The 447422-nt window shown below is 67.5% G+C and carries 415 protein-coding genes, 1 tRNA gene, 4 pseudogenes and 1 riboswitch (2 of these 421 cut by a window edge); of the genes and pseudogenes, 194 read left to right on the top strand and 226 right to left on the bottom strand.

Annotation, left to right across the window (positions count from 1 at the left end):
- Positions 1 to 657, top strand: partial view of a Bug family tripartite tricarboxylate transporter substrate binding protein gene (locus VLK31_RS14890; protein ID WP_409169171.1) — the 3' portion only. 366 nt of this gene lie to the left of the window's left edge; the window shows 657 of its 1023 coding nt (coding positions 367-1023); the start codon falls outside the window, past its left edge; it ends in the stop codon at positions 655 to 657.
- 268 nt (positions 658 to 925) lie between these two features.
- A pseudogene (locus VLK31_RS14885) lies at positions 926 to 1830 on the top strand (Bug family tripartite tricarboxylate transporter substrate binding protein).
- 39 nt (positions 1831 to 1869) lie between these two features.
- Here VLK31_RS14885 and VLK31_RS14880 read toward each other — a convergent pair.
- Entirely contained in the window at positions 1870 to 2598 is a 729-nt protein-coding gene (locus tag VLK31_RS14880; protein ID WP_409169170.1) for an ArsR/SmtB family transcription factor, read from the bottom strand.
- Between the two features lie 82 nt (positions 2599 to 2680).
- On the opposite strand from VLK31_RS14880, the gene VLK31_RS14875 reads away from it, so the two are divergent.
- On the top strand, positions 2681 to 3847 hold the full coding sequence (locus VLK31_RS14875) for a cytochrome P450 (RefSeq protein WP_409169169.1): 1167 nt from the start codon (positions 2681 to 2683) through the stop codon (positions 3845 to 3847).
- Here the strand turns inward: VLK31_RS14875 and VLK31_RS14870 are convergent.
- Positions 3805 to 4794: a pyridoxamine 5'-phosphate oxidase family protein gene (locus tag VLK31_RS14870; protein ID WP_409169168.1), complete on the bottom strand. Its 990-nt coding sequence runs from the start codon at positions 4792 to 4794 to the stop codon at positions 3805 to 3807. The genes VLK31_RS14875 and VLK31_RS14870 overlap by 43 nt on opposite strands.
- Entirely contained in the window at positions 4791 to 5459 is a 669-nt protein-coding gene (locus VLK31_RS14865) for a glutathione S-transferase family protein (RefSeq protein WP_409169167.1), read from the bottom strand. Before VLK31_RS14865 ends, VLK31_RS14870 begins: the two co-directional genes overlap by 4 nt.
- Before the next feature lie 114 nt (positions 5460 to 5573).
- On the opposite strand from VLK31_RS14865, the gene VLK31_RS14860 reads away from it, so the two are divergent.
- Positions 5574 to 6464, top strand: coding sequence for a LysR family transcriptional regulator (locus tag VLK31_RS14860; RefSeq protein ID WP_409169166.1), 891 nt, complete (start codon positions 5574 to 5576; stop codon positions 6462 to 6464).
- A 25-nt stretch (positions 6465 to 6489) separates the two neighbouring features.
- On the opposite strand, the gene VLK31_RS14855 is transcribed toward VLK31_RS14860, so the two are convergent.
- From VLK31_RS14855 to VLK31_RS14845, 3 genes are read right to left on the bottom strand one after another with little or no spacing between them, the layout of a single operon-like run.
- The gene (locus tag VLK31_RS14855; protein WP_409169165.1) at positions 6490 to 7116 is read right to left on the bottom strand and encodes a hypothetical protein; all 627 of its coding nucleotides are present in this window, start codon (positions 7114 to 7116) and stop codon (positions 6490 to 6492) included.
- A complete protein-coding gene (locus tag VLK31_RS14850) occupies positions 7113 to 7799 on the bottom strand; it encodes a hypothetical protein (RefSeq protein WP_409169164.1) in 687 nt (228 codons plus the stop codon). Before VLK31_RS14850 ends, VLK31_RS14855 begins: the two co-directional genes overlap by 4 nt.
- Entirely contained in the window at positions 7796 to 8638 is an 843-nt protein-coding gene (locus VLK31_RS14845) for a hypothetical protein (protein WP_409169163.1), read from the bottom strand. The genes VLK31_RS14850 and VLK31_RS14845 overlap by 4 nt, the downstream gene beginning before the upstream one ends.
- A 62-nt stretch (positions 8639 to 8700) precedes the next feature.
- Between VLK31_RS14845 and VLK31_RS14840 the strand changes: the two genes are divergently transcribed.
- The 10 genes from VLK31_RS14840 to VLK31_RS14795 all read left to right on the top strand — a co-directional run bounded on the left by VLK31_RS14840 (position 8701) and on the right by VLK31_RS14795 (position 19198).
- The gene (locus VLK31_RS14840; protein ID WP_409169162.1) at positions 8701 to 9723 is read left to right on the top strand and encodes an ATP-binding cassette domain-containing protein; all 1023 of its coding nucleotides are present in this window, start codon (positions 8701 to 8703) and stop codon (positions 9721 to 9723) included.
- Between the two features lie 270 nt (positions 9724 to 9993).
- On the top strand, positions 9994 to 10812 hold the full coding sequence (locus tag VLK31_RS14835; protein ID WP_409169161.1) for an ABC transporter permease: 819 nt from the start codon (positions 9994 to 9996) through the stop codon (positions 10810 to 10812).
- 114 nt (positions 10813 to 10926) lie between these two features.
- Complete coding sequence (locus tag VLK31_RS14830; RefSeq protein WP_409169160.1) at positions 10927 to 11700, top strand: DUF3348 domain-containing protein; 774 nt, start codon at positions 10927 to 10929, stop codon at positions 11698 to 11700.
- Positions 11697 to 14399 carry a DUF802 domain-containing protein gene (locus VLK31_RS14825; RefSeq protein ID WP_409169159.1) on the top strand — a complete coding sequence of 901 codons (2703 nt, stop codon included), beginning with the start codon at positions 11697 to 11699 and terminating at the stop codon, positions 14397 to 14399. Before VLK31_RS14830 ends, VLK31_RS14825 begins: the two co-directional genes overlap by 4 nt.
- The gene (locus VLK31_RS14820) at positions 14399 to 15073 is read left to right on the top strand and encodes an OmpA family protein (protein WP_409169158.1); all 675 of its coding nucleotides are present in this window, start codon (positions 14399 to 14401) and stop codon (positions 15071 to 15073) included. The genes VLK31_RS14825 and VLK31_RS14820 overlap by 1 nt, the downstream gene beginning before the upstream one ends.
- Entirely contained in the window at positions 15066 to 15701 is a 636-nt protein-coding gene (locus VLK31_RS14815) for a DUF2894 domain-containing protein (protein WP_409169157.1), read from the top strand. The genes VLK31_RS14820 and VLK31_RS14815 overlap by 8 nt, the downstream gene beginning before the upstream one ends.
- Before the next feature lie 101 nt (positions 15702 to 15802).
- Complete coding sequence (locus VLK31_RS14810; RefSeq protein ID WP_409169156.1) at positions 15803 to 16264, top strand: MarR family winged helix-turn-helix transcriptional regulator; 462 nt, start codon at positions 15803 to 15805, stop codon at positions 16262 to 16264.
- Positions 16265 to 16316: 52 nt separating this feature from the next.
- A complete protein-coding gene (locus VLK31_RS14805) occupies positions 16317 to 16742 on the top strand; it encodes an organic hydroperoxide resistance protein (protein ID WP_409169155.1) in 426 nt (141 codons plus the stop codon).
- A gap of 262 nt (positions 16743 to 17004) precedes the next feature.
- Positions 17005 to 18129: a DUF2855 family protein gene (locus VLK31_RS14800; protein WP_409169154.1), complete on the top strand. Its 1125-nt coding sequence runs from the start codon at positions 17005 to 17007 to the stop codon at positions 18127 to 18129.
- Between the two features lie 34 nt (positions 18130 to 18163).
- On the top strand, positions 18164 to 19198 hold the full coding sequence (locus VLK31_RS14795) for a serine/threonine protein kinase (protein ID WP_409169153.1): 1035 nt from the start codon (positions 18164 to 18166) through the stop codon (positions 19196 to 19198).
- On the opposite strand, the gene VLK31_RS14790 is transcribed toward VLK31_RS14795, so the two are convergent.
- Positions 19189 to 20121 carry a LysR family transcriptional regulator gene (locus VLK31_RS14790; protein ID WP_409169152.1) on the bottom strand — a complete coding sequence of 311 codons (933 nt, stop codon included), beginning with the start codon at positions 20119 to 20121 and terminating at the stop codon, positions 19189 to 19191. The genes VLK31_RS14795 and VLK31_RS14790 overlap by 10 nt on opposite strands.
- A gap of 102 nt (positions 20122 to 20223) precedes the next feature.
- On the opposite strand from VLK31_RS14790, the gene VLK31_RS14785 reads away from it, so the two are divergent.
- The 3 genes from VLK31_RS14785 (at position 20224) to VLK31_RS14775 (ending at position 24448) form a co-directional block, all read left to right on the top strand.
- On the top strand, positions 20224 to 21972 hold the full coding sequence (locus tag VLK31_RS14785) for an acyl-CoA dehydrogenase family protein (RefSeq protein WP_409169151.1): 1749 nt from the start codon (positions 20224 to 20226) through the stop codon (positions 21970 to 21972).
- 37 nt (positions 21973 to 22009) lie between these two features.
- Positions 22010 to 22996 (top strand): Bug family tripartite tricarboxylate transporter substrate binding protein, encoded by a 987-nt coding sequence (locus VLK31_RS14780; protein ID WP_409169150.1) that lies wholly within the window; start codon positions 22010 to 22012, stop codon positions 22994 to 22996.
- Between the two features lie 297 nt (positions 22997 to 23293).
- The gene (locus VLK31_RS14775) at positions 23294 to 24448 is read left to right on the top strand and encodes a CaiB/BaiF CoA transferase family protein (protein ID WP_409169149.1); all 1155 of its coding nucleotides are present in this window, start codon (positions 23294 to 23296) and stop codon (positions 24446 to 24448) included.
- Here VLK31_RS14775 and VLK31_RS14770 read toward each other — a convergent pair.
- A complete protein-coding gene (locus VLK31_RS14770; RefSeq protein WP_409169148.1) occupies positions 24431 to 25786 on the bottom strand; it encodes a UDP-glucose dehydrogenase family protein in 1356 nt (451 codons plus the stop codon). The genes VLK31_RS14775 and VLK31_RS14770 overlap by 18 nt on opposite strands.
- A gap of 105 nt (positions 25787 to 25891) precedes the next feature.
- Here VLK31_RS14770 and VLK31_RS14765 point away from each other — a divergent pair, with 105 nt between their 5' ends.
- From VLK31_RS14765 to VLK31_RS14750, 4 genes are read left to right on the top strand one after another with little or no spacing between them, the layout of a single operon-like run.
- Positions 25892 to 26917: a glycosyltransferase gene (locus VLK31_RS14765; RefSeq protein WP_409169147.1), complete on the top strand. Its 1026-nt coding sequence runs from the start codon at positions 25892 to 25894 to the stop codon at positions 26915 to 26917.
- A 58-nt stretch (positions 26918 to 26975) separates the two neighbouring features.
- Positions 26976 to 28016: a hypothetical protein gene (locus VLK31_RS14760; protein ID WP_409169146.1), complete on the top strand. Its 1041-nt coding sequence runs from the start codon at positions 26976 to 26978 to the stop codon at positions 28014 to 28016.
- Positions 28006 to 28782, top strand: a complete 777-nt coding sequence (locus VLK31_RS14755; RefSeq protein WP_409169145.1) for a hypothetical protein — start codon at positions 28006 to 28008, stop codon at positions 28780 to 28782. The genes VLK31_RS14760 and VLK31_RS14755 overlap by 11 nt, the downstream gene beginning before the upstream one ends.
- A gap of 3 nt (positions 28783 to 28785) precedes the next feature.
- The gene (locus VLK31_RS14750; RefSeq protein WP_409169144.1) at positions 28786 to 29898 is read left to right on the top strand and encodes a hypothetical protein; all 1113 of its coding nucleotides are present in this window, start codon (positions 28786 to 28788) and stop codon (positions 29896 to 29898) included.
- Between the two features lie 346 nt (positions 29899 to 30244).
- On the opposite strand, the gene VLK31_RS14745 is transcribed toward VLK31_RS14750, so the two are convergent.
- The 6 genes from VLK31_RS14745 to htpG form a co-directional block, all read right to left on the bottom strand.
- Positions 30245 to 31912 carry a hypothetical protein gene (locus tag VLK31_RS14745; protein ID WP_409169143.1) on the bottom strand — a complete coding sequence of 556 codons (1668 nt, stop codon included), beginning with the start codon at positions 31910 to 31912 and terminating at the stop codon, positions 30245 to 30247.
- A gap of 154 nt (positions 31913 to 32066) precedes the next feature.
- The gene (locus VLK31_RS14740) at positions 32067 to 33107 is read right to left on the bottom strand and encodes a Bug family tripartite tricarboxylate transporter substrate binding protein (RefSeq protein ID WP_409169142.1); all 1041 of its coding nucleotides are present in this window, start codon (positions 33105 to 33107) and stop codon (positions 32067 to 32069) included.
- Positions 33108 to 33154: 47 nt separating this feature from the next.
- Positions 33155 to 35542: a hypothetical protein gene (locus VLK31_RS14735; protein ID WP_409169141.1), complete on the bottom strand. Its 2388-nt coding sequence runs from the start codon at positions 35540 to 35542 to the stop codon at positions 33155 to 33157.
- A 42-nt stretch (positions 35543 to 35584) separates the two neighbouring features.
- Entirely contained in the window at positions 35585 to 37465 is a 1881-nt protein-coding gene (locus VLK31_RS14730; protein WP_409169140.1) for an ATP-binding protein, read from the bottom strand.
- 168 nt (positions 37466 to 37633) lie between these two features.
- Positions 37634 to 38266, bottom strand: a complete 633-nt coding sequence (locus VLK31_RS14725) for a hypothetical protein (RefSeq protein ID WP_409169139.1) — start codon at positions 38264 to 38266, stop codon at positions 37634 to 37636.
- Between the two features lie 17 nt (positions 38267 to 38283).
- The gene (gene htpG, locus VLK31_RS14720) at positions 38284 to 40329 is read right to left on the bottom strand and encodes a molecular chaperone HtpG (protein WP_409169138.1); all 2046 of its coding nucleotides are present in this window, start codon (positions 40327 to 40329) and stop codon (positions 38284 to 38286) included.
- A gap of 394 nt (positions 40330 to 40723) precedes the next feature.
- Between htpG and VLK31_RS14715 the strand changes: the two genes are divergently transcribed.
- The 7 genes from VLK31_RS14715 (at position 40724) to VLK31_RS14685 (ending at position 46860) form a co-directional block, all read left to right on the top strand.
- A complete protein-coding gene (locus tag VLK31_RS14715; protein WP_409169137.1) occupies positions 40724 to 42937 on the top strand; it encodes a carboxypeptidase-like regulatory domain-containing protein in 2214 nt (737 codons plus the stop codon).
- Positions 42938 to 42980: 43 nt separating this feature from the next.
- Entirely contained in the window at positions 42981 to 43592 is a 612-nt protein-coding gene (locus tag VLK31_RS14710) for a hypothetical protein (protein WP_409169136.1), read from the top strand.
- Positions 43585 to 44178, top strand: coding sequence for a hypothetical protein (locus tag VLK31_RS14705; protein ID WP_409169135.1), 594 nt, complete (start codon positions 43585 to 43587; stop codon positions 44176 to 44178). The genes VLK31_RS14710 and VLK31_RS14705 overlap by 8 nt, the downstream gene beginning before the upstream one ends.
- Positions 44179 to 44225: 47 nt before the next feature.
- Positions 44226 to 44717, top strand: a complete 492-nt coding sequence (locus VLK31_RS14700; RefSeq protein WP_409169134.1) for a hypothetical protein — start codon at positions 44226 to 44228, stop codon at positions 44715 to 44717.
- Positions 44714 to 45559, top strand: a complete 846-nt coding sequence (locus VLK31_RS14695) for a hypothetical protein (protein ID WP_409169133.1) — start codon at positions 44714 to 44716, stop codon at positions 45557 to 45559. The genes VLK31_RS14700 and VLK31_RS14695 overlap by 4 nt, the downstream gene beginning before the upstream one ends.
- Positions 45559 to 46230: a hypothetical protein gene (locus VLK31_RS14690; RefSeq protein WP_409169132.1), complete on the top strand. Its 672-nt coding sequence runs from the start codon at positions 45559 to 45561 to the stop codon at positions 46228 to 46230. Before VLK31_RS14695 ends, VLK31_RS14690 begins: the two co-directional genes overlap by 1 nt.
- 102 nt (positions 46231 to 46332) lie before the next feature.
- Positions 46333 to 46860 carry a hypothetical protein gene (locus tag VLK31_RS14685; RefSeq protein ID WP_409169255.1) on the top strand — a complete coding sequence of 176 codons (528 nt, stop codon included), beginning with the start codon at positions 46333 to 46335 and terminating at the stop codon, positions 46858 to 46860.
- Here the strand turns inward: VLK31_RS14685 and VLK31_RS14680 are convergent, their stop codons facing one another.
- Positions 46861 to 47910, bottom strand: a complete 1050-nt coding sequence (locus tag VLK31_RS14680) for an ABC transporter substrate-binding protein (protein ID WP_409169131.1) — start codon at positions 47908 to 47910, stop codon at positions 46861 to 46863.
- Between the two features lie 672 nt (positions 47911 to 48582).
- On the opposite strand from VLK31_RS14680, the gene aqpZ reads away from it, so the two are divergent.
- Entirely contained in the window at positions 48583 to 49290 is a 708-nt protein-coding gene (gene aqpZ / locus VLK31_RS14675) for an aquaporin Z (RefSeq protein ID WP_409169130.1), read from the top strand.
- A gap of 4 nt (positions 49291 to 49294) precedes the next feature.
- Here the strand turns inward: aqpZ and VLK31_RS14670 are convergent, their stop codons facing one another.
- The 5 genes from VLK31_RS14670 to VLK31_RS14650 form a co-directional block, all read right to left on the bottom strand.
- Positions 49295 to 49633 (bottom strand): hypothetical protein, encoded by a 339-nt coding sequence (locus VLK31_RS14670; protein ID WP_409169129.1) that lies wholly within the window; start codon positions 49631 to 49633, stop codon positions 49295 to 49297.
- Positions 49634 to 49787: 154 nt separating this feature from the next.
- A complete protein-coding gene (locus VLK31_RS14665) occupies positions 49788 to 51173 on the bottom strand; it encodes a sensor histidine kinase (protein WP_409169128.1) in 1386 nt (461 codons plus the stop codon).
- Positions 51170 to 51826 carry a response regulator gene (locus VLK31_RS14660; protein WP_409169127.1) on the bottom strand — a complete coding sequence of 219 codons (657 nt, stop codon included), beginning with the start codon at positions 51824 to 51826 and terminating at the stop codon, positions 51170 to 51172. Before VLK31_RS14660 ends, VLK31_RS14665 begins: the two co-directional genes overlap by 4 nt.
- Before the next feature lie 126 nt (positions 51827 to 51952).
- On the bottom strand, positions 51953 to 52786 hold the full coding sequence (locus tag VLK31_RS14655) for a pseudouridine synthase (protein ID WP_409169126.1): 834 nt from the start codon (positions 52784 to 52786) through the stop codon (positions 51953 to 51955).
- A gap of 91 nt (positions 52787 to 52877) precedes the next feature.
- Positions 52878 to 53282 (bottom strand): immunity 22 family protein, encoded by a 405-nt coding sequence (locus VLK31_RS14650; protein ID WP_409169125.1) that lies wholly within the window; start codon positions 53280 to 53282, stop codon positions 52878 to 52880.
- A gap of 104 nt (positions 53283 to 53386) precedes the next feature.
- On the opposite strand from VLK31_RS14650, the gene VLK31_RS14645 reads away from it, so the two are divergent.
- The 9 genes and pseudogenes from VLK31_RS14645 to VLK31_RS14605 all read left to right on the top strand — a co-directional run.
- Positions 53387 to 54484 carry a bifunctional nicotinamide-nucleotide adenylyltransferase/Nudix hydroxylase gene (locus VLK31_RS14645; RefSeq protein WP_409169124.1) on the top strand — a complete coding sequence of 366 codons (1098 nt, stop codon included), beginning with the start codon at positions 53387 to 53389 and terminating at the stop codon, positions 54482 to 54484.
- Between the two features lie 67 nt (positions 54485 to 54551).
- Positions 54552 to 55997 (top strand): nicotinate phosphoribosyltransferase, encoded by a 1446-nt coding sequence (locus tag VLK31_RS14640; protein WP_409169123.1) that lies wholly within the window; start codon positions 54552 to 54554, stop codon positions 55995 to 55997.
- Between the two features lie 371 nt (positions 55998 to 56368).
- Complete coding sequence (locus VLK31_RS14635) at positions 56369 to 57550, top strand: MGDG synthase family glycosyltransferase (RefSeq protein ID WP_409169122.1); 1182 nt, start codon at positions 56369 to 56371, stop codon at positions 57548 to 57550.
- 56 nt (positions 57551 to 57606) lie between these two features.
- Entirely contained in the window at positions 57607 to 58098 is a 492-nt protein-coding gene (locus VLK31_RS14630) for a hypothetical protein (RefSeq protein ID WP_409169254.1), read from the top strand.
- Positions 58095 to 58652, top strand: a complete 558-nt coding sequence (locus tag VLK31_RS14625; protein WP_409169121.1) for a dual specificity protein phosphatase family protein — start codon at positions 58095 to 58097, stop codon at positions 58650 to 58652. Before VLK31_RS14630 ends, VLK31_RS14625 begins: the two co-directional genes overlap by 4 nt.
- Before the next feature lie 87 nt (positions 58653 to 58739).
- Complete coding sequence (locus VLK31_RS14620) at positions 58740 to 59870, top strand: zinc-binding dehydrogenase (protein ID WP_409169120.1); 1131 nt, start codon at positions 58740 to 58742, stop codon at positions 59868 to 59870.
- Between the two features lie 468 nt (positions 59871 to 60338).
- Positions 60339 to 61397, top strand: a complete 1059-nt coding sequence (locus VLK31_RS14615) for a MerR family transcriptional regulator (RefSeq protein ID WP_409169119.1) — start codon at positions 60339 to 60341, stop codon at positions 61395 to 61397.
- 19 nt (positions 61398 to 61416) lie between these two features.
- Positions 61417 to 62844 carry a carotenoid oxygenase family protein gene (locus tag VLK31_RS14610; protein ID WP_409169118.1) on the top strand — a complete coding sequence of 476 codons (1428 nt, stop codon included), beginning with the start codon at positions 61417 to 61419 and terminating at the stop codon, positions 62842 to 62844.
- A gap of 258 nt (positions 62845 to 63102) precedes the next feature.
- A pseudogene (locus VLK31_RS14605) lies at positions 63103 to 64206 on the top strand (IS30 family transposase); the annotation flags it as partial.
- Positions 64207 to 64485: 279 nt separating this feature from the next.
- On the opposite strand, the gene kdpE reads toward VLK31_RS14605, so the two are convergent.
- The 9 genes from kdpE to VLK31_RS14560 all read right to left on the bottom strand — a co-directional run bounded on the left by kdpE (position 64486) and on the right by VLK31_RS14560 (position 73221).
- Complete coding sequence (kdpE, locus tag VLK31_RS14600; protein ID WP_409169117.1) at positions 64486 to 65184, bottom strand: two-component system response regulator KdpE; 699 nt, start codon at positions 65182 to 65184, stop codon at positions 64486 to 64488.
- Between the two features lie 4 nt (positions 65185 to 65188).
- Complete coding sequence (locus VLK31_RS14595; protein WP_409169116.1) at positions 65189 to 67942, bottom strand: DUF4118 domain-containing protein; 2754 nt, start codon at positions 67940 to 67942, stop codon at positions 65189 to 65191.
- A gap of 12 nt (positions 67943 to 67954) precedes the next feature.
- The gene (locus VLK31_RS14590; RefSeq protein ID WP_409169115.1) at positions 67955 to 68086 is read right to left on the bottom strand and encodes a hypothetical protein; all 132 of its coding nucleotides are present in this window, start codon (positions 68084 to 68086) and stop codon (positions 67955 to 67957) included.
- Complete coding sequence (locus tag VLK31_RS14585) at positions 68076 to 68381, bottom strand: hypothetical protein (protein WP_409169114.1); 306 nt, start codon at positions 68379 to 68381, stop codon at positions 68076 to 68078. The genes VLK31_RS14590 and VLK31_RS14585 overlap by 11 nt, the downstream gene beginning before the upstream one ends.
- Positions 68382 to 68448: 67 nt before the next feature.
- Positions 68449 to 69057, bottom strand: a complete 609-nt coding sequence (gene kdpC, locus VLK31_RS14580; protein ID WP_409169113.1) for a potassium-transporting ATPase subunit KdpC — start codon at positions 69055 to 69057, stop codon at positions 68449 to 68451.
- Positions 69058 to 69071: 14 nt separating this feature from the next.
- The gene (gene kdpB, locus VLK31_RS14575) at positions 69072 to 71171 is read right to left on the bottom strand and encodes a potassium-transporting ATPase subunit KdpB (protein WP_409169112.1); all 2100 of its coding nucleotides are present in this window, start codon (positions 71169 to 71171) and stop codon (positions 69072 to 69074) included.
- Positions 71172 to 71184: 13 nt separating this feature from the next.
- A complete protein-coding gene (gene kdpA, locus VLK31_RS14570) occupies positions 71185 to 72993 on the bottom strand; it encodes a potassium-transporting ATPase subunit KdpA (RefSeq protein ID WP_409169111.1) in 1809 nt (602 codons plus the stop codon).
- Between the two features lies 1 nt (position 72994).
- The gene (gene kdpF / locus VLK31_RS14565; protein ID WP_042581336.1) at positions 72995 to 73093 is read right to left on the bottom strand and encodes a K(+)-transporting ATPase subunit F; all 99 of its coding nucleotides are present in this window, start codon (positions 73091 to 73093) and stop codon (positions 72995 to 72997) included.
- Positions 73090 to 73221 (bottom strand): hypothetical protein, encoded by a 132-nt coding sequence (locus tag VLK31_RS14560; RefSeq protein ID WP_409169110.1) that lies wholly within the window; start codon positions 73219 to 73221, stop codon positions 73090 to 73092. The genes kdpF and VLK31_RS14560 overlap by 4 nt, the downstream gene beginning before the upstream one ends.
- 242 nt (positions 73222 to 73463) lie before the next feature.
- Here VLK31_RS14560 and VLK31_RS14555 point away from each other — a divergent pair, with 242 nt between their 5' ends.
- From VLK31_RS14555 to VLK31_RS14530, 6 genes are all read left to right on the top strand, one after another.
- Positions 73464 to 74573, top strand: a complete 1110-nt coding sequence (locus VLK31_RS14555) for an efflux RND transporter periplasmic adaptor subunit (protein WP_409169109.1) — start codon at positions 73464 to 73466, stop codon at positions 74571 to 74573.
- On the top strand, positions 74570 to 77650 hold the full coding sequence (locus tag VLK31_RS14550) for a MexW/MexI family multidrug efflux RND transporter permease subunit (RefSeq protein WP_409169108.1): 3081 nt from the start codon (positions 74570 to 74572) through the stop codon (positions 77648 to 77650). The genes VLK31_RS14555 and VLK31_RS14550 overlap by 4 nt, the downstream gene beginning before the upstream one ends.
- Positions 77647 to 79122 (top strand): efflux transporter outer membrane subunit, encoded by a 1476-nt coding sequence (locus VLK31_RS14545; RefSeq protein ID WP_409169107.1) that lies wholly within the window; start codon positions 77647 to 77649, stop codon positions 79120 to 79122. Before VLK31_RS14550 ends, VLK31_RS14545 begins: the two co-directional genes overlap by 4 nt.
- A 35-nt stretch (positions 79123 to 79157) precedes the next feature.
- The gene (locus VLK31_RS14540; protein ID WP_409169106.1) at positions 79158 to 79850 is read left to right on the top strand and encodes a helix-turn-helix transcriptional regulator; all 693 of its coding nucleotides are present in this window, start codon (positions 79158 to 79160) and stop codon (positions 79848 to 79850) included.
- A gap of 32 nt (positions 79851 to 79882) precedes the next feature.
- Positions 79883 to 80464 (top strand): superoxide dismutase, encoded by a 582-nt coding sequence (locus tag VLK31_RS14535; RefSeq protein WP_409169105.1) that lies wholly within the window; start codon positions 79883 to 79885, stop codon positions 80462 to 80464.
- Positions 80465 to 80672: 208 nt separating this feature from the next.
- Positions 80673 to 81659, top strand: a complete 987-nt coding sequence (locus VLK31_RS14530; protein WP_409169104.1) for a Bug family tripartite tricarboxylate transporter substrate binding protein — start codon at positions 80673 to 80675, stop codon at positions 81657 to 81659.
- A gap of 21 nt (positions 81660 to 81680) precedes the next feature.
- On the opposite strand, the gene VLK31_RS14525 is transcribed toward VLK31_RS14530, so the two are convergent.
- Entirely contained in the window at positions 81681 to 82265 is a 585-nt protein-coding gene (locus VLK31_RS14525; protein ID WP_409169103.1) for a GNAT family N-acetyltransferase, read from the bottom strand.
- Between the two features lie 276 nt (positions 82266 to 82541).
- Between VLK31_RS14525 and VLK31_RS14520 the strand changes: the two genes are divergently transcribed.
- Complete coding sequence (locus VLK31_RS14520; protein ID WP_409169102.1) at positions 82542 to 83585, top strand: MBL fold metallo-hydrolase; 1044 nt, start codon at positions 82542 to 82544, stop codon at positions 83583 to 83585.
- A 167-nt stretch (positions 83586 to 83752) separates the two neighbouring features.
- Here VLK31_RS14520 and VLK31_RS14515 read toward each other — a convergent pair whose 3' ends face one another.
- The 4 genes from VLK31_RS14515 to VLK31_RS14500 all read right to left on the bottom strand — a co-directional run bounded on the left by VLK31_RS14515 (position 83753) and on the right by VLK31_RS14500 (position 86150).
- Entirely contained in the window at positions 83753 to 84010 is a 258-nt protein-coding gene (locus VLK31_RS14515; protein ID WP_409169101.1) for a hypothetical protein, read from the bottom strand.
- A gap of 37 nt (positions 84011 to 84047) precedes the next feature.
- A complete protein-coding gene (locus VLK31_RS14510; RefSeq protein WP_409169100.1) occupies positions 84048 to 84830 on the bottom strand; it encodes an SDR family NAD(P)-dependent oxidoreductase in 783 nt (260 codons plus the stop codon).
- 61 nt (positions 84831 to 84891) lie between these two features.
- On the bottom strand, positions 84892 to 85365 hold the full coding sequence (locus VLK31_RS14505; protein ID WP_409169099.1) for a hypothetical protein: 474 nt from the start codon (positions 85363 to 85365) through the stop codon (positions 84892 to 84894).
- Complete coding sequence (locus VLK31_RS14500; RefSeq protein WP_409169098.1) at positions 85362 to 86150, bottom strand: Crp/Fnr family transcriptional regulator; 789 nt, start codon at positions 86148 to 86150, stop codon at positions 85362 to 85364. Before VLK31_RS14500 ends, VLK31_RS14505 begins: the two co-directional genes overlap by 4 nt.
- Positions 86151 to 86234: 84 nt before the next feature.
- On the opposite strand from VLK31_RS14500, the gene VLK31_RS14495 reads away from it, so the two are divergent.
- From VLK31_RS14495 to VLK31_RS14465, 7 genes are all read left to right on the top strand, one after another.
- Entirely contained in the window at positions 86235 to 88190 is a 1956-nt protein-coding gene (locus VLK31_RS14495) for an AMP-dependent synthetase/ligase (RefSeq protein WP_409169097.1), read from the top strand.
- Positions 88187 to 88972: an ABC transporter ATP-binding protein gene (locus VLK31_RS14490; RefSeq protein WP_409169096.1), complete on the top strand. Its 786-nt coding sequence runs from the start codon at positions 88187 to 88189 to the stop codon at positions 88970 to 88972. Before VLK31_RS14495 ends, VLK31_RS14490 begins: the two co-directional genes overlap by 4 nt.
- 174 nt (positions 88973 to 89146) lie before the next feature.
- Entirely contained in the window at positions 89147 to 90076 is a 930-nt protein-coding gene (locus VLK31_RS14485) for a branched-chain amino acid ABC transporter permease (RefSeq protein WP_409169095.1), read from the top strand.
- A 360-nt stretch (positions 90077 to 90436) separates the two neighbouring features.
- Positions 90437 to 91501 carry a branched-chain amino acid ABC transporter permease gene (locus VLK31_RS14480; RefSeq protein WP_409169094.1) on the top strand — a complete coding sequence of 355 codons (1065 nt, stop codon included), beginning with the start codon at positions 90437 to 90439 and terminating at the stop codon, positions 91499 to 91501.
- A 66-nt stretch (positions 91502 to 91567) separates the two neighbouring features.
- Positions 91568 to 92902, top strand: a complete 1335-nt coding sequence (locus tag VLK31_RS14475; protein WP_409169093.1) for an ABC transporter substrate-binding protein — start codon at positions 91568 to 91570, stop codon at positions 92900 to 92902.
- A gap of 100 nt (positions 92903 to 93002) precedes the next feature.
- Positions 93003 to 93815 (top strand): ABC transporter ATP-binding protein, encoded by an 813-nt coding sequence (locus VLK31_RS14470; RefSeq protein WP_409169092.1) that lies wholly within the window; start codon positions 93003 to 93005, stop codon positions 93813 to 93815.
- 356 nt (positions 93816 to 94171) lie between these two features.
- On the top strand, positions 94172 to 95419 hold the full coding sequence (locus tag VLK31_RS14465; RefSeq protein WP_409169253.1) for a phenylacetate--CoA ligase family protein: 1248 nt from the start codon (positions 94172 to 94174) through the stop codon (positions 95417 to 95419).
- Between the two features lie 76 nt (positions 95420 to 95495).
- On the opposite strand, the gene VLK31_RS14460 is transcribed toward VLK31_RS14465, so the two are convergent.
- From VLK31_RS14460 to VLK31_RS14450, 3 genes are all read right to left on the bottom strand, one after another.
- Complete coding sequence (locus VLK31_RS14460; protein ID WP_409169091.1) at positions 95496 to 96539, bottom strand: hypothetical protein; 1044 nt, start codon at positions 96537 to 96539, stop codon at positions 95496 to 95498.
- A gap of 127 nt (positions 96540 to 96666) precedes the next feature.
- On the bottom strand, positions 96667 to 97206 hold the full coding sequence (locus VLK31_RS14455; protein ID WP_409169090.1) for a type 1 glutamine amidotransferase domain-containing protein: 540 nt from the start codon (positions 97204 to 97206) through the stop codon (positions 96667 to 96669).
- Between the two features lie 216 nt (positions 97207 to 97422).
- Entirely contained in the window at positions 97423 to 98616 is a 1194-nt protein-coding gene (locus VLK31_RS14450) for a M48 family metalloprotease (RefSeq protein WP_409169089.1), read from the bottom strand.
- Positions 98617 to 98821: 205 nt separating this feature from the next.
- On the opposite strand from VLK31_RS14450, the gene VLK31_RS14445 reads away from it, so the two are divergent.
- The 3 genes from VLK31_RS14445 to VLK31_RS14435 all read left to right on the top strand — a co-directional run bounded on the left by VLK31_RS14445 (position 98822) and on the right by VLK31_RS14435 (position 103207).
- Entirely contained in the window at positions 98822 to 99808 is a 987-nt protein-coding gene (locus VLK31_RS14445) for a tripartite tricarboxylate transporter substrate-binding protein (protein ID WP_409169088.1), read from the top strand.
- A 121-nt stretch (positions 99809 to 99929) separates the two neighbouring features.
- Positions 99930 to 100700, top strand: a complete 771-nt coding sequence (locus VLK31_RS14440; protein WP_409169087.1) for a hypothetical protein — start codon at positions 99930 to 99932, stop codon at positions 100698 to 100700.
- Positions 100697 to 103207 carry a hypothetical protein gene (locus VLK31_RS14435; protein WP_409169086.1) on the top strand — a complete coding sequence of 837 codons (2511 nt, stop codon included), beginning with the start codon at positions 100697 to 100699 and terminating at the stop codon, positions 103205 to 103207. The genes VLK31_RS14440 and VLK31_RS14435 overlap by 4 nt, the downstream gene beginning before the upstream one ends.
- 16 nt (positions 103208 to 103223) lie before the next feature.
- Here the strand turns inward: VLK31_RS14435 and VLK31_RS14430 are convergent, their stop codons facing one another.
- The gene (locus VLK31_RS14430) at positions 103224 to 105353 is read right to left on the bottom strand and encodes a PQQ-dependent dehydrogenase, methanol/ethanol family (protein WP_409169085.1); all 2130 of its coding nucleotides are present in this window, start codon (positions 105351 to 105353) and stop codon (positions 103224 to 103226) included.
- A gap of 142 nt (positions 105354 to 105495) precedes the next feature.
- On the opposite strand from VLK31_RS14430, the gene VLK31_RS14425 reads away from it, so the two are divergent.
- The gene (locus VLK31_RS14425) at positions 105496 to 106755 is read left to right on the top strand and encodes a helix-turn-helix domain-containing protein (protein WP_409169084.1); all 1260 of its coding nucleotides are present in this window, start codon (positions 105496 to 105498) and stop codon (positions 106753 to 106755) included.
- Positions 106756 to 106768: 13 nt separating this feature from the next.
- On the opposite strand, the gene VLK31_RS14420 is transcribed toward VLK31_RS14425, so the two are convergent.
- The 4 genes from VLK31_RS14420 to xylF form a co-directional block, all read right to left on the bottom strand.
- A complete protein-coding gene (locus VLK31_RS14420) occupies positions 106769 to 107923 on the bottom strand; it encodes an ROK family protein (protein ID WP_409169083.1) in 1155 nt (384 codons plus the stop codon).
- A gap of 1 nt (position 107924) precedes the next feature.
- Entirely contained in the window at positions 107925 to 108731 is an 807-nt protein-coding gene (locus tag VLK31_RS14415) for an ATP-binding cassette domain-containing protein (RefSeq protein ID WP_409169082.1), read from the bottom strand.
- Positions 108732 to 109076: 345 nt separating this feature from the next.
- Positions 109077 to 110267, bottom strand: coding sequence for a sugar ABC transporter permease (locus tag VLK31_RS14410; protein WP_409169081.1), 1191 nt, complete (start codon positions 110265 to 110267; stop codon positions 109077 to 109079).
- A 125-nt stretch (positions 110268 to 110392) separates the two neighbouring features.
- A complete protein-coding gene (xylF, locus tag VLK31_RS14405) occupies positions 110393 to 111415 on the bottom strand; it encodes a D-xylose ABC transporter substrate-binding protein (protein ID WP_409169080.1) in 1023 nt (340 codons plus the stop codon).
- Positions 111416 to 111679: 264 nt separating this feature from the next.
- Between xylF and VLK31_RS14400 the strand changes: the two genes are divergently transcribed.
- Positions 111680 to 111949 (top strand): hypothetical protein, encoded by a 270-nt coding sequence (locus tag VLK31_RS14400; RefSeq protein ID WP_409169079.1) that lies wholly within the window; start codon positions 111680 to 111682, stop codon positions 111947 to 111949.
- 37 nt (positions 111950 to 111986) lie between these two features.
- Here the strand turns inward: VLK31_RS14400 and VLK31_RS14395 are convergent, their stop codons facing one another.
- Together VLK31_RS14395 and VLK31_RS14390 are read right to left on the bottom strand one after the other, a co-directional pair.
- A complete protein-coding gene (locus tag VLK31_RS14395) occupies positions 111987 to 112487 on the bottom strand; it encodes a ferritin-like domain-containing protein (RefSeq protein ID WP_409169078.1) in 501 nt (166 codons plus the stop codon).
- A gap of 220 nt (positions 112488 to 112707) precedes the next feature.
- The gene (locus VLK31_RS14390) at positions 112708 to 113409 is read right to left on the bottom strand and encodes an alpha/beta family hydrolase (RefSeq protein ID WP_409169077.1); all 702 of its coding nucleotides are present in this window, start codon (positions 113407 to 113409) and stop codon (positions 112708 to 112710) included.
- A gap of 177 nt (positions 113410 to 113586) precedes the next feature.
- On the opposite strand from VLK31_RS14390, the gene VLK31_RS14385 reads away from it, so the two are divergent.
- Positions 113587 to 113991 carry a surface-adhesin E family protein gene (locus VLK31_RS14385; protein ID WP_409169076.1) on the top strand — a complete coding sequence of 135 codons (405 nt, stop codon included), beginning with the start codon at positions 113587 to 113589 and terminating at the stop codon, positions 113989 to 113991.
- 46 nt (positions 113992 to 114037) lie between these two features.
- Here VLK31_RS14385 and VLK31_RS14380 read toward each other — a convergent pair whose 3' ends face one another.
- Positions 114038 to 115351, bottom strand: coding sequence for a phospholipase D-like domain-containing protein (locus tag VLK31_RS14380; protein WP_409169075.1), 1314 nt, complete (start codon positions 115349 to 115351; stop codon positions 114038 to 114040).
- A 7-nt stretch (positions 115352 to 115358) separates the two neighbouring features.
- Positions 115359 to 115991, bottom strand: coding sequence for a response regulator (locus VLK31_RS14375; RefSeq protein WP_409169074.1), 633 nt, complete (start codon positions 115989 to 115991; stop codon positions 115359 to 115361).
- 355 nt (positions 115992 to 116346) lie between these two features.
- Between VLK31_RS14375 and VLK31_RS14370 the strand changes: the two genes are divergently transcribed.
- Entirely contained in the window at positions 116347 to 117327 is a 981-nt protein-coding gene (locus VLK31_RS14370; protein ID WP_409169073.1) for a helix-turn-helix domain-containing protein, read from the top strand.
- Between the two features lie 21 nt (positions 117328 to 117348).
- On the opposite strand, the gene map is transcribed toward VLK31_RS14370, so the two are convergent.
- Positions 117349 to 118143, bottom strand: coding sequence for a type I methionyl aminopeptidase (gene map / locus VLK31_RS14365; RefSeq protein WP_409169072.1), 795 nt, complete (start codon positions 118141 to 118143; stop codon positions 117349 to 117351).
- 116 nt (positions 118144 to 118259) lie between these two features.
- Positions 118260 to 118499, bottom strand: a pseudogene (locus VLK31_RS14360) (ParD-like family protein); the annotation flags it as partial.
- Between the two features lie 173 nt (positions 118500 to 118672).
- Here VLK31_RS14360 and VLK31_RS14355 point away from each other — a divergent pair.
- Genes VLK31_RS14355 through VLK31_RS14345 form a run of 3 tightly spaced genes read left to right on the top strand, consistent with a single transcriptional unit; the run spans position 118673 to position 121096 of the window.
- Entirely contained in the window at positions 118673 to 119695 is a 1023-nt protein-coding gene (locus VLK31_RS14355; RefSeq protein ID WP_409169071.1) for a thiamine pyrophosphate-dependent dehydrogenase E1 component subunit alpha, read from the top strand.
- Positions 119686 to 120651 (top strand): alpha-ketoacid dehydrogenase subunit beta, encoded by a 966-nt coding sequence (locus VLK31_RS14350; protein WP_409169070.1) that lies wholly within the window; start codon positions 119686 to 119688, stop codon positions 120649 to 120651. The genes VLK31_RS14355 and VLK31_RS14350 overlap by 10 nt, the downstream gene beginning before the upstream one ends.
- Before the next feature lie 22 nt (positions 120652 to 120673).
- Positions 120674 to 121096: a MarR family winged helix-turn-helix transcriptional regulator gene (locus tag VLK31_RS14345; RefSeq protein WP_409169069.1), complete on the top strand. Its 423-nt coding sequence runs from the start codon at positions 120674 to 120676 to the stop codon at positions 121094 to 121096.
- A 20-nt stretch (positions 121097 to 121116) separates the two neighbouring features.
- Here VLK31_RS14345 and VLK31_RS14340 read toward each other — a convergent pair whose 3' ends face one another.
- A complete protein-coding gene (locus tag VLK31_RS14340) occupies positions 121117 to 121893 on the bottom strand; it encodes an SDR family oxidoreductase (protein ID WP_409169068.1) in 777 nt (258 codons plus the stop codon).
- 113 nt (positions 121894 to 122006) lie between these two features.
- On the opposite strand from VLK31_RS14340, the gene VLK31_RS14335 reads away from it, so the two are divergent.
- Both VLK31_RS14335 and VLK31_RS14330 read left to right on the top strand, forming a co-directional pair.
- Positions 122007 to 122933 (top strand): LysR family transcriptional regulator, encoded by a 927-nt coding sequence (locus VLK31_RS14335; protein ID WP_409169067.1) that lies wholly within the window; start codon positions 122007 to 122009, stop codon positions 122931 to 122933.
- Between the two features lie 95 nt (positions 122934 to 123028).
- Positions 123029 to 124051: a Bug family tripartite tricarboxylate transporter substrate binding protein gene (locus VLK31_RS14330; protein WP_409169066.1), complete on the top strand. Its 1023-nt coding sequence runs from the start codon at positions 123029 to 123031 to the stop codon at positions 124049 to 124051.
- Positions 124052 to 124057: 6 nt separating this feature from the next.
- Here the strand turns inward: VLK31_RS14330 and VLK31_RS14325 are convergent, their stop codons facing one another.
- The gene (locus VLK31_RS14325) at positions 124058 to 124381 is read right to left on the bottom strand and encodes a DUF1840 domain-containing protein (RefSeq protein ID WP_409169065.1); all 324 of its coding nucleotides are present in this window, start codon (positions 124379 to 124381) and stop codon (positions 124058 to 124060) included.
- 12 nt (positions 124382 to 124393) lie between these two features.
- Positions 124394 to 125668, bottom strand: a complete 1275-nt coding sequence (locus tag VLK31_RS14320; protein WP_409169064.1) for a class I SAM-dependent methyltransferase — start codon at positions 125666 to 125668, stop codon at positions 124394 to 124396.
- A 162-nt stretch (positions 125669 to 125830) separates the two neighbouring features.
- On the opposite strand from VLK31_RS14320, the gene VLK31_RS14315 reads away from it, so the two are divergent.
- The 6 genes from VLK31_RS14315 to VLK31_RS14290 are packed head-to-tail and all read left to right on the top strand — an operon-like array spanning position 125831 to position 132765.
- Positions 125831 to 128212, top strand: a complete 2382-nt coding sequence (locus VLK31_RS14315) for a bifunctional salicylyl-CoA 5-hydroxylase/oxidoreductase (protein ID WP_409169063.1) — start codon at positions 125831 to 125833, stop codon at positions 128210 to 128212.
- A 1-nt stretch (position 128213) separates the two neighbouring features.
- Positions 128214 to 128693, top strand: coding sequence for a MarR family winged helix-turn-helix transcriptional regulator (locus VLK31_RS14310; protein WP_409169062.1), 480 nt, complete (start codon positions 128214 to 128216; stop codon positions 128691 to 128693).
- Positions 128690 to 129544, top strand: a complete 855-nt coding sequence (locus VLK31_RS14305; RefSeq protein ID WP_409169061.1) for an enoyl-CoA hydratase family protein — start codon at positions 128690 to 128692, stop codon at positions 129542 to 129544. Before VLK31_RS14310 ends, VLK31_RS14305 begins: the two co-directional genes overlap by 4 nt.
- 4 nt (positions 129545 to 129548) lie before the next feature.
- Positions 129549 to 130742, top strand: a complete 1194-nt coding sequence (locus VLK31_RS14300; RefSeq protein WP_409169060.1) for an acyl-CoA dehydrogenase family protein — start codon at positions 129549 to 129551, stop codon at positions 130740 to 130742.
- 5 nt (positions 130743 to 130747) lie between these two features.
- On the top strand, positions 130748 to 132370 hold the full coding sequence (locus VLK31_RS14295; RefSeq protein ID WP_409169059.1) for an AMP-binding protein: 1623 nt from the start codon (positions 130748 to 130750) through the stop codon (positions 132368 to 132370).
- Entirely contained in the window at positions 132367 to 132765 is a 399-nt protein-coding gene (locus VLK31_RS14290) for a RidA family protein (protein WP_409169058.1), read from the top strand. The genes VLK31_RS14295 and VLK31_RS14290 overlap by 4 nt, the downstream gene beginning before the upstream one ends.
- A gap of 31 nt (positions 132766 to 132796) precedes the next feature.
- Here VLK31_RS14290 and VLK31_RS14285 read toward each other — a convergent pair whose 3' ends face one another.
- The gene (locus VLK31_RS14285; protein WP_409169057.1) at positions 132797 to 133813 is read right to left on the bottom strand and encodes a GlxA family transcriptional regulator; all 1017 of its coding nucleotides are present in this window, start codon (positions 133811 to 133813) and stop codon (positions 132797 to 132799) included.
- 114 nt (positions 133814 to 133927) lie between these two features.
- Between VLK31_RS14285 and VLK31_RS14280 the strand changes: the two genes are divergently transcribed.
- The gene (locus tag VLK31_RS14280; RefSeq protein ID WP_409169056.1) at positions 133928 to 134578 is read left to right on the top strand and encodes an HD domain-containing protein; all 651 of its coding nucleotides are present in this window, start codon (positions 133928 to 133930) and stop codon (positions 134576 to 134578) included.
- Between the two features lie 103 nt (positions 134579 to 134681).
- On the opposite strand, the gene VLK31_RS14275 is transcribed toward VLK31_RS14280, so the two are convergent.
- From VLK31_RS14275 to rplN, 18 genes are all read right to left on the bottom strand, one after another.
- A tRNA-Met gene (locus VLK31_RS14275) sits at positions 134682 to 134758 on the bottom strand.
- A gap of 18 nt (positions 134759 to 134776) precedes the next feature.
- Positions 134777 to 135175 carry a 50S ribosomal protein L17 gene (gene rplQ / locus VLK31_RS14270; protein WP_409169055.1) on the bottom strand — a complete coding sequence of 133 codons (399 nt, stop codon included), beginning with the start codon at positions 135173 to 135175 and terminating at the stop codon, positions 134777 to 134779.
- 84 nt (positions 135176 to 135259) lie between these two features.
- A complete protein-coding gene (locus tag VLK31_RS14265) occupies positions 135260 to 136249 on the bottom strand; it encodes a DNA-directed RNA polymerase subunit alpha (protein WP_093059385.1) in 990 nt (329 codons plus the stop codon).
- A gap of 141 nt (positions 136250 to 136390) precedes the next feature.
- On the bottom strand, positions 136391 to 137014 hold the full coding sequence (gene rpsD, locus VLK31_RS14260; RefSeq protein WP_409169054.1) for a 30S ribosomal protein S4: 624 nt from the start codon (positions 137012 to 137014) through the stop codon (positions 136391 to 136393).
- Between the two features lie 130 nt (positions 137015 to 137144).
- Positions 137145 to 137549, bottom strand: a complete 405-nt coding sequence (gene rpsK, locus VLK31_RS14255; RefSeq protein ID WP_009124825.1) for a 30S ribosomal protein S11 — start codon at positions 137547 to 137549, stop codon at positions 137145 to 137147.
- Positions 137550 to 137561: 12 nt separating this feature from the next.
- Positions 137562 to 137927, bottom strand: a complete 366-nt coding sequence (gene rpsM, locus VLK31_RS14250) for a 30S ribosomal protein S13 (RefSeq protein WP_013544105.1) — start codon at positions 137925 to 137927, stop codon at positions 137562 to 137564.
- 23 nt (positions 137928 to 137950) lie between these two features.
- Entirely contained in the window at positions 137951 to 138064 is a 114-nt protein-coding gene (gene rpmJ, locus VLK31_RS14245) for a 50S ribosomal protein L36 (protein WP_013544106.1), read from the bottom strand.
- A 66-nt stretch (positions 138065 to 138130) separates the two neighbouring features.
- Complete coding sequence (gene secY, locus VLK31_RS14240; protein WP_187112764.1) at positions 138131 to 139444, bottom strand: preprotein translocase subunit SecY; 1314 nt, start codon at positions 139442 to 139444, stop codon at positions 138131 to 138133.
- 29 nt (positions 139445 to 139473) lie between these two features.
- Positions 139474 to 139905 (bottom strand): 50S ribosomal protein L15, encoded by a 432-nt coding sequence (gene rplO, locus VLK31_RS14235; protein ID WP_409169053.1) that lies wholly within the window; start codon positions 139903 to 139905, stop codon positions 139474 to 139476.
- 11 nt (positions 139906 to 139916) lie between these two features.
- Complete coding sequence (gene rpmD / locus VLK31_RS14230) at positions 139917 to 140099, bottom strand: 50S ribosomal protein L30 (protein ID WP_019653974.1); 183 nt, start codon at positions 140097 to 140099, stop codon at positions 139917 to 139919.
- 25 nt (positions 140100 to 140124) lie between these two features.
- Complete coding sequence (gene rpsE / locus VLK31_RS14225; protein ID WP_409169052.1) at positions 140125 to 140643, bottom strand: 30S ribosomal protein S5; 519 nt, start codon at positions 140641 to 140643, stop codon at positions 140125 to 140127.
- 18 nt (positions 140644 to 140661) lie between these two features.
- Positions 140662 to 141027 carry a 50S ribosomal protein L18 gene (gene rplR, locus VLK31_RS14220; RefSeq protein WP_042672913.1) on the bottom strand — a complete coding sequence of 122 codons (366 nt, stop codon included), beginning with the start codon at positions 141025 to 141027 and terminating at the stop codon, positions 140662 to 140664.
- A 14-nt stretch (positions 141028 to 141041) separates the two neighbouring features.
- Positions 141042 to 141575: a 50S ribosomal protein L6 gene (gene rplF / locus VLK31_RS14215; RefSeq protein WP_409169051.1), complete on the bottom strand. Its 534-nt coding sequence runs from the start codon at positions 141573 to 141575 to the stop codon at positions 141042 to 141044.
- Positions 141576 to 141599: 24 nt separating this feature from the next.
- Positions 141600 to 141995 carry a 30S ribosomal protein S8 gene (gene rpsH / locus VLK31_RS14210; protein WP_056516708.1) on the bottom strand — a complete coding sequence of 132 codons (396 nt, stop codon included), beginning with the start codon at positions 141993 to 141995 and terminating at the stop codon, positions 141600 to 141602.
- A 20-nt stretch (positions 141996 to 142015) separates the two neighbouring features.
- A complete protein-coding gene (gene rpsN / locus VLK31_RS14205) occupies positions 142016 to 142321 on the bottom strand; it encodes a 30S ribosomal protein S14 (protein WP_409169050.1) in 306 nt (101 codons plus the stop codon).
- An 8-nt stretch (positions 142322 to 142329) separates the two neighbouring features.
- Entirely contained in the window at positions 142330 to 142869 is a 540-nt protein-coding gene (gene rplE / locus VLK31_RS14200) for a 50S ribosomal protein L5 (protein WP_013544114.1), read from the bottom strand.
- Positions 142870 to 142880: 11 nt separating this feature from the next.
- Complete coding sequence (gene rplX / locus VLK31_RS14195) at positions 142881 to 143213, bottom strand: 50S ribosomal protein L24 (RefSeq protein ID WP_093135127.1); 333 nt, start codon at positions 143211 to 143213, stop codon at positions 142881 to 142883.
- 12 nt (positions 143214 to 143225) lie between these two features.
- A complete protein-coding gene (gene rplN / locus VLK31_RS14190) occupies positions 143226 to 143594 on the bottom strand; it encodes a 50S ribosomal protein L14 (RefSeq protein ID WP_009124801.1) in 369 nt (122 codons plus the stop codon).
- 248 nt (positions 143595 to 143842) lie between these two features.
- On the opposite strand from rplN, the gene VLK31_RS14185 reads away from it, so the two are divergent.
- Positions 143843 to 145006: an esterase-like activity of phytase family protein gene (locus VLK31_RS14185; protein WP_409169049.1), complete on the top strand. Its 1164-nt coding sequence runs from the start codon at positions 143843 to 143845 to the stop codon at positions 145004 to 145006.
- On the top strand, positions 145003 to 145869 hold the full coding sequence (gene proC / locus VLK31_RS14180) for a pyrroline-5-carboxylate reductase (protein WP_409169048.1): 867 nt from the start codon (positions 145003 to 145005) through the stop codon (positions 145867 to 145869). The genes VLK31_RS14185 and proC overlap by 4 nt, the downstream gene beginning before the upstream one ends.
- 16 nt (positions 145870 to 145885) lie before the next feature.
- Here the strand turns inward: proC and VLK31_RS14175 are convergent, their stop codons facing one another.
- From VLK31_RS14175 to VLK31_RS14120, 12 genes are all read right to left on the bottom strand, one after another.
- Positions 145886 to 146356, bottom strand: coding sequence for a MaoC/PaaZ C-terminal domain-containing protein (locus VLK31_RS14175; RefSeq protein ID WP_409169047.1), 471 nt, complete (start codon positions 146354 to 146356; stop codon positions 145886 to 145888).
- 11 nt (positions 146357 to 146367) lie between these two features.
- Entirely contained in the window at positions 146368 to 147228 is an 861-nt protein-coding gene (gene ubiA, locus VLK31_RS14170; RefSeq protein ID WP_409169046.1) for a 4-hydroxybenzoate octaprenyltransferase, read from the bottom strand.
- A gap of 59 nt (positions 147229 to 147287) precedes the next feature.
- A complete protein-coding gene (locus VLK31_RS14165; RefSeq protein ID WP_409169045.1) occupies positions 147288 to 147863 on the bottom strand; it encodes a Dps family protein in 576 nt (191 codons plus the stop codon).
- A gap of 133 nt (positions 147864 to 147996) precedes the next feature.
- Entirely contained in the window at positions 147997 to 148962 is a 966-nt protein-coding gene (locus tag VLK31_RS14160) for a LysR substrate-binding domain-containing protein (protein ID WP_409169044.1), read from the bottom strand.
- Positions 148963 to 149061: 99 nt separating this feature from the next.
- A complete protein-coding gene (locus VLK31_RS14155) occupies positions 149062 to 151482 on the bottom strand; it encodes an EAL domain-containing protein (RefSeq protein WP_409169043.1) in 2421 nt (806 codons plus the stop codon).
- A 260-nt stretch (positions 151483 to 151742) separates the two neighbouring features.
- Positions 151743 to 152750 (bottom strand): TRAP transporter substrate-binding protein, encoded by a 1008-nt coding sequence (locus VLK31_RS14150; protein ID WP_409169042.1) that lies wholly within the window; start codon positions 152748 to 152750, stop codon positions 151743 to 151745.
- 4 nt (positions 152751 to 152754) lie between these two features.
- The gene (locus VLK31_RS14145) at positions 152755 to 154482 is read right to left on the bottom strand and encodes an acetyl/propionyl/methylcrotonyl-CoA carboxylase subunit alpha (RefSeq protein ID WP_409169041.1); all 1728 of its coding nucleotides are present in this window, start codon (positions 154480 to 154482) and stop codon (positions 152755 to 152757) included.
- A gap of 10 nt (positions 154483 to 154492) precedes the next feature.
- Positions 154493 to 156130: a 5-oxoprolinase/urea amidolyase family protein gene (locus tag VLK31_RS14140; RefSeq protein ID WP_409169252.1), complete on the bottom strand. Its 1638-nt coding sequence runs from the start codon at positions 156128 to 156130 to the stop codon at positions 154493 to 154495.
- Between the two features lie 2 nt (positions 156131 to 156132).
- Positions 156133 to 156897, bottom strand: a complete 765-nt coding sequence (locus VLK31_RS14135; protein WP_409169040.1) for a LamB/YcsF family protein — start codon at positions 156895 to 156897, stop codon at positions 156133 to 156135.
- A gap of 81 nt (positions 156898 to 156978) precedes the next feature.
- A complete protein-coding gene (gene pcp / locus VLK31_RS14130) occupies positions 156979 to 157659 on the bottom strand; it encodes a pyroglutamyl-peptidase I (RefSeq protein WP_409169039.1) in 681 nt (226 codons plus the stop codon).
- Between the two features lie 10 nt (positions 157660 to 157669).
- On the bottom strand, positions 157670 to 158626 hold the full coding sequence (locus VLK31_RS14125) for a DUF979 domain-containing protein (protein ID WP_409169038.1): 957 nt from the start codon (positions 158624 to 158626) through the stop codon (positions 157670 to 157672).
- 2 nt (positions 158627 to 158628) lie between these two features.
- Positions 158629 to 159369: a DUF969 domain-containing protein gene (locus tag VLK31_RS14120; protein WP_409169037.1), complete on the bottom strand. Its 741-nt coding sequence runs from the start codon at positions 159367 to 159369 to the stop codon at positions 158629 to 158631.
- A gap of 326 nt (positions 159370 to 159695) precedes the next feature.
- Here VLK31_RS14120 and VLK31_RS14115 point away from each other — a divergent pair, with 326 nt between their 5' ends.
- Positions 159696 to 160400 carry a GntR family transcriptional regulator gene (locus VLK31_RS14115; protein WP_409169036.1) on the top strand — a complete coding sequence of 235 codons (705 nt, stop codon included), beginning with the start codon at positions 159696 to 159698 and terminating at the stop codon, positions 160398 to 160400.
- A 14-nt stretch (positions 160401 to 160414) separates the two neighbouring features.
- On the top strand, positions 160415 to 161056 hold the full coding sequence (locus tag VLK31_RS14110) for a LysE family translocator (RefSeq protein ID WP_409169035.1): 642 nt from the start codon (positions 160415 to 160417) through the stop codon (positions 161054 to 161056).
- Positions 161057 to 161078: 22 nt separating this feature from the next.
- Here VLK31_RS14110 and recG read toward each other — a convergent pair whose 3' ends face one another.
- The 3 genes from recG to VLK31_RS14095 are packed head-to-tail and all read right to left on the bottom strand — an operon-like array spanning position 161079 to position 165429.
- A complete protein-coding gene (gene recG / locus VLK31_RS14105; RefSeq protein WP_409169034.1) occupies positions 161079 to 163220 on the bottom strand; it encodes an ATP-dependent DNA helicase RecG in 2142 nt (713 codons plus the stop codon).
- A gap of 11 nt (positions 163221 to 163231) precedes the next feature.
- Complete coding sequence (locus tag VLK31_RS14100; protein WP_409169033.1) at positions 163232 to 164746, bottom strand: TIGR01777 family oxidoreductase; 1515 nt, start codon at positions 164744 to 164746, stop codon at positions 163232 to 163234.
- A complete protein-coding gene (locus tag VLK31_RS14095; RefSeq protein WP_409169032.1) occupies positions 164743 to 165429 on the bottom strand; it encodes a DUF4166 domain-containing protein in 687 nt (228 codons plus the stop codon). The genes VLK31_RS14100 and VLK31_RS14095 overlap by 4 nt, the downstream gene beginning before the upstream one ends.
- 140 nt (positions 165430 to 165569) lie before the next feature.
- On the opposite strand from VLK31_RS14095, the gene queA reads away from it, so the two are divergent.
- The 5 genes from queA (at position 165570) to VLK31_RS14070 (ending at position 170835) form a co-directional block, all read left to right on the top strand.
- Entirely contained in the window at positions 165570 to 166619 is a 1050-nt protein-coding gene (gene queA / locus VLK31_RS14090) for a tRNA preQ1(34) S-adenosylmethionine ribosyltransferase-isomerase QueA (protein ID WP_409169031.1), read from the top strand.
- Between the two features lie 90 nt (positions 166620 to 166709).
- Positions 166710 to 168140 carry an AAA family ATPase gene (locus VLK31_RS14085; RefSeq protein WP_409169030.1) on the top strand — a complete coding sequence of 477 codons (1431 nt, stop codon included), beginning with the start codon at positions 166710 to 166712 and terminating at the stop codon, positions 168138 to 168140.
- A gap of 19 nt (positions 168141 to 168159) precedes the next feature.
- Positions 168160 to 168768, top strand: a complete 609-nt coding sequence (locus VLK31_RS14080; protein WP_409169029.1) for a hypothetical protein — start codon at positions 168160 to 168162, stop codon at positions 168766 to 168768.
- Positions 168761 to 169942 (top strand): tRNA guanosine(34) transglycosylase Tgt, encoded by a 1182-nt coding sequence (gene tgt / locus VLK31_RS14075; RefSeq protein WP_409169028.1) that lies wholly within the window; start codon positions 168761 to 168763, stop codon positions 169940 to 169942. The genes VLK31_RS14080 and tgt overlap by 8 nt, the downstream gene beginning before the upstream one ends.
- A 95-nt stretch (positions 169943 to 170037) precedes the next feature.
- Positions 170038 to 170835, top strand: a complete 798-nt coding sequence (locus tag VLK31_RS14070; RefSeq protein ID WP_409169027.1) for an SDR family NAD(P)-dependent oxidoreductase — start codon at positions 170038 to 170040, stop codon at positions 170833 to 170835.
- Between the two features lie 71 nt (positions 170836 to 170906).
- Here VLK31_RS14070 and VLK31_RS14065 read toward each other — a convergent pair whose 3' ends face one another.
- From VLK31_RS14065 to VLK31_RS14035, 7 genes are all read right to left on the bottom strand, one after another.
- Entirely contained in the window at positions 170907 to 171296 is a 390-nt protein-coding gene (locus VLK31_RS14065) for a DUF3597 domain-containing protein (protein ID WP_409169026.1), read from the bottom strand.
- 124 nt (positions 171297 to 171420) lie between these two features.
- Entirely contained in the window at positions 171421 to 172539 is a 1119-nt protein-coding gene (locus tag VLK31_RS14060; protein WP_409169025.1) for a serine endopeptidase, read from the bottom strand.
- 21 nt (positions 172540 to 172560) lie between these two features.
- Complete coding sequence (locus tag VLK31_RS14055) at positions 172561 to 173364, bottom strand: DUF2145 domain-containing protein (protein ID WP_409169024.1); 804 nt, start codon at positions 173362 to 173364, stop codon at positions 172561 to 172563.
- On the bottom strand, positions 173361 to 173819 hold the full coding sequence (locus VLK31_RS14050; RefSeq protein WP_409169023.1) for a hypothetical protein: 459 nt from the start codon (positions 173817 to 173819) through the stop codon (positions 173361 to 173363). The genes VLK31_RS14055 and VLK31_RS14050 overlap by 4 nt, the downstream gene beginning before the upstream one ends.
- Before the next feature lie 27 nt (positions 173820 to 173846).
- Positions 173847 to 174371 carry a YiaA/YiaB family inner membrane protein gene (locus VLK31_RS14045; protein ID WP_409169022.1) on the bottom strand — a complete coding sequence of 175 codons (525 nt, stop codon included), beginning with the start codon at positions 174369 to 174371 and terminating at the stop codon, positions 173847 to 173849.
- Between the two features lie 116 nt (positions 174372 to 174487).
- Complete coding sequence (locus tag VLK31_RS14040; RefSeq protein WP_409169021.1) at positions 174488 to 176443, bottom strand: MFS transporter; 1956 nt, start codon at positions 176441 to 176443, stop codon at positions 174488 to 174490.
- Positions 176444 to 176456: 13 nt separating this feature from the next.
- Positions 176457 to 177320: a hypothetical protein gene (locus VLK31_RS14035; RefSeq protein ID WP_409169020.1), complete on the bottom strand. Its 864-nt coding sequence runs from the start codon at positions 177318 to 177320 to the stop codon at positions 176457 to 176459.
- Between the two features lie 139 nt (positions 177321 to 177459).
- Between VLK31_RS14035 and VLK31_RS14030 the strand changes: the two genes are divergently transcribed.
- Positions 177460 to 178194, top strand: coding sequence for a helix-turn-helix domain-containing protein (locus tag VLK31_RS14030; protein ID WP_409169019.1), 735 nt, complete (start codon positions 177460 to 177462; stop codon positions 178192 to 178194).
- 4 nt (positions 178195 to 178198) lie between these two features.
- On the opposite strand, the gene pyrF is transcribed toward VLK31_RS14030, so the two are convergent.
- The 5 genes from pyrF to VLK31_RS14005 all read right to left on the bottom strand — a co-directional run bounded on the left by pyrF (position 178199) and on the right by VLK31_RS14005 (position 182044).
- Positions 178199 to 179023, bottom strand: a complete 825-nt coding sequence (gene pyrF / locus VLK31_RS14025) for an orotidine-5'-phosphate decarboxylase (protein WP_409169018.1) — start codon at positions 179021 to 179023, stop codon at positions 178199 to 178201.
- A 62-nt stretch (positions 179024 to 179085) separates the two neighbouring features.
- Positions 179086 to 179916 carry a uracil-DNA glycosylase family protein gene (locus tag VLK31_RS14020; protein ID WP_409169017.1) on the bottom strand — a complete coding sequence of 277 codons (831 nt, stop codon included), beginning with the start codon at positions 179914 to 179916 and terminating at the stop codon, positions 179086 to 179088.
- Positions 179913 to 180455, bottom strand: a complete 543-nt coding sequence (rimI, locus tag VLK31_RS14015; RefSeq protein ID WP_409169016.1) for a ribosomal protein S18-alanine N-acetyltransferase — start codon at positions 180453 to 180455, stop codon at positions 179913 to 179915. Before rimI ends, VLK31_RS14020 begins: the two co-directional genes overlap by 4 nt.
- Positions 180456 to 180482: 27 nt before the next feature.
- Positions 180483 to 181196, bottom strand: coding sequence for a tRNA (adenosine(37)-N6)-threonylcarbamoyltransferase complex dimerization subunit type 1 TsaB (gene tsaB / locus VLK31_RS14010; protein ID WP_409169015.1), 714 nt, complete (start codon positions 181194 to 181196; stop codon positions 180483 to 180485).
- A gap of 44 nt (positions 181197 to 181240) precedes the next feature.
- Positions 181241 to 182044: a DeoR/GlpR family DNA-binding transcription regulator gene (locus VLK31_RS14005; RefSeq protein WP_409169014.1), complete on the bottom strand. Its 804-nt coding sequence runs from the start codon at positions 182042 to 182044 to the stop codon at positions 181241 to 181243.
- Between the two features lie 80 nt (positions 182045 to 182124).
- On the opposite strand from VLK31_RS14005, the gene VLK31_RS14000 reads away from it, so the two are divergent.
- From VLK31_RS14000 to VLK31_RS13990, 3 genes are all read left to right on the top strand, one after another.
- Positions 182125 to 182709 (top strand): GDP-mannose pyrophosphatase, encoded by a 585-nt coding sequence (locus tag VLK31_RS14000; RefSeq protein ID WP_409169013.1) that lies wholly within the window; start codon positions 182125 to 182127, stop codon positions 182707 to 182709.
- A gap of 42 nt (positions 182710 to 182751) precedes the next feature.
- Positions 182752 to 184173: a D-alanyl-D-alanine carboxypeptidase/D-alanyl-D-alanine-endopeptidase gene (dacB, locus tag VLK31_RS13995; protein ID WP_409169012.1), complete on the top strand. Its 1422-nt coding sequence runs from the start codon at positions 182752 to 182754 to the stop codon at positions 184171 to 184173.
- Between the two features lie 193 nt (positions 184174 to 184366).
- A complete protein-coding gene (locus tag VLK31_RS13990; protein ID WP_409169251.1) occupies positions 184367 to 185881 on the top strand; it encodes an alpha/beta hydrolase family protein in 1515 nt (504 codons plus the stop codon).
- Between the two features lie 105 nt (positions 185882 to 185986).
- Here VLK31_RS13990 and VLK31_RS13985 read toward each other — a convergent pair whose 3' ends face one another.
- The 3 genes and pseudogenes from VLK31_RS13985 to purE form a co-directional block, all read right to left on the bottom strand.
- Positions 185987 to 187000, bottom strand: coding sequence for an L-threonylcarbamoyladenylate synthase (locus VLK31_RS13985; RefSeq protein WP_409169011.1), 1014 nt, complete (start codon positions 186998 to 187000; stop codon positions 185987 to 185989).
- Positions 186997 to 188202 carry a 5-(carboxyamino)imidazole ribonucleotide synthase gene (locus VLK31_RS13980; protein ID WP_409169010.1) on the bottom strand — a complete coding sequence of 402 codons (1206 nt, stop codon included), beginning with the start codon at positions 188200 to 188202 and terminating at the stop codon, positions 186997 to 186999. Before VLK31_RS13980 ends, VLK31_RS13985 begins: the two co-directional genes overlap by 4 nt.
- Positions 188203 to 188288: 86 nt before the next feature.
- Positions 188289 to 188777 (bottom strand): annotated as a pseudogene (gene purE, locus VLK31_RS13975) (5-(carboxyamino)imidazole ribonucleotide mutase); the annotation flags it as partial.
- A gap of 36 nt (positions 188778 to 188813) precedes the next feature.
- Here purE and VLK31_RS13970 point away from each other — a divergent pair.
- The 4 genes from VLK31_RS13970 (at position 188814) to VLK31_RS13955 (ending at position 192010) form a co-directional block, all read left to right on the top strand.
- Positions 188814 to 189734 (top strand): tetratricopeptide repeat protein, encoded by a 921-nt coding sequence (locus VLK31_RS13970; RefSeq protein WP_409169009.1) that lies wholly within the window; start codon positions 188814 to 188816, stop codon positions 189732 to 189734.
- Between the two features lie 125 nt (positions 189735 to 189859).
- Positions 189860 to 190168: a helix-turn-helix domain-containing protein gene (locus tag VLK31_RS13965; protein ID WP_409169008.1), complete on the top strand. Its 309-nt coding sequence runs from the start codon at positions 189860 to 189862 to the stop codon at positions 190166 to 190168.
- Positions 190169 to 190209: 41 nt separating this feature from the next.
- On the top strand, positions 190210 to 191490 hold the full coding sequence (locus VLK31_RS13960; RefSeq protein WP_409169250.1) for a type II toxin-antitoxin system HipA family toxin: 1281 nt from the start codon (positions 190210 to 190212) through the stop codon (positions 191488 to 191490).
- Positions 191491 to 191578: 88 nt separating this feature from the next.
- Positions 191579 to 192010 (top strand): META domain-containing protein, encoded by a 432-nt coding sequence (locus VLK31_RS13955; RefSeq protein WP_409169007.1) that lies wholly within the window; start codon positions 191579 to 191581, stop codon positions 192008 to 192010.
- A gap of 77 nt (positions 192011 to 192087) precedes the next feature.
- Here VLK31_RS13955 and VLK31_RS13950 read toward each other — a convergent pair whose 3' ends face one another.
- The 4 genes from VLK31_RS13950 to VLK31_RS13935 all read right to left on the bottom strand — a co-directional run bounded on the left by VLK31_RS13950 (position 192088) and on the right by VLK31_RS13935 (position 195700).
- Positions 192088 to 192993, bottom strand: a complete 906-nt coding sequence (locus VLK31_RS13950; RefSeq protein WP_409169006.1) for a phosphoribosylaminoimidazolesuccinocarboxamide synthase — start codon at positions 192991 to 192993, stop codon at positions 192088 to 192090.
- Positions 192994 to 193100: 107 nt separating this feature from the next.
- A complete protein-coding gene (gene fba, locus VLK31_RS13945; RefSeq protein WP_409169005.1) occupies positions 193101 to 194165 on the bottom strand; it encodes a class II fructose-bisphosphate aldolase in 1065 nt (354 codons plus the stop codon).
- 66 nt (positions 194166 to 194231) lie between these two features.
- Positions 194232 to 195170, bottom strand: coding sequence for an alpha/beta hydrolase (locus VLK31_RS13940; RefSeq protein ID WP_409169004.1), 939 nt, complete (start codon positions 195168 to 195170; stop codon positions 194232 to 194234).
- Between the two features lie 35 nt (positions 195171 to 195205).
- Positions 195206 to 195700, bottom strand: a complete 495-nt coding sequence (locus VLK31_RS13935; protein WP_409169003.1) for an Lrp/AsnC family transcriptional regulator — start codon at positions 195698 to 195700, stop codon at positions 195206 to 195208.
- 135 nt (positions 195701 to 195835) lie between these two features.
- On the opposite strand from VLK31_RS13935, the gene VLK31_RS13930 reads away from it, so the two are divergent.
- A complete protein-coding gene (locus tag VLK31_RS13930) occupies positions 195836 to 196852 on the top strand; it encodes a 1-aminocyclopropane-1-carboxylate deaminase (protein WP_409169002.1) in 1017 nt (338 codons plus the stop codon).
- 21 nt (positions 196853 to 196873) lie between these two features.
- Here the strand turns inward: VLK31_RS13930 and pyk are convergent, their stop codons facing one another.
- The 3 genes from pyk to VLK31_RS13915 form a co-directional block, all read right to left on the bottom strand.
- Positions 196874 to 198322, bottom strand: coding sequence for a pyruvate kinase (gene pyk / locus VLK31_RS13925; RefSeq protein ID WP_409169001.1), 1449 nt, complete (start codon positions 198320 to 198322; stop codon positions 196874 to 196876).
- A gap of 99 nt (positions 198323 to 198421) precedes the next feature.
- Positions 198422 to 199615 carry a phosphoglycerate kinase gene (locus VLK31_RS13920; RefSeq protein ID WP_409169000.1) on the bottom strand — a complete coding sequence of 398 codons (1194 nt, stop codon included), beginning with the start codon at positions 199613 to 199615 and terminating at the stop codon, positions 198422 to 198424.
- A 91-nt stretch (positions 199616 to 199706) separates the two neighbouring features.
- Entirely contained in the window at positions 199707 to 200612 is a 906-nt protein-coding gene (locus VLK31_RS13915; protein ID WP_409168999.1) for a LysR family transcriptional regulator, read from the bottom strand.
- A gap of 86 nt (positions 200613 to 200698) precedes the next feature.
- Between VLK31_RS13915 and VLK31_RS13910 the strand changes: the two genes are divergently transcribed.
- Genes VLK31_RS13910 through VLK31_RS13885 form a run of 6 tightly spaced genes read left to right on the top strand, consistent with a single transcriptional unit; the run spans position 200699 to position 206231 of the window.
- Positions 200699 to 201259, top strand: coding sequence for a VOC family protein (locus tag VLK31_RS13910; protein ID WP_409168998.1), 561 nt, complete (start codon positions 200699 to 200701; stop codon positions 201257 to 201259).
- Positions 201252 to 202373, top strand: a complete 1122-nt coding sequence (locus VLK31_RS13905) for an alpha/beta hydrolase family protein (protein ID WP_409168997.1) — start codon at positions 201252 to 201254, stop codon at positions 202371 to 202373. The genes VLK31_RS13910 and VLK31_RS13905 overlap by 8 nt, the downstream gene beginning before the upstream one ends.
- A gap of 7 nt (positions 202374 to 202380) precedes the next feature.
- Positions 202381 to 204036 carry an FAD-dependent oxidoreductase gene (locus VLK31_RS13900; protein WP_409168996.1) on the top strand — a complete coding sequence of 552 codons (1656 nt, stop codon included), beginning with the start codon at positions 202381 to 202383 and terminating at the stop codon, positions 204034 to 204036.
- Positions 204033 to 204245, top strand: a complete 213-nt coding sequence (locus VLK31_RS13895; RefSeq protein ID WP_409168995.1) for a DUF2783 domain-containing protein — start codon at positions 204033 to 204035, stop codon at positions 204243 to 204245. The genes VLK31_RS13900 and VLK31_RS13895 overlap by 4 nt, the downstream gene beginning before the upstream one ends.
- Positions 204242 to 205219, top strand: coding sequence for an MBL fold metallo-hydrolase (locus tag VLK31_RS13890; protein ID WP_409168994.1), 978 nt, complete (start codon positions 204242 to 204244; stop codon positions 205217 to 205219). The genes VLK31_RS13895 and VLK31_RS13890 overlap by 4 nt, the downstream gene beginning before the upstream one ends.
- A gap of 40 nt (positions 205220 to 205259) precedes the next feature.
- Positions 205260 to 206231 carry a Bug family tripartite tricarboxylate transporter substrate binding protein gene (locus VLK31_RS13885; protein WP_409168993.1) on the top strand — a complete coding sequence of 324 codons (972 nt, stop codon included), beginning with the start codon at positions 205260 to 205262 and terminating at the stop codon, positions 206229 to 206231.
- Between the two features lie 43 nt (positions 206232 to 206274).
- Here the strand turns inward: VLK31_RS13885 and VLK31_RS13880 are convergent, their stop codons facing one another.
- The 5 genes from VLK31_RS13880 to def are packed head-to-tail and all read right to left on the bottom strand — an operon-like array spanning position 206275 to position 209327.
- Positions 206275 to 206622 (bottom strand): AzlD domain-containing protein, encoded by a 348-nt coding sequence (locus tag VLK31_RS13880; RefSeq protein ID WP_409168992.1) that lies wholly within the window; start codon positions 206620 to 206622, stop codon positions 206275 to 206277.
- Positions 206619 to 207359 carry an AzlC family ABC transporter permease gene (locus tag VLK31_RS13875; protein WP_409168991.1) on the bottom strand — a complete coding sequence of 247 codons (741 nt, stop codon included), beginning with the start codon at positions 207357 to 207359 and terminating at the stop codon, positions 206619 to 206621. Before VLK31_RS13875 ends, VLK31_RS13880 begins: the two co-directional genes overlap by 4 nt.
- Entirely contained in the window at positions 207359 to 208312 is a 954-nt protein-coding gene (gene fmt, locus VLK31_RS13870) for a methionyl-tRNA formyltransferase (protein ID WP_409168990.1), read from the bottom strand. The genes VLK31_RS13875 and fmt overlap by 1 nt, the downstream gene beginning before the upstream one ends.
- The gene (locus tag VLK31_RS13865; protein WP_409168989.1) at positions 208309 to 208803 is read right to left on the bottom strand and encodes a hypothetical protein; all 495 of its coding nucleotides are present in this window, start codon (positions 208801 to 208803) and stop codon (positions 208309 to 208311) included. The genes fmt and VLK31_RS13865 overlap by 4 nt, the downstream gene beginning before the upstream one ends.
- A gap of 5 nt (positions 208804 to 208808) precedes the next feature.
- Positions 208809 to 209327 (bottom strand): peptide deformylase, encoded by a 519-nt coding sequence (def, locus tag VLK31_RS13860; RefSeq protein ID WP_409168988.1) that lies wholly within the window; start codon positions 209325 to 209327, stop codon positions 208809 to 208811.
- A gap of 158 nt (positions 209328 to 209485) precedes the next feature.
- Between def and VLK31_RS13855 the strand changes: the two genes are divergently transcribed.
- Genes VLK31_RS13855 through VLK31_RS13845 form a run of 3 tightly spaced genes read left to right on the top strand, consistent with a single transcriptional unit; the run spans position 209486 to position 212445 of the window.
- Positions 209486 to 210712, top strand: coding sequence for a LysM peptidoglycan-binding domain-containing protein (locus VLK31_RS13855; RefSeq protein WP_409168987.1), 1227 nt, complete (start codon positions 209486 to 209488; stop codon positions 210710 to 210712).
- Positions 210713 to 210742: 30 nt separating this feature from the next.
- Positions 210743 to 211879 carry a DNA-processing protein DprA gene (dprA, locus tag VLK31_RS13850; protein ID WP_409168986.1) on the top strand — a complete coding sequence of 379 codons (1137 nt, stop codon included), beginning with the start codon at positions 210743 to 210745 and terminating at the stop codon, positions 211877 to 211879.
- Between the two features lie 47 nt (positions 211880 to 211926).
- Complete coding sequence (locus VLK31_RS13845; protein ID WP_409168985.1) at positions 211927 to 212445, top strand: DUF494 family protein; 519 nt, start codon at positions 211927 to 211929, stop codon at positions 212443 to 212445.
- 9 nt (positions 212446 to 212454) lie between these two features.
- On the opposite strand, the gene VLK31_RS13840 is transcribed toward VLK31_RS13845, so the two are convergent.
- The 5 genes from VLK31_RS13840 to VLK31_RS13820 form a co-directional block, all read right to left on the bottom strand.
- Positions 212455 to 214881, bottom strand: a complete 2427-nt coding sequence (locus tag VLK31_RS13840; protein WP_409168984.1) for a DUF1631 family protein — start codon at positions 214879 to 214881, stop codon at positions 212455 to 212457.
- A gap of 157 nt (positions 214882 to 215038) precedes the next feature.
- Entirely contained in the window at positions 215039 to 215998 is a 960-nt protein-coding gene (gene secF / locus VLK31_RS13835; RefSeq protein WP_409168983.1) for a protein translocase subunit SecF, read from the bottom strand.
- A gap of 18 nt (positions 215999 to 216016) precedes the next feature.
- Positions 216017 to 217897 carry a protein translocase subunit SecD gene (secD, locus tag VLK31_RS13830; protein WP_409168982.1) on the bottom strand — a complete coding sequence of 627 codons (1881 nt, stop codon included), beginning with the start codon at positions 217895 to 217897 and terminating at the stop codon, positions 216017 to 216019.
- A gap of 78 nt (positions 217898 to 217975) precedes the next feature.
- On the bottom strand, positions 217976 to 218311 hold the full coding sequence (yajC, locus tag VLK31_RS13825; protein WP_409168981.1) for a preprotein translocase subunit YajC: 336 nt from the start codon (positions 218309 to 218311) through the stop codon (positions 217976 to 217978).
- A gap of 283 nt (positions 218312 to 218594) precedes the next feature.
- Positions 218595 to 222206, bottom strand: coding sequence for an indolepyruvate ferredoxin oxidoreductase family protein (locus VLK31_RS13820; protein ID WP_409168980.1), 3612 nt, complete (start codon positions 222204 to 222206; stop codon positions 218595 to 218597).
- A 180-nt stretch (positions 222207 to 222386) separates the two neighbouring features.
- Between VLK31_RS13820 and VLK31_RS13815 the strand changes: the two genes are divergently transcribed.
- Together VLK31_RS13815 and VLK31_RS13810 are read left to right on the top strand one after the other, a co-directional pair.
- The gene (locus tag VLK31_RS13815; protein WP_409168979.1) at positions 222387 to 222863 is read left to right on the top strand and encodes an Lrp/AsnC family transcriptional regulator; all 477 of its coding nucleotides are present in this window, start codon (positions 222387 to 222389) and stop codon (positions 222861 to 222863) included.
- Positions 222864 to 222921: 58 nt separating this feature from the next.
- Positions 222922 to 223728: a hypothetical protein gene (locus VLK31_RS13810; RefSeq protein ID WP_409168978.1), complete on the top strand. Its 807-nt coding sequence runs from the start codon at positions 222922 to 222924 to the stop codon at positions 223726 to 223728.
- 110 nt (positions 223729 to 223838) lie between these two features.
- On the opposite strand, the gene VLK31_RS13805 is transcribed toward VLK31_RS13810, so the two are convergent.
- From VLK31_RS13805 to VLK31_RS13790, 4 genes are all read right to left on the bottom strand, one after another.
- Positions 223839 to 224198 carry a hypothetical protein gene (locus tag VLK31_RS13805; RefSeq protein ID WP_409168977.1) on the bottom strand — a complete coding sequence of 120 codons (360 nt, stop codon included), beginning with the start codon at positions 224196 to 224198 and terminating at the stop codon, positions 223839 to 223841.
- A 105-nt stretch (positions 224199 to 224303) separates the two neighbouring features.
- On the bottom strand, positions 224304 to 224714 hold the full coding sequence (locus VLK31_RS13800; RefSeq protein ID WP_409168976.1) for a roadblock/LC7 domain-containing protein: 411 nt from the start codon (positions 224712 to 224714) through the stop codon (positions 224304 to 224306).
- Positions 224711 to 225253, bottom strand: coding sequence for a GTP-binding protein (locus VLK31_RS13795; RefSeq protein WP_409168975.1), 543 nt, complete (start codon positions 225251 to 225253; stop codon positions 224711 to 224713). The genes VLK31_RS13800 and VLK31_RS13795 overlap by 4 nt, the downstream gene beginning before the upstream one ends.
- Before the next feature lie 60 nt (positions 225254 to 225313).
- The gene (locus VLK31_RS13790) at positions 225314 to 225961 is read right to left on the bottom strand and encodes a hypothetical protein (protein WP_409168974.1); all 648 of its coding nucleotides are present in this window, start codon (positions 225959 to 225961) and stop codon (positions 225314 to 225316) included.
- A gap of 267 nt (positions 225962 to 226228) precedes the next feature.
- Here VLK31_RS13790 and VLK31_RS13785 point away from each other — a divergent pair, with 267 nt between their 5' ends.
- From VLK31_RS13785 to VLK31_RS13715, 15 genes are all read left to right on the top strand, one after another.
- Positions 226229 to 227011, top strand: a complete 783-nt coding sequence (locus tag VLK31_RS13785; RefSeq protein WP_409168973.1) for a basic amino acid ABC transporter substrate-binding protein — start codon at positions 226229 to 226231, stop codon at positions 227009 to 227011.
- Between the two features lie 81 nt (positions 227012 to 227092).
- The gene (locus VLK31_RS13780; protein WP_409168972.1) at positions 227093 to 227863 is read left to right on the top strand and encodes an amino acid ABC transporter permease; all 771 of its coding nucleotides are present in this window, start codon (positions 227093 to 227095) and stop codon (positions 227861 to 227863) included.
- 45 nt (positions 227864 to 227908) lie between these two features.
- Positions 227909 to 229534: an MFS transporter gene (locus VLK31_RS13775; protein ID WP_409168971.1), complete on the top strand. Its 1626-nt coding sequence runs from the start codon at positions 227909 to 227911 to the stop codon at positions 229532 to 229534.
- A 150-nt stretch (positions 229535 to 229684) separates the two neighbouring features.
- Positions 229685 to 230419 (top strand): hypothetical protein, encoded by a 735-nt coding sequence (locus tag VLK31_RS13770; protein ID WP_409168970.1) that lies wholly within the window; start codon positions 229685 to 229687, stop codon positions 230417 to 230419.
- Between the two features lie 19 nt (positions 230420 to 230438).
- A complete protein-coding gene (locus VLK31_RS13765) occupies positions 230439 to 231608 on the top strand; it encodes an MFS transporter (RefSeq protein WP_409168969.1) in 1170 nt (389 codons plus the stop codon).
- 137 nt (positions 231609 to 231745) lie between these two features.
- Positions 231746 to 232567 (top strand): creatininase family protein, encoded by an 822-nt coding sequence (locus VLK31_RS13760; RefSeq protein ID WP_409168968.1) that lies wholly within the window; start codon positions 231746 to 231748, stop codon positions 232565 to 232567.
- Positions 232568 to 232603: 36 nt separating this feature from the next.
- Positions 232604 to 233404, top strand: a complete 801-nt coding sequence (locus VLK31_RS13755; protein ID WP_409169249.1) for an ABC transporter ATP-binding protein — start codon at positions 232604 to 232606, stop codon at positions 233402 to 233404.
- A gap of 360 nt (positions 233405 to 233764) precedes the next feature.
- Positions 233765 to 234637, top strand: a complete 873-nt coding sequence (locus VLK31_RS13750; RefSeq protein ID WP_409168967.1) for an ABC transporter permease — start codon at positions 233765 to 233767, stop codon at positions 234635 to 234637.
- A 25-nt stretch (positions 234638 to 234662) separates the two neighbouring features.
- Positions 234663 to 236045, top strand: coding sequence for an FAD-binding oxidoreductase (locus tag VLK31_RS13745; protein WP_409168966.1), 1383 nt, complete (start codon positions 234663 to 234665; stop codon positions 236043 to 236045).
- A 390-nt stretch (positions 236046 to 236435) separates the two neighbouring features.
- Entirely contained in the window at positions 236436 to 237464 is a 1029-nt protein-coding gene (locus VLK31_RS13740; protein ID WP_409168965.1) for an ABC transporter substrate-binding protein, read from the top strand.
- A 150-nt stretch (positions 237465 to 237614) separates the two neighbouring features.
- The gene (locus tag VLK31_RS13735; protein ID WP_409168964.1) at positions 237615 to 238205 is read left to right on the top strand and encodes an NAD(P)H-dependent oxidoreductase; all 591 of its coding nucleotides are present in this window, start codon (positions 237615 to 237617) and stop codon (positions 238203 to 238205) included.
- Between the two features lie 16 nt (positions 238206 to 238221).
- On the top strand, positions 238222 to 239187 hold the full coding sequence (locus VLK31_RS13730) for a PDR/VanB family oxidoreductase (protein ID WP_409168963.1): 966 nt from the start codon (positions 238222 to 238224) through the stop codon (positions 239185 to 239187).
- Positions 239188 to 239307: 120 nt separating this feature from the next.
- Positions 239308 to 240429 (top strand): IS481 family transposase, encoded by a 1122-nt coding sequence (locus tag VLK31_RS13725; RefSeq protein WP_409168962.1) that lies wholly within the window; start codon positions 239308 to 239310, stop codon positions 240427 to 240429.
- A 192-nt stretch (positions 240430 to 240621) separates the two neighbouring features.
- Positions 240622 to 241281, top strand: a complete 660-nt coding sequence (locus tag VLK31_RS13720) for a TetR family transcriptional regulator C-terminal domain-containing protein (RefSeq protein ID WP_409168961.1) — start codon at positions 240622 to 240624, stop codon at positions 241279 to 241281.
- Positions 241282 to 242060: 779 nt separating this feature from the next.
- Complete coding sequence (locus VLK31_RS13715; RefSeq protein ID WP_409168960.1) at positions 242061 to 242288, top strand: response regulator transcription factor; 228 nt, start codon at positions 242061 to 242063, stop codon at positions 242286 to 242288.
- Between the two features lie 601 nt (positions 242289 to 242889).
- On the opposite strand, the gene VLK31_RS13710 is transcribed toward VLK31_RS13715, so the two are convergent.
- From VLK31_RS13710 to mdeB, 11 genes are all read right to left on the bottom strand, one after another.
- Positions 242890 to 244386 (bottom strand): filamentous hemagglutinin N-terminal domain-containing protein, encoded by a 1497-nt coding sequence (locus VLK31_RS13710; RefSeq protein WP_409168959.1) that lies wholly within the window; start codon positions 244384 to 244386, stop codon positions 242890 to 242892.
- Between the two features lie 144 nt (positions 244387 to 244530).
- Positions 244531 to 246222, bottom strand: a complete 1692-nt coding sequence (locus VLK31_RS13705) for a ShlB/FhaC/HecB family hemolysin secretion/activation protein (RefSeq protein ID WP_409168958.1) — start codon at positions 246220 to 246222, stop codon at positions 244531 to 244533.
- Positions 246223 to 246454: 232 nt separating this feature from the next.
- Entirely contained in the window at positions 246455 to 246916 is a 462-nt protein-coding gene (locus VLK31_RS13700) for a RidA family protein (protein WP_409168957.1), read from the bottom strand.
- Positions 246913 to 248130 (bottom strand): amidohydrolase family protein, encoded by a 1218-nt coding sequence (locus tag VLK31_RS13695; RefSeq protein WP_409168956.1) that lies wholly within the window; start codon positions 248128 to 248130, stop codon positions 246913 to 246915. The genes VLK31_RS13700 and VLK31_RS13695 overlap by 4 nt, the downstream gene beginning before the upstream one ends.
- The gene (gene otnI / locus VLK31_RS13690; protein WP_409168955.1) at positions 248127 to 248945 is read right to left on the bottom strand and encodes a 2-oxo-tetronate isomerase; all 819 of its coding nucleotides are present in this window, start codon (positions 248943 to 248945) and stop codon (positions 248127 to 248129) included. The genes VLK31_RS13695 and otnI overlap by 4 nt, the downstream gene beginning before the upstream one ends.
- 12 nt (positions 248946 to 248957) lie before the next feature.
- On the bottom strand, positions 248958 to 249623 hold the full coding sequence (locus VLK31_RS13685; RefSeq protein ID WP_409168954.1) for an aldolase: 666 nt from the start codon (positions 249621 to 249623) through the stop codon (positions 248958 to 248960).
- A 358-nt stretch (positions 249624 to 249981) separates the two neighbouring features.
- Positions 249982 to 251253, bottom strand: a complete 1272-nt coding sequence (gene otnK, locus VLK31_RS13680; protein WP_409168953.1) for a 3-oxo-tetronate kinase — start codon at positions 251251 to 251253, stop codon at positions 249982 to 249984.
- Positions 251254 to 251256: 3 nt separating this feature from the next.
- Positions 251257 to 252279, bottom strand: coding sequence for a D-erythronate dehydrogenase (gene denD, locus VLK31_RS13675; RefSeq protein ID WP_409168952.1), 1023 nt, complete (start codon positions 252277 to 252279; stop codon positions 251257 to 251259).
- A 19-nt stretch (positions 252280 to 252298) separates the two neighbouring features.
- Entirely contained in the window at positions 252299 to 253219 is a 921-nt protein-coding gene (ltnD, locus tag VLK31_RS13670; protein WP_409168951.1) for an L-threonate dehydrogenase, read from the bottom strand.
- 239 nt (positions 253220 to 253458) lie between these two features.
- Positions 253459 to 255252: a S10 family serine carboxypeptidase-like protein gene (locus tag VLK31_RS13665; protein ID WP_409168950.1), complete on the bottom strand. Its 1794-nt coding sequence runs from the start codon at positions 255250 to 255252 to the stop codon at positions 253459 to 253461.
- Positions 255253 to 255581: 329 nt separating this feature from the next.
- Positions 255582 to 258245, bottom strand: coding sequence for an alpha-ketoglutarate dehydrogenase (gene mdeB / locus VLK31_RS13660; protein ID WP_409168949.1), 2664 nt, complete (start codon positions 258243 to 258245; stop codon positions 255582 to 255584).
- 105 nt (positions 258246 to 258350) lie between these two features.
- Between mdeB and VLK31_RS13655 the strand changes: the two genes are divergently transcribed.
- A complete protein-coding gene (locus VLK31_RS13655; RefSeq protein WP_409168948.1) occupies positions 258351 to 258824 on the top strand; it encodes an Lrp/AsnC family transcriptional regulator in 474 nt (157 codons plus the stop codon).
- A 36-nt stretch (positions 258825 to 258860) separates the two neighbouring features.
- Here VLK31_RS13655 and VLK31_RS13650 read toward each other — a convergent pair whose 3' ends face one another.
- Positions 258861 to 261116, bottom strand: a complete 2256-nt coding sequence (locus VLK31_RS13650) for a PhoX family protein (RefSeq protein WP_409168947.1) — start codon at positions 261114 to 261116, stop codon at positions 258861 to 258863.
- Between the two features lie 171 nt (positions 261117 to 261287).
- Positions 261288 to 262448 carry a murein transglycosylase A gene (locus VLK31_RS13645; RefSeq protein WP_409168946.1) on the bottom strand — a complete coding sequence of 387 codons (1161 nt, stop codon included), beginning with the start codon at positions 262446 to 262448 and terminating at the stop codon, positions 261288 to 261290.
- On the opposite strand from VLK31_RS13645, the gene VLK31_RS13640 reads away from it, so the two are divergent.
- The 3 genes from VLK31_RS13640 (at position 262447) to VLK31_RS13630 (ending at position 264127) form a co-directional block, all read left to right on the top strand.
- Entirely contained in the window at positions 262447 to 262620 is a 174-nt protein-coding gene (locus VLK31_RS13640; RefSeq protein WP_409168945.1) for a hypothetical protein, read from the top strand. The two genes, VLK31_RS13645 and VLK31_RS13640, sit on opposite strands and share 2 nt — an antisense overlap.
- 198 nt (positions 262621 to 262818) lie before the next feature.
- On the top strand, positions 262819 to 263478 hold the full coding sequence (locus tag VLK31_RS13635; RefSeq protein ID WP_409168944.1) for an OmpA family protein: 660 nt from the start codon (positions 262819 to 262821) through the stop codon (positions 263476 to 263478).
- Positions 263479 to 263566: 88 nt separating this feature from the next.
- Positions 263567 to 264127 (top strand): OmpA family protein, encoded by a 561-nt coding sequence (locus VLK31_RS13630; protein WP_409168943.1) that lies wholly within the window; start codon positions 263567 to 263569, stop codon positions 264125 to 264127.
- A 4-nt stretch (positions 264128 to 264131) separates the two neighbouring features.
- Here VLK31_RS13630 and VLK31_RS13625 read toward each other — a convergent pair whose 3' ends face one another.
- The 4 genes from VLK31_RS13625 to VLK31_RS13610 all read right to left on the bottom strand — a co-directional run bounded on the left by VLK31_RS13625 (position 264132) and on the right by VLK31_RS13610 (position 272055).
- Positions 264132 to 264758 (bottom strand): response regulator transcription factor, encoded by a 627-nt coding sequence (locus tag VLK31_RS13625; RefSeq protein WP_409168942.1) that lies wholly within the window; start codon positions 264756 to 264758, stop codon positions 264132 to 264134.
- Positions 264759 to 264885: 127 nt separating this feature from the next.
- On the bottom strand, positions 264886 to 266952 hold the full coding sequence (locus VLK31_RS13620) for a two-component system sensor histidine kinase NtrB (protein ID WP_409168941.1): 2067 nt from the start codon (positions 266950 to 266952) through the stop codon (positions 264886 to 264888).
- Positions 266953 to 266986: 34 nt separating this feature from the next.
- Positions 266987 to 267802: a carbon-nitrogen hydrolase family protein gene (locus tag VLK31_RS13615; protein WP_409168940.1), complete on the bottom strand. Its 816-nt coding sequence runs from the start codon at positions 267800 to 267802 to the stop codon at positions 266987 to 266989.
- On the bottom strand, positions 267799 to 272055 hold the full coding sequence (locus VLK31_RS13610) for a YhdP family protein (protein ID WP_409168939.1): 4257 nt from the start codon (positions 272053 to 272055) through the stop codon (positions 267799 to 267801). The genes VLK31_RS13615 and VLK31_RS13610 overlap by 4 nt, the downstream gene beginning before the upstream one ends.
- Positions 272056 to 272080: 25 nt before the next feature.
- Here VLK31_RS13610 and glnE point away from each other — a divergent pair, with 25 nt between their 5' ends.
- A complete protein-coding gene (gene glnE, locus VLK31_RS13605; protein WP_409168938.1) occupies positions 272081 to 274885 on the top strand; it encodes a bifunctional [glutamate--ammonia ligase]-adenylyl-L-tyrosine phosphorylase/[glutamate--ammonia-ligase] adenylyltransferase in 2805 nt (934 codons plus the stop codon).
- A complete protein-coding gene (locus VLK31_RS13600; RefSeq protein ID WP_409168937.1) occupies positions 274878 to 276128 on the top strand; it encodes a septal ring lytic transglycosylase RlpA family protein in 1251 nt (416 codons plus the stop codon). Before glnE ends, VLK31_RS13600 begins: the two co-directional genes overlap by 8 nt.
- Before the next feature lie 21 nt (positions 276129 to 276149).
- Here VLK31_RS13600 and VLK31_RS13595 read toward each other — a convergent pair whose 3' ends face one another.
- The 3 genes from VLK31_RS13595 to VLK31_RS13585 all read right to left on the bottom strand — a co-directional run bounded on the left by VLK31_RS13595 (position 276150) and on the right by VLK31_RS13585 (position 278608).
- Positions 276150 to 276611: a carboxymuconolactone decarboxylase family protein gene (locus tag VLK31_RS13595; protein WP_409168936.1), complete on the bottom strand. Its 462-nt coding sequence runs from the start codon at positions 276609 to 276611 to the stop codon at positions 276150 to 276152.
- A 113-nt stretch (positions 276612 to 276724) separates the two neighbouring features.
- The gene (locus VLK31_RS13590) at positions 276725 to 277633 is read right to left on the bottom strand and encodes an RNA polymerase sigma-70 factor (RefSeq protein ID WP_409168935.1); all 909 of its coding nucleotides are present in this window, start codon (positions 277631 to 277633) and stop codon (positions 276725 to 276727) included.
- 117 nt (positions 277634 to 277750) lie between these two features.
- Positions 277751 to 278608, bottom strand: a complete 858-nt coding sequence (locus VLK31_RS13585; RefSeq protein ID WP_409168934.1) for a ferritin-like domain-containing protein — start codon at positions 278606 to 278608, stop codon at positions 277751 to 277753.
- Positions 278609 to 278737: 129 nt separating this feature from the next.
- Here VLK31_RS13585 and VLK31_RS13580 point away from each other — a divergent pair, with 129 nt between their 5' ends.
- The 6 genes from VLK31_RS13580 to VLK31_RS13555 all read left to right on the top strand — a co-directional run bounded on the left by VLK31_RS13580 (position 278738) and on the right by VLK31_RS13555 (position 285217).
- On the top strand, positions 278738 to 279361 hold the full coding sequence (locus VLK31_RS13580) for a glutathione peroxidase (RefSeq protein ID WP_409168933.1): 624 nt from the start codon (positions 278738 to 278740) through the stop codon (positions 279359 to 279361).
- A 293-nt stretch (positions 279362 to 279654) separates the two neighbouring features.
- A complete protein-coding gene (locus VLK31_RS13575; RefSeq protein WP_409168932.1) occupies positions 279655 to 280998 on the top strand; it encodes an NAD(P)/FAD-dependent oxidoreductase in 1344 nt (447 codons plus the stop codon).
- Entirely contained in the window at positions 280995 to 281879 is an 885-nt protein-coding gene (locus tag VLK31_RS13570; protein ID WP_409168931.1) for a DUF1365 domain-containing protein, read from the top strand. The genes VLK31_RS13575 and VLK31_RS13570 overlap by 4 nt, the downstream gene beginning before the upstream one ends.
- Before the next feature lie 25 nt (positions 281880 to 281904).
- Positions 281905 to 283119: a class I SAM-dependent methyltransferase gene (locus tag VLK31_RS13565; RefSeq protein ID WP_409168930.1), complete on the top strand. Its 1215-nt coding sequence runs from the start codon at positions 281905 to 281907 to the stop codon at positions 283117 to 283119.
- An 11-nt stretch (positions 283120 to 283130) separates the two neighbouring features.
- Complete coding sequence (locus VLK31_RS13560) at positions 283131 to 284426, top strand: MFS transporter (RefSeq protein WP_409168929.1); 1296 nt, start codon at positions 283131 to 283133, stop codon at positions 284424 to 284426.
- Positions 284423 to 285217: an SDR family NAD(P)-dependent oxidoreductase gene (locus VLK31_RS13555; protein WP_409168928.1), complete on the top strand. Its 795-nt coding sequence runs from the start codon at positions 284423 to 284425 to the stop codon at positions 285215 to 285217. The genes VLK31_RS13560 and VLK31_RS13555 overlap by 4 nt, the downstream gene beginning before the upstream one ends.
- 42 nt (positions 285218 to 285259) lie before the next feature.
- Here VLK31_RS13555 and VLK31_RS13550 read toward each other — a convergent pair whose 3' ends face one another.
- A complete protein-coding gene (locus VLK31_RS13550; protein WP_409168927.1) occupies positions 285260 to 285871 on the bottom strand; it encodes a glutathione S-transferase N-terminal domain-containing protein in 612 nt (203 codons plus the stop codon).
- Positions 285872 to 286001: 130 nt separating this feature from the next.
- Here VLK31_RS13550 and purB point away from each other — a divergent pair, with 130 nt between their 5' ends.
- From purB to VLK31_RS13530, 4 genes are all read left to right on the top strand, one after another.
- The gene (purB, locus tag VLK31_RS13545) at positions 286002 to 287381 is read left to right on the top strand and encodes an adenylosuccinate lyase (RefSeq protein ID WP_409168926.1); all 1380 of its coding nucleotides are present in this window, start codon (positions 286002 to 286004) and stop codon (positions 287379 to 287381) included.
- Positions 287382 to 287517: 136 nt separating this feature from the next.
- Positions 287518 to 288471 carry a PepSY-associated TM helix domain-containing protein gene (locus VLK31_RS13540; protein WP_409168925.1) on the top strand — a complete coding sequence of 318 codons (954 nt, stop codon included), beginning with the start codon at positions 287518 to 287520 and terminating at the stop codon, positions 288469 to 288471.
- Between the two features lie 32 nt (positions 288472 to 288503).
- Positions 288504 to 290636, top strand: coding sequence for a TonB-dependent receptor family protein (locus VLK31_RS13535; protein WP_409169248.1), 2133 nt, complete (start codon positions 288504 to 288506; stop codon positions 290634 to 290636).
- A 45-nt stretch (positions 290637 to 290681) separates the two neighbouring features.
- On the top strand, positions 290682 to 291242 hold the full coding sequence (locus tag VLK31_RS13530; RefSeq protein WP_409168924.1) for a YaeQ family protein: 561 nt from the start codon (positions 290682 to 290684) through the stop codon (positions 291240 to 291242).
- Positions 291243 to 291383: 141 nt separating this feature from the next.
- Here VLK31_RS13530 and VLK31_RS13525 read toward each other — a convergent pair whose 3' ends face one another.
- Positions 291384 to 291695 (bottom strand): putative signal transducing protein, encoded by a 312-nt coding sequence (locus tag VLK31_RS13525; protein WP_409168923.1) that lies wholly within the window; start codon positions 291693 to 291695, stop codon positions 291384 to 291386.
- Positions 291696 to 291697: 2 nt separating this feature from the next.
- Positions 291698 to 292165, bottom strand: coding sequence for a DUF3717 domain-containing protein (locus tag VLK31_RS13520; RefSeq protein ID WP_409168922.1), 468 nt, complete (start codon positions 292163 to 292165; stop codon positions 291698 to 291700).
- A 489-nt stretch (positions 292166 to 292654) separates the two neighbouring features.
- Between VLK31_RS13520 and VLK31_RS13515 the strand changes: the two genes are divergently transcribed.
- The 3 genes from VLK31_RS13515 (at position 292655) to VLK31_RS13505 (ending at position 294385) form a co-directional block, all read left to right on the top strand.
- Positions 292655 to 293401 (top strand): TerC family protein, encoded by a 747-nt coding sequence (locus tag VLK31_RS13515; RefSeq protein WP_409168921.1) that lies wholly within the window; start codon positions 292655 to 292657, stop codon positions 293399 to 293401.
- Positions 293402 to 293474: 73 nt separating this feature from the next.
- Positions 293475 to 293939 carry a hypothetical protein gene (locus VLK31_RS13510; RefSeq protein WP_409168920.1) on the top strand — a complete coding sequence of 155 codons (465 nt, stop codon included), beginning with the start codon at positions 293475 to 293477 and terminating at the stop codon, positions 293937 to 293939.
- 92 nt (positions 293940 to 294031) lie between these two features.
- Complete coding sequence (locus VLK31_RS13505) at positions 294032 to 294385, top strand: phage holin family protein (RefSeq protein WP_409168919.1); 354 nt, start codon at positions 294032 to 294034, stop codon at positions 294383 to 294385.
- An 85-nt stretch (positions 294386 to 294470) separates the two neighbouring features.
- Here the strand turns inward: VLK31_RS13505 and VLK31_RS13500 are convergent, their stop codons facing one another.
- Positions 294471 to 295925, bottom strand: coding sequence for a M48 family metalloprotease (locus tag VLK31_RS13500; RefSeq protein ID WP_409169247.1), 1455 nt, complete (start codon positions 295923 to 295925; stop codon positions 294471 to 294473).
- A gap of 174 nt (positions 295926 to 296099) precedes the next feature.
- Here VLK31_RS13500 and moaC point away from each other — a divergent pair, with 174 nt between their 5' ends.
- On the top strand, positions 296100 to 296597 hold the full coding sequence (gene moaC, locus VLK31_RS13495) for a cyclic pyranopterin monophosphate synthase MoaC (protein ID WP_409168918.1): 498 nt from the start codon (positions 296100 to 296102) through the stop codon (positions 296595 to 296597).
- Positions 296598 to 296633: 36 nt separating this feature from the next.
- Here moaC and VLK31_RS13490 read toward each other — a convergent pair whose 3' ends face one another.
- Positions 296634 to 298313: a PglL family O-oligosaccharyltransferase gene (locus tag VLK31_RS13490; protein ID WP_409168917.1), complete on the bottom strand. Its 1680-nt coding sequence runs from the start codon at positions 298311 to 298313 to the stop codon at positions 296634 to 296636.
- A 181-nt stretch (positions 298314 to 298494) separates the two neighbouring features.
- Between VLK31_RS13490 and pilV the strand changes: the two genes are divergently transcribed.
- Genes pilV through VLK31_RS13460 form a run of 6 tightly spaced genes read left to right on the top strand, consistent with a single transcriptional unit; the run spans position 298495 to position 306180 of the window.
- Entirely contained in the window at positions 298495 to 299094 is a 600-nt protein-coding gene (gene pilV / locus VLK31_RS13485) for a type IV pilus modification protein PilV (RefSeq protein ID WP_409168916.1), read from the top strand.
- On the top strand, positions 299091 to 300104 hold the full coding sequence (locus tag VLK31_RS13480) for a PilW family protein (RefSeq protein WP_409168915.1): 1014 nt from the start codon (positions 299091 to 299093) through the stop codon (positions 300102 to 300104). Before pilV ends, VLK31_RS13480 begins: the two co-directional genes overlap by 4 nt.
- Before the next feature lies 1 nt (position 300105).
- The gene (locus VLK31_RS13475) at positions 300106 to 300702 is read left to right on the top strand and encodes a PilX N-terminal domain-containing pilus assembly protein (RefSeq protein ID WP_409168914.1); all 597 of its coding nucleotides are present in this window, start codon (positions 300106 to 300108) and stop codon (positions 300700 to 300702) included.
- Between the two features lie 14 nt (positions 300703 to 300716).
- A complete protein-coding gene (locus VLK31_RS13470) occupies positions 300717 to 305111 on the top strand; it encodes a pilus assembly protein (protein ID WP_409168913.1) in 4395 nt (1464 codons plus the stop codon).
- 2 nt (positions 305112 to 305113) lie between these two features.
- Positions 305114 to 305605: a type IV pilin protein gene (locus tag VLK31_RS13465; RefSeq protein ID WP_409168912.1), complete on the top strand. Its 492-nt coding sequence runs from the start codon at positions 305114 to 305116 to the stop codon at positions 305603 to 305605.
- Entirely contained in the window at positions 305602 to 306180 is a 579-nt protein-coding gene (locus VLK31_RS13460) for a GspH/FimT family pseudopilin (protein WP_409168911.1), read from the top strand. Before VLK31_RS13465 ends, VLK31_RS13460 begins: the two co-directional genes overlap by 4 nt.
- An 815-nt stretch (positions 306181 to 306995) precedes the next feature.
- Here VLK31_RS13460 and VLK31_RS13455 read toward each other — a convergent pair.
- The 8 genes from VLK31_RS13455 to sucC form a co-directional block, all read right to left on the bottom strand.
- The gene (locus VLK31_RS13455) at positions 306996 to 307532 is read right to left on the bottom strand and encodes a pilin (protein WP_409168910.1); all 537 of its coding nucleotides are present in this window, start codon (positions 307530 to 307532) and stop codon (positions 306996 to 306998) included.
- Positions 307533 to 307738: 206 nt separating this feature from the next.
- The gene (locus VLK31_RS13450; protein ID WP_409168909.1) at positions 307739 to 308542 is read right to left on the bottom strand and encodes a 3',5'-cyclic-nucleotide phosphodiesterase; all 804 of its coding nucleotides are present in this window, start codon (positions 308540 to 308542) and stop codon (positions 307739 to 307741) included.
- Between the two features lie 29 nt (positions 308543 to 308571).
- Positions 308572 to 310824 (bottom strand): CHASE2 domain-containing protein, encoded by a 2253-nt coding sequence (locus VLK31_RS13445; protein ID WP_409168908.1) that lies wholly within the window; start codon positions 310822 to 310824, stop codon positions 308572 to 308574.
- 48 nt (positions 310825 to 310872) lie between these two features.
- Positions 310873 to 311532: an FHA domain-containing protein gene (locus VLK31_RS13440; RefSeq protein WP_409168907.1), complete on the bottom strand. Its 660-nt coding sequence runs from the start codon at positions 311530 to 311532 to the stop codon at positions 310873 to 310875.
- Between the two features lie 66 nt (positions 311533 to 311598).
- Complete coding sequence (locus VLK31_RS13435) at positions 311599 to 312408, bottom strand: Stp1/IreP family PP2C-type Ser/Thr phosphatase (RefSeq protein WP_409169246.1); 810 nt, start codon at positions 312406 to 312408, stop codon at positions 311599 to 311601.
- 28 nt (positions 312409 to 312436) lie between these two features.
- Positions 312437 to 313120 carry a TerC family protein gene (locus VLK31_RS13430; RefSeq protein WP_409168906.1) on the bottom strand — a complete coding sequence of 228 codons (684 nt, stop codon included), beginning with the start codon at positions 313118 to 313120 and terminating at the stop codon, positions 312437 to 312439.
- Positions 313121 to 313237: 117 nt separating this feature from the next.
- A complete protein-coding gene (gene sucD / locus VLK31_RS13425; RefSeq protein ID WP_409168905.1) occupies positions 313238 to 314131 on the bottom strand; it encodes a succinate--CoA ligase subunit alpha in 894 nt (297 codons plus the stop codon).
- Positions 314132 to 314140: 9 nt separating this feature from the next.
- Positions 314141 to 315307, bottom strand: a complete 1167-nt coding sequence (sucC, locus tag VLK31_RS13420; RefSeq protein WP_409168904.1) for an ADP-forming succinate--CoA ligase subunit beta — start codon at positions 315305 to 315307, stop codon at positions 314141 to 314143.
- 217 nt (positions 315308 to 315524) lie between these two features.
- Here sucC and argC point away from each other — a divergent pair, with 217 nt between their 5' ends.
- The gene (gene argC / locus VLK31_RS13415; protein WP_409168903.1) at positions 315525 to 316448 is read left to right on the top strand and encodes an N-acetyl-gamma-glutamyl-phosphate reductase; all 924 of its coding nucleotides are present in this window, start codon (positions 315525 to 315527) and stop codon (positions 316446 to 316448) included.
- A 22-nt stretch (positions 316449 to 316470) separates the two neighbouring features.
- On the opposite strand, the gene VLK31_RS13410 is transcribed toward argC, so the two are convergent.
- Positions 316471 to 317214, bottom strand: a complete 744-nt coding sequence (locus tag VLK31_RS13410; protein ID WP_409168902.1) for a hypothetical protein — start codon at positions 317212 to 317214, stop codon at positions 316471 to 316473.
- 194 nt (positions 317215 to 317408) lie between these two features.
- Between VLK31_RS13410 and yiaA the strand changes: the two genes are divergently transcribed.
- Positions 317409 to 317846: an inner membrane protein YiaA gene (gene yiaA / locus VLK31_RS13405; RefSeq protein WP_409168901.1), complete on the top strand. Its 438-nt coding sequence runs from the start codon at positions 317409 to 317411 to the stop codon at positions 317844 to 317846.
- Between the two features lies 1 nt (position 317847).
- On the opposite strand, the gene VLK31_RS13400 is transcribed toward yiaA, so the two are convergent.
- The 3 genes from VLK31_RS13400 to recA are packed head-to-tail and all read right to left on the bottom strand — an operon-like array spanning position 317848 to position 319888.
- Positions 317848 to 318276, bottom strand: a complete 429-nt coding sequence (locus VLK31_RS13400; protein ID WP_409168900.1) for an SRPBCC family protein — start codon at positions 318274 to 318276, stop codon at positions 317848 to 317850.
- Complete coding sequence (recX, locus tag VLK31_RS13395; RefSeq protein WP_409168899.1) at positions 318260 to 318718, bottom strand: recombination regulator RecX; 459 nt, start codon at positions 318716 to 318718, stop codon at positions 318260 to 318262. Before recX ends, VLK31_RS13400 begins: the two co-directional genes overlap by 17 nt.
- Positions 318719 to 318763: 45 nt before the next feature.
- Positions 318764 to 319888 carry a recombinase RecA gene (gene recA / locus VLK31_RS13390; RefSeq protein WP_409168898.1) on the bottom strand — a complete coding sequence of 375 codons (1125 nt, stop codon included), beginning with the start codon at positions 319886 to 319888 and terminating at the stop codon, positions 318764 to 318766.
- Positions 319889 to 320035: 147 nt separating this feature from the next.
- Between recA and VLK31_RS13385 the strand changes: the two genes are divergently transcribed.
- The 3 genes from VLK31_RS13385 to VLK31_RS13375 all read left to right on the top strand — a co-directional run bounded on the left by VLK31_RS13385 (position 320036) and on the right by VLK31_RS13375 (position 322783).
- Positions 320036 to 320533: a MarR family winged helix-turn-helix transcriptional regulator gene (locus tag VLK31_RS13385; RefSeq protein ID WP_409168897.1), complete on the top strand. Its 498-nt coding sequence runs from the start codon at positions 320036 to 320038 to the stop codon at positions 320531 to 320533.
- A 74-nt stretch (positions 320534 to 320607) separates the two neighbouring features.
- Positions 320608 to 321279 carry a response regulator gene (locus VLK31_RS13380; protein ID WP_409168896.1) on the top strand — a complete coding sequence of 224 codons (672 nt, stop codon included), beginning with the start codon at positions 320608 to 320610 and terminating at the stop codon, positions 321277 to 321279.
- A 61-nt stretch (positions 321280 to 321340) separates the two neighbouring features.
- Positions 321341 to 322783, top strand: a complete 1443-nt coding sequence (locus VLK31_RS13375) for a sensor histidine kinase N-terminal domain-containing protein (protein ID WP_409168895.1) — start codon at positions 321341 to 321343, stop codon at positions 322781 to 322783.
- A 19-nt stretch (positions 322784 to 322802) separates the two neighbouring features.
- On the opposite strand, the gene VLK31_RS13370 is transcribed toward VLK31_RS13375, so the two are convergent.
- From VLK31_RS13370 to VLK31_RS13360, 3 genes are read right to left on the bottom strand one after another with little or no spacing between them, the layout of a single operon-like run.
- A complete protein-coding gene (locus VLK31_RS13370) occupies positions 322803 to 323060 on the bottom strand; it encodes a sporulation protein (protein WP_409168894.1) in 258 nt (85 codons plus the stop codon).
- 5 nt (positions 323061 to 323065) lie between these two features.
- Complete coding sequence (locus VLK31_RS13365; RefSeq protein ID WP_409168893.1) at positions 323066 to 323905, bottom strand: biotin--[acetyl-CoA-carboxylase] ligase; 840 nt, start codon at positions 323903 to 323905, stop codon at positions 323066 to 323068.
- Between the two features lie 2 nt (positions 323906 to 323907).
- Complete coding sequence (locus VLK31_RS13360; RefSeq protein ID WP_409168892.1) at positions 323908 to 324549, bottom strand: SET domain-containing protein; 642 nt, start codon at positions 324547 to 324549, stop codon at positions 323908 to 323910.
- A gap of 170 nt (positions 324550 to 324719) precedes the next feature.
- Here VLK31_RS13360 and VLK31_RS13355 point away from each other — a divergent pair, with 170 nt between their 5' ends.
- Positions 324720 to 327674, top strand: a complete 2955-nt coding sequence (locus VLK31_RS13355; protein ID WP_409168891.1) for a DNA topoisomerase III — start codon at positions 324720 to 324722, stop codon at positions 327672 to 327674.
- Between the two features lie 42 nt (positions 327675 to 327716).
- Positions 327717 to 328667, top strand: coding sequence for a tripartite tricarboxylate transporter substrate binding protein (locus VLK31_RS13350; protein WP_409169245.1), 951 nt, complete (start codon positions 327717 to 327719; stop codon positions 328665 to 328667).
- A gap of 21 nt (positions 328668 to 328688) precedes the next feature.
- Here VLK31_RS13350 and VLK31_RS13345 read toward each other — a convergent pair whose 3' ends face one another.
- The gene (locus VLK31_RS13345; RefSeq protein WP_409168890.1) at positions 328689 to 329609 is read right to left on the bottom strand and encodes a LysR substrate-binding domain-containing protein; all 921 of its coding nucleotides are present in this window, start codon (positions 329607 to 329609) and stop codon (positions 328689 to 328691) included.
- A gap of 112 nt (positions 329610 to 329721) precedes the next feature.
- Here VLK31_RS13345 and VLK31_RS13340 point away from each other — a divergent pair, with 112 nt between their 5' ends.
- From VLK31_RS13340 to VLK31_RS13330, 3 genes are all read left to right on the top strand, one after another.
- Positions 329722 to 330684: a tripartite tricarboxylate transporter substrate binding protein BugE gene (locus VLK31_RS13340; protein ID WP_409168889.1), complete on the top strand. Its 963-nt coding sequence runs from the start codon at positions 329722 to 329724 to the stop codon at positions 330682 to 330684.
- 13 nt (positions 330685 to 330697) lie between these two features.
- Entirely contained in the window at positions 330698 to 331570 is an 873-nt protein-coding gene (locus VLK31_RS13335; protein WP_409168888.1) for an N-formylglutamate amidohydrolase, read from the top strand.
- Positions 331571 to 331697: 127 nt separating this feature from the next.
- Positions 331698 to 331880 carry a hypothetical protein gene (locus tag VLK31_RS13330; RefSeq protein WP_409168887.1) on the top strand — a complete coding sequence of 61 codons (183 nt, stop codon included), beginning with the start codon at positions 331698 to 331700 and terminating at the stop codon, positions 331878 to 331880.
- A 19-nt stretch (positions 331881 to 331899) separates the two neighbouring features.
- Here VLK31_RS13330 and VLK31_RS13325 read toward each other — a convergent pair whose 3' ends face one another.
- Positions 331900 to 332529, bottom strand: a complete 630-nt coding sequence (locus tag VLK31_RS13325) for a TetR/AcrR family transcriptional regulator (protein ID WP_409168886.1) — start codon at positions 332527 to 332529, stop codon at positions 331900 to 331902.
- A 71-nt stretch (positions 332530 to 332600) separates the two neighbouring features.
- On the opposite strand from VLK31_RS13325, the gene VLK31_RS13320 reads away from it, so the two are divergent.
- Both VLK31_RS13320 and VLK31_RS13315 read left to right on the top strand, forming a co-directional pair.
- Positions 332601 to 333440: a thioesterase family protein gene (locus VLK31_RS13320; RefSeq protein WP_409168885.1), complete on the top strand. Its 840-nt coding sequence runs from the start codon at positions 332601 to 332603 to the stop codon at positions 333438 to 333440.
- A 36-nt stretch (positions 333441 to 333476) separates the two neighbouring features.
- The gene (locus tag VLK31_RS13315) at positions 333477 to 335141 is read left to right on the top strand and encodes an acyl-CoA dehydrogenase family protein (protein ID WP_409168884.1); all 1665 of its coding nucleotides are present in this window, start codon (positions 333477 to 333479) and stop codon (positions 335139 to 335141) included.
- A gap of 28 nt (positions 335142 to 335169) precedes the next feature.
- Here VLK31_RS13315 and VLK31_RS13310 read toward each other — a convergent pair whose 3' ends face one another.
- Positions 335170 to 336057: a gamma-glutamyl-gamma-aminobutyrate hydrolase family protein gene (locus VLK31_RS13310; RefSeq protein WP_409168883.1), complete on the bottom strand. Its 888-nt coding sequence runs from the start codon at positions 336055 to 336057 to the stop codon at positions 335170 to 335172.
- Between the two features lie 140 nt (positions 336058 to 336197).
- Here VLK31_RS13310 and VLK31_RS13305 point away from each other — a divergent pair, with 140 nt between their 5' ends.
- Entirely contained in the window at positions 336198 to 337253 is a 1056-nt protein-coding gene (locus tag VLK31_RS13305; RefSeq protein ID WP_409168882.1) for a sugar phosphate isomerase/epimerase family protein, read from the top strand.
- Between the two features lie 24 nt (positions 337254 to 337277).
- Here VLK31_RS13305 and VLK31_RS13300 read toward each other — a convergent pair whose 3' ends face one another.
- Complete coding sequence (locus VLK31_RS13300; protein ID WP_409168881.1) at positions 337278 to 338372, bottom strand: catalase family protein; 1095 nt, start codon at positions 338370 to 338372, stop codon at positions 337278 to 337280.
- Positions 338373 to 338862: 490 nt separating this feature from the next.
- Here VLK31_RS13300 and VLK31_RS13295 point away from each other — a divergent pair, with 490 nt between their 5' ends.
- The 3 genes from VLK31_RS13295 to dbpA all read left to right on the top strand — a co-directional run bounded on the left by VLK31_RS13295 (position 338863) and on the right by dbpA (position 340984).
- Entirely contained in the window at positions 338863 to 339123 is a 261-nt protein-coding gene (locus VLK31_RS13295; RefSeq protein ID WP_409169244.1) for a hypothetical protein, read from the top strand.
- A 58-nt stretch (positions 339124 to 339181) separates the two neighbouring features.
- On the top strand, positions 339182 to 339448 hold the full coding sequence (infA, locus tag VLK31_RS13290; RefSeq protein ID WP_093128941.1) for a translation initiation factor IF-1: 267 nt from the start codon (positions 339182 to 339184) through the stop codon (positions 339446 to 339448).
- A gap of 84 nt (positions 339449 to 339532) precedes the next feature.
- A complete protein-coding gene (gene dbpA, locus VLK31_RS13285) occupies positions 339533 to 340984 on the top strand; it encodes an ATP-dependent RNA helicase DbpA (RefSeq protein WP_409168880.1) in 1452 nt (483 codons plus the stop codon).
- On the opposite strand, the gene VLK31_RS13280 is transcribed toward dbpA, so the two are convergent.
- Positions 340950 to 342476 (bottom strand): MATE family efflux transporter, encoded by a 1527-nt coding sequence (locus VLK31_RS13280; protein ID WP_409168879.1) that lies wholly within the window; start codon positions 342474 to 342476, stop codon positions 340950 to 340952. The two genes, dbpA and VLK31_RS13280, sit on opposite strands and share 35 nt — an antisense overlap.
- 62 nt (positions 342477 to 342538) lie before the next feature.
- Here VLK31_RS13280 and VLK31_RS13275 point away from each other — a divergent pair, with 62 nt between their 5' ends.
- From VLK31_RS13275 to VLK31_RS13260, 4 genes are all read left to right on the top strand, one after another.
- Positions 342539 to 342709 (top strand): hypothetical protein, encoded by a 171-nt coding sequence (locus VLK31_RS13275; RefSeq protein WP_409168878.1) that lies wholly within the window; start codon positions 342539 to 342541, stop codon positions 342707 to 342709.
- Positions 342710 to 342814: 105 nt separating this feature from the next.
- Positions 342815 to 343144: a hypothetical protein gene (locus tag VLK31_RS13270; RefSeq protein ID WP_409168877.1), complete on the top strand. Its 330-nt coding sequence runs from the start codon at positions 342815 to 342817 to the stop codon at positions 343142 to 343144.
- A gap of 19 nt (positions 343145 to 343163) precedes the next feature.
- Positions 343164 to 344198: a MerR family transcriptional regulator gene (locus VLK31_RS13265; RefSeq protein WP_409168876.1), complete on the top strand. Its 1035-nt coding sequence runs from the start codon at positions 343164 to 343166 to the stop codon at positions 344196 to 344198.
- A gap of 33 nt (positions 344199 to 344231) precedes the next feature.
- Complete coding sequence (locus VLK31_RS13260; RefSeq protein ID WP_409168875.1) at positions 344232 to 345458, top strand: acyltransferase family protein; 1227 nt, start codon at positions 344232 to 344234, stop codon at positions 345456 to 345458.
- A 56-nt stretch (positions 345459 to 345514) separates the two neighbouring features.
- Here VLK31_RS13260 and VLK31_RS13255 read toward each other — a convergent pair whose 3' ends face one another.
- From VLK31_RS13255 to VLK31_RS13195, 13 genes are all read right to left on the bottom strand, one after another.
- The gene (locus tag VLK31_RS13255; protein WP_409168874.1) at positions 345515 to 346453 is read right to left on the bottom strand and encodes a fatty acid desaturase family protein; all 939 of its coding nucleotides are present in this window, start codon (positions 346451 to 346453) and stop codon (positions 345515 to 345517) included.
- Positions 346454 to 346544: 91 nt separating this feature from the next.
- Positions 346545 to 347219, bottom strand: a complete 675-nt coding sequence (locus tag VLK31_RS13250; protein WP_409168873.1) for a GntR family transcriptional regulator — start codon at positions 347217 to 347219, stop codon at positions 346545 to 346547.
- 26 nt (positions 347220 to 347245) lie between these two features.
- Positions 347246 to 348547, bottom strand: a complete 1302-nt coding sequence (locus VLK31_RS13245; RefSeq protein WP_409168872.1) for an FAD-dependent oxidoreductase — start codon at positions 348545 to 348547, stop codon at positions 347246 to 347248.
- A complete protein-coding gene (locus VLK31_RS13240) occupies positions 348544 to 348813 on the bottom strand; it encodes a (2Fe-2S)-binding protein (protein ID WP_409168871.1) in 270 nt (89 codons plus the stop codon). The genes VLK31_RS13245 and VLK31_RS13240 overlap by 4 nt, the downstream gene beginning before the upstream one ends.
- Positions 348810 to 349913, bottom strand: coding sequence for an NAD(P)/FAD-dependent oxidoreductase (locus VLK31_RS13235; RefSeq protein ID WP_409168870.1), 1104 nt, complete (start codon positions 349911 to 349913; stop codon positions 348810 to 348812). The genes VLK31_RS13240 and VLK31_RS13235 overlap by 4 nt, the downstream gene beginning before the upstream one ends.
- A gap of 11 nt (positions 349914 to 349924) precedes the next feature.
- Positions 349925 to 350860, bottom strand: coding sequence for a 4-hydroxyproline epimerase (locus tag VLK31_RS13230; protein WP_409168869.1), 936 nt, complete (start codon positions 350858 to 350860; stop codon positions 349925 to 349927).
- A 10-nt stretch (positions 350861 to 350870) separates the two neighbouring features.
- Positions 350871 to 352013, bottom strand: a complete 1143-nt coding sequence (locus VLK31_RS13225; protein ID WP_409168868.1) for a branched-chain amino acid ABC transporter substrate-binding protein — start codon at positions 352011 to 352013, stop codon at positions 350871 to 350873.
- A gap of 50 nt (positions 352014 to 352063) precedes the next feature.
- Positions 352064 to 352978, bottom strand: a complete 915-nt coding sequence (locus tag VLK31_RS13220) for a dihydrodipicolinate synthase family protein (protein WP_409168867.1) — start codon at positions 352976 to 352978, stop codon at positions 352064 to 352066.
- Positions 352979 to 353167: 189 nt separating this feature from the next.
- Entirely contained in the window at positions 353168 to 353899 is a 732-nt protein-coding gene (locus VLK31_RS13215; protein WP_409168866.1) for a glycine zipper 2TM domain-containing protein, read from the bottom strand.
- Between the two features lie 464 nt (positions 353900 to 354363).
- Positions 354364 to 355359 carry a tripartite tricarboxylate transporter substrate-binding protein gene (locus VLK31_RS13210; RefSeq protein WP_409169243.1) on the bottom strand — a complete coding sequence of 332 codons (996 nt, stop codon included), beginning with the start codon at positions 355357 to 355359 and terminating at the stop codon, positions 354364 to 354366.
- A gap of 31 nt (positions 355360 to 355390) precedes the next feature.
- Complete coding sequence (locus tag VLK31_RS13205; protein ID WP_409168865.1) at positions 355391 to 356596, bottom strand: M20 aminoacylase family protein; 1206 nt, start codon at positions 356594 to 356596, stop codon at positions 355391 to 355393.
- Positions 356597 to 356767: 171 nt separating this feature from the next.
- The gene (locus VLK31_RS13200; protein ID WP_409168864.1) at positions 356768 to 357670 is read right to left on the bottom strand and encodes a pirin family protein; all 903 of its coding nucleotides are present in this window, start codon (positions 357668 to 357670) and stop codon (positions 356768 to 356770) included.
- Positions 357671 to 357705: 35 nt separating this feature from the next.
- A complete protein-coding gene (locus VLK31_RS13195; RefSeq protein ID WP_409168863.1) occupies positions 357706 to 358101 on the bottom strand; it encodes a DoxX family protein in 396 nt (131 codons plus the stop codon).
- Between the two features lie 86 nt (positions 358102 to 358187).
- Between VLK31_RS13195 and VLK31_RS13190 the strand changes: the two genes are divergently transcribed.
- The 3 genes from VLK31_RS13190 to VLK31_RS13180 all read left to right on the top strand — a co-directional run bounded on the left by VLK31_RS13190 (position 358188) and on the right by VLK31_RS13180 (position 360795).
- Positions 358188 to 359102: a LysR family transcriptional regulator gene (locus VLK31_RS13190; RefSeq protein ID WP_409168862.1), complete on the top strand. Its 915-nt coding sequence runs from the start codon at positions 358188 to 358190 to the stop codon at positions 359100 to 359102.
- Positions 359103 to 359182: 80 nt separating this feature from the next.
- The gene (locus VLK31_RS13185) at positions 359183 to 360241 is read left to right on the top strand and encodes a virulence RhuM family protein (protein WP_409168861.1); all 1059 of its coding nucleotides are present in this window, start codon (positions 359183 to 359185) and stop codon (positions 360239 to 360241) included.
- A gap of 77 nt (positions 360242 to 360318) precedes the next feature.
- Positions 360319 to 360795 carry a peptidylprolyl isomerase gene (locus VLK31_RS13180; RefSeq protein ID WP_409168860.1) on the top strand — a complete coding sequence of 159 codons (477 nt, stop codon included), beginning with the start codon at positions 360319 to 360321 and terminating at the stop codon, positions 360793 to 360795.
- 42 nt (positions 360796 to 360837) lie between these two features.
- Here VLK31_RS13180 and VLK31_RS13175 read toward each other — a convergent pair whose 3' ends face one another.
- On the bottom strand, positions 360838 to 362412 hold the full coding sequence (locus VLK31_RS13175; protein ID WP_409168859.1) for a CHAD domain-containing protein: 1575 nt from the start codon (positions 362410 to 362412) through the stop codon (positions 360838 to 360840).
- A gap of 176 nt (positions 362413 to 362588) precedes the next feature.
- On the opposite strand from VLK31_RS13175, the gene VLK31_RS13170 reads away from it, so the two are divergent.
- Together VLK31_RS13170 and VLK31_RS13165 are read left to right on the top strand one after the other, a co-directional pair.
- The gene (locus VLK31_RS13170; protein ID WP_409168858.1) at positions 362589 to 363005 is read left to right on the top strand and encodes a VOC family protein; all 417 of its coding nucleotides are present in this window, start codon (positions 362589 to 362591) and stop codon (positions 363003 to 363005) included.
- Between the two features lie 175 nt (positions 363006 to 363180).
- On the top strand, positions 363181 to 364272 hold the full coding sequence (locus VLK31_RS13165) for a pirin family protein (RefSeq protein WP_409169242.1): 1092 nt from the start codon (positions 363181 to 363183) through the stop codon (positions 364270 to 364272).
- 13 nt (positions 364273 to 364285) lie between these two features.
- Here the strand turns inward: VLK31_RS13165 and VLK31_RS13160 are convergent, their stop codons facing one another.
- From VLK31_RS13160 to VLK31_RS13150, 3 genes are all read right to left on the bottom strand, one after another.
- The gene (locus VLK31_RS13160) at positions 364286 to 364576 is read right to left on the bottom strand and encodes a YciI family protein (protein WP_409168857.1); all 291 of its coding nucleotides are present in this window, start codon (positions 364574 to 364576) and stop codon (positions 364286 to 364288) included.
- A gap of 118 nt (positions 364577 to 364694) precedes the next feature.
- Positions 364695 to 365708, bottom strand: a complete 1014-nt coding sequence (locus VLK31_RS13155) for a Bug family tripartite tricarboxylate transporter substrate binding protein (RefSeq protein WP_409168856.1) — start codon at positions 365706 to 365708, stop codon at positions 364695 to 364697.
- An 80-nt stretch (positions 365709 to 365788) separates the two neighbouring features.
- Positions 365789 to 366880, bottom strand: coding sequence for a tartrate dehydrogenase (locus tag VLK31_RS13150; protein WP_409168855.1), 1092 nt, complete (start codon positions 366878 to 366880; stop codon positions 365789 to 365791).
- A 134-nt stretch (positions 366881 to 367014) separates the two neighbouring features.
- Here VLK31_RS13150 and VLK31_RS13145 point away from each other — a divergent pair, with 134 nt between their 5' ends.
- On the top strand, positions 367015 to 367941 hold the full coding sequence (locus VLK31_RS13145) for a LysR family transcriptional regulator (protein ID WP_409168854.1): 927 nt from the start codon (positions 367015 to 367017) through the stop codon (positions 367939 to 367941).
- A 22-nt stretch (positions 367942 to 367963) separates the two neighbouring features.
- On the opposite strand, the gene VLK31_RS13140 is transcribed toward VLK31_RS13145, so the two are convergent.
- The gene (locus VLK31_RS13140; protein WP_409168853.1) at positions 367964 to 369289 is read right to left on the bottom strand and encodes an Nramp family divalent metal transporter; all 1326 of its coding nucleotides are present in this window, start codon (positions 369287 to 369289) and stop codon (positions 367964 to 367966) included.
- Between the two features lie 113 nt (positions 369290 to 369402).
- Here VLK31_RS13140 and VLK31_RS13135 point away from each other — a divergent pair, with 113 nt between their 5' ends.
- The 3 genes from VLK31_RS13135 to VLK31_RS13125 all read left to right on the top strand — a co-directional run bounded on the left by VLK31_RS13135 (position 369403) and on the right by VLK31_RS13125 (position 371101).
- The gene (locus VLK31_RS13135) at positions 369403 to 369711 is read left to right on the top strand and encodes a putative quinol monooxygenase (protein ID WP_409168852.1); all 309 of its coding nucleotides are present in this window, start codon (positions 369403 to 369405) and stop codon (positions 369709 to 369711) included.
- A 133-nt stretch (positions 369712 to 369844) separates the two neighbouring features.
- A complete protein-coding gene (locus VLK31_RS13130; RefSeq protein WP_409168851.1) occupies positions 369845 to 370465 on the top strand; it encodes a hypothetical protein in 621 nt (206 codons plus the stop codon).
- A 24-nt stretch (positions 370466 to 370489) separates the two neighbouring features.
- Positions 370490 to 371101 carry a hypothetical protein gene (locus tag VLK31_RS13125; protein WP_409168850.1) on the top strand — a complete coding sequence of 204 codons (612 nt, stop codon included), beginning with the start codon at positions 370490 to 370492 and terminating at the stop codon, positions 371099 to 371101.
- Between the two features lie 73 nt (positions 371102 to 371174).
- Here VLK31_RS13125 and gap read toward each other — a convergent pair whose 3' ends face one another.
- Together gap and VLK31_RS13115 are read right to left on the bottom strand one after the other, a co-directional pair.
- Positions 371175 to 372176 (bottom strand): type I glyceraldehyde-3-phosphate dehydrogenase, encoded by a 1002-nt coding sequence (gap, locus tag VLK31_RS13120; RefSeq protein WP_409168849.1) that lies wholly within the window; start codon positions 372174 to 372176, stop codon positions 371175 to 371177.
- A gap of 66 nt (positions 372177 to 372242) precedes the next feature.
- Complete coding sequence (locus VLK31_RS13115) at positions 372243 to 374345, bottom strand: transketolase family protein (protein WP_409168848.1); 2103 nt, start codon at positions 374343 to 374345, stop codon at positions 372243 to 372245.
- Positions 374346 to 374489: 144 nt separating this feature from the next.
- Here VLK31_RS13115 and VLK31_RS13110 point away from each other — a divergent pair, with 144 nt between their 5' ends.
- From VLK31_RS13110 to VLK31_RS13095, 4 genes are read left to right on the top strand one after another with little or no spacing between them, the layout of a single operon-like run.
- A complete protein-coding gene (locus tag VLK31_RS13110; protein WP_409168847.1) occupies positions 374490 to 374870 on the top strand; it encodes an S-adenosylmethionine decarboxylase family protein in 381 nt (126 codons plus the stop codon).
- Positions 374871 to 374905: 35 nt separating this feature from the next.
- Entirely contained in the window at positions 374906 to 375643 is a 738-nt protein-coding gene (locus VLK31_RS13105) for an NDP-sugar synthase (RefSeq protein WP_409168846.1), read from the top strand.
- Positions 375640 to 376584, top strand: a complete 945-nt coding sequence (locus VLK31_RS13100) for a hypothetical protein (protein WP_409168845.1) — start codon at positions 375640 to 375642, stop codon at positions 376582 to 376584. Before VLK31_RS13105 ends, VLK31_RS13100 begins: the two co-directional genes overlap by 4 nt.
- Positions 376585 to 376590: 6 nt before the next feature.
- Positions 376591 to 377982 (top strand): aminopeptidase P N-terminal domain-containing protein, encoded by a 1392-nt coding sequence (locus tag VLK31_RS13095; protein ID WP_409168844.1) that lies wholly within the window; start codon positions 376591 to 376593, stop codon positions 377980 to 377982.
- Here the strand turns inward: VLK31_RS13095 and VLK31_RS13090 are convergent.
- The gene (locus VLK31_RS13090) at positions 377924 to 378937 is read right to left on the bottom strand and encodes a LysR substrate-binding domain-containing protein (protein ID WP_409168843.1); all 1014 of its coding nucleotides are present in this window, start codon (positions 378935 to 378937) and stop codon (positions 377924 to 377926) included. The two genes, VLK31_RS13095 and VLK31_RS13090, sit on opposite strands and share 59 nt — an antisense overlap.
- 131 nt (positions 378938 to 379068) lie before the next feature.
- On the opposite strand from VLK31_RS13090, the gene VLK31_RS13085 reads away from it, so the two are divergent.
- Entirely contained in the window at positions 379069 to 379476 is a 408-nt protein-coding gene (locus VLK31_RS13085; RefSeq protein WP_409168842.1) for a tautomerase family protein, read from the top strand.
- A gap of 33 nt (positions 379477 to 379509) precedes the next feature.
- Here VLK31_RS13085 and VLK31_RS13080 read toward each other — a convergent pair whose 3' ends face one another.
- On the bottom strand, positions 379510 to 380421 hold the full coding sequence (locus VLK31_RS13080; protein ID WP_409168841.1) for a LysR substrate-binding domain-containing protein: 912 nt from the start codon (positions 380419 to 380421) through the stop codon (positions 379510 to 379512).
- A gap of 141 nt (positions 380422 to 380562) precedes the next feature.
- Here VLK31_RS13080 and VLK31_RS13075 point away from each other — a divergent pair, with 141 nt between their 5' ends.
- Positions 380563 to 381639, top strand: a complete 1077-nt coding sequence (locus VLK31_RS13075) for an aldo/keto reductase (protein WP_409168840.1) — start codon at positions 380563 to 380565, stop codon at positions 381637 to 381639.
- A gap of 62 nt (positions 381640 to 381701) precedes the next feature.
- Here the strand turns inward: VLK31_RS13075 and VLK31_RS13070 are convergent, their stop codons facing one another.
- The 15 genes from VLK31_RS13070 to VLK31_RS13000 all read right to left on the bottom strand — a co-directional run bounded on the left by VLK31_RS13070 (position 381702) and on the right by VLK31_RS13000 (position 403125).
- Positions 381702 to 382055 (bottom strand): DUF3325 domain-containing protein, encoded by a 354-nt coding sequence (locus VLK31_RS13070; protein ID WP_409168839.1) that lies wholly within the window; start codon positions 382053 to 382055, stop codon positions 381702 to 381704.
- Entirely contained in the window at positions 382055 to 383719 is a 1665-nt protein-coding gene (locus tag VLK31_RS13065; RefSeq protein ID WP_409168838.1) for a PepSY-associated TM helix domain-containing protein, read from the bottom strand. Before VLK31_RS13065 ends, VLK31_RS13070 begins: the two co-directional genes overlap by 1 nt.
- Positions 383716 to 384024: a DUF3649 domain-containing protein gene (locus tag VLK31_RS13060; protein WP_409168837.1), complete on the bottom strand. Its 309-nt coding sequence runs from the start codon at positions 384022 to 384024 to the stop codon at positions 383716 to 383718. Before VLK31_RS13060 ends, VLK31_RS13065 begins: the two co-directional genes overlap by 4 nt.
- Positions 384025 to 384145: 121 nt before the next feature.
- Complete coding sequence (locus VLK31_RS13055) at positions 384146 to 385498, bottom strand: esterase-like activity of phytase family protein (RefSeq protein ID WP_409168836.1); 1353 nt, start codon at positions 385496 to 385498, stop codon at positions 384146 to 384148.
- A 69-nt stretch (positions 385499 to 385567) separates the two neighbouring features.
- Positions 385568 to 387961, bottom strand: a complete 2394-nt coding sequence (pbpC, locus tag VLK31_RS13050; RefSeq protein ID WP_409168835.1) for a penicillin-binding protein 1C — start codon at positions 387959 to 387961, stop codon at positions 385568 to 385570.
- A gap of 79 nt (positions 387962 to 388040) precedes the next feature.
- Positions 388041 to 394097, bottom strand: coding sequence for an alpha-2-macroglobulin family protein (locus VLK31_RS13045; protein ID WP_409168834.1), 6057 nt, complete (start codon positions 394095 to 394097; stop codon positions 388041 to 388043).
- Between the two features lie 405 nt (positions 394098 to 394502).
- Positions 394503 to 394979 carry a DUF2269 family protein gene (locus tag VLK31_RS13040; protein WP_409168833.1) on the bottom strand — a complete coding sequence of 159 codons (477 nt, stop codon included), beginning with the start codon at positions 394977 to 394979 and terminating at the stop codon, positions 394503 to 394505.
- Positions 394976 to 395350 carry a DoxX-like family protein gene (locus VLK31_RS13035; RefSeq protein WP_409168832.1) on the bottom strand — a complete coding sequence of 125 codons (375 nt, stop codon included), beginning with the start codon at positions 395348 to 395350 and terminating at the stop codon, positions 394976 to 394978. Before VLK31_RS13035 ends, VLK31_RS13040 begins: the two co-directional genes overlap by 4 nt.
- Positions 395347 to 395853 carry an SRPBCC family protein gene (locus VLK31_RS13030; protein WP_409168831.1) on the bottom strand — a complete coding sequence of 169 codons (507 nt, stop codon included), beginning with the start codon at positions 395851 to 395853 and terminating at the stop codon, positions 395347 to 395349. The genes VLK31_RS13035 and VLK31_RS13030 overlap by 4 nt, the downstream gene beginning before the upstream one ends.
- On the bottom strand, positions 395834 to 396991 hold the full coding sequence (locus tag VLK31_RS13025) for a saccharopine dehydrogenase family protein (protein ID WP_409168830.1): 1158 nt from the start codon (positions 396989 to 396991) through the stop codon (positions 395834 to 395836). Before VLK31_RS13025 ends, VLK31_RS13030 begins: the two co-directional genes overlap by 20 nt.
- Positions 396988 to 398625 carry an FAD-dependent oxidoreductase gene (locus VLK31_RS13020; RefSeq protein ID WP_409168829.1) on the bottom strand — a complete coding sequence of 546 codons (1638 nt, stop codon included), beginning with the start codon at positions 398623 to 398625 and terminating at the stop codon, positions 396988 to 396990. Before VLK31_RS13020 ends, VLK31_RS13025 begins: the two co-directional genes overlap by 4 nt.
- A 7-nt stretch (positions 398626 to 398632) precedes the next feature.
- Positions 398633 to 400189, bottom strand: a complete 1557-nt coding sequence (locus VLK31_RS13015) for a polyamine aminopropyltransferase (RefSeq protein ID WP_409168828.1) — start codon at positions 400187 to 400189, stop codon at positions 398633 to 398635.
- A complete protein-coding gene (locus tag VLK31_RS13010) occupies positions 400186 to 400404 on the bottom strand; it encodes a DUF350 domain-containing protein (protein ID WP_409168827.1) in 219 nt (72 codons plus the stop codon). Before VLK31_RS13010 ends, VLK31_RS13015 begins: the two co-directional genes overlap by 4 nt.
- A 66-nt stretch (positions 400405 to 400470) precedes the next feature.
- Entirely contained in the window at positions 400471 to 401949 is a 1479-nt protein-coding gene (locus VLK31_RS13005; protein WP_409168826.1) for a DUF4178 domain-containing protein, read from the bottom strand.
- 126 nt (positions 401950 to 402075) lie between these two features.
- Positions 402076 to 403125 carry an SPFH domain-containing protein gene (locus VLK31_RS13000; protein ID WP_409168825.1) on the bottom strand — a complete coding sequence of 350 codons (1050 nt, stop codon included), beginning with the start codon at positions 403123 to 403125 and terminating at the stop codon, positions 402076 to 402078.
- Between the two features lie 191 nt (positions 403126 to 403316).
- On the opposite strand from VLK31_RS13000, the gene VLK31_RS12995 reads away from it, so the two are divergent.
- From VLK31_RS12995 to VLK31_RS12980, 4 genes are all read left to right on the top strand, one after another.
- On the top strand, positions 403317 to 405674 hold the full coding sequence (locus tag VLK31_RS12995) for an NADP-dependent malic enzyme (protein WP_409168824.1): 2358 nt from the start codon (positions 403317 to 403319) through the stop codon (positions 405672 to 405674).
- Between the two features lie 182 nt (positions 405675 to 405856).
- Complete coding sequence (locus VLK31_RS12990) at positions 405857 to 406270, top strand: ribonuclease domain-containing protein (RefSeq protein WP_409168823.1); 414 nt, start codon at positions 405857 to 405859, stop codon at positions 406268 to 406270.
- 50 nt (positions 406271 to 406320) lie between these two features.
- A complete protein-coding gene (locus tag VLK31_RS12985) occupies positions 406321 to 406746 on the top strand; it encodes a barstar family protein (protein WP_086011111.1) in 426 nt (141 codons plus the stop codon).
- 77 nt (positions 406747 to 406823) lie between these two features.
- Positions 406824 to 406970 carry a hypothetical protein gene (locus VLK31_RS12980; RefSeq protein WP_409168822.1) on the top strand — a complete coding sequence of 49 codons (147 nt, stop codon included), beginning with the start codon at positions 406824 to 406826 and terminating at the stop codon, positions 406968 to 406970.
- 69 nt (positions 406971 to 407039) lie between these two features.
- Here VLK31_RS12980 and rsmA read toward each other — a convergent pair whose 3' ends face one another.
- From rsmA to VLK31_RS12965, 3 genes are read right to left on the bottom strand one after another with little or no spacing between them, the layout of a single operon-like run.
- A complete protein-coding gene (gene rsmA, locus VLK31_RS12975) occupies positions 407040 to 407804 on the bottom strand; it encodes a 16S rRNA (adenine(1518)-N(6)/adenine(1519)-N(6))-dimethyltransferase RsmA (protein ID WP_409168821.1) in 765 nt (254 codons plus the stop codon).
- 7 nt (positions 407805 to 407811) lie between these two features.
- A complete protein-coding gene (locus tag VLK31_RS12970; protein WP_409168820.1) occupies positions 407812 to 409221 on the bottom strand; it encodes a peptidylprolyl isomerase in 1410 nt (469 codons plus the stop codon).
- A 20-nt stretch (positions 409222 to 409241) separates the two neighbouring features.
- On the bottom strand, positions 409242 to 411821 hold the full coding sequence (locus VLK31_RS12965) for an LPS-assembly protein LptD (RefSeq protein WP_409168819.1): 2580 nt from the start codon (positions 411819 to 411821) through the stop codon (positions 409242 to 409244).
- 236 nt (positions 411822 to 412057) lie between these two features.
- Between VLK31_RS12965 and VLK31_RS12960 the strand changes: the two genes are divergently transcribed.
- The 6 genes from VLK31_RS12960 to VLK31_RS12935 all read left to right on the top strand — a co-directional run bounded on the left by VLK31_RS12960 (position 412058) and on the right by VLK31_RS12935 (position 420337).
- On the top strand, positions 412058 to 413194 hold the full coding sequence (locus tag VLK31_RS12960) for an aminoglycoside phosphotransferase family protein (protein WP_409168818.1): 1137 nt from the start codon (positions 412058 to 412060) through the stop codon (positions 413192 to 413194).
- Between the two features lie 69 nt (positions 413195 to 413263).
- Positions 413264 to 413992, top strand: coding sequence for a 16S rRNA (uracil(1498)-N(3))-methyltransferase (locus tag VLK31_RS12955; RefSeq protein ID WP_409168817.1), 729 nt, complete (start codon positions 413264 to 413266; stop codon positions 413990 to 413992).
- Positions 413993 to 414127: 135 nt separating this feature from the next.
- Complete coding sequence (locus VLK31_RS12950) at positions 414128 to 415492, top strand: M20/M25/M40 family metallo-hydrolase (protein ID WP_409168816.1); 1365 nt, start codon at positions 414128 to 414130, stop codon at positions 415490 to 415492.
- A 101-nt stretch (positions 415493 to 415593) separates the two neighbouring features.
- The gene (locus tag VLK31_RS12945; protein ID WP_409168815.1) at positions 415594 to 416091 is read left to right on the top strand and encodes a YidB family protein; all 498 of its coding nucleotides are present in this window, start codon (positions 415594 to 415596) and stop codon (positions 416089 to 416091) included.
- A 74-nt stretch (positions 416092 to 416165) separates the two neighbouring features.
- Complete coding sequence (locus VLK31_RS12940; protein WP_409168814.1) at positions 416166 to 419162, top strand: DUF4132 domain-containing protein; 2997 nt, start codon at positions 416166 to 416168, stop codon at positions 419160 to 419162.
- On the top strand, positions 419159 to 420337 hold the full coding sequence (locus VLK31_RS12935) for an MFS transporter (protein WP_409168813.1): 1179 nt from the start codon (positions 419159 to 419161) through the stop codon (positions 420335 to 420337). Before VLK31_RS12940 ends, VLK31_RS12935 begins: the two co-directional genes overlap by 4 nt.
- Here VLK31_RS12935 and VLK31_RS12930 read toward each other — a convergent pair.
- Together VLK31_RS12930 and VLK31_RS12925 are read right to left on the bottom strand one after the other, a co-directional pair.
- Complete coding sequence (locus tag VLK31_RS12930) at positions 420312 to 421166, bottom strand: lysophospholipase (protein ID WP_409168812.1); 855 nt, start codon at positions 421164 to 421166, stop codon at positions 420312 to 420314. The genes VLK31_RS12935 and VLK31_RS12930 overlap by 26 nt on opposite strands.
- Entirely contained in the window at positions 421163 to 422674 is a 1512-nt protein-coding gene (locus tag VLK31_RS12925) for a M20 family metallopeptidase (RefSeq protein WP_409168811.1), read from the bottom strand. Before VLK31_RS12925 ends, VLK31_RS12930 begins: the two co-directional genes overlap by 4 nt.
- Positions 422675 to 422763: 89 nt before the next feature.
- Here VLK31_RS12925 and VLK31_RS12920 point away from each other — a divergent pair, with 89 nt between their 5' ends.
- A complete protein-coding gene (locus tag VLK31_RS12920) occupies positions 422764 to 423534 on the top strand; it encodes a DUF72 domain-containing protein (protein WP_409168810.1) in 771 nt (256 codons plus the stop codon).
- Between the two features lie 3 nt (positions 423535 to 423537).
- Here VLK31_RS12920 and VLK31_RS12915 read toward each other — a convergent pair whose 3' ends face one another.
- Positions 423538 to 424059, bottom strand: a complete 522-nt coding sequence (locus tag VLK31_RS12915) for a polymer-forming cytoskeletal protein (protein WP_409168809.1) — start codon at positions 424057 to 424059, stop codon at positions 423538 to 423540.
- A 136-nt stretch (positions 424060 to 424195) separates the two neighbouring features.
- Here VLK31_RS12915 and VLK31_RS12910 point away from each other — a divergent pair, with 136 nt between their 5' ends.
- A complete protein-coding gene (locus tag VLK31_RS12910; RefSeq protein WP_409168808.1) occupies positions 424196 to 425149 on the top strand; it encodes an ion transporter in 954 nt (317 codons plus the stop codon).
- Here the strand turns inward: VLK31_RS12910 and VLK31_RS12905 are convergent.
- The 4 genes from VLK31_RS12905 to VLK31_RS12890 form a co-directional block, all read right to left on the bottom strand.
- Positions 425094 to 425681, bottom strand: coding sequence for an IMPACT family protein (locus VLK31_RS12905; protein WP_409168807.1), 588 nt, complete (start codon positions 425679 to 425681; stop codon positions 425094 to 425096). The genes VLK31_RS12910 and VLK31_RS12905 overlap by 56 nt on opposite strands.
- Positions 425682 to 425700: 19 nt before the next feature.
- On the bottom strand, positions 425701 to 426291 hold the full coding sequence (gene metW / locus VLK31_RS12900; protein WP_409168806.1) for a methionine biosynthesis protein MetW: 591 nt from the start codon (positions 426289 to 426291) through the stop codon (positions 425701 to 425703).
- Complete coding sequence (locus VLK31_RS12895; protein ID WP_409168805.1) at positions 426288 to 427451, bottom strand: homoserine O-acetyltransferase; 1164 nt, start codon at positions 427449 to 427451, stop codon at positions 426288 to 426290. The genes metW and VLK31_RS12895 overlap by 4 nt, the downstream gene beginning before the upstream one ends.
- 225 nt (positions 427452 to 427676) lie before the next feature.
- A complete protein-coding gene (locus VLK31_RS12890; RefSeq protein WP_409168804.1) occupies positions 427677 to 428240 on the bottom strand; it encodes a TMEM165/GDT1 family protein in 564 nt (187 codons plus the stop codon).
- A 16-nt stretch (positions 428241 to 428256) separates the two neighbouring features.
- Positions 428257 to 428440: riboswitch (yybP-ykoY riboswitch) on the bottom strand.
- Between the two features lie 264 nt (positions 428441 to 428704).
- Here VLK31_RS12890 and VLK31_RS12885 point away from each other — a divergent pair.
- Entirely contained in the window at positions 428705 to 429346 is a 642-nt protein-coding gene (locus VLK31_RS12885; RefSeq protein WP_409168803.1) for an RNA recognition motif domain-containing protein, read from the top strand.
- 104 nt (positions 429347 to 429450) lie between these two features.
- Here the strand turns inward: VLK31_RS12885 and VLK31_RS12880 are convergent, their stop codons facing one another.
- The 4 genes from VLK31_RS12880 to VLK31_RS12865 are packed head-to-tail and all read right to left on the bottom strand — an operon-like array spanning position 429451 to position 432453.
- Positions 429451 to 430233, bottom strand: a complete 783-nt coding sequence (locus VLK31_RS12880) for an SDR family oxidoreductase (RefSeq protein ID WP_409168802.1) — start codon at positions 430231 to 430233, stop codon at positions 429451 to 429453.
- Between the two features lie 2 nt (positions 430234 to 430235).
- Positions 430236 to 430895 (bottom strand): LPS export ABC transporter periplasmic protein LptC, encoded by a 660-nt coding sequence (gene lptC, locus VLK31_RS12875; RefSeq protein ID WP_409168801.1) that lies wholly within the window; start codon positions 430893 to 430895, stop codon positions 430236 to 430238.
- Positions 430892 to 431452, bottom strand: a complete 561-nt coding sequence (locus VLK31_RS12870) for a KdsC family phosphatase (protein ID WP_409168800.1) — start codon at positions 431450 to 431452, stop codon at positions 430892 to 430894. Before VLK31_RS12870 ends, lptC begins: the two co-directional genes overlap by 4 nt.
- On the bottom strand, positions 431452 to 432453 hold the full coding sequence (locus tag VLK31_RS12865; RefSeq protein ID WP_409168799.1) for an SIS domain-containing protein: 1002 nt from the start codon (positions 432451 to 432453) through the stop codon (positions 431452 to 431454). Before VLK31_RS12865 ends, VLK31_RS12870 begins: the two co-directional genes overlap by 1 nt.
- An 88-nt stretch (positions 432454 to 432541) precedes the next feature.
- Here VLK31_RS12865 and VLK31_RS12860 point away from each other — a divergent pair, with 88 nt between their 5' ends.
- Entirely contained in the window at positions 432542 to 434527 is a 1986-nt protein-coding gene (locus tag VLK31_RS12860) for a monovalent cation:proton antiporter-2 (CPA2) family protein (protein WP_409168798.1), read from the top strand.
- A 35-nt stretch (positions 434528 to 434562) separates the two neighbouring features.
- Here VLK31_RS12860 and VLK31_RS12855 read toward each other — a convergent pair whose 3' ends face one another.
- The 7 genes from VLK31_RS12855 to rpmH form a co-directional block, all read right to left on the bottom strand.
- A complete protein-coding gene (locus VLK31_RS12855; RefSeq protein ID WP_409168797.1) occupies positions 434563 to 435594 on the bottom strand; it encodes a zinc ribbon domain-containing protein in 1032 nt (343 codons plus the stop codon).
- 91 nt (positions 435595 to 435685) lie between these two features.
- Entirely contained in the window at positions 435686 to 436147 is a 462-nt protein-coding gene (locus VLK31_RS12850) for a Crp/Fnr family transcriptional regulator (protein WP_409168796.1), read from the bottom strand.
- 92 nt (positions 436148 to 436239) lie between these two features.
- A complete protein-coding gene (gene mnmE, locus VLK31_RS12845) occupies positions 436240 to 437646 on the bottom strand; it encodes a tRNA uridine-5-carboxymethylaminomethyl(34) synthesis GTPase MnmE (protein WP_409168795.1) in 1407 nt (468 codons plus the stop codon).
- A gap of 70 nt (positions 437647 to 437716) precedes the next feature.
- Complete coding sequence (yidC, locus tag VLK31_RS12840) at positions 437717 to 439426, bottom strand: membrane protein insertase YidC (RefSeq protein ID WP_409168794.1); 1710 nt, start codon at positions 439424 to 439426, stop codon at positions 437717 to 437719.
- Positions 439423 to 439710, bottom strand: a complete 288-nt coding sequence (yidD, locus tag VLK31_RS12835; RefSeq protein ID WP_056574909.1) for a membrane protein insertion efficiency factor YidD — start codon at positions 439708 to 439710, stop codon at positions 439423 to 439425. The genes yidC and yidD overlap by 4 nt, the downstream gene beginning before the upstream one ends.
- A complete protein-coding gene (locus VLK31_RS12830; protein ID WP_409168793.1) occupies positions 439707 to 440153 on the bottom strand; it encodes a ribonuclease P protein component in 447 nt (148 codons plus the stop codon). Before VLK31_RS12830 ends, yidD begins: the two co-directional genes overlap by 4 nt.
- Positions 440154 to 440254: 101 nt before the next feature.
- Complete coding sequence (rpmH, locus tag VLK31_RS12825; protein ID WP_007834827.1) at positions 440255 to 440389, bottom strand: 50S ribosomal protein L34; 135 nt, start codon at positions 440387 to 440389, stop codon at positions 440255 to 440257.
- 339 nt (positions 440390 to 440728) lie between these two features.
- On the opposite strand from rpmH, the gene dnaA reads away from it, so the two are divergent.
- The 3 genes from dnaA (at position 440729) to gyrB (ending at position 446066) form a co-directional block, all read left to right on the top strand.
- The gene (dnaA, locus tag VLK31_RS12820) at positions 440729 to 442108 is read left to right on the top strand and encodes a chromosomal replication initiator protein DnaA (protein ID WP_409168792.1); all 1380 of its coding nucleotides are present in this window, start codon (positions 440729 to 440731) and stop codon (positions 442106 to 442108) included.
- 95 nt (positions 442109 to 442203) lie between these two features.
- Positions 442204 to 443310, top strand: coding sequence for a DNA polymerase III subunit beta (gene dnaN / locus VLK31_RS12815; protein ID WP_093128829.1), 1107 nt, complete (start codon positions 442204 to 442206; stop codon positions 443308 to 443310).
- Positions 443311 to 443444: 134 nt separating this feature from the next.
- Entirely contained in the window at positions 443445 to 446066 is a 2622-nt protein-coding gene (gene gyrB, locus VLK31_RS12810) for a DNA topoisomerase (ATP-hydrolyzing) subunit B (RefSeq protein WP_409168791.1), read from the top strand.
- A gap of 77 nt (positions 446067 to 446143) precedes the next feature.
- On the opposite strand, the gene VLK31_RS12805 is transcribed toward gyrB, so the two are convergent.
- Both VLK31_RS12805 and VLK31_RS12800 read right to left on the bottom strand, forming a co-directional pair.
- Positions 446144 to 446590, bottom strand: coding sequence for a hypothetical protein (locus tag VLK31_RS12805; protein WP_409168790.1), 447 nt, complete (start codon positions 446588 to 446590; stop codon positions 446144 to 446146).
- Positions 446575 to 446832, bottom strand: coding sequence for a hypothetical protein (locus VLK31_RS12800; RefSeq protein ID WP_409168789.1), 258 nt, complete (start codon positions 446830 to 446832; stop codon positions 446575 to 446577). Before VLK31_RS12800 ends, VLK31_RS12805 begins: the two co-directional genes overlap by 16 nt.
- Positions 446833 to 447164: 332 nt before the next feature.
- On the opposite strand from VLK31_RS12800, the gene VLK31_RS12795 reads away from it, so the two are divergent.
- On the top strand, positions 447165 to 447422 hold the 5' portion of the coding sequence (locus tag VLK31_RS12795) for a hypothetical protein (protein ID WP_409168788.1). It continues 270 nt past the right edge of the window; 258 of the gene's 528 nt are visible here — the first part of the coding sequence; it begins with the start codon at positions 447165 to 447167; the stop codon falls past the right edge of the window.

The raw sequence follows: 447422 nt of genomic DNA, 5'->3' as shown, positions 1-447422 counted from the left end.
GTGGCGCTGCAAAAGCCCGCCGTCACCCTGACCGACATGACGCCGATCGCCCGCCTCACCAGCGACTACGAGGTGGTGGCGGTGAAGGCCGACTCCCCCCTGAAGACCACCAGCGACCTGATCGCGCAGCTGCGGGCGGGCGCCGCGGGCACGGTGATCGCGGGCGGCTCGGCCGGCGGCGTGGACCACATGTTCGCCGGCATGCTGGCGCGCGCGGCGGGCGCCTCGCAGTCGCTGACCTACCTGGCGCATGCCGGCGGCGCGCAGGTGGTGGAGGCGCTGGACACGGGCAAGGCGGCCGCGGGCATCTCGGGCCACAGCGAATTTGCCGAAGGCTTGGCCAGCGGCAAGCTGCGCGCCATCGGCGTGTCGGCCAAGCGGCCGTTCTTGGGCATTCCGTCGGTGCGCGAACAGGGCGTGGACGCCGACCTGGCCAACTGGCGCGGCGTGCTCACCGGCAAGAAGGTGCCGCCGTACCGCAAAGCCGCGCTGCTGGAGGTGGTGCGCCGCGCCACGGCCACCGATGTGTGGCAGAAAACCATCAAGAGCAACAACTGGGAGGCCTTCTGGCTGGAAGGCAAGGACTTCGAGAATTTCATCGCGCTGGACGCGGCGGCGGCCGGCCCCCTTATTCAGCAACTCAAGCTGAAAGCCTGATCTGGCGGCGGCGCCGACACGCTCGGCGCCGGCTGCCTGAGGCTGTTGACTCGGGTTTTCCCTAGTTAACCAATGTGAAGCATTGACTCGGTTTGCGGCCATCATCCGGTTACTTTTAAAGACAACTGGAAACAAAATGCCGCAGTCCGCACCCGTCGGCCTCTCCCGCCAGAGCCTTTCCGGAAGGAGCCTTTCCCGCCGCAGCCTCACCGCCTGGATGGCGTCGGCCGCCGCCGCGGGCATGCTGCCCCCCGCGCTCTGACCCCGGCTGGCCGGCGCGGCCGAAGCGCAACTGGTGCCCAAGCTGCGCATCGTGATTCCCGCCAACGAAGGCGGCGGCTGGGACCAGACCGGCCGCGCGCTGGGCGCGGCCATGCTGGCGTCGGGCGCAGTGGGCGAGTTGCCTACGAAAACATCGGCGGCAAGGGCGGCACCATCGGCCTGGCCAAATACGTGGAGAAGTACGACGCCGACCCCGACACCCTCTTGATGAGCGGCATGGTCATGGTCGGCGCGGTGGCGCTGCAAAAGCCCGCCGTCACGCTGTCGCAGGTGGCACCGGTGGCACGCCTCACGAGCGACTACGAGGTGGTCGCCGTGAAGGCCGACTCGCCCATCAAGACCCCCAAGGACCTGATCGCGCAGCTGCGTGCCGATGCCGCCAGGACCGTCATTGCCGGCGGCTCGGCCGGCGGCGTGGACCACATGTACGCCGGCATGCTGGCGCGCGTGGCCGGCGCCACGGCGGGGCTGGTGTACCAGGCGCACCCCGGCGGCGCGCAGGTGGTCGAGGCGCTGGAAACCGGCAAGGTGGCCGCGGGCATCTCGGGCTACAGCGAGTTCAGCGACCACCTGGCCAACGGCAAGCTGCGCGCCATCGGCGTGTCGTCCAAGCGGCCGTTCCAGGGCATTCCGTCGGTGCGCGAACAGGGCGTGGACGCCGACCTGGCCAACTGGCGCGGCGTGCTCACCGGCAAGAAGGTGCCCACCGAACGCCGGGCCGTGCTGCTGGAGGCCGTGCGCCGCGCCACCGCGGCCGACCTCTGGCAAAAGACCATCAAGCGCAACAACTGGGACCCTTACTGGATGGCGGGCAAGGACTTCGAGAGCTTCCTGGACCTGGACACGGCCATGGCCGGGCCGCTGATCTATCTGCTGAAGCTGAAGGCCTGACAGCCCGAATGCCTGAGAGCCTGAAGCCCGCCTTGCGGCTCAGGCAAAGAGCTCGGGCATCTCGCGCCGCGCCTTGGGCGTGAGCGTGAGCGCCCGCCCGTCGAGCGCCTGGCGTACCCAGCCCCGGCGCAGCGACAACTGCAGCCATGCCGCGCCCAGCGCGCCGCCCAGGTGCGGGCGGCGCTCGCTCCAGTCGAGGCAGGCGCAGGCGAAGCGGCGGCGCGCGCGGCGCACCGCGTCCACCTCCACGCCCAGGCTCTCCAGCGCGATCGCGCCGTCGGGCGTGAGCTCGTAGGAACCGCTCTGCAAGCCGCTGAGCCAGCCTTGTGCGTGCAGCCGGTCGTGCAGCGCCACGCCGGCGGTGCCGGCCATGTGGTCGTAGCAGGTGCGCGCGCTGCGCAGGCGGCTGGGCGTGCTCGGCGCGAAGCCTGGTGTGTGCGCGGTGTGTGGGGTGCGTGGCGCGCCGGCCACCACCATCAGGCTTTCGAGCGCGGCGGCCACATCGTCATTGGCCAGGCGAAAGTAACGGTGCTTGCCCTGCACGAGCAGCTCGACGAGGCGCTCGCTCTTCAGCCGCGCGAGGTGCGCGCTGGCGGTCGACGCGGCCACCTCGGCCACCGTGGCCAGCTCGGTGGCGGTGCGCGCGTGGCCGTCCATCAGGCAGCTCAGCATGCGGGCACGCGCCGGCTCGGCGATGGCGCCGGCCAGGCGGGCCAGGTGAAAGTCGGCGGAGGTGTCGGGGCTGTCCGGGGTGTGCAGGGTGTCCATGGGCGCATCGTAAGACCGCCACGCACGCCACACTTCGCCCGCGAGCGAAGTGTGGCGGCACCGCCAATCGCACACTGCGGCCATGAACCCGCACGCTCACCAGATACACGACACACCCACCGACCCGGTCGCCGCCGCCACGCATGCCGATCCGTACCCGTACTACGCCGCGCTGCGCGAAGGCCCGTCGCTTGCCTGGAGCGCGCCGCTGCGCCTGTGGGTCGCGAGCCGCGCGGACGTGGTCGCGCAGGTGCTGCAGGGGCACGGCGCGCTGCGTGTGCGGCCGGCCGCCGAGCCGGTGCCGCATGCCATCGCCGGCAGCGCCGTTGGCGAGGTGTTCGGCCACCTGGTGCGCATGAACGACGGCGCGGCACACGAGGCGCATAGGCCCGCACTGCAACACGCGCTGGCCAAGCTGGACCTGAACACGGTGCGCGAGGCCGCGCTGCAAGTGGCGCTGCGCGTGCCGCGGCAACACGCGCTGTCGGACACGGTGTTCTCGATGCCGGTGCAATCCGTGGCTCACCTGCTGGGCTTTGCCGATGACGTGTTGCCGCAGGTCGAGCGGTGGGTGCGCGACTTCGTGGCGTGCCTGTCATCGCTGTCCACGCCCGATCAACTACAAGGCGCCAGCGTGGCGGCGGGGGCCTTGATGGCGCGCTTCGAAGCGCTGGTGGCCGACGCGGCACCGCGCCACGGCACGCTGCTGGCCGGTGTACTGGCCGAGCACGCTGCCCCCTCTCGCGCGCTGCTCGCGAACCTGGTCGGCCTTCTCTCGCAGACCTGCGATGCCACGGCGGGCCTGCTCGGCAACAGCCTTGTCGCGCTGCTGCGCATGCCATCGCTGCGCCCCACCACACGCACACGCGACGGGCTGCAGGCCATCGTGGAAGAGACCGCGCGGCACGACGCTTCGGTGCAGAACACGCGGCGTTTTGCGGTGGCGCCCGTCACCATCGCAGGCACTTCAGTGGTCGCGGGCGACGCGGTGCTGGTGCTGCTGGGCGCGGCCAACCGCGACCCGGCATTCAACCCCGACCCCGAGCGCTTCACCCTCGTGCGCGCCCAGCGCCGCATGCTCGGCTTCGGCCACGGCATGCACGTCTGTCCAGGCCAGGCGCTGGCCTGCACGCTGGCGGCGGCGGGGCTCGAGGCCTTGCTGCGCCGCGCGCCCGATCTCGATGCGCAGCGCAAGCGCGGCTGGCACTACCGGCCGTCGGCCAATGCGCGCATTCCGGTGTTCCACTGACCCGTGCCCGCCAGGTGCGGCGACAGCTGCGCGTCGCCCCAGCGCAGCGGCAACGCAGCCGGGCGGCGCAGCGCATGCGTGACGTTGAAGCGCATCAACCGCTCCGCGCCTTCGAAGGCCGCCACCTCGGGCCCGTCCCACACGATCTCTGCCGTGACCGCCAGGTGCAGCAGCTCGCCGCTGTCGAAGTCGACGAACAACAGCCCCGCGCGCGGATGCGCGGCCAGGTTGCCCAGCGTGTTGAAGAAGCGGTTGCCGTTGAAGTCCGGCACGGTCAGCACGTTGTCGCCGTCGATGCGCACGAAGCCGGGGCGACCGCCGCGGTGCGACACGTCGACACCGTGCGAGCTTGCATCGGCCTCGTCGCCGCCCGCCACTTCGTTCGGGTAGGCGGTGGCGATGAACAGCGTGTCGGCGCTGCCGATGAGGCGGTGCGCGGCCAGGTCGAGCTTGTCGAGCCATTGCACGGGCGGAGTCGTGCCACCGGACGCGGCCAGCACCGGCTCGCGCGCTTGTATGTAGCGCGGGCAATTGCCGAAGCTCTGCTGCACCTCCACCATGAAGCCCGCGCCGTCGAGCGACTCGACCGTGCCGTTCATGCGGTTGCGCCGCCGCGTGTGCGGCTGAATGCCCAGCAGCCCCAGCGGGGCGCCCTGCGCCAGTTGGCCGGCCAGCGGATCGCCCGCCTGCGGCAGCGCATCCACGCGCAGGTGGGTGGGGTCGGGCGAATGCATGAAACCGGCGGGCGCGGCCAGCACGCTGGCCCAGGGCTGCAGGCTGGCGTCGAGGCTGCCGACCACCAGAAACGGCAGCAGCGAGAAGAACGCGCGGTGCTGCTCGGGCATGTGGTCGCGAATGACGCGCGGGCCGGCCACTTCCATCTGCTCGCGCGAACCGCCGAGCGCCTGCATGGCCCGCTCGCCCGCATGGAAGGGCGCGGCGATCATGCGACCGCCGCCAGCCCGATGGGCGTGCGCGCCATCGGCACGAACCCCGGCAGGGCCTCGACGCGCGCGAGCCAGGCGCGCACGTGGGGGTAGCCGTCGAGTGACACGCTGCCTTCGGGTGCGTGCGACACATAGGCGTAGTTGGCAATGTCGGCCAGCGTGGCGCCGGGGCCGGCCAGAAAGGGCTGCCGCTGCAGGTGCATCTCCATCACCGACAGCAGCGCATGCGCACGCTGCACCGTCTCGGTGGGGTCGGTGGCCTTGCCGAACAGCGCCATGATGCGCGCGGCAGCAGGGCCCGACGCCAGCGGCCCGGCGGCCACCGAGAACCAGCGCTGCACGCGCGCCGCGCCCACCGCGTCGCGCGGCATCCAGCGCGCGGGGTCGGGTGCATAGCGCTCGTTGAGGTAGACCAGGATGGCGTTGGAGTCGGCCAGCGTAAGGTCGCCGTCCTCGATCACCGGCACCTGGCCGAACAGGTTGCGCGCCAGGAACGCCGGCGCGCGATGCTCGCCCTGGGCCAGGTCGAGCTCGATGCTTTCGAACGGCAGGCCCAGCATGGTGAGGAACAGGTGCACTCGGTGCACGTGGCCCGAGAGGGCGAAGCTGTAGAGCTTGATGGGCTGGGCAGGGTGGGAAGGGTTGGCGGGGTGGGTGGCGTTCATGGCGGAGTTCCTTCAGTCAGTGGTGGGGCGATGAGCGGATTCTTCTCTCTTGCACGCAATGAATGAATAGCCATTTTTGTATTTGACTGCTGTGTTTTCCGGTTTAATTGCGCGATGGATCGTTTCAAGGCCATGCAGACCTTCGTGCAGATTGCCGACCAGGGCAGCCTGACCCGCGCCGCCGAGGCGCTGGGCACCTCGCTGCCCGCGGTGGTGCGCGCGCTGGCCGCGCTGGAGGCGCACCTGGGCGTGCGCCTGTTCCACCGCACCACGCGCCGCCTGTCGCTCACCGAGGAAGGCCGCCACTACCTGCCCAGCGCGCGCGACGTGCTGCTCGCGGCCGACGCCGCCGACCGCGCGCTGAAGGCCGAGGCCAGCGAGCCGGCGGGCCTGCTCACGCTCACCGCGCCGGTGCTGTTCGGCCACATGTACGTGGCGCCGGCCATCGTGCGTTTCATGCAGCGCCACGAGAAGGTGCGCTGCAACGTGCTGCTGCACGACCGCGCGGTGAACCTGCTGGAAGAAGGCATCGACGTGGGCATTCGCATCAGCCCGCTGGAAGACTCGTCGCTGGTGGCGCAAACGCTGGGCACCATCCGCCGCGTGGTGGTCGCCAGCCCGGCGTACCTGGCGCAGCACGGCACGCCGCGCCACCCGCGCGAGCTGCAGGGCGCGCCCTGCGTGCGCGGCAGCGTCGATGCGCCCGCGCCGTGGCTGTTCCATGAAGGGGGCCGCACGATCAGAGTCATGCCCGAAGCCCGGCTGGCGTTCAACCACCTGGCGCCGGCGGTGGAATCTTGCGCGGCGGGCATGGGCTTCGGCACCTTCCTGTCGTACCAGGTGATGCCGCACGTGGCGCAGGGGCGGCTTGCTCTGGTGCTGGAAGACTTCGAGCCGCCGCCGCGGCCGGTGAGCGTGATCTACCCGAACGCGCGGCTGCTGCCGGCGCGCACGCGGGCGTTCATCGAGTGGATGAAGACGGAGTTCAGCGGGCTGAAGCTATAGCCCACGCCCTGACTCACGCCGCGGTTCAGGCCGAAGGCGGTGGGTCGCGCGGCAGCATGTAAGGCGCGAACAGGTCGGGCTCGGCCGGTTCGCGGCTGTCGTGCAGGCAGATCTCGCTGTGCTGCTTGAGCAGCAGCCAGCCGTCTTGCGCAAGCTGCCCGGTGAGGGCGGCCACGCTGGCGCTGAACGCCGACAACGACCCGCGTGCGCGCAGCGTCACGAAGCAGGTGTCGGCCTCTTCGCGCAGGCCGTCGCGCGAGAGCTGCGCGCCGTGCACCTCGCACAGCGCGCGCAATGCCGACAGTGCCTGCAGCCCGCACACCGGCCGCAGCATGCCGCGCCACTCGAAGTACTGGCCGGCGTGGCTCAGGCGTTGTGTGTGCTGCATGTGCTGCACCGGCGCATCGACCTTCACGCCCAGCACGGCCATGCCCGCGCGCGCCAGCCACTGGGCCAGCGCCATCGCCTCGGCCTTGGCCTCTTCCAGGTCGGCGCGCAGCCAGGCAGTGGCCGAAGGGCGACGCGGTTCACCGTGGTGGGAGTCGATCAGCAGCGGGCGCAGCCCGACCTGTTCGCACAGCGTGACGAACGACGAGATCTGCCCGTCGGGCAGCGCACCGCAGGTCAGGTGCAGTTCCAGCATGTCCTTCATGGCACGGGCACCGGCGTGGGCAAGGGCTTGCCGTCGCACAGTGCGGCCGCGTCGAGCGCCAGGGCGTGCACCGCCTCTTCAAGGCCGAGGTTGAGCACAGTCATGAACTCGCCGTTGCCGCTCGCGAAGTTGGTGCGCGTGCCCATGCCGTGGTAGCTGCGCGCCTCGGTCTGCCCGCCGGGCATGCGGTAGCGCACCTGGAGCACCACGTGCGAGACCAAATTCAGATTGCTGGACCAGGCGTGCGCCAGGCGCAGCGCAACGTCGGCCGTGACCTGCCGGGAGCCTGAAGCACCTGCATCGCTACTCGCGGGCGCCACGCCAAGTACCGGTTGAAAGCCATAGCGGCTCATCGATTGCAGCGCGCCGCGCGTCCACGCCGTGGCGTCGCCGCTGCGCAGCGACTGCACCGATCGCGGTGTGGCGTGCACAGAGGGCTCCATCACGGTGAGGTGGCCGACGCTGGCCTTGTTGCTGCGCACGTCCTCTACTGCCGGCAGGTACAGCGTGCAGTTGCGCGCGATCCGCAGCGACACCACAGGCACGCCGTTGGGCCGCTCGGCGGGCTCTGGCGCGGTCTCGAAGACCATCGGCAGCGGCTCGCTCTCGCTCACTGCCCACGCAAAGCCCGGCAACGCGCACAGCGCGGCCAGGCCCCATGCCGTCTTGTGGCGTGCGCTCATGGCGCGGCGCTCCGCACCGAATACAAGGCGCCGTCTTCGTCGCGGAACAGCACGCGCCCGGGCTGCGCGTCGAAGCTCTGGCCGGCCAGCGTGACCCACGAGCCGTTGACGTTGAAGCGCGCGGTCTTCACGCCGGTCGACCGCGCACCGGCCATGTCCAGCGCCACGGCGTGCAGCGTCTGCGTCATCGACTCGCGCATCACGCCGCGCAGCACCTGGCCGTCGTTGGCCGTGAGCCGGCGCAGCACGGCGGCGCGCGCGCTGCCGCCAATGGGCGTCTGAAAGATGGCCGCGGCGCGGTAGCTCGGCTCGGCGCGCCCGTCCTGCCAGAGCAAGGCCGACGTGCGGGTGGTGAAGGCGCCCAGGCCGGGCTCCAGCGCGTACTGCACCAGCAGCACCAGGTAGGCGGGCCCGCCCTGCGTGGCGGCGATGCGGGCCTCCTGCTCGGCCTTGGTCGGCATGGCGGCAAGCACGCGGGTGGAGCGAACCTTCAAGGGAAAGGCAGCAGGCTCGGCCAGCGCGGCGCTCAGCGCCTGGCCGGCTTCCACGCGGTAGTCGCAGTCGAGCAGCGGTCCGACGATGGCCTGCACCTCGGCGCTCATGGCCTTCTGGCGCGACTGCTGCACCGACGAATCGATCAGCGCGCCGACCAGCCCGCCGCCGAGCGCGGCGCTCACGCCGGGCGGCTGCGCGGAGAACATGAAGCTCTCCTGCGCGACCACCACACGCACGTCGACCTCCTGGACCTTGCCCCGGTCCGCGGCCGCCAGGGGCCGATGGAAAGGCGCACAGGCGCCAAGCGCGGCCAACAGCGGCAGCACCAACAGGAAACGCAGCATCCTTGGGCCTCCCCCCGACGAAATGCAGATCGGCGTCGATTGTGCCGTGGCCGCATGGCCGCATGGCGTCTGCTCGCCCTCGTTTTTCATGCCTGCGTCAGAATGGCCGCGTGCCGCCTTCCACACTCTCCAATCCCTCCACTCCGGCCTCCCCGCCTCTCCCTTCGCCCCTTTTCCGTGCCAGCCACCTGCGCAAGCGCTATGGCGACACCACGGTGGTGGACGACCTGTCGTTCGACATCGCGCCCGGCGAATGCCTGGGCGTGATCGGCCCGAACGGCGCGGGCAAGACCACCACCATCCGCATGTGCCTGGGCCTGACCGCGCCCGACGGCGGCGAGATCTCCGCACTGGGCCTGCTGATGCCGCGCGACGCGCTGGCCATCAAGGCGCAGCTGGGCGTGGTGACGCAGTTCGACACGCTCGACCCCGACTTCAGTTGCGCCGAAAACCTGGTGGTGTACGGCCGCTACTTCGGATTTGCCAAGGCGCAGGTGCGCGAACGCGTGCCGCAGTTGCTGGAGTTCGCGGCGCTCTCGCACAAGGCCGACGCCAAGCCCGGCGAACTGTCGGGCGGCATGCGCCGGCGGCTGTCGCTGGCGCGCGCGCTGGTGAACGACCCCAAGCTGCTGCTGCTCGACGAGCCCACCACCGGCCTGGACCCGCAGGCGCGCCACCTGATGTGGGAGCGGCTGCAGGTGCTGCTGCAGCAGGGCAAGTCGATTCTGTTGACCACGCACTTCATGGACGAGGCCGAGCGCCTGTGCTCGCGCCTGCTGGTGCTCGACCACGGCCGCAAGATTGCCGAGGGCCGCCCGCGCGACCTGATCGCCGAGCACCTGGAGCCCGACGTGGTCGAGGTGTATGGCAACGGTGCGCTGGTGCTGGCCGAGTCGGCCGAGCTGAAGGCGCTGGCGGCGCGCGTGGAGGTGAGCGGGGAGACGGTGTTCTTCTACACGCAGGACGCGCGGCGCCTGCTCGACGCGCTCTCGCGGCACGGCGGGCTGCGCACCTTTCACCGGCCGGCCAATCTGGAGGACCTGTTCCTCAAGCTCACGGGCCGGAAAATTCGCGAGGAAGGATGAGTGGTGGCCTGGTTTGTTGGGTTCGAGGTGGGCTGCTGTTCAGGGCGCGATCACGCCGACGGTGTGCTTCTTTTCTCGAATGTCCCCCGGCCTGAGGCCTCCTCCTTAATTTCGCGAAAAGAAGCCCACCATCGACGCGACCGTTATCCAGAGCGGTCGTTGATCGCGCGATCGCCGGCAGCGTGCCCTGTGCACTCGCCCTGAACAACAGCGCCGGTGTCATCACCAACAAGCGATGCAACCGGCCACGAAGAAGAAAGACAAGCAATCATGAGCAACGTATCCAGCATGGCGCCACCGTCTGTGTGGCGCGCACCCGAACTCTCCATGCGCTGGTGGCCCGTGTTCCTGCGCAACCTGCTGGTGTGGCGCAAGCTGGCGCTGCCCAGCCTCATCGGCAACATCGCCGAGCCGCTGATCTGGCTCGTGGCCTTCGGCTACGGCATGGGCGCGCTGGTGGGCCAGGTGGCGGTCGACGGGGTGAAGGTGCCCTACATCCTGTTCCTGGCCAGCGGCTCGATCTGCATGAGCGCCATGAACGCGGCGAGCTTCGAGGCGCTGTACTCGGCCTTCTCGCGCATGCACGTGCAAAAGACCTGGGACGGCATCATGAACGCGCCCGTGGGGCTGGACGACATCGTCATGGCAGAGATGCTGTGGGCGGCGTTCAAGTCGATCTTCACCGTCACGGCCATCCTGTTCGTGATGCTGGGGCTGGGCATCAGCCACAGCCCCAAGCTCATCGTGGCGTGGCTGGTGCTGTGCGGCGCGGGCATCACCTTCTCGTCGATCGCGCTGATCTTCAACGCGCTGGCCAAGGGCTACGACTTCTTCACCTACTACTTCACGTTGTTCATGACGCCCATGATGTTTTTGAGCGGCGTGTTCTTTCCGCTGGAGCAGTTGCCCCCGGCCGTGAAGGCGGTGGCGGCCTGGCTGCCGCTGACCAACGCGGTGGCGCTGGTGCGCCCGCTGTTCATGGACCAGTGGCCCGCCGGCTGGTGGCGGCACGCGGCGGTGCTGGCGGTGTATGCGGTGGCGGCGTTCTGGCTTGCGCTGGCGCTCACGCGCAAGCGTTTCAGGGCCTGAAAAAGGCGCGCCAGGGCGCTGTCCCACGGGCGCGTCAGGGGCTGTAACGGCCCCGGCCGCAGGGGGTCTTCGGTGTAGACTGCCAGGTTTTTCGAACGGGCGGTATCTGGCTGTATGGCGCAAGTTTCTGGGCGTACAGAATTCAACGGCTCGGCACTCACTCGCCTGCTTTCGCGGCTCGCCGAAGTCGATGTGCGCGCACCCCGGCAAGCGCAGGTCACCGCGGACCGCCTGAGCCAATGGTTCGGGTGGACCGACGCCATCTCGTTGTCCGCTGCATTGAACGGCACCCCGGCGGCTTCGCCGTCCGGCACACGCGTGTCCGCCAGCGCTGAAGAAAACGAATGCAACCGCGTGCGCAGCGCCCTGGTGGCCGCCATCACGCAAGACAGCATCTTCCTGCGGGCCCCCACCGCAACGTCCACACGCCCACGCACCCCGCCGAAAGCGGCCACCGCTCCGGCGGCCGGCCCTGACGGCTGCGAGAACCCCGCCATCGACACACCGGCTCCCCTGATCGACTTTGCCCCTTACCGCCAGCGCTACCTCGCCCGGCAACAGGCAATGGACACGGCCGTGGGCCCGTTGCGCGGCCGCCTGCGCGCCCGGCTGGCAGGCCAGTCGCCCGCCATGGCACGGCTGGCGGCGGTGGACGTGGTGATGGAGCAGGTGCTCGGCACGCAGGAGCGCAGCCTGCTGGGCAGCGTGCCGTCCCTGCTCGAAAAGCATTTCAAGCGCCTGCGCCAGGCCGCCCCCGACGGCTGGCTCGACGCGTTCCACCAGGACGCACGCGACGTGCTCCTGGCCGAACTGGACCTCCGATTTCAACCGGTCGACGGGCTGCTCGAAGCCCTTCGCACCCGGCACACCGAACCTCCTCCTCAATGAACAGATTCCTTCATCACGCGGTCATGGCCGCAGGCCTGGCCGTGGTGGCCTGGGCCGGCGCGGGCTACATCGGCTCGAACCCGCTGGCACTGGCCGTCACGCTGCTGGTCGGCGCGTTCTACGTCATGGGCGCGCTGGAGCTCCACCGCTTCCACCAGGCCACGGCCACCCTGACAAAGGCCGTGACCGAGCTCACCGCCCCGCCTCCCAGCCTTGGCACCTGGCTCGCCCAGTTGCACCCTTCCCTGCAGAACGCGGTGCGCCTTCGCATCGAGGGCGAACGCGTGGGCCTGCCCGGCCCGGCCATGACGCCCTACCTCGCCGGCTTTCTGGTGCTGCTGGGCATGCTGGGCACCTTCCTGGGCATGGTCGTCACGCTGAAGGGCACGGGCATCGCGCTTGAAAGCGCGACCGACCTGCAGTCGATTCGCGCGTCGCTCTCCGCGCCGGTGAAGGGCCTGGGCCTGGCCTTCGGCACCTCGGTGGCGGGCGTGGCCGCATCGGCCATGCTGGGCTTTGCGTCGGCGCTGAGCCGGCGCGAGCGCATGCAGGCCGGGCAGATGCTCGACACCCGAATCGCGACCACGCTGCGCATGCATTCGCAGGTGCACCAGCGCGAAGAATCCTTCAAGCTGCTGGAACGCCAGGCCGATGCCATGCCCGCGCTGGTGGGCCAGTTGCAGGACATGATGGCCGCCATGGAACGCCAGAGCCTGGCGCTGAACGAACGCCTGGCTGCAGGCCAGGACGGTTTCTACGGCCGCACCGAGGCCGCCTATGCCGGCCTGGCCACGTCCGTCGACAAATCGCTGCAGCACAGCCTGACCGAAAGCGCACGCATCGCCAGCGCCGCCATCCAGCCGGTGGTGGAAGCCACCATGGCCGGCATCGCGCGTGAAACCGCTTCGCTGCATGACACGCTGGCGCAAACGGTGCAGCAGCAGCTCGACGGCCTCTCCACCCGCTTCGAGGCCACCACGGGCCGCGTGGCCGACACCTGGAAGCTGGCGCTTGCCGAGCACCAGCGCACCACCGAAGCACTGTCGAACGAAGTGCGCGGCGCGCACGACCGGCTGGCCGATGCCTTCGGCGAGCGCTCTGCCGCGCTGGTCGACAGCGTGGCCGCGCGGCTCGAAAGCACCGTGGGCAGCGTGTCCGACACCTGGGGCAGCGCACTGGCACAGCACCAGCGCACCAGCGAGCAGCTGTCGGCCGACACGCAGCAGGCGCTCAGCGCCGCGGCGGCCACCTTTGCGCAGCACTCGGCCTCGCTGCTGGGCACGGTGGGCCTGGCGCACACCGACCTGCAGACGCAGCTGGCATCGCGCGACGAACAACGGCTTGCCGCCTGGACGCAGTCATTGGGCTCGATGGCCGAGACGCTGCGCCACGAATGGCAACAGGCCGGCGCGCAAACGCTGGCCCAGCAACAGCACCTGCTGGAAACCATGGCGCAGACCGCGCGCGACATGTCGGCCCAGACCGAAGCGCATGCGAAGAGCACCACTGCCGAGATCGCGCAGCTGCTGCAGGCCGCGGCCGAGGCACCGCGTGTCGCGGGCGAGGTGATGGCCGCGCTGCGCGAAAAACTCGCCGACAGCATGGACAGCTGGCAGGCCACGCTGGCCGAACATCAGCGCACCACCGAAACGCTGTCCGCCGAAGTGCGCGGCGCGCACGACCGCCTGGCCGACGCCTTCAGCGACCGCTCCGCCGCGCTGATCGACGGTGTGGCAACGCGGCTCGAAAGCGCCGTGGGCACCGTGTCCGACACCTGGGGCAGCGCGCTCGCGCAGCACCGGCAGGCCAGCGAGAAGCTGTCCGCCGACACGCAGCACGCACTCACCGCGGCAGCCGCCACCTTCGAGCAGCATTCGGCCTCGCTGCTGGGCAGCGTGGGCCAGGCGCATGCCGAACTGCAGACCGAGCTGACCTCGCGCGACGAGCAGCGCCTGTCGGCCTGGACGCAATCGCTGTCGTCGGTCGCCGAATCGCTGCAGAACGAATGGCAGCAGGCGGGCGCGAGCACGCTGGGCCAGCAGCAGCAACTGCTGGAGACCATGGCGCAAACCGCACGCGAGATGTCGGCCCAGAACGACGCGCATGCCAAGAGCACCACCGCCGAGATCGCGCAGCTGCTGCAGGCCGCCTCCGAGGCGCCGCGCGTCGCGGCCGAGGTGGTGGCCGAGCTGCGCCAGAAGCTGTCGGACAGCATGGCGCGCGACAACGTGATGCTCGAAGAACGCGGCCGCATCCTGGAGACGCTCTCCACGCTGCTGGACGCGGTGAACCACGCCTCCACCGAGCAGCGCGCGGCGGTCGACTCGCTGGTGGCCGCGTCGGCCGACGTGCTGGAGCGCGTGGGCAGCCGCTTCACCGAGAAGGTCGACGAAGAGACGAACAAGATGTCCACGGTGGCCGCGCAGATCACCGGCGGTGCCGTCGAAGTGGCCAGCATGGGCGAGGCCTTCGGCTTCGCGGTGCAGTTGTTCAGCGAATCGAACGACAAGATGGCCGCGCAGCTGCAGCGCATTGAAGGCGCGCTGGGCAAGTCGATTGCGCGCAGCGACGAGCAGCTGGCCTACTACGTGGCGCAGGCGCGCGAGGTGATCGACCTGAGCATCATGTCGCAGAAGCAGATCGTCGAAGACCTGCAGCAGATTGCCGACAGGCAGGCTGCCATGGGCAGCGAAGCGTGATGCAGGACGACCTGGACGGTGGCGATGGGGGCGTTGGACCCGGCGTGCCGGTGTGGGCAGTGTTCGGCGACCTGATGTCGGGCCTGCTGGGCGCGTTCGTGCTGATTCTGGTGTGCGCGCTGGGCATGCAGCTGGAGCTCGCAACCCAGCTGGAGTCGGAGGTGCAGCAGCGCCAGGCCGAGGCCAAGCGCCGGCAGACGCTCGAAGAGGCGCTGGCGGGGCCGCTGGCCGCGGGCCGCGTGACGCTGAACAACGGGCGCATCGGCATCAGCGGCAATGTGCTGTTCGCCTTCAACTCGGCCGACCTGCAGCCCGAAGGGCGGCAGTTGCTCAAGAGTTTGTCGGGGCCGCTGTCTTCCTACCTGCGCTCGCGCGACGAAATTCTGATGGTGAGCGGCTTCACCGACGACCGGCAGATGCGCGACAACGCACGCCAGTTCGCGGACAACTGGGAGCTGTCGGCGCAGCGCGCGCTGACCGTCACGCGCGCGCTGATCGAGGCGGGCATGCCGTCGTCGTCGATCTTTGCGGCGGCCTTTGGCGCGGAGCAGGCCGTGGCCTCGAACGCCGATGCCGACGGGCGCTCGAAGAACCGGCGCGTGGAGATGGCGCCCACGCCGCGGCCTTCACGAACGGCCACCGGCTCCGGCTCCGGCGCGAAGGCCCGTGAGTAACGACGTCGCGCTCGAAGCCGGCGCGGCGCTGGCCGCGTTGCGCGCGCGGGGCGACGACCGCGTCGACCCGGTGCGCTTTCGCTTCATCGAGGCGCTGGCACGGCGTGCCGATGCGCATGGCGGCGAAGCGCGGCGCCTGCTGGACGCGCGGATCGCGCAGCTGCTTGCGGCATACGGCGAGGCGCTCGACAAAGAGCCTGCCGCGGCTGCTGTGCAGGAAGGAACGACACCCACGCCCGGTGCGCTCGCGGCGCTCGTCGAGCACCTCGCGCTGCACGCGCCGATCCTGGGCGAAGGCGCCGCACCCGCGGGCACCACGCCCGAGCTGAAAACGCTGCGCTACTTCCGCAGCACCTGGTCCAAGCTCAGCGCCGACCGCCGGCTCACGCAGTCGCTGGCCAAGGTGCCCGACAACGCCGGGCCGCTCAACTCGCACCACCTGGTGCACCGCGCGCTGATCCTCATGCGCGAGCTGTCGCCGGAATACCTCAACCGGTTCATGTCGTACGTCGATGCCCTGCTGTGGATCGACCAGGCCAACGCCAGCATGGCCGCCACGGCGGCCAGCGCGCCGCGGGCAGACAGCGCAAAACCCCAAAAGAAAGCCGGCCGCAGCAAGGCCGCATGAACCCCTTGGCCCGGCCACCCGGGCCAAGAGAACCGACAATTTCGAACCGACACTTTCCATTTACATTGCACGCAATTCAATTGCTCGCTACAATTCAACCCATGCGCTCCACCCAGGCCCAGGCCCCCACCGACGACATGCTCAAGCTGGACAACCAGCTGTGCTTTGCGGTCTATTCCGCCTCGTTGGCCATGACGCGCCTGTACAAGCCCGCGCTCGAAAAGCTCCAGCTCACCTATCCGCAGTACCTCGTCATGCTCGCCCTGTGGGAGCAGGACGGCCCCATGGTCTCCGCGCTGGGCGAGCTGCTGTCGCTCGACTCGGGCACGCTCACGCCGCTGCTCAAGCGCCTGGAGGCCAACGGCTACGTGGCCCGCGTGCGCGACGTGGCCGACGAGCGGCGCGTGCACATCACGCTCACGGCCGCGGGCCGCAAGCTGAAGACCAAGGCCGCCAACGTGCCGGCCTGCCTGCTGGCCGCCACCGAATGCTCGGTGCCGGAACTCATTGCGCTCACGCAGCAGATCCAGACGCTGCGCGACCGCATCAAGAAAGCCGCGTGAACACGCGATCTTGCTCACCCTGTCCCTTCATCACTCACCAAAGGAAATCACCATGACCACCAAGCTCGACAAAGTGCTCTACACCGCAGAAGCCCACACCGTCGGCGGCCGTGACGGCGCAGGCAAGTCCAGCGACGGCGCCATCGACGTCAAGCTGAGCTCGCCTGGCTCGGGCAAGCCCGGCACCAACCCCGAACAGCTGTTCGCGGTCGGCTACGCCGCCTGCTTCATCGGTGCGATGAAGGCCGTCGGCCCGAAGATCGGCGTGAAGGTGCCTGAAGACGTCGCCATCGACTCCAGCGTTTCCCTTGGCCCGACGAACGGCGGCGCCGCCTACGGCATTGCCGTGAAGCTGGCGATCACGCTGCCCGGCCTGGATGCAGATGCCAAGCAGAAGCTGGTCGACGCCGCCCACCAGGTGTGCCCGTACTCGAACGCCACGCGCGGCAACATCGACGTTGAACTGAGCATTGCTTAAGCTCGCCCCCAGGCTTCGCGCACTTCGTGTCGCTTCGCCAACCCCCTACCGGGGGCAACACCTGAGGCCCGGCAAAGCCGGTTCCTCGGTGTTCGCTTGAAGGGATCCGTTCCTTCCCGAAGAGAGCGACCCGGCCACCCGCCGGGTCGCTTTTTTCATGCCCGCCGATGTCTCACGGGTGACGCCGAAACGCGCCGCGCGGTAGCGCCTTTCACCGCGCATGGCTAACGTCGCGGCCACACCCACTGCCGGAGCTTCAGACATGAGTACCACCAGCCTCTTCATCCGCAAGGACCAGCTCGCCACCACGCGCCTGCACACCGCCACCGACGCGCCGCTGGCCAACGGCCAGGTGCGCGTGCGCATCGACAGCTTTGCGCTCACCTCCAACAACATCACCTACGCCGCCTTCGGCGACGCCATGAGCTACTGGCAGTTCTATCCCACCGGCGAAGAGGGCTGGGGCAGCATTCCGGTGTGGGGCTTTGCGAGCGTGGTGCAGTCGCTCAACCCGGGCGTGGCGGTGGGCGAGCGGCTGTACGGCTACTGGCCGATGGCCTCGGGCGCGGTGCTGAGCCCCGGGCGGCTGTCGCCCGAGCGCTTCACCGACATGGCCGAACACCGCGCGGCGCTGCCGGCTGTGTACAACCAGTACTTCCGCTGCGCCAGCGACCCGCTCTACACCGCCGACACCGAAGACCTGCAGGCCCTGCTGCGCCCGCTGTTCATCACCTCGTGGCTCATCGACGACTTCATGAGCGACAACGACTTCTTCGGCGCCAAGACCCTGCTGCTGTCGAGCGCATCGAGCAAGACGGCTTACGGCACGGCGTTTCAGTTGCACCAGCGCCATGAAACCGAGGGCATCGAGGTGATCGGCCTGACCTCGCCCGGCAACGTGGCCTTCTGCGAAAGCCTGGGCTGCTACGACCGCGTGCTGACCTACGACGCGCTCGACAGCATCGCCGCCGACACGCCCTGCGTGTATGTGGACTTCGCCGGCAACGGCGCGCTGCGCAATGCCATCCACGGACGCTTCACCAACCTGAAGTACAGCAGCTCCATCGGCGGCACGCACGTGGAGCAGTTGGCGGCCAAGGGCGCCGGCAAGGACCTGGCCGGCCCGCGCGCCACGCTGTTCTTTGCGCCCGCGCAAATCAAGAAGCGCACCGGCGAGTGGGGCGCCGACGAATTCGGCCGGCGCATGGTGGCGGCCTGGCACCAGTTTCTGGGCGCGGTCACCGACGCGAAGAACCCGTGGCTGCATGCCGAACACCAGGACGGCGCCGACGCGGTGCAGGCTGCCTATGCCCATGTGCTGGCCGGCAAGGGCGACCCGCGCACCGGCCATGTCCTTTCTCTTTGCAGGCAGCCCGCTGGCGGTTGACGGCGCGGGCGCGCCGTGTGGCGACAATCGCCGCATGACCCCATCTTCCACGGCGCCCGCGAACACCCATCCTTACGAGACCCTCACGCCCGACGTGGTGCTCGACGCGCTTGCGACGCTCGGCCTTTACGGCGACGGCCGGCTCACCGGCCTGAACTCCTATGAAAACCGGGTCTACCAGGTGTTTCTGGAAGACCGCTCCGCGGTGGTCGTCAAGTTCTACCGCCCCGGCCGCTGGAGCGAGGCCGAGATCCTCGAAGAGCACGGCTTCTCGCTCGAACTGGCCGCCGGTGAAGTGCCGGCCGTGCCGCCGCTGGTCTTCGACGGCAAGACGCTGCACCACCACGCCGGCTTCGCGTTCAGCGTGAGCCCGTACCGCGGCGGCCGCGCGCCCGAGCTCGACAACTTCGAGGTGCTCGAATGGGTCGGTCGCTTTCTTGCGCGCATCCACACCGTGGGCAGCGCCAAGCCTTTCGAGGCCCGCCCCGCGCTCGACCTGCAGACCTTCGGCCTCGACTCGCGCGACTGGCTGCTGGAGAACGACAAGATCCCGCTCGACATGCAGCGCGAATGGGAAAAGACCTGCAATGAGGCGCTGGAAATGGTGCGCGCCACCGCGCTGGCGCTGCAGCCGCCGGCCTCCGACTTCAAGCCGCGCAAGCTGCGCCTGCACGGCGACGTGCACCCCGGCAACATCCTGTGGACGCCCACCGACCGCCCCGGCGGCGGCCCGCACTTCGTCGACCTGGACGACGCGCGCACCGGCTTCGCGGTGCAAGACCTGTGGATGCTGCTGTCGGGCGACCGCGCGCAGCGCACCTCGCAGCTGTCGGGCCTGCTCGACGGCTACGAACAGTTCCGCGAGTTCGACCGGCGCGAGCTGGCGCTGATCGAGCCGCTGCGCACGCTGCGGCTCATCCACTACAGCGCATGGCTGGCGCGGCGCTGGGAAGACCCGATCTTTCCGATCAACTTTCCGTGGTTCGGCTCCAGCGACTACTGGAAGGGGCAGATCCTGGTGCTCGAAGACCAGTGCGAGCAGATGGCCGAGGAGCCGCTCTACGCCTGATCTTTCGCGGTGGAGGTGGCTGGGGTGGCTGAGGTGGCGGAGGCCGACAGGCTGTCCGCCACGCCCTGCAGCAGCCGCTCGACCAGCACATTGCTCGGCCCCGAGCGCCAGATGCCGTAGGCCTCCGACTGCGCCACCGGCCGGTCCAGCGCCCTGAACACCGCGCCGCGCAGCGCCGAATGCCGCATTGCCTGCGGCACCAGCGCCACGCCCAGGCCCTGCGACACCAGCGACACCACGGCCAGCCAGTGCCGCACCTCGTGTCGCACCTCCGGCAAAAAGCCGGCGTCCGCGCAGATCGACAGGATGCGCTCGTGGTAGTCGGGTGAAGACTCGCGCGAGAACAGCACGAAGGGCTGATGGCGCAGGTCGGCCGGCGCCAGCACCCGCTTGCGCGCCAGCGCAAGCCCCACCGGCAGGCAGGCCACGAAGGGCTCCGACAGCAGCAGCCGGTGCTGCAACTCCAGCGGCACGCGGCGCGTGTGGGCAAAGCCCAGGTCGAGCCGGTCGTTCAGCAGCTCGGTGATCTGTACGCCCGAATTGAGCTCGCTCAGCGTGATGCGCACCGCCGGGTGCTTCGCCTGAAACGCGCGCAGCGCCTGCGGCAGGCCGCGGTACAGCATGGCGCCCACAAAGCCGATGCGCAGCCGCCCGGCCGAGCCCAGCGCCACGTCGCGCGCCTCGATGGCGGCTTCTTCGGCCTGCAGCAGCACGCGGCGCGCCGACACGCGCAGCGCGTCACCCGCGGGCGTGAGCCGCACCTCCTTGCTGTTGCGCTCGAACAGCCGCGCGCCCACGCTCTCTTCGAGCTGGCGAATGGCCACCGACAGCGGCGGCTGCGAAATCGACAGGCGCCGCGCCGCCCGCCCGAAGTGCAGCTCTTCGGCGAGCACAGAAAAGTAACGCAGGTGCCGCAGTTCCATGGATAGTCAAATCGAATTGAACAAGACCAAATCGATATTAGACACGGATCGTCGTGGCTTCAACAATGCGCCAAACCAGGAAAACCCATGGAGACAAAGCGCATGTCCACGCACGCCCAGGGCCACGCCCAGGCCCCCGCCCTAGCCCCAGCCCATCCGATCCCCGACCGCCACGGCCAGAACCTCTTCACCACCGACCCCGAGCTGCACGCCCTGGTCGCGCTCTACCTGCCCGACGACCTGCGCCGCCACATGCAGCCCCACTTCGAGCGCCTGGGCGGCCTGGCGGGTGGCCTGCTCGACGAACTGGCCGGCACCGCCGACCGCAACCCGCCCACGCTGAAGCAGCGCACCCGCACCGGCCTCGATGAGCAGCAGGTCGTCAAGCACCCTGCCTATGTGGAAATGGAACGCCTGGCGCTCAGCGAGTTCGCCCTGGCCGCCCTCTCGCACCGCGACGACACGCTGGGCTGGCAGGGCAAGATGCCGCCGCTCGTCAAATACGTGCTGACCTACCTGTTCGTGCAGGCCGAGTTCGGCCTGTGCTGCCCGGTGTCGATGACCGACTCGCTCACGCGCACGCTGAAGAAGTTCGGCACGCCCGAGCTGGTCGCCAAATACCTGCCGCGCCTGACCTCGACTGACTTCGAAGAGCTGGCCCAGGGCGCGATGTTCATGACCGAGCAGGCCGCCGGCTCCGACATTGCCGCCACCGCCACCCTGGCCCACCAGGAGGCCGACGGCCGTTGGCGCCTTACCGGCGACAAGTGGTTCTGCTCCAACCCCGACGCCGACTTTGCGATGGTGCTGGCGCGCGCCGACGCGCAAGCTGGCGGTGTGGCGGGCATGAAGGGCGTGTCGCTGTTCCTGCTGCCGCGCCGGCTGGACGACGGCAACCTCAACGCCTACCGCATCGTTCGCCTGAAGGACAAGCTGGGCACGCGCTCGATGGCCAGCGGAGAGATTCGCCTCGACGGTGCCGTCGCGTATCTGGTGGGCGAGGCCGGCCGCGGCTTCGTGCAGATGGCCGACATGGTCAACAACTCGCGCCTGTCGAACGGTGTGCGCGCCGCCGGGCTGATGCGCCGCGCGGTGGCCGAGGCCGAGTTCATCGCCGCCGAGCGCCGCGCCTTCGGCCGCACGCTCGACCAGATGCCGCTGATGCAGCGCCAGCTAGACAAGCTGCGCCTGCCCGCCGAGCAGGCGCGCACCATGGTGTGCCAGACCGCCGTGGCGCTGGCGCGCTCCGATGCCGGCGAGCCCGACGCGTATGCGCTGCTGCGCATCCTCACGCCGCTGGTCAAGTTCCGCGCATGCCGCGACGCGCGCAAGGTGACGGGCGACGCCATGGAAGTGCGCGGCGGCTGCGGCTACATCGAGGAATGGAGCGACGCCCGCCTGGTGCGCGACGCGCACCTGGGCTCGATCTGGGAGGGCACCAGCAACATCGTGGCGCTGGACGTGGTGCGCGCGGTGAAGCGCGAAGGCTCGCTGCCCGTGCTGCGCGCGCACTGCGACAAGTTGCTCGCCGACGCGGCCCTCACCGGCGCCGTGACACCGGGCTTTGCCAAGGCCCTGCACCACGCGCTCGCACGCGCCGCCGCCCTGACCGAAACCGCCGCGCGCGAAGGCGGCGACGTGCTCGCACGGCAGGCCGCCTCCGCGCTCTACCACTGCACCAGCGCCATCGCGATGGCCTGGGAGGCCGCGCGCGGCGGCTCCGCACCGCGCCTGCGCTGGGCGCAGCTGGTGTTGTTGCACCGCGTGCTGCCACGCGACCCGCTGTCGCCCGACGCCATGCCCGCGGACTGGAACAGCCCCGCCGTGCAAACCGCCGCGGCGCTCGTCTGAGCCCCTGCCCGAAATTTCACAAGAACGGAGACCTCCCTTGAAACGCCTCACCTTCCTGCTGGCCACCTGCGCCACCCTGGCCACGGCCGTGCCGCTTGCCACCGTCGCCCATGCCGCGGACGCCTTCCCCACCAAGCCCCTGATGCTGGTCGTGCCCTTCCCGCCGGGCGGCCCTACCGACGCGATGGCGCGCACGCTGGCCGCCGAGATGAAGGACCGTCTCGGCCAGCCGATGATCGTGGAGAACCGCGCGGGCGCGGGCGGCAACATCGGTGCCGAGTACGTCGCGCGCGCCGAGGCCGATGGCCACACGTTGATGTTCGGCACCTCGGGCCCGTTGGCCATCAACGCGAGCCTGTACCGCAAGATCAACTACGACCCGGTGAAGAGTTTTGCGCCGGTGATCCAGGTCGGCTACCTGCCCAACATCCTCGTGGTGAACCCTGCATTGCCGGTGAAGACCGTGCCGGAGCTGGTGGCCTATGCCAAGGCCAACCCGGGCAAGCTGAGCTATGCGTCGTCGGGCAACGGTGCGTCGTCGCACCTGGCGGGTGTGCTCTTCAACTCGGTGGCCGGCACCGACCTGCAGCACATTCCGTACAAGGGCACGGGGCCGGCGCTGAACGACCTGTTGGGCAATCAGGTGAGCATGACTTTCACCGACATCCTCACTGCGTTGCCGTATGTCAAGGCGGGCAAGTTGCGCGCGCTGGGCGTCGCCACGCTGGCGCGTTCGCAGGCCCTGCCCGATGTGCCGACCATTTCCGAGCAGGGTTACAAGGGCTACGACGTGAGCGTTTTCTTCGGCATCGTCGCGCCGGCCGGGACGCCTGCGGACCGTGTTGCGAAGCTCAACCACGCGTTTTCCGAGGTACTCAATTCGCCGAAGGTGAAGCAGATGTTTGCTTCGCAAGGTCTCGAGGTGCCTGCAGATACTTCGCCTCAGAAACTGGGGCAGTTCATTGCTGCTGAGTCTTTGAAGTGGAAGGATGTTGTTGTCAAGTCTGGGGCGCAGCTGGATTGATTTTTGTCTTGCTGTTCAGGGCGACGCTCACGCCGACGGGGTGCTCTGCTCCGCGAATGTCCCCCGGGCTTCGCCCTCCTCCTTTATTTCGCTGCGCAGAGCACCCCATCGACGTGAGCGAGTTCAGAGCCGGGGTTGATCGTGCGATCACCATCAGCGTGCCCCAGTGCACAGGGCGTCGGGTGCTCCCCGCAGCGAAATAAAGGAGGAGCGAAGCGGGGGACATTCGCGGAGGGGAGCACCCGGCGGCCTGTGCACGCGCCCTGAACAAACGACTGAAAAAAACGGACCACAGAAATGACAACAGCAAAACAAGGCGCCCTCACAGGCATCCGAGTCCTGGACATCTCCCGCATCCTGGGCGGCCCGTACTGCGGACAAATCTTGGGTGACCACGGTGCAGACGTGCTGAAAATCGAGCCCCCGCAAGGTGACGACACACGCACCTGGGGCCCCCCGTTCAAAGAAGGCGTGGCCTCGTATTACCACGGCCTCAACCGCAACAAACGCGTGCAACACCTCGACTTCTCGACAGAAGAAGGCCGCACCGCACTGCTTGCCTTGGTGGCACAAGCCGACGTGCTCATCGAGAACTTCAAGACCGGCACCATGGAACGCTGGGGCATCGGCTACGAGGCGCTGTCACAACGCTTCCCGCGCCTCGTGTGGTGCCGCGTGTCGGGCTTCGGGGCCGACGGCCCGCTGGGCGCGCTGCCCGGCTACGACGCCGCCGTGCAGGCCATGACCGGCATCATGAGCATCAACGGCGAAGCCGACGGCGGACCGCTGCGCGTGGGGCTGCCCGTGGTCGACATGGTGACCGGGCTGAACGCCGTCATCGGCGTGCTGCTCGCACTGCAGGAGCGCCACCGCAGCGGCCGCGGCCAGTTCGTCGAGGCCGCCCTGTACGACAGCGGCCTGTCGCTGCTGCACCCGCACGCGGCCAACTGGTTCATGGACGGCACCGAACCGCGCCGCACCGGCAACGCCCACCCCAACATCTATCCGTACGACGCGCTGGCCACCGGCACCGACCCCGTGTTCGTGGCCGTGGGCAACGACCGCCAATTTGCCAGCCTGTGCCGCTGCATCGGCCTGCCTGCGCTGTCGGACGACCCGCTCTACCGCACGGCCGGTGCACGCTCCGTGCACCGCGACGGACTCAAGCAACAGCTCGAGGCGGCCATGGCCGCTTTCGATGGCCGGGAACTGGTCGCGCAACTCATGGCCGCCGGCGTGCCCGCCGCCCCGGTGCTGCCGGTCGACGCCGCGCTGCAGCACCCGCACACGCTGCACCGCGAAATGGTGGTCGAGATGCCCGGCGGCTACCGCGGCATCGGCGCGCCGGTGAAGCTCGGCCGCACGCCGGCAAGCTACCGGCACGCACCGCTCACGCCCGGCGATGCCTTTCTGCCGCTGGAGACCGGGGACGCCTCAGCGCCGCAGGCATGACCGGCCACGGCCGATGCCGTAGTACGCGATGCCGGCCGCTTCGACCTGCGCCGCGTCGTACAGGTTGCGTCCGTCGAAGAGCGCCGGCATGTACGGCGCCGGCGAGCCCAGCGCCTGCGCAATGCGCGCGAAATCGGGCTGGCGGAACTCCGGCCATTCGGTGACCAGCGCCAGTGCATCGGCGCCGTGCAGCGCGTCTTGCGCGGATGCGCACCAGCGCAGGTCGTCACGCTCGCCAAGGAGCGCGCGTGCATTCGGCATGGCCGCCGGGTCGTACACCTGCACGCGCGCGCCGGCAGCCCACAGCCGCTCCAGCAACACCAGGCTGGGCGCGTCGCGCATGTCGTCGGTGTCGGGCTTGAAGGCCAGGCCCCACACCGCGAGGGTCTTGCCCGCGATGCGGCCTTCGAAGTGGTGCGTCATCAGGTCGAACAGCCGGCCCTTCTGTTCGTGGTTGGTGGCCTCCACCGCCGACAGAATGCGCAGCGTGTGGCCGTCGCGCTGCGCCATGCGCGTGAGCGCGCGCACGTCCTTCGCCAGGCAGGAGCCGCCATAGCCCGCGCCCGCCTGCAGAAAGTCGGGCCCGATGCGCCGGTCCGCACCAATGCCGCGGCGCACCATCTCGATGTCCGCACCCGCATGCTCGGCCACGCGCGCCATTTCGTTCATGAAGCTGATGCGCGTGGCCAGCATGGCGTTGGCGGCGTACTTGGTGAGCTCGGCCGAGCGGCGGTCCATCACCAGCAACTGCGACGGGTCTGACATGAACGGCGCATAGAGCCGGCTCAGCAGGTCGATGGCCCACGGGTCCTGCGAGCCGATGACCACGCGCTCGGGCTGCCGGCAGTCGCGCACCGCGGAGCCTTCGCGCAAGAACTCGGGGTTCACCGCCACCGCGATGCGGTGCCGCGCGCCACGCCGCGAGAGCTCGCCGTTCAGCACCATTTCGACCTGGTCGGCGGTGCCCACCGGCGCGGTCGACTTGCACACGACCAGCGCCTCGCGGTCGCGCAGCCGGCCGATGCCCGCGGCCACGGCCATCACATGGCGCAGGTCGACCCGGCCTTCCGCGTCGGCCGGCGTGTTGACGACGATGAAGAGCACCTCGCCATGCAGGCAGGCCGCGTGCGCGTCGGCGGTGAAGCGCAACGTGCCGGCGGCCAGGCCGGCGGTCACCAACGCTTCGAGGCCGGGTTCGTGCAGGGGCATCAGGCCGCGCTGCAGGCCCTCGATGCGCGCCAGATCCGCGTCCGCGCACAGCACCTCGTAGCCGGCCTCGGCCAGGCTGGCGGCAAAGCTCAGGCCGACATAGCCGGCGCCGAAGAGGCTGACCTTCATGGCCGGCCCCCTGCAGGGTGACGGTGCGGGCACTGGTGGGCGGCGCGGTTGTGCGATAAAAGCAGGATGGATTCTTTCAAAACCGTGTCTGGACAGGAAAATTCGATGATGCCCGATCAAGTTGCCGCGCGTTGCGCTCTGGTTCTGGAGACCAACAACCTGCGCGGCGGAGCGGATGCCGAGGCCAGGACCAGCACCAGCCTGCAGCGCCTGGTCGCCCTGCTCGCCAAACAGCGGCTGCCGCTCACGGCATTGGCCCAGGTGGTGATCACGCACGACGGCCTGAGCCCCGCCACCTGCGAGGCGGTGAGCCGGCTCGCGGGCCGCCCGGTCGACTTTGTTCGCATCGACCACAGCACCGGCTACTACGACGCCAAGAACGTCGGCTTCGAGGCCACTGACGCGCAGCGCTGCACCCACGTGGTGTTTGCCGACGCCGACTGCCTGCCCGACGACGACTGGCTGCTGCAGATGCTGCTGCCGTTCACGCGCACCGACGCCCCCGCGGTGGTGGCCGGGCGCACCAGCTACGCGGCCAACATGGTGGGCACGGCGCTGACCACCATCGACTTCATGTACTTCCCCAACGCGGACCATGCCGGCGCCACCAGCAACTTCTACGCGAACAACGTGGTGTTCCGCCGCGACGTGTTCGCGCAGCACAGCTACCAGGCGCTGGACGGCGTGTACCGCGCGCACTGCCAGGTGCTGGGCATGCGGCTGAAGGCGGCCGGCGTGCCGATTCACTACGCCGCGCAGGCCCACACCGAGCACCGCCTGCCCGACACGCGCGCCGAGGCGCTCAAGCTGCGCTGGATGCGCGGACAAGACACCTGTTCGCTCACGCCGCACCTGCTGCGCAGCTATGTCTCCGCGCGCTGGCAATGGCTGGCCAGGAGCGGCCCCATCGGCCCGCTGGCCGTGCTGTTCACGCGCCTGGGTTTCAGCGTGAAGGCGCTGAACCACCAAGACCTGCCGCCGCTGCGCGGCCTGCGCTGGCTGGGCGGCGTGGCGCTCATCGTGGGCTTCTCGGCGGTCGACATGCTGGGCGCGTTGGCACGCGGCATCGGCTGGCACACCACCGGCAAGACCCATGCGGACGCGCAGGCGCTGTCGTACCACAAGCCTTGAACGCCACGGGGCGCTTTCTCTCTTTCTCCTTCAGTCAGAAGAACAACAACACAAGACCATGCACATCCGCTCGTTTTTCACCACCCGCCACCTGGCACAGAAGCGCGGGAGGGGCCTGGGCCTGGCCCTGGCCCTGGCGGGCGCCTGCACGCTGGCCGGCGCGGCCGACTTCACCGGCCGCGGCGTCTTCAACTTCAGGTCCGACGCGGGCTGCCCCTTTGCCGCGCTGGCCGGCGCAGGCAACGACTGCAACCGCCTGGCGCTCGACGATGCCGACACCCGCGCCGCGCTCGACAGCGCCGCGCACACCATTCGCTTCACCAACACGCGCAGCTACGCCGAGAAAACCATCGTCGGCGACGTGCTGCTGCAGGGCTCCGGCCAGGCACGCAGCGGCCAGCGCGTGCCGCTCACCTTCCATGCGCTGCTGAGCCGCTCGGGCACCGCGTGGTCGGTGAGCAGCCATGCGCACACGCCCATCGGCGACGAGTTCAGCGACATCCGCATCGATCCTTTCCAGGTGGTGGTGAACGACGCGGGCGCCGACCGCACGGTGCTCACTGCCGACCAGGTGGTAGAGGCGCTGGCCAAGCCCTCGCTGACCGCGCGCCTGGCCAACGTGCTGGTGCAGGTGGACGACAACCGCGCTGACGGCGCAAAAGACGCCGACATCACCATCGGCCTGGGTCTGAGCAAGGCCTCGAAATCGGTGGCGCGTGCGCGCTTTCATGCACCGCCTGCCAAGGGCCGCGAGCTGGCCCAGGCCATGCAGCAAGGCAACTGGACGCTGGAGCTGCAGGCGCTCAGCGGCAAGATTCCGCGCCAGGTGGTGCAGCGCGACTTGTTCCTGTACGGGCTCGAGTCGCAGTCGCTGCTGCAGCCGCTGTTGCAGCGCGGCTTCCACAAGAACGAAAAGCTGGTGCTGGGTGCCACCAATGGCAAGGGCTATGTGCGCTACGACGGCCAGCAGCGCGAGTTCGCGGGGGCCGATGCGGCCGCGCGCGCGTTTCTGCAGGACAGCTTCATCGGGCTGGTGCTGGGCTGGCAGCAACAACAGGCCGAGCAGCCCAAGGCCGTTGCGCAGTCCCATGGACGCTGACCCCTCCGTCGCTGTCGCGGCCCCTGCCATGCCGGGCTTCGACTGCCTCGCGCCGCCCACCTTGCGCGGCTGGCCCGCGATGCAGGCGCGCCTGGTGCACCACGTGAAGCGCGCCGCACTGCGCCAACTGCATGCGAGCAATGCCGGCGAGATGCTGCTGCTGCGCTTCTACCTGGTGGGCGAAGAGTCTTCCGAGCAGGCGCTGCAGCGCGAGCTGCGCATCGCCCCGCCCGAGTGGCTGGTGCGCCAACTCGACCAGCACCTGGCCGACGAGCAGCTGCATGCGCGCCTGTTCGCGCAGGCCATCGTCGAGCGCGGCGGCAGCGCGCAGGCCGCAGCCTCGCCAGAAGAAGCACCGCGACCCGACTGGCTGAGCCGCCGCAAGCTCGCGCGCTGGCAGGCGCTCATTCGCCGCCATGCACCGCACTTTGCGCACGGCGGCCTGGTGCCGGCCTATGCCATCGGCCTGTCGGCCGAGCAGATGGCCTCGCGCATCCTGCAGCGCCATTGCGCGCTGATTGGCGAGCAGCATGCGCTGCACCCGCTGCTCACGCGCGTGCTGGCCGACGAAGACCGCCACATTCGCCTGTGCAGCCGCACGCTGCAGCGCTGCGTGGCGCCGCACGAGCAGGCGCGGCTGGCGCAACTGATGCGCGAGGTGCGCGACACCGAGCGCGGCTTTGGCGTGACCGGCGCGCTGGGCATGTGGCTGGCCGGCGTGGCACTGCGGCTGCGCCCTGGCGCGGCACGCCCGGCGCACGCCTGAGCGATGCCACCGCGCATCGTCTACCTCGCGACCGCGGACGCGCGCGGCCACCTGATGCGCGCGCAGTTGCTCACGCATGCGCTGCGCGCGGCCGGCGCGCAGGTGCAGGTGCTGACCACGTCGGACGAGGGCGCGCGTTTTCTGGCCGGCTTCGGCATCGACGCGCCTGTGCTGTCGCGCCATTACGCCGTGCAGTTCGATGCGCAGCAGAACATGCTGCGCCGCGAGACCGACCGCAACGTGGCGCACTACATGTTTCACCCGGGGCGCATGTTGCGCGACGTGTGGCGGCTGCGCGCCTGGTTCCGCCATGCGGACCTGGTGGTGAACGACTCGTTCCACCCGGCGTTGCTGTTGATGGGCTGGTTGCCGTTCTGGCGGCGCAAGGTGGTGCATGTGTACGGCGCGAGCCTGCGGCAGGCGCTGGAGACGAACTTCAAGGGCCGCATGCCACTCGCCGTGGCCAAGGTATTCGGCGGCATCGTGGCGTGGCAGATCGACCGCAGCAAGGCGCGCATCGCGCATGACTTTGCGTACGGCGAGCCGGCGCACGACGGGCATGGCGGGCACCGGCTGGCCACGCCTGTCGCGATAGTCGATGCGGTGGACCATGGCGATGCGGGGCGGCGTGTGGCGGCGGTCTACCTGAATCCGCATTTCAAGGACGCGGCGCTCGCGGACGGGCTGGAGCAGGGCCTGGCCGATGCGGGCCTGCCCGCGCACCTGGTCGGTGAAGGCTATGCGCAACGTGTGCACTGGCATGCGCGCGACGAGCGCTGGATCGAGGCGGCGGCACACAGTGCGTTCATTGTTTCGGCGCCGGGCATGGCGGCGTTGTCGATTGCGTCGGTGTACCGCAAACCCATTCTGCTGTTGCTGACGGACCAACCGGAACAGGCGATGAACGCGGGGCGCGCGACGCAGTTGGGGCTGGCGCATCGCGTGGTGGTGTGGCGCGGCGATGCACAGAAGTTTGCGCGGGCCGTGTCGGTTGCATCGGGTGAGTTGCTGGCCCTGCCTTCGAGCCCTTCGGATGCATCGGAAGGGCGGCAGGCGGCTGTTGAAAGGCTTCGTCCCTGGACTGCTTTGATGTTGAGGCTTGCTGCTTCTGGGTGACCGAGTTCTGGGGGGCTTTTTCAGGGCTGCGTTGTTCAGGGCGTGTGCACAGGCCGCCGGGTACTCCCCTCCGCGAATGTCCCCCGCTTCGCTCCTCCTTTATTTCGCTGCGGGGAGCACCCGACGCCCTGTGCACCTGGGCACGCTGCTGGTGCTCGCTGATCAACAACGGCTCTGCGCAACGGCCACGCTGCCTGTGCGCGGCTGATAAACCCCGGCTCTGAACTCGCTCACGTCGATGGGGTGCTCCCCGCAGCGAAATAAAGGAGGAGGCCGCAGGCCGGGGGACATTCGCGGAGGGGAGCACCCCGTCGGCGTGAGCGACGCCCCGAACAACAGCGCAACCCTACCTGGCAACCCCACGCGCCGAATCGACAAGCAAACGAAAAGCACGCGTCATCGCCCGCACCGGATGCATCTCGGGCCATCGCCGGGTCGCAGCCTTCGGCGGTGCGGAGACCACGCCCCGCCCCGTGCTCAGCGACACCTGCAGCCTGCCAAGGGTGAACCCCGGCCGGGACAAGGCGCGCCGCAACCCACCGCGCACCGTGTCACCGGCCACGACGAACTGCAACACCAGGCACTTGCGCCCCGCCGCGGGCTCGATCTCGAACACCACGCTGCGCCGCCGCGCGCCCGTGCCGCGCTGGCCCGGCAACACCATGCCGTCGAACAACGCATGCACGCTCGTGGCCTTGGCATTGCTGCGGTAATCGATGCGCACCGCCAGCCGGTACGGCTGCTGGTGACCCTGCCCCGGTGGATGCGACAGCGACGGCAGCGGAATCACCAGGCAGGCCAGTTCGCCCTCGCTGCGCGCGCCCACGCCGTCGAAGCCCACCCAGCCATGGCTGAGCCAGCCCATGGCGGGGCTGCCGGGGTTGAATGCATAGGGCCGGCCCATCTGCAGCTCGGCCACCGCGCTCAGGCCCTGGGCCTGGTCGTCGAGGCCCCAGCGCGTCTGAAAGGCCTTGTCGATGCCCGCGGCGGGCCAGGCCGACAGGCCCGGCGCGGCATGCGCCAGGCTGTCGCCGCACAGGGCTGCCACGCAGTCCACCGATCCCAACGACGCGTCCATCGGCAGCCAGCCCGAGCAGGCCCGCGGCAGTTGCGCCGGCGCATTGCGGTCGGCATGAATGAGGGCGTGGGCGGGCTTGCGGAAGTAGCGTGCCTCGCTCAGCACGCTCGACGACAGGCTCGCCGCAAAGTGCACGTTGGTGGCCGCCAGCAACGCATAGGTGTTCTCGTGCGTCCATGCCACGTTGGGAATGGCGCGCGCAATGGGGGCCAGGTCGTGCAGCGCGCTCTCGTACGGGTGCGGCTTCACGACCAGCAGGTCGACGCTGCGGGCCAGCTCGCGCAGCGGCGCAATCACGCTGGCCGGGTGCATGGTGCGCCCGCCGCTGACCAGCGACAGGTCGACCAGGCTCTGGCCGAAGAACAGCCCCACGCGCAGCCGCGGGTCGAACAGCGTGCCCGCGCCATGCCGCGCGAAGCGGCCCTTCAGCGCGCTCGCATGGTTCCAGAACAGCTCCTCTTCGACACGGCGCGCGCGCAGGGCGGCCTCGATCACGGGGTCGTTGGTGCGCGCGCAGAAATGCAGGTGCTCGGTGAAGCGACGCGGATCGATCTCTATATCGAGGTAGCTCGCGCCGCCCCGGTCGATGCAGCGCTGCAGCGCGGGTGTGAGGCCCCAGCCGATCACCAGGCAGCCCGGCTCGAACACCGGCAGTCCCTCACGCCCGGCCAACGGCACCAGGTCGGCCACGCAGGCGCGCGCCCAGCCGGCGGGCGTGCAGGGCAGCGCCAGCCGATGCATCAGGCGCGCGACGTCGATGCGCCCACCTTCGGACAGGGGCGCCATCTCGGACAGCGGCAGGCCGAGGCGGCCCAGCGCGGTGTCGAAGAAGGCGCGCAGAAAGCGCCGGTTGGCAACGTGGTACTGCAGCCCGTTGACCGAGGAGCGGAAGACATCGTCCGCAAAAATGACGTGGTGGAACCGGCGATTGGTCATCGGTTTGGGGCGCGGCAGCCTGCCCGTTGCAGACCGTCCCGCCGACCTTTCCTGAGCGATGCGCCAATCTAGGCAGGCACTCTTAGCGCCGAGTGAGAGCAGCGCGGCGTGCGCGCAAAGTTGCCGTAAAGGGCGCTCTCAGCCGCTTTGCCGCTCAGTCCAGGCTGAGGTTCAGCTCACGAATCAGCGGATGCCAACGCGCCGACTCGCCCTGCAGCAGCGCCGCGAACTGACTCGGTGCATCGCCCACGGGCTCCACGCCAAACTCGGCCAGCTTGCGCTGCACGGCCGGGTTGTGGATGGCATTGGCCACCGACTGCTGCAGCCGCGCCACCAGTTCGCCCGGCGTGCTGGCAGGCACCACCAGGCCCATGAGCGCGGCGGCCTCCACGCGCGGCATGCCCAGTTCGGCGAAGGTCGGTACGCCCGGCAGCTCTTTCAGGCGCTGCGGGTGCGCCACCGCCAGCGCGCGCAGCTTGCCGCTCTGGATGAAACGGCGCGACGCGGCCAGGTCGCACATCATCACGGGCAACTGGCCACCGGCCACGTCGGCCAGCGCGGGCGCCGCGCCGCGATAAGGCACGTGCACCATCGCCAGGCCGGCCTCGCGTTCGAGCAGTTCCATGGCCAGGTGCTGCGGGCTGCCGGTGCCGGCGGAGGCGAAGCTGACCCTGCCGGGGAAGGCGCGCGCGTCTTCGATGAAGGCCCGCGCGTCCTTCTGGCCGCTGGCGGGGCCGACCAGCAGCACCATCGGCAGGCGGCCCAGCAGGGTGACGGGCGCGAAGTCGCGCGAGGGGTTGTAGCTGAGGTTGCGGTACAGCGCGGGGTTGAACACCAGCATGCCGTTGTCGGCCGACAGCAAGGTGTAGCCGTCGGCCGGCGCGCGCGCGGCCTCGATGGCGCCCAGCGCGGTGTTGCCACCGGCACGGTTCTCGATGAGCACCGGCTGGCCCGCGTCGACGGCCAGTTGCGCGCCGATGCTGCGCGCGACGATGTCGGCGCCGGCACCGGCCGGGTACGGCACGATCCAGCGGATCGGCTTGGCGGGGTAGTCCGAGGCGGAGGCAGAGCCGGAAGAGCCCAAAGAGCCGGAAGAGGAGGGGTCGGCGGCTTGCGCCCTCCCCGCGCGAGGCAGCCCGGCCGCCGCAAGGGCGGCCATGGCCAGGCATCGCAGCAGCAGCGGTCGGCGGGTCATGGGGCGTCGGTCTCCGAAGGAGATGAAGCCGCCATGTTAGGCCCGCTTCAGAGGTCGTAGCGCGCGTGCATGGCCTCGTGCCACTCGGTCGGCTCGCCGGCGGCGCGCGCCAGGTCCAGCCAGCACAGCTGCAGGCCCTGGCACAGCGTGGCCAAGCGGGCGGCAATGGCGCGCGGCGGAACGTCGGCGGGGGCGGTCACGGCGAGGTAGACACCAGGGAGGCCAGAGAGGCCGCTTTCTTCCTCGTCGTCTCCCTCATCGTCACTGCCCTCATCGCCCTCCTCGTCGCTGGCGTCCGGGTCGGTCACGCGGTAGCCCTCGTTGCTGTACTGCCAGGTGCTCCAGCCCGCCTCGTCCAGCGCGTCGCGCAGGGCGGTGACGCGGTCTTCGCCGGGGTGCACGCCGTCGATCATGTAGCTGGGGCCGTGCGTGCCCTTTTGCAGCACGTGCACGGGCTCGGTGAACACGCGGGTGTATTCGCGCAGTTCTTCCTCGTCCTCGGGCGGCTGCTCGGCCAGCTTGGGCTCGAACACCACCCAGTCGCCCAGGCGCTGCGGCACGCCGCGCGGCGACGGCTGCACGATGCGCGCGGTGGCCGGGCCGGTGCGGCGCGCGAGCACGTCGCGCTCGCGGCCGTTCTCGTCGTAGCGCAGGTAGACCAGGCCCCAGTTTTCCTCGATGGGGCTGTCTTCAGCCTCGTCGGGCGCGCCGGGTTCGCCGGGCTCCAGCTCCATCTCCAGCGCGCGGGTCTGGGCGCGCACCTCGGCCCACTCCTGCGCGGCGGTGGCGGCAATCAGCAGCTCCCAGCGGCGGCCGGGCGCGGGTGTTTCCCCGGCGGCTTCCTCGGCCTTCAGCACCTCGCGACGTTGCGTCACGGCGGTTGCAAAGTCTTTCAGCTGCATGGCGGCGTCGGCCCACAGGCGGCGGGTGGGCGTGGCTTCGGGGTCGTGCGCCAGCACCTGTTCGATCAGCGGGCCGACCTGTGCATGACGGCCTTCCTTGGCGGCCACCTGCGCGCGGTACCAGGCGGCCATGGCCGGCAGGCCGGCTTCGATGCGGCGGGCCTGCTCTTCGACGGCGGCCAGGTCACCGGCCTTCACGCACAGCTCGAACCAGTGGTTCTGCAGCGCCACCGACTGCGGCGCGGCCAGCACCATGGCCTGCAGCCGGCTGCGCGCCTGCGCATGGCAGCCGTAGTTGGACAGGGCCGAGGCCAGCATCGTCGCCAGCCCTTCGTCGCCGGGCAGCGCCTGGTGCGCCTGCTCCAGCCACTGCACCACGGTTTCGTTCGACAGGCCTTCTGCTTCGGGCGAGCGCAGCCAAGCACTCAGCTGCTCGGGGCCGCAGGGCGCCGGCTGCACCGTGGCCAATGCCAATGCCGATGCCACCGCCTGCGCGGCCTGCTGCACGCTGTCACCGGCGCCGAAGTCGTCGCGCAGCAGCGGCACATGCTCGCGCGCACGCGCCACGGCCAGCGCGGCCAGCCAGGGCACCTGGCGCGCCAGAGAAAGCTCCACCTGCGCCACCGCAAGGTCGGTCAGCAGGCGGTGGCTGCCCACGGTGTGCAGGTGCTCCAGCGTGGTCCAGATGGCATGGCCCAGCGCGGGCGTGTTCAGCTCGGGCAAGGCGCGCGCCGCCACCACGGCGGCACGGCACCACGACACGTACTCGGCCACCTCGATGTTCTCGAAGGCGGGCAGCAGCTCCCATGCGGCCTGCGGCTCGCCCGCCATGGCGAGCGCGCGGGCGCGCTGCAGCCGGCGGGTGGCCTGCTCGCGGCGGTCGTCTTCGTCGGCGTCGTCTTCCGAGTCGTCGAGCAGCTTCAGCGCGGTGCGCGGCTCGCCCGCGGCCAGCCATTGCTCGACCTCGGTGGTGACGAACAGCGTGGTCAGTTCTTCGCCGGCGCGGCGCTGCTGCTCGCGCTGGTCCTTCAGGTACAGCACGGCCTCGCGCGGCTGGCCCTGGTCGCCCATGGCGTTGGCGCGTTCGATGCTGATGCAGCCGAAGCAGCTCCAGCTGGGGTCGATGCGCGCCAGGGTTTCGTCGCAGGCGGCCAGGCGCTCGGGGGCCCAGCCGGGGCCGTCGACGTTGGCATAGGTGGCCACCAGGTCCTGCGTGACGCACACGCTCTGCGGGCAGCCCTGGGTCTTGTCCTGGTGCGCGCTTTCGTAGGCGCTGACCACCTCGCCCAGCTGCACCTCACCGTGGTGGCGCGCCACGCGGGAGGCGCACAGCCAGTGCTTGAAGTACACGTCGAGCCACGGAATGTCCAGGCTGCGTGCGGTGGCGAGCGCCTCGGGCACCAGCGCCTCGACCAGCGCATGGTTGCCCTGGTATTGCTGGTGAGGCACGTCGTGAATCAGGTGGGCCAGGCGCTGCTGGCCTTCTTCCTCCAAACGGTCCGACAGGTCATTGACCCAGGCAAAACTGTCCATCGCGGTGATCCTCTCTTTTGGGTTCTTCGGTTCTTCGGTTTTTCAAGAAGCCGTGGGCGGCGCGCAGAGCACGGCCACGGCCTGGCTGAAATCGCTCAACAGGTCGACCAGCGGCGGCTGGCCCTTCAGTTCTTCACCACCCGGCGCCATGATGGCCTTGAAGCTGCGCAGCAGCGCCACCGCATGCGCGGGCACGGCGCGCCCTTCGCGGTGGCTTTGCAGCAGCGCCTGGATGGCGGGGTTGTCCAGGTTCACGTACAGCCGCGCCGACACGCTCGCGTCGATGCGTTGCGTGAACGCGCGCGCCAGGCTCAGCGCGGCGCCGGCCATGCGCTTCTTGGCGTCGTCGGCGTCGAGCCGCGCCTTCAGCTGGGCCTCGCGGTCGGGCACGGCAATCAGCGGCAGCTCGGGCGACAAGAAGCGCGCGGGCACCACCAGCTCGCCCCAGGCCAGGTGCTCGCGCAGCCAGGCCAGCTCGCTCTCGGGCAGGTCGTCGGTACGGAACATGCGGGCGTTGCCGGCGGCGGTGCCAATCTCGATGAGCTGCACGCCGCGCTCGTGCACCCACTGGCGCAGAAAGCCGGCCACGGCATAGCGGTCGCCGCGCGCCACGGGCACCTGCAGCGCGCGGAACAGCACGTCCTCGAAGCCGCCGCTCTGGCCCAGGCTCAGGTGGATGCGGCCCTCGCGCACCAGGCTGCGCACCGGCAGGTCGCCCTGGCTGGTGGGCAGGCGCACGGCGTCGGCCAGCATGGTGAAGAGCTCGTCCTCGCACAGCGCGGCGCCCAGCAGGGCCTCGTTGTGGCGCGTGAGCAGGCGGCTCCAGGCCGGCGCCTGCGAACGCGCAAGCTCGCCCAGCCCGCGGATCAGCGCGCTCAGAATGTGCGCGCGCGTGGCCTGGTAGGCGTCGTCGCGCTGCAGGTCTTCGCGGCTGGCGGTGGGCGTGAGCGCGTTCGACTCGATCACCCCGCCAATGAAGCCGGCCCACACCGGCAGCAGGTCGCGCGCCTCGTCGTCCAGCAGCATGCCGCGCACGTACACGCTGATGTGGCGGTTGTCGCTGGTGCCGTAGGTGGCGCCGTCCTGCACCCACAGCAGGCCGCGCGCGTCGCTGTCGCCCTCGGGCTCCACCGCAATCACGCAGATGGGCTCGAAGTGGCGCTCCATGCGCGCGGCAAAGGCCATGCGCTGGCGCTGCAGCACGGTGGGGTGCACCACCACGCCGCTGGCCGTGGCGCGCCAGGGCGGCGGCTCGGCGTTGACGCACTCGGCGTCGAACCACAGCGGCTCGCGCAGCAGCGCGCAGTAGCGCCCCAGCACCTTCTTCAGCACGCCGGCCGAGCACAGGTGGTTGAAGTCGCTGCGCATGGCCAGGTGAATTTCGGTGCCCACCGGCCGTGCGTCGATGGCCTGCACCACGTAGCGCCGCCCGTCCGACGAGCGGTAGCGCCAGCCTTCGTCGGGCGACTGGTACGAGGTGCTGTTCACCACCACCTGCTCGGCCACCACGAAGGCCGACAGAAAGCCCAGGCCGAACAGGCCGATGAGCTCGTCGCTGCCCTCTTTGTCGGACGCGCGCAGCTGGCGCGTGTAGCCGTTGCCCAGCGTGGCCAGGTAGCGGTGCAGCTCGGGCTCGGTCAGGCCGGAGCCGTTGTCGCGAATGACCAGCGTCTGCGCGGCCTCGTCGGCCAGCACGTCGATGCGGCCGGCCTCGGTGAAGCCCGGGTCTTCGAGCCGGCGGCGCGAGATGGAGTCGTGCGCGTTCTGGATCAGCTCGCGCACGGCCACCACGGGGGTGGAGTACAGGTGCTTGGCGAGCACGTCGAACAGGCCGTCCAGGTGGACCTGGGTGGTCTGCAGCGCGGGGGTGGCGCCGGAGGAACTGGAGGAGCTGGGGACGGGAATGGAAGAGATGTCGGACATGCGTTGCGGCGGCCTCACTTTGGCTTCAAGGTTGTTCTGTGCGTCGACGGTGCGGGCGGTGCCGCGTTGCACGCCATGGTGGCGAGAAACGGCACGGAGCGGTTTCGCAGGCTCATGGGCACGGCCTCCCGCCGGTCCGCCGCGCGGATGAGGAAAGGGGCGCGGCCATCAAGGCGCGACGGGGTTGCCGGGTGTGCCGGCGTCGCGCGCCAGGGCCGGGGCAATTGCCACGGCCGGCGTGCGGTAGGTGACGTTCACGGCGGGCGCCGCGGGTTGCGGCGGGGGGCGCGTGATCTTGACGAGCGGTGCCCGTGTCGGGCGGGCGGCGGCGCCCGGAGCGGAAGCCACGGGCGTGATCGGTGTGATCGGTGTGATCGGTGTGAAGGGATCCGCGGGCGTCGAATAGAGCACGGGCGCGGGCCCTTGTGCCGGGGCCTGTCCCGCAGAAGGCGCCGCGTTCGCGGCCACCGTGCCGGGCACCACCGGCGCCGCGGCCACGATGCCCGCTGGCGCGGCCTTCGGGTCGTACAGCACCGCGCCCTTGCCGATGCCGGTGGACACCGGCCCCACGCCCACACCCGCGCCCACCGAGCCGGACACCAGCCCGCCGTTGTTCACCGCAACGCCGGCGCCCAGCGGGCCGAAGCCGGTGTTCAGGCCCACCGAGAAACTGCCGTCCCTGGTGGCGCCCAGCCCCAGCGAGAGCCCGGGCACCAGCGGAATACCGATGTGATAGTGCGAACAGCCGCTCGCCGCCAGCAGCAACAACCCCGCCGAAGCGAAGGCGGTTGCAGCACGCACGACGCGCGGCCGCGGCGTCACACCAGCAGCGCGTTCACGCGCCTCACGTAGGCCGCGGGGTCGGCCGGCAGGCCACCTTCGGCCAGCAGCGCCTGGTCGAACAGAATGTTCGCCAGGTCGTCGAAGTGCGCGGAGCTTTCTAGCTTCTTCACCAGCGGGTGCTCGGCGTTCACCTCTAGCACGGGCTTCAGTTCAGGCGCGGGCTGGCCGGCCTGCTTGAGCATGCGCGCCAGCTGCGTGCTCATGCCGCCGTCCTGCACCACCAGGCAGGCGGGCGAGTCGACCAGGCGGGTGGTCACGCGCACGTCTTCGGCCTTGTCCTTGAGCGCTTCCTTCAGCCGCTCGAGCATGGGCTTGAACGATTCGGCGGCTTCCTCGGCGGCCTTCTTCTCGTCGTCGTCCTGCAGCTTGCCCAGGTCGACCGCGCCCTTGGCCACGCTCTGCATCGGCGTGCCGTCGAACTCGTTGAGGTAGTTCAGCGCCCACTCGTCCACACGGTCGGTCATGAGCAGCACTTCGATGCCCTTCTTGTTGAAGACCTCGAGCTGCGGGCTGTTCTTGGCGCCGGCCAGGGTGTCGGCCGTGATGTAGTAGATCGCGTCCTGGCCCTCCTTCATGCGCGCCTTGTAGTCCGCAAAGCTCACGCTCACCGTGTCGGTGGTGGTGGAGGCGTAGCGCAGCAACTTGGCGATGCGGTCGCGGTTGCCCATGTCCTCGCCCAGGCCTTCTTTCAGCACCGCGCCAAACTCGGCGTAGAACTTGGCGTACTTGCCCGAGTCGTCGGCGTGCGCGGCGGCGGCTTCGGCGGCGGTGGGTGCGTTCTTGTCGACCACGTCGCTGACATCGCTCAGGGCTTCGGTCGGCTCCGGTGCCGGCACCGACTCGCCCGAGCTCACGTCGATCTTGCCTTCGCCGCTCTCAGGGCCGGTCTTCTGCTTCTTGGCCAGGTCTTCCAGCATGCCGAGCACGCGCTTGGTGCTGCCTTCGCGAATGGCCTTCACGTCGCGGCTTTCCTGCAGCAGCTCGCGGCTCACGTTCAGTGGCAGGTCGGCCGAGTCGATCACGCCCTTCACGAAGCGCAGGTAGCTGGGCATCAGCGCCTCGGCGTCGTCCATGATGAAGACGCGCTTGACGTACAGCTTCACGCCCGCGCTCTTCTCGCGGTTCCACAAATCGAACGGGGCCTTGGCCGGGATGTACAGCAGCTGCGTGTACTCGGTGCTGCCTTCCACGCGGTTGTGGCTCCAGGCGAGCGGGGCCTCGTAGTCGTGGCTGATGCTCTTGTAGAACTCTTCGTACTGCTCGGTGCTGATGTCCTTCTTGGGGCGGCTCCACAGGGCGTTGGCCTTGTTGACGGTTTCCCATTCGCCCGTTTTCACCATGTCGCCGGGCTGGTCGTTTTCGCCCTCTTTCCACTCTTCCTTTTCCATCAGGATGGGCAGCGAAATGTGGTCGGAGTACTTGCCCACGATCTGCTTGATCTTCCAGGCGTTGAGGTATTCCTCGGCGTCTTCGCGCAGGTGCAGCGTGATGCTGGTGCCGCGCGCGGCGCGTGTGATGTCGGCCACGTCGAAGTCGCCGGCACCGCCGCTGACCCAGCGCACGCCCTGCTCGGCCGGCAGGCCCGCGCGGCGCGATTCCACCGAGATCTTGTCGGACACGATGAAGCCCGAATAAAAGCCCACGCCGAACTGGCCGATGAGCTGGGCGTCGGCCTTCTGGTCGCCGCTCAGCTTGCTCATGAAGTCCTTGGTGCCGCTCTTGGCGATGGTGCCAAGGTTGTCGATGGCCTCCTGGCGCGACAGGCCGATGCCCTTGTCGGTGATGGTGAGCGTGCGCGCGGCCTTGTCGAACGAGATGCGCACGTCCAGCTCGGGCTGGTCTTCGTACAGCTCGGGGTGGTCGAGCGCCTCGAAGCGCAGCTTGTCGCACGCGTCCGACGCGTTGGAGATCAGCTCGCGAAGAAAGATTTCCTTGTTGGAGTACAGCGCATGCGTGACGAGGTGCAGCAGTTGCGCCACTTCGGCCTGGAACGGGAGTTTGGTATTGGAGGAATCAGCCATGGAATGAGAAATATCGAAGCCAAAAAATTCTAAGCCGGCAAGGCGTCCGCAAGGTGACGCCAAGCCAACTTATCAGGTGGGGAGGTCCTTCGACTTCATCAAGAAGTCGACGCAATCGAAAGGCTCCATTTTGTGCATTGCTGAAGGACAAAAACCAACGCGCCACTTGGGGAAAATGCCTCCAGACATCAAAAGTTACCATAGATAACAAATCTGAAATATCCTGTTCCTCGATTCGGAACAGGGCGTCAGCGCCCCGGGAAAACAGGGATGTCGTTTGATGATTCGAGTGACGCTGTGGACTGCGGTCGGTCCCGCCGGTGCACACCGGCGCCCGACCCATGCGCCCGGCTGGCGGCTCGGATGCGCAACCGCCCTGACCTGCCTTGCGGGCATGGCCCCTGTGTCTGGCGCGCAGGCGCAGACCACGCCCCCGCCGTCCAAGAACCCCGCAGCGGCTGCGCCCGCGCCCGCTGTGTCTGACGCGCGCATTGAAACCATCGATCGCGCGCAGGCGGAACAGGCGCGGCTGAAGGCGCTCATCGACGCCGCGCCCAAGGCCTACGAAGACCGCTTCATGAACCCCGACACGCTCGCCACCGGCGAAGCCGTGCCGGAGGTCGAGCAGCCGCAGGGCTTTCGCACCTGGCTGGTGGAAAGCCGCATCGGCTTCGGCGATGCCAGCAGCACCGGCTACGGTCGCCAGCGCGCCGCGGAGTTCGGCCAGCGCTTCGAATACCGGCGCGAAACGCTGAACTACGGCGAGTTCGTGCTGCAGGCCGACGCCCGCCACCTGAGCGGCGACAACGCCCTGGGCGGCGGCGGCATCGGCTCGCTGGGGTATGCGCGCGACGCCACCAGCGGGCGCTTCACGCTGCGCAACCTGGGCTTTGCGCTGACCACGCAGACCTTTGCCGACAGCGCGGTGGGCGACATCTACAGCGAGCTCACCGACGGGCTCGCGCGCAACTACCGGCTCTCGCTGGGCTCGACCACGGTGCGCGGCGCATCGACGCGCATCTTCAGCTCCGACCTGGACGTACGCGCGGGCTTCGGCCAGCGCGGCAACCTCACGGGCGGGCCGTACCCGGGCTTCGAGCAGAGCCAGGGCACGCTGGGCTGGCTCGGGCTTACCAAGCGGCTGGGCGAGCGATGGTTCGCGTCGTTGCAGCTCGACCAGGCGCGCGACATTCCGGCCTATTACCTCGACCCGGTCACCGCGCTGGGCGTCGGCCGCAAGGACGTGACCAGCGCGGCCACGTCGATCGGCTACGGCAGCGAGCTGCTGCGCGATGGCGACGTCAAGGGCCGCGCCACGCTGGTCAGCAGCCGCACCAGCAGCACAACCAGCACCATCGCGCCGGGCAACACAGCCACGGGCAGTTCCCAGGGGCTGTTCTTGGAGGCCAGTGCGCGCACCGACGCCTACCGGCACGAGCTGGGCGCATACGCGGCGCGGCCCAACCTGTACTTCGGCGACCAGCCGCTGGCCACCGGCACGCGCGGCGCGTACTGGCGGCTCGACCGCAGCGACAACCGCCTGAACTGGGGCGCCGCGCTGGACTTCGAACGCGCCGCGCCAAGCGACAACTTCAGCCTCTTCGGCTATCGGCGTGCCGGCGCGAGCGGCAACTTTCAGTACCTGGTGGACCGCAACACTTCGTTCGGCGGCAGCCTGAACCTGATGCAGACGCGCTACGACGACAGCGTGGCCGGCCCTGCCAGCCAAGGCAGCCAGGGCAACCGCTTTCGCAGTCTCTACGCCAACGCCTTCTATCAAACGCGTTTCTTCGACTGGCCGCGCAGCCGCTTGAACCTTTCGGTGCGGCGCAACGAGGCCATCGTGCTGGGCGACGGCACGGCCACCGGGCAGGAGCTGCAGTGGGAGCAGGACTGGATCGACGGGCGCTTCGAAACGATGCGCCCCGAGCTCACCACCACGCTGGGCTACGCGCGCGACCAGAGCAGTGCCAGCGTGCGCCACTACCCCACGGCGGGCGTGCAGTTTCGCGCCTGGGTGGCCAGCGGTTTCAGCGTGACGGGCAACCTGCGCTACACCTCGCAGAACGGCGGCCTCTACACGAGCCGCGGGCTGTCGGGCACGCTCAGCGCCGAGAAAGACCTGGCACCCGGCTGGCGCGCCGGCGTGGCCGCCAACCTGAACCAGGCACGCGCCACCACGGTGCCGGTGGCGCTGAACGAGCCGTCGCTCTTTCGCACCACCGACAAGACGGTGTACGTCTACCTGCGCTGGGAGGGCTCCGCCGGCTCGGCCTACCAGACCGCCGGTGCGCGCACCGGCAATGCGGGCAGTGGCAGCGTGACGGGGCGCGTGTTCTACGACGCCAACAGCGACGGCCAGCCGCAGATCGGCGAAGGCGGCGTCGCCAATGTCGAGGTGCTGCTGGACGGCCGCTACCGCGCCATGACCGACCGCGACGGGCGCTTCGAATTTCCGCTGGTGACCACGGGGCGCCACCAGCTCACCCTCACGCCAGAGACCGTGCCGCTGCCCTGGGGCCCGGCGCGCGACGCAGGCGCGAGCGTCGATGTTCCGCTGCGTGGCCAGGCCAGCACTTCGATCCCCGTGATCAAGGTCGGGCAGTGACCACCTTTCTTGTTTGTTCCACCGCAACGCAAAGGAAACCGAGATGAGAAAAACCCCGAGACTGCTCACCGTGGCCGCCGGTGCCGCCCTGGCCATGGCCGGCGGCGTGGCCCTGGCGGAAAGCCAGTACGGCTACGGCACCGGCACGCCCAACGTGACGGCCCAGGCCCACCTCAACCTGAGCGTGACGGTGCCCAAGCTGATCCTGCTGCGGGTGGGCGCGCAGGCCGGCGGCGGCGACACGCTGAACTGGACCGCGCCCATCACCTGGGCCACCGCGCCGGCAATCACTGTCAACAACAACCAGGCCGCCAACTGGGACGGCACCGCGCCCACGCTCGGCACGGTGACCAACCCGGCGGCCGTGCCGGTTTACGCATGGACCAACAGTTCGGGCGGCGGCTCGCTGAGCTACACGGCCGCGGCCTTCGCGCCCACCACCGGCCCCTTGCTCGCCAACATCGGCGTGGCGTCCGGCGCGGGTCTGGCGCACCCGGGCGGCGCGACGCTGGTGGCCACGGGTGCGGCGGCGAGCACCTTCGCGACCGGCACCCTCGTCACCGGCACGTGGACCTTCTCGCTGACCGGCACGGCCCTCACGTGGACGCCGGGCACCTACACCACCACCATCATCTACACCGCCACCAGTGTCTGACGCGCTGCGCGCGGCGCTGGCGGTCGCGCTCCTTGCAGGCATGGCGCCGCGCGCTGGCGCGGTGTTCACCTATGCCCCCACCGACGCACCCTACGGCATCACGCTGCAGGTGGGCTCGGCGACGGCCATCGACGAGGTGGTGTTCAACGCGACCGGCACCAACGCGGGCCTTGCCACGGGCACCGCGCTGGCCGGCTCGCAATCGATCACCATCCGCGTCAGCCCGGCCCGCCCGGCGCGGCTGCTGGCGGAAACGCGGCCGGTGACGCTCACCGCCACCGTGCCCGCAGGGCTCACCTGCACCACGGCCGCCAGTTGCGGGAGCAACATCATTCCGTTCAGCACCATCAGCTGGGTGTCGACCAATGCGACCAGCCCCAACGAGGGCGACATTCAGAACGGCAGCTTCGCGCCAAGCACCACGCAGTCGCTCGCCAGTTTCAACGCCGCCACCGCGACCGTGCTGCTGGTGAACAGCGACACGCGCTTCATGGCCAACACCCTGACCTTCAAGTACGCCAACACCACGGTGTACCCGGCCGGCAGCTACAGCGGCACGGTGCGCTTCACGGCCACGATGCTCTGACGATGAACGCCGCCGCCCGCTCCTGTCTTTCACGGTGCCTGGCCTGCTTGACCTGCCTGACCCTTTTGGGGGCGGCCCCGGGCCTGGCGCACGCGCTGGTCGAGCGGCTCGACGACTCGACCTCGCCCAGCGCGCAGGTGCGCGCGCAAGGCAACGACAACGCACCGGTCACCGCGCCGGCAACCGCGCAAGGTGCCGCCTCTACCGTGGTGCGCATCGCCTTCGGCCGTGTGCACTACCGGCTGGCCACGGCGCGCTACATGGGGCGCCAGGCGCGCATCTACTACGTGCTGCCGATGGCCATACCGGGCCTGCGCTCGCCCGCCGGTCTGCAGGTGAGCTGGCGCACCAACGGCCTGTTTGCCGCCGGCAGCGGCCGCCCCGGGGACCGCGTGCCGGTGTGGAGCGGCACCGTGCGCGACGCGTGGATCACAGAGGCGCTCGACCTCACCTGGCAGGTCGACGCACGCGAGGTGCGGCTGTCACGCGGCATGCCGCTGGGCTTCGAGGCTTACTTCGAGATAGAGACATTGCCATGACACGAACGACCCCGACCCCGACCGCCATCACGCCCTCGACTTTCGCTCGCGCCCTGCTCGCGCTGGCCACCGCCGCTGCATGCGCCGGCGCGGCGGCCGCGCCGTTCGAGATCGCCATCATGCCGTCGCGCTTCGAGCTGTCCGCCAAGAGCGGCACGCGGCTGGGCCAGTCGCTGGACATCCACAACGTGGGCAGCACCGCCACAGAGGTGTCGCTGCGCACCATCGACTGGGGCTATTCGCCCGAAGGCGAAATCTCCTACCTCGACGCGCTGCAGCCCGGCAGCTGCCGCCCGTGGGTGCTGCTGGAGCGCAAGACGGTGCGGTTGCCCGCGCGCGGCAAGGTCAGCTTTCGCTTCCAGATCGAGCCGCCGGCCGATGCGCCGCGCGGTGAGTGCCGCTTCATGCTGGCCATCGAGGGCGTGGAGCCGGCCTACCGCGCCGCCATCGGGCAAGGCGGCGCCAGCCTGAGCCTGCCGGTCACGGGGCGCATCGCAGTGGCGGTGTATGTGCTGCTGAACGGCGCCGAGCCCAAGCTCACGCTGAGCCAGGTCGGCACGCACGAGGTGCGGGGCCAGCGCACGCCCTACGTCACGGTGAACAACAGCGGCGACGCGCACGGCCGGCTCGACGGCAGCCTGGACGCCACCGACGCGGCCGGCACGCGCTTCGAGCTGGTGCCCGAGGGCACGCCCGTGCTGCCGGGGCAAACGCGCCAGATTCCGCTCAGCGCCAAGCCCGCGAGCGACGGCAAGGCGAGCACGCCGGTGTATCCGCTGAAAGCCGCAGGCACGCTCGAATGGGAGAAAGGCGGCTTCAAGGTGAACGCGGAGTTCCGTTGATGCGGCGCGTGCGGCCGCGGCGACGGGCGGTGCGCTGGACGGCGGCGCTCGCCGCAGCAGGTCTGGCCGGCCTGGCCTGCTTCAGCAACCGGGCCTGGGCCGACCAGTCCACCGGCCTCACGCTCGGCGTGCCGGCCAACGCCAACCTGAAGTTCACCGTCAACATCGACAAGTTCGTGTTCTTCAGGCTGGGCACCGGCGTCTTTCCCGTGCAAAGCGGCACCATCGACAGCGCGGCCTTCACGCTCACGCCCACCATTCCCGGCGGGCCGACCACGCCGGTCGTGGCCAACAACACGGCCGCCAACTGGAACGGCGCGGCGCCAACGTTCACGGTCTCGCCCGCGGCCGGCGTGAAGCTGGCGGTGGAGGTGCGCAGCAACGCGGGACAGGTGAGCCTGTACGCCACGGCGAGCACGCCGCTGACCAGCACCACCAGCGCCAGCACCATTCCCATGTCGGAGATCACGGTGGCGAGCGACAGCCCCGCGCTGCCCGCGCCGGCCATTCCCAACGCGGGCGCCGGTGCGTCCGTGACCGTGACGCCCACCGCGTTCGGCACCCTGGTGACGCAGCAAGCGGCCAACTGGACCTTCTCGTACGCCAACCTCACGAACCGGCCCGCCGGCGTCTACAACGGGCAGGTCACGTTCACGGCCAGTTCGCCCTGAAATGGCGCCAAGTCAGCTGGCGCTGGGATCGCGCCCCAAAGCTGCGGCAGGGATCTTCCCTTCACCCTTCAGGAGCTTTGCATGAACAACAACACCCCCCGGATGCTCTGGGTCGCCGCCTGCGTCGGCCTGGCCGCGCTCACCACGCTGACCTCGCTGAACGCCCAGGCCCAGGTGCCCACCGACGCCCCCGCCGGCACCACCGTGCAGTGCAAGGACGACAGCTACGCCTCGCCCGACACCAAGTCCGGCGCCTGCCGCGGCCACAAGGGCATCAAGACCTGGTACGGCAAGGCCGCCGCGCCCGCTGCTGCAGCGGCTGGAGCAGCGCCTGGTGCAGCACCCATGGCCGCGGTGCCGGCCGTGGAAACCCAGTCGGCCAAGGTCGACAAGACCGGCGTGGCTCCCAGCACCGGCACGGCCACCCGCACACCGGGCGCGCCCGACCTCACCAAGATGGCCGCCGCACCGGGCGGCGGCGCGGGCAAGGTGTGGGCCAACGACGAGACCAAGGTCTACCACTGCATGGGCGACCGCTACTACGGCAAGACCAAGAAGGGCGAGTACCTGAGCGAGGCCGATGCAAAAACCAAAGGCATGCACGCCTCGCACAACAAGGCCTGCAGCTAATCAGCGCGGCTGCGACTCGACTTCGCGCGTCCAGCGGTCGATCAGGCGCTTGCGCTCGGCGGCCTTGCCGTACTTCTCGAAGTCGTACTTGATGAGCTTCACATCGGCCATCGAGGGAATGCGCGGGTCGGGCCTGAAGGTCTTGTTGGCCGGCGACTGCAGGCTGCCGACCGTGCCGCCGATGGCCTGCCCCGCGGGGCTCATGAGCCAGTCGTAGTAGCGCCTGGCGTTGTCCTTGTTGCGTGCGCCCTTCACCAGGGCGATGCCGCCCACTTCGTAGCCCGTGCCTTCGCACGGCGCGGCGGTCTTCACCGGAAATTTGTCGTAGCGCCAGCGCTCGAAACCGAAGATGAAGCTCACGCCGACGGCCACCTCGCCCTTGGCCACGTTGGGCGCCTGCGCCTGGCCGCTGCGGGTGTAGCTGGTGACGTTGGCGTTGAGCTTCTTCAGGTAGTCGAACGCGGCGTCCTCGCCCATCTGCTGCACCAGCCCCGCGATGATGGTGTAGGCCGTGCCGCTGGAGGCGGGGTGCGAAATTTCGATCTCGCCCTTGTATTCGGGCTTGACCAGGTCGGCCCAGCAGCGCGGCTCGCGCAGCTTCTTTTTCTTCAGCAGGTCGGTGTTGAAACCGAAGCCGATGGCGCTGGTGTAAAAGCCGCCCACCATGTTCTGCGACATCGCGTACTGGCGCACCGACCAGTCGTGCAGGTCGTTGATGTAGGCCGGGCGGTAGGGCTCCAGCAGGCCCTGTTCGGCGGCCTGCAGAAACGGATCGCCGGTGCCGCCCCACCAGATGTCGGTCTTCGGGTTGGCCGCCTCGGCGCGCAACTGGGCACCGATTTCGCCAGTGCCCTTGTGGGCCTGCAGCACCTTGATGCCGGTCTCGCGCGTGAAGGCCGCAGCGGCGGCTTCGCACCAGCCCGCGTCGGTGCTGCACAGCGCGTTGACCGTGCCTTGGGCGGCGGCGTTCGGCGCGTAAAAAAGCAGGGCTGCGGCAGCGCCCATGCATGCGGCGGTGGCCGCGATGTGGCGAATGGCAAAGGGTCGCATGCTGTCTTCTCCTGCGGGCGCGGTGGGTTGTTCGAAGGCGCAGGATAGCCCGCCTCGCGTTCGGCAAGGGTGGGGCGCGACGGGGGCGCGGCGATGGGGGCTGTGTCCCCGGGCGGCCGACGTCACCGGCCCTTCGGGCTTCCCTGCGCTGCTCACGACAGGCGGGGTCTCGCCCAAACTCGCTTCGCTCAAACAAGGGCGAGCCCTGATCCGCCTGTCGCTGCGCTGCTCGGCGGTGCCTCAACGGCCGCCCGGGGACACACCCCCCACCGCCGTGGACGCCGCAGGGCAAACACTCCACCGCTGAGCCCGGTGTGCGGCGCGGGGTGGGCGCCCCCTCTGTGCCGCCGAGGAGCGCAGCGTTTCGCGGATCAGGGCTCGCAGCTGTTTGAGCGAAGCGAGTTCTGCGAGACCCCGCGAAACGCGAGCACCGCAGGGGAGCCCGAAGGGCCGGCACAGTGGGGGCGACCGCACCGCGCCGCGCACCGGGCGCGTTCGCAAGGCGCTAGGGCACCCATGCAAAACACTGGCCGCAAGCACAAAATTTAACGATTCGTGAACAGATGCCGCTCAAGACAAACCGCTGCACAACGCTCCACATTTCCCGCTCCAGAATCCGCCCGCGCAAGGCCGACAGCCCTGTGCAATTTCTCAACTTCAGGATGGAACGTGATGGAACACAGCACCTACAAGAAATGGTCGGCCGAATTCGTGGGAACGTTCTGGCTCACGCTCGGCGGCTGCGGCAGCGCGGTACTGGCCGCGGGGTTCCCCGGCTTGGGCATCGGGTTTCTGGGCGTGGCCCTGGCCTTCGGCCTCACAGTGGTGACGGGCGCATATGCACTAGGCCCCATCTCCGGTGGCCACTTCAATCCGGCGGTGTCCATCGGCCTTGCCGCGGCAGGCCGCTTCAAGGCCTCGCAACTCGCGGGCTACATCGTGGCGCAGGTGCTCGGCGCCATCGCGGCGGCCGGCGTGCTCTACCTCATCGCCACGGGCAAGCCGGGCGCGGACATCGGCGGCTTCGCCACCAACGGCTACGGCGAACACTCGCCCGGCAAGTACGGCCTGTGGGCCGCGTTGCTGTGCGAAGTGGTGATGACCGCCGTGTTCCTGATCGTGATCCTCGGGTCCACCGCCAAGCGCGCGGCCGGTGGCTTTGCCGGCCTGGCCATCGGCCTGTGCCTCACACTGATTCACCTGATCTCGATCCCGGTGACCAACACCTCGGTCAACCCGGCACGCAGCACCGGCCCGGCCCTGTTCGGGCCGTCCCATGCGCTGTCGGAACTGTGGCTGTTCTGGGTGGCGCCCATCGCAGGCGCGCTGATCGGCGCGCTCATCTACCGCGCCCTGCTCAGCAACAACAACGACGACTGAAGGCTCAGCTGCCGCTGCCCGACTTCACCATCGGCAGCGAGGTCGATTGCCCGATCGGCTCGGTGCCGGTCGGATGCGACGCCGCATAGGCGCCGGCCTGGATGTCGGCCACCGGCAGTGTCGAGTTCATCGCGGGAGCGCTGGTCGACTGGCCCATGGGTTCGGTGCCGGTCGGGCGGGCTGCAGCCATGGCGCCGGCTTGAACCTCGGGCCTTTCGGGCGAGTTCATCTGCAGCGGATGAAAGTCGGAACCGTCCATGGTCTCGGCGGACGCATTGACCGTGCCCAAGGCTGACAGCGCAGCAAAAGAGGCGACGGCAAGAAGCTTGAATGAAGTGCGCATGAGTGTGTGCTCCTGGGTTCAGGTTGTCTCCGGTCGCGTGCCATCGAGCGAACTGCGCGTGGCAGGACCTGAATGCACTCTAGGCACGCAGACTGACAGGCGGGTGAGCGAAGAGTTAGCCGGGTGTGAGTGACACATCCCGTTTCTCCCCACTCTACGTTGGCAAGGACGGCAGGTGCACGCGCGCCATGAGGCCCGGCCCGTCGCCGCGGTTGTGCAGCTCGATGCGCAGGCCGTGGCGCTGCGCGGCGGTGCGCGCAATGGCCAGACCCAGCCCGCTGCCGCCCGCCGCCGAGCCCGGCACCCGAAAGAAACGGTCGAACACGCGGCCCATGGCGGCCGGCGGAATGCCGGGTCCGTTGTCGAGCACGTCGACCACGGCATGCCCGTCGACCCGGTGCAGCTTCACGTCGACCACGCCGCCCTCAGGGGCATAGCGCAGCGCGTTGTCGATGAGGTTGTCGAACACGCTGCGCAGCTCGGCCGCGGGCGCGAACACCACGGCGCCCGTGCGGTCCTGCCCCTCGAAGCCGATGTCCACGCGGCGTGCGTCGGCCAGCACCATCAGCTGGCTCACGCTCTCGCGCAGCAGCACCTCGATGTCGACACGCTCGCGCGCATTGCTGCCCTGCGGCGCGTCCTGGCGCGACAGGTGCAGCAGTTGCTCGATGAGGTGCTGCGCGCGCGTGACGCCGGCCTCGAGCTGGTTGAAGCGCTCGGTGGCCTCGCCGGCCGGCACGTGCGCGCGCAGGTTTTCAATCTGCAGGCCGATGGCGGCCATGGGCGTGCGCAGCTCGTGCGCGGCGTCCTGAACAAAGCGCCGCTGCGTGGCGAAGGCGCTGCGCACGCGCGACAGCAGGTTGTTGAAGGCGCCCACCAGCGGCGCAATTTCGTCGGGCACACGCGCCAGGGAGAGCTCGGTGGGGCTGCGCTCGTCCTGCGAGGCCACGTCGCGCGCCACCGCGCGCAGCGAGCGCGAGGCCGCCGACACGATGATCCAAAGAATGAGCAGCGCCAGCGGCAGCAGCAGCGTGATCGGCAGGCCTTCGAGCAGTGCGCGGCGCAGGGCACGGCGGCGGCGGTAGTCCTCGTTCTGCAGCACCTGCACGCGCGGCGGGTCGGCACGCCCGCCCGGCTCCGCGGTGAACACGCGCCAGGCCGAATCGGCATGGGTGCCGGTGTTCACGTCACTGAAGCCGATGCCCGGTTGCAGCGGCACCTGCAGCGCCGGCCACGAGGTGGCGCGCAACGTGCGGCCGTCGGCGCTCCAGATCTGCACGATGAAGGCGCCGCGCGAGAACGCGGCCTCGCCGTCCAGCGGGCGCGGCAGCTTCAGCGGATCGCTGCCCGCATACGACTCGGCCACCAGGCGCATCTGGTCGTCCAGCGCGTTGTGCACCAGGTTGCCGTAGGCCACGAAGGAGAACCACGCCGTGAGCACGGCCGCACCCAGGTGCAGCGTGATGAGCCACAGCAGCAGCTGCGTGCGCAGCGAACGCGGTCGCCACCAGCGGCCGGCGCTGCGCGTGGCACCGGTCATGCAGCTACTCGCCAACCCAGGCCGCGAACATTGCGAATGGAATCAGCGCCCAGCTTGCGGCGCATGCCGTGGATGAGCACGTCGATCGCGTTGCTCGTCACTTCCTCGCCCCAGCCGTAGATGCGGTTTTCGAGTTGCTCGCGCGACAGGATGGCGCCGGGGCGCTCCAGCAGCGCGTGCAGCAGCGCGAACTCGCGTGCGGTGAGCGCCTCGCGCGCACCGTTGACCACCACCTCGCGCGTGGTCAGGTCGAGCAGCAGCGCGCCGCTGCCGACCAGCGAATGCGCCGCGCCGTCGCGCCGTCGCACCACGGCGCGCATGCGCGCGAGCAACTCGCGAAACTCGAAGGGCTTGAGCAGGTAGTCGTCGGCGCCCAGGTCGAGGCTGTGGATGCGGTCGTCCAGGCCGTCGCGCGCGGTGAGCACCAGCACGGGCGTGGCGTCGCCGCGTTCGCGGGCGCGGCGCAGCACCTCGGTGCCGTCCTGGCGGGGCAGGCCCAGGTCGAGCAGCACGCAGGTGTAGCCGCCGTCGCCGAGCGCGCTTTGCGCCAGCTCGCCGTCGCGCACCCAGTCGGCGGACCAGCCCGCGCCTTCAAGGGCCTGCTTCAGGCTGCGCCCGATCATTTCATCGTCTTCAACCAACAGTACGCGCATAGCGACGACTCCTTCGGCCGCAAGGTAGCACGCGATCGGTATGACCGGAAGTGCCTGCGCCGGGGCGCAGCGTAAGAGTGCAGAGTTAGCCGGGGCTTAAAGCCATGAAAGCCCCGCTTTGCGCCCTCAGAACTTCTCGTGCGGCCCCAGGTAGCGCCATTGCCCCACGGGCAGGTTGCCCAGCATCACGTTGCCGATGCGCACGCGCTTCAGGCCCACCACCTTCAGGCCCACCAGCTCGCACATGCGTCGAATCTGGCGCTTCTTGCCTTCGGTGAGCACAAAGCGCAGCTGCTCGGGGTTCTGCCATTCCACATGCGCCGGTTTCAGCGCCTGGCCGTCCAGGCTCAGGCCGTGGCGCAGCCGCGCGAGCATGGCCGGCGGAAAGACCGCCTGCACGTTGGTGGAGATGGGGTCGTCGTCGTCCATGCGCACCAGCTGGCCCGGGGGCGTGGGCTGGCCCAGGCCGTGGTAGGTCACGCGCACCAGGTATTCCTTTTCCATCACCGAGTCTTCGCCGATGAGCTGGCGCGCCACGCGCCCGTCCTGCGTCATCACCAGCAGGCCGATGGAGTCGATGTCCAGCCGCCCGCACGGCGCCAGGCCGCGCAGCTGCTGCGGGCTGAAGAAGAAGCGCGCGTTGTCTTCGGCCCAGCGGTTGGGCGGCGTGAACAGCGTCACCGCCGGCTCATGCCCGTCTTCGGCCTGCCCGCTCACATAGCCGATGGGCTTGTTGATGAGGATGGTGACCTGGTTGGCTTGCTGGCCCTTGGCCGCCTTGTCGATCTCGATGCGGTCCGACGGCGTGACCTTCACACCCATCTCGGCCGGCTTGCCGTTCACCTTCACCCAGCCGTTGGCAATCCATTCGTCGGCCTCGCGGCGCGAGCACATTTTCAGTTCGGCCATGCGCTTGTTGAGGCGCACGGGCGCATGAAGGGGGGAGGAAGGCTCGGTCATGGGGGCGGAATGAAAGGGGGCGGGGCAGGCGGTGTGCGGGGGGACAGATGCTACAGCCACACGCACGGGCGCGGCGCGGCGCGGCGCTTGCTCAGTCGCCCTCGAACTCGCCGATGTAGGTCAGCCCGTTGAAAGTGGCGTTGACGGGCTCGGGCATGCGCAACTCGGCGTCCTGGTACCAGAAGATGGCGTTGGCCTGCGTCACGCCAAGGCTTTTGCAGCGCCGCTTCACGGCGTCGAATTCGTCGCGGTCGACGGCGGCATCGACCAGGATGTCGTCGAGCGAGACGTTGTTGCGGTGCCGGGGCATGACGCCGATGAAATCTTCGTCGTACCAGGGCACGCCGATGTCCCTGCAGAAGCCGCACAGCTTGTAGCCCGGAGCGTCGAAGTCGCCCTCCGCGGAATAGTCCAGCGCGAAGTACGCCAGGTAGTCTTCATCGGCGCAGAAGTTGCTGCCGATCCAGACGTGGACACGGTTGTAGGACAGGGTCATCAGGTGCTCACAAGAGGTGCCGCAGGGCTTGATCGAACGACCGCGCCGATGCTATCCTGCCCCCACGGCACGAGTTGATCGTGCCTTTTTTGGGGGATTCCCAAGTGACCACATCGAATACACAGAACACGCACAACACGCGCAAGTTTCAATACGCCATCGTCATCGGGCGTTTTCAACCCGTTCATTTCGGACATCAGCGACTCATCGAAGAAGGCCTGCGCGCCGCCGACAGAGTCATCGTGGTGGTCGGCTCCGACCGCAAGCCACGCAGCGTCAAGAACCCCTTCACTTTCGACGAACGCGAACGCATGGTGCGCGCCTGTTTGCGCGGCACCGAGCAGATGCGCGTGAGCGTCGTCGGCGTGGGCGATTCGCCCTACAACGACCAGCTGTGGATCGCGTCGATCCAGTCGGCGGTCGACCGGCTCATCGTGCAGGACGGCCATGCGCCGGCCAGCGCCAAGGTGGCGCTGGTGGGCCATCTGAAGGACGCGTCGAGCTACTACCTCAAGCTCTTTCCGCATTGGGAATTCGTCGGCCAGAACAGCGTGGAAAGCCTGAACGCCACCGACGTGCGCAACCTGTATTTCGACCCCGAGAACCGCGGCCAGCTGGCACGCGCCGACCTGCCCGATGGCAGCGCCGCCTTTCTCGACCAGTTCACCCGCACCGCCGACTACGCCGAGCTCTGCGAAGAGCGCGCCTTTTTGGCCGACTACCGCGACAAGTACCGCTATGCGGGCAGCAGCTTTCCACCGATCTACACCACGGTCGACGCCATCGTGGTGGAGGCCGGGCACATTCTTCTGGTGCAGCGCAAGTTCCATCCCGGCAAGGGCACCTGGGCGCTGCCCGGCGGCTTCGTCGGCCAGCACGAGCGCCTGCAGGACGCAGCCATTCGCGAGCTGAAGGAAGAAACCCGTCTGAAGGTGCCCGTGCCCGTGCTCAACGGCAGCATGAAGGCCAGCCATGTGTTCGACGCGCCCGACCGCTCGCAGCGCGGACGCACCATCACGCACGGCTTTTTCTTCGAGCTGGCGCACAACCAGTGGACGGGCCTGTCCGACGTGCGTGCCGACGACGACGCGGCTGAAGTGCGCTGGGTGCCGATCGCAGAATTCCTGGACATGCAGGACCACATCTACGAAGACCACTTCTTCATTGCCAATCATTTTTTGGGTGGCCTGGGCAAGAACTGAACGACCAGGCTTTTTCAGCAAGCACGGCACCCGGTTGACGGGTGCCAAGTGAAAGGAGCTTTCACACATGAACCGCAACCTCACCTCCACGCCCCTGGGCAACAACCTGCTGCTTCGCACCGACTCCTACAAGGTGTCGCACTGGATGCAGTACCCGCCCGGCACGCAAACGGTGTACAGCTACATCGAGTCGCGCGGCGGCATCTTCAGCCACTCGCTGTTCTTCGGCCTGCAGGCCTACCTGCGCGAGTACCTGCAGACCCCGGTGACGCTGGCCGACGTGGAAGAAGCCGGCGCCCTCATGGCGGTGCACGGCGAGCCCTTCAACCGCGAAGGGTGGCTGCGCCTGATTGAAAAGCACGGCGGGCTGATGCCGGTGCGCATTCGCGCGGTGCCCGAAGGCAGCGTGACGCCGGTGCACAACGTGCTGGCCACCATCGAAAACACCGACCCCGAATTCTTCTGGGTCACGAGCTTTCTGGAGACCGAGCTGCTGCGCGCCATCTGGTACCCGACCACGGTGGCCACGCTGTCGGCCGCGGCGCGCACCACGCTGCTGCGTTACCTGGAAGCGACCTGCGACGACCCGCAGGGGCAGATCGCCTTTCGGTTGCACGACTTCGGCGCGCGCGGCGTGTCGAGCCTGGAGTCGGCCGCGCTCGGCGGCATGGCCCACCTGGTGAATTTCATGGGGACGGACACGCTGGCGGCCTTGGTCGCGGCGCGCCGGTATTACGACTGCGACGTGGCGGGCTTCTCGATTCCGGCGGCCGAGCACAGCACCATCACGGGCTGGGGCCGCGACCATGAAGCCGATGCGTACAGCAACATGCTCGACCAGTTCGGCAAGCCGGGCGCGACCTTTGCGGTGGTGAGCGACAGCTACGACATCTTCAATGCCTGTGCGCGGATCTGGGGCGACGAGTTGAAGGAGAAGGTGGTGGCTTCGGGTTCGACGCTGGTGGTGCGGCCGGACTCGGGCGACCCGGTGGAAACGACGTTGAAGGTGGCGCAGATTCTGGCCGAGCGCTTCGGCACCACGACCAATGCGAAGGGCTTCAGGGTGTTGAACAACGTGCGCATCATTCAGGGCGACGGGGTCAATCTGGATTCGCTGCGGTTGTGTCTGTCCAACTTTTTTCACAACGGTTTTTCTACCGAGAACATTTCGTTCGGCATGGGCGGTGGGCTGTTGCAGCAGGTCAACCGGGACACGATGCAGTGGGCGATGAAGTGCTCGGCGATGCAGGTGAACGGCGAGTGGCGCGATGTGTACAAGTCGCCTGTGGGCGACATGAGCAAGGCGTCGAAGAAGGGGCGGTTGGCGTTGGTGCACGGTGCGGGCGGCGTCGAGAGCACAGTGCGTGAAGAGACGCTTGGTGCGGGGCAGTCGGACCTGCTTCAGACTGTGTTCGAGAACGGGCGCATCGTGGAGAACACGAGCTTCGAGGCGATTCGGGAAAGGGCTGCGGCGGGGGTTCGGCAGTTCGTTACTTCTCGGGCACCGCTCTGAGTTTTTCGGCCCCTTGAGTCATTCAGGGCGTGTGCACGGGCCTTCGTTCAGGGCGCGTGCACAGGCCGCCGGGTACTCCCCTCCGCGAATGTCCCCCGGGGCTTCGCCCCTCCTCCTTTATTTCGCTGCGGGGAGTACCCGACGCCCTGTGCACCGGGGCACGCTCTGTGTGTTCCGCTGATCAACGACGGCTCTGAAAACACTCACGCCGATGGTGGGCTTCTTTTCGCGAAATAAAGGAGGAGGGCGAAGCCCGGGGGACATTCGAGAAAAGAAGCACACCGTCGGCGGGAGTGTTGCCCTGAACGGCATCCGACAAGCGAGTCAGTGCCACAAGTCATAGCCATAATCCCGCGCAACCACCGGAATTCATGACCAAACTCCTGATCCTCAGCGTGAGCGCCGGCAACGGCCACGTGCGTGCCGCACAGGCGCTTGCCGCCACCGCCCAGTCCCTCACCCCGCCCTGCACAGCGGTCCACATCGACGCCATGGCCCACGTGGCCGGCGGGTTTCGCAAGGTCTACACCGACTGGTACATCCAGCTCGTGAACCGCGCCCCCGATCTGTGGTCCTACCTGCACCAACGCACCGACGCCACACCGCACCACGCACCCTCGCAACGCCTGCGCCGCGGCATCGAACGGCTCAGCACCGGCGCGCTGGTGAAGGAAATTCGCAGCGAGCAACCCGACGCGGTGATCTGCACGCACTTTCTGCCCGCCGAACTGCTCATGCGCGAACGCAACCGCGGACGCATCGACTACCCCGTGTGGCTGCAGATCACCGACTACGACCTGCACAACATGTGGCTCGTGCCAGGCATGACCGGCTACCTGGCCGCCACCGAAGAAGTGGCGTTTCGCCTGCGGGCCCGCGGCATTCCTTCGGACCGCATCCACGTGACCGGCATTCCGGTGATGCCCGCTTTCGCCGAGCCCAATGTGCCGGCGCTGGCGCGCAACACCTGCGTGACGGAGCTCCGGCTCGACCCCTCGCGGCCGGTGCTGCTGATGGCATCGGGCGGCGCGGGCGTGGGTGACCTGGCCAGCATGGTCGAGCGCGTGTTGGGCCTGGGCCTTGGCCTGGGCGGCGGTGACGGCCAGCAAGGCAACTTCCAGGTGATTGCCCTGGCCGGGCGCAACGTGGAAACGCACGGCAAGCTCGACGCGCTGGCCAAGCGCTACCCGGGGCGCATGGTGGCCATTGGCTTCACCAACGAAATGCACAAGCTGATGGCCGCGGCCGACCTGGTCGTGACCAAGCCCGGCGGCCTCACGGTGTCGGAGTGCCTGGCGCTGGGCAAGCCGATGCTGCTGATCTCGCCTATTCCCGGGCAGGAAGAACACAACGCCGGCTTCCTGATGGAAGAAGGCGCGGCCTGGCTGGCCTACGACGCCATCGGGCTCGACTACAAGGTCGCGCGCCTGATGGCCGACCCCGCCAAGCTCGCGGCCATGGCCACACGCAGCCGCGCACTGGGCAAGCCGCAGGCTGCGCGTGCGGTGCTGCAGCATGTGCTGGGCGCGACGGAGAACGGAGCGGCGGCATGAAGAGCGGCATGAAGAGCGGCATGAAGAGCGGGATGAACGAGGGCACGACCAAGGGCATGATCGAGCCCGCTGAAAAAACCAGCGTGGCGCGCACGCTCGGCTACCTCGCCTGGGTGGTCGTCATGGCGTTCTTCTTTGCCAATGCCGAGATCCAGATCGAAGGCGGTGCGGGCTGGGCCACGTCGCTGCCCACCTGGCGTATCGAGAACAGCATCTGGCTCGACATCTTCTGGGGTGGCCGCGCCATGACGGGCTATCACGCATGGGTGTTCACCTTCATGGCGCTGGTGTTCTTCTCGCCGCTGGCATTCACCGGGCGCTGGACGTGGCGCAACGTGGGCCTGGCGGTGGCCGGGCTCATCGTGTTCTGGGTGTGCGAAGACTTTCTCTGGTTCCTCATCAACCCGGCCTTCGGCTGGGCCCGGTTCAACCCGGTCGACGCGTTCTGGCACAAGCACTGGGTGGGGGGCGCGCCGGTGGACTACTGGGGCGGGCTGGCGGTGGCGCTGGTGATACTGGTCACGCGGCACTGGCGCAGCAGTAAATGACGAAGACGCACACGAACGAACAAAAGTCCGACGACCCGCGCCCCGACCACTGGGCCGACGCGCTGGACGATCTGCAGGTCGAGAACCTGCACCGCATCACGCCCACGCTGTACCGCAGCGCGCAGCCGCGCCGTGCCGACATGGCGGCGCTGCAGTCGCTGGGCATTCGCACGGTGGTGAGCCTGCGCTCCTTCAACGACGACAAGAAGGTGTTTGCCGGCAGCGGCATTCGGCTGGTGCGCGTGCCCATCAACACCTGGTCCATCGACGATGCGAAGGTGCTGCGCGCGCTCACGGCCATTCGCGAGGCGCAGAAGCACGGGCCGGTGCTGATTCACTGCATGCACGGCGCCGACCGCACCGGCGTGGTGGCGGCGGTGTACCGCATGGCCGTGCAGCAGTGGGACAAGGACAGCGCGCGCCACGAAATGCTGCGCGGCGGCTACGGCTACCACACGCTGTGGCGCAACATTCCGCGCTACATCGAGCGGCTCGACCCCGTGAAGATGCGCCACGCGCTGGCGCATGCCCCGGTGATTCCGGTGGTGTCCTGAACGCGCCAGCAGCTTTCGCACCCCGCTCCTATACTGGCCGCCCCGTGGCCCCAGGCCATCTGCGAACCTGCTGAAAAGAGCTCTTCCATGGCACTGCAAATCCGCTCCCTCGTTCGCGCCAACGGCGAACTCGAACTCTCGCTGCACGACGACCCGATGCCCGAACCGCAGGCCCACGAAGTGGTGATCCGCGTGGAGGCGTCGCCGCTGAACCCGTCGGACCTGGGCCTGTTGTTCGGCGCCGCCGACATGAGCACCGCCAAGGCCTCGGGCACCGCCGAGCGCCCCGTCGTCACCGCCACCGTGCCGGAGCGCGCGCGCCCCGCCATGGCGGCGCGGCTCGACGAGTCGATGCCCGTGGGCAACGAAGGCGCCGGCGTGGTGGTGAAGGCCGGTTCGTCGCCGGCCGCGCAGGCGCTGCTGGGCAAGACCGTGGCGGCCATTGGCGGCGCGATGTACTCGCAGTACCGCTGCCTGGCCGCGGCCCAGTGCATGGAGCTGCCCGAGGGCACCACGCCGGCCGAAGGCGCATCGTGCTTCGTCAACCCGCTGACTTCGCTCAGCATGGTCGAGACGATGCGCATGGAAGGCCACAAGGCGCTGGTGCACACGGCTGCGGCGTCCAACCTGGGCCAGATGCTCAACAAGATCTGCCAGAAGGACGGCATTGCGCTGGTGAACATCGTGCGCAAGCAGGAGCAGGAAGACCTGCTGCGCGGGCTGGGCGCCAAGTACGTGTGCAACGCGAGTTCGCCCACGTTCATCGAGGACCTGACGCAGGCGTTGGTGGAGACCGGCGCCACGCTGGCCTTCGACGCGACCGGCGGCGGCAAGCTCGCGGGTCAGATCCTCGGCTGCATGGAAGCCGCCATCAACCGCACCGCCAAGGAATACAGCCGCTATGGCTCGACCACGCACAAGCAGGTGTACATCTACGGCGGCCTCGACCGCAGCCCGACGGAGTTTGTGCGCAACTTCGGCATGGCGTGGGGCATGGGCGGATGGCTGTTGTTCCCGTTCCTGGGCAAGCTCGGCGATGCGGGCGCCCAACGTTTGAAGGCGCGTGTTGTTGCGGAGCTGAAGACGACGTTTGCCAGCAAGTACACGCGCGAGGTGTCGCTGGTAGAAGCGCTGCAGCTCGATGCAATCGGGGTGTATGGCAAGCAGGCTACCGGGGAGAAGTTCTTGTTGAATCCGAACAAGGGTTTGGCTGCCTGATCTGCTGGTTGGTCGTTCGTTCTTGCGTTCGTTCGTGGGTCGTTCGTTCAGGGCGACGCCCACGCCGACGGGGTGCCTTGCTCCGCGAATGTCCCCCGGGGCTTCGCCCCTCCTCCTTTATTTCGCTGCGCAAGGCACCCCATCGACGTGAGCGTTTTCAGAGCACTGGTTGATCAGACGCACGCCAACAGCTTGGTCGTTGCGCAGAACAGTCGTTGATCGGCGAGCACATCGAGCGTGCCCAGTGCACAGGGCGTCGGGTACTCCCCGCAGCGAAATAAAGGAGGAGGGCGAAGCCCGGGGGACATTCGCGGAGGGGAGTACCCGGCGGCCTGTGCACACGCCCTGAACACCAGCCCAACACTCCATGGTCGTCGTTGGCCGCTGATGTAGCCCCGTCATCAAAAATGCGCTTGACCCTCTCGTTGCGGCACCCTCTAGGATGCCTTCAACCTGGAGAGAGAAGGCATGTTCCTGAAGATTGGCGAACTCGCGCGGCGCACCGGACTGACCGTGCGTGCGCTGCGGCACTACGACGACATCGGCCTGCTCGCGCCGTCTGAAAGGTCCGACGGCGGCTACCGCCTGTACGACCGCAAGGACGTAGCGCGGCTCTACCGCATCCAGGCGCTGCGGCGGCTCGACCTGTCGCTGGCCGAGATACAGCGCCTGCTCGACGGCGGGGGCAACCAAACAGGTGGGAACAGCGGTCTGGCGGACATCGTCGCGCAGCAGGTGGCGCAGCTCGAGCGCGAGATCCGTCAGGCGTCGGCGCTGCGCATGCACCTGCTTGCCATGCAGGGCCAGCTGCAAGCCAGCGAGGAGCCCGGCCTCGACGACTGGCTGCTCGCGCTGGAAAGCATGGTCGCGGGAGCGAAGTATTTCAGCGACGACGAACTGCGCACGCTGGCGACGCCACGCAACGAAGCGTCCGTCGCCATCGCGCTCGAACGTGCGGCGCTGGCCGCATCGCTTCGCGAACTGGTCGCCGCCGACACATCGCCCGAGAGCGCACAGGCACAAGCGTTGGCGCGGCGCTGGATCGCCATGCTGCTCGACGAGGCCGGCGGCGACGAGGGCCTGCTGATCAAGCTCTACACGATGCACTGGAACGAGCCCTCGCTGCATGCCCTGACCGGCGTCGACCGCACCGGCATCCGGTACATCTCGCATGCGATGGCGTACGCGCGCCTGCAGTTGTACGCGCCCCACTGCGACGCCGACGACATGGCCACGCTGCGCCGCCACTACGTCGCACAGACCGATGCCTGGCCGCCGCTCATTGCCGACGTGCGGCAGCAGATGCTGGCCGGCGCGCCCGTCGATGGCGCGGCGATGCGCGCGCTCGCACTGCGTTGGCAGGCGCTGTCGCTGGCCAAGGCCGGCGGTGACGCTGCATTGCACGCACGGCTGCAAGACGCCTTTCGCAACGACCCGGCCTTGCGCGCGGGCTCGGGCATCGACGCACCGCTGGCCGCCTATGTCGGCCAGGCCATGGCGCGACTCGGCCATCCGCTTTCTCCCTGAACCCCTCCACAAGGCCCCCGTGAACCCCACGCCACAAACGAACGCTCACTTCTTCACCGGCAACTACGCACCGATCGGCGAGGAGCACGACATCGCGGCGCTCGACATCGAAGGCACCTTGCCGCACGGCCTCTCGGGCAGCCTGTACCGCGTGGGCCCGAGCCCGCAGTACGCGCCGCGCGACGACAACTACCACTGGTTTTCCGGCGACGGCATGGTGCATGCGTTCCACATCGATGCCGGCGTGGTGTCGTACCGCAACCGCTGGGCGCGCACGCCGAAATGGCAGCTCGAGCATGAAGCCGGGCGCGCGCTGTTCGGCACCTTCGGCAACCCCGCCACCAGCGATCCGCTGGCGCAAGGGCGCAACGGCGGCACGGCCAACACCAACATGCTGTGGCACGGCAACCGGCTGTTCGCTCTCGAGGAATCGCACCAGCCCTTCGAGCTGGACGCGCACACGCTGGCGTCCAAGGGACACCAGAGCTTCGGCGACCGCGTGAACTCGCGCTGCACCGCGCACCCGAAGCCAGACCCCGAAAGCGGCGAGCTGCATTTCTTCGCGTACTCGCCCGATGGCCCCTGTTCGCCGACCATGCTCTACGGCGTGATGGACGCCCAATGCGAAGTGACGCAGCTGCAGTCCTTCAGCGCCCCGTATGCCAGCATGGCGCACGACTTCATGGTGACACGTGGGCATGTGCTTTTTCCCGTGACGCCGCTCACGCTCAGCGTGGAACGCGCGATGCGCGGCAAGCCGCTGCTGGCATGGGACGCGAGCCTGCGCACGCATGTCGGCGTGATGCGGCGCGGCAGCAGCACCGACACCTTGCGCTGGTTCGATACCGACGCCTGTCACGTGTTTCATGTGATGAACGCGTGGGACGACGGCGACACCGTGGTGGCTTACGTCATGCAGTCGGACACGGCCCCCGGCTTGCCCGATGCCGAGGGCCGCCCGGGTGACCCCGAGGCAATGGCCGCCCGCCTGTGCCGCTGGACTTTCGACCTGGCCGGGGAGCACGCCACATTTCGTCGCGAATACCTCGACGACCTGGCGGCCGAGTTTCCGCGCATCGACGAGCGCTACACGGGCCGGCGAAACCGTTACGGCTTCTACACCTGCCATGCGACGTCGCGTGCGCGGGACGACGCTGAAAGCGTGCTCTACGACAGCTTGGCGCGCTTCGACTTCGACAGCGGCGAACGCCAGATGTACACGTTGCCGCCGGGCGACGTGGTGTCCGAACCTGTGTTCGTGCCGCGCTCCGTGGACGCTGCAGAAGGCGACGGCTGGTTGCTGACGGTGGCGTGGCGCGAGGAGGAAAGGCGCAGCGACCTTCTGGTGTTCGATGCCACGAATGTGGGAGCTGGAGCGGTTGCTGTTGCGCGGCTGCCGCATCGGGTGCCTTTCGGCTTTCATGGGAACTGGCGGTCTAACGCTTAGCTGCTGGGGGCTTTCGGGGGGACATTCAGGGCGACGCTCACGCCGACGGGGTGAACGTTGGACAGAGCAGGTATTGATCGCGCGATCACCAGCAGCGTGCCCAGGTGCACAGGGCGTCGGGTACTCCCCGCAGCGAAATAAAGGAGGGGCGGGCTCAACCCGTCGATGCAACACTTCAACGAAGAATCGAGGTGTTAATTGACGACGAGCACAGGTCAGAGAATTCATCCGTCGGCTGCGCAGCAGCGGGAGATGTAGGATCGATGGAAGCAAGGCGAACGGATCGCCGAGATCGCCATGGCGCTGAGACGCCCGGTGCCCTCGATACAGACATGGATCGGCAAGGCAGGAGGATTCGCTCCTCGAGAGTGCCGTCGCGCGCCTGGCGCCTTGACGCTGCGTGAGCGCGAGGAGATCTCGCGTGGACTCTCGATGGGCGAGTCGATAAGCTTGATCGCAGCGCGGTTGTCCCGCAGTCCCAGTACCGTCTCGCGAGAGATCCAGCGCAATGGCGGACTGGGTCGGTATCGCGCGATCAATGCCGACGAAGCTGCCTGGCACAGGGCCAAGAGGCCGCAGTGCTCTCACCTGGAGCACCGCCCCGCGCTTGCGCTGGAAGTCGCTGTCAAGCTCAGGCTGTACTGGTCGCCCGAGCAGATTTCGGGATGGCTCAAGCGCCAGTTCCCCGAAGATCGCGACATGAACGTCTCGCACGAAACAATTTACAGAACGCTTTTCGTCCAGGCCCGTGGCGCCCTCAAGAAGGAGCTGACGGCCTATCTTCGAGAGCACACCAGGATGCGACGACCCCGTGTGCAGTCGCCGCCGCCTGCGCGTTATCGCATCAAGGACCTGGTCTCCATCAGCGAGCGTCCGCCCGAGGCCGACGACCGCGCGGTGCCGGGCCACTGGGAAGGCGACTTGTTGTTCGGAACGCTCAACTGCCAGGTGGCAACGCTGGTGGAGCGCCATTCGCGTTACCTCATCCTGGTGAAGGTGGACGGCAAGGACACCAACAGCGTGGTGAGCGCCTTGACCCGTCAGGTCAAGAAATTGCCTGCCGGGCTGATGAAGACCCTGACCTGGGACCGGGGCAGCGAGATGGCCGCTCACCGCAAGTTCTCCGTCGCAACGGATGTGGATGTGTATTTCTGCGACCCACAGAGTCCGTGGCAACGAGGCTCCAACGAGAACACCAATCGGCTGCTTCGACAGTACCTGCCAAAGGGCAAGGACTTCTCCCACATGACGCAGGCCCAGTTCGATCGCATCGCCAATGAAATGAACGGTCGACCAAGACAGACACTTGGCTTTGCCAACCCTGCTGAGGTACTCTGGCAGACCATTGCATCGACGGGTTGAGCCCGCCGGAGGCCGCAGGCCGGGGGACATTCGCGGAGGGGAGTACCCGACGGCCTGTGCACATGCCCTGAACGTATGACGCGGCGCAAAGCACCCCGACAGCGTGAGCGTTTCAAAGAGCGGAAATTGATCGCACGATCAACAGCAGCGTGCCCCAGTGCACAGGGCGTCGGGTACTCCCCGCAGCGAAATAAAGGAGGAGGCGAAGCCGGGGGACATTCGCGGAGGGGAGTACCCGGCGGCCTGTGCACGCGCCCTGAAACGGACCCGCCCAAAAACTCAAACCACCAACCGATACCCCACAGCAGTCTCAGTCAACAGATGCCGAGGCTGCGCCGGATCCACTTCGAGCTTCTGCCGAAGATGCCCCATGTAGATCCGCAGGTAGTGGCTCTGGTCCGTATGCGACGGGCCCCACACTTCGCGCAGCAACTGGCGCTGCGTCAGCACACGCCCCGCATTGGCGACCAACACCGACAGCAGCCGGTATTCGGTAGGCGTCAGGTGCACCTCGACACCCGCACGACGAACAAGACGCGCCGCGCGGTCCAGCTCGATCTCGCCGAAACGGAACAGCGCCTCCGCAGGCTCGTCGTTGCCGCCACCGGCCGCACGCGGACGCCGCAGATTCGCCCTCACACGCGCCAACAGCTCGCCCGTGCCAAAAGGCTTCGTCAGATAGTCGTCCGCCCCCGCATCCAGCGCGGCAATCTTGTCGGCCTCGTCGGTGCGTGCCGACAAAACGATGATCGGCACCGCCGACCACCCCCGCACATCGCGAATCAACGACACGCCGTCGCCGTCGGGCAAGCCCAGGTCCAGCACCAACAAGTCGGGCTGGCGCGTGCCGGCCGCGGCCAGGCCGTCGCGCAAGGTGCCGGCCTCGTGCACCACCCAGCCCTCGGCCTCGAGCGCGCCGCGCACAAAGCGGCGGATCTGCGGCTCGTCTTCGATCACGATGGCGGTGGGTGCGGGCATGGGGTCAGAGTTGGGCTTCGGCCGGTTCGGGCGGCTCGCGGCGGGGCAAGGTGACCGTGAATTCTGCACCGCCACCGCGCGCGTTGTCCGCGGCAATGTCACCGCCGTGCGCGCTCACCACCGCCTTGCAGATCGCCAGGCCCAGGCCCACGCCCGGCGTGGCCGACTCGGCCTCGCCGCGCGTGAACTTGTCGAACAGCTTCTGCTCATGGCCCAGCAACGCGGCCGGCAGGCCCGGCCCGTGGTCGCGCACCGTCAGCACCAGCGTGCCCGGCTCGGCGCGCGCACCCACCACGATGGGCGAGGCGCCGTACTTGGTGGCGTTCTCCAGCAGGTTGACCAGCACGCGCTCGATCAGCACCGCGTCGAACTCGACCAGCGGCAGGTCGGCCGCCAGCGCGGTCTGCACGACGATGCTGCCCAGCGAGGTGCGCGCGGCGCGAATGGCCGAGCCGACCACTTCTTCCACCGACTGCCAGTCGCGCCGCAGGTTGACCGCGCCGCCGGCAATGCCGCTTTCCAGGCGCGCCATGTCCAGCAGGTTGTTCACCAGCGCATGCAGCTCGTGCGCCTGCGCGACGATGGCGCGCGCGGCCTCGGCGTGTTGTTCGGGCGGCAGGGTCTGCAGCGATTCGGCCAGCGCAATGAGCGCGGTGAGCGGCGTGCGCACGTCGTGCGAAATGGCACCCAGCAAGGCGTTGCGCAGGCGCTCCGATTCCATCTCGACCACGGCCTGCTGCGCCACCTCCACGTAGTGCACGCGCTCCAGCGCAATGGCGATCTGCCGGGCCAGCGTGTCCAGCTGCTGGGCCTGCTCGGGAATGAGCAGCCAGCGCGGTTGCGCGGGCGACAGCGCCAGCACGCCGCGCACGCGCATGGGCGCCTGCAGCGGCACGTAGTGCCAGGGCTGCGCGGCCAGCGTGGCGGTGGCCAGACCGGCGGCCTGGCCGTGGCGAAAGGCCCAGTCGGCCACCTGTGCATCGAAGCCCTCGGGCGGATCGGCGGGCAGCACCAGCTGGTCGGCCGCGTCGGTCACCAGCACCAGCGCGTGGCCGCCGAAATGGCCCTGCACGGCGGCACCGCCCAGCGCAACCACCTGCGAGCTTTCGAGCGCGGCCGACAGCTCGCGCGTGAGCTCGAACAGCGAGCGCGCGCGCCGCTCGCGGCTGGTCGACACGCCCGCCGCAAAACGCAGCCCCGCCGTGAGTTGCCCCACCAGCAGGCCGACGCCGAGCATGATCGCGAAGGTCAGCACGTACTGCACGTCGCTCACCGCAAACGACATGCGCGGCGGCACGAAGAAATAGTCGAAGGCCGCAACGTTGAGCAACGCGGCCAGCGCCGACGGCCCGCGCCCGAAGCGCATGGCCACGCCCACCACGCCAAGCAAAAAGAGCATGACGATGTTCGACAGCTCCAGCACGCTGGCCAGCGGCGTGCAGACCAATGTGAGCGCGATGCTGGTGGCCGCGGCCCATGCGTAGGCGGGCCAGTGGGTGGGGGCCTTCACATGGTCGTCGCTGTCGATGCGCGCGCCCTCCAGCGGCGCGCGAGACAGGCGGCGCGAGCTGTCTGAACGCGCGACCTCCATGATGTCGAGCGCCGGCGCATGCCGCGCGAGCGCGCCCGACAAGGGCTGCGCCGCGCCGGGCAACCAGCGCCGCCAGCCGGTGGCCGGCTCGGCGCGCCCCAGCACCAGCGTGGCGCAGTTGAGCCGGCGCGCCTGTTCGGCGAGCTGCTCGGCCACGTCGGCACCGGTGAGCACGGCGGTGGCCGCGCCCAGCTCTTCGGCCAGCTTGAGCACGGTCAGGATGCGGTCGCGCTCCGCGGCGGCCAGCCGCTGCAGCCGCGGTGTTTCGACGTAAGCCGCGTGCCAGCGCACGTTGAGCTGGCCCGCGAGCCGCGCGGCGGTGCGCACCGTTTGCGCCGCGCCTTCGTGCGGGCCCACGCAGGCCAGGATGGCGCCCGAGGTGTTCCAGGCCTGCAGGCCCTGCCCTTTTCCTTTGCCGTTCACGCCGCCCGTGCCCGACTGCTCCACCCGCCAGCCGCGCACGTCGTCTTCCACATGCTCGGCCGTGCGGCGCAGCGCAATCTCGCGCAGCGCAATCAGGTTGCCCTTGCGAAAGAAGTTCTGCGCGGCGCGCTCGGCCTGCTGCGGCAGATAGACCTTGCCGGCGGCCAGCCGCGCGGTGAGTTCGTCGGGCGTCACGTCGACCAGCACCACCTCGTCGGCCTCGTCCAGCACGGTGTCGGGCACGGTCTCGTGCACGCGCACGCCGGTGATGGCGCCGACCGTGCCGTTGAGGCTTTCCAGGTGCTGCACATTGAGCGCGGACCACACCTCGATGCCCGCGGCCAGCAGCTCCTGCACGTCCTGCCAGCGCTTGGCATGGCGCGAGCCGGGGGCGTTGGTGTGGGCCAGTTCGTCGACCAGCAGCACGGCCGGCTTGCGGGCCAGCGCGGCGTCCAGGTCGAACTCGGCCAGGGTGCGACCGCGGTACGGCAGCTCGCGCAGCGGCAGCGCATCGAGCCCCGTGAGCAGCGCGGCGGTTTCGCTGCGGCCGTGGGTTTCGACCACGCCGATGAGCACGTCGCGCCCGGCCGTGCGCTCACGTTGCGCGGCGCTGAGCATGGCCCAGGTCTTGCCCACGCCGGCGCTGGCGCCGAAGTAGATGCGCAGCTTGCCGCGCTGCGCGCGCGCCTCGCTGTTGCGCAGCTGCGCGATCAGGGCGTCGGGGTCGGGGCGGTCGTCGAGCATGGGTGGCGCAGATTAGCGCATGGGGCGGTTTTTTCGGCGTCCAGCATGGCGCCGCGCGGTGCGCGAAAGCGCCCACCAGGCAAAGCCCAGCGGCACGAACAGCGCCGCCATGGCCAGCAGCGCGAGCAACAGGTCAGTGGCCATGGCGCAGCCCGCGGCGCGCGAGGTGCTCGCGCCAGCTCACGAGCCGGCCGATCTCGCCCGAGGGCACGCATTCGATCAGCCGGTGCAGCACGTCGGCATAGCTGGCGAGCGGCAGGCGGATCATCAGGCGCACGCAGGGCGCGTCGCTTTCCTGCGAGCAGCAGCCGTGCAGCAAGGGCTCGCAGCGCACCACGCCCGCGTCGGGGCAGCCGGCGATGCTGCGGCGCACGCGCAGGGCGTCGGCGCAGCAGACGGTGACGTCGAGCACGTAGAACGCACGGGTCGGCGCGGTCATGGGTGCGTGCGTCCGCGGCACGCCGGGGTGTTCTCTGTAAGCGGCATAGGCCATGGTGTGTTTCTCCTCAACGCGGAGTCGAAGGACTGGAAGAACCGGAAGCGGCATCGAGCGCGATGTTCAACGCCAGCACGTTGACGCGCGACTCACCCAGAAAGCCCCAGGTGGGCCCCTGCGTGCTGTCGGCAATCAGCGTGCGAACGCGCTCCAGCGGCATGCCGCGCACACGCGCCACGCGCGCTGCCTGGTACTGCGCGGCGGCCGGGCTGATGTCGGGGTCGAGCCCGCTGGCAGACGCGGTGACAAGGTCGACCGGCACCGGCGCGGTGTTGCCCGGGTCGGCCGCGCGCAGCGCTTCCACGCGCGCCTTCACCGCATCGGTCAGCGCAGGGTTCAGCGGGCCCTGGTTGGAGCCGCCAGAGGCGCTGGCGTTGTAGGGCTGCGGCGCGGTGGCCGACGGGCGGCCCCAGAAGTGCTTCGGGTCGCTGAAGTTCTGCCCGATGAGCCTGGAGCCCACCGTGGTGCCGTCCCGCACGACGAGGCTGCCGGCCGCCTGCGCGGGGAACACCGCCTTGGCGGCGCCGGTGACGGCCATGGGGTAGATGAGGCCGGTGAGCGCGCTCAGCAGCACGAAGAGCACGAGCGCGGGGCGAACGATGTTGCCGTTGTTGTTCATGATGAAAGAACTCCTCAGACCAGGTGGACTGCAACGAGCAGCCAGTCGATCAGCTTGATGCCGATGAAGGGAACCAGCAGGCCGCCCAGGCCGTAGATGGCCAGGTTGCGGCGCAGCAGCGCGGCGGCACCCACGGGCCGGTAGCGCACACCCTTCAGTGCCAGCGGAATCAGGAACACGATGACCAGCGCATTGAAGATCACCGCGCTCAGAATGGCCGACGACGGGCTTGCCAGGCGCATCACGTTCAGCGCGCCCAGTTGCGGGTAGGTCGAGACGAAGATCGCCGGAATGATGGCGAAATACTTCGCCACGTCGTTCGCAATCGAGAAGGTGGTGAGCGAGCCGCGCGTCATGAGCAGCGCCTTGCCGGTCTCCACCACTTCCAGCAGCTTGGTCGGGTTGGAGTCCAGGTCGACCATGTTGCCGGCCTCCTTGGCGGCCTGCGTGCCGCTGCCCATGGCCACCGCCACGTCGGCCTGCGCCAGCGCGGGGGCGTCGTTGGTGCCGTCGCCGGTCATGGCCACCAGGCGGCCTTCGGCCTGGTACTGGCGGATGAGGGCGAGCTTGTCCTCGGGCGTGGCTTCGGCCAGAAAGTCGTCCACGCCGGCTTCGGCGGCAATGGCCGCGGCGGTGAGCTTGTTGTCGCCGGTGATCATCACCGTCTTGATGCCCATGCGGCGCAGCTCGGCAAAGCGCTCCTTGATGCCGGTCTTGACGATGTCCTTGAGCTCCACCACGCCCAGCACGCGGTTGCCTTCGGCAACGGCCAGCGGTGTGCTGCCGCGGCGCGCGGCTTCTTCGGCGGCGCGCAGCACCTCGGGTGCCATGGTGCCGCTCAGGGCCTCCACGTAGCGGCGCACCGCTTCCACCGCGCCCTTGCGCAGCAGCACGTCGTCGGTGTCCAGGCTGTTGGGCGCGGCCGGCAGGTCGACGCCGCTCATGCGGGTCTGCGCGGTGAAGGGCACGAAGCGCGCGCCTTCGACGGCGGTGGCCTCCAGCCCGTCGCGCCGGGCCAGCTCCACGATGCTGCGGCCTTCGGGCGTTTCGTCGGCCAGCGAGGCGAGCATGGCGGCGCGTGCAAGACGCGCCTTGGTGATGCCCGGCCCGGGCAGGAACGAGGTGGCCTGGCGGTTGCCGTGCGTGATGGTGCCGGTCTTGTCGAGCAGCAGCACGTCGACGTCGCCGGCGGCTTCCACCGCGCGGCCCGAGGTGGCGATCACATTGGCCTGCATCATGCGGCTCATGCCCGCCACGCCCACGGCCGACAGCAGCCCGCCGATGGTGGTCGGAATCAGGCACACCAGCAGCGCGACCAGCGCGGTGAGCGACACCACGGTGCCCGCACCGGCGGCCTCCACGCTGAACACCGAGAACGGCAGCAGCGTGACGGTGACCATCAAAAACACCAGCGTGAGCGCCACCAGCAGGATGGTGAGCGCCACTTCGTTGGGCGTCTTCTGGCGCTTGGCGGCCTCGACCATGCCGATCATGCGGTCCAGAAACGACTCGCCCGGGTTCACCGACACGCGCACCACCAGCCAGTCGGACAGCACGCGGGTGCCGCCGGTCACGGCCGAGAAGTCGCCACCCGACTCGCGCACCACGGGGGCCGACTCACCAGTGATGGCGCTCTCGTCGACCGAGGCCACGCCTTCGATGACCTCGCCGTCCAGCGGCACGACGTCGCCGGTCTCCACCAGCACCACGTCGCCCTTGCGCAGGTTGGGCGCCTGTTCAGGCAGCCACTGCGCACCGTGGTGCGGCGACTGCAGCTTCTTGGCCCAGGTGTCCTTGCGCAGGCCGCGCAGCGAGGCGGCCTGTGCCTTGCTGCGGCCTTCGGCCAGGGCCTCGGCAAAGTTGGCGAACAGCACGGTGAACCACAGCCACACGGTGATGGCCAGCACAAAGCCGGGCTTCATGCCGGTGTCGCCCGGGAAGCTCAGCGAATGCACCCAGAGCAGCGTGGTGAGGATGCTCCCGATGTACACGATGAACATCACCGGGTTGCGCCATTGGGTGCGCGGGTTGAGCTTGGCAAAGGCGGCCCACAGCGCGGGCTTGACCAGCGCGGCGTCGAGCAGCGAGAGAGAGGTTTTGGTATTGGCGGTCATGGTGCGCTCCTTCTTATTTCCAGAGCACCAGGTGTTCGACGATCGGGCCCAGGGCCAGCGCCGGCACATAGTTGAGCAAGCCGACCAGCAGCACCGTGCCAATCAGCAAAGAGACGAACAGCGGGCCGTGCGTGGGCAGCGTGCCGCTGGTGACGGGCAGGCGCTTCTTGGCGGCCAGCGAGCCTGCAATGGCCAGCACCGGCACGATCATCGCGAAGCGACCGAGCCACATGGCCAGGCCGAGCAGGCCGTTGTAGAAGGGCGTGTTGGCCGACAGGCCCGCAAATGCGCTGCCGTTGTTGTTGGCGGCCGAGGTCAGCGCGTACAGGATCTCCGAGAAGCCATGCGCGCCGGGGTTGGCAATGCCGGCCTTGCCGGCACCCGCCACCACCGCCACCGCCGTGCCGGCCAGCACCAGAATGGGCGTGACCAGAATGGCGATGGAGATCAGCTTCATCTCGCGCACCTCGATCTTCTTGCCCAGGTACTCCGGCGTGCGACCGATCATCAGCCCGGCGATGAACACCGCGAGCATCGCGAAGATCAGCATGCCGTACAGGCCCGAGCCCACGCCGCCGAACACCACCTCGCCCAGCTGCATGAGCACCATGGGCACCATGCCGCCGAGCGGGGTGAGCGAGTCGTGCATGGCGTTCACCGCGCCGCACGAGGCGGCCGTGGTGATGGCGGCAAACAGCGCGGTGGCGTCGATGCCGAAGCGCACCTCCTTGCCCTCCATGTTGCCGCCGGACTGCAGCGCACCCGCCACCTGGTCCACCCCCAGCGACGCGAACAGCGGGTTGCCGGCCTGCTCGGCGGGCGTGATGACCATCACGGCAATGACGAACATCACCGTCATGGCGGCCAGCACGGCCCAGCCCTGGCGCATGTCGCCCACCACATGGCCGAAGGTGAAGCACAGCGCGGCCGGGATCAAGAAGATCGCGATCATCTGCAGCAGGTTCACCAGCGCGGTCGGGTTCTCGTACGGGTGCGACGAGTTGGCGTTGAAGAAGCCGCCCCCGTTGGTGCCCAGCATCTTGATGGCCTCCTGCGACGCGACCGGGCCCATGGCCAGGGTCTGCGTGGCGGTGGTGGCGTCTTCCATCACCGGCTGGCCCTTGTCGTCCTTCAGCGGCTGGCCGTCGGCACCGTTCTTGGGTTGCTGGAACGCGGTGGTCTCCAGCGTGTTCACGGTCTTGTAGCCGTCGAAGTTCTGAATCACGCCCTGGCCCGCGAAGACCATGGCGATCACGAACGAGATCGGCAGCAACACCCACAGCGTGATGCGGGTGATGTCGGCCCAGAAGTTGCCCACCAGGCCTTTGCTCGCGCCACCTTCTCCGCGGCGTGCGAAGCCGCGCACCAGCGCAAACGCCACCGCGATGCCGGTCGCGGCGGAAAGAAAGTTCTGCACCGTGAGCCCGAGCATCTGCGTGAGATAGCTCATGGTCGACTCGCCGGCGTAGCCCTGCCAGTTGGTGTTGGAGACAAAGCTCACCGCGGTGTTGAAGGCCGAGTCGCTCGACACGGCCGTCATGCCCGCGGGGTTCAGCGGCAGCACGCCCTGCAGGCGTTGCAGCGCGTACAGAAAGAGGGCGCCAATGGCATTGAAGGCCAGCAGCGCGAGCGCGTAGCGCAGCCAGTGCATCGACTCACCGGGCGTGGTGCCCGCGAGCTTGTACAGCGGCGCCTCCACGCGCTGCATCCAGCGCGGCAGGCGATCGGTGCACAGCGCGGCAAGCAGCTTGCCGACGGGCCAGGCCAGCACGCCCAGCACCGCGAGGAAAAGGGCCAGCAGGCCCCATGCGGAAGCGGTCATGTCAGAACTCCTCCGCGCAGATCAGCGCGAACACGAGGTACGCGAACAGGATCACGGCAATCAAGGCGCCGAAGCCGTAGAGCACTTGAAGGCTGATCACGGTGCGGCTCCGTCAGCGGCGTTAGACGCCTTCGGTGAGTTCGGCGCGTCGAGCTTGTTCAGCCCGACCACCATGGCCCCCACCACAGCCCAAAGCGCCAGCAAGGCGCCCATCCAGACGATGTCCATTAATTGCTCCTGGAGCGAAACACAAGGCCTTCAGTCTCGGGATCGGTGCGTAAAAACAGGGAACAGAGTCGGCGGGGCCGCATAAAGAAAGCGTAAAAACGCGCGCCTTTTTCTCGCCCGGCCCCGCACGTTTTCAAGCGCATGCCCCGCCCCTGCCAGGGTCATTGCCGCGTCGTGCTCGACAGCATTCACAGTGCCATCTAATAATCAAAGCAACTACTTTGATAAATAGCGATACGATCATGAAGACACGTTCAAAGGCCTGGCTCGGCGCCGGCTTGGCTGTGGTGGTGTTGGGGGTCGCCGGCTACGGGCTGGTGGCCAAGCTCCGCCCCGCGCATGCGCAGGGCGGCGGCACGCCGCCGGCCAAGGTGGCGGTGGCCGCCGCGCAGCAGACCGAGGTGGCGCGTTTTCTGAGCGGCATCGGCACGCTGGAGGCTCACCGGCAGGTCGAGGTGCCGGCCGAAGCCGAGGGGCGCGTCGCAAGGATCCTCTTCACGCCCGGTGCCCAGGTGCGCGCCGGGCAGTTGCTGGTGCAGCTCAACGACGCGCCAGAGCAAGGCGACCTGGAGCGCCTGACGGCCCAGCGCGCCAATGCCGCGGCGCTGCTCGCGCGCACCCGCCGCCTGCTGCCGCAGCAGGCCGCCACGCAGGAACAGCTCGAACAGGCGCAGGCCGCCTTCGACCAGGCCAGCGGCGAGCTGCGGCGGGCCCAGGCCGTGCTGGAGCAGAAGGGCGTGAAGGCGCCGTTCGACGGCGTGCTGGGCATCCGCCGCGTCAACCTCGGGCAGTTCGTGCGCGCCGGCGATGCGCTGGTGTCGCTCACCGACAGCCGCACGCTGTTCGCCAACCTCACGCTGCCCGAAACCGCCCTGCCCGCGCTCCAGCGCCACCAGGCGGTGGCGCTCGCGGTCGACGCCTACCCGGGCCGCGTGTTCCAGGCCCGGCTCAGCACCATAGAGCCGCAGATCGGCAACGACACCCGCACCGTGCGCCTGCAGGCCACCCTCGACAACGCCGACGGCGCGCTCACGCCGGGCATGTTCGTCAACGGCAAGGTGGCGCTGCCCGCGCGCGCCAACGCCATCACCGTGCCCGAGACGGCGCTCACGTACAGCACGCACGGCGACTCGGTCTTCGTGGTGCGCGCCGCCGAGAAGGGCGACGGCTTCAGCGCGCAGCAGGTGTTCGTGACGGCCGGCGACCGGCAGAACGGCCGGGTCGTCATCGAGAAGGGTCTGGCGGCCGGCGACAAGGTCGTTACCTCGGGCCAGTTGCGCCTGTACACCGGAGCCGCCGTGGCGCCGACCGACAAGGACACGCTGAGCCTCCCGCAGGAGCCCAAGCCATGAAGTTCACCGACCTGTTCGTGCGCCGGCCCGTGCTGGCGCTGGTGGTGAGCACGCTGATATTGCTGCTGGGCGCCCGCGCGCTGGGCGACCTGCCGGTGCGCCAATACCCGCTGACCGAGAGCACCACGCTCACCATCACCACGCAGTACCCCGGCGCCTCGCCGGAGCTGATGCAGGGCTTTGTCACGCAGCCCATTGCGCAGGCGGTGGCAACCATCGAGAACGTCGACTACCTGTCGTCTTCGTCCACCCTGGGCCGCAGCGTGATCAGCGTGCGCATGAAGCTCAACGCCGACGCCAACCAGGCGCTCACCCAGGCGATGGCGCAGGTCAGCCAGGTGAAGTACCGGCTGCCAGCCGAGGCCTTCGACCCGGTCATTCTGAAGTCGTCGGGCGAGGCCACGGCCGTGGCCTATGTGGGCTTCTCCAGCAAGACGATGCAGATGCCCGCGCTCACCGACTACCTCTCGCGCGTGGTGCAGCCGCAGTTCGCCTCCATTCCCGGCGTGTCGGGCGTGGAGGTGTCGGGCGGGCAAACGCTGGCGATGCGCGTGTGGCTCGACCCCAACCGCATGGCCGCGCGCGGCATCTCGGCCGGCGAGCTGGCCGACGCGCTGCGCCAGAACAACGTGCAGGCCGCGCCCGGGCAGGTGAAGGGGCTGTACGTGGTGTCGAACATTCGCGTGAACACCGACCTGGTGAACGTGGCGGAGTTCCGCGACATGGTGGTCAAGCGTGATGGCGACGCCATCGTGCGCCTGGGCGACGTGGCCACGGTGGAGCTGGGCGCCGCCAGCGCCGACAGCAGCGCCACCATGGACGGCACGCCCGCCATCTACCTCGGCCTGCAGGCTGCGCCCAACGGCAACCCGCTGGTGATCGTGAAGCGCATTCGCGACCTGCTGCCCGGCATCAAGCAGAACCTGCCGCCGGGCGTGGAGGTGCAGTTGCCCTTCGAGCTGGCGCGCTTCATCGAGGCCTCCATCGACGAGGTGCAGCAAACGCTGCTCGAGGCCGTGGCCATCGTGGTGCTGGTGATCTTTTTGTGCCTGGGCTCGGTGCGCGCGGTGCTCATTCCGGTGGTGACCATTCCGCTGTCGATGCTGGGCGCCGCCGCGCTGATGCAGCTGTTCGGCTTCAGCATCAACCTGCTGACCTTGCTGGCGATGGTGCTGGCCATCGGGCTGGTGGTGGACGACGCCATCGTGGTGGTGGAGAACGTGCATCGCCACATCGAGGAAGGCAAGTCGCGCGTGCAGGCCGCGCTCGTCGGCGCGCGCGAAGTGGCCGGCCCGGTGATTGCCATGACGCTCACGCTGGCCGCGGTGTATGCGCCCATCGGCCTGATGGGCGGGCTCACCGGTTCGCTGTTCAAGGAGTTCGCCTTCACGCTGGCCGGCGCGGTGGTGGTGTCGGGCGTGATTGCGCTCACGCTGTCGCCGGTGATGAGCTCTTTTCTGCTGCCGCGGGACGCCGCCGGCAGCCGCATGTCGCGCGCCGCGGAGTCGTTCTTTCACCGGCTGTCGAACGGCTACGGCCGCTTGCTCGACGTGTCGCTGCACCACCGCTGGGTGACGAGCGCGTTTGCGGCGCTGGTGCTGGTGAGCCTGCCCTTGCTCTACAACGCGGCGCAGCGCGAGCTGGCCCCCGGCGAAGACCAGGCCATGGTGCTCACGGCCATCAAGTCGCCGCAGCACGCCAACATCGACTACGTGGAGAAGTTCGGCAAGAAATGGGACGAGGTGTTTGCCACGCTGCCCGAGAACACCGGGCGCTGGCTCATCAACGGCTCGGACGGCGTGTCGAACAGCATCGGCGGCGTGCAGCTCTCAGACTGGAAGGACCGCCAGCGCAACGCCGACCAGATCCAGGGCGACACCCAGGGCCGCATGAACGAGGTGGAAGGCAGCAGCGTGTTCGCGTTTCAGCTGCCATCGCTGCCGGGCTCCACTGGCGGGCTGCCGGTGCAGATGGTCATTCGCAGCGCGGGCGACCACCGCACGGTGTTCGAGGCCATGGAAACGCTGAAGAAGTCGGCACGCGACAGCGGCAAGTTCGCGGTGGTCGACAGCGACCTGGAGTTCAACAACCCCACGGTGCAAATTCGCGTGGACCGCGCCAAGGCCAACAGCATGGGCGTGACCATGAAGGCCATCGGCGACACGCTGGCGGTGCTGGTGGGCGAGAACTACGTCAACCGCTTTGGCATGGACGGCCGCTCGTACGACGTGATTCCACAGTCGCCGCGCGAACAGCGCCTGACGGCCGAGGCGCTGTCGCGCTACTTCGTGAAGAGCGCCAGCGGCCAGCCCGTGGCGCTGGCCAACCTGGTGCAGCTGTCGACCAGCGTGGGGCCGAACAAGCTCACGCAGTTCAACCAGCTCAACGCGGCCACCTTCCAGGCCATTCCGATGCCGGGCGTGACCATGGGCGACGCGGTGGCGTTCCTGAGCGAAGAGGCGAAGAAGCTGCCGGCGGGCTTCAGCTTCGACTGGCAGTCGGACGCGCGGCAGTTCACGCAGGAGGGCTCCGCGCTGGTGATGGCCTTTGTGTTTGCCATCGTGGTGATCTACCTGGTGCTGGCGGCGCAGTACGAAAGCCTGCGCGACCCGCTGATCATCTTGATCAGCGTGCCCATGTCGATCTGCGGTGCGCTGGTGCCGCTGGCGCTGGGCTTTGGCACCATCAACATCTACACGCAGATCGGGCTGGTGACGCTCATCGGGCTCATCAGCAAGCACGGCATCTTGATGGTGGAGTTTGCCAACGAGATCCAGATGCACAAGGGCCTCGACCGGCGCGCGTCCATCGAAGAGGCGGCGCGCATTCGGCTGCGCCCCATTCTGATGACCACGGCCGCGATGGTGATGGGCCTGGTGCCGCTGCTGTTCGCCAGCGGCGCTGGCGCCAACAGCCGCTTCAGCATTGGGCTGGTGATTGTGGTCGGCATGCTGGTGGGCACGCTGTTCACGCTGTTCGTGCTGCCCACCATGTACACGCTGCTGGCGCGCGACCACCGCCCGGCCAGCCGATCGCCACGCGCGGCCGAACTCGATGCGCTGGCCGAAGGAGCATGAGCATGAACCGACTCATCTCCTGCACCGCGCCCTTCGCGCTCGGCCTGCTGGTGCTCGCCGGCTGCGCAGTCGGCCCGACCTACACCGCGCCGGCCGACGCGCCGGTGGCCATCGCGGCGCCCGAGCGCGCGCTGTTCGCCAACGACGCGGTGCAGCGCGACTGGTGGCGCCAGCTCGACGACCCGCAGCTCGATGCGCTGGTCGAGCGCGCGCTGGCCGGCAACCACGACATTCGCATCGCGCAGGCCCGCCTGCTCGAAGCCCGCGCCACGCAGACCGAGGCCGAGCTCGACCGGCTGCCGGTGGCAACGCTGGCCGCCAGCAAGACGCGCGGCATTGCACAGGGCAACAGCGGCGCGCAGCCCGACGTGCGCTCGCTGTCGCAGAGCAGCCGCGCGGGCTTCGATGCCGGCTGGGAAATCGACCTGTTCGGGCGCCTGAAGCGGCTCGACGAGGCCGCCACCGCGCGCAGCGAAGCCAGCGCGGCCGACCTCGAACAGGTGCGCATCGTGGCCGTGGCCGAGCTGGCGCGCAACTACTACGAGATGCGCGGCGCCGAGCAGCGCATGGCCGTGACGCGCCGCACGCTCGACAGCCTGCACCGCAGCCTGCGCGTGACCGAGGCGCAGGTGCAGACCGGCCGTGCGCTCGAAGGCGACCTGGCCAGCGCGCAGGCCAACCTGGCCACCACCGAGAGCCAGTTGCCCGCGCTGGAAACCACGCGCCGCCAGTCGGCCTACCGCGTGGCGGTGCTGGCCGGCCTGCGCCCCGCCGAGCTGGAGCCGATGCTGCAGCCGCGCCCGCTGCGCGTGCTCGACAAGCGCCTGCCCATCGGCGACCTGGGCGACCTGCTGCGCCGCCGCCCCGACGTGCGGCGCGCCGAGCGCGGCCTGGCCGCCAGAACGGCCGACGTGGGCGCCACCACGGCCGAGCTGTACCCGCGTTTCGACATCGGCGGGTTCCTGGGCTTTGTGGCACTGCGCGGCGCCGACCTGGGCAGCGCGCGGAGCCGCGCGTTCAGCGTGACGCCGGGCGTGAGCTGGCCCGCGCTGCAGCTGGGCTCGGTGAAGGCCCGCGTGCGCGGCGCCCAGGCGCGCGCCGAGGGTGACCGCGCGCTGTACGAGCAGACCGTGCTGCGCGCCATCGAGGAGGTGGAAGGCGCCCTCACCGGCTACGGGCAGAACCAGCTGCGGCTGCAGCGGCTGGTGGAAGCGTCGGAGCGCAGCGCGCGGGCGGGCGAACTGGCCGAGGTGCGCTTTCGCGAAGGCGCGGCGCCCTACCTGAGCGTGCTGGACGCGCAGCGCACCCTGCTGCGCGCGCAGGACGTCGTGGCCGAGGCCGAAACCGCCTCGTTCACCAGCCTGGTGGCGCTCTACAAGGCAGTGGGCGGGGGCTGGCAGGCAACATGGGAACCACCCCAGGAAGCACCCGTGGAAGCACCCCTGGATATGAAGGGCGCGCCAACCCCGTGACAATGACAGCGTTTTCCTCCACGACCGAACTCGCCATGTCCGCACCAGATGCCAAGCCCGCCTGGATGCCGCACCAGCCGGCAGACCGCATCCTCTCCACGCTCAAGACGCGCGGCGCGCTCGGCATTCCCGACATCGCCAAGGTGCTGGGCGTGACCGTGGAGGCGGTGCGCCAGCAAATGACCAAGCTGGAGGCCGAAGGCCTGGTCGACGCCGAGAGCCGCTCCAGCGGCCGCGGCCGGCCCACGCAGATCTGGCGGCTCACCGGCGAGGGCCACAAGCGCTTTCCCGACACGCACGCCGAAATGACGGTGCAGATGATCAGCGCCGTCATCAGCGTGTTCGGCGAGAAGGGCATGAACCAGCTCATCGACGCGCGCGAGGCCACCATGCGCGCCAACTACACAGAGGCCATGCGCGGCGCGCGCAACCTGCGAACGCGGCTGGAGCGGCTGGCGGAAATTCGCAGCCGCGAGGGCTACATGGCCGAGTTCCGGGCGGACGAGGCAGGAGAAGGCCAAGGCAACGGGTTTCTCTTCATCGAAAACCATTGCCCCATCTGCACCGCGGCGCAGGCCTGCACGGGCTTTTGCCGCAGTGAACTGCAACTCTTCGACGCGGTGCTGGGGCCCGACGTGAGCGTCAGCCGCGTCGAACATGTGCTCGCGGGCGCGCGCCGCTGCGCCTACCGCGTTCAACCCAAGGCCGACGCGCAAGCGCCTGCCTGACTGCGTTTTTTCACAACCAAAAGGAAACCACGATGGAACACAAGCTCCCACCCCTGCCGTACGCGCTGGACGCACTGGCCCCCGAGTACTCGCAAGAGACGCTCGAATACCACTACGGCAAGCACCACAACGCGTACGTGGTGAACCTCAACAACCTGCAGAAGGGCACCGAGTTCGAAGCCCTGACGCTGGAAGAAATCATCAAGAAGGCCAGCGGCGGCATCTACAACAACGCCGCGCAAATCTGGAACCACACCTTCTTCTGGAACTGCATGAAGCCACAAGGCGGCGGTGCGCCCACCGGCGCGCTGGCCCAGGCCATCGATGCCAAGTGGGGCAGCTACGACGCGTTCAAGGAAGCCTTCGTGAAGTCGGCCGTGGGCAACTTCGGTTCGGGCTGGACGTGGCTGGTGAAGAAGGCCGACGGTTCGGTGGACATCGTGAACACCGGCGCCGCCGGCACGCCGCTGACGACCGCGGATGTCGCGCTGCTGACGGTGGACGTGTGGGAACACGCGTACTACATCGACTACCGCAACCTGCGCCCGAAGTTCGTCGAAACCTTCCTGGCCAAGCTGGCCAACTGGGACTTCGCGGCCAAGAACTTCGGCTGAGCCTTGCGCTGACCGGCCGGCCACCGCGCCGGCCGGGTTCAGCCGGTGGCCATGCGGGCAAGGGGTGCCCGGTGGCCCACCGCGGGTCGATACGGGCCCCATCGCCAATGAAGAAATCCGTGGGGCGGGCCTTGCGGCACACTGCACCCCTGGTGCAGTGAAGACAACGACTGCAACCCCGCATCGCCCCCCACAAAGAGACAAACCCATGATCCGCAAACTCACCCGTTCGCTGGCCGTCGCGCTGGCCATTCCGCTGGCCTTCGCCTCGGTCGCCACGCAGGCGCAAACCGCCGCCTACCCCGCCAAGCCGATCCGCATGATCGTGCCCTTCCCGCCCGGCGGCGGCACCGACATCCTGGCGCGCCTGGTGGCCCAGAAGCTCACTGAAACCAACCACTGGACCGTGGTGCCCGACAACCGCGCCGGTGCCGGCGGCACCATCGGCATTGCCGAGGCCGCGCGTGCCGCGCCCACGGGCTACGACATCGTGATGGGCCAGAAGGACAACATGGTCGTGGCGCCCTGGCTCTACAAGAACCTGAGCTACAACCCGGTGAAAGACCTGACCGCCGTGGCCCACGTGGCCTACACGCCGGTGGTGATCGTCACGCAGGCCAACTCCAAGTTCAAGACGCTGGACGACGTGGTGAAGGCCGCGCGCGCCGCGCCCGACACCATCACCTACGGCTCGCCCGGCAACGGCACCACCATTCACCTGGCCGGCGAAATCTTCAATGGCGCGGCCAAGATCAAGATGCGCCACGTGCCCTACAAGGGCTCCAACGCGGCCATGATGGACGTGCTGGCAGGCAACGTCGACCTGATGGTGTCGTCGGTGCCTTCGGCCATGGCGCAGATCAAGGCCGGCAAGCTGCGTCCGCTGGCCGTCACCTCGGCCAAGCGCAGCACCTCGCTGCCCGACACGCCCACCGTGGCCGAGCTCGGCTACAAGGACTTCGACGTGAGCACCTGGTACGGCATCTTCGTGCCGGCCGGCACGCCCAAGGACGTGGTCACCCTGCTGAACGCCGAAGTGAACAAGCTGCTGGCCACGCCTGAAATGAAGGCCGCCATCATTGCCCAGGGCGCCGAACCGCAGAGCATGACGCCGGCGCAGTTCGGCACGCTGCTGAAGACCGACTACGACAAGTGGAAGGGCATCGTGCAAGCCTCGGGCGCGACCATCGAATAAGCCAGGCCGCGCGCCCTGGCCTTACAGCGGCCAGGACGCCGGCAGATCCGCGCTGTCGTTCAATGTCAGCGCGTACAGATGCTGATCGTGGTGGGTGTCGCCAATTTGCTCCGCCAGGCTGAGCAGCCCCTCGCGCGAAAATTCAAGCCGTTCCGCCAGGCCTCGGCTCCGCGCATTGGCCACCGCGCACTTGATCACGAATCTTCTCAGCACCCGCTGTTGTGCAAAAGCCCGCACCATTGCCCTCACGGCAATTGAAGCAATGCCTTTTCCACGGGTCTGCGCGTCCAGCCAATACCCGATTTCGCCCGATTCATTGCCAAGATCGATCGTATTGAAAGACACGACCCCGGCCAGCTGCTCATGGCGCCATATTCCATAGGTTGCCTGGGTTTTTTTCTGCATGCCTATTTCACATGAATTGCAGAAATAGACCGTGTCTTCGAGCGCATTGACGAATCTGGGCCAATGCAGCCACTGAATCAGATTTGCTTTGTTCGCGTCTATCAAGAAATGCAATGCGCTGGCATTGGCTTTGACAATGGCACGCAACTCCATTTGATCTCCGGCCGCGATGCAGGCGGGAAAAGGGTGTGTATCGTTCAATGAGATTTTTCGCATGGGTGCAAATGCTAGCCATGCTCCACCCGAAGATCAATCAGACTTGTCGCATTTAAAACGCGCCGCATCTGATAATTTGCTTAAATCCTTCAAACCAAATTGCACGCAAATCAATACAACGTTAATTCACCGCCTTTTAATTGCATCGAAATAACGCCCGAGCCGAATTGATTTCCCGCATCTGCACGTGCGCCGACAACACCCGGCGCGCCGCAGAATAGCGCCTCCAGAACAAGCCGCACCGACGGCACGGAGACACCGATGGTTCCTTCCTTTTTGCCTTCCTCTTTTTCAAAGACAGCCGCCCTGGCAGCGGTTGCCGCCCTGGTGCAGGGCTGCGCGCAAACGCCGGCCTCGCAGGCACCCTCCGACGCCACCGTCGCCGCCCACGTCGCGGCGGCCACCCGCACCGCGGGGCCCGACCTTGGCGCCCTGCTCACGCTGTGCAAGCCCGCGCCTGACGCGCGCCCGCAGCAGGCCGAACTCGACCGCAGCCTCACCGCCCTCATCAACAAGCCCGCGCCGCCGCCCGGCAAGGCCTTCGACAACCTGTACTTCGTGGGTGCCGACTGGGTCAGCGCGTGGGCGGTCAAGACCTCGGACGGCATCATCCTCATCGATGCGCTGAACAACCAGGTGGAGGCCGCCGCGCTGATCGAAGGCGGCATGCGCAAGCTGGGCCTCGACCCGGCGCAGATCAAGTACGTGCTGGTCACCCACGGCCACGGCGACCACTACGGCGGCGCGCCCTACCTGGCGCAGAAGTACGGCGCGCACGTGGTGATGAGCGAGGCCGACTGGACCATGACCGAAACCAAGCTCGAGTTCGCCACGCCGATCTGGGGCGCGCCGCCCAAGCGCGGACCGCGCGACATGTCGGTGAAAGACGGCGACCGCCTCACGCTGGGCGACACCACCCTCACGCTGTACCTCACGCCGGGCCACACCATGGGCACGCTGTCGCCGGTGTTCGACGTGACGTCGGGCGGGCAGAAGCACCGCGCCATGCTGTGGGGCGGCACGGGCTTCAACTTCGGCAAGGACGTGCCGCGGCTGAACAGCTATGTGGAGGCCACGCGGCGCATGGGCACGGTGGTGTCGGCGCAGCAGATCGACGTGATGCTGTCGAACCACTCGAACATCGACGGCTCGCAGGGCAAGCTGGCGGCGCTGCGCCAGCAGGGCGCTGCGTCAACCGCGCAGGCCAATCCGTTCGTGATGGGAACGCCAGCGGTGGAGCGGGCGTTGAGCGTGATGGGGGAGTGCGCGCAGGCGCAGCGGGACAGGTTTGCGATGCAGCCGTGACGTGCCCAGGGGGAGCGCACGGCGCTGGCTGTTGCCCCCTCTCCCCTTGGGGAGAGGGTTGGGGTGAGGGTGAGCGGCGATCGAGGCTGCGCGATGTTTTCAAGCCGCCTCCCTCACCCTAGCCCTCTCCCCAAGGGGAGAGGGGACAAGGCATCAGGGGCCCGTGCTCAGTCGGGCACGAACTTCGTGTTGAAGATGTCTACGTCCGTTTCCAGCTCGAACGTCGCCACCTGCCCCATCTTCCCGTCGCTCATGCGGCAGGCCGAGAACAGGCTGGCGCGGCCCTTGAAGTAGAACTCGTCCATCACGATCAGCGCGTACGGGTACGGCACAAACACCTGGTGCTCGAAGATGACGCGGTGCACGTTCCTCGGCGACGGAAAGAGCTTGTAGTCGCCGGTGTCTATCGACTTGCTTGTGGCCATGGTGTGCGTCCCGTTCTGTGCGTGGGTGTGTTCGCGCTCAGGCCGGGTCGCGCACGTCGGCCACGGGGTTGGCGCCGAAGTCCGCGCGCGCCAGGTACTTCAGCACCTTGGTGGCGGCCGTGTCGGGGCTGTCGAGCATGCCTTCGTTCTTCATCTTCTCGAAGCGCGTGCGGTCCGGAAATTTCTCGGCCGAGGCGCCGCGCAGTTGCACCTGCATGTCGGTGTCGATCACGCCCGGCGCCAGCGACACGATGCGCGCGCCGTTGGCTGCCTGCGCCTCTTCGAGCGCCACGGCGCGCGAGAAGTGGTCCATGCCGGCCTTGGCGCCGCAGTACGGTGCCTGGCTGCCCATGGCGTTGCGGCCCAGGCCCGACGAAATGTTCAGCACCTTGCGTGCGCCGCGCCATTCGCGCGTGGCACCCAGGAAGGCGGACGTCAGCAGCATCGGCGCTTCGAGCCCGATGCGCAGGGCCAGCGACAGCTCGGCAGCCACCGCGCTCGACAGCGGCGCGGGGTTGCCCACCGTGCCGGCGTTGTTGATGAGCGTGACGCTGTCGAAGCGCTGGCCGTCCAGGGTCTGCAGCCAGGCCGACAGACGCGCCGCGGCGGCCACCGGGTCGGACAGGTCCTGCTCCCATTGCGTGAGCTCGGCGCCGGCGCCCTGGGCAGAAGCGGCGGCCTCGGCCAGCGCGGGGGATTGCTTGCGCGAAATGCCGAGCACCACATGGCCGGCCTGCAGCAGTTGCTCGGCCATCGCGTGGCCCAGGCCGCGCGAGGCGCCGGTGATGAGGGTGAGGTGGGAGGCGGCGGCAGTGGTCATCGGGAAAGGTCTTTCTGGAACGAAGGCGGGGAGGTTAAGGGGTATTGAAAAGCCTCGTGGCTCAACCGGTACGGAACTGTTTGCGCAAGAACGCGCGGTGCCGCGCGATGTGCGCCATCTGCGCGGGCGCGATGGTGCCGTCGAGGTCGACCTCGTCCGCCCCGTTGAGCACCGCATTGGCGTTGGTCATGGCGCGCGCAACGATGTCTTCCTCGCTCACGCCAAGCTGCGCGGCCAGGTCGAGCGCCACGCGGCGCATGGCGCGCTGCGACAGCATCCACATGGCGCCGAAGCGGTCCCAGGCGAGCGCGGCCTCGTCGGCCTTCTCGCGGTCGGCAAGAATTTCGCTGAGCGGCTTGGCCAGCACGGCGTCGAGCGCCTCGATCTTTTCCGCTAGTTGCTCGTTGCGCGCCAGCGCTTCCGCCAGCGTGGGGCCGGCGTCTTCGGCCTTGGTGTTCTTTGGCGCCTCGCTCGGCGGCACGAAGGCGCCTTGTGCGTTGGCGGCAACGATCTGGATCTGGTCTTTGAGGGTCATGGGGTTTGCGTGTGCGTGTGCGTTTCCGCGCAGGGTGAGTTCTTCTTGTTCGACATCGCGGTCGCGCGCAGGCCCGGCAGGTCGAGCACGCGCAGGCCACCGTACTCCACCCGAATCAACCCCTGCGCGGACAGGCCGTTCAGCGCCTCGTTCACCCGCTGGCGCGACAGGCCCACCAGGTAGGCCAGCTCCTGCTGCGTGATGCGCAACACCTCGCCCACGCCCGGGTACAGCACCGGGTTGAACAGCGACACCAGGTTGCGCGCCACACGGGCGTCGGGGTTGTTGAGCCGGTCGATCTCCAGCGCCGCAATGAACTGGCCCAGCCGCTCGTTGAGCTGGTTCATCACGAAGCGGTTGAAGCCGATGGAGTGGTCCAGCAGCCAGTGAAAGCTCTCGATGGGCAGGCCCGCCACCACGCTGCGGCGCAGGGCCTGAATGTTGTAGCGGTAGGGCTCGCGCTTCATCACCGTGCCTTCGCCGAACCAGCCGCCGGGCGGCACGCCGGTGTAGGTGACCGAGCCGCCGTCGGCGTTGTCGTTGCTCATCTTCAAGAGCCCCTCGACCACGCCGAACCAGTAGGTGGGCGAGCGCCCGACGCGGCACACCAGGTCGCCGGGCTCGGCCTCGCCCACCACCAGCGTGGCCTCGGCGCGGCGGCGCTCCGCGGGCGTGAGCGTGCCCAGCCAGGGAATGCCGCCGAGCTCCGTGCCGCTGGGGGGGCGCACGCGGTCCTTGATGGAACCGCTGAGCATGTTGTTTGGGTTGAGGTTGCCCTGAGGCATCGGGAAACTCCGGGGAGTAGTGTCCCTAGGATTGTCGTTGGAACGACAACCGGGCGTCAAAGTGAGACCTACGATCCGCCCACTGTGCAAACAACCGCCCCCACCTTCCCCCGTCTGCTGCTCGCGCATGCCCAGACCCAACCCGAGTCGCCCGCCGTGCGCGAGAAGGACCTGGGCATCTGGCAAACCTGGACCTGGAACGCCGTAGCGCAGGAGGTGCGCGAAATGGCCTGCGGCCTGGCGAGCCTCGGCTTCAAGGCCTTGGACAACCTGGCCATCGTCGGCGCCAACCGTCCGCACCTGTACATGGCGGTGGTCGCCGCGCAAAGCCTGCGCGGCGTGCCCGTGCCGCTCTATCAGGACGCGGTGGCCAGCGAGATGGTGTTCATGCTGGAAGACGCCGGCATCGAGTTTGTGTTCGTCGAAGACCAGGAGCAGGTCGACAAGCTGCTGGAGTGCCGCGAGATCCAGAAGGAGCGCTACCCGGCCATTCGACACATCGTCTACGACGACCCCAAGGGCCTGCGCCACTACGACCAGCCCGGGCTCATCAGCTACGAGCAGTTGCGCGCGCTGGGCCGCGAGTTCGACAAGGCCAACCTGGGCTACTACGACCGCGCCGTTGCAAGCGGCGAGGCAACCGACGTGGGCGTGATCCTCTACACCTCGGGCACCACCGGCCGCCCCAAGGGCGTGTGCCAGACGCATGCGAGCTTCATTGCGGCGGGCCGTGGCGGCGTGCAGACCGACAAGCTCGGCCCGGGCGACAACATCATGAGCTACCTGCCGATGGCGTGGGTGGGCGACCATTTGTTCTCCGTGGCGCAGTGGCTGGTGGGCGGCTTCACGCTCAACTGCCCCGAGTCGGCCGAGACGGTGATGAACGACATGCGCGAGATTGGCCCGAGCTACTACTTCGGCCCGCCGCGCACCTTCGAAGGACTGCTCACGGCCGTGTCGATCCGCATGGAAGACGCGGCCGCGCCCAAGCGCTGGCTCTATGCAAAGTTCATGGCGCTGGCGCAGCGCGTGGGCGCCGACATACTGAACGGCGCACCGGTGAGCACTGGCGACCGGCTGCTGTACGGCCTGGGCAACCTGTTGATCTACGGGCCGCTGCGCAACGTGCTGGGCATGAGCCGCATCCGTGTGGCGTACACCGCGGGCGCGGCCATCGGGCCCGACCTGTTTCGCTTCTACCGCTCCATTGGCGTCAACCTGAAGCAGTTCTACGGCCAGACCGAAACCTGCGCGTATGTGTGCCTGCAGCAGGACGGCAAGGTCAAGCTGCAGACCGTGGGCACTGCCGCACCGGGCATCGAGCTGAAGATTGCGGAAGACGGCGAGGTGCTGGTGCGTGGCGTGTCGGTGCTCAAGGAGTACTACAAGCGCCCCGACGCCACCGCCGAGGTGCTCGACGCCAACGGCTACTTTCACACCGGCGACGCGGGCGTGCTCGACAGCGAGGGGCACCTGCGCATCATCGACCGCGCCAAGGACGTGGGCCGGCTGGTGGGCGGCGCGATCTTTGCGCCCAACTACATCGAGAACAAGCTCAAGTTCTTTCCGCAAATCAAGGAAGCCGTGTGCTTCGGCAATGCGCGCGACGAGGTGTGCGCGGCCATCAACATCGACTTCGAGGCCGTGGGCAACTGGGCCGAGCGACGCGGGCTGGCTTACGGCGGCTATGTGGACCTGGCCGGCAAGCCCGACGTGCTGACGCTGATTGCAGAGTGCATCGGCAAGGTCAACGCCGACCTGGCCAGTGAAGACGGCATGGGCGAGACGCAGGTGGCGCGCTTTCTGGTGCTGCACAAGGAGCTGGACCCCGACGACGACGAACTCACCCGCACGCGCAAGGTGCGCCGCGGCTTCATCGCCGAGAAATACGCGGTGCTGGTCGATGCGCTGTACGGCGGCAAGAGCGAGCAGTTCATCGAGACCCAGGTCAAGTTCGAGGACGGGCGCACGGGCACGGTGAGCGCCACGCTGAAGGTTGTCGAGGCGAAGACCTTTCCCATCGTGAAGGCCGCGGCATGAGCAACAGAAAAATCGGCGAGGTCATCCTCGACGTGCAGAACATCAGCTTGAGCTTTGGCGGCGTGAAGGCGCTGACGGACATCAGCTTCAACGTGCGCGAGCACGAGGTGCGGGCCATCATCGGGCCGAACGGCGCGGGCAAGAGCTCGATGCTGAACTGCATCAACGGCGTGTACTGGCCGCAGCAGGGCTCCATCACCTTCCGCGGCCAGACCTTCAAGCACATGAACTCGCGCCAGGTGGCCGAGATGGGCGTGGCGCGCACCTTTCAGAACCTGGCGTTGTTCAAGGGCATGAGCGTGCTCGACAACATCATGACCGGGCGCAACCTGAAGATGAAAAGCGGCCTGCTCGCACAGGCCTTTCGCTGGGGTCCGGCCGAACGCGAAGAGCTGCGCCACCGCGAGTTCGTCGAACACATCATCGACTTCCTGGAGATCCAGGCGCATCGCAAGACACCCGTGGGCCGTCTGCCCTACGGCCTGCAGAAGCGCGTGGACCTGGGCCGCGCGCTGGCCATGGAGCCGCAGGTGCTGCTGCTGGACGAACCCATGGCCGGCATGAACGTGGAAGAGAAGCAGGACATGAGCCGCTTCATCCTGGACGTGAACGACGAGTTCGGCGCGACCATCGTGCTGATCGAGCACGACATGGGCGTGGTGATGGACATCTCCGACCGCGTGGTGGTGCTGGACTACGGCAAGAAGATCGGCGACGGCACGCCGGACGAAGTGCGGAACAACGAAGACGTGATTCGGGCTTATCTGGGTGTGGAGCATTGACGCCATGCCCAACATTGCCCTGACGCATCCGCATTGCTCCTTCCCCTCCCGGGGGAAGGCTGGGATGGGGGCACAGCGGCCCTCACGACAACGCAGCTCTTCATCGAGCGCCGCGTGCCCCCACCCCAACCCTCCCCCGGAAGGGGAGGGAGAAAAACAAGAGAGACATTGACCATGGGCTTTTTCCTCGAAACCCTCTTCGGCGGCCTCATGGTCGGCATGCTCTATTCGCTCATCGCCATCGGCTTTGTGCTGATCTACAAGGCCTCGGGCGTTTTCAACTTCGCGCAGGGCGCGATGGTGTTGTTCGCGGCCTTGGCCATGGCGCGTTTCTCGGAGTGGTTCCCGCTGTGGTTCGGCTTTCAGAGCCTGATCCTCGCGAACATTCTGGCCTTCATCGCGGCCATGGCGGTGATGATCGTGGTGGCCTGGCTCATCGAGCGGCTGGCGCTCAGCAAGCTGGTGAACCAGGAGGGCATCACGCTCCTGATGGCCACGCTGGGCATCGCCTACTTCTTGGACGGCCTGGGCCAGACGATCTTCGGCAACGACATCTACAAGATCGACGTGGGCATGCCCAAGGAGCCGTTGATGGTGTTGCAGGGCACCTTCGAGGGCGGCTTGCTGCTGAGCCAGGAAGACCTGGTGGCGGCGATGGTGGCCGCGGGCCTGGTGGTGGTGCTGGCCATCTTCTTCCAGAAGACCGCCACGGGCCGTGCGTTGCGCGCGGTGGCGGACGACCATCAGGCGGCGCAGTCGATCGGTATTCCGCTGCAGCGCATCTGGGTGATCGTGTGGTCGGTGGCGGGCTTTTCGGCGCTGGTGGCCGGGATCATCTGGGGATCGAAGCTGGGTGTGCAGTTTTCGTTGTCGCTGGTGGCGCTGAAGGCGTTGCCGGTGGTGATCCTCGGTGGCCTCACTTCGATTCCGGGCGCGATCATCGGCGGGCTGTTGATTGGCGTGGGCGAGAAGCTGTCGGAGATCTATCTTGGTCCGATGCTGGGTGGTGGCATCGAGATCTGGTTTGCGTATGTGCTGGCGCTGGTGTTTCTGCTGGTTCGGCCTCAGGGGCTGTTCGGCGAAAAGATCATCGATCGGGTTTGAGCATGACGCCTCGTGCTTCAACTCTGTGTGGCTGCTGTTCAGGGCGCGCCCACGCCGACGGGGTACCTTGCTCCGCGAATGTCCCCCGGGGCTTCGCCCCTCCTCCTTTATTTCGCTGCGCAAGGCACCCCATCGGCGTGTGCGTTTTCAGAGCCGGGGTTGATCGGCGAGCACACAGAGCGTGCCCAGGTGCACAGGGCGTCGGGTGCTCCCCGCAGCGAAATAAAGGAGGAGCGAAGCGGGGGACATTCGCGGAGGGGAGCACCCGGCGGCCTGTGCACGCGCCCTGAACACCGGCACCAAAACACCGGCACAAAAAACACCAGCACCCCGCCCCCAAAAACGCAAAGAAAAAACAAGATGTTCTACAGAGAAAACGGCCAGTTCAAGTCGAGCTACCGCGCCGACCAGCAGATCTTCCCGATTGCGCAAGACCGCATCGCGATCCTCGTGCTGCTGCTCGTGGCCTTCATCGTCGTGCCGCTCGGTGTGTCCGACTACTGGATGCGCGCCATCCTCACGCCCTTTCTCATTCTCTCGCTCGCCGCACTGGGCCTGAACATCCTCGTCGGCTACTGCGGCCAGATCTCGCTCGGCACCGGTGCATTCATGGCCGTGGGGGCCTACGCGGCCTACAACTTCCAGGTGCGCATCGACGGCATGCCGCTCATCGCCTCGCTGCTGCTGGGCGGCCTGTGCGCCACCGTCATCGGCGTGCTCTTCGGCATTCCGAGCTTGCGCATCAAGGGCCTGTACCTCGCAGTGGCCACCCTGGCTGCACAGTTCTTCACCGACTGGGCCTTCCTGCGCATCCAGTGGTTCACCAACAACTCGTCGTCCGGCTCCGTGAGCGTTGCAGGCCTCAACGTGTTCGGCATGCCCATCGAATCGCCGATTCAAAAGTACCTGTTCTGCCTGACCTTCGTGGTGGTGTTCGCGCTGCTCGCCAAGAACCTCGTGCGCAGCGCCATCGGCCGCGAATGGATGGCCATGCGCGACATGGACGTGGCGGCCGCGGTGATCGGCATTCGCCCCGTGTACGCCAAGCTCACCGCCTTTGCGGTGAGCAGCTTCATCGTCGGCGTGGCCGGCGCGCTGTGGGGCTTCATTCACCTGGGTGCATGGGAGCCGGCCGCGTTCAGCATCGACCGCTCGTTCCAGCTGCTGTTCATGGTGATCATCGGCGGGCTCGGCTCCATCATGGGCAGCTTCTTCGGCGCCGCCTTCATCGTGCTGCTGCCGCTCTTTCTGAACCAGTTGCCCGCATGGCTGGGCTTCTCCATTTCCACCGCGCTGGCCTCGCACCTGGAGACCATGATCTTCGGCGCGCTCATCGTGTTCTTTCTGATCGTCGAGCCGCACGGCCTGGCGCGGCTGTGGTCCACGGCCAAAGAGAAGCTGCGGCTCTGGCCCTTCCCGCATTGAAGCCGTCAAACCAGTTTTCGCGTTCGTAAAAACCCGGCACCGAGGTGCCCACATAAGGAGACAGGCATGAAACTGAAATCGCTCGCTCTGACCGCCGCCCTGGTGGCCAGCACCCTCGGCGCGCTGCTCGCGCCATCGATCGCGCAGGCACAGCAGGCCAAGGAGCAGTTCTTCCCGCTGCTGGTGTACCGCACCGGCCCCTACGCACCCAACGGCACGCCCTGGGCCAACGGCAAGCAGGACTACCTGAAGCTGGTCAACGCGCAAGGCGGCATCAACGGCGTGAAGATCACGTTTGAAGAATGCGAAACCGGCTACGCCACCGACAAGGGCGTGGAATGCTACGAACGCCTGAAGGGCCGCCCCGGCGTTGCGTTGTTCGACCCGCAAGCCACCGGCATCACCTTTGCGCTGACCGACAAGGTGCTGACCGACAAGATCCCGCTCGTCACGCTGGGCTACGGCCTGGCCGCCTCGCAAGACGGCGGCGTGTTCAAGTGGAACTTTCCGTTGATGGGCTCCTACTGGACCGCGGCCGACATCCTGATCCAGCACCTGGGCAAGAAAGAGGGCGGCATGGACAAGCTCAAGGGCAAGAAGATCGCCCTCGTGTACCACGACTCGCCGTTCGGCAAGGAGCCGATTCCGCTGCTGCAGGAGCGCGCCAAGATGAACGGCTTCGAGCTGTCGCTGATTCCGGTGACCGCGCCGGGCGTGGAGCAGAAGTCGGCCTGGCTGCAGGTGCGCCAGCAGAAGCCCGACTTCGTGCTGCTGTGGGGCTGGGGCGTGATGAACTCCACCGCGCTGAAAGAGGCCGTGGCCACCGGCTTCCCGCGCGAAAAGATGTACGGCGTGTGGTGGGCCGGCGCGGAGCCCGACGTGAAGGACGTGGGCGCCAACGCCAAGGGCTACAACGCGCTTGCGCTCAACGGCTCCGGCCCTGACAACAAGGTGATTCAGGACATCCTGAAGCAGGTGCACGACAAGGGCCAGGGCACCGGTCCGAAGGACGAAGTGGGCTCGGTGCTGTACACGCGCGGCGCCATCATTTCGATGCTGGGCGTGGAGGCGGTCAAGCGTGCGCAGGAGCGCTTCGGCAAGGGCAAGGTCATGACCGGCGAGCAGGTGCGCTGGGGCCTGGAGAACCTGGCGCTCGACCAGAAGAAGCTCGACGCACTGGGCTTTGCCGGCGTGATGCGCCCGGTGAGCACGTCGTGCCAGGACCACATCGGCTCGACCTGGGCGCGCATGGAAACCTGGGACGGCGCCAAGTGGAACATTGCGCCCGACTGGTACCAGGCCGACGACCAGATCATCAAGCCGATGGCCAAGGCCGCCGCAGACAAGTACGCGGGCGAGAAGAAGCTGACGCGCCGCGAGGCAGCCGACTGTCAGTCTTGATGTCGTGAACGCCGTGGCGGCTCGCAGGAGCCGCCATTCGACAGCGCGGTCGTCTTTTTCCTTTTTATTGCCGCGCTTTCGAATGCTTCGGACCACACCAATGAGCGAACCCAACATCCTTCTCAACGTCAACGGCATCGAGGTCATCTACAACCACGTGATTCTGGTGCTCAAGGGCGTGTCGCTCTGCGTGCCCGAGGGTGGCATCGTGGCGCTGCTGGGCGGCAACGGCGCGGGCAAGACGACCACCTTGCGCGCGGTGAGCAACCTGCTGGCGGGCGAGCGCGGCGCGGTCACCAAGGGCACCATCGAGTTGCGCGGCGAGCGCATCGAGGCGCTGTCGCCTTCGGCGCTGGTGAAGCGCGGGTTGATCCAGGTGATGGAGGGGCGCCACTGCTTCGCGCACCTGACCATCGAGGAAAACCTGATGACGGGCGCCTACACGCGCACGGACGGCAAGGCGGCGGTGCAGCAGACGCTGGAGAAGGTCTACGCCTACTTTCCGCGGCTGAAGACGCGGCGCAGTTCGCAGGCGGCCTACACCTCGGGTGGGGAGCAGCAGATGTGTGCGATCGGTCGCGCGCTGATGGCCAACCCGACGATGGTGTTGCTGGACGAGCCGTCGATGGGGTTGGCGCCGCAGATCGTGGAGGAGGTGTTCGAGATCGTGAAAGATCTGAACACCAAGGAGCGCGTGACTTTCCTGTTGGCCGAACAGAACACCAACATGGCGTTGCGTTACGCCGACTACGGCTACATCCTGGAGAACGGCCGCATCGTGATGGACGGCGAGGCCAAGGGCTTGCGCGAGAACGAGGACGTGAAGGAGTTCTACCTGGGCGTTGGCGGTGCGGACCGCAAGAGCTTTCGGGATGTGAAGAGCTACAAGCGGCGCAAGAGGTGGCTGGCTTGATGTCTCGTTTGCATGTTGTCGGCCGTTGTTCAGGGCGCGCTCACGAGGGCGGGGTGCCTTGCTCCGCGAATGTCCCCCGGGGCTTCGCCCCTCCTCCTTTATTTCGCTGCGCAAGGCACCCCACCCTCGTGTGCGTTATTCAGAGCCGGGGTTGATCGTGCGAGCACCAGCAGCGTGCCCTGGTGCACAGGGCGTCGGGTGCTCCCCGCAGCGAAATAAAGGAGGAGGCCGCAGGCCGGGGGACATTCGCGGAGGGGAGTACCCGGCGGCCTGTGCACGCGCCCTGAACAAAGCGCCCTGAACAAAGCGCCCATTTGCAGAACAGAACTGAACACGACCAGATGAAGGGTACGGACATGACCGACCACTACGACCAGCTAGAAACCCGTGACCCCACAGAACGCGAACGTGACCTGCTGGCAGCATTGCCCAGGCAGATCACCCAGGCACAGACCGCCACGTCCGCGTTCGCGAAGATCCTCGACGGCGTCAAGCCCGCAGACGTCACGACACGCGACGCACTGGCAAAACTACCGGTCACGCGCAAGTCGGAACTGCTGGAACTGCAGAAGACACGACGCGCCGACGACCCCTTCGGCGGGTTCGCGTCCATCGTGCGCGGGCCTCGCATGCCACGCGTGTTTGCGAGCCCCGGCACCATCTACGAGCCCGAAGGCGAAGCGCGCGACTACTGGCGCACCGCGCGTGCACTGCATGCGGCGGGCTTTCGCGGCGGCGAGCTCATTCACAACAGCTTCAGCTACCACATGACCCCCGCCGGCTCCATCATGGAAAGCGGCGCGCATGCCATGGGCTGCACCGTGTTCGCAGGCGGCACCGGGCAGACCGAACAACAGCTCGAAGCCATGGTCGACCTCAAGCCCGAAGGCTATGCAGGCACGCCGAGCTTTCTGAAGATATTGCTGGAGAAGGCCGAAGAGAAAGGGCTCCAGCTGCCCTCGCTCACCAAGGCACTGGTCTCCGGCGAAGCCTTTCCGCCGAGCCTGCACGACTGGATTGCCGCGCACGGCGTGAAGGGCACGCAGTGCTACGCCACCGCCGACCTCGGCCTCATTGCATATGAAACCAGCGCACGCGAAGGCCTGGTGATCGACGAAGGCGTGCTGGTCGAGATCGTGCGGCCCGGCACCGGCAACCCGGTGCCCGACGGCGAGGTCGGCGAAATCGTCGTCACCACCTTCAACCCCGACTACCCGCTGGTGCGCTTCGGCACCGGCGACCTGTCGGCCGTGCTTTCAGGCACCTGCCCCACCGGGCGGACCAACAAGCGCATTAAGGGCTGGCTGGGCCGGGCCGACCAGACCACCAAGGTGCGCGGCATGTTCGTGCACCCCTCGCAAGTGGCCGAGGTGGCGCGGCGTTTTCCTGAAGTGCAGCGCGCGCGGCTGGTGGTGTCGGGCGAGATGGGCGACGACAAGATGACGCTGAAGCTCGAATGCGCCGGTGCGCCCGAAGGGCTGGACGCACGCATTGCCGACGCTGTGCGCGAAGTGACCAAGCTGCGCGGCACCATCGAACTGGTGGCGCCGGGCAGCCTGCCGAACGATGGCAAGGTGATCGAGGACGCGCGCAGCTACAAGTAGCGCCGGCGCAACCGTGAGCTGCGAATAGCGCCGGTACACCCGTGTGAACTACGAGTAGCGCCGGTACACCCGGGAACTACGAATAGCGCCGGTACAACCGGCGCGTGACGGTGCGCGTGAGCGCCACCACCAGCGCCAGGTACACCAGCACCAGGGCCACGATGAAACCGATGAAGCCGACGATGCCGCCGCCGCTGTAGAAGCCGCTCGACGTGGTCATCGCCACAAAAAGCCACGCCAGTGCAATGACGATACAGCCCACCTGCACCAGCACAAAGGACAGCACCGCCGCGGCCACGGCCCTGAACGGGCGCACCACCGGCAGCCCGCGCCGCGCGCCGAGCCAGCCGCCCCAGTAGGCGAGCGCAAAGCCCACCGCCAGCGGCAAGCCCCAGGTCAGCAGCAACACCAGCACGTTCATGTCGGGCACCGGAAACGCCCAACGCGCCGCGGCCAGGCTGCCCCACAGCTGGAGCGACGAGAACATGGTGGCGATCAGCAGGGCGATGGCGCGGCGTGGCGGCACACCCAAGGCCTCTGGCGCATCGACAGCATCGGCCACATCGGCATATGGCTCCGCACTGTGCGCGACGCGGCTTTTCGCCAATGCGATGCGCGCCGCCAGCCAGAGGCCGAGCACGACCACTACCAGTTGCACGAGCGACTGCAGCAGCATGGCCACGCCCATGGAGATGCGCGGCGAATAGGCGAAGACGTTCTCCAGACGGCCGCCCGGCATGAACATCACCTGGAACTCATAGAACAGCGGCGTCAGCGCGTAGGAGTTCAGCACCAACGCCACCACCCACACACCGCCGAAGCGCAGCCGCGCATCGTGCGACAGCGCCACGCGGGCCATGCCCAGGCGTTCGAGCGCATTGCGTGCGTGGCTCCACGCCAGCACGGCGGCTATTGCCCAGGACATCAACAGGCCGGCGAGCAGGGTGACCCACACGCCGGGCGAGGCGTATGCGCTGCGCATCTCCTCGGCCTCCGGCGTGGAAGGCAGCAACAGCACGGCCATGTTGATGACGAACATGGCCGCGTCGAGGCCGACCGCGATCAGCACAAAGTCGCGGGGAAGGCGCAGCGCGCGCACATAGGAAGGAGTCACCGGCATGTAAATACTTTCTCGTTGCATCAGGCATGCCACTTGGGGCATGCGAACACAGCGAGGGTATCGGATGACGGCGCGCGGGCCGTGTAGGTTCAGTGCGCGAGTGCGGCCGCCGGGCGGCCCGCGCCGGTCACTGGATTTCCGACTCGTACGCCACTTCGAACAGCTTGGTCATCTCGCGGTTGAAGGCCGGCAGGTCGTCAGGCTTGCGGCTGGTGACGAGGCCGTGGTCGACCACCACTTCCTGGTCGCTCCACGTCGCACCCGCGTTGGTGAGGTCGGCGCGCAGCGAAGGCCACGAGGTCATCTTGCGGCCCTCGACGCCGCCCGCGTCGATGAGCGTCCACGGGCCATGGCAGATGGCGGCGATGGGCTTGCCGGCCTCCAGGAACGCGCGAATGAAGTCGATCGCCTTCTCGTCGATGCGCAGGGCGTCGGGGTTCACCACGCCGCCGGGCAGCAGCAGGGCGTCGAAGTCGTCGGCGCAGGCGCTTTGCAACGGCACATCGACTGGGAAGCTGTCGGCCTGGTCATGGTGATGCCAGCCGCGCACCTGACCTTCGACCGGCGACACGATGCGTGTGAGCGCGCCGGCCAGGTCGAGCGCCTTGCGCGGGGAGGTCATTTCGATCTGCTCGAAGCCGTCGGCAACGAGGATCGCGATTTTCATTCCATCGAGAGAAGAGGTAGCCGAAGAAGCGGGCGCAGAAGCAGACGAAGCAGCGGACGAAGAACGGGCGTTGGGCATGTGAAAAGCACTCCTTCAAGGGGTTGTTCAATGCCTCACCGTAAAAGCCTTCGCGCTCTGCCGCATCGTCCGGCGTCGGGTCCGCCTGTCGGACAAGACGAAGGCCGACCGCCGGGCCTGCACCCTGGCCTGCAACCGCTACTTGCGGCAGCTCTTCGGCAGCGCCTTCTCCGCCAGATCGTCGCCCGCCAGGCAATGCCATTCGATGCCGCTTTCGCCCTCCGAGGGCTCCATGCGCAGCGTGCCCTTCACGCCCTTGGGCAGGCTCGCCTCCACCACCATGCTCAGCGCATCGAGCGTGAGCTTTGCGCCGCCGGGCAGCGTGTCGGGCAGGCGCGCGGCCTGCAGCGAGTCCGGAATTTCTTCCTTCTCGGTGTAGTAGTTGCCCAGCGCCTCGCGCACCGCGGCGCCTTCGGTCCAGGCCTGCGCCACGACCGCGGTGCGGGTGTACTCCTGGTAAGCCGGAATGGCCACGGCGGCCAGCACGCCGACCACGGCCACGACGATCACCGCGCCCGCCGCGCCGCCGCCTGCGCGCCCCGTGTAGGGCACGAAGATGGCGAGCACATAGGCCAGCGGGTTGCGGCGCGGCAGCGGGGCTTCGCGGTCGAGCACGCGCGCCACGCGCTTGGTGAGCCACGGGTAGCCGCCGATCAGCTCATGGAACGACGCCCAGAAGCCGCTGTTGCCCGCCGACTGCGCGGCATAGGCCTGCAGGTTGACGTTGCGCCACTGGTGCGCGCCGGCGGCCAGCGCCACCAGGGCGCGCGGCGCGGAGTCGGGCTCTTCGCAGCAGGCCTCGCCGTGCAGGTCGCAGGTGTATTCCTTGGCGCGCGCATAGGCCGCGCCCAGCAGCGGCAGCCACAGCACCGGCGCGCGCCAGATGTGGCCCGTGAGGTGGCCGCGCCGGATGTGGCCCAGCTCGTGGCCGATGTAGAAGTTGACGCCGTCGGGCTGGGTCTCCATGGCGTCGACCACGTCGGACAGCAGCACCACGAAGTTGCGCCCGAAGAAGCGCGTGGCAAAGGCATTGAACATGCCGTCGCCGTGCAGCAGGTAGGCCTCGGGCGGCTTCTCGATGCCCAGGAAGCCGCAGCAGGCCACAAAGCGCGCATGCAGCTCGGGCAGCTGGGTAGGCGAGAGCTTCACGCCCGTGCCCTTGATCCAGGCAATGACCGCCGACTGCGCGAACACATAGCCGATGAAGCCCAGCAGCACATAGACCAGCGCAATGCCCAGCGTGCCCAGAACCAGCAGCACCCACACCAGCAGGCCGAGCCAGAGCGTGATGTTGCCGAGCCAGCGCTCGCGCGGATAGACCCATGGATCCATTGGAAATTCCTCCTCTGTGCGGCCTGCGGGGCCGCCTGGTTTGTGGTTGTTCTGCGCGCCCTCCGGCACGCTCTGCCGGGGCCGATCATGCCCCAGCGCGGTGCGAATCTCGAAGCTCTCCTAAGGGCTATTCGGTATAGGTCAGGTGCAAGTCAGCCGATAAGATCGCGGCCTTTTTACCCCTGTCAGAAGAATCGGAGACGACATGAAGAAACTGTTCGCCCTGGCGGCCATTGCCGCCGCCGCTGTTGCCGCCGCCACCGGTGCCCACGCCCAGGACTTTCCCGCGGGCAAGACCGTCACGCTGGTGGTGCCGTTCGCGGCCGGCGGCCCGACCGACCGCGTGGCGCGCGACCTGGCCGAGGCCATGCAGAAGACGCTGGGCACCACCATCGTGGTGGACAACACCGCCGGCGCGGGCAGCTCCATCGGCACCGCCAAGGTGGCGCGCGCCAACCCCGACGGCTACACGCTGCTGCTGAACCACATCGGCATGTCCACCATGCCGGCGCTGTACCGCAAGCTGCCCTTCAACGTGGAGACCGACTTCGAGTACCTGGGCATGGTCAATGAAGTGCCCATGACGCTCATCGGCAAGCCCACGCTGCCGGCCAACAACTACAAGGAACTGACGGCCTGGATCGCGGCCAACAAGGGCAAGATCAACCTGGGCAACGCCGGCCTGGGCGCTGCGTCTCACCTGTGCGGCCTGCTGTTCCAGAGCGCGCTAAAGGTCGAGATGACGCCTGTGCCGTACAAGGGCACGGCACCGGCCATTGCCGACCTGCTGGGCGGCCAGATCGACCTGCTGTGCGACCAGACCACCAACACCACGTCGCAGATCGAGGCCAAGAAGGTCAAGGCCTATGCCGTGACCACGGCCAAGCGCCTGACCACGCCGGCCCTGAAGGACCTGCCCACGCTGGACGAGTCGGGCGTGAAGGGCTTCGAAGTGTCGATCTGGCACGGCGTGTACGCCCCCAAGGGCACGCCCGCGCCGGTGCTGAAGAAGCTGAACGAAGCCATCAACGCGGCCATGAAGGACCCGGGCTTCATCAAGCGTGAAGAAGCGCTGGGCGCGGTGATCACCACCGACAAGCGCACCGAGCCGGCCGAGCACAAGAAGTTTGTCGCGGCCGAAATTGCGAAGTGGGGCCCGATCATCAAGTCGGCCGGCGTGTACGCGGACTGATCGCCCTTCCCCTTTCCCTTCGTCGACAAACGCAGCCGCAAGGCCGCCTGAGCCCCCCGGGGCCGGGCGGCTTTTTTGTTTATGCTCGCCGGGCTTTCCCGCACGCTCACCCCTTTCATTCATGCGTCTTCGCGGCACCTTGCCTGTGCTGGCCCTGTCGGCCCTGTCGGCCCTGTCGGCCTTGTTGGCCTTGTTCACGCATGAAGGCATCGCCGGCCAACCCGTCACACCCACGCTGCTGTGGATGTGGGACCGGCCCCAGCTTTTCACTTCGCTGCCCGAAGGCGTGGGCGTTGCCTACCTGCACGCCACGGTGCGCCTGAGCGGCGAACAGAGCCGCACCACCTGGCGCCAATGGCCGCTGCGCATCGCACCCGGCGTGGTGGTGGTGCCGGTGGTGCACATCACGCTCGACAACCTCGCGCCCTCCCCCGTCAATGACGCGCAGCAGCAGGCCATTGCCGCCGCGCTGGAACACGCCGCGGCGCACAGCCGGTCGGGCTGGGTGCAGCTCGACTTCGAGGCGCGCCGCAGCCAGCGCGAGGCCTATGTGGCGCTGCTGCGGCGCCTGCAGCCGCTGCGCGCGCGCGGCGTGCGGCTGTCGGCCACGGCGCTGGCCTCGTGGTGCATGAGCGACCCGTGGCTGCCCGCCGGGCTGCTCGACGAGACCGTGCCGATGTACTTCCGCATGGGGGCGGAATCCGCCCGCATCCGACAGCGGCTGCAGGCCACCGGCGCGGCCAGCGTGCCGGCCTGCCGCAACGCGGCGGGGCTGCTGCTGGGCGAGCCCTGGCCGGTGCTGCGCGGCGTGAAGCGGCGCTATGTGTTCCACACGGGCACATGGAAGAACGAAGACTTCAAAAAACTCGACACCAGGGACACGACACCATGACGGCTTCACACACACGCGCGCTGCGCGCCGGCTTCAGACTGCTCGACGGCTTCAAATTGCTCACGCTGACCGCATCGCTCGCCGCCGCCGCCACGCACGCCAGCGGCGGCTACGAGCCGGTCGACCTGTTCTTCGCCACCACCCGGCCCGACCAGCCGGTGCGCGAGTTCATCGAGCGGCCCGCCGGCTACTACACCGACTACCTCGTGCCCTACCAGGTGTTCTGGTACTGGCGCCTGCACGGGCAGGCCTTTTCACCCGAGGCGGTGCGCGCCTTCTCCGAGTTGCTGGGCCAGTTGCCGAGCGAAGACAACGGCATGGACGAAGCCGACGCGGCCTGGACCGACTGGCGCCAGGCCCGCACCGGCGCCTATGCCCGGCTGGGCCATCCGCTGCCCGTGGCCAAGGCACCCGCCACGCCGCCTTCGCAGCAAGCGCCGCAATGGAATGCAGACACCCTGCAGGCAAGCCCCAACTGCTTCTATGGCGACGCCTTTCGCAACGCCACCAAGACGCTGGGCCAGCGCATGGAACGCGCCGCAAGCGACAAGGCCGCCGGCCCGTTCGTGCTGCACTGGCTGCAGGCGCAGGACGCGGTGTTCGACACCTGCAGCGAGAAGCCCGGCACGGCCGCTGCCGCCGCGCCGGCCCCCGCTGCCCTCTCTACCCTCCCTGCCCTTCCCGTCAATTCGCCCGCCTGGCTCACAGCCGACCACGCCTACCAACAGGCCGCGCAGCACTTCTACGCCGGCGACCTCGACGGCGCCGACACCGCGTTCACCGACATCTCCGCGGACAAGGCCAGCCCCTGGCGCGACCTGGCCGCCTACATGCGGCTGCGCGTGCTGGCGCGCCAGAACCCGGGCGGTGAGCCTTCCTACTCGGAGAGCGACGGCCCGGGCAAGGAAAGCGCCGAGGCCTTGAAGCAGCAGGCCGCGCTCACCAGGGAGGTCGATGCCATCGCCCTGCCGCTGCTGAAAAACCCGCGCCTGCAGGCGCTGCACGCGTCGGTGCACCGGCTGGCCGAGGCGCTGCGCATTCGCTACCTCACGCCCGGCACGCGGCTGCAGCGCCTGGCCGACAGCCTGAAGACGATGGGCCCGCCCGATGCGGCAGCCGCCCGGCTGCTGCTGCTGAACCACGAGTTCCGTACCTGCGCCATCGGCGGCTGCAGGTACGTGGGCTCGGCGAACCCGTCGGACCTGGTGCAGTGGCTCAGCACGGTGCGCGGCTTCGACGGCCCTGCCGACACCACCACGGCCAGCGACAAGTGGCGCGAAAAATTCAGCTGGAGCAGTTACCAGCGCACCCACGAACTGGCCTGGCTGATGGCCGCAGCGAGCCTGGTGCCGGCCAGCACTGCAGCCGACGACAAACGCGAAGCCGAACTGCAGGCCGCGCTGGCCGCCGTGCCCGACGACCACCCCGCCCGCTTCGCCGCCACGCAACTGCGCGCGCAGCGCCTGTTTGCGCAGGGCCGCTTCAAGGAGGCGCGCGCCCTGGTCGCCGGCGCGGCCGACTCGCCGCTGATTGCGCACAGCCTCTCGGGCCAGAACCTGGTGAAGGCGCTGCTGCTGCCCACGGCCGCGTCGGAAGACGAATGGCGCCGCCTGGCGATTCGCCCGGTGGTGGCGCGCCGCGACCCCGAGGCCACGCAAGCCAAGCCCAGCGCGGTGCCGCTGGCCAGTGCCTTCGACGACGACGTGGTGCGCTTCCTGAACACGCGCGCGCCGCTGGCGATGTGGCTGCGCCTGGCCGCCGACCCGGCGCTGGCGCCCGCGCTGCGCGACACGCTGCTGGAAACCGCATGGACCCGCGCGGTGCTGGCCGAGGACTACGCCACCGCCCGCCGCGCGGCGCAGATGCGCGTGGCCTCGCTGCCGACCACGCCGGCCAAGGGCCCCGACCCCATCGCCGGCATCCGCCGTTCGCTCGCGCTGGCGCCGGGCGACACCGCCGCATGGCACCGCCTGCTGCTGGAGCGCATGGCCAGCACCACCGAAACGCTGCAACCGCCGCACCTGCCCGGCGCCTCATGGGACATTCGGCCCACGCCGCTTGCGCCGGCGCAAGACCTGACGGCGCAGCGCAACCTGGCGCCCGGCACCTACGGCAAGTGGTGCGCCCCGCTCGGCGTGCAGACATCGGGCGCGCAGACATCGGGCGTGCAGGCATCCGGTGGACAGGCGGCCACCGCCGCCGACTTCGAGCCCCCCGCCTTCGTGCCGCAGGCCGAGCGCACCCAGCAGGCCGCGCTGGTCGCCCGGCTGCGTGCCGTGCCACCGGACTCGGTCTACTTCACGCAGGAAAGCCTGGCGCTGATGCAGCGCGACAAGGCCGACGCGCTGGTGCCGCAGGCGCTCTCGGTGGCGGTGAAGATGGCGCGCTACACCTGCCAGGACAAGACGGTGGGCGACTGGTCGCGCAAGGGCCTGCAGGCCCTGCACGCGAACTACCCGAAGTCGACCTGGGCCGCCAGCACCCTGTACTGGTACGGCGGCCGCTAGGCAACAAACGCCCGGCCTACTTGGGCCGAACGGCGTCCGCCGTTCCCTGAATGAAGGCCTTGATGCTCTCGATGTCGTCGCCCGAGAGCTTGCCCGTGAAGTCCGGCATGCCGCGCGCCATGGCCGGGCCCTTCAGGATGAACTTGTCCAGGTTCTCGATGTACGCCGCGTCCATGTAGCCCAGGTTGGGAATGTTGCCGCCGCGGTCCACGCCCGGCACGCCGTGGCAGAACACGCAGTTGCTCACGTACAGCATGGTGCCGGCCTGGACCTTGGCGGGGTCGTACTTCACGCCCTGCACCAGCTTGTCCATGCGGTACTGCACGAAGTCGGGCATCTTGGCCGTGCCGCCCACCGCAAAGGTGTAGACCGTGCCCGGCCCCTGCTTTTCGGTGGCGCGCTGCGCCAGCCCGTACACGCCGCCCCAGCCCACCGCCACCGACACGTACTGCTTGCCGTCCACCATGTAGGTCGATGGCGCCGCCACCACGCCGGTGCCGGTGGGGGTTTCCCAGAGCTTCTCGCCGGTCTTGGCGTTGTAGGCCAGCAGGCGCCCGTCGGCCGTGCCCTGGAACACCAGGTTGCCGGCGGTGGAGAGCGTGCCGCCGTTCGAGGGCGACACATAGTCCACGCCCCAGGCCTCCTTCTGCGCCACCGGGTCCCAGGCCACCAGGCGGCCGAAGGGCTTGCTGGTGGGCGGCTCCACGTTCGCGAACTTGGCCAGGTTCCAGCCCAGGCCGGCGTGCGGGCGGCCCGGCACGTCTTCGTTGAACTTCCAGTCCTTGTCGTCCATGAGGTTGATCGGCACGTGCTGCGAGGGCAGGTAGGCCAGGCCGGTCTGCGGGTTGAACGACATCGGGTGCCAGTTGTGCGCGCCGAACGGCCCCGGAATGGCGTCGTTGGGCTTGGTGCCGTCGCGCGCAGAGGCCACGCCGATGGGGCGGCCGTTCTTGTCGTAGCCGGTGGCCCAGTTCACCTCGGTGAAGTTCTTCGCGGAAATGAACTTGCCGTTGGTGCGGTCGATGACGAAGAAAAAGCCGTTCTTGGGCGCATGCAGCAGCACCTTGCGCGCCTTGCCCGCCACCTTCATGTCGGCCAGGATCATCGACTGGGTGGACGTGTAGTCCCAGTTGTCGCCGGGGGTCTCCTGATAGTGCCACTTGTACTTGCCGGTGTCGGGGTCGAGCGCCACCACCGAGCCCAGGTAGAGGTTGTCTCCGCCCTTGGGGCTGCGCGCCTTGTGCGACCACGGCGAGCCGTTGCCGGTGCCCACGTACATCAGGTTGAGCTCGGGGTCGAAGGCAAAGCTGTCCCACGCGGTGCCGCCGCCACCGGCCTCCCAGTACTTTCCGCTGGGGTCCCAGGTCTTGGCCGCCTTGGCCATGGAAGCGTCTTCGAAGGGCTTGCTCGGGTCGCCGGGCACCACGAACCAGCGCCACTTCTGGTCGCCGGTCTTGGCGTCGTAGGCGGTCACGAAGCCGCGCACGCCGTACTCCGCGCCGCCGTTGCCGATGATGACCTTGCCCTTGAACACGCGCGGCGCGCCGGTGATGGTGTAGCTGCCCTTCTGGCCGTCCAGCGTGTCTTTCTCCCAGACCTTCTGGCCGGTGGCCGCGTCCAGCGCGATGAGGCGCCCGTCGTAGGCCGCCACGTAGATGCGCCCTTCGTAGATGGCCACGCCGCGGTTCACCACGTCGCAGCAGCCCTTGTAGCCCTTGGACTTGTCGACCTGCGGATCGAAGGTCCACAGCTTCTGCCCGGTGCGCGTGTCGATGGCGTGCACCACGCTCCAGGAGGCGGTGACGTACATGATGCCGTCCACCACCAGCGGCGTGGCCTCCACGCCGCGTGTCGACTCCAGGTTGTACGACCAGACCAGCCCCAGGTCTTTCACGTTGGCCGCGTTCACCTGGTCGAGCTTGCTGAAGCGCGACTCCGCGTAGTCGAGGCCCACGCTGGGCCAGTCGGGGGTTTTTTGCGCCGCGTTGGCACGGATGAAGCTGCCGTCGACGCGCTTGGTGGCGCTTGCGGCGCGCTCCTGTGCGTTCTGGGCCTGGGCCTGGGCCGCGGTCGTGGCAACGCTCGATATGCCCACGCACAGCAGTGCGCCGGCGAGCATCCGCAGCCCGGAGTGTGTTTTTGTCATCGCAGGTCTCCTTTGTGCCGCAAGGATGGTCTGCGCGGGCTTCGCGTTCATCTTGGGGATTTCCCCAGTCCGGTGCTGTTCCATTGCGGAACACATTCGGTGGTGGTCCCCACCGACCCCGCTCAGGGAGGCAACGAACCCCATGGCCCTCGACACCATTGGCACGGCGGATGCGCCGCGCCAGCTTTTTGCCAGCACGCCGGCGCAGCGCGTGGCGCTCGCGCGGCGGCAGTTCTTCGACGAAGGCGTGCGCCCCTCTGGCCTGGTGGGCGAGGCGGTGATTCAGTCGTGGCTGCGCTGCACCCGCACGCACACCGACCGCCAGCGCATCGTGCCCTTCGACGCGGTCACGCCCAGCCGGTTGCACGCCACGCTGGCGCGCAACCGCCAGCTGCTGGAGGTGGCGCGCCTGGAGCTGGCGCAACTGGAGAACATGCTCGCGGGCACCGACTGCCGCGTGATCCTCACCGACCGCGAAGGCGTGGTGGTGCACGTCACCGAGCAGCCGGCCGCCGCGCACCAGCCGGTGCTGCGCAAGACGGCGCGCGTGGGCGTGAACATTTCCGAGCGCATCGTGGGCACCACGGCGCCGGGCATCGTGGCCAGCACCGGGCAGGCCTGCACGGTCGACGGCGCGGAGCACTACTTCGACGTGCTGTGCCACATGCAGTGCGCGGCCGCGCCGATACGCGACGTGACGGGGCAGCTCGCGGGCGTGCTCGACCTGACGGCGGAGGCGCGGCGCTTTGGCTTCGACGCGGCGTCGATGGTGGCGCTGTATGCCACCACCATCGAGAACCGGCTGCTGCAGGCGCAGTCGCGCGACCACCTGATCCTGCGCTTTCAGTCCAGCCCCACGCTGCTGGGCACGCCGCTGGAGGCGCTGGCGGGCATTGCGCCCGACGGCACCATCGCCTGGCTCAACAACGCCGGCGCGCGGCTGCTGGGCCGGCTGCCCGAGGCGGCGGACGAGCGAGACGTCGAATGCCTGCTGGGGCACGACCTGGCAAGCCTGCTGCGGCTGGGGCGGCGAGAAGCCGCACAGCCGCTGCGGCTTGCAAGCGGGCTGGGCGTGTGGGTGCAGGCACACCTGAAAGGCCGGGACGGCGCGGACTTCAGGCATGCGGTGGCGATGCCGGGCGATGCCGCGCCGATGGCCATCGAACGCGGGCCGGACGCTGTGGACCTTGCGGCGGGCGCGAGTCTTGTGAGCGACGACACCGCGCCGCCAGCGGAAACGCTGAGCGCGCACAGCCGAAAGCTGATCGAGGACACGCTGGCGGCGCACGGCGGCAATGTGTCGCAGGCGGCGCGGCAGTTGCGCGTGTCGCGCGGCACGCTGTACCGGCGGCTGCGCGGGTGGCAGCAGACGGAAGAAGATGCCGCGCCCGCACCGGCTTGAACCGACCGACTGATCAGACCGCAGCGTGGGCCAGCGCGCGCGCGCGGCGCGCCTTGGCGTCGGGCTGCAGCGGCCGCAGGTACTCGTGCAGGGCCAGTGCGGCGGCGCCCACAGCGGGCGCCAGCGCGTCGTAGCGCGCGGTGCGCAGCTCGGGCGGCGGCATGCCCGCGCCGTCGGCATGCCGCTTGACGCTTTCGAACGCCGCCTGCGCAAAGCCGCGATGCGCCGCGCACGCCTGCCCGCCGAGCACAATGGCGCGTGGGTTGAACGTGACCCACAGGTTCTGCAGCAGCACGCCGAAGAACGCCGCGGCGCGCGCCATGTCGGCGCCCTGGCGCGCCAGCACGCGCGAGCCGAAGAAAGCCTCGGCGCAACCGCGCCGGCCGCACGAGCACAGCGGCCCGTCGAGCTCGAGGATGGTGTGTCCGATTTCGCCCGCCATGCCCTGCGCGCCGGTGAAGAGCCTGTCGTTCAGCACCACGCCCGCGCCCACGCCCACGTCGCAGTTGACGAAGATGAGCGGGTCTTCGCCCTCGCCCGCAGCAAACTCGTATTCGCCCAGCGCGGCGGCGTCGGCATCGTTCTGCAACTGCACGGTGACGCCCGGCAGGCCGACGGCGGCAAAGGCCTGCTCCAGCGCGGGCAGCAGGCTCACGTTGCGCCAGCCGAGGTTGGGCGCGAAGCGCACGACGCCGGTGCAGTCGTCCACCGCGCCGGGCACGCACACGCCGATGCTCGACAGCCGCAGCCTGCGTTGCTTCAGCTGCACGTTGGCGGCGGCGGCCATGCGCGCCACCTGCGCGCACACGCCGGCCGGTGTGCCATCGGTGAGCGCGTGGGTGTCCGAGTACAGCACCTCGCCCTGCAGCGACACGCAGACCAGGCGCACGGTTTCCACGGCAATCTCCACGCCCATGAGCGCGCGCACGCCCACGTTGATCTGCAGCGGTGTCGACGGCCGCCCGAGCCCGTCGGCCATCGCGGTGCCGCCTTCGCTGAGCCAGTCTTCGTCGATCAGCTCGCGCACCAGCAGGCTCACGGTGGATTTGGTGAGGCCGCTCTCGGTGGCCAGCCGCGCACGCGACAGGCCGGGCTGCGCGCGCAGCAGGCGCAGCAGCACGCTGCGGTTCATGCGCTTGAGCAACTGCTGGTCGCCTATGGTGGTCACGTCAGGCCGATGCGGCTGTGGCTGCGGTGATGGCGTGCGGTGCCTGTTCCTTGCCGTCGGGCCGCTTGCCCGCAATGATCATTCCGAGCACCTGGTCTTCGGTGACGTCGGCGGTGCGGTAGGTGCCCACGAGCTTGCCGTTCTTCATGACGGCGAGGCGGTCGCTGAGGGAGAACACGTCGGGCATGTCGTGTGTGATGAGGAAAATGCCCACGCCGTCGTCCTTCAGTTGCTTCACAAGGCGCCCGACCATGGCGGTTTCTTCGGGGCCGAGCGCGGCGCAGGGCTCGTCCATGATGAGGATGCGGGCGTTGAAGTACAGCGCGCGCGAGATGGCGACCACCTGGCGTTGTCCGCCGGAGAGGCGGCGCACGGGGATGCGGATGTTGGTGAAGTTCTTGTTCAGGCGTTGGAACACTTTGCGTGCCTGCACTTCCATGAAGTGGTCATCCAGGGTGTTCCAGGCGGTCATTTTCTCGCGGCCGAGGAAGAGGTTGGCCACGGAGTCGAGGTTGTCGGCCAGCGCAAGGGTCTGGTAGATGGTTTCGATGCCTTGGGCCTGTGCTTCGGCGGGGGTGCGAATATTGACTTTTTCGCCTGCGATGAGTGTGTCGCCCGAGTCGATGGGGTAGGCGCCCGCGAGCATTTTCATGAGCGTGGATTTGCCGGCGCCGTTGTGTCCGAGCAGGGCCACCACTTCACCGGGGTAGAGGTTGACGCTGACACCGTCCACCGCCTTGACGCCTCCGAACGATTTGCGAATGTCTTTCAGCTCTACCAGGGGGCTGGATTTGTCTACTGCTGTCATCTCAGTTTCTTTCGTGGAACGACTGCTGAACTGTGCGTGGGGCATAAATTCCTTCGGGGCGCGTGCACCGGCCGCCGGGTACTCCCCTCCGCGAATGTCCCCCGGGGCTGCGCCCCTCCTCCTTTATTTCGCTGCGGGGAGCACCCGACGCCCTGTGCACCAGGGCACGCTCTGGGTGATCGCGCGATCAACCACTGCTCCGAATAACGCTCGTGAGGGTGGGGTGCCTTGCGCAGCGAAATAAAGGAGGAGGCCGCAGGCCGGGGGACATTCGCGGAGCAAGGTACCCCGCCCTCGCGAGCGCGCCCTGAACAGCAGCGCGCCCAGAACAAGCAGAGCATCACCTCAGCTCTCCCCGAACTTGCGCCGATACAGCACGTCGAAGACGACAGCCACGATCAGAACCTGCCCGATGATGACCATGCGCTTGCCGATGGGTACGTCCAGCAACAGCATGCCGCTGTCCAGAGACTGCATGATGAGCGCGCCCAACACCGAGCCGAAAATCGAGCCGCTGCCACCCGCCAACGCCGTGCCGCCAATCACCGCCGCCGCAATCACGTACAGCTCCATGCCGTTGCCCAGCGAGTTGGTGCCCGCGTTCAAACGTGCAATGGACACGATGGCCGCAATCGTCACCAGCACCGCCAGCAACGCGAACAACATCAACGTGACACGCTTCACCGGAATTCCCACCAACGCCGCCGCATCCGGGTTGCCGCCCATCGCAAAAATGTAGCGGCCAAAACGCGTGCGGTGCACGATGAACGACAGCACGATGGCCACCGCCGCCCAGATCAGCACCGGAATCGGAATGCCCTGCGGCGCGTCCTTCGAGTCGATCTTGTAGTGGTTCATGACCGCCGCAAAACCGATCACCACCGCCGCCGGCACCGCCGTGAGCAACAGCTCCAGCCACAGCGGCTCGTTGGGCATTTCGTGGCGGGCACGCGCGCGGCGCTTCTGGAACATGCGCGCGAACAGCACCAGCGCCACCACGCCCGCAATCACCCAGCTGGCCGTTACGCCAATGCCGCCGTCGTAGCCGCCGCCCAGGCGCTGAAAGAACTCGTCGTTCACCGGCTGCGTCTTGCCGTCGGCCACCAGAAAGGCCGCACCGCGAAACGACATGAGGCCACCCAGCGTCACCACGAACGAAGGCACGCCCAGCATCGCCGTGAGCCAGCCCTGGTAGATGGACACCAGCAACGCCACCGCGAGCCCCGCAAGGCAGGCGGTGGGCCACGACCAGCCCGAGGTGTATTGCAGGTACGCAATGAGCACACCCACGAAGCCCATCACCGAACCGACCGACAGGTCGATGTGGCGCGCCACGATGATCAGCACCATCACGGTCGACACGATGCCGACCACGGCCGTCTGCTGCGCCACGTTGTAGAGGTTCTCGGGCGAGAGAAACACGCCGCCCGACATCACGCTGAACACCACGGCCATGACGACCAGCAGCAGGCACATCAGGATGAGCCGCAAGTCGATGCCCGTGCGGCGCCACCACCCCGGTGTTGGATCGCTCATTTTTTTAATCCCTCAGGAATGCGGATGCGCAACCAGCCAGCGGCAGGCCCTTTGCGGGGCTGGCCGGTGGCTGCATTGCGGGAAAGGGGCGCGTTGTGCTTTTTAAGCCGAACGCGCCGGTTGCGTTACTTGCAGGCCGCGGGCGCGCTGGCGCCCGTCACGCCCTTGCAGAGCTCGTCTTTCTTGATCCAGCCGGCCTTGACCACCACTTCGAGGTTGTCGCGCGTGACGGGCACGGGCGTCAGCAGGCGCGATTGCAGCGACACCTTCTTGGGGCCGCTGGCCCAGGTCGCGGCCTTGTCAACGGGCTTGCCCTGCGACATGGCAACGGCCGCCATGGCGGCCTCGCGGCCGAGCTCGCGCGAGTCCTTGAAGATGGTCGCGGTCTGCGTGCCCAGTGCAATGCGGTTGAGGGCCGCAAAGTCGGCGTCCTGGCCCGACACCGGAATGCCGCGCAGGCCCTTGGCCGTGAGCGCCGCCACGGCGCCGCCGGCCGTGCCGTCGTTGGCCGCCACCACCGCGTCGACCTTGTTGCCGTTCTTGGTGAGGATCTGCTCCATGTTCTTCTGCGCGACCTCGGGCTTCCAGCCTTCGGTGTACTCGTCGCCGACGATCTTGATGTCGCCCTTCTTGATGGCGTCGGCCAGCACCTCCTGCTGCCCCGCGCGCAAGAAGTCGGCGTTGGGGTCGCTGGGCGAGCCCTTGATGATCACGTAGTTGCCCTTGGGCTTGACCTTGAGCACCTCGCGCGCTTCCATGCGGCCGACCTCCACGTTGTCGAAGGTGATGTAGAAAACACCGGGCGCCTCGATGAGCCGGTCGTAGGCCACCACGGGCACCTTCTGGCGCGTGGCCTTGGTGACGGCGGGAAGAATGGCGTCCTTGTCCATGGCCAGCACGATGAGGGCCTTGGCACCCTTGGCCATCAGGCCCTCGATGTCGCCGAGCTGCTTCTCTGGCGAGCCACCCGCGTCGGCACTGATGTACTTGGCGCCCAGCTTCTCCAGCTCGGCCTTGATGGCGGCCTCGTCGGTCTTCCAGCGCTCTTCCTGAAAGTTGGACCAGCTCACGCCGACCACGGTCTGCGCCATGGCGCCCACCGCCGTCAGACCGAAGGCCATGGCGGCCAGGGTGTGTTTCAGTTGCATCGATGTCTCTCCAATGTTGGTGCGCCCTGCAGCAACCAACGGTGTAAGAAATTAGTTAGTTTGAAGGGCGAACTAACTATCCCATCGCGGCGGGGCGGTGGGCATCCGGGGTTTCCCGAAGCGGCAATCACGGTGCCGGTTTTTGCCTGCGCGCGGCTGGGCGCGGTCCTACGCGGCGTGCTGGCGCGCATCGGTATGTTCCCGACCGGCCAACGCTCGAACCCGAAGAGCAACCCAACCACCACACCCCACAAAGGAGCCACCATGTCGACCGAAATGCTCAAGCAGATTGCCGCTTCGCGGCTGCCCCTGGTGATGTCCGCAACGAAGGATGTCGATGCGGTGTTGAAGCTGCGCGACGCGGGCCTGGTGCTCGCGCTGGTGCCCTCGGCCGCCGACACCGCAAAGATGCCGGGCCTGCGCGTGGTGCAGGTGCTGGCGGTCACGCAGAAGGGCTTCGAGGCGCTGCAGCAGGTGCGCTACCCCGGTGAGCGCGCACGTGAAAAAGGCCGGGAGATCCCGGCCTTTTTCTGAACTGCACTGAGCGCCGAGGGGCGCTCAGCAAGCCTCGTCACTCGCTGGCGCGTGCGGCGTTGCGCAGGTCACGAATCTGGTCGTGGTTGCGCTGCGCGCCTTCGGCTTGTTGCGCGATCACGGCGCGCACATCGGCCGGCAGGTTGTTCTTCAGTGCCTTGCGGTAGCGGGCCACGGCAGTGTCTTCACCGCGCTCGCACGATTCGAGAATGGACAGTTCGCTGTTGGCGCCCAGTGTGCCCTTCACGTGCACCCAGCCGCGGTGCAGTGCGCCGCTGGCGGTGCCACCGTCGGCCGGCGTGCCGCCGTAAGCGGTGACCAGCGCAATCAGCTCGGCTTCGGCCGTCTTGCATTGCACGGCGCGGCTCGCGAACAGCGTTTTGGCCGCGGGGCTCTTCACTTCTTCGGCGCAGGCGCGAAAGCCGTATTCGCCGTCGCGGGTGTTTTCGAGCAGGTCGTTCAACACGTCCACCACGTCGCCGTTGGCCAGCACCGGGCCGGTGTTCAGGGTGTCGTTGGTTGCTTCGTTGTAAGCCATCTCTGGAGTCCTTTCATTGCCTGTCTGCATGACAGGACGGGTTGCAAGTCGTCAGCCTCTCTGAGTTGCTTTGTGGCTGACCGAAAACCCATGGTCCGAAGATTGGCGTGCGCATGGCGTCGGCCCATCGGGCAAGCCGGCGTAGGTGAAGGACGACCTTGCCTGCAAGGCCCCAGTCTGTCGATTGGCCGCACGCAGCCGCACCCAGCCGCTCAGCCGATCAGCCGATGCGCCAGGCCTGCATCCACACCGCGATGCCGTCGAGCAGTTCGTCCATTGCTTCTTCGTCGCTGCGCCCTGACCGTTTGAGCAGATGAAAGCCGTGGTCCGCGCCGTCGATTTCCAGCACCGTGGCCAGCGCGCCGAGCGCTTGCGTGGCGAGGTGGAACGGGCCGGGCTCGGCCAGCGTGTCGCGCGGGCCGTGCACAAAGAGCATCGGCACATCGACATGCTGCAAATGCGCGGCGCGAGCGGCCGCGGCCTCGGGTGAGCCCGAGGGGTGCAACGGAAAGCCGATGAACACCAGGCCCTGCACAACCGGCAGCGGCGCGAGCGCCTGGGCCTGCGAGCTCATGCGCCCGCCGAACGACTTGCCGCCGGCAAAGAGCCGCACACCGTCGAACCGCGCCGTCGCGCACGCCGCCGCCGCGCGCACCGTGGCATGCGCCAGCGCGGGTGCGTCCGTGCGTTTCTTGCCCTGTTCCATGTAGGGAAACTGATAACGCAGCGTGGCGATGCGCCGCTGCGCAAGACCTTCGGCCACGGCCTGCATGAACGGATGCGCCATGCCCGCGCCGGCGCCGTGCGCGAGCACGAGGCAGGCCTCGGGCGCAGGAGGCGACAAGGCAATGGCGGACACGGAAATGTCGGGGGAGGCGAGGTCGGGCGCGACGGAAATGGAAAGGTGCTTGAGGGTGTTCACCGCCTTAGTTTGCCCAACGCAAACCCCGCACGGGCCACTGCGCCTTCGGCGCCGTCCGACACGCGCGCGGCCGCGTTCGATGTAAATTGATGTTTCCGCATCCGGCTGTTCCAGCCGGCTTTTTTTCGGCCCTCTGGTGGGCCTTCCTTGGGAGTCAAGGTTGTGAGGCACTGGTTGATGGCACTCGGCATGGTCGGCTGCGTCGCGCACGCGCAGCCTGGCTGGTTCACCGTGGTGGGCGATCCGCTGGACAAGGGGGCAGACACGGTTCAGGTCGACCCCGACCGCGTGGCCGTGGCGGCAAGCGACAAGGCGATGAACCTGCGCGTGAACCGCGCCTCGCCGCGCCTGAACTGGGACGGCATTGCCTACCGCTCGTACGAGTCGCGCGTGGTGTTCGACTGCCAGTCGCGCCGCGCCAGCTACATGGCCGCGCGCTACTACACCGAGCCGATGTGGCAGGGCGAGCCGCACCATGTGGCCCACTACGCCGACGCGCCCAAGCCGGTGCTGTTCCGCGACATGAAGCCGAACCCGACGGCGCGCATCGTGCGCGCGGCGTGCCGGCCACGCGCTAGCTGAACACGCGCCAGCTGAGCATGCGCCAGCTGAACACCGCTGCCGCGGCTCAGAGCTGCGACGACAGCAACGAGGACAGGTGCTCCAGCGCCTTCTCGTGCAGCGGGCGGCCTTTCCACTGCGCGAAGGTCAGGCGCTTCGACTCGCGCAGGTCGGCCTCGAACTGCTCCGTCTGCGCGGCGGCAAAGGCCGCGTCGTAGATGTTCAGGTTGGCCTCGTCGTTCAGGCGAAACGACCGGTTGTCGAAGTTGGTCGAGCCCACCGACACCAGCAGCCCGTCCACCGTGAAGACCTTGCAATGGAACATGGTCGGCTGGTATTCGCTGATCTCGGCGCCGGCCTCCAGCAACGGGCCCCAGGCCGCGCGCGAGGCACCGCGCACGGTCTGCGAGTCGATGATCGGCCCCGGCGTGATGATGCGCAGGCGCACCCCGCGCTGCATGGCCGCCACCAGCGCGCCCACGGTCAGGTCGTCCGGCACGAAGTACGCGCTCGACAGGTCGATGGTCTTGGTGGCCGCCGCAATCGACAGCAGGTACATCAGGTGCATGCTCTCGCTGCCGCCCGAAGGCGAGCTGCTGAACATCTGGGCGCGGCCCTTGCTGTCACCGTCGCCTGCCGGGGACATCGGCGCAATGGCCGGAAAGTACCGCTCGCCGTGCAGCACGTCGCCCGACACCTTCACCCAGTTGTCCATGAACACCGCCTGCATCTGCGCCACCACCGGGCCTTCGACCTTGTAGTGCGAGTCGCGCCAGTGGTCCGCATCCTGCGCGTGGCCGGTCCAGGCGGGCGCAATGCCCACGCCGCCGGTGAAGCCGGTGCGCCCGTCCACCACCAGCAGCTTGCGGTGGGTGCGGTTGTTCATGCGGGCAATGTCGTACCAGCTCGGCTTGTGGAACTTGCGGATCTGAACGCCCGCGGCTTCCATCTCGCGCACGAAGTCGGCGTCGACCTTCACGCTGCCCACCCAGTCGAGCAGCACATGCACCTTCACGCCCGCGCGGGCGCGCTCGGACAGCGCGTCGGCAAAGGTGCGGCCGATGTCGCCCGACCAGTAGATGTAGGTCTCGAAGGTGATGCTCTGCCTGGCGCCGCGAATGGCCGCGAGCATGGGCGGAAAGATCTGGTCGCCGTTCTGCAAGGCCTCGAAGCGGTTGCCCTCGGTGATGGGCGGCCCCAGCATCACGCCCAGCGCGCGCTGGTACTGAGCGTCGTGCAGCGCGTATTCGCGCTTGACTTGCTCGTCGAGCTTTTTCTCTCCGCTGCTCAGGTTGAGCACCAGCAGCGTGGCGGCCAGCGTCAGGATGAAAGTCCAGGCGACCGTCTTGAATGTGCCGCGGTGGCGCACGCCGAAACGCAAGGCTTGCTCAGTCGATCAGTTGCGTCTTGATCGCGTAGTACGTCAGGTCGCTGTTGGTGGACAGGTTCATTTTTTCCATGAGGCGCGTGCGGTAGGTGCTGATGGTCTTCACCGACAGCGACAGCGCCTCGCCGATGGCGCCCACCGACTCGCCCTTGGCCAGCTTCAGGAACACCTGGAACTCGCGCTCCGACAGGTGCTTGTGCGGCGGCGCGTTGTCCTTGCGCTCCAGCTGGCCGGCCAGCAGCTCGGCCACCGAGGGCGAAATGTAGCGGCGGCCCAGTGCCACGGTGCGAATGGCCTTGGCAATTTCTTCGGGCTCGCATTCCTTGTTGAGGTAGCCGGAGGCGCCCTGGCGAATCAGGTTCACCGCGTAATGCTCTTCGGGGTAGCCGCTGAGAATGAGCACGCCCAGGTCGGGTGCCTTGGCGCGCACCATGGCCAGCGCGTCGATGCCGCTCTGGCCGGGCATCGACAGGTCCATCACGAGCACGTCGATGTCGCAGGTGCGCACCAGGTCGATGGCTTCGCGGCCGGTGGCGGCCTCGCCGACCACACGGAAGTCGACAAAGGTGGAGAAGAACGCCTTGAGGCCTGTGCGGACGACGGCGTGGTCGTCAACGATGCCGATCTTGATCATGGTGTGCTCCTGCTGCTTGAACGGTAGGCGCCAGCGGTTTGGCGCAATAGGGGAGCGACGATGCCACACGCATGCGCCCGCGGGAGGCCCCAAATGCGGGACGCGGCGTTGTCCTGCACGGGTATGCAGGATTGGCTGTCGCTGGCGTCGGACGCGGGCGACATGCAGGCGCGCTTGGCCCTCCCCGGGGGATTCCCTGTCGACAAGGCCCTGGCGCGCGACTTCAATCGAATGCGCCGGCGCATACGCCCGGGAGGCCAGGGGCCTGGGTACATTTTTTGCAGCGGCGCTTTGCTGCCTTCGCAGCAAAGCAGGCGCCCGGCCAGGGCGGCACGTGTTCCCTCCAGAGGAAGCCATGCAATTCAGCTATTCCACAACGGACGTCAGCGGCGCCCGCCGGCTCGACTACTGGGCCGAGTCGGTCTGCAAGCGCCTGATTCCGGCGGCCGGCAAGTTCAGCCATGCCGGCAACTTCGAGGGCTCGCTCACCGGCCACACGCTGGGCAACCTCACGGTGTGCCGCATGAGCTCGAAGCCGCACACCTTCGACCGCACGCCGCACCATGTGCGCGTGGCACCCGAGGAAGACTTTGTGGCGGTGCTGATGCAGGAGGGCTCGGCCCTGCTGCAGCAAGGCGGGCGCGACGTGCAGGTGCGCCCGGGCGACATCGTGCTGTACGACTCGGCACGCCCCTTTCTGCACCACCTGGCGCCGGCCTCGATGCTGCTGGTGCGCATGCCGCGCCAGCAACTGCTGTCGCGCTTTGCACGCGCCGAGGGCATGGCCACGGTGCGCATTGCCGAGGGCCGCTCGATGGCCACGCTGCTGATGCGCATGGCGGAGGAGGCGTTCGACTTTTCCATGGGTGGTGAGAGCGGTGCGGGAGCCGGGAGCAGCGCACCCAGTGCCGCCGGCGCGCGGCTGGCGGGCGCCTTCCTCGACACGCTGAGCGCAGCGATGGAAGTGCAGGACGCCCACGCCGCCGACGGCGCGCAAGGCTCGCGCTACGGCTCGGCCTACCAGCGCGCCAACCAGTACATCGACGCCCACCTGGAGGACAGCGAACTCGACGGCGACGGCATCGCGGCGGCCGTGCACATTTCTCCGCGCACGCTGGCGCGGGTGTTCGCGACGCATGGCACCACGGTCATGCACCACGTGTGGAAGCGCAGGCTGGAGGCCAGCTTTCGTGTGCTCAAGGAAGGCCGGGTGCACCAGGTGTCGCAGGCGGCGCTGCAGTGCGGCTTCAACGACCTGTCGCACTTTTCGCGGGCGTTCAAGAACGCGTTCGGCGTGACGCCGCGCAGCCTGCTGCCTACGGCCGACGGGCACTGAGCCCCCCGGCTCACCGCTTGTTCAGGCGATGGCCGGGTAGTGCCCCGTGCCTTCGGGCCAGGGCGTGAGCACCTCGAAGCCGTCGGGCGTGACCGCCACCATGTGCTCCCACTGCGCCGACAGCGAGCGGTCGCGCGTGACCACGGTCCAGCCGTCGGCCAGCTCACGGGTGTCGCGCTTGCCGGCATTGATCATGGGCTCGATGGTGAACACCATGCCGGCCTCCAGCCGCAGGCCCTGCCCGGGCTGGCCGTAGTGCAGCACCTGCGGCTCGTCGTGGTAGATCTGCCCGATGCCGTGGCCGCAGTACTCGCGCACCACGCTGAAGTGCTCGCGGTGCGCCACCTTCTGAATTGCGTAGCCCACGTCGCCCAGCGTGGCGCCCGGGCGCACCTGCAGAATGCCCGCGCGCATTGCTTCGTAGGTGGTGTCGACCAGCCGGCGCGCCAGCTCGCTCGGCTCGCCCACAAAGTACATGCGGCTGCAGTCGCCGAACCAGCCGTCCTTGATGACGGCCACGTCGATGTTGACGATGTCGCCGTCCTTCAGGGTTTCCTTGGCCGACGGAATGCCGTGGCAGATGACGTGGTTGACCGAGGTGCAGACCGTCTTGGGAAAGCCGTGGTAGCCGATGTTGGCCGCAATGGCGCCCTGCACCTTCACGATGTGGTCGTGGCACAGGGCGTCCAGCGCCTCGGTGGTGACGCCCGGCTTCACATGCTCGCCGATGAAGGCGAGCACCTCGGCGGCCAGATGGCCGGCCGCGCGGGACATGGCGATCTGCGCCGGCGACTTGAGGGTGACGCCGCTTTTCATGCGGCCGCTCCGGCCTTGCGGGGCGCTGCGACAGCACGTGCGGGGCGGGCCAGGGGCATCCGCTGCACTGGTGGCACTGGTGGCACCGGGGGCACTGGTGGCACTGGAACCTCCGGCGCCACCGGTGCGGCCAGCGCGGCCGACAGGGCCGACACCGTCGCCAGGTCGAACCCGCCGGCCTGCTCGGCGCGAATCAGCAGCTGGCAGATGTCGCGGTGATCGAGCGCGGGATGCAGCTCGGCCAGCATGCCGATGCGCATCCAGTGCTCGGCCTGTGCGTTGATGGAACGGCTCAGCGCGTTGCCTGCGACACGCAGGTTTTCGTGCATGAGGTCTGAAATCTTGACGATGCCCATGATGGATTTTTGTATATGAAACGTATATGGATCATATCAAGCATTGCGTGCCCCGCCAAACATGCCCTGAAAGCACCGGCTCGCCCATCGAAGGGTTAGCCCGGTAACGTCGATTCCCTCTCGCTTGATACGATTTTTGCCAAAGCGCCCGTTCCAAGGGCGTTGGAGACAAGATGAACCCCGTCACATCCGGCGCTGCCGCCCAGGCGCTGTACCGCGTCATGGTGCGCATCCGCGCCTTCGAGAACGCCGCCGAAACGGCCAGCCAGGGCGGCGTGAGCGCCTATGGCCAGCAGGCCGCCGGCGCGGCCAAGGTGCGCGGGCCGCTGCACCTGTCCACCGGACAGGAGGCGGTGCCGGCCGGCGTGTGCGCCCACCTGCGCTCCACCGACTACCTGACGTCCACCCACCGCGGCCACGGCCACACGCTGGCCAAGGGCGCCGACCTCACGCGGATGATGTGCGAGCTGTTCGGCAAGGCCACCGGCTTCAACGGCGGCAAGGGCGGCTCGATGCACATCGCCGATTTTTCGGTCGGCATGCTGGGCGCCAACGGCGTGGTGGCGGCGGGGCTGCCCATTGCGGTGGGGGCGGCGCACGCGCAGAAGCTGCTGAAAGCGCGTGACGACATCACGGTCTGCTTCTTCGGCGACGGCGCCATCAACCGCGGGCCCTTTCTGGAAGCGCTGAACTGGGCGCGCGTGTACCAGTTGCCGGTGCTCTTCGTCTGCGAGGACAACCGCTGGAGCGCCACCACCGCCAGCGGCCCGATGACGGCGGGCGAAGGCGCCTCGGCACGCGCCGCGGCGCTCGACATCGCGGCCACGCAGGTCGACGGCAACGACGTGTTCGCGGTGCACCAGGCCGCCGCCGCGCTGGTGGCCGAGGTGCGCGCCGGCAGCGGCCCGCGCCTGCTGCATGCGCTCACGTACCGCGTGAAGGGCCATGTGTCGGTCGACCTGGCAGCCTACCGCGACCCGGCCGAGCTGGCCGCCGCGCTGCAGACCGACCCCATCGCGCGGGCGCGCGGGCAACTGCTGTCGATGGGCGTCGCCCCCGCGGCGCTCGACGCGCTGGAGAACGCGGCGCGCGACGAGGTCGACACCGCGCTGGCCATTGCCGACGCGGCGCCCTGGCCCGACGCCAGCGCCGCCTTCACCGACGTGCAGACCACCGGAGCCGGCCAATGGCACTGACCCAAGACCTGAGCTATGCCGAGGCCGCCGTGCTCGCCCTGCAACGCGAGATGACGGCCGACCCGCGCGTGGTGGTGCTGGGCGAGGACGTGGGCCGCGGCGGCATCTTCGGCCAGTACAAGGGGCTGCAGCAGCACTTCGGCGCCGAGCGCGTGATCGACACGCCCATCAGCGAGGCCGCGATCATGGGCGCCGGCGTGGGCATGGCGCTGGCGGGGCTGCGCCCGGTGGTGGAAATGCGCGTGGTCGACTTCGCGCTGTGCGGCATGGACGAGCTGGTGAACCAGGCCGCCAAAAACCGCTTCATGTTCGGCGGCCAGGGCCGCGTGCCGCTGGTGGCGCGCATGCCGGGCGGCATCTGGGACGCCTCGGCGGCGCAGCATTCGCAGTCGCTGGAGGCGTGGTTCGCGCACCTGCCGGGCGTGGTGGTGGTGTGCCCGTCGACCCCGCAGGACAACCACGGCCTGCTGCGCGCGGCGCTGCAGTGCGGCGACCCTGTGGTCTACATCGAGCACAAGGCGCTGTGGGGCGTGCGCGGCGCGGTGGACGAAGGCATTGCCGTGCCGCTGGGCAAGGCGGCGCGCGTGCGCGAGGGCAACGCGCTCACGCTGGTGAGCTGGAGCAAGCAGATGCAGGCCTGCACGGTGGCCTGCGACGCGCTGGCGGCCCAGGGCATTGCGGTCGACCTGATCGACCTGCGCACGCTGTGGCCCTGGGACCGCGAGACGGTGCTGTCGTCGTGCGCGCGCACCGGGCGCCTGCTGGTGGTGCATGAGGCGGTGCAGGCCGCGGGCTTTGGCGCGGAGATTGCGGCCAGCGCGGCGGAGGCCACGGGCTGCCGCGTGGCGCGGCTGGGTGCGCCGCGCATTCCGGTGGGCTATGCGCCGGTGCTGGAGGCGCAGTCGCGCGTGGGGGTGGAGGCCATCGTCGCGGCTGCGAAGAAGCTGGCCGGCTGAAGCGGCGGATGCAGCGCCGGGCATGGACCCCCTCTTCTTCAAGCTGGTGAGGGTGGTCAACCTCACGGCGCGGCCGTTTCACGAGCGCGTGGGCCGCGAGCACCAGCTCACGCTGAACGAATGGCGCGCCATGGCCGTGCTGGGCGCGCAACCGGGGTTGCATGCCACGCAGATCGCGGAGCAGACCGGCCTCGACAAGATGGCGGTGAGCCGCGCGCTGGCCGGGCTGAAGCGCCACCAGCGCGTGCGCCGCCATGAAGACCCGACCGACCAGCGCCGCAGCCGGCTCTACCTCACCGCGGCCGGCAAGGCGCTGCACGAAACGGTGAGCGCCCTGGGCCGCGAGCGGGAGGCCGCGCTGTTCGCCGGTGTCGATGCCGGCGAACTGGCGCTGCTGGGCGCGACGCTGGACAAGCTGATCGACGCGGTGCAGCGCGCCGACTGAGCCCATCGCGCCAGGTCGCGTCAAGCCGCGAAGCCGCCGTCGATGTTCAAGCCGGCACCCGTGACAAACGCGGCTTCCGGGCTCGCCAGGTAAGCCACCATGCCGGCAATTTCGTCGGCATGGCCGTGGCGCTCGATGGCCATGAAGCTGTGCATGGTGGCGGCCATCGGGCCGTTGGCGGGGTTCATGTCGGTGTCGACCGGGCCGGGCTGCACGTTGTTGACCGTGATGCCGCGCGGGCCAAGGTCGCGCGCCAGGCCCTGCACCAGCCCGGTCAGCGCCGACTTGCTCATGGCGTAGACGCTGCCGCCCGCGAACGGCATGCGTTCGGCATTGGTGCTGCCGATGTTGACGATGCGCCCGCCCGTGCCCATGTGCGCCAGCGCGGCCTGGATGGCGACGAACACTGCGCGCACGTTCACGGCCAGGGTGCGGTCGAAGTCGGCCAGGCTGAACTGGTCGACCGGGCCCAGGTGCAACACGCCGGCGCTGTTGACAAGGATGTCGATGCGCCCGCCGAAGTGGCTGGCGGCGCGGTCGATGCCGGCCTTGAGCGCGTCGGCGTCGGCGCTGTCGATCTTCAGTGCCAGCGCGCGGCCGCCTTCGGCTTCGATGGCGCGCACCAGTTCGTCGGCAGCTGGTTGCGAGTTGCTGTAGCTGAAGGCCACGGCGGCGCCGTCGCGCACCAGGCGGCGCACGATGGCCGCGCCGATGCCGCGCGAACCGCCGGTGACGAAGGCGACCTTGCCGGTCAGCACGGAGGGTGAAGAAGCGGAAGAAACGGTATTCGAAGCCATGATTTTTCCTTTGGGTCAGGGGTTGGATGGGCTCGAGTTTGGGCGTTTGATTGCATTACGGGTAGCCGGTAATTTGGCCAATCAATTTCAACCAATGATTGAAAATGTGGCTCATGGAACCGCTCAATCACCTCGAATCCTTTGTGCAGAGCGCCGAGGGCGGCAGCTTTTCGGCCGCAGCCCGGCGCCTGGGCCTGACCCCGGCGGCGGTCAGCAAGAACGTGGCGCGGCTGGAAGCGCGCCTGGGCGTGCGGCTGTTCCAGCGCAGCACCCGCAGCCTGACGCTGACCGAGGGCGGCGAGCGCTTTCTGGCGCAGATCGGCGGCGCGCTGGCCACGCTGCAGGAGGCGGTGGCCGGCATCAATACCGACGACGGCCAGCCAGCGGGCACGCTGAAGGTGAGCATGGGCCAGGCCTTCGGCCGCACGCATGTGCTGCCGCTGATGGGCGACTTTCTGGCGCGCTACCCGGCCATCCTGCCGGACTGGCACTTCGACAACCAGCAGGTCGATCTGGTGGGCGAGGGCTTCGACGCGGCCATTGGCGGGGGCATCGAGCTGCCGGCCGGGCTGGTGGCGCGCGAGCTGGCGCGCATTCATGTGGTGGCGGTGGCCTCGCCCGGGTACATGCAGGGCCGCAAGCGCCCGCTGCATCCGTTGGAGCTGGCCGCGCTAGACACGCTGCCGCGCCGCTCCTCGCCCACGGGCCGGGTGCGCAGCTGGACGCTGCGCCATGCGCGCGGCGAGGAGGCCACCGTCGACCTGCCCCGCCCGCGCGCCATCTTCAACGACCCCGAGGCCATTGCACAGGCCGCGCTGATGGGGCTGGGCGTGGCCATGCTGCCGATGCCTTTCGTGGAGCGAAGCTTGCGAAGCGGCGACCTGGTGCGGCTGCTGTCCGAGTGGTTCCAGGACGCGGGCGCGGTGTGGCTGTACTACCCGAGCAAGAAACTGCTGCCGCCCAAGACGCGGGTGTTCGTCGACTTTGTGCTGGAGCGGTTTCGCGCGGAGCGTTTTGCGCAGCGCATGCAGGTGGGCTGAGGCACTCGCGGGCCGACAGGCCGGCGCGCCTACCCCATCGGCTCACGGGGTTTTCACCCGCGACGCTGGCGCCGCGCCCCTGTACAAACGCGCGCATGAACTTTTCTTCACCTTTCAAATTGAATCGCCGCACCGCGCTGGCCGCTTCCGTCGCTTCCGCACTCACCGTGATGGCCGCCCCTTCGTGGGCACAGAGCACCTGGCCGACCAAGCCGGTGCGCATCGTCGTGCCGTTCGCGGCCGGCGGCACCACCGACATCCTGGCGCGCGCCATTGCGCCCGAACTCTCCAAGGCCTTCGGCCAGCAATTCATCGTGGACAACCGCGCGGGCGCCGGCGGCAACGTGGGCGCCGAGCTGGTGGCGCGCGCGTCGAACGACGGCTACACGCTGCTGATGGGCACGGTGGGCACGCACGGCATCAACCGCGCCCTGTACCCCAAGCTGCCCTTCGACCCGATCAAGGACTTCGCGCCAATCACCCTGGTGGCCGCCGTGCCCAACGTGATGGAAATGAACGCCGAAAAAGCGAAGACGATGAACATCCACAACGTGCAGGACTTCATCAAGTACGCCAAGGCCAACCCGGGCAAGCTGAACATGGCGTCCAGCGGCAGCGGCACCTCCATTCACCTGGCGGGCGAGCTGTTCAAGAGCATGACGGGCACGTTCATGGCGCACATTCCGTACAAGGGCTCGGGCCCCGCGCTGCTGGACATGGTGGGCGGCAACGCCGACGTGATGTTCGACAACCTGCCCTCGTCGATGGCGCAGATCAAGGCCGGCAAACTGACCGCGCTGGCCGTGACCAGCGCGCAGCGCTCACCCGCGCTGCCCGACATTCCGACGGTGGCCGAGGTGGGCGGCCCCGCGCTCAAGGGCTTCGAGGCGAGCTCGTGGTTCGGGCTGCTGGCGCCGGCCGGCACCTCGCCCGAAATCGTGAACCGCATTCAGCAGGAAGTGGCCAAGTCGCTGAGCACGCCGGCCATCAAGGAAAAGATGCTTGCGCAGGGCGCGCTGCCCAGCGGCAATTCACCCGCCGACTTCACCAAGCTCATTGCAAGCGAGCACGTGAAGTGGGCGAAGGTGGTCAAGGACTCCGGCGCAAAGGTCGACTGAGCGGGCTCAGGTCTTCCAGGTCACGTCCTTGCTCTCGGCGAGCGAGTCCTTGAGCATATGAAGCAGGGGGGCTGCACGCTGGTGCAGTCCCACATGCTGCTTCTCGGCGTCGTTGGCATGGCCTTCGACGGCGTAGTCGTCATGGTTGTGGGCGTTGCTGCCTTCGCGGCCCAAGGCGGCCTCGAGCGCGGAAATGGCGCCGGGAATCTGCTCGACCGTGATGATGCCTTGCGGCGCAACCGACTTGCCGACGATGTCGAGCAGTTGGCGGGCATGCACTTCGAGCATGACGAAATCAGCGGAGGCGCGGGACTGAAAACGATAGAGCATGGTGTTTCTCACTCACTTGTTGTAGATGTAATCACGGGCAAAAGGGTACACCGATTGCGCCCCGCGCAAGACGCCCGCGCGCCCTACATTACCGTCAGGCTTTGTCGACAACATCTGATGCAGGGAGATCCAGCCCTGCTCGAAACTCATGGCCGAACCCGCCAGGTAAAGCCGGTAGGCGCGCAGCACGCGCTCGGCGTTTTCACCCGCGTGGCCGCCGCTGCGCCGCAGCACTTCGAGCGCGGCGTCCAGCTGGGCCTCCAGCGCGTCCGACCAGGCCCACAGCGTGCGCGCGTAGTGCGGGCGCAGGCTTTCGGTGTCGACCATTTCCAGCCCGGCCGCGGCCGTTTCGCGCAGCACATGCGTCACGTGCATCAGCTCGCCTCCCGGAAAGATGTACTTCTCGATGAAGTCGCCCATGCCCGCGCCCAGTTGCCGGTAGTTGAGCTCGCCCGAGGTGATGCCGTGGTTGAGCACCAGGCCGCCGGGCTTGAGCAGCGCGTGCACCTTGCGAAAGTAGGTCGGCATGTTGGCCGCGCCCACGTGCTCGAACATGCCCACCGATGAAATCTTGTCGAAAGGTTGGGTGTCGGGCAGCTCGCGGTAGTCGCGCAGCTCCACGCGCACCCGCCCCTGCAGGCCCTTCTCCTCGATCAGGCGCTGCACGTGCGCATGCTGGTTCTTCGACAGCGTGATGCCGGTGGCGTCCACGCCATAGTGCTCGGCCGCCCACAGCAGCAGCGCGCCCCAGCCGGAGCCGATGTCCAGGTAGCGCTCGCCCGGCTGCAGCATCAGCTTGCGGCAGATGTGGTCGAGCTTGGCCTCCTGCGCCTGCGCCAGTGTGAGCTCTGGCGTGCGGAAGTAGGCGCAGGAATACACGCGGCGCGGGTCGAGCCATAGCGCGTAGAAGTCGTCTGAAACGTCGTAGTGGAACTCGATCTGCGCGGCGTCCTTGCGCAGCGAATGCGAGCCGCGCGACTTGGTGCGGTGCTGCAGGCGGCTCCACCAGCTGGTGTCGGTCTGGGCCGGGTTGCCCGGCAGCATGCCCACGGTGGCGTCGATCAGGTCGCGCATGGCGCCCTCGATCTGCACCTTGCCCTCGACGTAGGCCTCGCCGATGGCCCCTACCTGGCGGGCGGCCAGCTTGGCGAGCACCGTCCACTCCTTGAAAGCCAGCGTGACGCGGGCTCCCGCCTGGGCAACGCGCCGGCCATCGGGCAGTTCCAGGGCGATGGGAACAGGCAGCGAGGCCAGCTGCGACTCGATCTTCAGTATCAAGTTTTGCATGAGGCCGATGGTATTGATTTTTCACAGTTCGTGCATGAGGGGCCCGGCCGCCTGGGCCCGCAGCGGTGCGCCGGGTGGGCTCTGATGGGGCTCCGGGCGGTGCTCCGTCGTGGTTACGAATCCTCATTGACAGCAAATTGTTTATGTCTAAACTATTCAACCATGAACAGCCTCAGCCCGGTCACATCCGCTCCCGCTTCGGACCTTCAACGCATCCTGTGCATCGGCGGCGGGCCTGCCGGCCTGTACTTCGCGCTGTTGATGAAGGCGCGCAACCCCGCATTGCAGATCACCGTGGTCGAGCGCAACCGGCCGTTCGACACCTTCGGCTGGGGCGTGGTGCTGAGCGACCAGACGCTGGGCAACCTGCGCGCGGCCGACGGCCCCACGGCGGCACTCATCGGCAACGAGTTTCACCACTGGGACGACATTCAGGTGTTCTTCAAGGGCGGCCAGGTGCGCTCGGGCGGCCACGGCTTTTGCGGCATCGGCCGCAAGCGGCTGCTGAACATCCTGCAGGAGCGTTGCATGGCGCTGGGCGTGGAGCTGGTCTTCGAGACCGACGCCACCGACGACCAGACCATTGCCGCGAAGTACAACGCCGACCTGGTCATTGCCAGCGACGGCCTGAACAGCCGCATCCGCCAGCGCTACGCCGAGGTGTTCAAGCCCGACGTCGACCTGCGCGAATGCCGCTTCGTGTGGCTGGGCACGCACCAGACCTTCGACGCCTTCACCTTCGCCTTCGAACAGACCGAGCACGGCTGGTTCCAGGCGCATGCCTACCAGTTCGACGACAAGACCTCCACCTTCATCGTGGAGACGCCCGAGGCCGTGTGGAAGGCCCACGGCCTCGACCAGATGGAGCAGCCCGAGGCCGTTGCGTTCTGCGAGAAGTTGTTCGCCAAATACCTGGGCGGCCATTCGCTCATCAGCAATGCCACGCACCTGCGCGGCTCGGCCAACTGGATCCGTTTTCCGCGCGTGGTGTGCGAGCGCTGGACGCACCGCATCGACGTCGAAGGCCGCTCGGTGCCCGTGGTGCTCATGGGCGACGCCGCGCACACGGCGCACTTCTCCATCGGCTCGGGCACCAAGCTCGCGCTGGAAGACGCGATCGACCTGGCCAATGAATTCACGCAGGGCGGCACGCTCGACCATGTGCTCGAAGGCTACGAAGCCCGCCGCAGCGTGGAGGTGCTGAAGATCCAGAACGCCGCGCGCAATTCCACGGAGTGGTTCGAGAACGTGCCGCGCTACACGGGCATGCAGATCGAGCAGTTCGCCTATTCGCTGCTCACGCGCTCGCAACGCATCAGCCACGAGAACCTGCGCGTGCGCGACACGCAATGGCTGGGCGGCTACGAGCAGTGGCTTGCGGGCGGCAAGGCCATGCCGCCGATGCTCATGCCCTACAAGGTGCGCGGGCTCACGCTGAAGAACCGCATCCTGGTGTCGCCGATGGCCACCTACAGCGCGGTCGACGGCGTGCCGCAAGACTTTCTGCTGGTGCACCTGGGCGCGCGCGCGCTCGGCGGCGCCGCCATGGTGTTCGTCGAAATGACCAGCCCGACGCCCGAAGGCCGCATCACCCCGGCCTGCACGGGCCTGTACAACGACACGCAGCAGGCCGCGTTCAAACGCATCGTCGACTTCGTGCACACGCAGTCGAGCGCCAAGATCGCCATGCAGCTGGGCCACAGCGGCCCCAAGGGCTCGACCCGCGTGGGCTGGGAAGGCACCGACGAGCCGCTCGAAAGTGGCAACTGGCCGGTGCTGGGCGCCAGTGCCGTGCCGTACGGCGAACAGAACCAGCTGCCCGCCGCCATCACGCGCGCCCAGATGGACACGCTGCGCGACCAGTTCGTCGACGCGACCCGCCGCACGCTGGAGGCCGGCTTCGACTGGCTCGAGCTGCACTGCGCGCACGGCTACTTGCTGTCGGCCTTCATCAGCCCGCTGACCAACCTGCGCACCGACGAATACGGCGGCAGCATCGAAGCGCGTTGCCGCTACCCGCTCGAAGTGTTCCGCGCCATGCGCGCCGTGTGGCCCGAAGACAAGCCCATGAGCGTGCGCATCTCCGCGCACGACTGGGCACCCGGCGGCAACACCGATGCCGACGCGGTGCTGATGGCGCGGCTCTTCAAGGAGGCCGGCGCCGACTTCATCGACGTGTCGTCGGGCCAGACCACGCGCGCCGCCAAGCCGGTGTACGGCCGCATGTACCAGACGCCTTTCTCCGACCGCATCCGCAACGAGGTCGGCATTGCGACCATTGCCGTGGGCGCCATCACCGACGCCGACCAGGCCAACAGCATCATCGCGGCCGGCCGCGCCGACCTGTGCGCCGTGGCACGCCCGCACCTGGCCGACCCGGCCTGGACGCTGCATGAAGCCGCCAAGCTGCAAAGCCGCTATGTCGACTGGCCCAGGCAGTACCTGAGCGGGCGCGACCAGATGTACCGCGAGATCGCCAAGCAGCAACAGATGGCAGCGGCGGCTACAGCGGCGGCCGCGCCGGACAGCGAGGAGACACATTGACATGGACCTCGAAGCGCGCGCGCACAGCGAACACCCCGAAGCCCTGCGGCTCTGGCTGCGGCTGCTGACCTGCACCCAGATCATCGAGAAGCAGGTGCGCAACGAACTGCGCTCGCAGTTCACCACCACGCTGCCGCGCTTCGACCTGATGTCGCAACTGGAGCGCTCGCCCGAGGGGCTCAAGATGAACGAGCTGTCGCGCCGCATGATGGTGACGGGCGGCAACGTCACGGGCATTACCGACCAGCTGGTGACCGAAGGGCTGGTGGAGCGCATCAACGTCGAGGGCGACCGCCGCGCCTGGCGCGTGCGGCTCACGGCGCGCGGGCGCAAGCTCTTCAACGAGATGGCGCAACAGCATGAAGACTGGATCGTGGGGGCCTTCGCCGGCCTCAGCGCCAAGGAGATCGCGCAGCTGCACAAGCTGCTCGGCAAGGTCAAGCAACACTCACACAACCAATCGATGGTGGAGACGGAATGAAGCACTACATCGGCGCGGGCAACCCCATGCGCGCTCAATTCGAAGCCAAGGCAGCCTACAAGGCGGAGCACTTTGCCTGGAGCTATGACAACGGCATCGGCACCATCACGCTGAATCGGCCCGAGCGCAAGAACCCGCTCACGTTCGACTCGTACGCCGAGCTGCGCGACCTGTTCCGCGCGCTGAACTACGCCACCGACGTGAAGGTGATCGTGATGACCGGCGCGGGCGGCAACTTCTGCTCCGGTGGCGACGTGCACGAAATCATCGGCCCGCTGACCGGCATGCGCATGCCCGAGCTGCTCGAGTTCACGCGCATGACGGGCGACCTGGTGAAGGCGATTCGCGCATGCCCGCAGCCGATCGTGGGCGCCATCGACGGCGTGTGCGCCGGTGCCGGCGCCATGATTGCGTTGGCCTGCGACCTGCGCTACGGCTCGCCGTTGACGCGCACGGCGTTTCTCTTCACCCGCGTGGGCCTTGCCGGTGCGGACATGGGCGCGTGCGCACTGTTGCCGCGCGTGATCGGCCAGGGCCGTGCGTCGGAGCTGCTGTTCACCGGGCGCGCCATGACCGCGCAGGAAGGCCATGCCTGGGGCTTCTTCAACGCACTGCACGACAGCGATGCGCTGCTCTCGGCCGCCACCAAGGTGGCGCGCGACTTGGCCGAAGGCCCCACCTTCGCGCACGGCATGACCAAGACCATGCTCGCGCAGGAATGGTCGATGACCATCGACCAGGCCATCGAAGCCGAAGCGCAAGCGCAAGCCATCTGCATGCAGACCGAAGACTTCAAGCGCGCCTACGAAGCCTTCGCCGCCAAGAAGAAGCCTGTGTTCGGCGGAGACTGAAGCCATGATGACCAAGGCCCCCACGCCCCCTTCGACGACGCACCTCGCGTTGCCCTTCTTCGATGCGGCGCACCATGAACTGGCCGAAGGCTTGTTGCCCTGGACCGCATCGCAAGAGATCGACGAACACGACGACCGCGCGGCTTGCCGCGACTGGGTGAAGCGCCTGGGCAACGGCGGCTGGCTGCGCTACGCCGTGCCGGGCTCTTCGGGCGGCGCGCTGGAGCGGCTCGACTCGCGCGCGCTGGTGCTGCTGCGCGAAACGCTCGCGTTCCACTCGCCGCTCGCGGACTTCGCATTCGCGATGCAGGGCCTGGGCAGCGGCGCGATCACGCTCGCGGGCACGCCGGAGCAACACGCGACCTACCTCACCGCCGTGGCCAAGGGCAGCAAGATCGCTGCCTTCGCATTGAGCGAACCCGAGGCCGGCTCCGACGTGGGCGCGATGGCGATGAGCGCCGAAGCCACGGCCGACGGCTGGGTGCTCAACGGCGAGAAAACCTGGATCAGCAACGGCGGCATCGCCGACTTCTATTGCGTGTTCGCAAAGACCGACCCCAAGGGCGGCACGCGCGGCATCACCGCCTTCATCGTCGACGCGACGACGCCGGGACTGGACACGTCGGAACACATCGACGTGATGGCGCCGCACCCGCTGGCCACGCTGCGTTTCAACCACTGCGTGGTGCCGCGCACGGCGCAGCTCGGCGAGCTCAACGGCGGCTTCAAGCTGGCGATGCGCACGCTCGACATCTTCCGTGCATCGGTGGCGGCAGCCGCGCTCGGCATGGGCCGCCGCGCGTTGGCGGAAGCCATTTCGCATTCGAAGAACCGCCGCATGTTCGGCCAGACGCTCGCGGACTTCCAGCTCACGCAAGCCAAGCTCGGCGAAATGGCCGCGCTGATCGACAGCGCCGCATTGCTCACCTACCGCGCCGCATGGATGCGCGACGATGCGGAGCAACGCGGTGCACCTGCGGTGGGCGACGTGTCGGCCGCCGCGGCCATGGCCAAGATGTGCGCCACCGAGAACGCGAGCCGCGTGATCGACATGGCACTGCAGATGCACGGCGGCCTTGGCGTGAAAGTTGGCACGAAGATTGAAAGCCTCTACCGCGACATCCGCTCGCTGCGCATTTACGAAGGCGCGACGGAGGTTCAACAACTGATCATTGGCAAATCCGTTCTGCGGGGATAAATACCGTGTCTGCCCAAGTCGACCGCTTCGTTCATGACCGCCTGCCGCCTGCCGCGCAGTTGCCCGTCTTTCGCTATGAGCTGCCCGAGCTGCAGTTGCCCGACCAGCTCAACCTGGTCGAGGAGCTGCTCGACAAGGCAGCGGCCAAAGGCTTCGGCGACAAGCCGATGCTGCGCTCGCCGCAAGGCACGCTGACGTACGCGCAAGCGGCCGTCGAGGTCAACCGCATCGCGCAGGTGCTGACGCAAGACCTGGGGCTGGTGCCGGGCAACCGCGTGCTGCTGCGCGGCGGCAACTCGGTGGCCATGGCGCTGTCGTGGCTTGCGGTGGTGAAGGCCGGGCTCATCGCCGTGGCGACGATGCCGCTGCTGCGCGCCAAGGAGCTGGGCGAGATCATCGAGAAGTCGCAGCCCGTGGCCGCGCTGTGCGACGGCCGCCTGCTCGACGAACTCCTGACCGCGCAGCGCGAGTACCCGGTGCTTGCCACCGTGATCGCGTTCAACAAGCCGGATGCACCCGACTCGCTCTCCGCGCGCGCTGCGAGCAAGAGCGGCGTGTTCACCGCCTGCCCCACGGCATCGGACGACATTGCGCTGCTCGCGTTCACATCGGGCACCACGGGCAAGCCCAAGGCGCCCGTCACCACGCACCGCGACGTGCTCGCAATGTGCGAGACCTGGCCGCGCCATGTGCTGCGCGCGCGCAGCGACGACATCGTGGTGGGCTCGCCGCCGCTGGCCTTCACCTTCGGGCTGGGGGGCATGCTGGTGTTTCCGATGTGGGCGGGCGCGTCGATCTACTTCGCCGATGCGCCGTTCACGCCTGAAGGGCTGGTGAAGCTCATCAACGAGGTGGGCGCCACCATCTGCTACACAGCGCCCACGTTCTATCGCCAGATGGCGCCGTTCGTGAAGCAGCACGGCATGCCGAGCCTGCGCATCAGCGTGAGCGCCGGCGAGGCCCTGCCCGACGCCACGCGACAGCTGTGGAAGGACGCCTCGGGCCTAGAGATGCTCGACGGCATCGGCGGCACGGAGGTGTTCCACATCTACATCTCCGCGGCCGGCAGCGACGTGCGCCGCGGCGCGGTCGGCAAGGCCGTGCCCGGCTTCACCGCCAAGGTGGTGGACAACGCGGGCAACGAGGTGCCGCGCGGCACCGTCGGCAAGCTGGCGCTGCAGGGCCCCGTGGGCTGCCGCTACCTGGACGACGCGCGCCAGACCGACTACGTGAAGAACGGCTGGAACTACCCCGGCGACTCGTTCGTGCAGGACGACGACGGCTACTTCTTCTACCAGGCACGCGCCGACGACATGATCATCACCGCGGGCTACAACGTCGGCGGACCGGAGGTCGAAGACGCGCTGCTCAAGCACGCGGCCGTGGCCGAGTGCGGCGTGATCGGCAAGCCCGACGCCGACCGGGGCATGATCGTGAAGGCGTTCTGCGTGCTCAAGCCCGGCCACGAGGGCGACGCAGTGCTAGTGAAGGCGTTGCAGGACCATGTGAAGGCGACGATTGCGCCATTCAAATACCCGCGCGAGATCGAGTTTGTGACGGTGCTGCCACGCACCGAGACCGGCAAGCTCCAGCGATTCAAACTGAGACAACTCAACACAACACCATGATCAACAAACTCCTGCAGCCTGAAGGCTGGTTGCCTCCCAAGGGCTATGCGAACGGCGTTGCCGCGCGCGGCACGATGCTGTTCGTCGGCGGCCAGATCGGCTGGAATGCGCAGCAGCAGTTCGAGTCGGACGACTTCATCGACCAGTGCGGCCTGGCGCTGCGCAACATCGCCGAGGTGCTTCGCGCGGGTGGCGCGGGCCCGGAGCACATGGTGCGCATGACCTGGTACGTGACCGATCGCGACGAGTACACGCGCCGGCTTTCCGAGCTCGGCCCGGTCTATCGCGACGCGATGGGCCGCAACTTTCCAGCCATGACCTGCGTGCAGGTGGCTGCGCTGGTTGAGCACCGTGCAAAGGTCGAGATCGAAGTGACGGCGGTCGTGCCGGACTGATCCCCCCTCTCGCCCAGGCCGTCGTTCTTCTTCAGACGACGGCGTGCGCGAAGCGCTTGCGGTATTCCGCCGGCGTGATGCCGACCTGGCGCTGGAACGCACGGCGCAGCGTGTCGGTATCGGCAAAGCCGCACAGGGACGCCACCTGCTTGGGTGCGGCGTCTCCGGCCTCCAGCAGGCCGCGTGCAGCCGCCACGCGAATGTCTTCCACCCATGCCGCGGGTGTGACCCCTACCTCCTGCCTGAACAGCCGCGCGAAATGGCGCTCGCTGAGGTCCATGCGTGCCGCAAGGTGGGCCACGCTGTGGTCGGCGGCAGGGTTCGCCGCGACCCAGCGCTGAACTTCCTGCAAGGCCGAGCGGCCCGCGGGCGCGGCTTCGCCCTTGCGGCTGAACTGCATCTGGCCGCCGGGGCGCTTGAAGAACATCACCAACTGCGCTGCGACCTTCATGGCGATCTCGCGGCCCAGATCTTCCTCGACCAATGCCAGCGAAAGATCCAGGCCGGCAGTGACGCCGGCAGCGGTGCGCAACCGGCCGTCGCGCACGTGGATGGCGTCGGCGTCGACGGTGACCGACGGGAAGTCACGCGCGAGTTGATCGGCCACCGCCCAGTGCGTGGTCACGCGCCGGCCGTTCAGCAAGCCCGCTTGCGCCAGCACGAAGGCTCCGCTGCAGACGGAGCCGAAGCGGCGCGCCTTGGGAGTAAGTTGGCGCAGCCACGCGGCAACGTTGAGGTCGGCTGCGGCGCTTGCCGCGTGAGGTGTGCCGGCAACGAGCAGCGTGTGGATCGGCTCGGGCATGTCGTCGCCGATGACCGCATCGGGCATCAGCCGAACGCCGGACGAACTGCGAATGGCACCGCGTCGGCTTGCAATGACCTGGAGGCGGTAGGCCTGCGCATGGGCTTGTACGTTGGCTTCCGCGAACACGTCCAGCGGCCCCGACACGTCCAGCAACTGGACGCCGGGCATGGCGAGGATCGCGATGGTTTTGGTTTTGGTTTTGGTTTTGGTTTTGGTTTTGGTTTTGGTTTTGGTTTTGCGCATGGTGTGGGCTGTGTCTCTTTCCGTCCTGCAATGGCGGGATTCGTCGCATTAAGACGGTTCAGGACACTGTAGCCGACCCCTAGAGTCGATCTTCTGTTCACAGGAGAAATCCACATGGCGTTGACGACAACCGATATCGAAGGGGTGCGCATCCCCGACAGCAAGCTGGCCCGCGAGGTGACCGAGCTGGTTCGCGACACCGCGCCGCCGCTGCTGTTTCATCACTCGAGCCGGGTCTATTACTTCGGCGCGCTGGCCGGCAAGCGCCGCGGGCTGAGCTTCGACCCGGAACTGCTGTATGCGGGCGCGATGTTCCACGACATGGGCCTGCTGAAGCAGCACAGCAGCGCGCACGAGCGCTTCGAGGTCGACGGTGCGAACGTGGCGCGTGAGTTTTTGCGCGGCCATGGAATCTCGCAGCACGACATCGACCTGGTGTGGACGGCGATCGCGCTGCACACCACGCCGGGCATTCCACAGCACATGCATCCGGTGGTGGCGCTGGTCACTGCCGGCGTCGAGATGGACGTGCTGGGGCTGACTTACAAAGAATATAGCGAGGCCGAGCGCACGCAGGTCGTGCACGCGCATCCACGGACTGAGCACTTCAAGGAGGACATCATCCAGGCCTTCTACGACGGCATTCGGCACAAGCCGCAGACCACCTTCGGCAATGTGAAGGCGGACGTGATTGCGGACAAGGAGCCGCACTTTCACCGGGGCAATTTCTGCAGCGTGATTCGCTGCTCGGCCTGGCACGGCTGAATGCAATTGCCAGAAACGACAAAGCCCTCATTGCGAGGGCTTTTTTTGATCTATTTACCGGCCAAGAAAAAAGGCCCTTTGAAATTCAAAGGGCCTTTTAAATTGGTTGCGCGAGCAAGATTTGAACTTGCGACCTTTGGGTTATGAGCCCAACGAGCTACCAGGCTGCTCCATCGCGCGGCAAGTATAAATTATAGCTTATTCAGCAGCTGTTTGTACAGCTGCGTCATCTTTAATTTCAGCACGGTCGACGAGTTCGACGAGCGCCATGGGTGCGTTGTCGCCCACGCGGAAACCCATCTTCAGGATGCGCGTGTAGCCGCCCGGACGTGCCGCGAAACGCGGGCCCAGATCGGCGAAGAGCTTGACGACGCTGTCGCGGCTGCGCAGACGGTCGAAGGCCAGGCGCTTGTTGGCGAGCGTGGGCTTCTTGGCGAGCGTGATCATCGGTTCGATGACGCGGCGCAGTTCCTTGGCCTTGGGGACCGTGGTCTTGATGACTTCATGCTCGATGAGCGAATTCATCATGTTCTGCAGCATCGCAAGGCGGTGCGAGCTGGTGCGGTTGAGTTTGCGAAGTCCGTGTCCGTGACGCATGGTGCTTTTCCTTTACTTTATAAAAACAGGCAGCCGTGTCAGGTACTGCCCGGTGCACTGGCTCTTTTCTGAGCCAAATTCAAATCAACGCTTGTCGAGGCCGGCCGGTGGCCAGCTTTCGAGCTTCATACCCAGGGTCAGGCCGCGCGAAGCAAGGACTTCCTTGATTTCGTTGAGCGACTTGCGACCCAGGTTCGGGGTCTTGAGCAGTTCGTTCTCGGTGCGCTGGATCAGGTCACCGATGTAGTAGATGTTTTCGGCCTTCAGGCAGTTGGCCGAACGCACCGTCAGTTCGAGTTCGTCGACAGGGCGCAGCAGGATCGGATCGAATTGCTGTGCGCTGCGCGGTGCGGGTGCATCGAATGCTGCGAGTTCGCCGCCTTCGAGCTGCGCAAACACGGCGAGCTGTTCAACCAGGATTTTAGCCGATGCGCGCACGGCGTCTTCGGCGGTGATCGCACCGTTGGTCTCGATCTCGACGAGCAGCTTGTCCAGGTCGGTACGCTGTTCGACACGGGCGCTTTCGACCGTGTAGCTCACGCGCTTGACCGGCGAGAACGATGCGTCCAGAACGATACGGCCAATCGACTTGGTCGGCTCGTCCGCGTAGCGGCGCATCGTGCCGGGCACATAGCCGCGACCCTTTTCAACCTTGATCTGCATGTCGAGCTTGCCGCCTTGCGACAGGTGCGCGATCACGTGGTCGGGGTTGATGATCTCGACGTCGTGCGGGGTCTGGATGTCCGATGCCAAGACCGGGCCTTCGCCGTCCTTGCGCAGGCTCAGCGTGACTTCGTCGCGGTTGTGGAGCTTGAACACCACGCCCTTGAGATTCAGCAGGATGTTGACGACATCTTCTTGCACGCCGTCAATCGACGAGTACTCATGCAGAACGCCAGCGATGGTGACTTCGGTGGCCGAGTAGCCCACCATGGACGACAGCAGAACGCGGCGCAGCGCGTTGCCGAGCGTGTGGCCGTAGCCGCGCTCGAAAGGCTCGAGCGTGACCTTGGCCTTGTTGGGCGCAAGTTGCTCGACCTGGATGGTCTTGGGTTTCAGCAGGGTGGTTTGCATGCAGACTTCCTCTCAATACCCCCGGCTCGTTACACCGGTAAGGCTGGTGAAGCACCTGATCCGCAGCAGAGTGCGGAGCAGGAACGTGAACAACAATAACAATCTCCCGCACGCGCCTGGAGGCGGGTGCGGGTAGAAAAATCAACGCGAATAGAGTTCGACGATCAGCGATTCGTTGATGTCGGCTGCGAATTCGTCGCGATCGGGCACCTTCTTGAACGTGCCTTCAGCCTTGTCGGCGTTCACATCGACCCATGCCGGAATACCGACTTGCTGGGCGAGTTGAAGCGCTTCAACAATGCGGTTCTGCTTCTTCGACTTGTCGCGCACGGCAATCACGTCACCGGTCTTGACCAGGTACGACGGGATGTTGACCGACTGACCGTTCACCGTGATCGCCTTGTGCGACACGAGCTGGCGCGCTTCGGCGCGGGTCGAGCCGAAGCCCATGCGGTAGACAACGTTGTCCAGGCGCGCTTCGAGGATGAACAGCAGGTTGGCGCCGGTGTTGCCACGGCGACGGTCGGCTTCTTCGAAGTAGCGGCGGAATTGCTTTTCCAGCACGCCGTACATGCGCTTGACCTTCTGCTTTTCACGCAGTTGCAGGCCGTAGTCGGACGTACGTTGACCCGAGGTGCGACCGTGCTGGCCGGGCTTGGAGTCGAACTTGGCCTTGTCTTGAATGGAGCGACGGGCGCTCTTCAGGAACAGGTCGGTGCCTTCACGGCGGGAAAGTTTGGCCTTGGGGCCGAGGTAACGTGCCACGATTCTTCCTTTGTGTATCTGCCGCAGTTGCCTGCGGGAGCCACCTGCGAGACGCGAGTGGCGGTGGGCTTAGATAAAAAACAAATGCGCAGCCGCTATTCAAAGCCGGCTGCGCTTTGCAGGCTGACGATCAGATGCGGCGACGCTTCTGGGGACGGCAACCGTTGTGCGGAACGGGCGTTACGTCGGCAATGGAATTGATCCGGATGCCAAGTGCTGCCAGTGCGCGCACCGACGATTCGCGACCGGGGCCGGGGCCCTTGATCTCGACGTCGAGGTTCTTGATGCCTTGTTCAACAGCAGCACGGCCGGCAACTTCGGAAGCCACCTGCGCAGCGAACGGGGTCGACTTGCGCGAGCCCTTGAAGCCCTGGCCACCCGACGAAGCCCACGACAGGGCATTGCCCTGACGATCGGTGATCGTGATGATGGTGTTGTTGAAGGAGGCATGCACGTGGGCGATACCGTCCGCAACGTTCTTGCGAACCTTCTTGCGAACGCGCTGTGCGGCGTTGTTTGCAGGTGCTTTAGCCATGCTGGTCTATCCTTATTTCTTCAGGGACTGCGCAGCCTTGCGCGGACCCTTGCGGGTACGGGCATTGGTGCGCGTGCGCTGGCCGCGCATCGGCAGGCCGCGACGGTGACGGAAGCCGCGATAGCAGCCGATGTCCATCAAACGCTTGATGTTCATCGTCGTCTCGCGACGCAGGTCACCTTCAATGGTGAAGAGAGCGATCTGGTCGCGGATCTTTTCGAGATCAGCGTCGGTCAGATCCTTGATCTTCTTCGAATATTCGATGCCGCTCGCTTCGCAGATTTGACGGGCGCGGGTGCGACCGATGCCAAAGATAGCCGTCAGGCCAATTTCAGCGTGCTTGTGCGGCGGGATGTTGATGCCAGCAATACGTGCCATGTGCGTCCTCTAATACTCTTCAATCAACCCTGGCGCTGCTTGTGGCGCGGGTCGGTGCAAATCACACGCACCACACCTTTACGGCGGATGACCTTGCAATTACGGCAGATGGTTTTGACCGAAGCCGAAACTCTCATTTCATTCTCCTAAAACTGTTTAACGTGGCGGTCTACCGCCCGGACTCAATACTGAAAAACACAGCCCTACGATGTCTTGAAGTTGGCCTTCTTCAGCAGTGATTCGTACTGCTGAGACATCATGTAGTTTTGCACCTGGGCCATGAAGTCCATCGTGACGACCACGATGATCAGCAGGGAGGTACCACCGAAGTAGAACGGCACGTTGTACTTCAGGATCAGGAACTCCGGCAGCAGGCAGACGAAGGTGATATACACCGCGCCGGCCAACGTCAGGCGAACCAAAATCTTGTCGATATAGCGAGCGGTCTGGTCACCCGGGCGAATGCCAGGAATGAACGCACCACTCTTCTTCAGGTTGTCGGCCGTTTCCTTGCTGTTGAACACGAGTGCCGTGTAGAAGAAGCAGAAGAAAACGATCGCGGCAGCGTACAGCAGCACATAGATCGGCTCACCCGGACGCAGTGCGCCAGCGATGTCCTTGATCCAGCGGAAACCACCTTCACCGGTACTGAACCAGCCAACCACCGTTGCGGGCAGCAGGATGATCGACGAAGCGAAGATCGGAGGGATCACGCCAGCCATGTTCAGCTTCAACGGCAGGTGCGACGACTGACCACCGTAGACCTTGTTGCCCACCTGGCGCCGCGCATAGTTCACGAGGATCTTGCGCTGACCGCGTTCGACGAACACCACGAAGTAGGTGACCAGCACCACCACCGCGATGATGAAGAGCGCAATGATGGGATTCATCGCACCGGTCGTCACCAGGGAAGCCAGGCCGCCAATGGCGTTGGGAAGTCCGGCCGCGATGCCTGCAAAAATCAGGATCGAGATGCCGTTGCCCAGGCCACGTTCGGTGATCTGCTCGCCAAGCCACATCAGGAACATCGAACCTGCCGTCAAGCTCACCATGGCTGTCAGGCGGAAGCCGAAACCAGGTGCGATGACCAGGCCGGCCGACGACTCGAGCGCCACTGCAATGCTGAACGACTGGAACAGAGCCAGACCCAACGCGCCGTAGCGCGTGTACTGCGTGATCTTGCGGCGGCCGGCCTCGCCTTCCTTCTTCAATTGCTCGAAGGTAGGAAGCACGTAGGTCATCAGCTGCATGATGATCGACGCCGAGATGTACGGCATGATCCCCAACGCGAACACGGTGAAGCGCGAGAGCGCACCGCCCGAGAACATGTTGAACAGGCTCAGAATGCCGCCCTGCTGGCCCTGGAACAACGCTGCCAGCTGGTCCGGGTTGATACCCGGCACAGGAATGTGAGCGCCGACCCGATAGACCACGAGCGCGAGCAGCAAAAACACGAGCCGTCGACGAAGGTCGCCGAACTTGCCTGTTTTTGCGATCGTTGCCGCGTTAGTTGCCACGAAGAACTTCTTTCAGTCCGAAGGTGTTATCAGGCGAAGCTGCCGCCGGCTGCTTCGATAGCAGCCTTGGCACCAGCGGTCGCGCCCACGCCCGTCAGCTTGACGGCCTTGGTGAGTTCACCGGTCTTGATGATCTTGACGACCTTGGCGAGCTGGCCCACGAGGCCGGCTTGCTTCAGCGCCAGGACATCGACTTCGGCCAGACCGAGCTGCTCGAGAGCAGCCAGCGTGACTTCGGCGTTGAACTTCAGCAGGTGCGACTTGAAGCCGCGCTTGGGAAGGCGACGCTGCAGAGGCATTTGACCGCCTTCGAAGCCCACCTTGTGGAAACCGCCTGCGCGCGACTTCTGACCCTTGTGACCGCGACCCGCGGTCTTGCCGATGCCAGAGCCGATACCACGGCCAACGCGACGCTTGGCGTGCTTGGCGCCGGCTGCCGGCTTGATGCCATTGAGTTCCATATCAGTCTCTCTTACAGAACTTTGACCAGATAACTGATCTTGTTGATCATGCCGCGCACCGCCGGGGTGTCTTGCAGCTCGCTCACGCTGTTGAGCTTGCGCAGGCCGAGGCCACGCACGGTCGCGCGATGCGATTCCTTGGTACCAATCGGGCTTTTGACCAATTGAACCTTGAGGGTTTGTTGTTGCGTCATTTGAATGCTTCTTTCAGGCTTGCGCTCAAGCGAAGATTTCTTCGACGGTGAGGCCACGCTTGGCAGCCACCTGACCAGCGGTCGTCGAGTTCTTCAACCCGTCGAGCGTGGCGCGAACCATGTTGTAGGGATTCGACGAACCATGGCTCTTGGCCACGATGTCGGTGATGCCCATCACTTCGAACACGGCGCGCATCGGGCCGCCGGCGATGATGCCGGTACCCTTGGGAGCTGGATACATCACGACCTTTGCAGCGCCGTGGTGACCTTGCACCTGGTGATGCAGCGTGCCGTTCTTGATTGCAACCTTCAGCAGGTTGCGACGCGCTTCTTCCATCGCCTTTTGCACTGCTGCAGGCACTTCTTTCGACTTGCCCTTGCCCATGCCCACGCGGCCATCGCCGTCACCGACCACGGTGAGTGCTGCGAAACCGAGGATACGACCACCCTTCACCACCTTGGTGACGCGGTTGATCGCGATCATCTTCTCGCGCAAACCGTCTTCAGGGCCTTCGTTCTGCGTTCTTGCTTGAATCTTTGCCATTTTGAATCTCGTGTCCGGTTAGAACTGCAGACCGGCTTCGCGAGCCGCCTCGGCCAGCGCCTTGACGCGGCCGTGGTACGCAAAACCTGCGCGGTCGAAGGCGACCTTCTCGACGCCGGCAGCCTTCGCTTTTTCAGCGATGCGCTTGCCGACGGCGGTGGCAGCAGCGGCATTGCCGCCCTTGCCCGAACCGCCGAGCGAGGTACGCACTTCGGCTTCTGCCGTCGATGCGGTAGCAATCACCTTGGTGCCGTCGTCGGAGATGACGGTGGCGTAGATGTGCAGGTTGGTGCGGTTCACCGTCAGACGGGCCACGCCCTGCGTCGCGATGCGAATGCGGGTCTGGCGCGAGCGGCGAAGGCGCTGTGCTTTTTTGGTCAACATCATTTTGCTGCCCCTTACTTCTTCTTGGTCTCTTTGATCACGATCTTCTCGTCCGAATAACGGATGCCCTTGCCCTTGTAAGGCTCAGGCGGACGAACAGCGCGGATCTCAGCGGCGATTTGACCAACGCGCTGACGGTCAGCACCCTTGATCACGATTTCGGTCGGGGTCGCGGTGGCCACCGTGATGCCTTGCGGCATTTCGATATTGACCGGGTGCGAGTAACCGACTTGCAGGTTCAACTTGTTGTTGGAGGCTGCAGCCTTGTAGCCGACGCCGACCAGGTTGAGCTTCTTCTCGAAGCCCTTGGTCACGCCAACCACCATGTTGTTCACCAGCTGACGGATCGTGCCGCTCATCGCATTCGCTTCACGCGATTCGTTGGCGGGCTCGAAGCTCAGCTTGCCGTCATTGCTGACGACCTTGACCAGGGCATTGCGAGCCAGGTTGAGCGTGCCGCCCGTACCCTTCACGCTGATCTGGTCTTCCTTGATCGACACATCCACGCCTGCGGGGATGGTGATCGGCATTTTTCCTACTCGGGACATTTCAGTAACTCCTCGATGTCTCGGTTAGGCGACGTAGCACAGAACTTCGCCACCGACACCGGTAGCGCGAGCCTTGCGGTCGGTCATCACGCCCTGAGGGGTCGTGACGATCGCAACGCCAAGGCCGTTCTGGACTTGCGGAATGGCTGCGCTGGCCTTGTAGACGCGCAGGCCAGGGCGGCTCACGCGTTCGATACGTTCGATGACCGGACGGCCAGCGTAGTACTTCAGCGTGATGACGAGTTCGGACTTGCCTGCATCGGTCTTCACTTCGAAGCCGTCGATGTAGCCTTCGTCCTTCAGGACTTGTGCAATCGCAGCCTTCACTTTGGAAGACGGGATCGACACAGTGGGCTTCGCCACCATCTGCGCGTTACGAATACGCGTCAGCAGGTCGGCAATGGGATCACTCATGCTCATGTTGTTTGCTCCTGCCTGGCTTACCAGCTGGCCTTGGTGACACCGGGGATGTCGCCAGCGAAAGCCAGTTCACGGATCTTGGCGCGAGCCAGACCGAATTGACGGAAGGTGCCGCGCGGACGACCGGTGATCGCGCAACGGTTGCGTTGGCGGGTCGGGTTCGCGTTGCGCGGAAGCTTTTGCAGGCCCAGGCGGGCTGCTGCGCGCTCTTCTTCGCTCTTCTTCATGTCGTTGGAAGCCGCCTTCAGTTCTGCGTGCTTCGCAGCGAACTTGGCAACCAGCTTGTCGCGCTTGAGCTCGCGCTGGATCAAAGATTGTTTAGCCACAGTTCGCCTCAGTTCTTGAACGGGAAACGGAAACCAGCAAGAAGCGCCTTGGCTTCTTCGTCGGTCTTGGCCGTCGTCGTGATGCTGATATTGAGACCGCGCAAGGCATCGACCTTGTCGTACTCGATTTCAGGAAAAATGATCTGTTCCTTGACGCCGATGTTGTAGTTGCCACGGCCGTCGAACGCACGGCCGGAGATGCCGCGGAAGTCGCGAACACGCGGCAGCGCGATGGTCACGAAACGGTCCAGGAACTCATACATCTGCACGCCACGCAGCGTGACCATGCAGCCGATGGGCTGGTTTTCGCGGATCTTGAAACCGGCGATGGCCTTCTTCGACTTGGTGACCACGGGCTTTTGGCCGGCGATCTTGGTCAGGTCGGCGACAGCGTTGTCGAGAACCTTCTTGTCGGCGACTGCTTCACCCACGCCCATGTTGAGCGTGATCTTGGTGAGGCGCGGAACCTGCATCGGCGACTTGTAGCCGAACTTTTCAGTCAGGTCTTTCGCGATCTTTTCGCGATAGTGTTGTTGGAGACGTGCCATGTGAGTACCTCTTAGGCGAACTTGATTTCGTCGCCGCTGGACTTGAAGACGCGAACAGCCACGCGCTTGCCGTCAGCACCCTGGGTGACCTTGATGCCCACGCGATCGGCCTTGCCGGTCGCGGCATTGAAGATCGCCACGTTGGATTGGTGAATGGGCATGGACTTCTCGACGATGCCACCGGTCGTACCCTTGAGGGGGTTCGGCTTGGTGTGCTTCTTGACGAGGTTCAGACCTTCGATGAGGACGTGCGAGTCGTCCTTGCGCAGCGAGATGACGCCCCGCTTACCCTTGTCACGACCGGCCAACACGATGACCTGGTCGCCTTTGCGAATCTTGTTCATGGCGTTGTGTCCTTAGAGAACTTCGGGTGCCAGCGACACGATCTTCATGAACTTCTCGGTGCGCAGTTCGCGCGTGACCGGTCCGAAGATGCGGGTGCCGATAGGCTCCAGCTTGGCGTTGAGCAACACTGCAGCGTTGCCGTCGAACTTGACGAGCGAGCCGTCAGCGCGGCGGATGCCCTTGGCGGTGCGAACCACCACTGCGCTGTAGATCTCGCCCTTCTTGACGCGACCACGCGGGGCAGCTTCTTTGATGCTTACCTTGATGACGTCGCCCACGCTGGCATAACGCCGCTTGGAGCCACCGAGCACCTTGATACACAGGACGGATTTCGCGCCCGTGTTGTCGGCCACTTCGAGCCGGGATTCAGTTTGGATCATTTCTTGATATTCCCAACTTGTACCGATGAACCTCCAGGAGGGAGGCACCGCGGTCAGTCTTGGTCCCGTCGTCCACACCCCGAACCACTCGGGGCGCTTCCGCTTTGGGCTGAAAGCTTCGCCTTTTAGAAGCGAAGCCCGCGATTGTGGCACGCACTTATGGCGATGTCAACAACCCCATTACAGCATTTCGCGCTGGCACTAGACTTCGGGGCGTGCGCTCCTCTGAAAACCTCCTTTTGTCACCCGTGCGGCGGCGCCTCCTGGCGGGCACCGCGGGCGGTGTGGCGCTTCTGTCGCTGGGGCTGGCCGCCTGCAGGAGCGCGACGCCGAATGCCGACACCGGCGCCGCCGGCCAGCTGCGCCGCATCGCGGAGGGCCGATGGGCGCATCGCCTGCATATAGAAGGCACCACGGTTGGCGGCCTCTCGGGCATCGACTACGACCCGGTGCGAGGTGAGTACCTGCTCATCAGCGACGACCGGTCAGACATAGACCCCGTTCGCTACTACATCGCCCGCTGGCCCCAGCCGCAGGCCACGCCGCCCGAACCGCTGGGCGTGGTTCAGCTGCAACGCCCTGGTGGCGGCCCCTGGCCGAACCGGCGCCACGCTGTAGACGGCCTGCCCGTGCCCGACCCCGAGGCCCTGCGGCTGCGCCCCGCCACCAACACCCTGCTCTGGACCAGCGAGGGCGACGTCGCCCGCGGCTTCGGCCCCGCGCTGTACGAGTCGGAGCGCGACGGTCGTTTTCTGCGTGAATTCCCGCTGCCCGCGATGTTCCAGCCCGACCCAGCGCAGCGCCGCGGCCCGCGCGACAACCTCACGTTCGAGGGCGTCACCCTCACGCCCGATGGCCGTTTCGCCTGGCTGGGAATGGAAAACGCGCTGATCCAGGACGGCCCCGAGCCCTCCGTGAACGCGCCCGGTGGCCCCTGTCGCTTCACCCGCATCGACCTGCAGACCGGCCAGGCCGACCGCCAGATCGCCTACGTGCCCGACGCCATTCCGTTGCGCCCGCTGATTCCGGGCACCTATGCCGACAACGGCGTGAGCGAGATCCTGATGCTCGACGCCGACCGCATGCTGGTGCTGGAGCGCGCCTACGCCACCGGCACCGGCAACTCGCTGCGCCTGTATGAAATAGACACCCGCGACGCCAGCGACGTGCTCGCGGTCGACCCGCTGGCGCCCGGCAACCACCGCCCGGCGGCCAAGACGCTGGTGGCCGACTTCGCCACGCTCGGCCTGTCCCGCCTCGACAACACCGAGGGCATGTGCTGGGGTCCGCCGCTGCCCGACAGCACGCGCATGCTGGTGGTCGTGAGCGACGACAATTTCAACCCGCTTCAAGTGACCCAGTTCGCCGCCTTCGCCTACACAGACAGACCAGACCGAGCCAGCCGACCATGACCATCGCCGTGACCTTCCTCCCCCGCACTGGCCCCGTGCCACTCCCGCCGCTGCCGCCCGTCGCCTTCATCGGTGGCGGCAACATGGCCAGCGCCATCATCGGCGGCCTGATCCAGCAAGGCACGCCGGCCGACGCCTTCGAGGTGGTCGAGCCCTTCGAGGAAGCCCGCGCCAAGCTCGCCCAGTCGTTCGGCATCGTGGCGCAGGCCGAGGCCGGCGAGGCCCTGTCGCGCTGCGGCGTGGTGGTGTGGGCGGTCAAGCCCCAGACCTTCGCCGACGCCGCCCGCGCCGTGCGCGCGTTCGCAAAGGACGCCCTGCACCTGAGCGTGGCCGCGGGCATTCCGTCGGACAGCATCGCCCGCTGGCTCGGCACCGAACGCGTGGTGCGCGCCATGCCCAACACGCCGGCCCTCGTGGGCAAGGGCATGACCGGACTGTACGCCCGCCCCGGCGCCGAGAGCGCCGACCGCGCGACGGTCGCCCAGCTGCTCGCGCCGACCGGCGAGCTGGTCTGGGTGGACGCCGAACCGGCACTCGACGCAGTCACCGCCATGTCCGGCTCGGGCCCGGCCTATGTCTTCTATTTCATCGAGGCGATGACCGAAGCCGGTGTGGAAATGGGCCTCACGCCCGAGCAGGCACAGCAGTTGGCCATCGGCACGTTCACGGGCGCTTCGGCGCTGGCGCACAGCGCCACGGAGCCGCCGTCGGTGCTGCGCGAACGCGTCACTTCCAAGGGCGGCACGACCTACGCCGCCATCACCTCGCTGCAGCAGGCCGACGTGAAGGCGCAGTTCAAGACCGCCATTCGCGCCGCGCAGGCACGCGCCGCCGAACTGGGCGAAGAGTTCGGCCGCGGCTGACCGCAGCCGGTGCAGGTCAGGCCGGCGGCAACGCGCCCGGCCCGAGAAAGAACAGCCACTCGGCAGCCAGCGTGACGGTGCCGTCCTCCAGCTCGAGCAGCACCTCTTCCTTCAGCAGGAAGCTGTCGCCGGGCTTGGGCGTCACCTCCAGGATGCGCAGCCGCGCCCTGAAGCGCGCGCCCACCGGCATTGGCCGCACGAAGCGCAGGCGGTCGAAGCCGTAGTTCAGCGCGTGGTTCGAATCGAAGGGCAGCAGCGTGCGCATGGCCTCGCCAGTCAGCCGGATCAGGTGCGACACCTGAAAGAAGCCCTGCACGATGGTGCCGCCGTAGCCGGCTTCACGCGCGGCGCGCTCGGGGTCGAGGTGGATCCACTCGCCTTCGCCGTCGCCCGACAGCGCCGCGTAGCGCTCGACCATGTCCTGCGTGATGCAGTGCCAGTCGGACAACCCCTCCTGGCCGATCTTGTGTTTCAACCATTCGAGCATGGCGACCCCTTTCAGCGCAGCGCGTAGCCGGCCACGACGCCGACAAACACGGTAAAGCCCAGCCAGTGGTTCAGGCGAAAGGCCTTGAAGCAGCCGTCGCGCGTGCGCTCATGAATGAGCCGCCAGTGCCACGCCGCCTGCGCCGCGGCCAGGGCGATGCCGACGTAGAACAGCACGCCCAGCGCATGGCTTGCGCCGGCCCAACACCAGACCGTCAGGAAGATGGCGTAGCTCGCCATCACCGCCGCCACGTCGAAGCGGCCGAAGGTGATGGCCGAGGTCTTCATGCCGATCTTCAGGTCATCGTCGCGGTCGACCATGGCGTACTCGGTGTCGTAGGCCAGCACCCAGAACAGGTTGCCCACCAGCAGCCACAGCGCGAGCACGGGCACCGTGGACTGCACGGCCGCAAAGGCCATCGGAATGCCGAAGCTGAAGGCAATGCCCAGCACCGCCTGCGGAATCGACACGAAGCGCTTGGCAAACGGGTAGATCAGCGTGATGGCCAGGGCCGCGAACGACCACAGCACCGTCACGCGGTTGGTCGTGAGCACCAGCGCGAAGGCCGCCAATGCCAGCACGGCGCCAAGCCCCAGTGCCTCCTTCACCGACAGCGCGCCGCTGGTCACGGGGCGCTGCGCGGTGCGCTTCACATGGCGGTCGAAGTCTCGGTCGGCCACGTCGTTGATGCAGCAGCCCGCGCTGCGCATGAGGAAGGTGCCGAGCGTGAACACCACCACCAGATGCCACCCCGGCCAGCCGCCGGCCGCGAACCAGAGTGCGCCCAGCGTGGGCCACAGCAGCAGCAGCCAACCCGCGGGACGGTTCCAGCGGATCAGGTCGAGGTACAGCGCAAAACGTCGGGCAAGCATGGATCAGGCAAAAAAAGAGCGGCCATTGTGCCGCTCTGGTTGGTCGGGAAGCCGCGTGCTCAGTCTTCGAGCAGCGAGCGCAGCATCCACGCGGTTTGGTCGTGCACCGTGCAGCGCGCGGTCAGCATGTCGGCCGTGGGGTCGTCACCGGCTTCCTCGGCCACGGGAATGAATTCGCGTGCGATGCGCGACACGGTTTCGTGGCCCTTCACGAGAATGCGCACCATCTCCATCGCCTTGGGCGGGCTCAGCGGCACGTCGGGCACGGTGGCGATCTTGCTGAACTCGGCATACGAGCCCGGCGCGTAGTGGCCCAGGGCGCGAATGCGCTCGGCCAGCACGTCGGTCGCGTTCCACAGTTCGGTGTACTGGCCCATGAACATCGCATGCAGCGAGTTGAAATGCGGGCCCGTCACGTTCCAGTGGAAGTTGTGCGTGGTGAGGTACAGCGTGTAGGTGTCGGCCAGCACGCGGCTCAGGCCTTCGGCAATGGCGGCACGGTCCTGGCGCTCGATGCCGATGTTGATGATCGGCGCGTTGCGGCTGCCCGACTCCTGCGCGACCACCGTGCCGCCCTTCTTGGGCACCTTGCCGGCGGAGGATGCGGGCGACGATTTCTTCGGGTCTTTGGCCATGGCGAGAGTTCTTTCTTGAAGTTGGAGGAGCACCGGAATTCTGGAAGCCGGCGGGCGGCTTCGCAACAGCGTCACTCTATCTCAGCGATCAACGATTCAAAACGCGAGCGGCGCAGGCCAATTTCGCGAATGGTCATGAAAGCCGTTTGACGCCCGGCAGCTCGCACGCATAGATGGCGTTGCGCAGCGCGGCAATGGCCTCGTAGCGCGTGAAGGTGCGCCGCCATGCGAGCACCACGCGGCGCGTGGGGGGGTCGCGGTCGTTCGCATCGCGCACGGGCAGGTAGCGCACCAGCTGCTCGGTGTCCTTGCGGCCCTTGGCCTTGGGCTTGAGCGCCTCGGCCGGCACCGACAACCGGGGCACCAGCGTCACGCCCATGCCCGAGGCCACCATATGCTTGATGGTCTCCAGCGACGAGCCCTCGAAGCTCTTGCGGATGCCTTCGGCATTGCTGGAGAAGCGCGCGAACTCGGGGCACACCTCGAGCACGTGGTCGCGAAAGCAGTGGCCCGCGCCAAGCAGCAGCATGGTTTCGTTCTGCAGCTCTTCGGAGGTGACCGATTCGCGGTCGGCAAACTTGTGCTTCGCGGGAAACGCGGCCATGAAAGGCTCGTCGTAGAGCGGCGCCATTGCCAGGCCGGTGTCGGGGAAGGGCTCGGCCATGATGGCGCAGTCGATCTCGCCGGCGCGCAGCATTTCGAGCAGCTTGACGGTGAAGTTCTCCTGCAGCACCAGCGGCATCTGCGGCGTGCGCTGGATCACCTGGCGCACGAGGTCGGGCAGCAGGTACGGCCCGATGGTGTAGATCACGCCCAGGTTCAGCGGGCCGGCCAGCGGGTCCTTGCCGCGCTTGGCAATTTCCTTGATGCTGGCGGCCTGGTCGAGCACGCTTTGCGCCTGCTGCACGATCTGCTCGCCCAGCGGCGTGACGGTCACTTCACCGGCGCTGCGCTCGAAGAGCTTGACCTCCAGCTCGTCCTCGAGCTTCTTGATGGCGACCGAGAGGGTCGGCTGGGACACGTAGCAGGCCTCGGCTGCCTTGCCGAAGTGCCGCTCGCGGGCTACTGCGACGATGTATTTGAGTTCGGTAAGAGTCATAGCTTGCGTCAATTATGCGCAAGGGGATGCGGACCCGGCCGGCGCGGGGTCGGAAGGCCCCGCAGAAGCGGCAGGCTCCAGCCGCCCTGCTCGGCCAGCTCAGCGCACGCTCTCCACGTCCTCCACCATCTCGATGAGCTTGGGCGCCGTCATCGGCCGGCCCAGCAGGAAGCCCTGCACCTCGGCGCAGTGGTCCTCGATCAGCGTCTGCAGCTGGCCGTCGGTCTCCACGCCTTCGGCCGTGACCGACAGGCCCAGCGCCTTGCCCAGCGCCAAAATTGCCTTCACCACGTCGCGGCTGCCGTCGCGCAGCTCGATGTCGGCAATGAACTGCCGATCGATCTTGATGACGTCGAACGGAAAGCTGCGCAGCGAGCTGAGCGAGGCATAGCCGGTGCCGAAGTCGTCGATGGCCAGCCTCACGCCGATCGCTTTCAGCTCGCGCAGCACCAGGCCCGCGCCCTCGGCGTCGTCCATCAGCACGCCTTCGGTGATTTCGATCTCCAGCCGCTCGGGCGCCAGGCCCGCGCCCGCCAGCACGTCCTTCACGCGCTGCACCAGCCGGCCGTCGCGAAACTGCACCGGCGACACATTGACCGACACGCCGATCTCCGGCCACTGCACCGCGGCCTCGCAGGCGGTCTGCAGCACCCAGTCGCCCAGCGGCAGGATCAGGCCGCTCTTTTCCGCCAGCGGAATGAAGTCGTCCGGCCCGATGCGCCCGCGCTGCGGATGCGCCCAGCGCACCAGCGCCTCGGCGCTGCGGATCGACTGCGTGCGCGCATCGAAGCGCGGCTGAAAGTCCAGGTAGAACTCGCCGGCGACGATGCCGCGGCGCATTTCCTCGATCATGCGGCGGCTGGCCGTCACGCGGTCGTTCATCTCGTTGGCGAAGAAGCAGTACGCGTTGCGCCCGCTGTGCTTGGCGCGGTAGAGCGCGGTGTCCGCGGCGCGCAGCAGCTCGTCGGGCGTGGTGCCGTCGGCCGGCGACACCGCCACGCCGATCGACGCGCCCACCTCCAGCAGGCCCACGTCGTTGCGGATGGGCTCGGCAATGGCCTCCAGCACCTGCTGGCAGTAGGCATCGATTTCTTCGTCCGCCAGGTTGGGCGCGGCGATGACGAACTCGTCGCCGCCGATGCGCGCGGCCAGCTGGTCGCTCTTGAGCGAGCGGCGCAGCCGGTCGGCCACCTCGCCCAGCACCTTGTCGCCCACCGGGTGGCCATAGGTGTCGTTGATGGGCTTGAAGCGGTCCAGGTCCAGGTACAGCACCACCAGGCGCGCCTGCGGGTGCGTGAGCGCGGAGGCCATGAACGCCGACAGCCGCGTGCGGTTGGGCAGCGAGGTGGCCGCGTCGTGCTGCGCCTGGCGCTGGGCGTCCTCGAAGGCCAGGGCCAGCGCCACGTCGGCGGTGACGTCGCTTGCGAACTTGATGATGCGCGTGAGCCTGCCGTTCAGGTCGTACACCGGGTTGTACGAGGCCTGCAGCCACAGCGCGCGCCCGTCCTTGCCAATGCGCTTGTGGCGCCCCGACACGAACTTGCCCGCGCGCAGCGTCTGCCAGAACTGCGCGTACGCCTCGGTCTCGGCCACGCCGGGCTCCAGCAGCATCCGGTGGTGGCGTCCGACCACCTCGTCCAGCGCATAGCCCAGGGTGGCTAGAAAGTTCGGGTTGGCGTCCAGGATGGTGCCGTCCACGCCGAAGGTGATCACGCCCTGCGACTTGTGAATGGCCTCGATCTGGCTCTGGAACTCGGCTTGGCGCAGCTTTTCCAGCGTGGTGTCGGTGGCGTACTTGACCACCTTTCGCACCCGCCCCGTGGGGTCGAAGATCGGGTTGTAGGTGGCTTGCAGCCAGACCTCTCGCCCGCCCTTGCCCAGGCGCCGATATTCGGCCGCATGGTGGCTGCCGCTGCCCAGCGCGGCCCAGAAGCCGGCGTACTCCGCGCTCCGGGCGTAGGCCGTGTCGACGAACATGCGGTGGTGCCGCCCCACCACCTCGCCCAGGCTGTAGCCCATGGCGTCGAGAAAGCGCGCGTTGGCGTCGAGCACGGTGCCGTCGAGCGCGAACTCGACCACCGCCTGCGACACGTTGATGGCCTGGATCTGGCCGCGGTCGTCGGCGGCCTTGAGCACGCGCGAGGAAATGTCGCTCGAAATTTCCACCACCTGCCGCACGACGCCCTGCGCGTCCGCCACCGGCGTGTAAGAGGCCTGAACCCAACGCTGCGCGCCGTCCCTGCGCAGGCGCATGCGCTCGACCACACGCGGCTCGCCGCGCAGCACGTCGCGCCAGATCACGGCAGGGCTGTCGGACAGGCCGCTGTCGGGGCTGATGTCGAGAAAGTCGCGCCCTTGCAGCTCGGCGAGCGCGTAGCCCCAGGTGCGCAGAAAGTGGTCGTTGGCCCGCAGCACGCGGCCTGCGGCGTCGAGCGTCAGCGTGGCGAAGGTGCCGTCGAGGGCGCGCAACTCCGGGGGCAAATGGGTGCCCGACTCCGCAGCCATGAGGGGCAGTGGCAACACAACCCCCTCGTCTTCAGGCTCTGCAAAGGCACCGTCCCCACTGCGACTCTTTCCATCCATCCACGCGTCTTGCATCTTGCACACCGGCAGTCATCGAACCGAAGAACTGCACAGAAAGCCATCCTCCCTCGACCCGGCCTGTTGGCCCGCGTTGTCGACGCTTGAAGCGATTTATGGATGTATTGCTCAGAAATGCAGGGTAAAACCCGAAGATCATAAGACAATTTGAAACAAAAGTTAACCAAAAGTTGCGGTTCTCAGCGTCTGTCGAAGTACGGAATGAAGACGTCATTGGCACCCACGCCCACCTGCTTCACCCAGTCCAGCGAAAAGTGTTCGCCCAGGCGCTGCAGCTCGCGCCCGAACAGGTAGGACACCGCTTCGGTCTTCACGCCGTTGCGGCGCAGCTCGTCCAGCGAGCGGGCCGCCGCAGCCGCGCTGGCTGCCCATCCGCGCGTTTCGGCGGCTGCGCTTGCCGCGCTCAGTGCGTCGCGCGAAGGCGCGGACAGCGCGTCCCAGGCCTTGCCGTTGGCGAACACCAGGTTCTTCGGAAACCAGGCGTTGATGTCGTAGAAAAACCGCATCGACTGCCAGACCCGGCTTTCCACGCCGGTGACGGCCGAGGTCATCATGCAGTCGATGCGCCCGTCGGCCAGGGCCTTGTCGAGCTCGGTGGCCGGCACGTCGACGGGCACGGCGCCCATCAGCGTGGCAATGCGCGCGGTGGTGGCGTTGTAGGCGCGCATGCGCATGCCGCGCAGGTCGGCCATGGCGCCCAGCGGCCGGTTCGCATACAGGCCCTGCGGCGGCCATGCCACCGCATACAGCACATGCAGGCCGCGCTGCGCGAACGCCTTTTCGATCAACGGGCGCTGGATGCGCCACAGCCGCTGTGCGTCGTCGTAGCCGCGGGTGATGAAGGGCACCGAGTCGGCGCCCGCGAGCGGCACCTCGGCCACCATGCTGCTCATGATGGCCTCGCCAGCCTCCACCTTGCCCTCCTGCACGGCGGCACGAATGGCGTTCAGCGCGAACAGCGTGTTCTGCGGATGAACCTCGATGCGCAGCTGCCCCTGGGTGGCGCGCTCGACCTCCCGGGCCATCGCCACCAGGTTGACGGTGTGGAAGTTCTCCGCCGGGTAGCCGGTGGCCAGCCGCCAGACGGTAGCGCCGGTGGAGGCCGTTGCAGGGCGCAGCGCGCACAGCGCCCCGGCCCCGCACGCCAGCAACGCAAAGAACCGGCGGGTGATGGCGGGGTGCTGCATGGCCTCAGCCGATGGTCGCCAACGCCGAGCCCGCGGCCACGTAGCCGCCCGCCGCCACCGCGAAGGCGATGCGCCCCGCGCGGTGCGCGACGACCTGCATTTCCATCTTCATCGCCTCCATCACGGCGACGACCGCGCCCTGCGCCACCTCGTCGCCGTCGGCCACCTTCCAGCCCTGCAGCGTGCCCGAGACGGGCGCCGCCACGGCGGCGGCATCGGCCACTGCAACGTCGGGCTGGGCAGCACCGCCACTGCCTGCCACCGAAGACAGGCCGCTGAGCAGCACGCCCGGCAGGCCCAGCGCCATGCGCCGCCCGTCCACCTCGATCGCCGTGCGCAGCAGCGCCGTGTCGGGCAGCGGGTCCGGCCGCATGGCGGGGGCCTCGCCATTGGCAAAGTCGGTCTCGATCCAGCGCGTGTGCACCTTGAAGCTGTCGCCCGAGACGAAGTCCGGGTGCGCCATCACCGCGCGGTGAAACGGCAGCACCGTGGGCAGGCCCTCGATGCGAAATTCCTTCAGCGCGCGGCGGGCCCGCGCAATCGCCTGCTCGCGCGTGGCGCCGGTGACGATGAGCTTGGCCATCAGCGAGTCGAAGGTGCCCGGCACCTGCGAGCCCGTGTCCACGCCCGTGTCCACCCGCACGCCGGGCCCCGAAGGCGCGTCGAACACCCTCACCGGCCCCGGCGACGGCAAAAAGCCGCGCCCCACGTCCTCCGCGTTGATGCGGAACTCGAACGCATGGCCGCGTGGCGCGGGCGTCTCCAAGACCGACAGCGGCAGGCCTTCGGCAATGCGCAGCTGCTCGATCACCAGGTCGATGCCCGTGGTTTCCTCGGTCACCGGGTGCTCCACCTGCAACCGCGTGTTCACTTCGAGGAAGGAGATGGCGCCGCTGGTGCTCAGCATGAACTCGACCGTGCCCGCCCCCGTGTAGCCTGCCGCCACGCAGATGTCGCGCGCCGACTGGTGGATGCGCGCGCGCTGCTCGTCGCTCAGAAAGGGCGCGGGCGCCTCTTCCACCAGCTTCTGGTTGCGCCGCTGCAGCGAGCAGTCGCGCGTGCCGAGCACCACGACGTTGCCGTGCGTGTCGGCCAGCACCTGCGCCTCGACGTGGCGCGGGCGATCGAGAAACTGCTCGACATAGCATTCACCGCGGCCAAAGGCCGTGACTGCCTCGCGCACCGCCGATTCATACAGGCCCTCGACCTCGTCCAGCCGCCACGCCACCTTGATGCCGCGCCCACCACCGCCGAACGCGGCCTTGATGGCCACCGGCAGGCCGTGCTTCTCGGCAAAGGCGAGCACCTCGGCCGCGCTGCTCACCGGGTCGGCCGTGCCCGCCACCAGCGGCGCGCCGACCTTCAGCGCGAGCTTGCGGGCCTGCACCTTGTCGCCCAGCATCGCAATGGCCGCGGGCGACGGGCCGACCCAGGTCAGGCCCGCGTCGATCACGGCCTGCGCGAAGGCGGCGCTCTCCGACAGAAAGCCGTAGCCCGGGTGCACCGCGTCGGCACCGGCGCGCTTTGCCACCGCGAGCAGCTTGCCGATGTTCAGGTAAGTGTCGGCGGGCTTGTCGCCCTCCAGCCCGTAGGCCTCGTCGGCCCTGCGCACATGCAGCGCGTTCAGGTCGGCGTCGGCATACACGGCCACCGATTGCACGCCGTGGTCGGCGCAGGCGCGCGCAATGCGCACGGCAATTTCGCCGCGGTTGGCGATCAGGAGTTTTTTCATCGGAAGGCTTTCACGAAACAACGGAAGCGCTGGGGGCCACGGGGCCGGGCGCGGCGACAGGGTTGAAGCGAACGCGCGCGTTCACCGGGATCTGCCCCGCGCGGTCGAGGTGGTAGGTGGCCACGGAAGCGATCACGGGGTAGCCGCCGGTCAGCGGATGGTCGGCCAGGAACAGCACCGGCTGGCCGCTGGGCGGCACCTGAATGGCGCCATGCGCCGTGCCCTCGCTGGGCAGCTCGGCATGGTTGGCGCGCGCCAGCGGTTGCTCGCCCGCCAGGCGGATGCCCACCCGGTTCGACTGGGGTGTGACCGCCCACGACTGGCTGCAGAGCAGCGCGACGGCATCGCTTGTGAACCAGTCGGTGCGCGGGCCGAGCACGATGTCGAGCACCACCTCTTGCTGCACGGTGGGCAAGTCGGCGGGCGGTGTTTCGGCGGCGCCCACGAGGGCCCCGCTGCCGACCGCACGCACAGGCAGCACGTCGCCCGTGGCCAAGGCCGGCGGGCCGATGCGCGCGAGCGTGTCGCTGGAAAGGCTGCCCAGCACCGGCGCCACGTCGAAGCCGCCGCGCACGGCCAAGTAGCTGCGGATGCCGGCCCGCGGCTCGCCCAGCGTGAGCACGTCGCCGTCGGCCAGCGCGATGGGCTGGTAGCGCGGCAGCGGCAACTGAGTGCCGTCGGCGCGCTTGAGCGTGACTGGGCCGTTAGCGCCGGTGACGGCCACCACCGCGTCGCCACGGCAGGTCAGCTGGAAGCCGCCATAGGCGATCTCGATGCAGGCCGTGCCGGACGCGTTGCCGACCAGCCGGTTGGCCGCATGCAGCGAGCGCCGGTCCATCGCGCCGGAGGCGGACACGCCCTGCTTCGCCTGGCCGTGGCGGCCAGCGTCTTGCAGCAGGGCCTGGAGCCCGGCCGCGCGAATTTCGAAGGCGCAACCACTGGTCGGTGCGAGCGGTTGCGATGGCGAAGCGATCGCGGCGGGTTGGGTTTCGGGTTCGGGTTCGGGTTCGGCTTCGGCGCGCGGTTGCGACGTGACATCCACAAAGCGCACCGTGTCCCCCGGCTGCAGCAGCGCGGGCAACGCGGGGGCCGCACGCGACAGGTCCCACATCGGCGCGTCGGTGATGCCGATGATCTGCCAGCCGCCCGGGCTGGCCTGCGGATACACGCCGCTGAAGCTGCCCGCGAGCCCCACCGCGCCCGCCGGAATGCGGGTGCGCGGCACCGCGCGGCGCGGCACGTTCAGGCTGGCATCGCCGCCCGAGAGGTAGGCGAAACCGGGCGCGAAGCCGGTGAAGGCCACGGTGTAGTCGCTGCCCGTGTGGCGGCGCACCACTTCTTCCGGCGTGATGCCCAGCAGGCCGGCCACCTCGGCCAGGTCTTCGCCGTCGTAACGCACGGCAATTTCGATGCGCTTGTCGATGCGCGTTTCGCGCGCGTCCAGGCTGCGCTGGCCGATGCGGCGCACGAGTTCGTCCGCCGTGATGGCGGCCGGGCGAAAGCTCACGAGCAAGGTGCGCGCGGCGGGCACCAGCTCTTCGATGCCCGCGATGGGCTCGGCGCGCAGCGAGGCCAGCAGCGCCAGGGTCTGCGGCAGGTCGTCGAGTTCGACCAGCAGCGCGTCGAGGTTGACGGGCAGAAAGCGCATCGTCATGCGGCGTCCACGAAGGGCTCGATGGTCACGCCGGCCTGCTCGAGCCGTGCGCGCACCTGGCGCGCCATCTCGACCGCGCCCGGGCTGTCGCCGTGCACGCAGACCGACTCGGCCTCGATGCGCACCGTGCTGCCGTCGATGGCCGTGACCACCCCATCAGTGGCCAGGCGCAGCATGCGCTCGGCCACCTGGTCGGCGTCGTGCAGCACCGCGCCGGGCGCGCGGCGCGACACCAGCGTGCCCTGCGGCGTGTAGGCGCGGTCGGCAAAGGCTTCGGCCACCGCGCGCAGGCCTTCGCCGCGCGCCCAGCCCAGCAACGGCGAGCCCGCCAGCGCCACCAGGCACAGGCCGGGGTCGGTCTCGCGGATGGCGGCGATCACGTCGCGCGCCTGGCGCTCGTCGTGGGCAATGGTGTTGTAGAGCGCGCCGTGCGGCTTCACGTAGCGCACGGTGGTGCCGGCGGCGGCGGCCAGGCCCTTGAGCGCGCCGATCTGGTAGATGACGTCGGCGCGCAGGTCGGCACTGTCCACGTCCATGTTGCGGCGCCCGAAGCCCACCAGGTCGCGGTAGGCCACGTGGGCGCCGACGGCCACGCCGCGCTCCTTGGCCTGGCGCAGCGTGCGCAGGATGCCAGCCGGGTCGCCCGCATGGAAGCCGCAGGCCACGTTGGCGCTGCTCACCAGCGACAGCATGGCGGCGTCGTCGCCCATGCGCCACACGCCCAGGCTCTCGCCGAGGTCACTGTTCAGGTCGATGTTCATCGTGTTCTCCGGCGTGCGGTGTGGCACGCCTCAAGGGGTCAATGCGGTTCGGTGCAAGGTCAGCGCAGCTTCAGTGCAGCTTCAGTGCAGCCGCCCGGCGGTCTCGCGCACGTCGTGGCGCACCGTCAGCGCGGTGCGTATCGCCACGCGAAAGGCCTCCACCTGCGCGGCCAGCGCCATGCTCGCCACGCCCGGCTTGGGCGCGGCCTGTTCGGGCAGGTACGGCACATGCACGAAGCCGCCGCGCGTGTGCGCGAGCGCGGGTTGCGTGGCCAGCCGGTGCATCAGCGCGTAGAAGATGTGGTTGCACACGAAGGTGCCGGCCGTGTTCGACACCGCCGCCGGCAGGCCCGCGGCGCGCATGTCGCGCACCATGGCCTTGATCGGCAGCGTCGCGAAGTACGCCGCCGGGCCACCGGCCACCACCTCGGTGTCGATGGGCTGGTAGCCGGCGTTGTCCGGGATGCGCGCGTCGTCGACATTCAGCGCGGCGCGCTCCATCGATATTTCGGTGCGCCCGCCCGCCGCGCCCACGCACAGCACCAGGCGGGGCGCGGGGCCCACCAGCGCGGCGTCCAGCGTGTCGATGGCACGGCCGAACACGCAGGGCAGTTGCACCGCCTGCACCACCGCGCCTTCGCAGGCCCAGCCGTCGAGCGCGCGCGCAATCTCCCAGGCAGGGTTGACGGGGTCGTTCTCGAAGGGCTCGAAGCCCGCGACCAGCACGCGCGGGGTGTCGACCTGGGTGGCTTTGGTGCTCATGTGCGGCACCTCAACGGAACATCAGGAAGTACAGCAGGAAGATGTTGACCACCAGCAAGGCCGCGGCGGTCGGTATCTGGACCTTGATCACCGCGTTTTTGTCGGGCAGCTCCAGCAGCGCCGCGGGCACGATGTTGAAGTTGGCCGCCATCGGCGTCATCAGCGTGCCGCAGTAGCCCGAAAACATGCCGATGGCCGCCATCACGGCCGGGTCGCCGTGGTACACGCCCACCAGCACCGGCACGCCCACGCCGCCCGTCATCACCGGAAAGGCCGCGAAGCCGTTGCCCATGATGATGGTGAAGATCGCCATGCCCAGCACGTAGACCACCACCGCCACGAAGCGGATGTCCATGTTGATGTAGCTAGTGGTGATGTACGCCACGGCCTTGCCCACGCCCGCGTCGGAGAACACCAGGCCCAGCATGCCCAGCATCTGCGGCAGCACCACGGCCCAGCCCAGCGCGTCGGTCAGGCGGCGCGACTCGCGCATGCCCTGCACCGGGGTCTCGCGCGTCAGCCAGCAGGCCAGCGCCAGCGCCACCACGCAGCCCACGCCCAGGCTCACCAGCGTGGTGTTCTTGGGGTCGAGCAGAAAGGCGTCGCCGATCTTCACCTTGCTCATCAGCACGGTGCCGATCACGGTGACCAGCGGAATGGCCAGCGCGGGCATGAACAGCTTGTTGCCCAGGCGCGTGGCGCTGGCCTGGTACTGCGCGGGCGTGGGCTCGCGGTGCTTGCCCGCACCCACGCCGCGCAGGCCGGCAATGACGGCCATGGCGATGGCGCCCACGCCGACCCAGGCCGGCGGCAGCTTGTCGCCCACCAGGAAGACCATGGCGTAGAGCGCCCAGAACAGGCCGCTGGTGTAGCGCTTGGGGTGCTGGCGGTCGGTCAGCGTCATGATGGCCGTGATCGCGAGGATCAGGCCCACCAGAATGTAGAGGTGCTGGATCGAGAGAATCATGATCAGCGGCCTTCCTGCGCGGCAACGGCGCTCACGGACGGTTCGTCCTTCACGCCTTGCATCTCACGCGCAATCGACTGGTCGAGCCGGCGCAGGCGCCACGAATGAATGACGAAGGCGGCAATGGCGGTGGGAATACCCCACATCGCGATGTGCAGCGGCTCCACGTCGATGCCCGCCTCGTGCAGGAAGGTGCTCATCAGCACGATGGCGCCAAAGGCCACGAAGATGTCTTCGCCGAAGAACAGGCCCACGTTGTCGGTGGCCGCGGCATAGGCGCGCAGCTTGTGGCGCAGGCGATCGGGCAGCTTGCCGTAGCGGGTTTCGGTGGCGCCTTCGGCCATGGGGGCCAGCAGCGGGCGAACCATCTGCGGGTGCCCGCCCAGGCTGGTGAGGCCCACGGCGGCCGTGAGTTCGCGCGCGGCCAGGTACACGATCAGCAGGCGCCCGGCGGTGGCCGACTTGATGCGCCCGATCCAGTTCTGCGCATGTTGGCGCAGGCCATGGCGCTCGAGCAGGCCAATGACGGCCAGCGGCAGAAGAATGATCAGCGGCAGGTTGCGCGTCTTGATGAACCCGGTGCCGATGGCCGTGAGGATGGCCATGGGGCCGAAGCCCGCCGCGGCCGCCGTCACGATGGCCGTGACGATCACCACCAGCATCGGATTGAAGCGCAGGATGAAGCCCGCAATGATCACGGCCACGCCGATCAGCGGCCACAAATGAGGGATGTCAGGAGTCATGTTGGTCTTTCGTTTCGGGATTCAGAGACACCTTGCGCGGGGGCGCCGGCCATTCGCTTGATGCAAACCTCGTGCCAATGAATGAGCAATTGATTTCTTCTGAATCACTCATTTATCCACGATTGTTGAACAATTGTGGGGAGTGTGCCCAACAACAGTGCCTGGCCGACCCCATGAAAACCCTGAGCGCGGGCGCGTTTGGTGCGCGTGCAGGCGCCATGGAAAACCGGCAGGCAAACCAACGGGCAAAGGGCGACCCGGCGGGCGGAATCTGCTAAAAACGCGCGGCTTTCCCGCTCCTTCGGCTTTCCATCTCCCTCCCCGGCATGACCCCACTGGCTTCCCCGACCTCCCCTGCCGCGCCGGCCGCCGGCACGCAGACGCTCAACGACCGGGTCGCCGAACTGATTCGCCAGAAGATCGTGAAAGGCGAGTTCTCTCCGGGGCAGCGGTTGTCGGAGGCCGCGCTGGCCGACAGCTTCGAGATTTCGCGCAACACCCTGCGCGAGGTGTTCCGCACGCTGACCAAGGAAGGGCTGCTCAAGCACGCGCCCAACCGCGGCGTGTTCGTGGCGGTGCCCAGCATCGCGTCGATCATCGACATCTACCGCGTGCGCCGGCTCATCGAATGCCAGGCGCTGGCGCAGGCCTACCCGCGCCACCCGGCCAAGAAGCACATGCGCGAGGCCGTCGAACTGGCGCTGCGCTGCCGCGACGCCGGCGACTGGCTGGGCGTGGGCACAGCCAACATGGAGTTCCACAAGGGCATCGTGGAGCTGGCGGACAGCGAGCGGCTGAACGTGCTGTTCGCCCACATCCTGGTCGAGCTGCGGCTGGCCTTCGGCCTGCTGAAAGACCCGGAGTTTCTGCACGCGCCCTATGTGGACATGAACACCAGGCTGCTGGAGCTCATCGAGGCCGGCAAGTTTGCCGAGGGCTCGGTGGCGCTGAACGAGTACCTGATTCACTCCGAACGCATCGTGCTCGCGGTGTACGCGCGGCAGATGCCTGAAAGCGACTTCGACAACTGACCGACGGACCCACCATGACCTTGTCTGCCTACCTGCTCTTTTTGCCGGCCTGCTTTGCCATCAACATGGCCTTCGGCCCCAACAACCTGCTGTCGGTGACCAACGGCGCCAAACATGGCGTGTCGCCCGCGGTGATGGCGGCCAGCGGCCGGCTGGTGGCCTTCGCGATCATGATCGCCATTGCCGGGCTGGGCATGGGCGCGGTGCTGGTGGCGTCGGAGATGGCGTTCGACGTCATCAAGTACATCGGCGCGGCCTACCTGGTGTGGATCGGCATTCGCCTGCTGCGCGCACCGGCGCCCACGGCCGAGGTGCAGCAGCGCGACGCGGGGGCGCCACCTTCGCCGCCCTCGCTGCGTGCGCTGGCGCGGCAGGAGTTCACCGTGGCCGCGGGCAACCCGAAGGCCATTCTGGTGTTCACCGCCTTCTTTCCGCAGTTCGTGGCGCCGGGCGCCTACGCCAGCAGCTACCTGTTGCTGGGCGTGACCTTTCTGGTGTTCGAGGTGGTGGCGATCGCGCTCTACGCGATGCTCGGCGCGCGCATGCGCCGCCTGGCCGACGGCAGCCGCGCGATGCGCTGGTTCAACCGCGTGAGCGGCACGATGATGGTCGGCTTCGGGCTGGTGCTGGCCTTCACGCGCCGGCCAGCGGGCTGACCCCGCTCAGCTTTTCAAACCATCAGGCTTTCAGGTATTCGGCCTTGGTGCCGAGCCAGCGGTCGATGTGCCGCTGCGCCAGCGCGGGGTGCTTCTCCAGCATGACGGGCGCCAGCTCGCGCGCCCAGTCCAGCAGCAAGGTGTCGGTGGCCAGGTCGGCAAAGCGCAGCAGCGGCGCGCCCGACTGGCGCGCGCCCAGAAACTCGCCGGGCCCGCGAATCTCCAGATCGCGCCGGGCAATCTCGAAGCCGTCGCCGGTCTCGGCCATGGCCTTCAACCGCGCGCGCGCCGCCTCGCCCACGCGGCCGCTGTCGCCCGGCGCATAGAGCAGCACGCAGGCCGAGGCCGCCGCGCCGCGCCCCACGCGCCCGCGCAGCTGGTGCAGTTGCGACAGGCCGAAGCGCTCGGCATGCTCGATCACCATCAGCGAGGCGTTGGGCACGTCCACGCCCACTTCGATGACGGTGGTGCTCACCAGCACCTGGATTTCGTTGGCGGTAAAGGCCGCCATCACCGCCTGTTTTTCGGCCGTGGGCATGCGCGAATGCAGCAGGCCGACATGCACCGGCTCGCCCAGCGTGCCGGCCAGTTCCTCGCGCGTCTCGGTGGCGTTGCGCAGGTCGACCGCCTCGCTCTCCTCGATCAGCGGGCACACCCAGTACACCTGCCGGCCCTGCCCAATCTGCGACTGGATGCGCTCGATGACCTCGTCGCGCCGGTGGTCTGCCACCAGCTTGGTGACGATGGGCGTGCGGCCCGGCGGCAGCTCGTCCAGCGTGGACACGTCCAGGTCGGCGTAGTAGCTCATCGCCAGCGTGCGCGGGATGGGGGTGGCGCTCATCATCAACAAGTGAGGCTCCAGCTCGCCGCCAGCCTTGCCGCGCAATGCCAGCCGTTGGGCGACGCCGAAGCGGTGCTGCTCATCGATGATGGCCAGCGCCAGCTTCTTGAAGCGCACCTTCTCCGAGATGACCGCGTGCGTGCCGATGACCAGCGCGGCCTGTCCGCTCTCGACCGCCGCCGACATTTCGTCGCGCTCCTTTTTCTTCTGGCTGCCCGTGAGCCACGCCACGCGCTGGCCGCGCGCGGCCAGCAGCGGGTCGAGCCAGCCGACCAGCTTGCCGAAATGCTGGGCCGCCAGAATTTCGGTGGGCGCCATCAGCGCGCATTGAAAGCCCGCGTCGATGCAGCGCGCCGCCGCCAGCGCGGCCACCACGGTCTTGCCCGAGCCCACGTCGCCCTGCAGCAGGCGGTGCATAGGAATGTGGCGCCCCAGGTCGGCGGTGATCTCCTCGCCCACGCGCTGCTGCGCACCGGTCAGGCCGAAGGGCAGCACGGCGAGCAATTGCGCATGCAGCGACGCCGCATCGGGCTCGGCGGACGAAGGCAGCACCGGCGCGCGCTGCGCCGCGCGCTCCATGCGCGCCTGCAACTGCGATAGCTGCTGCGCCAGCAGTTCCTCGGCCTTGATGCGCTGCCACGCAGGGTGGCTGTGGTCTTCCAGCGCGGCAATGGACACGTCGGGCGTCGGGTAGTGCAAGAAGCTCAGCGACGCGCGCAGGTCCCACGCGCCGCGCAGGCCAATCTGCACTGGAATGGTCTCGTCGAGCACCGCGCGCGCCAGGCCCGAGCGCACCTCGCGCCGCAGCACCGGCTGCGCAAGTCCGGCCACGGTCGAATACACCGGCGTGAGCGCATTGGGCAGCGCGGTGCCGGCCGCCTTCACCGTGGGATGCATGATCTGCCGCCCCACGAAGCCGCCGCGCATCTCGCCGCGCACCCGCACCTTGGCACCGACGGCCAATTGCTTTTGCTGCGACGGATAGAAGTTGAAGAAGCGCAGCTGGCAGGTGTCGGAGCCGTCGTCGATGGTGACGATCAGCTGGCGGCGCGGACGGAACACCACCTCGCATTCGGTGACCACGCCTTCGACCTGCGCCATGTCGCCGTCGCGCGTGTCGGCCAGGCGCACCACGCGCGTCTCGTCCTCGTAGCGCATCGGCAGGTAGAGCGCGAAGTCGATGTCGCGCACCAGGCCCAGTTTGCGCAGCGCGCGCTGCACCAGGCTCAGGCCGGTGCCGGGCGGGCCCGCGGGCGCGGGCGCCGGTGCAGACGCTGCGGCGTTCGCGGCCGGTGTGGCGGACGGGGCTTTCTTGGGCGGCACGGGCAGGGCTTCTAGCGCGGGCGGCAAAGGTCCGTCAAGGCGCTGCGGGCATCGGGGAACATGAAGCGAAAGCCGGTGCGCAGCAAGTGCGCAGGCACCACGCGCTGGCCTTCGAGCAGCAGGTCGGCCTGTTCACCGAGCAGCAGCTTGACGGGCGCGGCGGGCGTGGGCATCCAGCAGGGGCGGTGCAGCACGCTGGCGGCAACGCGGGTGAATTCTTCCTGGCTCAGCGCGCCGGGCGCGGTGAAGTTGAAGGCCTGCACCGTCGCGGGGGCGGCCCTTTGCACCGTCGCGGCGACGACGGCCTGTTCGGTCACCGTCCACACATGCGCCATGGCACGGACCAGATCGTGCACATGCACCCACGACAGCCACTGCCGCCCGCTGCCCAGCCGCCCGCCAAAGCCCAGCTGCACCGGCAGCAGCAACTGCGGCAGCGAGCCCTGATGGCCCAGCACGAAACCGAAGCGCATGCAGGCCACGTGCACGCCGTGCGCGGCGGCCGCATGCGCCGCCTGCTCCCAGCGCTGGCACAGCTGCGACATGAAGATGGCCTGTGGCGGCGCGTCTTCCGCGAGCTCGGTGGCATCGCCCTGCGGCTGCACGCCGTAGTAGCCGATGGCCGAGCCCGACAGCAGCAGCCACGGCTTGCGCGGCCGCGTGGCGATCCATGCCACCAGCTGCTGCGTGAGGCCCTCGCGGCTTTTCAGCAGCTGCTGCTGGCGCCGCTCGCTCCAGCGCAGGCCCAGAATGCGCGCGCCCGCAAGGTTGATGACCACGTCGATGTCGTCGGCCGCGGGCACCTGGTCGAGCGACTGCACGCAACGCACCGCACCGCCAAAGCCCCAGGCGGCAGCGCGCGCGTCGCGCGTCCACACCGTCACCGCATGGCCGTCGGCCAGCAGCTGGCGCACGAGCAACTGGCCGATGAAGCCGGTGCCGCCCGTCACCAGCACGCGCTGGGGCTTCGTGCCGAAACGCACCGGCGCCTGGGCGTCGCGCGTGTGCGCCTGCTTCTGGCGCTTGAAGATCGCGCGCGCAGCAAGGCCGTCGCGCAGCCCCGACACGCCCACGCCCACGCCGCACAGCGCAAGGAAGACACTGAGCCAGCCGTACGGCTGCCAGGCCATGGCGGTAGGCTGCGCGGCCCAGTCCACCGCGTTCATCGCCAGCAGCGCAATGAACGCGCCGGCGTTGATGGCCAGCACCGTGTGCGTCACGCGCTCGGTGGGCGGCAGCAGGCGGGTGCGGTCCTCGATCACGAAGTCCCACAGCGTGAGCACGATCTCCACGCCGAACACCGCCAGCAGCACCCAGGCCCAGGCGCCGTGCCAGGCCCACGACGACAGGCCGATGAACAGCGCGCAGTAGATCGACGAGCGCGTGGCATGAATCGCCAGCTCGCGCCCTGCCGAGGCGCGCCGCGGCAGGGCCTCGGTGCCCTCGTGGTGGTAGAGCGTGTCGAACGCGCCGAGCGCGCCCTGGGCGGCCATGAGCTGCAGGGCCAGCAGGTGGGTGTCGATCATGCGGTGGCTTTCGGTTCGGGCACTTCCTCGAACACGCCGACCTGGGTGAAGGTGGTGCCCATCAGCCAGTGGCGGATTTCGATGCGGATGTTGAAACGCTCGGGCGTCTCGTTGTGGTGCCAGAGAAAGGTCTTGCCCGGCGTGAACAGGCCGGGCAGCGGAATGCGCCAGCCGAACAGGTCCCAGAAGTAACCGTCGCTCTGGAAATGCAGGCTGCCGTTTTCCACGCTCAGCACCAGCTTCATGCCCAGGCCCATGCCCACGTACTCCAGCACCTCGCCGCGCTCGCTCTCGCGCATGAAGCTGGTGAACTGAATCGGCTTGCGGCCGTGCAGGCGGTAGATGCGCTGCTTGTAGATGGCCGGGTCGTCGGGCTTGGCGTAGACCTGGATTTCGACGGGGAAATTGCTGTCGCTGTAAGGAATCAGCGCGCCCTGGATCATCGGCTGCGTGAGGTACCCCAGCAGCTTGCCGAAGCGCGAGCAGCGCAGCTCGCTCAACGCGCCCAGGTAATGCAGCGCCTTGCCGGGCGAGGGGTTCTTGTCGAAACGGCGGCGAATGTCGGGGTGCAGGCCGAGCCAGGTGTTGCCCATGATCTTCTTGAAGAGCTCGCCTTCGGACGGACCGGGGTGCACGCCTGATTGGGGCCCCGGAGAAACGCGCGCTGCTTGTGAATCGACCATGCGCCGATTCTGCCTTGGCAACCCGCGCGCAACCTCATGCGGCAAAGCGGTTTTACGGGCGTGGGACAATCGCCCCCCTCCCGCGTTTCTTTCTTTTTCCCATGCCTTCTTGGCACGGGCCTGTCCGGCCCTCAAGCACCATGCGCGCCTTCACGCTTTCCGACTTCGATTTCGACCTGCCGCCTGAATTGGTGGCGCAACACCCCGCGGCAGAACGCACCTCCTCGCGCCTGCTCGACGGCACAGGGGATGCACCGGTCGACCGCATCTTCAAGCACCTGCCCTCGCTGCTGCGCGCGGGCGACCTGCTGGTCTTCAACGACACGCGCGTGGTCAAGGCGCGCCTGTTCGGCGAGAAGCCGACCGGCGGCAAGCTCGAGCTGCTGGTCGAGCGCGTGCTGCAGGGCCAGGAAGTGGTGGCGCACATGAAGGTGAGCAAGAAGCCGCCTGTGGGCACCACGCTGCAGATGGTGGGCGGCTTCCGTGCCACGCTGCTGGGGCGCTGGCCCGAGGAAGACGGTGCGCTGTTCCGCTTCGGCTTTGAGAGCGACGCGGGCGAAGACCCCTATGCGCTGATGCAGCGCTGCGGCCACGTGCCGCTGCCGCCCTACATCACGCACACCGATTCGGCCGACGACGAGAGCCGCTACCAGACCGTGTTCGCGCGCGTGCCCGGCGCAGTGGCCGCGCCCACCGCGGCACTGCACTTCGACGAAGCCCTGCTGGCCGAGCTGGAAGCGCGCGGCGTGCAGCGCGCCAGCGTCACGCTGCATGTGGGCGCCGGCACCTTCCAGCCGGTGAAGACCGAGAACATCGCCGAGCACACCATGCACGCCGAGCGCTACGAAGTGCCCGAGGCCACGCAGCGCGCCATTGCCGAATGCAAGGCACGCGGCGGGCGCGTGGTCGCGGTCGGCACGACCACGGTGCGCACGCTGGAGTCGTGGGCCAAGAGCGGCGAGGCCTCGGGCGACACGCGCATCTTCATCACGCCGGGCTTCGCGTTCGAACACGTCGACCTGCTGGTGACCAACTTCCACCTGCCCAAGAGCACGCTGATGATGCTGGTCTCGGCCCTTGCGGGCTACGAGCGCGTGATGGCGCTGTATGCCCACGCCATTGCGCAGGGCTACCGGTTCTTCAGCTATGGCGACGCCATGCTGCTGGAGCGGACAAAAAACTCCGCTTAGGGCACAGAATAGGTCGTTCCCCGTACGAATATTTTTTGCGCCCAAACGCTCCGTCTAGCAAATCTGGCTGATCTGGCCCTGGAGAACAAGATGCTCACCCGTCTCAGAGTGACAGGATTCAAGAACTTACGCGATATCGATGTTCAGTTCGGCCTGTTTACGTGCATTGCAGGTGCAAACGGCGTCGGCAAGTCGAACTTGTTTGATGCAATCACGTTTTTGAGCGACCTGGCTTCAATGCCAATCATCAAGGCGTGCAGCAATGTGCGTGGAACTCATGGTCGAGCCTCGGATTTTGCGTCGCTGTTTTTTCGGGACAAGGACTCCGACGGCCTGCGCATGGAGTTCCTTGCCGAACTGATCATTCCAAACGAAGTTGTGGATGACTTTGACCGCAAGGCAAAGCCCACGGCAACCTTGGTTGAATACTCACTGGTGCTTCGTCTAAATCCTGATCCGACTTCAGGCCCCTTCAAGGACCCCGTCTATATCGAGAAGGAAGAACTGAGAGCCAAACCTTCGAGTACAGCTCAAAGATTTTTGCAGTTCGAGGGAGGAAGTGCGCTCGCAAAGAACAAGAAAATCATCTTCGGCCCGGGACCTCGAACATCCCCGTTCATTGAGACCGACACCAACGCGGCAGACATCGCGATTCTTCTGCGCGGAGACGGAGGCGGCAGAGGCAACCCACAGACGATCTCGGCTCGCAGAAGTCCGCAGACCGTACTCTCGGGGGTCAACCTGTCGTCGCATCCCACCGCATTGGCCACACGCCGCGAGATGCAATCTTGGCGGATGCTGCAACTGGAGCCAACAGCGCTCCGAGCACCAGACGATATCTTTGGAGAGTCCACTCTTTCTCCAACCGGCGAGCATCTGCCAAACACTCTATTTCGACTGGGAAACTACGGTGACATCGCAAATCGCCTGGCAGACCTGATTCCGGGGGTCGAAGCGCTCGATGTCGATACCGACCAGACCAGACAACAGCGAACGTTGTCTGTCACGATGAGCGACAAGCACCCTTACTCGGCCAGTTCGCTATCTGATGGCACTTTGCGTTTTCTGGCACTGGCAGTTCTGTCCAGCGACCCTGATGCAAGCGGGTTAGTCTGCTTGGAGGAGCCTGAAAACGGCATCCATCCGCAACGAATCCCGGAAATGCTTCGGCTTGTCAGAGAGCTCTCTGACGCAGATCTGTCCGCACAGGAAATGGCTGGCCTGCTTAATCTTCGGCAAGTGATCATTAACACGCACTCCCCGCTGGTGGTGGCGGAGTTGCTTGACGACGAGCTTTTGTTCGCCGAAACCGTCCGATTCAAGGCACAGTCTTTCGCAAATTTCAAGCCGATCAATGGCACTTGGAGAACCAAATCAGCAGTGGGATTGCCGCCCAGTGTTATCACGCGCGGCGAATTGCATGCCTATCTGTCTGGCAATCGGCTTTCCTCGAAGTCCAGGGGGGCGAAGCTGGTCAGAGACCATCTGCCAGAGACAGCTGATCTGTTTCAGTCTTCTTGAGGAAAGTCACGCATCCTCGATGAAAACTCTCACCGCTACGCTGGTTGCCGATGGAACATCTGATCGCATGCTGCTTCCCATCATCCAGTTCTTGCTGGATGAATGGAGCCCCGTGCCGCATCGCACGTTGTTTGCAGAGGGGCTGCACATCGGCCCCCTCTCCGCGCGTCTGCCTCGAGCCTTGCAGCTTTATCCGTGCGACCTCCTTTTCATCCATCGCGATGCTGAAGCTGCTCCCGCGAAAGATCGGCAACAGGAAATTGCGACGGCGACGGCACAACTTGCGAACCCGCCGACCCACGTCTGCCTGATCCCAATTCGCATGACTGAAAGTTGGCTATTGCTTGACCAACAAGCCATACGAACTGCGGCGGGCAATCCCAAAGGCAGTACCCCACTGGAACTTCCTCCGATCAAGTCGATTGAGAGACTTGCCGATCCCAAAGCTCGACTCTTCGAAGCACTCAACGCCGCTACGGACAACACAGGAAGGCGAAAGCGACAATTCAAGCCGGAGAGTGCGAGGCACCGAGTTGCTGAGTTGATGAATCTTTCAAGCCTTCGCCAGCTACCGTCTTTTGAGCGCTCAGAGGACCAGGTGAAACAGTTTTTCGCAACCTATGAATAGCAGTCTGAACTTCGAACTCCTCAAGACCGACCCCGACAGCCACGCGCGCCGCGCCACGCTCACGCTCAACCACGGCGTGGTGCAAACGCCGATCTTCATGCCCGTGGGCACCTACGGCACGGTCAAGGGCGTGATGCCGCGCAGCCTGGAAGAAATGGGCGCGCAGATCATTCTGGGCAACACCTTCCACCTGTGGATGCGCCCCGGCCTGGACGTGATGGAAAGCTTTGGCGGGCTGCACCAGTTCGAGAAGTGGAACAAGCCCATCCTCACCGACTCCGGCGGCTTTCAGGTGTGGTCGCTGGGCGCGATGCGCAAGATCAGCGAAGAGGGGGTGAAGTTCGCCTCGCCCGTCAACGGCGACAAGCTGTTTCTCACGCCCGAGGTCTCGATGCAGATCCAGACGGTGCTCAACAGCGACATCGTGATGCAGTTCGACGAGTGCACGCCCTACGACACGCAGGGCCACATCACGACCGAGGCAGAGGCGCGCACATCCATGGAACTGAGCCTGCGCTGGGCCAGGCGCTGCAAGACCGAATTCGCGCGGCTCGAAAACCCCAACGCGCTGTTCGGCATCGTGCAAGGCGGCATGTTCGAGAACCTGCGCGAGGAGTCGCTGGCGGCGCTGGTCGACATGGACTTTCCGGGCTACGCCGTGGGCGGCGTGAGCGTGGGCGAGCCCAAGGCGGAGATGCTGCACATCATGGGCCACACGCCGCACCGGCTGCCCGCGAACAAGCCGCGCTACCTGATGGGCGTGGGCACGCCCGAAGACCTGGTGCAGGGCGTGGTCGACGGCGTGGACATGTTCGACTGCGTGATGCCCACGCGCAATGCGCGCAACGGCACCATGTTCACCCGCTTCGGCGACCTGAAGATGCGCAACGCGCGCCACAAGACAGACCCGCAGCCGGTCGACCCCAGCTGCACCTGCCATGCGTGCGCGGGCACCTCGGGTGTGAGTTGGAACGACGGCGGGCGCGAAGGCTTCAGCCGCGCCTACCTGCATCACCTGGACCGCTGCGGCGAAATGCTCGGGCCGATGCTGTGCACCATCCACAACCTGCACTACTACCTGAACCTGATGACCGAGATTCGCGCCGCGCTGGACGCGGGCACGTTCACGGAGTTTCGGGCGCGCTTCAAGTCGGAACGCTCCAGAGGGATCTGAGGGATCTGAGGGGTCTGAGCCGCGGCGCTGGCGTGGCGGCCGGCGCATCGATGGGGTACGCTTGCTTTCCAACCCGCACGGTCTTGCTCACGCCTATGACTTCCGCACCCCCCGTCTCCGCACCCCCAGTTTGCGCCTACACCGCCCGCTACCCTTCGCTGGCGGGGAGCACCGTGTTCATCTCCGGTGGCGCCAGCGGCATCGGCGAATCGCTGGTGCGGGCCTTTCATGCGCAGGGTGCCAAGGTCGGTTTCTGCGACCTCGACACCGCCGCCGGCAGCACGCTCTCGGCGCAGCTGCAGGGCGAGCACCCTGCGCTGTTCGTGGCCTGCGACGTGACCGACACCGCCGCGCTCACCGCCGCCATCGACACGGTGCGCCAGCGCTTCGGCCCCATCGGCGTGCTGCTGAACAACGCCGCCAACGACCGCCGCCATGAGATGGCCGACGTGACCAGCGACGACTTCGACCGCCTCGTGGCCGTCAACTTCAAGCACCAGTTCTTTGCCGCGCAGGCGGTGGCCGACGACATGCGCGCGCTGGGCGGCGGCTCCATCGTCAACTTCGGCTCGATCAGCTGGATGATCAAGGGCAAGGGCTACCCCGTGTACCAGGCCTGCAAGGCGGCGGCGCGCGGCCTCACGCGTTCACTGGCGCGCGACCTGGGCAAGCAGAACATCCGCGTCAACTCGGTCGTGCCGGGCTGGGTGATGACCGAGCGGCAGATCAAGCTGTGGGTCAAGCCCGAGTCGGGCGCGGAGATCGACGCGGCGCAATGCCTGCCAGGGCGTGTGATGGCCGAAGACATCGCGGCGATGGCGCTGTTTCTCGCGGCCGACGATTCGCGCATGTGCACCGCGCAGGACTACGTGGTAGACGCAGGCTGGACCTGAAGCGCTCGGCATTCACCGCACAGCAAAAAGCCAGGCATGCCGGGCTTTTTTGCGTGCGCTGCAAGGGTGAATCAGTCGCGCAGCTCGGCGGGCACCTTGCCACCGTTGGCGGCCAGCTTGGTCATGACCTGGCGGTGCAGCCAGATGTTCATTGCGGCGCTGTCGCTGGTGTCGGCGCCGTAGCTCAGCTCGGCGGCCAGCTGCTTGCGGGAGTCCAGGCTGCTGTCCAGGCCCAGCAGCTTCATCAGGTCGACGATGGAGGTGCGCCAGTTCAGGTTGCTCGCGCCGGGCATGCCGTCGAGCAGGGCCTCGACGTCCACCACGGTGATGGCAGGTGGCGGCGCGGCGGCGGCCGGGGCGCCGGCGGGATCGGGTGCGGCCGGTGCGGCGGGCGCAGTGGGTGCAGGCGCGGCGTTCGCGGACGGAAAGATCTTGGAAAGGATGCTGCCGAAAATGCTCATGCGAGGACTCCGTGGATGAGATGGATTGCAAACTTGCATCAACATTTGTGACGCAACGGGCGTTGTAGCACGCCCCCACGGCGCGCCCGCTACACGGTGTGTCGAAGGGGGCGCGCGGTGTGACCTAGTTCGCAGGTCGGGCGTCCAGAACGGGGGGAACGGGGGGACCGGGCGTAACCGGCAGAACGGGCGCAACGGGCTCCACGTGCGGCGCGGCCGAGCTGCCGCAGGCATGGCAGAACTTGGAGAACGCGCTCTTGCGCGTCTCGCACAGGCCGCAGTGGTCGAACAGGCCGATGCCGCAGTGCGGGCAGAAGTCGATCTCGCCGTTCTTCAGGTCCACCGGCCGCTCGCAGCCGGGGCACACGCCCTTGCCCAGGCGGGCCAGCGCGGTGTCGTAGCTGAGCTCTTCGCGCCGCACCTGGTCGGGCTGCTGCTCGGCCAGCTTCTGGCGCGCCAGGTAGCGGTTGAGCGCAACGATGGCGTAGCGCCCCACCAGCACCGTCACCACGATGCCCACCACGTAGCGCACATAGCCGCCGTAGCTCGGCAGGTAGGGCACCAGCTCGACGAAGAACGCGAACAGCGCGAAGAAGATGAAGCCCCACACAAACGGCCAGTAGGTGCTCTTGCGCTTCTTCGCGAACAGCCAGCCCGCCACCACCAGCAGCGGCAGCGTGAGCGCCAGCCGGTAGGCGAACACGCGCAGCTCGATGCGGCGGTACTCGGCATCGAGCTTGACCTGCGCGTCGCGCTCCAGCACCGCGAGCGATTCGCGCGCGCGCTGCTGGCCCTGCTGCGCGTCGAGCAGGGTCTGGCGCTGCGCATTCACTTCGCGCTGCAACGCGTCTTCCTTTTGCTTGAAGGCGTCGAGCGCCTTGGTGCGCGCGATGAGTTCGCTGTCCTGGTCGGGTTGCGCGGTGGCGCGGCGCGTGGCAAGCCAGTTGCCGAAGGTTTCGCGCGCGTTGGCGCTGGCCTGCTGCGCGGCGTTGAGCTTCAGCCGAATCTGTGCCAGGTCGCGCTCGGCCTGCTCTTCGGTGGTGTCGGCCGCCTGGATGGTGGCGCGCAGCGGCTGGGCCGCGCGCAGGTCGATGAAGTCGTCGATGCCGCGCACGCGCTCGACCTGCGGCAGGTCGCTCACGACGGTGCTGCCGAGGCCGATGAGGAAGCTCGCGAACACCAGGGCGACGAGCCAGAGGCCGCGGCGGAACCATTTCTCGGACAGGCGCAGTGATTTGCTCATGTCGTTTTTTCCTCTGTGTTTTTATTGGAGCTTGAGCGTCACCGGCGCCGCGCCCAGGCCGGCGCGCGGCAGCCATGCAAACACCGAGTCGACCGTGACGGTCTCGATGCGGTCGCTGAAGCGCTTGTCGTTCGGGTGGTCGTCGAAGGCCACGTTGGCCGAGCCCACGCGCCCGCCCAGCCGCGTGAGCGGCCCGAGCTTCAGCGTGGTCGGCTCGTAGCCCTTGAACTGCATCCATGCCTGCGCCTGCGCGCGGGTGGTGATGGTGGCGGGCTCCATGGCGGCGGCCAGTGTTTCGACCGCCCACTGGTTCGACTGCTGGTACTTCTGGCCCCAGGCATAGCTCACGATGCTGTACGGCGCGGCGTGCAGCCGCACGATGCGCGTGGGCGACTCGGTGAGCGCGGTCATCAGTTGCGTTTGCACGGCTGGCGTGGGCACCACCCAGGCCGCCTCGTAGCGCCACAGGTCGTCGAGAAAGAACTCGCCCAGGCCCTGGCGGTACACGTCGGCCACCGCGGTGCCGCACTGGTTGAGCTTGTGCACCACGCGCCACGGGCCGGCGTCGGTCTTGTAGGCGAGCCCCAGGTGCGAGTAGCGCAGGCCGTACTTGCTCAGGTCCTGCCCGGCGCGCGCCAGTATCACCACGCGCGCGCCGCTGGCGTCGAGCGCCTGCGCGGTGCGTTCGGCCAACTGCATGCCCCTGACGATGACCGCGGGCGTGGGCTTGACCTGCTCGCACGAGCGCCCGGCCTGCGCCTGCATCGGCAAGGCCGTGGCGGCAACCAGGGCCAGCACGGCGACGAACGGCAGCGCGCGCTTCATGACAGCCTCTCGTTGTAGAGCAGCGCGCGGCCGATGGCGTTGGGCACAAAGGCCAGCACCTCGCCGGCGGCCGACAGCACCACGCCCGCGCCGATCACGCTGACCAGCACGCTGGTGCCGACCGCGTTCGATGCACCGTTGGCCACGCGGCCCGCCACCTTGACGCTGGCGCGGGCGCCGTCGGAGGCGCGTTCGAGCACATACACCGTGCCGTCCGCCGCAGCTTCGACCGCGACCACCACGAGCGTGGAGCCGCCCACCGACAGCGCGGTGGGCACCGCCACCACCGCGGTGGCCGAGGCGCCGACCGCCGAGCCGGCGACAAGCACAGATGCCACCGGCATCATCGACAGGGCCACGGAGGCGTCGCTCTGCGCCTGGGCTTGCAAGGGGGCCGCGACACCCGCAAAGGCGGTGCAAACGGCGACGAGAACAGCGGCAATGGAATGCTTCATGACGGTCTTTCGTTGGGCAGGCATGGGTTATTCGGCGGCAGTGTTGGTGCTGGTGCTGGTGCTGGTGGCCGCTTCGGCACGGGCCAGGCGGCGGCCTTGCAGGCGGGCTTCGGTCATGTCGGCTTCATGGCGGTCGCGCAGCGTCTTGGCCAGCGTGAAGGCCGAGCTGACCAGGAACAACCAGCTCACGCCCAGGAAGGCCTTGTAGGCGTCGTTGATCTCCATGCGCACCAGGCCCCAGGCGGTCAGGCCCATGGCGGTGAAGAAGCTGCCCCAGACCACCAGGCGCCACATCGGCACGTCGCGGCCGGCGGTGTTGCCACCCGACGCGGCCTGCTCGCCGTCGCGGATGAACTTGGACAGCATGAACGCCGTGCTCAGGCAGAACACGTAGCCCATCACCATGAACGCCCGGTCCAGCGCCTCGCCCGGCAACCAGCTCAAGCCGGTGGCGCACAGGAAGACGGCGATCGCAAAAGAGGCCCAGGTCTGGAATTGCCAGGCCCGCGAATCGCGCTGGATGGAAACGGTCGTGGACGAAAGGGGTTGCATGTGTGCCTCGCGGCGTAGTGAAGGTGGGCGAATGATGGTTCGCTCCCGCACCGCGAGGCTTGAATGCTTGCACCGGTGGCGGCGCGCGGCGCCACCGGTATCTCAGCGAGCTACTTTCAGGCGCCGAGCAAGCCGCTCACGCGCTGATGCAGCGACGCGGGCTGCACCTCCGCCGGCGGCACGGCCGCGCCCACGTTCAGGCCCACGCGGCTGTAGAAACCACGGCGAAAGGGCTTGGCCATGGCCACGTTGTGTCCGCCGCGCAGCTCGATGCGGCTGAAGTACGAGCCCCACAGGTTGGTCAGCGCCATGGGGATCACCGGCGGCTCCAGGCCTTCGGCGCGCGCGCTTTCGATGATCTTCATCACCCCGCCCTTGAAGGGCTGCACCGTGCCGTCGCGGGTGATGGCGCCCTCGGGGAAGATGGCCAGCAGATCGCCCTCGCGCAGCACGTCCAGGGCCTTGGCAAAGGCGGCCTCGTAGGCGGCCGGGTCTTCCTTCTGCGGCGCGATGGGAATCGCCTTGGCCAGCTTGAACAGCCAACCCAGCACCGGCACCTTGAAGATGCGGTGGTCCATGATGAAGCGAATGGGCCGCGGGCTGGCCGCCATGAGCAGCACCGCGTCGATGAAGCTCACGTGGTTGCACACCAGCACGGCCGCGCCCTCGGTGGGAATGTGCTCGTCGCCCTTGATCTCGAAGCGGTAGACAAAGCGCGACAGCACCCAGGCCACGAAGCGCAGCAGGTACTCGGGCACCAGCATGAAGATGTAGAACGCCACCACCGCGTTGGCAATGCCGGTGAACAGAAAGATCTGCGGAATGGTGAAGCCCGCGCCCAGCAGCGCGCCGGCAATGACCGAGCTGGCGATCATGAACAGCGCGTTGAGGATGTTGTTGGCCGCGATGATGCGCGCCCGGTGCGTGGGCTGACTGCGCAGTTGAATGAGCGCATACATCGGCACGCTGTACAGCCCCGCGAACAGCGACAGCAGCCCCAGGTCGGCCATCACGCGCCAGTGGGCGCCCTGGTGCACGAAGGCGCCGATGCCCATCTCCGGCACCTGCGGCAGGCCGCGCGAGGCAAAGTACAGGTCGATGGCAAACACGCTCATGCCGATGGCGCCCAGCGGCACCAGGCCAATTTCGACCTGACGGCGGCTCAGCGTTTCGCACAGCAGCGAGCCCACGCCGATGCCGATCGAGAACACCACCAGCAGCAGCGATGCCACCTGCTCGTCGCCGTGCAGCACCTCTTTGGCAAAGCTGGGGAACTGGCTGAGAAACACCGCGCCGAAGAACCACATCCACGAAATGCCCAGCAGCGAGCGGAACACCACCACGTTGCCGTGCGCGAGCTTCAGGTTGCGCCAGGTCTCGCTGAACGGGTTCCAGTTGATGACCAGCCCGGGGTCGGTGGCCGGCGCCTGCGGAATGGCCTGCGCCACGCCGCGCCCGGCCAGCGCAAGCAGCACGCAGGCGACAGCCACGCTCAGGTGGCCGATCTGCGGCACCGCCACCAGCAGCCCGCCCGCCACCTGGCCCAGCAGGATGGCCACGAAGGTGCCCATCTCCACCATGCCGTTGCCGCCCGTGAGCTCGCGCGTGTCGAGCACCTGCGGCAGGTAGGCGAACTTGACCGGCCCGAACAGCGTGGAATGCAGCCCCATGAGAAACACGCAGCCCAGCAATATCACCGCGTTGGCCGTAATGAAGCCCCAGGCCGCGATCAGCATGATGGCGATCTCCAGGTTCTTCACGAAGCGGATCATCTTCGTCTTGTCGAACTTGTCGGTCAGCTGGCCGGCCGTGGCCGAGAACAGCAAGAACGGCAGGATGAACAGCGCCCCGATGGCCAGCCCCGCCATGGCCGGCGGCATCCAGCTGAGCTGCAGCTGGTAGGTCACCATGACGGTGAAGGCGAACTTGAAGAGGTTGTCGTTGGCCGCGCCCGCGAACTGGGTCCAGAAGAAAGGCGCGAAGCGCCGCTGCTTGAGGAGGGCGAACTGGTTGGCGTGGGCGTTCGCGTCAAGGGCCACGGGGGTGGCGGTGGCAGCGGCGGGGGTGGTCATTCGATGGATTTCCTCAGGCCGCCAGCGCGGCTGCGCCCGGATTGTGCCGCAGGGCGGCCTGCCAGCGCATCTCCATCTTGCGCAGCGCAAACACCACGGGCAGGCCCGCCAGTGCGGCCGTCAGGTGCTTCAGCGAGTGGCCCGACACCACATGCTGCGTGTATTCGTAGATGGCGTGGTCGGCCAGCTCGAAGCCCTTGGCCAGCGCGTAGAAGAAGATCACCCAGCCCAGCTTCAGGCCGACCGACTTGCGCATCGGCGTGGACAGCGCCAGCGTGAGCACCAGCGCCATGCCGCCGAACTGCACCAGCGCCCAGGGCAGCACGTTGCCGGTTTCCTGGAACACCTCGGCCGACAGCAGCCCGGCCGTCAGCACGAACCAGGCGGCGGGCCAGCCGGCGCGCTGGCTCACCCGTTCGCACACCGCCACGCCAATGAGCCCTGCAAACGCCACCGCCATGCCGGCACGGTCCGCGGCCAGGCGGGGCGCGTCGGGCACGAGGTGATAGAAGGCCGAGCCGGCCGCCGCGGCAATCAGACCGGCAAAGAACAGCCAGGCGCAGTCCAGCGTGTTGTCGGGCGGGTCGCTGGCCGGCGGGGCCAGCGGAAACGCCGACAGCGCCTGCTGGTGCGATCGATCGATGCGGTTGAGCCGGTACAGGCCCCACAGGCCGACCAGCACGAACGGAATGTTGCTCAGCACGTCCATGGCGTTGGGCAGGCCGTGCCAGCCCCGGTCGTCGGCGAACACCGAGGCGATGGCCACGTCGGCGGCCGGCAGCTCGGGGCCGAAGATGGCAATCAGGGTGAGCAGCGCAAGGGCAAAAAGCAGTCCGCGTTCGCGGCGGCTGAGGGTTGTGAGCTTAGGCAGTTGCATGGCGGGCCTCGGTGGGTGGGGTAACAAGCCGCGGATTCTGGTTGCCAGCCTCCCTGCAGGCATCGAGAATCGATACGAGGTAGTTATTCACACCCTTCGGTATCTTCTTTCAATACCCTCCGCCTGACCTGACCCCTCCATGAGCACCACTGTCGATCTCGTCCAAGCCCTCAAAAACGAACTCAAGAGCGCCCGCATGACCTACGCCGACCTGGCCCGGTCGCTCGACATGGCCGAGTCCAGCGTCAAGCGCATGCTGGCCAAGAGCGACATGCCGCTGTCGCGCGTGGACGCCATCTGCCGGGCGCTGAAGATCGACTTTGCCGAGCTGGCGCGCCGCGTGGCCGACGCCCAGCCGCTCCTGAAGGAGCTCACGCAGGAGCAGGAAAAGGCCGTGGTGAAGGACAAGAAGCTGCTGCTGGTGGCCATCAGCGTGCTGAGCCAGTGGACGCTGGAGCAGATCGTGACGTCGTACCGCATCAGCGAGGCCGAGTGCATCGGCTGCCTGGCGCAGTTGGACCGCATCGGCATCATCGAGCTGCGCCCGCTGAACCGGTACCGCCTGAAGCTCGCCAAGACCTTCCGCTGGCGCCCGCACGGCCCGGTGATGGAGTTTTTCCGCGAGAACGTGGTGCTCGACTACTACCGCGGCGGCTTCGACGGCCCGGCCGAGGGCCTGCTGCTGGTGCACGGCTCGATCAGCCGATCGCTGGCGCCGGCCTTTCTGGAGCGCCTGCAGCGCGTGGCGCAAGACTTTGCGCAGCAGCACCAGACCGACCAGAAGCTGTCGGCCAAGGACCGCGAGGGCTACACGCTGCTGCTGGGCATGCGCAACTGGGAGTTCGAGGCCTTCACCCGCCTGCGCAGACTCTGAACGCTCAGGCCTTGGCGGCTTCCAGGGCGTCGCGCGTGGTGCGCGCGGCGGTCTTGGCGGCTTGCGCGAAGTCGTCGCCCGACGACGCATAGATGATGGCCCGCGACGAATTCACGATGATCGGCGCGTCCGCGCGCCAGCCGGCGCGCACCGTGGCCACCGCGTCACCGCCCTGGGCGCCGACGCCCGGAATCAGCAGCGGCACCGTGGGCGCAAGGGCGCGCACGCGCTCGATTTCCGCCGGGTAGGTCGCGCCCACCACCAGGCCGAGCTGGCCGTTCAGGTTCCACGGACCCTGCGCCAGCCTGGCCACGTGCTCGTACAGGAAGGGCTGGCCGTCTATGTCCGCCAGACGCTGGCCCTGCAGGTCGGAGCCGCCGGGGTTGCTGGTGCGGCACAGCAGGAAGGCGCCCTTGCCCTCGTGCTTGAGGTACGGCGCCACCGAGTCGAAGCCCATGAAGGGCGACAGCGTGACCGCGTCGGCGCCGTAGCGCTCGAAGGCTTCCAGCGCGTACTGCTCGGCGGTGGAGCCGATGTCGCCGCGCTTGGCGTCCAGGATCACGGGCACATGCGGCGCGTTGCGGCGCATGTGCTCCATGAGTTGCTCGAGCTGGGCTTCGGCGCGGTGCGCGGCAAAGTAGGCGATCTGCGGCTTGAAGGCAATGACCAGGTCGGCCGTGGCGTCGACGATGCGCGCGCAGAAGTCATAGATGCGGCTGGCGTCGCCCTTGAGCTGCCCCGGGAATTTGGCGGGCTCGGGGTCGAGCCCCACGCAGAGCAACGAACCGTTTGTTTGCTGTGCGGCAGCCAGCTTGTCGAGGAAAGTCATGGGGCGGGATTTTAGGCGGCCCGCTCCGTGGGCCCGTTTCAACCGGTCAGGCGATCAGCCGCTCAGTTGGCCGCGGGTGGGGCCGTGGGCGTGTGCTGCTCGGCGGCCAGGCACAGGTCGGCCCAGGTGCGGGCCTTGTCGGCCGGGTTGCGAAGCAGGTACGCCGGGTGGTAGGTGGCCACCACCGCGGCACCTGCCAGGGAGGCCAGCGGCACGGCGCGCCCACGCAGCTTGCCCAGCGGGTCACCGCTTTGCATCAGGCTTTGCGCAGCCAGCGGGCCCATGGCCAGCACCACGCGCGGGGCGAGTGCGGCGGCGTGCGCGGCAAAGGCCTCGTCCATGGCGCGCGGGCTGCCGGGCTGGCCGGCGGCCACGCCACGGTGGGTGCGCATGAGGTGCACCGGCGCCGGGCCGTCGTGCAGCTTCAAGGCGCGCAGCATGTTGTCGAGCAGCCGTCCGGCGTCGCCTTCGAAGGGCTCGCCGTGGCGGCCGTCGGCCTCGGGCGGCATGTCGGCCACCACCAGCCAGCCGCCCTGCACCGCTTGCGCGCCGGGGTCGGCGTACAGGCGGCAGGGCGCTTCGACCAGCACGGCGGCGCCTTGAGACGCGGCCTGGGGTTGTGCCTGGGGCGCAGGCGCAGCCACGGGACGGGCGACCGGCGCGGGGGCAGGCCGGGCGACAGGCGGTGGCGCGGCAGGCGGCATTTCAGCCTCGTAGCGCTGCTCGTTCACGGGCGCCACATCCGCGCGTTGCGCTGCTGCTTCAGGCGCATCGGCAGGCTCGGCCTGCGCCACCTGCGCCACCTCAGGCACAGGCCACCAGACCTTCACGCCCATTTCGTCGAGCATCGCGCGCTGGCGCGCGTCGAGCTTCAAAGTCTGCACCGCGCTCATCGCAAGGCTCCCCAGGCGGTGCCTGTTTCATTCAATCGCAGGCTCATGACGACCGCGTCTTCACGCTTGCCGTCATGGGCCGGGTAATAGCCTTTGCGCACGCCCACGCTGCGAAAGCCGTGCCGCAGGTAGATGTCGAGTGCGCGCTGGTTGCTCTGGCGCACTTCGAGCCACAGCCACTGCGCGGCCTCCGCGCGCGACCAGCCGCCCAATGCCTCCAGCATGAGCGGCGCCCAGCCCTGGCGCTGGAAGGCCGGCGCCACGGTGATGTTCAGCAGGTGCACCTCGTCGACGCCCTTCATGGCGACGAAATAGCCGATCAGCGTTTCGCCCAGCTGGGTGACCGGCGAGCACACGCCCTGCGCCGCGCCCGGTGCCAGCAGGCACTGGCAGTGATAGCCCACCGCCATGGAATCGGTGAAGTTGGCGCGCGTCCAGGGGTGCGTGTAAGCGGTTTCCTCGACCGCGCAGACCGCGTCGATCCGCTCGATGGTGAGCGGTTCGAGACGGGCTTCGACGGGCTGGAGAACGGCGCTCATGCGGCTCGGGTGGAGGTCGGATGGGGGTCAGGTGGCGGCGGCTGCAGCGGCTGCCTTGATGGCGGCGCGCTCTTCGGTGGTTTGCGCCACTTTATCGCGAACATACAGCGGCCAGGCCTGCGCGGCCGGCACGGTGCGCCCGGCGGCGAGCAGCGCGGGGGCCAGCCGCAGCAGGGCGGTGGCGGTGGGCAACGCGTCGTGGCGGGCCGTGGCCTGTGCCAGGCGTGCCCCGTAAGCGACGAAAGCATTGCCCGCCAGCGCCCAGCCGGCGGGCACCTCCAGGGCTTCGGGGGAGAGCAGCAGCGGCTCGTCGTCACCGCCCAGGGGGCCGTGGGCGGCAAAGTCGTAGCGCGCGGCGTACAGCTGGTCCATGCGCGCGTCGAGCACGGCCACCACCTGCTGCGCGCCGAAGGCGTGGCGCGCCTCCTCGGCCACGGCCAGCAGGGTGTCGACCGGCAGCAGCGGCACCTTGGCGCCAAAGGCCAGCCCCTGGGCTACCGAGCAGGCGGTGCGCAGGCCGGTGAACGAGCCGGGGCCACGACCGAAGACGATGGCGTCCAACTCGGCCAGCACAAGGCCGGCGTCGCCCAGCAGTTGCTGGATCAGCGGGAGCAGCGTGGTCGAGGCCTGGGCACCGCCCACGCCGTTGTGCGCGAGCAATTGGTCGCCGTGCAGCACGGCCACGGACAGGTGCTCGGTGCTGGTGTCGAAGGCGAGCAGCTTGGGCAAGGCGAGAGGCATTCGCCGATTATCGAGGGGCGACCGATTTGCGGGGGTTGCCGCGGTCAAGCGCCGCCGTCGCTGTCGCCGTGGTTGTCTTGGTTGTTGCGGTTGTCGCTGCGCAGGATCGCCACGCCCGCCTTGCGCAGCGGCGCCAGCGCCTGGGCCGGCGCGTCGGGCGACACCAGCAGGCGCACGCCGGGCGTGAGCGGATTCACCACCCACGCAGACGCCGCGCCGAGCTTCTCCGACGAGGCCAACACCACCGTCTCGGCCGCCGCCGCCATCAGCGCGCGCTTGATCTCCGCCTCCTCCAGGTCGCCGGTGGTGAGCCCGGCCTCGGCGTGCACGCCGGTCACGCCCATGAAATAGGTGTCGGCATGGATGCGCGCAATGGCCGCCATGGCCGCCGAACCGACCGCCACCCGCGAGTGCTTGAAGAAGCGCCCGCCGATCAGCACCACCTCCACGCCCGCATGCGCCACCAGCTCCAGCGCCACCGACGGGCTGTGCGTGACCACCGTGGCCTGCAGGTTCGCCGGCAGGTGGCGCGCGAGCTGCACGGCGGTGGTGCCGCCGTCGACGAACACCACTTGCCCCGGCTTCACCAGGCGCGCGGCGGCGCGGCCGATGGCCACCTTCTCCTGCGGTGCCAGTTGCTGGCGCCCGGCGAAGTCGGCCTCGGCGGCGGCCACCGGCAGCGCGCCGCCGTGCACGCGCTGCAGCAGGCCTTCGGCCGCCAGTTCGCGAAGGTCGCGCCGCAGGGTGTCTTCCGACAGGCCGAGTTCGTCGCTGAGCGCCCTCGCCACGACGTGGCCGTCGCGCCGCAGGACCGAGAGGATGTGTTGCTTGCGCTGGCGGGTGAGCATCGGCCGATGGTAGCGGCCCGCGCATGAAGCTGCACGTTTTTTCTTGTTTTTGCACGAATGCGCGACTATGCTCGCCGCCCATGACCCTTCAAGACCGCGTTCGGGTGCACGAAGTCACCCTGCTTTCAGACAACTGGTACACCCTGCGCACCACTGCCTTCGACTGGCGGCGCGCCGACGGCCGGTGGCAGCGCATGCACCGCGAAACCTACGACCGCGGCAACGGCGCCACGCTGCTGCCGTACAACCTTGCGCAGCGCACCGTGCTGCTCACGCGGCAGTTTCGCTACCCGGCCTTCGTCAACGGCCATGACGACCTGTTGATCGAAGCCGCGGCCGGCCTGCTGGACAACGCGGCGCCCGAGGCGCGCATTCGCGCCGAGGTCGAGGAAGAGCTGGGCTACCGGCTCGGCGACGTGCAGAAGATCTTCGAAAGCTTCATGAGCCCGGGCTCGGTCACCGAGAAGCTGCACTTCTTCATTGCGCCCTACGAGCCCTCGATGCGCATCGGCGCGGGCGGCGGGCTGGCCGAGGAAGGCGAGGACATCGAGGTGCTGGAGCTCGGCATCGACGAGGCGCTGGCCATGGTGGCCGACGGCCGCATTGCGGACGCCAAGACGGTGATGCTGCTGTACCACGCGAAGCTGCACGTGTTCGCGCGGTGATTCCACCGGATCCCATGTAACTTGGGTCGGGATAATGCGCGGATGCCTTTTGCCTCCCGCCGCGCCGCCTGCGCACTGACCCTCGCAACGCTGGCCTCGGCCAGCGTGTTCGCCCAGCAAGCCCTCCCCACCCAGGTCGACGCCGCCCTCGCCCGCGCCAAGATGCCGCGCGAGGCTGTCACCATGCTGGTGGCCGAAGCCGACGGCACCCGGCCGCCGCGCCTGGCCTGGCGCACGCAAGCGCCGGTGAACCCGGCGTCGATCATGAAGCTGGTCACCACCTACGCCGCGCTCGACATGCTCGGCCCGGCCTACAACTGGACCACGCCGGTGTACGTGGAAGGCACGGTCGCCAACGGCGTGCTCAACGGCAACCTGTACATCAAGGGCCAGGGTGATCCCAAGCTGGTGCTGGAGCGCGTGTGGCTGCTGCTGCGCCATGTGCAGGGCCTGGGCATCACCACGGTGAGCGGCGACATCGTGATCGACCGCAGCGCCTTCGAGACCACGGTCGAGGGCGACCCCGGCGCATTCGACGGCGAGCCGCTGCGCCCGTACAACGCCTCGCCCGACGCGCTGCTGGTCAACTTCAAGTCGGTGAACATGACCTTTGCGCCGGACCGCGCCGGCCAGATCGCGCGGGTGAGCTACGAGCCCCCGCTGGCCAGCGTGGCCATGCCGGCCACCGTGGCGCTGGCGCCGGGCGAATGCGGCGACTGGCGCACCGCGCTGCGCGCCGACTTCAGCGACGTGAACCGCATTCGCTTCAACGGCGCGCTGCCGGCCAGCTGCGGCGAAAAAAGCTGGGCCGTGGCCTACGGCGACCCGCGCACCTACGCCCAGCGCGCCATTGGCGGCATGTGGGCCGAAATGGGCGGGCGCGTGGGCGGGCAGATGCGCGAAGGGCGCGTGCCGGCGGGGCTGAAGCCGGCGTTCGAGTTCGAGTCGCCGCCGCTGGCCGAGGTGATTCGCGACATCAACAAATACAGCAACAACGTGATGGCGCAGCAGCTGTTCCTCACGATCGGGCTCACGCAGAAGAACCGCGGCACCTTCGAAGCCTCGCGCAGCGCGCTGGGCCAGTGGTGGCGCGATCGCATCGGCACGGGCGAGGCGCAGCCGGTGTTCGAGAACGGCTCGGGCCTGTCGCGCGACGAGCGCATCAGCGCGGCAGCGCTGGGCAAGATGCTGCAGGTGGCGTGGCGCTCGCCGGTGATGCCGGAGCTGATGTCTTCCCTGCCCGCCATGGGCGTGGACGGCACGCTGAAGCGGCGCACGATGCGCTCGGGCGGCTCGGCCCACCTGAAGACCGGCACACTGCGCGACGCCTCGGGCGTGGCGGGCTATGTCGATGGCGCCAGCGGCCGGCGCTATGTGCTGGTGGCCATCGCCAACGGCGAGAACGCGGGCGCGGCGCGCGCGGCCTTCGACGCGCTGGTCGACTGGGCCTCGCAGGACAACTGAGCCTGAGCCGGTGCGGCCAAGGGTTCCCCCCTGTAGGCCGGCACCGATTGCGTGGGACCTCGCTGCTGAACAGAATCGGACGCTCGTTCGATTCCATTCCAACGCAGGAGACAACCCCGTGCACCCACAACGCCACACCTCCACCCCGCCTGTCCGGCTGCACAAGACAGCGGCACTCGCAGGCCTCACGCTGATGCTCGCGGCCTGCGGGGGAGGTGGCGGTGGAGGCGGTGGTGGCATCGGGGTGGGCTTTCCACCCGTGGCCGACAACGGCCGGGGCTCGGTGGTCACCAACCCGCCCGTGCAAACGGGCAGCCTCACGGCCGACCAGTTCAAGGCCAGCCTGCAGGCCAGCGCCCAGGGCAGCGCGCTGCTGCAGGTGGCGGGCACGCCCAAGTGCGGCATTGAAACGCGCTACCTCGAGTACCGCACCGTCGGCGGCAAGAGCGAGGCCACCAACGCCACCGCCGCCGTGATGGTGCCCACCGGCTCCGACGTGGCCTGCAGCGGCCAGCGCCCGGTGGTGCTCTACGCACACGGCACCACGGCCGCGCGCAACTACAACCTGGCCAAGTGGACCGACAGCACGCAGGCCGCCGCCGGCGAGGGCCTGCTCATTGCGGCCACCTTCGCGGCGCAGGGCTACATCGTGGTGGCGCCCAACTACGCGGGCTACGACGCGTCGACGCTGCCCTACCACCCATACCTGAACGGCGACCAGCAGGGCAAGGACATGGTCGACGCGCTCACCGCGGCGCGCAAGACCTTCTCGAACATCGGCGCCAACGACGCGGGCTCGCTGTTCATCACCGGCTACTCGCAGGGCGGCTACGTGGCCATGGCGGCGCACCGCGAGATGCAGGCCACGGGCAAGACGGTGACGGCCTCGGCGCCGCTCTCGGCACCCTCGGCCATCAGCCTGCTGACCGACTACACCTTCCAGGGCTGGCCGGCGCTGGGCGCCACGCTGTTCGTGCCGCTGCTGTCGACCAGCTGGCAGCAGCAGTTCGGCAATGTCTACAACGCCACCGGCGACATCTACGAAGCACAGTACGCCAACGGCATCGACACGCTGCTGCCAAGCCTCACGCCCGACACGCTGTTCAGCTCGGGCAAGCTGCCGCAGCTGGCGCTGTTCCCGGCCAACGCCACGCCGGGGCCGGTCAACAGCCAGCTGGCCATCTTCTACGGCGCCAACAACCTCGTTCGCCAGAGCTTTCTGACGCAGGAGGCCACGGACATCCAGTCCACCCCCTGCCCCGGCAACGCACTGCCGCCCACGGCGGCCTCGCTGAGCACCACCACCCCGCTGGGCTGCGCGCCGAGCACGGGCTTTCGCAAGGCGGCGCTGGCCAACGACCTGCGCAACTGGGTGCCGGCCAAGCCGGTGCTGATGTGCGGCGGGGCCAACGACCCAACGGTGAACTTCATCAGCACCCGCGCCACCGCTGGCTACTTCAAGGCCAAGGGCATGCCGGCGGCTGCGCTGACGGTGGTCGACCTGGAAGATGCCGCCGCGGTCGACGCCTATTCGACCGCGCGCGCCGGCTTCGCGCAGGCCAAGGCATCGCTGGTGCAGAGCACCTCGGGCAGCGCGGCGGACAAGGCGCAGGCGGTCACGCTGGCGTACCACGGCACACTGGCGCCGCCGTTCTGCCTGGCGTCGGCACGCGGCTTCTTCCAGGGCGTGCTGGCGGCCGGGGGCTGAGCGAGGCACCCATCCCAGGAATACCGCGGAACCGGCTTTGCCGGGCCGCGGGTGTTGCCCCCTGCAAGGGGGCAGGAGGCCACACGGAGTGGGCAAGCCTGGGGGTCAGCCCATCGACGCGCGCTGGAGGCGGTCTTTCACGCCTTCCCACTCGGGCGCGTCGGGCGGGGTCTCGATCCAGATCAGCTTGGCGCCCTGCGCGTCGAACTCGCGCAGCACCGCGAACAGCTGCTGCGCACCAGCCGCCGCGTCGTCGGGCATGCGCCGCAGCAGCACGCGCTGCGAGCGGGTGTGCATAGCGGTACGCGCCCACACCGCGATGTGCGCGGCGTTGCCGCCCAGCACGTCGAGGCCGGTCTGGATCGCCTTGGCGTCCATCAGGCGCACCTTGGCGTTGGGGGCGTAATGGGCTTCGAGCGTGCCGGAGGCGCGCGGGTCGGGCGTGTCGAGCAGGTCGCGGTCGGCCAGCTTCTCGCCGCAGGCGGCCTCGATCTGCGCGCGCGTGATGGCCCCCGGACGCAGCAGCACCGGGGCGCCGCGGCTGCAGTCGACGATGGTCGACTCGATGCCCACCTCGCACGCGCCGCCGTCGAGCACCAGCAGCGCGTCGCCGAACTCGTCGTGCACATGCTGCGCCGTGGTCGGGCTGACGCGGCCGAAGCGGTTGGCGCTCGGCCCCGCGATGCCGGGCACGCCCAGCTCGGCGCAGGCCTCCAGCAGCGCCTGCGCGACCGGGTGCGAGGGGCAGCGCAGGCCGATGGTGTCCTGCCCGCCGGCCGCCGCGCCGCCCACGCCGGGCTGGCGCGTGACGATCAGCGTGAGCGGGCCGGGCCAGAAGACCTGCACCAGCTTCTGCGCGAACAGCGGCAGCGGCTGGGCGAAGCGCGACAGCGCCTCGGTGCCCTTGAGGCCGGCCGCCACGTGCACGATCAGCGGATGGTCGCTGGGCCGGCCCTTGGTCTTGAAGATGCCGGCCACGGCCATGTCGCTGGTGGCGTCGGCGCCCAGGCCGTAGACGGTCTCGGTCGGGAAGGCGACGAGGCCGCCGGCGCGCAGCACGCGCGCGGCCTCCGCGATGGCCGGTGCAAGGGCATCAGGCGAGCGCCCGTCCAGGATCATGCGAGCTCGGCGGTGGTCACCGCTGGCAGGCCCAGCAGCAAGGCGGCCTGCGACGCGGCGGCGCGCGTGCTCTCGAGCGTGGCGCCGGTGAAGGTCAGGTGGCCCATCTTGCGGCCGCGGCGCGGGTCGACCTTGCCGTACAGGTGCAGGTGGGCGCCCGGCAGGGCGAGCACCTCGCTCCAACGCGGCGTGACCGGCGCATCGGCCTTGGCGCCGCCGTCCATGAACCACAGGTCGCCCAGCAGGTTCAGCATGATGGCCGGGCTGTGCTGGCGCGGCGCAACCAGCGGCAGGCCGGCCAGGGTGCGCACCTGCAGTTCGAACTGCGACACGTCGCAGGCTTCCATGGTGTAGTGGCCGCTGTTGTGCGGGCGCGGCGCCATTTCGTTGACGACCAGCGAGCCGTCGGCCAGCGCGAAGAACTCGACGCACAGCACGCCCACGTAGCCCAGGCCGTTGGCGATGCTCTTGGCCGAATTGACCGCGCCCTGCGCCACCGTCTTGGGCATGTTCTGTGGGTGCACTTCGGTCACGGCCAGGATGCCGTCGCGGTGCAGGTTGCGCTGCGGCGGAAAGTGCACCACGTGCCCGTCGCGTCCGCGCGCCAGGATCACCGAGCACTCGAATTCGAGCGGCAGCATCTTCTCGAGCACGCAGGGCACGCAGCCGGTGGCCTGCCAGGCCTCGACCAGCTCGGCGCGCGTCTTCACGCGCTGCTGGCCCTTGCCGTCGTAGCCAAGGCGCGCGGTTTTCAGAATGCCGGGCAGCAGCTGCTCGTCGACGGTGGCGAGCTGCGCCGCGGTCTCGATGACCGCATAGGGCGCGCAGGGCACGCCGCAGCGCGTGAAGTGGGCCTTCTCGGCAATACGGTCCTGCGCGATGGCAATGGCCGGGGCCTGCGGCGACACCGGGCGGGCCACCGCCAAGTGCTCCAGCGAGGGCGCGGGCACATTCTCGAACTCGGTCGTCACCGCGTCGGCCAGGCCGGCCAGGCGGGCGAGGCCGTCGACGTCGTCGTAGTCGGTGTGAATGTGGTGGTGGCTCACGCGGCCGGCGGGGCTGTCGGCGTCGGGGTCGAGCACTGCGGTGAAGTAGCCCATGCGCTGGGCGGCGTGCACGAACATGCGCCCCAGCTGGCCGCCGCCGAGCACGCCGAGCGTGGCACCGGGCAGGATCGGCAGGTCGGCGTCATGCGCGCTCACAGCGCACCTCCGCCTTGCGGCGAGAAGGGGGAGACCGCGGCCTCCTGGCTGGCCTTGCCGACCGGCTCGGCCGCAGCGATGGGGGCCGGCGGCAGCGTCATCGCCTCGGCGGCGGCGGTCTGCGCGGTGCGAAAGGCGTCGAGCCTCGCGCGCAGGGCCGGGTTGTTCACCGCCAACATGGCCACCGCGAACAGCGCCGCGTTGGCGGCGCCTGCATTGCCGATGGCAAAGGTGGCCACCGGCACGCCCTTGGGCATCTGCACGATGCTGTAGAGCGAATCGACGCCCTGCAGGTGGCGGCTGGCCACCGGCACGCCCAGCACCGGCACCGTGGTTTTGGACGCCAGCATGCCCGGCAGGTGGGCCGCGCCCCCCGCGCCCGCGATGATCGCGGTGAGGCCGCGCCCGGCGGCGTTTTCGGCATACGCAAAGAGCGCATCGGGCATGCGGTGGGCCGAGACCACCTTCGCTTCGTGGCTGATTCCGAATTGCTGGAGAATCTCGACCGCGTTGCGCATCGTCTCCCAATCGGAGTTCGAGCCCATCACTACACCGACCTGAATGGTTTCGTTCATGGTTTCAATTTTACGTTTCAGCCTCAGTGGGTTCCGATGATCGACATCACTCTCGAAAATTTCCAGTCCGAACTGGTCGAAGGCTCCGTCGGCACGCCGGTGCTGCTGGACATCTGGGCCGAATGGTGCGGACCGTGCAAGCAACTCGGCCCGGTGCTTGAAAAGCTGGAGGTCGAGTACGGCGGACGCTTCACGCTGGCCAAGCTCGACGCCGACAAGGTGCCGCAAATTTCCTCGCAGCTGTCGGAGATGTTCGGCGTGCGCAGCATCCCGTTCTGCGTGATGTTCAAGGACGGCCACCCGGTCGACGGCTTCGTGGGCGCCATTCCGGCCGAAAAGATCCGCGAGTTTCTAGACAAGCACCTGCCCGGCGCCGACGAGGCCGAGGCCGCCTCCGAAGAAGCCGCGGCGCAGGACGCGCTGGCCGAGGGCGACACCGTGGGCGCGCTGGAGAAGCTGCAGCACGCCGTGGCCACCGACCCGGCCAACGACGACGCGCGCTTCGACTACATCAAGCTGCTGCTGCAGGAAGGCCGCGTCGACGACGCCAAGGTCGCCTTTGCGCCCGTGATCGCCAAGACCGGGCTGGTGCGCCGCTTCGACGCGCTGCAGCGCTGGATGGACGCCATCGATTTCGCGGCACCCGTTACCGGTGCCGCACCCGCGATCGCCGAGTTCGACGCAAAGATTGCCGCCAACAAGCGCGACTTCGACGCCCGCTTCGCCCGCGCCCGCCTGCTGATGGCCGCGCAGCGCTGGACCGACGCGATGGACGAGCTGCTCGACATCCTGATGCGCGACAAGAGCTGGAGCGAGGAGCTCGCGCGCAAGACCTACATCGCGATCCTGGACGTGATCGAGCCGCCGAAGGTCAAGGTGGCCGACGGGCAGATCCCGCCGGACGATCCGGTGGTGGCCACCTACCGCCGCCGTCTGAGCAGCGTGGTGCTGAGCTGAGCGCATGGAATGCGCGCCTTGATGCGCAATTTGTTAAAAAAGCGACTTTCGGGTCGCTTTTTTGTTTCCCAATGGATCTCACATAGATAAGATTGGTACTCTTTTTTGATAAAAAGCGCATTGCAATGATCCAACTGATCGCCGAACTCGAAAATGCCCGAAAAGCCGGTGGCCTGACCCAGGAGGCATTGGCCACCCGCGCCGGTCTGTCGCGCATGACGGTGCAGCGCATCGAAGGCGGCCAGATTGATCCGCGCCTGTCGAGCCTGCTCGAAATGGCGCGCATGCTGGGGCTCGAACTGATGACCGTGCCCGCGGCGTTGCGCCCGCAACTGGAAGACTTCGTGCGCTCGGGCGGCCGCCTGCTGGGCCAGCCGGCGGGCGTGGGCGCGCCGCCGTCCATTGCGCAGAGCCTGGCTGACGAAGCCCGGTGAGCACCAGCGCCGCCTTCACCACCAGCATCCGCTACCTGCGCATGTACCTGCATGCGCCGGGCGGCGGGCGGCGCGCCATCGGCTATCTCTCGCAATACGGCGACATCCTGCGCGTGTCCTTTGACGAGGCGTACATTGCCGACCCCGCCCGGCCCGCGCTCTCCCTGGCCTACCGCGGCGCCGACGAGGCCGCGACCCGCGCCATCCTCGCGTCGGTTCGCGACACCCGCGTTTCGCGCGGCGATGGCCACTGGCCCACCTACTTCCAGAACCTGCTGCCCGAGGGCCACAACCGTGAACGCCTTGCGCAGCAACGCGGTTGTGCCGCCGACGACGAGTTCGAGCTCCTGGCCGCCGCCGGCCACGACCTGATGGGCGCGCTCGAAGTCGAGCCGGTGCCTGCTGCCGAAGGCATCCCCGACACCGTGCGCCACTGGCACACCGCGATGGGACTCGACGTGCTGGAGCCGGGCTTCGTCGAGATGCCGGTGGAAGACGCCGCCGCCATTCCCGGCGTGGTGACCAAGTTTTCCGCCGTGCAGGACGGACGGCGCTACGTGGTGCGGCGCCACGGGGCCGCCGGCTCCTTCATCCTCAAGCTGCCGAGCACACGCCACCCGGACCTGGTCGACAACGAATTCACCGGCTACCGCCTGTGCGGCGCGCTCGGCCTCGACTGCGCCGAGGCCAGCGTGATCGGCCGCGCCGACGCCGACCTGCCCGAGGAGGTGCCCTTCGAACAGATCCTCGCGGTACGCCGCTTCGACCGCACCGCGCAAGGCGGGCGCATCCACATGGAAGAGTTCGCGCAGGTGCTGCAATACGAGCCCCGCCAGAAGTACGGGCGCGGCCTCGCAACCGACTGGCCCGCCATGCTGCGCGTGCTGGACCGCTTGTCACCCAACCCGGTGGCCGACGTGCGCGAATGCGTGCGGCGCCTCGTGGCGTTCGTGCTGCTGGGCAACAGCGACGCGCACCTGAAGAACTGGGCGCTGCGCTACCCCGACGGCGTGGCGCCCGTGCTTGCGCCGCTTTACGACCCGGTGTGCGTGGCCGCCTTCTTCGAGAGCGTGCCGCCCTCGGACTACGGGATCAACCGGGCCATCGACGGCAGGCTGCGCGCCTTCGACTGGAATGCGCTCGACGCGCTGTTGCGTTCGGCGGGCCTGTTGCGCCCTGCCCGACTGATGGCCATCGCCAAAGACACCGTGCGCCAGGCCAAGGCGGATTGGCCTGCGTTGCTGGCCCAAGAGCGCACGCCGGACAGCGTGCGGCGCTGCGTGCAGTCACGCCTGTCCGGCGGGGTGGCATTGGCGAACTGAGCGCCATGGCATTGGCGAGCGGATCGCCGTCGCATACGATCACGCCCGATTCAACTTGTTGCAGATTGCACAAAAGGAAAGACCGGCCATGCGCTCCTTCGTTCGCCACATTGCGCTCCCCGTGCTCGCCGCGGCCACCCTGACCGCTTGCGGCAGCGGCATCAGCCTGGACGAGCCGATCGAAGGCCCGGCCTGGCGCCTGGTGCAGCTGGGCGAAGAACCCATTGCGCCGGGCAGCGAGGCGCAGGTGCAGTTCGACCGCAGTAGCGGGCGCGTGAGCGGCTCGGGCGGCTGCAACCGCATCTCGGGCACCTACACGCGCAGCGGCGCAACGCTGAAGATCGGCCAGATGGCATCGACCCGCATGGCCTGCCCGGACCCGGCCCGCGGCGGCACCGAGGCCCAGTTCGTCTCCGCGCTGCAGAGCACCGCGAGCTACCGCCTGGCCGGTCCGGGCCGCCTGGCGCTGCTGGACGCGAGCGGGCGAACGGTGGCGCTGCTGAACAGCGGCGGCCGCTGAAATGAAAAGACCGGCCTCGGCCGGTCTTTGGTTGATGGGTTCGTTGCTTCACTAGGCCTTGCAGGCCCCGCGCCGCATCAGCCCGTGAGCCGCTCCAGCGCCTCGCGGTACTTGGCGGCCGTCTTCTCGATCACTTCGGCCGGCAGGCGCGGCGCCGGGGGCGTCTTGTCCCAGGGCTTGCCGTTGATCTTGGTGGCCTCGAGCCAGTCGCGCACAAACTGCTTGTCGTAGCTCGGCGGGTTGGTGCCGGCGGCCAGGGCGGCCTGGTAGCCCTCCACGGGCCAGTAGCGCGAGCTGTCGGGCGTGAGCACCTCGTCCATCAGCACCAGCGTGCCGGCCTCGTCCAGGCCAAATTCGAACTTGGTGTCGGCAATGATCATGCCCTTGGCCAACGCGATCTGCGCGGCGGTTTCGTAGATGGCGATGCTGGTCTCGCGGATCTGCTGGGCCAGCTTGGGGCCGACGATTTCCACCACGCGGTCGTAGGTGATGTTTTCGTCATGCTCGCCAGCAGCAGCCTTGGCCGCGGGCGTGAAGATGGGGCGCGGCAGCTTGCTGGCGTTGGTCAGGCCCTCGGGCAGCGGCACGCCGCAGACCGACTGGCTTTCCTGGTATTCCTTCCAGCCGCTGCCGGCCAGGTAGCCGCGCACCACGGCCTCCACCGGAATGGGCTTCAGGCGCTTCACCAGCATGGAGCGCTGGGTGACCTGGGGCACTTCGTCGGGGTTGACCACGCTCTCGGGCGCCTCGCCGGTCAGGTGGTTGGGGCAGAGCTGGCCCAGCCGCTCGAACCACCACAGCGCCATTTGCGTGAGGATCTCGCCCTTGCCGGGAATGGGCTCGCCCATGATGACGTCGAAGGCGCTGAGCCGGTCGCTCGCAACCATCAGGATGCGGTCTTCACCGACGGCGTAGTTGTCGCGCACCTTGCCGCGCGCAAGCAGGGGCAGGCTCTGGATGGAGGAGGTGTGGACGGTGGTCATGGGGCAGATGCGGTGAAAAACGACGGAAACGAAAAGACGGTGAAAGCGGATTGTGCGCGCAGAAAAAAGCCACCGCGAACGGTGGCCTTCGAATCGACTGAAAGTGCTTAGACCACGGCCTGCGCGAGTTGGCCGGCGGCGTACTTGGCCGCAACCACTTGCAGCGTGTCGCCCTTGATCTTGGCGCCCTGGCCTTCGCAGCCGAACTCGATGTAGCGCTGCTTGCAGATCAGCTTGGCGGCTTCGCGCGCGGGCTTGAGCCATTCGCGGGCGTCGAACTTGTCGGGGTGCTCGGCCAGAAACTTGCGCACCGCGCCGGTCATGGCCAGGCGAATGTCGGTGTCGATGTTGATCTTGCGCACGCCGTACTTGATGGCTTCCTGAATTTCCTTCACGGGCACGCCGTAGGTTTCCTTCATGTCGCCGCCGTATTGGCGAATGATGGCCAGCAGCTCCTGCGGCACGCTCGACGAGCCGTGCATCACCAGGTGGGTGTTGGGAATGCGGCGGTGAATTTCCTTGATGCGGTCGATCGCCAGGATGTCGCCGGTGGGCTCGCGGGTGAACTTGTAGGCGCCGTGGCTGGTGCCGATGGCAATGGCCAGCGCGTCGATCTGCGTGCGCTTGACGAAGTCGGCGGCCTGCTCGGGGTCGGTGAGCAGCTGCTCGCGCGTCATGGTGTCGTCGGTGCCGTGGCCGTCTTCCTTGTCGCCCTTCATGGTCTCCAGCGAGCCCAGGCAGCCCAGCTCGCCTTCGACCGTCACGCCCAGGCGGTGGGCCATGTCCGACACCTTCTTGGTGACGTCCACGTTGTATTCGTAGCTGGCAATGGTCTTGCCGTCGGCCTCGAGCGAGCCGTCCATCATCACGGAGCTGAAGCCCAGGTCGATGGCGCCCTTGCAGATGTCGGGGTTCTGGCCGTGGTCCTGGTGCATCACCAGCGGAATGTTCGGGTACTGCTCGATGGCGGCCTGAATCAGGTGCTTGATGAAGGCTTCGCCGGCGTACTTGCGTGCGCCTGCGCTGGCTTGCAGGATGACCGGCGCGCCGGTTTCCTTGGCGGCCTCCATGACGGCCTGCACCTGTTCGAGGTTGTTGACGTTGAAGGCCGGAATGCCGTAGCCATTGGCTGCGGCATGGTCGAGCAGTTCGCGCATCGAGACGAGTGCCATAGGGAAATACCTCGTGGGAATTAGGGAAAGAAGAAGGCGGAAAGACGAGAGAAAACTGCCGCAATTCTACCGAGGGGCCTTGTCGGACGGCACTGACGTCAACCCCAGGAAGTCCGTTACCGGCGGCAGCACCGGCCCGCCCAGCCACTGGATGGGCTTGCCGAAGGCGCCGATCAGCGTCACGTGGCTCAGGTTGTCGAACAGCTTCACCTCCACCGGCACGCCCGCGGCGCGCAGCGCGGTGGCCATCTGGCCGGTGTTGCGATCCGGGTAGACCAGGTTGTCCTTGGACGCCGCCATGAGCAGCGCGCGCGGCGACGCGGGCGTGACATGGGCCAGCGGCTGCGAGTCGCGCGGCGTGTTCGGCCAGTTGAAGGCGGCCTGGGCCTGCGGGTCGCCAATGGGCAGAAAGTCGTACGGGCCGGCCAGGCCGATCCAGCCCGCCAACTGCCGGGGGCTTGCGCCCACCTCGGCCAGCCAGCGATCGTCCAGCGCCACCATGGCGGCGTTGTAGCCGCCCGAGCTGTGGCCCATCACGTAGACCTGCTTCGGGTCGGCACCCAGTTGCGCGGCGTTGTCGAGCGCCCATTTGACGGCCAGCGCGCTGTCGCGCACGAACACCGGGTAGGTGTAGGTGGGCGAGAGGCCGTAGTCGGGAATCACCACCACCGCGCCGCGCGCGGCCAGCGCCTCGCCCACGAAGCGGTAGCTGGCGCGGTCGCCGTTGGTCCAGGTGCCGCCGAAGAAGAACACCACCAGCGGGCGCGAGCCCCGCGCCGGCGCCGTGGACGGCAGCGGCTGGTACACGTCGAGCACCTGGCGCGGCGCCTTGCCGTATGCAATGTCGCCCTGGAACTGATAGGTGTCGCTGGGCACCAGCCCGTTGAGCACCTTGATGGGCGAGCAGGCCGACAGCACGGCGGCGGCGGTGACGGACAAGGCGGTGAAGAAGGCGCCGCGGTGACGGCGAAGAGACTTGAAGGCGGCAAAGGGGGGAAAGCTCATCGCACCAGTACGCACGCGATGGCGCACCGGTTTCGTCAGAGGGGAAGCTGCGTGGTCGACAGCACCTGCTTCAAAACCACGAAGGTGCGGATCTGCCGCACGCCCGGCAGGTACAGCAGCTGCTCCGCGTGCAGGCGGTTGAAGCTGTCGTTGTCGCGGGTGCGCACGAGCATGAAGTAGTCGAACTCGCCCGTGACCACGTGGCATTCGAGGCAGCCCGACACCTTTTGCGCGGCTTTTTCGAAGTCCGCGAACGAGTCGGGCGTGGAGCGGTCGAGCACCACGCCGATCATCACGAGCAGCCCCAGGTCGAGCGCGTCGGGGTCGAGCAGCGCGACGATGCCCTTGATGAGCCCGGCCTCCTTCAGCCGCTCGACTCGGCGCAGGCAGGCGGCGGCGCTGAGGTTGACCTTGGCGGCCAGCGCCACGTTCGAAAGCGAGGCGTCGCGCTGCAGGGTGCGAAGAATGGCGCGGTCGATGCGATCCATTTGATCGAGGGCAGGGGGAGAACGCAATTTTGTTGTGCTCATGGCTTTCTCAGCGGCATGGAAGTTCGGGCTTTGGCCATCCTGCCTTTTTTTCCATGGGGAATCCAGCAAACTTCACAAGCACGTTGCGCGCGCTTCTTTCTACGATTCAAGGCTTCAACCTCCTGGAGCCGCACCATGAACCTGAAGAAGTTTCCCCGCCACGCATTGACCTTCGGCACCACGCCGATCCACCCGCTCAAGCGCCTGAGCGCGCACCTGGGCGGCAAGGTCGATCTCTACGCCAAGCGCGAGGACTGCAACAGCGGCCTGGCCTTCGGCGGCAACAAGACCCGCAAGCTCGAATACCTGATTCCCGAGGCCATCGAAGGCGGCTACGACACGCTGGTGTCCATCGGCGGCATCCAGTCGAACCAGACGCGCCAAGTGGCCGCCGTGGCCGCGCACCTGGGCATGAAGTGCGTGCTGGTTCAGGAGAACTGGGTCAACTACTCCGATGCGCTGTACGACCGGGTCGGCAACATCGAGATGTCGCGCATCCTGGGGGCCGACGTGCGGCTGGACGCGGCGGGCTTCGACATCGGCATCCGCAAGAGCTGGGAAGACGCCATGGCCGACGTGCGCAAGGCCGGGGGCAAGCCGTTCCCGATTCCGGCCGGCTGCTCGGAGCACCCGCGCGGTGGGCTGGGCTTTGTCGGCTTTGCGGAAGAAGTGCGCCAGCAGGAGGCCGAGCTGGGCTTCAAGTTCGACTACATCGTGACCTGCTCGGTCACCGGCAGCACGCAGGCCGGCATGGTGGTGGGCTTTGCGGCCGACGGCCGGGCCGACCGGGTGATCGGCATCGACGCCTCGGCCAAGCCGCAGCAGACCTTCGAGCAGATCGTGCGCATCGCCAAGGGCACGGCCGAGCTGGTGGAGCTGGGCCGCGACATCACCGAGAAGGACGTGGTGCTCGACCGCCGCTTTGGCGGACCGGAATACGGGCTGCCCAACGAAGGCACGCTGGAAGCCATTCGCCTGTGCGCGCGCTTCGAAGGCATGCTGACCGACCCCGTGTACGAGGGCAAGTCGATGCACGGAATGATCGAGAAGGTGCGGCTCGGGGAATTCCCGGCCGGCTCGAAGGTGCTGTATGCGCACCTGGGCGGGGTGCCCGCCTTGAACGCCTACAGCTTCCTGTTCCGCAACGGCTGAGCGAACTCAGCCGCGCGGGGTTCAGCTCGCTCTGCAGATCTTCAGCATGTTGGTGCCGCCGGGGGCACCCATCGGCTCGCCGCAGGTGATGGCGTACACGTCGCCGCTCTGCACGATGCCGCGCTTTTTCAGATGGGCTTCGGCCTGTTCGAGCGCGGTGTCGCGGTCGGTCTGCGAGTCCATCAGCAGCGGGCGCACGTTGCGGTACAGCGCCAGCTTGCGCTGCGTGGCCAGGCGCGAGGTCAGCGCGTACATGGGAATGTGCGCGCGGTGGCGGCTCATCCACAGCATGGTGGAGCCCGACTCGGTCAGCGCCACGATGGCCTTGGCGCCCAGGTGGTGCGCCGTGAACAGCGCGCCCATGGCAATCGACTGGTCGATGCGGCTGTAGGTCTTGCCGCTGAAGTCGGCGTCGAGCGTCTTGTCTTCCGCAATTTCGGCGGCCTCGCAGATGCGGCTCATCTCCTGCACGGTTTCCAGCGGGTAGCGGCCCGATGCGGTTTCGGCGGAGAGCATCACGGCGTCGGTGCCGTCGAGCACGGCGTTGGCCACGTCGCTCACCTCGGCGCGGGTGGGCACGGGGTTGGTGATCATCGACTCCATCATCTGGGTCGCGGTGATGACCACCTTGTCCATGTCGCGCGCCATGCGGATCATTTTTTTCTGCAGCGCGGGCACGGCCGCGTTGCCCACTTCCACCGCCAGGTCGCCGCGCGCAACCATGATGCCGTCGCTGGCGCGCAGGATCTCTTCGAGCTTGGGAATGGCTTCGGCGCGTTCGATCTTGGCGATCATGCCGGGCTTGTGGCCGAACTCGGCCGCGGCCACGTTGCACAACTGGCGCGCCATTTCCATGTCGGTGGCGTTCTTGGGAAAGCTCACCGCCACGTAGTCGGCCTGGAAGCTCATTGCGGTCTTGATGTCTTCCATGTCCTTGGCGGTCAACGCGGGTGCCGTGAGGCCGCCGCCCTGCTTGTTGATGCCCTTGTTGTTCGACAGCTCGCCGCCCAGCTTGACGGTGGTGTGCACCGCCTCGCCGCGCACGGCGTCCACGATGAGCACGATCAGCCCGTCGTTCAGCAGCAGCCGGTCGCCGGGCTTCACGTCGCGCGGCAGGTCCTTGTAGTCCAGGCCCACGGCGTCGATGTCACCGGGCTCGGTGCGCGAGGCGTCCAGCACGAACTTGGCGCCCGGCTCCAGCCAGATCTTGCCCTGCGCGAACTTGCCCACGCGAATCTTGGGGCCCTGCAGGTCGGCCATGATGGCCACTTCGCGGCCCGTCTTGCGGGCGGCTTCGCGCACCATGAGCGCGCGGTTGATGTGGTCCTGCGCGGTGCCGTGGCTGAAGTTCAGCCGCACCACGCTGACCTTGGCCAGGATCATCTGTTCCAGCAGTTCCGGCGTGTTGGACGCCGGACCGAGCGTGGCAACGATCTTGGTGGCGTGGCGGGGGATGCGGTCCGTGCTCATGAGGGTAGTCTCCGTTTTGTATTCGCTACTGTATACACTTTGCGTGTCTGACGGAAGTCACCCCCAAGGGGCTTTGATCGCCATCCGCCGCGCCGGCGCTCAACCGGCCGCGCGCTTCGTGAGGATTTCGAAGGCCGGCAGGGTCTTGCCTTCCAGCACTTCGAGGAACGCGCCGCCGCCGGTCGAGATGTAGCCGACCTGCTTCTCGATGCCGTACTTGGCGATGGCCGCGAGCGTGTCGCCGCCGCCGGCAATCGAGAACGCGCTGCTTTCGGCGATGGCCTGCGCAATGGCCTTGGTGCCGCCTTCGAAGGCCGCGAACTCGAACACGCCCACCGGGCCGTTCCACACGATGGTGCCGGCTTCGCGCAGTTGCGCGGCCAGAATGGCGGCCGTCTTCGGGCCGATGTCCAGGATCAGGTCGTCGTCGGCCACTTCGTCGGCCGCCTTCACGGTGGCAACAGCGTCGGCCGCAAAGGTCTTGGCCGTGACCACGTCCACCGGAATCGGCACATCGGCGCCGCGCGCGCGCATGGCCTCGATCACCGCCTTGGCGTTGTCGACCAGGTCGGGCTCGGCCAGCGACTTGCCGATGTTCAGGCCGGCGGCCAGCATGAAGGTGTTGGCAATGCCGCCACCCACGATCAGCTGGTCCACATTGGCCGACAGGCTCTTCAGAATGGTGAGCTTGGTGCTGACCTTCGAACCCGCAACGATGGCCACCAGCGGGCGCTTCGGTTGCGCCAGCGCCTTGGTGATGGCGTCCATCTCGGCCGCCAGCAGCGGGCCGGCCGCGGCAACCTTGGCGAACTGCGCAATGCCGTAGGTGGTGGCTTCGGCGCGATGAGCGGTGCCGAAGGCGTCGTTCACATAGATGTCGGTGAGCGCGGCCAGCTTGCGGGCCAGGCCTTCGTCGTTCTTCTTCTCGCCCTTGTTGACGCGGCAGTTCTCCAGCAGCACGACCTGGCCGGGCTTGACGTCGACGCCGTCGACCCAGTCGGCTATCAGCGGGACGTCACGACCGAGCAGTTCGCCCAGGCGCTTGGCGACCGGCGCCAACGAGTCTTCGGGCTTGAATTCGCCCTCGGTCGGGCGGCCCAGGTGCGAGGTGACCATCACGGCCGCGCCGGCGTCCAGCGCCAGCTGAATGCAGGGCACGGAGGCGCGGATGCGCGTGTCTTCCGTGATGTTGCCTGCGTCGTCCTGCGGCACGTTGAGGTCGGCACGGATGAAAACGCGCTGGCCGGCGGCTTTGCCCTGTGCGCAGAGGTCGGTGAATCGAATGACGTTCATGGATCTGGAGTAGGTGGAAGACGGGTCGGCCTGCATTGTAGGTTTGGCCCTGCAGACGCTCTACGCGTCTGATGCCGCAGGCCGATGCTTTTCAGCCTTTCGGCTGCGCCTTGGCGAAGCGCTCCAGCACCTCGACGAAGCTCGAAGCGGCGGGCGAGAGCGTGCGCCGCGCCGCGCTGTAGACGCACACCTCGCGGTGGAAGTCGGGCGATTCGAGCCGCACCATCTGCAGCCCGTGCGCGCGCACCAGAGAGGCCGAGTACGTGGGGCACACCGTGAGCCCGAGCCCCGAGGCCACCATGCCCAGCGCCGTGGTCATGTACGACACCTCCTGCGTGCCGGGGCGCAGCATGTAGTCGCGCTCCTGCGGGCCCAGCTCGGGCAGCACGCGCTGGCGAAAGTCGCGCGTGGGTGCAATGAAGGTGTACGGCGCCAGCTCGTGCCAACGCACCTTGCGGCGCTTGGCAAAGGCGTGGTCCGGCGGGCAGATCAGCCAGTGCCGGTCGCGAAACAGCGTGCGGCGCTCGATGGCGGCATCGACCGTCACGTCCTGCCCCACGGCGAGCTCGACGTCGCCCGCCGTCACGCCCGCCAGCAGGTGCTCGGGCAGCGTGTCTGCCAGGCGCACGTCGATGTGCGGGTACTGCGCGCGGTACACCGCAATCACGCGCGGCATCAGCGTGCAGGCCATGAGCTGCGGTGCCGCAAGCCGCAACACCCCTTTCTTCTTGTCACGCAGATCGGTGACGCCGGTCACCGCGCTCGTGAGGTCGCCCAGCAGCCTGTGCACCGACGGCAGGAACTCGCGCCCCGCCTCCGACAGCTGCACGCTGCGCGTGTGGCGGTCGAGCAGTTGCACGCCCATTTCGCGTTCGAGTTCGCGCACCAGCACGCTGAGCGCGGACTGCGTGAGGTGCAGCTGCTGCGCCGCGGCGGTGAAGCTGCCGTTTTCGGCCACGGCTGCGAAAGCGCGCAATTGGCGCAGGGTCAGATTCATATGTTTATTTCATCAATCGATGAATTAATTTCGATTGCATCATAAGACGCGGCATCGCCCAATTGCGGCTTACAGGAGACAAAGCCATGCCGACGACCGCCCATGCGGCACCGCCCATTCGCGGGCTGCACCACTTCGCCTGGCGCTGCCGCGACAGCGAGGAAACCCGCCGCTTCTACGAAGACCTGCTGGGCCTGCCGCTGACCCATGTGATCCAGAGCGACCACGTGCCGAGCACCGGCGAGTACTGCCCCTACGTGCACATCTTTTTCCAGATGCGCGACGGCGCGTACATCGCCTTCTTCGACCTGGGCGACGACGTGGCCGCGCTGCCTTCGCCCAACACGCCCGCGTGGGTGAACCACATCGCGCTGCGCGTGGACGCGGTGGCCGATCTGCTGGCCGCCAAGGCGCGGCTCGAAGCTGCGGGCGTAGAGGTGCTGGGCGTGACCGACCACCACATCATCGAATCGATCTACTTCTTCGACCCCAACGGCATTCGCGTGGAGCTGACCACGCCGACCGTGCCGCAGACCGAGATGGACGCGCATGCCTTGCGCGCGCGCGCCGACCTGGACGCATGGACCGTGCGCAAGGCAGCGCTTCGTGCCGCGGCCGCCGCATCGAAAGGCGCATTGCATGTCTGAGCTGCAACTCGCCGTCATCGACGTGAAGCCCGGTGCCGCGCTGGAAAGCCAGTCGGGCCTGCAGATGCTGCGCCCGCGCATCTACGGCGCCTTGCGTGCGCCGCACGGGCCGAAAAAGGTCGCGGCCATCGTGATGCACCCGACCAGCAACTTCATGGGCCACTACCTGATCGGCCCGCTGGCCGAGCGCGGCATCTGCTGCATGGGGCTGAACTCGCGCTTCGTGGGCAACGACACGGTGCTGCTGATGGAGCGCGCCATTCAGGACCTGGGCGCCGGCGTGCAGCACCTGCGCGCGATGGGCTACGAGAAGGTGTTTCTGGTCGGCAACTCCGGCGGCGCAGCGTTGGCGGCCTTCTACCAGGCGCAGGCCGAGCGGCTCACGGCCACGCACCTGCCCGACGGCGACCCGACGCACCTGCACCCGAGCGACCTGCCGCCGGTGGACGGCATTGCGCTGTGCGCCGCGCACCTGGGCCGCACCCGGCTCATGCGCGACTGGATCGACCCTTCGGTCACCGACGAGCACGACCCGCTGTCGGTCGACCCCGACCTCGACATGTACGACGCGCGCCACCGCGTGCCCTACGACAGCGGCTTTCTCGCCCGCTTCAGCGCGGCGCAAAAGGCGCGTCTCGACCGCATCGAGCAGTGGGCGGTCGCGCGGCTCGCGCTGCTGCGCAGCACGCCGGGCGCGCCGCGCGACCAGGCCTTCGTGGTCTACCGCACGCACGCCGACCCGCGCTGCGTCGACCTGTCGCTCGACGCGAACGACCGGCTGCCCGGCAGCGTGTGGGGCGACGCACGGCAGGTGAACTACTCGACCAACGCGATGGGCCGCACCACGTCGCTCACGGCGTTCCTCTCGCAGTGGTCCTCGCGCTCGCAGGCCGACGGGCCGACCAACCTCGCGCGCACCACCGTGCCCAAGCTGCTGCTGACCTACACCGGCGACCAGTCGACCTTTCCGAGCACGCGCGACGCGTGGATGGCAGCGGGCGGCGCGCGCATTCGCAATGTCGACATCGTCGGCGGCAACCACTACCTCGCGGGGCAGCAGGACCTGATACCGAAAGCAGCGGACGCCATCGCCGAATTCGCGCACGCGCTGTAGACCGACCATGGAAACCTTTGCATTCGCACCGGCCTACGAACTGCCGAGCTGGCCTTTCACGCCGCCGCCCGAACTGAACGGCACAACGGTTGTGCGCCACCCGATCGTCATCGTCGGCGCCGGGCCTTCGGGCCTCACGCTGGCCTGCGACCTCGCGCAGCGCGGCGTGAGCGCGGTGCTGCTCGACGAGGACGACACCGTGGGCGTGCGCGGTGCCTCGTCGCGCGGCATCTGCTACGCGCAGAAAAGCCTGGAGATCTTCGAGCGCCTGGGCATCTTCGAACGCATCGCGGCCAAGGGCATCACCTGGTCGTTCGGGCGCACATTCTCTGGCGCGCAGGAGGTCTACAACTTCAACCTGCAGGCGAACAGCGTCTCGAAGCAGCCGCCCTTCATCAACCTGCAGCAGTTCTACCTGGAGTGGTTTCTGGTCGAGCGCATCCTCGAACTCGGCGTGACCGACGTGCGCTGGAAGAGCCGCTTGACGCGCGTGGAGCCACTGGCCGACGGTATGCGCCTGCACATCGAGACGCCCGCCGGCAGCTACATGCTGGAAGCCGACACGTTGATAGACGCCACGGGCGCCAACAGCCCGATTCGCACGCAGCTTGGCATCGACGCGCATTCCTCGCGCAGCACCGACCGCTGGTGCATCAGCGACGTGCGCTTCAAGAAGCCGCTGCCGACCGAGCGCTGGACCTGGGTCGACGCGCCCTTCAACGAAGGCCGCGGCGTGTGGCAGCACCTGATGGCCGACGGCGTGTGGCGCATCGACTACCAGATGCCGGAAGACTGCGACACCGCCACCATCAGCCGGCCCGAAGTTGCGGGCGCGCGGCTGCGCGAACAGCTCGGGCCCGACGTGGAGTTCGAGTTCGTGTGGATCGGCCCTTATGGCTACCGCGACCACCTGCTGGAGCGCTTTCGCCATGGGCACGTGTTCTTCATCGGCGATGCGGCGCACGTGGTGAGCCCGTTCGGCGCGCGCGGCGGCAACAGCGGCATTCAGGACGCGGCCAACCTGGGCTGGAAGCTCGCGCTGGTCGCGCAAGGCCAGGCCGGCGACGCGCTGCTCGACAGCTACGACGCGGAACGCCAGCCCGCCGCGCGGCAGAACCTCCAGGTGACGAGCCGCTCGGCGCGCTTCTTGGCGCCGCGCTCGTCGGCCGAGCACACGTTGCGCCGCGCCGTGGTGGCGCTGGCGGCGCGCCATCCGTTCGCGCGGGCGCTGGTGAACACGGGGCGCATGTCGGTCGCGAACGACTACCCCGCCGCGCCGCAGTTGCCTGAAGGCGGGCGCACCGTGCAGAACCTGCCGCTGCGCTGGGCCGACGGGCGCGAGACCACGCTGATGCAGTTGCTGGGCGAGGGCACGCAGTGCCTCGGGCTGTGGGTGTCGCCGACGCGCGCGCAGGCAGAAGCAGCGCGCGAAGCCACGGCCTCGTTGCCGCTGCGCCTGTTGGCCATCGGCGGCGACAGCGGCCTGCCCACGCTGCAGGCCGATGACACGCTGACCGCCCATCTCGGCATCGATGGCGCCGGCAGCTTTGCGCTGGTGCGTCCCGACGCCTACCGCGCCGCCGTGCTGGCGAATGCCACGCCGCACGCCATCGCCTCCGCGCTGCACACCGCGCTCGCGCTCACTCTTGCTCTCACCCCATGATCACCGAGCCCCGCATCCCCGACCCCGACGGCTTCTACGAAGCACTGCTCGCCGCGCACGAGGGCCGCACCGACGCGCAGAGCGCCGACCTCAACGCCCGCCTGGTGCTGCTGCTGGCCAACCAGTGCGCCGACCAGGGCGTGTTGCTGGCCTGCATTCACGCCGCCGCGACTGCCGAAGACGACCCCTCGACAACGACCACGCCATGACCACCTCCGTCTCCTTCGCTTCCGCCTCCGACATCCGCGAGCAGAAGCCCCAGCTGCGCGAGCTCGCGCCCGGCGCCTACGGCTACATCAGCGACTTCGACCCGAACTGCGGCTTCGTCGTCGGCGACGAGCAGGTGGTGCTGATCGACACGCGCCCCACGCCGCGCATGGCGCGCGACTTTCTCGCGGCCATTCGCACGGTGACCGACAAGCCGGTCAAGACCATCGTGCTCACCCACTACCACGCGGTGCGCGTGATGGGCGCCAGCGCCTTCGACCAGGTGGAGCAGATCGTTGCGAGCAACGGCACGCTCGACTGGATCCGCACGCGCGGCCAGGCCGACTTCGACTCGGAGGTCGGCCGCTTTCCACGCCTGTTCGCAGGCGTGGAAGAAATTCCGGGCCTCACCTTTCCGACGATGAGCTTCCAGGGCCAGATGAGCCTGTGGCTCGGACCGCGCCCTGGCACGGGCCGCGAGCTGCGCCTGATGGCGCTGGGCCGCGGCCACTCCAGCGGCGACACGGTCGCGTGGCTGCCCGACTGCGGCGTGCTGTTCTCGGGCGACGTGGTCGAGAACCACTGCGGCGTGTACGCGGGCGACGCCTACATCGGCGACTGGGCCGGCACGCTCGACGCAGTGCATGCGCTGAAGCCGCGCGTGCTGGTGCCGGGTCGCGGTGCGGTGCTGCAGAACGAAGCCGCATGCGCCGAGGCCATCGGGCTCACCAAGGCTTTTCTCTCGACGCTGCTCGACAGCGTGCGCGCCGGCATTGCCGCGGGCGACACGCTCAGGGGCTGCTTCGCGCGCGCCGAGGCCGCGATGGCGCCACGCTTCGGCAACTGGCCCGTGTTCCAGCACGTGCTGCCCTTCGACGTGTCGCGTGCCTATGACGAGCTGCGCGGCATCGAGCACCCGGTCGTGTGGACGGCCGAGCGCGACCGCGAACTCTGGCAAATCTTGCGCGGCGAATGAGCTGAACCCATTTCAAAAAAAGCAACGGAGACAACAGACGATGAAACGCTTTCTTCCCCTGCTGGCCGCGGCGCTCGCGCTGGCCACCACATTCGCCGCGGCGCAACCAGCGGCCTACCCCAGCCAGCCGATCAAGTGGATCGTGCCGTACTCGGCCGGCGGCGGCACCGACAACCTGGCGCGCGCGCTGGCCGAGGCGATGCAGCCGTCGCTGGGCCAGCCGCTCATCATCGACAACCGGCCGGGCGCCTCCACCAACATCGGCGTGTCCGTGATGATGCAGGCCAGGCCCGACGGCTACACAGTCATGCAGGCGGAGAACGCGGCGCTGCTCTTCAACGAGCACATGTTCGTCAAGCTGCCGTACAAGCCCGCGAGCGACTTCAGCTACATCGGCACCATCGGGCGCTTTCCGGTGGCGCTGGTGGTGCACCCCGACTTTCCCGCGAAGACCGTGGCCGAGTTCGTGCGCTACGTGAAGGCCAACCCCGACAAGGTGAGCTATGCCTCACCCGGCAACGGCTCGCCGCATCACATGGCGATGGAGCTGTTCAAGCAGAAGGCGGGCCTCACGATCACGCACGTGCCGTACAAGGGCGCCGCGCCAGCCATGACCGACGTGATGGGCGGGCAGGTGCCGGTGATGATGCTGGACCTGGCCTCGGGCCTGCCGATCATCCGGTCGGGCAAGGTGCGGGTGCTGGCCATTGCGCTGCCGCAACGCGCGAGCGCCCTGCCCGACGTGCCCACCTTCGTGGAGTCCGGCTTCAGCGACGTCAACGCCTATGCCTTCCATGGCCTGATCGGCCCAGCGGGCATGCCGCCCGAGGCGGTGGCGCGGCTCAACAGCGAGTTGCACAAGGCGATGAAGGCGCCCAAGGTGGTGAAGCTCTTTGCGGACTTCGGCTTCGAGGCGCTGCCCGGAACGCCGCAAGATTTCTACAAGCTCTCGCGCGCGGAGAGCGAGCGCTGGGGCCAGATCATCAAGACGGCCGGCGTGAAGCTCGACTGAGCCCGTTGGCGCGGCGGGTCGGCGGGCAGCCCGACGGGGCCGGTTACCAGCCCAGGCCGAGGTGCAGCGGCAGGTACACCGCCATGCCCGCGACCATGGTGCCGAGCACGCCGCGCCGCCAATAGAAGTAGGCCGCGCCCACCACCGCCGCATACAGCCGGGCATCGTGCAGCGTGGTGATCAGGTGGCCCTGCGTCATGACGATCTCGGGCGCGATCACGCCGGCCAGCGCGGCGGCCGGCGCGTAGTGCAGCGCGCGGTGCGCCCACTCGGGCAGGCCCCAGGGCCGGTCGAGAATGAAGAAGAAGCAGCGCGTGACCACGGTCACGAGCGCCAGCCCGACGATCACGCCCAGGGTCCACCAGTCGGTGGTGGCGGGGGTGCTGCTCACTTGTCGTCCTCCGCGTTCGGGTCGAGGCCGAACTGCTTTTCCAGCCAGAAGCACAGCAGCACCGCCACGCCAATGGCGACCACGATGTTGAGCTTCAGCGGCAGCGCATAGGCGGCCACCGCCGTGGCGCCGGCAATGAGCGCGGCCAGCACGCGCAGCCGCGTGGTCGCCATCGAGCAGACGATGGCCACCAGGCTCAGCACGCCCGCAAAACCCAGGCCCCAGTTCTGCGGAATGAAGTTGGCCAGCGCCACGCCCAGCAGGCTCATGCCCATCCAGGCGCACCAGGTCACGAAGTAGTTGCCGGTGAGGTAGGCCTCCTGGGCCTCCTGCTCGGTGATGGTCAACGGGGGCTGCGGGTACTTCTTGGTGAAGAGCGCATAGCTCATGTCCGCCGTGAGGTAGCCGTGCAGCATGCGGCGCCAGCGCGGCATGTGCATGAGGTAGGGGCGCAGGTGCAGGCTGAACACCACGAAGCGCAGGTTCACGCAAAAGCCCGTCGCCAGAATGACCCAGGCCGGCGCGCCCGCGAACAGCAGCGGAATCGCCGCGAGCTGCGAGCTGCCCGCGTACACGAGCAGGGTCATGGCCAGCGCCTCGACCACGCTCATGTTCGACTTGACCATGGCCACGCCGGTCATGAGGCCCCAGGCGCCGATGCCGAGCGCCACCGGGGACATGTCGCGCAGGCCGACGCGAAATTCCGGGCGGCTGCGGATGCTTTTCGAAAGGAACATCAGCCGAAGGTCTGCCCGGGCTTCAGGTCGAAGCCGCGCAGAAAATCGGCGACGGCCAGGCGCTTGCCGCCCGGGCGCTGCAGTTCGGTGACGGTCACGGCCGCATCTGCCGCGGCCACGGTCACGCCGGTGTCGCTCACGGCCAGCAGGGTGCCGGGCGCGGCCGATTCGGTGGGCGCGGCCACATGCGCGGTCCAGAGCTTGATCGTCTCGCCGTCCAGCGGGCAGTTCGCGCCGGGGAACGGGTCGAAGGCGCGAATGCGCCGAACGATGGCGTCGGCCGGCTGGGCCCAGTCGATCAGCGCTTCGTGCTTCTCGACCTTGTGGGCGTAGGTGATGCCCTCGGTCGGCTGCGGCGTGCGGGTGAGCGTGCCGATGCGTGCGAGCGCCTCGACGATCATTTTTCCGCCCATGTCGGCCAGGCGGTCGTGCAGGCGGGCGGTGTTGTCGGCGCCGATGTCGAGCGCCTCGCGCAGCAGCATGTCGCCGGTGTCCAGGCCGGCGTCCATCTGCATGATGGTGATGCCGGTCTGCGTGTCGCCCGCCTCGATGGCGCGGTGGATCGGCGCGGCGCCGCGCCAGCGCGGCAGCAGGCTCGCATGGATGTTCAGGCAGCCGTGCACCGGCAGGTCGAGCACCCACTGGGGCAGGATCAGGCCGTAGGCGGCGACCACCATCACGTCGGGCCTGGCGGCCAGCAGGGTTGTGCGCGCGGCCAAGGCCTCGTCGGGGTACTTGCCGTCCAGGCGCAGGCTGCGCGGCTGCGCCACGGGCCAGTCGCTGGCCACGGCGCATTGCTTGACGGGAGAAGCCTGCAGCTTCATGCCGCGGCCGGCGGGGCGGTCGGGCTGGCTCATCACCAGCACCACCTCATGTCCGGCAGCGGCAATGGCCTCCAGGGCGACGCGCGCGAACTCGGGCGTGCCCGCAAAAACGACTCTCAGGCGGCTCAATCCCGGATCCGATCGAGCTCCAGATCGTCCCCCGTGTGATAGCGCCGGACCACGCCGGTCGGGTCGATGTAGATGTACAGCATGCGGCGCTCGTTCACGGACTTGTAGCGCCAGGTCCAGACGGCACCGTCGAAGGAACTGACGCGGGAAATTTCATAGGGACGGCCGTAGAAGGCCATCACGTCGTTCTGGCGCCACTGGTTGACCTTGATGTCCTGCCCGAAGCGCGCCTCGCTGAGCACCTGCGTCACCGAGACGACCTTGCCGGAGGCGTCCACGTCGATGTCGGTCACCTCGAAGCCGGCCGGCATGCGCGAGTACTGCAGGCGTTCACCGCCGCCGGTGAGCGGGTAACGGCCCGTGGGCGCGCCCAGGCGCTGCAGTGTGTCGGCGGCACTGGCGCCCGGCTGCACACGCGTGGGTTCGTTGGCGCAGCCAACCAGAGCCACAAGCACCACCGCAGCGAGAAAGCCGAAACGACGTGCGGTCATGGTGCTCAGGCGCCTTCGCGCAGGTCTTCGCGCTGCTGCTTGAGCAGCTTGCTCTTGATGCGGTTGCGCTTGAGCGGCGAGAGGTATTCGACGAACACCTTGCCGAGCAAATGGTCGAGCTCGTGCTGGATGCACACGGCCAGCAGGCCGTCGGCCTCGATGGTGCGCTGCTCGCCGTGCGCGTCGAGCGCCTGCACCTTCACCGAGGTGGAGCGCATCACGCCGTCGTAGATGCCGGGCACCGAGAGGCAGCCCTCTTCATTCAGCACGCGCTCGTCGCTGGCCCAGGTGATCTCTGGGTTGATCAGCACGATCGGTTCGTTGCGCTCGTCCGACACATCGATGACGACCAGGCGCTCGTGCACGTCGACCTGGGTGGCCGCCAGGCCGATGCCGTTGGCGTCGTACATGGTTTCCAGCATGTCGGCCACCAGGGCCTTGATGCGCGCGTCGACGCCTTGCACCGGCTTGGCCACCGTGTGCAGGCGCTTGTCCGGGTAACTCAGAATGATTCGTTTGGCCATGAAATCGGGGGGAAGTTGTGGCTATTTTCGCCAATTCCGCGACGCGTCGGGCCGCTCAGCGCCGAAAACGTTGCCCTCTCAAGGGCTTCAGCGCAGAATTCGTAGCAAATTGTGAGATTCGTATGCGCAGCGAAACGTCGCGCGCTCACCATCCAGACATGAACAAGCTCAGATCCACCGAACGCCAGCGCCCCCATTTTCTTGCAACGCTGACAGCCCTGGCGGCAATCGGCGTCTGCGGCGTCACCACGGCCTGGGCACAGAACTACCCCGTCACGCCGCAGCAGCGCGCCACGGCCCAGCAAGCCGCCCAGCAGGGCGTGCCGCTGAGCGAACTGGCAGCCAACGCGCCCGACGAATACACGGTCAAGCCCGGCGACACGCTCTGGGCCATTTCGCGCCTGTACCTGCTGCGCCCCTGGCGCTGGCCGGAACTGTGGGGCATGAACATCAATGAAATCGCCAATCCGCACCGCATCTACCCGGGCCAGGTGCTGTACCTGGACAAGAGCGGCGGCCGCGCCCGCCTGACCACCCGCCGCGGCGGCTTCGGCGGCGACGGCGGCGACGGCGGCACCATCAAGCTGTCACCGCGCACCCGCTTCGACTCGCTGGCCGGCATGGCGTTGCCCACGCTCAACCCGAGCATCATCGAGCCGTTTTTGAGCGAACCCATCGTGGTGGACGCCAACACGCTGGACAGCGCGCCGCGCATCGTGGCCGGCAACGACAGCCGCGTGCTGCTGTCGCGCGGCGACCGGGCCTACGCCCGCGGCAACGCCGAATCGCCCCTGGTCGAAGCCCCCGGCCCGGTGCAGAACTTCCGCATCTTCCGCAACGCCACACCGCTGAAAGACCCGGGCACCGGCGAAATCCTCGGCTACGAGGCGCAGTACCTGGGCAAGGCGCGGCTGCAGCGCGGCGAGTCGACCACCATCGAGACGGTGGAAGACAAGGACATCATCACGGTGGTGCCCGCCAGCATCGACATCATTGCGTCGCGCGAGGAAATGCGCGCCGGCGACCGGCTGCTGCCCGAGCCGCCGCGCCAGCTGCTGAGCTACGTGCCGCGCGCGCCTTCGACGCAGATCGACGGGCGCATCATTTCGGTCTACGGCAATGCCGTGCAGTTCGCCGCGCAGAACCAGGTGGTGGCCATCAACAAGGGCACCCGCGACGGCGTCGACAACGGCCACGTGCTGGCCATCATGAAGAACGGCGAGACCATCCTCGACCGCACCGGCGCACGCAAGGAAACCATCAAGTTGCCGAACGAACGCATCGGCCTGCTGATGGTGTTCCGCACTTTCGAGAAGGTGTCCTACGCGCTGGTGCTGGAAATCAACGACACTCCGCGCGCCGGAGACTTCCTCGTCAATCCCTGACCTGCGATCCCGGCTTTCTCGAACACTGGTTTGGAACGCGCAGAACTCGCAGGCTGGCTGCGGCTTTCACTGACGCCGAGCATCGGCGATGGCGCCGCTCGCCGACTCCTCGCGGCCTTCGGGCTGCCCGAACGCATCTTTGCGCAGCCCGATGCCGTGCTGCGCCAGGTCGTTTCGCAGGCGCAGGCCGCTGCATTGCAGCAGCCACCGCCCAACCTGCAGGCACAGATCGACCTTACCTGGCAGTGGCTGCACGCCAATGACAACGGCACCACCCGCCGCGTCGTGACGCTGGGCGATGCCGGCTACCCGGCCTCGCTGCTCGAAATGGCCGACCCGCCGCTGCTGCTCTATGTGCTGGGCGCGGCCGACTACAACCTCACGCAACTGGGCCACAGCATCGCCGTGGTGGGCAGCCGCAACCCGACCCCGCAGGGCGCTACCAACGCGCGCAGCTTTGCCCGCGCGCTTGGCGAGGCGGGCCTGCCCGTGGTGTCGGGACTGGCGCTGGGTGTGGACGGCGCGGCGCACCAGGGTGCGCTGGACGCCGCCGGCAACACACCGCGACTGGCCACGGTCGCGGTGGTGGGCACCGGGCTCGACCGCGTCTACCCCGCGCGGCACCGTGACCTGGCGCACCGCATCACGCAGCAAGGGCTGATCGTGAGCGAGCTGCCGCTGGGCACGCCGCCGCTCACGCAGAATTTTCCCAAGCGCAACCGGCTGATCGCCGGACTGGCGCGCGGCACGCTGGTGGTGGAGGCGGCGCTGCAGTCGGGCTCGCTCATCACCGCGCGGCTCGCGTCGGAGCAGGGCAAGGAAGTGTTCGCGATTCCCGGCTCGATCCACTCGCCTCAGTCACGCGGCTGCCATGCGCTGATCCGCCAGGGCGCGAAGCTGGTGGAGTCGGTGAGCGACATCCTCGAAGAACTGCCGCCGCTTCAAACCCGCGCGGCAGCCGGCAACGGGCACGCGGCCAATGCCGCCAATGGCAGCGACAACCCGCTGCTCGACGCCCTGGGCTTCGACCCGGTGAGCCTCGACGCACTGAGCGCGCGCACCGGCTGGAGCGCGGCGGCACTGCAGGCAAAGATGCTCGAGCTTGAACTGGACGGCCATATCTCACGCCTGCCCGGCGGCCTCTTCCAGCGAATGGCCGCTACTTAGCTCGCGGCGCACGAACGTGGGCTATGAACGTGGGCTATATTGGGGCCATGTTCGAAGTGCTTGTTTTTGTCTACGAAAACTATTGGCGCGGCGATGCCTGCCCCGAACCCGAACAACTGGGCCGCAAACTCAGTGCGCACGGCTTCGAGGCAGACGAAATCCGCGAAGCCCTTCACTGGCTCGACGGCCTGAGCCTTGCCACGCAAGGCATGCAGATCGAGCGCCATCCGCACGACGCGGCCAGTGCCACGGTCATGCTGCGCGGCATGCCCGAAGCCGCGCTGCCGCAGTCAGACGACGCCATGCGCGTCTACTCACAAGCCGAGCAGGAGCACCTGGGTGCGGAATGCCTCGGCTTCATTCGCTTTCTGGAATCGTCGAACGTGTTGTCGTGTGGTCTGCGAGAAATCGTCATCGAACGCGCGATGGCCGCGCCGGGCAATCCAGTGGCCATCGACGAACTGAAAATCATCGTCCTGATGGTGCACTGGAGCACCGGCATCGAGCCCGATGCGCTGGTTCTCGACGAGCTGTGCGAATCGCGCGAAGGCCGCGTCGCCCACTGACGCGGCGGTTCAGTTCAGCAAGCGCTCGGGGTTGGCGTCGAGCTTGGCCAGCGCCTCGCGCGTGGCGCGCACCGTGAGCGTTTCTTCCTCGGCCGGTACCAGCAAGCCCGCCTGCAGGTAGGTTGCAAGCCGACCGGCCTGAATCAAAAAGCTGCGGCCGTCCGACGAGGCGAACAGATGCAGCTGCTTGCGGTCGCTGCGCCAGACAAACTGCACCTGGCTCACGCGGTCGTTGTGGTCCAGCATGAACCAGTTGCCGACCTGCAGTTCGTGGGCCCATGCCAGCATGTCTTCAGACACCTTGGTGCCGGCGGCGTCTGGAATGACTTCGATCGACGCGGCGTCCACGCCCAGCAGCAGTTCGATGCTGTGGGCATCGAGTGGCAAATCGTTGCCGCCGGACCCGCCAACGTCGGTCACGAAGTCTTCCAGGTGCGTCAGATGCTCGGCCATCGCCTCGATCTTGGCCTGCGGAATGGCCTCGGTCTTGGACAGGAAGGCGTCGGACAGCGTGGCACCGATGATCTTGATGTGTGCTTCCTGCGGCTCGTCCACGATGCCCAGCAGCGCCATGCCCTGGCGCAGGCGCTGCAGCAACTGGGGCAGGTCCTGAATCACGCGGGCGCGGTCGGCGCGGTTGGGCTTGGCGCTTGCGGCCCACACCAGCTCGGAGGCCACGCGCTTGAGCATGACGGTCTGCTCGCCCTGCGCGCCGTAGCGCAGCGCGGCAATGGCCAGCACCTCGGCCCAGACCTTGAACAGGAACTCGCGGATCTCCTCGCGCACCGGCATGTCGTTGAGCATCTTGCGCAACTCGATGGTGTACTGGATGGCCATCGTTTCCTTCTGCTCGACCTGCTGCGCCACGCTCATCACGCGCTGCGTGGTGTCGCTCTGCGTCAGGTAGCGGTTGAGGAAGGCAACGAACTCGTCGAACACCAGCTTGAACACGCGCTGGCCGGTTTCGGGGTACTGCTCGATGACCTGCACCACGCGGCGGATTTCGCCTTCGAGCGCGCTGCCGGTGATGGCCGCCGCGTCGAACCCCATGACGCACGAGCCCATGCGGTCGATCAGCATGCGCGCGGGGTGCTGCAGGGTGCCGAAGAACTCGGGCTCGGCAATGGCCACGCGCAGCACGGGCATCTGCAGCCGGGCAAACCACACGCGGGCGGAAAACGGAATGCGCTCTTCGGCCAGGATCGCCTGGAACATCAGCGCCACGATCTCGACCGTGGCCTTGTCTGCCGTGGTGGGCGCGCGCTTCTTGAGCTCGGCGGTGCGCCGGCGCATGTCCACGGCGGTCTGCTGCATCAGCGTGGCCTGCTCGCCGTTGCCGTCCATGTACTGCGTGGCGGCCATTCGGTAAGCAACCTCGGCATCGGCGATGGCGCCCGCAAAGGTCCTGGAAAAGACGCGGGGCGCCGCCGTGCCGGTGCCGCCCTGCGCCGGCTGGCCACTGCCGCCGCCGCTTCCGCTGCCACCGGTTGCGCGGCTGTCGGTGCCCGGCACAGTGGACTGTCCGGCCACCGCGCCCGGGTCGCCGCCGATGCGCGCGGCCACAAAACGCTTGAGGCTCAGCAACGCGGATTGCGCACGTTGCCGCGCGACCATCAGCGGCGAGCCGCCAGTGGTGGAGCCAGGCACGGCGTTCGAGGGCACGGAGCCCTGCTGCCCTTCGAAACCGACGCCGGCGCGCTGCACGCTGCGCGGACCCGCCGCCATGCCGCTGTCCATCGGCACGCCGGACGCCGTGGCCGTTCCACCCGTTCCCCCCGTTCCACTCGCGCTGCCGGTGCGGCGCACGAAACTCTTGAGATCGATCTCCTCCATCACGCCGTTGGCAATCAGGAAGGCATTCGCGCCCTGGTAGGCCTTGGCCACCACCTCGACCAGGCCCTGCTGCACCACGTCCTGCACGCGGGTCCACAGCCCGCGGCTCAGGCCGGCGGCCAACCATTGCTCGACCAGCAGCTTGGCCAGCGTCTCGGGCTTGAGCACGTCCTTGGCGTCGAGCTCGCTCGTGCCTTCGAGGTGCTGGATGCGCAGGCGCAGGTCGCTGAGCTCGAAGCTGGCCTTGTCGTGGATCATTTCCGCCAGGCGCGAGGAGAGGATGTTGCTCTCCACCACCTCGTTGCCGATCAGCTCCAGGCGCAGCACCGAAGGCACCGCCGACGCACCCACCGTCGCACCCAGCGCCTTGCGCCAGCCGGTCTGCGCAAGCGCGACCCATTGCGTGGCCTGGCCCTGGAAGGCGACGAAGTCGTCGCGGTGTTCCTGCATGGCGCGGGCGTTGCCGGCCTCGGAAGACAGGGCGGTGAGCCGGTCGCGGATGGCGCGGGCCAGCGGTGCAATGCTGCCTTCCGTGGCCAGCACGAAACGCTCACGCGTCTCGCGTGCGAGCTGCAAGGAAGAGGCGGACCGCGCAATGCTCATTGAAAAGTGGGAAGGGCCAAAAGGATCGATTCGTCAGCAACAACCGCGAGCTTGCATCGGGATGCGCCAGGGCACAAGTGTGGAGAGTGCCCGGCGTTGCATGCGAACCGCGGTGCGGCATGGCCGGCACCGCGCACAGTTGACCCTGAAGTATCCGTCAGACCACCGCGCCGGCGTTCGGGTCGTCTTCGGAGTCGCCGTCGCGCTTGACCGGCGTGCCCTTGACGAGGTCTTCGCGCTTCACGCCCAGCCACATGGCGATGGCCGCCGCCACGAAGGCCGACGAGTAGATGCCGAAGCAGATGCCGATGGTCAGCGCCAGTGCAAAGTAGTGCAGCGTGGGCCCGCCGAAGAAGAACATCGACAGCACCACCAGCTGGGTGGAGCCGTGCGTGATGATGGTCCGGCTGATGGTCGAGGTGATCGCGTTGTCGATGATCTCGGTGGTCGACATCTTGCGGTAGCGGCGGAAGTTCTCGCGAATGCGGTCGAAGATCACGACCGACTCGTTCACTGAATACCCCAGCACCGCCAGCACCGCCGCCAGCACCGCCAGCGAGAACTCCCACTGGAAGAAGGCGAAGAAGCCCAGGATGATCACCACGTCGTGCAGGTTGGCCAGCACGGTGGCCAGCGCAAACTTCCACTCGAAGCGAAACGCCAGGTAGATCATGATGCCCACCACCACCATGCCCAGGGCCTTCAGCCCGTTGGTGGTGAGCTCCTCGCCGACCTGCGGGCCGACCACTTCAAGGCCGCGCTGCGTGGCCGACGCATCGACCGTCTTCAGCGCCTGCATGACCTGCGCGCTCTGCTGGTCGGAGCTCATGCCCTTCTGGGCCGGCAGGCGGATCTGCACGTCGCGCGAGCTGCCGTAGCTCTGCACCTGCACGTCGGGGTAGCCGAGCTTGCCGATGGCGTCGCGCACCTTGCCGATGTCGGCCGACTGCTGGTAGGCGACCTCCATGACGGTGCCGCCGGTGAACTCGACCGACAGGTGCAACCCGCGATGGAACAGGAAGAACACCGCCAGCGCGAAGGTGACGACGGAGACGATGTTCAGCACCACCGCATGGCGCATGAAGGGGATCGTCTTGTGGATGCGGAAGAATTCCATGGCGCTTGTCCTCGACCTTTACTTGGTGGCCACGGCCGAGGCCTCGGGCGTGGGCCGCCAGACCGTGCCGATGGACACCGTCTTGAGCTTTTTCTTCTGGCCGTACCAGAAGTTCACGAGACCGCGCGAGAAGAACACGGCGGAGAACATCGAGGTGACGATGCCGATGCAGTGCACCACCGCAAAGCCGCGCACCGGGCCCGAGCCAAAGGCCAGCAGCGCGATGCCCGCGATGAGCGTGGTCACGTTGGAGTCCAGGATGGTGCCCCAGGCGCGCTCGTAGCCCGCGTGGATGGCCGCCTGCGGCGACGCCCCGTTGCGCAGCTCTTCGCGCACGCGCTCGTTGATCAGCACGTTGGAGTCGATCGCCACGCCAATGGCCAGCGCCATGGCCGCGATGCCGGGCAGCGTGAGCGTGGCCTGCAGCATCGACAGAATGGCCACCAGCAGCATCAGGTTGACGGCCAGCGCGATCGAGGAGAACAGGCCGAACAGTGCGTAGTACGCGCACATGAACACCATGATCGCCAGGAAGCCGTACATCACGCTCTTGAAGCCCTTCTCGATGTTGTCGGCGCCCAGGCTCGGACCGATGGTGCGTTCCTGGATGATGTCCATGGGCGCGGCCAGCGAGCCGGCGCGCAGCAGCAGCGCGAGGTCGCTGGCTTCGGCCACGGTCATCGAGCCCGACACCTGGAAGCGGTTGCCCAGCTCGCCGTTGATCGACGGGGCGGTGAGCACTTCACCCTTGCCCTTTTCGAAGATCAGCATCGCCATGCGCTTCTTGTAGTTGTCGCGGCTGACGTCGCGCATGATGCGACCGCCCTTGGCGTCCATGGTCAGGTCGACCTTGGGCTGGTTGCTTTGCTGGTCGAAGCCGGGCTGCGCGTCGGTGAGGTTCTCGCCGGTGACAAGCACCTGCTTCTTCACGATGACCGGGCGGCCCTGGCGGTCGAGAAACTTCTCGGAGCCGAAGGGCACCGGTCCGCCGCTCAGTTCGGCCGAGCGGCCTTCGGCGCTTTCGTCGACCATGCGCATTTCGAGCGTGGCGGTGCGGCCCAGAATTTCCTTGGCCTTGGCCGTGTCCTGCACGCCGGGCAGCTGCACAACGATGCGGTCCAGGCCCTGCTGCTGAATCACGGGTTCGGCCACGCCGAGTTCGTTGATCCGGTTGTGCAGCGTGGTGATGTTCTGCTTGAGCGCGGCGTCCTGCAGGCGGCGCGCGGCTTCCGGCTTGATGCTGGCCACCAGGCGCCAGGTGCTGCCGTCCTGGCTGTCGGTGGTGCTCAGGTCGGTGAACTGGTCCTGGATGATGGCCTTGGCAGCCTCGAGCGAGGCCGCGTCGCGAAAGCTCACCTCCACGGTCTGGCCGTTGCGGCTCACCTGGGTGCCGCGGATGCTCTTGTCGCGGAAGGTGGTGCGCAGGTCGCTGGCGAACGACTCGGCCTTCTTGTCGATGGCGCCCTTCATGTCCACCTGCAGCAAGAAGTCGACCCCGCCGCGCAAGTCCAGGCCCAGGTACATGGGGAAGGCATGCAGCGAGGTCAGCCAGCCGGGCGAGCGCGACAGCAGGTTCAGCGCCACCGTGTAGGGCGGGTCGCTGGCGTCGGGCACCAGCGCATGCTGGATCACGTCGCGCGCCTTGAGCTGGTCGTCGGGGGTGGTGAACCGGGCCCGCAGCGAGCCGGCGTCCAGGGTGATCAGGTCGGGCGTCAGGCTGGCAGCCTTCAGCGCCTCCTCGACCCGGGCCTGGGTGGCGGCGTCGACCTTGACGGTCGTCTTGGCCGCCGACACCTGCACCGCCGGTGCTTCGCCGAAGAAATTGGGCAGAGCGTAGATGAGCCCCACGAGCAACACGACCAGGATGGTCGCGTATTTCCAGACCGGGTAACGGTTCATGACAAAGCGCTTTTCAGAAACGGGACACGGCGTGATTTGGTGCCTTGCGCCCAGAAGCGCAAGGGTCAGCTCACGCTTTTATTGCTTGACTGCGCCCTTGGGCAGGACCTGAACCACGGCGCTGCGCTGGATCTTGATCTCGATGCCGTTGGCGATTTCAAGGCCGAGGTACTGGTCGCTGATCGAGGTGATCTTGCCGAGCACGCCGCCGGCGGTGGCAACTTCGTCACCCTTGGCCAGGGCTTCGATCATGGCGCGGGATTCCTTCTGGCGCTTCATCTGCGGGCGAATCATCACGAAATACAGCACCACGAACATCAGCACCAGGGGCAGCATGCTGCCGAGCGAGGACAACATGTCACCGCCGCCGGCTGCAGCAGGCGCGGTCTGGGCGAAAGCAGAGGAAATGAACAAGAGAGTCTCCAGCAGAGGGAAGAGAAAACGATGGGAGCGCGGGCAGCGCCCGCCATTCCTTGGGGTTCGCGGTCGCACAGGAAGCGGACCGCAAGTCAAAGCGCGACGCGGCCTGGCCGCGCGCAGCACCGGGCATTGTATTCGGCGCAGATGGCGCCTCCCGGTGCTTATCCGGGGGGGTGGGGAGGGCTTTCCGGGTATTCAGTCGGCCGGAAGTTTGCTACGGATTCAATAGCAACGGGCGTCCAGCGGACGCCCGTGCTGCCAACAAAAGCCCTGGCGATCAGGCCGCCACGCGCTCCGCCTGCGGATGGCGCCACTTGCCCAGCAGCTCGCTCCAACGGGTGCGGGTGGCGGCCAGGTTGCGTTCCTTCACATGGCCGTAGCCGCGAATCTGCTCGGGCAGCGCGGCAATCTCCAGCGCCAGCGCGTGGTTGTCGGCGCGCAGGCCGCCAATCACTTCATCGATGCTGGCGCGGTACTCGCCGATCAGCGCGCGCTCGGTCTTGCGCTCTTCGGTGCGCCCGAAGATGTCCAGCGCCGTGCCGCGCACGCCCTTGAGCTTTGCCAGAAAGCGGAAGCCCGTGAGCATCCAGGGGCCGAACTTCTGCTTCTGCAACTGGCCCTTGCTGTTCTTCTTGGCGATGAGCGGCGGGGCGAGGTGGTAGTTGAGCTTGTAGTCACCTTCGAACATGCCTTCGACGCGGTCGAGGAAGGTGCGGTCGGTGTGCAGGCGCGCCACTTCGTACTCGTCCTTGTAGGCCATCAGCTTGAAGAGGTAGCGCGCCACGGTCTCGCTCAGCGCGGTGCTCTTGCCCACGGCCGCTTCGGCGCGCTGCACCTTGCCGACGAACTGCTTGTATTCGTCGGCATAGGCGGCGTTCTGGTAGCCGGTGAGGAACTCCACGCGGCGGGCCACCAGGGTGTCGACGCTTTCGCGCTTCTTGAACTCGACCACCTGGCCGGGGCGCACGCGCTTTTGCAGCTCGTCGGGCCGCACCGCGGCATGACGGCCCCATTCGAAGGCGGTCTTGTTGTTCTCGATGGCCACGGCGTTCAGCTCGATGGCGCGCATCAGCGACTCGTGCGCCAGCGGCACCCAGCCCCTTTGCCAGGCGTAGCCCAGGATCATCGGGTTGACGTAGATGCTGTCGCCCATCAGCGCGGTGGCCGCGGCGTCGGCGTCGAAGGTGCCCAAGGCGTCGATGCCCACGGCGCGCGCAATTTCGGCGGCGCAGGCGTCTTCGGGGTTCTGCCAGTTGGCGTTGCGCACGAAGGCTGCGGTGGGCGAGCTGTGGCTGTTGAGCGCCACGTGCGTGCGCCCTTCGCGCATGCGCGCCATGGTCTCGCCGTTGATGGTCACCAGCGGGTCGCAGGCCAGAATCAAGTCGGCCGCCGCGGTGCCCACGCGGGTGGTGCGAATGTCGTCCTGCGTGTCGCCGATGAGCACATGGCTCCAGGTGGCGCCGCCCTTTTGCGCCAGGCCCGCCGCGTCCTGCGTGACGATGCCCTTGGCCTCGATGTGCGCGGCCATGCCCAGCAGCTGGCCGATGGTGATCACGCCCGTGCCGCCCACGCCCGCCACCACCACGCCCCAGACCTTGCCGCCCGCCAGCGACGGAATCACCGGCTCGCTCAGCAGGCCGAACTCGGCCGGCGTGGCGCCCTTGCTCTTGCTCTTCTTTTTGAGCTGGCCGCCCTCGACGGTGACGAAGCTCGGGCAGAAGCCCTTCAGGCAGCTCATGTCCTTGTTGCAGCTGCTCTGGTTGATGGCGCGCTTGCGGCCGAATTCGGTTTCCAGCGGCTCCACGCTCAGGCAGTTGCTCTGCACGCTGCAGTCGCCGCAGCCTTCGCAGACCAGCTCGTTGATGACCACGCGCTTGGCCGGATCGACGGCCGTGCCCCGCTTGCGGCGGCGGCGCTTTTCAGTGGCGCAGGTCTGGTCGTAGATGATGGCCGTGGTGCCGGCCATGGCGCGAAACTCGCGCTGAATGTCGTCGAGCAGGTCGCGGTGCTTCACTTGCACGTGGTCGCCCGGAATGCTCACGCCTTCGTACTTCTCGGGCTCGTCGGTGACGATCACGACCTTCTTCGCGCCTTCGGCATGCAGGCTCTCGGCAATCTGCAGCACCGAATGGCCTTCGGGCCGCTCGCCGACCTGCTGGCCGCCGGTCATAGCGACCGCGTCGTTGTACAGAATCTTGTAGGTGATGTTCACGCCCGCCGCAATGCTCTGGCGAATGGCGAGCAGGCCGCTGTGGAAGTACGTGCCGTCACCCAGGTTCGCAAAGATGTGCTGGTCGGTGGTGAAGGGCTGCTGCCCCACCCATGGCACGCCCTCGCCGCCCATCTGCGTGAAGCCGATGGTGGAGCGGTCCATCCAGGTCGCCATGAAGTGGCAGCCGATGCCGCCCATTGCGCGCGAGCCTTCGGGCACCACGGTGCTGGTGTTGTGCGGGCAGCCCGAGCAGAACCAGGGCTGGCGCGTGGCGTCGGCCACGCTGGTGGAGGCCTGCTGCACCACCAGCGAACGCTCCTTGGCTTCGAGGATGGCCAGCTGCGCGTCGATGCGCGCGGCCATGTCGGCGCCGGCCGCGGCCAGCAGGCCGGTCTTCTTCAGGCGAGCGGCAATCGCCTTGGCGATGAGCGCCGGGCTCAGGTCGGCGTTGGCGCGCAGCAGCGTGTGGGCGGTCGGGTTGGGCATGGACCATTCGCCGCCGGAGTAGCCGTCGGCGTCGGCACTGGCGCCTTCGTCGAACTTGCCGACCACGTTGGGGCGCACGTCGGAGCGCCAGTTGTAGAGCTCTTCCTTCAGTTGGTATTCGATGACCTGGCGCTTTTCTTCGACCACCAGAATTTCTTGCAGACCGGTGGCAAATTCGCGCGTGAGCTGCGCTTCCAGCGGCCACACCACGCCCACCTTGTGCAGGCGAATGCCCAGCTGGCGGCATGCCGCGTCGTCCAGGCCCAGGTCGATCAGCGCCTGGCGCGTGTCGTTGAAGGCCTTGCCGCTGGCCATGATGCCGAAGCGGTCGTGCGGGCCTTCGATCACGTTGTAGTTCAGGCGGTTGGCGCGAATGTAGGCCAGCGCGGCGTACCACTTGTAGTGCATGAGCCGGGCTTCCTGCTCCAGCGCATGGTCGGGCCAGCGAATGTGCAGGCCGCCGGGCGGCATTTCGAAGTCGGTGGGAATCACGATCTGCACGCGCTCGGGGTCGATCATGGCCGTGGCACTCGACTCCACGATTTCCTGGATCGTCTTCATGCCCGACCACACGCCCGAGAAGCGGCTCATGGCGAAGGCGTGAATGCCCAGGTCCAGAATTTCCTGCACGTTGGCCGGAAAGAACACCGGCGTGCCGCAGGCCTTGAAGATGTGGTCGCTCTGGTGGGCGGCGGTGGAGCTCTTGGAGATGTGGTCGTCCCCGGCCACCGCGATCACGCCGCCGAACTCGGTGGTGCCGGCCATGTTGGCGTGCTTGAACACGTCGGAGCAGCGGTCCACGCCCGGGCCCTTGCCGTACCAGATGCCGAAGACGCCGTCGAACTTGTTGGTGCCCTGCGGCGAGAAGCCCAGTTGCTGCGTGCCCCAGAGCGCGGTGGCCGCCAGCTCTTCGTTCACGCCGGGCTGGAAGACGATGTTCTGTTCCTTCAGGAACTTGCTGGCCTTCCACAGCGCCTGGTCGTAGCCGCCGAGCGGGGAGCCGCGGTAGCCGCTGATGAAGCCGGCGGTGTTCTTGCCGGCTTGCTTGTCGCGCAGCTGCTGGAGCATCGGCAGCTTGACGAGGGCCTGAACGCCGCTCATGAAGGCACGGCCGTAGTCGAGGGAATATTTGTCGTCGAGCGTGACCGTTTCTAGGGCCTTGCGAATGTGCTCGGGCAGCGGTGCATTCATGTTGTCTTGTCTCCTGTTGGCAGGGCCTTGTGGGCCTGGCTGGATTGGCTGTGGGTCTGTGCCCGGTAGGGCGCGAGCCCATGATCACGCAAAGTGTATGCCGGGGTCCGCGACAGGTGTTTGCGTTCTTTGCCCTGAAAAACCGGCTTCCAGAAAGAATCTTGCTTAATATCGCCATCCATGGAAAGAATTGACAAGTTCGACCTTGCAATCCTGCAAGAACTGCAGGCCGACGGCCGCCTCACCAACGCCGAACTGGCGCAGCGCGTGGGCCTGTCCGCCGCGCCCTGCTGGCGCCGGGTGCGCGCGCTGGAAGAGGCCGGCTTCATCAAGGGCTACCACGCCGAGATCGACCGCCACAAGATCGGCCTGGGCGTGCTCGCCTTCGTGCGCGTGGACACCGAGCGCGTCACCCACGAGGCCACCCGCAAGCTGGAGGACGCCATCCGCAAGCTGCCCGACGTGGTCGCCTGCCACTACATCAGCGGCACCGGCACCTTCGAGCTGCAGGTGGTGGCGCAGGACCTGGACAGCTTCTCGGCCTTCGCGCGCCAGCACCTGATGAACCTGCCCAACGTGAAGGACCTGCACACCAGTTTCTCGCTGGGCGAGGTGAAGGCCAGCAGCGCGCTGCCGCTGGGGCACCTGGCGGGCTGAGAGTGCCCCGGCGGTGTGCGAGCATTCGCCCCATCACCGAGACAGGAGAGGGAGCCACATGAATCTCGAAGCCAGCCAGCGCGCACTGAGCTACCTGCAGGACATTCACCTGCTGACCGACGCGGAACACGCAAAGGCCACCAACGACGCTGAGCTAGCCAAGGCTGCGCTGCGCACCCCCGCCGAAGCCTTGGCCTGGGTCGTGGCCCGCGAGATCATTCCGCAAGACGACCTCGTCGAGCTGCCCACCCGCGCCGCCGCAGGCCGCGAGAACGAAGCTCAGGCCATCGCGTCGGAGGCCACCGACCTCCTCAGCGGCGAGCTTCCGCTGCCGCCCTGGGCGCAGTTGCACATGCGCCTGCTGGAGCGCCGCATGCAGGACGGCGTGAGCGCCGCCGCGCTAGACCAGCTGCTGGCCCTGCAGCTGCTCGACGCGGCGCAGCACGCGCACAGCCTGTCGATGCTGCCCACGCACCAGGAAGCCTGGGCCGCGCCCGACTCCCTGCCCGCCACGCTCGCATGGACGGTGCTCGGATCAGGGGCGCTGAGCCGGGACGAGCTGAAGGCGCTGGCCGGGCGCACGTTGCAGCCGGACATCGTCGCCGATGCCCTCGCCCGCATCGACGGCGCGCGGACCGAGACGCGCAGGACATCGACCTCGACGACGTTCTCCGCCGGTTCGGTGTCGTTCACGACCTCTTCTTCCTCTTCGACGTCTTCCTTGGCTTCACCGCTGCCTCAACAGACGCAGACGTTCACCTGGACATCGTCCACCACGACGGGCCCCGCCCCGAGCCGCTGGAAAAAGGTGCTGGTCGTCGCCGTGGTCGCGGTGGTCGCGCTCTACTTCCTCTTCGCCCGCTGAAGGCGGCCCGGAACGAAAAAAGCCGGCTCCTTGCGAAGCCGGCTTTCTGGCATTGAGCGCGCAGACCGCGCGTGCAGTAAACAACGCGCGCAGACCGCGCGTGTGCGTGCTTAAAAGGTGATGTCCTTCTCGACTTCCTGCAGCTTGCGGCGTGCCAGCGCCAAGTTCGACTTGGCCTTGTCCAGCACGTAATAGATGAACACGCCTTCCTTCTGCGCCAACGGGCGCAGCAGGTGGTACTGCTTGCCCAGCGTGATCAGGATGTCCTCGATCACGTCGTTCAGGCCGAGCGAGCGCATCGTCTTGAGCTTGGCGCGCACCACCTCGGTGTTGCCGGCGGCGGCCACTTCCAGGTCCACGCCGGTGCCGCCCGCGCCCAGCATCATGCCGCTGCCGGAGTCGACCACCGCGGCGCACATGGCGCCGTCTGCGGTCAAGAGGTTGTCAATGCTTTGCTGGATCGTTGCCATGTGCGTGTTTTCCTATCGGTCATGCGTGTGAAAAGAGCGAAGACGCCGCATGCAAACTCGTCTGCGCTCACAGAGTGGGTGGAGTGGGGTGCGGTGGCCCGGGCGCTACGCCGCCGGCACCGGCTGTTCGGGCTGGTGCGCCTCGAGCAGCTTCACGCAGGCGGCGGTGCGGTACATCACCTGCGCGAGCACCGCGCCGGCGCCGGCAATGACGTTCACCACCAGCTCGGTCTCGCCGTTGCGCACCGGGCTGAACAGCGCAAAGCCGTCGTCGGTGGCCACGGTGGTGCACTTGCAGCGGCCCAGCCGGGCCTCCTGCGACACCACGGCGCCCATGGCGGAAATCGAGCTGGCCATGGCCGCGATGCGCGCCGGGTCGACGTTGCGCAGGCTGGCGCTGGCAATCTCGAAACCGTCGGGCGTGGCAATGACCACGGTGGTCACGCCGGCAATGTCCTCCAGGATGCGTTGCGCCTCGGAGGCGGCCTTGAGCTTGAGAAGACGGCTGATGTTCACAGGGGGGCTCCGGTGTCGGTGACTTCGATCTGCATCAGCAGCGTCTCGATCAGGGAAATGACGTCCCCGCGCTTGCGCGGGTCGATGGCCAGCACCGGCAGCACCAGCCCGCGGGCCTGCAGCGCGCTGGCGTAGTCGTCCAGCGAGGGAACGGGGTGCGACTCGCTGCGGCTGATGCCCAGCGCGCAGGGCATGGTCTGCAGCGCGTCGGCAAAGCCGTCGAGGTAGGTGGCCAGGTCGTCCAGCGGCTGCGGGCGCGAGTTGTCCAGCAGGATGGCCAGGCCCAGCGCGTCGCGAATCAATATCTGCCACATGAAGTCGAAGCGGCTCTGCCCCGGCGTGCCGTACAGGCGCAGCCGGTCGCCGTTTTCCAGCGTGAGCTCGCCAAAGTCCAGGCCCACCGTGGTGGTGGCCTTGGCCACCGAGGTGTCGGCGTTGGCCACATCGGTGGAGATGGGCGCGGTCTCGCTGATGGCGGCAATGGCGGTGGTCTTGCCGACGCCCATCGGCCCCGTGAAGACGAGTTTGTATTCCCTCAAGCGATTTCCCCTGGACGCACTGATTGGATGAATGGGTAGCTGTTCGGCTGGTGGCGGCGCTCAGGCCAGCCCAAGGCGGCGGCGGATGCGCGACAGCAGCCCGGTGCGCTGCTGCGCGCTGCCACCGGCCAGCATGTCGGCGGCCAGCATGTCGAGCGCGCCGGCGTCGGGCGACCAGGCCAGCACGCCCTCTTGCTCGAGCAGGCCCATGAAGGTCGAGCATTCGTCGACATGCACCCGGCTCAGCGCGCTCAGGCTTTCGGCCGACTGCGCGCTCTTGGACAGCGCCGCGGCCAACCGCAGGTAGACCGGGTTCTTGCGCATGGTGGCCTGCGCGGGCCAGCGCGTGAGCGAGGCACGGCCGCGCCCGGAGCGAATGGCCGCGCCCAGGGCGGGCGCGGCGGCCTTGCGGGCCGCGCGCAAGCGGGGCGTGACCTGGTTGAGCAGGTCGACCAGCTCTTCCGCGAAGATCGGCCGCGACAGGGTCGGCCCGCCCGCATGCGCCACGGCACCGGCTTCGCTGCGCGCCACCACCGGCACCACCACCAGCGGGGCGGCTGGCATGTGGCGGGCGTCGCCCGCCTGGCCGGCGTCGACCAGCAGCACGTCGCACGTGCCCGAATCGCTCACGGTCCAGAGCGAGCGCAGGTTGGAACTGAGGCGCACGATGATCTTCAGGAGCTCGACCTCGACTTTCGGGATCCCCATGACCCCCAGAACCAACGGCATTGCGTCTTCCCCTGCATTTGTTTCAAATAGTTTTAGATTGTTAAATCATTAACTAAATAGTTCCAGACTCGATCGATCGATTTGGCGCGAACAATGCGAAGTTCGAGAACAAATGCACAAAAAAACCGGGCTTGATGCACCGCAACAACGACATTTCGCGCAATTTGGAATGAAGTTTGTGGCCGACCGCGCACGCATAGAATTTCCGGCCCGCGCGGCAAAACATCCAAACTCCCGGGAAATTCCATGATCCGCATCCGTCGCGCCGTCTCGCTCGGCCTTGTCGTTGCCGCCGCCACGCTCGCCTTCGGCGTGCAGGCCCAAGCCCAGACACCAGCCCAGACCCGCGAGCTCACCGTGGGCTCCAGCGCCACCTACGCGCCCTTCGCCTTCGAGAACAAGGACAAGCAGATCGTCGGCTTCGACATCGACGTCATCAACGCCATCGCCAAGCAGCAGGGCCTGAAGATCAAGGTGGTCAACACGCCGTTCACCGGCATCTTCGGCGCGCTGAACAACGGCGACGTCGACCTGGTGATCTCGGGCGTCACCATCAACGACAAGCGCAAGCAGAGCTACGACTTCACGCCGCCCTACTTCGCGGCCCGCCAGCTGATTGCGCTGCCGAAGAACAGCAAGGTCGCCTCGCTGAAGGACCTGGCCGGCAAGAAGATTGCCGTGGTCAGCGCCTCCACCGCCGACGACATCGCCTCGCGCGAGTTCGGCAAGACCAGCCCCGACATTCGCCGCTTCGAGAGCACGCCGCTCATCATTTCCGAGCTGGCCGGCGGCGGCGTCGATGCGGCCATGGGCGACAACGGCGTCATTGCCTACCGCGTGGCGCAGAACCCCGATCTGAAGACGCTGGACGACAAGTCCTTCCCAGAAGAAGGCTTCGGCATTGTGGTGAAGAAGGGCGACAAGGCGCTGCTGGACAAGCTCACGGCCGGCCTGGCCGCCATTCGCGCGGACGGCAGCTACGTGACCATCTACAAGAAGTGGTTCAACAAGGACCCGAACGTGCGCTGAAACGCACGGAATTTCCCTGAACACGGCCGCCCTCACGCGGCCGTTTCGTTTTTTCGTTGACCGAGCGTGGAGGACGCAAGCATGGAACAACCGGTGCTTCTTTTCGGATGGTTCCGATGGGACATCCTCGTCGAATACAAGGACCTGTTCTGGCAAGGCGCCTGGATGACGCTGCGCATGACGGTGGTCTGCGTGGTGCTGGGTTCGAGCTGGGGCCTGTGCCTGGCGCTGGCCCGCCTGGCGCAGCCGCGTCATGCGCCCTGGACCTGGGTGGCGCGCTTCTTCTTGCGCTGGCCGGCCACGGTGTATGTGAGCTTCTTTCGCGGCACGCCGCTGTTCGTGCAGATTCTGCTGATCCACTTCGCGGTGATGCCGGTGTTCATCCACCCGACCTCGGGCCTGCTGATCGACGGCGAACTGGCGCGCACGCTCAAGCAGGAGCACGGCGCGCTCATCTCGGGCGTGGTGGCGCTCACGCTGAACTCGGCCGCGTACATCTCGGAGGTGTTCCGCGCCGGCATTCAGTCGATCTCGCGCGGGCAGTTCGACGCCGGCCGCTCGATCGGCTTCACTCCCGCGCAGGTGATGCGCTACGTGGTGCTGCCGCAGGCCTTCAGGCGCATGCTGCCGCCGCTGGGCAACAACGCCATCGCGCTGCTGAAGGACACCTCGCTGGTCTCCGCCATCGGCCTGGCCGAGCTGGCCTATGCCGCGCGCACCGTGGCCGGCGCGTACGCGCGCTACTGGGAGCCGTACCTGGCGATCTCGGTGGTGTACTGGGTCATGACGCTGGTGCTGACCACGCTGCTGCGCCGCCTGGAGATCCACTTGGCGCGCAGCGACCGGGGGTAGCCGCCAAGGGGCTGCACGCAAACAGCGGCGCCACAATAGCGCCACATGCCACCCATATCCCCCGAAGAGACACCGATCCCGCCCGCACGGGCCCAGCCAGCGAAGCTCGCGGCCCTCGAGCCCCTGAAGCTGCCCGTGTTCCGCATGCTGTGGAGCACCTGGCTCATCGCCAACATCTGCATGTGGATGAACGATGTGGCCGCCGCGTGGATGATGACCTCGCTGACCACCTCGCCCATCTGGGTGGCGCTGGTGCAGTCGGCCTCCACGCTGCCGGTGTTCTTGCTGGGCCTGCCCAGCGGCGCGCTGGCCGACATCCTGGACCGGCGGCGCTGGCTGGTGCTCACGCAGTTCTGGCTGGCCGGCACCGCCATCGTGCTGTGCGCCGCGCTGGCGCTCGACCTCATGACCGCGCCGCTGCTGCTGGCGCTCACCTTCGCCAACGGCATTGGGCTGGCGCTGCGCTGGCCGGTGTTCGCGGCCATCGTGCCCGAGCTGGTGCCGCGCCCGCAGTTGCCCGCCGCGCTGGGCCTGAACGGCATTGCGATGAATGCATCGCGCATCATCGGCCCGCTCACCGCGGGCGTGCTCATTGCGAGCGCGGGCAGCCTGTGGGTGTTCGCGCTGAACGCGGTGCTGTCGGTGGCCTCGGGCTTCGTCGTTTTGCGCTGGCGGCGCGAGCACACGCCCAACCCGCTGGGCCGCGAGAAGCTCATCGGCGCCATGCGCGTGGGCGTGCAGTTTGTGCGGCAGTCGCAGCGCATGCGCGCGGTGCTGGCGCGCGTGTCGATCTTCTTCTTTCACTCCACCGCGCTGCTCGCGCTGCTGCCGCTGCTGGCGCGCAACCTGGAGGGCGGCGGCGCCGGCACCTTCACGCTGCTGCTGGCGGCCATGGGCGCGGGCGCGATCATCGCGGTGCTGTTTCTGCCGCGCCTGCGCCAGGCGCTGGGGCGCGACCAGCTGGTGCTGCGCGGCACGCTGCTGCAGTCCGGCGCCACGGCGGTGATGGCGTTCGCGCCCAATGCATGGGTTGCCGTGCCGGCGATGTTCTTCGGCGGCATGGCGTGGATCACGGTGGCCAATTCGCTGTCGGTGTCGGCCCAGCTGGCGCTGCCCGACTGGGTGCGCGCGCGCGGCATGTCGATGTACCAGATGGCCATCATGGGCGCGAGCGCGATCGGCGCGGCCATCTGGGGCCAGGTGGCCACGGTCAGCGATCTGCAGATCAGCCTGGCCGTTGCCGCCGTGAGCGGCACGCTGCTGATGCTCGTGGCCCTGCGCTGGGTGACCGACCTCAGCGGCGAGGACGACACCAGCCCCGCCCAGGCCGGCTGGGCCGCCGGGCCACCCGCCGAGGCGCCGGAGGAACGCGGGCGCGTGGTGATCACGGTCGAATACCTCGTCGACCCCGCGCGCGCCGCCGCCTTCCATTTGGTAATGCAGCAGACCCGCCGCGCGCGCCTGAGCCAGGGCGCCGTCGGCTGGGAACTGCTGCACGACATTGCGCAACCCGAACGCTACGTGGAGCAGATCGTCGACGACTCATGGACCGACCACCTGCGCCGCTTCAACCGCGCGACCGCGAGCGACATGGCGCTGCGCGAGCGGCGGCTGGCGTTTCATCTGGGCGAGGTGCCGCCGGTGATCACGCGGTATGTGGTGCGGAGATGAATTTGCGCTTATGAAGCCGAGCTTGCGGCGCCTCGATCAACAAGCCAATCCGTGACTTAATTCCACCCCACCTGGATTTCCCCACCGCATGAGGCGTTCAGTCGGCGCACCGCCGACAGATCATTCGCCGCACACAAACAGGGGGGATTCATGACTCATCCACAGCAGGTGCTGGCGGCAGGCGTTGGCTCGGACATCGATGCGCGAATCGAACGACTGCTCGCACTCATGTCCGAGGGAGACTTCGAAGCACTCAAGTCACTGTTGAGCCGACGCTTCGGGCTTGAATACGCTGAAGTAGAAGCACATCCGAGCAACATCAAGACAATCATCACTGGCAAGAAGGTTGTCTTTTCGAAAGCGGTGTCTCCCGCTTCGCGGGCGTTCATGGTGCTGCACAGCCTGGGCCACTACTACTTCATCTGTGAAGCGAAGCGCAAGAACGTCGAGAGGTACGCCTACATCTACGATGCGCGCGGGGTTCAAGCCGCCCTCCACTACTACGAGACAGAGGGCAAGCCCAACGGGCTGGACCAGCCGCCCGAAATGACGGAGCAACGACGAAAAGACAGGGTTTCTTTCGAAGTCGGCGCGAACAATTTCGCGATCGACATGCTGGAGAACCTCGGCGTGACGGGTGGCGCCGAAATCATTCGCGGGTACGAGGCTGGCGACATCAGCTACATCCTCGATGTGTCCCGGGGCGGCAAGAACTCGATCATGCCCACCGATCGCGCCTATCTAGAGGCGTACGTATGTGCTGGCTTGACGTTCGATCCGGCCGATGCATTCGACAGTGGCGTTCATGACAGTCGGTCGTTCGACGTGGACGGTATCGACTGGCAGTACATCGCGGACATCAAGCTCGAGATCCATTTCTTTTGATGCCCCTCTATTCGGCGCCATGAAACTTCAACAGACCGCCACGCTCTTCAGCTGCCTCTTTCTCATCGGCTCCGCCGAGGTGATCGCCGGCCCGATGATGGGCGCCATGAGCGCCGACTTCGGCGTTCGCTCCAGCGCCATCGCCTACCTGCCCGCCGCCTACGGCCTCAGCTACGGCGCGGTCGCCCTGGTGGCAGGCCCGCTGTCGGACCGTTGGGGGCGCAAGCGGCCGCTGCTGGCGGGGTTGCTCGGCTTCGCGCTGCTCAGCGCGCTGATTCCGAGCGCGCCGCACCTGCTGGCCGCCATCGTGCTGTCTGCATTGGCCGGCGTGTGCGCGGCCGTGGTGCAACCCAACGCGCTGGCGCTGGTGGCCGACGAGTCGCTGCCTGAGCAGGTGGGCCGGCGCCTGGGCCATGTCTTCATCGGCCTGATGCTGGCCTTCGTGCTCACGCCCGTGCTGGCGGGGCGGCTGGCGGACACCTGGGGCTGGCGCTCGGCCTACTACGCGCTGGCCGTGATGGCAGTGTTGGCCGCGCTGGCGGTGTCACGCGCCTTCACCGGCGGCGCGCCTGCCGCCGCGTCGCACACCGACTTCATGACCACGCACAGGCACGCATTGGCAACGCCCGGTGTTCGGCTGCGGCTGTCGGCCAGCTACCTGTGGCTGGGCTGGGTCGCGGGCTTTGGCGCGGTCGTGGCGGAGGTGGCGTCGCGCAAGCTGCTGCTGTCGCCCACCGACACGGGCTTGCTGGCGGGCTTCTACGGGCTGGCCGTGATCGCCGGCAACCTGGCCAGCGGCAAGCTGCAGCAAGTGGTCGGCGCCGCCGCGTTGCCGGGTGCCGCGCTGGTCGCGGCCGTGGGCCTGCTGGGCTTCATGCTGCCGATCGCTTCGATGACCCAGCTGGCCCTGCTCGGCCTGCCCTGGGCCGTCGGCTACGGCTGCGCCGGCCCGCTGCACCACGCCCGGCTGAGCGCGCTGTCGGCGCGCTACCGGGGCACCATCAACTCGTACCACGCGAGCCTGCTCAACCTGGGCATCTTCTCGGTGTCGTTCGCGCTGGGCAGCGTGGTGCCGCGATTTTCAGTGGCGGTCTTTTGCGGGCTGGTGGGCGCGGTGGCGCTGGTCGGTGCGTGCCTGCTGGTTCCCTGGCGCCGGGAGGGCCGGACCGCCGCGAGCCAGACGACTTGACCATCTGCTCTGATTTGCGTGCCCATCCCCCTGTATCAGATCTTCTTGGAAGGCACTTCGGGTAATTGCTCAGCCACTTTTCTTGACCATATGGATAATTTAAACTGTCCAACCCGACGTCAAAGAGGTGTGCCACGATGAACCCGCCCCGCCTGCGCAGCCGCTTCTGGTCCGACCTGACCAGCGAAGAGTTCTCCCGCCTCGACCGCGAACGGCTCATCGCCGTGCTGCCGGTGGGCGCCACCGAGCAGCACGGCCCCCATCTGCCGATGTCGACCGACACCGCCACCATCGACGGCATGGTGCGTGCCACCCTGCCGCACCTGCCCGACGACCTGCCCGTGCTGTTTTTGCCGACCGTGCCCTACGGCAAGAGCAACGAGCATTCGCGCTACCCGGGCACGCTCACCGTGTCGGCCACCACGCTGATTTCGCTGTGGAAAGACATCGGCGCCTGCGTCGCCAAGGCCGGCGTGCGCAAGCTGGTGCTCTACAACAGCCATGGCGGCCAGATGAGCGTGATGGACATCGTGGCGCGCGACCTGCGCGAAGCGCACGACATGATGGTCGTGGCCGCCAACTGGTACACCCTGGGCCTGCCCGAGGGCCTGTTCACCGCGCACGAGGGCAAGCACGGCATTCATGCGGGCGACCTCGAGAGCTCGGTGATGCTGCATCTGACGCCCGACTTCGTGCGCAAGGACCAGTTCCAGAACTTCAGCTCCATGACCGAGCAGTTGGCCGCCGAGAACAAATTTCTTTCCATCACGCCCAGCGGCAAGCTCGGCTGGCAGATGCACGACATCAACCCCGCGGGCGCCGCCGGCGACGCCACGCGCGCCACGCCGGAGAAAGGCGCCGCGGTGCTCGACCATGTGGGCCGGCGCTTCGTCGAGCTGCTGCAGGAGGTCGACCGCTTTCCGCTGGAGCGGCTGGCCAACGTGCCTGCCTGGCGCTAGGCTGGCGGCCCCAAGGAACGCGCCATGGAAAGCCTCATGCCCTCCCCTCAGCCATCCACTCCGCCGCTGGTCACGCTGCGCAACGTCAGCAAGCGTTTTGCCAATGGCACGCTCGCGCTGCAGGGCATGTCACTGGACGTGGGCGAGAACGACTTCGTGAGCTTCCTGGGCCCATCGGGCTGCGGCAAGAGCACTGCGTTGCGCCTCATTGCCGGGCTCACCCGCCTGAGCTCGGGCGAGATGCAATGGTCGGGCGCCAACACCGGCAAGACCCAGAGCGACCGCGACCTGGGCTTCGTGTTTCAGGAGCCCACGCTGATGCCCTGGACCAAGGTGTTCGACAACGTCTGGCTCCCCTTGAAGCTCGCGGGCATGCGTCGCGACGAGGCTGCGCCGGTGGTGAAGCAGGTGCTGGAGCTGGTGGGCCTTTCGCGCTTTGCCGACGTGTACCCGCGCGAGCTGTCGGGCGGCATGAAGATGCGCGTGTCGATTGCGCGCGCGCTGGTCACGCACCCGCGTCTGCTGTTGATGGACGAGCCCTTTGCCGCGCTCGACGAGATGACGCGCATCAAGCTCAACAACGACCTGCTGGCCATCTGGCGCGAGCACCGGTTCTCGATCGTGTTCGTTACGCACAGCGTGTACGAGTCGGTCTACCTGTCGAACCGCATCGTGGTGATGGCGGCGCGACCGGGCCGGGTGATCGACGAGATCCGCATCGACGAGCCGTATCCGCGCGGCGAAGAGTTCCGTACGTCCAGCCGTTACAACGCGCATTGCACGGCGGTGTCTCGGTCTTTGCATGGGGCGCTTCATGGCATTGATGTTGATCATTGATTTCGGTTGCAGGGGTTCCTCGGGGCGCGCCCACGCCGACGGGGTACCTTGCTCCGCGAATGTCCCCCGGCCTGCGGCCTCCTCCTTTATTTCGCTGCGCAAGGCACCCCATCGGCGTGTGCGTTATTCGGAGCAGTCGTTGATCAGCGGAACACCAGCAGCGTGCCCTGGTGCACAGGGCGTCGGGTGCTCCCCGCAGCGAAATAAAGGAGGAGGCGAAGCCGGGGGACATTCGCGGAGGGGAGCACCCGGCGGCCTGTGCACGCGCCCTGAAAAACGGCGGCCTGAACAACAGTGCCAAGAACAACAGTGCCAAGAACGACAGCGCCAAGAACCAGCCCAAAGCAAGGTGCAAGACAAATGACCACGCTCATCGCCGACGCAGCCCCAGCCACAGACGACGCCCCCTCGGAAGCCACCCTGCGCGCCCACGAAGACAGACTGCGCCGCCGCGAGTCGCTGCTGCGCATCGTCGTGCCCGCCGGCATCGTGCTCGCGCTGCTGCTGCTCTGGGAATGGATGGTTCGGGCCAACAACATTCCGCACTACATCCTGCCCGCGCCCTCCCTCATTCTTCGCACCCTCTTCGACAACTGGGACTCCCTGTCCAGCGCCCTGTGGTTCACCGTGAAACTCACGCTGCTGGCGCTCACCGCAGCCATCGTCGGCGGCGTGGCACTGGCCATTGCGTTCGCACTGTTCAAGTGGGTGGAAATCGGCCTGTTCCCCATCGCCGTCATCCTGCAAGTCACGCCCATCATCGCCATCGCGCCGCTCATCCTGATCTATGTGTCCAGCACCACCGCGGCGCTGCTGCTGTGCGCCTGGATCGTCGCGTTCTTTCCGATTTTGTCGAACACCGTCATCGGCCTCAAAAGCGCCGACAGCAACCTTCGCGACCTGTTCCAGCTCTACAAGGCTTCCCCCTGGCAGACCTTTCGCTACCTGCTCGCGCCCAGCGCCCTGCCCTACTTCATGGCGGGCCTGAAGATCGCGGGCGGCCTGAGCCTCATCGGCGCCGTGGTGGCCGAGTTCACCGCCGGCACGGCCGGCAAGGAAACGGGGCTTGCGTCGCGCATCCTCGAGTCGAGCTTTCGCACCGAAATTCCGATGATGTTTGCAGCGCTGCTGCTGGTGTCCCTGCTGGGCATCGTGATCTTCATCGTGTTCGCCGCCCTGTCGCGGCTGGTGCTCGGCCACTGGCACGAAAGCGAGATGCGCCGTGAACGCTAGATCTCCCACTCCCTCCGTGGACCCCATGGACCCCATGGACCCAGTGCCCCCTGCCGTCGACTGGCAAGCCGTGCACGCCGACCTGCACGGCCTCAACCTGATCACCGCGCCCGCCCAGCGCAAGCAACTGTCGAAAGACTTCTACTGGTACAGCCCCATCCTCACCGCGCAGCTCGCGGGCTGCGTGGCCGACCTGGTCGTGAAGGTCGGCACCGAGGACGACGTGCGCCAGGCCGCGTCGGTCGCCGCCAAATGGAAGCTGCCGCTCACCGTGCGCGCCGGCGGCACCGGCAACTACGGCCAGTGCGTGCCGCTGCAGGGCGGCATCGTGCTCGACGTGACGCAGATGTGCCGCGTGCTCGACATCCAGCCCGGCCGCATGCGCGTGGAGGCCGGCGCGCGCATGCACGACATCGACCTGGCGGCGCGCGAGACCGGCCAGGCGTTGCGCATGTGGCCTTCGACCTGGCATGTGGCGACCATCGGCGGCTTCATTGCGGGCGGCTTCGGTGGCATCGGGTCGTTTCGCCACGGCATCCTGCGCGACCCCGGCAATCTGCTGCGCGCGCGCGTGATGACGGTGGAGCGCGAGCCGCGCGTCATCGAACTCGTGGGCGACGAAATTCAGCAGGTGCACCACGCCTACGGCACCAACGGTGTGATCCTCGACGTCGAGGTGGCCCTGAGCCCGGCCGTCGATTGGGTGCACTGCACGGTGCTGTTCGACACCTACCGCGGCGCGCTCGACTTCGGCATTGCGGCGCAGGCGCCCGCGCTCGACATCTTTCTGCTCTCGACGGTGGAGGCGCGTTTTTCACCGTACTACACGTCGATGCGCGCGTACTTTCCGCCCGATCGGCATGCGGTGTTCACGATGGTCTCGCCCGCGTCGTTGACCGAGTTCCAGCAGCTCGCCGCGGCCCATGGCGGCACCATTTCCGTGGCGGGCACCGAGGCCGAGTTGCAGTCCGCCGGCCTGCCGCCGGCCTACGAATGCGCGTTCAACCACACGACGTTGCAGGCGCTGAAGGCCGACCGCAGCTGGACGTATCTGCAGGTGGCCTATGCGCAGCCTTTCGATCCGTCGGTGGTGGAGCGGCATCTCGCGCTCTTCGGTGACGACGTGTTGCAGCATCAGGACTTTGCGCGTGCCGGTGGGGCGTGCGGCACGTTCGGCATTCTGTTGGTGCGGTGGAAGGGCGAGGCTCATCAGTACGAGGTGATTCGCGAGATCGAGTCGCAGGGTGGTTGCCAGATCTTCAATCCGCATGTGGTCACGATCGAAGACGGCGGCATGAAGACCATCGACACGCAGCAGATCGACTTCAAGAAGCGCAGCGATCCGATGGGTCTGATGAACCCCGGCAAGACGCGTGGATGGACTTCCGACATGGCTGTCGAGCGGTGAGATGAAAGCTCGCGTTTTTTGCTTTGGGGTTTTTGAACGCTGTCGTTCAGGGCTCGCTCAGGAGGGCGGGGTACCTTGCTCCGCGAATGTCCCCCGGGGCTGCGCCCCTCCTCCTTTATTTCGCTGCGCAAGGCACCCCACCCTCCTGAGCGTTATGCGGAGCAGTCGTAGATCAGCGGAACACCAGCAGCGTGCCCAGGTGCACAGGGCGTCGGGTACTCCCCGCAGCGAAATAAAGGAGGAGGGCGAAGCCCGGGGGACATTCGCGGAGGGGAGTACCCGGCGGCCTGTGCACGCGCCCTGAACAAAGCGCCCTGAACAGCACCGCCCCAAACAAACACAGCTGACATGAAAATCCCAAAGTCGTATTCAACCCAGGAGTCCACTGCCATGCGCGTTACCGCTCTGACCCTTCGCCCGCTTGCTCTAGCACTGGCCTTGACGGCCGCCGCCTTCGCCGTGCAGGCCCAAGAAAAAGTGGTGTTCGCCACCAACTGGAAAGCGCAAGCCGGACACGGCGGGTTCTACCAGGCGCTGGTCGACGGCACCTACAAAAAGTATGGCCTCGACGTCGAGATCCAACAAGGCGGCCCCATGGTCAACAACCGGCCGATGCTGCCCGCCGGCAAAGTCGACTTTCTCATGACCGGCAACCTGCTCCAGTCCTTCGACAACGTGAAGAACGGCGTGCCCACCGTCGTGGTTGCGGCCTTCTTCCAGAAAGACCCGCAGGCCATGTTCGCGCACCCCGGCCAGGGCTTCGACACCTTCAAGGACATGGCCAAGGCCCCCGTCGCCTTCATCGGCAAGGACGGCCAGTTCAGCTTCTGGCAATGGATGAAGTCGGAGCACGGCTTCAAGGACTCGCAACTCAAGCCCTACACCTTCAACGTCGGCCCATTCCTGGCCGACAAGAAATCCATTCAACAGGGCTACGCCATCTCCGAGCCACTGTCCATCAAGGCGCAGGCCGGCTTCGACCCCGTGGTGCAACTGCTGGCCGACAACGGCTTTTCGACCTACTCCACCACCATCGAAACACGCGCCGACCTCATCAAGACCAAGCCCGAAACCGTGCGCAAGTTCGTCGAGGCCTCCATCATCGGCTGGAACAACTACCTCTACGGCGACAACAAGGCCGCCAACGAACTCATCGCCAAGACCAACCCCGACTCGCCCGTGGCGTCGCTGCAAGGCTCCATCGAGCTGATGAAAAAGATGGGCATCGTCGACAGCGGCGAGTCGCTCACCAAGGGCATCGGCGCCATGGACGAGGCGCGCGTGAAGGACTTCTACGACAAGATGGTCAAGGCCGGCCTGTACAAGGCAGGCGAGGTCGACCTGTCGAAGGTCGTCACCACGCAGTTCGTCAACAAGGGCGTGGGCGTCGATGTGCGCAAGAAGCTCACCGGCAAGTAACGCGCCGCCCGTTTCTTTTTTTGTTTTTCCCGTGGGTCGCGCGGGGCTTGCGCCGGGGTCAGATGCCGGCGCCTGGGTTGCCATAAGGCACGCGCGGCCTCTTCTTGCCTGGGCTCTGGCCCCGTCTCGCCGACAGGCGAACCGGCCCTCATGAAAACGCTCGTCGTCCATTGCCATCCGAACCCTGACAGCTTCAATCACGCGCTGTACCGCACCGCCCTGGCCGCGCTCGAACCGCGCCACGCCGTCAAGGCCATCGACCTCTACGCCGAAGGCTTCGACCCCACGCTCACGCGCGAGGAGCGCATCGCCTACCTCGACAACCCCGAGCTGATTCGCGAACGGGTCAAGCCCCATGTCGAGGCACTGCTGTGGGCCGAGCACCTGGTGTTTGTGTTTCCCACCTGGTTCCACGGACCGCCGTCAATGCTCAAGGGCTGGCTGGAGCGGGTGTGGCTGCCGGGCGTGGCCTTTCTGCCGGCCGAGCGCAAGGGGCAGCTCGCCAAGTCGGGCATGCGGCACATCCGGCGGCTCACGGTGGTCACCACGGGCGGCTCGCCGCGCTGGTTCGTGATGCTGATCGGCGACCCGGGCCGTCGGCTGTTCACGCGCGCGCTGCGGGCGTTGTTCGCGTGGCGCTGCAAGGTGACGTGGCTGCAGTTGCACGACATGAACGCCGTCACCGAAAGCGACCGCACCCATTTCATGGCGCGCGTTTCGCGCACGCTGAACAACATCTAGCAGGGAGACCCACACCATGAGCCTGGAACGCACGCTGACCGTGCGCGTCGCGCGCATCTTGCGGCAGACGCCGGAGATTCTGGCCTTCGAGCTGGCCCACCCGTGGGGCCGTGCGCTGCCTGCGTACGAGGCCGGCGCGCACATCGACGTGCACATGCCCGGCGGCTTCTCGCGGCAGTATTCGCTGGCGCGCGCGCCTTCGTCGTCGCATGACGGCGCCTACCTGATCGGCGTGAAGCGCGAGGCCGGCAGCCGCGGCGGCTCGGCCTCCATGCACGAGCGCGTGCGCGAGGGCGACCTGCTGCCCATCAGCGCGCCGCGCAACACCTTTGCGCTGCGCGAGCAGGCCTCGCACCACCTGCTGCTGGCCGGCGGCATCGGCATGACGCCGCTGCTGGCCATGGCGCAGGCGCTGGCCGCGCGCGGCGCCGCGTTCACGCTGTGCGTGTTCGCGCGCAGCGAGGAACACCTGGCGTTTGCGCAGGCGCTGCATGCGCCTGCCCTGGCGCCGCACCTGCGGCTGCACCTGGACCAGGGCGACGCCTCGCAGCGCATCGACCTGCGCGCGCTGCTCGCCGAGCGCGCGCCCGGCACGCACCTCTACATGTGCGGCCCCGGCGGCTTCATGCAGGCGGTGCGCGACGCGTCTGCCCATTGGCCCGAAGAGGCGCTGCACGCCGAATACTTCGCGGCACCGACCGACGCCACCACCGCCACCGGCCTGCCCTTTACGCTGAAGCTCGCGCGGCGCGGCATCAGCGTGCCGGTGGCCGCGGACCAGACCGCCGTCGATGCGCTGCATGAAGTCGGCATCGACATTCCGGTGTCGTGCCAGCAGGGCCTGTGCGGCACCTGCGTGGTCGAGGGCGACGGCGAGGGTGCGGAGCACCGTGACTTCTGCCTCACAGGCAGCGAGCGGCGCACGAAGGTGGCGCTGTGCTGCTCGCGCGCCAAGGGCGCAGAACTGGTGCTCGAGCTGTGAACCCGCACGGTTGTTCGTCTGGTCCCCTCTCCCTCTGGGATGTACAGACCGGAGACATGGGTAACACCTGTGCGAGGACATGGGTGACACTTTTACCTGCCTTGTCAGCAGGAGAGCGCCATGCCTTGGAGAGGTGTCACCGTGCAGGATCAAAGAGAAGAGTTCGTGCGATTGGCTCGCTGCGACGGAGCCAACGTGAGCGAGCTGTGTCGGCGTTTCGGGATCAGCCGCAAGACGGGCTACAAATGGCTGGAGCGCCTGGACGCGGGCCGCAGTCTGGCGGACGGCAGCAAACGCCCGCATCACAGCCCGAACGCGACGCCTGCGCAAATGCAGCAACGCGTGCTGGATGTGCGCGCCAGACACCCGGCCTGGGGCGCACGCAAGATCGCGCACGTGTTGCTGCGCGACCAAGAGATCGTGCTGGCGGTGAGCACCGTCAATTCGATCCTGCAACGTCACGGCCTGGTCCCCGAGGCAGCCAGTCAAGCAAGCAGGCCGTGGCAGCGCTTCGAGCACGAGCGCCCCAACGCGCTGTGGCAGATGGACTTCAAGGGGCATTTCCCGGTGGGCGACATTCGCTGCCATGCGCTGACGGTGCTGGACGATCACTCACGCTTTGCCGTCGTGCTGCAGGCGCTGGCGGGCGAGCGCTTCGACTGCGTGCAGGCGCAGCTCATCAGCACCTTCGAGCGCTACGGCCTGCCCGAGCGCATCAATGCGGACAACGGCCCACCGTGGGGGACGGGTTGCCAGGGCATCAGTGCGCTGTCGATCTGGCTCACCTCGCTGGACGTGAGGCTCAGCCACAGCCGCCCGGCGCATCCCCAGACCAACGGCAAGGACGAGCGCTTCCACCGCACGCTCAAGGCCGAGGCGATCGGCTCGCGCAGCTTGCGCGATCTGCAGGAGGTGGACACCGAGTTCAGCCGCTGGCGCCACGTCTACAACCACGAACGCCCGCACGAGGCGCTGGGCATGCACACGCCGGTGGAGCGCTATCGCCCAAGTCCGCGTGCCATGCCTGCGACGCCGCCACAGCCGCACTACGAGCCTCACGACCTGGTGCGCCGCGTGCAGCATGGCGGCTGGATCAGCGTGCTGGGCCGCGAAGTACGCCTGAGTTCGGCCCTGCGAGGCAGGAGCATTGCGCTCAGGCCGCGAGTGCAGGAGGACGGTGTCTACGACGTTTATTTCTTCAATCGAAAGATCGAAGAAATCGATCTCACAGCCTTCGACTAAGCTGTACTTCGACTGTCACCCATGTCCTCGCACAGGTGTTACCCATGTCTCCGGTCTGTACACGGGAGAGGGTCAGGGTGAGGGCAGGTGCCTTTGCAAAAGCTGCGCCGTCGCCTGCGCCGTCGCCATCACCGCCGGCCCTCACCCCCGCCCTCTCCCCCAGGGGAGAGGGAGCAAGACCAGGCGCCGCGCATGCTCTCTGACCCTGACAAGGCCGGCAAAGTGGAAACCCCCGCCACGCGCGGGCGTTCGCGCAAGTACACGCAGGTGCTCGCCCTCATCAACCAGGCTGCCATCGAGGTGTTCGCCACCGAAGGGCTGGCCGGTGCGTCCACGCAGTCCATCGCCGACAAGGCGGGGCTGTCGAAGGCGCAGTTGCACTACTACATCGACAGCAAGGAGGCGCTGTACCGCCAGGTGCTGCAGGACATCCTCACCGACTGGATCGTGGTGTTCGGCTTCAGCGACGAGGCCTTCGGCCCGCGCAAGGTGCTGGGCGACCTGATCCACCGCAAGATGGTGTTCTCGTTCGAGCACCCGCTGCGCTCGCGCATCTTCACCGCCGAGATGATGCGAGGCGCGCCCGTGCTCAACGACATGATGGACACGAGCAAGCAGCGCACCGACCAGGCCGCCGCCGTCATCCAGAACTGGATGAACCAGGGCCTGATGGACAGCGCCGACCCGATGCTGGTGCTGTTCCACATCTGGGCCGTGACCCAGTTCTACGCCGACCACGCCACGCAGGCCGCCTACTACCGAGGCGCGGCCACGCTGGGCGATGACAAGGACCGGCGCTACCTGATCGAGCAGGTGACCGACTTCTTGCTGAAGGGCGCGGGGGTCAGGTAGCCCGCTGCCGGTTGGTGGTGACGGGACATCGGACCGGGCCTCTCGACAACACCTGTCCGCGATTGGCAAGCGCCTGCGCGGGGGGTCAGCAGACCCCAGCTTCAATTCAATAGCCAACTGTTGCGCTGGGGATTTGAAATGGCCCCGCTTTGTGGAACGCTCAATGAATTTTTCGTCTCCTTTGCGTGCGAAATTCTTTGATGCCCAATGAATTTTTTACCGCAAAGCAAGCGCATTCGAGCTCAATTAATTGAAGGCGCAGCGGTCCGGTAAAAATGCGAAGACATGGCTTTGAATAATGAGCCATCACTCATGGATCGAAATGCAAATTTCCGTCATTTGCAAATCATTGTCAATTATTCAAAACAACGCCATTTAAAGCCGAACCAACAAGGCTTCGAAAGCTTGCTGCATTGCCTGGCCCTCACAAAGCTGGCGCCAAACCGAAAATCTCGATAGTCTCGGAAAATTCCACGCTGGCAAAACCAGGAGCGTGCAACATTTGTGTGCTGAGAAATGAACGAATCAAATCATCTTCAATAGGGAAGGTCTGCATAACTCCACGCGTCTCGCATGAGTTCAGTCCACAACTGTCAAACGCGTTACTCCCGCGAATAAAATTGACCTCGAATTGAACCTGCAGACCAAGCGCACACGCAAGCGTGAGGCCCTCGAGCAGACGAACCACGCAGCGCCCATGTTCAACCGGTCGAATTCAGCTACGCAAGAAGCGTTGCACAACATAAATTTTCTTTCCTTAATATTTTGCCTTTATTCAAATGCAATCAAGTATTTACCTTCTGCCAGATGCCGGCAATTGCTTGAGTCGCCGCGAGATAGACGTCCTCAAACAGCTTGCCGATGGACTGACCTCGAAAGAGACTTCCAGTGCACTGAACATTTCTCCTCACACCGTCAATTTTCATGTGCGAAATGCCATTGCCAAATTGGGCGCAAGAAATACGACGTCGGCCGTCGCGCGAGCGATGAAGATGGGTTGCTGGTAAGAATTGCGCACGGTGTACGTCGTGCGCCAATTTCTTTTTCGTTATTTGCGCCCACTGCCACTTGCCGGCTTTTGAGCATGTTCTGCACAACTCGCACGCGCACTGCGTGAGTTGAATCGATGCTCGCCAAACGGGCGGCCGCCAGCGCCACGTTGCTCCAGATACCAAGGCCGAACCACAGCGCAAAGGCAGACGCCGGCGTGGCCCTTCAGCCCGCGAAAAACAACAAGCGTTGAGGTTTTGCAGCCTCCCCCGAGCGGAGTAAACAGCAGGGCTGCGAGTCAATACCCGGAACGGCGCGGAAACTTCTGCTGAACAAAAGGCCACGCGCTTTGCAAGCGCGTGGCCTTTCGAACGGGGTGCCGTATCGCACGGGAGCGGCACAAGCTCAGCGTTACCGTCGAGCTTGCGTGCTGCTTGCACGCCTTGTGGCGCCAGGTCGGTTGCCCAGCGCATTGCGGCAGCGGTTTCGAGCCCCTTTTCAGCGCGGCCCATCCATCCAGTCGTGCTGGTTGAGCCTCGATCGCGTGGCGAACAAACGAGAAGTCGACCGACTGTTCCGCCGCTCGGCTTCCCGCCGCTCTCGCTGCGCGGCCTCTTGCTAGAAACGCGCCCAGCGTTGCGCGGCCATTTGTTGCAGGCGGGCCTGCAGCTGCGAGGCCTGCTGCGTCATACGCGCCTCACGTTGCGCAGCCTCTTGTTGCAGGCGGGCCTGCAGTTGCGACGCCTGCTGCGCCATACGCGCCTCACGTTGCGCAGCCTCTTGTTGCAGGCGGACCTGCAGCGCGGCCTGTTGCTGCATCTGCGCATCTTGCTTGGACTGCCGCTCGGCTTGCACTGCCTGTTGCTTGGCCTCCTGCAGCGAACGTGCCGATTGCTGCGGCTGCGGCTGCGGCTGTGGCTGTGGCTGCGGCTGCGGCTGAACCTGCATCTGCGCGGCCTGTTGCTTCATCTGCGCGGCTTGCTCGCGCTGCGACTCAGCTTGTTGCGCTGCTCGTTGCTGGGCCTGTTGTTGCAGACTTGCCTGCGTCTGTGCGGCCTCTTGCGGTGTCGTCTGACGCGACACACCCTCTTGTTGCAGCGGCGCAATTTTCGCGGGCGGCTGCTCAACTTGCTTTACGACCTGTTGCGGCGCTTGCGCTACTTGCGTCGCTTGCGCCACTTGAGCTACTTGCGCCACTTGCGGCGCCGGCCGTGCGGCTTCTGGCAGGGCGACGGGCACCACTTGTCCGTTGGCGCTGATCTGCACGCCTCCCTTGTCAGATCCTGGAAGGTCCTTCGTGCGCAGGCCCGAGATTGCATCGGGGTACATTGCCGACCCCTTGAAGGACACGGTGCTGCTTCCTGAATACGAACTCACGTTCGTGTTCAGGCCCGAAAACCTCACGCCCGAACCAACCAGGTCGACCTTGGGGGCGTTGAGCCCTTCGACGTCGATGTTCTTGCCAATCGATGTGATCTTCTCGAGCTCACCGTTGGCGCCGAAGCTCGGCGAGCCTGTCGTGAGCGTGGTGCGAGGCGCATTGACGATGGTGGCACCGCGAACATTGATGCCGTTCGGATTGGCAATGATCAAGTGCGCGGCCTGGCCGGCAATTTCGATTTTTCCGCTCAAGGTCGACGCGTGCGCGCCAATGACCTCATTGAGAATGACTTTCGCGCCAGTGCCTCTCAGCAGCGGATTTCCCGCAATGGTTCCAGCGAGCGCCGTGTTCGCAGCCGCCGCGCTGTTGTTGATGAGCAGGCCAGGCGCAGCCACGTTGAATTCGGTAAAACGGTTGTGAGAGATGCCCGCTGCATTGGGCGCCACGATATTGAGAATGGGTGCTGCCCCATTCACGGGCGCAATGATCCCCGGTTGCCCACCAGGCCCAGGAGCCGCCACCAATTGATTGGGCCCGTTGAGGGGCACGACCATCGGCCGGCTGTCTTTGAATACGTTGTTCGTGCCGTTCACGTTGTTGAACGTCTGTGCGCCAGCCGTCAGCGGCGAAAGCAAGAGAGCAGACAGCGCGCCGGCCGCGGCCACGGTAACTGCGGCATGGACTCTGGAGATCCGCACAGGGCGGGGCGTGATTCGAGAATTGTGTTTTTTCATACATCCCTTGATGCAGGTTGATTGAAGACCGAGAGCGCAGCCTTGCGACCGCGTTCTGAAAGTGGCGCTTGCCTGGCGACCGATGCACTCCTGTTCGCAGTAAAGACACGAACAAGCTGCGCACGGCGTGCGCAGGACTTGCGTTCAAAGAAAGCTGGCAGTTAAAAGAAAATTCAAAAATGGCTTCTGCCGGCCGAAGCTGGCGGGCCTCACAAGGGGCAGCCCCACGGAAAGGTCGTAGCCCCATTGCTTGTGGCCGCCCCGTACGCCGATCGCGGTGCCCGCCAGCGTTCGCTGCGCGTTCTGCGTGTGCTGCTGCGTGCCGTGACCCGACACCGCGCCAACGTCGAGCGCCACATAGGCTTCGCTGCCCTGCCAGGCCGGCGTTGCAAGTTCGTTGCGCCACAACCATCCGCCCTGTGCGGAAAGCGTTCGATTGCCATCGAAGCCACGCACTGAATAGCGCCCGCCAAGCTGCAGGTACTCGGACGACGGAACAGGCACGGGTGCGTGCTGCAGCAGCAAGCCTCCCCGGTATCCGAAGTTTTGATCGTCGACCTCGAATGGCACGGTGGCCGCCACGCTCGCGGTAGCGAGCCGATACCTGCCGCTCCATTGCTCCTGCCCCAACACAGAGCCCGGAAGCCGGCTCTGGCCGGGCAAGCTGCCGCGCAACGCAACGCCAAACTCCAGCGACGCGGGACCCAGCTTTTCAAAGTGGCCAGCGCCAATCTCGTAGCCCACCATGTCGCGGCGTTGAACATCGAGCGCCTCGCCAGCGAACCACCCGTTTTCCTGGCGACGAAACATCGCGAACCGCAGCATTCCCTTGCTGGTGGCCGTGCGATAGGGAACGTAGCTCACGCCCGCCTCCAGGCGGCGCGTGCGCGTGGCATAGGGAATCTTCAGGCCTTCCACATCGAGCAACTGCGTCGACTCCGATTCGCTGGCGCCGATGGCGAACGACACTCGCCCGACTGGCACGTTCCACGCAACGCTCTTCGACGCGGAACCCTTCGGCCCTTTGTTGAGGCGGGAATCGCTGCCGATCGTGGCAATGAGCTGGTCGTAGAGTCCGAGCGGCGAGTCGATGGAAACGACGGCACCGAGTTGATGGCGACCCACGGCGTCGACGCCCGAGTTGTCCGCGGTGAACGTTGCGCGCACGCGGCGGGCGTCTTCGGGGTGGCGAAATGCGATATCGACGCTGTCGGCCTCGGCGCCTGGAAGCAGTTCGAAGCGGGTCGCCCCTTGCCCCGGCAGGCGCCGCATGTTTTCAAGCGCCTGGTCCAGGTCCCGCACGTTGAAAACGTCGCCCTCCGCGACAGGAAGCACTGTGCGGTGCCAACCGATGCTGCCGTCTTCGTCACGCACCTTGCCGACGCGGCCGGCGACGATCTCAAGCGTCAATTCGCCCTGCGAAAGATTCTGTTCGGGTATGACGACCCGCGTGGTCACGTAGCCTTCGGCAATCAACTCTTTTGCGACCGCGGCTCGCACGGCAAGAAGCCCTTGCGCGCCCAGACAGCGGCCTTCGATGGGCACGCGCTTGCGCAGCCACTGAAATTCATCGATTGCCTTGAGGGCGAACCTGCTTATCTGGAAGCAAGGTTCTTCCCTGGGAAACACCAGGGGCCCGGACGGAGCCGCTTGCTCGTACGTCAGGAAACGCGGGGCTTCGGCCGCTCTTGCCCTTGCTTCGTTCAGCTGCAACCGTTGCCGCTGCTCGTTTTGCGCGGCTGCGTCGGCGGGCAGTACCTGGCCCATGGCCTGCGCTGCAAATGCCGCGCATAAAAATGCGCCGAACGTTTTGCAGATCTCACTTCTATTGATCAATTGAATTAACGCGGGTGTGCTCCAACACCCAATTCAATCATTTGGCGCGCTGCGCCGTAACCACTAAATATCGCGGTTTTTCAGCTTCAGGGTGTGCATAAATGCACGCAAGCTTCAGGAGTCAAACCCATGACTGCCAACCGCGCAATCCTGCGGATCAACTTAAGCGCGAGCTGAAGCTATCGACGAAGCCAACACACAGGCCACGCAAGTCACGCACGGGCTCGGCCGTTCATCGCTTCTGCGGGAGGTACATGGTCGCCTCGACCTCCACCAGCACTTCGTCTCCGGGCAGAAAGCGCGACACCTCCACCACCGTGCTCACCGGCGGCTCGCCCGGATAGAACAGGCCGCGCACGCGGTTGTAGAACGCGTAGTGCGGCAGGTGGCGAAAGTACTGCACCAGCTTCACCACGTCTTCCATCGTGCCGCCGTGCTCGGCCGCAATCTGGCGGATGCGCTCCAGCACGAACCAGCTCTGCGCCACGATGGGCGCCTCGAACACGTCGACCGACATCTGGCCCGTGGCATAGCCCACGCCCTGCAGCGCGGTGCGCGCTGCTTCCGGAATGGCGTCGTAGCCGGCCACCGCGCGGCGCGTGGCGGGGTCGACGGCGACCACGCCGCTCATGAAGACGAAATCGCCGACGCGCTTGGCGGCGGCGTAATTGGCCATTGGCTTGCCCATGCTCATGGGGTGTTCTCCGGGTTCTGTTCAAGGACACGGCCCGCGCGGATGACGGTGCGTTGCCGTCCGCGCGGGCCGATGAGTTCGTGTTCGTCGGTGGCCGACAGCACCAGCAGGTCCGCCGGGCAGCCCGGCGCAATGCGCCCGTCCCATGCGAGCCCCAGCGCCCTGGCGGGGTTCACGGTGACGGCGTCCAGCCAGTCGCAGGCCGGTGCCAGGTGCGCCATCTGCACGCCCAGGCCGAAGGTCTCCAGCAGGTCGTAGCTGCCGTAGGGATAGAAGGCGTCCTGCACGTTGTCGGTTGCCAGGCTCGCACGCAAGCCGCGTGCCGCCGCCTCGCGGATGCGCGTGATGCCGCGTTGCACCGGCGTGCGGTCCCAGGCGCCCTGCAGGTAGAGGTTGGTGGTCGGCAGCGCGACCAGGTGCAGGCCGGCACCCGCGCACAGCACGAGCGTTTCGTTGGCCACAGCGTCGTCCTGAACCGACAGCGAGCAGCAATGGCCGCACACCACGCCCTGGCTGAAGTCGCGTGCGCGCACCAGTTGCGCAATGCTGCGCAGGCCGCTGGCCTCGACGTCGAGGCCTTCGTCCACATGAAAGTCCAGGCCCAGGTCGTGCTGCTGCGCCAGGTCGAACACGCGGCCCAGCTTGTGCACGATGCCGTCGTTGCGGTAGACGAACGCGCCCAGCGTGCCGCCCGCGCGCTTCACCTCGCGCGCGATGCGCTCGCCCGCGGCAAGGTCGGCGAACAGGTCGAGCGGCGTGAGCGAAACGAACTGCAGCTCGACCCGCCCACGCCATTCCTCGCGCAGTGCCTCGAACACCGCCAAGGCGGCGGGCGGCTCGGCCTGCACCCAGTCGAGGTGCGTGCGCAGCGCGCGCGTGCCCGAGCGCCAGGCGTCGTGCAATGCGCGCTCCATGCGCAGGCGCAGCGACTCGCCGGTCCAGCTTTCGCGGTGCTTGTTCATGCGCTCGATGGCCACGAACAGATTGCCCTGTGCCGCGCCCACGTCCTGCACGGTGTAGTTCTTGTCGATGTGGGCGTGGGCGTCGACCAGTGCGCTGAGCAGCGTGCCGCGGGCGTGTGTCGGTGTCTGCTGATCGCTCGGCACGATGGACTCGACCTTGTCGCCGGCCAGCGTGATGTCGAACAGTTGCGCGTCGCCGGCGGCGGTGAAGCCGCGCAACGGCGCCGGAATGCGCAGGGCCTGCAACCTCATGCGCGCTGCCGTTGTTCGCGCAGCCAGCCGAGCCCGGCCGACGTGCCGCCCGGTTCCGCGCCGCGCCGCGGCCGGTACTCGCAACCGACCCAGCCCTGCCAGCCGCACTGCGCCGACACCTCGTCGAGCACGTCGAACAGATAGGGGTAGTTCTGCTCGCCGGTGTCGGGCTCGTGCCGGTCGGGCACCCCGGCAATCTGGATGTGGCCCACGCGGCCGGTGGGCAGGTACTTGCGGATCTTCATCGCCACGTCGCCTTCGACGATCTGGCAGTGGTACAGGTCCATCTGCACCTTGAGGTTGCGCGCGCCGACGGCCTCGACGATCTCGTGCGCGTGGTCTTGCCGGTTCAGGAAGAAGCCGGGAATATCGCGCGTGTTGATGGGCTCGATGAGCACGTCGAGCTGGGCCTTGGCCGCCTCGGTGGCGGCCCAGCGCAGGTTGTCGAGGTACACCGGCTGCAGCGCGTCGCGCTCCAGGCCCTCGGGCACCAGGCCGGCCATGACGTGGATGCGCGGGCAGGCCAGCGCCACGGCGTAGTCGATGGCCTTGGCGATGCCCTCGCGAAATTCGCTGTCGCGCCCCGGCAGGCAGGCCAGCCCGCGCTCGCCGCCGGCCCAGTCGCCGGGCGGTCCGTTGAACAGCACCTGCTGCAGGCCGTTGTGCTGCAGGCGCGCCGCGAGTTCTTCCTTGGCGAAGTCGTAGGGGAAGAGGTACTCCACGGCCTTGAAGCCGTCTTTGGCGGCGGCGGCGAAGCGTTCGAGAAAGTCGAGCTCGGGGTAGAGCATCGAGAGGTTGGCGGCGAATTGGGGCATGGGTTGTTTGTACTACCAGCGCGCACCGAAGGTGGTGCGCAGTTCATCGATCTGGTCGGCGTTCAGGGGCGCGGGCCTGGTGGGGCCAGCGAGCATGTGAAGCCGGGCGGTTTCTTCGAGTTCTTCGAGCACGGCCATGGCGGCGGCGGGCGTGTCGTGCCACACGTTGGGGCCCAGGCGTGTGAGCATGACGGCGCGGATGGGTGTGCCGGCTGCTCCCATGCGTTCGATGGCCTGTGCCACCTGTTCTGCCGCTTCAGGAGCGCCTGGCCGGTGGTACGCAATGACGGGCACGTGTCCGACTTTCATCACGAAGTACGGTGTGAGCGCGGGCAGCAGTTCGTCGCCGGATTCGGTCAGCGTGAGTGCCACGCAGTGGGTGCTGTGTGTGTGGATCACGCAGGCGGTGTGGGGGTCGAACTTGCGTGCGGCGGTGTAGATGCGGGTGTGGAGCGCGATGGTTTTGCTGGCGCGGTCGCCGCTGGTCTGTTGGCCTTGCGTGTCCAGTTTGGCCAGGCGTGCGGGGTCTAGAAAACCGAGGCAGGCGTCGGTCGGCGTGATGAGAAAGCCGTCGTTCAGTCGCACGCTGATGTTGCCTGCTGTGGCATGCACGTAGCCGCGTTCGAACAGGCTGCGGCCTGTGCGACAGATTTCTTCTCGGGCTTGGGTTTCTGTCATGTCAGTTTTTTTCTTCGGAGGCTGTTGTTCGGGGCGCATTTTTTGAGGTGCTTTGTTCAGGGCGCATTTGTTCAGGGCGTGTGCACAGGCCGCCGGGTACTCCCCTCCGCGAATGTCCCCCGGGGCTTCGCCCCTCCTCCTTTATTTCGCTGCGGGGAGCACCCGACGCCCTGTGCACCTGGGCACGCTCTGGGTGAGCGTGCGATCAACGACTGCTCCGGATAACGCTCGTGAGGGTGGGGTGCCTTGCGCAGCGAAATAAAGGAGGAGGCCGCAGGCCGGGGGACATTCGCGGAGCAAGGTACCCCGCCCTCGCGGGTGCGCCCTGAATGACCCCGACCCCGACGACACCAAAACATCATCCAAGCACCGCAAACGCCTTGGTAAAAAAATCGTCACTGCCAAAGTTCCCAGACTTCAGCGCAATGTGCAACCCCGACTCAGCAGCAACGTCAGAACGCGCATGACACCAAGGCACACCCGGATCGATCTGCGGCCCTATCTGCATCTGAACGATGCCCAACGCTTGTACGCATGCGCCGGAGGTCTCGCCGCCCGCCACCACCAACTGACGCACACCCCGCTCCACCAGCCCGCGCGCAATGGTGGCGATGGTGCGCTCGACCATTGCGCCGGCCTCCTCCACACCCAGGCGACCTTGCACCGACTTCACCGCGCCCGCTTCGGCAGTGGAATAGACGAGCACCGGGCCCTTGTCGAGCAACGGCTCGGCCCATGACAGCACCTCGGCCGCCACGTCCACACCCGCTGCAATGCGCAACGGATCGATCGCCATCGCCGCACCACCACGCTGCACAAAGTCGAGCACCTGCCGGTTGGTCGCCAGCGAGCAACTGCCCGAGACCACCGCCGTCTTGCCACCGGCCTTGGGCAACGCACTGGCCTGCGACGACGGTGCCAGACCGAAGTTGGCCGGCAGTCCGATCGCCACGCCCGAGCCTGCCGTGAGCAACACCATCTTCGCCAGCGCCGGGCCCAGGCGCAGCAGGTCGTCGTTCGACACCGCATCGACGATGGCAATGGCCACGCCCTCGCGCTTCAATTGCGCAACACGCTCGTCGATGGCCGCCGCGCCGCGCGCCACCACCGCGTGATCGATCAGGCCCACCTTGCGACGGCACTGCGCCTGCAGCACACGCACCAGGTTCGGGTCGGTCATCGGCGTGAGCGGATGGTTCTGCATGCCGCTCTCGCTGAGCAGCACATCGCCCGCGAACAGGTAGCCCTTGAACACCGTGCGCTTGTTGTCGGGGAAGGCCGGCGTGGCGATGGTGAAGTCGCACTGCAGCGCGTCCATCAGCGCCTCGGTCACCGGGCCTATGTTGCCTTGCGGCGTGCTGTCGAAGGTGGAGCAGTACTTGAAGTAGATCTGCTGCGCGCCCTGCGCCTGCAGCCAGCGCAACGCGTCGAGCGACTGCGCAATGGCCTCGGCCGGCGCGATGGTGCGCGACTTGAGCGCGACCACCACCGCATCGACGTTCGCATCAAGCGGGCCTTCGGGCACGCCGATGGCCTGCACCACGCGCATGCCCGCGCGCACCAGGTTGTTGGCAAGGTCGGTCGCGCCGGTGAAGTCGTCGGCAATGCATCCGAGCAGCAACTTGGCCATGGCTCAGTCCCTCACCGGCAGCGTGACGGCCTGCGCGTTCTCGCGCACGTAGTCGCGCAGGATGGCGTCGAAGCTCGCGTCGGCCTTCAGGCCCAACGCCTCGGCGCGCGCGGCGTGAATGCGGCTCGGCCAGCTGGTGACGATCTTCGCGATGGCGGCGTCGGGCGCCCAGTCGATCAGGCCCGTTGCGTCCTTGCCCGCGATGCGTTCGAGTGACTGCGCCATCTCGCGCACGGTGGTGGTCAGCGCGGGCAGGTTGATGGCCGTGCGCGCGCCCCACTCGGCGGCGCTGGCCGTGGCCGCGCGAATGAGGCCGGCCACCGTGTTGCCGGGCGAGGCCAATGCCACGGGCGTGTCCGGCGGCACGGGGCAGCGTGCGCGCTCGCCGGCCAGCGGCTCGCGCAGCATGCCGCTCAGAAAGCTGGAGGCCGCGCCGTTGGGGCGGCCCGGGCGCACCGACACCGTCATGAGCCGCACGTTGCGCCCCTGCACGAAGCCCTTGCGCATGAAGTCGGCCACCAGCTGCTCGCCGATGAACTTCTGAATGCCGTAGCTGTTCTGCGGCGTCGGCAGCGTGGTGTCTTCGATGACGGCGGGCAGACGCTGCTCGGGCGAATCGCCGAACACGGCGACCGAACTGGAGAACACGAACACCGGTGCATGGCCCGCGCGGCGTGCGGCTTCGAGCAACGCGCGGGTGGTGTCGAGGTTGCTGCGCATGCCGAGGTCGAAGTCGGCCTCGCATTCGCCGCTCACCGCCGCGGCCAGGTGGAACACGAGCTGCGTGTCGGCCATGGGCAGTGCGCCGCTGGTGCTCTGTTCGAGCAGATCGCCCTGCACGAACTGCACGCGCGCGTCGCCGGCCAGGTCGGCGGGCGGCGGCACGCGGTCGGCCAGGGTGATGCGCGACACGGGCTGCGACACGTTCGACATGCCGCCGGCCAATGCAAGGTCGCCTCCTGCAAGCAGCGTGCGCGCGAGGCGCGCGCCGAGAAAGCCGCAGCCACCGGTGATGAGAATGTTCATGTGCGTGGGTCCTTCGGGTTCAGTCTTGTTTCTTGGGCGCGGGCAGTTCGATGCCCGGAAAGATCTTGATGACGGCGCTGTCGTCCTCGCGCGCATGGCCTGCGGTAGACGCCTGCATGAACATCTGGTGCGCGGTGGACGACAGCGGCAGCGGAAACTTGGTGGCCCGCGCCACGTCGAGCACCAGCCCCAGGTCCTTCACGAAGATATCGACGGCCGACAGCGGCGTGTAGTCGCCCGCGAGCACGTGCGCCATGCGGTTCTCGAACATCCAGCTGTTGCCCGCGCTGTGGGTGATCACCTCGTACAGCGCGGCCGGGTCCACGCCTTCGCGCAGGCCCAGCGCCATGGCCTCGGCGGCGGCGGCAATGTGCACGCCGGCCAGCAGCTGGTTGATGACCTTCACCTTGCTGCCCGCGCCCGCGCTGTCGCCCAGGCGGTAGACCTTGGCGGCCATGGCGTCGAGCAGCGCACCGGCCTTTTCGTAGGCGGCGGGGGTGCCGGCGGTCATCATGGTCATCTGGCCGCTCGCGGCCTTGGCGGCGCCGCCGGAGATGGGCGCGTCCAGGTAGAGCAGGCCGAGTTTTGCGAGCCGTGCTTCGAGTGCCACCGACCAGTTCGGGTCGACGGTGGAGCACATCACGAACAGGCTGCCGGGCTTCATCGACGCGGCGCAGCCCGGCGTGGTGCCGTCACCGAACAGCACCTGCTCGGTCTGCGCGGCATTGACCACCACGCTGACGACCACGTCGCACTGCGCGCCCAGCGCGGCCAGCGTGTCGCAGGCCGTGCCGCCGTCGCGCGCAAAGGCTTCGGCGACCTCGCGGCGCACGTCGAACACATGCGGCGCATGGCCCGCGCGGCGCAGTGATTGCGCCATGCCGGCACCCATGGCGCCGAGGCCGACAAGGCCGATTGCAGGGGAATGGGTGATGGTCATGAGGGGAGCTTTCCAGGGTGAAAGGGCGGCCGGACGACCCGGTGCTTCGCCGCCATCGGGTCTGACAGGGGTTCATCCAATTTAGCCGAGCAGCTTCACTTCCGGACACGGCGTCTCGCATTTCAACCTCGTGCCCATCGCTCATCGATTCGCCGGGGGCTCCGGCCAATAAAAATAACCCGGCCGCGCTCAGCGAGCGGCCGGGTCAGTCAGGCTTTGCCGTGCGCAAAGCCGCTCGTTCACATGCTGGGGACAGGGGGTTTTTGGGCGTCGATATAAAACTTGTCCAATTTCTTCCGCAATGAAATTCTCGCTTGGTCGTCCGCATAGATCATGTGGCCGCCTTCGTAGTTTTCATGCGTGTAGTTCTTGTCCATTTGCTCCTTGGGAACCACTTCGAAGACGGACATCATGTCCCATTGAATATGCGCTGCCGTCACTATGGCATCGTAATAGCCGGCCATCGTGAAAACCTTCATGGCCGGATTCAACAGCATTGCCTTCGACAGATGAATTGTCGAATCGGGAAATTTCAGCTTTGTTTTGTCCGGATAGGTCGTCTCGATATTCCAGGCCGGGTTGATCGAAGTGCCAATTCCCACATAATCCGAGACGGCCGTGTATTTCAAATCGTGATACACATAGGAATTCAAGATCAATCCATATGCTCTCAGGTCATTCATGGAAGGATCATAAATCAAATAATCCTCGCTCGGCTTTGGTGAGGGCCCGCTCATTACTTTTCTGGTGTCGTACAAGCCCAATGTTTTTCCAGGCATGAGATTGAATGCCATAACCCTATTTAACGGGCCATTAAGCACATGAGCAAAAACTAAAGGCGAATTAAATCCCGCCCCATCATCGACGGAAACGCCAACCGAACCCACGCCCCAGATTTTGGCGTCGCCAGTATATTTTTTCAATTCAGGAATGAAAATTCCAGCATCTTTTGTAAAAAGGGTTTCCGTCTCCGCATTGCTGCTGAAGTCGACTTTCCATTTTTTCTGAACATCGAAAAGAGGCCCAAAAATAAAGTCATTTACCGCTGCAAAAACATCTGGCATGGATTTCTCCGCCAAGACCGGATCTTTGAGCAGGCCGTGGTATCTGGCCGTTGCAGCAATAGTTGGAAGGGTGAACATGGGGCGCGGACTGCGGCGATATTCCCCTGTAAAACCCGCGACCCGATTTTCGTAAAAATTCAGCGCCGGTGCTTGCAGCACCAACCCGCTCAATTTAATGTCGTGATTGGCTTGCAACACATAACTCATCATGGCCGCCCGGGGGCCGCCATAAGATTCGCCGTAAAGAAATACCGGCGACTGCCCGCGATCATTGACTTTCACGTAGCGACCGATGAAGGCCGAGAGCGAACGGTTGTCCGCGTCCACGCCCCAGAAACTCTTGTTTGCCAAGGGCGCAATTGCAATTGAATAGCCGACGCCCACCGGGTCCATGAAAACCAGATCGGTTCGGTCCAGCAGGGTTTCGGGGTTGTCTCCGAACCGCACGTCCGCAGGCCCGGTAACCGTTTTGCCGCTCAAGGTGAATACCCGTTTGGGCGCAAACGACCCCATGTGCAGAAACGTGGAAGAAGAGCCGGGGCCTCCGTTGAAGATGAAGGTCACGGGTCGCTTGCCGGGCTGTTCACCGTCCAGCGCATAAGCGGTGTAGAAAATGGCCGCCTCGGGCGCATTGGAACTCTTGTTGCGAACGACCAGATGGCCGACGGTTGCGGTGTAGGTTCGATTCTTGCCGTCCACCTTGATCCGCTTGTGCGTGACCGCAGCCTCTTCGCCATGCTCGCTCGCATTGCCCTCGGCTCGCATGTCGTATTGCCGATTGTTGGCGTAGGGCTTGTCTTCGGCGAGCGGCGGCAAGGGGCTGTCGACAGCGGCGGCCGTGACAGGCTCGGGCAGCAGAACGGGCGGGGCCGCATCGCCGCCACCGCCGCATGCCGTCAGCACGCAAAGACAGGATGCACAAAGGCCCAGCAGCAGCGCGTTACTTCCATCTCTGGAAAAGATCGTCATCTTCGTATTCCTCCGGTTGGCATTGAGCTCGCTCCTTGTGGGAGCAATGCGACGCTTGACAAGCATCGGCAGCAATTTTTCGCGGCAGGAATATTTCGGATACTTTTTTTAACTTAAAAAGTTCGCAAATTCGTGAATTAATTTGCGGTGCGCTCATTTCATTATTATTGGCAATGTTGACAGCCAATAATATTCTTCGCCTTATAAACAGAAGTTGATGGTTGTTTCCAATTCGGCGTGCGATTTTGCCCGCGGCAATTTCAACGAAATTGCAATCGAAGCGGCCGCATTCAATCTCTTGCAGGCCTCCTGACTCAGTTCAGCTCGGATCAGCCAAGCGCGTACCGCGCCGCGTTGGCAATGCTCCGCGCATCCACCCCGAAAAACCCCCGCAGCGCCGCGCGCGTGTCGCTGCGCCCAAAACCGTCGGTGCCCAGCGTGAGGTAGCGGCGGCCTTCGGGCAGGAAGGCGCGCACGCTCTCGGGCACGGCGCGCACGTAGTCGGTGGCGGCGACGATCGGGGCCTTGCTGCCCTTGCCGAGCTGCTGCGCGATGAACGCGGTGCCGGCCTCTTCACCAGCCAACGCCCGCTGCTCGCAAGCCACGCCGTCGCGCGCCAGCTCGCTCCAGCTCGTCACGCTGAACACCTCGGCCTCGATGCCTTCGTCGGCCAGCAACTGCGCGGCCTTCACCACCTCAGTGAGGATCGCGCCAGAGCCCATCAGCGTGACCTTCTGCCTTGCCTTGCCCGAAGCCGGCGTAACAGGCGCATACACACCGAAGCGATAGCACCCGCGCAGGATGTTCCCTTCCGCACCCACGGGCACATCGGGCTGCGCGTAGTTCTCGTTCATGAGCGTGACGTAATAGAAAACGTCCTTCTGCTCGACCATCATTTCGCGAATGCCCGCGTCGACGATCACCGCCATCTCGCCCGCGTAGGCCGGGTCGTAGGCCTTGCAGTTCGGAATGGTCGCGGCCACCAGGTGGCTGCTGCCGTCCTGGTGCTGCAGCCCTTCGCCGCCGAGCGTAGTGCGCCCCGACGTGGCGCCCAGCAAGAAGCCGCGCGCACGCTGGTCGGCCGCGGCCCAGATGGCATCGCCCACGCGCTGGAAGCCGAACATCGAGTAGTAGATGTAGAAGGGCAGCATCGCCAGCCCGTGCACGCTGTAGCTGGTGGCAGCGGCCGTCCAGCTCGCGATAGCGCCGGCCTCGCTGATGCCCTCTTCCAGAATCTGCCCGTCGGTGGCTTCGCGGTAGCTCAGCACCGAGCCGATGTCTTCCGGCGCATAGCGCTGGCCCACGCTCGAATAGATGCCGACTTGCTTGAACAGGTTGGCCATGCCGAAGGTGCGCGCCTCGTCGGCCACGATGGGCACGATGCGCGGGCCCAGGGCCTTGTCTTTCAGCAGGTTGCCCAGCATGCGCACGAAGGCCATGGTGGTGCTCATCTCCTTGCCGGCCGCCGCCGTCGCAAACTGCGCGTAGCTCGCAATGTCGGGCTTGGGCACCACGTCGCAGGCGGTCTCGCGGCGCGGCATGGCACCGCCCAGGGCTTCGCGGTGCTGGCGCAGGTAGCGCATTTCGGCGCTGCCTTCTTCTGGGCGGTAGAAGTCCATGGCGGTGGCCTGCGCGTCGGTCAGCGGCAGGTTGAAGCGGTCGCGAAATTCGATGAGGTCCACGTCGCCCATCTTCTTGTGCGAGTGCGTGGTCATCTTGCCCTGCGCGGCGCTGCCCATGCCGTAGCCCTTCTTGGTGTGGGCAAGGATCACCGTGGGCTGGCCCTTGTGCCGGGCCGCCGCGGCATAGGCGGCATGGATCTTCACCAGGTCGTGGCCGCCGCGCTTCAGGCGGTCGATCTGCTCGTCGGTCATGCCTTCGGCCAGGCGCGCGAGCTCGGGGTTCTGACCGAAGAAGTTGTCGCGGTTGAAGCGGCCGTCCTTGGCGGCAAAGGTCTGCATCTGGCCGTCGACGGTTTCGGCGAACACGCGCGCCAGCGCACCGCTCACGTCCTGCGCGAAGAGGCCGTCCCAGTCGCTGCCCCACACCAGCTTGACGACGTTCCAGCCCGCGCCTGCAAACAGCTTTTCCAGCTCGTCGATGATGCGGCCGTTGCCGCGCACCGGGCCGTCCAGGCGCTGCAGGTTGCAGTTGACGACCCACACCAGGTTGTCGAGCTTCTCGCGCGCGGCCAGGGTCAACGCGCTCATCGATTCGGGCTCGTCCATTTCGCCGTCGCCAAACACGCCCCACACCTTGCGGCCTTCGCAGTCGAGCAGGTTGCGGTGGGTGAGGTAGCGCATGAAGCGCGCGTGATAAATCGAGCTGATGGGGCCGATGCCCATCGAGCCGGTGGGGAACTGCCAGAAGTCCGGCATCAGGTACGGATGCGGGTAGCTGCTGAGGCCGCGTGCGCCGCTGCCCTCTGTGAAGGCCGGCGCCGTCAGCTCCTGGCGGTAGTGCTTCAGGTCTTCTTCGCTCAGGCGGCCTTCGAGGTAGGCCCGCGCATACACGCCCGGTGCGCTGTGCGGTTGAAAGAACACCAGGTCGCCGCGGTGCTGCTCGCTGCGCGCGTGAAAGAAGTGGTTGAAGCCGGTCTCGAACAGGTCGGCCGCGCTCGCATAGCTGGCGATGTGGCCACCAAGCTCTCCGTACGCCTGGTTGGCCTTGGCCACCATGGCAAGGGCGTTCCAGCGCATGAGCGAGGCGAGCTTTTCTTCGATGGCCAGATCGCCCGGAAACGGCGGCTGGTCTTCGGCCGCGATGGTGTTGACGTACGGCGTGGCCAGCTCGGGCTGCCAACCGATGCGCTGCTGGCGCGCCAGGCGGGCCAGCTCCACCAGCATCTGCCGGGCGCGCTGCGGCCCCTGCGTTTGCGCCAGCGCCAGGAAGGCGTCACGCCATTCGGCGGTCTCGGCGGGGTCGGGGTCGTGAGACAGCGAGGTGTCGAGCAACAGGGCGCGCATCTGGTCGGGCGAGATCGGGGCGTTCATACCGGCACTTTAGGCCGCACGCACAAGAATTAGCTACCGGCGCGCGCAATTCCATGCCGACGTTGCAACATAAAATTTTTTAAAACAAATTGGAGACAGCATTTCATGCAACTCGACGCCATCGACCTGCGCATTCTTGACGAGCTTCAGCGCGACGGCGCGCTGTCCAACGTGGAGCTGGCGCGCCGCGTGCACCTGTCGCCTTCGCCTTGCCTGTCGCGGGTGAAGGCGCTGGAAACGCAGGGCGTGATCGACCGCTATGTGGCGCTGGTCAACCCCAAGGCGCTGGGGCTGGGGCTGAACGTGTTCATCTCGATCAGCCTGCGCACGCAGAGCAAGCAGTCGCTGGCCGACTTCGAGCAGCGCATTGCCGAGCACGACGAGGTGATGGAGTGCTACCTGATGACGGGCGACCGCGACTACCTCATTCGCATCGCGGTGGCCGACATGGCGGCGCTGGAGAAATTCATCATGGAACAGCTCACGCCGATTCCAGGAATCGAAAAGATCCGCTCCAGCTTTGCGCTGAAGCAGGTCAGGTACAAGACGGCGCTGCCGTTGCCGGCGGCGCCGTCCTGAAGCTTCGACAGATGCGAAGCGCTGGCCTGCAGGGCCTTACAGACCGATCAGGCCGCCGTCGTTTCGGGTGATCACCACCGTGGCCGAGCGCGGGCGGCTCTTGGCGCCGTCCGGCCAATGGCTGAGGAAGGTGTTCGGATCGCCGATGGTCTTGGAGTTTTCTCCCGGGTGCTGAATATTCACGAACAGCGCGCGGCCGTCGCCCGACTCGGCAATGCCGGTGATTTCGCAGTCCACCGGGCCGACCAGAAAGCGGCGCAGGCCGTCGGTGCCGGGTGCCTTGCCCACGAAGGTCGCCTGTGTCGCGGTGGTGGCGCCGTCGACGTTGGTGATGGTCTTGGCCGCGCCGTCACCCACGGTGCCGGGCAGTGCCGCAAGCAGCATGCAGTTGGTCACGTCGGTGTACTTGCCGTCGTCGGTCTCCAGCCACAGCAGGCCGGGGGCCGCCTGGCTGAACCACATGCCGTCGGGGCTGGAGAAGTCGTTGTCGCCACCCAGGTTCGACACGTTGATGTCCGCCGACGCGGTGGAACGCGCGCCGAACAGGTACACGTCCCACTTGAAGGTGACGGCAGCGGGGTTGCCGCCGGTGTCCGCAAAGCGAATGACGTGGCCGTTGGGGTTGCCCTTTTGCGCGGTGGCGCCCTTGGGGTCGTTGTAGTAGCGCGGGTTGGCGGCGTCGGTGCCAACGGTGTTGTTGGCGCCACTGATCGTGCGGGCCGAGTTGTTGGTCAGCGTGAGGTACACCTCGCCGTTCTTCGGGTTCACGGCCGTCCATTCCGGGCGGTCCATCTTCGTGGCGCCAGCCGAATCGGCGGCCAGACGCGTGTTGATCAGCACATCGGCGGCGTCGGCGAACGCGTAGTTCGCGTTGGCGGCGGTGATGCCGTTGACGCCCAGCTTCAGCTCGAGCCAGTCGCCGCTGCCGTCGGCCTTGAACTTGGCCACGTACAGTTTGCCGTCGTCCATGTACTTGTCGCCCGCCGCCGTGCCGCCGCCGACGTCGGCCGCGTCCCAGGCCTTGGTCGAGACGAACTTGTAGAGGTACTCGTTCTGCGAGTCGTCGCCCATGTACCAGACGAGCGGCTTGCCGACCACGACCGGGCCCAGGCAGGCGCCTTCATGGCCGAAGCGGCCGAGCGCAGTGCGCTTCTTGGGCATGCTGTTGGGATTGAACGGATCGATCTCGACCACCCAGCCGTAGGTGTTGGAGCCGTTGCGGTAGTCGTCCAGCGCGGTTGCGCCGATGACTTCGGTGTTCCAGCGCGCGTGGATGTCGTCGCCGCCCGTGACGGTGGCCCAAAGTTCGCGCCCGGTGCCGGCAACGCCGTAGCGGCTGAAGCTGGTGACTTCCTTCGGGTTGGTGCGCTTGGCGTCGTCGGTCGCCTTGATGCGGCGGAAGTAGCCGGCCCAGTTTTCTTCGCAGGTCAGGTACGTGCCCCACGGCGTGGTGCCGTTGGCGCAGTTGTTGACCGTGCCGCGCGTCTTGCTGCCGTCGGTCGAGTACCTGGTCTTCAGGTAGTCGGTCTTGGCGGCGGGGCCCGAGAAGCTCATCTCGGTCAGCGTGTGCACGCGGCGGTTCAGGCTGGAGTCCTGCTTGTAGCTCCAGGTGCTGCCGCTCTTGTTGACCTCGATCACGCTCACGCCGTGCAGGTAGAACTCGCGCAGCACTTCGCCGGCAACCGTGCGCACCGCGGCATTGCCGGTGCCGCTGATGGTCTGGCCGGCGGGGTGCAGAAACAACGGCGTGATGGCTTCGTGGTTCATTACCAGCAGGCCGCGCGACGCGTTGGTGGCATCCCACTTGTTCGACGCGTTCATGCCGAAGAAGGTCATGCCGTCGTGGTGGTCGCCGGCGCGGCGGTCGTAGGTGGCGGCTTCGTCGCTGCCGTCGTTCTTGTACGCGGCCACGCCCGAGGCAATCGGGTCGCCCAGGCGGTAGAGCACGCTGGCGGTGTAGCCGACGGGCACGCTGACCACGTCGTCGAGGCTCTTGGCCACGGCACCGAAGTTGAGCTTGAGCGGGGCTGGAGCGGGTGCGGGCGAAGGTGCGGGCGGCACCGGTGCCGGTGCCGGCGCGGCAGGCAGGATGGGGAAGGCAGCGCCACCGTCACCACCGCCGCCGCAGGCCTGCAGCAGGGCCGTGCCGGCCGTGCCCACGCCCAGGCCGAACAGGCGGCGGCGGCTCAGGCGCGAGGCGATCAGGTCGGTGAACGACGGGTTCGACGTGGGGTTGGTGCCGATGTCGTCGAGATCGACCAAGGGATCGTCGGTGCGGGTGTTTGCGGTCATGCGCAATGTCTTTCTTCGTGGGATGGAATGAAACCAGCCCGCGAAGTTAGGCAATTCGTATGACGCTTCTGTGAATCGCTCAGCTTCTCGTCAGGTTGATTTGAGCCACCCGACGGTTTTGCGCGATCAATGCGCGGTCAGTGCGCGGTCAAATTACGGTCGATGCCGCGCTCAAGGCGCCGGCAACTGCCGCGGCCACAACGCCCACAGCCGCAGCGGCTGGTTCATGCTCGCGGCCAGTCGTCCGGCGTCCGCGCCGGTGCCTGCGAAGTAGTCGGCGCGCACGGCACCGACGATGGCGCTGCCCGTGTCCTGCGCCACCACCAGCTTCTGCAATTGCGCAGCCGGGCCGTTGGACGCAAGCCACACCGGCGTGCCGTACGGAATGCTTTCGCGGTCGACCGCAATGGAGCGCCCCGCCGTCAGCGGCACGCCCTGGGCGCCGCGCGGGCCGAAGGCGGCGTCGACCTCGGTCATGGTTTCTTCACGGAAAAACACGTAGCGCGGGTTGCTCCACAGGAGCTGCGGCACGCGCTGCGGGTTCTGCGTGGCCCAGGCCTTGGTGTCGTCGGGCCACTTGCCGACCTTGCTCACGCCCTGGCCCATGAGCCACTGCTGCACGCTGCGGTAGGGCTGCTCGTTGGTGGCCGCGAAGGCCATGCGCACGGTGTGCTGGTAGCCGTTGGCCTCGGTGATGCGCAGCCGCCCCGAGCCCTGGATGTGCAGCATCAGCGCGTCGATGGGGTCGGCCATCCACGCAATCTCGCGCCCGCGCAGCGCGGCCTGGGCCTCTGGCAGGGTCTCGATCTCCTGGCGGGTGTACCAGGGGCGGCGCGGCGCCAGGCCGTCGGGCGCCTGGTAGATCGGCACGTTGAAGGTGGCGGTGGGCACGCGCGAAGCCTCGTACACGGGCTCGTAGTAGCTGGTGAGCTTGCCTTCGGTCTGGCCGTTGAGGGCTTCCACGCGGTAGGGCTGCAGCCGGTCGGTCATCCACTGGCGCTGCTCTTCGGGCGTGGCGATGGTGAGCTGGCGCACGTCGCGGCACAGCGGCGCAAAGGCGGCGTTGGGGCGCGAGCAGTTGGCCAGCAGCGCAATCCAGGCTTCGTGCAACGGGTCTTCGCCGAAGCCCGGCAGCTCCGACCAGCCGACCGGCACCCAGCGGCTCTTGGGGTGCGTGAGCGAGCCGGTGAGCGGACCAAGGTCGCGCGGCGGGGCGATGGCGGCGGGGCGGGTGGGCGCATCGGGTGCGTACGGTGCGCGCGGGCCGGTGGAACAGGCCGCGAGCGTTGCTACGATCACAAGCCCGACCAGCCACTGGAGTCCATTTCTCATGGGTTTGATTCTGCTTGAAGCCCTCGCCGCGGGACTTGTGTTCATCTTGATCATCTGGTGGACCATGTTTTCCGGCCGCAAAAAGGGTGAATTGCACGAAGAGGACGATGCCGACGCCAAGAGTGACGCCAAAGGCGACGCCACCCCCAGGAACCCACCGCCCAAACCGTGACTTCCTTGTGTAGCCCGATGCCGTCGCAGCGTGTCGGAAAAGCACCTCAATGCTATTACTTTAGTAGCAATCATCGTAGCATTCATGGGCGATTGCGAAGCTTTTCTTATTTTCCATAGGGCTTTCAGGCCGTACCATCGCAGGCCCCCCCGGCGCTAAGCTGTGTCCCGTTTGACTCAACCTTGAAAGGGCAACGCCATGAAAAAATTCGTACTCGCCACCTGTGCCACCGCCATCGTCCTGTCCGGCTGCGCCGGCGGCATGAGCGACACCCAACGCAACACCGGCATCGGCGCCGGCATCGGTGCCCTGGGCGGCGCGGCCATCGGCTCGGCCACGGGCGGCAACCGCGGTGCCATCGGCACGGGCGCGGTGGTCGGCGCGGCAGCGGGCGCGCTGGGCGGCTACCTGTGGTCGCAGCGCATGGAAAACCAGAAGCGCCAGATGGAAGCCGCCACGCAAGGCACCGGCATTGCCGTCACGCAAACCCAGAACAACGAGCTGAAGCTGCAGATTCCGAGCGACGTGTCCTTCGACGTGGGCCGCGCCAACATCAAGTCCAACTTTGCGCCGGTGCTCGACCAGTTTGCCAACGGCCTGCGCAACAACCCGAATGCAGAGGTGCGCATCATCGGCCACACCGACAGCACCGGCTCTGACGCCATCAACAACCCGCTGTCGGTCGACCGCGCGGCCAGCACGCGCGACTACCTGGTGGCGCGCGGCGTGAACGCGGCGGCCTTCCGCATCGAAGGCCGCGGCTCGCGCGAGCCGATTGCCGACAACAACAGCGACGCCGGCCGGGCGCAGAACCGCCGCGTCGAAATCTACGTGGGTGAACGCGCGCCGCAACGCTGATCGGCACGCTCCCCGCACCGGGAAACCGGCCGCGTCGAAAGGCCGGTTCCCGTCACCATTCCATTGGTCCAGAGAGAGAGGGAAATTCATGAGGAAGTTTGCATTTGCCAGCGCGGCCACGGCCGCGCTGCTTTTCATTGCGGGCTGCGCATCGCAGTCGCCACCGCCGGCAAGCCCGCCGCCCGTCGAAGCGGCGGCACCGGTCAACAGCTGGACAGCCCGCCTGGCCGCACTGAAGAGCGACCTCGAAACCTCCACCAAGGGCACGGGCGTGGTGATCGAGCAGACCACCGACAACCAGCTGCACGTGGTGATTCCGAACGAACTGTCGTTCGACACCGGCCGTGCCAACGTCAAGCGCAACCTGGCGCAGGTGCTGGACAAGGTGGCCGCGGGCCTGAAGAGCGCCACCGCCGCCAGCGTGCGCGTGATCGGCCACACCGACAGCACGGGCAGAGAAGAGGGCAACGAACGCCTCTCGGTGAGCCGCGCGGACAGCGTGCGCAACCACCTGGTGGGCCGAGGCGTGTCGACCACGGTCATCACGACCGACGGCCGCGGCTCGCGCGAGCCGCTGGCCGACAACGGCACGGCAGCAGGCCGCGCGCAAAACCGCCGCGTCGAAATCTTCGTCGCTGAAAAGGCCTGAGCCTTTAAAGGTCCCTGAGTCGGTTCGCCAATTCGACGGCCGACTTCACTTCCATCTTGTCGAACACGCGCGCGCGGTGGACCTCCACCGTGCGCACGCTGATCGCGAGCTGGTCGGCAATCAGTTTGTTGGGCAGACCCTCGACCACCAGGCGCATCACGTCGCGCTCGCGGTCGGTCAGTTCGGCAATGCGCTCTGAGAGGCTTCGGCGCAAGCGCTGCACTTCCAGCGCCTGCAGCGACGCATTCAGCGCATGCTCGATGCGGTCGACCAGGGCGTTGTCCGAGAACGGCTTCTCGCAAAAATCGAAGGCGCCGCGCTTCACCGCGTCGACGGCCGTGGGCACGTCGGCATGGCCCGTGAGAAAGATCACCGGCATCGACGGCAGCAGGCCGCGCTCCACCAATCGGTCGAACAGCACCAGCCCGCTGGTGCCGGGCATGCGCACGTCCAGCAGCAGGCACAGCGGCTGCGCGGGCAACGGGCCCTGGTCGAGGAACTGCTCGAACGCCTCGGCGCTGCCGAAGTGCTCGCTGGCCAGGCGGCGAGAGCGCAGCAGCCAGGCCAGTGCCTCGCGCACGCTGGCGTCGTCGTCCACGATAAAGATCAAGCCATCGATCAGCGGTTGCATAGCAATTCCAAAAAAGAACGGGTGCCCTTCAAGGGGCACCGCGGAACCGGCTTTGCCGGGCCGCAGGTGTCGCCCCCTGAAAGGGGGGAGGAGAAGCGACACGAAGTGCGCGAAGCCTGGGGGTAAGTCATGCACTGGGCAGCGTGAAGCGAAAGACGGTGCCGCGCGGCTTGTTGGGCTCGAACACCAGCGCCCCGCCGTGCTGCTCCACCACCGTGCGGCACAGGCTGAGCCCGAGCCCCATGCCGTCGGCGCGCGTGGTGAAGAAGGGCGTGAAAAGCCGCTCGGCCACCTCCGGGCTGATGCCGCAGCCCAGGTCGGCCACCGAAAATTCGATCCAGCGCCTGGCGTCTTCCTGCCCGGTGCCGCCCACCGCCACGGCACGCGCCACGCGCAGGCGCAGCACGCGGCTGCCCGTGTTGTCGGGGCTGTGGCTGTCCATGGCCTGCATCGCATTGCGCGCCAGGTTCAGCAGCACCTGCTCGACCAGCGTGCGGTCGCACATGGCCGCGGGCAGGCGGTCTTCCAGCACCACCTCGATGATCACGCCCAGCTTGCGCGCCTGCAGCCGCACCAGCGGCAGCACCGCGTCGATCAGCGCCTGCGGCGCCACGGCCTCGCGCGTGCGGTCGCGCCGGCGCACGAAGTCGTGCACGCTGCGAATGACCTGGCCCGCGCGGTCGGCCTGCTCGGCAATGCGCCTGACCGCCATGGCCACCTCGCCCTGGTCGCCCTTGGCGTTGGGCCCGAGCAGGTTGAGCGAGCCGCTCGCATAGCTGGCAATGGCGGCCAGCGGCTGGGTGAGTTCGTGGCTCAGCAGCGAGGCCATTTCGCCCACCGTGGCCAGCCGCGCGCTGGCCTGCAGGCGCTCCTGGCTGGCGCGCGACAGCTCCTCGATGCGGCGCTGCTCGCTCACGTCGATGAAGGCGCTCATCCAGCCGGTCTGCACCTTGTGCGCGTTGATCAGCGGCGCCTCGAAGATCAGCACCGGAAAGCGCGTGCCGTCCTTGCGCATGAAGACCGACTCGAAGCCCTCGCGCGGCGGCATGCCGCCGGCCAGCCGGCGGGCCTGGCGCTGCTGGTATTCGTGCGCCAGCTCGGTGGGCCAATAGGGGGCTTCGGGCGCGTCGGCGCTGTCGGCCATCAGCTCGTCGGGGCTGAAGCCCACCATCTCGCAGAAGGCGGGGTTCACGTAGGTGATGCGGCCCTGCAGGTCGCGCGCGCGCAGCCCGGTAATGACGGAGTCTTCCATCGCCTTGCGAAAGGCCAGCGCGTCGGCCAGGTCGCGCTCGGCGCGCAGGCGGCGGCGCGTATCGCGCGCCAGCAGCACCAGCACCGACACCAGCGCGATGGAAATTGCCGTGACCAGCGCGGTGAGCATGTTGGGGAACAGGTCGGGCGCGGCGCGCCAGCCGTCCACGCGCAGCATCAGCGCAGCGCCCGGCAGGTCGATGAGCTGCTGCGCGGTGAACACGCGCGTGCCGGTGCGCCGCGAGGTGCCCAGCGCCACCAGCCGCGTACCGTCGGCTTCGGTAAAGGCCACTTCCTGCCCGCGCGTGAGCGTGGGGCCGACCAGTTCGATGAGCGCGTCGCGCAGCGAGTAGCTGGCCACCAGGTAGCCGCCGCCGTCGATGGGCAGGCACAGCTCCATCACCTCCACGCCGCCGCCGCCACCACCGCCGGCAATGGGCACGTAGTGGCTGGGCGAATAGGCCGGCGCGCCGAGCTTGCGGGCGGCGGCGCAGGCCAGCGCCACGTCGGACTGGTCGGCGCCGCGCGCGGCCTCGTCCAGAATGCGCATGCGGTACGGCGTGTTGACGGCCTGCAATGGGCGCAGCGCGGCGTCGCGCCACTCCAGGCGCAGCCATTCGCGGTGCTCGCGCAGCAGCGCGGCGGCAATGTCGGGCCACTGCGCGCGGTCGGCGCCCGGGGCCTGCGTGGCGCGCAGGCTCTGCGCGTTGCGCTGAAAGCCGCTGCGCAGGTCGGACACCGCGTCGGCCGTGTCGCGGTCCAGCGCGGCCTGCACCTGCTCGACCTCGTGCCGCCCCGCGAGCCACACCACGGTGACCAGCAGCGCCGACACCAGCACCGCCAGCAGCACCCACAGAAACCAGCGCTGCCACAGCGAGCGCAGCCGCGCGAACGCCTGCAGCGTCCACCGCTGCGGTGCGACGGTCAGCAAGGCATCGGGCATGGCTAGAGCACGTGGAGAAACAACACGTGCACGGCTACAGCACGCGGTGGGAGAGCACCGGCAGTTGCGTGCGCATGCGCACGACCTGCGCGGCGTCGATGTCGAACAGCACCACGCCTTCTTCGCTGGCCTGCTGCGCCACCACGGTGCCCCAGGGGTCGACGACCAGCGACTGGCCCCAGGTGTGGCGGCCGTTCTCGTGCGTGCCGCCCTGCGCGGGCGCGACCACCCAGGCCAGGTTTTCGATGGCGCGGGCGCGCAGCAGCACCTCCCAGTGCGCGGCGCCGGTGGTGCGGGTGAAGGCGCTGGGCACCAGCAGCAGGTCGGCGCCCTGGCTGGCAAGCGCGCGGTACAGCTCGGGAAAGCGCAGGTCGTAGCACACGCTCATGCCCACGCGCCAGGCGTGGCCGTCGCGCGAGGGCAGGTCGAACACCACGGGCTCGGTGCCCGGTGCGATGACGCGGCGCTCGTCGTAGCGCTCGGTGCCGTTGTCGAAGAAGAACAGGTGGATCTTGTCGTAGCGCGCCACGCACTGGCCTTCGGGCGAGAAGGCCAGCGAGCTGTTGAACACATGCTCTGCGTCGGTGCTTTCGATGGGCAGCGTGCCGCCCACGATCCACAGGCCGAACTCGCGCGCCGCGTCGGCCAGAAAGCCCTGCACCGTGCCGGCGCCTGCGGTCTCGCGCAGGCCGAGCTTGTCGGTGTCGCGCGCGCCCATCATGCAGAAGTACTCGGGCAGCACAGCAAGCTCGGCACCGGCCGAGGCCGCCTCTGCGAGCAGGTCGTGGGCGCGGGCGAGGTTGGCCTCGCGGGCGATGGCGGACACCATCTGGATGGCTGCGACTCTCATTGCGTGGTCTCCTGTTTCTTGCCGTCGTCCGCGGTGGCAGGGCCACGCAATTCAGGCAGGCCCGGCAGCTCCGGCAGTCCGGGCAGCGACGGAATTTTCTGCGGCAGCAACTGCAGCGAACGCGGCACCTTCGCGATCTTGGGGTCGGCCCAGGTGCCTTCGATGTGGAACTCCTGCGTGGCCGCGGCCGACAGCGGCTTGCTCAGCACCCACTGCGCCAGGAAGGTGCCCAGCCCGATGGCCGGGTTGATGGCCGTGGCCACCAGCGCGGCGGTGCCGGCGGTAATTTCGGGCACCACCACCACGCGCAGGTCGGTGGTCTCGCGCACGATGTCGGCCGAGCCGTCCATCAGCGCGGCGGCGTTCACGCCCTTCATCTGCAGGTTGTTGGTGCTGGCGATGCCCTTGCTGATGCGGGCGTCGCCGCGCACGAAGTCGAAGGCAAAGCCCTGGCTGAACACATCGCGAAAGTCCAGCGTGAGCCGCCGCGGCAGCGCCTGCAGGCTCAGCACGCCCAGCAGCTTGGCCAGGCCGGGGTCGGCCTTGAGGAACTGGCCCTGCTCTACGTCGACCTGCAGCTGCCCGCTCAGGCTGGGGTAGTCGAGCGAGAACGGCGAGCCGCGCCAGTTGACGTCGCCTTCGAGGCGGCCCTTGCCGCGCCGCAGCACGCCCGGCATGCCGAAGCGCGCGAGCAGCTCGCCGGCGTCGGCAATGTCCAGCCTGAAGGTCATGCCGGTGCGGCGCTGGCCGGCCGCCCCGCCGGGCACGCCGGCCCAGGTGCCCTTGGCCGCGAAGCTGGCCTCCGGCGTGGTGAAGGCCAGCTTGTTGAGCGCCCATTCGCGGCTTGCGCCGCCGCGGTTGACCGCATCGATCTCGGCGCGGCCCAGGCGCTTGCCCAGCAGCTCGAAGTCGTCGATCACGATGTCCAGCGCGGGCAGGGTGTCGGGCTGCTCGTCGAGCAGGGTCTCGACCTGGGTGGCCTCGCTGGGCGCGATCTTCAGCCGCGCGAGCCGCGCATACAGGCGCCCGGCCTGCGTGTGGCGGTACTCGGCGTAGCCGCTGAGCTCGGTGGCGTCGATGTTGGCGCGCCAGACCGCGCCGTCGCGCGTGCCGCCGAGCACCACGTTGTGCAGCGTGCGGCCCGCAATGGCGAGCTGCTGGGCGCGCACCGCGATGCGGGTGGGCAGGTAGGCCATGGACGGATCGTCGGCGCGCTCGGCCGAGTCCGATGCCGCGGCCACCGTGGCGGTGCCCGTGGCCTCGCCCACCAGCGCCTGCCAGGCGCCCATGTCGAGCGTGCCCACGTTGACGTTGGCGAACACGCCCTTGTCGGGCAGGCTGGCGGTTTCGCCCGCGGCCAGGCCAATGCCGATGCTGCCGCGTGCCACGCGCGCCTCGTTGCCCACGAGGTCGCGCACGTACTGCACGGCGCCCACGCGGCCCAGGTCGAGCAGCAGCTGGTCCTGCGTGGCGGTGCCCACGGCCACGGCGGCGCCCGGCCGGGTTTCGCGCGCCAGCACCTTCTTTTCGATGCGCAGCGGCATCTGCTCCTCGGCGCTCTTCACGAGCGGCGGCGGCAGTTGCAGCGCCAGGCCCTGCAGGCTGCTGGTGAACGAGAACTCGGGCGTGCCGTCGCGCATCGAGAAGGTGGCCGCATAGGGCGTGCTGCCGGTGGCCTTTTTGGCGAGGCGGGCGAGCCAGTCGACCTCGCGCGCGTTGCGCAGGCCGTCGGCGGTGGCGGTGCCCTGCGCCTTCAGCGCCACTTCGCGGTTGGGGCCGGTGAAGCGCCCGCGGCCCTCCACGCGAATGTCGCCGCCCAGCAGCCTGGCCTGCACGTTGGCCAGCGAGAAGCCGGTTTCGGTGAAGTTGAGGGTGCCCTTGGCCTGGCTGAACGTGGGCGCCTCGGGCACGATCTGCAGCTCGTTGTCGGCCAGCACCACGGTGGCCTGCACCTTGGCGTTGTCCATGGCGGCCAGCGGCAGCTCCAGGTGCAGCTTGTAGTCGGCCGAGCCGGTGGCGCGCGCGCGCAGCATGATCTCGCCGGTTTCGCCGGCCAGCGGCGCGCCGACGCGCAGCACCTCGCCCAGCGGGCCCCTGGCCTGGGCGTCCACGCGCAGCATCGAGGCGTGGTGCGACATGTCGGCAATCTGCGCCTCGGCCTTGGTGACCTCCACACCCGCTGCGCCGACCAGCCGCCCGCGCGCGTTGCGCACCAGCATGCCGGCGCGCTCGAACACCAGCTCGCCGGACAGGGCCGTGAGCGGCGGCCACACCGGTGGGGGCATGCCGTTGCGTGACGCTGTGGCCTGTGCGGTCTGTGCCGGGGCATGGGGCGGCGCATAGGCGTAGTCGACGTCGGCCACCTTGGCCGCGATGCGGAAGTCGCCCAGCTTCGGGTCCATGAAGGGCATGTCGTGCAGGTCGCCGCGCACGCGAAAGTCGACGCTGCTGGCGGTGCCCTTGGTGACGGCGTCGCGCACGTAGTCGCGCGTGTGCTGGGGAATGTCCAGCGGCAGATAGCGGAACACGCGCGTGCCGTCGGCGCGCGTGAGCTTGCCCTGCAGGTCGAGCACGCCGGGAAAGCGGGCCTTGCTGCTGGACGTGGCGGGGTCGCTGGTGTGCCAGCTGGCCTGGGCGTCGCCCTCGGCGTCGGCGTTGGCAAAGCTCAGCCTGGACACCTGCAGCTGGGCGTTGCCCTTGTCGAGCTTCCACTGCACCTGGGTGGAGAGCCGGTCGATGGGCACCACCGGCTCCTCGAACACGCCAGGGAACTCGAGCGTGCCCTGCGCAATGGCCAGCGTGGCGGTGCCGCCGGTGTGGGTGGCGTCGAAGTCGACCGTGGCGCCGCTGAGGCCGGGGGTGCCGGGGTGGATGCGAGGCGGGGTGGCGGTGGCGGTCGGGCTGGCTGCCGGCGCGGTAGTGGTGACGGTGGTGGTGCTGACAGTGGTGGCCGCGTCGCTCGCACCAGGCTGCGAGGCCACGCGCAGGCCGCTGATGCGGCCCTTGGCCTGGTAGCGATCGGGCGCGCCGAGTGCGCCCTGCCAGTTCAGGTCGATGTGCTCGACCAGCCCGCGCGGCGCATAGGCCTCGAGCACGCGGTGCGTGGCATCCCCCAGTGGCAGCCGGTCGGCAATGAGCGCCAGCGCGGCCAAGTCCAGGCGGTCGGCACGCAGCGCGCCGTGCTCCGGCGTGCGGCCCTTGTTGGGCGTGTGCTGCAGCCACAGGTTGCCGCCCGGCCAGCGCAGGCCGTCGCTGGTGTCGAACTGCAGCGCGGTGGTCGAGAACTCGAGCGTGTCTTCGGTCCGCATCCCGGCCAGGCGGCCGGTGACGGCGCGCAGCACCAGCGGCTGCAGCGCCTTGCCGAGCGACACGTCGACCTTGTCCAGCCCCAGGTCGGCCGCGCCGCCCACCACCTGGCCGTCGTCCACGTCGGCCCACACGCGCAACGCGCCGTTGCCTTCGCGGATGCGCGCGTCCAGCGACACGTACTGGCCGAGCCGGGTCACGTCGATGTAGGGCAGGTCGGCGTAGAGCTGGCCGTCCCAGGTCTGCCAATGGCCGCTGCGCATGGACAGCAGCGGCTGGCGGAACTGGCCGCGCAGCGTGAAGCGCGCGCCCCAGCCGGCCGGCGGCGTGGCGTCCAGCCGCAGGCCGTGGCGGCGCGCGGTGTTGCGCGCCACGAAGCGCACGTCGGTCAGCAGCAGCGGCTCGGCCTGGCGCTGCTCGTCGGTCCAGCGCACGGTGCCGCCTTCGATGACCAGCTCGCGCTGCGCGAAAAACCAGTCGGCGCCGCGGGTCTCTCCGGTGGTGTCGGTCGACATGTGCAAACCAGCCACATGGAGTTTTCCCTGAGTGTCGCGGCGCACGTCGAGCTGCGGGCCTTCGATGTAGAGCTGCTCGAAGTTCAGCCGCCAGAGCGAGCGCGGCGACACGCTGGCCACCACGCGCACGAGGCGAAGCGCCTCTCGGTTGTCTGCGCCCTGCAGCACCACGTCGCGCAGTTCGAAGGCCGGAAAAAGCCCTTCGGAGCGGGCGGTGATCGAGCCGATGCGCACCGGCACGCCGATGGCCTTGCTAGCCTGTGCTTCCAGAGCGCCGCGAAAATCACCGATTCGCGGCACAATCCACGCGTGTAGGACAACGACTGACAGCGCCAGCAAAAGCCACGCGGCAGTCAACAGACCCAACAGCCAGCGCGCTGTGACAGCGGTGATTTTGAGCAGACGTGAAGGGGGAGACGCCGTGTCGTTCATTGAGGATCGCGCTGTGTCAGGAATTATGACCGCCAGCATTCAGAGGGGTTCCACGGAAACCAGCATCAGTGTGAACCAGTTGCCAGCCATTCCAACGCAAGTCGCGCAGACCGCGCTTTCTTCCTACTCACGCTTCGTGCAGCGCCTGCGTCGCAGGTATGCGGCCGAGCTTTCATTGCTTCCCCCTGGCGCGCCGCGGCGCGATTCGATGACTGTGGCCTACGAGGCATTGCGCCAACGTGGGGACAGCGTGGGCGATGCACTGCGAATTGTGCGGCAGCTCGTGATGGAGCGGCTTGTCACCCTCGATTGCGACGCGCAGGCGCCGCTTGAGGTGGTGACCACCGCGGTCACCGAGCTGGCCGAACTGGCCCTGGACATCGCCTGCCAGGACGCCTGCCACGAGCTCGACACGGTGCACGGCGCGCCGATTGGCCCCGAAGGCCAGCGCGCGCAGCTGTGGATCGTGGGCATGGGCAAGCTCGGCGCGCGCGAGCTGAATGTGTCGAGCGACATCGACCTGATCTACCTCTACGACGTGGACGGCGACACGCAGGGCGACGCCGACGGCCGCGGCAAGCTGTCGAACCAGGAATACTTTGCGCGGGCCGTGAAGCGCATCTATGCGCTGGTGGGCGACACCACCGAGCACGGCTTTGTGTTTCGCGTCGACCTGGCGCTGCGGCCCAACGGCAACTCGGGGCCCAGCGTGGTTTCGCTCGATGCGCTGGAAGAATATTTTCAGGTGCAGGGCCGCGAATGGGAGCGCTTTGCCTGGATGAAGAGCCGCGTGGTGGCGCCGCGCGACGTGGTGCTCGCGGGCCAGGCCCAGGGCCTGCGCGGCGCGGTGCTGCCCTTCGTGTTCCGCCGCTATCTGGACTACAGCGTGTTCGACGCGCTGCGCGTGCTGCACCGGCAGATTCGAGAGCAGTCGGCGCGCCGCAGCGCGGGCCGCCCCGAGCGCGCCAACGACGTGAAGCTGTCGCGCGGCGGCATCCGCGAGATCGAGTTCACCGTGCAGCTGCTGCAGGTGGTGCGCGGCGGCCAGTTCCCCGAGCTGCGCACGCGGCCCACGCTCGACGCGCTGCAGCGCCTGGCGCGCGCCAACCTCATGCCGCAAGAAACTGCCGACGCGCTGGCCTCGGCCTATGAGTTTCTGCGCCGCGTGGAGCACCGCATTCAGTACCTGGACGACCAGCAGACCCATGTGCTGCCGGTGGCCGACGACGACCTGCGCTGGATTGCCCAGACCCTGGGCTATGTCGACTGCTGCCCGTTCCTGGCGCAGCTGGACACGCACCGCGAACTTGTCGCGCAGGAGTTCGACAAGCTGCTGGGCGGCGACAAGCCCTGCAGCGGCAAGTGCAGCGGCAAGAAGGCCGCCGCGCCCGCCGAGCTGGCCGACCTGCTGGACGACCTGCCGAGCGCCTTTGCCGAGCGCATCCGCGACTGGTGCGATCAGCCGCGCGTGCTGGCCCTGCGCGAGGACACCCGCGCGCGCCTGCGCCAGCTGGTGCAGCGCACCGGCCTCTGGCTGAAGGAGCCCGACGGCGACGGCGAAGGACAGACGCCGCGCCACGTCGACGCCGCGCTGCGCTGGGCCGACTGGATCGAGCCGCTGATGCGCCGCGAGAGCTACCTGGCCCTGCTGGTCGAACGCCCCGCCGTGCAGGAGCGCCTGCTGCGCCTGCTGGGCTCGGCCAAGTGGCCGGCGCGCTACCTCATGCAGCACCCGGGCGTGATCGACGAGCTGGCGAGCGACGAAATGCTGTCGGGCCGCTTCGTGGCCGCCGAGTTCGAGCGCGAGCTGGAGGCGCGCCACGCCTCGCTCACCCGCACCGGCGAGGCCGACGAGGAGCGCCTGCTGAACCTGCTGCGCCACGCGCACCATGCCGAGGTGTTCCGCACGCTGGCACGCGACGTGGACGGCCGAATCACCGTGGAGCAGGTGGCCGACGACCTGAGCGAGCTGGCCGACACCACGCTGCGCGTGACCGCCCGCTGGTGCTGGCCGCATGTGCGCAACCGGCACCGCGAGGTGCCGCAGTTCGCGATCATCGGCTACGGCAAGCTGGGCGGCAAAGAGCTGGGCTACGGCAGCGACCTGGACATCGTGTTCGTCTACGACGACGACGACGAGCGTGCCGGCGAGGTCTATGCAGCCTATGTGCGCAAGCTGATCAACTGGCTGACCGTGAAGACGCGCGAGGGCGACCTGTTCGAGATCGACACCGCCCTGCGGCCCAACGGCAACTCGGGCCTGCTGACCACCAGCTTCCAGGCTTACGAAAAATACCAGCTCGGCCGCGGCAGCAACACCGCATGGACCTGGGAACACCAGGCCATGACGCGCGCGCGCTTCGTGCTGGGCAGCGAGGACCATGGCGCCGAACTGGGCGCGCGCTTCGACCAGGTGCGCGAGGCCGTGCTGGTGGCCCCGCGCAACCGCGAGGCGCTGAAGGCCGAGATCATCGGCATGCGCGACAAGCTGCGCGGCGCGCGGCCAGTGAAGGCCGACCGCTTCGACGTGAAGCACAGCCCCGGCGGCATGGTCGATGCCGAGTTCGCGGTGCAGTTCTTGGTGCTGTCGTCGTCGGGCGAGCACCCCGAGCTGCTGCCCAACGTGGGCAACATCGCGCTGCTGCTGCGCGCCGAACTCGCCGGCATGCTGCCCGAGGGCGTGGGCCGCAGCGCGGCGCGTGCCTACCGCGAGCTGCGCCGTGTGCAGCACCGCGCGCGCCTGAACGAAGAACCGACGCAGGTCACGCCGCCCGCGCTGGCCGCCGAGCGCGAGGCCATGCTGGCCCTGTGGAAGGCCGTGTTTGGCTGACGGCGCCCGCTTTTCCAGAACCACCGCGCTGGCGGCCTGCGCGGTGGCCGTGGCCGCCGTTCTCGCGGGCTGCGCGAGCGGTCCGCGCGGCGGTGGCGCAGCCAATAACCGTGATGGCCGCGACGGCCCCGGCAGCAACATTCCGCCCGACCTGGCCAGCGTGCGAGACGCCGAGCCCCGCGTCGAACCCATCCGCACCAGCGGCGGCACCAGCAAGCCGTATGCGGTGCAGGGCCGCGGCTATGCGCCCCTTACCGACGACAGGCCGTTTCGAGAGTCGGGCCTGGCCTCCTGGTACGGCAGCAAGTTCCATGCGGCCTCGACCTCCAGCGGCGAGCCCTACGACATGTACGCCATGACGGCCGCGCACAAGACGCTGCCCTTGCCCAGCTATGTGCGCGTGCGCAACCCGGCCAACGGGCGCGAGGTGATCGTGCGGGTGAACGACCGCGGCCCCTTCGTGGACGGGCGCGTCATCGACCTGAGCTACACGGCCGCGCTGAAGCTCGACCTGCTGCGCGGCGTGGCGCCGGTGGAAATCGAGCGGATCACGAACGAAGACATCCGCTCCGGCGCATGGCGTCGCGAAGGGGACCCGGTGTATGCCGGCGCACCCGCGGCGGCCCCCTTGGCCGTTCCCGTGCGCATGCCGCCCACCCGCGTGGCGAGCGCGCAGCAGGCCCAGGGGCAAGCCCCCGTACAGGTGCCGGCCCAATGGGTGTCGCCCGTGGCGGCGACCTACAACGACTTGCCGCCACCGGCCTCCACGCTGCCGGTCGCACCGCAGACGCCGATGACGACGGCCATGCCGCAGGACACGAGACCGGAGTCGGCGCAGTGGCCGCCCTCCGTTGCGCCGTCTGCATCCCCGTCCTATGCGCCCTCTGCAGCCCCGTCTTTCGCGCCGTCCCGCCAGGCCATCGTGGTGAACGAGCTCGCGCCGCTGGAAGCCGCGCCTTCCTCGCCACCACCGTTGCCACCAGGCGCGCCCGCGCCGTCCACCGCCTTGCAAGGCTTTTGGGTGCAACTGGGTGCCTTCAGGGAGATCGATGGCGCCCAGACCCTGCAGAGCCAGGCCGCGCGCGGCCTGCCCTCGCTGGCACCGCAACTGCGCGTGTTCAGCGAGGCCGGCACGCACCGGCTGCAGGCCGGGCCCTTTGCGTCGCGCACTGCGGCCGGCGAAGCGCTCGCGCAGTTGCGCGACAGCCTGCGCATTTCGCCGATGGTGGTGGAGCGCAAGTAGGTATCACGCCACGGTTGGACTTCAGGCCAGCGGCTTGAGCGGCACTGGCAGCCGCATGCCGACGTTCAACCGGTTCCAGGCGTTGATCTGCGCAACGGCCACCGACAACTCGGCGATTTCCACGTCACTGAAGTTGGCCTTCAGCGCGGCAAATTCCGCATCGCGTTCATCGTGGCGGTCGGCCAGGCGCGTGAGCGATTCGGCCCAGGCCAGCGCGGCGCGTTCGCGCTCGCTGAAGAAGCCTACTTCGCGCCAGGTAGAAAGGCTGTTGATGCGCTGCCAGTCTTCACCCTGCGCGCGCAGGTCGCGCACGTGCATGTCCAGGCAGTAGGCGCAGCCGTTGATCTGCGAGACGCGGGCAAAGACACAGTCGATCAGCACCTTGCCGAGCGTGCTCGGCTCCAGGGTGGTGTTCAGGGCCAGCAGCGCCTCGAAGGACTTCGGGGCGAGCTTGAACCAGTTCAGGCGTGCGGTGGTGGTCATGGGTTTCTCCAGTGGGTTGCAATGAAAGCTGCTTACCCACTGAAGACGGGCGACCACGGGGCGCTGTGACACGCCGCGCGAATTTGCCGCGCAATATATTGAATTGCCTCGAATTATTTCGAAGAAAGAAGCTGCGCGATGCGCGCGAGCTTGTCCGGGTTGCGCTGCGCGCGGATGCGCACGATGCGGTCGTTTTCAATCTCGAAGGTCTGGGCCGATTCGAGCTTGCCGTCGACAAAGCGCAGCATGCCCGGCTCGCCGTTGATGTCCACGATGTCCATGCGCACCGCCGACCCCATGCGGCGCCATAGCGCGTAGTACAGCTGTGCCAGGCGCTGGCTGCCGCACAGCGCCTTGCTGAAGGCCTGCACCTTGCCGCCGCCATCGCCGATGAGCTCCGCGTCCTCCGCCATCAGCGCCTTCAGGTCCTGCAGGCTGCCGCGACCGGCGGCATCGGCAAAGGCGCGCAGCAGCCGCTGGTGGGTCTCGCGCGACACGCTGAAGCGCGGGCGCCCTTCCTGCACCTGGGCCTTGGCGCGGTGCACCAGCTGGCGGCAGGCGGCCTCGCTCTTGCCAAGGGTGAGCGCCACGTCCGCGTAGTCGGCGTCGAACACCTCGCGCAGCAAAAAAGCCGCACGGGCCTCGGGCGCAAGACGCTCCAGCACGGCGAGAAAGGCCACGGAGATGTTGTCGGCGCGCTCCAGCAGCTGTTCGGGCGTGGGCGGCGAATCCGGGGCATACAGGGCATTGGGCGTGCCGGTGAGCGTGGGCTCGGGCATCCAGGCGCCGATGTAATGCGCGCGCTGGACCTTGGCGGCGCGCAGCCGGTCGATCGACAGGCGCGTGACGACGGTCACGAGCCAGGCCTCGGCGCTGGCGAGGCTGTGCGTTTCAGCCTCGTGCCAGCGCAGCCAGGCGTCCTGCACCACCTCTTCCGCCTCGGCCATGGCGCCAAGCATGCGGTAGGCGATGCCCTGCAGGCGCGGGCGATGGCGGTTGAAGATGAGGGTGGCGTCGTCCATGCAAGCCAGACGTTCGGCGGTTGCGGTGTGTGACAGGGGCCGCAAAAAAAACGCCCCGGGGTGCGGGGCGTTTCTTAGTGGCTTGTGTCGGCCTTGCTGGTTCGGGCTTGCTTGTGCTTATGCGCCCTGGTACTCGGGCTTGGGGCCGAGCGTGGCCGCGACTTCCTTGCGGTAGCGGTTGAGCTCCTGCACGGTCTTGAAGCTGCGGTCCATCAGCAGGCTCAGGTTGTGCAGGATGCGCTCGCCCACCTTGGTTTCCCAGACGGCGTCGAACTTGATCTGCTTGTCCAGCCAGTGCTCCAGCCAGTCCGGGTCGGGCATGCGGCTCTGGATGGTGTCGTTGGGGAACAGCGCCTTGTTGACGTGCAGGTTGGTCGGGTGCAGCGCCTGGGCGGTGCGCCGCGCGCTGGCCATCAGCACGCCGACCTTGGTGAAGGCCGCACGTGCTTCGTCGCCGAACTTTTCCATGGCGCGCTTCATGTAGCGCAGGTAGGCGCCGCCGTGGCGGGCCTCGTCCTGGCTCAGCGTGGTGTAGATGTGCTTGATGACCGGCTCGGTGTGCCACTGGGCGGCACGGCGGTACCAGTGGTTGAGGCGGATCTCGCCGCAGAAATGCAGCATGAGGGTTTCCAGCGGCGGGGCCGGGTCGAAGTCGAAGCGCACCTCGTGCAGCTCGGCCTCGGTGGGCGCGTGCTTGGGGCTGAAGCGCTTCAGGTACTCCATGAGCACCAGCGAGTGCTTCTGTTCCTCGAAGAACCAGATCGACATGAAGGCGGAAAAATCGCTGTCGTGGCGGTTGTCGCGCAGAAACATCTCGGTGGCCGGCAATGCCGCCCACTCGGTGATGGCGTTCATCTTGATGGTTTGCGCCTGCTCATCCGTCAGCAAGGAAGCGTCGAACGACTGCCAGGGAATGTCTTTTTCCATGTCCCAGCGGACGGATTCGAGTTGTCTGAAGAGTTCCGGATAGAGCATCAATGTCTTTCTATGGCCGTCGATTTTAGTCGGCACGTTTGGCGCGACCATGACAGAAGCGCGATGATGTGAATACGTACGCCTTCACGGCACGGATGCACATCCCCCCTTTTGAACCTGGAGCCCGCCATGCGAACCCTCTCCCGATTGTCGACGCTGGTGCGGTGCCTGCCCGCGATTTCCCTCGTGGCGAGCCTGTTTTCCGCCCTCCCGGCCAGTGCCCAGGGCACCCCTCCCACAGCCGCCGCGCCAGCCTCGGCGCAAGCCGCCGGATGCCCCGCCATCCTGCAACACACCTTCCCGCGACTGCAGGACGAAAAACCCCAGGCCTTGTGCCAGTACTCCGGCAAGGTGGTGCTGGTGGTGAACACAGCCAGCTTCTGCGGTTTCACGCCGCAGTACAAGGGGCTGGAGGCGCTGGACCTGAAATACCGCTCGCGCGGGCTGGTGGTGCTGGGCTTTCCGTCGAACGACTTCTCGCAGGAATCGGGCTCCAACAAGGACATTGCCGACTTCTGCGAAAGCACCTTCGGCGTGAAATTCCCGATGTTCGCCAAATCGTCGGTGCGCGGCACCGACGCCAACCCGCTGTTCAAGCAGCTCGCCCAAGCCTCGGGCACCACGCCCAAATGGAACTTCTACAAGTACCTGATCGGGCGCGACGGCAAGGTGGTGCAGGCGTGGTCGAGCATGACGGCACCCGATGAAAACGGCTTCTTGAACATCATCGAGAAGCAACTCGGACCAAATTGAGACTGACCAGTTCACAAAAAGACGGATCGGTAATATTATTTACCGATGCGTCCAAGCCATTGTGAATCCGTAGAAACAAACGTTTACCAAACGCGCGGGAACCGTGTCTCGGATGCCGCGCTCCTAACCCGTGTGGGCAGCGAATGCCCACAGGTTTTCATGTTGCGAGGTCTTCCGGGCGCCTGCCGTTCGGTTGAAATCCCGAGGCGATTCTTCTCCTCCTCCCTCCCTCCCTCCTTCGCGTCGGGGCGCCTCGCAGCATTTTTGTCTTCCAACCGGTCGGGCGGTATGCAGTGATACGCCCCCCCCGCATCGCCGTCATAGGCGCCGGCATCTCGGGCCTGGCGGCTGCGCACACCTTGCGCGACGTGGCCGCCGTCACGCTGTTCGAAGCCGCCGACTACTTCGGTGGCCACGCCCACACGGCAACCATCGAACTCGCGCGCTCCGCTTCAGACCCCACCCGCGTCGCCCATGGCGTGGACACCGGCTTTCTGGTCTACAACGACCGCACCTACCCGAACCTGATTCGACTGTTCTCCGACCTCGGCGTGGAAACGGCGCTTTCCGAGATGTCGTTCTCCGTGCAAGTCACGCGCGACGGCGGCGGCCCGCTCGAATGGAGCGGCAACAACCTGAGCACCGTCTTCGCGCAACGGCGCAACCTGCTGGATGGCCGCTTCCTCGGCATGCTGAGCGACCTGCTGCGCTTCAACCGCCTCACCACGCGCATCGCCGAGGCCGGCACAGAAGGCGAACTGGCCCAGCCGCTGGGCGAGTTCCTCGAAGCCCACCGCTTCGGCGCGGCCTTCAAGGACTGGTACTTCCTGCCCATGATGGGCTGCATCTGGAGCTGCTCGACCACGCAGATGCTGGCGTTCCCGGTCGCCACCATGATCCGCTTCTGCCACAACCACGGCCTGATCCAGATTGCCAATCGGCCGCCATGGCGCACCGTGCGCGGCGGCTCGCGCCACTACGTGCAGAAGATCGTGGCCGGCCTGTCCGACACGCGCCTGAACACCCCGGTGCGCCACATCAGCCGCTCGGGCGTCGACGTGCTCGTGACCACCGACGCCGGCACCGAGCATTTCGACCATGTGGTTCTGGCCACCCACTCCGACCAGTCGCTCGCCATGCTGGGCGACGCCAGTCCGGCGGAGGCCGCCGTGCTGGGCGCCATCCGCTACCAGGCCAACCACGCCGTGCTGCACACCGACGCCGCCGTGCTGCCGCGGCGTCGCTCGGCCTGGGCCGCCTGGAACTACGAGCGCGCGGCCGCCGGCGAGCGCGAATCGGGGCGGGTCTGCCTGCACTACCTGCTGAACAAGCTGCAGCCGCTGCCGTGGGAGCAACCGGTCGTCGTTTCGTTGAATCCGGTGCGCGAAATCCAGCGTAGTCAGGTCATGGCCGAATACGACTATGACCACCCGGTGCTCGACCTTGCCGCCATCCGCGCGCAAGCCGACGTGCCCGCCCTGCAAGGCCAGCGCAACACCTGGTTCGCGGGCGCCTGGATGGGCTACGGCTTCCACGAAGACGGCCTGAAGGCCGGCCTGGCCGCCGCCCACGGCCTGCGCGAGCGCCTGGCCGGCCAGAACGCACCGGTCGATGCCCTGGGGAGCGCGCTGGTATGAGCCATGCGCAGCCCACGCCGATCCCGCTGATGGGCTTCGGCGAGGTGCGCCATACGCGCTTGCGCCCGGCGCGCAACGCCTTCGCCTACCCGACCTACTTTCTGATGCTGCCGATGCGCGCGCTGCGCTCGCCACAGGTTCAGGCCCAAGCCCAGGCCCAGACAGGCACGCTCGCGGTCAACCGCCGTGCTGCGCTCTCCTTCCACGACGTGGACCACGGCGACGGCCGCACGCCCGCGCAAGGCGGCGCGCTGGGCTGGCTCGACGAACTGCTGGCCGCACACCACATTCACGACGCCACCGGCGAGGCCTGGCTGCACTGCTACCCGCGCGTGTTCGGCTACACCTTCAAGCCGGTGAGCTTCTGGTACTGCCACACCCCTGCAGGCGTGCTGCGCGCCATCGTGGTCGAGGTGAACAACACCTTCGGCGAGCGCCACTGCTACCTGCTCGAGCGGCCGGTGTACGGCTCGGAGCTGAAGGCGGCCAAGGCCTTTCATGTCTCGCCGTTCTGCCACGTCAGCGGCAGCTACCGCTTTCGCTTCTTCGTGGACGCCGACCTCACGCGCACCGTGGTGCGCATCGACCACGACGACGACGACGGCCCGCTGCTGCAGACCAGCGTGAGCGGCGACCTCGTCACGCTGAACGCGGCCAGCGTGCGGCGCGCGCTGTGGCGCTACCCCGCAATGACCTTCGGGCTCATCGCACGCATCCACTGGCAGGCCGCCAGGCTCTGGCTCAAGCGCGTGCCGTTTGTGCCCAAGCCGGCCGCGCCCGCCCATTTCGTTTCACGCGACAACCCCCCGCAGCAGCAGCAACAGCAGCAGGCCAAGCCACGCGCGCAGCGCCAGGCCGCCCCGAGCAAGCTCGCACCATAAGTGCGACGCACGAAGGTATTTCTCCATGACTTCCACCACCACGGCCTCCCGCTTTTCGCTTCCACAGGACGCACCCGGTGCCGCGCGCACCGTGCTGGGCCTGCTGCAGAAGCTGGCCTACGGCTCGCTCACCGTGCGCCTGCCGGACGACTCGGTGCGCCACTTCGGCGCCACGCCGGGCAGCGGGCCCACGGCCTCGCTCACGCTGCGCAACTGGAACGTGTGCCATGCGGCGCTCAAGTCGGGCGACATCGGCTTTGCCGAAAGCTACATCGCCGGCGACTGGACCACGCCCAACCTCACCGAGCTGATCAAGGTGTTCATTGCCAACCGCCGCGCCATGGAAGACGTGGTGTACGGCAGCTGGTTCGGGCGGCTCGTGTACCGGGTGCGGCACATCATGAACCGCAACAGCAAGGCCGGCAGCTCGCGCAACATCCATGCGCACTACGACCTGGGCAATGCGTTCTACAAGCTCTGGCTCGACGAGACGATGAACTACTCGTCGGCCTGGTTCGAGGGCGACCTGACCAAGCCGATGCCCGTGGCGCAGCGCGCCAAGGTGCGCCGCGCGCTCACACTGGCGGGCGTCAAGCCCGGTGACCGCGTGCTGGAGATCGGCTGCGGCTGGGGCGCGCTGGCCGAAATGGCCGCCACCGACTTCGGCGCAGCCGTGACCGGCGTCACGCTGTCCACCGAGCAACTGGCCTTTGCCCAGCACCGCACCGCCGGCATGGGCACCGACCTGCGCCTGCAGGACTACCGTGACATCACCGACGCGCCCTTCGACGCCGTGTGCTCCGTGGAAATGGTGGAGGCCGTGGGCCGCGCCTACTGGCCGACCTACTTCCAGGCCGTGAGCCGGCTGCTCAAGCCGGGCGGCCACGCCTGCGTGCAGAGCATCGTGATCGACGACGAGCTGTTCGACCGCTACATCGACTCCACCGACTTCATTCAGCAGTACATCTTTCCGGGCGGCTGCCTGCCCTGCCCGCGCGAGTTCCGCCGCGAGGCCGAGGCCGCCGGGCTGGACGTGGTGGACGAATTTGCCTTTGGCGCCGACTACGCCGAGACACTGCGCCGCTGGCGCGAAAGCTTCCTGGCGCAGCGTGCCCACATCCTGCAGCTGGGCTTCGACGAGCGCTTCATGCGCATCTGGGAGTTCTACCTGGCGTACTGCGAGGCCGCGTTCTCGCAGGCCAACATCGACGTGGTGCAGTACACGCTGCGCAAGCGCTAGAAACGCGCTTCGTGCCCCCCACTTTCGGAACCCTCGACGGCCTGCGCTACGGGCTGCTCGGACTGCCGCTCGCGTTCGTCGCGCTGCCGCTGTATGTGCTGCTGCCCAACCACTACGCGCGCGCCTTCGGCGTGCCGCTGGCCATGCTGGGCGCGGTGCTGCTGGGCGCGCGGCTGCTCGACGCGCTGGTCGATCCGCTGCTCGGGCGCCTGAGCGACCGGCTGCATGCGCGCTCGGCCAAGGCCGTGCTGGGCTGCGGCGCCTTCGCCTCGGGCGTGCTGCTGCTGGGCTTCGGGCTGCTGTTCTTTCCGCAACTGCTGGTCGACCCTGCCCGCCACGGCGCGCTGCTGGCGGTGGCGGCCGTGCTGCTGGCGCTGACCTATGCGGGCTACAGCATGCTGAGCATCGCGCACCAGTCTTGGGGCGCGATGCTGGGCGGCGACGCGCTGCAGCGCGGGCGCATCGTCGGCTGGCGCGAAGGCATGGGGCTGGTGGGCGTGGTGCTGGCCTCGGTGGTGCCGACCGTGGCGGGCTTTCCCGCGATGGTGGCGCTGTTCGGCGTGTTGCTGGTCGTCGGCTGGTGGCTGTGGACGCAGGCGCCGCGCCCGGTGCGAGGCGACCTGCCGCATGCCAGCGTCGACCTGCGCCTGCCGCTGCGCAGCCCCGCGTTTAGACGGCTGCTGACCGTGTTCGTGCTCAACGGCATTGCCAGCGCGGTGCCCGCCACGCTGGTGCTGTTCTTCGTGCAAGACCGGCTGCAGGCGCCGGCCGCGCTGGAGCCGGCGTTTCTGGGGCTGTACTTCGTGATGGCCGCGGCGTCGATTCCGGCGTGGCTGCGCATCGTGCGCCGCTTCGGGTTGGCGCGCTCCTGGCTGGGCGGCATGTGCATGTCGGTGGCGGTGTTCGCCTGGGCCGGCGCCATGGGCGCGGGGGACGCGCTGCCGTTTCTGGTGGTGTGCGCGCTCTCGGGCTTTGCCATCGGTTCCGACCTGGTGCTGCCGGGCGCCCTGCTGGCCGGCCTCATCGCCGAGGCCGGCGACCAGCCGAACGCCGGCGCCTACTTCGGCTGGTGGAACTTTGCGACCAAGCTCAACCTGGCGCTGGCCGCGGGCCTGGCGCTGCCGCTGCTCGGGCTGGCCGGCTATGTGCCGGGCGCGCGCGAACCCGGGGCGCTGCAGGCGCTGTCGCTCGCCTACTGCCTGCTGCCGTGCGTGCTCAAGGTGGCGGCGGGGCTGGCGCTGTGGGCGCTGGTGATTCGGCCGGCGCCCTCTCTTACGTCGTCTCCGCTCCCGAAAGTCTCCCCTTGAAGCCACTCAATCCGCCGCTGACCGACTGGCAGGGCAAGACGGCGTGGGTCGTCGGCGCGTCCTCGGGCATCGGCCGCGCGACGGTGCTGGCGCTGCTGGCACGTGGCGCGCGGGTGGCGGTGTCGGCGCGCAACGGCGAGGCGCTCGAGGCGCTGGCGGCGCTGCACAACGAGCCCGGCCAGCCACCGCGCGTGATCGTGCTGCCGCTGGACGTGCGCGACGCCACGGCGGTGGCCGACGCGCATGCGCACCTGCTCGCGGCCACGGGCGGCATCGATTTCGTGCTGCACAACGCCGCCACCTACGACGCCCTGCGCGCGGACGCCTTCGCGCTGGACACCATGCTGGCGCACCAGCAGGTCAACTACGTCGGTGCGCTCAATGTGCTGGCGGTGGTGCTGCCGCACTTCGTGGCGCTGGGCGCGGGGCACATCGCCATCACGGGCAGCGTGGCGGCGTTTCGCGGCCTGCCCAAAAGCCTGGCCTACGGCCCGACCAAGGCGGCGCTCACCAACCTGGCCGAGGTGCTGTACGTCGACCTGCATGCGCGCGGCATCGGCGTGAGCCTGGTGCAGCCGGGCTTCGTCGACACGCCGCTCACCGCCAAGAACGACTTCAAGATGCCCGCGCTGATGACGCCCGCCGCGGCAGCCGAGGCGATGCTCGACGGCTGGCGCCGGGGCCATTTCGAGATTCACTTTCCGCGCCGCTTCACCTTCTGGATGAAGCTGATGCGGCTGCTGCCGTACCGGCTGTACTTTCCGGCGGTGGCGCGCCTCACGGGGCTGTAGAAAAAAAGGCGCCAAAGAAAAAGGCGCCGGAGGCGCCTTGGTTCAGGGTTGCGTGTCGACGAAGCTGGGCCGCAGCATGAGCTTGTCGTACAGCTTGCCCAGGTTGGCGTGGTCGGCGCGCCAGTCGATCTCGGGGAAGCGCAGGTTCAGCCAGCCCAGCGTGCAGCCCACCGCAATGTCCGACAGGCTCAAGTGAATGCCGCTGCAGAAAGGCTTGTCGGCCAGGCCCTTGGCCATGGCGGCAATGCCGCCCTCCACCTTGGCGCGCTGGCGCTCGATCCAGGCGGCGCTGCGCTCGCCGTCGTTGCGCCCGCTCCAGGTGGCTTCCAGGCGCCAGAGCACGCCGGCGTCCATGACGCCGTCCGCCAGCGCCTCCCAGGTCTTGACCTCGGCGCGCTCGCGGCCCTGTTGCGGAATCAGCTTGCCGACCGGCGACAGGGTGTCGAGGTATTCGACGATCACGCGCGAGTCGAACATCGCCTCGCCGCCTTCCATGATCAGGCAAGGCACCTTCCCCAAGGGGTTGGAGCTGGAAATCGTGGTCTCGGCGGCCCAGACGTCTTCGATGACAAACTGGTAATCGAGCCGCTTTTCGGCCAGCACCACGCGCACCTTGCGCACATAAGGGCTGGCGGCGGATCCGATCAGTTTCATGAAGGCTCTCTCCCTAAGCGTGAAAACGTTTGTTAATAGTCATTTTAGGTGAACGGGAAAACCAGGGCCTCAAATAGAGTGCCATGTGTCGGCAGCACCCCACGAACCGCCAGCCGCCTAAAATTCGGGCATGAGCTTTTCCACCGTTTCCGCCCTCTCCCCCCTTGACGGTCGCTATGCGACCAAACTCGCGGCGCTGCGTCCGCTGATGAGCGAGCAGGGCTATATGCACCGGCGCGTGCAAGTCGAGGTGGCGTGGTTCATTGCGCTGTCCGACTGCGGCTTTGCCGAATTCAAGCCCCTCACGGGCGGCGCGCGCAAGTACCTGCTGGGCCTCGTGGCCCACTTTTCCGAGGCCGATGCGCTGGCCATCAAGGAAATCGAAAAAACCACCAACCACGACGTGAAGGCGGTCGAGTACTGGATCAAGTCCAAGTTCGAAGCCCGGCCGGAGCTGCTGGCCGCCGCCGAGTTCGTGCACTTCGCCTGCACCAGCGAAGACATCAACAACACCAGCCACGCCCTGCAGATTCAGGCCGCGCGCGAAAAGGTGATGCTGCCGGCCATCGACGGCCTGATTGCCAAGCTGCGCGAAATGTCGCACCAGTTCGCCGACGTATCGATGCTCGCGCGCACCCACGGGCAAACCGCCAGCCCCACCACCGTGGGCAAGGAAATCGCCAACGTGGCGGTGCGCCTGACCAAGGCCCGTGCGCAGATTGCCGCGGTGCAGCTGCTGGGCAAGATGAACGGCGCGGTGGGCAACTACAACGCCCACCTGGCCGCCTGGCCCGACTTCGACTGGGAGGCCTTCAGCCGCAAGGTCGTGGAGACGCCCGCGCCGCTGGGCCTGGGCCTGAGCTTTCAGCCGTACAGCATTCAGATCGAGCCGCACGACTACATGGCCGAGCTGTTCGACGCGGTGGCCCGTGCCAACACCATCCTGATCGACTTCTCGCGCGACGTCTGGGGCTATGTGAGCCTGGGCTACTTCAAGCAGCGCCTGAAGAAGGGCGAAATCGGCTCCAGCACGATGCCGCACAAGGTCAACCCGATCGACTTCGAGAACGCCGAAGGCAACCTGGGCCTGGCCAACGCGGTGCTGCGCCACCTGAGCGAAAAACTGCCCATCAGCCGCTGGCAGCGCGACCTGACCGACAGCACGGTGCTGCGCAACATCGGCGTGGCCGTGGGCTACGCCACGCTGGCGTATGCGAGCCTGGCCACCGGCCTGGGCAAGCTCGAACTGAACGAAGAAGCCCTGGCCGACGACCTCGACGCCTCGTGGGAAGTGCTGGCCGAGCCGATCCAGACCGTGATGCGCCGCTTTGGCGTGCAGGGCGCCTACGAGCAGCTGAAGGAAGTGACGCGCGGCAAGACCGTGACGGCAGAGGCGCTGCACGGGCTGATTCGTTCTTTGGAGATCCCGGATGAGGAAAAAGCCCGCCTTCTGGCCATGACGCCAGCCAGCTACGTGGGCAAGGCGGCGGAGCTCGCCCGTAGAATTTAAGGCCTCGCGTACCAACAAAACAGCCGCCTGAGGGCGGCTGTTTTGCTTTGGACGCCTGCTGCACTCTTTCCAGCCAACGCCCGCGCAGGGCACCAGCCAACAACACTTTGCAAGGGACTCGCCGTCCCCGTTGGTCATGCGCGCGCCCCTCAGACGCCTCTGGCTCCTGATTCACCGCTGGATCGGCCTTGCGCTCGGCCCGATCCTCGCCCTCACGGCGCTGCTCGGCGCCGTGCTGGTGGTCGCGTTGCCGCTCGACCGCCATGCGCATCCGGCCCTTTTCACCGCCCGCTCGGCGGGTGACGCCGCACAGCCGCTCGAGCCGTTGCGCCAACGGCTGGCCGCAGAGTTCGGCCCCGACGCCAACTTCACGCTGCGCCCGCCGCGCCAACCCGGCGACACGCTGTGGGTGCTGGTGCGCGGCAAGTGGGACGGCACGCTGTACCTCGACCCCGCCACCGGTGCGGAGCAAGGCCGGCGCGGCACGCACGAGGGCGCCTACAACCTGCTGTTCGAGCTGCACAGCACGGGCGGCGCGGTGCTGGGGCTGCTGCTTGCGGTGTCGGTGGCCACGGGCGCCTACATGGCGTGGCGGCCGCTGGGCAATTTCATCTCCGGGGCCATGGGCCAGCAGCCGCTCAAGCCGCCGGTGATCGCAAAGGGCGCCGCAAGCGGCCCGCGCCTGCCGCTGGACGCGCTCGTGGCCCGCGCGCAGCAGGCCTTTCCGGGCCAGCCCATCGGCTACATCCAGGTGCCCGGCCAAAGCGGCCGGCCGGTGCGTGTGCGCTTTCGCCTGCCGGACGACCCGCACCCCAACGGCATCGGCTCGGTGTGGCTGAACCCGGCGACGGGCGAGGTGCTGGCCGCGCGCAAGTGGCAGGACCTGGACACCGGCAACGGCGCGGTGGCGGTGATCTATCCGTTGCACACCGGCGCGCTGGGCGGCCTGCCGCACCAGGTGCTCACCGCATTGCTGGGCCTAGCGCTCGGAGGGCTGGGACTGAGTGGCATCTGGCTCTGGTGGCGCCGGCGCGCGGCCACGGCACGACACAGTTTCATCAGTAGAAAACCAGAAGGAGGGATCCCTTGATCACACGCAAACACAAACGCACAGCCGTTGCCATGGCGCTGCTGCCCCTGAGCCTGCAAGGCTTTGCCGCCGAGGCGCCGCCCGCGGCGGAGCCTTCGAAATCGCTCGAGGCCATCACCGTCACCGGCGACTGGCTCGGCAGCCCCAGCGAGACCAAGGTGCTCGAACACCCGGGCGCGCGGACCATCATCGAGCGCCAGCAGATCCAGGAAAGCGGCTCGGCCAGCGTGCGCGACGTGCTGCGCCAGGTGCCCGGCGTGCAGGTGCAGGAGAGCAACGGCACCGGCGGCAGCGACATCTCGCTGAACGTGGGCGTGCGCGGCCTCACCTCACGGCTGTCGCCGCGCTCCACCATCCTGCTGGACGGCGTGCCGCTGGCGTACGCGCCCTATGGCCAGCCGCAGCTGTCGCTGGCGCCGGTGTCGCTGGGCAACCTGGAGGCGGTCGACGTGGTGCGCGGCGCGGGTTCGGTGCGCTATGGGCCGCAAAACGTGGGCGGCATCATCAACTTCGTGACGCGCTCTATCCCCAGGCAGTTTGCAGGTGAAGTGAGCGTGGGCGTGGAAAGCGCCGGCCATGGCGGTGGCACCAAGACCACGCCGACGCTGTTCGTCGGCGGCACCAACGAGAACGGCCTGGGCCTCGCGCTGCTCTATTCGGGCACGCACGGTGACGGCTTTCGTCAAGGCAACGACCACACCAGCATCGACGACCTGATGCTCAAGGGCGCCTACCGGATCTCGAAGACCGACGATGTCGCCATCACGCTGCATCACTTCGAAGGCACGGGCCGCATGCCCGGCGGCCTGACTACCGCGCAGTTCGCGGCCAACCCGTTCCAGTCGGACCGCCCCTTCGACGAGTTCACGGGCCGGCGCACCGACGGCTCGGTCAAGTACACGCACAACGACGGCGTGAACAAGTTCGAAATGCTGAGCTACTACACGGACTCGTACCGCAGCAGCTACCTCGAGCAGGAAGGCACGGGCGCCAGCGCCGGCAAGCGGCGCCTGACCAGCGCGCCGCGCAACTACAAGACCTTTGCCGTGGAGCCGCGCTACTCGCGACTGTTCGACTCGGGCAGCGTGGTGCAGGAGGTGAGCGTGGGCGTGCGCTACCTCAGGGAAGAAGCCGCCGAGGTGGCGGCGCGCACCGGCTACTACACGCCGTCCCCCACCGAGAACGCCTACACGCGCACCCAGGCCCCTTACCAGACCAGCAAGGGCGGCACGGTCGCGCACGCCTTCTACATCGACGACCGGATCGACTTCGGCAACTGGACCGTCACGCCCGGTGTGCGCTACGAGTCCTTCCGCTCGCACAACGACGTGTTCACCGTGGCCAACGGCCGCATCACCAACGCGATCTACCCGAAGATCGATTCCAACGAAGTGCTCCCGACGCTGTCGGTGCTCTACCGCGTGAACGAGCGCTGGTCGGTGTTTGCCAATGCCGGCGTGTCGTTCGGCCCGCAGCAGTACGCCCAGCTCGCGCAGTCCACCACCAGCCTGCACCCCGAGAAGGCCAAGACCTACGAGATTGGCACGCACTACAAGGGCGAAGCCTGGAGCGGGGAGCTGACGCTGTTCAACATCAACTTCGACAAGGAGCTGCAGCTGGCGCGCTCCATCACCGGCGACGTGGGCCAATGGACCGACCTGGGCGCCACCCGGCACCGCGGGCTGGAGTCGGCCCTGCGCTACGACCTGGCCAATCTGAGCGCCTCGCTGAAGGGCCTGTCGGTCTCCGGGACCTACACGTACACGCAGGCCATCTCCAAGGCCGGCAACTTCGCCGGGCGCGACCTGCCGTTCTACTCGCGCCAGGTGGCGTCGCTGGGCGCGCGCTACGAGCGCGGGCCGTGGACCCTGAATGCCGACATCTACGCGCAATCGAAGCAGCGTTCGCCAGGCTCGCCTGACGACGGCGCGAAGTACGTCAACAAGGAAGACGCGACCGGGCGCCTGGGCAACATCCCGGGCTACACCACCCTGAACCTGCGCGCGGCCTACGACTTCGGCCCGTCGATGCGCAACCTGAAGCTGGCCGTCGGCATCAAGAACCTGTTCGACCGCCGCTACTACAACCGCTCGATCGACAACAACGGCGGCAAGTACGTGGGCCAGCCGCGCACGCTGTACGCGCAAGCGTCGGTCGCGTTCTGAGCCCCGGGGGGCGCGGGTGTGCATCGGGCATAAACTCGCGCACCCATGGCGCTCAAATCCACCATCTTCAAGGCCACCCTCGCGGTGGCCGACATCGACCACGGCTACTACGCCGACCATGCGCTGACCCTGGCGCGCCACCCCAGCGAGACCGACGAACGGATGATGATCCGGCTGGTCGCGCTCGCGCTCAACGCGCACCAGCTGCAGGACGTGTGCAACGGCGACGGCACGCTGGCCTTTGGCGCCGGCCTGTCGAACGTCGAGGAGCCCGATGTGTGGCTGCGCGACTTCACCGGCCAGGTCAAGATCTGGATCGAGGTGGGCCAGCCGGAAGACAAGCCCGTGCTCAAGGCCTGCGGCAAGGCGGACGAGGTGATCGTGTATTGCTTCAACCACGCCGCCGAGATCTGGTGGCGCGGCATGGAGAACAAGCTCACGCGGCCGCAGAACCTGAAGGTCTACCGCGTGCCGACCGTCGCCTCGCAGGCGCTGGCCGCACTCGCCAAGCGCAGCATGCAGCTGCAGGCGACCATCCAGGAAAACACGCTGACGCTGGGCGACGGCACGAACTCCATCGACGTCGAACTGGTGCGCTGGAAGTAAGGCTCGCCCCCAGGCTTCGCGGCACTTCGTGTCCGCTTCTCCTTCCCCCTACCGGGGGCAACACCTGCGGCCCGGCAAAGCCGGTTCCGCGGTGTTCCGCGAAGGGGGAACGGCTCGCCGGTTCGGTTAGGTTCGGTTCGCTCAGGCCGCGGCGGCCGGCATCATCTCGCCGCACTGCCAGCACTGTTCGAAGCCGCCTTCGACCTGCTCGCCGCACACGCACAGCCAGCTGCGTTGCGGGCGGTGCTGCAGATCGTGCAGCAGGCGCCTGGCCAGTTCGTACTGGGCCTCGTCGTCGATCCAGATTTCGGGCAGGCACTGGTCGGGCGGCAACTGGCCCATGACCGCGCCCAGAAATTCACGCTGCACCGTGGCGGCCACGCCCTCTTCGCACAAGGCGTGCGCCCACACCGTTGCAATGGCGAGGTTGGGGGCTTGGGCGAGGCGGCGCATGGTCAGGGCGCCCAGTTCTTTTCGTCGGGATCGAACTCGGGCTCGGCTGCCGAAGCCGACGTGTCCCCTTCCCGCGCCCGTTCCGCATAGCGGTTGAAGCGCCAGGCCGAGTCTTCCATGGTGATGCGGCGCCAGGTGACGCGCTTTTCAACCGGGGTCATGGCGGGCCAGAACTGCACCTCGTCGAAGCTGCGCCCGCAGCCCTTGCATTCGTCGTCGCCCTGGCTGGTGGAGCAGATGGCGATGCACGGCGTGTCGGGCGTGCTCTCGTACCAGCCCATCCACGCGGCCCAGGCCTTGGGCGGAAAACCGACCTCGTCGACCTCGTCTTCGTGGTGGAACACCATGAGCGCGTACACCTCGGCCAGCGCGCGCAATTCGGGGCCCAGCGTGATGCCGTCGGGCGAGGGCGTCTTCTCGCGCCAGTGGTTGATGGCGGCCTCGATGTCGGTGATGTGTATGGCGGCCATGGAAGGTGAAAAAACAGCGGACGGCGATCATAGTCCGGCAATGTCCCGAGGCGTCGAAGGGGCAAGATCGCTATGAAAAAAATAGCGCCTCAGCCACTGTTCATGCGCGTCTTGAAGGGGTTCTTCTCAAGCCCCTGAAAACTTTCGATTGCGCCGCCGCGCGCTTCGATGCTTTAATCCGCCCCACGAAGGGGAGTAGCTCCCGACCGCTGTCCACGGCAGCGCGAATCGTCAGGTCGTCAATACGAAGCAAAACACTTCCGGCCTGTCGGGCAACGTACGCGCACTTGCGCGCGCGCTGTCGAGCAAGACCTTCGATTTGAACCTGTGCAGGTTTGGTCGAAGCGTTCGCAAGTCCCCGGGTTTCCCGGCCTTCAATTCTTCGCTTTCGACCTCACCCGCCCAGGATGAATCGAAACGCATCGGCATGCGCCCTCCGTCGTCACCCCTGCAGGGAGAGACAGGGGCGCGAAGACAAAAGAGGACGCTATGGAAATGTTCATGACCCCGGAATTCTGGGTCGCTGTCGGTCAGATCATCATGATCGACATCCTGCTCGGTGGCGACAACGCCGTCGTGATCGCGCTGGCCTGCCGCAAGCTGCCGCCCGCGCAACGCACCAAGGGCATTCTTTGGGGCACAGCCGGCGCCATCATCCTGCGCGTCATCCTGATCTTCTTTGCGCTCACGCTGCTGGCCATTCCGTTCCTGAAGCTGGTCGGCGCCATCCTGCTGCTGTGGATCGGCGTGAAGCTGCTGGCCCCCGAGCACGACGACGCGCACGGCAACATCTCCGGCAGCGACAAGCTGTGGGGCGCCGTCAAGACCGTGATCATTGCCGACCTGGTGATGAGCGTGGACAACGTCATCGCCATTGCCGGTGCCGCGCAAGGCGCGGGCGAAGGCCACCAGATGCCGCTCGTGATCTTCGGCCTGCTCGTGAGCATCCCGATCATCGTGTGGGGCAGCCAGCTGGTGATCAAGCTGATGGACCGCTTCCCGATGATCATCACGGCCGGCGGCATGCTGCTGGGCTGGATCGCCGGCACGATGGCCGTGTCCGACCCCGCGCTGGCGAACGCCGCCGCCTGGACCTGGGTGCCGAAGGTGCCGCAGACCGACGTCATCAAGTACGCCGCCGGCGCTGCCGGTGCGCTGCTGGTGCTGGCCCTGGGCAAGTGGGTGGCCGCACGCAACGCACGCAACAGGCCTGCCACGGCCGTGGCGGCCGACTGAGCCCCGCGAGGCACGCCAGAAACTTACGGGCCCCCACAGCCTCTGTCACTCTAACTACCTGAAGGAGCACGCCATGGAAAAGATCATTCTTTATGTCGACGACGTCACCTACGCCTGTGAGCAGTTCGCCGAACTGGCGCCGGACGCGAACAGCGTGGTGGCGCGCCATTGGGTGCTCGTGGCGTGCGCGCCGCGCATGACGCATCGCATCAGCAAGTGGGTGAGCCACAGCGCGCGCGAGAACTGGCGCGCCAAGTGGTTCAGCAAGGTGCAGGCGCAGATGCTGCCGCTGCTGGAGCGCAACGGCGGTGTGGTCACCCCGGTGCTGGCCAAGGGCCCGCTCGCCGACTTCACGGCGCAGCTCAAGCGCGAGCACGCCGCGGACCACGTGGTGGATGCGCGCCGCCCGAAGATCGGGGTCGACCTGGAGCCGGTGACGCCCGACCAGAAGCCGGCGCATCAGTCGGGCTGGGCCTTTCCCGGTGCCGTGATGGGCATGGGCGCGCTGCTGGTCATGGCGAACGAGCTGGCCGAGTAACACCAACAGCCAGCGCCAAGCGCTCGACGAGCCCCGGTGCGGCAACGCACCGGGGCTCGTTGTTTTTGGGGGGCTGCGGTATCCTGCGCCGCATGCGCATCATCATCAAATGGCTGCTCAGCGCTGTTGCGCTGCTGGCAGTGGCTTATCTCTACAGCGGTGTCCAGGTCAACAGCTTCGGCTCCGCGCTGATCGCGGCGGCGGTGATCGGGCTGCTCAACATGATCGTACGGCCGGTGCTGGTGGTGCTGACGCTGCCCGTCACCATCGTCACGCTCGGGCTGTTTTTGTTCGTGATCAACGCACTGCTGTTCTGGGCCGCGTCGGGGCTGCTGGGCGGCTTCCACGTGAACGGCTTCGTGGCCGCGCTGATCGGCTCGCTGATCTACTCGCTGCTGGGGCTGGTGATCGAGTCCGCGGTGGGCGGGCTGCTCTCCAAGCGCTGAGCGCTACTCAGCGGCGCTCTGCCGCTGGCCTGTTTCAAAGGCGGCTCTGCCGCTGGCCTGTTTCAAAGGCGGCTCTGCCGCTGTTTCACTTCAAAGGCGGCTCCGCCGCCTGTTCCTTCACCAGCACCTCCACCGCCCGCGCACGGGTGTCGATGATCGACGCCTCGTAGTGGTCGATCACCTTCGACTGGCGCACCAGCTCCTGCGCGGCCTTGAAGCGGTCGCGCGCCGCGGGGTAGTCGAGGATGGCGACATTGGCCTCGGCGTCGGCCCGCACCGCGCGCAGCGTGTCGCCTTCGGCGCCGTAGAGGTTGCCCAGCGCGCGCCACACGGTGGCGTCGCGCGGTTTGGCGGCCACCCAGTCGCGCAGCACGGGAATCAGGGGCGCGGGCTGGCGCATGGCGGTGGCGGCTTCGGCGGACAGCAGCATCTCGGGACGCTCCTTCGACTTGGGGTCGAGCAACGCGGCCGCCTTGGGCGCCGCACCCGCGGCCAGTTCGATCTCGGCGCCGAGCCAGCGTGCCTGTTTGGCGGCCGCCGGGTCATCGGCCGTGCGCGCCACCAGGCGCTCGAGCATCGTGCGCGCCGTCTTGTACTCGCGCATTTCCTTGGCCGACAGCGCGGCCGCGTACAGCGTGCCGGCCTGCTGCGCGGGCGAGCTCTTGGCAAACTCGCCGCTGCCGGCGGAATCGATCCACAGCCGCAGCACATCGACGCCGGGGCGCGTGAGAACGCGGGCGCGCGAGGCAATCATGGCGTGGTCCATGGCCAGCGGCAGCGGCGGCGCCGCGTCCATGCGGAACTGAAAGCGGCCCTGCATGTCGGAGATGCGCTCGGTGGTCAGCGGGTGGCTGCGCAGGTAGGGGAACGAGCCGTTGTCGTTCAGGCGCGAGGCGTACTGCAGCTTCTCGAACATGGCGGCAGCGCCCTGCGGCGCAAAGCCCGCCTGCGTCATCACGCCGAAGCCGATGCGGTCGGCCTCGCGCTCCATGTCGCGCGAAAAGTTCAGCTGGTTCTGCGCGAACATCGCCTGGCTGCCCATGATCACGGCCTGGCCGGCGTCGCCGCTGCGGCTGCGGCCGGCCGCGATCATGCCCAGAATCAGCCCGGCGATCATCAGCGGCATCTGCTTGCCCTGCTTGTCCATGATGCGCGAGATGTGGCGCTGCGTGACGTGCGAGAGCTCGTGGCCGAGCACCGTGGCCAGCTCGTCGCGGCTGCCCACCGCCGCGACCAGGCCCAGGTTGAGCCCCAGGTAGCCGCCGGGCAGTGCGAAGGCGTTGATGCTGCGGTCGCGCCCCAGCAGCACGGTCCAGGCAAAGCGCTCGTCGAGCTCGGGCGTGAGCTCGCCGCGGCTGCGCGCGGCCGTCAGCAGGCGCTGCCAGATCTCCTGCACGTAGGCGGCGATGACCGGGTCGTCGATGTAGTCGGGGTCGCGGTACAGCTCACGGGCAATCTGGTCGCCGAGGTGGCGCTCGGCGCTGGCCGTCATTTCGCCGCCGTCGCCCAGGCCGGGCAGCACCTGTTGAATCTGCTGCATCTGGGCCAGCGCGGGCACGGGCAGCAGCGCCTGGGAGGCTATCAAAAAAGTAGCGCACAGCGACCGCAGGGCGGGGGTCAACGGGCTTTTCGGGGGGCGGTGGGGAGTCAAGCGCGGCCTTCCTCGTCAGTGGCTCGGGCTCGTATGATGCGCCTTCAAACCGAACGTTCCACCATGAGCTCTCTCACCCATTTCGACGCCCAGGGCCAGGCCCACATGGTCGACGTCGCCGGCAAGCCCGCCACCCACCGCGTGGCCGTGGCCACGGGGCGCATCGAGATGCAGGCGGCCACGCTGGCGCTCATCGAATCGGGAACGGCCAAGAAGGGCGACGTGCTGGGCATTGCCCGCATCGCCGGCATCCAGGCTGCGAAGAAGACGAGCGACCTGATTCCGCTGTGCCATCCGCTGGCGCTGACGCGCGTGGCGGTTGCATTCGCGCTGGCCGACGCCGCTGGCGATGGCGTGCCGCAGGTGGCCTGCACCGCAACCGTGGAAACCGTCGGGCCGACCGGCGTGGAGATGGAAGCGCTGACCGCCGTGCAGGTGGCGCTGCTTACCATCTACGACATGTGCAAGGCGGTCGACCGGGGGATGCGGATCACCGATGTGCATGTGGTGGAGAAGCATGGGGGCAAGTCGGGGAGCTGGGTGGTGGGCCGCCCCGACTGAACGCAGGCCGGTGCACCGCGCCGCCTCGGGATCAGATCATTGCGCCGATGCCCCCGCGGCGTCCGGCGGTGCACCGTTCAACCAGTGCGCGAACTCCTTCGGAAACGCGTCGCTGAAGCGCTCCGCCTGGGCCTTGGCCTCGTCTTCGAGCCCGAGCATCTGGGCGCTTTCGATCCACTTGACGATCACGCGCGCCTCCGGCGAGAAGTGAATCACGCGCCGCGCCATCGCATGCACCTCGGCGGCATTGGCGGGCGTGACGGTGGTCAGCGTCAATTCCGCAAACTCCGCCTGACGGGCGAACAGCCATGTGCCTCGCACCTTGGCGAGCGTGTCTTCCTGGTAGGCCGCAAGGCGCTCGTCGCGCGGCAGGTAGAGCTGGCTCACGCGGATGTAGTCCCAGCCGGCGTACCCGACCACCGACAGCAGTACCGCGGCGGCAAGCGCTGACAACCTGGGCAACCTGGGCCGTGCCGCAGCGCTGCGCCGGCCCGGCCACAGGATGCCAAGACACAGCCCGAAAACCAGCTGGAACGGCCCATACCAAAGCGGGTACTCCAGCAGGCTGTGCAGCACGATCGCGCCCAGCATGCCCCACGCCATCAGGCGCGTGGGATCGCGCTCTTGCCAGGGCCTGGCGGCGAGCACCATCCAGAGAAAGCCGCCGCAGATCAGCACGGCGGCGGGAATGCCCAGCTCCACGGCCAGGTGCAGCGGGAGGTTGTGCGCGTTGTCCAGAATCTCGACGAACCGCGCGCCCGTGTAGTGGGTGCTGTAGTGCGCAAAGCTCAGTTCGCCCCAGCCCCAGCCGGTCCACGGGCGCTGGCCGATCAGCTCGAGCACGTTGTGCCACAGGATCAACCGGCTGTGATCGTCGGGCGCGCCGGTGTGCAGGCGCTGCAGCATGCTTTCGACGCCGCCGCTGCCGCCACCGACCAGCTGGGGAAGCGTCCAGGCGATGACGAAGTAGAGCGGGATGGTCGACAGCAGCACCACAGGCGAAGGCAGACGCAGCCGTGAACCATCTTTGCGTGAGCCGGCCTCTTCAGTGCGCCAGCCTCGACGCTCCCGCCTGGCGATGAAGCTCGCCACCCCCACGATCGACAGCAGTTGCAGCAGGCCCGTGCGAGACGTTGAAGCGGCCGCGGCGACCAACAGCAGCAGCGCCGCGGCCATCAGCCCGCGCCGTGCGCGCGGCGACGGATGCATGGCGTGGAGCCACAGAGCCGCGACCCAGGCCATGCTGATCAGCGTGGCGAACTGGTTGCGCTGGCGCAGGTTGCCGTAGGCCTGGCCCAGGGCGGGGGAGGTCGTCCAGGGGACGAGGGGCTCGGCGAGGCCGTAGTACTGGAGGAGGCCGAGGACGGCGCTGACGAGGCCCGCCGCCAGGATTCCCCAGGCCAGCGCAGCGGCCCCCTGGGCGGCGCTCGACATGCGTGCGCCCACCAACGCGGCCATCGCGACAGCCGCCACCGCAGCGCAGGCCGGAAGCCAGAAGCCCCATGGGTCGCCGCGGAACAGCGCAATGCACACCGCGCACAGCGCAAGCCAACCAAGCACGCCGGCGCTGGGGATGTTGCCCTTGGGGTCGCTACGCCATGCCAGGAGCGCGATACACGCCCATGCGCAGAGCAACTGCCAGACATTGACGGACGGGCCGGCCACCCAGGGGAACACAAAAGGAAGGGCGATCAGCGCCGCGCGGAGGGAGGGCATCGGCGGAATTGTGCAGCGCCAAGCCCGTCGGGCTTTTGGCGATTAGCTAACTAATCCTTACAAACGGCGGTCGCCGCCCGACAAGCGGCACGCGCGCCGCAAAGCGCCTGCGGCATCATCTTTATTTACATTCCGCCACATTTAAGTGCGCATGTTCACAATTTAACTTCGCGCTGCTCCGATGAACTCCTTATCCCGCCAGGCCAGAAACGTCCGTCGTGTCGCAGGCTTCTCGCTGGTCGAAGTGCTGGTCTCCATCGTCGTGCTGTCGTTCGGCATGCTGGGCATGGTCGGCTTGCAGGCGGCCTCGCTGCAGGCCAACCGCGACGCGCGCCTGCAGTCGACGGCGGTGGTGCTGGCGCGCGAACTGGCGGAGATGATGCGGGGCAACAAGACCCAAGCGCTCCTTGCGTCCGGCAATCCTTACCTGATGGCCGCGACAAGCCATCCGCTGGCTGCCCCCACACCGTCATATTGCCTCTCGGTCGGCCAAAACTGTGGCGTCGACGCCGGCGCTGTCGCCCAGGCCGAGCTGACCGACTGGCTGGCACGGGTGGACGATGCATTGCCAGGCGCAAGGATCGCCATCTGCCGCGACACGGAGCCTTTCGCCCCCGACGGCACCGCCCAATGGGGTTGCACTTCCACCAGCGACGGCGACCCGATCCTGGTGAAGATCGGCTGGACCCGCCCGTCATTCAACAGCAGTGACGGCGCCCAGCAGCAAGCATCGAGCCGCCCTTCCGTCGTACTGCCGGTCACGCCGGGGAGCACGCTGTGAGCGCCACTTCAAGCCGCCGCGCCGTTCGCGGCCTCACGCTGATCGAGCTGCTCGTTGCCATGGCGGTGGGCCTGGTGGTGGTGCTGGCGGCGGTGTCCGCCCTGACCGTGGCACGCCGCGGCTTCACCACGGTCGATGCCGCCTCGCAACTGCGCGACAACGGCCGCTTTGCGGCGGACATGATCCAGCGCATTGGCGTGCAGACCGGCTACAAGGACGTGTTCTTCGCCGCAACCTCCCGGCAGGCCACCACGACCGACCCCGCGCCGAGCGTCATGGGCTTCAACAACGCCAAGGTCAACCTGACCAGCCCGCTGACCACCTCCACCGCGCGGCCGACCGCCGAAGCGGGCACCGGCAGCGACGTGCTCATCATGCAGTACCAGGTGTCGCAGACCCTCACCCTCACCGCGGACACCGGCGCCGACAAGTCCATGATCGATTGCGCCGGCAATGCCCCGGCAACGGTCGCGAACGTCAACGACGCGGGGGCACGCGACGCGCGTGTGGCCAGCATCTTCTCGGTGGGCCTGAGCCAGGGCGAACCGTCTCTTCTGTGCACCTACCTGGACGCGGCGACGAACACATGGATGTCCAGCCCCATCGTGCAGGGCGTGGAAAACTTCCAGGTGCTGTATGGCGTGGACGGTGTCACGGTGGGGGTGGCCCCGGCTGCGAATGCGGCCACGCCCAACGTGCCGAACGCCTACTTGCGCGCCGACCAGATGAACGTCCCCGGCAATGCCGCCGGCACCAATGCCAACTGGCGCCGGGTGCGCAGCCTGCGCATCGGCATGGTGCTGCGCAGCGCCCAGGGTGCCGCGCAGGACGCGCAGTCGCAGACCTTCTTGCCGTTCGGTCCTGCCAAGAACAGCGCGAGCGCCGCGGCCGGCAGTGCGTTCGCCAATAGCCAGGACGATGCCGAAACGGTCTTCACGCCCACGCCCGACGGGCGGCTGCGGCAGGTATTGACCTTCACCATTCACCTGCGCAATGACCAGGGGCTTTGACATGAAGCAAACACTTCCCTTCCGTGCGGCGCGTCAGCGCGGCGTGTCGCTGATCATCGTGCTGCTGTTGCTGGTGATCGTTTCCATTCTTGGCGTGGGCGCGGCACAGATCGCCACCATGGGCGAGCGCAGCGCGCGCAACGACCGCGACATGCAGGTCGCCTGGCAGTCGGCCGAGGCCGCACTGATGGACGCCGAATTCGACATCCACGGTCCGGGCACCACCGACAGGAAAGCCGTGTTCACCGACATGGCCAACACCAATGCCTTTGTCAGCGGCTGCGGCGACTCGGGCAACAGCAAGGGCCTGTGCACGCTGGTGACGACAGGCCAGCCGGCGTGGCTGGCTGTGGACTTCAATGCCACGACCAACGCAAAAACTGCGGCCTTCGGAGATTTCACCGGGCGCGCCTTTCCAGCCGGCGACACGGGCATTCAACCGTTCAAGGCCCCGCGCTACGTCATCGAGCCGATCGAAGACCCGTCCAACCGGGACATCTCGGGCTCCACCACCAAGTACATCTACCGCGTGACAGCCATGGGCTTCGGCCCGCGCGCCGACATCCAGGGTGTCGTGCAGATCCTCTACCGCGACTGAAGCGAGCCGCCTCCATGAAAACGTCCACTTCCAATCCACGGCGCTGGTTTGCGCGACCCCGCACGCTGGCATGGCTTGCCTTTCCGTTGGTGGCAGCGGTGCTTGCGGTGTCCATTGCGGGCATCACCGGCTCGGCGCCCAACATCAAGCCCATTGCACTGGCCAGCGACCCGCTTTACGCGACCACCTCCGGCGACAAGCCGGTGCTGGCGCTGGCGCTGTCGGTGGAGTACCCGACCGTGGGCGCGCAATACACGCCCGGCGGCGACTCCGACAACACCTACAGCAACCTGAACGAATACATCGGCTACTACGACGCCAACGCCTGCTATTCGTACAACAACGCACCCACCGAGACGCTCCCCAGCGGCTTCAGTGCGTCGGACTACAAGCGCTTCGACCGGATCATGTCCAGCACGCGCACCGACCGCAAATGCGACGACGGCTTCAGCGGCAACTTTTTGAACTGGGCGAGCAGCTCGGCCATCGACATGCTGCGCCTGGCGCTGTCGGGCGGCGACCGCTACATCGACACCACCGACCTGACCGTCCTGCAGCGCGCGGTGCTCCCCAACGGAGACCCGATCTGCATGTGGAACTCCACCAACTTTCCGTCCAAGCAACTGCCGCGCGACGGTGGTGGCAGCGGCACCTACTGGGGCGCGGTGCCTCAGCGCATGATCAACGCGGCCGGCACCAACGACATCTGGGTGGCCAACACACTGAACCGCATCTACTTCGGTACGGCCAGGGGCGGCAGCTGTGGCGCACCGACCAGCTACAACCTGACCATGATTCCGTCGGCGGCGGCCATCGGCCCGATCACAAACTTCAACGGCGCCAAGCCGGCCGATGTTTCCTCCACCAGCTGCGCCGCGGAAGGCGGCAATTGCGCCTTCACGGGCGTGCGGGAAGTTTGGTACGGCGCCAACAACAGCTGGAAGGTCGCGCCCGTGTCGAACGGCGTGACCTGCAGCAATGGCGTGTTCGGCGATCCGTTGTCCGGCACGGTCAAGGCTTGCTACACGCGGGCTTACACGGGAACCTGGACGCCGCCCAGTTCGGCGAACGGCCTCAACAGCGAAGGCTATTTCTTTTCGCGCGTGAAGGTCTGCGAGAAAAAAACGGACGGCACCCTCGCCGATGCCCGCGACTACACCTTCTGCACCAAGTACCCCAGCGGCAACTACAAGCCGACGGGCACGGTGCAGAAGTACAGCGACCAGCTGCGCCTGGCCGCCTTCGGCTACCTGCTCGACCAGACCAACAGCGCGGACAACCCACCCGGGCGCTACGGCGGCGTGCTGCGCGCGCCCATCAAGTACGTGGGTGCCAAGACCTTCGACATCAACGGCGTGGAGAACACCGCGTCCGGAGGCAACGCCGGCGCCGAATGGAACGCCACCACCGGCGTGTTCGCGGCCAACCCTGACGGCAGCACGCTGACGGGCACCAACGCCGGCTTCGGCGTGAGCGGGGTCGTGAACTACCTCAACAAGTTCGGGCGCACCGGCACGGCGGGCATGTACAAGAAGTACGACCCGGTCAGCGAGCTCTACTACGAGTCTTTGCGCTACCTTCAGGGCCTGCAGCCGAGCCCCATTGCCACGGACGGCTTGTTACCGGCCATGTACGACGGCTACCCCGTGTTCAAGACCTGGGCCGACCCCTACGGAGACGGCCGCTCCAGCACGAGCAACTATGCGTGCCTGAAGAGCAACATCGTGGTCATCGGCGACATCAACACGCACGATGGCAACAATCGCTTTCCAATACCGAGCCCGACGGCGAACGTGCCGGATGTGACTGCCTGGACCAACTTTGCCAGGGCTTTCGAGACCGGCACGAACACGACCTACGTCGATGGTCAGGGCACGGACCAGCACACGACGGGCAACCCCGCCACCAACGGCAGCCCGCGCAGCGAGTCGATCATCGGTCACTCTTATTGGGCGCATACGCACGACATCCGAGGCGCCGCCTGGACCGATCAACCCACCTTGCAACGCCCCGGACTGCGCGTGAAGAGCTTCTTCTTCGACGTGAACGAATACGGCGCACAGAACTCGGACGCCACCCGGCGCAACAACAACCAGTTCTTCACGGCGGCCAAGTACGGCGGCTTCGAGTCCGACCCGGCCAACACCGGCAGCAAGCCCTTCAACACCTTCGGCAACCCCTTCAAGCGGCAGGACGGCACGGTCGACCCCAACGTCTGGCAAGACCCCGCCCGCACCGGCGAGGCCAGCACCTACTACCTGCAGAGCAACGCACGCAGCGTGCTGAACGCCTTCGACAGCATCTTCAGCCGCGCCTCCACCTCGGCACGAAGCATTGCCGGCAGCGCGGTGCAGTCCAAGTCGCTGCAGACCACCAATGCGGTGTACCAGGGCGCCTTCGACACCAGCGACTGGAGCGGTGACCTGCTGGCATTGCCTATATCCATCACCGGCACCACTGCCAGCATTTCGCCCACCGCCATCTGGTCGGCCTCGACCCGTATGGCCCAGGTTTCCGCACCTGCGACCTCGCGCACCATCGTCGTCGGGCGTCCCGGCAATGCGGTGCCGAAGGCCAGCGATTTCCTTTACGACTCGCTGACGGACGCGCAAAAAGCCGACCTGAACAAGCTGACCCCCGCGGCGGCAGCCGACACGCTAGGCCCCGACCGCGTGAGCTACCTGCGCGGCAGCAACTCACGGGAAGGCTCGCCGTTCCGCCGCCGCAACAACAAGCTGCTGGGCGACATCATCAATTCGGGCGTCGTGTACTCGGGCGCGCCGGCCACCAACATCAACTCCGCCACCTACGCCGCGTTCAGAACCGCCAACCTCAGCCGCACGGCGGCCGTGTTCGTGGGCGCCAACGACGGCATGCTGCATGCCTTCAATGCCGGCACCGGGAACGAACTGTTCGGCTACATCCCCAGCTGGATGACGCCCAAGCTGGCAGCGCTGACCGACCCCAACTACCTGTCGGCCCACCAAAGCTATGTCGACGGCCCGCCGGTGGTGGCCGAAGCACAGGTGGGTTCCACCGGCACATCGGCCGACTGGAAGACCGTGCTGGTGTCCGGCACCGGCGCCGGTGGGCGCGGCGTGTTCGCGCTGGACGTGACCGACCCGACGGCGTTCTCCGCGTCGAAGGTGATGTGGGAGTTCACGCAGGACGACGACATCGACATGGGCTTTGTCGTGGGCCAGCCGCAGATTCTGAAGATGCGCACCAGCGCCCCGAGCGCCGCGACCGCCACCTACAAATGGTTTGCGGTGGTGGCGAGCGGCGTGAACAATTACACCAAGGTCAACGCCAACGGCGACTGGAGCACCGGCAGCCCCTCGCTGTTCCTGCTAGACCTGTCGAAGGCGCCCGAGGCGGCTTGGCTCTCGGGCACCAATTACTACAAGGTGGAACTGCCCTTCAACCCTACGCTGGCCGTGACCAAGGCCACCGGCCTGATCAACTTCAAGGCGGCCATTGCCACCGGCGGCAACCGCGAAGTGGCGCAGCTCTATGCGGGCGACCTGCACGGCAACATGTGGAAGCTCGACTTTGCCAGCCACGGCACCTCCGAATGGAACATGGCGAACCTGTCGGCCTTCAAGAACGCGGGCAGCAGCAACGCGCCCTACCCGCTCTTTGTTGCGAAGGACAGCAACGGCAACGTGCAACCCATCACCATGGCCCCCACGCTGGTGGCTTCCACCAACAACACCAACGCCGTGCAGGTGGCGTTCGGCACCGGCAAGTACCTGGAGACGGACGACCGGGCGTCGACCGCGCAGAACTCGTTCTACGTGATCTACGACAACGGAACCACCGTGGCCGACGCATCGCCCGTGGGCAGCGGCGCCATCAGCGGACGTGCGCGGATGCGGGCGGCGAGCATCTCGTCGGCGGGCGCCATCACCGTTCCCTCTTTCACATGGGGACGTGCCACGGCCGACCTGACTAGCGCATCGACCGTGAGTTCAGGCTGGTACCTCGACTACGCGGTCAGCAAGGAGCGCCAGGTGAGCGGGGCGCTGCTGACGGGCAACAACCTGATCTTCGGCAGCCTGATTCCGGGCAGCGCGGGTGACTCGGCCTCCTGCGGCGTGAGCGGGGGCAGCGGCAACTCGTACATCATCAACGTGGACACGGGCTCGGGAACGCAGACCGCATCGACGGTCGGCATCATGGGCCAGCCCCTGGTGATCGAAGTGGCCAATACGGTCGTGGAAGCCAGCAACAGCACCGGCCGGCGCACGAGAAAAGTCACCAGCCAGACGATTGCACAAGGCTCCGGCGGCGTCGGCAATGCCGGCGGTGGCGCCGGCGGCAACGGGCAGACGGAAGTCATCATCATCGGTGGCCGATTGAGCTGGCGGCAGATCAACAACTACCTCGACCTGAAGCGCGGATCGTGAACATGACCAACCTCAAGAAACGCGGCGCGATGCGCGGCTTCACGCTGATCGAGCTGATGATCGTCGTGGCCATCGTTGGCATCCTGGCGGCGATTGCCTATCCGGCATATACCGACTCGGTGCTGAAGGGCAAGCGCGCGCAGGCGCGCACTGCGCTGCTGGAGTTGATGCAGCAGCAGGAGAGGTACATGACGCAGCACAACTCCTACTTGGACTTCAACACCAGCGTGACGGGGGCGCTTACCCAGGGGACGATGGCCTTGCCAGATCCCTTTCCGTTCAAGAATTACTCGGGTGACAGCGGGACGTCACCGGCTTACTGGATTACTGCTGGGGTGTGCTCTTCGACTTCGAACCCCAACGAATGCATCAAGCTGATTGCCAAACCTACGCGTACCGATGCATTGGTCGGTGATCTGACCCTTACGAGTACTGGCGTGAAAGGCTGTTCGGGCACGGCTTCGAGCGCCAACTTCAGGCTTTGCTGGCCATGAAAGTCTGTTCGTTTGGCAAGCAACTTCAGGGCTTCACCCTCATCGAGCTGATGGTCACGATCTCCATTGCGGCGGTCTTGCTTGTCATCGGAATACCGAGCTTTGTCGCATTCCAGAGAAGCTCGGAGCTGACCTCCGCCGCAAATTCATTCGTCGCCGCGTTGGGGGCGGCGCGTGGAGAGGCGATGAAGCGCGGGCTACAGGCGGTCGTCGTGCCGCTGGCAAACAACGACTGGGCGACCGGCTGGACCGTGTTTGTCGATACCGACCACAACCAGCAGTTCAATGGGTCGGACATCCTCGTCCAGCAACAGAGTGCGCTGCCGAGCTACTTCGCGGCGACGGGCCAAGGCACAGCACAACTTGACCCTGCGTACATCATGTTCAACCCGTCGGGCTACACCCAGACGAGCGGATCTGTTTTTCAGTCGGCGACGCTGAAGATCGAGCGCAATGACATCTCGGGTGCAGAGAAGATTCAGCAGACGCGGATTGTGGTGATTGCAAAGACGGGGCGGGCGAGGGCATGTCAGCCTGCGACGGATACGACGTGTACGACCTCGGCTAGCCAATAGACAATCGCCAATCGCCAATCGCCAATCGCCAATCGCCAAATTTCATAGCGATCATCGCCCTAGTTTCTCGGTCACACGCCACATTTAACTGGCAGACCATATGCGATTGCAATCAGGCTGGGCCAAAGCACGAGATTCCCAGCCTGCGATTTATGGAAATTGCAGATTTTCAACACTAAATAAAACTCGGGTGTTATAGCGCCGAAATTAATGCAGTCACACGCCCGCAGAGTAGCTCACAACTATTCGCGAGCATGCCGCGAAAAATTTTCCGCCTTTGAAAATCTCGTTATAAGATTGGGACAGCGATATCTCAATGGCAACGCACTCAATCCTGGGGCAATTTTTTTAGAAAAAATTATCCAAAAGAATTTTTGGACGTGGGACATAGTCGATCTTTAGGACATTGAGATTTTCTCTCTCGCATCTGGGCCTTGTCACTGGCCTCTACGCGTTGAACTTCGAGGGTTCGATCTTGTCGGGCGGGCGTGGCGAAGATGCACTTGAAGATCGCTTTTCGGTGTGAGTGGAGGTAAAAGTGATGATGCCCGAGGATCTCCGCATTGCATGCCGTGCTTGCGCAGCCACACTAACACCGGTAGAGCAGCACTGCATGCCGCAACACACTAGGCCTGCTAGCAGGCCAGCTCGCCTTTTTTACCTCATCAGCTTAAAAGTGAGCGTGTTGTCACGCTGTGTGCTTTTGATGCCTAATTTCATTGACACTTTAAAAAAAAGGTGTTGGTCTCATTAAGGGGCGTCAAACAAACGTAAAAAAGCCGCCCGAAGGCGGCTAATTCATTTTTTACAGGGTATTAACGGCATTCAGCAGGAGCGTACTTAGCGGGCATCGTGCCAGGGGCAACAGCGGTCAGGCCGCGCGTCGTTGCCGTCGCGTTAAGCAGAGTTGCACATGCCCAGTCGATCGAGCCGGTCACGGTGCCGAGCGGGAGCTTTTGTACATTCGGCGTGAAGACGACAGTTTTGCCAGCAGCGTCGGCGGGCAGGCCAGATTGGGCAGCGGATGACGTCGTGACAGTGATAACGCCAGTAGCCGCGGTGATTTCGACGGACTCGACGTACTTGGACTTATTTTCTGCAGCGCCCTTCGCATCCCAAGCTGCCTTGGCAGCGGTCACGCCGGTCAGACCATCCGTCTGAAAAGCTTCGCTAATCATGGCCTTCGGCGAAGTTGCTGCAATGATGGCTTCAGTCACCTTCGCACGAACCGTGTAGTCCTGATACGCCGGCAGAGCCACAGCAGCCAAGATACCAATGATCGCCACGACGATCATCAATTCGATAAGGGTGAAGCCGGCCTGTGCGCGGCGGGCGAGAGTGCGATGGTTCATGAAACTAACTCCGGGTTGGTTGGTTGTTACGCCGGGAACCTGCCCGGTGCCCAGTACCTTTCGCAGCATCTGTGCCACCCGCTTTTCAATCGTTTACACCTCAAAATTAGTGATTTTGTTCACAGTCCAGTTACAGCAAGCGACACATCTTGCTCGTGGCCGAGACAAATGGTGACAACTTTGTCACCAACCCGCACCCGGCAACCTCAAAACGTCAGCACCCCGTCCGCCTTCAGCCACCGAATGTCCCGCTGCGCCAGGCCGGCCACCTGCCGCGCCGCCAGTTCCTCGATCTGGCTCATGATTTCCTCGGTTTCGGCCGGCTTGGTGTGGGTGATGTAGATCGGGTACTGCTTGCCCGGGTCGATCAGCGCCAGTTCGTCCGCAAGCACCGCCGGCGACAGGTGAAGGCTGCGTTGCGCCAGCACCTGTTCGCGGCTGCTGAATGCCGTCTCTATCACCAGCATGGCCACGTCCAGCGCGTTCACCCGCTCCCAGAAGGGCGCGTTGCGTTCTGTGTCGCCGCTGAACACCCAGTGCGCGCCGCCCTCGGCCCGCCGAATGGCAAAGCCGCAGGCGGGCACGGTGTGCACCGCCGGCAGCACCTCGATGCGCTTGGGCGCGCGGCTGCCCAGGTGCAGCGCCTGGCCCACGGCAATGTCGTGGAAGGTGACGAAGGGCGCGTCCAGGCTCGGAATGCTCTCGAAGTCGGGCCAGATGACGTTGTTGAACACATGCACCCGCAGCGCCTCGATGGTGGCGCGCAGCGCATGCACGCGCAGCGGCCGGGCGCGGCGGCTGCCCACGGCGTCCAGCATCAGGGGCAGTGCGGCAATGTGGTCGAGGTGGCTGTGCGTGAGCACCACGTCGTCGATGGCGGCCATTTCGTCCAGCGTGAGCTCGCCCACACCAGTGCCTGCGTCGACCAGCAGGTCGGTGTCCACCAGAAACGAGGTGGTGCGGCAGCCTTTGGCGATGGCGCCCGAGCAACCCAGCACGCGAACCTGCATTGTGAGAGACCCCTTTTTTGTGTCTGTCGTCATTTGGTTTCGAACCGGGTTGCGCCGTCCCAGTCAGGGTCTTGCGGGCGCAACGCCATCGAGGCTAAACGCTGGGCGTAGAGCTGGTAAAGGACTTTTTTGGTGTCTGAGGCGAGCAAAGGGGCCAGCAGGCTGCGGCCCACGGCCCAGTCCTGGCGCCTGTAGGCGGCCAGCACGTCACTCCAGCGCGCAAGGAGCTGGCGGGTCTGCTCGATGGTCTCGGGGGTGCGCGCGGCCAGGGGGGTGAACACGACGACGACCTGGGCCTTGCCCTTGACGCGCACGCTGTCGAGCTCCTGCCACACGTGGTTTTGCGCCAGCGCGCGGGTGGCGCCGCTGGCCACGATTTCCATGCCGTAGTGGCCGCTCAGCCCCTCCAGGCGCGACGCCAGGTTCACCGCGTCGCCCACCACGGTGTAGCTGCGGCGCGCGGTGGAGCCCATGTCGCCCACGCTCATCACGCCGCTGTTGATGCCGATGCCCACGCTGATCTGCGGCCGCCCGCTTTCGCGGTGGATGCGGTTGATGTCGTGCACGGCCTGCGCCATGTCCAGCGCCGCCTGCACGGCCAGCGTGGCGTGGTCGGGGGTGTCGATGGGCGCGCCCCAGAAGGCCATGACGCAGTCGCCCATGTATTTGTCGACGGTGCCGCGGTGCGCGCTGATGACGTCGGTGAGCCGGCTGAACACGGTGTTCAAAAAGGCCTGCAGCTCGGCCGGCGCCATCTGCTCCGACAGGCGGGTGAAGTCGCGCATGTCGCAGAACAGCACGGTCATGGGCTTGCTCTCGGCGCGCATGCTGTAGCGGTCGGGGTGCACCATCATTTCGTCGACCAGCTGCGGCGGCACGTAGGTGCCGAAGAGGCGCACCAGCCCGCGCCGCGCATGCGATTCGACGAAATAGCCCCAGCTCATGTTGATGGCGAAGGCCAGCGCGGCCATCGCCAGCGCCGAGGCCAGCGGCAAGACCAGGCCGTGCGCCACGTAGAGCCAGAGGTTGAGGCCGGCCAGGCCGACCATGGTGCCCACGGCCAGCAGCAAGGCGCGCGGCGCCGACAGCAGGGACAGGCCGAAGGCCAGCAGCACGCCCGCCACCAGCACGGTCAACACCTCGTAGCCCGGCGCGTAGTCGGGCACGCTGAGCAGGCGGTGGTCGAGCAGGCCTGAGACCACGTTGGCATGCACCTCCACGCCCGGGAAGGCGGCGTCGACCGGGGTGGCCCGCAGGTCCTGCAGGCCGGGCGCGGTGGCGCCGACGAGCACGATGCGGTCTTTCAGCTCGCCGGGCGCGAGCTTGCCTTCGAGCACGTCGGCGGCCGACACGTAGCGAAAAGATCCGCCCTGCACGCCGCCGGGGCCGCGAAACGGTACCTGCATGCTGGCCGACTGATCGACCGGAATGCGCAGCCGGTCCAGCCGCAGCGATTCAAGGCGGGGCGCGGCCCCGTCCGACGCAAACGCCGGGCGCACCGCCGGAGCGCCGTTGGCAAGCCGGTACACCGCCAGCCCCAGCGATTCGTAGTAGCCGGGCTGCGCCTGGTCGCCCTGGTAGCGGGCCACGAGCGGCACGCCGCGGATCACGCCGTCGCCATTGGCGCCGACCAGCATGTTGACGAAACCCGCCACCGGCACGGCCTGGGCCAGCGCGGGCAGGCTGGCACCGAAGCCGTTCCAGGTCGTGCCGTAGGTGCCGCCCGCGGGGAAGGCGCTGAGCGCAATCAGCGGCGCGGCGGGCAGCTGGCCCTTGGCGCGAGGCGGCTGCGTGTGGTTGAAGTAGTAGCCGAGCGCCACGCGCCGGCCTTGCAGCGCCTGGGCGAAGGTGGCGTCGTGGTCCAGCGAGGGCGCGAGCCGCTCGACCTCGGGCGCCAGGCCGGGCATGTCTTTGAGCGGTCCGCGGGCCAGGGCGCGCAAACGCTCCAGGCCGGAGCTGCGGTCGGGCTCCAGGAACATCACGTCGAAGCCGACCACGGCCACCTGCTGGCGGTCGAACAGTTCGGTGGCCAGGCCGGCCATCTTGTCGCGCGGCCAGGGCCACTGGCCCTCGCGCGCCAGGCTCGCGTCGTCGACATCGACGATCACCACGCGCGGGTCGAGTGTGCGCGGCATGGTGGCGCGCAGGCGAATGTCGTAGATCAGGCGGTCCAGCCGCTCGAATGCGCTCAGCGGCCAGGCGCCGGTGGCATGCGCCAGGGCCAGCAACAGCGGCAGCAAGGTGATGGCAATGCGCGACCCGTGCCGCCGCAGCGTGCTCACGGCAGCCCGTCCCGGCGGGCGCTGCCGCGGCAAGCCAACAAAAGGCCCCTAGATGCGGACGAACTGCATGCGGGTGGCGCCGCCAAGCTCGAGCACGTCGCGCTCCTGCAAGGCGACCGCCTCGGTGCCCAACTGCAGGCCGTTGAGCGTGACGTTGCCTTCGACGCCCGCGGCCACATAGCCCTGCCGGCGCCGCGTGACGACGGCCACGGCCACACCGGGCTTGCCGATGGTGGTAACGACCTTCTGCAGGGGAACGTCCTGCCCTTCATTGGCACCCGACAGCACCCGCAGCACAGGAATGCCCAGCTCGACCAGCGCGCCCGACTCGGTGGGCGCCGAAGACAGCGGCATGGAGCCGGAGTGCGCGGGGTGGTCGGCCAGCGTCGTGCGCGCGGAACCGGGGCCGATGGCCACGTTGCTTCGGGCACGGAAGTGAATGCGGCAGCCGCCAACCTCGATGACATCGTTGTCCTGCAGCGCCTGCTTCTGGATGGCCAGTGCATTGACGTAGGTGCCGTTGGTGCTGTTGAGGTCTTCAATTTCGACTTCGCCATCGCTCATGTGCAGCACGGCATGCTCGCCGCTGACCGCCAGGTTGTCGATCACGATGTCGTTGTAGGCACGCCGGCCGAGCGTCGTGCGTTCCTTGGCGAGTGCCACTTGCCCGATGACCACGCCATCGACCGAAATGATCATCTTCGGCATTGCCGACTCCCCGAATGCAAATCTTGAATGATGGCAAGCGAAACGGTGGGGTGCCGTCCAGGCCTGCTACTTGGCTGTGCGAGGTGTTTCCACAATGCCAGCACTTGCCAGAACAACCGAAATATTGTCCCGTCCGCCATTGTCGTTTGCAATTGCAACCAAAAGTGCGGCTTTTTTCTGCAGTCCGACATCGTGCTGCAGAAGCGTGAAAAGCTGCTCATCTGAAACCATTTCGCTTAATCCGTCGGAGCAGAGCATATACAGGTCGCCGGGCCTTGCGCTGTGCTCGTGCATTTCGAGCATGACCTGCGCCTCCACGCCAACGGCGCGGGTCACGAGGTTGCGGGTGGGCGAATTCAGCGCTTCTTCGGGCGTGATGGCGCCGGCGTCCAGCTGTTGCTGGCGCAGCGAATGGTCGCGGGTGAGCAGTTCGAGCTTGTTGTTGCGCAGGCGGTAGCAGCGCGAGTCGCCAATGTGGCCGACCACCACGCGCTGGGGCCTGAAGGCCGCCAGCACCAGCGTGGTTCCCATGCCTTGCAGCTCGGGGTTGGTGGTGCCCTCATGCAGGATGGCGCCGTTGGCATCGTCGGTGGCGGCCTGCAGCGCGCGGCGCACCACGCGCGCCGGCGCCTGCATGCCGGCCTGGGCAAACCAGCGCCCGAAGCTGGCGTGCAGCAGCGAAATGGCCATGGCGCTGGCCACCTCGCCGCCCTTGTAGCCGCCCATGCCGTCGGCCAGCAGGGCCAGGCCGAGGGCCGAGTCGACGTGCACCGCGTCCTCGTTGTGGGCGCGCAGCCGGCCGACATCGGTCACGGCGGCAAACTCCCAGGCCAGGGGCGGACGGGTCGAGAACAGGGAAACGCCGACACTCACCATGGTTAGCGGGCGCCAGCTTCTCTGGAACTCAGTGTGCAGCGGCGTGCGCACGCCGTTGCATCAGGCGACCGACGCCCACCACGAACAATGCACCGGCGGCAGCTGCCGCGTAATGCAACCAGGGGTTGGCCGCGAGGGTGTCGCGCAGTGCCACGTCGCTCACGATGGTTTCGCCGCCAACCCAGCCGATCAGCGCGGCGCCCAGCATGACGATGATCGGGAAGCGTTCCATGAGCTTGATCATGAGGGTGCTGCCGAAAATGACCAAGGGAATACTGATCGCCAGGCCGAGCACCAGCAGCACCATGCTGCCCTGCGCGGCGGCCGCCACGGCAATCACGTTGTCCAGGCTCATGACCAGGTCGGCCAGCAGGATGGTGCGCACGGCCACCATCATGCTGCCGTATTCCTTCGATTCGCCTTCGCCGTCGTCGTCGCTGCTGAGCAACTGCGTGCCGATCCACAGCAGCAGCAGGCCGCCGATGATCTGCAGAAACGGCAGCGCCAGCAGCTTGGCCGCCACCACCGTGAGCACGATGCGCAGCACCACGGCCGCGCCCGAGCCGAACATGACGGCTTTTTTCTGTTGCGCGGGCGGCAGCGATCGCGCCGCCATGGCGATCACGACGGCGTTGTCGCCCGACAGAATGATGTTGATCCAGACGATCTTGAGCAGACCTATCCAGAAATCTGTGCTTTGAAGGAGTTCCATGTCTCTGATCCCACTGTGTTTTATTTGAAAAAAGCGCCCGCAATCCAGTGCGGGCGCTTTTTTATTTCTGCGTGGTCCTCGTGGTGCTGCGGCCAGCCGCAGCCCTGAAGCCGTCTCTTACAGGCGTGCCTTGAGCAGCTTGGCCAGCTCGGAGAAGTTGCGCGTCACGGTGAAGCCGCACTCTTCCATGATGGCGAGCTTGGCGTCGGCCGTGTCGGCACCGCCGGAGATCAGGGCGCCGGCGTGGCCCATGCGCTTGCCGGGAGGGGCAGTGACACCGGCGATGAAGCCGACGACCGGCTTCTTCATGTTGTCCTTGCACCAGCGGGCTGCGTCAGCCTCGTCCGGGCCGCCGATTTCGCCGATCATGATGACCGCGTCGGTGTCCGGATCGTCGTTGAAGGCCTTCATCACGTCGATGTGCTTCAGACCGTTGATCGGGTCACCGCCAATGCCCACTGCCGACGATTGGCCCAGGCCAATTTCGGTCAGTTGAGCCACGGCTTCGTACGTCAGCGTGCCCGAGCGCGAGACCACGCCGATGCGGCCCTTGCGGTGGATGTGGCCGGGCATGATGCCGATCTTGATTTCGTCGGGCGTGATCAGGCCGGGGCAGTTGGGGCCCAGCAGCAAGGTCTTCTTGCCGCCGGCCGCTTCCTTGGCCTTCATGCGGTTGCGCACTTCGAGCATGTCGCGAACCGGAATGCCTTCGGTGATGCAGATCGCCAGGTCCAGGTCGGCTTCAACGGCTTCCCAGATGGCGGCCGCCGCGCCTGCCGGCGGCACGTAGATCACCGACACGGTGGCGCCGGTTTGCGAAGCGGCTTCCTTCACCGAACCGAAGATCGGAATGTTGAAGATCGACTCGCCGGCCTTCTTCGGGTTCACGCCGGCCACGAAGGCGTTCTTGCCGTTCGCGTATTCCTGGCACTTTTCCGTGTGGAATTGACCGGTCTTGCCGGTAATGCCTTGGGTGATGACTTTGGTGTCTTTGTTGATGTAGATCGACATGACGTTTCCTTAGGCTTTCTTGACTGCTGCCACGACCTTCTGGGCCGCGTCCGCCATGGTGTCGGCGCTGATGATCGGCAGGCCCGAATCGGCCAGCAGCTTCTTGCCTTCGACTTCGTTGGTGCCCTTCATGCGCACCACCAGCGGCACTTGCAGGTTCACGGCCTTGCAGGCCGCGATCACGCCGGTGGCGATGGTGTCGCACTTCATGATGCCGCCGAAGATGTTCACGAGGATGGCTTCCACGTTCTTGTTCTTCAGCATGATCTTGAAGGCTTCGGTGACCTTCTCGGGGGTGGCGCCGCCGCCCACGTCCAGGAAGTTGGCCGGCTCGCCGCCGAACAGCTTGATGGTGTCCATGGTGGCCATGGCCAGGCCGGCACCGTTCACCAGGCAGCCGATGTTGCCGTCCAGCGAGATGTAGGCCAGGTCGAACTTGGAGGCTTCCACTTCGGCCGCGTCTTCTTCGTCGAGGTCGCGCAGGGCCACGATTTCGGGGTGGCGGAACAGCGCGTTGCTGTCGAAGTTGAACTTGGCGTCCAGCGCCATCACGTTGCCCTTGCTGTCACGGTTGAGCGGGTTGATCTCGACCAGCGAGGCGTCCGTCTCCATGTAGCAGGCGTACAGCTTCTTCAGGATGTCGACCGTTTGCGCGGTCGAATCTGCCGGCATGCCGATGCCGTCGGCAATCTGCTTGGCCTGTTCGTCGGTGAGGCCCTTTTCGGGGTCCGCGAACACGGTGATGATTTTCTCGGGCGAGGAGTGAGCCACTTCCTCGATGTCCATGCCGCCTTCGCTCGACGCGATGAACGCCACCTTCTGGGTGGCGCGGTCGGTCACGGCCGAAATGTAGTATTCCTTGTTGATGTCGGCGCCGTCTTCGATGTACAGGCGGCGAACCTTCTGGCCTTCGGGGCCGGTCTGGTGCGTCTTGAGCTGCATGCCGAGAATTTCGCCAGCGATCCGCTTGACGTCTTCAATGGTCTTGGCGACCTTGACGCCACCGCCCTTGCCGCGGCCACCCGCGTGAATCTGGGCCTTGACGACCCAGACCGGGCCTCCAAGTTTCTGGGCGGCTTCCACCGCCTCCTGGACCGTGTAGGCCGGAATGCCGCGCGGCACCGGCACGCCAAACTTGGCAAGGATTTCCTTGCCTTGGTACTCGTGAATCTTCATGAGGGATGTCTCTCGGAAGGAGGAGGTTGAGAACGGGAAATCTGGGGTCTGAAGCTGTTGGGGCTCTGTTGCTCGCGGGCGACGGCAGCCTGACGGCTGGGGGCGGCGAACAACCGCGGACTGTATCATGGTGCGCCGCACCAATACTGTACGTGGGGTTGCGGTCAATACGTACTTTCTTCTAGACAGCCCCCAGGGCACAGCGAGCACTCCCACCATGGCCAAGGTTTTCATCGACGGCGAAGCCGGTACCACCGGCCTGCAAATTCGCGAGCGGCTCCAGACGATGGCGCAGATCGAACTCGTGAGCATCGCGCCCGAGCTGCGCAAGGACGTCAACGCCAAGCGCGACCTGATGGCCGGCGTCGATCTGGTGGTGCTGTGCCTGCATGACGACGCGGCGCGCGAATCGGTGGCACTCATCGACCAGCTGCCGGGCGCCAAGCCCAAGATCATCGACGCCTCCACGGCGCACCGCATCGCGCCGGGCTGGGTGTTCGGCTTTCCCGAACTGGTGCAAGGCCACTGGCAGGCCGTGGCCAAGGCCGACCGCGTGGGCAACCCCGGCTGCTACGCCACCGGCGCCATCGCCATGCTGCGCCCGCTGGTCGACGCGGGCATCCTGCCGGCCGATTTCCCAGTGTCGCTGCCCTCCGTGAGCGGCTACTCCGGCGGCGGCCGGCCCATGATCGAGGCCTACGAAAAGGGCGAAGCACCCCTGTTCGAGACCTACGCGCTGGGCCTGAAGCACAAGCACATTCCTGAAATCATGGCCTACACCGGCCTCACCCGCCGCCCGGTCTTCATTCCGTCGGTGGGCAATTTCAAGCAGGGCATGCTGGTGCAGTTGCCACTGCACCTCGACCTGCTGCCCGGCAAGCCCAAGGCCGGCGACCTGCAAGAAGCCCTGGCCGCGCACTACGCCAAGAGCAACACGCCCGAACAGTTCGTGAAGGTGCTGCCGCCCACCGAAGACGGCAAGCTGGAGCCCGAGGCGCTCAACGACACCAACAACCTCGAGATTCGCGTGTTCCCCAACGAGGACCACCGCCATGCCGTGGTGATCGCCCGCCTGGACAACCTGGGCAAGGGCGCCAGCGGCGCCGCGGTGCAAAACCTGAAGCTGATGCTGGCGCTCTGAGCGCCCTCCTGCCTCAGCTTCTTCAGTTCACCAGCCAGAGCCCGACGCCCAGCAACGCCGCGTGCGCGCCCAGCGCGATGTACAGCGGTGTGCGCGAGGGCTCGGCCATTTCCTGCAGCGTTTCGTTGATGCGGCGCGTGAGCAGCGCGCGCAGCGCCGGGTCCTGAACCGGGCCTTGTACCGGGTCACCCGGGGCGACCAGCGGCTCGCCATGCGCGGCGCGGCTCTCCTGCCACTCGGCCATCATCTCGCTCAGCGGCAGGCGGTTCAGCACAAAGCCCACCACCGAACGCACCGCCCTGCCCTCGCCCAGCACTGGCGCGAGCTGCTTGCTCAGCGCATCGGCCGACAGCCAGTCCGCCGCGCGGTGCAGCGTGCCGTGCGCGCGCGGCATCGCCTCGATGCGCCCGGCAATCGCCCCGCCCAGGCGCTGCGCAACCGCCTCGCCGCGCGCCGCCACCAAGTGCTGCATGGCACGTGCGCGGCCGGTCGCCACGCCAAGCATCGTGTAGACGGCCACGAACAGCAGCAGCAAGACCGCCACCAGCACTGAAGGCGTAGTGATCAGCGCCACGATGGCGCCCGCCCCCCCCCCCCCCCCCCCCCCATTGCCGGGGCCGTTCAACTGGCTCAGATAGAAGAAGAAAACACCGCCGCCCAGGATCACGCCGAGCAGGCCGCCCTTGACGACCGAACCGGCAAACGCCAGGCCGGCCTTGGCGCCGGTGCGAACGAGGGACGGCTGGCCTGTGGGATCTGCGGACATGCGGGGCTCCTCCAACTGATTTATTGAATGAATTGCGCGCGACTCTTCAGGATTTCCTTCGGAGTCATTGCAAGCTGGCGCTGAAAAATTCGGCAAATGCGCACAAGTGCCGCATGGCGCCGAACGCGTTGAATCATGCCATTGGCGCAGCCCACCAGAATCGCGGTCCACAAACACAAAGGGAGGGAATTTCAATGGACCAACATTTTCAAAAGCCCACGGGCGCATTTGTCGCGGCGTCCTGGGCGGCGCTGTTTGCAGGCGCCCTCGTTTACCTGATCGGGCTGTGGAACGCCTCGATGCAGCTCAACGAAAAAGGCTATTACTTCACCCTGCTGGTGTACGGCCTCTTTGCCGCCGTGTCATTGCAAAAGAGCGTGCGCGACCGGCTCGAAGGCACGCCGGTCACGGGCATCTACTACGGCCTGTGCTGGGTCTCGCTGCTGCTGTCGCTGGCCCTGCTCGCCATCGGCCTGTTCAACGCCACGCTGGCTGGGAGCGAAAAGGGCTTCTACGCCATGGCGTTCCTGCTGAGCTTGTTCGGCGCAGTGGCGGTGCAGAAGAACGTGCGCGACATCGCGTCACACCACGGCGAGCACCCGCGGGTCGACAACACGGCAGAAGCCAGTTGATTCAGCCCGCTTCGAGCAGGCCGCACAGCGCCTGCAGATCGCGCGCGATCCATTCCGCGTCGCGCGCGAAAGCCGCATCGTCCATGTGCGGCTGGCGCAGCAGCGTGAACTGGAATTCGCTCACGCCCGGCGCCACGCCGATCACGCGAAACGGCAAATAAACCTCGGGCACGCCTTCGGGCGTAACCCAGTGGTCGAGCACGCCGAAGTCGTTGGACGGCGCAAAGCGCATGCGGGCGTCGCCGCTCTCGGGCGTGCGCACGGTCCAGTGGTCGCCATGCCGCACCAGCGCACTCTTCGCGAGCCCGCTGGCCCAGTCAGGCAGGCGCGCCGGGTCGGCCGCGAGTGCGTAGGCGCGGCGCCAGTCGCAATGCACGCGCTGCGTGACGACACGGGACTGAACGGTGGGGTTGTCATTCGTCGGTTTCATCGAAATCGCTCCTGAGCACCTTGGACACGACAGCGCCGGAGAAACCGCGCGCCATCAGGAACCGCATCTGCTTGGCCCGCGCCTTCGCGTCGGCAGGCGGGGCGTCGAAGCGGCGGCGCCACAGGGCGGTGGCGCGTTCGACTTCGGTCTCCTGCAGGCTGGCCACCGCTTCGGCGATGGCTTCGGGCGCAATGCCCTTGGCCTGCAGCTCCTGCCTCACCCGCAGCGCGCCCGAGCGGGCCGCGCGCTGGTTGAGCACCGAGGCCACCACGCGCGGTTCGCTGATGAAGTCCTTGGCGGCCAGTTCGTCGAGCGCCTTGGCCAGCGTGCCGGGCTCTTCTTCATGCTTGGCCAGCTTGCGCTCGAGTTCCAGGCGGGAATGCTCGCGCTGGCTCAGCAGGCGCAGGGCGCGGCCTTTGAGGGACGGGGCGTTGAATGCCATTCGGGGGGACCGCTCGCACGGCCTCGCTTGGGGCCGCGCCGGAGCTTATTCGCCCTTGTCTGCCTTCTCGGCCTTGTCCGCTTTCTCTGCCTTGGCGGCCTTCTGCGGCTTTTCGGGCGTGGCGTTGGCATCGGCGGCCAGCAGCGGAATGCCCAGCGACTCGCGCACCTTGTTCTCGATCTCGCGCGACAGCTCGGGGTTCTCGCGCAAAAACTCACGGGCGTTGTCACGGCCCTGGCCGATTTTTTCGCCGTTGTAGGCGTACCAGGCACCCGACTTGTCGACGATCTTGGCGGTCACGCCCATGTCGATGATTTCGCCTTCGCGGCTGATGCCCTCGCCGAACAGAATGTCGAACTCCGCCGTCTTGAACGGGGGCGACACCTTGTTCTTCACCACCTTCACCTTGGTTTCGTTGCCGATGGCCTCGTCACCCCTCTTGATGGTGCCGATGCGGCGAATGTCCAGGCGCACCGAGGCGTAGAACTTCAGCGCATTGCCGCCGGTGGTGGTTTCGGGCGAGCCGAACATCACGCCGATCTTCATGCGGATCTGGTTGATGAAGATGACCATGCAGTTGGTCTTCTTGATGGTGGCTGTGAGCTTGCGCAGCGCCTGGCTCATCAGGCGGGCCTGCAGGCCGGGCAGCGAGTCGCCCATTTCGCCTTCGATTTCAGCCTTGGGCGTGAGCGCGGCCACCGAGTCGATGACGATCAGGTCGACAGCACCCGAGCGCACCAGCGAGTCAACGATTTCCAGGGCCTGTTCGCCGGTGTCGGGCTGGCTGATCAGCAGGTCGGACAGGTTCACGCCGAGCTTCTGGGCGTACTGCACGTCGAGCGCGTGCTCGGCGTCGACGAAGGCGCAGGTGCCGGCCTGCTTCTGCATGGAGGCGATGACCTGCAGCGTGAGCGTGGTCTTGCCCGACGATTCAGGGCCGTAGATTTCGATGACGCGCCCGCGCGGCAGGCCGCCGACGCCCAGGGCGATGTCCAGGCCCAGCGAGCCGGTGGAGACCACCTGGATGTCTTCGAGCGCTTCGCCTTCGCCGAGCCGCATGATCGTGCCCTTGCCGAACTGCTTTTCGATCTGCGCCAGCGCGGCCTGCAGGGCCTTGGCTTTTTCACTGTTGGCGACCGAGATGCTTGCGCCCTTGACAACTGCGTCCATGTGGAAAACTCCTTGAATATCAACGGTTTGTGTGAGGTGGCGTCCGGTCTGCTTTTAATCACAGGCTGGATGCTTGAACAGTAGTGTAGGGGTTCATTGGTTGGCGTAAACCCATTTTTTGGTCAGTTTGCTTTACCATCTGGCGCCATGTCCGACGCCGCTGCTGCCGCTCTTTTCCCGACCGATCCCGACGCCTGGCGCCAGACCCACCTGGGCCGCCTGCTGGGCCACGCCATGCGCCGCTTCGACGAGCGCGTGCTGGAGCTGATGGCGCACGCGGTCGACGTGCCGCTGGCGCTGTCGAACCTGGCGGCGCGCGCGCAGGTGAGCGCCGCGCACATCCACATCACGCGCCACCTGTCGCGCGAAGGCTCGCGTCTCACGGAGCTGGCCGAGCGCGCCGGCATGACCAAGCAGGCGATGGGCGCGCTGGTCGACCAGTGCGAGGCCTGGGGGCTGGTAACGCGCGGGCCCGACCCGCTCGATGCGCGCGCGCGGCGCGTGCTCTTCACGCCCGACGGCCTGGCCTGGCTGGACGCCTTTCGCGCTGCCGTGACGCAGGCCGAAAGCGAGTTCAGAAGCAGCGTGGGAAACGACATTGCCACCGTGGTAACCATCGGTCTGGAAGCCTACGCCGCCGCGTAGACTCGTCCGCAGAGACAAATGTGAACGGCTCCAGCGTGGCGCCCGACACCCGAACCAGGCCGGAGGTGGCGCATATGCGGATTCTGATTGCCGAAGACGACCAGGTGCTGGCCGATGCCCTGCTGCGCAGCCTGCGCACTTCGGGCGCTGCGGTCGACCATGTGGCCAACGGCTCGCAGGCCGACACCGCGCTCATGACCCACGACGAGTTCGACCTGCTGATCCTGGACCTCGGGCTGCCTGGCCTGCACGGCATCGAGATACTGAAGCGCCTGCGCGCGCGCGGCTCGCAGCTGCCGGTGCTGGTGCTCACTGCGGCCGACAGCGTGGAAGAGCGCGTGAAGGGCCTGGACCACGGCGCCGACGACTACATGGCCAAGCCCTTCAGCCTGCAGGAGCTCGAAGCGCGCGTGCGCGCCCTCACCCGGCGCGGCATGGGCACCACCAGCAACACCATCCGCCACGGCCCGCTCGTGTACGACCAGGGCGGCCGCGTGGCCACCATCGACGGCAAGATGGTCGAGCTGTCGGCGCGCGAGCTCGGCCTGCTCGAAGTGCTGCTGCAGCGCGCCGGCCGGCTGGTGAGCAAGGACCAGCTGGTCGACCGCCTGTGCGAATGGGGCGAGGAGGTGAGCCTCAACGCCATCGAGGTGTACATCCACCGCCTGCGCAAGAAGATCGAGAAGGGCCCGGTGCGCATTGCGACGGTGCGCGGGCTGGGCTATTGCCTCGAAAAGATCCAGTGACGGCGGCACGCCCGGCACGGTCGCGCCGCACGGGCGGCAACATGCCAGTGGACGGGCCGCGATGAAACTCTTTCAGCGCGCCCAGCGCTCGTTGTTCGGCGAAATCCTCGACTGGATGCTCACGCCGCTGCTGCTGCTGGTGCCGGTGAGCATCGGCGTCACCTGGCTGGTGGCGCAGGGCATTGCCAACGCCCCGTTCGACCGCGCGCTGGAGCACAACGTGAAGGCGCTGGCCGAGCTGGTCACGGTGAGAGACGGGCACACGGAATTCATGCTGTCGCAGTCGGCGCGCGAAATCTTGCGGGCCGACGATGCCGGCCATGTGTACTACCAGCTGCTCGACGGCCACGGCACGTTGCTGAGTGGCGAGCACGACGTGCCGCTGCCCGGCCTGGACGAACCGCTGCCGCCCGGCCAGGTGTTTCTGCACAACGCCGACGTGCACGGCCTGCCGGTGCGCGTGGCCTCGCTGTGGCTGCCCAGCGGCAGCGACGACGTGCCGCCCACGCTGCTGCAGTTGGCCGAAACGCGCGAGAAGCAGTCGGTGCTGGCGGCCGAGATCATCAAGGGCGTGCTGCTGCCGCAGTTCGCCATATTGCCGCTGGCGGTGCTGCTGATCTGGCTGGCGCTGGTGCGCGGCATCAAGCCGCTGTCGGTGGTGGAGGCGCGCATTCGCGAGCGGCGCCCGGGCGACCTGAGCCCGCTGGACGAATCGTCGGTGCCGCTCGAAGTGGTGCCGCTGGTGTCGTCGGTGAACGAGCTGCTGGACAAGCTCAACGACTCCATCGGCACGCAAAAACGCTTTCTGGCCGACGCGGCGCACCAGCTGAAAACGCCGCTGGCGGGCCTGCGCATGCAGGCCGACCTGGCGCAGCGCGAGGGCGCCAATGCCGACGAGCTGAAGCAGTCGCTCAAGCAGATCGGCCGCGCCAGCAAGCGCGCCACGCACACGGTCAACCAGCTGCTGTCGCTGGCGCGCGCCGAAGGCAACAGCGCCAACGCGCACCACCAGCCCTGCGACCTGGCGCGGCTCACCATCGAGGTGGTGCGCGAGGCGGTGCCGCGCGCGATCGACAAGCGCATCGACCTGGGCTACGACGGTGCCGAGGCCTGCGCACCGGGCGTGATGTTCGACGGCAACGCCACGCTGCTGAAGGAGCTGGTGCGCAACCTGGTGGACAACGCGATCAACTACACGCCATCGACGCCGCAGCGCCCCGGCGTGATCACCGCGCGCGTGCTGGCCGACCCCTTCGGCCATGTGCTGCTGCTGCAGGTGGAGGACAACGGCCCGGGCATTGCCGAAGCCGACCGCGAGCTGGTGTTCGAGCCGTTCTACCGCGTGCTGGGCAACGAGGCCGACGGCTCGGGGCTGGGCTTGCCGATCGTGCGGGAGATTGCCAACCAGCACCGCGCGCAAGTGAAGCTGGAGGACGCGCATCCGGGCAAGCATCCGCCGGGCGCGCTGTTCACGGTGCGCTTCGAGGGGGAAGCGAAGGCCTGATCTGCAGGCGCTTGCTGGATCAGGGAGCGGGGGCGGGCGACGGCGTGGATGACGGAGCGGGCGCGGGCGCGGGAGCTGAAGTGGAAGACGGCGCACCCGGCTTCACGTCCTTGCGCAACTGCAGCCACTCGGGGTGGATCTGCCGCGCCATGCGTTGTGGCTCGCGCTCGCTGAGCCCGGCCGGTGCCAAGCCAAAGCCGGCCAGGTCACCGCGCGCCCACAGAAAGTAGCCGGCGTTGGCCAGCAGCAAGGCGACGAGCAGCAGGCGCAGCTTCATCTTGCTCAGAAGGCCATGCCGCGGGGGCGCACGCTCACTTCGTCGCTGGAAATGAGCTGCAGGCCGGCGTCGGTGCGCACCTGCAGCTCGCCGCCCCAGGCCACGCCTTCGCACAGCCCGGCGGTGCCGTCGCTGAGCACCACCTCGCGCCCGCGCAGCACGTCGCGTGCGGCAAAGCGTTCGGCAAAGGGGGCGAAGCCACGGGCCTCGAACTCACGCACGCAGCGCACCAGCGGCTCGGCCAGTTCAAGCAGCACCTCGGGCGCGGTTGCCTCGGGGCGCCACTGGCGCATCCATGCCGGCGGCGTGCGCATGCCATCCGCGTCACGCGCGCCGATGTTGATGCCGATACCGATCACCAGATAGCGCGAGGCATCCGGCCGGCCAGGGGCGGACATCGCGGGCATGGCGGGCATGGCGGGCATGGCGGTCTCGATGAGGATGCCGACCAGCTTGCAGTCGTTCACCCACACGTCGTTGGGCCACTTCAGGCCGACCCGGTGCGCGCCCGAGGGGTCGAGGCTCTCGGCCACGGCCACGCCCACGGCCAGCGACAGGCCCGACCAGTCGGCCGGCGCCAGCGGCATGCCGAGCGAGAACAGGAGCGACGCGGACTCTTCCTGCCCCGACGCGCTCTGCCAGGGTCGCCCGAGGCGCCCGCGCCCCGCGGTCTGGCGCTCGGCCACGAGCAGCACGGGCTCGACACGGCCGGCGCGCGCACGGCGCATCAGCTCGGTGTTGGTGGAATCTATTTCGGCCACGGCCTCGACCGTGAAGCCGGGCAGCAGCGGTGCGACGGATGCGGCGATCCGGTCTTCGAACCAGGTGGCCGAGGTGCTGCTCATGGTCAGTCCTTGTCGGACTTTTCTTTCTTGGCGGATTTCTTTTCCGCTTTTTTATCTGCCTTTTTTTCGGCTTTTTTATCGGCTTTCTTTTCAGCCTTTTTTTCTGCCTTTTTCTTTTCGGCTTTTTTCTCGGCCTTCTTTTCGGCCTTCTTCTTTTTCTTCTCTTCTTCCTCGTCGTCCTTGGGCGTCAGCAGCGTGCCGCGGCACTCTTCGGAGCCGCACCAGCAAGGAAATTCGGACAGCAGCGTGGGCGTGTACGGCTCGTCGATGACCAGGCCGTAGTCGTAATTGAGCTCTTCGCCTGCAGCGATGTTGCGCAATGCCTTGATATAAACGCGCCCATCGACTTCGTCGGCTTCGCAGTTCGGCTCGCAGGAGTGATTGATCCAGCGCGCGTCGTTGCCCTTCACGTTGCCGTCGATCACACGACCGTCATCGATATGGAAGTAGAAGGTGTGGTTGGGCTGGGCCGGGTCGTGCGGATGGCGGCGCAGGGCCTCTTTCCAGTTGATGACCTCGCCCTTGTATTCGATGAGCGTTTCGCCTTCGGCCAGGTCCTGCACGGCGAAGACACCGTTGCCATGGACATCGGAGCGTCGCATCTGAATGCGGCGGCCCGCGGAATTTGGGGTTTTGGAAGGCATCGCCGAAGTCTGTTAGTTTGAATATGCACACATGCGCGTGTGCGCGTGTACACGCGGGAAGCCGCAGATTGTATGTGGCCCCCACGCTCTCGCACTGCGTGTCGTCGCTGCCCCAAAAGGGAGCCGCAAGGCGGCTCGGCGGCGGCCTGAGAACTTTTTAGGAATTGTTGATGAAGACCTTGGTAATCGCAGAAAAGCCGTCGGTGGCACAGGACATCGTGCGTGCGCTCACGCCGGTGGCCGGCAAATTCGACAAGCACGACGAGCATTTCGAGAACGACAGCTATGTCGTGACCAGCGCCGTCGGTCACCTGGTCGAGATCCAGGCGCCCGAGGAGTTCGACGTCAAGCGGGGCAAGTGGAGCTTTGCCAACCTCCCCGTGATTCCGCCGCACTTCGACCTCAAGCCCGTCGACAAGACCAAGACGCGCCTGAACGCCGTGGTCAAGCAGGCCAAGCGCAAGGACGTGACGCAGCTCATCAACGCCTGCGACGCGGGCCGCGAGGGCGAGCTGATCTTTCGCCTGATCGAGCAGTACGCCGGCGGCAAGACGGGGCTGAACAAGCCGGTCAAGCGGCTGTGGCTGCAGTCGATGACGCCGCAGGCAATTCGCGACGGCTTCGACCAGTTGCGCACCGAAAAGCAGATGCAGGGCCTGGCCGACGCCGCGCGCTCGCGCTCCGAGGCCGACTGGCTGGTGGGCATCAACGGCACGCGCGCCATGACCGCGTTCAATTCGCGCGACGGCGGCTTCTTTCTGACGACCGTGGGCCGGGTGCAGACGCCCACGCTGTCGGTGGTGGTGGAGCGCGAGGAGCAGATCCGCAAGTTCGTCTCGCGCAACTACTGGGAAGTGCACGGCAGCTTCGCGGCCGAAGCCGGCGAGTACCCGGGCAAGTGGTTCGACGCCAGCTGGAAGAAGGCCAACGCGCCGCTGCAGGCCAACGGCGAGCCCGACTCCGAGCAGCGCGCCGACCGCATCTGGAACGAACAAGATGCCGTGGCCATCGCCAACGCCGCGCGCGGCAAGCCCGCCACCGTCACGGAAGAAAGCAAGCCCACCACGCAGGCCTCGCCCGGTCTGTTCGACCTGACCTCGCTGCAGCGCGAGGCCAACGGCCGCTTCGGCTTCAGCGCCAAGACCACGCTGGCGCTGGCGCAGAGCCTGTACGAACGCCACAAGGCGCTGACCTACCCGCGTACCGATTCGCGTGCGCTGCCGGAAGACTATTTGCCCGTGGTGAAGGACACCATGGTCATGCTCGCCAACAGCGGCATGAAGCACCTGGCGCCGTTTGCCAAGCAGGCGGTCGACGGCAACTACGTCAAGCCCAACAAGCGCATCTTCGACAACGCCAAGGTGTCGGATCACTTTGCCATCATCCCCACGCTGCAGGCCCCCAGCGGCCTGAGCGACGCCGAGCAGAAGCTCTATGACTTCGTGGTGCGCCGCTTCATGTCGGTGTTCTTCCCCAGCGCCGAGCACCAGGTGACCACGCGCATCAGCACGGTGGAGCAGGGCGGCAAGAAATACCCGTTCCGCACCGACGGCAAGGTGCTGGTGAAGCCGGGCTGGCTCGCCATCTACGGCAAGGAGGCACAAGACGACGAGAAGGAAGACGACAAGGACGGCAAGCGGCTGGTGCCGGTGAAGCCGGGCGAAATCGTCAAGGCCGAAACGGTCGACACCAAAGGCCTGAAGACGCGCCCACCGGCGCGCTACTCCGAAGCCACGCTGCTGGGCGCCATGGAAGGCGCGGGCAAGACCATCGACGACGACGAGCTGCGCGAGGCCATGCAGGAGAAGGGCCTGGGCACGCCTGCCACGCGCGCGGCCACCATCGAAGGGCTGATTGCCGAGAAATACATGCTGCGCGAAGGCCGCGAGCTGATCCCCACGGCCAAGGCATTCCAGCTGATGACGCTGCTGCGCGGCCTGGGCGTGGAAGAACTCTCCAAGGCCGAACTCACCGGCGAGTGGGAATACAAGCTCGCGCAGATGGAAAAGGGCGCGCTCAGCCGCGAAGCCTTCATGCGCGAGATTGCCGCCATGACGGAGCACATCGTCAAGAAGGCCAAGGAGTACGACCGCGACACCGTGCCGGGCGACTACTCGACCCTGCAGACGCCGTGCCCCAACTGCGGCGGCGTGGTGAAGGAAAACTACCGCCGCTACGCCTGCACCGGCAAGACCGGCACGGGCGAGGACGCCTGCGGCTTCTCGTTCGGCAAGTCGCCGGCCGGACGCACCTTCGAGGTGGCCGAGGCCGAGGCGCTCTTGCGCGACAAGCACATCGGCCCGATCGACGGCTTCCGCTCCAAGGCCGGCTGGCCCTTCACCTCGGAGATCGTCATCAAGTTCGACGAAGAGGCGAAGAACTGGAAGCTGGAGTTCGACTTTGGCGACGACAAGAACGCCGAGAGCGGCGAGATCGTCGACTTCAGCGAACAGGACACCGTGGGCCCCTGCCCGGTGTGCGGCGCGCCGGTGTTCGATCACGGCAGCAACTACGTGTGCGAGAAGTCGGTGCCGACCAACGCGCAACCCACGCCCAGCTGCACCTTCAAGACCGGCAAGATCATCCTGCAGCAGCCCGTGGAACGCCCGCAGATGGAAAAGCTGCTCGCCACCGGCAAGACCGACCTGCTCGACAAGTTCGTGAGCATGCGCACGCGCCGCGCCTTCAAGGCCTTCCTGACCTGGAACGCCGAAGAGGGCAAGGTGACCTTCGAGTTCGCGCCGCGCGAAGGCGGCAGCAAGTTCCCGCCGCGCAAGACCTTCGGCAAGCCGGCGGCCAAGACCGCGGCCGCGAAAAAGGTGGCGGCCAAGAAGACGCCCGCCGCCAAGAAGGCACCGGCCGCGAAGAAGGCCGCCGCGCCGCGCAAGCCCGGCGCGGGCCTGAAGCCCAGCGACTCGCTGGCCGCGGTGATCGGCGCCGATCCGGTGGCGCGCACCGAGGTCATCAAGAAGCTGTGGGACTACATCAAGGCCAACGGCCTGCAGGACGCGACCAACAAGCGCGCCATCAATGCCGACGCCAAGCTGAAGCCCGTGTTCGGCAAGGACCAGGTGACGATGTTCGAACTGGCGGGCATCGTGGGCAAGCACCTGTCGGCGCTCTGAGCCATGCGGCGCAGACAACTGGCCACAGGCCTGGCGGCGGCGATGCTGCTGGGCGGCATGCTCACTGCCGGCCTGGCGCAGGCCGCCGCATGGCCTGACAGGCCCGTCAAGCTGGTGGTGCCGTTCCCGCCCGGGCAGGCCACCGACATCTTTGCCCGCGCGCTCGCCGAACAGCTCGGCAAGCGCCTGGGCCAGCCGGTGATCATCGACAACAAGGCCGGTGCCGGCAGCAACATCGGCACCGAGTTTGTGGTGCGCGCGCCGCCCGACGGCTACACGCTGGTGGTGGCCGGCAGCGCGATGGCGGTCAACCAGACGCTCTACGCCAAGCCCGGCTTCGACCCGCGCAAGGACCTCACGGGCATCTCGCTGATCGCGAAGGTGCCGCTGGTGTTTCTGGCCACGCCGGAGAGCGGCATCGGCACGCTGGCCGCGCTCACGCAACGCGCCAAGGCCGAGCCCGGCCGGCTGAGCTATGCGAGCGCCGGCATCGGCGGCACGCAGCATCTGTCGGGCGAGATGTACAAGTCGGCCGCGCATGTGTTCATCACGCACATCCCGTACCGCGGCAGCGGCCCGGCGCAGTCGGACTTTCTGGGCAACCAGGTGCCGCTGATGGTCGACTCGGTGACGGCCGCGCTGCCGCACATCAAGTCGGGCAAGGCGGTGGCGCTGGCCGTGACATCGGCCACGCGCTCGTCGCAGCTGCCCGACGTGCCCACGGTGCGCGAAAGCGGCGTGGCGGGCACGAAGAACTTCGAGGCCGTGGGCTGGCTCGGCCTGATGGCGCCGCGCGGCACGCCGAGCGACATCGTCGAGCGGCTCAACCACGAGGTGACCGATATTTTGAAGAGCGAGCAGATGGCGCGCTTCATTCGCGAGCGCGGCGCCGAGCCATCGCCCACCACGCCGGGCGAGTTCGACCGCTTCGTGGCGAGCGAAATCGGCGTGTGGGGTGCGGCGGTGAAGGCCTCGGGCGCAAAGCCCGAATAGGCAGCCGGGCTCAGCCCGATCTCAGCACGGTAGAGGCGCCGGCGCCTCTGTGCCGCGATCGACCTCCGCGAGCAGCCAGCTGCGGAAGTGGTCGAGCGTGGCCAGTTGGCCGCGGCCCTCGGGGTAGCAGAACCAGTAGCCCTGGTCGCCGCGGTAGCCGGGCAGCGGCTCGTCCACCAGCCCCGAGGCAATTTCGTCCTGCACCAGGCAGCGCGGCACCAGCGCCACGCCCATGCCCACCATCACCGCGCGGATCATGGTCTGGAACTGGTCGAACTGCGGGCCCGCGAGCGGGTCGAGCCCGCGCACGCCGTGCGCCTCGCTCCACTGCAGCCACGACTGCGGCACCGTCACGTGGCGCAGCAGCGTGCAGCGCGCCACGTCCTGCGGCGCGCGAATGACCACCTCGGCCTGCGCCGCGCGCGGCGCGATCAGCGCCACGTCCTGCCCCGCGAGGTAGTGCGAGCGGGCGCCGGGCCAGTGGCCGTCGCCGAAAAGAATGGCGCAGTCGAGCTCGGGCCGCTCGAAGTCGTAGCCGTGCACGAAGGGCACGAAATGCAGCGTGATCTGCGGGTGCAGCCGCTGAAACGCGGGCAGCCGCGGAATCAGCCACTTGGCGCCGAAGGTCGGCAGGGTCGACAGGTGCAGCGCGCCGCCGCCGTCGCCGCTGGTGATGAGCTCCAGCGTGGCCGCCTCCAGCTGCGCCAGCGTGGCGCGCACCGCCTTCTCGTACCGCTCGCCGGCCGGCGTGAGCGCCAGGCGCTTGCGGCTGCGCTCGAACAGCGGCGCGCCAATCCAGCGCTCCAGCTCCTGCACCTGCTTGCTGACCGCGCCCTGCGTGAGGTGCAGCGCCTCGGCCGCGCGCGAGACGCTGCCAAAGCGCACCACGGTCGAAAAGGCACGCAGCAGGTTCAGGGGAGGGTTGAGGCGGCGCAGTGACATGGAAGGATGCCCATTAAAACATTCCAGATTGGAATGTTACCTGGTCTATCCTTTGCTTCCAGTGAGGTGACAAATCGTTTCTTCACTCTCAATGCACACTGGAATACACCCCATGCAACGTCGTCATTTCATTTCCACGCTGGCTGTCGCTTCTATCCTTCCAGGAATGTCCTTTGCCCAAGGCAAGCCGATTCGCCTGCTCGTTCCGTTCCCGCCCGGCGGCGCCACCGACATCACCGCGCGCGTGCTCGGCGAGCCCATTGCCAAGATCCTTCAGCAGCCCGTGGTAATCGACAACCGCGCCGGCGCCGGTGGCTCGATCGGCATGGCCGAGCTGGCCCGCGCCGCGCCGGACGGCCTGACCTTCGGCATTGCCACGCTGTCCACGCACGGCGTGAACCCGGCCGTGTACCAGAAGCTGCCGTACGACCCGATCAAGGGCTTCACCGCCGTGACCGAAATCGTGAAGGCGCCGGGCGTCATCGTCATCAACCCGGCCAAGCTGCCGGTCGCCAACTTCGCCGAACTGGTGAAGTACCTGAAGGCCAACCCGGGCAAGGTGTCTTATGCCTCGCCGGGCAACGGCACCATCGGCCACATGTGGGGGGAGCTGTTCAAGAGCAGCACCGGAACCTCGATGGTGCACATCCCCTACCGCGGTGCGGGCCCGGCCATCAACGACGTGCTGGCCGGCGAAGTGCCGGTGTACTTCGACCAGGTGGCCTCGTCGCTGCCGCACGTGAAGGCGGGCAAGCTGAAGGCGCTGGCCGTGTCCTGGACCGGCCGGCTGGACGTGCTGCCCGACGTGCCGACCTACGGCGAGCTGGGCTACCCGGCCAACAACGACCCGTCTTGGTTCGGCATGATCGCGCCCGCCGGCACGCCCGCCGACCTGGTGCTGCGCATGCAGCAGGCCGTGGCCACCGCGCTGAAGGATGCATCGGTGCGCGACCGCCTGGCACTGCAGGGGCTGTACGCCTCGGGCACCACGCCGGCGCAGTTCACCAAGCAGATTGCCAGCGAGATCGAGAAGATGAAGAAGGTGGCCGAGTTCGCGCGCGTGCGACTGGACTGACCCCTACCTGCCTATGCATCCAGTTCTGAAACTGATCCAAAACCGCGCCCAGGTCACCAGCGTTGCCGGGCACACGCCGCTGGTGCTGGACTCCCCGCACAGCGGCACCGTCTACCCGGAAGACTTCGGCACGGTGCGCGAGCTGGCCACGCTGCGCCGCGCCGAGGACACGCACGTGGAGAAGCTCTACGCCTTTGCGCCCGCGCTGGGCGTGGCCTGGGTGGAGGCGCATTTCCCGCGCAGCTACCTGGACGCCAACCGCGACACCACCGAGATCGACACCACCATGCTCGACGGCGCGTGGACCGACCCGGTCTCCACCGACCCGCGCGTGCTGTCGAAGGTGCGCCTGGGCAAGGGCCTGATCTGGAAGCTCACCGACGAGGGCCTGCCCATCTACGACCGGCAGTTGCCGGTGGAAGAGGTGCGCCAGCGCATCGACAGCTGCTGGCGGCCGTACCACGCGGCCGTGGCGCAGGCGGTGGACGAGGCGCATGCGCGCCACGGCTACAGCATTCACATCAACTGCCACTCGATGCCGGCCATTGCGGCCAGCCACGCGACCGACTTTCCGGGGCTGGCGCATGCCGACTTCGTGATTGGCGACCGCGACGGCAGCACGGCCGACCCGGCGCTGTCGCACAAGCTGTGCGCGCACCTGCGCGCCTTTGGCTACAGCGTGGACTACAACCACCCGTACAAGGGCGTGGAGCTGGTGCGCCGCAACGGCAACCCAGCCGACAACCGGCACAGCATCCAGGTGGAGATCAACCGCAAGCTCTACATGGACGAGACCACGCTGGCGCTGGACGAGGCCGGCGCGGCGCGGCTGCAGGGCCACCTGCGCTCGATGGTCGAGATGCTGCTGGCCACCGACCCGCGCTGAGCAACGCGACCGCCCGCCTTGCACCGTCAACAACCCTGCCGCCGGCGGGGCTTGCAGCAACGGGGCGGGGCGCGGCCGGGCCTATAGTGAATCGACCCCGTCCAACCAACCCCATCTGGAGTTCCAAGTGAAGCCATTCATTGCCGCCGTGTTCGTGATCGCCATGGGCGCACTGGTGTCGGGCTGCGCGGGCACCGGTTCGGCCGGCAGCGCCAACCCGTCGGCGGCTACGCCGTCGAGCGGCAGCGGCGTCACGGTGTTCGGCACCATCGACGCCGGTGTCAGCAGCACGACGAACAAGTCGCGCTGAACGACAGGCTCTTTCCGGTTCAGGCCACCCCGGCCAGGTAACCGTGCAGCGCGCCACGCAGCTGCCGTGACAGCGCCTGCAAGTCGGGCCGCCCGCCGGTGCCGATGTGGGTGTGCGCCACCAGCCCGTAGATGATGGTCTGGCACACGCGGGCCACTTCCTTCTTCTGGCAATCGGGCGCCAGGTTGTTCGCGGCGTCGAGCACGCCCACCCATTCGCCCACGAAGCGGTCGTACATCTTGCGGTAGGCCTCGGGGCCGGAGAGGTGCCGCTCCAGCAGGTAGTGCGCGCCCCAGGCCAGCGGCTGCGCGCGGTGCGCCTCGACCTGCGCGTCGATCACCGCATCGACGATCTCGCGCAGCGGCCGGCCCGCATGCGCCTGCACGGCCGTGCGCACGTCCAGCAGCAGCGCCTTGGAGCGCAGGTGCAGGCACACACGCGCCAGGTCGTCCTTGTTTTCGAAGTACTCGTAGAAGCTGCCCAGCCCCGTGCCGGCCACCGCCGCGATCTCGCGGATGGTGATGGCGGCAAAACCCTTCTCGACCAAAAGCTGAACAAAGGCCTCCTGCAAGGCCTGCGAGGTGTGGCGTGCGCGGGACTGGCGCGGTTTTCTCCTGGGGGCGGCGACCGGTGCGCGCGTGCCTGTCATGCGCGCCGAACCCGAACACCTTGCGTGCGGGTTGTTCCTAGAATTTTTGGACCCATCGAATGGATTCTGCAATGGCCCTCCACGAAACCACCTCGGACGAATCCCATCCCCGCGCCGCCGTCTTCACAGGCCTGGGCGGCGACGCATGGCAACCCAGCGACCTGTCGCGCGGCCCCTGGGACCCGCGCGCGCAGCACGGCGGCGCGCCCTGCGGCCTGTTCGCGCACGTGGCCGAACGCGCGGCGCCCGGCCCGGGCTGGCAGCTGGCGCGGCTCACGGTCGAACTGGTGAAGCCGGTGCCGGTGGCGCCGCTGGTCACGCGCGCGCAGGTGCAGTCGTCGCGCGCCACGGTGCGTGTGGGCATCGACCTGCTGGCCGGCGAGGTGGTGGTGGCACGCGCGCATGCGCTGCTGCTGGCCAGGAACCCGCTGGCGCTGCCGGCCGACCTGCCGGGCTGGCCACCGCAGCCGCTGCGGCCGTTGCCACGCGACTGCAACGAGCGCGTGCGCATTCCGGGCCTGCCCGAGGGCGTGTCGTTCTACAGCAGCGCCATGGATACGCGCGTGGCCGAAGGCGATTCGACCCGACCCGGCCCGTGCGGTGCGTGGTTTCGGTTGGCGGTGCCGCTGGTGCAAGGCGCGGCCAACTCGCCCGCCATGCGCGCTGCGGCGGCGGCCGACTTTGGCAACGGCCTGAGCTGGGTGCTGCCGGCCGATCGCTTCCTGTTCACCAACGCCGACATGAGCCTGAACCTGTTCCGCGCGCCCGAGGGCGAGTGGATCGGCCTGCGCTCCGCGACCGAGGCGCACGGTGACGGCGCGGGCCTTGTCGTGTCCCAGCTGTACGACGAGCGCGGGCCCGTCGGCCTCGCCACCCAGACGCTGGTACTGCGCGAACGCGCCGGCGCCTGAAGCATCGAACCCTTGATCGACACGCGGAGACGCACCATGACCAACGTGACCACCATGACCAACGTGACCCCCGGCATCCACCCCGACAACCAGGTCCCCGAACTCAAGGACTACAACGTCTACACCAGCGACCCCACGCTGCGCGGCGCGGTGGCCAGCGGCGGTGCCGCCTGGCGCGACGACGAGCTGGTGCGCCAGGGCGCCGAGTACGGTGCCGAGCCCACGCTGCGCGCCGCCGAACTCGCCAATCGCCACACGCCCGAGCTGCACACGCACTCGCGCATCGGCGAGCGCATCGACCAGGTGGAGTTCCACCCGGCGTGGCACACCATGATGACCATCGCGCGGCGCAACGGCATCGCCAACCTGCCGTTCTTCGACGAGCGGCCTTCGGCCTGGGTGGGCTACGGCGCGTCGCTGTACATGCACAGCCAGATCGAGTCGGGCTCGACCTGCCCGACCACCATGACCAAGGCCTGCATTCCGGTGATGCGGCGCAACGCCGCGCTGTACGCCGAGCTGCGCGACAAGCTGGCGTCGAACGAACACGACGCACGCGACATTCCGCTGGCGCGCAAGACCTCCATGACCGTCGGCATGGGCATGACCGAGAAGCAGGGCGGCAGCGACGTGCGCAGCAACACCACGCGCGCCGTGCCCGCGGGCAGCGGCCCGTGGGGCGACGAATTTCTCATCACCGGCCACAAGTGGTTCTTTTCGGCGCCCATGTGCGACGGCCACCTGGTGCTGGCCAAGACCGACGAGCACGGATCGTCATGCTTCTTCGTGCCGCGCTGGCGGCCCGACGGCAGCAAGAACCCGATTCACATCCAGCGCCTGAAGGACAAGGTAGGCAACCGCTCCAACTCCAGCAGCGAGGTGGAGTTCAAGCAGGCCTGGGGCGTTCTGGTGGGCGAGGAGGGCCGCGGCATTCCCACCATCATCGAGATGGCCACCGTGACGCGGCTGGACTGCGCGCTGGCCAGCGCCGGCTTCATGCGCCAGGGCTTCGCGCAGGCGCTGCACTACACGCGCAACCGCCATGCCTTCGGCAAGGCCCTGGTCGACCAGCCGGTGATGACCGAGCTGCTGGCCGACATGGCGCTGGAGTCGCAGGGCGCCACGCTGCTGGCCATGGGCCTGGCCGGGCGCTTCGGCTCCGCCGCGCCGCTCGACACGGCCTGGCGCCGCCTGCTCACGCCTGCGGCCAAGTTCTGGAACTGCAAGCGCGCGGTGGCTCTCACCGGCGAGGCCATGGAGGTGTTCGGCGGCAACGGTTATGTGGAAGACGCGCCCATGGGCCGCCTGTTTCGCGAGGCGCCCGTCAATTCGATCTGGGAAGGCTCGGGCAACGTGATGTGCCTGGACGTGCTGCGCGCCGTTGCGCGCAACCCCGACGACGTGCACCTGGTGCTCGACCAATTGGGCGACATCGCCACCGGCGAGCCGCGCCTGCAGGCCGCGCTGCAGTCGGTGCGCCAGATGGTGCAGCTGCCGCCGCAGGAGCTGGAGCGCCAGGCACGCCGCTTCACGCAGCGCCTGGTGCTGGCCACGCAGGCCTGCCTGATGCTGGAACATGCGAGCGCCGAGGCTTCGGCCGCGTTCGTGTCGAGCCGCTTCGACCCCGACTGGGGCGTGGTGAGCGGCATCGGCGCGGGCACGAGCGACCCGGGCGCGCTGGTGCGCGCGGCCTGGCGCTGAAGCAAGAAAAGAAGGGGAGCCCGAGGGCTCAGCGCCGCAGCAGCGCCTGGCGCAGCAAGCGCGCCGCGCGGTTGCGGATGCGGCCCGGCATGTCGCGCATGCTGGTGCTGGTGCGCGGCGCCACGCGGGCGGTGGCGCAGGCCCACAGAAAGTCATGCAGGATGGGCGAGTCGTCGACCGTCTCGGTGCTGCCGTACTTGTGGAACTCGGGGTGCCACTGGGTGGCGGCGATGTAGCTGCGGCCACGGTCGCTGCGGCGGCGAATGGCCTCGGGCACGCGGTCGGGCAGGCTCCAGGCCTCGATGTCGAAGCCGGGCGCAATGTCTTTCACGCCCTGGTGGTGGATGCTGTTGACGCGCGCGGTGCGGGTGTCGGGGAACAGCTTCGACAGGCGCGTGCCCTGCACCACCTCGATCTCATGAAAGTTCTGGTCGTAGGTCACCGGGTCTCGGTGGCGCAGGCCGCCGTCGTGCTGCGCCTCGATGTCCTGGTAGAGCGTGCCGCCGAAGGCCACGTTGATCAGCTGCAGCCCGCGGCACACGCCGAAGATGGGTTTGCCGGCTTGCTCGAAGGCCTCGACCAGCGCCAGGTCGTAGAGGTCGCGAATCTGGTCGCCGATCCACGCGTCCTTGAGCGGCACCTCGCCGTAGCTGCCGGGCCACACGTCGGCACCGCCGTGCATCACCACGCCGTCGAGCCACTCGGCGTAGTGCGACAGCTTGGTGTCGCCGCGCGCGGTTTCGCCGGTGGGGCAGGGCACCATCACCACCATGGCCCCGGCGGACATGAGCCAGTGCGCGATCGATTGCTCCACGTACTGGAGCGTCTTGTTGGTGAAGAGAGAGCGGGCCGGGTCGGCATGCGAGAAGCAGGCGGACAGGCCGATCTTGAGCCGAGCGGAAACAGGTTGTGTCATCGCGGGACTGTCGACGGTGCGAACCGGACGAGGGAGGCGAAAAGGAAAATCCATTGTGGCTCCTTGACCTCTCGCACGGGGTCGGACGACACGCCAAGTATGCTTTCAACGCTGCCCCAACGAATAAGGAAGACAAGCCCATGAAGACGATCCAGGGTCCGGCCATTTTTCTGGCTCAGTTCGCCGGCGACACCGCCCCGTTCAACACGCTCGACGGCATCGCCGCATGGGCTGCGGGGCTGGGCTACAAGGGCGTGCAGATTCCCAGCTGGGACGCGCGCCTGTTCGACCTGAAGAAGGCCGCCGAAAGCAAGACCTACTGCGACGAAGTGAGCGGCACGCTCGCGCGGCACGGCCTGCGGATCACTGAACTGTCGACCCACCTGCAGGGCCAGCTGGTGGCGGTGCACCCGGCCTACGACGCGGGCTTCGACGGCTTTGCGGCGCCCGAGGTGCGCGGCGACCCGGTGCGCCGGCAGCAGTGGGCGGTGGAGCAACTGCACTTCGCGGCCAAGGCCTCGGCCAACCTGGGCCTCACGGCGCACGCGACCTTCTCCGGCGCGCTGGCCTGGCCCTATCTGTATTCGTGGCCGCCGCGCCCGCCGGGCCTCATCGAGGAAGCCTTCGACGAACTGGCGCGCCGCTGGCGCCCCATCCTCGACGCCTTCGACGCGGCGGGCGTGGACGTTTGCTACGAAGTCCACCCCGGCGAAGACCTGCACGACGGCGTGAGCTACGAGATGTTCCTGGAGCGCGTGCACAACCACCCGCGCGCCTGCCTTCTGTACGACCCGAGCCATTTCCTGCTGCAGCAGCTCGACTATCTGGCCTACATCGACCACTACCACGAGCGCATCAAGATCTTTCACGTGAAGGACGCCGAGTTCAACCCGAGCGGCAAGCAGGGCGTGTACGGCGGCTTCCAGAGCTGGATCAACCGGGCTGGGCGCTTTCGCTCGCTGGGCGATGGGCAGGTCGACTTCAAGGGCATCTTCTCGAAGATGGCGCAGTACGACTTTCCGGGCTGGGCGGTGCTGGAGTGGGAATGCTGCATCAAGCACCCGGAAGACGGCGCGCGCGAAGGCGCGAAGTTCATCGCCGATCACATCATCCGCGTGGCGGACCGGGCGTTCGACGACTTCGCGGCCGGCGGGGTGGATGCGGCGGCGAACAAGCGGATGTTGGGGATCGGCTGATTGCGGCGCCTGCACACCCGCGGCTCAACGGTGCATCGGGCACCCGTTGTGCTCGCCGCGAAACTTCGACGACGCCGCATACGCCACCTTGCGTGCACGCATCACATTGCCCAACGGGCGGTGTGCGGCCAGGGCGTGCCAGGGGTTGAAGGCCATGCCGTCGTCCACTTCAAGCGCCAGCGCGTCGCTCCAGGCTTCCTGCGCATCGGCGGTGATGCGCGCAACGGCAATGAAGGGGCTCAGCGACTGCGGCCATTCGACCGACGCGTCTTCCACGGGCATGCGCTCCAGGTCCACGCACAGCTGCACGCGCAGCTCCCACACGGCCGGCTGCTGGCGCATGAAATCGGTGACGGCCTCGCGCGTGCCGTCGGGCTTGTCGGTCAGGTCGATGGGCGCGTTCTCCAGCGCCAGCAGCGCGGGCGACACGGGCGCCAGCTGCAGCTTGGCGATGTGGTTGCCATAGCGAATCGGCACCTGCGTGAAGAAGGTGGCGCCCAGCGGATGCGTCTCGGGGTGGCCGCCCATGGCGATCAAGGTGCCGCTCTTGCCGCCGACCGCCTCGACCACTTTCTCCACGCCTTGCAGCACGCTGGATAGCACGCGCTTGGCGTTGGGCGCCTTGTCGGTGGTGCCTGCGAGCAGCTTCAGGCTGCGCAGAAAACCCTTGGCGTCGGGGGCGGCGAACACCGGGCCGTCGACGAAGAGAAAGTCCTGCGTGGTGTCGCCCTCGGAGCCCTCGACGCGCGGGCCTTCGACGCCCAGCACCTTCACGGCCATGCCGCGCGGCAGCGACACGCGGTCGTCGAGCATCTCGGCCGGCGGAGTCGACAGCCGCATCACCACCGGGTAACCGCGGGCCGCTGCAAAAAGCCCTTGCGCCAGCGGTTCGGGCAGGCCGTCGAGCACTTGCAATTCGCCACGCAGCACGCCGTGGCTTTTGGCGTGCACGGCGCGCATCGCATGGCCGGTGTGCTCGGCCATGGTCTTTTCCATGTCGACGAGGGTGGCGACCAGATCGGTCTGTGTCTGGGCCTCGTCGTCGCGGAAGGTCTCCACGGCGGGGTCGTAGCGCACGGGCGCGGTGGAGGACATGGCGGAGAGCGTGGGGGAGGTCATTGCTCCATTGAGCGCACCGGCCCTTTGAACGGCTGTAGGAGCGCGTCGGCAAAGCGTGCGCTAGAACGCCTGTGTGCCCTGGGCAGGCAGGACTGTGTTCACCGCTTCTGGTTTGCTACCTTTTCAATAGCAACCGACCCCTGATCGCAGACCCTTGAGCGCCATTTCATGGACTCGTTGTAATTAAGACAAGCGCCTGTCATGCCCCGCAAGCTATAATGTCGGGTTCGTTTCGATACCACGACGAAGAATTTCGTCAATACCGCCGGCTGACCTGCACTGTCCCTTGGATGCTTCAGGCCTTTCATTCCCAAGCCGGCTTTCACAGTGTGTTGGAGCGCCAGACCGGGCGCCCATGATTGCCACCACTGCCTTCGTTCTTGTTGAAGCGAATAGCGCGTTCGCTGCGCCGTTCTGGCCGGCCCACGCCCGTTTTCAATCATTTTTCAGGCACTTCGCACTCTGTATCTGCGCGCTGTGCCAAGGCTTCATGGACATCATTCAACACAGTATCGCGGTGGGCAAGTACCTTGTTTCCCCGCTCATTCGACACCAGGACGACGGCCACTACGCCGCCTCCGTCTCGATTCGCTCCGGCCACGGCAGCGGCATGCACGACCGCGTGATGCGTTTCACGCCGCGCTTTGCCAGCCATGCCGCCGCGGTCGGCTACGCCATCGACCAGGGTCTGGGCTGGGTGAGCGAACGCGCTCCCGGCAACAGCCCTCTCGCGCTCCCCTGCGCGGGCTGAAACAATCACGCCCAATTCCATTTCCAACACACATCGAACGATTCAGAGGTAACCACTCATGCCCAAGGAAGAACTGATCGAAATGAACGGCGCAGTGACCGAAGTCCTGCCCGACTCGCGCTACCGCGTCACGCTGGACAACGGCCATCAACTGATCGCCTACAGCGGCGGCAAGATGCGCAAGCACCACATCCGCATCCTGGCGGGTGACAAGGTGTCGCTCGAACTCTCGCCCTACGACCTGACCAAGGGCCGTATCACCTTCCGTCACCTGGAACGTCGCGGCCCGCCGCCGACGGGCGGCAACAACTCCCCCCGCCGCTGATCCGCGACTGACGAAAGGCCTTGCGGCGCCCCGCGAAGGGCGCTGGCAAGGCTTTTGTTTTTCGTGGGCCACGGCTGCTGAACGATGACCACACCCACCTCCCCAGCCAACGGCCCACAAGCCCAGGCACCTGCCGACAACGGCTTTGCCGCACTGGCGCTTTCGCCCCAGATGCTGGCCAACCTCACCCAGCTCGGCTACACGCAGATGACGGCCATTCAGGCCGCCGCGCTGCCGCCGGCGCTGCTCGGCAAGGACCTGATCGCCCAGGCCAAGACCGGCAGCGGCAAGACCGCCGCCTTTGCGCTGGCGCTGCTGTCCAACCTGAACCCGCGCCGCTTCGCCATCCAGGCGATGGTGCTGTGCCCCACGCGCGAGCTGGCCGACCAGGTCACCACCGAAATCCGCCGGCTGGCGCGTGCCGAAGAAAACATCAAGGTCGTCACGCTGTGCGGCGGCGTTGCACTGCGCGGGCAAATTGCCAGCCTGGAGCACGGCGCGCACATCGTGGTGGGCACGCCGGGCCGGATCATGGACCACCTGGACCGCGGCAACCTCGACCTGTCGGCGCTCAACACGCTGGTGCTCGACGAAGCCGACCGCATGCTGGACATGGGCTTCTTCGAGGACATCGTGAAGGTGGCGCGCCAGTGCCCCACGGAACGCCAGACGCTGCTGTTCTCGGCCACCTACCCCGAAGGCATCGCCAAGCTCGCGCAGCAGTTCATGAAGAACCCGCAGCAGATCACGGTGCAGGCGCAGCATGAAGGCAGCAAGATCCGCCAGCGCTGGTACCAGGTGAAGGACAGCGACCGGCTGCACACCGTGAGCCTGCTGCTCGACCATTTCCGCCCCGTCAGCACGCTGGCCTTCTGCAACACCAAGCAGCAGTGCCGCGACCTGGTCGAGGTGCTGCAGGGGCAGGGCTTCAGCGCGCTGGCGCTGTTCGGCGAACTGGAGCAGCGCGAGCGCGACCAGGTGCTGGTGCAGTTCTCCAACCGCAGCTGCTCGGTGCTGGTGGCGACCGACGTGGCGGCGCGCGGGCTCGATATTTCGCACCTCGAGGCGGTGATCAACGTCGACGTGACGCCTGATTCCGAAATTCACATCCACCGCGTGGGCCGTACCGGCCGCGTGGGCCAGCAGGGCGGCTCGGAAGGGCTGGCGCTGAACCTGGCCAGCATGAACGAGATGGGCTTCGTCGGAAAGATCGAAGTGCTGCAGGGCCGCGAGTCGGAATGGCACGAACTGGCCGAGCTCACGCCGGGCAAGGGCGCGCCGCTGACGCCGCCGATGGCCACGCTGCAGATCGTGGGCGGGCGCAAGGAAAAAATCCGCGCCGGCGACGTGCTGGGCGCGCTGACCGGTGACTGCGGCTACGCCAAGGACCAGGTCGGCAAGATCAACGTGAACGAGTTCTCGACCTATGTGGCGGTGGACCGCGCCATTGCCGAAGAAGCCGCGCGCAAGCTCTCCAGCGGGCGCGTGAAGGGCAAGTCGGTCAGGGTGCGGATGCTGACGCTGCAGTCCGAGTAACTGCCGCTGCAGGCTGCGGCGTGGCAAGCGCCGCGGCCTCGGCATGCGCGGAGGTGGGCGCCACCGGTGCATCGAGCACCGGTGCCGGTGCTGCATCCGCTGCACCGGCTGCTGCATCAGCCGCATCCGCCAGGCGCGGAGCCTCTTGCCGCGCCAGCTTCGCCGCCAGCCGAAACGCCACCACCACCGCCAGCAAGCCGAAGATCGACGAGCCCACGGCCTGGCCGATCAGCACGCCGGCCGCGCCGTAGTGCGAGCCCCACCACGCGAACGGAATGGTGCCCAGCGTGGCGCGCCCCCAGTTGAAGCCGGTCGACAGCAGCGGATGCCCGAGGTTGTTGAACGACGCGTTCGCCACGAACAACCCGCCCGCGAAGAAGAAGCTCGCCGCCAGCCAGCTGCAGAACAGCGCGATCAGCTCGGCCGCCAGCCCGTCGGCCGAGAAAGCGCGAATCAGCACGCCCTGGCCCAGCGCCAGCACCAGCCACGCCACGGCCACCGACGCCACCATGAACAGCAGGCTGTCGCGCAGCCCCTCCTGCACGCGCTTGTACTGCCCCGCGCCCAGGTTCTGCGCCAGGATGGGGCCGACCGCACCGCTGAGCGCATAGACCAGCCCGAAGGCCACCGGCGTGAGCCGGTCGATGGTGGCCGCGCCGGCCACCGCCGAGGGGCCGAACTGCGCCACCGCATGCGTGACAAAGGCCGCGCCCACGGGCGTGGCCAGGTTGGTCAGCACGGCCGGCCCGGCCACCGTGCCGAGCGCGCGTGCGTCTTCGGCCAGCCGCGAGGCGTCGAAGCGCCCGAGCAGCTGGTGCTTGACGATCACGCCGTGCAGCGCGATGGCCGCCAGCACCGTGCGCGAGACCACCGCGCTGATGGCCGCGCCGTCGAGCCCCAGCCCGAAGCCGAAGATCAATATCGGGTCGAGCACCGCCGTCACGAAGGCGGCCGCGAGCGTCACTGTCATCGAGCGGCGCGCGTCGCCCACCGAACGCAGCAGCGCGGAGCAGGCCATGCCGATGCCCAGCAGGGGCAGCGTGTGCACCGTCACCGACAGGTAGCGCTGCGCCAGGCGCGCAGTCTCGCCCTGGGCACCCAGCGCCTGCAGGGCCGGGTGCAAAAAGAAGGCGGTGCCGGTGCCCACCACGACCGACAACGCGGCCATCAGCACCAGGCTCGCGGTGCCGATGCGGCGCGCGTCGTCCCGGCGCCCCGCGCCCAGCGTGCGCGACACCACCGCCGCAATGCCGATGGTCAGCCCGATGCACAACGACGCATGAAAGAACCCCACCACGCCCGCGAAGCCGACCGCCGCGGCGGTCTCCTTTTCGCCGAGCAGCGAGATGTAGAACAGGTTGATCAGGTCGACCGCGAACACCGCGATCAGCCCGATGGCACCGGTGCCCGCCATCACGCAGACATGGCGCAGCAGCGAGCCTGAAACGAAGCGCGCAGGCTCGACATGGCCGGCTCTTTCGGTTACCGGCATGTGAAATCCTTGGTGTGGCCTAATCGTGGGTCGAACATTCTTCACTTTTACCCGAGCTTTTCATGCCCAAGACATTCCGTACCGAAGCCGAACGCGTTGCCACCCCCAAGCCGACGCCGATGCCCGGCTACACCGCGCCTCGCTCCGGTGGCGGCCAGAAGGTCAGCCTCGAACGCGGCAGCGCCACGCGCAGCAAGAAGAACCCTGGCAAGCGCCCCACCAAGGGCGGCTGATCCAGCCCCCGCTGGCTCCCCGGAGCCACGACGAACGCGCCCACGGGCGCGTTTTGTCGTTGGGGCAGCCACTCAGCAAGCCATTGCGGCAGCTATAAGCAATCGATGTCCGACGACAACCAGATCTTCATTCCCCCCTCGTTCTTCGCGGTGTACAGCGATGCCCGCCAGCGCCTGAGCGAGCCCATTGACGTGGTGCGCGCGCGCTACGAGATCTGCGAAGACCTCGCCAGCCACCTCGTGGGCCACGCGCAGATCCAGCACCACACCGAGGTGCCGGTCGAAAGCGAGATCCTGCGGCGCATCCACGCCGGGCTGGCCACGCCGGAGTCGGGCGTGTCGGGCGCGGAAGCCACGTGGATCGTGCAGCGGCTGGCAGAGCTGCTGGGCTGGGAAGGCCCTGAGCCTACTGAGCCGGCGCCCGAAGCGGACTGAGCCGCCGCAGGAGCGCTCCATGCTGCTCAAGGTTGGCGAGCTCGCCAGGCACACCGGCCTCACGGTGCGCACGCTGCATCACTACGACGCCATCGGCCTGCTGGCACCCTCGGCGCGCTCCGAGGCCGGCTACCGGCTCTACAACGCCGCGGACGTCGCCCGCCTGCATGCCATCCAGGCGCTGCGGCTGCTGGGCCTTGCGCTGGCCGAGATCGGGGGCCTGCTGGGTTCGGAAAGCGGCGCGCTGCCCGCGATCATCGAGCGCCAGATGGCCTCGCTCGACCAGCAGATCGCGCAAGCCACCGCGTTGCGCGAACGGCTCGGCCTGCTGCAGCAAGGGCTTGCCGAAGGCGCCCAGCCCGACATGAAGGACTGGCTCGCCACGCTCGAGCAGATGACCACTTACGGCCGCTACTTCAGTCCCGCCGAAATCAAGTCGGTGATGGCCAACTGGAAAACCGTGGCGCAGCAATGGCCACCGCTGGTCGCCGACGTGGCCGCGCTGATGGCCCGCAACGTACCGGCCGACGCGCCCGAAGTGCAACCGCTGGCCGCCCGCTGGATGACGCTGCTCGGCCAGTGGATGAGCGGCAACGTCGACCTGGTCACACGCTGGGGCGAGATGTACCGGCGCGAAAGCGTGGCGCGCCGCGACGGCGGCCCGTCCGTGGAGCTGATCGCGTACATCGGCGAGGCGATCGGCCTGCGCATGGCCGCGCTGCTGCGCCACCTGGGCACCGACGACCTCGCCCGCCTGGGCGAGCCGCCCGAGGACGAGTGGCGCCGCCTCGCGGGCGAGCTCGGCGCATTGCAGGCCCGCGGCGTTCCGCCCGCAGACGATGCCGTGCAAGCCATCGCGCGCGAATGGGCGCGCCTGTTCGAAGTCTTCACCGACCACGACGCCGGCATCGCGGCACGCCTGATGCGGGCGATGGCCACCGAGCCCGTGCTGCAGGCCGCCGCCGTGGCCGCGCCCGCCGTGCGCGACTACCTGCTGCGCGCCATGGCAGCCACGCGGCAACAAAAGCTCCCGCCCGCCGCGCACGGCGCTTGACCCTCACGTTGCGTGAGGCCCAACAGTGGCCGCATGACCAACGCACACACACCTACCCAGCGGCTGCACGCGCTCGACAACCTCCGCGCCCTCATGATGTGGCTCGGCATCGTGCTGCATGTGGCCATCAACCACGTCACCATCGCCTCGCCGCTGCCGTGGCGCGACCCGCAGACCTCGCACGTGGCCGACCTGCTGCTGCTCTTCATCCACAGCTTTCGCATGCCGGTGTTCTTCGTGCTGGCGGGCTTCTTCGTGGCACTGTTGGTCGCGCGACGTGGCGCCGACGGCATGCTGAAGAACCGCGCCCTGCGGCTCGCACTGCCCTTTGCGCTGTTCTGGCCGCCGCTGTTCGTGGCGACCGCGGTGCTGGCGATGGTCTACATCCACCTCACGGTGCGCGGCGTGCCGGGCATCGACACCAGGCTGACGCCCGCGCGCCAGCCCGGCGGCTCGCCCTTCAACACGATGCACCTGTGGTTCATCTACCAGCTGTTCTGGTTCAGCGTGCTGGCGTGGGCGGGCGTGCGGGTTCAGCGCTTCGTGCCGGCGCGGCTGCGCGTGGTGCTGGCGCGCTGCGTCACGGCGCTGGTGACACGGCGCTGGGGCTTCCTGGTGCTGGCACTGCCGCTGGCCTTCGTTGGCGTTGGCTATCCGTCGGGCTTTGTGACGGAGAGCGGCTCCTTCCTGCCGACGTTCGCCGAATGGGCGCAGAGCGGCCTGTTCTTCGTGGTCGGCTGGCATGTGCACGGGCAGCAGGAGCGGCTGCTCGCGCTGTTCGCGGCGCGCTGCAAAGGCCATGCGGCAGCGGGGCTGGTGTTCTTCGCCGCCACCTTCGTGCTGCTGGGTGCATCGCGGGGCGCGGGTGGCACGGGCACCCATCAGTTGCCCCATGCCGCGTTCTGGATCGCCTTTGCCTACAACGCGACCGCGTGGCTCTGGAGCTTCGCGCTGATCGGCGGCTTCGTGCGCTGGGTGCCACGCCAGAACGCCGTGCTCGCCTACCTGTCGCAAAGCGCCTACTGGGTGTACCTGGTGCACATGCTCGGCACCATCGGCTTCGGCATTCTGCTGTTCAACGCGCCCCTGGGTGCAATCGCGAAGATGGGGCTGAACATCGCGGCCACATCTTTCATGGCGCTCGCAAGTTACGAGTTGCTGGTGCGCCGCACGCCCATCGGCACGCTGTTGAACGGTCGGCGCAACGAAAACCGCGCCGCCAGAAAGTCGACGAAGACCCGCGTCTTCACCACGAGGTGACTCGACGAAAAATGCGATGAAGACGCGATGGACAGACGGCGTCCGCCGTCGTCCTGTCAGGCCGCCTGACCCGATGGCGTCGTGGCGCGCTTCAGCAGGCTCATGTAGCCGGGCTGCACCTCCATGCGCGCCGTCGCGCCCCGCCGCTGCAGCAGCCGGTGCGCCTTGGGCAGGGCCCAGCAGGGCAGGTTGGTGAACATGTGGTGCTCGCAGTGGTAGTTGACCCAGTAGGGCGCCACCAGCAGGCGCGCCAGCCAACTGGCGTGCGTGGTGCGCGCCTGGCGCATCGGGTCGGCCTCGTTCTGTGCGACCAGTGCGTGTTCGGCGATGTTGCGCACGCGGCTCACCAGCGGCAGCCAGGTGGCCATCGGCAGCAGCCACATCAGCAGCCACGCCCACCCATAACCCGCGAGTGCGAAGGCAATGAAGCCGAGGCCGTTGGCAATGAAGAAGCGCCTGTCTTTTGCAAGCTCGCGGCCGAGCACCTTCCACCTCGATTCACCCGGCGCCCGCTGCCGCAGGCCCTCGGCGATGTGCCCGAAGCGCTGCTTGTAGAAGGTTTGCCCGCTCAGGTCGCGCACGACCTTGCGCCACATCGAGGCCCGCGCAATGGGGAAGGGCGCCGACAGCACCAGGTCGGGGTCTTCGGCCTGCTGCACGAAGCGGTGGTGCTGCAGGTGGTACGGCCGGTAGTCGCGCAGCGTCGACGAGCACAGCCAGTGCCCCACCCAGTCGTTCACCTTGCGGTTGCGGTGCAGGCCCGCGTGCGCCGCGTCGTGCATGAGGATGAACAGGCCCAGCTGCCGCGTGCCGATGACAGGCACCATGAGCGCAACGGTCCACGGCCACACGATGCCCACCAGCATGGCCGCACCGATCACGCCCCAGCAATGCGCCACCAGCCACAGCCCCTTCCACGACGAGCGCGTGGTGAGCGCGCGCCACTCTTCGGGTGTGAAGAAATCTTGGGGTTGGGCGCGGGGAGCGACGGCCATGCGTTTCAGTATGCGCCGCCGGCCGCTGCAATCACACGCGGAATTCCCCGGGGATGCCGACCGCGGCGCGAACGCGGCGAGGCCCTTCGCCCTACTTGTCGATGATCTTGCGCGCGAAGACTTCGAGGTAGTCCATCAGCCGCTCTGCGCCCGCGATGGCAGCCGCCTCGTCGCCGGTGGCGATGCCCCGCGCCAGGTCGAGGTGCGCATGGGCGCCCTCGACGATCTCGCCCTCATGCTGGTACGCGTACCAGAAGCGCCGGCACTGCACGATGAGCGGCACCACCGCCTTCACGCCCGAGTCGTTGTGGCTGGCCTGGTGGTTGACGAGGTCGAGCGCGTGGTCCGCGCGCATGTAGTCGGTAAGGTCGCCGCGGCCCGCGGCCTCGACCATCATTTCGGCGCAGCGAACAATCTCCGTGCGCTGCAGCGCGGTGGCGCGGCGCGCCGAGCAGGCGGCAATGAGGCGCTCGAGCACGCGCCGGGTCTGCACCACGTCGAGGTGATCGGCCAGGTCGATGGTCGACACCAGCAGCCCGCGGCGCGGCTGCTGCACGATGAGGCCGATGGACACCATGCGCATCAGCGCCTCGCGCACCGGCGTGCGGCCCAGCCCGGTGCGCTCGGCAAGCTCGGCCTCGACGATCTGGCTGCCGGGCTGCAGTTGCATGGTGGACAGCAGCGCCTCGATGGCGTCGTAGGCCACGTCGGCGGCGCGGCGCTTGGGTGGAGCGGAGGAGAAGGAGTCGGGGGTCGGGGCGGCCATGGGGTTCTTGTTCTGCGGATGCGGCGTCATTGTCGAGCGTCACAGTCGCCGGGCACATGCGTCGGATCAGCTAGATTCGCCAGACCCGCCAGCGTCGCGATGCGCACCGGCGACAGCGGTGAGCGCGGCACGGGCGGCGTCCAGCCGAAGAGGAATTGCGCCGCGTCGCCGCACACGCGGCCCTGGCAGGCGCCCATGCCGCAGCGCCGGGTCAGCTTGGCGTCGGTCCAGCCGGCGCAGGCCGCGAGCGCGGAGAAGGGCACGTCTTCGCAACGGCACACGAGGGTGTCGGGCCGGGGCATCGTCTTGATGTCGGGTGCGAGCGCAAAGCTGCGGTGCAGTTGCACGGCAAAAGCGTTCCAGCGCGCGCGTTCGGCTTCGTGCGACCTCGCCTCGCGTTCGTTGCCGACGGCCGCGTGGCCCGCGATGGTGCCCTGCGCCAGCGCGCGTTCGCTGCCGCCGAAGCCGGTGCACTCGCCGGCCGCGTAGACGCCCGGCACGCTGGTCGCTTGCAGGGCATCGACCGACAGGCCTTGCGCCGTGAGGGCGCAGCCGAGCAACTGGCCCAGCTGCGTGTTGGGTGTGAGACCGAAGCCGCAGGCAACGCGCTCGCAATCGATCTCGACCTCCTGGGCGCCTCGCCGCAGCCGCACCGATTCAACCTGCGTGCTCCCCTGCACCGAGACGATTTGCGTCGACGTGCGGTAGCGCGCATCGGCCAGCGTGACCGCCTGCGCCGCCTTGCCGGGCCAGCGCACCAGGCTCGCACCGAAGCGCGCCACCGAAGCGAACGACGCCTGCTCGGCGATGCGCAGCACCTTCGCGCCCGCCGCGCGCGCCGTGGCCGCAGCGGCCAGCAGCAGGGGCCCGCTGCCCGCGACGACGATGCGCTGGCCCTCCACCGGCAGGCCCGCCTTGATGAGCGCCTGCAGCCCGCCCGCGCCCGTCACGCCGGGCAGCGTCCAGCCCGGAAAGGGCAGCAATAGTTCGCGCGCGCCGGTGCACAAGATGAGCTTGCGCCACCGCATGCGCGTGGCGCCGTCGGCGTCTTCGAGCAGCAGCTCGCCCGGTGCGGGCACGGCCACCACGCGCGTGCCGCTGAGCACGCGGATGTTGGCGTGGCGCGCCAGCGCATCGCGCCATTGGCGTGCCACCGGTGGCAGCGCGGCGCCGGGCCCATCGCGCCAGATCTGTCCGCCCGGCGCGGGGTTGTCGTCGATCACCACGACCGATGCGCCGCTGGGCGCGGCCGCCACCGCAGCGGCCATGCCGGCCGGGCCTGCGCCGACGACCAGCACGTCGCAATGGTCCGTGGCCACGGCCGTCATTCCGTCGTCTCCACGCGCATGCCTTCGGCGCACACCGTCTGGCAGGCGAGCCGGCGACGGCCGTCGACCCACACGCGGCATTCCTGGCACGCGCCCATGCCGCAGAAGGGCGCGCGCGGCTGGCCCGTGACCGACGTGCGCGCGACGCCCATTGCGACGCCCATGGCCACGCCGCCACCGGCCACGCACAGCGCGGCGGCGACCGAGCTGCCCGCCTTCACGCGCACCAGGTGGCCGTCGATGTGCAGCAGGGTGTGGGCGCTCATGCCATCTCTCGCAGGCCACGCGGCGCATACGGCGCCGCGTCGAAGTCGGGCGTCGTGCCGGTCATCAGCGCCGCGAGCAAGTGCGCGCTGCCAGTCGCGGTGGTCACGCCCAGGCCTTCATGCCCGACCGCAAGCCACAGCTTCTCGCGCCACGGATGCTTGCCCAGCAGCGGCAGCCCGTCGGGCGATGCGGCGCGCAGGCCGGTCCACGACCGCACCGCGTTGAGGTTTGCGAGCCCCGGCAAATAGTCGAGCGTGCGCTGCAGCATGCGCGCGAGCATCGGCGCCTCGACCGTCGTGTCGGTGGTGTCGAACTGCCGCGACGAGCCGACCAGCAACTGCCCCGTGGGGCGCGGCTGCACATTGAACGCGACCGAGTCGCCATCGCTGTGGTGCGCGCTGGTGACGTAGCCCAGCTCGACGAGCTGGTGGTGCACCGTGCCCGGATAGCGGTCGGTGATCAGCAGGTGGCCCTTCTTCGGGCGAATCGGCAGTTCGGGGCACAGCGTGGTCGCGTGGATGCCGTTGGCCAGCAGCACCTGCGGCGCGCTGCGGCGGCTGCCGTCGGCCAGCCACAGCGTGCCGTCGTCTTCGATGGCCGCGACCATGGCCTGTTCGACACACACCGATGCGCTGTGCTGCGCGAGCAGCCAGCGTGCCGCGTTCGGCGCATAGAGGATGCCGTCGCCCGGCACCTCGAGCGCGCCCGCCAGGCCCTTGCGCAGCGCGGGCTCGGCGCTTGCCAGTTCGCTCGCATTGAGCAGCCGGCTGTCGATGCCATGCGCGCGCAGGCGCTGCTGCTTGCGCTCGGCCTCGGCCATTTCTTCGTCGTTCGCGGCAATCCACAGCGTGCCGCAGGGGCTGTACGCGCAGTCCTCGCTCATGCGGGGCGCCAGCGCGCGCCATTGCGCGACCGAACGGCGGCTCAGCTCGAGCTCGGCCGCGTTGTCGTCCATCACCACGAGGTGGCCCATGCCCGCGCCGGTGGCACCGCCGATGCGCGCGTCGAGCACCCGCACCCGGGCACCCGCTTGCGCGAGCGCCTGCGCACAGGCCGCGCCGACGATGCCGGCGCCAATGACGATCACATCCGCGTCCATGCCGCGCGGCGTCAGAGCCGAATGCCCCAGCCGAAGGGGTCGTCGTCTTCAATCAGCAGCGTGGCCTCGGCGCTGATGTGCGCACGGCCGCGCAGCGTGGGAATGACCTGCTCGCCGTCCATCGCGTAGCTGGCCTCGAAGCGGCTGCCGATGACGCTGGCCTGCGTCCACACCGCGCCGGGCGCGAGCTTGCCGTCGGCCGCCAGGCAGGCGATCTTGGCGCTGGTGCCGGTGCCGCAGGGCGAGCGGTCGTAGGCGTTGCCGGGGCACAGCACGAAGTTGCGGCTGTCGGCGCCGTCGTCGTCGCTTGCAAAGAGCTCGATGTGGTCGATCTCCGCGCCGTCCGCGCCCGTGATGCCCTGCACCGCCAGCGCGCGGCGCAATGCGGCGGTGTAGTCGGTGAGCGCCGCCAGGTTGTCGCTGGCCACGCGCTGGCCGTGTTCGCTCACCAGAAAGAACCAGTTGCCGCCCCAGGCCACGTCGCCGCGCACGGTGCCGTGGCCCGGCAGATCGACCGCCACCTGGTGCAGGTGCCGGTACGCGGGCACGTTGCGCACGCTGACCGAGCCGTCTGCGTGCAGCGTGGTGGTGACGGTGCCCACGGGCGTCTCGATGCGGTGCTCGCCCACGCCGATGCGCCCCATGTGCGCCAGGCTCGCGACCAGCCCGATGGTGCCGTGGCCGCACATGCCCAGGTAACCGGCGTTGTTGAAGAACACCACGCCCGCTGCCGCGTCGGGCGACACCGGCTCGCACAGCAGCGCGCCCACCACCACGTCGCTGCCGCGCGGCTCCAGCACGGCGGCGGCGCGCCATTTGTCGTGCCGGTCCGCCAGCAACGCGCGGCGCTCGGCCATGGAGCCCTTCCCCAGGTCGGGGAAGCCGCCGATCACAAGGCGCGTGGGCTCGCCGCCCGTGTGCGAGTCGATCACCTGGATGCGTTGCATATTTTGCGGCTCAGTAGCTGGCAATGGGCACGGGCACCGCGTTCTTGAACGTGAAGACGGTGATGGGCGCCTGCTTCATGTTGCCCTTGTCGTCGTACGCATAGGTGGCGGCCACGCCCTTGTAGGTGGTCTTGTAGAGCTCCGCGCCCACCTTGTCGGGGTCGATGGAGTTGGCCTTCTTCATCGACTCGCCGATGAACAGCACCTGGTCGTAGTAAGAGGCCGCGTACGCGTCGGGGTCGGCGTTGAAGCGCTTCTTGAACTTCTCCTTGAAGGCCGGGCCGCTCTGCGCCTTTTCGAGCATGGAGCCGCCCTGCGCGCAGAACACCAGGTCGTTGACCGCGTCGCCGCCGAGCTTGCCGGTGGCCGGGCTGCACACGGTGTCCCCGCCCAGCAGCTTGCCGGGCACGGCCAGCTGCTTCATCTGGCGCGCCATGGGGGCAGCCTGCGGCGCGTAGCCGCCGAAGAAGATGGCCTCGGGCGCCTTGGCCTTCATGTTGGTGAGGATGGCGGTGAAGTCCACGGCCTTGTCGGTGGTGAACTCCTGGCCCACCACGGTAAGGCCCTGCTTCTTGGCCTCCTTGGTGAACTCTTCGGCAAGCCCCTGGCCGAACGCGGTGCGGTCGTCGATGACGCCCACCTTCTTCACCTTCAGCTCCTTGGCCGCGTACACGGCCATGCTGGAGCCGATCTGGTTGTCGCTGGCGATGATGCGGTACAGGTTCTTGTAGCCGCCCTGCGTCACTTTCGGGTTGGTGCCCACGGTGGAGACCAGCGTGCCGCCTTCGCTGTAGATGCGCGAGGCCGGAATGGCCACGCCCGAGCAGTACGGCCCCATGACGTACTTCACGCCGTCGTCCACGAACTTCTGCGCCACGCTCACGCCGGTCTTGGCGTCGCACTGGTCGTCTTCGGAGACCAGCTCGAACTTGAGCGTCTTGCCGCCCACGCTGAGCTTTTTCGCGTTGAGCTCTTCCACGGCCAGGCGCACGCCGTTTTCATTGTCCTTGCCCGCGAAGGCATTGGGGCCCGACAGCGGGCCGCTGTGACCGATCTTGACCACCTGCTCCTGCGCGTGCACCTGGCCTGAAAAGGCGAGTGCCGCGACCGCGGTGGCGCTGAGAACCGAAACCATGCTTGCTCGTGTGTTCATGCTTCTTCCTGGGTTGGGACAATGAAAACTGACGCCGGCTCGCGCCGTGGCTACATGACCGACTGGTACTTGGCGGGCCGCGTGGCCAGCGCCTTCTTCACCACGCCTTCGATGAACGCGCGCTCCTCGCCAATCAACGGCAGCCGCGGGCGGCGCATGTGCTCGGTGCCCACGCCCACCAGCACGTCGATGAGCTTGAGGTTCTGCACCAGCTTGGTCGACACGTCCAGATGCAGCATGGGCGTCATCCACTGGTAGAGCGCGAGCGCCTCGGCGAACTGGCCGGCCTTCATCAGGTCGTACAGCGCCACCGTTTCGCGCGGGAATGCGCAGCCGACCCCCGCCAGCAGCCCGTCGCAGCCCAGCGCCAGGCCTTCGTAGGCGAGGTCGTCCACGCCCAAAAACAACTGGTAGCGCGTGCCCACGGTGTTGCGCAGGTCGGTGATCCGGCGGATGTCGTCGGTGCTTTCCTTGATGGCGGCAATCCATTCGCAGTCGGCCAGCTCCACCATGTGCTGCGGCTTCAGGTCGACGCGGTAGGCCACCGGGTTGTTGTAGACCATGATGGGTTTTTGCGCGGCATTGGCGATGGTGCGCACGTTCAGCATGGCCTCGCGTGCGTCGGCCACGTAGATCACCGAGGGCATCACCATGAAGCCCGACACGCCCAGCTTGTTGGCGCCATTCACATAGCGCAGCGCCTCGCGCGTGCTGGTTTCCGACACATTGGCCAGCACCGGAATGCGGCCGTCGGCGGCGTCCAGCGCGATCTTTGCGACCTGCAGTTTTTCTTCCAGCGACAGCGTGCTGGCCTCGCCCAGCGAGCCGCAAGTGACCAGGCCGTGGATGCCGTTGCGGATCTGAAAGTCGATGTGCCGCGCCGTGCCTTCGGCATCGATGCTTTCGTCGGCGTGGAACTTGGTGGTGACGGCGGGAAAGATGCCTTGCCAGCGGGGATTGCTCACTTGGTCGCTCCTTGGGGATGTGCGGTAGGGATGTACGGTGCGGAAGCGTCGCACTTTAAATATATTAAGGATATATCGTCAAGATATTCGTGCGACCACAGCGGCGCGAAGCTGTGTTTTTGTGTGTGTGTGGGGCGGAAAAGAGAAACGGGCCGCAGGGCTCCCCGAGCCCTGGCAGCCCTGCGCTGGTTACTTGCGCCCGTCGACCGGGCGCAGCACGCCGCGCTTGAGCGTCACCGGCTTGCCGAGTGGCGGTGCCGACTTGGTCTCGACCGTGCGCACCGAGCCGTTGTCCATGCGCACCGCGACTTCATAGACCGTGACCGTGTGCACGCGTTTCTCGATCTCGTTGCCAGCGAACCCACCGCCCACGGCGCCCAGCACCGTGGTGGCGACGCGGCCGTTGCCGTGCCCGAACTGGTTGCCGACGAGCCCCCCGACCACGCCGCCCGCCACCGCGCCTACGCCCGAGGTGCTAGGCAGGCGTTTCTGCACCGGCCGCACCGATTCGACCCGGCCGCACACCGCGCAGGGCGGTGGCGCGGGCCGCGCGGCGGCCACTGGCACGTTCACGCTGGGTGCAGGCCCGGGCTGGATGGCCTGGGCCGGCATGGGAACGGGAGCCGGGGCCGGCATGGGCGCCGCGGCCATGGCTTGCGGCGCGGGGCCTGCCGCCGTGGGGGGCATGGCGGGTGCCAACGGCATGGCCTCGGGTTTGAAATCGTCCGGTGCGACGGGGGATGCGGCAGCCACGACGGGTGGTGGCGCGCTGACGGTGGCACTGGGCCCCTGGCGGCTGAGCACCACCCCGCCGAGTGCCAAGACGGCCACGGCCAGTGTGCCGATGACGGCCCACAGGGCCTTGGGCGACTTGCTCACCGGCTGAGCCGCAGGCGGGTTGAATGGCGAAGGCGAGTCCATGAAAAGTCCCTTTTCTGTCCGAAACGGAATCGTTCGGAACACACCAGGGAGCATGAGCGCGGGCGGCGCGTTGTCAATTGACCGGTGTCCTACAGGGCTGGTCGGGGCTGCTGCGTCATGTTGTCAGCGGCTGTTCGGGGCGACGCTCACGCCGACGGGGTGCCTTGCTCCGCGAATGTCCCCCGGGCTTCGCCCTCCTCCTTTATTTCGCTGCGCAAGGCACCCCATCGACGTGAGCGTTTTCAGAGCAGTGGTTGATCGCGCGATCACCAGCAGCGTGCCCCAGTGCACAGGGCGTCGGGTACTCCCCGCAGCGAAATAAAGGAGGAGGGGCGCAGCCCCGGGGGACATTCGCGGAGGGGAGTACCCGGCGGCCTGTGCACACGCCCTGAACAAAGAGCCCTAACCAAGAGCCCTGAACAGAGTGCCCCGAACAAAGAGCCCTGAACAACGGCGCAAAACAATCAGTCGATCTTCGCCCCAGAAGCCTTCACCACAGCCCCCATCGCATCCCAGTCCGAACGCAAAAGCTTCTGAAACTCCTCAGCACTCTGCATGCGCGGCTCCACGCCCAAACGCTTGAAACGTTCCTGAATCACCGGGTCCGCCAGCACCTTGTTGGCCGCCACGTTGATGCGCTCCACCTCCGCCTTCGGTGTGCCCGCAGGCGCAAGCAACCCGATCCATGAATCGAAGGCGTAGCCCGGCAGGCCACTCTCCGCCACCGTCGGCAACTTGGGCAGGAACGGACTGCGCGACTGCCCCGTGGAGGCCAGCAGCTTCATGCGTGCGTCGTCCTGAAAACCGATCACGCCGATGCTCGACGAAATCACCGCCTGCACCCGCCCCGCCAACACCTCGTTGACCGCCTCGCCCGTCGACTTGGTCGGAATGTGCGTCATCTGCAACCCCGCCTTCGCCAGGAACGACGCCATCGCCAGGTGCGTGGCACTGCCGTTGCCGGCCGAGGCGTAGTTGTACTTGCCCGGGTTGGCCTTCACCTCCTTGATGAAGTCAGCCGTGCTCGACACCCCCATGCCGCCCGCCACCGCCAGCACATAGCCCGCGTTGCCCACATTCGCCACGCCCACGAAATCCTTCAACGGGTCGTAGCTCAGCTTGTTGTACAGAAAGCCCGCGATGTTGTGACTCGCGGCCGCCAACACCAGCGTGCTGCCATCGGCCGGCGCACGCGCCACCATCGCCGCGCCCACCGTGCCACCCGCGCCCGCACGGTTCTCCACGATTGCGCTGGCGTTCAACGCCACCCCCAGCTCGTTGTTGAAGGCGCGCGCCACCGTGTCCTGCACCGCGCCGGTGCCGAAGGGCACGACGATGTGGAGCACGCGCTGCTGCGCATGAACCGGGGCCATGGCGCACAGCGCCGCGGCAGCCGCCGCGAGCGCGGCCAGGGAACGTCGGGTGAACAGGATCGAAGGCATCTTGAAGGCCGCTTTCATCATCGTCATCGTCAACAACAGGGAAGGAATGTCAGGTGCCCGACGGCAGCCAGCGCTGCGCGAGTTTCACGAAGTAGCTGGCACCGATCGGAATGATCTCGTCGTTGAAATCGAACGAGGTGTTGTGAATGATGCAAGGGCCGGGCCCGTGACCGTCGAGCCGGTGGTCGCCGTCACCGTTGCCCAGAAACGCATAGCAGCCGGGCCGCGCGATCAGCATGTGCGCGAAGTCTTCCGCGCCCATCACGGCGGGAAAGTCGTCGGTGACCATGTCGTCGCCCACCACCTCGCGCATCACGCCCGCGGCAAAGCGCGCCTCCGCCGGATGGTTCACCGTGGGCGGGGACGAACGGTTGAAGAACACCTCCGCCGTGCAGCCGTGCGCCGCCGCCACGCCCGCGGCCACCTCGCGCAGGCGGGCCTCGATCTTGTCGATGGCGTCGATCGAAAAGGTGCGGATGGTGCCGCCCACCGTGGCCACGTCGGGAATGACGTTGGGCGCGTCGGAGCCCTGCAGCTGCGTGACCGCGAGCAGCGCGCGCTCGGTGCTGGGAATGGTGCGCGCCACGATGGTCTGCAGCTGCTGCGCCAGCGTGACCACCGCGGCCACCGGGTCGATGCCCGTGTGCGGCATGGAGGCATGCGTGCCGCGCCCGCGCACGGTGATCTTGTAGGTGTTGCTCGAGGCCATGAGCGCGCCTTCGTTCAGCGCGAAGCGGCCCACGTCGCCCACGGGAAAGTTGTGCAGCCCGAAGACCGCGTCGCACGGGAAGCGCTCGAACAGGCCCTCGTCGATCATCTTCTTGGCGCCGGCCTTGCCCATCTCCTCGGCCGGCTGAAAGATGAAGTTCACCGTGCCGTCGAAGTCCTCAGGCCCCTGCTGCGACAGGTGCCAGGCGGCGGCCAGCAGCATGGTGGTGTGGCCGTCGTGGCCGCAGGCGTGCATGCGCCCGGGGTTTGTCGACTTGTGGGCGAAGTCGTTGGCCTCGTGCAGGGGCAGTGCGTCCATGTCGGCGCGCAGGCCGATGGCGCGCTGGCCCGTGCCTTTGCGCAGCACGCCGACCAGGCCGGTGCCCGCAATGCCGCGGTGCACCTCGATGCCCCAGCCCGTCAGCAGGGCCGCCACCTTCTCCGAGGTGCGGTGCTCCTCGAAGCCCAGCTCGGGGTGGGCGTGGATGTCGCGTCGGATCTCGACGAAGCGCGCGGCGTTGGCAAGGAAGGCGTCGGCAATGTTCATGGCGGGGCTGCGAAAGTCGTTCGTGGAAGGGGGAAGCGAACGATTCTGGCGCAGCCGCCCGCGGCGCGTAAGCGGGAATGCGCGGTTTGTCCGGGCAGGCCTGGGATGGCGCGGTTTGTCCGGGCAGGCCTGGGATGGCGCGGCTTGTCCGGACAAGCCTGGGGGCGCGGCCTACCCAAGCCGGCCTTCCTGCCGCAGCGTGGTGCCGATGCGCCGGATCTCGGCCTCGCCCTGCTCCAGCGTGGCCCGGCTGGTGTGCACCGAGTAGTGGCCCATCACCAGGTCGTGCGGATGCTTGGCGGCCGAACCCAGCACGAAGCGCGTGTCGCCTTGGGCGACGAAGTCGATCGCGTCTTGCGATTCTTCGAACACCGCGAGCTCGCCGGTGCCAACGGGGTCGCTGCGTGGGTCGCCCACATCGACAGCACCCGCGCTCACCGCCACCCAGCCCACCGTATGCCCCGCCGGCGGCACATAGCGCCAGCGCTCGCCGTCCTTCAGCTCGACGGCCAGGTAGTTGATGGGCGCCGGTGCCGCGATGGCGCTTTGCGCCGCGCCGTGGCGCCCGAGCAGCACGCGCACCGGGCCCTCCTGCGGCACCTGCGCGGGCGCGAGGTACATGCTGTGCGCCGGTGCGTTTTCTTCCGACGCCGGCAGCGCCACCCACAGCTGGAAGCCGCTCACGCGCGCCACGCCCGGCGCGGGCGCGCCGGTGTGCCACACGCCGTTGCCTGCGCGCATCCACTCGACACCGCCACCGTGCAGCGTGCCGCGCTCGCCGGTCGTGTCGTCGTACAGCGTGTCGCCCTCCATCAGGTAGGTCAGCGTGGCAATGCCCGAGTGCGGATGCAGGCCGAAGCCCTTGTGGCCGCCCGTGGTGTCGAAGCCGAACAGGTCGAGGAACACGAAGGGCTTCAAGAACTCGCCCAGGTCGCCCGGGCTCATGAGCCGCGTGATGCCGCCGTGGCGCGCGCCGCGCGTGCGGTGAACGATGGCGCGGGGCTCGGGGGCCTCGCGGATGTCTTGGCCCTCGCGGGCGGAGGCGACGGCGGTGCGGGCTTGGGTCTGAATCATGGGGTGCTCCTTGGATGAATCGAGGGGAGAAGGCATCAGGCGCCGGCGGTTGCCAGCCGCGACACGGGCCGCAGGCGCCAGGCCACGAAGGCCGACAGCAGCGCCAGCACCACCGCCGGCGCGGGGTTGCCCCCGATCAGCACCAGGTGCGTCGCAATGGCGCACACCATGGTCGCGGCCAGCAGCAGGCCGCCGAAGAAGCCGGTGGCGGGCACCAGCAGCAGCACCACGCCGGCGAGCTCGACCAGGCCGGTCACGTAGCGGAACCACTGGCCGAAGCCGATGGCGTCGAACACCTGCACCATCTGCGGCACGCCGGCCAGCTTGGCCGCGCCCGCCATGCCGAAGGCCACGGCCAGGAGGATGCGAAGGCCCCAGACGATGCGGCGCTGGGTACGTTGAGCAGAAGAAGAGGAATGTGTGGAAGTCATGGGCACAAGGTTAGGCATGCACCCATTGATCGACTAGACGGTAGAGTCGTATTGCACTCGTCCAAATTCAGAAGGAATCAAACCCCATGTTCGACCTCAACGACATCGCCATGTTCGTGCAGGTGGTGCGCTGCGGCAGCTTTGCCGAGGCCGCGCGGCGGCTGGGCCTGCCGCCCAACACCGTGAGCCGACGCATTCAGCAGCTCGAGGCGCAACTGGGCACCCGGCTCATGCAGCGCTCCACGCGCAAGCTGACGCTGACGAGCGCGGGGGAGGCGTTTCATGCGCGGTGCGCGGGGGCGGTGGATGGGTTGCTCGAAGCCGGGCAGGAGCTGGTGGCCGGCGGGCAGGCGCCGAGCGGGCTGGTGCGGGTGGCGGCGCCGGCGGACTTCTTCGATTTCTTCCCAGTGGAATGGGTGGCGGACTTTCTGGCGGCGCATCCGCTGGTGAGGCTCGACTTCGTGCTCAGCGACGCGACCGCCGACCTGATTGCCGAACAGATCGACGTGGCGTTTCGCGGCGGCGTGCTGCGCGACTCGGGCTACATCGGCCGCCGCCTGGCCACGCGCGACGGCGGCTTGCTGGCCAGCCCCGCCTACCTGGCGCGGCGCGGCGAACCCGCGAGCCTGCAGGACCTGGCCCACCACGACTGCGTGACGCCGCCCCACCCGAGCGGCCACACCACCTGGCGCCTTGCCGGGCCCGACGGAGTGGAAGAAGAGGTGCAGGTGACGGGGCGCTTCACCGGCAACACCGCACAGGCGCTGCGCAAGGCCGCGCTGGCCGGACTGGGCATCGCCCAGCTGCCGCCGACGATGGCCACGCGGGACGAAGAGGACGGGCGGCTGGTGCGGGTGCTGCCGCAGTACCGGTATATGGGGCGGGGGCTCAGCGTGGTGTATCCGAGCCGCAGGCACCTGCCGCTGGCGGTGTCGGCGTTCATTGAGTTGGTGACGGGCAAGCTGGACAGCGCGGAACTTCTGGCCGAGATTGCGCCGTAAGCTCCCGTCTTGCGCGCCACTCAAGCTCGAGTTGGCGCCCCTGAAAAAGCAGATGGACATCTATTTGAAAGAGTTCGGTCATGCGTGATGCGGCGAACGAAGAAGAAGCAACTTCGGGTCAGGGAGAACTGGTGCTCTACGCCACGCAGGACGGCAGTGCCCGTTTTTTTCTGCGTGCGAAGGACGGCACCGTTTGGCTGACCCAGATGGAACTGGCGGCGCTGTTCCAGACCTCGGTTCCGAACGTCAACATCCACATCAAGAATGTGCTCGACGAGGGCGAGTTGTTGCCCGAGGCAACTGTTAAGGAAGACTTAATGGTTCGAACCGAAGGCAAACGCGAGGTGCGGCGTCCAGTGAAGCTCTACAGCCTGGACATGATCCTGGCCATCGGCTATCGGGTGAAGTCCCCGCGCGGCACGCAGTTTCGCCAATGGGCGACGGCGCATTTGAAGGAGTACCTCGTCAAGGGCTTCGTCATGGACGATGTCCGGCTCAAGGACCCAGAAAGCTGGGACTATTTCGACGAGATGCTGCAACGCATCCGCGACATACGGGCATCGGAAAAGCGCTTCTACCAAAAGGTGCGCGACGTCTTCGCGCTGTCGGTGGACTACAAGGACGACCCGGCTGCCGTGGGGCTGTTCTTCGCCGAAGTACAGAACAAGATGTTCTATGCGGTCACGCAACAGACCGCCGCCGAAATCGTCGTCCAACGCGCCGACCCCGGCGTACCGAACATGGCACTGACTGCCTGGAAGGCAGGGCGCGTGCGCAAGGCCGATGTGATCATCGCGAAGAACTACCTGGACGCCGACGAGATCGGCCACCTCAATCGCATCGTTACGCTATTTCTGGACTTTGCGGAGCTTCGCGCCGAACGACGCAAGGATCTGCGCATGACGGACTGGCGAGCCTACGTCGACACCTTCATCGCGTTCAATGAAAGCCCGTTGCTGCAGGGCGCGGGGCGCATGAGCCACGACGCAATGGTCGAGATCGCCCACGAGCGGTATGAAAAGTTCGACGCGAAGCGCCGCGCGGCCGATGCGCGGGACGCCGACGCACAAGACCTCGAGGAACTGGCGCAGGCGGAACGCGATCTGTTGGCGAACAAGGGCGAACGCGGGGCTTTGTGAGGGTCGGTCTTGCAGAGGTGGCCGCGCATCAGAATGCGCGAAAATTCATTGAACCGTATCCGTCAGGCAATCACTCCATGAAAATCGAAAAAGACACCGTCGTCACCATCAAATACAAAGTCTCCGACGCCCAGGGCAAGCTCATCGAAGCCAGCCCCGAGCCGATGGCCTACCTGCATGGCGGGTACGAGAACACGCTGCCCAAGATCGAGGCAGCGCTCGACGGCAAGGAGAAGGGCTACCAGGCCGTGGTCGACCTCTCGCCCGAAGACGCCTTCGGCCAGCGCGACGAGTCGCTGGCGCGCAGCATCCCCAAGTCAGAGTTTCCGCCCGGCGTGAAGATCGGCGGGCAACTGCAAGGCCGCCTCGACGACGGCACCGAGCATGTGTTCACGGTCGTGAAGATCAAGGGCCCGGTCGTGCTGCTCGACGGCAACCATCCCTGGGCCGGCAAGGCGCTGCGCTTCAGCCTGCAGGTGACCGACGTACGCGCGGCGCTGCCGGTGGAGATCGAGCATCGGCATGTGCATGGGGCGCACGGGCACCATCACTGACCTGACAACTGAAAAAGGCCGGGCCGACAGGCGCGGCGCCGCTCAGCGCTTCTTCCAGAACCTCCGCGCCCCCTCGATCTCACCCAGCGCCTTCCGGCAGCCCTTCGCACCCGCCGCATTCCGCGCGCTGAACCACCCCACCGCAAACCACGCCCGCGCATCGCGCACGGTCGCCTCGCGGTACAGCGCCAGCGCCACCGCCTCGTCGTTGAACGCGCCCAGCGCGTCCTGCGCGGGCCGCAGCGCTTTCAGGTAGCGCTCGGCGCCGTCCTTGTCGTTCCCCTCGAACAGCGGCGCCACAAACTCGGCCAGGTAGCGCAGGCGCTTGAGCCGCTTGCGCACGCGGTGCTGGGCGTCGGTGGCCAGCGACTCGAAGCGCTTGCCGTCGCGCACGGCCTGCCGGTGCAGCCGCTGCAAGCGCTTGCGCAGCAGGCGGCGCACTTCGTCGGCGCTGGCGCCGGTTCCGGCCGTGGCCGTGGCCGTGGCCGCGTCAGAGGGCGCCGATGCCACCGCGGTGAAACCGATCAGCGACACCAGCACGTTCTGGAACGCCGCCTCGCGCACCACATCGCCGGGCGACGGCGTGCTGTGCGCCGCGTCGCCATCTGCATCGCCCGCCAGCGGATCGAACTCAGGCCCACCCGCCTCGCGCAGCCGGGGCTGCGCGAGCTTCACCACCTGCTCGCGGTCGCGCACCGCGCCCAGCGCGCGGAAGGCGTCGGCCAGTGGGGGCGCCCACTCTGCGGCGGCCTCGGCAAACGCGCCATCCGCACCGAGCCCCGCCAACTCGCGCAACGCCGTGCGCAGCCGCCGAATGCCGATGCGCAACTGGTGCACCTGCTCTTCGTCCGTGCTGCCCGCCGCAATCTCGCTCGCGTTGGGCAGCATCTGCGCCAGGCACGACGCGACGACGGCCTGCTGCAGGCCGCGCCCGTCCGGGTGCGGCGTGGCGAAGCGCGGAGGCTCGGCCTTCACCGCTTGCACGTTCGCCTGCGCGGCCAGCAGCCGCGCGCCGCGCTCGGCCTTCGACACGGTGCTGAACCACAGCCCGTGCTGCTGCGACCAGCGCCGCGCGAGCAGCACCAGGCCCTGCACGTCGCCGCGCTTCAACTCCAGCTCCAGCTCGCACACGGGCGATTCGCGCTGCTCGGGCGTGCCGGCGTGGGCCACGACCTTGCCGACGTCCAGCGCCATCTCGACCACCGCGCCGCCAAGCCCCGCCACCCGCACGTCGCGCGTGAGCCGCACGATGTCGGTCGACTGGCGCTCGACCAGCAACCCGCCACCACCCTCGCCCAGCAGCCTGGCAAGCCGGTCGCCCACGGGCGTGCCCTGGTGGCGCAGCGGATCGATGCGCGGTGCCGCGCCCGCCGTGCCCAGGTCGACGTTGTGCTCCAGCCGGTGCAGCGCGTTGTCGCCCGTGGCCTTCACGGTCTGAACCCAGCGCGGCCCCTCCTTGCGCAGCCGCAGCACCATGCCGTCGGCGGCCAGGCGCAGGTCGGCGGTGTCGAAATAGCGGGCCTGCAGGCGGGTGCGCACGACGGCGCCGCGCTTCAGGGCGGCCTCCACGGCCTTCAGGCGGCCGGCGGGAATGCAGAACTTGAACTCGATTTCCATAGCCGCCGATGATGCGCGCGCCGCGCTGGTCACCACACCCGAATCCCTTGCCGCAAATTCATGTGGACGGCGCCCGGTCTGTTTGATATGGTTTGTGGACGGCGTACACAACACGTCGGCAAGCTTCCATCTTTTCGCTGCCCCACCTCCACTTTCATCGACACAGGACGACCCCCATGGCCACCAAGCAGATCTTCGTGAACCTCCCCGTCAAGAACCTGGAGAAGACCAAGGCCTTCTTCACCGCGCTGGGCTTCAGCTTCAACCCGCAGTTCACCAACGACAGCGGCGCGTGCATGGTGGTGCAGAAAGACAGCATCCACGTGATGCTGCTGACGGAGCCGTTCTTCAAGACCTTCACCACCAAGCAGATTGCCGACACCGCCACCAGCACCGAGGTGCTGCTGTGCCTGTCCTGCGAGAGCCGCGCGGAGGTCGACGATCTGGTAGCCAAGGCCAAGGCGGCCGGCGGCACCGTCCCAAGCCAGCCGCAGGACCACGGCTTCATGTACGGGCACGGCTTCCAGGACCTCGACGGCCACCTGTGGGAGCTGGCGTTCATGGACCCGAACGCCGAAATGCCGAAGCAGTAACCACGGCCACGCCGACCGGGGCAAGCAGGCACGCAGGAGAACAACGATGCCCATCGTTCCATACGCGCTCTTCACTGTTGCACGCAAGGCCCCTACCGGACGGGCGCCGCGCCCCGACATTCCTTCCACCGGCAAGGCAACATCGGCCCTGCCCCCCATGGAAAGGAACATCGGCATGTCCGACGACAACACCCCACACAACAGCCCCCGCATTGACCAACGCCACGGCCCGGTCCTGCAGGTCGCGCCCCTCGGTTTCCCCTGGCAGACCATCGACCCGTTCCTGTTCTGCGTGTACCACGACGACGCCTACCCCAAGGCCAACACCCAGATGGGCCCCGAGGCCTCGCTGGCCGGCCGCCAGATCGGCCAGGACTTCAGCCGCAAGGACGGCTGGAGCATGTACCACGGCGACACGGTGCCGGGCTTTCCGTCGCACCCGCACCGCGGCTTCGAGACGGTGACCATCGTGCGCAAGGGCCTGGTGGACCATTCCGACTCGCTGGGCGCCACCGCGCGCTTCGGCGGCGGCGACGTGCAGTGGCTCACGGCCGGCAAGGGCATCGTGCATTCGGAGATGTTTCCGCTGCTCGACGCCGGCGCGCCCAACCCGCTGGAGCTGTTCCAGATCTGGTTGAACCTGCCGGCGCGCAGCAAGATGGCCGAGCCGCATTTCACGATGCTGTGGTCCGACGCCATTCCGCGCTTTGCGTCCGACGACGCCAAGGGCGGCCGCACCGAGGTGGCGGTGATCGCGGGCCGCCTGGACGACGGCGCCAGCGGCCAGGAGCCGATTCAGCCGCTGGCGCCGCCGCCCGATTCGTGGGCCGCGCAGGCCGACGCCGACGTGGCCATCTGGACGCTGAAGATGACGCCCGGCGCGCAATGGACGCTGCCGGCCGCCACGGGCGAAGGCACGCGGCGCATGCTTTATTTCTTCAAGGGCGCGGTGGCGCACGTGGGCGGGCAGCGGGTGCAGGGGCCGGTGGCCATCGAGTTGCGCGCTGACATGGCGGTGGAACTGGCCAACGGCCCGGACGACACGGCAGAGTTTCTGGTGCTGCAGGGCCGCCCGATTGCCGAGCCGGTGGTGCAGTACGGCCCCTTCGTGATGAACACGCAGGCCGAGATCAACCAGACCATGGCCGACTACCGCCGCACGCAGTTCGGCGGCTGGCCCTTCGACGACGCGGCGCCGGTGCACGGCCGTGACATGGAGCGCTTTGCCAAGCACCCGGGCGGGCGCGAGGAAGTGCCCACGGTCTGAGCCGCCAGCCGCTTCAGAGGGTCTTCAGCACCTCGGCGCCCAGCGCGGTCATGCTCGGAACGAACTCCAGCACGTCCGCGCGCGCCACGCCGTTCTGCACGAACGGGTCGCGCGCCAGCACGGCGTCCAGCGCCTCGCGGTCGCCCGAGCGCGCCAGAATCACGCCCCCCTTGCGCGGCACCTGTCGCCCCGAGGCCACGAAGAGGCCGCTGGCGTAGTGCTTCTTGAGCCAGGTGACATGCGCGTCCATCAGCGCGTCGAGTTGCTCGAGCGGGCGGACGTAGGTGAGGGTGACGATGAACATGGCGGTTCGTCGGGAGTCCAGAAGCCCCCAATCCTAGGGGCTTGGCGCGGTGCCTGACGCGCCAAGGTGTGCGCACCCGTAACCGGTGCTGTCCCGGGCTGTTCCGGGCTGTCCCCGGCTATTCGATCGCCACGCCACCTTCTTTCACCAGCCTGGCGAACTTGGCGGTCTCTTCGCGGATCTGCCGCGCCATTTCTTCCTGCGTGCCGCCCAGCGGCTCGGCGCCGATGGCCTGCATGCGCTGGGCGAAGTCGGGCGAGCGAATGATCTTCACCATCTCGGCGTTCAGCCGCGCCAGCACGTCCTTGGGTGTGGCGGCCGGCGCCAGCACGCCAAACCAGGTGCCGATGTCGAAGCCCTTGAGCCCCGCTTCTTCCAGCGTGGGCACGTCGGGCAGCACCGACGAGCGCCGCGCCGTGGTCACGGCCAGCGCGCGCAGCTTGCCGCTCTTGATGTGCTGCAGCACCGGCGTGATGGTGTCGAAGGACATCGCCACCTGCCCGCCCAGCAGGTCGGTGGTGAGCGGGCCGCTGCCCTTGTAGGGCACGTGCAGCAGCGTGGTGCCGGTGCTGGCCTGAAACTGCGTGCCGATGAGGTGCTGCGTCGTGCCGTTGCCGTTGGAGCCGTAGGCCAGCTTCTCGGGCGTGGCCTTGGCCAGCGCAACCAGCTCGGCCACGTTTTTGGCGGGCGTCTGGGCCGCGTTGACGACCAGCACGTTGGGCACCATGGCCACCACGGTGATGGGCGCCAGGTCTTTCTGGAAGTCGTACGGCAGCTTCTTGTAGACGCTGGTGGCAATGGTGTGGTGCACCGCGCCCATCAGCAGCGTGTAGCCGTCGGGCTTGGCCTTGGCCACGTAGTCGGCGCCCAGCGTGGCGCCGGCGCCGGGGCGGCTTTCGACCACCACGGGCTGGCCGAGCGACTGCGAGAGCTTGTCGGCCAGCGCGCGCGCCAGCACGTCGGTGGTGCCGCCGGCGGGGAAGGGCACCACCAGGCTGATGGGCCGCGTGGGCCAGGCGGCGGGTGGCTGCTGCGCGAAGGCCAGTGCGGTGGCACCCAGGCCCAGGCCAAGCGCCACCGCGGTGGCCCGCAGCACGGTGCGCCGACGGCGCGCGTCGAAAGAAGCGTTCATGGTTTGTCTCCGGCTCGTTGTTCGGGTGCGCGCATCGAGGCGCGCGAATACCGTGGGGTCGCTCGAATCGCTGAAAGGCCTCAGGCCGCAAGCTGCAGCGGCTCGCCGGCAATGTGCGCGCACACCGCGCGCGTCACCTGCGCGGTGGTGGCGTTGCCGCCCAGGTCGCGCGTGTGCAGCAACGGGTTGGCCGTGACGTGCTCCACCGCCTGCATCACGCGGCGCGCGGCCTCGGCCTCGCCCAGGTGCTCCAGCAGCATCACCACCGACCAGAAGGTGCCCACCGGGTTGGCCAGCCCCTTGCCCATGATGTCGAAGGCCGAGCCATGAATGGGCTCGAACATCGACGGGTAGCGGCGCTCCGGGTCGATGTTGCCGGTGGGCGCAATGCCCAGGCTGCCCGCCAGCGCGGCGGCCAGGTCGCTGAGGATGTCGGCATGCAGGTTGGTGGCCACGAGGGTGTCCAGCGACCCAGGCCGGTTGACCATGCGCGCGGTGCAGGCGTCGACCAGTTCCTTGTCCCACGTCACGTCGGGAAACTCCTTGGAGATCTGCAGCGCAATCTCGTCCCACATCACCATGGCGTGGCGTTGCGCATTGCTCTTGGTCACCACGGTGAGCAGCTTGCGCGGCCGCGAGCCGGCCAGCCTGAAGGCGAAACGCATGATGCGTTCGACGCCCGCGCGGGTCATCATGCTGACGTCGGTGGCGGCCTCTATCGGATGGCCCTGGTGCACGCGGCCACCCACGCCGGCGTATTCACCTTCGGAGTTCTCGCGCACGATCACCCAGTCGAGCTGGCCCGGCGCGCAGCGCTTGAGCGGACCGTCGATGCCCGGCAGGATGCGCGTGGGCCGCACGTTGGCGTACTGGTCGAAGCCCTGGCAAATCTTCAGGCGCAGGCCCCACAGCGTGATGTGGTCGGGAATGTGCGGGTCGCCGGCGGAGCCGAACAGAATGGCGTCTTTCTTGCGCAGCGCGTCCAGGCCGTCGGCCGGCATCATCTCGCCGTGCGCACGGTACCAGTCGCCGCCCCAGCCGAAGTCTTCGAACGTGAATTGAAGGGCGCCGCCGGAGGCCGCGGCCAGCGCCTGCATCACCTCGCGCCCCGCGGGGATCACTTCCTTGCCAATGCCGTCGCCGGGAATGGTGGCAATGCTGTAGCTGCTCATCGATGTCCTCTTGAATGTGCTGTGCGTGTGCCATGCATGTGCTGCACGAAGCGCCCACTGTAGGATTCGATGCGCCGAACAATTCACGCCCGAAGTGAATCCACTCTTAACTTCAGTTCAACAGTGAGGTGGCCATGGTGTCCCCCGTCCAGCCCGCCGACCTCGGCTTTTTCTCCACGCTTGCGGCCTGCGGCAGCCTGAGCGCCGCGGCGCGCGAGCTGGGCATCAGCACGCCGGCCGTGAGCAAGCGGCTTGCGCAAATGGAGGCCCGCCTGGGCGTCACGCTGGTGAACCGCACCACGCGGCGCATGAGCCTCACGCCCGAGGGCGAGCTCTATGTGGCGCACGCGCGGCGCATCCTCGGGGAGATCGACGACATGGCGCAGCTGCTGGGGGGCGCCAAGGGCGAGGCACAGGGCCTGCTGCGGGTGAATGCCACGCTGGGCTTCGGGCGCAGCCATGTGGCGCCGCTCATCTCCAAGTTCGTGCGCAAGCATCCGCAGGTGGAAGTGCAGCTGCAGCTGTCGGTCAACCCGCCGCCGCTGACGGACGACGCTTTCGACGTGTGCATCCGCTTTGGCGCGCCGCCAGAGGCCCGCGTGATTGCGCGACGCATTGCGTCGAACCGGCGCCTGCTGTGCGCCTCGCCGGCCTATCTGGCGCGCGCCGGCACGCCCAAGGTGGCGAACGACCTCACGCACCACCGCTGCATCGGCATCCGCCAGGGCGACGAGGCCTATGGCGTGTGGCGCCTGAGCACCGGCCGCGGCGCGGCGCAGCGCACCGAGGCCGTGAAGACGCGCGGCGCACTGAGCACCAACGACGGAGAGATCGCCGTCAACTGGGCGCTGGACGGCCACGGCATCCTGATGCGCGCCGAGTGGGACATTGCGCGCTACCTGCGCAGCGGCCGGCTGGTGCAGGTGCTGGCCCACTGCCGCACGCCCGATGCCGACATCCACGCGGTGTACCCGCAGCGCCACCAGCTGTCGGCGCGCGTGCGCGCGTTCGTCGACTTCATGGCGGCGGCGCTGGGCAAGGACGAGGCCGAGCCTTCTTAGGCTCTTTAGCCCCTTTCTGCGCTCACCCGCCGCTGAGCACCGACACCACCAGCCACACGTTGGCCGCGCCGATCACGCCGAACAGGCCCCACGCCAGCGACTTGACCACCGGCCCGTTGGCGAACGCGCCCATCATGTCGCGCCGGCTCGTGAAGCGAATCAGCGGCCACATCGCAAAGGGCAGCTGAAAGCTCAGCACCACTTGGCTGAGCACCAGCATCTTGCCCACGCCGCCGTCACCGAACCACCACACGCCGGCCCAGGCCGGGCCCAGCGCCAGCAGGCGCGTGATCAGGCGGCGCTGCCAGCACGGAATCTTCAGGTCGAGAAAACCTTCCATGATGATCTGGCCCGCAATGGTGCCGGTGAAGGTCGAGCTCTGCCCCGAGGCCAGCAGCGCAATGCCGAACAGCGTGGCCGCCAGCGCGCTGCCCACGATGGGTTCGAGCAGCCGGTAGGCGTCGTCGATCTCGGCCACCTCGCGGTGCCCCGTGGCGTGGAAGGCGCTGGCCGCCAGCACCATGATGGCCGCGTTGACCAGCAGCGCGAGCGACAGCGACACCACCGCGTCGAGCGTGCAGAAGCGCACCGCCTCGCGGCGCGCCGCGTCGGTGTCGGCCACCAGGCGCGTCTGCACGATGGACGAATGCAGGTACAGGTTGTGCGGCATCACCGTGGCGCCCACGATGCCGATGGCCAGGTACAGTGCGCCGGGCTGGTGCAGCCTTTCCAGGCTGGGCGCAAAACCCATGGCCACGCCGAACCAGTTGGGCGGCGCCATCGCCAGCTCCACGACAAAGCAGCCCGCGATGGTGACGACCAGCCCGAGCACGATCGCCTCGACCCGCCGGAAGCCCGCACCCTGCAGGCCCAGCACCAGCAGCGTGTCGAACGCCGTGATGCCGATGCCCACCGGAATCGACACGCCGAACAGCAGGTGCAGCGCCAGCGCGCTGCCCAGCACCTCAGCCAGGTCGCAGGCCACGATGGCCAGCTCGGCGCCCAGCCACAGCAGGCGGTTGACCAGCGGCGGGTAGTGCGCGCGGCAGGCCCGCGCCAGGTCTTTCTGCGCCACGATGCCCAGGCGCACGCACAGCGTCTGCAGCAGCATGGCCGCCAGGCTCGCGAGCAGCACCACGAACAGCAGCCCGTAGCCGAAGCGCGAACCCGCCTCGATGTCGGTCGCCCAGTTGCCCGGGTCCATGTAGCCCACCGACACCAGCAGGCCGGGGCCGGCATAGCGCATCAGCTTCTTGAAGAAAGGGAGGTCTTGCGCAACGGCAACGCTGCCCTTCACCTCGGACGGGCAGAAGGGCGCGGTGGCCGTGCGGGGCAGCGGAAAGAACATGCGCGCGATGATAGGGACAAGGCCGCGTTGTTGTCGCGGACCGGACCGGTGCGGCGGGCCCTGATCTTTTAGGCTCGGGCGTTGCACCCCATTCAACCCAGGAGACTTTTTCAATGATTCATGTCGTCGCCGTCATCACCGCCAAGCCGGGCCAGCGCGCCAGACTGCTCGAGGCCTTTGCCGACAACCGCGCGGCCGTGCTGGCCGAAGAGGGCTGCATCGAGTACGGCGCCACGATCGATGCGCAAGGCATCCCGACCTCCAAGGCCAGCTTCGGCCCCGAGACCTTCGTCGTGATCGAGAAGTGGGAAAGCCTGGCGCACCTGCAGGCGCATGGGGTGGCACCGCACATGAAGGAACACGGCGCAAAGACCAAGGAATTCGTCGAGAGCCGGCTGATTCACGTGCTCGAACCGGTCTGAACAGGCGCACCGCGGCGCGCGCAAGCCCGGCTTCGCGCGCGGCGCGATGCGTGCTACCTTCGCGCCGGGAGCACGCGCCACCAATGCACGATGCATGCATTCAGGGGCCTGGTGGAGAGAGGGAGGCGAAGGCATGGCGATCTTTCGTTCGCAGGGTTTGCGCGGTTCGACTGGCTTGCGCCACTGGCCAGGTTCCCGCGCCCTGTTCGCATTCGGCGCGCTGACCGCGGCCGTTCTTGCCACCGGCTGCGCGCCGCTGCTGGCGCCGCCCTACGCGGCCGACTACGAAACGCTCGACCGGCTGGAGGCCACGCGCCCCGGCAAGGTCGCGCTGGCCCGGGCCGAGCCCACCGACGCAGACGACAAGGTCAACACCGTGCGCCTGCGCAGCGCCAGGCTGGTGTCCCCCAGCGGCAGCTTCGCGCAGTACCTGCAGGACGCGCTGATGCGCGACCTGAGCGAGATTGCCGTCTACGACCCGAAGGCGCCCACGCACATCGCGGCACGCGTGCGGGTCAACGACATCGACCTTGGCGTGATCAACGGCACCGGCCGCATGGAGGTCGAGCTCACCGTCACGCGCGACGGCACCCAGCGCCTGCGCAAGACCTACCGCGCGCAGACCGCCTTCGACTCCAGCTACGCCAACATCGTGGCCGTGCCCGCCGGGCAGGCCGCCTATCCGCGCCTGGTGCGTGCCCTGCTGCGCGAGGTGTATGCCGACGCGCAGTTCGTGGCCGCCATCGGCCGCTGACCCCACAGGCCTGGAGGCACTCCGATGTTGTTCTTCACTCTTCCAATGACTGCGATGCGGCGTGGTGTGCTGATGGCCTGCGCGAGCATTGCAGCCCTGCTCGCGGGCTGCGTGCACCCGATCACCATGATCACCGAGACCGCACCGGCGCGATCGCAGGCGCACTTGGTCCCGAAGAAGGTCGCCTACGTGATGACCGACGCCGACCGCGACCTGGAGGTAATCACCCCCGGCGGCAGCGGCGACCGCGTGAGCTACTACCCGTACCGCGACCTGGAGAAGTCGATTCGCGATGCGCTGCGCGCGGTGTACCGCGACGTGGTGGTGCTGCGCACCGCGGGCGATGCAAGGGCCAACGAGGCGGCCGGCGTGTCGCTGGTGTTCTTGCCGCGCATCAAGACAGATTCAAGCTCCACCTCATGGATCAGCTGGCCGCCCACCTCGTTCACGGTCGAGGTGTCGTGCGTGGTGACCGACGCAGCGGGCGCAGAGGTGACGCGCGTGCGCGCCACGGGCGACGGCACGGCGGCGTTCGGTGAGTTCAAGGGCGACTTCGGCCTGGCCGCGAGGCGGGCGGCGACGCGGTTGACGTCGCAGTTGGGGAGTGAGATTCGAAGGGATGAGAAGTTGCGTTGAGCCCGCAAGGCGGCTTGCAACGCCCATGAAAAAACGCGCCCTCGGGCGCGTTTGTCATTCAAGCCGCGAAGCCTTACTTCGACACGACCTTCACCATCTCCAGGCACTTGTTCGAGTAGCCCCATTCGTTGTCGTACCAGCTCACGAGCTTCACGAAGGTGCTGTCCAGCGCCAGGCCGGCTTCGGCGTCGAAGATGGAGGTGCGCGGGTCGCCGCGGAAGTCGGTGGCCACCACCTTGTCTTCCGTGTAGCCCAGCACGCCCTTCAGCGCGCCTTCGCTCTGTGCCTTCATTTCGGCGCAGATTTCCTTGTACGTGGCTTCCTTCTCCAGCTCGACCGTGAGGTCGACCACCGACACGTCGGAGGTCGGCACGCGAAAGCTCATGCCCGTGAGCTTCTTGTTGAGCTCGGGAATCACCACGCCCACGGCCTTGGCCGCGCCGGTGCTCGAGGGAATGATGTTTTCCAGAATGCCGCGGCCGCCGCGCCAGTCCTTGTTGCTTGGGCCGTCCACGGTCTTTTGCGTGGCGGTGGTGGCGTGCACGGTGGTCATCAGGCCGCGCTTGATGCCCCACTTGTCGTGCAGCACCTTGGCCAGCGGGGCCAGGCAGTTGGTGGTGCAGCTGGCGTTGCTGATGATGGCTTCGCCGGCGTACTTCTTGTCGTTCACGCCGTAGACGAACATGGGGGTGTCGTCCTTCGAGGGTGCCGACAGAATCACCTTCTTGGCGCCCGCGTCGATGTGCTTTTGCGCCGTTTCCTTGGTGAGGAACAGGCCGGTCGATTCGAGCACCACGTCCGCGCCCACTTCGTTCCACTTCAGCTGCGACGGGTCGCGCTCCTGCGTCAGGCGGATCTTCTTGCCGTTCACGATCAGCGTGTTGCCTTCAACCGTCACTTCGCCCTTGAAGCGGCCGTGCACCGAGTCGTACTGCAGCATGTAGGCCAGGTACTCGGGCTCGAGCAAGTCGTTGATGGCAACGATTTCGATGTCGTTCTTGAAGTTCTGCACCGCTGCGCGCAGCACGTTGCGACCGATGCGGCCGAAGCCGTTGATACCGATTTTGATAGCCATCTGACTTGCTCCTAAGGTTGAAAAACTTGTTGTCGTGAACCGGTGGAAAGAACCGCCGCGAAACGATCAGTCGCGCAGTGCGGCTTCCACCGTGGCGGCCACGTTCTCCGCCGTGAATCCGAAGTACTTGAACAGCTCCGGCGCGGGCGCCGATTCGCCGTACGTGTCGATGCCCACGACCGCGGCGCAGCCGTACTTCCACCAGCCGCCGGTGCAGCCCATTTCCACGGCGATGCGCGGCAGCTTCTTGGGCAGCACGGCCTTCTTGTAGGCCAGGTCCTGGCGGTCGAAGGTGGTGGTCGAGGGCATCGACACCACGCGCACGGCAATCTTCTTCTCGGCCAGCAGCTTCTGCGCGGCAATGGCGAGCTGCACTTCGGAGCCGGTGGCGATGATGACGGCCACGGTCTTCTTGCTCTTCAGGCCCACGGCTTCGGGCTCGGACAGCACGTAGGCGCCGCGGCTGATGTCGCCGAGCTCGTTCTTGGGGATGTAGGCGATGTTCTGGCGGCTCAGCAGCAGCGCGGTTGGGCGCGTCTGGTTCTGCAGCGCCACGGCCCAGGCCACGGCGGTTTCGGCCGTGTCGCCCGGACGCCAGACGTCCAGGTTGGGAATGAGGCGCAGCGAGGCGGCGTGCTCGATCGACTGGTGCGTGGGGCCGTCTTCGCCCAGGCCGATGGAGTCGTGCGTGAACACGTGGATCACGCGGTGCTTCATCAGCGCGGCCATGCGGATGGCGTTGCGGCTGTAGTCGCTGAACGTGAGGAAGGTGCCGCCGTAGGGGATGTAGCCGCCATGCAGCGCCACGCCGTTCATGATGGCCGCCATGCCGAACTCGCGCACGCCGTAGTTGATGTGGCGCCCGATGGTGCCGTGCGGTGCCTCGACCGGGGCTTCTGGCTTGGCTTCGTCTTCCGCGCCCTGCTTGGCTTCCACCGCCGGCATGTTCATGACCACGGCGCCGGTCTTGGGGTCGAAGCGCAGCGCGGGCGTGCTCTTGGTGTTGGTGAGGTTGGAGCCGGTCAGGTCGGCGCTGCCGCCAAGCATTTCGGGCAGCGCGGCAGTGAAGGACTCCAGCGCGAGCTGGCTGGCCTTGCGGCTGGCCACGGTTTCGGCCTTGGTGTGCGCGGCCACCACGGTGTCGAACGCCACCTGGTGGAAGTTCTTGGGCAGCTCGCCCTTCATGCGGCGCGTGAAGTCGGCGGCCAGTTCGGGGAACGCGGCGGCGTAGGCGGCGAACTTCTCGTTCCACTCGGCTTCGGTCTTGGCGCCGGCGGCCTTGTGGTCCCAGTCGGCATACACCTCGGCCGGAATTTCGAAGGGCGCGTAGTGCCAGTCGAGGGCGTCGCGCGTGAGCTTGATTTCTTCGGCGCCCAGCGCTTCGCCGTGGGCCTTGGCGGTGCCGGCGCGGTTGGGGCTGCCCTTGCCGATGACGGTCTTGCAATTGATGAGCGTGGGCTTGTCGGTCGACTGCTTGGCCTTGGCGATGGCCTTGGACACTTCGGCGGCGTCGTTGCCGTCGATGGGGCCGATCACGTGCCAGCCATAGGCGTGGAAGCGTTCGGCCACGTTGTCGATGTACCAGGGCTTGACCTGGCCGTCGATGCTGATGCCGTTGTCGTCGTACAGGGCAATGAGCTTGTTCAGGTGCCAGGCGCCGGCCAGCGCGCAGGCTTCGTGGCTGATGCCTTCCATCATGCAACCGTCGCCCAGGAAGGCGTAGGTGTGGTGGTCGACGATGTCGTGGCTCTTGCGGTTGAACTCGGCGGCCAGCAGCTTTTCTGCCAGCGCAAAGCCCACGGCATTGGTGATGCCCTGGCCCAGCGGGCCGGTGGTGGTTTCAACGCCGGGGGTGACGTCGACTTCGGGGTGGCCGGCGGTCTTGCTGTGCAGCTGGCGGAAGTTCTTCAGCTCGCCGATGGGCAGGTCGTAGCCGGTGAGGTGCAGCACGGCGTACAGCATCATCGAGGCGTGGCCGTTCGAGAGCACGAAGCGGTCGCGGTCGAACCAATGCGGGTTTGCGGGGTTGTAGCGCAGGTGGTCGCCCCAGAGCGCGACAGCCATGTCGGCCATGCCCATCGGTGCACCCGGGTGGCCGGAGTTCGCTTGTTGGACGGCATCCATGGCCAGCGCGCGAATCGCGTTGGCCATCAGGGCTTGGTTTGCCATGGGCATAGGGCTTTCGGGGGAAAAGGGTGGGTGGGATTGGGGGGAACCCGCGATTTTACCGGGCCGGCCCGACCGGGCGTCGATACGGCCTGAACACCCTGGCGATGTTCTTGTGCCGCGGCCGGACTGCTAGAGTCGCCACCCATGCATGGGCTGCACCTCACCGCCGACCTCCACGACTGCCAATGCGGCCTTCAATGGCTCACCGACAAAGAGGCGCTGGGCGCGGTCTGCCTGAAGGCGGTGGGCGCCGCCGGCCTGCAGGCGGTGGGCCAGCTGGTGCACGGGTTTCCCGCCACGCCAGCCGGGCCGGGCGGCGTGACCGCCACGGTGCTGCTGGCCGAATCGCACCTGTGCATCCACACCTGGCCCGAGCAGCGCGGGGTGACGCTCGACGTGTACGTATGCAACTTCGGCGGCGACCATTCGGCCAAGGCGCGCGCGCTGATGGACTGCCTGGTGTCGCTGTTTCAGCCGCTGCACAGCGAGCGCAACGCGCTGCAACGCGGCCGGGTCGCAGCGTGACGGCGGTGGCCCCTGTGCGCGGGACCGTGCGCGCAATGGTTTTGGCGGCCGGCCGCGGCGAACGCATGCGCCCGCTGACCGACACCTGCCCCAAGCCCCTGCTCGACGTGCGCGGCAAGCCCCTGATGCAATGGCCGATGGACGCGCTGGCCGCCGGCGGCTTCACCGAGCTGGTGGTCAACACCGACTGGCTGGGCACGCAGATTTCAGACCGCTTCGGCCCCACACCCTTGTCCGGCAACGGTGTGGCGCTCTCGATTTCGTACTCCGACGAAGGCCGCGACTTCGGCGGCGCACTTGAAACAGCCGGCGGCATCGTGCGTGCGCTGCCCCTTTTGGGCGATGTGTTCTGGGTGGCGGCGGGCGACGTGTTCGCGCCCGGCTTCGTGTTCACTCAAGCCGCGGTCGATGGCTTCCTGTCCAGCGGCAAGCTCGCCCACCTGTGGCTGGTGCCGAACCCGGCGCACAACCCGAAGGGCGATTTCGGCCTGGCGAGCAATGGCCTGGCGCTGAACACGGCGGAAGAGAAATTCACTTTCTCGACCATCGGCCTGTACCGCGCCGCGCTGTTCGCACCGCCGTATTGCGACATTGCGAGCGGCAACCCCGGCGGCATCAAGGCGCCATTGGCGCCCATCCTGCGTGCGGCCATGAACAACCAGCAGGTGAGCGCCGAGCTCTACACCGGCCCCTGGACCGACGTGGGCACGCCGGAGCGCCTGCGCCAACTCAACGCCGAAGAACCGCAGACAGCGCCGGCACAGCACCCATGACACTCGCGCCCCTGCCCGACGCCTTGCGCCTGCTGCCGCAGCGCCTGCACGACCTGGCCCTGCAAACCGGGGCCGAACGCAACGGCGGCGAGCCCGAAGACCCGCTGAGCGTGCCGCTCTACGAAAGCGACTTCACGCGCGTGAGCCTCGCGCCCATGCGCCAGGGCTGGCACGTCGAGTACTTCGGCGAAACCTGGGACGAGCCCTTCGACGAAACCCTCGCCTGCCTGAGCCGGCAGGACGTGGCCGACTGCATCACCTCGCTGTCGTTCAGCGGCCCGGACAGCGGGGCCAACGGCACGCGCGACTGGACTTTCACGCCGCTGCTCGACAGCCCCGTGCGCTTTCCCCGCCTGCGCTCGCTGTTCATCAAGCCGACGCAGCCGGAAGACCACAACCAGTCGCTCGTGTGCGCGAGCGGCCGCATCATGGAAGAGGGCGGCGACATCGCGCGCTGGGTGCGCAAGACCCCACACCTGAGCGAACTGACGGTGCCCAACGCGCCCAACGCCAACTTCTTCGGCGTGCCGCTGCCGCAACTGAAGTGCTTGTGCGTAGGTGCTCATTTCGACACGCAGCAGTTCATCAAGAACCTTGCCTTGGCGCGGAACATGCCGGGCCTCACGCTGCTGGACTTTGCAGAATCCACCGAGCAGCAGATGGTGTGGCCGGCCGACCGGGCGCCGGGCAGCATCACGGCCTTCGAAGATTACGAAGCGCTGCTGAAAGGCCCGCTCGGCGCGCAACTGCGCGTGCTGAGGCTGCGCAACACCTGCCTGGACCTGGCGCAGCTGCAGCACCTGCAGGGCCTGCGGGCGTCGCTGCAATTCATGGTCATCCAGTCAACGATCGGCGGGTACGTCAGCCACTTTGCGCAGGATGTGTTCCCATGGCGGCATCTGGTGCCCGCGGACCCCGGACTGGCACCGTATCGAAAGTGAAACTCCATGCTCAATGACACCAAGATCTACGCCGAGCGCCGCGCGCGCCTCGCTTCGCAACTGGGCAAGGACGGCGTGGCCATCATCCCGACCGCGCCCGAGCGCCAGCGCAACCGCGACAGCGACTTTCTGTTTCGCCACGACAGCTACTTCTACTACCTGACCGGCTTCACCGAGCCCCACGCCTGGCTGGTGCTGGCAGGCGACGGCCGCGCCACGCTGTTCTGCGCGCCCAAGGACCTGGAGCGCGAGATCTGGGACGGCTACCGCCTGGGCCCCGACGCGGCGCCCGCCGAGCTGGCCCTGGACGACGCCTTCTCCGTCAACGACCTGGACGCCAAGCTGCCCAAGCTGCTGGAAAACAAGTCGACCGTGTGGTTTCCCTTTGCCACCCACAAGGGCCTGGAAACGCGCATCGACGGCTGGCTGCAGTCGGTGCGCGCGCGCGTGCGCTATGGCGCGCTGTGCCCCGAGGAGCAACGCGACCTGTGCGGCCCGCTCGACGAAATGCGTCTGGTGAAAGACGCGCACGAGCAGGACGTGATGCGGCGCGCCGCGCAGATCAGCGCGCGCGCCCACATTCGCGCGATGCAGCTGTCGGCGCGCATGCTGCGCGAAGGCAAGGACGTGCGCGAGTACCACCTGGACGCCGAGCTGCTGCACGAGTTCCGCCTGGGCGGCTCGCAGTACCCGGCCTACGGCTCCATCGTGGCGGCCGGCGCCAATGCCTGCGTGCTGCACTACCGCGCCGACGCCGCGCCGGTGCGCCCGGGCGAGCTGGTGCTGATCGACGCGGGCTGCGAGCTCGACAGCTACGCCAGCGACATCACGCGCACCTTTCCGGCCAACGGCAAGTTCAGCGGCCCGCAGCGCGCGCTGTACGACCTGGTGCTGCAGAGCCAGTACGCCTCGGCCGCCGCCACCAAGGCCGGCAACCGCTTCAACGACCCGCACGACGCGGCCGTGAAGGTGCTGGCGCAGGGCATGCTCGACCTGGGCCTGCTCGACGCCGACAAGGTGGGCGGCGTGGACGACGTGATCGACTCGCGCGCCTACTTTCAGTTCTACATGCACCGCACCAGCCACTGGCTGGGCATGGACGTGCACGACTGCGGCAGCTACGTCGAGCCCACGCAGGTGGGCGAGGTGAGCGAGCGCAAAGATCCGCTGTCGAACGAAGTCATCAAGAACCGCCCGAGCCGCATCCTGCACCCGGGCATGGTGCTCACGCTGGAGCCCGGCATCTATGTGCGCCCCGGAGACGGCGTGCCCGAGCAGTTCCACCACATCGGCATTCGCATCGAGGACGACGCGATCGTCACGGCCACGGGCTGCGAGCTTATTTCGCGGGGCGTGCCGGTGGACGCGGACGAGATCGAGGCTCTGATGCGGGCTTGAGCGCCCGCAACTCCGCCTCCCAGGGCGCGGGTTGCGGCATTGCCAGGGCCTGGCCCTGGAGCCAGTCGCAGAACTGCCGCGCCGACGCTTCCCTGGCCCCGCTGCGCCTGGCCACGTAGCGGTAGCCGCTGGCCTGAAAGCCCAAGGGCGCGACCAACCGCCCCGCCCGCACGTCGTCCATGACGAGGTGCCAGGGCGCGATGCATAGGCCCAGGCCACCGATGGCTGCTTCGAGCGTGAAGTAGTAGTGCTCGAACTCGGTCCCTCGCACCGCCTGCACTGCCGCGCCGACCGACGCGCACCACATCGCCCAGGCATTGGGCCGCGTGCGGGTCTGCAGGATCGCCCGGCTCGCGAGGTCGGCCGGCGCGCCGATGTGCCACTGGCGGGCGAGTGCCGGGGCCAGCACCGGGCCGAGCAGCTCGTCGAACAGGAACACCTCGGCATCGTTCGCCTTGGCGCCTGCCTTATCGCCTGCCCTAGCGCCCACCTTCCCGCCCGCCTTCTCACCGCCCGTGACGCCGATCGCCACGTCGCTGCGGAGCGCGGGCAGGGCCGCGCTTTGGTCCGTGGCATTCAGCCGCACGTGGATGCCCGGGCGGCGTTCATGAAAGTCGTACAGGCGGGGAATGAGCCAGCGCATCGTGAAGGTGCCGAGGCAGGACACGTCCAGCGTGGTGTCCTGCGGGTAGCGCACGGCGTCCACCGCGTGTTCGATCTGCAGGAAGGCGGCCGACAACGCCGGTTGCAGCTGCTTGCCTGCCGCGGTCAGCGTGGGGCGGTTCTTCGGCCCCTCGAACAGCACGGTGCCCAGCGCCTCCTCCAGTTGGCGGACTTGCCGGCTCACCGCGCCGGGCGTGACGTGCAGCTCGGTGGCGGCCAGGGTCATGCGGCCCAAGCGGCCCGCCGCTTCGAAGGCGCGCAGCGCGTTCATGTGGCGCAGGTGCTGTTTCATGGTGAAGTGACTTTATGGCACATAGGCGTTGCAAATTCATCGGTTCTGCAAGGAGCCCCGAAGGCCTACAAACAATGCCCGACATGCCTGAACGATCCCAGGCATGCACACCCACTATTTGAGCAAAACACATGCCCTTCATTCGCACCGCCCTCCCCGAAGACACCTCTCCCGACCAAAGCCAGGCCATCGTGCAAGGCATTCACGACGCGCTGGTCGGCAGCATCGGAATGCCGCCGGACGAGCTGTTCAACCTCGTGAGCCCGTACAAGCCCGGGCATTTCTTCTTCGACCGCGGCTTCAACGGTGTAAGCCGCTCCGATCGGCTGGTCGTCGTTGAAATCACCATGCGCCGGGGGCGCAGCGACGCGATGAAACGCGCGCTCTACAGCCAGATTGCCGGCAACCTGAGCAGCAAGGCCGGCGTTGCGCCGGGCGATGTGTTCATCTTCATGCACGAGAACGACTATTCGGACTGGTCGGTCGGCAACGGGCGCTTCGCCATGGACCTGGTGCAGCAGCGCGGCGCGCAGGGCTGAACGAAGGCGCACCAGGCTCGCACCCGGCCCGGGTCAGCCGGCGGGCCCGCTCACCGGGTTCCGCTCCTTCAGAAAGTCGATGAACACCCGCAGCTTGCGCGGCACCTGCGCGCGGCTCGGGTGGTACAGGTAGAAGCCCGGAAACGTCGGCCACCAGGGCGCCAGCAGCGGCACCAGCCGGCCGCTGGCAAAGTCTTCGCGCACCGCGCCTTCGAAGGCCGAGGTAATGCCGGCACCCGCGCGCGCCGCGGCCAGCAGCACCTCGCTGTCGTTGCTCACCAGCGGGCCCGCCAGCGCGATGTCGAGCACGCGCCCGTCCTGCGCGTACTCCCAGCGGTAGAGGCCGCCCGTGGTCAGGCGGTAGTTCAGGCAGCGGTGCTCGCGCAGGTCTTGCGGCACGCGCGGCGGCGTGCGGCCCTTCAGGTAGCGCGGCGCGGCAAAGGTGACCATGCGCTGCGGGCCGCCCACCGGCACGCCGACCACGTCCTGCGCCAGGCTCTCGCCCAGCCGGATGCCGGCGTCGAAGCCGCCCGCCACCAGCTCGACCATGCGGTTGTCGCACACCACCTCCAGCGTGATGTCGGGCCAGGTGTCGGCGAAATCGCCCAGGTGCGGAAACAGCAGCAGCTCGGCCGCCGTGCGCGAGACGTTCAGGCGCAGCAGCCCGGCGGGTTTGTCGCGCGCCTCGTCGATGCCGTCGACCGCCTGCGCTAGCGCGTCGAGCCCGGGGCGCGCGCCGTCCAGAAACTGCTGGCCCAGCTCGGTCACGCCCACGCGGCGCGTGGTGCGGTCGAGCAGCCGCACGCCCAGCTTTTTTTCCAGCGCGCGCACGGTCTGCGACAGCGCGGAGGGCGACACGCCCAGTTCTTCCGCCGCGCGGGTGAAGCTGGCGTGGTGCGCCACGCGGGCAAAGGCGGCAATGGCGGGCAGAAGTTCGGGCGACATGGCTTTCATTATGAAGACTGGCTTCACAAAGCATCAAGCCGACCGGGCTTTTTCAGAAGCAATGGCGCCACTACCTTCAAGGCCTCGGCGATGCAGCCGCTCCGCCTCCGATGCCTCCTCCTTACTGAAAGCACCTTCACCATGAAGCTCGACAACTACCTCACCCTTGGCCGCTCGGGCCTGCGCGTCAGCCCGATGTCGCTGGGCACCATGACCTTCGGCAGCGACTGGGGCTGGGGCGCCGACGCCAGCGAATCGCGCCGCATGTTCGACCTGTACCTGGAACGCGGCGGCAACTTCATCGACACCGCCAACTTCTATACCAACGGCAGCTCGGAGAAGCTGCTGGGCCAGTTCATGGCGGACCGGCGCGAGTCGGTCGTGCTGGCCACCAAGTACACGCTGAACATGCAGCCCGGCAACCCCAACGCGGGCGGCAACCACCGGCGCAACATGGTGCGCTCGGTCGAGGCCAGCCTGAAGCGCCTGGGCACCGACTACATCGACCTGCTGTACCTGCACATCTGGGACAACCTCACGCCCGTCGACGAGGTGATGCGCGGCTTCGACGACCTGGTGCGATCGGGCAAGGTGCTGTACGCGGGCATCTCGGACACGCCGGCCTGGCAGGTGGCGCGCATGCAGACGCTGGCCGACCTGCGCGGCTGGGCGCCGCTGGTGGCGCTGCAGATCGAGCACAGCCTGATCGAGCGCACCGTGGAGCGCGAGCTGCTGCCGATGGCGCACGAGCTCGGGCTGGGCGTGATGGCGTGGTCGCCGCTGGGCAGCGGCGTGCTGTCGGGCAAGTACACGCGCGCCGACCTGGCGCAGCCGGCGGGTGCGGCGCAGGTCGCCGCAGGGGTCAGCGGTTCGCGCAAGGACCTGGTGGCCATCAACGGTGCGTTGAACACGCGCACGCTCGACATCGCCGACGTGGTCGCGCAGATCGCGAAGGAGCAGGGCCGCTCGAGCGCGCAGGTTGCGCTGGCGTGGCTGCTGCACCGCACGGCGCCGGTGGTGATGCCGATCATCGGTGCGCGCACGCTGGCGCAGTTCGAGGACAACCTGGGTGCGCTCGACGTGGAACTGGACGCGTCGGCGCTGCAGCGCCTGAACGCGGTCAGCGCCGTGTCACTGGGCTTTCCGCACGACTTCATGGCGCTGCCGTTGACGCAGGGGCTGGTGTCGGGCGGCACGGCGGCGCGCCGGCCGGGCTGAACGAAGCACAAGGCCTGAACGAAGCAGGCAAGCGAAGCGCAGGCGCTCAGGCGCTCAGGCGCTCAGGCCATCAGCAGGTAGACCAGCCCGCCACCCACGGTGATGGCCGCAGCCACCGAGCCGATCCACGCAAAGCGCCGCGGCGCATAGCCCAGCAACGCGACCGTGGCCAGCGCCGCGGCCGTGAGCGCGCCCAGCCACAGCACCCAGCCGATCGAACTGCCCGCGGCCTGCAGGCTGGCGCCGAGCGACAGGCACAGCAGCACGGTGCCGCCCAACTGAAGCCAGCGCCGCCAGGGGCCCGGCGTGCTGCCGCGGCCGGAGACGTCTTCGCTGTGGCGGTCCATGGCCAGGCTCAGCGCGCAGAAGCCCGCGAGCGAGGCGGCGAACACCAGCGTCAGGAGAAGCGCGTCCATCAGGAGCCTTGTTCCGACGTGACGAGCGCGGGTGGCGCTGTCGGGTTGTTGGTTTTGCCCGCCGAGGCCGTCTTCGTGGCCAGCGACTTGCGCCGCTTGCGCTCCACGATCCACACCGCGCCGGCGAGCCCCAGACCCAATGCGAAGCTGACCAGGTCGAACCCCGCCACCGCGCTCGGTCCCGAGCGCAGGCTCACCGTCAGCGGCGCGGGCCCGGTGAAGGCATTGAGCACCGGCAGCAGGGCGAACAGCAACGCACCCAGGGCCAGCTGCGCCTGCCACATGCGCAGCGTGGGCCGCAGCAGGCCCAGCACGGCGGTGGCGCCCCAGGCCACGAAGAAGCAGGTGATCTCGGCCTCGCCACGGTCGGCCACGTCCAGCGGCAGCAGGCGGTTGGCCCAGAAGAACATGGCCATGGCCACCGGCAGGCCCGCAATGGCGCCCAGGTTCAGCCCGTCCACCAGGCGCAGGCCAAAGCCGACGCGCCCGCCCTGCTTGAGCGTTTTGGCGAACTTCTGGCGCTCCTTCACGGCCCACAGCAGCAGCCCGGTCGCCACCATCAGGCAGCCCGCGAGCCCCGAGAGAAAGAACAGCGCGCGCACCAGCGGATCGCCGAAGCGGCCGAGGTGCAGTCCGTAGAGCACGCTGCGCGTCTCGGCGGCGGGCCGGGTGGTGTCGCCGAAGGCGCCGATCAGCGTGCCGGTCACGCCGTTGAACTGCATGGTGGGCTGTTCGTACGACAGCCGTGGGCCGTCGGCGCGCCGCAGCACGACGACGGCATTGGCGTCGTTCGGCAAATTGACGGTGATGCGCCCGACGGCCGCGCCGTCCCAGTGCGCGGAGGCCTGCGCGAGCATCGGCGCGACAGGTGCCATTGGCGCGGGCTTGCCCGCAGGCTTGAGCTGGTCGCGCGGGTTGCCGGCAAAGGCCTCGGCAAAGAAAGCCTGCGTGCCGCCGCTGTCCTTGTAGGCAGCCTGCGGGCCCCACGGCATGTACATGAACATCAGCGTGACGAGGCCGGTGTACGTGATCATCGCGTGATAGGGCAGCGCCAGCACCGCCGTCACGTTGTGCGCGTCGAGCCAACTGCGCTGGCCCTTCTTCGCCCGGAAGGTGAAGAAGTCCTTGAAGATGCGCTTGTGCGTGACGATGCCGCTGAAGATGGCCACCAGCATGAACATGGCGCACAAGCCCACGATCCAGCGCGCCCACAGCGCGGGCATGTAGTGCAGGTCGAAGTGCAGGCGGTAGAAGAACTCGCCGCCGCGCGTTTCGCGCGCCGCGGCCGAGGCCTCGCCCGTGGCGGGGTCGAGCGTGGCCCGGCCCAGGCGCTCGCGCCGGCTGAGCGGCGGCGTGCCCTTGGGCGGCGGCGGCTTGGTCCAGAACAGATTGGCCGACGCTTCGCGCTCGGTCGGCAGCGTGATGAACCAGCGCGGTGAATCGGCCGCGTGTTTTTGCAGGTAGCCGAAGCTCGCCTCGGCCGACTGCGCCGCGGGCACCCTGGCGTGCGAGAGGCCGTGCAGCTCGGGCTTCATCCAGACGGTGATCTCGTCCCTGAAGTAGGAGGCGGTGCCGGCCATGAACACCATGAACAGCACCCAGCCGACCAGCAGGCCCGACCAGGTGTGCAGCCACGCCATCGACTGTCGAAAGCCGTCCTTCATGCCGCGCCTCCGCCTGCGCGCATGAGCCACGCGAGCAGCAGGCCCATCGGCACCGCGGCCATGACCAGGCCCGACCACGCGCGCAGCGCGGTGCGCGCCGCGAAGACCCACATCACGGCCACGGCAAAGACGATGAAGGAGGCCAGCGTGCCGGTCATGGCGGCTTCGCTGCGCGCCATGCCGAAGGCGGCGGGCAGGCACAGCGCGAGCAAGGCGGCGGACAGTGCCGCCACGCCGTAGCCGCCGGCAATGGCGGCCACCGCGCGCGACGCCACGCCAAGGCGGTAGCGAATGCCGGCGGTCACTGCGCGCGCCCGACGGCGCGCAAGGTCGTTCGGAAATTCATGAAAAGGGGAGGGGGATTCGCTTGAAGATGAGAATCATACTCATCTGTCGAAAGCCCTCGCCCCCCGCCCCGCCGGCCGCTTATTTCGCCTGCAGCAGCGCGCCGGCTTCCAGCAGCACCAGCTCGTTGTCGTCCGCCTTGTTCGGCTCGCGGCTGCTCGAGAACGGCAGGTTGTTGTCGTTGCCCACAACGATGTGCGTCGCGTCCACCACGTCGACGTTCTCGATGGTGAAGAACGGGAACTTCAGCACGCCGTCGTTCAACGGCTTGCGCGCGAGCTTGTCGGGGTCGGCAATGTTCCGCAGGTCGATATAGCCGATCTTGCGCACCGGGCCGCCCACGTTCGCGTCGCTCAGCTCGACCTTGTAGACGCGCTTGAACTTGGCGATGTCGTGGAAGCAGTCGGTGCGCTTCTGGCCTTCGGGGCAGGCCTTGTCGGCGGTGCCTTCGCCGTTGTCGCGCTCGATGATCAGGCCCGTGTTGCCATCGATCATGTTGAAGTCGCCGATGGCGTTGCCGTTGGCTTCGAGCACGTATTTCCAGTGGCGGCCCGTCCATTTTTCCGAAGCCACGTCGAACTCCAGCACGCGCAGCGCCTCCTTACCTTCCACCCGCTCGTAGTCCTTCGCCTCGGCGTTCCACACCGGGCCTTCGAGCAGCGCATACAGCTTGCTGCCGTCCTTGGACGCGGCCATGCCCTCGAAGCCCTTGGAGCGCTTGATCTGAAAGTCGACCGCGCCACCGGGCGCGCCCGGCGTGGTCACCGCGGGGTGGTCGGGCGAGCGCACGGCCTTGCCGTCGACCAGCGTGTCGAACACCGCGAGCACCTTGCCCTTGAGGTCGGCCTTGATCAGGAAGGGGCCGAACTCCTCACCGATCCACAGCGCGCCGCCGGCAAACTGAAAGCTCTCGGGGTCGAAGTCGGAGCCCGTCAGATAGCGCTGCTTGGTGCCTTCATGAACGATGCGAAACGGCACCTTCTTGTCGGGGTCGTGCAGGAACACGGTGTCCAGGCGGTTGAACTTGCCGCTCTTGAAGTCCACCTTGTAGTGGTTCAGGTAGAGCATGAAGTCGGGCGAGTTGGCCTTGGTGCCGGCGCCGTTGTCGGTAAGGATCCAGAAGCTGCCGTCGTCCATCTTCTTGATGCCCGAGTGGCCCTGCAGCGGCTGGCCCTTGAAGGGCACCGACATGCCCGTGCCGCGCCCGGCCGAAAGGCCCTCGACGCTGCCCAACGCCTCCACGCGCTTGGGCGTGGTGAACTTGCCGCTGACCTGCAGGTCGGCCGGTGCGTCCTTCGGTGCGGCCACGAAGCTTTGCGCGGGCAGCACGGCGTGGCCGGCAAGGGTGGACGGAAAGGCGGTCTGCGCGGACACGCTGCCGCAGGCGAGCGCGGCGGCGAGCGCGATGAAGGAAAGAGAGGCGAGGCGCGTCATGAGCGGGAAAGTTCCGAGTCGAAAACGCGTGACCATGCCGGGTAGGCGTGACGCGGACATGACATCCGTTCAGGGTGCAATGTCTACTGTCACCTCGCGAGATTCGGCGCGCCCCTGGTCGTCGACCGCGCGCAGCACGTAGCGCCGGCCCGACTCGGCCAGGTCCGGCATCCAGGTGATGCCTTCGCCCGGCGCGGCGCGGCCGATGAGCGCGTCGTCGGCAAACCAGTAGACGGTTTGCGTGCCGGCGGCGGCCTCGGCGCGCAGCACCAGCGGCTCGGGCTTTTTCACGCGCAGCGTGTGGCGCACGCCGCGCAACGGCGAGGTGATGAGCGGCGCTCCCTCCGGCGCGTTGCCATCGTTGTCGCAACCGTCGACCGGTGCGCTCGCGCGCGGCAGGCCGGCCTGGCGGAACAGGCGGCGCATGTCGCTGCCCCACTGCTCCACCACCTGCTGGCGCGCGTTGGGTTGCGGGCCGCACACCACCTTGCCGGTGGTCTCGTCGACCCACACCGCACGGTGCAGGTTGCTGACCTGAATGGGCGACTTGCCGGCAATGAACCAGGTCATGGCGCGCACCGGGCACAGCGCGTCGGGCAGGCCGCCCGTGGCGGCGCACACCTCCACCTGGCGCAGGTCGGGCGGCTGGCGCGACGCCACCTCGCCGGGGTCGAGCCGCTCCGCGCGCAGCGCATCGACCATGCGCAGGAAAAGCGGCGCGGCCGCGTCCACACCCACCAGCGCGGGGTTGCTGCTGCCGTCGAAGTTGCCCACCCATACCACCAGCACATGGCGCCCGAACACGCCCGCGGTCCACGCGTCGCGAAAGCCCCAGGAGGTGCCCGTCTTCCACGCGATGGCGGGGCGCGCGGGCAGCGTGGTGTCGGGGCGCGGCGTGTGGCGCAGCATGTCCAGCGTGATGAAGGAGGCCTCTTCGCTCAGCAGGCGCAGCGGCTGTGCGGGCTTCTCGTCGGGTGCGGGCTGGGGCTGGGGCTGCGTGTAGCGAATGGGCTGCGAGATGCCGCCATTGGCCAGCGTGGCGTACATGCCGGCCAGCTCCTCGGGCGTGACCTCGCCGCCGCCCAGCACCAGTGCCAGGCCGTAGTGCGATTCGCTCTGCAGCTTCTGCACGCCCGCCAGCCGCATGAAGTCGTACAGACTCGGCTGCGAGAGCCTGGCCGCCACGGCCACCGCGGGAATGTTGCGGCTGCGAATGAGCGCCTCCTGCGCCGACAGCGGCCCGGCGAAGCGGTGGTCGAAGTTCTCGGGCGTGTAGGGGCCGAAGGAGGTGGGCGCGTCTTTCAGCATCGTTCTCGGGTGCAGCAGCCCCTGGTCGAGCGCCAGCGCGTAGATGAAGGGCTTGAGCGTGGAGCCCGGCGAGCGCTTGGCGAGCACGCCGTTGACCTGGCCCGCAATGGCGTCGTTGCGAAAGTCGGCCGAGCCGATCATCGCGCGCACCTGCATGGTCGAGGCGTCGAGCAGCAGCGCGCTCGCGTTGGTCATGCCCACGTCGGCATGCGTGCGCAGGTACTGGCCCATCACGCGCTCCAGCGTGGACTGCATGCGCAGGTCGATGGTGGTGCGCACCTCTTGCACGCCGCGCTCCTGCGCGAGCAGCATGTCGGTGGCGTGCGGCGCAAGAAAGGGCAGGCTGCCGCGCGACTGCGCAGAGAGCGCAAGTTGCGCATCGGGCGCGTGCTGTTTGGCGGTGGGGTCGCGCTCGGCCCACAGCGCCCACAGGCGTTCGCGCGCCGCTTGCAGCTCTGCATTGCGGCCGCGCTCGGCGATGCGCTTCACGGGGTTCTGCGGAATCACCGCGAGCGTCAGCGCCTCGGGCAGGCTGAGCTTGGCTGCGTCCTTGCGGAAGTAGATGAGGCTGGCGGCCTGCACGCCTTCGATGTTGCCGCCGTAGGGCGCGGTGTTGAGGTAGGCCTCGAGGATGTCGTGTTTGCTGAAGCGGGCCTCCAGCCACAGCGCCGCGAAGATCTGCGCGACCTTGCCCAGGGGCGTGCGGCTGTCGATGCCGTACACGCGGCGCGCAAGCTGCATGGTGAGCGTGGAGCCGCCCTGACGGCGCTCGCCGCTGGCAATGCGCCAGGCGCTGCGCGCCAGCGCGGCGGGGTTCACGCCGGGGTGGGCGTTGAAGCGGCGGTCTTCGTACAGCAGCACCGCGTCGACCAGCGTGGGGGAGATGCGCTCCAGCGGCACCCACAGGCGGTACTGCTCGTCGCCCGCGAGCGTGAGGCGCAGCAGCTCGCCGCCCTTTGCGTAGACGGCGCGCGAGCTGCCGACGGTTTCGCTGAGCTGCGCGTGCGGCCAGAGGCGCAGCAGGGCGAGCAGCGCGGCGATGAACGCGAAGACGACAAGCGCCTTGCGCGCCCGGCTCTTGCCCCCTCTCCCTCTCCCGCTTGCGGGAGAGGGTTGGGGTGAGGGCAGGGGCGATGGATCAGGCACGGTGGTCATACAGAGGCTGCACCCTCACCCTAGCCCTCTCCCGCACGCGGGAGAGGGGACAAGGCAAAGACGCGCATCGTCGTTGCTTTCAATTGCCCACCACCTGGAAGCGCCCGCCCGCCGAGCGCGAGAACACGCGCCGGTCGTACATCGCCTCGCCGTACGCCGCCGGCACCACGTAGTCGCCCACGTTGGTGGCGCGCGCCTTGTAGGTCACCTCGAGCAGGTCCTTGCCCACGCCGCCGTAGAACACCACGCGGTCTTCGCGGATGTCGGCGTACTGCACCTTCCACGAGCCGCCGCCGCCCAGGCGCTTCTTCCAGACCGGCGCGTCGGCGTTGGCATCGTCGTCGTCGCCCACGGCCTGCAGCACCGGCTCCAACCCGCCGGGCAGCACATCGACCAGCGCCACGTCGTTGATCTGCGCGCGCTCCAGGCTGCGCACGCGCACCCGCACCGTGACCTCGTCGCCCAGCTTCACCTTGGTGACCGGGTTGCCCTTGGCGTCGAGCACCTCGTGGAAGATCTCCATGCCCCGGTTCACCGGCGTGGCGGGCACGTTGCGCTCGAAGCCCTGCTCAGCCCAGCTGTAGTACAGGTTGAAGTCGCTGTCGTTCGACAGCTTCAGCTTGGCGGTGCCAGCCGGCACGGCGGCGCGCGTGATCGGGTTCACCGCGCCCAGCGCGAGCGCGGCGGCCTGGCCTTGCGCGTTGACGGCGCTGGCCGTGAGCTTGCCTTCGGCGTTCTGCCCCACGGCCTCGAAGTACGAGTCGACCGCCAGCAGCATCGAGGCCGACGACAGGCTGTTGTACCAACCGTCGCGCACCATCGCGGCCATGCCTTCCCACACCGCGGGCTTGAGCGTCTTCAGGCGCGCAGGAAAGTGGCGGCCCACCAGGTGCAGCGTCATGCTGTCGTGCACCAGCGGGTCGTAGTACGCACCCCACACGTTGCGGCGCTGCTTTTTCTCGGTGCGCGCGAGCAGGTCGTTCCACGCCGGGTCGAGCAGCTCGTTGGCCACCTGCTCCTGCTTCACGAGCTGGTAGCTCGCGGCAAGGTACACGGCGCCCAGGTCGTCGTTCCAGCCCTGGGCCTTCTTCGTGCGCCAGGCTTCGCGCAGATTGGCCAGCGCGGCCGGCGCGATGATGCCCTGGCGCGTCAGCAGGTAGGCCGCCTGCGTTCGCTGGCGCCAGCCGTCCAGCGTGGCGTCGCCGCTGCCGAGCCAGCCCTGCAGGTAGGTGTTGGCCTTTTGCAGCAGGTCTTGCGGCACGGGCAGCTTGTGGTCCTTGGCCTCGACCAGCAAGTGCACCGCGTACAGCGTGGCGAAGGGGTCGGTGCCCGCGCCGGGCCACAGCGAGAAGCCGCCGTCGGCTGTTTGCCGTGCGCGCAGCTGCACCAGGTAGCGCTCGAAGGTCTTGCGCGCCTCGGGCAGCGGGCCCTGCTCGGCCGTGCGGCCGCGCGCCATTTCCTTCACCAGCTCCGGGCGGCCTGACAGCAGCACCGCCGGAAAGGTCTGGCTCGTGATCTGCTCGGTGCAGCCATGCGGATAGGCCTCCAGGTACTGCATGAGGCCGGTGGCGAAGGCCCACGGCGCGGCCGACACGGCCACGTCGCTCTGGCGGAAGTTGGGGTACAGATCGGCCTGGCTGCTCAGCTCGCCCGCGCGCTGGAAGCTGCCCGCCTGCACCAGCGTGACAAAGGGCGACGCGGGCCGCACGCTCACCTCGGTCGACAGGCGCGCGCTGAAGCTCTTGTGCGTGGAGGTGAACACCAGCGCGGAAGAACCCAGCACCGCCTGTTCGCCTGGCTTGGCGCGCACATTGAACTTGGTGCTGGCCTCGCCGCGCTCGTTGACCTTCAGGGTCTGCGTGGCATCGCCCACCACTTCGAGCCCGCCGGAGGCGGTGAGCGTGAGCGCAATGGGCGCCTCCTTGCCCGAGCCCGCGATGTTGTTCGCCAGGCCCACGCCCACTTCCACGGTGTCGCCGGGCGCCATGGCCAGCGGTGCGTTAGGCAATATGACCATGTCGCCGCGCACCACGGTGCGCGTGGTCTTGGCGGCGGTGGTTTCGTCGTTCACGGCCACGGCCATCACGCGCAGGCTGCCGTTGAAGCTCTCGGGCACGGTGTAGCTGAACTCGCGGCTGCCGTTCACGTCCACCAGGCCCGACCAGTAGGCCACCGGCTTGTCGCGCTTGCGCTTGAACGGGTTCAGGTGCTTGCCCAGTTCGCCTTCGCCGTCACCGCCGGGGGCGGCGCCCTGCATGAGCTTCTTGAACTCCGGCAGGATCAGGTCGAGCGTTTGCAGCGTGCCCACTTCGAGCGCGCGCTTCTGAAAGAAGTGCTGCAGCGGGTCGGGCGTCTTGTAGCGCGCCACCTGAAGAATGCCTTCGTCCACCGCGAACACCACGGCGCGCGTGGGCTTGTCGCTGGTGAGCTTCATCTTCACCGTCTGCCCCGGCTTCACCAGCTCGGTGCTGGTGAGCTGCAGGTTGGCGGTGCGCTTGGTGAGCGCGGTGGCAAAGGGCACGATGCCATAAGACAGCGGGCTCATGTACACCTCGTCGGACGCCGGGTCGCGCACGAAGTGCACGTTGATGTAGCCCGTGCCCTCGAAGTCCTTGGGCAGCGTGATCTTCTGCACCGAGGCGGTCTTGTCGGTCTTGAACCACGCGTGCGCATACACCTTGTCGCGCTCGATGGTGATGAGGCCCGCGCCCACGTACGGCGCGCGGATGCTCACCGCAATCTCCTGGCCCGGCTCGTAGTCCTTGCGGTCGAGCGTGAGCTGCAGCTCGGCGTTGCGGTCGAGCGAGCGCGACACGTTGGCGTTGCCCGCCACGCTGTACTCCACGCGGCCGAGCTCCACGCCTTGCGCGTTGCGCACCACATAGGCGAAGTTGCCGGGCGCGCCGGTGTCCAGCGCCACGGTGTTGCCGGCTGCGGCAATGGCGAAGGGCTTTTCGTCGAGCACAACCTCCTTGCGGCGCGACTCGTAGCGGTACAGGCCGTTGTCCTGCTTCACCAGCACCGACAGCACCTTGCGCTCCACGCGCTCCAGCTTGAGATCGGCCACGGCCGTCTTCTTCGCCTGCGGGTCGATGGCGATCACGCTGGCGTTGCGCGTGGCGCCCTTGCTCACGTAGCTGGTGTCGCCGTCTGCCTTCACGCCAATCAGGTAAGGCATGTCGCTCACCAGGGTCTGCGCCTCGGCCGACACGCTGCGCCCGCCTTCGGGCTCGAAGGCCTTGGCCAGCACATGCACCTGGTAGGTGGCCGCGTCGAAGCGCGACAGGCGCAGGTCGAACTCGGCCTTGCCGTCGGCGCTGGTCTGCACGCTGCCCAGGTCGTCGACCTGCTTGTCGGCGGCGCGCTGCGGGTCGAAGAAGGCGTAGTCGGTGAAGGCGCGGAACACCGGGAAGCCGGGGCTCAGCGTGAGCGTGCCTTCCACCTTGCGGTCGGGCGCGGGCGTGCCGAACAGGTTCTGCACGTCGATGAACGCCTTCAGGTCCTTGGGCCTGACCCAGCCTTCGACCGCCTCGCTGCTGAGCTTGGCCGTGACCTTGGTGCGGTCGGGCAGAAATTCCTGCACCTTCACCGTGGTGCTGCCGATCAGCAGGCCCTCGACCTCGGGCGTGCCGGGCGACGATTCGCGCGGCAGGTAGAGGTTGACGGTGTAGTTGCCGGTGGGCGAGGTGTCCTGCGTGGTGTGGGCGATTTCCGCCGCGCCGCCGGGGCCGAGCTTGAGCTTTTCGCGCCGCACGCTGAGGCCGCGCGCGTCGATGATCTCGGCTTCCAGCGGCAGGTCGCGCAGCGACGTGGCCCAGTTGCCGGCCTTCACCAGCATTGCGATGTGCATGGTGTCGCCGGGGCGGTAGATGCCGCGGTCGCTGAACACATAGCCCGTCATCTGGTTGGGCACGCCGGCCGCGCGCAGGCCGCCGACGTCGAAGCGCGAGATGTCCAGCGTGCGGTCGCTGCGGTTGAAGGGCAGAAAGCTCAGGTCGCCCTCTTTGCGCACGACCAGCACCACCGGTGTTTTCTCGCGCTGATAGCCGGCCAGGTTGGGCAGCTTGGCGGCGCCGGTCGCGTCCGTGGTTTGCGACGCGACGATCATGCCGTTGCGCCCCCACACCTCGACCAGCGCACCGGCCACGGGTTGGCCGGTGGCAATGCTCTGCACGAACACGTCACGCGTGCCATCGAGCGACTTCTTGGCGACGATGCCCAGGTCGGTGACGAGCACCAGGCGCTGGTCGATCTGCTGCGCGGGGTCGCCGGCTTCGTTGTTGCCTTCTGCGTTCCCTTCAGCGTTGCCTTCCTCGTCGGAGGACTGCCCTTGCTGCTGCTGCTCTTCTTCGGACTGGCCTTCTTCGGCGCTGCCCTCGGGCTTCTTCTTGGCCTGCGGGTCGTAGCCCTGCACCTTCAGCAGGAACACACCGCGGCGGTCGGCCACGTCGTTGCGCAGGTACTCGGCGAAGTCGACGGTTTCGTAGTGCGCCTTGCCGGCGGGAATGCTCAGCGGAATTTCCTTCTGGAAGCGGTCGACCAGGTTGTCCGACGTGAGGCCGCCGTAGAACTGCGGGTGTGCGAAGTCGCCGTTGGTCTGCGTCACCAGGTGCTGCAGTTGCTGCGGCAGCAGGCGGCCGATTTCCAGGCGAATGCCGGGCAGGTCGCGCACCAGAATCGGCAGCTTGCGTTCGCCCGACAGCGCGAGCAGCGAGCCCTGGCTCATGATGGTGAGCTCGGGCGCGAAGGTCTTGAGCAGGCGCACGTCCTGGCGCGCCGCGCCAAGCTGGTAGCCGCCGGGCGTCTTCAGGCCCTTGGCGATGCGCACCAGCAGGTAACGCCCGCCTTCGGCCTGGGGCATGCGAAAGCTCACCATCTCGCTCACTTCGCGCTCGCTGGCAATGGGCTGCAGATTGATCTTCTTTGCGCGGCGCAGCACGGCGTCGGTCACCTTGGTGGGGTCGGCGGACCAGTCGAACTTGTCGTCGGCGTCGTCCTTGTTGGCGTCCTTGTTAGTCTTGGCTTCTTCCGTGATGGGCAGCAGCCAGGCCTGCACCACGCGCGCCATTTCGCGCTCGTGCACGGGCATGGAAGCGGTGACGTGCATCACGTGCTCGGGCTCGCCGTTCTCTCCGGTGACGATGGTGGGCTCGATGCTGGCGATGCTCAGGCTGAACAGGCCCGGGATGTCGACCGCGCGCGACTGGTCGTTGCGCAGCGCCGGGCCGCCTTTTTGCGCGACGGTGCCGGCTGTGAGGCTGAGCACCACGGGACGTGTTTTCTCGGGGATCGAAAGCGGCTCGGACTGCACGGTGGCGACGAGGCGCAGCTTGTCGTAGCTCACGGTGAACTTCTCGCTGGCGCACTTGCCCACGCTGAAGAAGGATGTGCTGCAGGCCTGGTCGTAGGTGAGCACGAGGCGCTTTTCAAGCTCGACGGTGTTCACGGGGTGGGAGAAGCGCAGCTGAAACAACGCGCGGCGCACGTTGGGCTGCACGGGGTCTTGATAGAACTCGGCGGCGGCGATCTGCGCGGTGAATTCGGGGGAGGTGAACTCGTATTTGCGCAGCGCCATTTCGATGTGCGGCGCTAGCGCGCTGTCACCCAGTTTCACCTTGTACGGCTGGCCGATGGGCCAGTCTTGCGCGGGCATGAACTCGAGGCGGTTCTGTTGGGTCCAGGTCCAGCGGCCGGCAATGGCAGGCTCGACGCTGACGCCGGTCGCTTCCTGGCCGATGCGGGCAATGGGGGCCACGGAGGCGGAGAAGTTGATGACGAAGGGGTTGGGGCCCCTGTCGAGTTCGATCTGCGTGCGCTGCGGAGGCTCGGTCTTCGCGGTGGCGACGACGGGCTCGACGCGGTCAGGCGTGAGGCCGTGCCACCACTTCAGCACATGGGGGCTGGCGAGCCATCCGGCGAGTACGAGCAGCAGGAGCAGCAGGAGCCAGGCGAGGCGCTGTTGCAGCCACTGCAGGCCGAGCATCACGAACGCACCAGCGATGCGCAGCCACCCCGGCGGTCGCCACGAACCGATGAGCCCGCGGGCCACCGGACGCAGGAAGCCGAGCGCGCGGCTCAGTCCGGTGAAGAGCATGTCGCTGAGCGACGCAAGTTTTCGATTGGCAACTTGAAGCATGGAAGCTCCCCACTGTGTTTTTGTTGGCGTTCGCGAGTGTGCGGACTGTCTGTGAAGCGCTGGCGCTGCGTGTGAAGTCTTCGTGAAAACTGCACATGGGTTTTGTTCTTGGGCCTGCTGTTCGGGGTTCTTTGTTCAGGGCGCGTGCACAGGCCGCCGGGTACTCCCCTCCGCGAATGTCCCCCGGCCTGCGGCCTCCTCCTTTATTTCGCTGCGGGGAGCACCCGACGCCCTGTGCACCTGGGCACGCTGCTGGTGATCGCGCGATCAACGAGTGCTCTGAAAACGCTCACGTCGATGGGGTGCCTTGCGCAGCGAAATAAAGGAGGAGGCCGCAGGCCGGGGGACATTCGCGGAGCAAGGCACCCCGTCGGCGTGAGCGTCGCCCTGAACAAACGACCCGCCTCAAAACACGAGCTGCGGCTTGTTCACCATCAAATAGAACACCACGACCATCGCAACGAACGCCGGATACCCAAGCAGTTCCCAATAACGTTGATACCGCGCATAGAGCGGCGGCAGCGCAGTGGCATCGCGGTGCGCCTGCGCTGCAAGGGCCGCCATGCGAATCTGCAGCCACACCACCGGCAACCAACAGATGCCAGCGAACACGAACAGCCCGAGCGACACCGCAAGCCACGGCGTCGACATCGGCCAACCCGCCATGTGGGCCAGCGCGAAACCCGTCGCCGGCTGGAGGATGACGGTGGGCGTGGTGAACCACCAATCGGCGCGCACCACCAACCGGCTGACCACCGCCTGCGCCGACACGCTGCCGCTGCGGTTGGTGAAGAACATGTAGAACGCCGAGCCCAACCCCGTGCCGACCATCAGAACACTGGAGACGATGTGCAGCCACTTGAGGACCAGGTACGTGTTCATGGCGCAGCGCGTCGGTAAAGGTGCCACAGCAATGCGGCAATGGGCAGGTTCTTGAGCAACGGGCCGAGCGGGTGCAGCCACAGGCTCGGTTGCAGCACGGTCGCCACCAGGGTCATGACGAGCATCAGCGCCAAAGCCGCGGCATAACTGGCGCGGCCCGGCCAGCGCCACAGCGCGATGCCGATGGCGATGTCCGCCACGGCACCGCCGACGATCAAGCACTGCACCAGCCATGTCGGCGATGCAATGCCCGCCGCAGCCAGCACCTCGCGGCTCTGGCCGTTCAGTTCGATCAGGCTCGCAATGCCGGTGAACAACCACACGGCGACAAGGCTCCAGCGCAGCAGGCGGTCGTCGGCGGCGCGGGTCATGCCGCGCTGCTTGGGTGCTGGGTGCGTTGCCACGCAACCACCTCGTGCGCATTCGTGGCCAGGAAGGCCCGCATGCGCGCAAAGCGGCGCTTCGTCTGGCGCGCGAAGACCCATGCGACCACAGGCTCCATCAGCCAGCGCAACACGCGCGGACCCGACTCGATGGTATAGACATAAATGAGCACCGAGTGCCCCTGCGCGGTGTCTCGATGCCGCATGGACGCGGCCCAGCGGCTGAAGGGGAACGAACGGCCGACCATCGTGGCGGCCGCCACGTGCGGTCGGTCGAAGGTGACGAAGCGCGTGCGCATCGACAGGCCACGCAGCAGGCCACCACCGGTGTTCTCGGTTTCCGCGCCCACGAAAGGGCAGGGTGCACCGCCCACCACGCGCGCCTGGCCGACCAGCGAGTCCCAGCGCGCACGCCAAAGGTGATAGTGGAAGGTGTCGAACACGACGTCGGACGACGCCGGCATGTCGAACTCAAAGCGCCGATGGGCCATTGCGCAGGGGCTCTTCGACCACGTCGGTCACCATGCCCCAGCGCGCGAACTCGGGCTCGAATTCCGGCAGCGCCAGCAGGCCGGCACAGGCGTGTGCGCCGACGGGCAACGCGTCGCCGGTGGCGAGGCCGGGCAACCCCTCGCCGCGCGCAAGTTTGCGGGCCAGCAGGATGGCGGCCATGCAGGGGATCTCGGGGCCGTGGTTGTCGTCGGCGGCAATGTCCCAGGCGCGGCGGGCGGGCTGGCCTTGCGCGTCCGTGCCTTCGACGCGCACGACCATGCCGCCCAGCGCGCTGCCGAGACCATCAAACACACGGCCGGCGGAATTCAACAACGCTGCCAGCTTCTGCGGCGCGCGCAACAAGCCCATGCGGCGCATGACCGCCATGACGGCGAAGGCCTGCTGCGCCAGCCCGACTTCGAGCGCGGCGCGGAACATGACCGACTGCACGCCGGCGTAGCGCAACGGAAACAGTTCGAGGTCGGGGATGTCGCACAGCGCGCCGCGGCGCGGTTTCATGCGCGCGAATTCGACCTTCACGGGGTCGGCCCAGCCGGGCTGCTCCACCCACTTGCCCCCTTGCCACACGCGGATCGGCTCGCCGCAGTAGGCGAGCACGCCGGCCAGCGTGGCCTCGCCGCGCGGCGCGCTTTGCGCCGGGGCAATGCAGATGTCGATGCTGCGAATGGCTTGCCAGCTGGCGCAGAGCTGGTCGACCACGGCGGACGAGAGCGCGGGCACGGTGCTGGCGCCGCTCACTGCGGTGCGGCCCGCCGCGCGAAACACGGCATCGAGCGCCGCTGGAAAGTCGCACACGAAGCGACGGCCGTCAGCCAGGTCGATGTAGTGGGCACCGGCTGCGGCAACGGCCTGCGGCACGCGGTAGTCCTGGCGCTGGAACGGGCCCGCCGTGTGAATCACCAACCCGACACCCAGTTCGCGCAAGGTGTCGGCGAAACCGGATGCCTGCGCGTCGATGCGCACGCCGCGTGCGTTGCCGCCGATCGAACTGGCGAATGCCGCCGCGCGCTGCGCATCGCGCCCCGCCACGAGCAACACGATGCCGGGGTCTGCAGCCAGTGCGCGGCAGATGCGCGCGCCGAAGTTGCCGTAGCCCCCGAGCACCAGCGTCTTCATGCCGCCGCCCCGGTGCCGGCGACATGGCCGCGCGTGAACGCCTCTTCGAAGATCGAATAGCCCGACCAGTCCGCATGCGCGAACGACAGCCGCCCCGCGACGACGCTGCCGCGGTGCGCACCGTCGGGCGCGGTGCGCTGCGGCCCGATCTGCGCGAGCAGGCCGGGGTGCGGAATGGACATGGCGTGCCCATAGCGCGTGATGTCGATGCGCGTGGCCAGCGAAGGCAAAACAGGGTGCGGCACCGACAGCTCGGCCAGCAGCTCGTCGCGCCAGCCGGTCCAGGGGCGCTCCAGCAGCAGCTTGCGGCCGTCCGCCGTGTCGTAGCGGCTGGCGCCCAGCGGGCGGTACCAGCTGAGCACGGTGCCGCGCGGTGTCGGGTCGAGCGACTGGTGACGCGCGTCGACGTAGCCCAGGCCCTTGGTGCCGTAGATCACGTTGTCCCAGCTTGGCGCGGCGCCGTGGCGGTCGGCCAGCGGGCCGCGCAGGTGCACGTTGGCCACCAGCCAGGGCGCGTAGCGCACGTGGGCGGCGGCGGCCTTCAGCACGGCGGGCGGGTTCTGCACCACGCGCGCGGCAATGAACACCGGCAGCGCGACGATGCAGCGCTCGGCCTGCCAGCGCACCAGCGTCTTGGTGGCCGCGTCCCACGCGTCGACCTCGACACCGCCGCGCACTTCGGCAATGCGCGTGACGACCTGCCCGGTGCGCAAGCGCTCGCCGAGCGGCGTGGCCAGCTGCTTCGTGAGCCAGCCGTTGCCTTCGGGCCAGGTGAGGATGCCGTCGCGCTCGGGGCTGGCATCGTTCACGCTGCCGGTCGGGTCGCCGGGCGCATGAAAGCCGTGCCGGCTCGCAAAGTAGTGAATGCCGGCCCAGGCCGACACCTGCTCGATGCCGGCGCCGTAGTCGTCGCGGCAGCAGTAGTCGAGGTACCAGCGCAGATGCGCGTCGCTGAAGCCTTCGCTGTCGAGCCAGCCGGCGAAGGTGATGGCGTCGAGCGCCAGCAGCTCCGGCGTGACGGCGACCTTCAGCGTGGGAATGGCGAAATGCGCGGCGTGCTGCAGCGCGTCGATGCGCTGCGCGAACTGGCGGTACTGCGCCAGCGTGGGCTCGGCCACGCCGTGCACGGGCAGCAGGCCGTCTTGCCACTCACCCTGAAAGAACAGGCGCTCCTGCGGGCTGTGGCACAGCGTGACCTCGTCGTATTCCCAGCGGCCCGCCACGCGGCGGCGCAGGCCGAGCTCTTCGAGCAGGTCCTGCACCTCGCGTGCGTCGTCGCCGGGCACCGGCAGGTAGTGCGCGCCAAGGGGGCAGGCGATGCCGTTGACCATGCCGCCGCGTGCATTGCCGCCGGCGGTGTCTTCGAGTTCGAGCAGCGTGAAGTCGTCCATGCCGGCGAGCCGCAATGCGCGCGCAGCCGCGAGGCCGGCGACGCCGCCACCGGCAATGACGACACGGGTGCGCTTCACGACCGCGGGCGCTGCACCCTGCAGCGCACCGTCGCGCATCGCATGGCCGCGCGCCACGTCGATGCCGGTGAAGCCGCCTTCGATGGGCGGCGGCGGCGCCTCGCAGCCGGCCAGCGCCAAGGCACCCGCCGCACCGGCCACGCCGAGGAATTCGCGCCGTTGCATGGCTCGGCTAGTGCGCCATCACCTTGCCCCACTCCTGCTCATAAGTAGTGACAAGGATTTGGTTCGACAGGCGATTCACCTCGGCCGGCACGCGCGCCATGTCGAGCGGAAAGTCGAACATCAGCGGCAGCGTGGAAGGCGACAGGAAGCGCAGGCCCGCAGGCAGCGCATCAGGCATGCGGTACGGCCGGCGGCTCGCGATGATGTAGCCCCACTCGCCGAAGCTGGGCACATGCGCGTGGTACGGCGTGGCCGTGAGGCCGACCGACTCGATGGTGGTCGCCACCGTCCAGTAGCTCTTGCGCGCCACCAGTGGCGACGTGGTCTGGATCACCGCGTAGCCGCTGGCCGACAGGCGCTTTTCGAGCAGCGAATAGAAGCTGTTGGTGTAGAGCTTGCCGATGGCGAAATTGGTCGGGTCCGGAAAGTCGACCACGATCACGTCGTACATGTCGCCGGGCTGCTGCAGCCACTGGAACGCGTCGGTGTTGACGATCTTCACCTTGGGCGACGACAGCGAATGCCCGTTGAGCGCGGCCAGCGTTTCGTGTGTGGTGAAGAGCTGGGTCATGTTGGGGTCGAGCTCCACCAGCGTGACCGATTCGACCGACGGGTACTTCAATATCTCGCGCACCGCCATGCCGTCGCCGCCGCCCAGCACGGCCACCTTCTTCGGTGCGCCCTGCGCGGCCATCACGGGGTGCACAAGGGCCTCGTGGTAGCGGTACTCGTCGCGCTCGGCAAACTGCAGGTTGCCGTTCAGAAACAGCCGGTGGCCGAGCAGCCCGCGCGTGACCACGATGCGCTGGTAGGGCGAGGTGGCGCTGAAGACGATGTGGTCCTGGTAGAACTTGTCTTCGGCCAGCGTGGTGATGTGGTCGGCCCACACGAAGGCCGCCGCCAGCGCGGCCAGCGCCAGGAAGCACGCCACGGCGTGCGCGCCGATGCGGCGCAGCTCATGGCGGAACAACCACAGCGCCCACACGGCCACGGCCGCGTTCATGAAGCCGAACAGCAGGCCGGTGCGGATCATGCCGAGCTGCGGCACCAGGATCAGCGGAAACGCCACCGACACGGCCAGCGCGCCCAGGTAGTCGAAGGTGAGCACCTGCGACACCAGGTTCTTCAGCGCGATGTTGCGCTTCAGGATGCGCATGACCAGCGGAATCTCCAGCCCCACCAGCGTGCCCACCACCATCACCAGGCCGTACAGCAGCAGGCGGAAGGCGCCGGGCGCGTAGGCGTTGGCCAGGAACAGGATGGCCGGCAGCGCACCGCCAATGAGCGCCACCATCAGCTCGATGCGCAGGAAGTGCGCGGGCAGCTGGCGGTCGAAATAGCGCGAAAGCCAAGAGCCCACGCCCATGGCGAACAGGTAGGTGCCGATGATGGTGCTGAACTGCAGCACCGAGTCGCCGAGCAGGTAGCTGCTCAGCGCGGCCGCGCTCAGTTCGTAGACCAGCCCGCAGGCCGCGACCACGAACACGCTGGCGAGCAGCGCAATTTCAATCGGTTGCGGCCCCCGCGCATCCGGGGTGCGCGCGGGCAGGGCCGCGTCGCTCAATGGATCGCCGCAGCCACGATGATGCTGATGCCCAGGCACATGGCGGCAACCACGAGGCCGAGCGCCACGTTCTGCTTCTCGACGATCTCGCCCCACAGGTCGTAGGGCGTGATCTTGTCGATGATCAGGAAGCACAGCCAGAAGATGATCACGCCGATCAGCGCGTACACGAGCGAGCCGAGGACCACGCCCGGTTTCAGCGATTCAAATCCCATGGGGACCTCCAGTCGTAGTAGTAAGAAACATCGCGTTGGCGGTGCGGCACGCAGCCATCTTCGCCGTCATTTGTGGCCGCCGCCACTCGAGTAGCCGCCATACGAGCCGCCCGAACTGCGCGAGCCGCCCGACGAGCCGCTGCAGGTGCTCAGAATGATCAGCAGGATGATGATCAACACGATCACGATGATGATCGTGCCGCAGCCCATGCCCGAGGCCGCGCTCACGGGCAGCGCGTCGCCGCGCTTGAACATGTCCTTCTTGGCGTCGAGCTTGAAGGCGGTGGCCACCACGCCGCTGTCGAGCTTGATGCCCGACGACCAGGTGAGCTCGTTGGCCGAGCGCTCCATCGACAGCAGCGCGGGGCCGCTGGCAAAGTCGCGGTTGAAGGTTTTCTGCCCGCGCTCGACCTGCCAGTAGAACTCGCCCGCCACGTAGGTGGTCTCGGCGTTGTAGGCGTACTGCTGCTGGTAGCGCTTGTTGAGGTAGGTGGCGGTGCTGCCGTTCTCTGCCATCACCGGCGCGCCGGTGGTCGGCTTGACCAGGCTCCAGCCGTCTTCCGCGTCCACCAGGAAGCTGAAGCCGCGCTTCTTGTTGAAGAGCAGGTACTCGTCCCAGCCGAACATTTCGTCGTCGCCGGGCTCGGTGCCCATGCGGTGCTGGAAGCCCACCACCTGCCACTGCGCGCCCTGCAGCTGGCCCATGGCGCCCAGCGCGATGAGCGGGCGCACGGGCTCGCTCTGCGCGGCATGCTTGAGCTCGCCGCCAATGCCCTGCGACAGGTCGATGATGCTGTGGCAGTTGCCGCAGGTGATGCTCTTGCTGTCGGCCAGGTTGACGGTGACGGGCGAGCCGCAGTTGGGGCAGTTGAAGCTGCGGCCCTTCTCGTCCTTGGCGGAGTCTTCGCGCAGGCCGGTGAGCTGCAGGTCTTCCAGCTGAACCGAACGGCCGAGGGAGGCCGCGGGCGGCGCCGTGCCGTAGTCGAGGCTGAGCACCAGCCCCTTGTCGTTGCGCAGCTCAACCATCGCAAACGGCTTGCCCAGCTCGGGCAGGTGCGGCAGCTCGCCCTGCGCGGAGGTGAGCGCCACCTGCTCGTTGGAGGTGACGGTGTAGCTCTGGCCCGCGAAGGCGGTGGTGGCGCCCACGCGCAGCTCGCTCGAGGGCGGCGCGGCGCGCTGAATATCGAAGGGCAGCGCGAAGACGTAGGCGCCGTTGTCCTCGCTGAGCACGCCGGTGCGGTCACCGTCGAGCGCGGCGATCCACTCGGTCCAGCGCCCGCCGGGGTAGGTGTACTGCAGCCGGCCGATCAGCGTGAACGGCTTGTCCTGGATGCGGCCGGCGGCAAACAGCTGCAGCGGGCTGAAGTCGTCGAACAGCTCGGCCATCTTGCCGGTGCGCGCGAGCGTGTCGCCCTGCCGCACGACGGTGCTCTGGCAGTACGGGCAGACCGCGTGGGTCGATTGCGCCGAACGAAATTCGACGGGCGCGCCGCAGCCGGGGCAGGGCGCGCGGTAGTAGCGTTGGTTGCCGGTTTCCTCAGCCATGACAAGCTGCCGAGGAAATGACGAACAAGGTGGGGGATACCGCGCAGCCGGCTATGCCGGGCCGCTGGTATCGCCCCCTGCAAGGGGCGGGATGTGCCGACACGAAGAGTGCGCGAGGCCTGGGGGTCAGACCAGCTTCTTCAGCAGCTCGACCTTCTTGGCGTCGAACTCTTCCTGCGTGAGGATGCCCTTGGTCTTGAGTTCGCCGAGCCGCTCGAGCGTGGTCATCACGTCGGTGGGGCTCACCACGGCCACGGCGGGTTGCTGCTGCGTGGCGGCTGCGGCGGCCGCCGCGTTCGGGCTCAGGCCCTGCGCGAGGTTCTGCGCCAGCACCTGGCCCAGCGCCACGCCGGCACCCAGGCCCATGGCGTCGCCGGCAATGCCGCCACCGCCGGCCGCGCCTTCGGCGAACTTGGGGATGGCCTGCGCCGTCTGGTACTGCATGAACTTGCCCATGTCGTTGCCGACCATGCCCATGCCGATCTTCTGGTCCAGAACCTTCTGCAGCTCTTCGGGCAGCGAGACGTTCTGCACCGTGATGTTTTCGAGCTTGATGCCGATCTTCTCGAACTCGGGCACCAGCTGGGCGGCCAGCGCCTGCGCAAACTGGATCTGGTTGGCCGCAAGGTCCAGGAAGGGCACGCCGCTGGACGCGATGGCGTTGCTGATGTTCTGCAGCACCAGGCCGCGCAGCTGGCCGTCGAGGTCGGCCACGCTGTAGATGTCGCGCGTGCCGGAGATTTCGGTGTGGAAGAGCTTGGCGTCGCCGATGCGGAAGCTGTAGTTGCCGAAGGCCCGCAGGCGCACCGCGCCGAAGTCCTTGTCGCGGATGGTGATCGGCTGGGGCGTGCCCCACTTCTGGTCGATCTGCTGGCGCGTGCTGAAGAAGTAGACGTCGCTCTTGAAGGGGGACTCGAACAGCTTGTCCCAGTTCTTCAGGTACGTGAGCACGGGCAGCGTCTGCGTCGTGAGCTTGTACATGCCGGGGCCGAACACGTCGGCCACCTTGCCTTCGTTGACGAAAACGGCCACCTGAGACTCGCGAACGGTGAGCGAGCCGCCGTTCTGGATTTCCATCTCCGCCATCGGGAAGCGCCAGGCCAGCGTGCCATCGCCGGTCTCCGTCCACTGGATGATGTCGATGAACTGTTTCTTGATGAAATCCATCAGCGCCATGGTCGCTCCTCTTGAGGTTTTTTCAGGTTTTGTCCGAACTGCGCATATTGCCACAGCGACTTGACGGCGCACCCGTGACTTTGGTCATGTTGAGCCCTGGCCATGCGGTGTATGGACTCTGCCCAAGGCCTGCCGGAGCGAGGTCTACAATCGGCGCCCCCAGAAGAAGCGCCACCAGGAGCTACAGGCACATGTCCGATTCGACCCCCTCGACCCCCTCGACGTCCTCGACTCCCACGCCCGAAGACAAACGCGCCGAGCTGCGCCGTGCCGCCCTCGAGTACCACGAGTTTCCCGTCCCCGGCAAGATCGCCATCGCGGCGACCAAGCAGATGGTCAACCAGCGCGACCTGTCGCTGGCGTACTCGCCCGGCGTGGCCGCGCCCTGCGAGGAAATCGTCAAGGACCCGCTGAACGCGTTCAAGTACACCTCGCGCGGCAACCTGGTGGGCGTCATCACCAACGGCACCGCGGTGCTGGGCCTTGGCGACATCGGCGCGCTGGCCTCCAAGCCGGTGATGGAAGGCAAGGGCGTTCTCTTCAAGAAGTTTGCCGGTGTCGACGTGTTCGACATCGAGATCGACGAGAAGGACCCGGTCAAGCTGGTGGAGATCATCGCCTCGCTGGAACCCACCTTCGGTGCCATCAACCTGGAAGACATCAAGGCCCCGGACTGCTTCTACGTGGAGCGCGAGCTGCGCAAGCGCATGAAGATTCCGGTGTTCCACGACGACCAGCACGGCACCGCCATCACCGTGGCGGCCGCCATGGTCAACGGCCTGAAGGTGGCGGGCAAGAACATCGGCGAGGTCAAGCTGGTGACTTCGGGCGCGGGCGCCGCGGCGCTGGCCTGCCTGAACCTGCTGCTCAAGGTGGGCCTGAAGCGCGAGAACGTGTTCGTGACCGACCTGGCCGGCGTGGTCTACGAAGGCCGCGAAGAGCTGATGGACGACGACAAGCGCCAGTACATGCAGAAGACCGACATGCGCAAGCTGTCGGAGGTGATCGTCGGTGCCGACGTGTTCCTGGGCCTGTCGGCCGGCGGCGTGCTGAAGGCCGACATGGTCGCCAAGATGGCGCCCCGGCCCGTGATCTTCGCGCTGGCCAACCCGAACCCCGAGATCGCGCCCGAAGACGCCCATGCGGTGCGCAACGACGTGATCATGGCCACCGGGCGCACCGACTACCCGAACCAGGTCAACAACGTCCTGTGCTTCCCGTACATCTTCCGCGGCGCGCTCGACTCGGGCGCGACCACCATCACCGACGAGATGGAAATTGCCGCGGTGCATGCCATTGCCGACCTGGCGCAGGCCGAGCAGAGCGAGCGCGTGGCCGCCGCCTACGTCGGTGAAAAGCTGTCCTTCGGCCCTGAATACCTGATTCCGAAGCCGTTCGACCCGCGCCTGATGATGAAGATTGCGCCGGCCGTGGCCAAGGCGGCCGAGGAAAGCGGCGTGGCGACCCGTCCGATCAAGGACATGGACGCCTACCGCGACCGCCTGCAGAACTTCGTCTACGCCTCGGGCACGACGATGAAGCCGATCTTCGACGCGGCCAAGCGCTCGCCGAAGAAGCGCGTGGCCTACAGCGAAGGCGAGGAAGAGCGCGTGCTGCGCGCCGCGCAGATCGTGGTCGACGAAGGCCTGGCGCGCCCCACGCTGATCGGCCGCCCGGCCATCATTGCGCAGCGCATCGAGAAGTTCGGGCTGCGCCTGAAGGAAGAGCTGGACTACGACATCGTCAACGTCGAGCAGGACCACCGCTACCGCGACTTCTGGCAGACCTACCACCGCATGACCGAGCGCAAGGGCATCACCGCCCAGGTCGCGAAGATCGAGATGCGCCGCCGCCTCACGCTGATTGGCGCGATGCTGCTGCACAAGGACGAGGTGGACGGCATGATCTGCGGCACCTGGGGCACCACGCTGATACACCTGCACTACATCGACCAGGTGATCGGCAAGCGCCCCGGCGGCTGCAAGAGCACGCCGCAGGACGTGCCGGTGTACGCCTGCATGAACGGCCTGCTGCTGCCCGACCGCCAGGTGTTCCTGGTCGACACGCACGTCAACTACGACCCCTCGCCGGAAGAGCTGGCCGAGATCACGACCATGGCGGCCGAGGAAATGATGCGCTTCGGGCTGAAGCCCAAGGCCGCGCTGTTGTCGCACTCGAACTTCGGCACCAGCAACGAGCCCAGCGCCATCAAGATGCGCAAGACGCTCGACCTGCTGCGCGTGCAGGCCCCCTGGCTCGAGGTGGATGGCGAAATGCACGGCGACGTGGCGCTCGACAGCAAGCAGCGCGCGGTCGTCATGCCGCACAGCGCGCTGGCCGGCGATGCCAACCTGTTGGTTTTTCCGAACATCGACGCGGCCAATATTTCGTACAACCTGCTCAAGACGGCGGCCGGCGGCAACATCGCGATCGGGCCGGTTTTGCTCGGCGCGGCCAAACCTGTGCATATTCTCACAGCCAGTGCAACTGTTCGACGCATCGTCAACATGACAGCCTTGACAGTTGCTGACGCAAACGCCGAGAGATAAGCCCTTTGGCGAGAGTGGTCGCCAACTTAAAACACCACTCACCCCTGCAGCGACTGCTCAAACTTTGGGCAGTCGCTTGCTATTTTCTCCAGCGTGGTGCACACTCGCGGGCTTGAATTTGCGGGTTAACCCCGAGGTTGATCGCCAGTTCAAACCCCCCGCTCTTTTTCTTGTGGTGCCCCATGGCGGCTTACGCCTCGATCACGTCTTCTGTCACAAAGTTCGCGCTCACCGGCCTGATGCTGGCGGCGCTGACGACGGGGGCCGAGGCCCGCGGTTGGTTCGGCGCCGGAAAAACGTCCACTGAAGGAACAATTGCACTGTCCGAATTGCCGGTACAGGGCCAGCGAACCTACCAGGCCATCCTCGATGGTGGCCCTTTCCGGTACGACAAGGACGGCACGGTTTTCGGCAATCGCGAGCGTCTCTTGCCGCCAGCGCGACGGGGCCACTACCGCGAGTACACGGTGACGACACCCGGCTCGCGCAATCGTGGTGCACAACGGATCGTTTGCGGTGGTGAGCAACGCACCACACCCGAGGCCTGCTGGTACACGGCGGACCACTATGCGAGTTTCAGACGGATTGCACCATGAGCGATGACAACGACCTGAGCGGCGCACCAAAGCGCCCCGAAGAAATGATGATGACTATGGAAAGACCAGCGGAGATGACCTTATCCCTTCGTGCCGTACGCCCGAACATCGTGCAATCGATCCGCGCGTTCCGCGTGAACGACTTGCAGGACGCTGCCAACGCAGCCGGCCAGCACTTCCTGTACGCCAACCTGGGCAACGCCCAGACCAAGCAGGACGTGCTCGACCTGATCGCACAGCAGTTCACGTTCCCGGCCCACTTCGGGAAGAACTTCGACGCGCTGTACGACTGCATGACAGACCCGTTGCATAAATCGGGCCCGCAGCCAGGTTTTGTCATCGTGCTGGAGCAGATTCCGGCCAATGCCAAGTTCGACAAGGAAGCGCGCGAGCAGCTGCTCGACATCTTCCGCGACGCCTCGGACTACTGGGGCGACCGCAAGGTCCCGTTCCGGTGCTTCTATTCTTTTCTGTAGCCCGTTCTGCATCTACCAGCCAAGCAGAACGGGCGAACGAGGCTCAGCCCAAAGCTGACAACCTCGACGGCACCGAAGTGAACACCACCGCAGCAGCAGCCACCACGGCCAGCACCGAGCCGGCCGGCGAAAAAATGCCGACCGACAAGCTCGTCGACGTGTCGCCGCTCGCGCTGCGCATGAGCAGCCCGTTCAATGCGGGTTACTGGCTCGCCGCCGCTTAAACGCCATCAAGCGTCGGCGCTTGCAGGTTCTCAGCGCCCATTAAAAAGCCCGTCTGTGACGGGCTTTTTTCATGGGGCCACGGTTTGCGCCAAAACCACATATTCCGCGACAGGCACTTCCTCCGCCCGCCGCTGGGTGTCGAATTCGCCGGCAAAGTCGTGCTCCTGCAGCCACTTGCCCAGCGTGTGGCGCAGCAGCTTGCGCCGCTGGCTGAAGGCCACCTGCACGATCTCGCTGAGCCGCGCGGCATTGACTGCCGGCGGCGTGGCCAGCGGCACCATGCGCACCACGGCGCTGTCCACGCGCGGGGGCGGGTCGAAGCTCTCGGGCGGCACGAACAGCACGTTCTGCATGGCGTAGCGCCACTGCAGCATCACGCTCAGGCGGCTGTAGTCCGAGGTGGCCGGCTTGGCCACCATGCGGTCGATCACCTCTTTCTGCAGCATGAAATGCTGGTCGGCCACCAGGTGGGCCGAACCCAGCAGGTGAAAGAGGATGGGCGTGGAGATGTTGTAGGGCAGGTTGCCCACCACGCGCAACGGCTTGTCGGGGAACCGGCCCGCGAGCTCGGCGAAGTCGACCCTGAGCACGTCGGACTCGATCACCTCGAGCTGCGGGTGCTCGCGCAGGCGTTTGGCAAGGTCGCGGTCCAGCTCGATCACGGTGAGCCGGCCGAGCCGCTCCACCAGCGGCTGCGTGAGCGCGGCAAGCCCCGGCCCGATCTCGACCATGGCGTCGCCCGGCTGCGGTGCGATCTCGCGCACGATCGCCTCGATGATTCCCCCGTCGGACAGAAAGTGCTGCCCGAACCGCTTCCTCGCGATGTGTGCCATCAGTGAATCAGGACTGCGGAGGGTCGCGGTACTCGACGTAGGCGCGCGCACGCACCTCTTGCATCCAGGTGCTGAAGGCTTCCTCGATGCGTTGCTCGCGCAGCGCGGCGCGCGCGGCTTCGCGCTGCTCCGACTGGCTCAGCTTGGCATCGCGGCGGGCCACCACCTGAATCAGGTGCACGCCAAAGCGCGACACCACGGGGTCGCTGATCTGGCCCGGCGCGAGCCGGTCCATGGCTTCCTCGAACTCGGGCACGAACTGGCCAGGGCGCGACCAGCCGAGGTCGCCGCCGGCCTTGGCGCTGGCGTCCTGCGAGTTGTCGCGGGCCAGGCCAGCGAAGTCGGCCGAGCCGGACTGCACGCGGCGCTTGAATTCCGCCAGCTGCGCGACGGCCTGCGCGGTGGTGCGCTTGGGGTCGTTCAGCAGCAGGATGTGGCGCACCTGCGACTGCGTGACGGTGGCGTCGCCCGAACCGACCTGGGCCTTGGACAGCACCTTGAGCACGTGGAAACCGGCGCTGGAGCGCACCGGCCCCGCGATGCCGTTCACGGCCGTCGATTGCGTGGCTTCGACGAACAGCGGCGGGTAGCGGTCGGCGCTGCGCATGCCGATGGCACCGCCATTGGCACGGTCGGGCGAATCGGAGTTGTCCTGCACCAGCTTGGCGAAATCTTCCCCGGCGCGGGCGCGCTGGGTCAGGCCCTGGGCCTTTTGCTGGGCGGTGGCAATCTGCGCGTCGGTGGCGTTCTCGGGCACCGCCACCAGAATTTGCGCCAGGTTGAGGTTTTCCAGCGCGGCGTTCTTCACGGTCACGTTGCGCTGGTCGCGCAGGTACTCGTCGGCCTCGGCGTCGCTGATCTTGACCTTGGACTCGACCTCGCGGTCGCGCAGGCGCGTGAGCAGCAGCTGGTCGCGCAGGTCGTTGCGGAACTCCTGCTGCGAGATGCCTTCGGCGGCCACGCGGCGGCGCAGCTCGACCAGGCTGATCTCGTTCTGGCGCGCCACGGTCTGCTCGGCCTGGTCGATCGCCACTTCGTCGACCTTGATGCCGCCTTCCTTGGCCAGCTGCAGCTGCGCGCGCTCGGTGATCAGGCGCTCGAGCACGAGCCGCGTGAGTTCGTTGCGCGGCACGCGCGCGGCGTCGGGGTTTTCCTTCAGCAGGCGCCCCACGCGGGTCAGCACCTCGGTGTTGGTGATGGGCTCCGAATTGACCAGCGCGACGATGAACTCCGCCGAGCGCTGCACCGGTGCCGCGGGCGCCGTGCTGGGCGCGGGGCGGGCCACGGGCGGACCGAGGCGCGGGCCGGCGCGCATGATGTCCGTGATGCCGCCGCCGGAGCGAAAGCCCTGGGCTCCCGCCGTTGCGGCCATGGCTGCCAGGCAGCCGAGGGTGATGATGGAACGGATATGTTTCATGGCTGGCTCAGTCGATCGTCTCAGTCGTAATTGGTGAAGCGGCTCGGCGCCTCGCCCGGTTGGCGCAGGGGTTCGTAGCGCTGGATGTTCTGCCGCAGAGCCTGCATCGGGCTGGAGCCGATGCTGGAGAACCCGACAAATTCGAGCTGGAACATGATGCGGGTGTTCGCCGTCACCTGGCCGGTGGTGATGCGCTGCAGCACCACGCGCCCGATCCAGCAGCAGCCGTCGTACTCGAAGCCCAGCACGCCGTCGGTGAGCTTCTTGTCCTGCAGGCTGTAGTTGAGGCGGCCCACGGCGTACCAACGCCCGCCGCCCTGGCCCTTGCCCGGGCCGAGGTTCTTGCCCTTGTCGCCCCACAGGTCGTTGATGGGCCATTGCCAGCCCACGTCGAAGGACTTGTTGCCGTCGGTCGCGGTGGGCGTGCTGGGCGCCTGGTAGCGGAAGGCCGCGCTCAGGTTGTGGTACGGCTCGGGGTTGTAGCGCGCGCTCAGGGCCGAGCGCTCCGACTTGCGCGTGTCGGGGTTGTATTGCACGACCGTGTCCAGGCTCCACTTGGGCGTCCAGTTGACCTGGGCGCCCACAAGCAGATCGCTCGCGCGGTCGGTCACCGGCGTGCCGCCGGGCAGCGTGACCTTCTGGTCGCTGAAGCGCAGCCGCTGCGCGACACCGAAGCGCGCAGCCTCCACGCCGGTGGCCGGGTCGATCAGGCGCGTGGTCACGCCCATCGTGAGCGCGTTGGTGTCCGAGACGCGGTCGCCGCCGGAGAACGCGTTCTCGGTGTAGATGGTCGCAAAGCTGAAGTCGTTGGCCGCCGAGTCGTAGTTCGGCAGCATGCTCTGATTGCGGTACGGCGTGTACACGTAGTAGGCGCGCGGCTCCAGCGTCTGGCGAAAGGCGCGGCCGAAGTAGCTGGCGTCGCGCTCGAAGATCAGGCCGCTGTCCAGGCTGAAGGTTGGCACCGTCCGGTTGCTGGAGGTCGGAAAGAAATACAGCGAGGCCGGGTTGTAGGGAATGCCGCCGACGTACTGGGTGCCGTTGATCGTCAGCTTCGGAATGTCCGCCTGCGGCACGTAGTAGCTGTACGACGCCGCGTTCACCATCAGCTTGGGAATCACGAACGAGCTGGGCGTGATGAACGGCCGGCTGATCGACGCCACGGCCGATGCGCGGTCGCCGTCGGGTTGCGACTGCTGGCCGACGTCAAAGCCCGGCTGCCCGCTCAGGATCGTGTTGACCCGGAAGCGCGTGTAGTCGAGGTTGAGCGACACGTCGAAGCCGTGCCAGTCGTACTTGTTGTAGTTGGCCGTGATCTGCGGCATCCGGTCGTAGGCCGGCACGATCGGCGACAGGTTGTACTGCAGGTTCTGGTACTTGAGCGTGCGCACCATGCCGCTCCAGTCGTCCTTGGCCCAGTTGAGCGACGCGTCGTTCGGCAACTGGCGCTGCGCCAGCGAGGGCGTGCGCGTGAAGTCGCGCCAGTAGTCGTTGTCGCTCACGCGGTTGATCGCGATGTTGGCCGACAGCGAGTCCAGGCCCAGCGCCTTGGCGTCGAAGTCCTGGTGGTGGTTGAGCCACAGGCCCCAGCGCTTGGTGCTGCCGGGGGGGCTGGTCAGGTCCTTGGCCTGGATCTCGCCGTTGGCCAGCTGCTGCAGCTGGCTCGCGCGCAGCTCGTTGTAGCGCTGGCCCACCAGCCGGTCGCTGCCCATCAGGTCCAGGCGAACGGTGCCGCTGTAGCCTTTTTCGAGGTAGCGGAACTCGTTGCTCAGGTTGAGCCCGCGCTTGCTCATGAGCGTAGGCGTGATCGTGGCGTCGCGGTTGGGGGCGATGTTCCAGTAGTACGGCTGCGCGATCTCGATGCCGTTGTTGTTGTCGATGCCGACGGTGGGCGGCAGCAGGCCGCTCTTGCGGTCGTTCGACAACGGGAAGCTCACGCTCGGAATGGGCGGCGTGGTGATGCCCATGAAGCTCAGGCGCGCGTTGGTCGCAACGCCTTCGTTTTCCTCGGTGTCCGTGGTGAGCGTGGTGGCGGTCAGCAGCCAGGCCGGCATCCAGCCTGGAAAGTCCTCGCGGCGGCAGGTGGTGTAGGTGGCCTGGCGGGCCACCGACACGTTGGCGTCGACGAAGTCGATGCGCTGCGCCTCGCCGTGCGCCTCGTTGGCCAGGAACTGGTAGCGCACATTGTTGAAGAAGCCCTCGAAGGTCTCCAGCTTGAGCTGCAGCTCAGGGCCTTCGTACACGTTGCCGCCCTGGTTGACACGCACGTTGCCGGTGGCCTTGGCGCGGTCGTCGGGCTGGTAGTACTCGAGCCGGTCAGCGGTGATGGACACCGGGCCGCGGCGCAGCGTGGCATTGCCCTCGACCACGGTGTCCAGGTCGGGACGCCCGGTGATGCGGTCGCCCGTGACCAGGCTGGGCAGCTGGCCGCGTTCGGCGGGTGGGACCAGTTCGGTCAGCAGCGGCGTGCGCTTCAGCGTGATTGGCGCGTCGAAGTCGGTGGCGGTCTGCGCCGAGGCGCCATGCACATGCATCAGCGCCAGCGACAGCACGGCCAGCGGCAGCGGCGGGCGGCAACGCCGCGGGGTCGCACGTCGGCTCATCAAGCCTCCCGCCCGGCCGTTCCGAGGAAAGCCGGCTGCTCCCCCGGGGAGAGCAGCGCGCGCACAAGGTGCCAAGCGTGAAGGCGTTGGGTCGTAGGCATCGGTTCGGAACGAAGAATCGTCGGGGGGACGGCGCGGCAGGCCGGCGGGTTGCAGGGGCCGGCAGCGACCCGGCTCGGCCGGGCGCCGGCCGCGAGGGGTTGCCGCGCCAGGCGGATTTGTAGAATCGATTATCCATGACAGCACCCTTGCCCCCCGCCTCTTTGGCCCCGAGCCCCGCCGAGACCATTCCCTGGACCGATCCGCAGCGGCATGAACTGTTCCGGTCCTGGCTGGCCGGCATCGCCCCCGCGCAACGGTTGCTGCCCGAGACGGTGCGCCTTGCCTCGGTCGATGCGAGCTTCAGGCGCTATTTCCGCCTCGACACCACCGACCCCGCGGCGCCCACGCGCATCGTGATGGACGCGCCGCCCGACAAGGAAAACAGCGACCCCTTCGTTCAGGTGGCCCGCCTGATGGCCGAGGCCGGCGTGCTGGCCCCCACGGTGCTGGAATGGGACCGCCCGAACGGCTTCCTGCTGCTGGACGACCTGGGCCGCCAGACCATGCTGGACGTGCTCGACCCGGCTCAGCCCGACGCCAGCCGCCCGCTGTACGACCAGGCGATCGCCGCGCTGATCAAGTGGCAGCTGGCCTCCCAGCCCGGGGTGCTGCCGCCCTACGACCGCGCCCTGCTGGAGCGCGAGCTGGCGCTGTTCCCCGAGTGGTACATCGGCCGCCACCGCGGCGTTGCCATCGAAGGCAAGCTGAAGGAACGGCTGGAGCGCAGCTTCAAGCTGATCGTCGACAACAACCTGGCGTCGCCCAGCGTCTACGTGCACCGCGACTTCATGCCCCGCAACCTGATGCTGGGGGTGGCCCCCACGCTCGGCACTGGCGTGTCCTCGCTGCCCCCCGAGGGGGCGCTCGGCGTGCTCGACTTCCAGGACGCCGTGTACGGCCCCATCACCTACGACATCGCCAGCCTGCTGCGCGACGCGTTCCTGAGCTGGGACGAGGAGTTCGTGCTCGACATCACCATCCGCTACTGGACGGCGGCGCGCAAGGCCGGCCTGCCGGTGGACGAGGACTTCGGCGCCTTCTACCGCGCGGTCGAGTGGATGGGCCTGCAGCGCCACCTGAAGGTGGCCGGCATCTTCGCGCGCCTCACGCTGCGCGATGGCAAGCCCAAGTACCTGGCGGACACGCCACGCTTCATTGCCTACATTCGCGCGACCGCCAGCCGCTACATGGAGCTGACGCCGCTGGTGCGCGTGATCGACGAGGTCGAAGGCACGTCGGCCCTCACGGGCTTTGCCTACGGCCGGGTCTGACCCAAAAACACCCGAACAAAGTGCTGTCACGCGCACCAGCCGTGCGTGTGCGGCTATCAATTCAATAGCATGCCCCGTTTTCACTGTTCCGTGCCGCTGACCGCAGGCGCCAGCCTTTCGCTGCCGCCGGGCGCCGCGCGCCATGTGCAGGTGCTGCGCATGCAGCCCGGCGACGCCCTCACCCTGTTCGACGGCGCGGGCGGCGAGTACGCGGCCACGGTCGAGCGCATGGGCCGCAGCGAGGTGGCGGTGGCGGTCGGCGCCTACCTGCCAATCGAGCGCGAGGCGCTGCGCGCGGTGCACCTGGCGGTCGGCATGCCGGCCAACGAGCGCATGGACTGGCTGGTAGAGAAGGCCACCGAGCTGGGCGTGGCCAGCATCCAGCCGCTGGCCACCGCCCACGGCGTGCTGCGCCTGTCGGGCGAGCGCGCCGAGAAGAAACGGGCGCACTGGGAGGCCATTGCGGTCGCGGCCTGCGAGCAGTGCGGGCGCAACCGGGTGCCGGTGGTGCATCCGGTGCAGTCGTTTTCGGGCTGGGTCGATGCGCAGACTGCACAGGCTGCATCGACGACGGTGCGGCTCGTGCTGAGCCTGGCCGAAGGCACGCGCGCCCTCTCGGCGGTGCCGGTGCAGGAGGGCCACGGCGCCCTCGTGCTGAGCGGCCCCGAAGGCGGCCTCAGCGGCACCGAAGAGCAGCAGGCCATCGCCCGCGGCTTTGCGCCCGTCACGCTCGGCGCGCGCGTGCTGCGGGCCGAAACGGCGGCGCTGGCCGCGCTGGTGTCGCTCGCGGGCCTCTGAGCCTGCAAACCGCCCGCGGCTCCTGCCGGCAAACGCTGAACAGAGGGCCAAAAGCAGGTGTTTTCCGCAACGCGCGCGGCGAAAGCTTGGGAAACAATCGTTACTTCATTAAGACAAAAGAAGGACTTTTGCCCCATGTCCCGCCTGCCAGGCGCGCTGCGCCTCGCCCCCCTCGCCTTTCTCTTTCTTTCGATGCTGTGCGCGGCACCCGCCGCGCTGGCCCAGAGCCCCGCCGTCGCCCCCACGCCAACGCAGGTCAGCCCCGAGGTCGATCGGGCCTACGCGCAGCTGATGGCGTCGGCTGCCATCCAGAAGCTGCTCGAAGCCGTCAGGGCCGACCATGAGCGCTCGGTCGACGACCTGAAGATGCTCACCGAGATCGAGGCGCCGCCCTTCAAGGAGCACAAGCGCGCCGAGGCCTTCCTCGCGCGCATGAAGGCGCTGGGTCTGACCCACGCGAAGATCGACGCCGAAGGCAACGTGGTCGGCCTGCGCAAGGGCACCGGCAACGGGCCCAAGCTGCTCGTTTCCGCGCACCTCGACACCGTGTTCCCCGCCGGCACCGACGTGAAGGTGAAAGAGCACGACGGCCGGCTGTACGCCCCCGGCATCGGCGACGACACGCGCGGCCTGGCCGTGCTGCTGTCGTGGCTCAAGGTGCTCAACGACAACAAGGTGCAGACCGTGGGCGACCTGATGTTCGTCGCCAACGTGGGCGAGGAAGAGCTGGGCAACCTGCGCGGCATGAAGGCGATCTTTCGCGACCACCTGGACATCGACGGCATGGTGGGGCTGGAGCCTTCGCCGCCGGGCGCCGTGCTGGTGCTGGCCACGGCCAGCCACCGCTACGAGGTGACGTTTCAGGGCCCGGGCGGTCACAGCTTCGGCGCCTTCGGCCAGGTGCCCAGCGCCATCCACGGCATGGGCCGCGCCATTGCCAAGATCGCCGACGTGCGCACGCCGAGCTTTCCCAAGACCACCTTCACCGTGGGCACCGTGGGCGGCGGCACCTCGGTCAACACCATTGCGCCGGATGCGCGCATGGCCATCGACATTCGCTCGGACGACATGGGCGCGCTGCTGGAGACCGAAAAGAAGATCCTGGCCGCCATCGACGAGGCGGTGGCCGAGGAAAACAAGCGCTGGAACGTGAGCACGCTGAGCGCCAGCACCCGGCTGATCGGCGACCGGCCGGGCGGGCGCACGCCGCCCGATTCGGTGATCGTGGAGGCCGCCACGCGCGCCAACGCGGCCTTCGGCCACAGGACGATGCTGCGCGGCGGCAGCACCGACGCCAACGTGCCGATCGCGCTGGGCATTCCGGCGGTCATCGTGGGCGGCGGCGGCAAGGGCTCGGGATTCCATTCGGTTGCCGAGTCCATCGACGTGACAGACGCCTGGAAAGGCGCGCAGAATTCGCTGGTGACGGTGCTCGGGTTGGTGGGCGTGCAAGGGGTCAGCCCCGCATTGCTGCCCAAACGCGCGGCGCGTACCAAGTAATTTGTCACGTTGCCAGTCCGAAAATGGCTGTGCAACTTTCCTCTTAAGCTCCGCGGCATTTAACAATGTTGTCGGTTCTGTCACACACCAAGGAAACGGCCATGGGATTGCTCGATTCGGTACTCGGTCAAGTGCTGGGAGGCGCTGGACAACAACAGCAGCCACAAGGCGGCGGGCTCGGCGGCGGGCTCGGCGGCGGGCTCGGCGGGGGACTCGGAGGGTTGGGCGATCTCGGTGGCCTGGCGGGCGCGCTGGGCGGCCTGCTTGCGAACAACGGCGCGGCAGGTGGTTTGGGCGGACTGGTCTCGAAGTTCGAGCAGGCCGGCCTGGGCAGCGTCATCGGCTCGTGGATCGGCAAGGGCGACAACCAGCCGGTCTCGGGCGACCAGCTGCAGAACGCGCTGGGTGGCGACACCATTGCCGCCATTGCAGCCAAGCTGGGCATCAATGCGCAGACGCTGCTGCCGATGCTCGCGACCATGCTGCCGTCGCTCATCGACCAGCTCACGCCGCACGGCAAGGTGCCGGAGCAGGGCCTGGGCAACCATGAAGACCTGCTGGGCTCGCTCAGCGGCCTGTTGCAAGGCAAGCAGTCCTGAGCGGCTGAGGCCTCTATTCAAAGTTCAGCGCCCGCGAGGGCGCTTTTTTTTGGCCTGGCCGGCCGTGGCCGACAATGCCGCTCGCATCAGTCAGAGGGAGCAACGGCATGGCGGTCGGCGGCAAATCGAAGGCGGACAAAGAAGACAGCGGCAAGCGCGCTAAAGACGGCCTGGCGGCGCAGCCCGACGGCAGCGTGCGCTGGACCAAGGGCATGCGCGAAACGCTCGCGCGGTTCAACGACCACGCCTGCGGCCATTGCGGCGGCCTGCTGTGCACCGAGCGCAGCCTGGCCGACAGCCTGGATTTCTATCGCCGCCACCGCGCCAGCTTCTACCCGCCACGCGCCGCACGGCTGCGCATGCTCGAAATGCACGGGGCCGCGGCGGCCGAGTTGTTCTTCGAGCCGTCTCCGCACAAGGAGGCCGTGACCGACCTGCTGGCCATTCACGACGCGGCGGTGGTGCGTTTCTTCGTGACGCAGGTCAAGCAGATCGACTGCAAGACCGCGCTGGCCAAGCAGGCCGCCCGCTGGCCGCTGTTCGTGCTGCGCGAGCTGCTCTCGGCCAACCCCGCGCGCCACCAGGCCGGCGCCGCGCTCGTCCTGGAGCTGCTGGCCGCCAACCCCGACTGGCAGGCACCGCTCGAAACCGCCTGCGACGACAGCCAGCGCAAGACGCTCGCGCGCCTGCAGGAAGACGGCTCCGACGGCGTGACCGACGCCGCCCCCGACACCTGGCCCGCGCTGCTGCGCCGCCCGCCGTGGCGTAACCGCCAGGCGCTGCCGGTGGTGCCTACGCTGGCCCTGGTACCGCGCGACGCGCCGGCCGTGCTGCACTGGAGCGACCTGCCAGCGCCGCAGTACGTGCAGGCCACGCAGGGCCCGGCCGCCACGGCCGCCCCGGTCGACTGGCTGGCGCAGGAGGCGCGCATCGCGCGCGAACGCTCCGACGAACGGATACGTGAATTTGCGCGCAACCAACCCGAGGCACCACCGGCGGTGCTTGCGGGGGATGCCGTGCGCAAGGCCCTGTGGATGCTCGGCGTGCTCGCTGAATCCATCGAGCCCGTCGCCACCGGCCGCGACCTCGCGCCTGAAGACTTCGGCAAGCCGCCCGCCGACGCCTGGACGGTTTCCGAATACCTCTGGCAACTGCCCGTGGCAATGGTCGTCGGCGTGCTCACGCACGGCCCGGCCATGCCGCTGTACGTGGGCGACGTCGCGCGCATCCGCCCGATGCTGCATCACTTCGGCGTGGCCTTGCTGCCGGCGCTGCCGCGCTACGTCAAGCAGGGCTCGCGTGCGATGTTCGAGCTGACCTCGGTCATCGAGTGGAGCGCCCTGGCCGACTGGATCGCCAAGGGCTTCCACACCAACCGCTGGGTGCGCGGCGAGGCCGGCGCCTGGCTGGCGCGCTACCCGGACGCCGCGGCGCGCGGGCTTGTTCCCACCGCCCTGGGCGAACCCGGCGCCGCGCATGAGGCCGCCCAGGCCGCGCTGCGCTGGCTCCACCAGGAGGGCCATGCCGACGCCGTGCGCAGCCAGGCCCTGGCCTACGGCCCGCAAGCCGCAGAGGCCGTGGCAACGCTGCTGGCCATCGCGCCCGAAGAGTTGCTGCCCGACAGCCTGCCGGTGCTCCCCAAGACGCTGCCGCTGGCGGTGCTGCCCCGCCTGGTGCTCAAGGGCAGCGGCCACGCGCTGCCGCAGGCCACGGTGCCCGATGTGCTGATGGCCATGATGCTGGGCCGGCCCGACGCCCCCTATCCGGGCCTGCCCGCGCTGCTGGACGCGCTGACGCCCGACAGCCTGGCGCGCTTCGGCCGCGCGCTGCTGGCCTGGTGGATCGGCAACGGCCGGCCCCCCAAGGAGCGCTGGATGTTCGCGCTGCAGGGCCGCCTGGGCGACGACGAAACCGCGCGCCAGCTCTACGGCCTGCTGCGCCAGTGGCGCGCCGCGCTCGACCGCGTGCGCGCCTATGACGCCATGGCGATGCTCGGCGACATCGGCAGCGACGCCGCCCTGATGCACCTGGCCGAGCTCGCGCGCCAGACCCGCTACGACGACCTGCGCACCCGCGCCGACCGCATGCTGGGCGAGGTGGCCGAGCAGCGCGGCCTGAGCCTGGACCAGCTGGCCGACCGCACCGTGCCCGACCTGGGCCTGGACGCGCGCGCCCGCCTCACGCTGGACTTTGGCCCGCGCACTTTCGACGTGCGCATGGACGACCACTTTCAGCCGGTGGTGCACGACGCCCGCGGCAAGCCCCTGAAGACCCTGCCCAAGCCCGGGGCGAACGACGAGCCCGGCAAGGCCGCCACCGCCACCACGCAGCTGAAAGACCTGCGCAAGCTGGCCAAGACGGTGGCCACCACGCAGGTCAAGCGGCTGGAGGCCGCCATGTGCGCGCAGCGCCGCTGGGGCGCCGACGAGTTCTTGCCCTTCTTTGCGAACCACCCGGTGCTGCGGGTGTTCAGCCGGCCGCTGGTGTGGGGCCTGTTCGATGCGTCGAACCGGCTGACCGGCACTTTCCGCGTGAACGCCGAGGGCGAACTCAGCGACCTGCACGACGACCCGGTCACGCTGCCCGAGACCGCGCGCATCGGCCTGGCGCACCCGCTGGAGCTGGCCGCGCTCGACCCGTCGCTGGCCGCCGCCTGGGGCGCGGTGCTGGCCGACTACGAAATCATGCAGCCCTTCGAGCAGCTCACGCGCCAGACCTTCGTGCGCGACGAGGCGCTGCGCACGCGCCGCGACCTGCCGCACTGGGCCGGGCGCCAGGTGTCGAACGCCGGGCTCATGGGGCTGGAGTCGCGCGGCTGGCTGCGCGAGGTGGGCGAAGGCGGCATGGTCAACAGCTTCAACAAGGCGTTGCCCGGCGGGCGGCGCCTGTGCGTGCAGCTGGACGAAGGCTGGTTCGTGCAGGACACGCCCGACGGCAAGACGCTGCAGACCGTGCGCGCGGTGGCGCTGGACGGCACCGACACCACCGGCGGCACGCTGGGCGACATCTCGCCGATCGCCTTCAGCGAGATCGAGCGCGACCTGCAACGCGTGATCCGGGACGCGCCGTGAACCGCAATCTGTGGCTGCTTGCCATCTGCCAGGGCCTGTTCCTCACGAACAACGTGACCTTCATCGCCATCAACGGGCTGGTGGGGCTGGGCATTGCGCCGCACGGCTGGATGGCCACGCTGCCCGTGATGGGCTATGTGGTGGGCGGCGCGCTGACCACCGGGCTGGTGGCGCGCACGCAGCAGCGCTTCGGGCGGCGCGGTTCGTTCCAGATCGGGCTGGCGGTGGCGCTGGTGGCGGCGCTGCTGTGCTGCTTTGCGGCGGTCACCCGCAACTTCTGGCTGCTGTGCTTCGCCACGCTGGTCGCGGGCTACTACAACGCCAACGCGGGGCTGTACCGCTTTGCCGCGGCCGAACTGGCGGCGCCGGCGTGGCGCGAGAAGGCGGTGTCGGTGGTGATGGCCGGCGGGCTGATCGGCGCAGTGGCCGGGCCCAACCTCGCGGCGGCCACGCGCGAGGCCTTTGCCGTGCCGTTCGCGGGCGCCTACATCGCGCTGGCCGGCGTGGCGCTGCTGTCGATGGCGGTGATGCGCTTCATTGAATTCCCCGCCACGCTCAGCCGCAAGGAGGCTGCGGGCGGGCGGCCGTTGCGCGAGATCATGCGGCAGCCCGTGTTCATCGTGGCGGCCGCCGCGGGCGCGCTGGGCTACGGCGTGATGAACCTGCTGATGGCGGCCACGCCCATTGCCATGCAGCTGTGCAGCCTGCCGTTTTCCGACGCCGCGCTGGTGCTCGAATGGCATGTGATCGGCATGTTCGCGCCGGGCTTCTTCACCGGCCACCTGATCCGCCGCTTCGGCGCGCTGCCGGTGATGGGCGTGGGACTGGTGCTGAACCTGGGGTGCATCGCGGTGGCGCTGTCGGGCGTGGAGCTGCACCACTTCATCGTGGCGCTGTGCCTGCTGGGCGTGGGCTGGAATTTTCTGTTCACCGGAAGCACCACGCTCTCGCTCACGGCCTACACCGCGCAGGAGCGCGACCGGGCACAGGGCGCGCTGAACTTCTGCGTGTTCGCGACGCTGGCCGTCACCTCGTTCGCCTCGGGCGTGCTGGTGACCACGCAGGGCTGGCGGCTGTTGAACTTCGGCTCGCTGGTGCCGGTGGTGCTGACGGGCGCGGCGCTGCTCTGGCTGGCGCGCCGGCGGGCCGTCAGGCCGGCGGAAACTGCCGGTTGAGCCAGCCCTGCAGGGTGGCGAAGACCGGCTCGGCGTCCAGCTCGTTGAAGAGCTCGTGGTACAGCGCGTCGAAGCCATGCGCCTCGACCTTGCCGCTGGGCACCGCCGCTTGGGCGAAGGCGCGGCTGGCAGCCGGCACCACCAGGTGGTCGTCGCCCGCGTAGAGCAGCAGAGTGGGCACCGGCCAGGTGGCGGCACGCTGCTGTACCGTGGCGCCCTCGGCCGCCAGGAAGCGCGCCAGGCGCGCGCCGATGCGGTCGTGCGTGAGCGGATCGGCGCGGTAGGCCTGCACCACGGCCGGGTCGTGCGAGAGGTAGTTGTCGTTCAGCCCGTTGCCTACGCGCAGGTTGGGCGCAATGCGCGGCAGCACAGCCAGCAGCGCCTTCTGCACACCGCTCAGGCCCGGGTCGAGCCCCGGCGACGACAGCACCAGCCCTTCGACCGGCCGCACGCCGCGCGCCACCAGGCTCGCCGCCACCAGCCCGCCCAGGCTGTGCCCCAGCAACACCAGCGGCAGGCCCGGGTTGAGGCCGCGCGCATCGTCGACGACCCGCGCGAGGTCGTCGACCAGACGCAGCTCGCTCGGCAGGCCGCCGCGCGCGCCGCTGGATTCGCCGTGGCCGTGGTGGTCGTGCGCCCACACGGCAAAGCCCCATTCATGCAGGCATTCGGCCAGCGCGTGGTAGCGGCCCGCGTGCTCGCCCAGCCCGTGCACCAGCACGATGACGGCCCTTGCCGGCCCGGGTGCAGGCAAGCGGCGCAGGGCGAGCGTCTCGCCGTCCGGGGTGGACAGCGAGACGCGTTGCGGCAAAGGCAGGGGCTCGCTCAAGCCGCGACGGGCTCCGACGCGGCGGCGCGGTGCGCCACGGGCAGGGCGGCAATCACCTCGGCCACGGCCGCCGTGAGCTTCTTGGCATAGGGCACGTGCAGGAACTCGTTGGGGCCGTGCGCGTTGCTCTTCGGGCCGAGCACGCCGCAGACCATCATCTGCGCCTTGGGGAAGCCGGCGCTGAGCATGTTCATGAGCGGAATGGTGCCGCCCTGGCCGATGTAGCCGCACGACGCGCCAAAGTGCGCCTGCGAAGCCTGGTTGAGCGCGTTCTCGAACCACGGCGTGATGGTGGGCGCGTTCCAGCCGGTGGCGCCGCCGCCGTTTTCGAAGGTCACCCGGGCCTGGTAGGGCGCGTTGTCTTCCAGCAGCGCCTTGAGCTTTTGCACCGTCTCGGCCGCATCCACCAGCGGGGGCAGGCGCAGCGACAGCTTGAAGGCGGTGTAAGGGCGCAGCACGTTGCCCGCATCCTTCAGCGCCGGAAAGCCTTCGGCGCCGGTGACCGACAGCGTGGGCTTCCAGGTGCGGTTGAGCAGCGCTTCCACCGGGTCGGTGGTGGTGGGCAGCGCGAACATGGTGGAGCCGCCGCAGTCGTAGTGCGCCCACGGAAAGCGCTTGTAGACCTCTTCGCCCAGGATGGCGGCGGTGGCCTTGGCCTGCGCCAGGCGGTCGGCGGGCACTTCGCAATGGAAGCTCGCGGGCAACAGGCGGCCGGTGGCGCTGTCTTCGAGGCGGTCGAGCACCTGGCGCATGATCCGAAAGCTCGACGGCACCAAGCCCGAGGCGTCGCCCGAGTGAATGCCTTCGGTCAGCACCTCCACCTTCAGCGTGCCGCTGGCCATGCCGCGCAGCGACGTGGTGAGCCACAGCTGGTCGTAGTTGCCGGCGCCCGAATCCAGGCAGATCACCAGCGCCACATTGCCCAGGCGCGAACGCAGCGCGTCCACATAGGGCAGCAGGTCGTAGGAGCCGCTTTCCTCGCAGGTCTCGATCAGGCCGACGATGCGCGGATGCGCCGCGCCCTGGGCCTTGAGCGCCTGCAGCGCGGCAATGCTGGCGTACACCGCGTAGCCGTCATCGGCGCCGCCGCGGCCGTAGAGCAGGCCGTTTTCGTATTTGGGAGTCCACGGGCCCAGGTCGTTGCGCCAGCCGGTGAATTCGGGTTGCTTGTCGAGGTGGCCGTACATGAGCACGGTTTCGCTCATGTCGGTGCCGGTGGCCGGCACTTCGAAGAACAGCACCGGCGTGCGGCCTTCCAGGCGAACGATCTCCAGCTTCAGGCCTTCGACCTTCTGTGCCTCCACCCAGGCCGCGGCATTGCGCAGCACGGTGTCGAGGTGGCCGTTGGCCGACCAGTCCTTGTCGAAGCCGGGCGACTTCGACGGAATGGCGATGTAGTCGGTGAGTTGCTTGACGATGTCGCCGTCCCATTGGGCGGTGACGTCAGACAGGGCGCGCGCGGCGTCGAGCGTGCCGGCGGGCATTTCGCGGTGCAGGGGAGCGTTCATCGGGGTCTCCGCAGGAGGGGAAAAATTGGCATTTTGCGCCTTGCAGCGACCGCGCGTAGAGTGCGGGCGATCTCAACGCGGGAGGCCCTGTGAGCAACGCAAACATCCGAGTCGGCATTGGCGGCTGGACCTACGAACCCTGGCGCGACAACTTCTACCCCAAGGCCCTCGCGCATGCGAAGGAGCTGAACTACGCGAGCCGCAGGCTCAGCGCCATCGAGGTCAACGGCACCTACTACAGCACCTTCAAACCCGAGACCTTTCGCAAGTGGCACGACGACACGCCCGCAAACTTCGTGTTCTCGCTGAAGGCCTCGCGCTTTGCGACCAACCGCAAGCTGCTGGCGGGCGCGGGCGAGTCCATTGCGCGCTTCATCGACAGCGGCGTGGCCGAGCTGGGCGACAAGCTGGGGCCGATCGTGTGGCAGTTCATGCCGACCAAGCAGTTCGACGCGGAAGACTTCGAAGCGTTTCTGCAGTTGCTGCCAAAGAAGGAGGGCAGCCGCGTGTTGCGGCACGTGATGGACGTGCGGCACGAGAGCTTCATCACGCCGACCTACAAGGCGCTCGCAAAGAAGCACAAGGTGTCGACGGTGTTCACCGACGCCGACAAGTTTCCATCCTTCGAGGACCCCGAAGGCGACGTGGCCTATGCGCGGCTCATGATGGCCGACGCCACGCTCAAGACCGGCTACGGCCCGAAGGCGCTGGACACCTGGGCCGAGCGCGCCGAGGGCTGGGCCAAATCACCCAAGAAGCGCGACGTGTTCGTCTACTTCATCAACGGCGCCAAAGAAAAAGCACCGGCCGCGGCCGGTGCCTTGCTGGAGCGCCTGGGGTGGACCCCGCCGGAGCCTTGAGGCTCAGGCAGCTTGCAGCGAGGGCTTGGTGCCGAAGCTGATTTCGCCGGAAAGCTGGCCGCCTTCTTCGATCACGATCTTGCCGTAGCGGATCTTGCCGGTGACCTTGCCGGTCGAATGGATCACGAGCTTTTCGCGCACCGTGAGGCTGCCGTCGAACACGCCGCGAATTTCGGCGATGTCGATTTCAGCGGAGCCCTTGAACTCGCCCTGCTCGGCAATCTGCATCAGGCGCGAGTCCATGGTCGCTTCGACCAGGCCTTCGACCACGAGCGTGTCGCAATCGGTGATCTCCACGCCCTTGAGCTTGATGTTGGGGCCGACGGTGAGCTTGCTGCCGCCTTCCTTGGCAACGGGTGCCACGGCGGCTGCCGGGGTCAGGCCGCCCTGCTGTGCAGTCAGCGACGAAGGATTGACGGGGGTACCCGAGAGATTGGTGCCTGCGCCAACCAGTGGTGCGGGGCGGGAAGTCAACGAGTCGGTGTCTCGGTCACGCTTGCCGAAGAAGGGGGACTGTGTAGCCAATGGGGAGCTCCTCAAGAAAGGGGACTATCGTAAGAACGCACTTGCGGCGTGCCGTACTTCATTGCGCAAGAGGCGTAACCGAGTAAGACGGTACGCCACCGACAATGGCGCCCCAGTAGACCCTAAACCACGGCAGATGACGACCCCTTCGACCAGCACAGGCCCACCCTCTCCCGATTCGCCCGCTGGCGACGCACGCTTCGGCAAGCCCGAACACGGATGGCGGCGCACGCTGTTCTCGGTGATCTTCGAGTCCGAGTCGCGCCTGGGCCGCTTGTTCGACCTGATCCTCATCGCGGTGATCATGACCAGCGTGACGGTGGTCATTCTGGACAGCGTGCAGGCCATTCACCTGCGCTGGGGCCATGTGTTCGGCGTGCTCGAATGGGTGTTCACCGCGCTCTTCACGCTGGAGTACGTCGGCCGGCTGGCCTGCGTGAAGCGGCCGGTGCGATATGCCGCCAGCTTCTACGGCGTGATCGACCTGCTCGCGCTGCTGCCGACCTTTCTGGCCACCCTCACGCCGGGGCTGTCGTACCTGATCGACGTGCGCGTGCTGCGGCTGCTGCGTGTGTTCCGCATCTTCAAGCTGTCGCGCTACTCGCAGGAATACCGCGCGCTGGTGTCGGCGGTGCATTCGAGCCGCCGCAAGATCACCGTGTTCGTCGGCTTCGTGATGCTGGTGGTGCTGGTGATGGGCACGCTGATGTACGTGGTCGAAGGGCCGACGCACGGCTTCACCAGCATTCCGGTGGCCGTTTACTGGGCCATCTCGACCATGGCCACCGTGGGCTTCGGCGACCTTGTGCCCAAGACCGACCTGGGCCGCGCGATTGCCTCGGTGATGATGCTGCTGGGCTGGGGCGTGCTGGCGGTGCCCACTGGCATCGTGACGGCGGAGATGGCGCGGCGCGGGCCCGACGACGAACCGTTGCCGGTGGCCGCGCGCGGCATCCTGGCAATGACACCGGCGCACGCCGACGAGCACGAAATGAACGAAGTGCGCAGGGTGCCCGCAGTGCCCGCGAAGCGCGTCACTCCCGCGGCCAGACGGCGCGCCCTTGCGCAGCATCGCCAAGCCGCGCGATGAAGGCATCGGCGTCGGGCTCGGGCAGCGAGAAGGCAAAGGCCACATCGTCGCCGTGCTGCACGCTGTCGATCACCGCGCCCGCCGCTGCAAGCTCGCGCCGCACCAGGCCTTCGAGCGCGTAGGGCACCACGCAGCGCACGCTGCGCTGGCGCACCAGCGGCACGAGCGTGGCCGTGAGCAGGGCCTGCGCCACGGCGTCGGTGTAGGCCCGCACCAGGCCGCCCGCGCCCAGCTTCACGCCACCGAAATAGCGCACCACCGTTGCGAGCGCCCCTTCGATCTGTTGGTGGCGCAGCACCTCGAGCATCGGCCGGCCCGCGGTGCCGCCCGGCTCGCCGTCGTCGTTCGCGGCCGACTGGCCACCGGCCATCAAGGCCCAGCAGACATGCGCGGCAGCGGGGTGTTCGGCGCGCAGCGACGCCACCACCGCCAGTGCGGCCGCGCGGTCGGGCACGGATTGCACGCAGCCGATGAAACGGCTCTTCTTGATGAGCAGTTCGCTGTGAACCGGCTCGGCAAGCGTGAAGCTCATCGGAAGTCGCGCGCGCGAATCAGCCGGCGCCGCGCTCGAACTTGAACACCGCCGTGCCGGCGCGCGCGTTGGGCAGCCAGCGCACGTCGCGCCCGTCCTGCAGGCCGAAGGCGTCGAGCATGCGCAGGTTGTTCTTGCCAGCCAGCACCTCGAAGTCCTTGAAGGTGCCTACGCGGATGTTGGGCGTGTCGTACCACTGGTAGGGCAGGCGGCGCGTGACCGGCATGCGCCCGCGCGCCACGCTCAGCCGGTTGGGCCAGTGCGCGAAGTTGGGAAACGCGACGATGCCGATGCGCCCCACGCGCGCGGTCTCGCGCAGCATGATTTCGGCATTGCGCAGGTGCTGCAGCGTGTCGATCTGCAGCACCACGTCGAACGAGGCGTCGTCGAACATTGCGAGGCCTTCGTCCAGGTTGAGCTGGATCACGTCGACGCCGCGGCGAATGCACTGCAGCACGTTGCCGTCGGCAATCTCCACGCCGTAGCCGGTGCAGCCGCGCTCGCGCTGCAGCAGGTCGAGCAGGGCGCCGTCGCCGCAGCCCAGGTCGAGCACGCGCGCGCCCTGCGGCACGAGCTGCGCGATCCGTCGTTGGTGTTCGATGTCGCTCATTGCTGGAACTCCTTGGCCACGCGTTCGAAGTACGAGCGCACCACGCCCATGTAGCGCACGTCGTCGAGCAGAAAGGCGTCGTGGCCGTGCGGTGCGTCGATCTCGGCGTAGCTCACGTTGCGGCGGTTGTCCAGCAGCGCCTTCACCAGCTCGCGGCTGCGCGCGGGGGAGAAGCGCCAGTCGGTCTTGAAGCTCACCAGCAAAAACTTGGCCGTGGCCTGCGCAAACGCCGTGCTGAGCTGGCCGCCGTGGTGGCGCGCGGGGTCGAAATAGTCGAGCGCGCGGGTGATCAGCAGATAGGTGTTGGCGTCGAAGTACTCGCTGAACTTGTCGCCCTGGTAACGCAGGTAGCTTTCGATCTGAAACTCGACCTCGTGCGTGGAGTAGCGGTAGTCGAGCGCCGTGGCCTCGCCCTCCACGGCGCTGCGCAGGATGCGGCCGAACTTGGCGTTCATCACGTCGTCGCTCAGGTACGTGATGTGGCCGATCATTCGCGCGATGCGCAGGCCGCGCTTGGGGATCACGCCGTGCTGGTAGAAGTGGCCGCCGTGGAAGTCGGGGTCGGTCACGATGGCGCGGCGCGCCACCTCGTTGAAGGCGATGTTCTCGGCCGTGAGGTTGGGCGCGCTGGCCACCACCACGGCATGGCGCACGCGGCTGGGGTACTGCAGCGTCCACGACAGCGCCTGCATGCCGCCGAGGCTGCCGCCCATGACGGCGGCCAGGGTCTGAATGCCGAGCGCGTCGAGCAACTCGGCCTGGGCGTCGACCCAGTCTTCGACCGTGACCACCGGAAAGTCGGCGCCGTAGACGCGGCCGGTGGCGGGGTTGACGTGCATCGGGCCGGTCGAGCCGAAGCACGAGCCCAGGTTGTTCACGCCAATCACGAAGAAGCGGTCGGTGTCCACGGGCTTGCCCGGCCCCACCATGTTGTCCCACCAGCCCTCGGAGCGGGGCTGGCCTTCATAGACGCCCGCGACGTGGTGCGAGGCGTTGAGCGCATGGCACACCAGCACCGCATTGCTGCGCTCGGCGTTCAGGGTGCCGTAGGTTTCGTAGGCGAGCGTGTAGTCGCTGATCGACGCGCCGCTGCGCAAGGCCAGCGGGCCCGCGAACTGCATCGACTGCGAGGTGACGACCAAAGGTGGTAGCGACGACATGAATGAAAAACCCGGCCTCGCCAAAAACGAGCCGGGTCTGCCGCGCCTGTCTTTAGCAGAATTTATAAAGCGCCCGCAAGCTGTAGCAAATCGGCGCTGAATCAGTATAGCCCCCCAGGCTGCGCGCACTTCGTGTTGCTTCTCCTTCCCCCCTGCCGGGGGGCAACACCTGCGGCCCGGCAAAGCCGGTTCCGTGGTGTTTCTGGAATGGGCGGCGGGGGGCGTTTACCAGCCGATGATCATGATGATGCCCAGCACCAGGAAGATGGCGGCGGAGATGCCGTGCACGAGCTTGATCGGCACGCGCTGCACGATCTTGTCGCCCAGCCACACCACCGGCGCATTGGCCAGCATCATGCCCAGCGTGGTGCCTGCCACCACCCACGCATAGTCTTGCGTGAAGCGCGCGGCCAGCATGACGGTGGCAATCTGCGTCTTGTCGCCCATCTCGGCCAGGAAGAAGGCAATCACCGTGGTGCCGAACACGCCGAACTTGGACACGCCGGGAGCGTCGTCGTCATCGAGCTTGTCGGGAATGAGCATCCACACGGCCATGGCGATGAACGAGCCGCCCAGAATCCAGCGCAGCACCTCGGGCCCGAGCCAGCGCGTGATGTAGTTGCCGACCGCACCCGCCAGCGCGTGGTTGACGATGGTGGCAACCAGAATGCCCAGAACGATGGGCCAGGGTTTCCTGAAACGGGCCGCGAGCAAGAGGGCCAGGAGTTGGGTCTTGTCGCCCATTTCGGCGAGCGCAACAACGCCGGTTGCAACGAGAAAAGCTTCCATGATGACGTGGGGTTCCTTTGGCCGAAGGACGCAATTGACCATGCAACACCCTTCGGCCATTTTTATTCCGAAGTTGCACGGTCAAAGGTCTCGCCAGGTGTATTCACTGCACGCGCCATGTCCCGTGTGGGGCAGGACAAGTCTGTTGACGCGGGCCCTTCTCGCAGATCGGAAGGCGGCTACTCCCCAATGACGGGGAAGATTCTACCTGCCGTGCCAGGCGTTTTCTTCACCGCCGAGGGCCTGCCGCAGGCGCCCGTTGCGCTTTTTGCAAGGGGTACCCCAAGGCGCAAATTCCCGCTTGTATTTCGGATATTTCACTCATAATGCACGAGCCTCCCTCTTCATTTTGGTTGGTGAGGTAGCTCAGTGATCGGTCAGTTTCGCGCGACTCGACGGCTCTCGTTTGAGTGATGCTTTCGGGACTCCATCGCTTTTATTGATGTGTTTATAGGAGTCCCTCGATGGGCAACAAACTGTACGTCGGCAACCTGCCTTACTCGGTGCGCGACGGGGATCTGGAACAGGCCTTCGGCCAGTTCGGCGCGGTGACCAGCGCCAAGGTGATGATGGAACGCGACACCGGCCGCTCGAAGGGCTTCGGCTTTGTCGAAATGGGCAATGACGCAGAGGCACAGGCAGCCATCACCGGCATGAACGGCCAGCCCCTGGGTGGTCGCAGCGTCGTTGTCAATGAAGCACGTCCCATGGAAGCACGTCCCCCGCGCAGCGGTGGCGGCGGTGGCTACGGTGGTGGTGGCGGCGGTTACGGCGGCGGCGGCGGTGGTGGTGGGTACGGCGGTGGCGGTGGCGGCGGTGATCGCAGCGGTGGTGGCGGAGGCTACGGCGGCGGTGGCGGTGATCGCAGCGGCGGTGGTGGCGGCTACGGTGGTGGCGGTGGCGACCGCAGCGGCGGTGGCGGTGGACGCTCCGGCGGTGGGGGCTACGGCGGCGGCGGTGGCCGCAGTGGCGGCGGCGGCGGTGGTGGCGATGGCGGTTTCCGCAGCCCCTACGGCGCCGGCCCCCGTGGCGGTGGCGGCGGTGGTCGCAGCGGCGGTGGTGGCGGTGGCTACGGCGGTGGCGGCGGCAACAACGGCGGCTACTGAGCCCCGCGCCCCAAACGCACAAAGGTGCAACGGCACAAAAGACAAAAGGCTCCTCGGGAGCCTTTTTTCATGGCCGGCCGCTCAAGACGCGGGCGGCGGCGCGCTCAGGCTTCCCCGGTGCGCTTCTTGCGCCCACGCCCTTGCACCGCCCGGTCGAGCACGGCGTTGGGCAGCATGCGCATGACCTTCGCGATCACGCCCATCTGCCACGGAATCACGCGGTAGCTGGTGCCGGACTCGATGGCGCGCAGCGCCTGCGCGGCAAAGTCCTCGGGCTGCATGAGAAAGGGCATGCCATAGCGGTTGCCCTGCGTGAGCGGCGTGTCGATGTAGCCGGGGCACAGCGTCACCACTTTGACGCCGCTACCGTGCAGTTCGCCGCGCAGGCTCTCGCAGTACGCCACCACGCCGGCCTTGCTGGCGCAGTACGCGCCATGCCCCGGCAGCCCGCGAATCGACGCCACGCTGGCAATGCCCACCAGCCGTCCGCTGCCGCGCTGCACCATCGCCCGCACGAACGGGTGAAAGGTGGCGGCCAGGCCGACGTTGTTGGTGGCGAAGGTCTGCGTCAGCACGTCGAGGTCGGCGCGCTCCGCGGTGTCGATGCCCACGCTGATGCCGGCATTGGCGATCACCACGTCCGGCAGGCCCTGGGCCGCGATGCAGGCGTTGCCGGCGGCCACGATGCTGTCGGTCAGCGCCACGTCCGCGCTGTAGATCTGATAGCGGCTCGCGTCCAGTTGCCGTGCATTCGCCCACGATTGCGTGTCTGCCGTGCGGCGCGCGACCAGCGCGAGCCGATAGCCCGCGTCATAGAAGCGCGCGGCCAGCGCCTGGCCGATGCCGCTCGACGCGCCGGTGATGAAGACCAAAGGAGATGCAGCCATGTTCAGCGCTTTCTGGCCGGCGCGGCGCCGATGGCCGCCGACGGAATCAACACGCCGCGCACGCGGCCGTTCAGGTTGGCCACGCCGCTCAGGTTGTCGTAGTCGAGCGTGTCGCCGGTGAACTGGTCGGTGCCGCGGATGAGCGTGACGGGCTTGTTGGAGGTGACGCGCTCGGTGTCGACATACGCATGCAGGAAGTCGCCGCGGAACTCCAGCCGCGGCAGCGGCGCGCCATTGGGGGCCACGGCCGGGTCGCGAATGACGATGGCATTGCCGAACAGCTGGATCTCGCTGCCGTCGGAATTCGACAGCCCGCGGTTGGCCGTCGCACGGGTCACCAGGCCCTCGGGCGACACCGAGCGCAGGCGCACCTGGTCGACTTCCATGGTGTCGGTATCGGGGTAGTGCCGGCCTTCGGTGCCGTGCAGTTCGCTGCGCAGGTCGCCGTTGGGCAGGAAGTTCTTGATGACGAAGTCGCGCATGAAGTAGTCGGGCTCATGCGTGGGCGCGACCTTGGCGACCGGCTCCAGCAGCTTGGGCGCGTTGCGCACCAGCCAGTAGGTGCCCAGCGCAACAGCCGCCGTGAGAATGATCGGCAGGTAGATCGTGGCGCGGTCGAGCACGCCGCGCGCCATGCCCCAGGTGCGTTTCACGCTGTTCATGAATTCGGGTTCCGGTTCGGGCCCAGCGCCGCGTCGAGCAGCGCGCGGTACTTGCCGCAGGCGGTGAGCAGCAGATCGCAAAACTCGCGCGCCGCGCCTTCGCCGCCGCGCGCTTGCGTGACGTAGCGGGCCACGCCGCGCACTTCGGCGTGCGCGTTGGCCGGCGCCGCCGCAAAGCCCACGCGCGCGAGCACCGGCAGGTCGGGCCAGTCGTCGCCGATGGCCGCGGCCTGCGCCCAGGTAAAGCCGAGCTGGTCGAGCATGGCCTGAGCGGCGGGCAGCTTGTCTTCGGTGCCGTAGCGCACATGCTCGATGCCCAGCGCCTCGAGCCGCACGCGCAGCGGCTTGGAGTCGCGCCCGGTGATCACGGCCGGCACGATGCCCGCCTGGCGCAGCAGCTTCAGGCCGTAGCCGTCGAGGATGCTGAAACGCTTGAGCGTTTCGCCATGCTCGGTGAAGTACACGCCGCCGTCGGTCAGCACGCCGTCGATGTCGAAGAAAACAATGCGCACGTCCTGCGCGGCCAGCAAGGTCTCGGCCTGGAAGTCGAGCGGCATCAGATGACTTTCGCGCGCATCAGGTCGTTGGTGTTGATCGCGCCCACGATCACCCCCGCGCCGTCGATGACAAACAGGCGGGTGATGCCGCATTGCTCCATCAGCTCGGCGGCTTCCACCGCGAGCGCGTCCACGCGGATGGTGCGCGGGTTCTGGTGCATCACATCGGCCGCCTTGGGGCTGCGCAGGTCGGCGCCGGCCTCGATGAGCCGGCGCAGGTCGCCGTCGGTGAAGATGCCCGCGGCGCGGCCGTCGGGCTCCACCACCGCGGCGGCGCCGAAGCCCTTGATGCTCATGGCGCGCATCAGCTCGCTGATGGTGGCCGAGGGCGGCACGCGCGGCACCTCGTCACCCGAGCGCATGACGTCGCTCACATGCGTGAGCAGCTTGCGGCCCAGCGCGCCGCCCGGGTGCGAGCGCGCGAAGTCTTCCGAGCCGAAGCCGCGCGCGTCGAGCAGCGCCACGGCCAGCGCGTCGCCCATCGCCATCTGGGCGGTGGTGCTGGCGGTGGGCGCGAGGTTGAGCGGGCAGGCTTCCTTGGCCACGCCCGCGTCGATCACGATGTCGGCATGGCGGGCCAGGGTGGATTCGGGGCGCCCGGTCATGGCGATCAGCGGCACGCCCTGGCGCTTGACGACCGGCAGGATGACGGTGAGCTCGTCGACCTCGCCGCTGTTGGAGATGGCCAGCACCAGGTCGACGGTCTTGATCATGCCCAGGTCGCCGTGGCTGGCCTCGGCCGGGTGCACGAACATGGCGGGCGTGCCGGTGGAGGCGAGGGTGGCGGCAATCTTGCGGCCCACATGGCCGCTCTTGCCCATGCCCATCACGACCACGCGGCCGCGCACGTCGAGGATCTTGCGCACGGCCTCCACGAAGCTCGGGCCGACGCGGCTCTTCAGGCCGAGGACGGCCTCGGCTTCGATGTCGAAAGTCAGGCGGGCCCGAGCGAGGATCGCGTCGGGGTCGACCACGGGGGCCGGGGCGGGGCGGGAACTCATCGGCCGGATTTTACGGGCCGGGCCATGCAGGGATATGCCATCGCCTGAGGAAGCCCGGGGCACGGACATTGCTCTAGCATCGCCGCCTATGTCGTCGTTCGATCTCACGCTCCTGTATTTGCTTGCCGCAGTGATCGGCGTCGTGGCCTGCCGCTCCCTGAAGTTGCCGCCGATGCTGGGCTATCTGTCGGCCGGCGTGCTGATCGGGCCGCATGCCTTCGCGCTGGCGCAGAACACCGAAGGCATTCAGCACCTGGGCGAGTTCGGCGTGGTGTTCCTCATGTTCGTCATCGGGCTGGAGTTCAGCCTGCCCAAGCTGCGTGCCATGCGCAAGCATGTGTTCGGGCTCGGCCTGCTGCAGGTGCTGCTGACGATGACCATCGCCACCGTGGGCGCGCTGGTCATCGCCCACTGGCTGCCGCCGTCGTGGCGGCTGGGCTGGCAGACCGCGCTGGCGCTGGCGGGCGCGCTCACCATGAGCAGCACGGCCATCGTGGTGAAGCTGATGGCCGAGCGGCTCGAACTGGAAAGCGAACACGGCAAGCGCGTGATGGGCGTGCTGCTGTTCCAGGACCTGGCGGTGGTGCCGCTGCTGGTGCTGATTCCCGCACTGGGCGCGCCACCCGAGGCGCTGGCCAAGGCGCTGGGCTTTGCGCTCTTGAAGGCGACCTTCCTCATCGGCGTGCTGCTCTACGGCGGGCCGCGCGTGATGCGCTGGTGGCTCACGCTGGTGGCACGGCGGCGCAGCGAGGAGCTGTTCATTCTGAACGTGTTGCTGGTCACGCTGGGCCTGGCGTGGCTCACCGAGCTGGCCGGCCTGAGCCTGGCGCTGGGCGCGTTCATCGCGGGCATGCTGGTGTCGGAAACCGAATACAAGCACCAGGTCGAGACCGACATCCGCCCGTTCCACGACGTGCTGCTGGGCTTGTTCTTCATCACCGTGGGCATGTCGCTCGACTGGCACATCGTGGTGGAGCGCTGGGCGCTGGTGGGCGTGCTGCTGCTGGTGCCGCTGGCCTTCAAGCTGGGGCTGGTGACGGTGCTGGCGAAGCTGCTGGGGGCCACCTCGGGCGTGTCGCTGCGCACCGGGCTGTACCTGGCGCAGGCTGGCGAGTTCGGCTTTGTGCTGCTGACGCTGGCGCAGGAGCGCAGCCTGCTGCCGCCCTGGCTGGCCAACCCGGTGCTGGCCTCGATGGTGCTGTCGATGCTGTCGACGCCCTTCATCATCATGTACAGCAACGCCATCGTGCGAAAGCTGGTGGCCAGCGACTGGATGCAGCAGTCGCTGCAGATGACGAGCATCGCGCGCAAGACCATCAACACCGCCCAGCACGTGATCATCTGCGGCTACGGGCGTTGCGGCCAGAACCTGGCGCGCATTCTGGAGCGTGAGGGCATTCCGTACATGGCGCTCGACCTCGACCCCGACCGCGTGCGCCAGGCCGCGGCCGCCGGCGACTCGGTGGTGTTCGGCGACGCGGCGCGGCTGCAGGCCCTGATGGCCGCGGGCCTGGCGCGTGCCAGCGCGGTGGTCGTCACCTACCTGGACGTGCCCGGCGCCATGAAGGTGCTGGCCAACACGCGCGCGCATGCGGCCCATGTGCCGGTGATCGTGCGCACACAGGACGACCACGACCTTGAAAAACTGCAGGCCGCGGGCGCGACCGAGGTGGTGCCCGAAGCCATCGAAGGTTCGCTGATGCTCGCGAGCCATGCGCTGGCGCTGGTCGGCGTGCCGATGCGCCGCGTGATCCGCGTGGTGCAGGACCAGCGCGACGCCCGCTACAACCTGCTGCGTGGCTACTTTCACGGTGCGGACGACGACAACGCCGACGAAATCAACCACGAGCGGCTCAACAGCTTCACCCTGAGCGCCGGCGCCCGCGCCATCGGCCAGACGCTGGAGCGCGTGGCGCTGCCCACGCTGGGCGTGCGCGTGGTCAGCGTGCGCCGCCAGGACGGCAAGCCGCGCACGGCGGCCGAGGACACGGTGCTGTCGGACGGCGACACGCTGGTGCTGTCGGGCAAGCCGACGGCGCTGGCCGTGGCCATCGAGCGGCTGCAAAAGGGCTGACGCCGCAGGCCGCAGCCCGCTGCCCGCGGCCCCCGTCAGTTGACGAGGGTGGGGTTGCGCTTTTCTTCTTCGAGCCGCTGCTGGCGGCGCACCGCGTCGCACTGCGCGTGGGACTTGAACTCTGCCTTGAGGCACTGGCTGGCCATGCATTGCGCCTTGGCTATGAAGTTGCGGTCGTTGCACTGGGCCTGGGGTTCGGCCGGCGCGGCGGGGGCGGGCGGCGGCGGTGCGGCGGCGACGACGGGCGCCACGGGCTCCGGCGCAGTGGGTGCTGGCGCTGCGACGGTGGTCTGCTTGCGCGGCGGCTTGGCAGCAGGCTTGGCTGTCGAGCTTGCAGCGGCGGCGGCTGCCGAAGTTGTGTCCGCCGCGGCAGGCGCTTCGGCCGGCTCGGCGGACTGCGCGGCGGGTGGCAGGGCGGCCGCTGCCTCGACAGCCGGCACGGCAGGTGCGGCGGCGGGTGCGGCAGATGCGGCAGGTGCCGGCAACTGCGCGGGTTGCACCGTCTCGTCGGCTGCCACAGGCGTCTTGCGCGTTCCGTAGCCGTACCACCCCGCCACGAGCATTGCCACCGCAATCCCCAGGAGCCCGAGCCACAGCAGGATCACGCGCTTGCGTGGCGGGCGCTCGAGCGGCACCGGCCGGCGCGCGCTGGCCCTGGCCATGCCGCGCTCGGCCTTCGCGGCATGCTCCGACTCGAAGGTCGGCGACACGGGGCGCGGGGCAGGCAGATGAGGCGGGTCGTCGTAGCCGTCATCGTCGTCGTGCACCATGAAGACGGTTTGCTCGTCGTCGCGCGGGGCGGCGCTCGCCCTGCCGAAGAACGAGCGCGCAGGTGAGCGGACAGGTGGGCTGCTGCGAGCAGGCGCCGGGGCCGGGGCCGGATCGAACAGCGGCGCCGGGATGGTCGGCGCCCGCAACTGGGCGGGCGCGGTGGTGGCCCATTCGCGCTCGGGGCTGGGCGCCGGCGGAATGCGGTCGGCAGCGGCGGTCAGCGTGCTGCCGCAATGCCGGCAGAAATGGGCACCGTCACGGTTTTCCGTGTTGCAGTCCGGACAGATCAAGGCCATGGCGTGCGACTGACTACTCTCGGGAATCAAAAACAAAAGCGGGGCAACAGGCCCCTTCTGGAAGACGTCTGGCGGCAGGCAGCGCGCCGCCTCAGGTCACGGCCACCCGCTTGGAGCGGTGCGCCATGCGCTTGGCCAACACGGCGCCCAGCGCCATGGCCACTTCCAGCGCCATGTTGGGCTGGCGGTTCGACAGCTCGGCAAAGCGGATCGCATTGAGCCGCCACACGCGGCCCGCGCCGGTCACCACCACGTTGGCCGGGTGCGGCTGGCGCGAGAAGAACGAGCCTTCTCCCACCACCGAGCCCGGCGGCAGCACGGCCAGTTTCATTACTTCCTTGCTGCTGACACGGTGCACGCTGATGGCACCGCTCTCGATGAAGAACACCGAGCGGTCCGGCGTGCCCTGTTCGATCAGCACGTCGCCCACGCTGGTTTCTATCGGCTGCAAATAGCCGACCAGCGTTTCCCACTGCTGCACGTTGAGCGTCAATGCAAAGGCGTCGCTGCTCGTGTTCTCCGCGATCGCGCGGCTCAGGTTCTGGATGGACATGTTTTTTTAATCAACCCCGCAAGTTGGCGGAAGTATCCGCGAAGCCCGCAAGATTCGGCTACAACTGTTTACGCGTTGGGCTGCCATGGCCGCTATTTGCCGATGCAGAAGCGCGAAAAGATGACCCCCAGCAGGTCGTCCGCGCCAAACTCACCGGTGATCTCGTTCAGCGCGTTCTGCGCCAGGCGCAGCTCTTCGGCCAGCAGGTCGAGCAGTTGCGCCTGAGCCGCGAGGTGCGCCGCGGCCAGCGAGAGGTGCGTCTCCACCTGCGCCAGCGCCTGCACATGGCGCGCCCGCGCCAGGTACACGCCCTCGGGCACGGCCTGCCAGCCGGCCACGGCCAGCAGCTGCTCGCGCAGCGCCTCGATGCCCAGGCCGGTCTTGGCGGACAGCGCAATGCCCTGTTCGAGGTGCGCGTCGGGTGCCGCGTCCTGCTTGTTCCACACATCGAGCACCGGCACGCTGGCGGGCAGCTTGCGGCGCAGGTTGAGCAGGATGTCGGCGTCGGCGGCGGCGTAGTCGCCCAGGTGCGCGCGCGTCAGGTCGTGCAGGAACAGCACGGCGTCGGCGCTCTCGATCTGGCCCCAGGCCCGCGCCACGCCAATCTGCTCGACCTCGTCGCTGCTCTCGCGCAGCCCGGCGGTGTCGGCCACGTGCAGCGGCACGCCGTGGATCTGGATGGTTTGCGAGACCACGTCGCGCGTGGTGCCCGCCACCGCGCTCACGATGGCCAGCTCGGCGCCGGCCAGCGCGTTCAGCAGCGAACTCTTGCCCGCGTTGGGCTGACCCGCAATCACCACCTTGATGCCCTCGCGCAGCAAGGCGCCCTGACGCGCACGCTGCTGCACGGCGGCCAGTTGCGCCTGCAGCCTGGCGAGCTGCCCGGTGGCGTCGGCCTTCTGCAGGAAGTCGATTTCTTCTTCCGGAAAGTCCAGCGTGGCCTCCACCAGCATGCGCAGATGGATCAGCGCGTCGCGCAGCGTGTGGATCTCGCGCGAGAACGCGCCCGACAGCGAGCGGCCCGCGCTGCGCGCGGCGGCCTCGGTGCTGGCGTCGATCAGGTCGGCAATGGCCTCGGCCTGCGCCAGGTCGATCTTGCCGTTGAGAAAGGCGCGCTGGCTGAACTCACCAGGCTCCGCCACGCGCAGGCCGGCAAGGCGAGGGCGGCCGGTGAGCGGGTCGACTTCGGCCGCGGCCTCCAGGCAGCGCGCCAGCAGCAGCTGCAGCACGACGGTGCCGCCGTGGGCCTGCAGCTCGAGCACGTCTTCGCCGGTGAAAGAGTGAGGCGACGGAAAGTGGAGGGCCAGGCCGTGGTCGACCGGCTCGCCGCCCTTGTCCTTGAACGGCAGGTAGGTGGCTTCGCGCGGCTTGAGCGCGCGCCCGCAGATGGCCTCGATCAGCGGCGCCAGCCGCGCACCCGACACCCGCACGATGCCGACCGCCCCGCGCCCCGGTGCAGTGGCGATGGCGACGATGGGGTCGGAGGTGCGGGCGAGCATGGTGCGGATTCTTTCAGCAAAAAAGGGCCGCTTTCGCGGCCCTTCATGAGGTGGCTTGGGCGCCGAGCGGCTACTTCTTGGCCTTGACGTTGCCGAGCACGCCCAGGCGCTTGTTGATGAACCACTGCTGCGCAATCGACAGCGTGTTGTTGGTGATCCAGTACAGCACCAGGCCGGCCGGGAAGAAGATGAACATCACGCTGAACGCGAGCGGCATGATCCACATCAGCTTGGCCTGCATCGGATCGGGTGGCGTCGGGTTGAGCCAGGTCTGGAACAGCGAGGTGGCGGTCATGACCACCGGCAGGATGTACCAGGGGTCGGGTGCCGACAGGTCGGTGATCCAGAGAATCCACGGGGCGTGGCGCATCTCGACCGACGACAGCAGCACCCAGTACAGCGCAATGAACACCGGAATCTGAATCACGATGGGGAAGCAGCCGCCCATCGGATTGACCTTCTCGGTCTTGTAGATCCGCATCATTTCCTGCTGCATCTCTTGCGGCTTGTCCTTCAGCCGCTCGCGCATTTCCATGATCTTGGGGTTGATGGCCTTCATCTTGGCCATGCTGGCGTAGGCCTTGGCGTTGAGCCAGTAGAAGGCCGCCTTCAGCAGCACCACCAGCGCCACGATCGACCAGCCCCAGTTTCCGAGCACACCGTGCAGCTGGTTGAGCAGCCAGTACAGCGGCTTGGAGATGATGGCGAAGATGCCGTAGTCCTTCACCAGGTCAAGGCCGGGGGCGATGGCTTCGAGCTTCTTTTCTTCCTCGGGGCCCGCGAACAGCGTGCTGTTCACGACCTGCGTGGCGCCCGGGGCGATCTTGGGCAGCGTGGCGACCATGGCCACGGTGAACAGGTTGTCGCCCAGGTCCTTCACGCGGAATTCGCGGCGCAGCTGGTCGCTGACCGGGTCGCCCTTGAGCAGCCAGGCCGACACGAAGTAATGCTGAACCATGGCCACCCAGCCGTCGTTGGCGGCGGGCGGCGGCTCGACCTTGCCCTTGGCGATGTCCTTGAAGTCGAGCTTGTGGAACTTCTTCTCGTTGGTGTACGCGGCCGGACCGGTGAAGGTGTTGGTGCCGAACATGGTGCCGGCGGCCACGGTGCCGTGGCGCAGCAGCTGCATGTACAGCTGCGCTTCGCGCGGCTGGTCGCTCACGTTGACCACTTCGTGGCGCACGCCGATGGCGTAGTCGCCGCGGTGGAACACGTAGGTCTTGATGTACTTCAGGCCGCCGACGGGGGCGCTCTCGAAGCTCAATTCCAGCGTGTTCTGGCCGTCGGCCATTTCGCGCGGACCGGCCTTCGGCGTCATCGGCGTCAGGTGGTTGGGGAAGCGTTCACCGGTGTCGACCTGGTTGAGCAGGCCGGTCTGAGCGACGTAGCGGGTGGCGGGCGAGCCGTTTTCGAACAGCACCACGTGGGTGGTGCGGTCGGCTTCGTCGTACTTGCGCAGCTCCAGGCGGTTGACCGTGGCGCCTTCGCTGTCGATCGTGGCCTTGAACAGGTCGGTGGTCACGTTGACCTGCTCGCGCGGCGCGGCCGCAGCGGCCTGCGTGGGCACGGCGCCGGCATTGCCGGTGGTGCCGCTGCCGCCAGACGCGGTCGGCACGCCGTTGGCGGCAGGTGCGTTGGCGGGCGCGGCAGCCGTGACGGCCGGCTTGCTCGATGGCAGGAAGGTCGGCTTGTTGCCGTTGAAGACCTGCCATTGGTCCCACAGCAGCACCAGCGAGAACCCAAAAATCACCCACAGGATCGTGCGGCGGATATCGTTCATGACGAAGACTTCTTGTCGGAGGAGAGAAGAGACGAAAACAGCGATCCTGACTTGTCAGTGCGACGCTGTGATTTCGGTGGAACCGGATCGTGGCCACCCTGGCACCAGGGTTGGCAGCGCGCGATGCGGTGCAGAGTGAGGTAGCTGCCCTTGAGCGCGCCATGCACTTCGAGCGCCTCGATCGAATACACCGAGCAGGTCGGCGTGAAGCGGCACGACTGGCCGAGCCAGGGGCTCAGCAGCAGGCGGTAGCCCTTCACGAGGCCGATCAGCAGGCGTTTCATGATGAGGAGGAAGGTGCGGTGGGCGGCGCCGCCGGGGGCGGCACCGTGCGCGGAGCGGGCGCAGGCGGGCGCGCGGCCCGCGCCAGCAATTGCTGGAGTTCGGCGCGAACGGCTGCCTTGAGCTTGTCCGAAGTGGCGCTCACGAATTCCTTGCGATCGAAGCCCGCGCGCAGCCGCACCACGTGCGCGGCACGTGGCAAGGCAACGCCCGGAGCAGCGCTCACGGCGTAAATCTGGCGCTTGATGGCGTTGCGCGTGACCGCACGACGCGCCCAGCGCTTGGGCACCATGGCACCCAGCCAGACATCGTCGGACACGAACAACGGCTGTGCGCTCGACGCGAGGTCGAGCGCACAGCGATGCAATGCGAAATGGGCAGTGCGCGCCACGGTGGCACCTGCGAGGGCGGCCTGGAATTGCGCGCGGGTCTTGAGCCGCTGCATGGAAGCCGGGCCGCTCACATCGTGACCGGTCGAACCGGAAGCGCCAGCTGCTGGAGCCTGCGCTGACGTGTCGGCTGCTGGCAACGGCAGGTGGGCTGCCGTCAGACGGCCAGGCGCTTGCGGCCCTTGGCGCGGCGTGCGTTGATGACGGCACGGCCGCCACGGGTCTTCATGCGGACCAGAAAGCCGTGGGTACGGGCGCGGCGGACTTTGGATGCTTGGTAGGTGCGTTTCATGGTGATTTCCTAATTCCCTGTTCGCGCTGGCCCTTCGTGCGGAAAGCATGAAGAACCCGCGGGGCGCCGGGGGAGCGTAATGGGATGACCCAGGGAGACCCCTGAACTCCTACTCCTCGCGACAGTGACGAACGCAAAGAGGTTTTCAGGGAAACCCGCAATTATCGCAAACATTGGCGGCGGGGACAATCTTCGACTGGATTTGCGGGCCTTTCCCCAACCTTGCAAGCGTGTGGATAAGGCTTTGACAAGTTAGAATGCCGGGCGCCTTCCCGCAGAGAATATCCACAATACCAATACCAAAAATGCCCGAGGGTCTCACCACTTTTTCAAACGCCCATGTCCACTGACGGCATCGGCGAAAGCCTCTGGCAGGCCTGCGTCGACCAGCTCGCGCAGGAGCTGTCCGAGCAGCAGTTCAACACCTGGATCAAGCCCCTGACCGCACAGGTTGCCGACGACCTGTCGCGCATGACCGTGTTCGTCGCCAACCGCTTCAAGCTCGACTGGATCCGGGCCCAGTACGCCGGCAAGATTGCCGCCATGGCCGAGAAGATGTACGGCCAGCCGGTGGCTGTCGAGTTAGCGCTTGCTCCTCGTGAAACCCCCGTGCGCTCTGCGCCCATCACGGTCATGGCCGAAACCGACGTGCCGCGCGACGTGGCCGGCCCGGGCGAAGAACCCGCCGCCGCCGGTTTCAAGAACCGGTTGAATTCCGGCCTCACTTTCGACACCCTGGTGGAGGGCACGGCCAACCGAATGGCGCGCGCCGCCGCCATGCACGTGGCCGGCATGCCGGGCCATCTGTACAACCCGCTTTTCATCTACGGCGGCGTCGGCCTGGGCAAGACCCACCTGATGCACGCCGTGGGCAATCGGCTGCTCGCCGACAGGCCGGATTCCAAAGTTCTCTACATCCACGCCGAGCAGTTCGTGTCGGATGTGGTCAAGGCGTATCAACGCAAGACTTTCGACGAGTTCAAGGAGCGCTATCACTCGCTCGATCTGTTGCTGATCGACGATGTGCAGTTCTTCGCCAACAAGGACCGCACGCAGGAAGAGTTCTTCAACGCGTTCGAGGCCCTGCTCGCCAAGAAGTCGCACATCGTGATGACCAGCGACACCTATCCGAAGGGCCTGGCGGACATCCATGAGCGACTGGTTTCGCGCTTTGACTCCGGTCTCACGGTGGCCATCGAGCCGCCCGAGCTCGAAATGCGCGTGGCCATTTTGATCAACAAGGCGCGCGCCGAATCGGCCGAAATGCCCGAGGAAGTGGCCTTTTTCGTCGCCAAGAACGTGCGCTCCAACGTGCGCGAGCTCGAAGGCGCGCTGCGCAAGATCCTGGCTTACTCGCGCTTCAACCAGAAAGAGATCTCGATCGCCCTGGCGCGCGAGGCGCTGCGCGACCTGCTGTCGATCCAGAATCGGCAGATCTCGGTCGAGAATATCCAGAAGACGGTGGCCGACTATTACAAGATCAAGGTCGCCGACATGTACAGCAAGAAACGCCCGGCCAGCATTGCGCGGCCGCGGCAGATTGCGATGTACCTGGCCAAGGAGCTCACGCAAAAGAGCCTGCCGGAAATTGGCGAGCTGTTCGGCGGGCGCGACCACACCACGGTGCTGCACGCGGTGCGCAAGATTTCGGGCGAGCGCCAGCAGCTCACCGAGCTCAACCAGCAGCTCCACGTGCTCGAACAGACGCTCAAGGGCTGAAGAAGAAGCCCGATGCCATCAGGAACGCCCCTCGCGACAGCGGAGAATGGCGCCCTTACAAGCTGATTCAAAGAGATAGAGAAGAGGAAGAAGACATGATCGTTTTGAAGGCAAACCAAGACAAAGTCCTCGCCGCGCTGCAGTCGGTGGCGGGCATCGTGGAGCGGCGTCACACCCTGCCTATTCTGGCGAACGTGCTGATTCGCAAGACCGGCGGCCAGCTGCAACTGACCACCAGCGACCTCGAGATCCAGATCCGCACCACCGCCGAACTGGGTGGCGACGAAGGCAACTTCACCACCACCATCGGCGCGCGCAAGCTCATCGACATTCTGCGCACCATGCCGGCCGACCAGACCGTCAGCCTCGAGTCGAGCGCCAGCAAGCTGGTGCTCAAGGGCGGCAAGAGCCGCTTCACGCTGCAGTCGCTGCCCGCCGAAGACTTTCCGCTGGTGCAGGAAGCCGCCAATTTCGGCCCTGTGTTCAGCGTGCCGCAAAAGACGCTGAAGGACCTGCTCTCGCAAGTGTCCTTCGCCATGGCCGTGCACGACATCCGCTACTACCTGAACGGCATCCTGTTCGTGGCCGAAGGCAAGCAGCTGAGCCTGGTGGCCACCGACGGCCACCGCCTGGCGTTCTCGTCGGCCACGCTCGACGTCGAAGTGCCGCGGCAAGAAGTGATTCTTCCGCGCAAGACCGTGCTCGAAATGCAGCGCCTGCTGTCGGACGCCGAAGGCGCCATCGAGATGCAGTTTGCCAACAACCAGGCCAAGTTCAGCTTTGGCGGCATGGAGTTCGTCACCAAGCTGGTCGAGGGCAAGTTCCCCGACTACAACCGCGTGATTCCGAAGAACCACAAGAACACCGTCACGCTCGGCCGCGCGCCGCTGTTGGCCAGCCTGCAGCGCACCGCCATCCTGACCAGCGAGAAGTTCAAGGGCGTGCGCCTGAACATCGAGCCGGGCACGCTGCGCATCGCGTCGAACAACGCCGAGCAGGAAGAAGCCCAGGACGAGCTCGACATCGACTACGGCGGCGACAGCATCGAGATTGGCTTCAACGTCACCTACCTGATCGACGCGCTGTCGAACATGGACCAGGACATGGTCAAGCTGGACCTGGCCGATTCGAACAGTTCGGCGCTGCTCACCATTCCCGAGAACGCATCCTTCAAGTACGTCGTGATGCCGATGCGTATCTAGCAGACAGACCCCGAAGCGCCTTGCGCACACAGCCCGCGGCCCTCCGCGGGTTTGCGCTTTCAAAAGGCGGCAAATTGAGCTTTTGAGAGCCCGACAAATCACGTGAATGCCGTGAGAGACAGAGGAATATCCGAATGAGTGCTGAAGAAAACAAGCCCGAAGTGCCGCACACCGAGCCGGTCTACACACCTGAAGTGCAGGTCGTGCCGCCCGAGGTCATTGCCGCCGACACCAGCTACGGGGAAGGCTCGATCACGATCCTCGAAGGGCTCGAGGCGGTGCGCAAGCGCCCCGGCATGTACATCGGCGACACCTCCGACGGCACGGGCCTGCACCACCTGGTGTTCGAGGTGGTGGACAACTCCATCGACGAGGCGCTGGCGGGTCATTGCGACGACATCGTCGTGACCATTCACACCGACAACTCCATCAGCGTCACCGACAACGGCCGCGGCATTCCCACCGGCGTGAAGATGGACGACAAGCACGAGCCCAAGCGCTCGGCCGCTGAAATTGCCCTGACCGAGCTGCACGCCGGCGGCAAGTTCAACCAGAACAGCTACAAGGTCTCGGGCGGCCTGCACGGCGTGGGCGTGAGCTGCGTGAACGCGCTCAGCATCATGCTGCGCCTGGTGGTGCGGCGCGAAGGCAAGATCCACGAGCTGCAGTTCAGCCGCGGCTTCGTGCAAGACCGGCTACTGAGCACCGTGAACGGCTTCGAAGTCTCGCCCATGAAGATCATCGGCGACACCGACAAGCGCGGCACCGAAGTGCACTTCTTGCCCGACACCGAAATCTTCAAGGAAAACGCTGACTTCCACTACGAGATCCTGAGCAAGCGCCTGCGCGAGCTGAGCTTTTTGAACAACGGTGTGCGCATCCGCCTGAAGGACGAGCGCAGCGGCAAGGAAGACGACTTCTCGGGCGCCGGCGGCGTGCGCGGCTTTGTCGAGTTCATCAACAAGGGCAAGACCGTGTTGCATCCGAACTCGTTCTACGCCGAGGGCGAGAAGCCGGCCGAAACCTACGGCGGCATTCCGGGCACCCACATCGGCGTGGAAGTGGCGATGCAGTGGAACAGCGGCTACAACGAACAGGTGCTGTGCTTCACCAACAACATTCCCCAGCGTGACGGCGGCACCCACCTGACCGGCCTGCGCGCCGCGATGACCCGCGTCATCAACAAGTACATCGAAGAGCACGAGTTCGCCAAGAAGGCGAAGGTCGAGGTCACCGGCGACGACATGCGCGAAGGCCTTTGCTGCGTGCTGAGCGTGAAGGTGCCCGAGCCCAAGTTCTCGAGCCAGACCAAGGACAAGCTGGTGTCCAGCGAAGTGCGCGCGCCGGTGGAAGACATCGTCGGGCGCCTGCTGACCGACTACCTGCAAGAGCGCCCGGCCGACGCCAAGATCATCTGCGGCAAGATCGTCGAGGCCGCCCGTGCCCGTGAAGCGGCCCGCAAGGCACGCGAAATGACGCGCCGCAAGGGCGTGCTCGACGGCATGGGCCTGCCCGGCAAGCTGGCCGACTGCCAGGAAAAGGACCCCGCCCTGTGCGAGGTCTACCTGGTGGAGGGTGACTCCGCCGGCGGTTCCGCCAAGCAGGGCCGCGACCGTAAGTTCCAGGCCATCCTGCCGCTGCGCGGCAAGATCCTGAACGTGGAAAAAGCGCGCTACGAGAAGCTGCTCACCAGCAACGAAATTCTCACGATGATCACCGCGTTGGGCACCGGCATCGGCCGTGCCGGCGCTACCACCGCGGGCGGCGGCGCGGACGACTTCAACGTCGCCAAGCTGCGCTACCACCGCATCATCATCATGACCGACGCCGACGTTGACGGCGCCCACATCCGCACGCTGCTGCTCACGTTCTTCTACCGGCAGATGCCGGAGCTGGTGGAACGTGGCCACATCTACATCGCGCAACCGCCGCTGTACAAGGTGAAGTCCGGCAAAGAAGAGCAGTACCTGAAGGACGGCCCCGCGCTGGACGCCTTCCTGCTCAAGGTGGCGCTGAAAGACGCGCGCATCGAGACCGGCGGCGCCAACTCCACCACGCTGAGCGGCGACACCCTGGGCGAACTGGCGCGCAAGCACCAGGTGGCCGAGGCCGTCATTGCGCGCCTGCGCAACTTCATGGACGCCGAGGCGCTGCGCGCCATTGCCGACGGCGTGGCGCTCGACCTGGACACCACGCCCGCCGCCGAAGCCTCGGCCGTGGCGCTGCAGACCAAGCTGCGCGAGCTCAACACCACCGGCATTCCGGCCGAGGTGAGCAGCGAGTTCGACGTGCGCACCGACAAGCCGCTGCTGCGCATCAGCCGCCGGCACCACGGCAACATCAAGAGCAGCGTGCTGACGCAGGACTTTGTGCACGGCGCCGACTACGCGGCCCTGGCCGGGGCTGCCGACACCTTCCGCGGCTTGCTGAGCACCGAAGGCGCGCTGGTGAAGCGCGGCGAAGGCGAGCGCGCCAAGGAAGAAAAGGTCGACGACTTCCGCCAGGCCATGAAGTGGCTGATCGGTGAAGCCGAACGCGCCACCTCGCGCCAGCGCTACAAGGGCCTGGGCGAGATGAACCCCGCCCAGCTTTGGGAAACCACGATGGACCCGACCGTACGTCGCCTGCTGCGCGTGCAGATCGACGACGCGATCGAAGCCGACCGCGTGTTCACGATGCTGATGGGCGACGAGGTGGAGCCGCGCCGGGAGTTCATCGAGCAGAACGCGCTGCGGGCAGCGAATATCGACGTGTGATGCATGCCCCGGCTGCCGCTTGCCGCGGCGCCGACATCCCGCAAAACATCCAAACGCCCGGTTCACCCGGGCGTTTGTCATTCCTGAAGGTGCAAGGTCGTGACGCGCGCGCCTTCGGAGCACGGCCCGTCGGAGTACTCGGCTTCGCCTGACGGCGTGATGCACTTGGTCACGTCGAGACGCACCGGCGTCGCCATGCGCGGCGAGTCGACCCGCGTGCGCTGCAGCGGCACAAAGGCAGCGGCGGGCAGGGCGGCCACTGCCACTGGCCGTGTGGCGACTTCACGAACTGCGCGATCCTCGCTCTCGCTCGAAAGCGGAGGCTGCACGGATGCAGGCGTCACGCTCGCCTGGGCCGGCGCCCGCGCTGCGCTCTCTCGCACGAGCCCCTGCAGCGTCACGTAGAAGGCGAACATCGCCACCAGCGCCACCGCCAGGCACAGCGGCCAGTAGCGTGCGGGGCCTGCAGAGGCGGCCGCATCCCGCACCACGTGGCCCTGCCGGCTGTTCAGCGACGCTTCCATGCCCAAGCTCCGCCCTGCAACGTTCCCGCCAGCTTGGCGATGCCGCCGGTGCCACTGGCCGCACGCCCGATCAACGCGCCACCCGCAGCCCCCGCGATCACGCGCGTGAGAAAGGAGCGGCTGCTGCCCGCCGCCAGCAAAAGCAGCACGCCCGCGCCCAGCACCACAAGGTGCTCGCCGGGGTAGTCCGCCCGCTGGGCGTCGACTTTCTTGAATTCCCGGATCGTCGATTCGAGGGTCATGTCTGAGGCTCCTTCTTTGGTCTGTTGCCCCATTGATATCGCGCGCCTCGATGCACCGCTGTAGGCCTGCGCCATGCACGCTTGCGGAATCCGACGCCTAAACGCCGCAGGAAAGACGAAACAGCGCAAAAGAAGGCCGATCAGGGTTTGCGTGAGGTTTGTCAGCAAATGTGGCCAACGCGCGCGTCACACGGGCGTCATCAGCTATGAAAACAATAGCATTCAAACTGAATCCGCAGATCGTTCCTCGTAAACGCTATATCTAGCCCGACTCTTGCTAAGCAAAATCCTCGTCGGATTTCACGTTACGCAAGATCGAGGACCACACAGCAATGAACCCTTCGCGTCTCCGCCGGCCACTGGCCGCGCTGGTAATGAGCGGCACAGCAGCTTTCCTCGGGGCGCTGGCTTCGGTCACGCCGGCCCATGCGTTCTCCAACCCGCCCATCGAAGTGGCGCAAGGCATCGAGTACATGTGCGGCGGCGCCGCGCGTGACGAGGCCGCCTTCATGGAAATGGTGTCGCCGCGCTGGGCCGCCACCATCGCGCTGGGCGTGAGCGACGGCAAGGGCGCGCAGCAGGGCGGCTTT

This window comes from Variovorax sp. H27-G14, assembly GCF_046156345.1.
Taxonomy (GTDB): Bacteria; Pseudomonadota; Gammaproteobacteria; order Burkholderiales; family Burkholderiaceae_C; genus Variovorax.
The sequence above is the reverse complement of the archived record's forward strand: the minus strand, read 5'-3'. Positions and strand labels throughout refer to the sequence as shown.

What these genes read in the sequence shown, in the direction of transcription:
- VLK31_RS13615 (WP_409168940.1), bottom strand. Translation starts at nt 267,802, where the DNA reads ATGAGAGTCGCAGCCATCCAGATGGTGTCCGCCATCGCCCGCGAGGCC.
- VLK31_RS14320 (WP_409169064.1), bottom strand. Translation starts at nt 125,668, where the DNA reads ATGCAAAACTTGATACTGAAGATCGAGTCGCAGCTGGCCTCGCTGCCT.
- VLK31_RS12870 (WP_409168800.1), bottom strand. Translation starts at nt 431,452, where the DNA reads ATGCCGCTCGACTTCCAGGCCGAGACCTTGCTGGCCGCGCAGGACGTG.
- VLK31_RS14020 (WP_409169017.1), bottom strand. Translation starts at nt 179,916, where the DNA reads ATGAGCGCGGTGCAGACTTTGAAGCTCGACGCGCGCCAGCGCGCGATG.
- VLK31_RS12800 (WP_409168789.1), bottom strand. Translation starts at nt 446,832, where the DNA reads ATGACCCTCGAATCGACGATCCGGGAATTCAAGAAAGTCGACGCCCAG.
- VLK31_RS13955 (WP_409169007.1), top strand. Translation starts at nt 191,579, where the DNA reads ATGCGCTCCTTCGTTCGCCACATTGCGCTCCCCGTGCTCGCCGCGGCC.
- VLK31_RS14695 (WP_409169133.1), top strand. Translation starts at nt 44,714, where the DNA reads ATGACACGAACGACCCCGACCCCGACCGCCATCACGCCCTCGACTTTC.
- VLK31_RS14665 (WP_409169128.1), bottom strand. Translation starts at nt 51,173, where the DNA reads ATGACCGGTGCCACGCGCAGCGCCGGCCGCTGGTGGCGACCGCGTTCG.
- VLK31_RS14805 (WP_409169155.1), top strand. Translation starts at nt 16,317, where the DNA reads ATGACCACCAAGCTCGACAAAGTGCTCTACACCGCAGAAGCCCACACC.
- VLK31_RS13710 (WP_409168959.1), bottom strand. Translation starts at nt 244,386, where the DNA reads ATGAAAAAACACAATTCTCGAATCACGCCCCGCCCTGTGCGGATCTCC.
- proC (WP_409169048.1), top strand. Translation starts at nt 145,003, where the DNA reads ATGACCATCGCCGTGACCTTCCTCCCCCGCACTGGCCCCGTGCCACTC.
- VLK31_RS14735 (WP_409169141.1), bottom strand. Translation starts at nt 35,542, where the DNA reads ATGGACAGTTTTGCCTGGGTCAATGACCTGTCGGACCGTTTGGAGGAA.
- VLK31_RS14355 (WP_409169071.1), top strand. Translation starts at nt 118,673, where the DNA reads ATGAACCCCGTCACATCCGGCGCTGCCGCCCAGGCGCTGTACCGCGTC.
- secF (WP_409168983.1), bottom strand. Translation starts at nt 215,998, where the DNA reads ATGGAATTCTTCCGCATCCACAAGACGATCCCCTTCATGCGCCATGCG.
- VLK31_RS13195 (WP_409168863.1), bottom strand. Translation starts at nt 358,101, where the DNA reads ATGACTTCCACACATTCCTCTTCTTCTGCTCAACGTACCCAGCGCCGC.
- VLK31_RS14425 (WP_409169084.1), top strand. Translation starts at nt 105,496, where the DNA reads ATGGCCCTCGACACCATTGGCACGGCGGATGCGCCGCGCCAGCTTTTT.
- VLK31_RS14690 (WP_409169132.1), top strand. Translation starts at nt 45,559, where the DNA reads ATGCGGCGCGTGCGGCCGCGGCGACGGGCGGTGCGCTGGACGGCGGCG.
- fba (WP_409169005.1), bottom strand. Translation starts at nt 194,165, where the DNA reads ATGGCACTCGTCTCGATGCGCGAACTGCTCGACCATGCCGCAGCCAAT.
- rpsK (WP_009124825.1), bottom strand. Translation starts at nt 137,549, where the DNA reads ATGGCTAAAGCACCTGCAAACAACGCCGCACAGCGCGTTCGCAAGAAG.
- VLK31_RS14785 (WP_409169151.1), top strand. Translation starts at nt 20,224, where the DNA reads ATGTCCACGCACGCCCAGGGCCACGCCCAGGCCCCCGCCCTAGCCCCA.
- VLK31_RS13115 (WP_409168848.1), bottom strand. Translation starts at nt 374,345, where the DNA reads ATGGCAAACCAAGCCCTGATGGCCAACGCGATTCGCGCGCTGGCCATG.
- VLK31_RS14310 (WP_409169062.1), top strand. Translation starts at nt 128,214, where the DNA reads ATGGACCTCGAAGCGCGCGCGCACAGCGAACACCCCGAAGCCCTGCGG.
- VLK31_RS13810 (WP_409168978.1), top strand. Translation starts at nt 222,922, where the DNA reads ATGAATCTCGAAGCCAGCCAGCGCGCACTGAGCTACCTGCAGGACATT.
- kdpE (WP_409169117.1), bottom strand. Translation starts at nt 65,184, where the DNA reads ATGCCCGCACCCACCGCCATCGTGATCGAAGACGAGCCGCAGATCCGC.
- VLK31_RS14305 (WP_409169061.1), top strand. Translation starts at nt 128,690, where the DNA reads ATGAAGCACTACATCGGCGCGGGCAACCCCATGCGCGCTCAATTCGAA.
- kdpB (WP_409169112.1), bottom strand. Translation starts at nt 71,171, where the DNA reads ATGACCGCCAATACCAAAACCTCTCTCTCGCTGCTCGACGCCGCGCTG.
- VLK31_RS14595 (WP_409169116.1), bottom strand. Translation starts at nt 67,942, where the DNA reads ATGCTCGACGACCGCCCCGACCCCGACGCCCTGATCGCGCAGCTGCGC.
- VLK31_RS14810 (WP_409169156.1), top strand. Translation starts at nt 15,803, where the DNA reads ATGCGCTCCACCCAGGCCCAGGCCCCCACCGACGACATGCTCAAGCTG.
- VLK31_RS14265 (WP_093059385.1), bottom strand. Translation starts at nt 136,249, where the DNA reads ATGCAAACCACCCTGCTGAAACCCAAGACCATCCAGGTCGAGCAACTT.
- VLK31_RS14825 (WP_409169159.1), top strand. Translation starts at nt 11,697, where the DNA reads ATGAACAGATTCCTTCATCACGCGGTCATGGCCGCAGGCCTGGCCGTG.
- VLK31_RS13540 (WP_409168925.1), top strand. Translation starts at nt 287,518, where the DNA reads ATGCGCGCGCCCCTCAGACGCCTCTGGCTCCTGATTCACCGCTGGATC.
- VLK31_RS14560 (WP_409169110.1), bottom strand. Translation starts at nt 73,221, where the DNA reads ATGGACATCGTCTGGATGGGCGCCTTGCTGGCGCTTTGGGCTGTGGTG.
- yiaA (WP_409168901.1), top strand. Translation starts at nt 317,409, where the DNA reads ATGGACCAACATTTTCAAAAGCCCACGGGCGCATTTGTCGCGGCGTCC.
- VLK31_RS13260 (WP_409168875.1), top strand. Translation starts at nt 344,232, where the DNA reads ATGACCAACGCACACACACCTACCCAGCGGCTGCACGCGCTCGACAAC.
- VLK31_RS13755 (WP_409169249.1), top strand. Translation starts at nt 232,604, where the DNA reads ATGCCCTCCCCTCAGCCATCCACTCCGCCGCTGGTCACGCTGCGCAAC.
- rplR (WP_042672913.1), bottom strand. Translation starts at nt 141,027, where the DNA reads ATGTTGACCAAAAAAGCACAGCGCCTTCGCCGCTCGCGCCAGACCCGC.
- VLK31_RS14400 (WP_409169079.1), top strand. Translation starts at nt 111,680, where the DNA reads ATGTCGACCGAAATGCTCAAGCAGATTGCCGCTTCGCGGCTGCCCCTG.
- VLK31_RS13325 (WP_409168886.1), bottom strand. Translation starts at nt 332,529, where the DNA reads ATGACAGGCACGCGCGCACCGGTCGCCGCCCCCAGGAGAAAACCGCGC.
- VLK31_RS13225 (WP_409168868.1), bottom strand. Translation starts at nt 352,013, where the DNA reads ATGAACACACGAGCAAGCATGGTTTCGGTTCTCAGCGCCACCGCGGTC.
- VLK31_RS14685 (WP_409169255.1), top strand. Translation starts at nt 46,333, where the DNA reads ATGCTCTGGGTCGCCGCCTGCGTCGGCCTGGCCGCGCTCACCACGCTG.
- VLK31_RS12960 (WP_409168818.1), top strand. Translation starts at nt 412,058, where the DNA reads ATGACAGCACCCTTGCCCCCCGCCTCTTTGGCCCCGAGCCCCGCCGAG.
- VLK31_RS13885 (WP_409168993.1), top strand. Translation starts at nt 205,260, where the DNA reads ATGAAACGCTTTCTTCCCCTGCTGGCCGCGGCGCTCGCGCTGGCCACC.
- VLK31_RS12855 (WP_409168797.1), bottom strand. Translation starts at nt 435,594, where the DNA reads ATGGCCTTGATCTGTCCGGACTGCAACACGGAAAACCGTGACGGTGCC.
- VLK31_RS14095 (WP_409169032.1), bottom strand. Translation starts at nt 165,429, where the DNA reads ATGGTCGATTCACAAGCAGCGCGCGTTTCTCCGGGGCCCCAATCAGGC.
- VLK31_RS13640 (WP_409168945.1), top strand. Translation starts at nt 262,447, where the DNA reads ATGGGTTTGATTCTGCTTGAAGCCCTCGCCGCGGGACTTGTGTTCATC.
- VLK31_RS13805 (WP_409168977.1), bottom strand. Translation starts at nt 224,198, where the DNA reads ATGGCAACGATCCAGCAAAGCATTGACAACCTCTTGACCGCAGACGGC.
- VLK31_RS14745 (WP_409169143.1), bottom strand. Translation starts at nt 31,912, where the DNA reads ATGACCAATCGCCGGTTCCACCACGTCATTTTTGCGGACGATGTCTTC.
- VLK31_RS14040 (WP_409169021.1), bottom strand. Translation starts at nt 176,443, where the DNA reads ATGACCACCCCCGCCGCTGCCACCGCCACCCCCGTGGCCCTTGACGCG.
- metW (WP_409168806.1), bottom strand. Translation starts at nt 426,291, where the DNA reads ATGAGCGACATCGAACACCAACGACGGATCGCGCAGCTCGTGCCGCAG.
- VLK31_RS14620 (WP_409169120.1), top strand. Translation starts at nt 58,740, where the DNA reads ATGGCACTGCAAATCCGCTCCCTCGTTCGCGCCAACGGCGAACTCGAA.
- VLK31_RS13470 (WP_409168913.1), top strand. Translation starts at nt 300,717, where the DNA reads ATGAAAACGTCCACTTCCAATCCACGGCGCTGGTTTGCGCGACCCCGC.
- VLK31_RS13160 (WP_409168857.1), bottom strand. Translation starts at nt 364,576, where the DNA reads ATGTTCATCGTCACCCTCACCTACGTCCGCCCGCTCGAGCAACTCGAC.
- VLK31_RS13170 (WP_409168858.1), top strand. Translation starts at nt 362,589, where the DNA reads ATGGCCACCAAGCAGATCTTCGTGAACCTCCCCGTCAAGAACCTGGAG.
- VLK31_RS13125 (WP_409168850.1), top strand. Translation starts at nt 370,490, where the DNA reads ATGTTGTTCTTCACTCTTCCAATGACTGCGATGCGGCGTGGTGTGCTG.
- gap (WP_409168849.1), bottom strand. Translation starts at nt 372,176, where the DNA reads ATGGCTATCAAAATCGGTATCAACGGCTTCGGCCGCATCGGTCGCAAC.
- VLK31_RS14475 (WP_409169093.1), top strand. Translation starts at nt 91,568, where the DNA reads ATGAAACTGAAATCGCTCGCTCTGACCGCCGCCCTGGTGGCCAGCACC.
- VLK31_RS12880 (WP_409168802.1), bottom strand. Translation starts at nt 430,233, where the DNA reads ATGGCTGCATCTCCTTTGGTCTTCATCACCGGCGCGTCGAGCGGCATC.
- VLK31_RS13765 (WP_409168969.1), top strand. Translation starts at nt 230,439, where the DNA reads ATGAAACTTCAACAGACCGCCACGCTCTTCAGCTGCCTCTTTCTCATC.
- VLK31_RS14385 (WP_409169076.1), top strand. Translation starts at nt 113,587, where the DNA reads ATGGCACTCGGCATGGTCGGCTGCGTCGCGCACGCGCAGCCTGGCTGG.
- VLK31_RS13855 (WP_409168987.1), top strand. Translation starts at nt 209,486, where the DNA reads ATGAACAAGCTCAGATCCACCGAACGCCAGCGCCCCCATTTTCTTGCA.
- VLK31_RS14555 (WP_409169109.1), top strand. Translation starts at nt 73,464, where the DNA reads ATGAAGACACGTTCAAAGGCCTGGCTCGGCGCCGGCTTGGCTGTGGTG.
- VLK31_RS14530 (WP_409169104.1), top strand. Translation starts at nt 80,673, where the DNA reads ATGATCCGCAAACTCACCCGTTCGCTGGCCGTCGCGCTGGCCATTCCG.
- VLK31_RS12965 (WP_409168819.1), bottom strand. Translation starts at nt 411,821, where the DNA reads ATGAGCCGACGTGCGACCCCGCGGCGTTGCCGCCCGCCGCTGCCGCTG.
- VLK31_RS13090 (WP_409168843.1), bottom strand. Translation starts at nt 378,937, where the DNA reads ATGAAACAGCACCTGCGCCACATGAACGCGCTGCGCGCCTTCGAAGCG.
- VLK31_RS13905 (WP_409168997.1), top strand. Translation starts at nt 201,252, where the DNA reads ATGTCTGAGCTGCAACTCGCCGTCATCGACGTGAAGCCCGGTGCCGCG.
- VLK31_RS13440 (WP_409168907.1), bottom strand. Translation starts at nt 311,532, where the DNA reads ATGCCGAAGATGATCATTTCGGTCGATGGCGTGGTCATCGGGCAAGTG.
- rplN (WP_009124801.1), bottom strand. Translation starts at nt 143,594, where the DNA reads ATGATCCAAACTGAATCCCGGCTCGAAGTGGCCGACAACACGGGCGCG.
- moaC (WP_409168918.1), top strand. Translation starts at nt 296,100, where the DNA reads ATGAGCTCTCTCACCCATTTCGACGCCCAGGGCCAGGCCCACATGGTC.
- VLK31_RS13475 (WP_409168914.1), top strand. Translation starts at nt 300,106, where the DNA reads ATGAAGCAAACACTTCCCTTCCGTGCGGCGCGTCAGCGCGGCGTGTCG.
- VLK31_RS14875 (WP_409169169.1), top strand. Translation starts at nt 2,681, where the DNA reads ATGAACCCGCACGCTCACCAGATACACGACACACCCACCGACCCGGTC.
- VLK31_RS13700 (WP_409168957.1), bottom strand. Translation starts at nt 246,916, where the DNA reads ATGAGCATGGGCAAGCCAATGGCCAATTACGCCGCCGCCAAGCGCGTC.
- VLK31_RS14795 (WP_409169153.1), top strand. Translation starts at nt 18,164, where the DNA reads ATGACCCCATCTTCCACGGCGCCCGCGAACACCCATCCTTACGAGACC.
- dnaN (WP_093128829.1), top strand. Translation starts at nt 442,204, where the DNA reads ATGATCGTTTTGAAGGCAAACCAAGACAAAGTCCTCGCCGCGCTGCAG.
- VLK31_RS14870 (WP_409169168.1), bottom strand. Translation starts at nt 4,794, where the DNA reads ATGATCGCCGCGCCCTTCCATGCGGGCGAGCGGGCCATGCAGGCGCTC.
- VLK31_RS14150 (WP_409169042.1), bottom strand. Translation starts at nt 152,750, where the DNA reads ATGCAGCACCCCGCCATCACCCGCCGGTTCTTTGCGTTGCTGGCGTGC.
- VLK31_RS13500 (WP_409169247.1), bottom strand. Translation starts at nt 295,925, where the DNA reads ATGCAGCAGATTCAACAGGTGCTGCCCGGCCTGGGCGACGGCGGCGAA.
- xylF (WP_409169080.1), bottom strand. Translation starts at nt 111,415, where the DNA reads ATGCAACTGAAACACACCCTGGCCGCCATGGCCTTCGGTCTGACGGCG.
- VLK31_RS13625 (WP_409168942.1), bottom strand. Translation starts at nt 264,758, where the DNA reads ATGCAACCGCTGATCGATGGCTTGATCTTTATCGTGGACGACGACGCC.
- VLK31_RS13620 (WP_409168941.1), bottom strand. Translation starts at nt 266,952, where the DNA reads ATGCCCGATGCCTTGCTGACCGTCGCACCGCAGCGGTGGACGCTGCAG.
- VLK31_RS14370 (WP_409169073.1), top strand. Translation starts at nt 116,347, where the DNA reads ATGCAATTCAGCTATTCCACAACGGACGTCAGCGGCGCCCGCCGGCTC.
- pyk (WP_409169001.1), bottom strand. Translation starts at nt 198,322, where the DNA reads ATGAGCACGGACCGCATCCCCCGCCACGCCACCAAGATCGTTGCCACG.
- VLK31_RS14760 (WP_409169146.1), top strand. Translation starts at nt 26,976, where the DNA reads ATGCACATCCGCTCGTTTTTCACCACCCGCCACCTGGCACAGAAGCGC.
- VLK31_RS14765 (WP_409169147.1), top strand. Translation starts at nt 25,892, where the DNA reads ATGATGCCCGATCAAGTTGCCGCGCGTTGCGCTCTGGTTCTGGAGACC.
- aqpZ (WP_409169130.1), top strand. Translation starts at nt 48,583, where the DNA reads ATGGAACACAGCACCTACAAGAAATGGTCGGCCGAATTCGTGGGAACG.
- VLK31_RS13665 (WP_409168950.1), bottom strand. Translation starts at nt 255,252, where the DNA reads ATGACGATCTTTTCCAGAGATGGAAGTAACGCGCTGCTGCTGGGCCTT.
- VLK31_RS13380 (WP_409168896.1), top strand. Translation starts at nt 320,608, where the DNA reads ATGCGGATTCTGATTGCCGAAGACGACCAGGTGCTGGCCGATGCCCTG.
- otnK (WP_409168953.1), bottom strand. Translation starts at nt 251,253, where the DNA reads ATGGCCAAGTTGCTGCTCGGATGCATTGCCGACGACTTCACCGGCGCG.
- VLK31_RS13305 (WP_409168882.1), top strand. Translation starts at nt 336,198, where the DNA reads ATGAAGACGATCCAGGGTCCGGCCATTTTTCTGGCTCAGTTCGCCGGC.
- VLK31_RS13205 (WP_409168865.1), bottom strand. Translation starts at nt 356,596, where the DNA reads ATGAACATTGCCGACGCCTTCCTTGCCAACGCCGCGCGCTTCGTCGAG.
- VLK31_RS13785 (WP_409168973.1), top strand. Translation starts at nt 226,229, where the DNA reads ATGATCCGCATCCGTCGCGCCGTCTCGCTCGGCCTTGTCGTTGCCGCC.
- VLK31_RS13345 (WP_409168890.1), bottom strand. Translation starts at nt 329,609, where the DNA reads ATGTCACTGCGCCGCCTCAACCCTCCCCTGAACCTGCTGCGTGCCTTT.
- VLK31_RS13150 (WP_409168855.1), bottom strand. Translation starts at nt 366,880, where the DNA reads ATGAGCAGCTACAGCATTGCCACCATTCCCGGCGACGGCATTGGCAAG.
- VLK31_RS14850 (WP_409169164.1), bottom strand. Translation starts at nt 7,799, where the DNA reads ATGAGCGCACGCCACAAGACGGCATGGGGCCTGGCCGCGCTGTGCGCG.
- VLK31_RS14710 (WP_409169136.1), top strand. Translation starts at nt 42,981, where the DNA reads ATGAGAAAAACCCCGAGACTGCTCACCGTGGCCGCCGGTGCCGCCCTG.
- VLK31_RS13930 (WP_409169002.1), top strand. Translation starts at nt 195,836, where the DNA reads ATGAACCTGAAGAAGTTTCCCCGCCACGCATTGACCTTCGGCACCACG.
- VLK31_RS12995 (WP_409168824.1), top strand. Translation starts at nt 403,317, where the DNA reads ATGTCCGATTCGACCCCCTCGACCCCCTCGACGTCCTCGACTCCCACG.
- VLK31_RS12970 (WP_409168820.1), bottom strand. Translation starts at nt 409,221, where the DNA reads ATGAAACATATCCGTTCCATCATCACCCTCGGCTGCCTGGCAGCCATG.
- VLK31_RS13410 (WP_409168902.1), bottom strand. Translation starts at nt 317,214, where the DNA reads ATGTCCGCAGATCCCACAGGCCAGCCGTCCCTCGTTCGCACCGGCGCC.
- VLK31_RS13010 (WP_409168827.1), bottom strand. Translation starts at nt 400,404, where the DNA reads ATGGGATTTGAATCGCTGAAACCGGGCGTGGTCCTCGGCTCGCTCGTG.
- purB (WP_409168926.1), top strand. Translation starts at nt 286,002, where the DNA reads ATGAGCTTTTCCACCGTTTCCGCCCTCTCCCCCCTTGACGGTCGCTAT.
- VLK31_RS14430 (WP_409169085.1), bottom strand. Translation starts at nt 105,353, where the DNA reads ATGACAAAAACACACTCCGGGCTGCGGATGCTCGCCGGCGCACTGCTG.
- VLK31_RS14300 (WP_409169060.1), top strand. Translation starts at nt 129,549, where the DNA reads ATGATGACCAAGGCCCCCACGCCCCCTTCGACGACGCACCTCGCGTTG.
- VLK31_RS13335 (WP_409168888.1), top strand. Translation starts at nt 330,698, where the DNA reads ATGCATCCAGTTCTGAAACTGATCCAAAACCGCGCCCAGGTCACCAGC.
- VLK31_RS14375 (WP_409169074.1), bottom strand. Translation starts at nt 115,991, where the DNA reads ATGATCAAGATCGGCATCGTTGACGACCACGCCGTCGTCCGCACAGGC.
- VLK31_RS13240 (WP_409168871.1), bottom strand. Translation starts at nt 348,813, where the DNA reads ATGAGCGCCCACACCCTGCTGCACATCGACGGCCACCTGGTGCGCGTG.
- VLK31_RS12950 (WP_409168816.1), top strand. Translation starts at nt 414,128, where the DNA reads ATGTCCCGCCTGCCAGGCGCGCTGCGCCTCGCCCCCCTCGCCTTTCTC.
- VLK31_RS14800 (WP_409169154.1), top strand. Translation starts at nt 17,005, where the DNA reads ATGAGTACCACCAGCCTCTTCATCCGCAAGGACCAGCTCGCCACCACG.
- argC (WP_409168903.1), top strand. Translation starts at nt 315,525, where the DNA reads ATGGCCAAGGTTTTCATCGACGGCGAAGCCGGTACCACCGGCCTGCAA.
- VLK31_RS13000 (WP_409168825.1), bottom strand. Translation starts at nt 403,125, where the DNA reads ATGGCGCTGATGGATTTCATCAAGAAACAGTTCATCGACATCATCCAG.
- VLK31_RS14510 (WP_409169100.1), bottom strand. Translation starts at nt 84,830, where the DNA reads ATGACCACTGCCGCCGCCTCCCACCTCACCCTCATCACCGGCGCCTCG.
- pcp (WP_409169039.1), bottom strand. Translation starts at nt 157,659, where the DNA reads ATGAGCACCAAAGCCACCCAGGTCGACACCCCGCGCGTGCTGGTCGCG.
- VLK31_RS13740 (WP_409168965.1), top strand. Translation starts at nt 236,436, where the DNA reads ATGCGCGTTACCGCTCTGACCCTTCGCCCGCTTGCTCTAGCACTGGCC.
- VLK31_RS13135 (WP_409168852.1), top strand. Translation starts at nt 369,403, where the DNA reads ATGATTCATGTCGTCGCCGTCATCACCGCCAAGCCGGGCCAGCGCGCC.
- VLK31_RS13570 (WP_409168931.1), top strand. Translation starts at nt 280,995, where the DNA reads ATGAGCCATGCGCAGCCCACGCCGATCCCGCTGATGGGCTTCGGCGAG.
- VLK31_RS13990 (WP_409169251.1), top strand. Translation starts at nt 184,367, where the DNA reads ATGCTCGCGGCCTGCGGGGGAGGTGGCGGTGGAGGCGGTGGTGGCATC.
- pyrF (WP_409169018.1), bottom strand. Translation starts at nt 179,023, where the DNA reads ATGACTTTCCTCGACAAGCTGGCTGCCGCACAGCAAACAAACGGTTCG.
- tsaB (WP_409169015.1), bottom strand. Translation starts at nt 181,196, where the DNA reads ATGCCTCTCGCCTTGCCCAAGCTGCTCGCCTTCGACACCAGCACCGAG.
- VLK31_RS13035 (WP_409168832.1), bottom strand. Translation starts at nt 395,350, where the DNA reads ATGACCCGCGCCGCCGACGACCGCCTGCTGCGCTGGAGCCTTGTCGCC.
- VLK31_RS14500 (WP_409169098.1), bottom strand. Translation starts at nt 86,150, where the DNA reads ATGCCTCAGGGCAACCTCAACCCAAACAACATGCTCAGCGGTTCCATC.
- VLK31_RS13920 (WP_409169000.1), bottom strand. Translation starts at nt 199,615, where the DNA reads ATGAACGTCATTCGATTCACCGACCTCTGCGCACAGGGCAAAGCCGCC.
- VLK31_RS13935 (WP_409169003.1), bottom strand. Translation starts at nt 195,700, where the DNA reads ATGAGCACAACAAAATTGCGTTCTCCCCCTGCCCTCGATCAAATGGAT.
- VLK31_RS13685 (WP_409168954.1), bottom strand. Translation starts at nt 249,623, where the DNA reads ATGACAGAAACCCAAGCCCGAGAAGAAATCTGTCGCACAGGCCGCAGC.
- VLK31_RS13630 (WP_409168943.1), top strand. Translation starts at nt 263,567, where the DNA reads ATGAGGAAGTTTGCATTTGCCAGCGCGGCCACGGCCGCGCTGCTTTTC.
- VLK31_RS14490 (WP_409169096.1), top strand. Translation starts at nt 88,187, where the DNA reads ATGAGCAACAGAAAAATCGGCGAGGTCATCCTCGACGTGCAGAACATC.
- VLK31_RS14070 (WP_409169027.1), top strand. Translation starts at nt 170,038, where the DNA reads ATGACTTCCGCACCCCCCGTCTCCGCACCCCCAGTTTGCGCCTACACC.
- VLK31_RS13180 (WP_409168860.1), top strand. Translation starts at nt 360,319, where the DNA reads ATGAAAATCGAAAAAGACACCGTCGTCACCATCAAATACAAAGTCTCC.
- VLK31_RS14140 (WP_409169252.1), bottom strand. Translation starts at nt 156,130, where the DNA reads ATGCGCTTTCTGCCCGTCAACCTCGACGCGCTGCTGGTCGAACTCGAC.
- infA (WP_093128941.1), top strand. Translation starts at nt 339,182, where the DNA reads ATGCCCAAGGAAGAACTGATCGAAATGAACGGCGCAGTGACCGAAGTC.
- VLK31_RS14285 (WP_409169057.1), bottom strand. Translation starts at nt 133,813, where the DNA reads ATGCGCAAAACCAAAACCAAAACCAAAACCAAAACCAAAACCAAAACC.
- VLK31_RS13730 (WP_409168963.1), top strand. Translation starts at nt 238,222, where the DNA reads ATGAGCCTGGAACGCACGCTGACCGTGCGCGTCGCGCGCATCTTGCGG.
- VLK31_RS14615 (WP_409169119.1), top strand. Translation starts at nt 60,339, where the DNA reads ATGTTCCTGAAGATTGGCGAACTCGCGCGGCGCACCGGACTGACCGTG.
- VLK31_RS14135 (WP_409169040.1), bottom strand. Translation starts at nt 156,897, where the DNA reads ATGAACATCGACCTGAACAGTGACCTCGGCGAGAGCCTGGGCGTGTGG.
- VLK31_RS14335 (WP_409169067.1), top strand. Translation starts at nt 122,007, where the DNA reads ATGGAACCGCTCAATCACCTCGAATCCTTTGTGCAGAGCGCCGAGGGC.
- VLK31_RS12955 (WP_409168817.1), top strand. Translation starts at nt 413,264, where the DNA reads ATGCCCCGTTTTCACTGTTCCGTGCCGCTGACCGCAGGCGCCAGCCTT.
- VLK31_RS14415 (WP_409169082.1), bottom strand. Translation starts at nt 108,731, where the DNA reads ATGACAGCAGTAGACAAATCCAGCCCCCTGGTAGAGCTGAAAGACATT.
- VLK31_RS14125 (WP_409169038.1), bottom strand. Translation starts at nt 158,626, where the DNA reads ATGATTCTCTCGATCCAGCACCTCTACATTCTGGTGGGCCTGATCCTC.
- VLK31_RS14845 (WP_409169163.1), bottom strand. Translation starts at nt 8,638, where the DNA reads ATGCTGCGTTTCCTGTTGGTGCTGCCGCTGTTGGCCGCGCTTGGCGCC.
- VLK31_RS14330 (WP_409169066.1), top strand. Translation starts at nt 123,029, where the DNA reads ATGAACTTTTCTTCACCTTTCAAATTGAATCGCCGCACCGCGCTGGCC.
- VLK31_RS13940 (WP_409169004.1), bottom strand. Translation starts at nt 195,170, where the DNA reads ATGAGCTTTCCCCCCTTTGCCGCCTTCAAGTCTCTTCGCCGTCACCGC.
- VLK31_RS13550 (WP_409168927.1), bottom strand. Translation starts at nt 285,871, where the DNA reads ATGAAACTGATCGGATCCGCCGCCAGCCCTTATGTGCGCAAGGTGCGC.
- VLK31_RS13275 (WP_409168878.1), top strand. Translation starts at nt 342,539, where the DNA reads ATGCCCAAGACATTCCGTACCGAAGCCGAACGCGTTGCCACCCCCAAG.
- lptC (WP_409168801.1), bottom strand. Translation starts at nt 430,895, where the DNA reads ATGAACAGCGTGAAACGCACCTGGGGCATGGCGCGCGGCGTGCTCGAC.
- VLK31_RS13155 (WP_409168856.1), bottom strand. Translation starts at nt 365,708, where the DNA reads ATGAACGCTTCTTTCGACGCGCGCCGTCGGCGCACCGTGCTGCGGGCC.
- VLK31_RS14290 (WP_409169058.1), top strand. Translation starts at nt 132,367, where the DNA reads ATGATCAACAAACTCCTGCAGCCTGAAGGCTGGTTGCCTCCCAAGGGC.
- map (WP_409169072.1), bottom strand. Translation starts at nt 118,143, where the DNA reads ATGAAAAGCGGCGTCACCCTCAAGTCGCCGGCGCAGATCGCCATGTCC.
- VLK31_RS12985 (WP_086011111.1), top strand. Translation starts at nt 406,321, where the DNA reads ATGACTATGGAAAGACCAGCGGAGATGACCTTATCCCTTCGTGCCGTA.
- rpmD (WP_019653974.1), bottom strand. Translation starts at nt 140,099, where the DNA reads ATGACGCAACAACAAACCCTCAAGGTTCAATTGGTCAAAAGCCCGATT.
- VLK31_RS14395 (WP_409169078.1), bottom strand. Translation starts at nt 112,487, where the DNA reads ATGGCTTACAACGAAGCAACCAACGACACCCTGAACACCGGCCCGGTG.
- VLK31_RS13005 (WP_409168826.1), bottom strand. Translation starts at nt 401,949, where the DNA reads ATGGCTGAGGAAACCGGCAACCAACGCTACTACCGCGCGCCCTGCCCC.
- VLK31_RS13890 (WP_409168994.1), top strand. Translation starts at nt 204,242, where the DNA reads ATGACCACCTCCGTCTCCTTCGCTTCCGCCTCCGACATCCGCGAGCAG.
- dnaA (WP_409168792.1), top strand. Translation starts at nt 440,729, where the DNA reads ATGTCCACTGACGGCATCGGCGAAAGCCTCTGGCAGGCCTGCGTCGAC.
- mdeB (WP_409168949.1), bottom strand. Translation starts at nt 258,245, where the DNA reads ATGAACGCCCCGATCTCGCCCGACCAGATGCGCGCCCTGTTGCTCGAC.
- VLK31_RS13375 (WP_409168895.1), top strand. Translation starts at nt 321,341, where the DNA reads ATGAAACTCTTTCAGCGCGCCCAGCGCTCGTTGTTCGGCGAAATCCTC.
- VLK31_RS14100 (WP_409169033.1), bottom strand. Translation starts at nt 164,746, where the DNA reads ATGATCGACACCCACCTGCTGGCCCTGCAGCTCATGGCCGCCCAGGGC.
- ubiA (WP_409169046.1), bottom strand. Translation starts at nt 147,228, where the DNA reads ATGCTTGCCCGACGTTTTGCGCTGTACCTCGACCTGATCCGCTGGAAC.
- kdpA (WP_409169111.1), bottom strand. Translation starts at nt 72,993, where the DNA reads ATGACCGCTTCCGCATGGGGCCTGCTGGCCCTTTTCCTCGCGGTGCTG.
- VLK31_RS13065 (WP_409168838.1), bottom strand. Translation starts at nt 383,719, where the DNA reads ATGAAGGACGGCTTTCGACAGTCGATGGCGTGGCTGCACACCTGGTCG.
- VLK31_RS12890 (WP_409168804.1), bottom strand. Translation starts at nt 428,240, where the DNA reads ATGGAAGCTTTTCTCGTTGCAACCGGCGTTGTTGCGCTCGCCGAAATG.
- rplQ (WP_409169055.1), bottom strand. Translation starts at nt 135,175, where the DNA reads ATGCGTCACGGACACGGACTTCGCAAACTCAACCGCACCAGCTCGCAC.
- VLK31_RS13045 (WP_409168834.1), bottom strand. Translation starts at nt 394,097, where the DNA reads ATGCTTCAAGTTGCCAATCGAAAACTTGCGTCGCTCAGCGACATGCTC.
- VLK31_RS13530 (WP_409168924.1), top strand. Translation starts at nt 290,682, where the DNA reads ATGGCGCTCAAATCCACCATCTTCAAGGCCACCCTCGCGGTGGCCGAC.
- VLK31_RS13100 (WP_409168845.1), top strand. Translation starts at nt 375,640, where the DNA reads ATGACACTCGCGCCCCTGCCCGACGCCTTGCGCCTGCTGCCGCAGCGC.
- VLK31_RS14325 (WP_409169065.1), bottom strand. Translation starts at nt 124,381, where the DNA reads ATGCTCTATCGTTTTCAGTCCCGCGCCTCCGCTGATTTCGTCATGCTC.
- rpmJ (WP_013544106.1), bottom strand. Translation starts at nt 138,064, where the DNA reads ATGAGAGTTTCGGCTTCGGTCAAAACCATCTGCCGTAATTGCAAGGTC.
- VLK31_RS13360 (WP_409168892.1), bottom strand. Translation starts at nt 324,549, where the DNA reads ATGCCTTCCAAAACCCCAAATTCCGCGGGCCGCCGCATTCAGATGCGA.
- VLK31_RS14650 (WP_409169125.1), bottom strand. Translation starts at nt 53,282, where the DNA reads ATGACCCTGTCCTACAACCGTGTCCACGTCTGGATCGGCAGCAACTTC.
- VLK31_RS13250 (WP_409168873.1), bottom strand. Translation starts at nt 347,219, where the DNA reads ATGGCCGCCCCGACCCCCGACTCCTTCTCCTCCGCTCCACCCAAGCGC.
- rplE (WP_013544114.1), bottom strand. Translation starts at nt 142,869, where the DNA reads ATGGCACGTCTCCAACAACACTATCGCGAAAAGATCGCGAAAGACCTG.
- VLK31_RS14635 (WP_409169122.1), top strand. Translation starts at nt 56,369, where the DNA reads ATGACCAAACTCCTGATCCTCAGCGTGAGCGCCGGCAACGGCCACGTG.
- VLK31_RS13815 (WP_409168979.1), top strand. Translation starts at nt 222,387, where the DNA reads ATGGAAAGAATTGACAAGTTCGACCTTGCAATCCTGCAAGAACTGCAG.
- sucD (WP_409168905.1), bottom strand. Translation starts at nt 314,131, where the DNA reads ATGTCGATCTACATCAACAAAGACACCAAAGTCATCACCCAAGGCATT.
- VLK31_RS14005 (WP_409169014.1), bottom strand. Translation starts at nt 182,044, where the DNA reads ATGCTCACCCGCCAGCGCAAGCAACACATCCTCTCGGTCCTGCGGCGC.
- VLK31_RS13080 (WP_409168841.1), bottom strand. Translation starts at nt 380,421, where the DNA reads ATGTCGCCCGAACTTCTGCCCGCCATTGCCGCCTTTGCCCGCGTGGCG.
- VLK31_RS14585 (WP_409169114.1), bottom strand. Translation starts at nt 68,381, where the DNA reads ATGACCGCGCCGACCCGTGCGTTCTACGTGCTCGACGTCACCGTCTGC.
- VLK31_RS13300 (WP_409168881.1), bottom strand. Translation starts at nt 338,372, where the DNA reads ATGACCTCCCCCACGCTCTCCGCCATGTCCTCCACCGCGCCCGTGCGC.
- VLK31_RS14625 (WP_409169121.1), top strand. Translation starts at nt 58,095, where the DNA reads ATGACGAAGACGCACACGAACGAACAAAAGTCCGACGACCCGCGCCCC.
- VLK31_RS14835 (WP_409169161.1), top strand. Translation starts at nt 9,994, where the DNA reads ATGAGCAACGTATCCAGCATGGCGCCACCGTCTGTGTGGCGCGCACCC.
- VLK31_RS13950 (WP_409169006.1), bottom strand. Translation starts at nt 192,993, where the DNA reads ATGACCACCGTCCACACCTCCTCCATCCAGAGCCTGCCCCTGCTTGCG.
- VLK31_RS14345 (WP_409169069.1), top strand. Translation starts at nt 120,674, where the DNA reads ATGGACCCCCTCTTCTTCAAGCTGGTGAGGGTGGTCAACCTCACGGCG.
- VLK31_RS12905 (WP_409168807.1), bottom strand. Translation starts at nt 425,681, where the DNA reads ATGAGCTTCACGCTTGCCGAGCCGGTTCACAGCGAACTGCTCATCAAG.
- VLK31_RS14115 (WP_409169036.1), top strand. Translation starts at nt 159,696, where the DNA reads ATGACCCCACTGGCTTCCCCGACCTCCCCTGCCGCGCCGGCCGCCGGC.
- VLK31_RS14060 (WP_409169025.1), bottom strand. Translation starts at nt 172,539, where the DNA reads ATGAGCAAATCACTGCGCCTGTCCGAGAAATGGTTCCGCCGCGGCCTC.
- rplF (WP_409169051.1), bottom strand. Translation starts at nt 141,575, where the DNA reads ATGTCCCGAGTAGGAAAAATGCCGATCACCATCCCCGCAGGCGTGGAT.
- VLK31_RS13235 (WP_409168870.1), bottom strand. Translation starts at nt 349,913, where the DNA reads ATGGACGCGGATGTGATCGTCATTGGCGCCGGCATCGTCGGCGCGGCC.
- htpG (WP_409169138.1), bottom strand. Translation starts at nt 40,329, where the DNA reads ATGGCTGATTCCTCCAATACCAAACTCCCGTTCCAGGCCGAAGTGGCG.
- VLK31_RS14145 (WP_409169041.1), bottom strand. Translation starts at nt 154,482, where the DNA reads ATGAAAAAACTCCTGATCGCCAACCGCGGCGAAATTGCCGTGCGCATT.
- VLK31_RS13020 (WP_409168829.1), bottom strand. Translation starts at nt 398,625, where the DNA reads ATGCAACGGCGCGAATTCCTCGGCGTGGCCGGTGCGGCGGGTGCCTTG.
- VLK31_RS13265 (WP_409168876.1), top strand. Translation starts at nt 343,164, where the DNA reads ATGCTGCTCAAGGTTGGCGAGCTCGCCAGGCACACCGGCCTCACGGTG.
- queA (WP_409169031.1), top strand. Translation starts at nt 165,570, where the DNA reads ATGCGCGCCTTCACGCTTTCCGACTTCGATTTCGACCTGCCGCCTGAA.
- VLK31_RS14770 (WP_409169148.1), bottom strand. Translation starts at nt 25,786, where the DNA reads ATGAAGGTCAGCCTCTTCGGCGCCGGCTATGTCGGCCTGAGCTTTGCC.
- VLK31_RS14855 (WP_409169165.1), bottom strand. Translation starts at nt 7,116, where the DNA reads ATGAAGGACATGCTGGAACTGCACCTGACCTGCGGTGCGCTGCCCGAC.
- VLK31_RS13145 (WP_409168854.1), top strand. Translation starts at nt 367,015, where the DNA reads ATGGTGTCCCCCGTCCAGCCCGCCGACCTCGGCTTTTTCTCCACGCTT.
- VLK31_RS13525 (WP_409168923.1), bottom strand. Translation starts at nt 291,695, where the DNA reads ATGCGCCGCCTCGCCCAAGCCCCCAACCTCGCCATTGCAACGGTGTGG.
- VLK31_RS13565 (WP_409168930.1), top strand. Translation starts at nt 281,905, where the DNA reads ATGACTTCCACCACCACGGCCTCCCGCTTTTCGCTTCCACAGGACGCA.
- VLK31_RS14520 (WP_409169102.1), top strand. Translation starts at nt 82,542, where the DNA reads ATGGTTCCTTCCTTTTTGCCTTCCTCTTTTTCAAAGACAGCCGCCCTG.
- VLK31_RS13585 (WP_409168934.1), bottom strand. Translation starts at nt 278,608, where the DNA reads ATGCTCTATCCGGAACTCTTCAGACAACTCGAATCCGTCCGCTGGGAC.
- VLK31_RS14550 (WP_409169108.1), top strand. Translation starts at nt 74,570, where the DNA reads ATGAAGTTCACCGACCTGTTCGTGCGCCGGCCCGTGCTGGCGCTGGTG.
- VLK31_RS13400 (WP_409168900.1), bottom strand. Translation starts at nt 318,276, where the DNA reads ATGAAACCGACGAATGACAACCCCACCGTTCAGTCCCGTGTCGTCACG.
- VLK31_RS13775 (WP_409168971.1), top strand. Translation starts at nt 227,909, where the DNA reads ATGCCACCCATATCCCCCGAAGAGACACCGATCCCGCCCGCACGGGCC.
- tgt (WP_409169028.1), top strand. Translation starts at nt 168,761, where the DNA reads ATGAATAGCAGTCTGAACTTCGAACTCCTCAAGACCGACCCCGACAGC.
- pilV (WP_409168916.1), top strand. Translation starts at nt 298,495, where the DNA reads ATGAACTCCTTATCCCGCCAGGCCAGAAACGTCCGTCGTGTCGCAGGC.
- VLK31_RS13750 (WP_409168967.1), top strand. Translation starts at nt 233,765, where the DNA reads ATGACCACGCTCATCGCCGACGCAGCCCCAGCCACAGACGACGCCCCC.
- VLK31_RS12850 (WP_409168796.1), bottom strand. Translation starts at nt 436,147, where the DNA reads ATGTCCATCCAGAACCTGAGCCGCGCGATCGCGGAGAACACGAGCAGC.
- VLK31_RS14045 (WP_409169022.1), bottom strand. Translation starts at nt 174,371, where the DNA reads ATGCAACCCCTTTCGTCCACGACCGTTTCCATCCAGCGCGATTCGCGG.
- VLK31_RS14435 (WP_409169086.1), top strand. Translation starts at nt 100,697, where the DNA reads ATGACGGCTTCACACACACGCGCGCTGCGCGCCGGCTTCAGACTGCTC.
- sucC (WP_409168904.1), bottom strand. Translation starts at nt 315,307, where the DNA reads ATGAAGATTCACGAGTACCAAGGCAAGGAAATCCTTGCCAAGTTTGGC.
- VLK31_RS14655 (WP_409169126.1), bottom strand. Translation starts at nt 52,786, where the DNA reads ATGACCGAGCCTTCCTCCCCCCTTCATGCGCCCGTGCGCCTCAACAAG.
- VLK31_RS14460 (WP_409169091.1), bottom strand. Translation starts at nt 96,539, where the DNA reads ATGCCGGTGACTCCTTCCTATGTGCGCGCGCTGCGCCTTCCCCGCGAC.
- VLK31_RS14450 (WP_409169089.1), bottom strand. Translation starts at nt 98,616, where the DNA reads ATGGATCCATGGGTCTATCCGCGCGAGCGCTGGCTCGGCAACATCACG.
- VLK31_RS14750 (WP_409169144.1), top strand. Translation starts at nt 28,786, where the DNA reads ATGCCACCGCGCATCGTCTACCTCGCGACCGCGGACGCGCGCGGCCAC.
- VLK31_RS13510 (WP_409168920.1), top strand. Translation starts at nt 293,475, where the DNA reads ATGGAAAAGATCATTCTTTATGTCGACGACGTCACCTACGCCTGTGAG.
- VLK31_RS14790 (WP_409169152.1), bottom strand. Translation starts at nt 20,121, where the DNA reads ATGGAACTGCGGCACCTGCGTTACTTTTCTGTGCTCGCCGAAGAGCTG.
- yidC (WP_409168794.1), bottom strand. Translation starts at nt 439,426, where the DNA reads ATGAACGATATCCGCCGCACGATCCTGTGGGTGATTTTTGGGTTCTCG.
- VLK31_RS14755 (WP_409169145.1), top strand. Translation starts at nt 28,006, where the DNA reads ATGGACGCTGACCCCTCCGTCGCTGTCGCGGCCCCTGCCATGCCGGGC.
- VLK31_RS14000 (WP_409169013.1), top strand. Translation starts at nt 182,125, where the DNA reads ATGACCCTTCAAGACCGCGTTCGGGTGCACGAAGTCACCCTGCTTTCA.
- VLK31_RS14880 (WP_409169170.1), bottom strand. Translation starts at nt 2,598, where the DNA reads ATGGACACCCTGCACACCCCGGACAGCCCCGACACCTCCGCCGACTTT.
- VLK31_RS13915 (WP_409168999.1), bottom strand. Translation starts at nt 200,612, where the DNA reads ATGAATCTGACCCTGCGCCAATTGCGCGCTTTCGCAGCCGTGGCCGAA.
- VLK31_RS14350 (WP_409169070.1), top strand. Translation starts at nt 119,686, where the DNA reads ATGGCACTGACCCAAGACCTGAGCTATGCCGAGGCCGCCGTGCTCGCC.
- VLK31_RS13130 (WP_409168851.1), top strand. Translation starts at nt 369,845, where the DNA reads ATGGCGATCTTTCGTTCGCAGGGTTTGCGCGGTTCGACTGGCTTGCGC.
- VLK31_RS12805 (WP_409168790.1), bottom strand. Translation starts at nt 446,590, where the DNA reads ATGGAAGCGTCGCTGAACAGCCGGCAGGGCCACGTGGTGCGGGATGCG.
- VLK31_RS13280 (WP_409168879.1), bottom strand. Translation starts at nt 342,476, where the DNA reads ATGCCGGTAACCGAAAGAGCCGGCCATGTCGAGCCTGCGCGCTTCGTT.
- glnE (WP_409168938.1), top strand. Translation starts at nt 272,081, where the DNA reads ATGACCGCCAGCATTCAGAGGGGTTCCACGGAAACCAGCATCAGTGTG.
- VLK31_RS13340 (WP_409168889.1), top strand. Translation starts at nt 329,722, where the DNA reads ATGCAACGTCGTCATTTCATTTCCACGCTGGCTGTCGCTTCTATCCTT.
- VLK31_RS14280 (WP_409169056.1), top strand. Translation starts at nt 133,928, where the DNA reads ATGGCGTTGACGACAACCGATATCGAAGGGGTGCGCATCCCCGACAGC.
- VLK31_RS14545 (WP_409169107.1), top strand. Translation starts at nt 77,647, where the DNA reads ATGAGCATGAACCGACTCATCTCCTGCACCGCGCCCTTCGCGCTCGGC.
- VLK31_RS13350 (WP_409169245.1), top strand. Translation starts at nt 327,717, where the DNA reads ATGCTGCTGGGCGGCATGCTCACTGCCGGCCTGGCGCAGGCCGCCGCA.
- VLK31_RS13520 (WP_409168922.1), bottom strand. Translation starts at nt 292,165, where the DNA reads ATGGCCGCCATACACATCACCGACATCGAGGCCGCCATCAACCACTGG.
- VLK31_RS13865 (WP_409168989.1), bottom strand. Translation starts at nt 208,803, where the DNA reads ATGACCGCACGTCGTTTCGGCTTTCTCGCTGCGGTGGTGCTTGTGGCT.
- VLK31_RS12945 (WP_409168815.1), top strand. Translation starts at nt 415,594, where the DNA reads ATGGGATTGCTCGATTCGGTACTCGGTCAAGTGCTGGGAGGCGCTGGA.
- VLK31_RS14540 (WP_409169106.1), top strand. Translation starts at nt 79,158, where the DNA reads ATGTCCGCACCAGATGCCAAGCCCGCCTGGATGCCGCACCAGCCGGCA.
- VLK31_RS13515 (WP_409168921.1), top strand. Translation starts at nt 292,655, where the DNA reads ATGGAAATGTTCATGACCCCGGAATTCTGGGTCGCTGTCGGTCAGATC.
- VLK31_RS13185 (WP_409168861.1), top strand. Translation starts at nt 359,183, where the DNA reads ATGCGTGATGCGGCGAACGAAGAAGAAGCAACTTCGGGTCAGGGAGAA.
- VLK31_RS13435 (WP_409169246.1), bottom strand. Translation starts at nt 312,408, where the DNA reads ATGGTGAGTGTCGGCGTTTCCCTGTTCTCGACCCGTCCGCCCCTGGCC.
- VLK31_RS13820 (WP_409168980.1), bottom strand. Translation starts at nt 222,206, where the DNA reads ATGAATGCACCGCTGCCCGAGCACATTCGCAAGGCCCTAGAAACGGTC.
- VLK31_RS13385 (WP_409168897.1), top strand. Translation starts at nt 320,036, where the DNA reads ATGTCCGACGCCGCTGCTGCCGCTCTTTTCCCGACCGATCCCGACGCC.
- VLK31_RS13200 (WP_409168864.1), bottom strand. Translation starts at nt 357,670, where the DNA reads ATGATTCAGACCCAAGCCCGCACCGCCGTCGCCTCCGCCCGCGAGGGC.
- VLK31_RS14050 (WP_409169023.1), bottom strand. Translation starts at nt 173,819, where the DNA reads ATGAAGCATTCCATTGCCGCTGTTCTCGTCGCCGTTTGCACCGCCTTT.
- VLK31_RS14740 (WP_409169142.1), bottom strand. Translation starts at nt 33,107, where the DNA reads ATGACCCGCCGACCGCTGCTGCTGCGATGCCTGGCCATGGCCGCCCTT.
- VLK31_RS13840 (WP_409168984.1), bottom strand. Translation starts at nt 214,881, where the DNA reads ATGAGCATTGCGCGGTCCGCCTCTTCCTTGCAGCTCGCACGCGAGACG.
- VLK31_RS13230 (WP_409168869.1), bottom strand. Translation starts at nt 350,860, where the DNA reads ATGCAACGCATCCAGGTGATCGACTCGCACACGGGCGGCGAGCCCACG.
- VLK31_RS14065 (WP_409169026.1), bottom strand. Translation starts at nt 171,296, where the DNA reads ATGAGCATTTTCGGCAGCATCCTTTCCAAGATCTTTCCGTCCGCGAAC.
- VLK31_RS13505 (WP_409168919.1), top strand. Translation starts at nt 294,032, where the DNA reads ATGCGCATCATCATCAAATGGCTGCTCAGCGCTGTTGCGCTGCTGGCA.
- VLK31_RS14175 (WP_409169047.1), bottom strand. Translation starts at nt 146,356, where the DNA reads ATGCTCGAATGGTTGAAACACAAGATCGGCCAGGAGGGGTTGTCCGAC.
- VLK31_RS13245 (WP_409168872.1), bottom strand. Translation starts at nt 348,547, where the DNA reads ATGACGGCCGTGGCCACGGACCATTGCGACGTGCTGGTCGTCGGCGCA.
- VLK31_RS13310 (WP_409168883.1), bottom strand. Translation starts at nt 336,057, where the DNA reads ATGACACAACCTGTTTCCGCTCGGCTCAAGATCGGCCTGTCCGCCTGC.
- VLK31_RS13175 (WP_409168859.1), bottom strand. Translation starts at nt 362,412, where the DNA reads ATGGAAATCGAGTTCAAGTTCTGCATTCCCGCCGGCCGCCTGAAGGCC.
- VLK31_RS13745 (WP_409168966.1), top strand. Translation starts at nt 234,663, where the DNA reads ATGGACCCCATGGACCCAGTGCCCCCTGCCGTCGACTGGCAAGCCGTG.
- VLK31_RS13790 (WP_409168974.1), bottom strand. Translation starts at nt 225,961, where the DNA reads ATGGGGATCCCGAAAGTCGAGGTCGAGCTCCTGAAGATCATCGTGCGC.
- VLK31_RS12865 (WP_409168799.1), bottom strand. Translation starts at nt 432,453, where the DNA reads ATGAGTTCCCGCCCCGCCCCGGCCCCCGTGGTCGACCCCGACGCGATC.
- VLK31_RS13590 (WP_409168935.1), bottom strand. Translation starts at nt 277,633, where the DNA reads ATGGACGACGCCACCCTCATCTTCAACCGCCATCGCCCGCGCCTGCAG.
- rpsH (WP_056516708.1), bottom strand. Translation starts at nt 141,995, where the DNA reads ATGAGCATGAGTGATCCCATTGCCGACCTGCTGACGCGTATTCGTAAC.
- VLK31_RS14445 (WP_409169088.1), top strand. Translation starts at nt 98,822, where the DNA reads ATGAAGAAACTGTTCGCCCTGGCGGCCATTGCCGCCGCCGCTGTTGCC.
- VLK31_RS13095 (WP_409168844.1), top strand. Translation starts at nt 376,591, where the DNA reads ATGCTCAATGACACCAAGATCTACGCCGAGCGCCGCGCGCGCCTCGCT.
- VLK31_RS13465 (WP_409168912.1), top strand. Translation starts at nt 305,114, where the DNA reads ATGACCAACCTCAAGAAACGCGGCGCGATGCGCGGCTTCACGCTGATC.
- rpmH (WP_007834827.1), bottom strand. Translation starts at nt 440,389, where the DNA reads ATGAAACGCACCTACCAAGCATCCAAAGTCCGCCGCGCCCGTACCCAC.
- rpsE (WP_409169052.1), bottom strand. Translation starts at nt 140,643, where the DNA reads ATGGCAAAGATTCAAGCAAGAACGCAGAACGAAGGCCCTGAAGACGGT.
- VLK31_RS13210 (WP_409169243.1), bottom strand. Translation starts at nt 355,359, where the DNA reads ATGAAAGCGGCCTTCAAGATGCCTTCGATCCTGTTCACCCGACGTTCC.
- VLK31_RS14455 (WP_409169090.1), bottom strand. Translation starts at nt 97,206, where the DNA reads ATGAAAATCGCGATCCTCGTTGCCGACGGCTTCGAGCAGATCGAAATG.
- secD (WP_409168982.1), bottom strand. Translation starts at nt 217,897, where the DNA reads ATGAACCGTTACCCGGTCTGGAAATACGCGACCATCCTGGTCGTGTTG.
- VLK31_RS14715 (WP_409169137.1), top strand. Translation starts at nt 40,724, where the DNA reads ATGGCCCCTGTGTCTGGCGCGCAGGCGCAGACCACGCCCCCGCCGTCC.
- VLK31_RS14730 (WP_409169140.1), bottom strand. Translation starts at nt 37,465, where the DNA reads ATGTCCGACATCTCTTCCATTCCCGTCCCCAGCTCCTCCAGTTCCTCC.
- rimI (WP_409169016.1), bottom strand. Translation starts at nt 180,455, where the DNA reads ATGAGCGCCGTTCTCCAGCCCGTCGAAGCCCGTCTCGAACCGCTCACC.
- VLK31_RS13365 (WP_409168893.1), bottom strand. Translation starts at nt 323,905, where the DNA reads ATGAGCAGCACCTCGGCCACCTGGTTCGAAGACCGGATCGCCGCATCC.
- VLK31_RS14035 (WP_409169020.1), bottom strand. Translation starts at nt 177,320, where the DNA reads ATGCAACTGCCTAAGCTCACAACCCTCAGCCGCCGCGAACGCGGACTG.
- VLK31_RS14670 (WP_409169129.1), bottom strand. Translation starts at nt 49,633, where the DNA reads ATGCGCACTTCATTCAAGCTTCTTGCCGTCGCCTCTTTTGCTGCGCTG.
- recX (WP_409168899.1), bottom strand. Translation starts at nt 318,718, where the DNA reads ATGGCATTCAACGCCCCGTCCCTCAAAGGCCGCGCCCTGCGCCTGCTG.
- VLK31_RS13110 (WP_409168847.1), top strand. Translation starts at nt 374,490, where the DNA reads ATGCATGGGCTGCACCTCACCGCCGACCTCCACGACTGCCAATGCGGC.
- VLK31_RS13580 (WP_409168933.1), top strand. Translation starts at nt 278,738, where the DNA reads ATGCGAACCCTCTCCCGATTGTCGACGCTGGTGCGGTGCCTGCCCGCG.
- VLK31_RS13970 (WP_409169009.1), top strand. Translation starts at nt 188,814, where the DNA reads ATGATCGACATCACTCTCGAAAATTTCCAGTCCGAACTGGTCGAAGGC.
- VLK31_RS12910 (WP_409168808.1), top strand. Translation starts at nt 424,196, where the DNA reads ATGACGACCCCTTCGACCAGCACAGGCCCACCCTCTCCCGATTCGCCC.
- VLK31_RS14160 (WP_409169044.1), bottom strand. Translation starts at nt 148,962, where the DNA reads ATGACTCTTACCGAACTCAAATACATCGTCGCAGTAGCCCGCGAGCGG.
- VLK31_RS12895 (WP_409168805.1), bottom strand. Translation starts at nt 427,451, where the DNA reads ATGTCGTCGCTACCACCTTTGGTCGTCACCTCGCAGTCGATGCAGTTC.
- VLK31_RS14110 (WP_409169035.1), top strand. Translation starts at nt 160,415, where the DNA reads ATGACCTTGTCTGCCTACCTGCTCTTTTTGCCGGCCTGCTTTGCCATC.
- dacB (WP_409169012.1), top strand. Translation starts at nt 182,752, where the DNA reads ATGCCTTTTGCCTCCCGCCGCGCCGCCTGCGCACTGACCCTCGCAACG.
- VLK31_RS13030 (WP_409168831.1), bottom strand. Translation starts at nt 395,853, where the DNA reads ATGGCCCATCGGCGCTTTGAGTTCGACATGCCGGCGTCGTCCGACGTC.
- mnmE (WP_409168795.1), bottom strand. Translation starts at nt 437,646, where the DNA reads ATGCTCGCCCGCACCTCCGACCCCATCGTCGCCATCGCCACTGCACCG.
- dbpA (WP_409168880.1), top strand. Translation starts at nt 339,533, where the DNA reads ATGACCACACCCACCTCCCCAGCCAACGGCCCACAAGCCCAGGCACCT.
- VLK31_RS13455 (WP_409168910.1), bottom strand. Translation starts at nt 307,532, where the DNA reads ATGAACCATCGCACTCTCGCCCGCCGCGCACAGGCCGGCTTCACCCTT.
- VLK31_RS14660 (WP_409169127.1), bottom strand. Translation starts at nt 51,826, where the DNA reads ATGCGCGTACTGTTGGTTGAAGACGATGAAATGATCGGGCGCAGCCTG.
- gyrB (WP_409168791.1), top strand. Translation starts at nt 443,445, where the DNA reads ATGAGTGCTGAAGAAAACAAGCCCGAAGTGCCGCACACCGAGCCGGTC.
- VLK31_RS14480 (WP_409169094.1), top strand. Translation starts at nt 90,437, where the DNA reads ATGTTCTACAGAGAAAACGGCCAGTTCAAGTCGAGCTACCGCGCCGAC.
- VLK31_RS13770 (WP_409168970.1), top strand. Translation starts at nt 229,685, where the DNA reads ATGACTCATCCACAGCAGGTGCTGGCGGCAGGCGTTGGCTCGGACATC.
- pbpC (WP_409168835.1), bottom strand. Translation starts at nt 387,961, where the DNA reads ATGACCACCGTGCCTGATCCATCGCCCCTGCCCTCACCCCAACCCTCT.
- VLK31_RS14410 (WP_409169081.1), bottom strand. Translation starts at nt 110,267, where the DNA reads ATGAGCGATCCAACACCGGGGTGGTGGCGCCGCACGGGCATCGACTTG.
- VLK31_RS13595 (WP_409168936.1), bottom strand. Translation starts at nt 276,611, where the DNA reads ATGACCACCACCGCACGCCTGAACTGGTTCAAGCTCGCCCCGAAGTCC.
- VLK31_RS13535 (WP_409169248.1), top strand. Translation starts at nt 288,504, where the DNA reads ATGGCGCTGCTGCCCCTGAGCCTGCAAGGCTTTGCCGCCGAGGCGCCG.
- VLK31_RS14840 (WP_409169162.1), top strand. Translation starts at nt 8,701, where the DNA reads ATGGCGTCTGCTCGCCCTCGTTTTTCATGCCTGCGTCAGAATGGCCGC.
- otnI (WP_409168955.1), bottom strand. Translation starts at nt 248,945, where the DNA reads ATGCCCCAATTCGCCGCCAACCTCTCGATGCTCTACCCCGAGCTCGAC.
- VLK31_RS13450 (WP_409168909.1), bottom strand. Translation starts at nt 308,542, where the DNA reads ATGCAGGTTCGCGTGCTGGGTTGCTCGGGCGCCATCGCCAAAGGCTGC.
- VLK31_RS13845 (WP_409168985.1), top strand. Translation starts at nt 211,927, where the DNA reads ATGTTCGAAGTGCTTGTTTTTGTCTACGAAAACTATTGGCGCGGCGAT.
- VLK31_RS14080 (WP_409169029.1), top strand. Translation starts at nt 168,160, where the DNA reads ATGAAAACTCTCACCGCTACGCTGGTTGCCGATGGAACATCTGATCGC.
- VLK31_RS14505 (WP_409169099.1), bottom strand. Translation starts at nt 85,365, where the DNA reads ATGACCCTCAAAGACCAGATCCAGATCGTTGCCGCCAACGCACAAGGC.
- VLK31_RS14465 (WP_409169253.1), top strand. Translation starts at nt 94,172, where the DNA reads ATGACCGACCACTACGACCAGCTAGAAACCCGTGACCCCACAGAACGC.
- VLK31_RS14485 (WP_409169095.1), top strand. Translation starts at nt 89,147, where the DNA reads ATGGGCTTTTTCCTCGAAACCCTCTTCGGCGGCCTCATGGTCGGCATG.
- VLK31_RS14630 (WP_409169254.1), top strand. Translation starts at nt 57,607, where the DNA reads ATGATCGAGCCCGCTGAAAAAACCAGCGTGGCGCGCACGCTCGGCTAC.
- VLK31_RS13780 (WP_409168972.1), top strand. Translation starts at nt 227,093, where the DNA reads ATGGAACAACCGGTGCTTCTTTTCGGATGGTTCCGATGGGACATCCTC.
- VLK31_RS13610 (WP_409168939.1), bottom strand. Translation starts at nt 272,055, where the DNA reads ATGAACGACACGGCGTCTCCCCCTTCACGTCTGCTCAAAATCACCGCT.
- VLK31_RS13315 (WP_409168884.1), top strand. Translation starts at nt 333,477, where the DNA reads ATGACCAACGTGACCACCATGACCAACGTGACCCCCGGCATCCACCCC.
- VLK31_RS13735 (WP_409168964.1), top strand. Translation starts at nt 237,615, where the DNA reads ATGAAAACGCTCGTCGTCCATTGCCATCCGAACCCTGACAGCTTCAAT.
- VLK31_RS14775 (WP_409169149.1), top strand. Translation starts at nt 23,294, where the DNA reads ATGACAACAGCAAAACAAGGCGCCCTCACAGGCATCCGAGTCCTGGAC.
- VLK31_RS14055 (WP_409169024.1), bottom strand. Translation starts at nt 173,364, where the DNA reads ATGAAGCGCGCGCTGCCGTTCGTCGCCGTGCTGGCCCTGGTTGCCGCC.
- VLK31_RS13715 (WP_409168960.1), top strand. Translation starts at nt 242,061, where the DNA reads ATGCAATCAAGTATTTACCTTCTGCCAGATGCCGGCAATTGCTTGAGT.
- VLK31_RS13255 (WP_409168874.1), bottom strand. Translation starts at nt 346,453, where the DNA reads ATGGCCGTCGCTCCCCGCGCCCAACCCCAAGATTTCTTCACACCCGAA.
- VLK31_RS13695 (WP_409168956.1), bottom strand. Translation starts at nt 248,130, where the DNA reads ATGAGGTTGCAGGCCCTGCGCATTCCGGCGCCGTTGCGCGGCTTCACC.
- VLK31_RS13460 (WP_409168911.1), top strand. Translation starts at nt 305,602, where the DNA reads ATGAAAGTCTGTTCGTTTGGCAAGCAACTTCAGGGCTTCACCCTCATC.
- VLK31_RS13965 (WP_409169008.1), top strand. Translation starts at nt 189,860, where the DNA reads ATGATCCAACTGATCGCCGAACTCGAAAATGCCCGAAAAGCCGGTGGC.
- VLK31_RS14315 (WP_409169063.1), top strand. Translation starts at nt 125,831, where the DNA reads ATGAACAGCCTCAGCCCGGTCACATCCGCTCCCGCTTCGGACCTTCAA.
- VLK31_RS13025 (WP_409168830.1), bottom strand. Translation starts at nt 396,991, where the DNA reads ATGAAGACGCTGGTGCTCGGGGGCTACGGCAACTTCGGCGCGCGCATC.
- rpsM (WP_013544105.1), bottom strand. Translation starts at nt 137,927, where the DNA reads ATGGCACGTATTGCTGGCATCAACATCCCGCCGCACAAGCACGCTGAA.
- VLK31_RS13430 (WP_409168906.1), bottom strand. Translation starts at nt 313,120, where the DNA reads ATGGAACTCCTTCAAAGCACAGATTTCTGGATAGGTCTGCTCAAGATC.
- VLK31_RS13105 (WP_409168846.1), top strand. Translation starts at nt 374,906, where the DNA reads ATGGTTTTGGCGGCCGGCCGCGGCGAACGCATGCGCCCGCTGACCGAC.
- rsmA (WP_409168821.1), bottom strand. Translation starts at nt 407,804, where the DNA reads ATGGCACACATCGCGAGGAAGCGGTTCGGGCAGCACTTTCTGTCCGAC.
- VLK31_RS13875 (WP_409168991.1), bottom strand. Translation starts at nt 207,359, where the DNA reads ATGTTCCTTTCGAAAAGCATCCGCAGCCGCCCGGAATTTCGCGTCGGC.
- VLK31_RS14120 (WP_409169037.1), bottom strand. Translation starts at nt 159,369, where the DNA reads ATGACTCCTGACATCCCTCATTTGTGGCCGCTGATCGGCGTGGCCGTG.
- VLK31_RS14865 (WP_409169167.1), bottom strand. Translation starts at nt 5,459, where the DNA reads ATGAACGCCACCCACCCCGCCAACCCTTCCCACCCTGCCCAGCCCATC.
- VLK31_RS13040 (WP_409168833.1), bottom strand. Translation starts at nt 394,979, where the DNA reads ATGAACACGTACCTGGTCCTCAAGTGGCTGCACATCGTCTCCAGTGTT.
- VLK31_RS14085 (WP_409169030.1), top strand. Translation starts at nt 166,710, where the DNA reads ATGCTCACCCGTCTCAGAGTGACAGGATTCAAGAACTTACGCGATATC.
- VLK31_RS12940 (WP_409168814.1), top strand. Translation starts at nt 416,166, where the DNA reads ATGCCGCTCGCATCAGTCAGAGGGAGCAACGGCATGGCGGTCGGCGGC.
- VLK31_RS13490 (WP_409168917.1), bottom strand. Translation starts at nt 298,313, where the DNA reads ATGCCCTCCCTCCGCGCGGCGCTGATCGCCCTTCCTTTTGTGTTCCCC.
- VLK31_RS13720 (WP_409168961.1), top strand. Translation starts at nt 240,622, where the DNA reads ATGCTCTCTGACCCTGACAAGGCCGGCAAAGTGGAAACCCCCGCCACG.
- VLK31_RS14830 (WP_409169160.1), top strand. Translation starts at nt 10,927, where the DNA reads ATGGCGCAAGTTTCTGGGCGTACAGAATTCAACGGCTCGGCACTCACT.
- VLK31_RS13165 (WP_409169242.1), top strand. Translation starts at nt 363,181, where the DNA reads ATGTCCGACGACAACACCCCACACAACAGCCCCCGCATTGACCAACGC.
- VLK31_RS13900 (WP_409168996.1), top strand. Translation starts at nt 202,381, where the DNA reads ATGGAAACCTTTGCATTCGCACCGGCCTACGAACTGCCGAGCTGGCCT.
- VLK31_RS14030 (WP_409169019.1), top strand. Translation starts at nt 177,460, where the DNA reads ATGAGCACCACTGTCGATCTCGTCCAAGCCCTCAAAAACGAACTCAAG.
- VLK31_RS14340 (WP_409169068.1), bottom strand. Translation starts at nt 121,893, where the DNA reads ATGGCTTCGAATACCGTTTCTTCCGCTTCTTCACCCTCCGTGCTGACC.
- VLK31_RS13650 (WP_409168947.1), bottom strand. Translation starts at nt 261,116, where the DNA reads ATGACCGCAAACACCCGCACCGACGATCCCTTGGTCGATCTCGACGAC.
- VLK31_RS14535 (WP_409169105.1), top strand. Translation starts at nt 79,883, where the DNA reads ATGGAACACAAGCTCCCACCCCTGCCGTACGCGCTGGACGCACTGGCC.
- VLK31_RS13085 (WP_409168842.1), top strand. Translation starts at nt 379,069, where the DNA reads ATGCCCTTCATTCGCACCGCCCTCCCCGAAGACACCTCTCCCGACCAA.
- VLK31_RS12830 (WP_409168793.1), bottom strand. Translation starts at nt 440,153, where the DNA reads ATGCAGCGGCTCAAGACCCGCGCGCAATTCCAGGCCGCCCTCGCAGGT.
- VLK31_RS13140 (WP_409168853.1), bottom strand. Translation starts at nt 369,289, where the DNA reads ATGTTCTTTCCGCTGCCCCGCACGGCCACCGCGCCCTTCTGCCCGTCC.
- yidD (WP_056574909.1), bottom strand. Translation starts at nt 439,710, where the DNA reads ATGAAACGCCTGCTGATCGGCCTCGTGAAGGGCTACCGCCTGCTGCTG.
- VLK31_RS14440 (WP_409169087.1), top strand. Translation starts at nt 99,930, where the DNA reads ATGCGTCTTCGCGGCACCTTGCCTGTGCTGGCCCTGTCGGCCCTGTCG.
- VLK31_RS14470 (WP_409169092.1), top strand. Translation starts at nt 93,003, where the DNA reads ATGAGCGAACCCAACATCCTTCTCAACGTCAACGGCATCGAGGTCATC.
- VLK31_RS14640 (WP_409169123.1), top strand. Translation starts at nt 54,552, where the DNA reads ATGAACCGCAACCTCACCTCCACGCCCCTGGGCAACAACCTGCTGCTT.
- VLK31_RS13655 (WP_409168948.1), top strand. Translation starts at nt 258,351, where the DNA reads ATGCAACTCGACGCCATCGACCTGCGCATTCTTGACGAGCTTCAGCGC.
- VLK31_RS13055 (WP_409168836.1), bottom strand. Translation starts at nt 385,498, where the DNA reads ATGACGCGCCTCGCCTCTCTTTCCTTCATCGCGCTCGCCGCCGCGCTC.
- VLK31_RS13270 (WP_409168877.1), top strand. Translation starts at nt 342,815, where the DNA reads ATGTCCGACGACAACCAGATCTTCATTCCCCCCTCGTTCTTCGCGGTG.
- VLK31_RS13910 (WP_409168998.1), top strand. Translation starts at nt 200,699, where the DNA reads ATGCCGACGACCGCCCATGCGGCACCGCCCATTCGCGGGCTGCACCAC.
- rplX (WP_093135127.1), bottom strand. Translation starts at nt 143,213, where the DNA reads ATGAACAAGATTCGCAAAGGCGACCAGGTCATCGTGTTGGCCGGTCGT.
- kdpC (WP_409169113.1), bottom strand. Translation starts at nt 69,057, where the DNA reads ATGAACAACAACGGCAACATCGTTCGCCCCGCGCTCGTGCTCTTCGTG.
- VLK31_RS12885 (WP_409168803.1), top strand. Translation starts at nt 428,705, where the DNA reads ATGGGCAACAAACTGTACGTCGGCAACCTGCCTTACTCGGTGCGCGAC.
- rplO (WP_409169053.1), bottom strand. Translation starts at nt 139,905, where the DNA reads ATGGAACTCAATGGCATCAAGCCGGCAGCCGGCGCCAAGCACGCCAAG.
- VLK31_RS13320 (WP_409168885.1), top strand. Translation starts at nt 332,601, where the DNA reads ATGGCCCTCCACGAAACCACCTCGGACGAATCCCATCCCCGCGCCGCC.
- VLK31_RS13215 (WP_409168866.1), bottom strand. Translation starts at nt 353,899, where the DNA reads ATGGACTCGCCTTCGCCATTCAACCCGCCTGCGGCTCAGCCGGTGAGC.
- VLK31_RS13190 (WP_409168862.1), top strand. Translation starts at nt 358,188, where the DNA reads ATGTTCGACCTCAACGACATCGCCATGTTCGTGCAGGTGGTGCGCTGC.
- VLK31_RS14590 (WP_409169115.1), bottom strand. Translation starts at nt 68,086, where the DNA reads ATGGCCACTGACCTGTTGCTCGCGCTGCTGGCCATGGCGGCGCTGTTC.
- VLK31_RS13985 (WP_409169011.1), bottom strand. Translation starts at nt 187,000, where the DNA reads ATGATCCTGGACGGGCGCTCGCCTGATGCCCTTGCACCGGCCATCGCG.
- VLK31_RS13070 (WP_409168839.1), bottom strand. Translation starts at nt 382,055, where the DNA reads ATGGACGCGCTTCTCCTGACGCTGGTGTTCGCCGCCTCGCTCGCGGGC.
- VLK31_RS12990 (WP_409168823.1), top strand. Translation starts at nt 405,857, where the DNA reads ATGGCGGCTTACGCCTCGATCACGTCTTCTGTCACAAAGTTCGCGCTC.
- VLK31_RS13895 (WP_409168995.1), top strand. Translation starts at nt 204,033, where the DNA reads ATGATCACCGAGCCCCGCATCCCCGACCCCGACGGCTTCTACGAAGCA.
- VLK31_RS13355 (WP_409168891.1), top strand. Translation starts at nt 324,720, where the DNA reads ATGAAGACCTTGGTAATCGCAGAAAAGCCGTCGGTGGCACAGGACATC.
- recA (WP_409168898.1), bottom strand. Translation starts at nt 319,888, where the DNA reads ATGGACGCAGTTGTCAAGGGCGCAAGCATCTCGGTCGCCAACAGTGAA.
- VLK31_RS13760 (WP_409168968.1), top strand. Translation starts at nt 231,746, where the DNA reads ATGAACCCGCCCCGCCTGCGCAGCCGCTTCTGGTCCGACCTGACCAGC.
- denD (WP_409168952.1), bottom strand. Translation starts at nt 252,279, where the DNA reads ATGAACATTCTCATCACCGGTGGCTGCGGCTTTCTCGGCGCGCGCCTC.
- VLK31_RS12925 (WP_409168811.1), bottom strand. Translation starts at nt 422,674, where the DNA reads ATGAACGCTCCCCTGCACCGCGAAATGCCCGCCGGCACGCTCGACGCC.
- VLK31_RS13635 (WP_409168944.1), top strand. Translation starts at nt 262,819, where the DNA reads ATGAAAAAATTCGTACTCGCCACCTGTGCCACCGCCATCGTCCTGTCC.
- VLK31_RS14820 (WP_409169158.1), top strand. Translation starts at nt 14,399, where the DNA reads ATGCAGGACGACCTGGACGGTGGCGATGGGGGCGTTGGACCCGGCGTG.
- ltnD (WP_409168951.1), bottom strand. Translation starts at nt 253,219, where the DNA reads ATGACCATCACCCATTCCCCTGCAATCGGCCTTGTCGGCCTCGGCGCC.
- VLK31_RS14860 (WP_409169166.1), top strand. Translation starts at nt 5,574, where the DNA reads ATGGATCGTTTCAAGGCCATGCAGACCTTCGTGCAGATTGCCGACCAG.
- VLK31_RS13645 (WP_409168946.1), bottom strand. Translation starts at nt 262,448, where the DNA reads ATGAGAAATGGACTCCAGTGGCTGGTCGGGCTTGTGATCGTAGCAACG.
- VLK31_RS14515 (WP_409169101.1), bottom strand. Translation starts at nt 84,010, where the DNA reads ATGGCCACAAGCAAGTCGATAGACACCGGCGACTACAAGCTCTTTCCG.
- def (WP_409168988.1), bottom strand. Translation starts at nt 209,327, where the DNA reads ATGGCCAAACGAATCATTCTGAGTTACCCGGACAAGCGCCTGCACACG.
- VLK31_RS13075 (WP_409168840.1), top strand. Translation starts at nt 380,563, where the DNA reads ATGAAGCTCGACAACTACCTCACCCTTGGCCGCTCGGGCCTGCGCGTC.
- VLK31_RS14680 (WP_409169131.1), bottom strand. Translation starts at nt 47,910, where the DNA reads ATGCGACCCTTTGCCATTCGCCACATCGCGGCCACCGCCGCATGCATG.
- VLK31_RS13960 (WP_409169250.1), top strand. Translation starts at nt 190,210, where the DNA reads ATGTACCTGCATGCGCCGGGCGGCGGGCGGCGCGCCATCGGCTATCTC.
- VLK31_RS13725 (WP_409168962.1), top strand. Translation starts at nt 239,308, where the DNA reads ATGCCTTGGAGAGGTGTCACCGTGCAGGATCAAAGAGAAGAGTTCGTG.
- VLK31_RS12860 (WP_409168798.1), top strand. Translation starts at nt 432,542, where the DNA reads ATGTCGTCGTTCGATCTCACGCTCCTGTATTTGCTTGCCGCAGTGATC.
- VLK31_RS14165 (WP_409169045.1), bottom strand. Translation starts at nt 147,863, where the DNA reads ATGGCCAAAGACCCGAAGAAATCGTCGCCCGCATCCTCCGCCGGCAAG.
- VLK31_RS13370 (WP_409168894.1), bottom strand. Translation starts at nt 323,060, where the DNA reads ATGAAGCTGCGCCTGCTGCTCGTCGCCTTGCTGCTGGCCAACGCCGGC.
- VLK31_RS13295 (WP_409169244.1), top strand. Translation starts at nt 338,863, where the DNA reads ATGGACATCATTCAACACAGTATCGCGGTGGGCAAGTACCTTGTTTCC.